Origin of the sequence: Vibrio nigripulchritudo (assembly GCF_027924785.1) — a bacterium.
In the GTDB taxonomy this organism is placed as follows: domain Bacteria; phylum Pseudomonadota; class Gammaproteobacteria; order Enterobacterales; family Vibrionaceae; genus Vibrio; species Vibrio nigripulchritudo.
The window spans coordinates 288,358-749,730 of record NZ_AP027049.1; the positions used below are offsets into that span (position 1 = coordinate 288,358).

Here is a 461,373-nt window from a genome sequence, read left to right on the forward strand (position 1 = left end):
CACCATGATAGGGGTAGTCGATGACAGCAGAGCCACCATACCGACGTTTCCATCTCTTAATGCGTAAAGGATCAAAGTCATCCCAACCGCCATGGCAAGGAAGCCGTTCACGGCACATATCCACAGAATGCGTAAGTTGATGGGCTTAATCGGGCGAGAAAGTTTCGCCCCAGTCATTCGGAACGCGCAATGAGCAAGAAAAGCAGCAATCATGCGAATAGCAGACGCGGCAACAGGGTCGATATCACCCTGCATCACGGGTTTGGCAATAATTCCACCCAGCGCCTGACAAAGTGCCGCGAGCAAACCCAATCCGATACCGATAGCAATGCTGCCCTGTATCGCTTCCCACTCGTGCTGACCTTGTTTTTTCTTGCCAAAGAAAATAGCGGTCATGACACCAGAAAAAACCAGTACCGAACCGAAGAGCTCAATACCAGATAAGGTTTCACTGAAGATCCAGTAACCCAGAATGGCAGAAAATACCGCGTGACATGAAAACAGCAATCCTGCCTGACGTGGACCCATGCGATTCATACAAGCGAACAGTGCGGTATCACCGATGAAGATACCAACCAATCCCGACAACGCCATAGGCAGAATATGGTCGCTGGTAATGGTGCTCCATCCACCAGTAAAAAGCGCCATTACAATCAGAATGGCGGAAGTGCAGCCCATACGCCAGCGGCTATAGGAGAATGACCCCAGGTGTCTTGCTGGGGTAACAGAGATAATGCTGGAAATTGCCCATAGAAATGCGGCAGCCAGTGCCAGCCATTCGTAAGTCATCGCGCTTAAAAAATCAGGTGGTTACAAGGTTTTCACTATGCCTGATTTCCTTAACAACAACTACACTTATTTCCAACGGAAATGAGAAGGTTGAGGGTAATATTCAATGGCTTCGGACGGGCAGTCGCAGAAGACGCCATCCACTCCAATTTCAGACAGCCATTGCCAGTCTTCGAGTTGGTTTACGGTGTACACATAAACCGCTAACCCGCGCAACTTGGCGTCCTGCACAAAATCCTGATCGATGACGTCGAGGTCAATATTGACGGAATCTGCTTTGAGCCGTTGGGCAAATTTTGCTTTGTCTGTGCCTTTAGACCCAGTCAGTGCGCCAATCAAGGTTTGGGGACGAGAGCGTTTGATCTGTGCTAGCCAGTCATGGTTGAAAGACGAAACGATCAGTTGCTCTTCCTGAAATCCGTAATCAGATAACGCTAAATCTAAGTGAGAATAAAGCTGCTCTAAATTATCGATGCCTTTTACTTCGATATTCAGTGCGCACTGACCCTGTATAAGATCCATGACTTGCTTGAGAGTCGGAATCACTTCTCCGTTACCAGCGTCCAGTTGTTGCAGGCTGCTTTTATCAAACCACTTCAGTAACCCAATGCCATTGGTGGTTCGATTCAACCATTTATCGTGGATCACCCAAAGTTCGCCGTCCTGTTCATGGATATCCAGTTCGATAGCGGGGGCACCGCTGTCTATTGCCGCCTGAAAAGCGGCTAAAGTGTTTTCCGGGTGTGTTGCGCGCGCACCGCGATGTGCAATGATGATCATTATTGAGCTCCGTGAAAAGATCAGTTCAATAGCCACATCGCAACGTACACGATGCCTAAGCCAATTATACCCATGATAAGACCTGTTTTCGCCATGTCCCGGCTCTCGACCAGCCCTGTGGAATAAGCGAGAGAATTCGGTGGTGTTGAAACGGGAAGAATCATGCCCAGAGAGGCAGAAAACGCGACCACCACAAGCAAAGCCTGCAAGCCCCCGATTTCAGCTAATGCTGGCATGGATACACCGATGGCGGCAGCGATTGGCATCAGCAAGTTAGCCGTGGCGGTATTCGACATGAAGTTCGCCATCAGCCAACAAACTATAGATAAAGTCAGTACTACCGCGGTTGGAGAAAGCGCATCGTAATCAATGGCGTGTGCTAAAGCACTGGCAAGCCCGGTTTTGTCCAGTGCGATACCAATCGCTATTCCCCCGGCAACCAGCCAGAGTACATCCCAATTGATCTGTTTCAGCTCTGCTTTTCCCATGATGCCCGTTAAGGTGAATACCGCGAGAGGAATCACTGAAACGACATAGGTGTTCATGCCGTGCAGCTTTGTCGTCATCCATAGGAGAATGGTGATGGCGAAAGTGATGTAAACCACGATAGCGCGCCAGCCACGTTTAAACGTGCCCCCCAGTTTCAATGTCATGCTTTCTTGGGAAGCGGGGAACAGTTTTTGTAGAAGAAACCATGCAATGGTGAGCTGGATGAGAACGAACGGGAGCCCCATCGTCATCCAGGATAGGAAATCGATGCTGTTGTCGCCTGTAAGATACTGCAAAGCAATGGCGTTAGGCGGCGTTCCAATCGGAGTTGCGATGCCTCCGGTATTAGCGGCGATAGGGATACAAAGTACAAGTGCCTTGACGCCGGTATCTCCCTTTGGAGCCGATGCCACAATAGGACCAAGCAATGCCAGCATCATTACTGTTGTCGCCGTATTGGACATAAACATAGAGAAAACAGCGGTTATCAGCATCAGCCCCAGCATGATAAATCTGGGTTGGTGTCCAAACGGTTTGAGCAGCACTCGAGCCAGATTGTTATCCAAATCGTACTTGGACGCTGCAATGGCTAAAGCGAATCCCCCCATAAATAGAATGATGATAGGGGAGGAAAAAGCGCCCAATATATCGGTGTAAGTCAGTAGCTCTCCCAACTCATGCCCAGATGGTGGATTTCGGAAAAGGTGCAGCCCTTTGTCTGACAACATCACCAGTTCGAGTGCGATGATCAGAATTGAAGTTGCGAATACAGGGACAGGTTCCAGTACCCATAAGAGTGCAGCGAGCAAAAAGATGGCGAGTAAACGATGCTGAATTAAAGTGAGATCTTCGATGGGGATGGCATCGGCGGGAATCAGTAATACAATAATAGGAAGAGCGAAGCTTATCGCCAGCTTTATAATCACCGAGGTGTTTTTAGGAACCATGCTTTTCTCGCCAACTTTCTCACTGGGAACTAGCATAAGACAAGACGAATTCGCGTACTAAGATCGTGTCGGTAGTTTGAGAAGCTGTGGGATATTATCGAATAGAAGTTTGTTTTTTATCAAAAAACAAAAAAGGCAGCTCATTGAGCTGCCTTTCAAATATTGGAGAAAGCGAGTTAAGCTTCTGCTTTGTGGGCGTAAGGCGTACCCATAACCGTTGGCGCGTTGAGCTGCATGCTCTCATCAAACTGGATGCTGTCTTTTGCAAACAGGTTGATTACGGTCGACCCAAGTTTAAATCGACCCATCTCTTCGCCTTTTTTCAGCACAACGGATTTATCACCTTCAGCAGGGTAATCCCATGTGTAAACGGTGTTCCCACGAGGAGGAGTGACGGTTCCTGCCCAAATGAGTTCAATGCTACCAACAATAGTGGCACCAACCAGAACCTGAGCCACAGGACCAAACTCGGTATCAAAAATACACACCACACGTTCGTTACGAGCGAACAGATTAGGCACATTCTCTGCGGTCAGTGGGTTTACGGAGAACAGGTCGCCCGGTACATAAATCATTTTACGTAGCGTGCCGTCACATGGCATATGAACACGGTGGTAGTCACGCGGCGACAAGTACAGTGTCGCAAACTCGCCATCTTTGAACTCTTCTGCCAGCGCTTCACTGCCGCCAAGCAGCTCTTGAGCCGAATAGTTGTGACCTTTTGCCTGAATCAGCTGACCGTCCGTGATAGGACCAAACTGACTAACACAAGCGTCGGCAGGGTGAGAGATAACATGCTTACCTTCTGCGATCGGGCGTGCGCCTTCTTTTAGCTCACGTACGAAAAATTCGTTAAATGTTTTGAAGTAAGCAGGGTCGGAGTGCAATGCTTCGTCCATGTTGACTTTGTACTGCTTGATAAACCAACCAATCACAGCCGTGGTCAAACTGCCTGCTTTTGCGCTTGCCAGTTTACCAACAAGACGCGTCAATCCATGTTGTGGAATCCAGTACTGGAGACTCACTTTAATTTTATCTAACACAATTGATTCCAAATTGTTCAACAAGTCGGCGCGAGATGTTACTGAATCTCACTACCGTTGTCAGCTTCTTTACAAGTCCCTCTAACGTTTTGCCACAATTTTGCGGCAATGGTCGTTGGGTTAAAGGTCCGCTTTCTTATTCCGAGAGTACTGACGGTTCGCTTTGTTTTCTTGCATACTTTCGATAATGCGATGGTAATTTTCAAAACGAACTTCGCTGATATCACCGCGTTCTACCGCTTCTCGGATGATGCACCCTGGGTCGTCAGTATGCTTGCAGTCACGGAACTTGCAGCCACCAAGGAAAGGTCGAAATTCCACAAACGCTTCAGTGACTTCATCCGGCTCCAGGTGCCACAAACCAAATTCACGTACTCCAGGAGAGTCGATTAAGTCGCCCCCTTTCGGGAAATGGTACAACCGGGCAGCCGTTGTTGTGTGTTGTCCAAGCCCTGAGTTTTCAGACACTGCACCTTCTTCGGCTTCGACTTCCGGCATCAGAGCATTGACTAAACTGGATTTGCCGACACCGGATTGTCCCACAAAGATATTAATCCGATCTTTAAGTAAGGCTTGCAGCTCTTCAACACCTTCGCCAGATTCCTTACTGACCAGCATCACCTGATAGCCTATTTTTTCATATTCAGTGAGCCAGGTACGATACGTTTCGCGTTGCTCGTTATCGAGAAGGTCGATTTTGTTTAGCACAATGAGTGGTGCAATGCTCAGGGTTTCAGAGGCAACCAAATAACGGTCTATGATATTAAGAGAGAGCTCAGGCAATACCGATGAAACGATGACCATTTGGTCGACGTTGGCAGCGACAGGTTTTAAGCCATCGTAATAATCCGGGCGGGTCAAAACAGATGTGCGTGGTTCCACAGCTTCAACAACGCCAGAGATACCCGCCATGGCTTCGTGACCAGAGCGCCAGATAACTTTGTCACCAGAGACTAAGCTTTCTATACCACGTCGTAAATTGCAGCGATGGATCTCGCCAGTTTCATTGTCTTCAATATCGGCGTGTTGACCGAACCGAGTGATGACTAGCCCTGCTTTGGTTGCACCAAGCATGGACTCTTCCCATTGAACAGTGTCTTCTTGGGTTAATCGCTTTTTTTGGTTGTGACGAACGCGTCGTACTTGACCTTTTGTGAGCTTTTTCTTTTTTGCCACGGATTATCAACTTCTTTGGTTGGAATTCCAAAATAGGTGGGTATGATACCTCTTTTATCAACAAAATAGGCAATTCATCTATGTCGTTCAGCGATCAGAACTTAATTTGGATCGATCTAGAGATGACAGGGTTAGACCCTGAAACCCATAAGATCATTGAAATCGCTACTATTGTTACCGATAGTGAGCTCAATATTCTCGCTGAAGGACCCGTTCTGGCCATTCACCAACCAGAAGAAGAGTTAGCCAAAATGGATGAGTGGTGCACCACAACTCATACAGGAAGTGGCTTAGTTGCTCGCGTAAAAGAGAGCACTGTGACAGAGCAACAGGCGATTGATCAAACCATCGAGTTCCTGAAACAGTGGGTGCCGGAAGGTAAATCTCCGATCTGCGGTAACAGTGTTGGGCAGGACAGACGCTTCTTATACGAGTTCATGCCTGAGCTGGAGGCATATTTCCACTACCGCTACATAGATGTCAGTACCATCAAAGAACTGACACGCCGCTGGCAGCCAGAAGTGCTTAAACAGTTCTCTAAAACAGGCAGCCACCTAGCACTTGATGACATTCGTGAGTCCATTGCTGAGCTGAAGTTTTATCGTCAGCACGTATTTAGTATTTAAGGTCCTTCCTCTTATTGTCCAATGGTAAGTCTTTGGGCAATACGCAGTTTTATCCGCATTTAAAATGCAGCCAAACAACCGATTCGCTTAAGGGCTGAGCGAATCTGATTGGTTTTGTTTCTTTTTTCGGCAAACTGACAAAAAATTTAATTTTTTTGAGGGAAGGACTTGCATCACAAAAAAATGCTCTTATAATTCGCAGCCCTAAACGACGGAAACGTTGTGAATGCGACACTAGCTCAGTTGGTAGAGCGCAACCTTGCCAAGGTTGAGGTCACGAGTTCGAACCTCGTGTGTCGCTCCAGTTGAATAAGCTCTCATCATGCTTTGAATGATGAATACGGACGCGGGGTGGAGCAGCTTGGTAGCTCGTCGGGCTCATAACCCGAAGGTCGTCGGTTCAAATCCGGCCCCCGCAACCAAATTAAGATTTATTGCGTCAGCGATAAGTCATGCGACACTAGCTCAGTTGGTAGAGCGCAACCTTGCCAAGGTTGAGGTCACGAGTTCGAACCTCGTGTGTCGCTCCAGTTGAATAAGCTCTCATCATGCTTTGAATGGTGAATACGGACGCGGGGTGGAGCAGCTTGGTAGCTCGTCGGGCTCATAACCCGAAGGTCGTCGGTTCAAATCCGGCCCCCGCAACCAAATTAAGATTTATTGCGACAGTGATAAGTCATGCGACACTAGCTCAGTTGGTAGAGCGCAACCTTGCCAAGGTTGAGGTCACGAGTTCGAACCTCGTGTGTCGCTCCAGTTGAATAAGCCATCATCATGCTTTGAATGATGAAATACGGACGCGGGGTGGAGCAGCTTGGTAGCTCGTCGGGCTCATAACCCGAAGGTCGTCGGTTCAAATCCGGCCCCCGCAACCAAATTAAGATTTATTGCGACAGTGATAAGTCATGCGACACTAGCTCAGTTGGTAGAGCGCAACCTTGCCAAGGTTGAGGTCACGAGTTCGAACCTCGTGTGTCGCTCCAGTCTCTTTACGAACAGAGAAAATAGCCTTCATCGTACTTTACGATGACAAGATGCGACACTAGCTCAGTTGGTAGAGCGCAACCTTGCCAAGGTTGAGGTCACGAGTTCGAACCTCGTGTGTCGCTCCAATCTCTATTCAAAGAAAGACAAAAGCTTTCATTGTGCTTAACAATGACACTTCTCCCGATAGGGAATGATGTGAAGATGCATCAACCGCTCTTTATTTAATGCTGAGAAGCATTACCCCAAAAAGAAATAAAAATAACCACCCAGTCGGGTGTTTTTTTTCGTTTTCATAATACATACAGATACCGCGTCTATTAACGCTCAGTTTTCCACTGCCATAGATAAGTGCAGAGCGGAATCTGGTGCGTGTTTACAATTTCGCTAACAGAGTTATCCACAAAGTGACATCTGTGGATAACTTGGTTGATAAATTGTTTTATTCGAAATGATCGGGGAAGGTGGCAAGGATCTTTCTTTTGTTCTGTTTGTCACGGATAAATATGAAAACAGTGTAAGTCTATGTATATCAAGGCTTGCGGGGTGATTTCTTAACTTTCGATATGTAAGCATTAAGATCATTAACTCGTGTTTTTTTGATCCTCGTCATTTATTGTATCTGTGTTTAACTTTTCTTTCTCCAGCTATCTGTGCTACCAAATTCGCTTTTTTCCACATAGAGCACTTTTTGAGAATTACATCAAATTATAGGTACAAAATTCGTCTCAGATTTTGAACTTTTAATTACAGAGGGTTGTGCACAGTGCACCACAAATGCTTGCCAAAGGTTAAGCGTCTCTTGGTAAACCTTTCTGGATGATTCGGATAAGTCTTTCCTTTTTCCGGTCTTTTACAGGGGTTTTGGAAATTTGTGTCTCAATTGCCCATTCAATGTGGTCATCCAGATTGTCGTCAATTCCTAAGCGACCCTCAAGAGCATAGACGATATCCTGAGAAAAGGGAGCATTTCCCATTGCAACAGCCACATTTCTCATCCATTGAATGTGCCCGATGCGTCGGATAGCTGAGCCTTCCATCTTTTTTAGAAATTCTTCTTCTGTCCAAGACATCAGAGTAAGCAAGTCTGCCGAGCCAAAAGCATCACGTCGGTGAAAATCTTTCTGATCGGTAATACCTGCTTCACGATTCCACGGGCAAACCAATTGGCAGTCATCACAGCCGTATATTCTGTTCCCCATCTTTGAACGAAGCTCTACAGGGATTTTTCCACTTAACTCTATGGTTAAGTAAGAAATGCAGAGCCTGGAATCAATGACACCTTCGCTGACAATAGCACCCGTGGGACAGGAGGTAATGCAAGCTTTACAGGTTCCGCACTGATCGGTTGAAGGTTCATCTACGGGTAGGGGGAGGTCGATCAGCAGTTCACCTAAGAAAAACCATGAGCCCGAACCTTCATCCAGTATCAAAGAGTGTTTTCCTGTCCAGCCCAGCCCGGCTTTTTGCGCGATGGGGCGTTCCAGAATCGGGGCAGAATCTACAAAGGGTCGGTAACCAAATTGACCCACTTCCGCTTCGATTCTCTGACCCAGCTTCTTTAACTGGTTGCGAACGAGCTTGTGATAGTCACGCCCTAAGGCGTACCGGCTAATATAGCCTTGAGTAGAGTCTTCTAAATTACTGGCAAACTGCGCATCCGGTGGAAGGTAGTTCATCCTAGCGCTGATGGCTCTGACTGTGCCAGGCAGCAGCTCAGCGGGACGAGCACGCATCATTCCGTGGCGTGCCATCCAGTCCATTTCTCCGTGGTAGCCAGCATCGAGCCAGTCTTGAAGTGGCTTTTCATGCTCAGACAAATCAACATCGCAGATGCCGACTTTCTGAAAACCAAGCTCGGTTGCCCACTGCTTAATTTTTATGGCAAGTTCGGAGTAATCCATAGCTTTGGAGTGATTCTTAGCGCCGACAGCGTGAAAAATGGGCGACGATTCTAACTGATTCAAATGACAAAAAGAACTCCTTTTCGCGTAACTAATGCTTATCTCGATTGTCTCAAATTAAGGAAATGATCTCTGTTGCAATGAGCATTAAAGCGAGCTTTTTATGAGATTCACCCTCAATGGTGAATTTTTATCTTTTCCTAACAGATAAGATCTTGTCTCTCAAAACCAACACGGTTTACTATTCGGTTTCTTTTGAATTTTATATAGTCGTTGATCGGCACTGGAACATGCAACAAATGAACATGAAACACTTCACTCTCATTGATGAAAACGCCACCGTTGAATTTGGACAACTTGTCGCGAAAGCATGTCACCAGCAAACCACCATTTACTTGCACGGCGATCTCGGTGCAGGAAAAACCACATTCAGTCGTGGTTTTATTCGCTCACTGGGACATACTGGCAATGTAAAAAGCCCTACTTACACTCTAGTAGAGCCGTATCAGTTGGACGAGTGGCAAGTTTATCATTTCGATTTGTATCGTCTGGCTGATCCTGAAGAGCTCGAATTCATGGGAATTCGTGACTATTTTACTCCTGATGCGATCTGTTTAGTTGAGTGGCCGGAAAAGGGAGAGGGGTTATTGCCTTCTCCAGATTTAGATATTGAGATCAAATATGACCAATCACAACGTATTGCTACGGTCACAGCCAATACGGACTATGGTCATGCCTTGCTTAAGAACCTGGAGTCGTGTTGATTTATAAGCAATTTCGAGCACTCATACTGCTTGCTTTCTTTTTTCTGTTTGGGGTTGCTGCCAAGGTTTCAGCCAATACGCTGGAAGGGGTGAGGGTTTGGCCTTCGCCCGAAGAAACCCGAATTGTCATTGATTTGAGCAGTGAAGCTAACTACACGTACTTCACTCTGAGTAGCCCAGAGCGTCTGGTGGTGGATCTGAAACAGACCGACATCGCTGCAAAGCTGCCGATCAATGTTAAAGACTCTCCTGTACTCAAGAAAATCCGAAAAAGCAGCCCCCCTTCAAAAGGGACGTATCGACTGGTTTTTGAATTAAAAAAGAAAACCAAGGCAAATCTGTTCAAGCTGAGTCCTACGCCTGGTGGTCAGTACGGGCACCGTTTGGTGATTGACTTGCCTCACGGCAAAGCGGCGACACCAGCGCCAGCCAAACCTGCTAATCCCCTTATCCCTAAGAAAACCACGCCAAGTAAAGATGCGTCGCAATTCTTGGGCAATGCGGATGTGATTGTGGCGATAGATCCCGGGCACGGAGGGGAAGATCCTGGTTCTATCGGACCGACGAAAAAGTACGAAAAACACGCCACGCTGATCATTTCAAAGAAATTAGCCAGCGAATTAAACCAGGTTCGCGGGGTACGCGCCGTTCTTACTCGAACAGGTGACTACTTTGTTAATCTGAATAAGCGGTCTTCGATCGCGCGCAAGAATAAAGCCCACCTTCTTGTATCAGTGCATGCCGACAGTTTCCGTTCACCTCAGCCTCGCGGTGGTTCTGTTTTTGTGCTTAATGTTCGTCGTGCCAACAGTGAAATTGCTCGTTGGGTCGAGAAGCACGAGGAGCAATCCGAACTTCTAGGTGGTGCGGGTGAAGTGCTATCTAAGGTCAATAATGACAGAAACGTCAGCCAGACCTTACTAGACCTAAAATTCAGCCATTCACAGAAAGAAGGGTATAAGGTTGCCACCAAGATTCTTAAGGAAATGGGAAAAGTAACCCGCCTTCATAAGAAAGAGCCTGTTCACGCAAGCCTGGCGGTTTTGAAGTCTCCAGATATTCCATCGGTACTGGTTGAAACGGGTTTTATGTCCAACCCGGTTGAAGAGAAACTGTTGTTCCAGCGTTCGCATCAAAACAAGTTGGCGAAAGCGCTGTCGAAAGCCATTGTCAGTTACTTTGAGGCAAACCCGCCGGAAGGAACCTGGCTCGCGAACAAAGGTGCAACCGTTAAACATAAAGTGGTTCGAGGCGAATCTCTGTCCCGAATTGCTCAGAAGTACGGCACGACGACCAAAGCCATTATGGCAACCAACAAACTAAAAAGTACCAATATTGCGGTTGGGCAAGTTTTGTTGATTTCTGGTGGCGCACCATCAGAGCCTAAGGTGAAGACGGAAATCATTACTCACGTGGTGAAATCGGGTGAGTATCTTGGCAAGATTGCCAACAAGTACAAAGTTTCTGTTGCGAGTATTAAACAGCGTAATAGTCTGAAATCGAATACTCTAAAGGTTGGTCAGAAGCTAAAAATTCAGGTGAAGCTCAAAGATAAGCCGATTGTGAAGCACAAAGTGAAACGCGGCGAGTATCTTGGAAAAATCGCCTCGAAATATGGGGTTTCGACTTCGGCAATCAAAAAAGTGAATAACCTAAAATCTGATACCTTGTCTGTTGGTCAGGTTTTGATAATCCCGAGTAAATAATGACGATTAAAATACTGCCAGCCAGATTAGCGAACCAAATAGCCGCAGGGGAAGTGGTAGAGCGCCCTGCGTCAGTCGTGAAAGAGTTGGTGGAAAACAGCTTAGATTCAGGAGCCACGCGCATCGATATCGATATCGAAAAGGGCGGTTCTAAGCTGATTCGTGTTCGGGATAACGGCAAAGGCATTGCCAAAGACGAGCTAGGTTTGGCGTTAAGCCGTCATGCTACGTCAAAGATCCACACCTTGGATGATCTTGAAGCCATCATGAGCCTGGGGTTTCGTGGTGAAGCACTGGCCAGTATCAGCTCTGTGTCTCGTCTTACCATGACTTCCCGACCTGCTACACAGGATGAGGCATGGTCTGCGTACAGTGAAGGTCGAGATATGGAAGTAAAACTCCAGCCAACCGCTCATCCAATCGGTACGTCAGTGGAAGTGCTTGATTTGTTCTTCAATACCCCTGCACGCCGAAAATTCTTAAGAACAGAAAAAACCGAATTTTCTCATATCGATGAATTGCTTAAGCGTATAGCTTTGAGCCGTTTTGATGTGACGATTAATTTGCGTCACAACGGAAAAATGGTGCGTCAGTACCGAGCCGCGAAAACCGAACGACAGACAGAAGCGCGTATTTCAGCGGTTTGTGGCAGTGCGTTTGTTCGACATATGTTGAACATAGAGCTTGAACATCAAGGCTTGAAACTTCACGGCTGGATCACCACCCCTGAAGGTGCTCGTCAGCAAAGCGATCTGCAATATTGTTACGTTAATGGTCGTATGATGAGGGACAAACTCATCAATCACGCAATTCGTCAGAGTTACGAGAACAGCCTGAGCCCGGACCAATTCGCTACGTATGTTTTATTTATTGAGCTGGACCCACATCAGGTGGATGTGAATGTTCATCCTGCCAAGCATGAGGTGCGATTCCACCAAGCCCGTCTGGTTCATGACTTTATCTATCAGGCGCTGAGTGATGCTTTGTCTCAAACCGAGTCGATTACTCCCGCTGAGACCCGTGCATCCGCTTATCATCAGCCCGCGCCCCAGCAGGATGATCAGCATCGAGTAATGGAAGCCATCGCCAGCACGCCTGCGTATCCGAGAAAAGCAGAGGCTTCTGCCTATGTGCCTCAGGCGTTCACAGACACTCACTCCGCGCCTTCACATCATTCCTACTCAGAACCGAAAACTCCGAGCTTGGGCACCCCCCCTTCTTCGCCAGAGCCGACGAATACTGCCCGAAACGAATGGCAACAGTCTAAGCCTGTTTCTGGCGGAGCGAAGCCCAGAAGCAAAGCAAAGGAAGATGCGCCAACCTGGCAAGAAGTGAGAGCCTATAAAGAGCTGCTAAAAACACCGGAAGATATTGAACTGGTAGAATCGGTTGGCTCCGATAAGTCTGAAACTCCTAAGAGTCATGTGGTGCTTGGAAAAGCATTTACGGTTGTGGATCAGCAGTATCTCCTGATGCAAGCCGAACCTTCCTGCGTTCTTGTGAATTTACCGCGAGCAGAGTGGTACAGAACACAATCTCAATTGTCGGTGGGACATGGTCCGCTCAAAGCTCAGCCATTATTAGTGCCATTATCCATTAAGTTGGATAAGAACCTGGTAGAACAAGTATCACAATTTGATACTTTGCTTCAGCAGCTAGGAATTCAGCTGCGGGAAAAAAATGCTCGCAGTATCATGGTCATGGCGGTTCCCCAACCTCTCAGACAGCAAAACTTACAAATCTTGATACCAGATCTGTTATCGTATCTGCAGAAACAAACCAATGAGGTTGAAGCAGAGCGGATATCTAAATGGCTTGCGACCGAAGTGACTCAGGTAAAAGATACCTATACCACATCGGAAGCCATTCAATTGATAGCAGATATTGAGAATTTGAGAGCAGGCAAAATGCCAGTTGAGGATCCAGTATTCTGTCAGCCCGTTAACTTCGCTTCAGCCATTGCAGCAATGAATTCGTGATGACAGATAAACTTCCTCTGGCGCTGTTTTTAATGGGGCCAACCGCATCGGGTAAAACCGAAATCGCCATACGTTTAAGACAAAAATATCCCGTTGAAATCATCAGTGTGGACTCCGCATTGATATACAAAGGGATGGACATTGGCACCGCCAAACCCGATGAGGAAGAGCAGTCGAAAGCGCCTCATCGCTTGATCGATATATTGGATCCGAGTGAATCGTACTCAGCCGCTGATTTTCGTCGTGATGCGCTTTCAGAAATGAATGAAATTGTCGCCGCCGGTAAAATTCCGCTCTTGGTTGGTGGAACTATGCTGTATTACAAAGCTCTATTAGAAGGGTTGTCACCTTTGCCTGCGGCAGATCCTGCAATTCGTCAACAAATAGAGCAAGATGCGTTGACTTTAGGTTGGTCTGCGTTGCACGATCAACTCAAGGATATTGATCCTGTATCAGCGAAGAGAATCCACCCGAATGATCCACAAAGATTGTCACGGGCATTGGAAGTTTACAAAATTTCAGGTAAAACTCTTACTGAGCTGACCAAAAAGCAAGGTGAACCCTTGCCATTTCGGGTTAAGCAATTTGCAATAGCCCCCAAGGAAAGGGCAGAGCTCCACCGCCGTATCGAGCTTCGTTTCGAAAAAATGATCGATGCAGGGTTTGAAGAAGAGGTTCAGGCGTTATACGCTAGAAAAGATCTTCACCCGGATCTTCCTTCGATTCGATGTGTTGGTTACAGGCAAATGTGGGACTATTTGGATGGGAACTGTACGTTAGATGAAGCGGTATTTCGCGGAGTCTGTGCAACCCGTCAATTGGCCAAGCGACAGATCACCTGGTTGCGCAGTTGGGATGATTTAACTTGGTTAGATAGCGAAAACATTGATGAAGCGCTCGAAAGTATGTCAAATGCCATAGCATCTGATTGACTTGACTGTGTATAATGTGATCGTTTTTGCGCATTTTTTTCATTTAGCTCGGATGCAAAAACAGCTCTCTGAATAGCTAAATAAAACTAAAACTACAATCAAATAAGGAAAAATAAAATGGCTAAGGGGCAGTCTTTACAAGACCCATTTCTAAATGCGCTACGTCGTGAGCGTGTACCTGTGTCTATTTATCTGGTGAACGGTATCAAACTTCAAGGACAAATCGAGTCTTTCGATCAGTTCGTGATCTTATTGAAAAACACTGTAAACCAAATGGTATATAAGCATGCTATTTCTACTGTGGTTCCTGCTCGCGCAGTGACTCACCACAGTAACAATGAACGTTCTCCTTCAGAGCGTCCACAAGAGAAATCTGAAGATTAATAGTACTTTAGTAAGGAGTTGAGTGCTTGTTTGACCGTTATGAAGCCGGTGAACAGGCTGTACTTGTTCATATCAACTTCACGCAAGAAGGTGAATGGGAAGATCTAGCTGAATGTGAGATGCTAGTGACGTCCGCAGGGGTTGAAGTTTTGCAGGTTGTTACCGGCAGTCGTCAATCCCCTCACCCTAAATACTATGTCGGGGAGGGTAAAGCTCAGGAAATCGCTCAGGCAGTGAAAAGCTCCGGAGCTGAGATCGTGATCTTTAACCACTCCCTTTCTCCTGCCCAAGAACGAAATCTTGAACATCTTTTCAAATGTCGGGTCTTAGATCGTACTGGTCTGATTCTGGATATTTTCGCCCAACGCGCTCGTACTCACGAAGGTAAACTGCAAGTTGAACTGGCACAGTTGCGCCACATTTCAACGCGCTTAATTCGTGGTTGGACGCACTTGGAGCGTCAGAAAGGGGGGATAGGTTTACGTGGACCAGGTGAAACTCAGTTAGAAACTGACCGACGATTGTTGCGTGATCGTATCAAAGCCATTCTCCGAAGGCTGGAGAAGGTTGCTAAACAGCGTGAACAAGGTCGCCGAGCTCGTAATCGCGCAGAAATCCCAACCATCTCGTTAGTGGGTTACACCAACGCAGGTAAATCAACCTTGTTTAACCGAATCACGGAAGCGGGTGTGTATGCAGCGGATCAGCTGTTTGCTACATTGGACCCTACGCTACGTAAGATAGAGTTAAGCGACGTTGGTACAGCGATTCTCGCGGATACTGTTGGATTTATCCGGCATTTACCCCACGATCTGGTTGCTGCATTTAAAGCCACACTTCAGGAAACGCAAGAAGCTGACATTTTGTTACATGTTGTCGATGCCAGTGATGAGCGTTTTCGTGAGAATATTCAAGCTGTTCATGACGTGCTAGAAGAGATTGACGCACACGAAGTGCCCACTCTTGTCGTGATGAACAAGATTGACAATATGGAAGGTCAACAACCCAGAATTGAATACGATGATGAGGGGATGCCTCAGCGCGTTTGGGTTTCAGCTATGGAAGGTGTAGGTATTGAACTGCTGTTTGAAGCGCTGACTCAGCGTTTAGCCAGCCAAATGGTTCAGTATCAGCTTCGGATTCCACCTCAATATCAGGGCAGATTCCGTAGTACTTTCTTCCAATTGAAAAGTATTCAACAAGAGGCGTATGATGAGCAAGGCAATTTGCTGATCGATGTCCGAATGCAACAAGTAGATTGGTCTAGACTAGAAAAAAGAGAAGGGGCAGTTTTAGGTGACTTTATAGTTACTTAAAGGACTGCTACAGTATAACGTCATATCAAATGATGGAGCTTTCTAATGGCGTGGAATGAGCCTGGAAATAACAACGGCGATAATGGCCGCGATAAAGACCCTTGGGGGAATAATAATCGTGGTCGTGATCAAGGTCCGCCAGATTTAGATGAAGTATTTAATAAGCTGAGTCAGAAGCTGGGTGGAAAGTTTGGTAAGCGCGGGGGCAACGGAGCCTCAATCGGTGGCGGTGGTGCTATCGGATTGGGTTTGATTGCAGTTGTTGCCATCGTGATTTGGGTAGTGTCAGGTTTCTACACCGTAGGTGAAGCAGAGCGTTCTGTTGTGCTGCGCTTGGGTAAAGAAGACCGAATCGAAGGTCCGGGTCTTAAATGGCACCCTAAGTTCATCGATACCTATGAGCTTGTTAACGTACAAGCGATTCGCTCACTACGCGCATCAGGCTTGATGCTGACTAAAGATGAGAACGTAGTAACGGTTGAAATGGGTGTTCAGTACCGAGTTTCTGACCCATACAAATACCTATACACAGTAACAAATGCAGACGACAGCTTACGCCAAGCAACAGACTCTGCACTTCGCGCTGTGATTGGTGATTCTTTGATGGATAGCATTCTGACGAGTGGTCGTCAGCAGATTCGTCAAAGCACGCAAGACACATTGAACCGCATCATTGATGGTTACGATATGGGTATCGTAGTCGTGGATGTGAACTTCCAGTCTGCACGTCCGCCAGAGCAAGTAAAAGATGCATTCGATGATGCTATCGCAGCTCGTGAGGATGAGGAGCGTTTTGTTCGTGAAGCAGAAGCTTACAAAAACGAAATTCTTCCTAAAGCGACAGGTCGTGCTGAGCGTTTGAAGAAAGAAGCATTGGGTTACTCTGAGCGTACAGTGAATGAAGCACTTGGTCAGGTGGCTCAGTTTGAGAAACTGCTTCCTGAATACCAGGCCGCTCCTGAAGTTACACGTAACCGTCTATACCTAGACACAATGGAAGAAGTGTACACCAGTACTTCAAAAGTGCTGATCGACTCTGAATCCAGCGGCAATCTGCTTTACCTGCCAATCGACAAGATTACTGGTCAGGCAGCGGACACCACTAATACGAAACGTAAAGCGAAATCAACATCAGCATATGATCAGATTGAATTGGAATCAGAGCGTACTGATACCTCATCATCTACGCAATCTCGCTCAACTGGCTCACGTCAAGGGAGATACTAATTATGCGTAAATTAATGATCCCAGTATTGGTTGTTGTTCTGGCGCTGTTTTTAATGTCCGTATTCGTTATACCTGAAGGCGAAAAAGGTATTGTTATCCGCTTCGGGGAAGTGCAAAAAGACGTTAAAACCGAAACCGTGGTTGAAGACGGCGTTGAAACAACGGTGGATGTTCTGGATGAGAACGGTCAGCCTATTATCATCTCTAAGATCTACGAACCTGGCTTGCACTTCAAACTGCCTTTGTTTGATCGTGTGAAGCGATTGGATGCTCGTATTCAAACGATGGATGGTCGTGCAGACCGTTTCGTAACATCTGAGAAAAAAGACGTTATCATCGATTCCTACGTGAAGTGGAAGATCCAAGACTTTGGACAATACTACCTGGCGACAGGCGGTGGCGATTCACTGACGGCACAAGCACTACTTGAGCGTAAAGTGACAGACGTACTTCGTGCAGAAATCGGCTCGCGTGAAATCAAGCAGATCGTATCTGGTCCACGAAATAACGACGTGCTACCTGAAGACGTAAACAGCGAAGAGCTCTCTACCGAAGCTGCGAAGCAAGCGCTAGAGATTGACGGTGAGCGTGACAAGATCATGGCTGACGTACTTAGCGAGACTCGCATCAGTGCTCTGAGTGACTTGGGTATTGAAGTAGTTGATTTCCGAATGAAGAAAATCAACCTGCCTGACGAAATCAGTGAGTCTATCTACCGTCGTATGCGTGCAGAGCGTGAATCTGTAGCGCGTAAGCACCGTTCGCAAGGTCGTGAGAAAGCGGAAGTTATTCGTGCTCAAGCTGAGCTAGAAGTAGCTACGCTACTGGCTGAAGCTGATAAGACGGCTCGTGTAACACGAGGTGAAGCTGACGCTCGTGCCGCGAAGATCTACTCGGATTCTTACGGTAAAGATCCTGAATTCTTTAGCTTCCTTCGTTCACTGAATGCTTACGAAAAATCATTCGGCAGCAAGAGCGACATCCTTGTACTTGACCCGAACAGTGAGTTCTTTAAGTACATGAACGACGCTAAAGGCGCAAACTAATCGAAAAGCCCCGAAAGGGGCTTTTTTACATCTACTCAATTTTACCTATACATCACATGTCTGATTCATTATGGCTAGCACTGGGATTGGTGCTGATTCTTGAAGGTCTGGGACCGCTCATTGCACCAAAAGGCTGGCGCAACATGATACAGGAGCTGAGCAGCCAGCCCGACAATCAACTCAGAAGAATCGGTGGGTGCCTTGTAGTCGCAGGTGCGGTGATTGCATATGTATTTAGTTAGGTATTGAATAAATAGAGCTAAATACACAACAGATATTTGCTCTAATCTGAGGTGTTTTACTACCTTCCCGCCCAATTATTCCACTATTATTCCTTGCGCTACATACCCTTACATAAGTGTTTCACTTTTATGCTTAAAAAATGACTGCATCTTTTATTCGTAGGTGCTAGAATCCATTTTTAATCAGCAATCAGACTTGGAAAGATGGGAAATAACGTAGTCGTTCTGGGCACCCAATGGGGTGACGAAGGTAAAGGTAAAATCGTAGACCTTTTAACTGAAGATGCAAAATACGTGGTTCGCTACCAAGGCGGTCACAACGCAGGTCACACTCTAGTCATCGACGGTGAAAAAACCGTTCTTCATTTGATTCCATCAGGTATTCTTCGCGATAACGTAAAATGTGTTATCGGTAATGGTGTTGTTCTATCACCAGAAGCACTTCTTAAAGAAATGAAGCCTCTTGAAGAGCGTGGCATCCCAGTGAGCGAGCGTCTTTTCATTTCTGAAGCATGTCCTCTAATTCTTCCTTACCACATTGCTCTGGACCAGGCGCGTGAAATCGCTCGTGGTAAAAAAGCGATTGGTACTACAGGTCGTGGTATCGGTCCTGCTTACGAAGATAAAGTTGCTCGTCGCGGTTTACGTGTAGGCGATTTGTTCGACAAAGAAGCTTTCGCAGAGAAGCTGAAAGAAGTGATGGAATACCACAACTTCCAGCTAGTGAACTTCTACAAAGCTGACGCAGTAAGCTACGAAGAAGTTCTTGAGCAGGCAATGGGCTATGCTGATCTACTGACTTCTATGGTTATCGATGTCACTGACGAGCTAGACGCGGCGCGTAAGCGTGGCGATAAGATCATGTTTGAAGGTGCTCAAGGCACACTTCTGGACATCGACCACGGTACTTACCCTTACGTAACGTCTTCTAACACGACTGCTGGTGGTGTTGCTGCTGGTTCAGGTTTTGGTCCTCGCCACATCGGCTACATCCTTGGTATCACTAAAGCTTACTGTACTCGTGTTGGTTCTGGTCCATTCCCGACTGAATTGTACGATGGTCAAGATAAGCAAGATCCTGTAGGTAAGCACCTGGGTGATGTAGGTCACGAGTTTGGCGCGACCACAGGTCGTCTGCGCCGTACTGGTTGGTTTGATGCTGTTGCGATGCGTCGCGCAATTCAAATCAACTCAATCACTGGCTTCTGTCTAACTAAGCTGGATGTATTGGATGGTCTGGAAGAGCTGAAAATATGTACGGGTTACAAGATGAAAGACGGCTCTATCCTAGAAGTGTCTCCAATGGCTGCAGAAGCATTCGAAGAAGCGACACCTATCTACGAAACAATGCCTGGCTGGTCTGAGAACACATTTGGTGCGACGTCTATCGATGCCCTACCTAAAGCGGCTTTAGACTACATTAAGCGTATTGAAGAGCTTACAGGTGTACCAGTAGACATTGTCTCTACAGGTCCTGACCGTAACGAAACTATCATCAAGGTTCACCCGTTTAACGCGTAATCTTTTGATTGATTTGAATTTTAGATGCCAGCTCTTCGGAGCTGGCATTTTTTGTTTGTACCTTTGCATTTCTCTTTAGAATTTTCTTTCTAGCAATATCGCACTGCTTAGATTACTTTTTATTCATTGTCTGGCAAAATATTGCCAAAGATCGGCAATACTTGGCTAAAGAGTTAGCAATCTTTGCCGATACAAAAGCACGGTATGAATAAAGAGTGCGATTATGAAACTACGAGCTGTCACAGCTTCGTTGATTCTCGCCCTGTGTACCCGAGTGGGGTTAGCCAACGCGGATAACCACATCGGTGGACCAGTGCCAGTCTACACGGAAGCTGAGCTGATCAATCTGATTGAAAAGAACAAACATCTCGAACGAGTTAAAGCAGATAGCTGCCAGCTTGTAGAAGATATCGTTGCTCGTGCGACACGGATCAGCCTGCCTGCTTACGAATTTTTGTACGGTGATATGTTAGCCTGGGGCGTGTGTGTCGACCAAGACGTGGAGCTTGGGCTCTACTACATGGAAAATGCAGCGCATCAAGGCTTACCTGCGGCACTTGAACAAATAGGTCGATACTATTCGCGTGGAACTCTGGTTCAGCAAGACAAAGAGCGTGCGATTCCCTATTTGCGGGAAGCTGCCTCCATGGGCAACATCAATGCTCGAATTCATTTAGCCGAATTATTGCTGCGTGATTATGGTAGCCCTCTGGATTATGAAGATGCCTATCGCTGGCTATACAACTCAGTGACACCGGATAAAAGGCAACATCGCCGAATCTCCATGCTAAGGCAGGGATTGGAACAGAGGATGCCAGAAAACATCATTGCCAGAGCCAAACGGCGTTCTACCTTCTGGTAAAAACACAAATGCCCCGACAAGTCGGGGCATTGTTATTTTTATTGTTTTACAGCACTTTATGAGGACCAAAGCATTCGTAATGAATACGGTCTTTGGATACACCTAATTCTAAAAGCTGGTTGGCGACAAACTGCATAAACCCAACGGGTCCGCAGAAGTAAAAGTCAGTTTCTTTCCAGTTGATTCGCTCTTTAATCTGCTCAAGTTGCATCAACCCTTCCTGTACGCCCGCTTCCCCTTTATGCTCTCTGTACCAGTTGAATTGGTTCACAAGGTCATATTGTTTCTCCAGTTCATCTATTCGATCAGAAAACGCATGATGTTCTTTGTTTTCCGCTGCATGTATCCAGTGGATAGGGGCTTCATGAATACCAGTAATGGACTCCATCATGGAAAGCAGTGGGGTGACACCGACACCCGCAGAGATCAGTGCTACTGGAGTAAATTTATCACTGGTGAAAAAGAAGTCACCACAAGGCGGAGCCAGTCGAACAGAGTCACCGACTGTAAGGTGATCATGTAAGTAGTTGGAGACAACACCCTCAGATTCACGTTTGACTGAAATACGATATTCTTTGCCATTTGGTGCATCAGACAGGCTGTATTGTCTGATTTCTTGATACTCAAATTGCTCAGGAGTTAGGTAGATACCGACGTATTGACCTGGAATGTAATCAACAACGGGTTGTTGGTCCTTTGGTTCGAATACGAAACTCGTGATGACTTCGCTCTCCTGGCGCTTCTCTTTGAGTACGAATTCTCTTGTTCCTCGCCATCCACCTGTTTGACTTTCTGTCTCTGAGTAAATGGCTTCCTCACGATCAATAAATACCTGAGCAAGCAACCCATAGGCCTCTCCCCACGCTTCCAGCACTTCTTGTCCCGGTGCGAACAACTCGTCAATGGTCGCTAGCAGGTGACCACCGACGATCTGATATTGATCTGCGGTGATGTTGAAACTGGTGTGCTTCTGCGCGATTTTTTCTACGACAGGGAGTAAAACTTCAATGTTATCGATATTGGCAGCGTAGCCATGAACAGCGTTGAAAAGCGCTTCTCTCTGAGCCCCGTTTTGCTGGTGAGTCAGGTTAAAAATGTCTTTCAATTCAGGGTTATGATTAAACATACGATCATAGAAGTGAGCGGTGAGTTTAGGACCTGTTTCGGCGAGAAGTGGTGCGGTGGATTTTACGATATCTATGGTTGATTGCTTGAGCATTTAGGCTTCCTATTTTAAACATGTATTTATAATGCATGTTTTAAGTTGTATCTAAAATATATCTTTTAGTCAATGGAAGTTTTACAATTCACGGAGGAGGAATTCGCATTGCAGTTAACAAACTTTACCGACTTCGGAATTCGCGCGTTGATCTATTTGGCGTCGCTTCCAAGTGGCGAACTCACCAGTATTCAGAAAGTTAGTGATACCTTTGATGTTTCTAAAAACCACATGGTTAAAATCATCAATAAACTTGGTCAGCTTGGCTATGTGAAAACGGTCAGGGGTAAGAACGGGGGAATATGCCTTGGTCGACCTGCTGAAACCATTTTAATTGGAAACGTGATTCGGGACATTGAGCCGCTGGATGTGGTGAACTGTGCGCCTGAGTTTTGTCATATCACGCCTGCTTGTAAGCTAAAGGCACACCTTGCCAGAGCGAAACTGGCTTTTTTGGCAGAGCTCGATCACTGCACAATTGCAGATATGCTGACAGACAACTCGGAATTGTTGATTTTGCTAAAAAGATAGGCGCACTGGAAAAGTGCGCCTAAAGAGAGTTACTTCGCGTAAGTAGACATTTGAACCAGCAGCTTGGTGAGCTCACTGTTGGGCATGGTGCGTTTTTCTTTCTTGTTGAGCGACAAGTCGGTGACTTCAGTGTATCCACCCGGTCGGTTCACAATAATCTCATTTCCACCCACAATACCGTAATCCATATAACTGCCTACAATGACCCAGTTCTCTTCCCGGTTGTTATTAAACAAATCCACTCCAACACTGTAATCAGAAATGTAATTGCTGACGCCTAGCGGTTCTTTCATTAGCGTTGGAGGAATATCCAGATGGCTGGTTCTCGCATAGATGATATCTGCCGCTTTACCTGGATGGTATAGATACAGTGGAACATGAACCTGTGCGGGTGCATAGTTGCTGCCATGTCCCCAGTAGTTCTTTTTGTAGTCGTTGAACTCTTCACCGTGATCAGATGTGATGACCACAATGGTGTTATCAAGCTCGCCAGCCTGTTCCAGTTTTCCTAACACCTCTCCGATCAGCTTATCGATGTAGAAAAGTGAATTTCGGTAGCGGTTTCGGTATTCCGTCGGATCAAAGTCGTTGTTCAGCTTCACGTGGTCGACGCGATCCCAATAAGGTTCGAACGGTGTCTTCATGTCATTGGGGAATGAAGTACCATGCGCAGCGTCATAGAACAGGAATCCGAAATAAGGTTTTGTATCGTCTTTGCTGTCCAGGAAGTCGAGAAAATCGTCAGTGATTTTACGATCCCGTTCAGCCGGTGTATCGCCAGGTGTCGTGACGGTCAGGTCCTGGATGCCAGCAAACACGGTGCGATCAAATGGTGGGCTATGCAAAGGCGCAGAACCATGAATCGACATTTGGTAATTCAGCGAGTGCAGTGTTTCCATCAGAACCGGTTGCTGCTGACTTGAGCGCACCGCATCCCAGTACGTAGAAGGAATGCCATAAAACAGGCTGAAGATACCCATTTGAGTGGAGTTACCCCCGCTCAGGTGCTCTTTAAATACCAGGCTTTGCTTACCAAACGTTTCGATATTCGGCGTGACTTGTTCGTTTGCATCATCAAAACGCCAGGCATCAAGCACAATCACAACCATGTTTGGTGTTTCTGAACCAGCCTCAACAGCAATTGGCTTTAGAGGGTAATTTAGGTTGGTGACCTTCTGATGCGAGATTTTAGTATGAGCATCACGACCTGCCTGTTGTTCTACCCAACCATTATCTTCCAACCAGTCATTGGCAGTAAGAGGAAGATAGAGTGGCCAGTGATGGCTGTAACTCGGGATAACCTGATCAAAGTTTGCGTACTTCCAAGCGTGAGTCAGCTGGCTAAACAGCAGACAACTGAACCATACGCTGATACCCAACAGGAAATAACGCTTTTTCGTTTTTACCCAGCGGTTAGCGAGCACAATGGTCATGATAATGGCGTTGATTAATCCAAACACCACCACACCACCGACCAACAAGGTAAACCACGAGACATCAATAATCTGGTCACCGCCCTCAATCAACAGCTCAAAAACGAATCCATTTAAATGGAAGCGATATTGGTTATATACCTGAGTGTCAATGGCAACCATTACGGCTGTCACGATAAATGGCAGGACAGCAATAAACCGGAAGAGGCGAGTGGGAAGCCACAGCAGCAAGAGAGATGGAATGGCACAGAGTACGGCCATTAGCCCAAACAGACCCACTTGCGTGGAAAAGATATAAGGGTATGACAACCAACTACCTTCAGGAATATCCATCCAACTGACATAGGGCAGCGCAATCAAACACAATAAAACGGTGTTCAATAGTAGTAAGCAGAAAATCCATCGCGAGTTAAAGCAAAGCTTCTCGCGAAGCGCAGAAAAAAACATAAAATCTAATGGGTATCCAGAAAGAGTCGGGCATTTTACAAAGGATCTGAAGTACATTTCAAGCATCCATTTACCAGACCTATATATTGCATAAAATTTGTTTAGCTGAATATTTATCACATCGATTTGTCACAAATTGTCCAGATAATCGATTAACTGGGCAATTTCGAATAAACACAATAATTGGCGCGATGACATCTCTTAAGCTGTAGGTAGTCGTAAGATTTAGATATACTTAAGATCTATCCAATCTTTAACAGGCCCTCCTATGTCTCAAAACACACCTAACGACCCATTTGCCGCGCGCGAATCCGACAAATACGACAATCCTATTCCCAGCCGTGAATTCATCATCGAGTTTTTGGAAAAGGCAAATGTGCCAATGAATCGCAATGATTTGTTTGACGCACTAAAGCTTTCTGGAGAAGAACAGTATGAAGGCTTGCGTCGTCGACTGCGTGCCATGGAGCGTGATGGTCAACTGGTGTTCACCCGACGCCAGTGTTATGCCCTGCCAGATAAACTGGAACTGGTGAAAGGGGTTGTACTGGGTCATAAGGATGGACATGGTTGGGTGAGACCAGATGGCAGTACAGGCAAAGACAACGATATTCTGCTGCCTTATCACCAAATGAAAACTCTGATTCACGGTGATTATGTATTGGTTCAGCCTGCCGGAACCGACAAACGTGGCCGCAAAGAGGGTCGGTTGGTACGTGTACTTGAAGAGCGTAAGACTCAGATTGTCGGGCGTTACTTTATGGAACAAGAATACTCCTACGTCGTTCCTGATGATTCACGCATTAGCCAGGATGTCTTGATTCCCAAAGAGCATCGCTGCGGCGCGCGAATGGGGAACGTAGTAGTGATTGAAATTACCGATCGTGCCACTCGTTCTCGTGGAATGATGGGGAAAATTGTTGAAGTACTGGGCGAAAATATGGCGCCGGGTATGGAAACACAGATTGCTATCCGCACACACCAAATCCCGGATGTGTGGCCAGAAGAGGTCGAAAAACAAATCGCTGGTTTAGGTGAACATGTCCCAGAGGATGCCAAGAAAGGGCGTGTTGATTTACGAGATCTCCCCTTAGTTACTATCGATGGTGAAGACGCGCGAGACTTTGATGACGCTGTATTTTGTGAAGCGAAGCGCGGCGGCGGATGGCGCTTATGGGTTGCCATTGCAGATGTTAGCTACTACGTCCGCCCTGATACTGCGTTGGATAAAGAAGCCATCAATCGTGGTAACTCCGTGTACTTCCCGTCTCAGGTTGTTCCTATGCTCCCTGAAGTCTTGTCTAACGGATTGTGCTCATTAAACCCACAAGTGGACCGCTTGTGCATGGTGTGTGAAATGACCATCTCGGCATCCGGTCGGTTATCCGGCTACAAGCACTACGAAGCCGTGATGAACTCACATGCTCGCCTGACCTACAACAAAGTCAGCGCCATCCTTGAAGGTGATGAAGAACTGCGTCAGCGATACGAACCTTTAGTGCCTCATCTTGAAGAACTTCACAAGATGTACGGTGTGCTAAAGCAGTCGCGTGATAACCGTGGTGCTATTGAGTTTGAAACCGTTGAAGCGAAATTTATTTTCAACTCCGACCGCAAGATTGACCGTATCGAACCAGTTGTTCGTAACGACGCACACAAGATCATCGAAGAGTGTATGATTTTAGCCAACATTGCGTCGGCATCTTTAGTTGAAAAGCTGAAAGAGCCTGCTTTGTTCCGTATACACGAAACGCCGGGTGAAGAGCGTTTACAAGGCTTCCGTGATTTCTTGGGAGAGCTTGGATTAAACCTGACTGGTGGGCTGGAACCTTCCCCAACTGATTATGCGAACTTAATGAAGCAGATTGGTGAACGTCAGGACAAAGAGCTGATTCAGACCATGTTACTGCGTTCAATGAAACAGGCGGTGTACAACGCTGACAATGTTGGGCACTTTGGTCTGGCGCTAAAACGCTACGCGCACTTTACTTCGCCGATTCGCCGTTATCCTGATTTGCTACTGCACCGTGCGATTAAATACCTGATCGCAAAAGAAGACGGTAGAAACACGGATCGCTGGACGCCAACGGGTGGCTTCCACTACTCCTTTGACGATATGGATGTCTATGGTGAGCAGTGCTCGATGACGGAACGCCGCGCAGACGATGCGACTCGTGAGGTTGCTGACTGGCTGAAATGTGAATACATGCAAGACCACGTTGGTGAAGAACTGGATGGTGTGATTGCTAACGTAACCGGTTTCGGCTTCTTTGTTCGCCTGACAGAGCTTCACATTGACGGTCTGGTTCATATTTCTTCACTAGCTAACGATTACTATCAATTTGATCCTATTGGTCAAAGGCTTATCGGTGAGAGCTTCGGAAACATCTATCGTCTGGGCGATGCGGTTAAAGTGAAGGTTCTGTCGGTCAATCTCGATGATCGTCAAATAGACTTTGAATTAGTGGAAACAAGTCGTAAGCTACGCGGCAAAGGTAAAACGGCGAAGAAGCGTGCTGCACAGGCAGATAAGAAAGCGGTGAGTAAAAAGAAAGCTGCAATCAAAGCGCGAAAGCCTGGTGGAAAGGCAAAAGCCCTTGTAGAACCCACTAAACGACCAGATGGCTCCAGTGAGCCAGCTAAAACACGTAAGAAGACCAAGGCTGAAAAGGCGCGTAAGAAAAAATCACGCACAAAGAACCGAAAGTCTCAAGGCAAGAAGAAGTAATCTGAATAGGTCAGACCATGAGTAACGAATTCCTTTATGGCATTCATGCCGTAAAAGCTGTGCTGGAAAAAGACCCGGTACGTTTTATTGAAGCATTTGTATTGAAAGGACGTCAGGATGACCGTTTATTGCCTTTGCTGAATGAACTTCAGAATGTTGGGATTTCCATTCAGCAAATGGGAAGAAAGGCGCTGGATGACAAAGCCAAAGGAGCAAATCACCAAGGGATCATCGCCCGCGTAAAACCGGCAAAAGCGCTCAATGAAAACGACTTGGACGATATTCTGGCTCAGCATGAGCAGCCTTTGCTGTTGGTGTTAGATGGAGTCACCGATCCTCATAACCTTGGCGCTTGTCTGCGAAATGCAGATGCCGCAGGCGTCGCCGCGGTGATCGTACCAAAAGACAAATCAGCGCCAATGACAGCAACTGTGAGTAAGGTCGCCTGTGGTGCCGCTGAAACAGTGCCATTAGTTCGTGTGACTAATCTTGCGCGTACTATGCGTGCATTACAGGAGAAAGGTGTGTGGTTTGTTGGTACCGCTGGTGAAGCGACTCACGACATCTACCAGGCTAAGCTTAGTGGTGCATTAGCCATTGTCATGGGGGCTGAAGGTGATGGCATGCGCCGTCTGACTCGTGAAACCTGCGATGATCTTATTAAGATTCCGATGGCGGGAAGCGTATCCAGCTTGAATGTGTCAGTCGCATCTGGGATATGTTTGTTCGAAGCGGTTCGTCAGCGCCAAAACGTCTAAAGGCTTGCATTAGATAATAAAAAACCACCAACTTGCGTTGGTGGTTTTTTTAAATCTGTATCGCTAAGAAAGTTAGCGAGTGCCGTAAACAACGATAGTCTTACCGTGTGCTGAGATGAGGTTTTGCTCTTCCAGCATTTTCAGGATACGACCTACTGTTTCACGAGAACAGCCAACGATTTGACCGATTTCCTGACGGGTAATCTTGATTTGCATACCGTCTGGGTGAGTCATTGCGTCTGGTTGCTTCGCAAGGTTCAGAAGCGTTTGAGCGATACGACCTGTTACGTCTAGGAATGCAAGGTCGCCCACTTTCTGGCTTGTTGTTTGAAGACGGTTCGCCATTTGCGCAGAAAGGCGCATTAGGATATCAGGGTTAACCTGAATCAGCTGACGGAACTTCTTAAATGAGATTTCTGCTACTTCACACGGGGTTTTCGCACGTACCCAAGCGGTACGTTCCTGGTCTTCTTCGAACAGACCAAGTTCGCCGATAAAATCACCTTGGTTGAGGTAAGACAAGATCATTTCTTTGCCTTCTTCATCCTTGATCAGTACGGCAACAGAACCTTTCACAATGTAGTACAGGGTCTCTGCCTTTTCACCAGCATGAATCAGAGTACTTTTTGATGGGTACTTATGAATATGACAGTGTGAAAGGAACCACTCTAATGTTGGATCGGTTTGAGGTTTACCTAGAACCATAATATCTTTCTTCCTCTGCAGGGCTTGCTCAGCAGCTTTCCATATCGACTGAGCCAGATTGAACTGGTCATTTAGAATAGGGTGTTATAGTTGATGCTGCAAGCTATCATATGTTTCGGTTAGAAATAGTATCCTTTTTCTGAAACGATTTCTTGACTTTGATCGTTACACACTGGCGTTTATCTAAGCAAAAATGTGCACATGATCACGCTATAGCAACTTGGTTTACTTTTCTTCTTATCACTAACCGATTTTGCCCGTTTCGATGAGCTGTTGAAGGATAGGTTGAACGATAAGCTCCATGGCAAAACTCATCTTGCCCCCCGGCACAACAAGGGTGTTGTGTCGCGACATAAATGACCCTTGAATCATAGACAACAGATATGGGAAATCGACGTTTTTAATACCACGAAGACGAATCACTACAAAACTTTCATCTAAGCTGGGGATGCCTTTTGCAGCTAAAGGATTAGAAGTATCTACTGTCGGTACTCGCTGAAAGTTGATGTGAGTACGTGAAAACTGCGGGGTAATGTAGTTCAGGTAATCGTCCATGGAGCGAACAATGGAGTCTGTTACTGCTTCCTTTGAATGCCCTCTGTCTCGAGTGTCACGAACGAACTTCTGAATCCACTCCAAGTTAACGATTGGCACCATGCCGATCAGTAAATCAACGTGCTGTGAGGCGTTTACGTCACCATCAACCACACCGCCATGCAACCCTTCATAAAAGAGCACGTCGGAATCTTCTGGCAACTCTTGCCATGGAGTAAAGGTTCCCGGCATTTGATTATAAGGGACAGCCTCGTCAAAGGTGTGCAGGTAACGGCGGACTTGTCCTTTTCCTTCGTCACCGTATTTGCGGAAAAACTGCTCTAGAGTGGGAAAGTCGTTGGCTTGAGGACCAAAGTAACTGATGTGCCTTCCTTGTTCTTTGGCCTTGCGAATTTCCACGTCCATTTCCGGACGAGTGAATCGGTGGAAACTGTCACCTTCAACCCATGCGGCTTTAACGTCCATCATGTTGAACATCTTACGGAACGCTTCAGATGTGGTGGTCGTTCCTGCTCCCGATGAACCTGTAACAGCGATGATTGGGTGTTTTGCTGACATGACTGTCCTTGTCTCTGTTTGTCGTTATAGAAATTCAGTGTAGGGGAAGTGCTTCGAATAATAAACACTGCTCCAGTCGCGTAATTATACCCAAGTTACCTCAAGATGCAGAATTCAGAGCTCTATCTTCTGTTTCAGTTCGAGGAAAAGAGCGCAGTGGAATGATGAATCCTTTCCAAGCTCTTTGACGAAAAAATGGGACAGAAGATAAGCTCCCATGAGCGAGTTTGCTTGGTCTTTATACTGCGTTATCGATTCTTGATTTAGAGCCACTATATCTTCAAATCGATTCCTTGTCTGAAAACCAAGCAATTCTCGCTGAAACTTGCATATTGAGGTAGCTTGGGTATAGATAAAATACCTTAACGGGCGGGATGAACCTGGATGTCCACCGTTTCGTGAAGTTCGGAAAAGACAACCACAGCCTGACCGCTTTGCAGCTGTGTCCGAACGTGCTCAACCTTTTCGTCTAAGCTGATTTCGCTTTCGCCGTAATCGGTTCCTTCCCTCAGTACAAACTCTTTTATCAGGTTTGTCAGAGTGTCTGCATCAATCTGTTCCCAAGGGACGATCATAAATACCTCTTTCTTTTATGTCGTGATGTCTCTAGCTTTCAGTGACCGCAATCTTATCATCAATTGCAGACCCTTGGTTATGTTCCGCAACTTTAAGGAAATGTGAATAGTATTCAGGGAGTGCTTCTTCCAACCAGAATTTCGGTCTAAACAAGCTTCCGGTTACAAAGCCAACGTGTCCGCCTTTGGGAAGCAAATGGTAATTAACGTGAGCAGGCAGTGGATAATCTGGAATAACCGCTTCGGTCATAAACGGATCATCGTGAGCATGAATGATGTCTGTCGGGATGCGTATCTGAGGCAACATAGGTAACCCAGAACAGGTCTGATAATAATGGTGCGCGCCATTAAATCCGTGTAACCGTGAGGTAATCACATCATCAAACTCAAACATGGTACTGATTTTATTGATCTCGGATTCTGTCAGAGGCATCACTTTTTGCACTAAAGGCAATTTGGCAATGGCATTGTCTTTCAGGGAGCCGAGTAAGTAATCCTGATAGACTTTCGAAAAGCCCTGATTGATGCGCCTTGAGCACGCCAGCAGATCCAGCGGAGCAGACACAATCGATGCCGCGTCCAATTTTGTGTCGTCACCGTATTTCGCTAAGTAGTTCACCAGCATATTTCCACCGAGTGACACGCCCACCGCCACTTTTGAATTAGAAGGAAAACGCTGGCTTAGCTCCGTCAGAAAATATCTCGCGTCTTCGGTTTCACCAGAGTGATAGGCACGAGGTAAGCGGTTTGGCTCTCCACTGCACCCACGAAAATGCATCATGACCGACAGCCACCCTTGTTCGGCAAACGCGTGGAGCAAGCCATTTGCGTAGGGGCTTTCAAAGCTTCCTTCTAAACCGTGAAAAAGCACGAAAATAGGCTTGTCAGAGTGATTGTTCGGATCTTCGCTCCAAGCCAGATCAACGAAATCCCCGTCGGGCAGTTCCAGCCTTTCTCTGATAGCTTGGAACAGAGGTTTGCGCCTGATAAAACGCGACAGAAGAGTTTGAATGTGTGCATTGCCCAGCCCAAATGCCGGGGAGAATGTCATCATAAAGCGAAATCCGAAATAGGGTTGCTGTTAAGCAGTTCTGCGAGAATTTTAAGACCTTTCTCAAGCTGCTGACGGGTGATTGGAGAACTTAACGACAAACGTATCGCTGGGGGTACAGCACCACCTGGCGGGACAAACAGCTCTCCCGACTTAACGACCACATTTTTTTCTGCGGCTTTCGCAATGAAATCACTTAAACGCCAGTGTTCAGGCAGGGTTAGCCACAGGTGAAAACAGTGAGGCTGAAAGCGGATATCAAAGTCGCCCAGATATTGCTTTGTCAGCTCAAGCCTGTCGTCCATTTCTTTACGAATGGCACCAATCACTTCTTCTACTTGGTTATTTTGTATCATCTGACAGGTAAGGGCTGTCAACAGTGGGCTAATCATCCAGCTGTGATTTTGCAACGTGATGCACAATGAGGGATAAAGTTCGTCTGGAATGAGTAAGTAGCCGACTCTTAACCCCGGCGCGAGGCATTTGGAAAACGCTCCGATATGGATGACTTGCTGAGGCATCAGATTCACCATTGGAGAAGGTGGACTATCGGGCAGCATTCCGTTTACATCGTCTTCAATAACGGTGATTTGATATTTCTTACACAGTTCCAGTATGGCTTTTCGCCTTTCAAGCCCCATTGTGGCAGTCGTTGGGTTTTGCAAAGTAGGGGTTAAATAAATAAAGCGTACAGACTGATTCTGTTTGTAAGCCGACTCCAGCCCGGCAGGTGTGATCCCCTCTTCATCCATCTCAACGCCCTTCAGAGTCAGCTGATTTTGTCTGGCCAAGCTGAGCAGTCCGGGATAAGTGAATTTCTCGCAGAGGATGGTATCCCCTGCACGTGTAAACGCACTGAGCACCATTTGAATGGCGTGCTGAGCACCGCTGCTGAAGAGAATGTTACTGGCGCTGGCATTGATCCCATGAGTATTTAGCCATCGGGAAATGATTTCGCGGTGAGAATCTAACCCTTTTGGTTTTTGATAGAGCATTAACGAATTTAATGCGGTATTTGACTGTGATAGGGCACTTAAAGCATCGGAAACGATCTTCGAACGATCCATTATTGGAGGGATGTTATAACCAAAATTGCATTCTTCCGTTTCTTCGACGCTTTCTTCGAATACCCATCCCACTTTTGAATGGTCTCGAATATAAGTGCCTGCACCAACTCTGGCTTCCACCAATCCTCGTCGCTCAGCTTCCGCGTACGCACGGGTAACCGTTCCTACGGTGACATCCAATTTGTCTGCCAATGCACGGTGAGTAGGCAGTTTGTCGTTGGCTACGAGGTTACCCAGTTCCACTTCTCTGCCAATCGCATCAGCAACTTGTTGATACAGAGGAGCAGAGAGCGATTTGTCTACTTCAATTGTCTCGATTGTCATGGTGACAATAAACCTTTTGCACAGATGTTATTCCATTGTTATGGTCAATATGTGCACATTAAACGAAATAATCAACCGGAAAATTAAAATTGTATCGATACAATGTGAAGGGGAACAATTAATGGATTGGCAATTTTTTACCTCAGTCGCATTGTTTGCTGTCGTAATGACGGGGACCCCGGGTCCTAACAATGTCATGTTGACGGCTTCAGGCGCAAACTTTGGGTATCGTCGGACAGTACCGCATTTTGTCGGGATTGGTGCGGGTCTGCTCAGTCAGATGATCTTGATTGCAGCTGGGCTAGGTGTGGTGTTTGAGCGTTACCCAGAAGTTCAGCAAGTACTGAGAATCGCGTCCAGTGCGTATTTACTGTACCTGGCTTGGCGAATTGGGACAGCAATGCCTCCAGAAAAGAGTAATGACAATGACTCCAAACCGATGACCCTGTTTGAAGCGGCTCTGTTTCAATATCTGAATCCGAAAGCTTGGATCATGTCGCTAACTGCAGTGGGGTCTTTTTCTTTCACGGGTGACCAGTTTTGGTGGTCGGTGATCGCCATGGGGATGATTTTCTGGCTGGTTCAGTTGCACACCTCTTCGGTATGGGTGGGCTTTGGTACTCTGATTCGCCGTTGGCTTTCCAGCGTGACTGCTTGGCGTCGTTTCAATGTGGTGATGGGCTTGCTAACAGCCAGTTGTGTCGTATTTATATGGTGATGCCTATGCAGTTTGATTTACAAGATATTGCCAGTAGTACGGTGCTTTGTTGGCTGGCAACAACCGATATTCATGGGCAGCCGAATGTCTCCCCGAAAGAAGTGTTCCACTTGGTCGATGCTAATACACTGTTGATTGCGGATATTGCCTCGCCCAACTCTGTCAGAAATATTGCTGAAAATCGTAAGGTGAGTGTATCTCTGCTGGATATTTTTCGTCAGCGAGGCGTAAAGCTGACAGGTGTTGCTAAGTACAAACTGTTCAATGAAGCAACAATATTGGAGAGTGAAAAAATGTTGGTAGAGAAAGCAGGAGACTTTCCAGTAAAAGGCATCATCACCGTAGAGATTGTGAGCACATCATCGCTTGTTGCACCTAGCTACTGGATTAAGCCTCAAGAGAGTGTTGAAGAGAAAGTGGCATTAGCGATGAAACGCTATGGCGTTCAGCCCGCTGAAGACGTTTCTTCAAAAAACTGAATCAGATGATCAGCCTGAAGATAGCTGCAGTAAGTAGCGACCATAGAGTCGCCCGTATTCTTAGACAGGGTGAGTCCATTGATGCAGTCAACCAGATCGGATTGCTGCTGTTTTTCCAGCAGCAATTCAAATTGAAGTGTTTCTCGGTATAAAGTGTCGGGAAGGTGAGATTTAGACTTTCTACGCAATTCGCGGTAATTCACCAGCAGGTTTTCAGAGCGAATCAAACAATCCTGGATTGGGTGCCAGTCATCCTGACCAAATGCGAGTTTCTGTTCGTCTAACCACTTTAAAAGCAGAAGCAGGTTAACGTTGCCCTGATATTGGTTTTGCAGAGAAAGACACGCCTCTTTTACCTGACGCACACTGTAGTACTGGAGGCTAAATTGCCACAAGCGTTCTAAAGTGAGCGACAATGATTGCGTGTCTTTGGGCATGCTACTTCATCTCCAGTTCCATCTGCTCAAGAGTTTCCTGCTCTGCCATCCATTCCATTTCAACTTCTTCAAGCTCAGATTTCGCGGTGGCTTGCTGCGACAGTACTTCGTTAAGCTTAGCCTTATTTTCTGCCTGATAAAGCTCGGTATTGCTTAACTGCGTTTCTGTATCTGACAAAATTTGACCGAGTTTATCCATTTTTTGTTCCAGTTTTGTCAGGTTTTTGCGAATTGGCGCGGTAAGTTTGCGAAATTCCGCTTCTTTCCGTTTTTGTTCTTTTCGTGCCGCAGCACTGTTATCCGTACTCTTTTCGGGAGCGGAAGCTTGCAATTCCTTTCGCTCGGCTTTTTGCTGTTCAGTCAGCCATTTGTAGTAATCGTTCAGGTCACCATCAAACGGAGCGACTTGACGGTCGTGGACCAGATATAGGTCATCGGTGGTGGCTCGCAGTAAGTATCTGTCGTGGCTGACTATGACCATCGCCCCTTCAAAGGTTTGCAGAGCAAGCGTGAGTGCCTGACGCATGTCCAGATCCAGGTGGTTGGTTGGCTCATCGAGTAAAAGCAGATTGGGCTTTTGCCAGACGATCAAAGCCAGAACCAGACGCGCTTTTTCACCGCCAGAAAATGGGGCGACCTTTTCCAGCGCTTTATCTCCCTGGAAGCCAAAGCTTCCTAAATAATCACGGAGTTGTTGCTCGGTTTTGTCAGGGGCAATTTGCATCATATGTTGAAGAGGAGTCTCTTCTGGATGCAGTGTTTCGAGTTGGTGCTGTGCGAAGTATCCAATCTTCACACCCTGAGAATAGGTGAACTCGCCTGATTGCGATTCCAATTCGCCAGAAAGCAGTTTAATAAGCGTAGATTTACCAGCACCGTTGCGACCTAAAAGGCCAATTCGACTACCCGGGACAAGGTTCAAGCGGATCTTTTCCAGAATCAGGTTCTCACCGTAACCCGCTGAAACTTCGTCCATCATTAGAATCGGGTTTGGCAGTGCCGCTGGCTCGCGAAACTCAAAGCTGAACGGGTTATCGAATTGGGCAGGTAGCACCTTCTCCATTTTCTCCAGCGCTTTGATTCGGCTTTGTGCTTGTCTTGCTTTCGAGGCTTTATAACGGAATCGGTCGATGTAGCTCTGCATGTGCGCCATCTGCTTTTGCTGCTTTTGATACATGGCTTGCTGCAAGATCAGCTTTTGAGCTCGTTGATTTTCAAACGATGAATAGTTACCCGTGTATTCATTCAGAAGCTGATTCTCGATATGGATTATTCTGCCGACAATCGGATCCAGAAAGTCCCTGTCGTGCGAGATCAGAATCAGTGTGCCCGGGTACGTTTGTAGCCAACGCTCAAGCCACATTACGGCATCCAGATCCAAGTGGTTGGTTGGCTCATCAAGCAATAACAGGTCTGAACGACAAAGCAGTGCTTGTGCCAGGTTCAGTCGCATTCGCCAACCACCTGAAAACTGAGTCAGGCTCCATTCCATTTGTTCTTGGCTAAAACCCAAGCCATCTAATAGCTCAGCGGCACGTGCTTTGATTGTATATCCGCCAATGACTTCAATCTTACCGTGCAGTTCAGCAACCAGTGTGCCGTTGTCCTGTTGTTCTGCTTTGGCAAGCTGGTCTTCCAAGTCTCTAAATTCTCTATCGCCATCAATCACATATTCGATGGCTTTTCTTTCAAGCGCTGGCGTTTCCTGAGCTACCCAAGCGAGCTCCCATTGACTAGGCTTATGAAAGGTACCTGCATCAATGGAAAGTTCATCTTTAAGGAGGGCAAACAGCGTCGACTTACCACAACCGTTTTTTCCGACCAGACCGACTTTGTCTCCGGGGTGAATGGTTGCGCTGGCTTGATCTAGCAGGGGCTTGCCGCCTCGAAGGAGTTGGATGTCAGAAAAGGTAATCATAGTGCTCGTGTCGAATAAGAGAATTTAACGGTTCGAATACTATGGGGAATCATGATAAATGTCGATCATTATACAAATTACGATATGATGGATTAACGGAAAAACAACAACATGCCGTGAAGGAAGACGTCAGAAAGCATGACTGTTATTCAAGAAAAAGCTCAAGCATTGCCGAAAATTCTGGTGATTTACGTTCACCCAGATCCGGACAACTCGGTCGCCAATCAAGTGATGATCAATCAGATCCGCGGGTTAGACCATGTGACGGTTCACGATCTGTATGCCCATTATCCCGATTTCTTTATTGATGTTGCTCACGAACATCAATTGCTTCTCGATCACGACATCATCGTCTTTCAACACCCTCTCTATATGTACTCCTGTCCAGCTTTGCTCAAGGAATGGATGGATCGCGTTCTCGGCAAAGGGTTTGCTTTTGGGGAAGGATGTGCCTTAGCCGACAAACACTGGCGAAGCGTAATTACCACAGGTGGTGCGCAAGACGCCTTTGCTGCCAGTGGTTACAACAAGTACCCGATGCAGGAAATCCTTCAGCCTTTTGAGCTGACCGCTTTGCTTTGCCGAATGAAATGGGTCGAACCACTTATTTTATATTGGGCCCGGAATACCTCCGATGTAGAGCGCTATCAACATGCCGAGCGTTACCGTCACTGGCTACTTAATCCACTGAATGAAGGAGATGCGTATGGCAGCGACGAGTGAGATTCTGACAAGCACCGCCATTTTCCTTTCAGCTGCGGTGGTCGCCGTACCTTTGGCACAGCGCATGGGTCTGGGGTCGGTACTGGGTTACCTGCTGGCAGGGATCGCAATCGGCCCCTGGGGTATGGGACTTATCAGTGACGTAGAAGCCATATTGCATTTCGCGGAATTTGGTGTGGTATTACTGCTGTTCCTGATTGGTCTTGAACTGAATCCGAGTAAGCTCTGGCAGATGCGACGCCCCATTCTGGGGTTAGGTGGCGCACAGGTGGTGATCACCACTGGAGTGATTTCTTCCATCGTCTACTACGGCGGTGTTTCTTGGCAAAGCAGTTTAGTCATCGGTATGGGGTTAGCCCTATCTTCCACGGCGATTGCACTTCGGGTAATCGAAGAGCAAGGGTGGACGGGAACGGAGACGGGACAGTCTGGGTTTGCGGTCCTGCTTTTTCAGGACATCGCAGTTATCCCTATGCTGGCGATGATCCCTATTCTGGCGGGGGGCAGCGGTGGTGACTGGTTGGATGCGATTAAAACCTTTGGCGGAATTGCAGGGTTGCTGGTCGTCGGGCATTACTTATTGCGGCCTGCTTTCCGATACATTGTATTAACCGGGGTTCGAGAACTTTTTACTGCGACTGCATTATTGCTGGTAGTGGGCATTGCTCTCATCATGCAGCAGCTTGGGCTCTCCATGGCATTGGGTACTTTCCTTGCTGGTGTGCTTCTGGCAGAGAGTGAATATCGCCATGAGTTGGAGATAGCGATTGAGCCCTTTAAAGGGTTATTGCTTGGTCTCTTCTTTATTGCAGTCGGTATGGCGGTCAATCTCGGTCTGTTGGTTATAGAGCCCGTCGAGGTGCTTGTGGCGGTAGTGCTGCTTATCTCGATTAAAGCCAGCGTGCTATACATGTTGGGGCGTTTCTTCGGAACCCGCGCGAAAGCGCGCAGCTCGATGGCCGTGATTTTGAGTCAGGGTGGGGAATTTGCGTTCGTTATCTTCACTGCGGCGCAGGCAGAAAACCTTCTTGACCCTGAATTGGGGGCATTTCTCCTTGTTGTGGTCAGTATCTCAATGGTGACCACACCGCTACTGCTTCTGATTCAAAAGCGTTGGTTTGCGCGTACAATCAATGATGGAGATGGCATCCCATCTGATGTTGTTGATCGTCATCCGAAAGTAATTATCGCTGGATTCGGTCGTTTTGGTCAGGTGGTAGGACGTTTGATGTATGCCAACAAGGTCCGCGTTACAGTATTGGAAAGTGATGCCAGCCAAATTCAATTGCTGCGCAAGTTCGGGTATAAAGTGTTTTATGGCGATGCTACTCAGCTTGATTTGCTTCGGGCAGCCGGAGCCGCTAAGGCTGAAGCGATTGTGGTGTGTACCGATTCTCCGGATGAAGTGATGAAAATTGTCGACTTGTGCCGACATCACTTTCCAAACTTAAAAGTATTGGCCAGAGCGCGAAGCCGTGTCGAGGCGTATCAGTTGCTTAATCACGGCGTCGATGCGTTTTCGAGGGAAACGTTTCTCGGTGCTCTGGATTTAGGAAGGCAGACTTTAGTTCAAATGGGGATGCATCCTTATCAGGCGAAACGAGCCACTTCGCATTTTAAAAAGCTTGATATGAAAATGTTGGAAGAGCTTTTACCAGAGCACAGCGAAGACAAAGAGCTTGCCATGCGAGCCAAAGAAGCACGTAAAGAACTGGAAGAAATTTTCGGGCGTGAGATGGAAAACGATTCCCGTCAGAACTGGGAATAGAGGTAAACGTGAAAATAAAGAAACGATTTATTGCAGGCGCAAGTTGCCCACAGTGTAAGGAAAAAGACACATTACGCTGGTGGGAAGAAAACAGCGTCGAAGTGGTGGAATGTGTTGACTGCGATTACGTAGAACAACGCACATCCCAAGCTGTAGAACAAAGTGAGCATGCCAGCCAGGATATGATTGGCATTTTTAAGCCAGATTAACGCTTTTGTTTTTTGAGTATTTGTTAGCCGTAAAGAAAACCACGCTTTCATTGTGTTTTGATATTTCATCCCCATAATAGCGTGGTCACTAAATATTTTTCCTGGGTATGAGCGTTCTCCCAGGATTTCAAACCTCCTTGGAGTCATCATGAAAATTGAAAAAAACGTGGTTGTAAGTCTGGCTTATCAGGTAAAAACCGAAGACGGTGTAGTTGTTGACCAGTCTACGGCTGAAGCACCTCTTGACTATCTTCACGGTCACAACAACCTGATCACAGGTCTTGAGAAAGAGTTGGACGGTAAAGCGGTAGGCGAGAAGTTCACAGCTACGGTTGCTCCTGAAGATGCTTACGGTGAGCACAACGACGCGCTGGTACAACGTGTACCTGCAAACGTATTCCAGGGAGTCGATGAAATTGAAGTAGGTATGCGCTTTATGGCGGATACAGACCAGGGACCAATCCCAGTAGAAGTGACAGAAGTTGATGGCGATGAAGTCGTTGTTGATGGAAACCACATGCTTGCAGGCCAGACACTGACGTTTGACGTAGAAGTGATTTCGACTCGTGAAGCAACGGCTGAAGAAATCGAGCACGGTCACATTCATCAAGAAGGTGGTTGCTGCGGTGATGACCATGATCACGACCACGATCATGGCGAAAAAGACGGCTGCTGCGGTGGTGGTAGCTGCGGTTCACACTAATTCGCTGGATTAGTGTCGCTTAAAGTGAACAAGTTTGAGAACGCCGACTGATGACTCAGTTGGCGTTTTTTTATGACCTGTGAGAAATTAGTCCGGCAGTTTTTAGAAATTAGGGATACGTTATGACCAAGCCTTTTTCCATTGCTATTCACGGTGGAGCTGGAACCATTCTGCGAGACAAAATGACCTCTGAAATGAGAGCGGAATACCAGCAAGTCCTGACCGAATCTGTAAAAGCAGGTCACAAGATCTTAGCTTCCGGTGGTGATGCACTAGACGCTGTAGTTGAAGCAGTGAAAGTGATGGAAGACAGCCCTTTGTTTAACGCTGGTAAAGGTTCGGTACTGACCAACAGCGAAATGGTCGAAATGGACGCATCAATAATGCATGGTGCTACGAGTGAAGCTGGTGCTATCGCTGCAGTCAGACATATTAAGAACCCCGTTGAGCTCGCTCGTGATGTAATGAAAAAGAGCAATCACGTATTTCTTATTGGTGAAGGAGCAGAAGCCTTCGCATTTGAACACGGCCACGAATTTACCGAGCAAGATTACTTTTTCACTGAACGTCGTTACGAGCAGCTTCAGTCAATGAAAGAAAAAGGGCTGTTCGCGCTTTCTGAATCCAAATACCCGGACGATAAAAAATACGGAACGGTGGGTGCAGTGGCACTCGACAGCAGTGGCAACTTAGCCGCCGCAACCAGCACGGGTGGAGTGACCAATAAAAAATACGGCCGGGTTGGGGATTCTGCTTTGATTGGCTGCGGTACCTTCGCTGAAAATGGCAACGTTGCTGTGTCAACAACTGGCATGGGTGAGTACTTTATTCGTAAAACGGTCGCTTCTGATGTGGCAGCGCGAATGAAGTATCTAAAAGAAGATGTGCATACTGCCAGCGAAACCGTCATTCAGGGCGAGCTAAAAGCCATGGGAGGGGAAGGTGGCTTAATTGCGCTGGATGCCAATGGCGATATTCACTTTGGGATGAACAGTTCGGGCATGTATCGAGCCAGCATTGATCCTTCGGGTAAGCTGGAAGTGAAAATTTTCTCTGACGAATAACAAAAATGCGGGCAATTGCCCGCATTCTCTATTTCATAATCCAAATTGAGGTGCCACAGAGCTTTAGTAGTGTGGAGGTGGCGTCTCTTCAGAAGCATCCGCCATATTGGACGCATCCATATTCTTAACCTTACCCACCACGTATTTCATCTGATCCTGCATTTTAGAAATCAGCAATTGTTGTTGGCTTAACGCATCGTTTAACTCTTCAATGGTTTGTTCTTGAAACGCCAACTGGCATTCCAAGTCTTCGATACGTTGTTGTAATTCCTTGTCGCTTTGCATTTGTATTACTCAGTTTCTATCCGCCACGCCTGTGCAATGCCTGCTGACGTGCCGGAAATGATTCTTTGCTGCTGGTCAAAGGTCGCATCATACACTACCGCACGCGGAGGACGAGCATCTTTTTGCGGCTCGACTTCCCAGTAATCCAGTCGTTTCCCAGTTTGTACATCCCACAGCATGACACGACTTCCCGGCGTTCCCGTCACCAGATGGCGACCATCGTCAGAGAATCGAGCCGATGTGAAAATTAACTGTCTGTCAAAGGCTTTTAGTTCAGAGATTTTTTCACCGTTGGATAAATCCCAAACATAAGCATCATTTGAACCATCGGAAGTAAACGCCAGTTTTCCATCTCGCTGGAGTGCTACTCTGTTAATTCTTGCACCATGTTCAAATTTATAAAGTGCCAGACCTGTCTGCGTATCCCACAAATAGGCGTTATAATCGTTGCCGCCGGACAGTGCGAAGCGACCATTGGGGGAAATAGCCACAGAATTCACTTTTTCTCTGTGAGCAAGGAACTCCAATCGGCGACCAGTGACTAAGTCCACATAAATCGCTTTGCCGTTTGATAAACCCAGTAGAACTTGTTCACCATTGCTCGAAATATCGATATCTCGGATGAGCCCGTCTGAAATGGACCAAAGCCCCTGAGCTTGAGTCCAGCCTAAATCCCACACAGCAAAATTCTGTTGGGTAGCGGTGATGGCGAAGCGCCCGTTATCGGCGATTCGAATATGGGAAACGGTGTTGGCTTCGGGATCTTGAGCGCCTAGTTGCGCGAGTTCTTCATTATTTTCAAGATCCCACAGCAGGAGCTGATGCTCTTTTGAATAAAGCAAAGCGAAGCGTCCATCCCGGCTTAAACCGAAGCTGGTGGTGCCTGTTGGCTCAATATCCCAACGTTGGTCATTTTTTTGGGTAAAAAAGCACCCATTTAACAAAAGGATGACAATGGTGAGAACAACAGAGTGAGAAACTGTTCGCATCGCTGTAGAAATCCGGTTTGTGTCAGTGGACATGAAACCAGTATATTGATACCACAACTTTTTTGCACGAAACTGTGCAAGATATTTAGGGGTCGTCGGAGAGACTCTCCGTCACGCAAATTATGAATTTGGAGAAATAAATGAAACCTTTGTTTAAGGCGTCACTGCTAGCTGCAACTGTAGCTCTAGCTGTAGGCTGTCAAGAAGAAGTAAAAGAAGAGCCGAAAGTAGAAGAAACAGCACAAACGGAACAAGCTGCTCCAGCTGTGACTTTCCAGAACGAAGATGAAAAAGCGGCGTACGCGATTGGTGTATCTTTTGCTAACTACCTAAACACCAGCATTGAGAAGCCTAAAGAAATCGGTATCGAGCTGAAAAAAGAATTGGTGCTCAAAGGTATCGAAGATGTATTTGGTGAGAGCGCTGCACTGAACGAAGATGAAATTCGTCTGGCGCTTGAGTCCCTAGACAAGCGTGTTGCAGAGAAGATGCAAGCACAGGCGGCTGAGAAAGCGGCAGCATCTAAGAAAGAAGGTGACGACTTCCGCGCTGAATTTGCTAAGCAAGAAGGCGTGAGCAAGACAGAATCTGGTCTTCTATATCAAGTGCTAAACTCTGCTGAAGGTAGCTCTCCAAAAGAGACAGATACCGTTGTTGTTCACTACTCAGGTACATTGATTGATGGTACTAAGTTCGACAGCTCTTACGATCGCGATCAGCCAGCAACGTTCCCTCTAAACCGAGTTATTCCTGGTTGGACTGAAGGTGTTCAGCTAATGCAGGTAGGTTCTAAGTACAAGTTCGTTATCCCGCCAGAGCTGGCATACGGCGAGCAAGACACACCAACGATTCCAGCAAACTCAACACTTGTGTTTGAAGTTGAGCTGCTTGAAATCGACGGTGGTGAAGAAGCAGAAACAGCGACTCAGTAAGCACTCGCTTTCATTTTAAAAAGAGCTCTTCGGGGCTCTTTTTTAGTTTGTGCAGAAGTAATTCAGTGCAATGTTTGCTCTAAGTCACTAGATAGTATGGTTATCCGTGCCCGTTTCAAATATTCTGATAAACTTCTACCAAATAGTTGAGATAAGAAAGCACTAGGTAAGGTGACCGTGAATACATCAGAAGCAATTTATGCAGACTCGCTGCTAGAGATGGAGTCGATAGATGTGAAGCCGTTTACAGAGCACGACAAAATCATCCTTCGATCTTATGAAGCGGTAGTCGACGGGCTGGCAAGCCTTATTGGCGCCCATTGTGAAATCGTCCTTCACTCTCTCGAAGACTTAAACACGTCTGCTATTAAAATTGCTAACGGTGAAAACACTGGTCGTCAGGTCGGCTCACCGATCACCGATATGGCACTCAAGATGTTAAAAGACATCGAAGGGTCTGAGCGTAATTTTTCACGATCTTACTTTACTCGCGCCAAAGGTGGCGTACTGATGAAGTCCATCACTATTGCGATTCGCAATGGTGAAAACCGCGTGATAGGGCTTCTTTGTATCAATATCAACCTGGATGTACCTTTCTCTCAGGTACTTCAGGCGTTCATGCCAAACGAGGAAGCTAAAGAAGCGGCATCATCGGTAAACTTTGCCAGTGACGTTGAAGAGCTGGTGGATCAGACGGTTGAACGAACCATCGAAGAAATCAATGCAGACAAGTCAGTCTCAAATAACACTAAGAATCGCCAAATCGTGATGGATCTTTATGACAAAGGCATCTTTGACATTAAAGATGCGATCAACCGAGTGGCGGATCGACTGAACATCTCCAAACACACGGTTTACCTGTATATCCGTCAGCGTAAAACAGAGGATGGCGAGAAGTGAGCCAATCACTCAGTTACACCCTGGTCGTAAATGGCGGAGTGTACGGAAGCCAGTCAGCAAGAAACGCCTACCAATTTGCACAAGCGCTGTTAGAAAAAGGGCACACTCTGGTGAGTGTGTTCTTTTATCAGGATGGTGTGTCTAACGGTACACAGCTTTCTGTGCCTGCTAACGATGAATTTGATTTAACCAAAGCGTGGCAATCTCTTGCGAAAGAGCATCAGGTTCGGCTAGAGACTTGTGTTGCAGCAGCGTTGCGCCGTGGCATTGTGAGTGAAGATGAAGCGAACAAGCATGAGCTAGGGCAGCATAATTTAGCCAGCGGGTTTGAACAGGCGGGATTGGGCAGCTTGGCAGAAGCCATGTTACAGCAAGACAGAGTGGTGCAGTTTTGAGTCAACTAACTTTTGTTTTTCGAAGCGCGCCCCATTCGACCAGCGCGGGTAGGGAAGGAGTCGATGCATTGCTCGCTGCTTCAGCATATTGTGAAGACATTACCGTTTTATTTATTGGGGATGGCGTGACTCAGTTGGTTTCAGCTCAGGACACGTCTTCTATTCAAAGTAAAAACTACCTGCCAATGTTTAAGCTGTTTGACCTTTACGACATTGAAAGCGTCTATGTGTGTGAGTCTTCTCTAAAGGAGCGAGGGTTGGCACAGGCTGAGTTGGTAATAGATGCTCAGCGTCAGTCGAAAGCAGATTTGGTCCAGCATCTTCAATCTTCCAATAAAGTGCTGACGTTTTAGGTAAACACATGCTTCATATCATCAAAACTCAATCCGCAATTGCTGGCGCAATGTCTTATGTATCCGATAACGATGCAATCCTGTTGGTGGAAGATGCTGTGTATGTAAGTAACACTGAGCACAGTGGTTTTACTCATCTTTCAACATCGATTTCTCAATGTTATGTACTTGAAGCGGATCTCAATGCGAGAGGCGTTGCTAGCTTCGTAAATAGCAACATTCAGGTAGTCGATTTTCTTGGTTGGGTGGCATTAACAGAGCAATATCACCAATCGATGACATGGGAGTAATGACGCTCCCATTTTTCATGTAATGCTTCTATCACGTCACAGCATTTTCTTCTTTTCTTCACGTGTATTTCATCAGACCAGCGAAGCTGGGAAAAAAGATCTGTATATTTCTTGACACTCACCCCCCTGCTGCATAGAATTTTGCGTCCCCAATTGTACTAGGTGCATTTTGGGGAATAGATTTTTCACAAAGCTTACTTTCAAGTAATTCAGGAGCTAGTTAATGGCAACTATTAACCAGTTGGTACGTAAGCCACGTGCAAAGCAAGTTGTTAAAAGCAACGTGCCAGCACTAGAAGCGTGCCCACAAAAACGTGGTGTATGTACTCGTGTTTACACTACTACACCTAAAAAACCTAACTCAGCACTTCGTAAAGTTTGTCGTGTACGTCTGACAAACGGCTTCGAAGTAACATCGTACATCGGCGGTGAAGGTCACAACCTTCAAGAGCACAGTGTTGTACTAATCCGTGGCGGTCGTGTAAAAGACCTTCCGGGTGTACGTTACCACACTGTTCGCGGTGCACTTGACTGTGCTGGCGTTAATGACCGTAAACAAGGTCGTTCTAAGTACGGTGTGAAGCGTCCTAAGTCTTAATGTCCCTTTTCTGTTTACAGAAAGGCGTTAAGTAAGGCCAAACACTAAATTTTCATTTTTATTTTTGAAGAAACTGAAAAGTTTTGGATAACCTGAAGAATAAGACAACGGAGAATTTCCATGCCACGTCGTCGCGTCATCGGTCAGCGTAAGATCCTTCCAGATCCTAAGTTCAAATCTGAATTGCTGGCAAAATTCGTTAACATCCTAATGGTTGACGGTAAGAAATCTACTGCAGAGAAAATTGTTTACACTGCACTAGACACAATGGCTGAAAAGTCTGGTAAAGACCACTTAGCTGTATTTGAAGAAGCTCTTGAAAATGTTCGCCCTGCGGTAGAAGTTAAGTCTCGCCGTGTGGGTGGTTCAACTTACCAAGTACCTGTAGAAGTACGTCCGGTTCGCCGTAACGCACTTGCTATGCGTTGGTTGGTTGAAGCTGCGCGTAAGCGTGGTGAAAAATCTATGGCTGCTCGCCTAGCTGCTGAAATGCTAGACGCTGCTGAAAACAAAGGTACTGCGGTTAAGAAACGTGAAGACGTTCACCGCATGGCTGACGCGAACAAAGCGTTTGCTCATTACCGCTGGTAATACCTTCTGTGCTGCGAGGTTCTCTCGCAGCACTTTTCTATTTCCTAAGGTGAACCTTAGTAAGAGGATACAATCGTGGCTCGTAAAACTCCTATTGAGCGCTACCGTAACATCGGTATCTGTGCTCACGTAGATGCAGGTAAGACAACCACAACTGAGCGTATTCTGTTCTACACTGGCCTTTCTCACAAAATCGGCGAAGTTCACGATGGTGCTGCAACCATGGACTGGATGGAGCAGGAGCAGGAGCGTGGTATCACAATCACCTCAGCTGCGACTACTACTTTCTGGCGTGGTATGGAAGCACAGTTCCAAGATCATCGCGTAAACATCATTGATACCCCTGGACACGTAGACTTTACTATCGAAGTAGAGCGTTCTCTTCGTGTACTTGACGGTGCAGTGGTCGTATTCTGTGGCTCATCTGGTGTTGAACCTCAGTCTGAAACTGTATGGCGTCAAGCTGACAAGTACCAAGTTCCAAGAATGGTATTTGTAAACAAGATGGACCGTGCGGGTGCAGACTTCCTACGCGTTGTGGACCAAATTAAAGATCGTCTTGGTGCGAACCCAGTTCCAATCCAATTAAACATTGGTGCGGAAGATGAGTTCAAAGGTGTCATCGACCTTATCAAGATGAAAGCTATCAACTGGAATGAAGCCGACCAAGGCATGACGTTTACATACGAAGACATTCCAGCTGACATGCAAGAACTTGCCGAAGAATGGCATTCTAACCTTGTTGAAGTTGCAGCTGAAGCAAGTGAAGAGCTGATGGAAAAATACCTTGAAGAAGGCGAACTAACAGAAGCTGAAATCAAGGAAGCACTTCGTACTCGTACACTAAACAACGAAATCGTACTGGCTACATGTGGCAGTGCGTTCAAAAACAAAGGTGTACAAGCGGTACTGGATGCTGTTATTGAATTCCTACCTTCACCTGTTGATGTACCTGCAATTAAAGGTATTGACGACAGAGACAACGAAGTTGAACGTCATGCAGACGACAACGAACCGTTCTCTGCTCTGGCATTTAAGATCGCAACAGACCCATTCGTAGGTACGCTGACATTCATGCGTGTCTATTCTGGCGTTGTGAACTCTGGCGACAGCGTCTATAACTCTGTTAAGCAAAAACGTGAGCGTTTTGGACGTATTGTTCAGATGCACTCGAACAAGCGTGAAGAAATCAAAGAGATTCGCGCGGGTGATATTGCTGCAGCAGTAGGTCTGAAAGACGTAACAACAGGTGACACTCTGTGTAACCAAGACCATAAAGTGGTTCTGGAGCGCATGGAATTCCCTGAGCCGGTAATCCAAATTGCGGTTGAGCCTCGTTCTAAGGCAGATCAGGAAAAAATGGGTATTGCGCTAGGTAAACTAGCTGCTGAAGACCCGTCTTTCCGTGTAGAAACCGACGACGAGACAGGTCAAACACTGATCTCAGGCATGGGTGAGCTTCACCTAGATATCATTGTTGATCGTATGAAACGTGAGTTCAGCGTTGACTGTAATGTCGGTAAACCTCAGGTTGCTTACCGTGAAACTATCCGTGGTGCCACGGAAGTGGAAGGCAAATTCGTTCGCCAGTCAGGTGGTCGCGGTCAATACGGTCACGTATGGCTGAAACTAGAACCTGCTGAAGTTGGCGACGGTTTTGTTTTTGTTGATGAGATCGTTGGTGGTGTGATTCCTAAGGAATACATCAGCTCAGTATCGAAAGGTATTGAAGAGCAAATGAACAACGGTGTGTTGGCTGGCTATCCTGTACTGGATGTGAAAGCAACACTATTCGACGGTTCATTCCACGATGTCGACTCAAGTGAGATGGCGTTTAAAATCGCTGGCTCCATGGCCTTTAAGAAAGGTGCGCTTGAAGCACAACCTGTTCTTTTAGAGCCAATGATGAAAGTTGAAGTAACGACTCCAGAAGACTGGATGGGTGATGTAGTAGGCGATCTTAACCGTCGTCGCGGCATCATCGAAGGCATGGACGAGGGGACAGCTGGCCTGAAGATAATTCGTGCACAAGTTCCGTTGTCAGCTATGTTCGGTTACGCAACTGACTTACGTTCTGCGACACAAGGTCGTGCTTCTTACTCTATGGAGTTTAGTGAGTACGCTGAAGTGCCGAAAAATGTTGCGGAAGCAATCATTGCAGAGCGTGGATAATCGTTATTTGATTAATAACGAATCTATTGCGCTGGCGAGAGTTGGCGCATAAAATAGCAAATTCTGGCGCACCTTGGAGCATAACTTCAGGGTGAATCATAACTAGGAAGGAACACGATCGTGTCTAAAGAAAAATTTGAACGTACGAAACCGCACGTAAACGTTGGTACTATCGGCCACGTTGACCACGGTAAAACAACTCTAACTGCTGCAATCTGTACTACTCTAGCTAAAGTGTACGGCGGTGAAGCGAAAGACTTCGCATCTATCGATAACGCTCCAGAAGAGCGTGAGCGTGGTATCACAATCGCAACGTCTCACGTTGAGTACGACACTCCATCACGTCACTACGCACACGTAGACTGCCCAGGACACGCTGACTATGTTAAAAACATGATCACAGGTGCTGCGCAAATGGACGGTGGTATCCTAGTTGTAGCTGCGACTGATGGCCCAATGCCTCAAACTCGTGAGCACATCCTACTAGGCCGTCAGGTTGGTATCCCATACATCATCGTATTCATGAACAAGTGTGACATGGTTGACGATGAAGAGCTTCTAGAGCTAGTAGAAATGGAAGTTCGTGAACTTCTTTCTGAGTACGAATTCCCAGGTGATGACCTACCAGTAATCCAAGGTTCAGCTCTTGGCGCTCTAAACGGCGAGAAGCAGTGGGAAGACAAGATTGTTGAGCTTGCAGAAGCACTAGATTCTTACATTCCAGAGCCAGAGCGTGCTGTAGATCAGCCGTTCCTACTACCAATTGAAGACGTATTCTCAATTCAAGGTCGTGGTACAGTAGTAACAGGTCGTATCGAGCGTGGTATCCTAACAGTAGGTGACGACGTAGAGATCGTAGGTATCAAAGATACAACAACGACCACATGTACTGGTGTAGAGATGTTCCGTAAGCTTCTAGACGAAGGTCGTGCGGGTGAAAACGTTGGTGCACTTCTACGTGGTACTAAGCGTGACGAAGTAGAGCGTGGTCAAGTACTGGCTGCACCTGGTTCAATCACTCCACACACTAAGTTTGAATCAGAAGTATACGTACTGTCTAAAGATGAAGGTGGTCGTCACACTCCATTCTTCAAAGGTTACCGTCCACAGTTCTACTTCCGTACAACTGACGTAACTGGTGACATCCAGCTTCCAGAAGGCGTTGAAATGGTAATGCCTGGCGACAACGTACAAATGACTGTTGAACTAATCGCTCCAATCGCGATGGACGAAGGTCTACGTTTCGCAATCCGTGAAGGTGGTCGTACAGTAGGTGCTGGTGTTGTTGCGAAAATCTTCGACTAATATCGAATGATTTTGCGATAACCGCATCTTGAAAAGAGGAGCTTAGGCTCCTCTTTTTGTTTATGTATCAATTCCTTTCTCATCCCCTCTCCTTTATATAACCAATCATTCTAATCAAAATGCCAATAGGATTGGCAATGCTAACCATTCTCGTTTATATTTCTAATTGAAGTAAATTGGATGTAAAAAATGTTTGTTTGTATTTGCCACGGTGTATCCGACAAAAAAATTCGACAGCTTGCTCTTGAAGAGGGCATCACAGATATCAAGGGAATTAGGCAGTGTACGCCACTCGGATCTCAATGTGGTAAATGCGTAAAAAGTGCGAAGGAAATTCTTAACGACACAGTAGCAACGTTATATAAGAAAGTCGGCTAACTCATTTTTGAGAATGCCCTAAAATGATTTTGACACCTTCTTAATTGGTTCTAAAGTTAAAAGAGCCGATCAAGGAGGGCTTTGTCATGAAAGGTGATCCAAAAATCATTCAACACCTTAACACCATTTTAGGAAACGAACTTGTTGCTATTAATCAGTACTTCTTACATGCACGCATGTACAAAGATTGGGGCTTAAAGCACCTTGCTGAGAAAGAGTACGAAGAATCTATTGACGAAATGAAACATGCCGATCATCTGATTGAGCGCATTTTGTTTCTTGAAGGTTTGCCAAATTTGCAAGATCTCGGCAAGTTGATGATAGGTGAAGACACCAAGGAAATGTTGGAGTGCGACCTTAAGCTTGAAATGGACGCAATCCCCGATCTGAAAGAAGCAATTGCCTATGCGGAAAATGTTCGCGATTTTGTTTCAAGAGACCTTTTTCAAGATATCTTAGAAGACGAAGAAGAACATGTTGATTGGCTTGAAACGCAGCTTGGCTTAATAGATAAGGTCGGGATCGAAAACTACCAACAAGCTCAGTTTGTCGACGAAGACTAGTTCAAATTAATACGATTACATAAAAAGCGAACCCCCAACAAGGGTTCGCTTTTTTACTATTTGTCTTCTTTTTAGACTAATTTTCCAACGACTCTTGCATACAACTTTGTGATCTGTATAATACCGCGCACTGGCTTAGCCAGTTGTGAACCAATGAGCAGCGAGGAGTAAGCGTTCCGCTTAGTAATGTAAACTCAGCTTATGTTCGCGGTTAATACAATTAGCTACCTTTCGAGGTAAAGTTAATCGAAAATTAACTGACAATGTATCCGATTTGGATACTACGGTTTCACATAAATCAATCGGCATTCTCTCGTCTATTCGAGTATGAGTGGCGATATTGTTTGTGTAATTTATTATTATTGGAGCTCTGTCTCATGCAGAACCAACGTATTCGTATCCGCCTTAAAGCTTTCGATTACAAACTGATCGACGCTTCTACAGCGGAAATCGTTGAAACAGCAAAGCGTACCGGCGCACAGGTTCGTGGTCCTATCCCACTTCCTACTCGTAAAGAGCGTTTCACTGTTCTTATCTCTCCACACGTCAACAAAGATGCACGTGACCAGTACGAAATTCGTACTCACAAGCGTCTAATCGACATCGTAGAGCCAACTGACAAAACTGTTGACGCTCTGATGCGCCTAGATCTAGCTGCTGGCGTTGACGTACAAATCAGCCTAGGTTAAGGGAGATTAGAAGAATGATTGGTCTAGTCGGACGTAAAGTGGGTATGACCCGCGTATTTACCGAAGAAGGCGTTTCTATCCCAGTAACTGTTGTTGAGGTTGAAGCGAACCGTATTTCTCAAGTGAAAACTCTTGAGACTGACGGCTATGCAGCAATCCAGGTAACTACTGGTGCTAAGAAAGCTAACCGTGTTGTTAAAGCCGAAGCTGGTCACTTTGCGAAAGCAGGTGTTGAAGCTGGTCGCGGTCTTTGGGAATTCCGTTTAGAAAACGGCGAAGAGTTTGAAGTTGGTGCTGAGCTAAACGTAGAACTTTTCAACGAAGTTAAAAAAGTAGACGTTACTGGCACATCTAAAGGTAAAGGTTTCCAAGGCGCTGTTAAGCGTTGGAATTTCCGTACTCAAGATATGTCTCACGGTAACTCATTGTCTCACCGTGCTCCTGGTTCTATCGGTCAATGTCAGACTCCAGGTCGCGTGTTTAAAGGCAAGAAAATGGCAGGTCACATGGGTGCTGAGCGTGTAACGACTCAAAACCTAGAGATCGTACGCGTAGACGCTGAGCGCAATCTGCTTCTTATTAAAGGTGCAGTACCAGGCGCAACTGGCGGCAACGTGATCGTAAAACCAGCTGTTAAAGCATAACGTCTAGGAGTAAGTAATGGAATTGATGGTTAAAGGTGCTGATGCACTAACTGTTTCCGAGACTACTTTCGGACGTGACTTCAACGAAGCTCTTGTACACCAAGTAGTTGTTGCGTACGCAGCAGGTGCTCGTCAAGGTACTCGTGCTCAAAAGACTCGTTCTGAAGTATCTGGCGGTGGCGCTAAGCCATGGCGTCAAAAAGGTACTGGCCGTGCACGTGCTGGTACAATCCGTAGCCCAATCTGGCGTACAGGTGGTGTTACTTTTGCTGCGAAACCACAAGATCACAGCCAAAAAGTAAACAAGAAAATGTACCGTGGTGCTATGAAGAGCATTCTTTCTGAGCTAGTTCGTCAAGAGCGTCTAATCGTTGTTGATAGCTTCTCAGTTGAAGCGCCAAAAACTAAAGAGCTTGTAGCTAAGCTTAAAGAGCTTGAGCTAACTGACGCGCTAATCGTGACTAGCGAAGTAGATGAGAATCTATTCCTAGCTGCTCGTAACCTATACAAAGTTGACGCACGTGACGTTGCTGGTATCGACCCAGTTTCACTAATCGCGTTCGACAAAGTTGTAATGACTGCTGAAGCAGTTAAGCAAGTTGAGGAGATGCTAGCATGATCACTGAAGAGCGTATCCTAAAAGTTCTACGTGCGCCGCACATCTCTGAAAAAGCAACTATGGCTGCTGAGAAAGCGAACACTATCGTTTTCAAAGTAGCAAAAGATGCAACTAAGAAAGAGATCAAAGCTGCTGTAGAAAAGCTTTTTGAAGTTGAAGTTAAGTCTGTAAATACTCTTATCACTAAGGGTAAGACCAAACGTCAAGGTCTACGCCAAGGTCGCCGCAGCGACGTTAAGAAAGCGTACGTTACTTTGAAAGAAGGTCAAGATCTTGACTTTGTTGGCGGCGCGGAATAACAGGAGTAGTTGAAAAATGGCTATTGTTAAATGTAAGCCGACTTCCCCTGGTCGTCGTCATGTTGTTAAAGTTGTTAACGCTGACCTACACAAGGGCAAGCCATACGCACCTCTTCTAGAGAAAAACTCTAAGAACGGTGGTCGTAACAACAACGGTCGTATCACAGTACGTCACATCGGCGGTGGTCACAAGCATCACTACCGTGTAATTGACTTCAAACGTACTAAAGATGGTATCCCAGCGAAAGTTGAGCGTCTTGAATACGATCCAAACCGTAGCGCTAACATCGCTCTAGTTCTGTACGCAGACGGTGAGCGCCGCTACATCATCGCACCAAAAGGCATCCAAGCTGGTGACCAGATTCAATCTGGTGTAGATGCGCCAATCAAAGCAGGTAACACTCTGCCGATGCGCAACATCCCAGTAGGTTCTACAGTTCACTGTGTTGAACTTAAGCCTGGTAAAGGTGCTCAGCTAGCTCGTTCGGCTGGTGCTTACGCTCAAATCGTTGCTCGTGACGGTGCGTACGTAACTATCCGTCTACGTTCTGGCGAAATGCGCAAAGTTCTTTCTGAAGGCCGTGCAACAATCGGTGAAGTTGGTAACTCTGAGCACATGCTACGTGAACTTGGTAAAGCTGGTGCTTCACGCTGGCGCGGCGTACGTCCAACCGTACGTGGTGTAGTAATGAACCCGGTTGATCACCCACACGGTGGTGGTGAAGGTCGTACATCTGGCGGTCGTCACCCAGTATCTCCTTGGGGTATGCCTACTAAGGGCTTCAAGACTCGTAAGAACAAACGCACTGACAAGTACATCGTACGTCGTCGTAACAAGTAATCTATATAAGAGGAATCGCCATGCCACGTTCTCTCAAGAAAGGTCCATTTATTGACCTACACTTGCTGAAGAAGGTAGAGAAAGCGGTGGAAAGCGGAGACAAGAAGCCTATTAAGACTTGGTCCCGTCGCTCAATGATCATTCCATCAATGATTGGTTTGACCATCGCTGTCCATAATGGTCGTCAACACGTTCCAGTATTTGTAACTGATGAAATGATCGGTCACAAACTGGGCGAATTCGCACCTACTCGTACTTACCGCGGTCACGCTGCGGATAAGAAAGCTAAGAAGAAATAAGGAGTAAATAATGGAAGCTATTGCTAAACATAACTTTGCTCGTATTTCTCCTCAGAAAGCTCGCTTAGTTGCAGATCAAATCCGCGGTAAATCTGTGGATCAGGCTCTAGAACTTCTAACTTTCAGCAACAAAAAAGCTGCTGAACTAATCAAGAAAGTTCTGGAATCAGCAATCGCGAATGCAGAGCATAACGAAGGTGCAGACATCGACGATCTGAATGTCGCTAAAATCTTCGTAGATGAAGGCCCAACCATGAAGCGTATTATGCCTCGTGCGAAAGGTCGTGCGGATCGTATCTTGAAGCGTTCAAGCCACATCACTGTTGTTGTAGCAGATCGCTAAGAGACTAGGAGAGTAAGCAATGGGTCAAAAAGTACATCCTAATGGTATTCGTCTTGGCATCGTTAAGCCTTGGAATGCTACTTGGTTTGCTAACACCAAAGATTTCGCTGACAACCTAGACGGCGACTTCAAGGTACGTCAGTTCCTAACGAAGGAACTTTCGAAAGCGTCTCTTTCACGTATCGTTATCGAGCGTCCTGCTAAGAGCATCCGTGTGACTATTCACACTGCTCGTCCAGGCGTTGTAATCGGTAAGAAAGGCGAAGACGTAGAGAAGCTACGCACAGCTGTAGCTAAAATCGCAGGTGTACCAGCGCAAATTAACATCGCTGAAGTACGCAAACCTGAGTTGGACGCACAACTTGTTGGTGACAGCATCGCGTCTCAGCTAGAGCGTCGTGTTATGTTCCGTCGTGCTATGAAGCGTGCGGTACAAAACGCAATGCGTCTAGGCGCTAAAGGTATCAAAGTGGAAGTAAGCGGTCGTCTAGGCGGCGCTGAAATCGCACGTACTGAGTGGTATCGTGAAGGTCGTGTACCTCTACATACTCTTCGTGCTGACATTGATTACGCAACTTCTTCGGCTCACACCCAATACGGTGTAATCGGCATTAAAGTTTGGATCTTCAAAGGTGAGATCCTAGGCGGCATGCCAGCAGCTAACGCTGTAGAGCCAAAAGGCGACAAGCCTAAGAAGCAGCGTAAAGGCCGTAAGTAAGGAGTCGACTGATGCTACAACCTAAACGTACTAAGTTCCGTAAGGTTCAGACTGGTCGCAACCGTGGTCTAGCTAAAGGTACTGAAGTAAGCTTCGGCGAATTCGGTCTTAAAGCTGTTGGCCGTGGTCGTATCACTGCTCGTCAGATTGAAGCGGCTCGTCGTGCTATGACACGTCACATTAAACGTCAAGGTCAAATCTGGATTCGTATTTTCCCAGACAAGCCTATCACTGAAAAACCGCTTGAAGTTCGTCAAGGTAAGGGTAAAGGTAACGTTGAGTACTGGGTAGCCCAAATCCAACCTGGTAAGGTTATGTACGAAATGAATGGCGTACCTGAAGAGTTGGCACGTGAAGCGTTCCGCCTTGCGGCACGTAAACTGCCTGTAAAAACTACCTTTGTAACTAAGCAGGTGATGTGATGAAAGCACTAGATCTACGCGAAAAAAGCGTTGAAGAGCTTAACGCTGAGCTATTGAATTTGCTGCGTGAGCAGTTCAACTTGCGCATGCAAGCTGCAACTGGTCAACTACAGCAGACTCATACTCTGAAAGCTGTGCGCCGTGATATCGCACGTGTGAAAACTGTTTTGACTGAGAAGGCAGGCGCATAATGAGCGACAAAATTCGTACTCAACAAGGTCGTGTAGTTAGCGACAAGATGGACAAGTCTATCGTTGTTGCAATCGAACGCATGGTGAAACACCCAATTTACGGCAAGTTCGTAAAGCGTACGACTAAACTGCACGCACACGACGAAAACAACGAGTGTGGCCTAGGCGATACCGTTGAGATTCAAGAGTGTCGTCCACTGTCTAAGAAGAAGTCTTGGACTTTGGTAAAAGTTGTAGAAAAAGCGAAGTACTAATTTCGTTTTGATACGATAGAAAAAGCGGCTCCAAATTATTTTTGGGGCCGCTTATTTTTTGGCTACCCAAGTACAAAAAAGGGTGGTACAATTCGCAGCCCTTATAAAGAGGCAGCCCGACCCGTGAAGGGTCTAGTTTTAATATTTAGCGGAGCACTAAAATGATCCAAATGCAAAGTACACTCGACGCTGCGGATAACTCCGGCGCTCGCAGAGTAATGTGTATTAAGGTTCTGGGTGGCTCTCACCGCCGTTATGCACATATCGGAGATATCATCAAAGTTACTGTTAAGGAAGCAATTCCACGCGGTAAAGTTAAGAAAGGTGATGTTCTGAAAGCGGTGGTAGTGCGCACTCGTAAAGGCGTTCGTCGTCCAGACGGTTCTGTCATTCGCTTCGACCGTAATGCTTGTGTATTGTTGAACGACACTACTGAGCAACCAGTCGGCACACGTATCTTTGGTCCAGTGACTCGTGAACTTCGTAACGCGAAATTCATGAAGATTGTTTCACTGGCTCCAGAAGTTCTGTAAGGAGCGGCACACAATGGCAGCTAAAATCCGTCGTAACGACGAAGTAATCGTTCTTGCCGGTAAAGATAAAGGCAAGCGCGGTAAAGTAACTAAGGTTCTAGCAACCGGTAAAGTTATCGTTGAAGGTATCAACCTTGTTAAGAAACACCAAAAGCCTCAACCGGCTCTAGGTCAACAAGGTGGCATCGTTGAACAAGAAGCAGCAATTGATGCTTCTAACGTTGCAATCTTTAACGCGGCTACTGGTAAAGCAGACCGCATCGGTTTCCGTTTTGAAGAAGGCAAAAAAGTGCGTTTCTTCAAATCAAACGGCGAAACTGTTTCTAACTAATAGAATGTAATTTGGAGTTCTACTATGGCGAAACTGCATGATTACTACAAGTCGTCTGTAGTCGCTGAGCTTACCAAAGAGTTCGGCTACTCAAGCGTCATGCAAGTCCCTAGGATTGAAAAAATCACCCTAAACATGGGCGTTGGTGAAGCAATCAACGACAAGAAACTGCTAGAAAACGCAGCAGCTGATATGGCAACGATCTCTGGTCAAAAGCCACTTATCACTAAAGCGCGTAAATCAGTAGCAGGCTTCAAGATTCGTGAAGGCTACCCAATTGGTTGTAAAGTAACCTTACGTGGCGAACGTATGTGGGATTTCTTCGAGCGTCTAATCTCGATTGCACTTCCACGTGTACGTGATTTCCGTGGTGTTAGCGCGAAGTCTTTTGACGGTCGTGGTAACTACAGCATGGGCGTTCGCGAGCAAATCATCTTCCCGGAAATCGACTACGATAAAGTCGATCGTGTACGCGGTCTTGATATCACTATCACGACGTCTGCGAGTTCCGATGAGGAAGGCCGTGCTCTGCTGGCTGCCTTTAACTTCCCATTCCGTAAGTAAGGTGAAGGGTTACTGTTATGGCTAAACAATCAATGAAAGCACGTGAAGCTAAGCGTGCAAAGCTAGTAGCTAAGTTCGCTGAGAAGCGTTCAGCGCTTAAAGCTATCATTAGCGATGTAAACGCATCTGAAGAAGATCGTTGGAATGCAGTTCTAAAATTGCAATCTCTTCCACGTGATTCAAGTGCATCACGTCAGCGCAACCGTTGCAACCAAACTGGTCGTCCACACGGTTACCTACGTAAGTTCGGTCTAAGCCGTATTAAGGTTCGTGAAGCTTGCATGAAAGGCGAGATTCCGGGTCTTCGTAAGGCTAGCTGGTAATTGCCACTTAATCATTTGGAGTAAAATCTATGAGCATGCAAGATCCGATTTCGGATATGCTGACCCGCGTTCGTAACGGTCAGGCAGCAAACAAAGTTGCTGTTAAAATGCCTTCTTCAAAGCTGAAAGTTGCAATTGCTGCACTACTAAAAGCTGAAGGTTACATCGCAGACTTCGCTGTAAGCGGCGAAGCGAAACCAGAGCTAGAAGTAACTCTTAAGTACTTCCAAGCTAAACCAGTAATCGAGCAAATCCAACGTGTTTCACGTCCAGGTCTGCGCGTCTACAAAAAGAAAGACGAGCTACCTTCTGTGATGGGCGGTTTGGGTGTTGCTGTAGTTTCCACTTCCAAGGGTCTAATGTCTGACCGTGCTGCTCGTAAAGCAGGTCTTGGTGGTGAAATCATCTGCTACGTAGCTTAATAATAGGAGTAGGATATGTCTCGTGTTGCTAAAGCACCTGTCGCTATTCCAGCTGGCGTAGAGGTGAAACTAAACGGCCAAGAACTTAGCGTTAAAGGTCCTAAAGGCGAACTGTCTCGTTCATTCAACGATGGCGTAGTAGTTGCGCAAGAAGAAGGTAAGCTTACTTTCGGTCCACGTGAAGGTGTTGCTAACGCATGGGCACAAGCTGGTACAGCTCGCGCACTTGCTAACAACATGGTTGTTGGTGTTACTGAAGGCTTTACTAAGAAGCTAACTCTTAAGGGTGTTGGTTACCGTGCTGCTATTAAAGGCAACGCAGTTAGCCTAACTCTAGGCTTCTCTCACCCAGTTGAGCACGCAGTGCCAGCGGGTATTAAAGCTGAATGTCCAAGCCAAACTGAAATCGTACTAACTGGTGCTGACAAGCAACTAGTTGGTCAGGTTGCGGCTGACATTCGTTCTTACCGTGAGCCTGAGCCTTACAAAGGTAAAGGTGTTCGTTACGCAGATGAAAATGTGCGTACCAAAGAAGCTAAGAAGAAGTAAGGTAACACTATGGATAAGAAAGCATCTCGCATCCGTCGTGCTACACGTGCACGTCGTAAGATTGCAGAACTTCGCGCGACTCGCCTAGTAGTACACCGTACTCCACGTCACGTGTACGCTCAGGTTATCGCTGCAAACGGCTCTGAGGTTATCGCTGCTGCTTCTACTGTAGAAAAAGCGATCCGTGAGCAAGTTAAGAATACTGGTAACGTAGACGCTGCTAAAGCTGTAGGTAAAGCTATTGCTGAGCGCGCTATCGAAAAAGGCATCTCTGATGTTGCTTTCGATCGTTCTGGTTTCCAATACCACGGTCGAGTAGCGGCGCTAGCAGATTCTGCTCGCGAAGCTGGTCTGAAATTCTAAGGTAGGGTTGGAAGATGGCTAAAGAACAACAACAAGCTACAGATTTGCACGAAAAGCTAATTGCTGTTAACCGTGTTTCTAAAACGGTTAAAGGTGGTCGAATCTTTAGTTTTACTGCACTAACAGTTGTTGGTGACGGTAACGGTCGTGTTGGTTTCGGTTACGGCAAAGCTCGTGAAGTACCAGCAGCGATCCAAAAAGCAATGGAAAAAGCGCGCCGTAACATGGTTACTGTAGCGCTTAACGACGGTACTCTTCACCACGCGGTGAAAGGTCGTCACACTGGCTCTAAAGTTTACATGCAGCCAGCTGCAGAAGGTACTGGTATCATCGCAGGTGGTGCGATGCGTGCAGTACTTGAAGTTGTAGGTGTTCACAACGTACTTGCAAAAGCATACGGTTCTACGAACCCTATCAACATCGTTCGCGCGACGATCGATGGTCTGAGTGGCATGAAGTCTCCTGAGATGGTTGCTGCTAAGCGTGGTCTAACTGTTGAAGCTATTTCGGAGTAAGAACACCATGGCAACTATTAAAGTAACTCAAACTAAAAGCTCAATTGGCCGCCTACCAAAGCACAAAGCGACTTTGCGTGGTCTAGGTCTTCGTCGTATCAACCACACTGTAGAACTTGAAGATACTCCGTGCGTACGCGGTATGATCAACAAAGTTTACTACATGGTTAAAGTTGAGGAGTAATCAGAATGCGTTTGAATACTCTATCACCGGCTGCTGGCTCTAAACCTTCTAAGAAGCGTCTAGGTCGCGGTATCGGTTCAGGCCTTGGTAAAACAGGTGGTCGCGGCCACAAAGGTCAAAAATCACGTTCTGGCGGCAGCGTTCGTCCAGGTTTCGAAGGCGGTCAGATGCCTCTGAAACAACGTCTACCAAAATTCGGTTTCACTTCTCGTAAGAGCCTAGTGACTTCTGAAGTTCGTCTAGGTGAACTAGCGAAGGTAGAAGGTGACGTGGTTGATCTAAACAGCTTGAAAGCTGCTAACGTAATCACTAAGAACATCGAATTTGTAAAAGTTGTTCTTTCTGGTGAAATCAGCAAAGCTGTGACTGTTAAAGGTCTACGCGTAACTAAAGGTGCTAAAGCTGCAATCGAAGCTGCAGGCGGTAAAATCGAGGAATAATTCTCGAGGGACGAGGTACAGATGGCTAAAAAACCAGGACAAGATTTTCGTAGTGCTCAAAGCGGCTTAGCTGAATTAAAGTCGCGCTTACTATTCGTATTAGGTGCACTTTTAGTATTCAGAGCGGGCTCTTTTGTGCCGATCCCTGGTATTGACGCAGCTGTACTTGCCGATTTGTTCGAACAGCAAAAGGGTACCATCGTTGAAATGTTCAACATGTTCTCCGGTGGTGCACTTGAGCGTGCTTCTATATTAGCGTTGGGCATCATGCCGTATATTTCGGCTTCGATTGTTGTCCAATTGCTAACTGTAGTTCATCCTGCGTTAGCTGAACTCAAGAAAGAGGGTGAAGCCGGCCGTCGTAAGATAAGCCAATATACGCGTTACGGCACGCTTGTACTTGCTACATTCCAAGCAATTGGTATTGCAACAGCTTTGCCAAGCATGGTCACAGGTCAATTGGTCGTTATCGATCAAACCATGTTTACTGTTATTGCAACCATCAGTCTAGTAACCGGTACCATGTTCCTAATGTGGTTAGGTGAACAGATTACTGAGCGAGGAATTGGTAACGGTATCTCATTGATTATCTTTGCAGGTATCGTTGCTGGATTGCCATCGGCAATCGGTCAAACAATTGAGCAAGCGCGTCAAGGTGAACTGAACGTACTTCTTCTGCTGCTTATTGCTGTACTGGCGTTTGCAGTTATCTACTTCGTTGTTTTCATGGAGCGTGGTCAGCGTCGAATCGTCGTTAACTATGCTAAGCGTCAACAAGGTCGTAAGGTATTTGCTGCGCAAAGTACTCACTTGCCACTTAAAATTAACATGGCAGGTGTGATCCCAGCGATATTTGCGTCTAGTATTATTTTGTTCCCAGGAACATTAGCACAGTGGTTTGGTAACACAGGTGGTGAGGACAGCGCATTCAGTTGGTTAACTGATGTGTCTTTGGCCCTTAGCCCTGGACAACCTCTGTATGTAATGCTTTATGCGGCAGCGATTATTTTCTTCTGTTTCTTCTACACGGCATTGGTTTTCAATCCGCGTGAAACAGCAGATAATCTGAAGAAGTCTGGAGCGTTCGTACCCGGTATCCGCCCAGGTGAGCAGACAGCTAAGTACATTGATAAAGTAATGACTCGTTTAACCCTAGCAGGTGCGTTGTACATTACCTTTATCTGTCTGATTCCCGAGTTCATGATGATCGCTTGGAACGTACGTTTCTACTTTGGCGGTACATCACTACTTATCGTAGTGGTAGTTATCATGGACTTTATGGCACAGGTACAGACTCATCTGATGTCACAACAGTATGATTCTGTGTTGAAAAAAGCGAATCTGAAAGGCTACGGTCGTTAATTCGACGGTAGGCTCAGATTTCATTACGGAGTTTAGCAATGAAAGTTCGTGCTTCCGTTAAAAAAATCTGCCGTAACTGTAAAGTAATCAAGCGCAACGGTGTTGTTCGCGTGATTTGCAACAGTGAGCCAAAGCACAAGCAGCGCCAAGGCTAATCTAAGCAGAAATTTTTACTTGAAAAGTAAGGTAGTGTCGAGTATATTCCTCGGCCTACCTTTTGCGTGCAAAAGAAGTAGTATGCCGCAGCGTATCCATAACGGGCTTTGCTGCGGATAATTCTTTTATGAAACACTAGGAGTGAATAATGGCCCGTATAGCAGGCATTAACATTCCTGATCAGAAACATGCTGTAATCGCTCTAACGGCGATCTACGGCATCGGTAAAACTCGCTCTCAAGCTATCCTAGCTGAAGTGGGTATTGCTGAACATGTTAAGATCAGTGAACTATCTGAAGAGCAGATCGATCAACTGCGTGATGGTGTAGCTAAGTACACTGTAGAAGGTGATCTACGTCGTGAAGTATCCATGAACATCAAGCGTCTTATGGACCTTGGTTGTTACCGTGGTCTTCGTCATCGTCGCAGTCTACCACTACGTGGACAGCGTACTAAAACCAATGCTCGCACCCGTAAGGGTCCGCGTAAGCCGATCAAGAAATAATCGGGAAGGTAGAGTACAATGGCAAAACAACCAACTCGCGCTCGTAAGCGCGTACGCAAGCAAGTAGCTGATGGCGTAGCGCACATCCATGCTTCTTTTAATAACACAATCGTGACCATCACTGACCGTCAAGGTAACGCACTAGCTTGGGCTACTGCAGGCGGTTCTGGTTTCCGTGGTTCTCGTAAGTCAACTCCGTTCGCAGCTCAGGTTGCAGCAGAGCGCGCTGGCGAAATGGCTAAAGAATATGGCCTAAAGAACTTGGAAGTTATGGTTAAGGGCCCAGGTCCAGGTCGTGAGTCAACTATCCGTGCACTAAACGCAGCAGGATACCGCATCACTAACATCGTTGATGCAACTCCGATCCCTCATAACGGTTGTCGTCCACCTAAGAAACGTCGCGTATAACGTTTCTAGGAAAGTTGGAGAAGAATCATGGCAAGATATTTGGGTCCTAAGCTGAAGCTTAGCCGTCGCGAAGGCACTGACTTATTCCTTAAGTCTGGTGTTCGTGCGATTGATACCAAGTGTAAAATCGATAACGCACCAGGTGTACACGGCGCTCGTCGCGGTCGTCTATCTGAGTATGGCGTTCAGCTTCGTGAGAAGCAAAAAGTTCGTCGTATGTACGGCGTTCTAGAAAAACAATTCCGTAACTACTACAAAGAAGCTGCTCGTCTTAAGGGCAACACAGGTGAAAACCTACTTCAGCTTCTTGAAGGTCGTCTTGATAACGTAGTTTACCGCATGGGCTTTGGCGCAACTCGCGCAGAAGCACGTCAGCTAGTTAGCCACAAAGCTATCCTAGTAAACGGTAAAGTTGTAAACGTTCCTTCATTCAAAGTTGCGGCAAACGACGTTGTATCTATCCGTGAGAAAGCTAAACAGCAATCTCGCATCAAAGCAGCTCTAGAAGTTGCTGAACAACGCGAAAAACCAACTTGGATTGAAGTAGATGGCGGTAAGATGGAAGGTACGTTCAAGCGTTTGCCTGAGCGTTCAGATCTATCAGCTGACATCAACGAACACCTGATCGTCGAGCTTTACTCTAAGTAAGGTTTAAATTAAAGAGAGGACACAATGCAGGGTTCTGTAACAGAATTTCTTAAGCCACGTCTTGTTGACATCGAACAAATCAGCACGACACACGCAAAAGTAACTCTTGAGCCATTAGAGCGTGGCTTTGGTCATACTCTAGGTAATGCGCTTCGTCGCATTCTTCTATCTTCAATGCCTGGTTGTGCAGTAACTGAGGTTGAGATTGAAGGCGTTCTTCACGAGTACAGCACCAAAGAAGGTGTACAAGAAGATATCTTAGAGATCCTTCTTAACCTGAAAGGTCTTGCTGTTAAAGTGGCAGAAGGCAAAGATGAAGTGTTTATTACACTGAACAAATCAGGCTCAGGCCCTGTTGTTGCAGGTGACATCACCCATGATGGTGATGTAGAGATCGCTAACCCAGAGCACGTTATTTGTCATCTAACTGATGACAATGCTGAAATCGCTATGCGTATTAAAGTAGAACGTGGTCGTGGTTATGTTCCAGCATCGTCTCGTATCCATACTGAAGAAGATGAGCGTCCTATCGGTCGTTTGCTTGTTGACGCGACTTACAGCCCAGTAGACAAAATTGCCTACACTGTAGAAGCGGCACGTGTTGAGCAGCGTACTGACCTTGACAAACTCGTTATCGATATGGAAACGAACGGTACTCTTGACCCTGAAGAAGCAATCCGTCGTTCAGCTACTATCCTTGCTGAGCAATTGGATGCCTTCGTTGATCTTCGTGACATCCGTGTTCCTGAAGAGAAAGAAGAGAAGCCGGAATTCGATCCGATCCTATTGCGTCCTGTAGACGATCTTGAACTAACAGTTCGCTCTGCTAACTGTTTGAAAGCAGAAGCGATTCACTACATCGGTGATCTTGTACAGCGTACTGAGGTTGAGCTACTTAAAACGCCTAACCTTGGTAAAAAGTCTCTTACAGAGATCAAAGACGTACTTGCGTCACGCGGTCTGTCTCTAGGTATGCGCCTAGAAAACTGGCCACCAGCGTCAATCGCTGAAGATTAATCGATACTAGTTAGAAGGATTAGGTCATGCGCCATCGTAAGAGTGGTCGTCAACTCAACCGCAACAGCAGTCATCGCAAAGCGATGTTCAGCAACATGGCTAGCTCTCTAGTACGTCATGAAGTTATCAAGACTACTTTGCCAAAAGCAAAAGAGCTGCGTCGCGTCGTTGAGCCTTTGATTACACTAGCTAAGACTGACAGCGTTGCTAACCGTCGTCTTGCATTTGCTCGCACTCGTGACAACGAAGTTGTGGCAAAACTATTTAACGAACTAGGTCCACGTTTTGCTGCTCGTCAGGGCGGTTACACTCGTATCCTAAAAGCTGGCTTCCGTGCTGGCGACAAAGCTCCAATGGCTTACATTGAGCTTGTTGATCGCCCAGAAGTTGCTGAAGAAGCAGCTGCTGAGTAATCAGTTCGTAAAGAACTTAAAAGCCGAGCATTAGCTCGGCTTTTTTGTGTCTGCCGATCAGGCTTTCAGTGCTTGTTCCAAATCCGCAATGATGTCATCTATGTGTTCAATACCGACAGACAGACGGATCATTTCAGGTACCACACCTGCAGCTGCTTGTTCTTCTACACTCATTTGTCTGTGCGTAGTAGAAGCCGGGTGACAGGCTAATGACTTGGCATCACCAATGTTAACCAGTCTTTTGAACAGCTCCAAAGCATCATAGAAACGCACGCCAGCCTCATACCCGTCTTTCAAGCCAAAAGACAAAATCGCCGAAGGTTTACCATTCATATATTTTTGCGCGAGATCGTAGTGTTCCGAATTAGGTAGTCCGGCGTAGCTGACCCAACCGACTTTGTTATGACCTTCCAAATATTCGGCGACTTTTTTAGCATTGTCACAATGGCGTTCCATACGAAGGGAAAGTGTTTCTAGACCCTGCATCAGCATAAACGCGTTCATTGGTGAAAGTGCTGAACCAGTGTTGCGAAGAGGCACAGTACGAGCTCGACCGATGAATGCAGCTTCGCCAAACGCTTCGGTGTACACCACTCCATGGTAAGAAGGCTCAGGTTGATTAAACACTGGGAATCGATCTTTGTGCTGTGCCCAGGGGAATTTTCCTGAGTCGACAATTACTCCTCCAAGGGTTGTACCGTGCCCACCAACATATTTAGTCAGAGAGTGAACGACGATGTCTGCACCATATTGAATGGGCTTACACAGAATAGGAGTGGCGACGGTATTGTCCACAATTACCGGTACGCCTTTCTGATGTGCGAGAGTAGCAATCCCTTCAATGTCGACGATATTGCCTGCGGGGTTACCAATGGATTCGCAATATACAGCTTTGGTATTCTCATCGATAAGCTCAGCCAAACTCTCAGGTTTGTCATCTTTGGCAAATCGAACATCAATTCCTTGCTGGGGAAGCATGTGTGCAAACAGGGTGTACGTACCTCCATACAACTGAGGAGTTGAAACAATGTTGTCGCCGCTTTGTGCCAGCGTCAGAATGGCGTAATTGATGGCTGCACTACCTGCGCTCACCACCAGACCAGCAATTCCGCCTTCTAAGGCTGCCATTCTTTGTTCCAACACGTCATTTGTTGGATTCATAATGCGTGTGTAGATATTGCCCGGCACTTCGAGGTTGAAAAGATCGGCGCCGTGTTGAGCGTTATCGAATTCGTACGCAACAGTTTGATAAACGGGAGTTGCTACGGCTTTTGTGGTTGGGTCTGTTTGATAGCCGTGGTGGATGGAAAGGGTTTCGTCTTTCATAGTACCTACTCGTCCTTGATAAAAAGGTTAGAGTGGCACAAATTTTCTGTGTTGAAAGAGAGGGTGGTCAAAAACCACCCATTTTCAGATTACTTCCAGATTTGACCTAGAGAGTCCAACAGCCCGGTTGAGGCGTTTTGCGAACCTAGGTATTTCAGGATCAAAGGAGCAAACTGCCCCACCATAGACGGGTCCAGCCCAAGCTTAGTGAATATATCGGTCACCGCACCAAAATTGCTGGCAAGCCCTGTAAGACCAGGAATTGAACCAGTAAGTGAACTTAATCCGGGGATGGAAGAAGCAAGCTCGCTGTTTTGAGAAGAACTAAGCGAGTTAGATGCCAATGCGAGAAGGGCTCCTGCACCACCAGTTGCCTGAGTAGGAGACACATCAAGCTGAGAGCTGAGCATCTTCACTAAGTCGGAATCAGCTTGGGTATCTACCTGACTTGAGAAAGCATCATTTGCCAATGAACCAAGATCGAGAGCAGGTTTTTCTTCGGACTTACCAAAACCAAAAAAGGCATGGCTTGGAGAGGCTAACAGCAGCGCAGAAAGCGCTAAAATCGTTGTTTTAATTTTCATAACTCATTCCTTTTGAAAGGCACTTATTAATCCTAGATGGATTTTCCGTTTCGAGCAGATAATCGTGCCGAGAATACAAAACGGGAATGAGCAGTGTACGTGAAGAGATAAAAAAAGCGGTGCCTGGCACCGCTTCATTTTTGAGACGAATAGAAATTACAGGATAGCCAGTAGTTCTACTTCGAATACTAGAGCAGCGTATGGAGGAATTGATGCACCAGCACCACGTTCGCCGTACGCTAGGTCTTGAGGAATGTATAGTTTCCACTTAGAACCTACAGGCATTAGTTGAAGTGCTTCAACCCAGCCTTTGATTACGCCTGTTACAGGGAATTCTGCAGGTTGACCGCGAGAAACAGAGCTGTCGAATACAGTACCGTCAGTTAGTTCACCGTGGTAATGAACGCGAACTGTTTTGTCAGAAGATGGGATTTCGCCAGTGCCTTCAGTGATAACTTCGTACTGAAGACCAGACTCAAGTACTGTTACTTCTGGGCGTAGAGCGTTGTCTTTCAAGAAAGCTTCGCCGTCTGCTGCTGCCGCTTTAGCCGCTTCTGCACGTGCTGCTTCTGCACGAGTGTGAAGCTCTTGAAGTGCGTTGTTAATTTCGTCAACTTCGATTTCTGGCATGTCGCCAGTTAGTGCTGTCGCGATACCTTTTGCGATAGCGTCAACGTTCAGACCTTCAAGACCACTGCCCGCAAGTTGCTGACCCATTTGCAGACCAATTCCGTAGCTCGCTTTCTGCTCTACGGTTTCTAATTTGATTTCAGACATCTTGTCTCTCTATTGTGTGAGTTTGTGCAGCAAAAGGATAGCAGTTCTACTAGCGCGAAGAAACGTCAAATGCCAATATAAGTCAAGATACTGTTAACTTGTGTTGCACTGAGTTTTTTTCGCTGCACAGGTTCATGGATAATAGGAAGACAGTTCGTTAGGGTGTAAGTATTATGAATCGGAGAGTGGCACGTTCGCGCCAGCCGGGAATATTCGAACAATTCAAAAGCAAAATAGAAAAGGTTGATTGGCGAGAGAAAGCGAAATCGGTCAAAACGTATTGGTTAGATTTACCTAAATTGCATCGCCGTGCTATTCCCTCTTTGGCGGCGGTGGTGATTGTGTTGCTTCTTATTCCTGTGTCTGATGAAGAAAGCGCACCTGATGCAACAGAACAACAAGCGGAAAACACACGTAAGCCTTTGGAAATCAACACTACGGGGTTAAGTGAACAAACTTCCAATAACTCGTCTTCTTCCCGAGAGGACACTTGGGAGCAATACACAGTCAAAGGTGGCGATACACTGGCTCAGGTATTTCGAGCGAACTCTTTACCCATGGCGGATTTGAATGCCTTGGTCAAAATTGAAGGTTTAGACAAGCCATTGAGTAAAATTCGGGAAGGGCAACTGATTCGTTTCAAGTTAGACGATGCTGGGAAGCTCGACATCTTACAGTTGGAAAGTCGAACCGGCTCAGTCATGTTCTTCCGGTTGTCTGATGGTAGTTTTGGACGAAGTAAATAATCGAGCATGAAAAAGGGCTTCACAATGAAGCCCTTGAGTTTATTCATGGTGTGCCAGATAAGCGACCGATTCTTCCTTACCCATATATTTTCCGAGCGTCTTTTGCGGAACATTCAGCAAATCGACAACAATCAGACCATCCAGTGCATCATTGAATTCTGGGTCGACATTAAAGCAAACCAACTGACCATTCAGCCCTAGGTACTGCCTTAGCAAAACAGGAAGACCTTTTCCTTTTTCCATCCTTGACAGTACCTTAGAAAGCAACTGAACACTCCCCAAAGCACTTAACATGTCGTTGCGCCAGAACACATTGCGATCTTCTTTCAGTGGCACAGATGGTGAAACCAGATTTGCTTTGTGCTGATCGTAATGGTGGATCGACAGACAGCTTGCCATCAGTTGTCTGGCTACCTGACTGTAATCATTACTGATGCTGACAGGACCAAACAGATGTGTGTATTCAGGGTTCTTGTAGACGTAACTGGCGATCCCTTTCCAAAGCATAAGCAGAGACTGGATGTTTCTCTGATAGGGTTTGTTGACCACAGAACGCCCTAGTTCTATGGATTGATCTAAGCTTTCGATAAATTTCTGACTGTATTTAAACAGGCTGCGGGAATAGAGCCCTTCCAGACCTTGCTTCTCTAAGATCTTATCGACTTTTCCCAAGCGATAACTGCCAACCAGTTGTTGATCTTTTTCATGCCAGATGAACAGGTGATCGTAGTACTCGTCGTAATGATCGAGATCGAGCGCTTTTCCGGTGCCTTCACCGACATCTCGAAAGTTGGCTTCACGAACCCTTCCTATCTCCTGAATGATATTCGGGATCTGCGCTTTCCGAGCGCAGAAAACATGAAAATCACCTTGAGAGATCAAACGCGTGTCGCCTGGAAGTGACTCGATCTCACCTTTTAGTACCAAGGGATCAACAGCATCTCTGACCGGAACCGAGAATTGAGCGGCTAACTCATGTTCTGATTCCGTTTGTTGCTTTCGCAGCAAGTAAGTGTTCAACCTCAAGTAATGCACCAGATCTTGCTCGGTTTCCAGGGATTTAAGCTCCGAGTAAAGGATTGGTTCACCGATCGATAACTGGATCTGAGAAGAGCTTTTGCCGATCATTTCTCTGCCTAACATTGCAGTACGCAATAGCGGATGAATTTTACCTGCAAAGTAGAACAGTGAGCTGTTTCTGCCTTCAATATAGATAGGCACACAGGTGGCTTCACTTTTTTTGACCAGTTTGGCTACCGAGCGGCTCCACGCTTTATCCTGCAATTGGGCATCCTGGAACGTAGACACTTCTCCGGCAGGGAAAATGATCAACGCATTGCCATCTGCAAGGTGCTGATGAGCGTGGCGCATAGCCGTTAAATTGGTTTTCATTGCCTTTTTCGATTCGAAAACGTCTACCCCGATAAACAGATCAGACAGTTCTGGCAATTGCTTTAGCATCTCGTTCGCCATGACTTTAACGTCGGGGCGACGGTGCCTCACCAGTGCTGCCAGTATGACCCCTTCGATTGCCCCCAAAGGGTGATTTGCGACAATTACAACGGGTCCAGCTTCTGGAATGCTGTCCAACGAACCTTGTTGTACCCTGTAATCAATATTGAGTGCTGAGAGGGTGTAATCCATAAACTCAAAGCAATCGAGATCCATTGGTCGCTTTTGGTAGAGCGAGTCTAAATAGCTCAGCCCGGTTAATCGTTCTGCCACTCTCTCTACAATGCGAAATGGTGTTTTTGCCGGAAGCTGAAAAGGAGAAGTCTGCATAGGGTTCTCCTAGTTGCTCACCAAAGATGGCCAGTTTTGGTCACCTTTTTCAATGAAGCCTGGAATGTCTTTTTCCCAGCGAGATTTGATATCAGCGTCGTAGTTGAGGTAAAGCTTGCCATCCACAATGTTCCACTGAAGTGGGTCACCGGGGGCAGTGTCGTTTTTCGCTCCGACTGCCCATGCACAATAGCCACCATATTGCGGCGCGTATTTCTCGGGGTTTTTAACGAACTTATCGAGGTTTTCTTTGGACGTGAAATACCAGTTGGCTCCCTGATATTCAATCTTGTAATCGCTGTTCCCTTTTTGTGGCTCGCTAGCTTCAAAGTAACTTACGGCGTCATAGCCTGATATGGCTTTATTGCTGAAGAAGCCAGTATAGATAGGGTCTGCCGCATAGCTTAATGAAGAAAACAGCCCGAGTAATGCAGTACATAAAATAACGATAATGCGTTTCATAGTTAGATCCTCGCTATGCAATTTTTACATTTGATGTAGGAAGTAATGAAATTCGGTTTTGGGTCAGATAGGATTCACTGACACCAGTACAGGGTGAACCTGGGTAGTAACTCATGCCTTTTTCGGACTCATTGACCAAGATGTGCGTAAAGCTGACGGTGTGCGCGTCTTTGCGGTGCATACAGGTCGAAAGATGCCCCTTGCTTGGAATATGAGATGAGTGAAAGGCCAGCAGTTGATCCACATTAGCTTCGATAGCCGTAAACGACTGATAGCATTCGCTGCGCAGTTCAAACGCCATTTGGTAATCGACCGACGATGAAATCAAAGGTGGATTCGGGCGGATGTAGACCAGAGATTGCCCTGTCCAGCACACTCCTTTTACCGTGGAGTTATGTTTGGTCAGATCCGGCTCAAATATCAGCATTGAAAACGGCGCGAATTGAGAGAGTTCAATGGATTGCAAGTACTCGTCTACCTGAGCGTAGTTGGTGAATGATGCGAGAGATTTCACCAATTGCCCGCGGCTGGTGAGTTCTCCTTTTGGCATCACCCCCTGATAGTAATTGAGCAGGCAAATGGACTGACCATGCTCATTGGTGGCTATCCAACTGCCGCCGCCATCCGGGTCGACAGGCATCAGATACTCAACACCTTGCTGGCAAAATGGCGTTGGTGGCACCGCTTGTGCCCGGCTTTTCTGTTCATCCCGGTTGAAAAATACCTGATAGCCGTTGTCGGTCAGAAGCCAAGATACGGTACACATCAACTCTTCTCCCTTAGGTAAGAAGATGTTGCCGGAGCAAACCCCAATTCTTTGTCGGTTTGATACCCAAGCTGAATAGCCAGCACCTTCATCAGAGCATAATGGTGAGTGGCATGGGCGGCAGCAAAGGCGATCTCTCTCTCCAGTTGTGCAGACACTTCAGCACTCAGAGTTTCAGATAACGCAACTTCTGTTTTTACCGTGACTGTCTGCTTGATTTCATCGGGAGTTAGCTGACTTAACCATTGTTTAATTGACTGAAACTCTACAATGGCAAGCTCTCGCGTTTTCTCCACTTCGTGACCCCGCCTGCGCTGGTTATAGTCAACGCCATTTTCAAAATCAGATAGCGCATGAAAGATATCCAGAACGTGGCGACAATGCTCTCCCATAGAGCTCGTTACCAGAGGAGGTGCCGCTTTTTGATAGTCTTCATTGCCGATTTGCATCAACAGAGCAATACCTTGCTCGATAGTTTCAATGGTGCCAGTAATGGTGGCTGAAAAACCCTGAACGGGGGCAGTAAGCGAAATAGGCGCAATTTGCATAAGTTATCCTTATTCTAGTCGGTTTGCGGATACACACTGACAAGCTGTTTTTCTTCCCGCCACGCAGCCAGAAGCTGACTGATAGACGGTGGTTTGTGTCCGGCTTTCTTTTGCAGTGCGCCGATCGCAAACAGCGTTCGATATTGAAAAAGCAAAGTAGAAAAAATCTCTTTGAGAGGTGTTTTTCTGTCCCAAATGTGTGCAGCCTCTGAACTGGCACCATTGATTTCCAATATGGTGAAGTTCTTTCCATCCATGAGCTGGTGAATATCCTGAAACTTGATGTCGAGGCGGCCATAACAAAAACCGTCCACATCATCAAAAATACGGTCGAGCTGACGAGCCAGAGCATCCGAAATAAATTCGTTGCCATTGCGGAATATGCTGCCCCGGCTATGGCTTCCCGCAAATGCCAACTGAAAAGATTCCCCTTTTTCCAGTACGAGATTGAGTTTGTCCTGATGGCGAGGGAAATACAGATGTGTTAACTGACCTGCGCGGGAATCGGATTCAATAAGTTGCTCGAGTGTGGAGACTCCATCTCCGGTCACAAAGGGCGCGTACTTGAGAGTCAGAGAAATGACCTTACCGCGTTTTTCCCCCGGGTAGCGTATGTAGAACACACCGGCTTCGGCAGGGTACGGGGCTTTTTCCTGCAGTAGAAAGCGTGAGTGCAATGGAAAACTCGCAAAGTACGCTTCCAGTTGTTCCAGATTCTGCAGTAATTTTACGCCTGCGCCACGACAGCCAAGGTCTGGCTTGGCGACAATTGGAAAGTCCAACTGGTTTTGTTGCATTAACTCATGGGCATGAGCCGCCTGAAATGCGTTACTTTCCCCGCTTTGTGTCACGGTGATAAACGGGGAAATCCACTGTTTGGCATAGTCACCTGCCAAAGAAAGAATGTCGTGCTTTGACTCACCCACCATGCCACTCAGTTTGATAGAAGGGTTTGCCACCAGTGGTAAACGAACGTCTCCGTAACGAAGCGCCAGTGCAAGGCTCTGCAGGACGACAGGTGTGTAGAAAACCCAGGCAGGCAAAAATTCATAAGGTGAAATACTGCCTTGTTGATCCTGTATAAACTTCGGCATACCTTTGTTAATGCCCGTATCTACTTCGATCGCTTCAATCTGGCTATTCAGCGCCATCGGCGAACTTGTCATTGTATTCTCCCCGAAAAACGAGATTTCATGAGTCGGTTACCTGTGATTAAGGTGATGAAGAGCACCGGAACCAATAACCATTGATGAGAGCTGGCTTGAATCCAGGCTTGTTGACCAAGCCAGAAAGTGCAGCCAAAGATAAGCGCTGTCCATAACGCTGTAGCAAACAAAACGGCAGCCATAAAAGATGCCAGTGGAAGCTGAAAGAAGCCGCTAAGGGAATAACCCAGCGTTCTCAGTCCCGGAATAAATCGGATAATGAATAAATTAAAGATGGGGCGTGTGTGTAGTCTGTTCCGCACCCAGCGCATAGACTTGTGAGAAAGCAGTCGGTAGCGCAACCAACGAGAACGTTGCGCCCACTTGCCTAGGTAATATAACCCCAGGTCGCCTGTTGCAATGCCGATAAATATAGCCAGCAATGCCATGGAAGTTGGCATGGCATCTTGAGTTGCGAGTCCGGCTGCGCCCAATATGGCAAGGTCTTCAAGCAAATACGAAATCAGAACAATCCCAAGCATCAAGCTCAGGAGTGTCTGTTGCGACGCCCAAAGATTAAACTGTTGCGCATATTCAGCCACGGTTATCTGCACCTTTGTATGAATTCAGTGATGCCATTCTGAAATGTCTGCGATGAGCAGAGAACATTCAGGAATAGCGTATTAACTTCAACAAAGACCGGATAAAAGTGCTGAAGTATTCACCATGTCATAAAAAGTTTAGACGTTATTGCGGAGAATGAGGCTTCTTAACGTTTTTTATTGGCATCATTGGTAAGACAATCAGCAAGATACCTATGGCAGTCAGCCAGTCGGGTATTTCAGCAAACCACCAGATGCCAAATAAGGTGACAAATAACAGACCAGAATACTCTGCTAGCGCAATTTGAGACGTTTCCGCTTTCTTATAAGCCGCCACAGCAAAACCATTGTAGGAAAGAATGCAGGCAGCGCTCAGAACAATCCAGACCAGAGAAGTCATGGAAAGAGGTTGCCAGTGGAACCAAGCCAATATCCCGGAAACGGGGAGGGAGAACAAAGAAGTCCAGAAGAGCGTGGCAGATACAGGCTGATTGCCCGGTAGTTTACGCACCAGAACGTTGAACAGCGCCAGTGTTATGGCGGTGCCTAAAGCAAAAATCGCAGCCCAATGGAATTGGGAAGGTCGCAGCACCAACAACACGCCAATAAAACCGACAAGAGTACCAATGACTTTTCCTGTGGCGGGTTTTTCGTTCAATACCCACAAAGACAGAGGAAGCATCAATAGTGGCGCGGCATAAAAGACGGCATTAGCGGTAGCGAGCGGTAAGTGAGTAATTGCTACCATCATACATCCGCTGCCAACTAAGATAAGGTGGGCGCGAAGTAAATTGATACTGGCACCTTTCAACCTTCTTTCCGTCGGTTGCAAACGCAGAAAAAGTGGCAATATCACCAGAACCGAAATGAGTTGGCGTATGAACATGTACTGAAACACGCTGGCACCATCATCAAGCATCTTAACTGCGACATCCGAAATGGCGGCCAGCAGGTTACCGATGATTAAGAACAAAAGCGCTAAGTTAGTCGGAGCGAGCGGCACGTTACTTAGGCTCTCTTATCATGCCAATATGTGGAATACCGTCTTCAAGGTACATCTCAGTGCACTGAACAAAACCGTGTCGATTGTAATAATCGCTCAAATGCTGTTGTGCACTGATTTTGATTGCTACTTTCCCCCATTGCATCTCCAGGTGAGTGACCGCTTGCTCCATGAGTTCATGCCCCAAGCCATGACCTCGAGCACTTTCTTTGGTCACCACTCTGCCAATGCTGGTGGTTTCTGGGTAGCTGATCCCTCTGGCAAGCAACCTGGCACAAGCAATCAGTTCTTCTCCTTCGTAACCCAGCAGGTGATAAACCCCATCTAAATGGTCTTTGTCATCCAATTCGGAATAAGAGCAGTCTTGCTCTACCACGAATACATCCACGCGTAGTTTGAGCATTTGGTAGAGCTGGATATTAGAGAGTTGATCAAAAGAAAGGAGTTGCCAGTTTGCCATAGTGAACCTCGTATTACGTAAGAGACCAACTTAAGACAACCAAAGTAAGTACTCGTTAACTTTTGTTAATTTTATCCTTTATTCGCTTTTTGATCCGGCTGAGGCTGATGTGTGTGATCCCCAGATAGGCTGCAATCTGGTAGTCGGTCACACGTGATAGCAACTCTGGATAGGTTTCACAAAACAGGCTGTATTTTTCTTCAGGCGAGTGAAGCAGCATAAAGCGCTCTTTACCTTCTTTATACATCAACTGGGTTTCCAGCAGGCGAATATATAGAGGGTGAGATTCTGCTCGCCAACGCTCGATCAATTCGACCGGAAACGACAACAGTTTGATTGGTGTCAGCGATTCCAGAAGATAAGGAGACGGCTCGCTCTTCACCAGGCTTTCGAAGCTGATCAGCCAATCCACCTCCCAGTAGAACTCTTTACTGTACTGTTTGCCATCACTGGTGAGGTAACAAGCATGGCAAAGCCCTTCCAGCAGGAAGTAAACGTGCGAAGGAAACTCCCCCTGATGCGTCAGAATATGCCGAGTAGGGAGTTCGAGTAGGGTAGCGCAAGAAAAAATGGACTCAATTTCATCATTCGAAAGATTGAATTGTTCGAGATTCTGTTTGAATAATTCTTCCATGTCAGTTTTGAGTATCTATCTTTGCTTGTACTTACATTGCGAGAAGTGTAACTGATATTTGTACTGGTTACATTAATCAGATGTGCGTGTCGATAAGTATAGTTTATAGTGTTGATTTTATGGGAAATACAGGTGATATCTATCCCTATTTTTATTGCATAGATATTGGGTGTTAGGATGTTAAATATATCTGCTTCTGTAGGTTTGAAAGGAATCAACAAAAAAGACGATGTAAAACTTGTTCAGGTGCTTTTAAATAGTTATTTAGGAAAGAAAAAGTTAGATGATGATGGGATTGCTGGGAAAAATACCATCAGAGAGATAATTTCATTTCAACGCAAGATTATGCCGGGTTGGAAACCTGATGGAAGAGTAGACCCTAAAGGGCGAACATTTTCATCGCTATTAGCTTTCTTTAACAAGAAGGAGCAAGCAAAACTATCAAACTCCATTAAGACGAGACAAAAGTATTGCATGCTTAAGGCTGAACCAGAACTTTCGCTAAATGAATATAAAGTTACATATAAGCACAATATTCCTAATTCAAAGAGAATTGTTAGTGTGAACTCAATGTCCGTCATTAAACTAGCATTGGCACGTTCTGGCATGAAGCACGCTGTAATTACAAGTACATTAAGAACACCTCAGGAGCAAGCCTCGATTATGTACCGTGAGGCGTCCAAGAATTTAAAAAAGCAGTACAAGTTATATAGCTGGAAAGGTGACAAAGTCTTAAGAGTTTATGAAGAGAACAAAGATAAAAGTCGAACGGATGCCATAAAATTAATGGTTGATGAAATAGATAGATTGAAAGATGCGGGGCAAGGAATATCTAGACATGTTGTTAGTGTTGAAGAATATAAGAAACTAAATGTCATTGATATTGGTGTCGGCTCTACAAGAGCTATGAATGATAATTTTAATAAAAATGAATTTAGTAAAAGGCTGAAAGAACTGGCTGAAGAAGGGTACATTGAAAAGTATATCGATGAGACCAATATTTCAAATCAGTGCTGGCATATTGAGGTTCGAACCGATAAAAAGATGAAAGTTAAGGTTATCTAATATGAAAAAATTCCTATGGTTATTGATTCTCCTCCCCATGTTTGCTTATGCCGATGATTGCAATTTGTCAGTCCTCAAAGTGGACTATGATGAAAAAGTCTTAAAGACATTCAAGCAAGAAGACAGGGAAAGGTATGTGCAATATTTTTTCTTTGATGATGGTGATTTGTTGATTTATGAACATCAATTCTGTTTTATGGATGACTACCAGATAGATTATTTCTCGAAAAAACTGGACGAAGAAAAGGTGCAAGCTCGCTTAGCAGAATTTATTTCCTCGATCAGCGCAAAACATCACTTAAAAATTAAGACAGATTTCTTCTCTCCGATACTGGCGACTGGTGGAGCTGATCATCATTTCTACTCTGCAAATAGCGAAAATGTTGAAGTTTCTCGAGCTTTGGAAAAAGCGGATTTTCGAGTTTTGCCTGAAAACTTCAGTTTATATATTGGTATAGGTGGGATGCATTAAAAAACCGCAGCCTTGGCTGCGGTTTATCTTAATCAGAGTTGGCTCTGTTGGGTAGAGATTACTTCTGAAGTTCCAGGCGGTAGACACCGAAACCTACGTCGTCTGTTGCTACACGCTTCATTGGATACTGACCTTTATCTTTAATAAAGGAAGCTGCCTTATCGCTAGGTGATGTTTCAAAGCGAATGTCCAGCTTGGTCTTGTTGTTGATCGGCGCAAATGTCCAGTTGTTGTCTGCACTTGGTGCAAACTGACCTTTTTCCTGACTGACGCGAGAAATGTAATTCGCCAAAACCGTGCGGTTTTCATCTGGGGCATCGAACGCCACAAATTCTGAACCCGTACCTGGGAACTTGTTGCTGTAGGCGCGGTAATTGTTGGAAGCGATGATGAAGTCTTGCTTCATATCGATAGGCTTACCCTGATAAGTCAGACCAATAATACGCTCCGAGTCCGGGTTAATGACTTTACAGTCGCCATCGTATTTCGCTGGTTGAGTGATATCGATCTGGTAGTTCACACCGTCAATTACATCGAAGTTGTAGGTACGGAAACCGTCCCAGTCAATCAGACCTTGCGGGGCAGTGGAATTCACATCGATTTGCTTGAATTGCCCGGCAGAGCACTCCAGCCATTCTTTCACTTCATTACCTGTGACTTTCAAGGCAACCAAAGTGTTCGGATATAGATAAAGATCCGCAGCGTTACGGAAGGTCAGCTCGCCAGACTCAACTTCTGTGAAGTTAGCCGGGTCATTTTTACGACCGCCAGCTTTAAACGGTGCAGCCGCAGACAGAACAGGAATGCCATCAAGATCAGGGTCGCCCTGAATAAAGCGTTCTACGTAGTCTTTTTGCGCTAAGTTGACGATTTGAATCGTTGGATCATCCTGAACCAGCGCAAGGAAGCTGTACATCACATCATTCGCTTTACCAATTGGCTGGTTAACAAAGTCACGCGTGCCTTTGTGATCGGATTCCAGCGCTTTTACGATCGCTTGATCCGGCTCAGCCAGCGCACTTTTGGTTTTCTTATCAAAGATTGGGCGTGCTTCTGCTTGCCCGCCTGAGACTTTCCAGCCCTCACCGTCTTTTTCAAGTACCAAGTCCATTACACCGACATGGCTACCCCAGCGACCAGGCATGACAGAAACTACACCATTGATGGTGCCTTTCTTGTTATCGATACCTTGGATATTGTCGAACCCTTTACCCGGGAAAACGGCGTGCGCATGACCAAAAGCAATGGCGTCAATGCCCTCTACTTCAGACAAGTACAAGGTTGAGTTTTCAGCACCCGCTTTGAATGGGTCGGTTGATACACCGGAGTGAGGAATCGCGACAATCACGTCAGCGCCTTCTGCTTTCATCTTTGGTACCAGTTCTTCGGCGGTCTCTTTGATGTCTTTTGCGAAAACTTTTCCTTCAAGGTTTTTCTTATCCCAAACCATGATTTGTGGCGGTACAAAGCCAATGTAACCCACTTTGACTTCCTGCATGTCGCCATCGGTGTCTTTAAACTGGTGGGTTTTGATGATGTACGGGGTGAAATAGTGCTCGCCGGTTTTCTTATCGAAAACGTTGGCGCTGATGTAAGGGAAGTTGGCGTCGTCCAGCGTTTCCATTAAGAAGTCCAACCCATAGTTGAACTCATGGTTACCAATGTTACCAACATCGTAGTTAAGCTGGTTCATCGCCTTATAAACAGGGTGAACTTCGCCTTTTTCGATGCCTTTGGCAGCCATGTAGTCACCCATTGGGCTACCTTGAATCAGATCCCCATTGTCGACCAGCACACTGTTAGTCACTTCTTTCTGGGCTTCTTTCACCAGAGTTGCTGCACGCGTCAGACCAATTTTCTGAGATGGCTTGTCTTTGTAATAGTCATAATCCATCACATTGGTGTGAATATCTGTCGTTTCGATGATTCTTAATTTAATGGTGTCTGCCATTGCCGGACCCGCAATGGTTAACATGCCGCCAAGTACTGCAACGGAAAGAGGTTTCACAGCCAGCTTCATGATTTGCTCCAGAGTAATAAGATGAAAATGGACGTGTCGAAATGTAACAAAAATTCATGAAACAGATTTGTCTTGCTTATCAATTGTGTGATCTAGGGTAAAGGTGGAAATGTCAGAGTGTTAGCCAAAGACCAAATTTTCTGTTGGGTTTGTAATTGACTGCTTCATTAAACTGCATCTTATAAATAGAAATTCAGGACGATGTAGGGAAAGTTTGCCACGAAATGAATAATTGGCTCATTGCTGATTTCTCATGCCTTTTTGTTCTTATCAACTTTTCGAATAAAAAATGAAATTTTAGAATTTCAGGTAATAACGGTAGCTGGTCATAATGCCAGCATCACAGGAAAAATGATGATGAGCACCATGGCCGGTAAAGACACACTGACATTCCCTAATAAAAAGCCTCGTTTAGTGGCAGACCATTCGAAATCGCTTCGAAAAAGCAAACTGCGTCCGGGCGAAGTGGCATTAGTAGGGGCTGGTCCTGGTGATGCTGAATTGCTGACACTGAAGGCGCTGAGTTACCTTCAACAAGCCGATGTCGTGTTATACGACTATCTGGTATCTGATGAAATTATGGCATTGGTCCCAGATGACACCATTCTGGTGTGTGTCGGAAAACGCGCAGGGCACCACAGTGTGCCTCAGGAGAAGACCAATCAATTGCTGGTGGATTTTGCTCGCCAGGGTCATCGGGTTGTGCGTATTAAAGGTGGCGATCCGTTTGTGTTTGGTCGTGGCGGTGAAGAGCTGGAAGTACTCTTTGATGCGGGTGTCCCGTTTCAGGTTATTCCAGGCATTACGGCAGCAGCAGGGGCAACGGCTTATGCGGGGATCCCTCTTACGCATCGTGATTATGCTCAGTCTGCCATGTTCATTACTGGTCACCTCAAAGCAGAAAGCGATCAGATGGACTGGTCAACATTGGCCCGTGGTAATCAGACCCTGGTTATCTACATGGGGCTGATGAAATCAAGCTATATTCAGGACCAGTTGATCGAGCATGGTCGGGACAGCTCAACCCCGATCGCCATCATCGAACGTGGTACTCAATCCTGTCAGAAAGTATTCAAAGGCCAGCTAAGTGAGTTGGCAGATTTAGCCGCGCATGCGGAGTCGCCTTCCCTCATTGTGGTAGGGGAAGTGGTTAGTCTGTCTAGCAAGCTGAGCTGGTTTGGTGAAAACCAACAAGATTTAGAGCCTGCAATGAGTTTTGCGTAACTCTTGTTCGACTCTGAGCAATTTGAAAGCTCGTCGACGAGCCTTAAAGGAAGCGATAGAAAATGGATCAACAACGATTAACTCACTTAAAGCAGTTGGAAGCGGAGAGCATTCATATCATCCGTGAAGTAGCTGCTGAGTTCGACAACCCTGTCATGATGTACTCCATCGGTAAAGACTCATCGGTAATGTTGCACTTAGCACGTAAAGCATTCTACCCGGGGAAAATTCCTTTCCCACTACTGCACGTGGATACCGACTGGAAATTCCGAGAAATGATCGAATTTCGCGATCGCACTGCAGAGAAATACGGTTTTGACCTTTTGGTCCACAAGAACCCAGAAGGTTTAGCCATGGGTGTTGGTCCGTTTACTCACGGTTCTTCCAAGCACACCGACATCATGAAAACTCAGGGTCTGAAACAAGCTTTGAACAAATACGGCTTTGATGCTGCGTTTGGTGGTGCCCGTCGTGACGAAGAGAAGTCTCGCGCTAAAGAGCGTGTGTACTCTTTCCGCGACAAGAACCACACATGGGACCCGAAAAACCAGCGTCCTGAGCTTTGGAAAACATACAACGGTCAGGTAAACAAAGGGGAGAGCATTCGTGTATTCCCACTTTCAAACTGGACCGAGCTAGACATCTGGCAATACATCCTTCTGGAGAACATTGAAATCGTGCCTCTGTACCTGGCAGAAAAACGCCCAGTGGTAGAGCGCGATGGCATGCTGATCATGGTTGATGATGATCGCATGGAAATTCGTCCAGATGAGAAAGTAGAAGAGCTAAGCGTTCGTTTCCGTACTCTTGGTTGTTATCCACTAACGGGTGCGATTGAATCTGAAGCAACCACACTACCAGAAATCATCGAAGAGATGCTGGTGGCGACATCCAGTGAACGTCAGGGACGTGCTATCGACCACGACCAATCAGGGTCGATGGAACTTAAGAAACGTCAAGGCTACTTCTAAATCTAAGGAAAGAAATCATGAACAGTGCTGTTGAAGCTCAATTAGCCGAATTGGGGATCGAAGGTTACCTCAATCAACACCAACACAAATCTCTACTTAGATTCCTGACTTGTGGTTCAGTAGATGATGGTAAAAGTACATTAATCGGTCGCTTGCTGCATGACTCCAAGCAGATTTATGAAGATCAGCTAGCGGCAGTTCACTCTGACAGTCAACGTGTGGGAACCACAGGTGAGAAGCCTGACCTGGCACTTCTGGTTGACGGCTTACAAGCCGAGCGTGAACAAGGGATCACTATCGACGTAGCGTACCGTTACTTCTCGACGCAGAAGCGTAAGTTCATCATCGCCGATACCCCGGGACATGAGCAGTACACGCGTAACATGGCGACAGGTGCGTCGACGTGTGACGTAGCAGTCATCCTTGTGGATGCGCGTAAAGGCGTTTTGGATCAAACACGTCGTCACTCATTTATCTCAAGCCTGTTGGGGATTCGTCACTTTATTGTGGCAGTCAACAAAATGGATTTGGTGGAGTTTTCTCAAGAGCGTTACGAGCAAATCAAGCAAGAGTACCTGGAGTTCTCTAAGAAGCTTGAAAGCAACATCGACATCCAGCTGATCCCAATTTCAGCTCTGGAAGGTGACAACGTGGTGGATAAGAGCGAGCCAATGAGCTGGTACGAAGGTCCATCACTGCTTGAGCTACTGGAAGATGTAGATGTAGATCAGGAGAAAGGCGACGGTGAGTTCCGTTTCCCAGTTCAGTACGTTAACCGTCCAAACCTCGACTTCCGTGGTTTCGCGGGCACTGTGTCTTCTGGTTCTATTTCAGTGGGTGATGCGATTCGCGCTCTGCCATCGGGTAAAACATCGAAAGTAGAAAGCATTGTGACTTTCGACGGAAATCTAGAATCTGCATTTGCAGGTCAGGCAGTAACGCTAACACTTGAAGATGAAATCGACATCAGCCGTGGTGACTTGATTGTTCTGGAAAATGCGGACATCGACTCAACCAACCGCGTGCTGGCAGACGTAGTCTGGATGACGGAAGACGCACTTAAGCCAGGTAAAGAGTACGACATCAAGATCGCGGGTAAGAAAACCGTTGGTCAGGTTGAAGCGATTCAATACCAGTACGACATTAACAACCTTTCTCAGCATGATGCGCAAGAAGTGCCATTGAACGGTATCGCTGCTTGTGAGTGGTCTCTGAATGAAACGGTAGCGTTGGATGCGTATCAAGACTGTGCAGATACTGGTGGTTTCATCATCATCGACCGCCTGACCAATGTCACGGTAGGTGCGGGTCTGATTCGCGAGCGTCTGAGCGAAGCTGAAGTTCAAGTTGGAGATTTCTCTGCCTTTGAACTGGAACTGAATGCTCTGATTCGCAAGCACTTCCCACATTGGGATGCAAAAGACTTAAGTAAATTACTTAAATAAGCTCAAGGGTGAGAGCCCTTAGATAAGGGAGCGAAAACGCTCCCTTACTTTTCTCAGAGAGTAGGGTATGTGGGAACAAGGATTTGTATTAGCAGTGCTACTTGGCATCGTGACCTGTTTACTGGTCACGCGCATTAAGCCGAGTATTGTTTTTGCTGGTGCGGCGTTTCTTGCTTATATGGCCGGACTGAGTGACATCACCGATATCGCTGCAAACTTTACTAACTCTTCTTTGCTGACATTGGTGTTGTTGATTCTGGTGTCGTGTGCGTTAGAAAAATCTCGCTTAATCAGTTGGGTAAGCCGACATATCTCAGAAGGACGTTTAGGAACTGTTGTCGCTAAGCTTGGGGTTTCAACGGCTTTATTGTCGTCTTTTACCAACAATACTGCCGTAGTTGTTTCACTCATTGGCGCGATAAAACGCAATCAGCAACATTCACCATCACGTTTGCTGATTCCGCTCAGCTACGCGGCGATTCTTGGCGGTACATTGACGCTTATCGGTACTTCCACCAACCTGATCATCAACAGCTTTGTAGAAGATGCCGGGTTACCAAGCCTGAACTTTTTTACGCCAACCATGATTGGGTTATCCGTATTGGTGGGTGGGATGCTGATTTTGATTCCACTGAGCTACCTTCTGCCTAATCATGATGATCAATCTCAGGATGATCTTCCTTACTTCTTAGAAGCCATTGTTGAACCAGGGTCGCCTCTGGTTGGAAGAACCATTGCTGAAAACAATCTGCGAGCACTGAGAAAACTTTTCCTTGCAGAAGTGATCCGCAATGGCGAAACCATGGCATCGGTGGATCCGGACTTTGTATTACAGGCGAAAGATCGTTTGTTGTTTTGTGGTGACGTAGAAAGTGTTGCGACGCTACAAGAGATCCAAGGGCTAACGCTTTTTGGTCAGCATCATCTTAACGGTCAGAGCTTTGTTGAAGTGGTGGTGAGCTCATCGGCATCGATTTGCAACAAAACGCTGAAATCTTCCCAGTTTCGTGAACGCTTTGACGCCGTTGTGGTGGCGATTCGCCGCGGCCACGAGCGCTTAGAGGGTGGTTTGGGGAACGTACGTTTGACCGCTGGAGATACTCTGGTTCTTGTTCCCGGTAAACGATTTGAAGCAGAGCGCCAGTCACATTCACGTGAATTTGTACTGGTTAACGATCTGGATTCCACAGCACGCTTGGATGCCAATAAGTCCGCCATGGTATTGGCAGGGTTTGCCACAGTGATTGGTTTGGCTTTGCTTGATGTGTTGCCTTTGCTAAAAGGTCTGGCGGGCTATCTGTTGATCCTTTTAGCGGCAGGAACCGTTACGTTCAACGAACTGAGACGACGATTCCCAACCGATATTGTCGTGATTGTGGGCAGTGCGCTGACGATAGCGCAACTGATGATGTCCTCCGGGCTGTCTGTAAAGATCGGCGACATGTTTATCGAAGCCTTCAATGGCTGGGGGGTGTTAGGAGGGTTAATTGCGACCTATCTTCTAACGCTTGTCTTGACGGAACTCATCACCAATAACGCTGCGGCTGCTTTGGCATTTCCTCTTGGCTACAGTATGGCCATCGGCTATGGCGTAGACCCAATGCCATTCATCATGGCAGTGCTGTTTGGAGCCAGCGCGAGCTTTATCTCGCCTTACGGTTACCAGACGAATTTGCTGGTTTACAGTGTGGGCAATTACCACATAACGGATTACATCAGAGTCGGGTTACCCATTTCTTTGGTTTACTCAGTATTGGTGCTGACACTGATCCCATATTTTTTCCCATTTTAAGTCCACCGCCGATAGGGTGAGGTGGCAGTAAATAAAGGACTAGAAAATGACAACAGTAACTGTAGAGCGCGATGAAAACGTCGTATGGCATCAGCATTCTGTCGATAAAACGTCTCGTGCTAAGCAGAAAAACCAACAACCTGCTGTGCTGTGGTTAACTGGCTTGTCTGGTGCTGGTAAGTCTACGGTTGCTGGCGCATTAGAAGTGAAGTTAGCCGAGATGGGTTACCACACTTATCTGCTTGATGGCGACAATGTACGCCACGGCTTGTGCTCTGACTTAGGTTTCTCGGCGCAAGATCGCCGCGAGAACATTCGCCGAATTGGTGAACTGGCTAAGCTGATGGCAGATGCCGGCTTGATTGTGCTTTCTGCGTTTATTTCTCCACATCGTGCAGAACGCCAGATGGTTCGCAATATGCTGGACGAAGGCGAGTTCATCGAAGTTTTCGTCAATACGTCTCTGGACGTGTGTGAAGAGCGTGACCCGAAAGGTCTATACAAGAAAGCACGTGCAGGGGAAATCAAAAACTTCACAGGTATCGATTCTGAATACGAAACGCCTGAAAATCCGGAAATCGATCTACCAGCCGGTGAGAAGACGATCGATGAGTTGGTTGAGCTTTGCTTAGCTGATTTACGCCAACGCGGAATCATCAAATAACGCCTAGAAAAAGACGGGTTTGAAATCAAAAAGGGAATCACTTAGTGATTCCCTTTTTGATTTTGAGCGGGTTGTTAATCTGGCTTAAACGCTCTGATTGACGTTGCTTCCTGCTTCCGTCTGAACCGTGAATTTTTGTGCCAGAAGAGCGAGCAACTGATCGTAATAGTTGGTGTTGGGTTTGTTCCCCAGCAGGCGACAAAGCTCGTCTCCTGTGGGGGTGAAACGATAGTACAGCAGACGAATGCCTTTGCTCATTGGCTGAAGCGCAATGTTCTTTCCCTGATAACTCACCATTAAGGCAGGGTCGAATTCCACCTCGCCGGATTCCAGCTCTGTACCCAGTACCAATCCCAACTCAATAAGGTGCAATAAACTTGAGTAGGGAAGCTGGTATGTGCCCATGTTTACAACACTGGTGTTCTCTTTCTTGTAGAAACCGAAAAAGCCTTCTTTCGATTTAAAGCCCAGCAGTAACTTCTTACTGTTATCGCTACCAAAGCTGCATGCCAGAGATGCCGCGCGCTGAAGGTTCTGCGCTTCCCTTGGAGACATGTCTTTCAGCACCTGTAAGGCTTTCATTGATGTTGAACCTGGGTTGGTGATTTCGCGCTTTAGCACCTGACTCCAGAGCTTTTGCATCGAGGAATTATGGATATCCTGTGCCATATCGAAGAAACGATGTAGCCAGTCGGCATCAGGTTCACCAGCGGTTTCGTTATTACAACTGGCATGGGCAAATTTCAGGATCTGTTCCAGATTCTTCTGGCGCTGCTCTTGTCTCTTTTTCTGGCGGCTGATGGCTCGTTCTAACGCAGACTTCTGTGGTTTTTCATCCTGTAACAGAGCATCCAGCTCATGAACCTGAGCGATTTGGATAACGCGGCTGGCACTGTCACGTATGTAACTGCTCTTTTTGTTGGAAGTGCTTTTGGTGCTGGTTTGCTCTATGACTACAGGCTTTTTGTCGTCTGCCATTGATTCGATTCCAAATAAAGTTTAAGTGCTGCATTAATATACTAAATTCACTCTCTGGGGCGAGTCCAGCATTGTTATTGGAACTTTATCAAGATTTTGACTATTCGGCTTGCTAACGATTTGTTAAAATTGTTGCGAGTATATTGGAGGTGATATGCGGTTTATCAAAGGAGATAAGCTCAAGAAGCACGTGTCCGTTGCGCTCTTGCTTTTGATTTACATCGCAGTGTTAGCCTACCTCTCAAATTTCATTGTGTAATGAAGGATTCAATAAGGTAGACCAAACACTCATATTTTATGCGGCTTAAGCGTCGTCGTACTCTTCTATTTTAATTCCTTCGATCAGATAACCTGTCTCAGCCAAATCGGAATTAATGGTCTCAGTTTTCAACGTTCCCACAACATAAATTACGTCCCAAAGCTGGTGGATAGGTGCACCTTCTTTGAATTTCACGTAAATGATTTGATTTGGTGGTGGAGGCGGAACGTGGATACAAGCACCGAAGTAGGGCACCAGTAAAAACTCGGTGACCTTCTTGTCGTCGCCTTCTAAAGGAATAACAAATCCAGGGATTTTTACCTGACTGCCATGCAATTCCTGACGCACGCTGCCAACTTTTGATTGTTGGACGTTTGCATTGGTGTGATCCGTGACTGGCATACCACCAGCGGTAAACTGCTGGCGTTCACTTTCTGGAATCAGATCTATCCAGTCCAGAGTGAGCGTTTCTGCAGAGACTTTTTCGACTACGACTTTTTCTGCTTGTACTGGTGACAAAAAGCCTAACCAGCAACAAAGAAGGAGCAGAATCTTTTTCATGAGGTTTCCTTTAAATCCTTATTGTCATGCCGTCTGCCAAAGACTGACGGTACGCCCTGAACGCGGGGATAAACCCAATCAGTATACCTGCGCCCTGCACTAATCCAAGTAACATCCACTCGTGGGCGCTTAATGCAATGAGCTCTATATTTATGCCATACAATTGCGCGATGATGGGGCTGATTATTGCGATTAAAATGTAAAGAAGTGCGACGCCAAACATAATCCCTGCCAGTGTTAATGCACTGGCTTCACTGATGAGCAAAAAGAAAATATGTTTTGGTCTGGCTCCCATGGCTCGCAAAATCGCCATCTCACGCCGACGCTCCTGCAGGCTGGTCAGAAGGCTGCTGAGCATTCCAAGTAAGCCTGCGACAACCACAAACCCTGATACCGCAAGCAGTGCCTGTTCGGCAACCGACATCATGCCCCAGAGCTCATGCAGGGCGATGCCCGGTAAAATAGCGCTCAAAGGTTCTTTGGTGTAGGTGTTGATTTGTCGTTGCAGGGCGAAGGTATGAATCTTCGATTTCAGCCCAAGCATAAAGGAAGTGATTTGTTTTGGCTGAAAATTTTGCTGTTCTAGCAGTTCTGCACTTGGCGTATTGCCAATTTTTGCACCAGACTCCCAACCAACATGAATGGCTTCGATGGCTTGCAGCGATACGTGAACCGTTTTATCAACCGGGGTGCCCGTTGGTGCAAAGATGCCGACAATCTTAAATGGCAGGTTATCGTGGCGGTTAAAGGCTTTGTCTGCGATTCCGTGGGCGATGATGATCTCGTCGCCAATCTTGTAGTTCAGTGTCTTTGCGACATCTGCGCCGATAACGGTTTCAAACAGACCGTCAAATGGTCTTCCTTCCATGAGTGAGAGAGGCTGCTTCTTACCATATCGGAAATGTTCAAAGTAACTTTGATTGGTCCCCAGTACCCGAAAACCCTGATGTGAGTCCCCAAGCGACATCGGGATTGCCCATTTTACTGAGCGATGCTGGCTGAATTCTTCAAAGCTTTTCCAATCAATGTTGTTGGTGGCATTGCCGATTCGAAAAACCGAATACAGCAACAGGTTCACTTGCCCTGAACGCGAACCCACGATCAGATCGGTGCCGGATACGGTATTCGCAAAGCTGCTTTTTGCCTGTGTTCGGATGCGTTCTACGCCGAGTAACAGAACCACGGAAATCGCGACCGTCAAAATGGTCAGCAGCGCAGTGGCTTTGCGGTTCCCTAAACTTTTTCGGGCTAAATGAAAAATAGCCATTATCCTCGCCCTCCTGCTGCTTGGTTGATGGTAGGGAGATCGATGGTGCGATCAAAGAAAGGTTCGAGTGTCGGGTCATGACTGACAAAAACCAGTGTGGTATTCGCTTGTGAAGCTTCTTCCATCAGAAGTTCAATAAAGGCTTCTCGGTTGTCATGGTCGAGTGCTGAAGTGGGTTCATCTGCAATCAGCAGTTCCGGGTGTCCAATCAGAGCTCGGGCAGCCGCGACACGTTGTTGTTGACCAATACTCAAGTCTATGACTGGTGTATGAATCTTTTCTTTTGGCAGATGAAGTCGTTCAAGCAGATGTTTGGCTTCTTGCTCCAGCGATTGTTTTACTTTGTTCTTTCTTGTGCTGGAAAACTGACAGGGAAGCAGAACATTATCGATGACCGACAGGTACGGAAGCAGGTTAAATTGCTGGAAGATATAGCCAATGTGATCGGCTCTGAAACGGTCTCTTTTGCCCTGTGAAAGCTCAGATACCGCTTCGTTTAATAGGTTAACGCTGCCTTTCTGAGGTGTCAGAATACCAGTAAGTAATCCGAGCAGAGTGGATTTACCACACCCACTGGGACCTTTAATAAACACACGCTCTTTTGCCTGGATGGAAAATTCATCGATGATCAGTGTATCCGGAGCATCCGGTGCCCAGGCATAACGGATGTCTTGCAAAGTAATGATCTGCGAAGACGTTGGAGAGTCTGGCATGGTGTAATCCGTCTATTGTTATTTGTTATCTTTTAGATCAAATACCCAGCCTGACGGCTGGGTATCAATGTCGCTATGTTGCTTTATATCTCAAGATTCGCTGGTTTAGAACGAAACTTTGTGATTATTGGGAGTAAGCTCAGTGGCAACCTGCGCTTTATCCGTAATCATGTTAACCGACATCTTTTCCGTTGATGGGAATTGCTTAAACCACTGTGTATCGATTTGGCTCAGCTTTTCGATGTGTTCACAGTCGAAGTGGTATTCAACAATGAACTCGCCGTGACCGCCATGTTCCTCATGATCATGTCCTTCATGGTCATGGTGCTCATGTTTATCATGATCGTGCTTGTCGTGGTCATGGTGTTCATGCTTGTCATGATCGTGCTTGTCGTGGTCATGATGTTCATGCTTGTCATGATCGTGCTTATCGTGGTCATGATGTTCGTGTTTGTCATGATCGTGCTTATCATGGTCATGATGTTCATGTTTGTCATGATCGTGCTTATCGTGGTCATGATGTTCATGTTTGTCATGATCGTGTTTGTCGTGGTCATGATGTTCATGCTTGTCATGATCGTGTTTATCATGATCATCATGAGATTCATCTTCGCCAAGAGTATGACGAACTTCTGTGAACGTTGCTTTACAGTGCGCAGCAGAAGAAAGCGTCATGACGTTATTAGCCTGATTCAGCGTCGCTAGCGCTTCTTTTAACTGCTTGGTTTGCTCTGCATTTTTAGGCGCACTTTCAAAACCAACCACATCTGCACCTGGTGCGTGAATTTCCATCAGTAGCTCGTTGCCATCCTGAGCAATATTCAGCTCAACCACACCGTGTACGTGTGCGTCGTGCTGACGAAATTCTTCTGCCTGTGCTGATGTTGTAACGATTGCGGCTGCCAATAGTGAAAGTTTGAATACGTGGTTCATGTTTACCTCTGATTTATAAGTGAAAATATTACGAATTGTGAGCAATAGACTCAGACAGAGGAGGTGAGCGCGCGTAATAGGATGGCAGCGGTGCGCGATCAGGTTTCAGGACATCATAGGCCTTGGTCCAGAAAACGTGTGGCACATAAGGAACAGTGATGATTGATCCAGAAATGGCGTGCTTACTGACGGAAAACAGCTCACAGATATGATCCTCATGATGAGCGGGTTCCCAGTCCTGACTGTGTAAAACGTACGCAGTACTCATCCACATCACCGCAGCGATGGCGAGCATTGAACAGGTTTTGTTGTACGTCCGTGTCAGCATTGAATTCTGGCGTTATCGATAAAGGGCTAAATGTAATAATATAACAGGGCACCTGCAAGCGAATTTTCAGACGTTTCTAACCAGTATCATTGTTCTGTACGCAATCTGCACAGGATGAGCTGGAAAAGCGTCATTTTGGTTAAATTCAGGGCAGTTAACACAAAAAAGCGACCTGATGGTCGCTTTCTGTTTTCTCTACTTTAAACCGCCGCTATTACAGCTCGGTGACGATCTCGCGTGAGAAGGATTTCTCGCAGTATTTACACTTAAGTCTCACGTCACCATTACGCTCTAACAAAGAAAATACCGTGTCTACAGGTTCGAAGTTAGAGATACAGTTTGAATTCGGACAGGCAAAAACGCCTTGAATACGTTCCGGTAACGAAAGCGCCAGCTTTTTCACGACCTTGTATTCTTCAATCTGATTTACTGTCGCGTGTGGTGCGTACAGCGCGAGTTTTTGCGCCTGGTCTTCGTTGATGAACACGTTCTCAATCTTCAGCAGGTCTTTGGCTCCGAGTGCTGAAGAAGGCAGGTTCAGACCAATGGTGACACGCTGCTCAGAATTGTGCATGTCGAACAATCTAAGCACTTTAATACCTATGTGCGCAGGGATATGGTCGATCACTGTGCCGTTACGAATTGCTTCAACTTGTAATTGAGTTTCTTTAGCCATGATGATTCTCCCTGTTACAGAGTTTCGTTAAGAACAAGTGCCAGAAGCGCTTCACGGGCATATACGCCGTTTTCTGCTTGCTGGAAGAAGTATGCGTACGGCGTCTTATCAACATCGACAGTGATTTCATCCACGCGCGGCAATGGGTGAAGTACTTTCAGGTTGTCTTTCGCTTCAGTCAGGGTCGCGGCAGTTAAAACGTAAGCGGACTTGATGTGAGCATATTCAGACTCATCAAAGCGCTCTTTCTGCACGCGCGTCATATACAGGATGTCCAGCTCCGGAACCACACTTTCCATTTCGGTATGCAGGCTGTATTGAATGTTTGCGTCGTCCAGTTCTTCGCAGATGTAATCTGGCATCGCCAGTGCTTCAGGGGCAATGAAGAAGAAACGGTTGTTATCGAATTTTGCCAGAGCCTGAGTCAGCGAGTGAACCGTGCGTCCGTATTTCAGGTCGCCTACAAATGCAACATTCAGGTTGTCTAAACGACCCTGAGTTTCATAAATGCTGAACAGATCCAGCAAAGTCTGCGTTGGATGCTGGTTTGCACCGTCGCCAGCGTTAATCACAGGCACGTTGTTAGAAAACTCAGATGCCAGACGCGCGGCACCTTCTTGTGGATGACGCATAACAAAAGCGTCCACGTAAGAAGAAATAACCTGAACTGAATCGGCCAGCGTTTCGCCTTTTTTAGCCAGCGAAGTATTGCCGTCGTTGTCGAAACCAATCACATCTCCACCAATGCGCTGTACTGCTGTTTCGAATGACAGACGCGTACGAGTGGAAGGTTCAAAGAAACAGCTTGCGATGACTTTGTTTTTGATGAGCTCTGGTTGTGGCTCTTTCTTTAACTGAACCGCGGTTTTCACGATCAGTTCCAGTTCATCGCGCGACAGCTCTGAAATAGAGATGATGTGCTTTTGATAGAGTGAGTTCGCCATGATCTTCTTCCCTATGGTGATGCCATAAAAAAGCCCCCCTAAATAGGGAGGCTTTAAAAATTACTACGGGAACAATAAAACAAAACAGGGAAGCCTTGGTGCTTCTTAATCATCGCTAGAGCAGAGATGAGTGTTGGTTTCATTAATCGTTCCTCAGACAAATTGCGGAGAATTATACGCCTAAGGAACGTGATCGCAAGCGATTACATCAGGTTTTTATCCGAGAGTCGCTACCATTACCGCTTTGATGGTGTGCATTCGGTTTTCTGCCTGATCAAAGACAATCGACTGCTCAGATTCAAACACCTCTTCCGTTACCTCTAAGCCTTGTAATCCGTACTTCTCCGCGATCTCTTTACCAATCACAGTTTCATCGTTATGGAAGGCTGGTAAACAGTGCATGAACTTGGCGTTGGGGTTACCTGTGGCCTGCATTACTTCGGTATTTACCTGGTATGGGGTCATCTGAGCGACACGCTCGTCCCAGGCTTCTGGTGCTTCACCCATCGATACCCAAACGTCTGTGTAGAGGAAATCGGCACCTTTTACGCCTTCTGTTACGCTTTCTGTAAAGTGAAGTTGAGCACCCGTGGACTGAGCGATGGTCTGGCATTCGTCAATCAATTCCGCATTTGGCCAGTAAGCTTTGGGTGCTACTACCGTAAAGTGCATCCCCATTTTAGCGGCACCAACCAGCAGTGAATTACCCATGTTGTAACGGGCATCACCTAGGTAGGCAAATTGGATTTCATGAAGCTGCTTACCTTTGCTGTGTTCCAGCATGGTCAGGAAATCTGCCAGAATCTGAGTAGGGTGGAACTCATCGGTTAACCCATTCCAGACAGGCACGCCTGCGTGCGCTCCCAATTCTTCAGCAATGTCCTGACCAAAGCCCCGGTACTGAATGCCATCGTACATTCTGCCAAGGACACGAGCGGTATCTTTCATCGATTCTTTGTGCCCAATCTGAGAGCCAGATGGACCAATGTAAGAAACCTGAGCTCCCTGATCGAACGCCGCGACTTCAAATGCGCATCGGGTACGGGTAGACGCTTTTTCGAATATTAATGCGATATTCTTGCCGACCAGTTTCTTCTGCTCTGTGCCTGAGTATTTGGCAGCTTTAAGTTGCTGCGACAGCTGAATCAGAAACTCAATTTCTTTAGGCGTATAGTCAAGAAGCTTAAGGAAATTGCGATTACGTAAATTGAAAGCCATAAATCTTCCCTGGGTATTGCCGATGCGTTAAAATCTACTTATACATATAAATTCATTTTTTGTGAATGATTATTTTCATGTAATCAAAAAAAGGTTGATGCACATAGCATCAACCTTTTCAGTTTAGCAGCCTAATTATTAGGTCAACAAACCCTAGTCAGGCTAAGGAGAGCGGGACTATCAGATTCCATCTCTTTCGATTGGGCAACTCATGCAACGAGCGCCACCACGACCACGACCCAGTTCATTGCCAGGTATGGTTAAAACTTCAATGCCAGCTTTATCGTATTTTTCGTTGGTGTAAACATTACGTTCATACGCCACAACCACACCCGGTTTCACAGTCAGAACGTTATTGGCATCATTCCACTGTTCACGTTCCGCTTCGTAGTTGTCACCACCTGTAGTGATGATTTTTAACTGATCCAGACCAAGCGCCTGCTCTACGGCATGGATATAGTTAGGAACTTGCTCAACGTTCATGGCTTTGCCGCCATTAGGGGTAAGACGCCAGGTTTCCAGATCGTTTCGCATGATTTCCGGGTAAACGGAGAACGTGTCGACATCCATATGCGTCATCACCGTATCTAAGTGCATACAGGAGCGATGTTTCGGCAGATTAATAGCGATCACTTCCGTTGCCTGACCCGTTTCAAACAAGCCAGCCGCCAGATTTTCTACCCCTTGAGGAGTGGTACGTTCAGACATACCAATCAGAACCGCGCCTTTACCAATGACCAGTACGTCGCCGCCTTCAATGTTTGCGTTGTCGTAGTGCAGATCTTCGTTACCGAAGTACTTAATAAAGTCCTGCCCGGCAAATACTGGGTGCCAGCGATAGATTGCGCGAAGATGGTTGGTTTCACGTTGACGCGCAGGCATCATCATAGGGTTCAGTGACACACCGCCGTATACCCAGCAAGAGGTATCACGGGTAAACAGATGGTTAGGCAAAGGCTCAATCACAAAATCCAGTGGCTGATGCATTTTAGGCAGCATGGAAGAAGAAGCGATTGGCAACTCTGAATAGGCTAAACCACCCAGCAATACGGTTGCGAGATGTTCGTCGTCCATTTCACTCAGGTAGCTACGCAGCTCACGAGCAAAAGTAGGACCGTATCTAAAGTCAGAAATCTGAGTATTCAGCAGCCATGTTCTCGCTTCAGGTACGGCAAGTGTCTCGACCAGAAGATCGTGCAGCAACAGAACTTCTACACCTTGATCTCGCAGAGTCTGGGCGAACGTGTCGTGTTCTTCCCCTGCGGCTTCTACAGCCAGAACGTCATCAAACAACAGTTCCTGGCAATTAGAAGGGGTAAGGTGGGTGAGTGCGCGCTCGGGACGATTTAACAACACTCTGCGCAATTGACCGACTTCAGAGCCGACATACAGCTTACTCATTGGGTGTCCTTTCTTATATATCCATAACTGATCCTCAGGCTTAATTTGGCTTCCAGTACAGGAAGGTAGCCAGAGGATGACCTGCATTAAAATGAGGTCGGACTCACATTTATGGCAAGGATGAGAGCAAGATGCAAGTCGGTAATATAGTGATAATATCGAAGATAACCGCGTTTTTTCGGAATATATACCTTTAAAACTTTAATTTGATAAATTTTACTTTCGTTTAACGGTGTGTTGTTACATTCGAACAGATGCCTGAATATTCATCGTGCTCTCACTCAGGCGAATGAGAATGTATGAGCTGGTGTGAATGAAGATGCATGATTCGAGCAATATGTCATAAAAAGCGTTTGTTTTATTCATTTTGACGCCATTCTGCTCTATGCACATTTGCATCATAATTTGGCGGAATAACCAGAAATTGACGTTTTAACCTTCACCTGACTTTGTTCTGTTTCAAAATTTCATTACCCAATTGTTAATATTTTGTTTATGTGACTTAGGGTCAATTTTGAAGTGCAGAAAAAATGCACGGGAATTGGGTTTGTCGGTGGTAATTTTTTACGATCCATGCCATATTTCACGCGTTTTATAACTTTGAGAGCGGAGCAAGCGAATGTCTCAACAAGATGAATACCTATCGGTAGAAGAGTTACTTGAGATTCAGAAAGAAGAAACTCGTGAAATCATCAATGCGTTACTTGAAGACGGCAGTGAGCCCGATGCTCTTTATGACATTGAACATCACCTGTTTGCGGAAGATTTCGACAAGCTGGAAAAAGCCGTTGTTGAAGCCTTTAAAATGGGCTTTGAAGTGCTTGAAGCTGAAGAAACGGAAGACGAAGACGGCAACAAGCTGCTTTGTTGTGACGCCACTATGGAGTCAGCGCTAAACGCAGAAGCCATTGATGAGCAGGTAGAAAAGCTAGTAAACCTTGCTGAGAAATACGACATCATCTACGACGGATGGGGCACGTATTACGAAGGTGAAGATGCTGCCTACGACATTGAAGACTACGAAGAATAACGTCGAATTCACCCAATTTTAAACGCTGGCTTATTGCCGGCGTTTTTTATGAATTGTGGTCGGGGACTTTTCATGTACAAAAATCGCGTGCTGGTCAGACTATTGAAATTTCATTAGAAATTATGTGTCTTCTTTCATTATAATGCCCCCAAACTTGATCTGGCTCAATTTATCCATGCAACTTTCACTCGCAGGTCTTTGGCAGGTTTCTCCACTGACCGACCTTTCCATCCCACAGGATGACATTACGTTCCCCGCGCCGCTTAGTCAGGTGTTGCCAGAATCATTGTCTGAAGAATCTATTCGCCAGCAAGAATGGCATTTAATGCACGACATCGACGTTGACGATGCAATGCTGGCTTTTCCTGCGGTAGATTTAGTGATGGCAGGGGTGGATTACTACGCAGAGGTGAGAGTAAATGGCGTTGCAGTATTTGATTGTGATGGTTCACAAAACCGATACAAGAAAGACATTCGACCTTATTTGCAGCCAGGCAGAAACCGATTTGAGATCCTGTTTCTAGAGAAAGACGACGACTGGCTGTTGGAAGAAGAACCGGAAGTGTGTGCGTTGAATCAGGAACCGGTAGTAGAAACCGATTCACGAATTGGTGTCTGGGAGATTCCCTATCTTCAGTTTATTCGCCACCTGAGACTCGATCACATTACAACAGAGCAGATCTGGCACCACGGCGGCGGCTGTGAATTCAAAGTTGACCTTTATTATCAAACCTTTGCAGCGGGACTGATTTCTGCCTCGGTGAAGTTTGACGGCATGACTTACCACATTCCAATTGATGTAAGAGCGGATCACGCCACAGCGCTGTTTCAGGTTGAAGCACCACGCTATGCCAACCCGATTTTCCCAAGTGACAAGGATTTGTATCAGTTGGATGTGGCTTTAGACGGTCAAAGCCAACAGATGCGAATTGGTCTGAGCAAAGACTTATGTGTTACCCACTTTCCGGTTTAGCACCTAAGTATCCTCTTGAGGATACTTGGGCATATTTGAAGTGTTAGATCGCCTTTGCCATAGCCACTTCGCAGGCATCATGCCCTGTGTTACCCCACGGAGCATCCAGATGTTCAAATCCGAGTTTTTCATACAAAGCGATAGCAGCTTTTAAGCAAGCCGTGGTTTCCAGATAGCACTGTGAGAAGCCGTTCTGGCTGGCGTGTTCCATTGCCATTTTAGCGATGGTCTTGGATAAACCTTTCCCCCTTGCTTCTGGCAAAAAGTACATTTTCTGCAACTCACACACTTCTTCTTTGCCTTGCAGTGGCGCGTATCCTCCGCCACCAATCACTCTGCCATTACTCTCAATCACCCAGTATTGAGAGCGAGGCTGAGAGTAGGTGTCGTAAAGAAACTCAAGCGTTGGGTCGGCAACACTGAAACCCTCGTTGGAAGACAGCCCATGTTCTTCCGATACCTGACGAATAATGGTTGCCAGCGCCGCATTGTCGCTTTTTCGTATAGGGCGAAGTGTCAGTTCAGAGCTTGCTTCGGCTGTTTCTAAAGCGCGAGTGTAGCTTTCCAGAGCCTTATGTAATACCGATTTCTCTTCTGCCGATAGCTGATTCAGTGCAGCCTGATAACGTGCGTTTTGCTGGTGGTTCAACTGAGCAAGTTGCTTTTCCCCTTTGGGAGTCAGTGCATAAAGGATGCTGCGCTTGTCTTCTTTATTGGTCGACACTTCGACACACTCTTTATTCGCGAGACTTTTCAGAGTACGGCTGGCATTGGATTTGTCGACATGAAGCTTTTGTGCAACCTGATTAACCGTGAGAGGACATTGCTCCAGTTCAATCAGGCAGTGTGCCTGCACTGGGGAAAGTTCAACATCACCGCACTGTTTGTCTAACATGCCGAGCTGACGGACAAGATCGCGTGAGAGGGTTCGTAGAGTAGAGACATTCATAAGGCTGATTAAATTTAGTTGCGAATAGCAACTAAATTTAATGGTCAATGATTACTAGATCAAGTGGTGCATGATTACGTTAGTTAAAAGCTGTGATCCGACTCTTCTTTAGTCCGCGTTCTAATGCTCCGTTTCTGATAGAACAAGTTGCTTGAGCGTTACGGCATGTCTTTTCTTGTTTAAAGAATTCTATCTAGTTCGCAAACATGAAATTAACTCGCATTTAGTGATCAAGTAAGTGGCTGAAAAAGCGTCATATTGGTATTTTAGTCACGCACTTATGTAAGTGTTTGTATATCAATTTAAGGAAACGTGAAGTTTCTTCACTTAGCTACAAAACAAATCGCTGACTTTTCGCCCCACATTTCACAATCGAAAAGCAGCTACGTCAGAATGGATAATTATGGAAGATAAAAACAAAAAGAACCCTTTCAAATTTGAAGGGGAAGGCTCTGAATTTTTTGGAATTTGGATTGTAAATATACTTTTGTCGGTTATTACGCTCGGAATCTATTCCGCTTGGGCAAAAGTGCGCACTAATCAGTATTTTTATGGCAACACTAAGTTAGATAATGATGGCTTTGAATATCACGCCAAACCCATGCAGATCTTAAAAGGACGCATTGTTGCGGCGGTGTGTCTTGTAGCCTGGAGTATCTCAAACCAATTTTTCCCAATCGTTTCATCGGTGCTCATACTTGCATTTCTGGTCATATTGCCTTGGCTAGCGTGGAGCAATGCTCGTTTTGATGCTGCCATGACCAGTTACCGCAACGTACATTTCTCGTTTGCGGGCACATTAAAAGAGGCTTATATCGCGCTGTTTGGCAGAGGTTTGGTCGTGTTTGCACTCTTCATGGTGGGCACTATGTCGATACACTTTGGCATTGTTCCTCTTGCGGCTGTTCTTCTGCTGAGTGTCCCTTTTGCTTTTGTTTGGGTAACTGTCGGTATATCGAACTATTTTGCTAACGGTTATCGCTATGGCAAACGCCAGTTTTCAGCGGAATACACCTTGGGTGACTACATGAAGATCTACCTTAAAGCCATGTTGTTTGGGGCGGTAGTAATGATTGCTATTGGTGCCGTGGTGGCGATTGTTGCGGGTTCTACCATCTTTACCTCAGGCTTTGATTTTGGCAATGCAAATATCTTCGGTTCAATCATTGTTATCTACATCGGTCTCTTCTTTGGTGGTGTGGTAGTGAATGCCTATAAAGCGGCACAAATTCGCAATTACACCTTTGCTGAACTCACCGTAAAAGATGCGGATAACCAAAACGATGAGTTTAAATTCGAATCTACTCTGGATACCTGGAGTTACGTCGGTTTGATCGTGACCAACTTCCTGCTTCAACTGGTGACTCTGGGCATCGCAAGACCATGGGTGATGGTTCGAACCAGCCGATACCTTGCAGACAACACGTATGTAATCGGTGACCTGTCTAACCTTGTGGTTGAAGGTGAAGAGCAAGACATGAAGTCAGCGATTTCTGATGAAATCTCGGAAGCATTTGACGTCAATATCGGGATTGGCTAATGCGCATTAAGGGGATGGCTCATCCACCTCTCAGCTCCGCGAAATCAGACGCGGAGCTGGATTTATCGCAGCGAGACTTTATGTACCTTCATGTGGATGGACAGATCGTGAGTGCGTCTATCCACGACATAGAGGTCACTCCCTCTCCGGGTAAACTTCCCCCTAAGATTCGCTTTCCATCTGGCTGGCTTTTTGTGCCAGAGCGGGCGGATGAGGTGAATGCGTATCTCAAGAAACACGGAAAGAAAGGGCTACTTGGCAAGCTAGAGACCAATCTCACCGCGATTCTGGTGAGTGCTTTACTGATCATCGGGCTCACAATTGGCACCTTTACCCACGGTATTCCCTGGTTTAGCCAGCAAATGGTGGATTGGGTGCCCGACGAAGCACATGAAACACTGGCAGACTATGTGCTTGAGTCGATTGACGAGGAGTGGCTGCTGCCTTCGGAATTACCAGAGGATGAACAAGCGCGAATCCGAGAACGTTTTTACACTCAGGTTCAAAGCTTGCCGCCGACAAAATTTCAGCCGCAGTTAGAGTTTCGAAAGTCAGGTGACTTTCCGAATGCGTTTGCTCTGAGCGGTGGCGTGATCATCATGCTGGATGAGATGGTAGAACTGGCCGAATCGGATGAAGAGGTCGACGCCATATTGTTTCACGAACTTGGGCATATCCATCATCAGCATGTGATGAAAAGGCTGATTTCTTCCAGCTTGGTATCAGCCACGGTCGCACTCCTGACCGGAGAAAGTTCCGGCATGATAGACACCATGGTCGGTGCTGGTGTGTTTTTAATGCAGAGCGGTCATTCCAGAGAAGCCGAGCGCGAAGCAGATGAATATGCCAAAGCTTCGTTAATCACTTTGCATGGCAGCAGTGAGCCGCTGGCGAAGATTTTTGAGCGTCTGCACGAGTCTGCAATGGACATACCCGAATGGTTAAGCACCCATCCAGATATGGAAGAGCGGATAGAAGAGGCGAGAGAGCCATAGCTGGCGCTTATCTCCAGCTCAGGCTAAATAAAAAACGAGTGCAATCGCACTCGTTTTTTAATGGAACTAAAGCGAATCGTTACTTACGAACGGCAATCGCTTCAATTTCAATTTTTACGTCTTTTGGCAGACGAGCCACTTCTACACAAGAACGTGCTGGGTAGTTTGCTACGTCGTGTTCGTCGAAGAATTTGCCGTACACTTCGTTTACCGTACCGAAGTCGTTCAGGTCTTTAACAAATACAGTCAGTTTTACGATGTCAGCTACAGTCAAACCTGAAGATTCAACCACTGCTTTTACGTTTTCAAGAGACTGACGCGCCTGAGATTCGATGTCTTCTGGCACTTCACCCGTTGCCGGAATTACAGGGATCTGACCAGAAGTCAGTACCATGTTGCCTAAATCAACACCTTGTACGTAAGGACCAATTGCAGCAGGGGCAGAATCTGTATGTAGAACTTTCGTCATTGTTTTCGTTTCCACGTTGTTCAAAAGGTGTTTCAGTTTGCCTTGTCGTTCTCATGACGTAAAGATATTCATTGTGATACAGGCGTATGTTTTAGAACTGAGTTTCCACCAGATGCGTTACTTGATAGTCATCGTCACACACACATACATAGCGCCACTTATCAAACGTTAAGCAAGGGTGAGAAGTAGAAAACACCACAATATCGCCCACTTTCAGGTTACTGTCTTCTGGAGTCGATACATAAGTATGTTGATCCATGATATCTGTTGCTTTTAGCCCCGTGATATCCAGCAACTCGCCGTTGCGATAACGTCTCACTGGGGTTGGCAGACCGGCATCAAATGCCACGTCCCGTTTGCCTAACCCTACAATGGCTTTTCCCGGTTCAGGAGTAGAAATCACATACGCCCACATTTCCAGTGAAGAAGTTAAGTCGCTTCCCATGTGGCACGCTACGCTGTTGTCCCGTGCACTGCGGTCGATCACTTTTTGCTGTGCATCCTGATAGATGCCTGTGTCGTGGATAAGGTAGCACCCAGGGCGGATAACCGTGGTGAGGTAGGACTGATGCATAAAGCACTCGGAAACCACGTCATACCAGGCAGACCCAGCACCTGTAAGAATCGGGCACTGACGTTTAATTAACCCTTGCTGCTTGAAAGACAAAGCCAGTTCCACAGCACTGCCAATAAAGTAGCGAATGCGGCGTTCAGAATCTTCACAATGATGAATTGCACCTTCATAGAATTCGACACCATGAAGTTCAACGCCCGGTAACTCGTGGATCAATCCAGCCAGTTGCTGCATAGTTTCTGGGTGGCGAACGCCACAACGTCCTCCTGCCATGCCATATTCGATCAGCAAATTGATCTCTTGCTGGCGACCGTTGAAATACTGGCTCAACTGCTCAATGTTGTCTTGTGAATCGACGCAGCAATACAATTCAATGTCTGGGTTCTCTAGAAGCTGAGAAGCACGCGCCATGTTTGCTTTTCCCACTAACTGATTTGCAAGCAGGATGCGTTTCGCTCCGGCTTCAAATGCGACCCATGCCTGCTGAATGTTTGCGACAGTAATTCCCCATGCGCCTGCTTCCAATTGTTGTTTGAACAGTGCAGGGCTCATCGTCGTTTTTCCGTGAGGTGCCAGTTTCACCAAATGCTGATCAGCGAAGGACTGCATCCATTGAAGATTGTTACGAACGGCAGAATGCTTGATAACGGCAGCGGGCAACATGATCTCTTCGTCGATCAGGCTGTATTTTCCAGATTCATTGGATTGAACCCAAACCCCTTTAGTACCGACGTTATCCAGTATGTCTTGGTAATTTGTAACACTCTTCATGATTTCTCTTTCCGCATCCTATTTTTTCTAACAAGGTCAAAACACCTGTGAGAACTTTACGTTATCGCGATCTTTGCATTTTGTTGTGATAGAAAGTATCACACAAGCTTTAATAAACTGTGCGTATTCTCACTGTTTGGTAAATTCATTACTCCTAATATCGGATTCATGCTGAGGCGAGTTCATTGATATTCACGTATTAACCTGAATGTTGGTGTTGATTTAACTTGCTGTTTTAACTTTCTATTTTTTGTGTGCAGAGCGTAAGTGCCAGAAGACGTAGCAAATCGATATGGTCTCTTCGTTTCACTGTATTCGGAATGTTAGAAATAAACACGGAGCCTACAGGGGAACCTAAATGCACTACGATGTGGTGTTCAGAAATGTCCATCTGATCGACGGGACAGGAGTGGATGGATACAGCGCTGATGTCGCCATACATAACGAGAAGATCGCAGCGATAGGAGATCTTGCCAACGCACAGGCGATCACTCTGATCGACGGACAGAATCTGGTGTTGTCACCCGGATTTGTGGATGTTCATACCCATGATGATACCAACGTGATCCGCTATCCGGACTGCCTGCCAAAGATCAGTCAGGGTGTCACAACGGTGATTGTGGGCAACTGCGGTATCAGCGCATCACCAGCTGTATTAAGTGGCGAGCCGCCCGATCCAATGAATCTTCTGGGTAAGCAGTCAGACTTTGTCTATCCCACATTTAAATCCTACGCCGAAGCCGTAGAGGCTGCGATTCCTGCGGTTAACGTGGCTGCACTGGTTGGTCATACAACGCTTCGTAATAATGTGATGGATGAACTTCATCGCCCGGCGTCTGGTGATGAAGTTGCCGCGATGAAAAATACGCTTCATCAAGCCATGGCAGAAGGGGCTATAGGGCTCAGTTCCGGTTTAGCTTACGCCAGTGCGAAGCAGGCGCCCACGGAAGAAGTGATGGCATTGGCTGAAGAGCTGGCGGAATTTGGCGGCATTTATACGACGCACATGAGAACCGAGTTTGAGCAGATTCTGGAGGCGATGGACGAAGCTTTTCGAACCGGGAAGCATGCCAAAGTGCCGGTGGTGATTTCTCACCTGAAATGCGCTGGGGCAGGCAACTGGGGTCGCACAGTTGAGGTGCTAGAGCTGATGGATCATACCGCTAAGCATCAGGATGTGTGTTGCGACTGCTATCCGTATTCTGCCAGTTCTTCCACTCTTGATCTCAAACAGGTGACTAGTGACTTTGATATCTTTATTACCTGGTCGGATCCACGTCCGGATTTAGCAGGGCGAATGCTGAAAGACATCGCTAGTGAGTTGGATCTGTCTCTGATGGATGCGGCTAAAGCCCTTCAGCCAGCGGGTGCAGTTTACCACTGCATGGATGAAGATGACGTTGAGCGTGTGCTGAAATATCGGTTATCTATGGTGGGGTCTGACGGTTTACCTAACGATCCTCACCCGCACCCAAGGCTTTGGGGGACGTTCCCTAAAGTGTTGGGCCATTATTCTCGAGAGAGACAGCTGTTCTCGCTGCCTACCGCTGTTCATAAAATGACGGGCATGTCAGCGAAGCGGTTTGGGCTATCTCAGCGTGGGGAAATCAAAGAAGGTAACTTTGCCGATCTGGTGTTGTTTGACCCAAGCCAGATTAAAGACGAAGCGACGTTTGAAAACCCAGTCGCAGCAGCAAGAGGCATTCACCTTGTGATGGTGAATGGCAAGATTTCATACCAAAACGGACAGGTCGCGACAACGCGGCATGGTCGAATGTTATATCGAAATAAATAATGATGAGGGATTTGCCCTCGAAGTATCAAAACTGGAGAGTATTATGACAATTAAACGTTATGGCGTTGAAGGCGGCACAGGCACAGGTGGTCAGCACCTTCCGTTTGCAAGAGCAACAGAGGCGGGTGGTTTCTTGTATGTGTCTGGTCAAACGCCGATGACGGATGGCGAGGTGGTTGAAGGCGGCATTGTGGATCAGTCTCGTCTGGCGATTCAAAACTGCGTCGATATCATGACAGAAGCCGGTTACGGGCTTGAAGATGTGGTTCACGTGAAAGTCGTGCTAACGGATTCACGTTACTTCCAGTCGTTCAACAAAGTATTTAAAGAGTTCTTTGGCGAACATCCTCCGGCGCGCATTTGCATGGTGTGTGATTTGGTGGTGGATGTGAAAGTGGAAGTGGATGTCACCTGTTACCGAGAAGACCGCCGCTGATCGAGTCAATACAATAAAAGAGCGCCTTTTGTGAGTATAAGGCGCTCTTTTCTATTAGGGGATTAAAGGCTGGCTTTAACCAGTTCAATCACCTTGGCGATTTCATCCTGACTGAGCGATCCTTCTTTCACAAACAGCACTTGTCCTGCTTTGTCGATCACTGCAATGGCAGAGCTTTCTTCCTGAAGTTCCCAGGTACTGGCAACCGCCCCTTTCTTGTCCAGAATAATGGACGACCAGGAAAACTCTTTCTTACTGTCTTCAGCGGAAGATTTCACAAAAGATCCTGTTCCCCACATAGCATCATCCTGATTGATGATGGTCGTGGTCTGGTATGAATCTCGTGGAAACTTCGCTTCGGTAATGGCTGCCATTAAAGGCGCATTCATCTTTTTCGAACTGGAGCGACCTGCAATCGCCTGAATGACTCGCACTTTGCCATTCAGATTGCCAGTCGACCATTCTGAGTATTCAATTTTGTCACCATTCAGCATCAGTTCTCCGTGGCTGGAAACGGTGGCAGAAGGCAAATTCTTGCCCACTTCAATGGTGTGCGCCATGCCCATTATCGGGGCAGCAGCAAGCACTAGGGTGGAGAGCAGTTTTATTTTCATCATGTTATCCGGCTGATTTCATTAATGAGTATTTAGTTATGGTTGTTGCGGGTGCTAAAGTAAGTCGCTGATTTAAAAGCAGGGTACTCAAGTTAACGTGTCCGCATTCACAGGTTAGCCCAAATTCGTTCTATTAAGCGAATACTTGGCTCCAATTTTGCAAATTTGAACACACAAACTCATCACAGATGGTAAAAGCGTCAAAAAAGGGATGGAGGGAATCATGGAACGGGTATTTAAGCACTATCATCCAAGACAGATAGCTAAGTTCGTCAAAATTCTGTTCAAGGGATCGTTCAGCATCGCGGGAATAGGGATGTTCTATTTCGAACAGGGCAAGGTGTTACTACCTGACATCAAAAACAAAGAAATGCTTGAAGTGATGAAGGAAGTCAATGCGATCATCGACTCCCTTTCTGGATTTGCCGCTTAAGCTACCTTTTAGCTTTCTGGCGGGAAGCACACACCTGTACCACCCAAGCCACAGTAGCCCTGTGGGTTCTTCGCTAAATATTGCTGGTGGTAGGTTTCGGCATAAAAGTATGTCGGTGCTGGCAATACTTCTGTAGTAATGTCATCACGCTGCTCGGCTGATAAGGCTTTTTGATATTCCAGCTTTGAATCCACCGCTAACATCATTTGCTCTTCACTGGTCACGTAAATTGCGCTGCGATACTGAGTACCGAGGTCATTGCCCTGACGCATCCCCTGAGTTGGATCGTGATTTTCCCAGAATGCCTGTAGCAAAGCTTTAAACGAGATAACCTGCGGGTCGAATACCACGCGCACCACTTCTGTATGACCAGTTTGTCCGGTACAGACTTCTTCATAGGTTGGGTTTTGAGTAAAGCCCCCCGCATAACCTACCGATGTTGAGACAACACCTTCAAGTTTCCAGAAAAGACGCTCTGCTCCCCAAAAACAGCCTAAGCCAAATATTACTTCTTGCTGGCTTTCAGTCGGCTTGTCGAAAATGTTGGTTTGGTTAACAAAGTGCGTCGCTTCAACGCTCAACGGTGCATCGCGACCTGGCAGTGCGTCGTTAGCTGAAACCAAGGTTTGTTTATCTGCCATGTGGATTCCTTTCTGATGATGGTGAAGAGGTATTAAATAGCAGTGTGGCTAATGAATCAATAGAACGGTGAGTAAAGTTATCGAGCTTAAATACGTAAGGAGTACGGTTTAATTGATAAAACTATTATATTTATCTGTTCTGTTAATATTTAAAAATATTAACAGAGTAAGTTTCTATTACTTATGTAATAAATTCTAACGGACCTTAAATACTTCATGCTTAATGAATATATGACTGATTTTATTTAAGTAAGTGTTTTATATATTAAACCTTATTACAGTTTTTGATTAATTTGTCGTCTCAGTTTTTTGTTTGATCGAGATTATATACATATTCTCGGCATAGAATGGCTCGTAAAGATCGTAATATACACCAATATTTTAATAAGTTACCCAACTAGGATGTGTGTTCAACGTAATTGGCTAAATAAAAAGGAATTAATTTTGAACACGACATCGAGAGTAATAAAAACGTCATCTTGTATTTCAGAAGAACATGATTTGGTGAAACACCAACAAGAACAATTCCCCATAATTGGAACATCGGCATCGGCTCTGAGAACCAAGCAGCAAATACAGTTTGCCAAAGAAATGAACGTGTCTGTGTTTATTACGGGGGAAAAGGGCACAGAGAAAACGGAAGTAGCTCAGTATATTCATGATAATAGGCTGAATATTAATGGAAAACTGATTCGGCTTTCTCCTAATTTTAGTAGCCCAGATGTATACAAACTCTATCTGAAGAAAGCGATAACAGATGCTCAGTCAGGTACGTTATTACTCGAAGATATTGATGAACTCTCCCGAGAAATTCAGGATTTTCTAATTTATGCTTTTACCATTGATGGCTACCAAGAAAAATTAAATAAACAGAATGTTTCATTAATGGTTTCATGTAACACGTCAATATATTCATTAAAAGAAAGCAATGCTTTTCTCAGTGTTCTTTTAGAATGCAATATACCGTATATGGAGATTAATATTTCACCTCTTAGTGAGAGAAAGGGGGATATTCCAGAACTCATTACCCATGTCATGAAAAAATTTGATCTGCAAGAAGGTATTTCCATTACGGAGGGTGCTCAATACCTTCTCAATCAATATCATTGGCCAGGAAATCTCACCCAGCTTCGAAGCCTTTTGGTGTTGCTTGCCTCCTGCAGTTATGGGGAAATTACCGAACAGGATGTGTTGTCCGTCGGTGTAATTAAAAAGACCGACTGTTCATACGATATATTTGAAACCATCTTAGAAAAAAGGTTTGAGAGGTTGGAAAACCTTCACCCAGCATTGAAGAAAGCACTGATTTACCTCGGGGAAAACTACACAGAATCGATCAAACTGACGGACATGGCTTCTGCCTCTTACACCAGCCCTTCACACCTGTCTTTCCTGTTTCGGGAGCACCTGAATTTGTCTTTTAAAGGCATTTTGGTTCGGGTACGCATTCAACGTGCCAAACAGCTCTTTGATGCGTCACCCATGCTTAAAGTCACCGATGTCTGCCTGCAATCTGGCTTTGGCGATCTCAGTCATTTTGAAAAAATGTTTAAACGGTATGCCGGATGCACGCCTCGCCAGTATCGGGCTCAAAACAGACAACGTCCTCAATTCTCTTTAGCCGTCTAGAAAGGATTGATTCAAACCCCTCGATAGTCCGTCGGTTTCGCCAAGTTGAAACCCAGCTGAGTGCTTAATATGAGAAGCAAGAACGGACACAAAGATTCATTGAATGGAAATCGATATAGAAAAAATGCTGCGTGAGTTTTCGCCGGTGACCTCAAGAAATATGCATCTCAACATGGTTGCAGACTCTCTGGGGAAAGCGTCAGAAAACGCCACTCACGCGCAGCAACAGATCCAAACCATATTGATCACCAATACGGCACTGGGGTCTGGATTGATTTATTCGATTGCCGCCAAAGGATCTTAGCCGGTTCTGAGGCGCACTTTGGTGTGTCTCTTCATCAAAAGGAGCACTAACTATGTCAGTGAACGGAGCCGTTACAGATTCTGTAACGCAAGTAAATACCTCTGTGGTCGGTGAAACGCCTGCTATGGCAGAAGGAAACCTGTTGCTTGCTACCAGCCATGCAATGGGCATTTCTGCACACAATAGCACGGGGGCAAACCAGCAGGCCCAATTGGTACATCAGACTTCAACCATTCAAGGCGTGAACTCGCTGTTTGCCACTGGCACAGCAGTGGTCGGACGCAGTGTTGAACTGATTTTAGAACCTCAACCAGCAGCTTAATCAATAGAAAACTAGGAGATTATTATGGCTGATACTGTAAACGCACAAGTGACTGATTCGGTCACTCAAGTTAATACAAAAGTCGTGGGTGAAACACCAGCAATGGCAATGGGCAACCTGCTTATGTCTACCAGCCACGCGTTGAGCAACGCCGCCCACAACGCAACGGCAGCGCAGCAGCAAGCGCAAATCACCATGCAGGCAGCAACGGTGCAGGGTGTGAACTCACTGATGGCGATCGGTTCATCTGTGATTGGTCGTGGTGCAGAAGGCATCATTGAGAAAGGTTAATCCTTAGCTCGATTCGCAATTTCTTCAATTAACGTATTAAAAGGATGAACGTATGTCAGACGCAGCAACAGCACCGACAACAGTCAACGGTCAAGTGACCGATTCGGTTACTCAGGTAAACACTAAAGTTGTGGGTGAAACACCAGCCATGGCAATGGGTAACTTGCTTATGTCTACCAGCCAGGCGCTGGGCACAGCCGCTCACAATGCCACAGCAGGTCAGCAGCAAGCGCAAATTACCATGCAAGCAGCAACGGTGCAGGGCGTTAACTCTCTTATGTCTATCGGTAGCTCGGTCATTGGTCGAAGCGCTGAAGGCATTATCGAGAAAGACGCGTAATGCAGAAAGCACCTTTGCCTGAAAACGATGGCAAAGGTGCATTCTAAGGAGACTTGAATATGAAAGACATCAATTCCCCACCGGATCAAGATAACTCGGCGTTTAATGCCGCCAACCAGTCGGTGGCACAGTCTTCGGCAATCGCACTGGCTGATGCCACAGACAACTTAAGAAACCTAAACACCCTGAGCACGACAGCAATTGGCACCGCACTAAGTCAGATGTTGGAAACCGGTGACACCAAATACTTTGAGATCATCGATCAAGCTCAGCGAGTCGTCACCAACGGTGCCGAAAACTTTGGTGTGGTCGGGGAGAAGGTTGCTACCGTTCTACAGGATCAGGCTCAGTAAATGTGATTGCTGAGTGTTGCCTTGTAATCACAAAACCGTCTTATGACATGCATAACTTAAGCGTAAACAGGAGTGAACATGGAAGAGCAGGATACGCGATTTGAAAATGAGTTTGAGCATGAAGTCTCAAGCCAGACAATAGACGAATTTAACACGCTTCAGGCTTTTTCCGTTCAGCCTACCAGCCTGCTGGAAACCACTCTGGCAGATACGCTGGGTTTGTCTATGCATAACGCGGTCACCAGCCAGCAGCAATCTCAAATGACGACGGCGGCGTCAGTCACCAATGCCTGCGCCAGGCTTTTACAAACTCAGGTAAGACCCGCTCCGGTAGTTCAGGATTCAGCGCCCAATCCAGCTCCTCAACCAGCGGCTAACCCCCAGCCAATGCCTGGTTCACGGGCATTGAAAATGGGGCACGATGAAGAGCCAGAAATCGCAGCAGAGCCCGTAGAACCCGCCGAGGAAAAGAAAGGCAAGTTTAGTCTTCTGGGATTTCTGAAGAAAGACAAAGGAGACAGCGGTGAGTAATGAAAAAATGGGCAGTGAAAATGCTCTGAACTTTGACGTAAACAAGCAGTTGGAGCAGATAGAAGCGTTTACTCGTGAGCAACAGCAGGAAGTTCAGGCGATGATCGCTAAATCGCAAGCGCAGTTCAAAGTGTCTGATCCGGAAGAGTCGGTCGAGAAGATCGAAACGGAAGTCAACAGCATGCTCAGCAACGTTGAAGGTTTGCTAGAGCAAGAAATGGGAAAAATTAACCAACAACTGCAGCAGTTGTTACCAAGTGAATAATGGAGTCTAGAAATGCCAAAATCTAAAGACGAAGTAAAAGTAAACGAGCAGATCACCGATTCTGTCACCCAGACTAATACTCAGGTGCTGGCAAGTTCGCCTTCAAACGCCATGGGTAACTTGTATACCTCCATGGGATTGGCAATGTCGAACCTGAATAATAACGCCACCAATGCTCAGCAGCAGGCGAATATTGGAATGCAGGCAGCAACCGTGCAAGGGGTGAATGCACTCACCGCCATCGGCACAGCTGCTCTTAGCCGGGCAACGGAAGAAATCGTCGAGAAAGATAGCGAATAAAGCTTATCCCTATGGTCAACAGACCCTAATACCCCATTTAGGCCATCCCTCTTTGATTGGCCTTTTCTTTTTTGGAGAGCATCAATGAGCGACGATGGTAAGAAAGAGCTGGAACAAGTGTCGGACATGATAGTACAGCTTGCCGACTCCGCCATGTCAGACACCATGGGGTTACACATGCAAAATGCGGTAACCACTCAACAGGGAATGCAAACCGTTGCCAACGCCTCAACCTCAACCGCCTGTGCCTTAATCCTCAAGAAAGGTGGCTAGTCAGTATAAGGGCAGGGTATGGCGAGTGAAAGTACAACAGATAAAGCAAAGCAGTCGGTGGCACAGTCGACCGCAATCGCGGTTCAGGACGCGGCTGATAACCTGCGTAACCTGAATACCATGAGTACAACAGCCATTGGTGTTGCGCTCTCAGAGCTTTTGGCTACCGGTGATCCTAAATACGTTCAGGTGATCGAACAGGCTCAGAAGATAATGGAAAAAGGGACCGCCAATTTTGCAGAACTCGGTAGTAAAGCTGCGGAAGTTGCCAAGAAGTTTGATTGATTCATTTGTCGATGAAATAAGCAAATTCACCATAAATCTCGTTGCATTAGCAAAGATTACCACTCAGAGTCTCTTTTAAAATTTCCTCCTTGAGAATAAAAACTTAACCCTAAGTTATCCCGAGTTCAGGTTACTTAGGCACAAGGAGAACCAATGCGAATACTTGAACTGATGATGTTAGCCTGGCTGACCTTTCTGACTCTTTATCAATTCAACCAAGCCTTTAAAGGCGTCGTCGATGTCTGGTTGCTGACACTGTAAAACTAAGTCAGCAAACCCTAAGAACAACAGACTCTAAATTTTGAAGAAAATCCAGGTGCACAAAGGGTGCAGCCTGGATTTGTATATATGATGTGATTTTGAAGTGCTATTCAGGTTTGAAGAACGTTAAACCATCACGTCACAGCAGCTATCGGTAAGAATGGTGTAAGTGTCACTTCCATCAAAAACAGTCAGCGCTGAATATTCGTCATCGTCGTAACCCAGCCAGTTGAGATAGGCTTCCTGAGTCTCGCTCAATTCGGAATGTGAAACCGAATCGACCCCTTCTAACGCAAAGTTTGAACCTGTCACAACAAGCCCATACTGATCAAAGCCATTGTTTTTTAAATGTTCAGACGTAAGATTAAAATTCGAGGTTTGCGCAGTGCCGACAATCACTTCGAAGTTTTTGAAATCGACGGAATCATCCGTACCAAATACAAACTTGTCGAAGCCTGAACCCCCGTCGACGTCGCGCACAATGCCGTCTTCCGCGTTCTTCAGTTTTGAAATATCAACGAAATCATGCCCAGAGCCGGCATTGATGGTGACATCAGTCAGATGAGAATTGTTGCTGTCCACCATTTTGATAACGTCATTTCCCGCTCCGGTTGAAATATCAAAATCGTTTTCCCAAAGACTGTTGTTGGATTGAACGGAAATATAGATTTTATCGTGACCACAACCCGTCTCGATATCGCCGCGTTTAGAGTTATTGATAAAAACTTTAGAGCCACAGTAGTTATTCAGAGAGACATTCACATCCACAAAGTTTTCAAGGTAAACGCAGCTCGAATCCCCTTCGATTTTCGCCTCTTTGTAATTACCTTTGTCCCATTCCTCTGTTCTGGCGTAGATTTTACCGCCGTGTCCCCAATCGTAATTGGCTAGATCAACACCTTCATCTAACCCGAACGACCAACCTGTACCTATGATCGCCTGTGTCGCATTTTCAACTGTTAAATTTCCGGCTGTTCCTGTGCTATCTAAATTTGTAGTGCCGACCAACAGTACATCTTTCATAACAATAACCTCCATTTAAGTGAAACGACATGTTTCGAAGTGGAGTCTATTTGTTAATTTTGCGTTAGGAAATGTGTGAAAGAGACATTCATCTCAATATAGGGCGAGGGTATGACAAATTGGTTACCGTACGTTTTTCTACTTCATTTGATGGAATTAGTTGCAGTGAAATTAATATAATAAAACTCATACTATAAAATTAGATATATTTAATAAAAGTAGTTTAACTGGCTGAGTTTTCAACTCTTCACCATTCATACGTTGATTACCATTTGCCTAATCCTTTGTTTGTTGGGTTTTGAAGTGCTTCGACGTCTCGAAATGCCTTAAGCAGTAGAGCAGTCAAAGAAAAGCGTGGGACAGGCAAAAGAAGCGGGATCCAATCTCCGGTTTTTTCAGATACATTATTGATAATGGTTCTTATTCGTATAAAGTTAGTAACAAACATCACCAACGCGTAATAATAGCGGAGACCGAAATGGACCAATCTGACATCACCAAGCTACTTATTCCTCAGAGTGACTGGGCATCCCCAGATCTTTATCTGTATGAGAATGAAGATCGACTGCGCCTGAGCTTAGCTGGTGCGATTCAATTCAGTGGGATCAACAGCATCGGAGGGTTGGTTCTCGGATTTAGGCTGGTGCAATACGCGGTTGAACTGAGTGCAGGGTCGGGAGCATTACAGCGCGACGGCATCAGTATTTATACTTCTTTCCCTGGGCGCGGTACGCAAGACGCATTCGAATACACCTGTCGTGCACTGCGCGATAAGCGCTACTGTTGTGATACCACGCTTCACCATCCTGGCGCGCAATCGGGTCAACGAGGTCAATTCCTCTTTACTATGCGAGTGAATGAGCAGTCTATGGTTATGACGCCAGCCGACGGTTTGCCACAACACAGTTACTTTGAAGCAGACAGAAGATCAAAAGACAGTCATGAAGCGGCGATGAAGTGGCGTGACGAGAAAATCAACTTCGCCAACACGTTGCTGAGCCTGCCACCAGAGAAGTGTCTGCGAGTGTTGTAACTGACCAATTGAACGTAAAAACGTCAGCGATGCTAAAGCGTAAATGCTTTTCGCATCACTGGCGTTTTGTTTTTTACCCCTGAGATCCTAAGCAAGGATATCGTCATAGACGAAGATGGTGTAGTGCGAATCAGGTATTGAAAAATCGTCAAAAACATCGACTTTGACAAAAGCCTCGCCGGAATATCCATGATCGTGCAGGTAAAGTTTATCCGAGTCGGTAAGGGCACTTTTTTCCATGCGGTCAGCATCTTCAATATTAAAGGTGACCGCATCAATGATCAGTCCATGCTCGCCCTGCCCATTCTTACTCAAATCTTCTAACGTAAGTTCGACGTGAAAATCGTCGGCATAATTGACCTCAATAACTTCAAAGTTTTTGAAATCAACAGAAGTATGAGAGCCACCTTTTACATACACATCGAAGCCTTCTCCACCATCCACAATCCTTGTAACGCCTGGGTCGGCATCTCGTAACCTGCTGATATCAACAATGTCATGCCCGCTTCCAGCATCAATATTCAGGCTTGTATACTGTGAACCCCCGGCATCCCACATGGATATACGGTCATTACCTTCGCCCGTTTTTACGTCAAAGTGGTTGCTCCAAAGGTTATTGTTCGATCGTACCGTAATAAAGACATCATCATCCCCTGAAGATGTTTCTACATATCCGCGTTTGGCATTTTCAATGCTCACATAGGAACCTGATTCATTGTCCAGTGACACATGAACATCAACGAAATTAGCGAGGAAGACACCGTCGACATCACCTTCTACTTTTGCCTCTTTGTAGCCCTTTTTACCCCAACTGACCACCGATGCTTGGACAGTATTGAATTCTTCATGAGAGGAATTTCCCTCATGACCCATGAAGTTTACAAGATCAACTCCCCATACATCGTGTGAGCTCCCTGCACCTTCAATGGCTTGAGTAGCATTCTCCGCCGTTAAATCTGCCGCAGATCCCGTTCCATCTATATTTGTTGTACCAACTAACAGTGAAATCGTCATAACCAGTCTCTCCATGTTCTTGGATGCGATCTATCCCTAAAGTAGTTTAATGGCTAACCATAAATACACGCATTGAAATAATGGATATTCATATCAATTTAAGGAACAGGTATGACTAAAAGGTTATAGATACATCAAGCATACGCTTTGTGTATTGATTCGCTGTAAGCCCGACTTAGAGAAAAAACTCATACTGATAAAAAACATACTATTGACTGGTGCCGAGTGTTTTGAATCTATTTGCAGGGCTAAATGCTGGTCACTTCTAAGCTGGTAAGCTTTTTCTTTAAGTATTAGAGATTTTATGAAATCTAGATAATTTCGCAGACTATTGCATTTCTCAAGCCGAGTAAGCGCTCCAGAGTTGAATTAGATTCAAGGTAGAAAGTTGTTGAAGGCGCTTTAAGCCCCTTCAAATAGAAGCTTTCTACCCATAGCTATCAACAAAGGAGTGGTTTATGCGTTTAATTTATGCCTTGTTCTTATCGATTTTTGCAGTGACATCTTATGCCGAAGATTCCAACTTAGTCTTAGGAAGCTCTGTCTCAAAAATCTCATTTGATGAGACCAAACTCGATACTTTGGTCATATCTATCGGATATGAAAATAAACTCAAGAACAACTTTTCAATCACGCCAGAAATTAAGCTGGGCACTGGTTTGGGAGATGATAATAGTAATGATGAAACCACGAAACTTGAACGTTTTGCATCTTCAGGTATTCGTCTACAGCATGATGTGACAGAGCAGTTTTTTGTCTATCTATCCCCCACATTTGCAAATTTTAAGATCAGTTCATCCTCTACTGAACGTTTACTCAAAAGAAGTACATCGCATTTAGGAGTTGGTTTTGGATTGGGCTACCAAGTTGATGACAGTATTCTAATTGATGGTTCAATTGAAGAGTTTGGTGAGTTTGACCTTTTTCAAGTGGGCTTAAAAGTCTCGTTCTAGGAACGGCAGTGCCCATACACGGGCACATTACAAGTTAAACGTATGCAGAATAAGTGAGGAGCATTATGGCTTGGAGCGTATACAAAGTTTGCAAAGCAACGTTGCTTGAACGGTTGGTCAGTCACAAAAAAATCCAGCGTGCTCGGGCAGAAGCAAAAATTCGGCTAATCGACCAGACGAGCGTAGGTTTCGGCTGGCAAAGCGAATGGTTGACGATGATTTTCTGCCTGCCTTTTATCTTAAGTTTTATACCTGTAGTCCGGGACTACATTCTTCCCGGGTTCACCCTTATCTCTGAGTTTCCAGAGTGGTATCGGTGGCTTTTAGGATTAGTCGTTGTTTCAAATTATGCAATACGTGTCGCCGATCGGTGCAATTTATAGCGTCGCAAATAATAACAGTGGCTAGTTAAATCAGTCCTTTCAATTGTAGGGGGATGCATGTCAGACAAAGATCTTGATGATTTAGAGCGTATAGAGCAAGAACTTAAAGACTTAGAAGAGGAGGAGCACACCAAAGCAAAAGACCGATCAAAGCCTCAGGAAGTGGTTATGGTGCTTGTTGGAAGGTGGGCAATGCCTACAACAGTGGTGTTAGTACTTATTACCTGTATGTCTGGCTATTTCCTTGAAGTGGAAGCGTTTACGCCAGTGGTGGGTATGATTGCCCCGGTTGTAATGGCGCTTATTATGGTTATTCGTGAGGCTTCTGTGGGTAAAGAAGAAGATGAAACCTACAAAGACAGAGAGCGTGAACGGGAAGAGCGAATTAAACAGTATCAGATGGAGAAAGAAGTCAAACTGGCTCAAATGGAGTTCGAAGAGAAAAGGCACCAGCAAGAAATGGCAGAAAAAGCCAGACAGTTTGATGTTAATTCTGCGTCGACTAGTGAGTTTGTCGGGTTAGCGAGAGAGATGAACAGCCAGTTGGCAGAGATCATGAAAAAAGAAACCGAACTGGTCGTTGGAGACACAAGAATCAAGGTAGCCGATGGCAGTACGAAAGTAGCGCAAGACGAAAAAGATAAGAAAATTAGCAACTCATCCTAAATAGTATGCAGCGGAATAGCCCGCGGGTTTAGTGCTTACGGTTATCCGCTAAATTTCCTTACCAAAGTCTGGGTTTAACTCGTTCAAAACTTCCCTATAATTCAATTACCTAATATCCACTAACACGAGTAGGCGGACCCGATGCCAATCCCTGCGCCGCAATGGCCAAAACGAATCATATGCCTGACAGAGGAAACCACCGAAGCGCTTTACCTGATGGGAGAAGAAGACAGAATTGTCGGTGTTTCTGCCTACACAGTGCGCCCCGAGAGAGCCAAACGTGAAAAGCCCAAAGTTTCAGCTTTTGTGAATGCACGTATCGAGAAAATCATGGATCTCAAACCGGATTTGGTTCTCGCATTTTCGGACATGCAGGCAGACATTGTTCGCGACCTGGTCAAGCAGGGCGTCGATGTGCACTGCTTTAATCACCGAACTTTAAGTGACACGCTGCAAATGATACGAACGCTTAGCGCGCTTATCGGTGAACCTCAAAAAGGCGAAAAGTTAGTACAGGAACTTACCCAAGGGCTGGCTGAAATTAAGGCAAGCGCTGATTCGCTCACTCACAAACCGAGAGTGTATTTTGAAGAGTGGTTCGATCCATTAATTACTGGCATCACCTGGGTGAGTGAGCTGGTGGAACTCGCTGGTGGCATCGACTGTTATCAGGAGTTTGCCAAAGAATCGTTAGCCAAAAACAGAATCATCGAAAACCCTGAACAGGTGATAGAAAAACAGCCCGACATTATCATCGCCTCCTGGTGTGGTCGCCGTTTCCAAAAAGACAAACTGACTCAGCGAGAGGGCTGGCAGAACATTCCCGCCATTCAAAATGATGAAGTGTATGAAATCAATTCAAGTGACATTCTGCAACCCGGACCAGCTGCGCTGACAGACGGGGTAAAACAACTTCACCAGATTATTAAAGGCTGGAGTGAACGGCAGGATCGATAATATCGAGTAGCCAATATCATGGAGACTGTCCCTTCAACACCGCCATCTATTTGGTTAAGTGCTCCACGATTTATCTGTATTTGGTGGTTGTCATAGTGGTCGGTTCTGAAAAGCGACAGATGACAACCAAGTTGTTCTATTTAGGTATTGATTCGGCATCAGTCCACTTTTTTGTAAGCCACTAAATCGTTGAGTAATAGGCACCAAATGGGTACTTATTTACAACCACTTCATTCTCTAACAATAACTGATTTTATCCTAAACATTACTTCCCCCAGATTTCTCACAAAACAACCCAATTAATCATGCGGACAGGTCACTAAGGTAACCCTATAGATAACGCAGTTAGGGGTTGCCTGCTTTTGTAAAAAATACGTGGTTTAAAAGTTTTGCTTTGTCGATGGCTGGTTAATTTTATGCCGTACCCGCTACCAACTAAAAAAGCGGATGTATCGCTGTTTAGACGAGGTAAAGCAAACCATTCACCCTTGTAAAACCTACCAAGGCAAAGTGCCAGATAACGGGATTGATTTTCTCGGCTATTGCATCGGTGGCAAAGCAGAAGATAAACCCAAAAACACATTAAACCTAGCGTGGAAAACCATTGCTAACCACCTTACAAAAATCCAGCGGCTTTACGAGCAAGGTGCCTCACCTGAGTGCATTGCGGGTTATGTAACACGGTGGCTTAGGTGGGTAAAAAGCGGCGTCACCATCGCATTAGAGCAAGTGGTCACGCAGGTGTTTAACAGCACGATAGGAAAAGGATTAGACACCCAATTTGACCTTCAGGGGTTTTATAGGGGCTGAGTGGTTGGGGGAGATGCCTGTGGGTTTGAGTGGGTGTCTAACTATTTTGAGGGACACTCCTCAGGATCTGAAACGTTAGGGGGAAGTGCAGGCTGTGAGGAAGACTGGTAATTGGGAATGGGTCATCCGGGAGGCCCCCTCAGGGAGAGACGAAACAGCAATCGAAACTCCGAAGGGGGGAAACCTAACTACCTGATACAGAAGAATAAATGCTGACTTGATGTGGGGCGCAAGGGAGAACCTCCTTGTTTAGACAACGCGATAACCCTGTCGGACTGGGAACCATGATTGAATAGGATCCTGTGGCTGGGTGGCATACGTGAAGCAGATAGTGTACATCAATAGTGATTGGAGGAATACGTGGATTATATAGAGCAGGGGGAAAGAACGATGGAGCAACGTGCGGCGGGAAAACTGTGCGTCGATCGCAGAATAGAGAGAGAACTCGAAATCGCTATACAATGGGTGATCAAAGAATGCGGTGACGGTGAAAATTGTCTGGCAAGGCAAGCGGAAAGCCTAGGGATACTAGACCTTGGGCATAAGAAAAACGCGCCGATCGGCTGGAACACCGGTGCCGGAACCAAAAAACTGTATAACCCTCTATTAATGCGGGATCTAACGCCCCGGCTAAGGGACGATAAGACACCCACCGCCGGGGAGAAAACACCTATGAAGGGTACAGTTTACTCTGGATACAGCAGGTTTCCGGGAGAAAATGAGCACGGGTCGCGCGCCCTTTTATTGAAAGACGTGGAGAAGGATTTAAAAGACACATTACCGAGTATAGAACGTGCGAACATCGTCATAACAGACAAAAGCAGCTGTGACTGGGGGGTATCCGTATGGAAGTTGGAAGGTGAAGAAGAGCCCCTCAGCGATGTGGCTGCTGTGAATAGCATAAGCAAAACCGAACCAGGTAAAGTGCGGAGCGGTTTGGTACTAGAAAACAGGGGTGTGGGGATCTTGGTCCTTAGGGAGAAAGAAGTTGAAGACTATGTGGGGACCCAAAGCGGGGGGGTTAAGCCGAATTTGGTGCAGTTAGCAACCGTGCGGCGACTACTCCGGACCGAACGTGCACCCATGCCATCGATCATAGACGAGTCTGTGAGCGCCGAGGGGAGACCGCACAAAAAAGAGAGCGTCTCCGTGGACCTGGAGGGAACTATAGCTGAGGGGTTAGACCTCCTTGTAGAAGTAACAGGTGAGTACAAGGTGGAAATGCTCAATATGACGCGTAAGACCGTGAAAACATGTATGCTGCACTTGGGGGATGACGAAAGAGAGGTGAGATCAAAATTTGAGGTGGTTCAGACACCTGAGGGCTTTGAGACATACCCCTGCCTAGTGTTAGAGCCACGCAAATGGAAAGGGAAACTTAAAGCCCTAAATCTCAGCGTGAGTGACCTGACGGACTTATTGAGAAGTGACTACCATGGGCGACATGGTGCGTCAAAGTCACTGGCCAATAGAGCGAGCTTTGGGTTTGTTAATCCTACTATCGGGGATGTGGGTAGCGCAGTGCGGATCTGGCCAGGCCTTCTCCCTCAGGATTATACCATAGGTTTGTTTAACGAAAGCTGGACACCAAAGGGCAATGAGGGGGAGCGTCTCACATATGATGACTACGCTAACAGTAATATACGTGCCGCGCTAGTAAGGGTGGCTGCCTACGGATCCACACTCCTAGCTGCTTGCGCAGCGGTCAACCCTCCAGAGCAATGGCGTCCGTTCATGCGACGAGTTGGGAAGGGGATAAACAAATTAGGTCAACTCGAGAAACTGATTCTGAAAATGGGAGAGATTAATGAGAAAAGCCCAGTCCCGACCAGTGAATTCATACGGCAACTGGTGCGGCAACTGGATAACCTGACTGAAAGCAACCTGATAATACTTGCACTTCTAAATGTGAAAGAACCAAGTCTGATGGCTAAGATAGACAAAGTATACGAAGAAGCCTGGACTAGTAAGATGAACAGTATATCCGAAAAATACAAGTGCGACCTTGTGCATTCTGCGACGTGTAACTCTGGGATGGATGCCCTACGAAAATGCTTGCGTGCCACAGGCGGTGTTGACACACTGTGCAATGCCGAAGAAGCCGTTCCCATCTACTATGAAGGAAAAAGCGTGATAGCCATGTTAAGCGAAGAAAACCGGAAGCGAGATCGTACCGGCATACCATTAGTGAAGATTCTCCTAGATCTATCGCACAACCTAACCTGCAAGGGCGACGGGCCGTCAGTGACGCACAGGAAAGCGGCCATGGAGAGAACCGTGATGCAGAGTACTGACGACGAATTTGGTATCTATGACGGGACAAACACGTGCCGTGAAGAGATCCTCGAACACTATAAAAGTCTTCTGGAAGAGAAAGAAAAAGGGGGGTATTTGCTGATCTTTGAGAGCCTCTCTAAACACTTCCAGTTCGGTATGGATAAAACCACCTTAGGACGCGTCGAAGCGTATTATTTCAAAGGTACGGCACAGAGAAGTAACCATGAGAAAATAATACAGGAAATAAAGGGGATAAAGGACTCACACCTGGGTGGCGTATTCTCCCACTATGTCCACGCGCAGAGCAATTTATATGAGCAGGATGCAAAAACCCTACAGGACATAAACGAAAACGTTATGAAGGCAATCAGAGATTGGTGGGAAGGAGAAAAAAGAGCGTGCATGAAAAGCGGCGTAGGCGAAGAGTAGAGTTAGACAACCAATAGCCGGTGTCGAACGACCCCCTGTGAAGAGAGCGCGATTTGTAGTGGTCAAGTGAAATTGGCCACAGTTTAAAGTTCTGCCATTATCTGCGTTCTGACTGGTTAAAATAGGGACAGTCAGTCTAAAAAGGCAACCAAGACAATCTTTAACAATGCATCTTTCTGTCGACATCTGTATCAAATCCAGTGAGTTATTAGGTAAATTCCCAGTGTTTAGGCGTGATTTTAAGCTGTTTTACGCTTTTTAAGGCGAGCGACATTAGCAAAGCAAGCTTTGAGAGAGATTGCGAGGGAAGTGGGGACGGAGGTCGCGGTTAGCTGTCAGGAAGCCGAAGTCCGGAGACTCGCTTTCTTTTGAGGATCGGTAGAGCACGCTTTACCGACTCTTCTTTACCAATTACATTTCCTATTTCCAATCAACTTTTGTTAGCTTCAAATTCTCCTCTCAAACCGAAAAATTATTCTAGGTTCAAGACGAACCGGCTTTTCTTGCCGCTTAAAACCAAAGCTTTGCAGTAAGTTTTGAGAAGCATAATTGTTGTCGAACACATCGGCATACAGCTGGGTTATGCCTTGCTGCTTGAGTTGGTGGATAAGCTGTTCGATGGCTAATGAAGCAAAGCCTTTACGTTGGTAGGGAGCGGATATCCAGTAATAGATAAAGGCATGAGGTTGTCGCTGGTCAGTGTGTAGGTAGTAGCCCGCGCAGCCGATGAGGCCAAACTCGCTATGAAATACCCCTTGCCGAGTATGTGGCTTGCCACTGTTTTCTAAGATGTAATTCTGAGCACTTTCAATGGAGTTTATCGGAGAGCAGTTCAACGCTTGGCAAATGTCTTTGCTCATGCGCTTTAGTATGATCGGTGCATGCTTAAGTTCAATGGGTGCCAGCTGAATCGTATTTGGTTGTGGAATCACATCTGTTTTGGCGGTTCGCTTTTTAACGGTGTGATTGTTGAATTGTTTTAAAGGGCTAACCTGCATAAATAAGAGTTTGATAGTGCCGCAAAGCGCCTAGCTACTTATGACGTTATAGTTGAAAATTAATGTAGTACTAGTGAGTAACTTTCTCTCTGTAGATCCAATCAATAACCTAGTCTAAGTAACTAAATTACTGGGAAATGGGTGACTTGCATTACGTTGCTAATATAAAGAAAAACACAAAATGGGCGACGAAATAGGTTTCCACCCCTTCGTCGCCCGTTTTGTGTAGGTGGGATTCATTTCGGACCATCTACCCCCAACTACGCCGCACTCTCCCTTATCGTCACTGGGGTTTTGATATTCATGGTGAATGTGGTGCCTACGCCGACTTCACTGCTGCACGTTATATCACCGCCAATCTGGCTTAATGCATTGAACACAATGGCTAATCCGAGACCTGTTCCGCCCTTGTTGCGATTGGTGGTGTAGAAGGGATCAAAGATGTTTTTGATCTTGTCTTCAGAAATGCCGCTGCCGTTGTCTGAATACACTATGGTGACCAGCTCAGTTTCAGGGGATTCAACCCGTATGTTGATTTGATGCTCTCCCTCTTCCTGAAAAGCGTGATTGAGCGAGTTCATTACTAAGTTGGAAATACTGTGGTAAATGGCTGAAGGGTCCGATTCGATCTCGATGGACTGGTCGTATTCCACGTTAACTGCCACATCTTTCAGGCTGGGGCTCATGGTTCTGATCGTTTCAGAAACTTTAGTTCCTACATCAAAGCGGGCGGTTTCACTGCGAATGTTTTCTGCAGACAAATTCTTAAACCGTTGAACCAGCTCTGCGGCTTTTTTCAGGTTAGACAGAAGCACTTCATTGCTGTCTTTGCCGGAATCGAGGAAGGCTTTCAGTTCATCTGGGCGAAGGGTTTTGTCTTGTAGGGACTGGTCAATTTTCTCGATTTGCTCGTTGAAGTAAGAAGATGCGGTAATGCCGATGCCAATCGGTGTGTTAATTTCGTGGGCAACGCCAGTCACAAGCTGGTTAAGTGACGCCATTTTTTCCGATTCGATAAGCTGTTTCTGAACTCGCTTGAGATCGTCAATGGAGGTTTCCAGCGCTTCGTTCTTTTCCTGCAGCTCTTCGGCGTGCTGCTTTTTGTTGTCTACGTAACGTTTCACCAGGCTTAACACATAGGCAAGGATGACCTTGAGGATAATGGTTTCCACGATGGTCGTAAGCAGCACCGACCAGAATGCGATGGAAGAAGTGTTCTGCGCTTCGGTGTAAATCGCTTCGGTGATGCCTAACTGGTAGTCGTTGAAGTTCTGGATGGATTCCGTCAGTTGGTCGTAAGACGCTTTTTCATTGGTGGTGACATGAAGAAACTCGGCAATCCGGACGCCCTGATTGGAATACTCAATGGTTTTATCGACTTCTTTCTCGTAGTTTTTCCATTTCTTCGAAATATCGTCCAGCAAGCCTGTCGAACCTTCGTCAGAAAACTGAGTAAACGTATCGCCGTTTAACGCTTTGTTGATCTTGTCTCGGGTCTCGCTGATTTGCGATTTGATTTCTTCTTTCACCTGCTCATTGGGTGCCATTACCAGCCCCATCGTCATCTGGCGCAGTTCCGAGGCGGGCTGGGCAATGTCGGTGCCTGTCAAACTGATCTGGAAGGCAGAATCGTGCACTTGTGTGATGGAGGTTTTCACGCCTTCCAAACTGTAGATGTTGTAGATACCCTGAAAAATAAGCACCGTGGTAGTGGCGATGAAGAGTATCAAAATGCGGTTGGACAGCGATTTATCTGCCTCATCAACCTTTTCAACTTTATCGGACATGGGGCATTCCTACTGATGGTATGTGGTAATTTCAACGGGAACTTTGAGGTGTTCGGGGTATTCCCCCTCTCTCAACGACCAGTGCATGTCGGTCACTTCAATATCCCAGAGTGGGTAAATAGCCGTCGGGCTGGGAACAAAAAATACCTCTTTGTTCACCGCCATAACGTGGTTCGGGCTGGGCAAGAATAGCGTGTAACCCTGGTAATACACGTACTCGATCAACTCCGTCATCACAGGGATATAGCTGGCATCTTCCGATGGAGTGGCGAGAAACTCGTCGAGCAGGCTTTCCATTTTCGGGTCGTCGGTGAACGATGTCCAAATGTTGCCCGGACGCATCACAAAGAACAAATCCCAGGGGTTCATGATCCAGTCAAAATTTGCCCAGGCGATGATGTCGTAATAGATATCGTTTTTTCGAGCGTTGGTCGTAACCACGTTGGCAAACACGTCTGCCTCTTTCTCAACGATATGCAAATTCACGTCAATGTGGATCTGATCGAGCAGGTACTTCACGTCTCGGAACATAAACTGCGTGCTTTTGGGAGCCAGTATGGTGATAGGCAGCTTTTCGTTTGGATCGTAACCCAGACGTTTCTGATGTTTTTTGATGATTTGAATCAGTTCCTGCCGTATATCTTCATCCAGAGGGCTGTTGAGTTCAGAAAAGGTGGCGATGTTTCTGGATGCCTCTTTTACTCCGTAGAAACGTTCTCCCAGTGATATCGGGGTGAGTACACCCTCGCCATTCATTGAAAGGTTAATCAGCGCCTGCTGATCAATCGCGCGGTTTAACGCTTCTCGCACTTCCCGAACCTGAAGCAGAGGGTGCCCGCTAATGAGGTTGAATTTGGCGACGTAGTTGTTGTTAGAAGGAGAGCGAACCAGCTTCGCGTGCTGCGACAAAATGGTGGGCAGCTCGTCAGAGAACGGAATCGGCATTAAGTCGAGCTTGCCTTCGGAGTTCTGAATCAAATCCAGCGCTTCTTGAGATTCTATGTCTATGATGACGGTGATTTTCTCTACTTTGGGCGCGTCTTCTCCCCAGTAGTACGGGTTCGCAATCAGTTCAGCGGTTGGGGTGTGGCGGTCGGCTTCAATGTAGCCCTTGTTGAGAATATAAGGTCCTAATCCATACGGACCGGCTTCCGCCAGATTCGGGCAAAAAGGTTTGCCGTTCCACCCGTGCTTTTTCAAGTATTTTTCTGAATAAAAAAGCAGCCAGATGGTGTCGTGCATAAAGAAGCCGTAATCTTCTTTTAAATGGAATCGAACCCGATGCGACGACAGTTTTTCCACCCGATCAAAAATGGTGTCCATTTTGGAGAAGGTGTAAGGCTCCTTCTTAAAATACTCCATGTTCATGACGACCGAATCGGCGTCGAAAGGCGTACCGTCCTGAAAGCGAACCCCTTTTCTCAACTCAAACTCGTAGGTTTTTCTGTCGATGATTTTATGAGAAACCGCCAGATCGTATTCCCAGCCCTTTCCGTCGTAAGAAGGCTTGGTTAAACCAGCATTGATTGAGTGCGAAGTCGAGATATACGGAAGGTTCGGCAGGTAAGCAATCACATGCGAACCCCGCTTGAACTTACCCGTAACCTGCTCCTGAGAGACATCCTTTCTAAGCGTGAGTGATTCGGAATGAGCCACATCCGCAGGAATCATCAAAGCCATTAAAAGGGCGCACTGGAGGCTTAAAATGGCATTCTTACAACGTTTGATGGAGCACTTCATCTCAGGGCTAACCAATGTTTCGAATCATATTAGAAAATTAGTTGAGCTTTTTAAGATGTACAACGTGAAGAGAAGAAATGCTTATATGCAACTATTCTGTATATAAGCAGACGCTGAAGCAAAAAACAGGCGAAATCAAACGCCTGTAATGCTCACTATCCGGGAAAAAAATTAAGACCTTTATGAAGGAAATACCGTTGTGCTACTCAAACGTCTGCCTTGGGGCTAAAAGCTCGTAAACGAAGAACACCAACAGCGCACAACCAAAGGTGATCAGCACGGTGGTCATTCCTTCCGATCCCATCCAGTCGAGCATAAAGCCGATCACCAGTAAGCCTGTCATGCCGCCTAACGAATCCATAATGGTATAGCTCATATTGGCGCTCATCTGATCCTGCTGACAGAAACGCTCGCCCACCGCGGTTAAACCAATGGCGTAGATGCCTCCCATCGAGCCTCCCCAGAAAAACAGCAGAGTAAGTGCCAGCCAGTACTCGGTGTATACCGCCAGAGAAAGATACACCGCGCACACCACCGAGGTAAAAATGCAGCCCAGCACCACAATGCTGCGGTTAAGGAACGAGGCTCCGGTACTCACAAAGATGCCAAGTGTTACGCTACCAAACATGAACATGGTCAACAGAAGCTGCGACTGCGATTCGGTGAGCGCGTTTTCCATTCCATACAGAGTGAGGAAAGAGGGCAAGCCAAAGAAGCTGATGCCGCCAACAAACGCGGAAATCAGAATGACCTTAGCGTGGCGAAGAGCAAACCGAACCCGAACCGTCCCTGAACTTTCGGAAGATTGGGTGTTTTGCCCGGCAAGCAACAGGAGCACAAAAGGCAGACTGGTAATGAGTGCGCTGGTTTCCAGTTGCCATTCCGGGTCGATGTAGGGCAACTGAAGCAGCAAAGGTCCAAGCGCCAACCCGCCAGATAATGCCGCTGAAAACAGCCCCATTACCAATCCTTTCAGTTTTCCCTGAATACAAGTGTTTAAAGAGGTCTGGATGATCACCAGCATCATGCCTGTAGACGCGCCGTAGCAAAAAATGCCCAGCAGCCATAACGGGTAGTTCTGACTGTGCGAGAGCAAAACAAGGCTGGAAGCCCGAAGTGCCGACATCAGCAGAACTGAAGGCACCAGTCCCCATTTTTCTACGCAGCTTGAAAGTGGGCGATAAAGCAGAAGGATACCGATGATCTCAAAAGACATGGCAAACCCGATTAAGGTATTCCCATAGCCTTGCTCGCTCATGGTTAAAGGAATGGTAACGTAGTTAATGCCAGAGGAAAGCTGAACAAACAAAGTCGCGACAATGAGTAAAAAAGGGGCGAGGGTCGTCATGCTGAATTCTCCTTATACACTTTCCAAATCAGTTCGATTCGGTTTTCTTCTCCTGAAACCAGGTCAAAGCCCATTTGTCTCAATCGGTTGATGGTGCTCATGATGCCCAGCGCATTTGGGGTCTGCTGAGTCATGTAGGCACTGCCCGTAATGTGCTCGAACTCGTTATTAATTAAGGTATGCAGCTCGCTCAGCTCGGAGGACTCTTCCAGATAGAAGTGAGTAGAAAACGCCCAGCAGTCGAGGTGCTCTTTGAGCAAGCGGGTTTCTGCTCTGAGTGGCTCTGACTGCGCTCTTGCCAGCTGAGCGTGCAGATGAGTCAGCTCTTCTGTGATTTTATTGCTGGTAAACACTGCCTCTGACTGCCAGGGAATGTGCCATTCGTGGAAGCCTTTACAGCGTTGATAGGTGTTTTTATCCAGAGTGTGAAACCAGTCCTGAACCGGTTGCGTATCTGGCTGAAAGGCAAGTGGTCTCAGGCTTTGTGAATAATGGTACAGCGCCCGTATTCTCGGCGTATGCTTGATGATTTCTCTGGGAATCCGTCTGTAAAAGTAAGTGGTTAACCCCGAGAGCAGCACATTCAGATGATGAGCGCGAGAGAGCTTTTCTTTGGCATCGGCTTCCCGATGACGAATGGTGTTGAGGTGGTTAACCTGAGAGCGGCGGATCCACCAGATAATCAGCCCGACAATCAAACCAAGGAACAATATGATGATCTTGGCTTTATCAAAAACGCGTTCAATGTTCTCTAACCGATCCTGAAAACGGCTGACTTCCAGATCCATCGCCAGAATGCCGGCAAAATCCCCTTCAACGCTGTAAAACGGCGCATAGGCACTGATGAAACTGCCCCATTGATCGCGATAGGTGCTGATTTCAATGCTCTGGTTTTCTAAAGATTTTTTCAGCTCTGTCGGCGCATCATCATATAAGGTCATCAGGGCTGGGGGCGGATCGGGTAACCCGTCTCCGTCGGCATCGTTCTGCGGGCTTGGGTTCACCATAAAGTACACCTCACCATCTTCAAGAATGCTGGTGTATATATAGCGAACGTCGGTTGCTGAACGGCGGATCATTTCCATCTGCTTTGCCATTAATGCGTAGCTTTCGTCCGACGCCATGGTCTCTTCATCAAAAGTCAGGTGCGCAGCGCCATCCAATGTCGAAGCAGAAGCTTTAACGGTCGATACCAGCCCAATTTTGATCTGCTCTTCCAGTGCGTTGAGAGATTTGGAGTAGAGCAGATAGGTTGTGACACCGAGCAGCAGAATAAAAATCGATGAGCAGATAACGGCTTCAATGATGGTCTGCAAAGATTTAGAAGGTTTCATAGTTGGCTATTAACTCCGATCAGGATGGCAATTGCGGCCAGAAAAAACGTAGGGAAAATGCTTCGGCAATAAGGGATCAGCCCTTGAGTTGGCTTGCCTCTCTCTTCCCGAATTTTCACAAATACAATGATCAGAATGGCGGCAAAAATACTGACGTAACCCATGATGATCATGCGCTCGATAAAGGTGGTATAAGGCAATCTTGGCAGCAGGCTACTGGTGTAAAAGGTGTACGCCACCACCGTCAGCATCATGGTGAAAGATGTCATCAATCGTTCGGAAAACCCCTCAATCCAAAACACTGCCCAACTGGCGATCAGAATCAGCGACAGCGGAAGAATAAACTGCCAAAGGTAATAGTTCGGCTTTCGGGTGGCATCGATAGTGACCGTCAGGCGTGAATAGTCGGTGCTCTCTGCACTATCAAGATGGTGATAGCTGTGCCGGCTGACCTTCGCCGTCGAGCTAGTGTCCATTTCCCATTCGCTGATGGTTTTATTGGTCATCTCTTCTACAAATACACTTGCGTCACCAAACTTGAGGCTTTGTTGGTCGAAAGAAAAGGGCTCCATGATGATTTCGAACGACTGGTTGTCGAAAGGAAAACGCCGAAAATCCATCTCGGTGGTAAAGGTGCCCTGAAAACGTTCGTTGTAAGTGATGCCGCCTTCATCAGTGATCACCAGCCTTTTATTTGGGGTAAGGCGCTGTCCGATAATGTTGATGAACTCAAAAGCAGGCATCCAGGAGCCGTCTTCTAACATCCTGTCGAGGTGCCGATTTTCGATTCGTCGAATACCCGATTTGGGTTTGAGCGGATGATTCGGATCTTGCCAGGTCGCCACTAAGTAACCGTCGATCTTGTAGGTTTGATCAATGGTGTTAACGCCATAGATCTTATTGATTGAAAACGACGTGTGGATCACTTGCTGAGCAAGCGACGAGAAAGGCAAAAAGCTCAGCATAAAAAGCAGAGTCAAAACGGCTTTCATTGATTCTCCTTGGAAAGTAAATGAGTGACAAAATCTGGGTGACTCAGTGGGTTGCGCGGCAAAAGTGCCCGACCCGAAAAGGCATAAGGGTCAGACAGCTCCGCTAAAAACTGATCCAGCAAAGGGCGCTGTATATGGCTGAGCAAAACCACATGGCAGAAGCGCTGGAGCTTGCCATCCACCGGAATGTTTTCTTCCGCCAGCGAATATTTGGCGGTGATGTGGCTTCGGGGGGAAGAGAAGCGCACCATGTTGGCTCCGGGCATTCGTGGCATCACGATGAGTGACTGCCGATGAGTGTTTCTCTTCGACTTCGACAAATCCAGTAGTGCCTGCTGCAAAAATGCGGTGTTGCTTTCGTTCTGCTCGGCCAACTGTTTCAGCCCGACAGTGCCGAGCGAAGACAGCCTTTCCCACAAGTAAAGGGAGTACAGCCCCTGCCGGGAGCCCGCAATGGTGGAATCGCGTCCGGCGATGTAAGTCGGGCGGCTAGAAGAACCCACCTTGTACCTTTTCTGCATCAGGTAAACGCCGCAGCTCCAAGGTGCGCCCAGCCATTTGTAAGGGCTGGCACAAACCGACATCACCTCTGGGTGGCGAAATTCGTAAGGGTGGTCAGAAACGGTAAAAGGGTCCGGTTGCAGAAAGGGAGAAAAGTTTGCTGAAAGTGCGCCATCCACATGAACCCAGTACCGCCGATTGTTCTCGGTGTTCTTGCCGAGCAGCGGTTTCAGTTTGGTGAGAATCCGAAAGATGGCGTCACTGCCACCGCTGAACGTGGTGCCATGATTTAAAAACAGAATCACCGGATGCTGGTGTTGCAGAAAAAACTCGGTGAGCCGAAACAAATCCTCTTCAATCACCGAGCCGTATTCATCAACTGCGAGCTCCTTTTTCCAGTCGCCTTCATTAATGGGGCAATACCCTAGCTTTTCTCCCGCCTGATTGAACGTAGGAATACCCAGCATCTGGCAGGCTTTGTACACCGAATAATGCGTGCTTTCTGATGAAATCAGAACAGGCGGGTTCGGCACTTCGACCGCTTTTTCATAGCCTTCTACTTCGCTGCCACTCAGGTAATCACGTGCGTTCCATAGGGCGTAGAGGTTGCCTTCCGTCGACCCCATAGAGGTGACGTATCCCCAGTAATTCCGTTTGGAGTTTGGCGCGGTCATCCCCCAGAGTCTGGCGTAATAATTCAGGACTGCTCGCTCAAATTGCTTGGCATTGATCTGATAGGAACCATCTTCATAGCCGTCCCCTAAATTCAGAAGATTAAGAGACAGAAATGGCGACAGCTCGGGTGAAAACACCACATTTTGATTGGTTTGGTAGCCCAGAAAGTGCTGTTTTCTGAGCTGCATCTCTTCAAGATACTCTCTCAAAACAGTATCTTTATCCGCCTGAGGCAGCCCCAGTTCTGTAATGGATAAACAATCTGAAATACTCATAACCCACCAAGATATTGAACGAATGTCTCAATAATCTAGCGGGCAAGGTCGAATTTAACGTGGGGGATAAAGGGGAGTTATCGGTGAAATAAATGACGTTTCTAACAATGTGGCAGAAACCGGTACTTTCGGTACCGGTAGAGGGTTAGGATGTCATAGCCCACAAGGCGGCGTCCTGCATACCATCCAGATTCAGGGGCTGCTGGTGGTGTACGTTGGCAAGTTCCAGATCAGAAATCACTTCTGCCCGATAAGCCAGACCAAGTTCGATGCACTGGATCTGCTGGTTGCACGGGTAGTAGCTCATCTGTTCAGAAAGGGCATGCAATAAGTGCGATTCTTCTCGGTTGAAATTTAGGTGTTCAATCAGTTCTTTAACGGTTGGGTACATGGGCTTTTTCTGCTGACGTTCGTCGGTGCTGTTAATGAAGCTTTCATCCCACTGAAAGGTGGTGCCAAACAGGTAACAACGAATGGCGTGCATCAGCAGCCAGTAGCTCGCTTTGGTGCTTTTACAGATGTGTGTTTTGCTCGCTCTCCAGTAGAAATAAAGCGCAGCAACAAACTTGTTTTGGGCGTTGCTGTCCGAATCCATCAGAGCCAGCATAATGGCTTGATTGATTTTGTGCTGATGCTTCTCGGTTTGCTGATCTGCGGCTGGCTGCTTTACGCCACCAAGCGTTTTTTGCGGCTGCCGAACCGTCTGAACTGGCGATGGAGCACATAGCCTGCCAAGTTGCATTCCACGTTCGTTCAGCGTTCCTCCTTTAAGCCAGTCCACATGATTCAGCGGGTTGATAGGGCGAATGCGAACTGCCTGTTTCTGAATGGATTCCGGCTGGTGGGAAGGCTCGGATTTATCTTTAAAGGCTTTATCCGCTGGTGACGTTAAGTGGGTATAAGCCAGTTGATAGGCAAGCTGCTGAGCAATTCCGGGCTCTGTCCCTGCCATTAATGCGGCGCTGAACGCCGCATAGTACATTTCGTCTGAACGCATCGCATTACTCCTCGTTGGAGTGAGATTCCGGCGCACTTAACGCTTTAATGCTGCTGTTGTATTGCGGCAGCGATTCCACAAATCGGTTGATGACCTGCTCTGCCGTTGGCGCTTCAATGGAAGGTTCGCTGATGTAAGTGTCGACTTCTGTGCGGATGTGCCCACCGGTCAGCGAGTCTTTTTCACGTTGAATCACAATCGCGTGTACCGCCTGGCAAAATGCAAAAGCATCGGTTTTACAGTAGATGCGGTGCTGGCTTCCGGTGTTGCCACTGCCCGGATAACGCGGTGAGGCGTAAGACACCATATACGGCTGGGTTGACGGATCGTTGCCGATCAGCTCTTCACAGGAAAACAGCACAAAGTCGGTAGAACGATAACGATCCATCACGTTGTTGCAGATAGGCAGATCAGCCTCGATCGCCAGATTGTAATCGCAGAAGAACACATCCACGCTTGGGATCAGGCTGGAGATCATGGTATCGAACGCCTGCTGAACGCCTTCAGGCAGCTCGTCATCATCCGGCAGTTGTTCAAATTCACGCGAGGTGACGGAATAAGCCGAACGCCAGCGCGCCAGCAGTTCCTGCCCGTTGCCCGCATCTCGGAATTTGTAGGCGACTTTGTATCCGCCATCAAACATGTCTTCTACATCAGGCTGGTCGGTCAAAAAAGCGAATTTGCGTCCGTCTGAGGCTTCGCACAGACGAAAAAGTAGTTGTCTCATCTCGGTCTCCTATTGAGTTATGACCTCCACAGGATACGCATGAGCGGTGAGTGATTCTTGGGGAAACGAACGAAAGATACGGAGTGAGCTCTACAGCTGAAAACCGCTATTTTCCTGAAATCTTCACTTACCTGAAAGCAGGCAAGCCGCAATGCCAGGTAAACGCCGGAGGTGAGGTCCCGAGCTTTTGGGCTTGGGAATATACTTAGGATTAGTCTCGGCTTTTTTGACGTCGTTACTATTAGATTCAACCTGATGATCGCTTGCGTCAGGATCGGTGTTTTCAACGGTCATTGACGGCTTATGATCCGAATAAACACATTCGTTCTGATCACAAGCGATATAAGAATCGGGTGAATCCGATTCAGAAGAAGATAAGGGATCGCCTTGGATATTTTCTGTATCAGAATGATCAAAAAGATCATGATGACCTTTTTGATCATCATAGGCCAAAAAGGTTTCTTTCGGCATCCCCGTTAAACACAGCGACAAATCCTGAACGTAGCTTTTGTAAGGGTTGAGGGCATCATCAAACTGGGCGACAGAGGAAGTGTCTTCAAACCTTGCTTGTGCTTGTGCTTGTGCTTGTGCTTGTGCTTGAGCGGTGCAGGGTGTCAGTTCTTCTTCTTTAGGAATAACATGCTCTTCCCGATTCTCACTGTGTTGGACTGAGGGGTCATTGAGAGGGGACTGAGTTTCTGCCACAAGTTCTGAAGGTTCATGTTCATGCGAAGTTGGCTTGATGTTCTGGCGCTCCCGCAGCTTCAAATTGGATTTGAGCCGATAGCCATAAGGTATCCAGATTGTACGCCTTCTTCTTCGCATGATGTGTCCTTCAGAGGCTAAGACAATACAGCCTGAGTGAGCGCATGAAAGGCTTTGTTCACCACCTTTTGAACTTCCGCTTTTGCGGTGATCTGCCAGGTCAGCATTTCCGCTTCAACGATTTGTTTTTCCCTTTCCAGTTCAATAGCAAATTCTTCTTCTGAAATATCCCCGGCTTGTCTGGCAAGCAGCAAAGTTTCAATGTCATTCTGCTGTTTTTCAATGCACGACTTCAGTGCACTGCCTAGCAGGTTTTTATAAGGGGAGCTCTCTAGCTGAGAGGTTATGGTGTCAATCACTGAGTGTAGGGTGTTGTTCATGTTCGCCTCCATCTTATTGTTTCGCCAGTTCGCCATCTATCAAGGCATCGAACAGCCGGCGGTACTGACTGGTTCGTCTGTTAATAATGAAGTTAGAAATGGTGTCGTTCTTTCTGTGGGTGGCTTCATCCTGCACCCATAGGGAAAGCAGAATTCGCGTTTGTTCTAGCGATTCGGTGTTTTTCTCTCGGCGCTTTTGCCTTCTCTCTAAGCTTCGGATCTGCAAAGTGATCGCCTGATACTGCTTGGCAAAGCGATCAAATTTGCGATCTTCAATCGGCGTAAAAGTCAGATCCAGATAGAGCCTTTCCACTTCCTGATCGATGTGTTCGATCTGCTGAAGAGTTTGCTGATCGTAGCTGGCGATAAACTGCAAGGCACAGCCGGATAGGGCAATAACCAAGGTCATCCAACTGACAATAAGGGCTTTGTTTTTCATGGCGCTTCCAGAGTAATGATTTCTTTTCATCTTGGTGGAAGCGGGCGAAAAGTTCTCAGGTGAACCGAGGAATTAGTTCGTGGTTTTTACCAAGTTTTCACCCAGAAGATGTCATAGCATTTTGGGCAGGAGGTATCGATATGGAAGAGTTACTCAAAGGGCTGGAGATAGCCAAAAAAGCCCTGAAAAACCGACCACAAAAGCCCAAACTCACCCCCGAACAGTTCCTGCAGCTCGCCAAAGTAAAGAAAGAGATGGAAAAGATCTTAATGGGCAAACAGACCGTGAACGATCTGTCAGACAAAAACAAAGAAATGCTGATAAAGCTGGCAAAGACATTTATTGAAGAAGCAGCAGAGAAGGCAAAGGTGGGGGAGGTTGGTGGCGAGGTGTAAGTTTACTGAGAAGCGACGTTGAAACGAATACCAGTTTCATCAGAAATCAATATGCTCCCTAGCTAGTTGATAGATTTTCGATATTGTACCGGAGTCATCCCCGTTTTAGCTTTAAACAGCTTCGAGAGGTGCTGCGGGTATTCGAATCCTAACCCGTAAGCAATCTGACTTACTTGTTCGTTAGTGCTGAGTAATGCATTTTTGATTCGCTCTATCAGATGGTCTTGGATGTATTGCTGAGCATTACGACCTGTTGCATTTTTGACCATATCACTGAGGTAGTTATTTGACATGTACATGGCTTCGCTTAGGTATTTCACCGTTGGCAAGCCATTTTCGACCGCAGCATCTGATTCAAAATACTCACGTAAGATGCCATCTACTTTTTCCATCAAATCAAGGTTGTGGTTCTGGCGAATGATAAACTGACGCTCGTAGTAGCGAGTACAGTAATTGAGGATTAACTCGATATTCGAAACGATCAGTTTCTGAGTGTGCTTATCTATATTCTGGCTGTACTCTTCCACAATTTGATTGACTAACTCATTAAGGATTTGCATTTCCCGTTCAGAAATATGAAGTGCTTCGTTAGTGTCATAAGAAAAGAAAGAATAGCTGTCCATTTGACTTGCAAGCCCAGAGCGGCGAATGAGATCTGGGTGAAATAACAGTGTCCATCCACATTCATCTTCGGCACTTTCAGTATTTCTATATTGTTGTGCCTGACCGGGTTTGGTGAAGATCATGCTGCCCTGATCGTAATCATAGTGATTGCGACCATAAACAATGTTCCCCTTAATACCTGACTTTAATGCTATCTGATAGAAGTCATACACATATGTAAAATCGCCGTAGTCGTAGCCCGTTACTTTTTCATCAATCGGTATTAAGGAGATCAATGGATGCATAGGAGGTGGCAACCCTAGCGCCTTGTGGATTTGATCGATAGTTTTGATGTGAATGATCCGTGACATAACTCACCTAGTGCATTACTCGTCTGGATACAAATTTAACACGCGTTGTTTTAGCGCATCTGCCATTTTTTGATACTGTGTTTGAGTATGTGAATGATCCCAGAAATTCACGTAAAACCCAGTGTAGTCTTCATGAATGGTGAATTTGGTTCCCAAGCCATGAGGCTCAAGATAGTAGTGTTGATCAAAGGTAATGACTCCCCAGATACCGCCTTTATGGTTGAGATGGGTGTTTGGCTCAATCGCAATGACTTTAGAGGTGATATTTGCTGCCTTAGTCTCTGTTTCCTGAAATCGATAGGTCACCGAATTTCCCTCGGCAAGCGAACCTTCCACTAATATGATTGCAGGGTTCCATTCATGGTAGCGTTCTATATCAACCAAAACATGCCAAACATTTTCGGGTGCACTTGGAATGATGATTTCAGTGTGCACTGAGTTAGAGCCGAGCATAGCACTTACTGACATGCTTGCAGCTAGCAAAGCTTGAGAACTTAAAATAGGCATAAATGACCTCCTGATTTTCGGGATATATGAGCATGACTTTGTTTATCGCACCATAAAGCGGATTATCCTGTCGAAGGCTCTGTCACTAAGAAAACGTCTCATTAATAGCGTAGTGGTCGAAAATTTTCCGACAGCATATCGTGTCTTGGGCTTAGGGTTATTTATGATCTCCTGAACTACTTTTGAAATGACTGAGGTTGGTGAACCTGCTCCTTCTTTTCCTGATTCTTTAAGACTTAGAGCCGCGATTTGATTCGCCAGTTCTTTGTATGGACCATTGCCTGAGTTATCCAGTACCTGCTTCGACATTACGTCTGGAAACTCTGTTTTAATCGCACCTGGCTCTAAAACCACGACATTGATGCCTTTCGGTTCTAATTCTAATCTCAAGCAATCACTGAATCCTTCAATCGCATGTTTACTCGCGTGATACCAAGCTCCCATAGGGGCATATATTTTTCCGCCAATCGAGGAAGTATTAATGATGGTTCCTGATTTTGCTTCACGCATATATGGCGCAATAAGCTGAGTTAAGCGCGCAAGACCGAACACATTAACCTCGAACTGATACTTGGCATCTTCTAGGTGGGTTTCTTCTACTGAACCATATAGACCAAAGCCTGCGTTGTTCCAGAGAACATCGATATGACCCTGCTCTTCGATGATTTTTTCAACACATTGAATGATGTCTTCCTCTTTGGAAATATCAAGCTTAAAGGCATGACCACCAGCAAGTTTAAGGTCTTCCATTTCTTCAATACGGCGAGCAGCACAGTAGACAACGTGACCTTGCTGGATCAGATCCTTTGCAGTGTCTTTTCCCATCCCAGAAGAAGCACCTGTAATTAAAATGACTTTCGATGAATTCATAGATTTGTTTCCCCTTTTGTTATTTGGCTGCGATGTGTATTGGGTGTTGTTAAACATGTTTGTTGAAAAACTCACTCACAGGTTCCGGAGATTTACCAAGCCAGTCATAGGCTGCAGCACGGTTTTTTTCTAGGTCGAGCATCAACATCTCTTTTTCTCCACCCAATAGCTGAAAGTACTCATTGACTTTTTCGAGCTTGCTCCAGGGGTCATTCTTATTTTGGATAACCAATGTCGGGACTTTGATATTTGAAACAAAGTCGAAGAAAGATCCCGATAGGTCGGCACCACCACGTTTGATGTTGTATTGGTTGACTCGTTTGGTGAGAAAGTTTGGGATACCCATTGCGCTCATATAGTCGAGATAACGCAGTGGCTGAACAGATATCAGAGCTTTAATATTCGAGTAATTTTGTAAACCATTTTCTAAGCCGTAAGCAAATGCCGTTGAGCTGGTTCCCATACAGATGCTAAGTAACCCGATATGACTGTTCTTATAGTTCGGGTGGGTTGAGATAAACTCAACAGCAGCGACAACATCTCGTGCTTCTTCGCAACCCCAAGCGATGTATGGGTTGGTTCCCTGACCGCTGTTACCGTGATTTCGGAGATCGTACATCAATACGCTGTAGCCTTGCTCCACTAGGTGTTTAGCTTGTCGGAGAAAAGCAATGTTCTTTTTGTACAACTTGATCATTCCTTTACCCTCTGGCGTGAAGCCTGCACGACTGCATTGCACGCCAAAGTGTGACTGGATAATGACTTTGTCTGTAGAACCTTCAATTAACCACCCCGACAGTGTAACACCATCCTGGGTTTGAAAAGTGACGTCTTGGTATGCCAATCCATACTGCTCTGGTGTCTCAAATACTGGCGATTGACCACTCTTTGTCATCATGTCTGCTAGGTATTTAGTAATCATGACCATCTCCTGATATCTAAGTGCTTTAGAACAAGGAGAAGTATATCGAGTGGTGTTTTTTTAGGCGTATACATATCCCCGAAGTACGTATACAAATTTTTTTTAAGCAGAGTCACCTGATTATTTTGTCTGATTCCAGTTCATCGAAAAATGGAGAGAAGACCTAAGGAATCAATAGGGAGTAACCAACCTAAGACTTCCGTCCACCACTTGAAGGGGTCACTACTTCGGTATTCTTTCTTATGCCATCAATCAGGCGATCCAGCAGGGTAAACATCACTTCAATGCTGTAGCCAGCCAAAAATGCTAATGCCATAGGGGAAAGGGTCATATCCCCCATTTCTGGTTTTAATAGCCAACCTGTAATCATCCCGGCAAGGCAGCCTAGCGTTAGTCTGAGTCGGTAGCCCACTTCGCGGCTGGCGGTGTAGGTGAGGTTTCTGACTTGCTGAAGCAAACTTCTGAGTACAAAAATAAATGCTCCCAGTAAGCCGTAGAGCAACGGCAATACGTAGTTTTGTAGCATTTGCAGAACAGACTGCGCCGCAATCAGGTTGGCTTGGTATTCCAGTTCTAACTGGTTGGTTGCTTCATTGGGTATTGGCAGATCGAACTGAAATTCTTGCCCCAACATCCATACCCAGTTCCATTTCTTTAAAAGCTGATGATTGGCTTCAAGATCCTGATTTAAGGGAAACGTGGCTTGGGGAAGAGAGTCTGCCAGAGTCTGGGTTAGCGAATGTCCGAACAGGTAGAACATCTGAATCGCCAGCAAGCAGATTAAGGTCATTACCGTGTAGCGCCGATACCAGGTGATGACTCTCGTCGCGCCAGTAAAGGTGACTTTGCCATCGCTGGCACTGGGGACGACGGCTTTGATGCTTTCTACCGTAACGGGATACACCTGTTTTGCCAGCCGATCAAAGCTGTGCAGTAACTGGATTTCATCTTCGGTGTTCCAGTATTTGGTGCCAAGTTTGGCGTTGGCTTGAGCGATGCCCTGCGCGATATTGGCGTCGATAGAAAGGTCCCCGTGCCGGGCAACGTAGTGCAGTAAAAGACATCCATCGCTGACAAGGAGCTGTAAGTCGCTGTCAGGTTGGAGGCTGGAGTCATTCGTTTTTGTCTTTACTTGTCTGCTCTGCACGAGGAAAACCTAATTTGATGCGTTGTTATTGAGCTTGAGGTGAGGGTATCTAGTACTGATAAGATCCCACTTCGTGGTCGAGGTAATCGAACAGCTTGCAGTGACCTTGCTCGTTATTCCAAATCGCTCTTGGGCTGCAAAAACTGAATTCGCCTTCGTTTAAGTGTTCTTTGTTTGTGAACACCTTGACGGAGGATTGCGCCTGCAATCGGATACCTTCTGGAAAGGTGAAAGTCGTCTGGTTGCGCACAGATTCCACTCGCCAAGCTCCGATGTCTACTATGCTGTCTGAAACGTTGGAAATTTCGACATACTCGTCGCCCTCGGTGTGCTTTTCTTCCCCGTCAAAGTAAATGTTGGTGATAAGCACGTCTGGGTAGGCGTCGCCACCATACGCTAAGGTCGAAACGCTTTGACCATGCGGGTTGAGCAGGGTTGCGGTATCGCCATGGTTGTTCCAGATGGGTTTGTCGGACTGAAAACTGAATTCAGAATCGCCAGACGTCGCCACACGGATTTTACCGTAAGGTGCCAGTACTGAACCTTCTGGGAATTCAAATTCCTGATCCGGTGAACCCGCCAGAATTTTCCAACTGGTGAGGTCAATTGCCAGCCCACCGCGGTTAACAATGTCGATGTATTCGTCCAGATGATCGGTCTGCCCTTTGAAGTCGAGCTCCCCAATTTCTACCTGACTGGTTTCCTGAATTCTGTTTAAGTCTTCCCATAGCTCGTCGAGTTGTGGTTTGGTCAGAGCGGTTGTCAGCCTGCTTTCAAGAAGGGTTTTCAATTGTTCCTGAATGTATTGAATCGTCAGTGCCACGTTATTTTCCTTTTGCGTTTGTGTTCTGATTATTTTGAGGGATCTCTGCTGTGGCATCCCTGCCAGAGCGAGGAAGAATTCAGGGAAATAAACGATGTGGCTTATAGGAAAGGGGGAAAGAAAAAAGGCAGAGGGTGACTCTGCCAAGGGGTTCTCATGATTTTATCAGCTTGCGTGTTTGTCGTATGCGGCAAGCAGTTTTTCGTCGTAGTGGTTCTCGGCGTACGCCGGGCCGTTGTAGTAGCGGGCAAAGGTCGCCCAGTCCAGTTTCTGAATGGCGGTGTGTAAGCGCGAATCTGCCTTAATGAAATTCACAAAGGCAAACAGGTGGAAGCGCTCGGCAAGAAACATCTCGCGCACAAAGGTTTCGACATCGTCATACCCTGCTGCCTGATGGTTGAAACCCATGATCTGGTAGCGTCCGTAAGATGCGGACATCAGTGCCGCTTTGCGGTTGAGTGCCATCGCGTTTTGCAAGCGCTCGTATTCCTTTTCTCCGCCGACATAAAGTGAACGATCCCACTTGCGAGAAGAAATCTCGGGGTGAGATTCATCAAATTGGCGGTCGCTGTATTTAGAGAAAATGTGCGCTTCGAACAAGATGCACGGAGGACCACTGGCAAAGAAACCACTGCCTGCGGATTCCACTTCAGATACGGCTTTCACTGCCGCAACATCACAGTCCAGTGATTCTGCCGCTTTTTCAAAGTCTTCTTCAGACAAGCCCACTTCAGGCTCTATCCGAGGTAAAAACAGGCTTGGCGCAAAGCCCAGTTGATCGGAAGCAGCTTCTGCCAAGGCTCTGTGGCTTTTGCCGTTGCAGTCGATACGACCGTCGGGGTTTTTAAAACCCAAGATACTGGCTTGCATCTTCTTGATGGCTTGGCAGGTTTTGGAGGTGTCGAAGTCGTCACCAATGATGCCATCTTCGACCAGAGCTTCATCCAGCCCAATTTTGTCGCTGGCTTCGTTCAGTGCTTTCTGAATCGCAAGCACATCTTCCGCTAAGTTTTCACCAAGTGTACCCACCGAAGACGTTAAAGGAAGGTCTTTCATTGTTTGCTCCTGAATGCGTAATGTCGTCTTCATTACGGTATCTGAGAGCTGGTAGAGAAAACTTGGTGGAATAGAGGGGGAATAACGGGGGAATAACGCTTTATCTTAATTAGAACTGCTGATAACTGAGACCAAACTGAGACTAACTGGGCATTAACTTGGGCGATATTTCAACATTCATAAGGTAAACCTGATGGATAGGGTGTTCATATGGCAGGAAATGATACTGACCTGATACCAAAAGGAAATTTGAATTCGGCGATACTTTTTTGCTGCGGAATATGGGTGGGGTTAAGTGTCGTCTTTTGGTTATTCAGAGTTGTTAAGAGATACCTGGCAATTCGGGAAATCATTTCTCAATCAATCGAATCTGGTTGATATGAATTGACCCAAGTTAGCCCCTTTCATATTTCGCTTTGTGCAATATATCTAATCAAATATGGGAATAGATAAGATGAAAAGTAATATGGAAGTCACCAAACGTAAACTGCAAGTGGTTATCGCCACCGCACTGGGAGTGTGTTGCAGTGGCTTAGCCAACGCAGAGACAGTTTATGTTGCAGCAAATGGAGATTTGTTTCTTAAGGGGCAAAACGTTGAAGTTGGCATGCATAAAAACGGCTATTTTGGTTCTGCAGGTAATGCCCCTGAAGGGTGGCACGCTAGACCTAACTCAGGTAGCTCGACAGGCGGAATATTGGGGTTTGTCGCCAACCCACAACTGAACGACTGGGCAACCTGGAACGGAGACTTTTTCACGCCAGGTTCAATGTATCAGGGATTTGCCCTGCAAATTGGTGATAAGAACTTTGTTAATGACCGTCAGTCTTCTAAGCCAGCTATAGCTGGCGAAGTTATCGAGTACAAAGACATTGAAGCTTGTGGTGGTTCAGCCGCAATGGGGTTGTGGCAGGGTCAGGTCGAGGGGTTAGACGTTCAGCGAAAGGTGCTTGTGCCAAACATTGGTACGTATTTCATTCTTGATGTTTTGATCAGCAATCATTCGGCTCATGAAGTTACAAATGTGTACTACTCAGATTTCTTCGACCCCGACAACAATACTTCGTTGAGTGGTAGCCACTCAACTGATAACACCATTGTTAGTCAACCTGACACGAGCACGCAATTAGCTCATGTATCTGCAACTCAGCCAGCAGGTTCAAAGTGGGATGAATCTTACGTCGCTTATATGTCTCTGGATAAACGAGCGAAAGTGTCTTTCGGAACCTGGCGCGTTAAACCTAACGTCCGCTGGTCGGGTGAAGGTTCAGATGTGAACAACACCGTGGGTAACAGCAATTCTGGTGACAGTGAGATTGCCATTACATATAAGATCAGCAGCATTAAAGCAGGAGAGTCCACCTCTTTCAGATATGCCTACAACCTGTCTGACAATGCGGATGTATTAAATTGCCTGACACGTCTGGTGGCGGATAAAAGTGTAACGCTTAACGAATCAGTTCCTGCCGATACTCAAGTTTATGACCTCAATTATATTGATAGTGCTAAAGATGTTGATCCGGATGGCAATGCGCTGACGTACAACATTGTTGGTGGCAATGAAGACGGAGTGTTTGCAATTAATCCAACGACGGGTCTGATATCTGTCGTGGATAACTCTCTGCTCGACTTCTACATCACACCGCAATATCGACTACAGGTTTCTGCCAGCAATGGCAGTCAGTCTGACTCAGCAATAGTGACAGTCAATATTCAGGAAACTAACCAGGACCCGTTCAAGAATGTGTCTGTTGAATTGGGTGATAATGTCAAAAATGGTTACCCCGTTCATGATTTTAACCATGACTTAACGGGTACAGATGCTGATCCTAAAGGTAATACTTATTTCTACGAAATCGTATCTGGTAACGAGTCTGGTATTTTTGAAATTAACTCGGTAACTGGTGAGGTATCAGTTAGGGATAATTCTGGTCTGGATTACACGTTGATTTCGAAAGTTGACTTGGTTGTTCGAGGAACTCTGAGTTCTGGTCGTGCAGATGATGCCATCTTGACGATTAACGTTGTTCAAGGTGCAGAATACAAAGCCTGCTTACATGCTGAATCTCAATTCTTAGTGTTGGATCGTGCAAGAATCTATTCAGATATCACCGCAGGAAACAGGATTGAAATTCAGGACGATGCAAAAGTATCAGGTAACGCACTGGTAAACGGTGAGCTGTTTATGGATTACCGATCCTTAATCACGGGTAATGTTGTTTACAATGGTGAGTTGTATCAGTCACAAGGTGCTCAAATCTCAGGAACAACGCAGTTCAATAACGATATGTTGTTTGATGAGGCTGCCGCGATTGCAGTGAATGTCGGCACGGATGATCTGGACGTGTTTTACGATAGAGTTGATGCCTGGGCTCCGACAAGTTACGGAAACGCAACGATCCGTGATAGAGCAACAGTCACCTTTACTGCAGGCGAGTATCATTTTGCCAGCTTAACTACTGGTCGTGATTCGCTGTTGGTTTTTGATGTCAGCAAGGGAGCAATTACGATCAATGTTGCGGATAGCCTTTATTTCCATGACGGTGCTGACTTTGCTTATGTAGGTCGAACTGAACAGGAAAAAGCGATCTTCAACACCAATGCCACAGCCGTTTATGTAGGTTCTGATCTGGTACTGGATCTTAACCTCAACGCACCTAAGGCGGATCTGAATATTTTTCACCATACAGAAGTCAAAGGGTGCATTTCAGCAAACAACTTGTCTATCGGGTACGATGCAGTAGTGAACAAGTAATCTGAACATTCCTTAGTACAATCAAAACCATTATTACCCCAGCGCGTTATCGCACGTGCTGGGGTAAAACTTTCCGCTAAGTTTCTATCACACTTACTTTCTTATGAAGTTAAAGGAAAGTCTTGTTAGCTTCTGAATTTATTATCAAGAATATTATTTAAGTTTAATTATTAGCTCATTTTGTTTTCTGTTTTTCATTTACTGAGACCAAACTGATACTAATTATGGTTTCAATTACTCTGTATTTTACTATTGATAAAGTAGATGTGATGAATGTTCAATTTATATAACAAAAAACTGAGACTAACGTGATACCAAATCTGAATATAAATTTAGCGATACTTTGTTGTGAAAGCTGGGCGAGGTTAAGACTTAGATTTTATTAAGACTGATATAAAGAAAAGTCTGACCTCTCTTAATATTATGAAAATTATCCCTATATGGGAATAAACCGTATAACTTAACGTGAGGAGAAAAATATGGGACAGGGAGCCTATGTTAAAGTTACTGACAATACATCAAACAAGATTAGAGTGTATGTAGAGAACCAGCAATGCATGTATTCTAATGGTGAGGAAGGCAGTCATCTTGAGCAATTAGATAATCTTACAGTCTTACCTGATCATACATTCCCGTCAAACGGAAAAGGAATATATGTTGAAGATAAAGGAAGTGGTGGCTGCTTTTTCTCTGATTCATACTACACGCTAAAATTTGTTGATGTCGAAACCCAACGAGATATTGGAAGTTTCAGAATTGTAAACAACAGTCATATAAAAAACAACACCAATGAGCATCGACTGCATGTAAATATCAATACTCACTCAAAGCAAAGCCATATCGCAATTACAGTTAGACCTGAATAATTTTGGCTTTTTTATTTGTCAGGATCTTAATGTTTAGGATCCTGACTTTATTCTAATTAAAAAATTAAAATTATTTATAATTTTAATTTTCCTCTAGTATCGACATGGAAATATCCCATTATATCGTGAATCAGAAACATGTGATGCTTAATATATTTCAGGATAAGGTATGTGCACAAACTTTAAAATCAAAACCAAACATAACGATATGATTGTTGGGCGAAGCCAAGAATTTTCTCAATTGCTTGGTCGTTCCTTAATGTTCCGAAAAGCTGGTCATCTATATCAGCAGAACTTATTTGATCCCACTGGTGAAAATTGCAAACCAAGTCAGTGGGCTTTGGCAAATTGTCAATTCAGTTGGAAGGGGAGGTATGGTTTTGTCGCAATGCAAGCGTTAGATCCTGACAAGATAGAGGACAAGTACAGCATTAAAGTAGACAAGTCTGTTAGATCACCAGTTGCGACAGATGGGATCAATACAGAAGGGCTTTATGTAGGATCATTGCTTCAAAATGCAGCCAAATATCCAGAGGTTACTGACCCGTCGAAAGGGCTGGCAGTAACGAATTTAGTCGACTACATACTGAGCGCTTGTAAAGACTGTGCCGATGTAAAGGCAAAGCTGAAAGGCAACGGCAAAGAAAGTCCGGCAGAGGTTCAGGTTACTGGTGCGACGAGAAATAATGAATTTAAGCAGCATTTCCCTGTACACGACAGGTTTGGCAAGAGCATTGTGATTGAATTTATTAAAGGCAAGGTACGAATTCATGATAATAATCAATATGGCGTGCTGACTAATGACCCCGATTTTGAGTGGCATCTAACTAATCTAGGTAATTATGCCAATGTTACACCAGTATCGAAACACAACTCGCGTCCCGGAAATTTAGCTGATATCGCAGTAAAAAATCAGGGAAATGGCTTCTCGCTTATTCCTGGAGGGCAACTTCCCGCGCATCGTTTCGTAAGAACGGTGATGATGGTTAACTATGCAAAAGAAGCAACCAATGTTGGTTCAAGTCTGACTCCCATTGAGCATGGTGTGAGCCTAGCATCACACATCCTTAATACTGTTGATATTCCATTTGGTGTCATTCAGGAAGTTCCAGAGAGTAAAGATCTCAAACCGGAAATCGACTTTACTCAGTACATTACAATTTCTGATCTGAGTAATCGCAAATACTTCGTCAGGCTTTACGATACACCGCAGCTCTATTCTGTTGATCTAACTAAATTGAATTTAAATGAACTCAATGGAAAAACACAGGAAGTGCCGAATAATCCAGTTTCAATAGATCTTACAGATACAATTTAGAAGTACTGATTTTAACTGCTCTGAACAGGTTTTGACTTGGCAAAATTGCGGTTATCAATTTGATTCAAACGGTACTCCGCAGCCCATCCCATTAGTTTTTTTAGCTGAGTTGATACGGGAATAAGAGGTGATGACCTAGTCACCTCTTACAGGCGCAGCAATCAGAAGGAAAATCGTTATTTCAGAGTGCCGAATTAAACGGCGGGATAGAGTTCAGTTTTAGCTTTGTATGAGAGCGAGAATTTCAAGCTCCATACTTTTCTCTGTAATTAGAGCCAATATCAGTTTCCACTGTTTAAGACTAGGTAGGGGACGCAATTTCTGATAGCTTTGAGCGGTCTTGAGAAAAAGGTTGTACATTGCGCTGTCAGATATGAAGAAGATACAAGTTTCGCACCTCATTGGGTGTGGTTTGCTTACCATTGGAATGCCCGCTCTTGCTTTCGATTTAGAAATAGAGGGCTTAAAAGGAGAACTGGACACCAATGTGTCTGCTTATCTGTCGGCGATTGACCCAAGTGAATATTCCACGTCGCTGCGCTTTCAGTCGCGCCTGGAAGACAACATTATCAAAGCGTTAAAGGCGCTTGGACACTATCAGCCCGAGATCAGTTTTGTGGCGGCGGAAGACGGTCAGTCACTCACTGTGAACGTCGATCCCGGTCCTCTTGTCACCATTCGAATCAGTGATCTTGTTATCTCAGGAGAAGCCGCGACTGACCCGGATTTCATCAAATTACGAGAAGGTTCTAAGCTTGGTGTTGGAGATCCACTGAACCACGCAAATTACGAAGCCTATAAATCCAGCTTAAGAAATCTGGCATTAAGAAAGGGCTATTTTGATGGTGAATTTGGGCAAACCAAACTTGAAGTTGCGCCAGAGCATAAACAAGCATTCGTCACGATAGAATTTGATAGCGGTCAGCGGTACTACTTTGGCGATGTGCAAATCTTTGGTAGTCAGATCCGTGAAAGCCGCGTGAAATCACTTGTGCCATTTGAAGCAGGCGAACCCTATCTGGCGTCTAAAATCGGCGAGCTTAACCAGAGTCTTTCTAATACCGAATGGTTCTCTTCGGTGCATGTCGAACCCGAATTAAGTTACATCGGTAAGCAGCGCGAGCTGCCGATGAACATTAACCTTGCTCCACAGTCTGAAAATCAGATCGAAACTGGTTTGGGCTACTCCACCGACATCGGCTTTCGTGGCAAGTTGAGTTGGAAAAAGCCATGGCTGAACGATCGTGGTCATAGCCTGCACAGCAGCTTGTCTTTGTCTTTGCCTGAGCAGGCGATCACTGCCAGCTATAAAATCCCGTTGGAAGATGTACTGCGCGAGTACTATGAAATCCAGTACGGGATGAAACGTACCGATAAGGATGAAACCAAAAGTTTAGAGCACAACTTAGCGGTGAAGCGTCACTGGAAGTTGGATTCCGGCTGGCAGAGAACCGCGTCGATACGCTTTTTGTACGATGATTCGGAAGAGCGTGGTGAATCGAGAATTTCCAAGTTTGTGTTACCGGGCTTTACCTTTAGTAGAGCACGAGTGCGCGGTGGCGCTATGCCTATGTGGGGAGACAAGCATCTCCTGACGGTGGAAGCAGGTAATGAAAGCTTACTCTCGGACACAGGTATTTTGAGGCTACAAGGCAGAACCGCCATTGTACGAAGCATTGGAGAAAATCACCGCGGCTTAGCACGCTTTGATGCTGGTGGCGTATTTGCCGGCGATTTTGACAAAGTACCGCGTTCATTAAGGTTCTTCGCGGGGGGTGACAACAGCATTCGTGGTTATGGCTACGAAGATATTCCCGCCACTCAACCAGAAGACAAATTCAGTGGTGGTAAGTACTTAGCAGTCAGCAGTCTGGAATACCAGTATCGGGTATACGGCAACTGGTGGTTAGCAACCTTCGTTGACTACGGTGATGCATGGACGGATAAACCCGACTGGAAAACCGGTGTCGGTCTGGGTGTTCGGTGGGCATCACCAGTCGGTCCCATTCGTTTAGATTTCGCTAAGGGGTTAAACCAAGAGTCTGGCGACCAATTTAAGATTCACTTTACGTTGGGACCTGAACTATGACCCGTACCGTTGCTAAATGGCTGGTGCGTCTGGCCTTGTTCATCCCTTGTCTGATCTTAGTGATTTTACTTTTGCTGGGCGCGTTGTTGTTCACTCAGCCCGGTCTCAGTCTGGCTATGTGGGGAGCGCAAAAAGCACTGCCACAACTGAGTGTCGGTGAATCCGAAGGAGCCATTCTTACAGACATTGTGTTGAAAGATGTGTCCTTCACTGATCCAGATTTATTCATTGATTTAAAAGCCAAGCGTGTTCAGCTTGATTTAGATGCCGAGTGTCTGTTTGAACCGCGTGTCTGTATCGAAAACCTGATTCTGGAATCTCTTACCTTTGCATTGACGGATACCGCGCCGTCGGAAGAAGAGCCTGCACCGTCAGAGCCTTTAACTGAAATCAAACTGCCGGTTCCTGTCTCTGTCAGCAATATTCAGCTTAATAACATTGCTCTGGATGTACTTGGAAATCAGGTGCAATGGGATACTTTTTCGACCGCTATTACGATGGAAGGGCGAGAGCTGACCCTGCACCCCACTCAATGGAATAACATTGATATTACGCTGGCAGAATCTGAAGAGCCTTCAGCCCAAAAAGAGTCTTCAGCGAAAGACTCACCTAAGCCAGCACAGGATATTGAACTGCCAGAAGTGCTTATCCCTCTGGATGTAATTATTGAAGGCTTTGATGTTCGTAACTTTACGTTGAATGGTGACTCTCCAGTTAAAGTTCATCATTTAGGGCTGCAAGCCAAAGCAGGCGACCATAATGTTGAGATCGAAAAACTGGAACTCGATATGCCAGAAGTCACCGCCAAAGCCAGCACACAAGTTGAGCTTAAAGGGGATTACCTTCTGCCAAGCTTAGCACTGGATGCCACGCTCAATCAGACGGATTTAAAAGGTCAGACGCTTAAGTTAAGCGCAAATGGCAGTGTCGCAAACCTCAACCTAAATGCGGATCTCGGTGGCGTCGTAAAAGCGCATTTGGAAGGCAAACTGGAGCCGCTGAAAACAATTCTTCCGTTCGATGTGTCTTTGACAGATGGCGAAGTACAATGGCCACTCACTGGTGAAGCGGACTATCAGTCTGATATCACCAGTATCGATTTGAAAGGTGACTTAGACGGTTTCGATCTAGCCGTAGCCCTGAAAACAAAAGGCAAAGAGATCCCTGATGTAGCGCTCGATACCGCAGCAAAAGGCACGCTTCAAAACATCAAGGTTCATTCTCTGGTGTTGAACACTTTAGGCGGTCGGGTGTCCGGTCAGGTAGAAGCAGATTGGTCTGACTTAGTGAAATGGAATACTACGCTGGGTTTAGACAGTATTCAGCCGGGTCTGCAATGGCCAGAAGCCGAAGGCAATATCAGCGGAACCATTACGACCAACGGTCAGCTTACAAAGGCAGGCGGCTGGCAAGTCAGCGTGCCATTGTTGGCTATTCAGGGGCTGATTCGTGAATATCCACTGTACATCAACGGTCAGTTGGACGCCGCTGACGTCAACATGAGTGGTGAGCCCAGCATTAAGACAGAAGGGCTTGAGCTATCGCATGGTCCTAACAACCTGTTTGTATCGGGTTCTCTCGACAAACAGTGGGGGCTGGATGTCGAGCTGAACTTCCCAGAATTTGTTAAATCTATTCCTGACTTACGTGGTCATATGCATGGCGACGTGAAGCTTAGAGGTGAGTTCAAAGAGCCGCAGGTCAAAGTCGATTTAAGTGTGAATGACGTGGAATGGAAAGATGAAGCGTCAGTGAAGTCGGTCGCCCTGTCGGGTGACATTTCACCTCTGCCTGCACCAAAAGGTGATTTGTCACTGGTGGTAAAAAATGTACAGGCACAAGACCAGTTCATCGACAGTGTCGATTTGCAATTCTCGGGGACTCAGGAAGACCATCAGTTAACGCTGGATGTGCTGGCTGATCTGGTGTCCACCAGTTTGAAGATTGTCGGAGGGTTAACCGAAAAACCAGAAATGGTCTGGAATGGTGAACTTCAACGTGCAGACATCTCTTCTGAGCAAGGCACATGGACGCTGGAAAACACCGCTAAGCTCGGGTTCAACATGGCGAAAAACATGGCCACTGTACAAGCGCATTGCTGGCGACAACAAGATGCGCAGCTTTGTGTTACCCAAGACATAGAGGCGGGTGAAAGTGGCGAAGCCAACATCGCGATTAAGAAATTTAACTTCGACCAAATCAAACGCTTTATTCCAGAAGAAACCGACCTGAAAGGCGAAGTTAACGCCACAGTCTGGGCTCGCTGGGCACCTGATGCAAAACCAGAAGTGAAGCTGTCGGTAAAACTGCCGGAAGGTAAAGTCACACAGACTCTGGAAGCGCCAATCACGGTGGGGTGGAATGGTATCACTCTGGATGCAGAACTGAAAAACGACCAGCTGACCAGCCAGTGGAATTTAGATCTTACCGACAACGGGCAGCTTACCGGGCAGGCTGACATCAGCAATGTTCAGTCAGAAAAGCAAACCATTGATGGCAAACTGGCAATATCCGACATTCATCTGGACATGTTAAAGCCTCTGTTGGGTGAATTCAGTAAAGTGAATGCCAATATTCATTCCGATTTGGCGTTTAAAGGTCCTTTGTTGCATCCCAAGCTTTACGGCGATTTCTCTATCGATAAGTTGCTTGCTAAAGGGGAAATCACTCCAGTAGACGTAAATGATGGTCAGATAGTTGCTACGTTTGATGGTTATGGTGCGGTGCTTAAATCTCAGATTCATACCCCAGATGGCACATTGAATCTGGAAGGTGACGGTAACTGGGCAGATCTGAAGAAATGGCGAGCAAACCTGGCTGTATTTGCAGATGAATTAAATGTGAAACTGCCACCGATGGTCCACATTAAAGCGAAACCGGACCTGAAGATCTCCGCCACGCCAGAGTTGGCAAAAATAGAAGGGGATATCTACCTTCCATGGGGTCGGATTGAGGTTGAAGAGTTACCACCGAGTGCGATTGGGGTTTCAAGCGATGAAGTACTGCTGGATCAGGACTTCAAACCTGTCGAAGACAAAAAGCCATTGCCGATGAATATTCAGACCAACGTAAACATCAAAATTGGTGACGATTTTGGTCTGACGGCATTTGGTCTGGTTGGCAAACTAAAAGGCGATCTGAAAGTATCGCAGCGCGACAAAGGACCGTTTGTTGTTGGCGAAGTCAACATTCTGGATGGTTCTTTCCGCTCGTTTGGGCAGGATCTGGTTATCCAGACGGGTAAGATCCTGATGAACGGACCGGTCGACCAGCCGTATGTGGTGATTACCGCGATCCGAAATCCAGACAATATTCAGGACGACGTGACGGCGGGTATTCGTGTAGATGGTCCGGCTGACGATCCCAATGTCACCATATTTTCAGAGCCGGCAATGCCACAGGCGAATGCACTTTCTTACCTGATGCGTGGTCGGGATATTGATGCCGAAGCCGGTGGAAACCTGATGACCACAACACTGATTGGACTAAGTCTAGCGAAGAGCGGAAAAGTGGTCGGGGAGATCGGTCAGGCGTTTGGGGTTCAGGATTTACAACTGGATACAGCAGGTTCTGGTGATGATTCTCAGGTAACTGTGAGTGGTTACATATTACCCGGCTTGAAAGTCACCTACGGAGTGGGTATTTTTAACTCACTTGGTGAGTTCACGGTGCGGTATCGTTTGATGCAAGACTTGTATGTCGAAGCCGTGTCAGGCTTGAACAGCGCGGTGGACTTGATTTACCAGTTTGAATTTAATTAGATTCAGGTTGCTGAATCGATGGAGAGCGCAATGGAACAGCTTGTGTTTGTATATGGGACGTTACGACAGGGCGAAGAAAACCACCACTTTCTGGAAGGCTGTGAGCTGGTAGCTCAGTACCGTACCGGTCCGGATTTCGCGCTTTTCGACTTAGGTCATTACCCGGGAATGGTGCAGGGGCAGCAGGAAATCTGCGGCGAGATTTATCGCATTAACGCGGATACGCTCGCAAAACTGGATCATCTTGAAGATGTGCCCTACGAATACCGCCGTGAAAAAATCTCCACGCCATTTGGTGAAGCTTGGGTTTATCTGTATCAGGATGGCAGCAAGCTGTCAGAGCCGATTGATTCAGGCGACTGGTGTCAAAGGTTTTAGGGTCTGTTGACCTTTCGAGCTGATTTTTGCAGCAATTTGTGGGTTCTTTATACAAGGCAGCGCTTATTCGGTGTAGTCGCCCTATATCAATAAGCGGTAACACAGTAGAAAGGAGCCACAAATGCTGCCCAAAGGGTTCAACTAGGCGTCCCCGTTCTATGTGCTTTACTCTTTGTTGCAAGGTATTTGCTTAGAATGACTAAGCTAAAGACCTTGCGCCGCGATTAAAACACATAGAACTCGAACAAAATTTAACCGCGAAAGGTCAACAGACCCTAGTAAAGATAAAAATGAAGATTGAAAGCCCGTCTCAAAGTGAGACGGGCTTTTGCTATTTGGAGAGTTATTTCTGTGCGCGCTCGTAAGATGTCAGGATTTCCTCTCGTGCCGCAGCGGCATCTGCCCAGCCATCTACTTTTACCCACTTTCCAGCTTCAAGCTCTTTGTAGCGCTCAAAGAAGTGCGTAATTTGTGCCTTTAAGAGTTCAGGAATGTCATTAACGTCCTGAATGTGGTCGTACTCTTTGGAAAGTTTGCTGTGAGGAACGGCAACTACTTTTGCATCTTCACCGGACTCGTCCGTCATTTTCAATACACCGACCGGACGGCAGCGAATAACAGAACCCGGCATAAGCGGATGCGGAGTCGGAACCAGTACATCGACCGGATCGCCGTCTAACGAAAGTGTGTGGTTTACGTAGCCGTAATTACATGGGTAAAACATGGGAGCAGACATAAAGCGGTCAACAAACACCGCGCCAGAATCCTTGTCTACTTCATATTTAATCGGGTCTGCATTTGCTGGGATTTCAATCACAACATAGATGTCATCAGGCAGAGACTTACCTGCAGGTACATTATTTAAACTCATTACTGATTTCCTTTACGAATGAATTCTACTCAATTTAGCTTAAGCGAATTTTTACCGTCCGGCTATTCAACTTTAGGCGATCTGGGTGGAGATGATATCGATGAGAAAGCAGTGAAAGAGAAAACAACAGAAGAGAAAATAGCAAAGGTCAATCAGATACCCCTGCTCAGGTTTGAGCAGGGGAAGAGGGATCAGTCTTGATTCAGTTCGAGGAATTCTTCCACTTTGCGAACCATGTTCTTAGAACCAACAAAAAACGGCACACGCTGGTGAAGTTCGGTCGGTTTTAAATCCATAATGCGATTCACACCGTCGGATGCCAGACCACCAGCCTGTTCAATCAAGAATGCCATAGGGTTGCACTCGTAAAGCAAACGAAGCTTACCATTCGGATGGCTCTGAGTACTTGGGTAGAGGTAGATACCCCCTTTAAGCAGGTTGCGGTGAAAATCTGCAACCAGAGAACCAATGTAGCGGGAGGTGTATGGGCGACCTTCCGAAGGTTCATTTTCCTGACAGTACTTGATGTATTTCTTCACTCCGGTTGGGAAGCGAATGTAGTTCCCTTCGTTGATGGAGTAAATCAGACCGTCTTCCGGGATCATCATATTTTCGTGTGAGAGACAGAATACCCCCAAAGATGGATCGTAGGTGAAGCCATGCACTCCTTTACCTGTGGTATACACCAGCATGGTCGAGGAACCATATATGATGTAACCAGCCGCGACTTGTTTGTCGCCAGGCTGCAGGAAGTCTTCTTCGGTTGGCGGTGTACCTATTGGAGACACACGCTGGTAAATAGAGAAGATGGTGCCGACGGAAACGTTTACGTCGATGTTCGAAGAACCATCCAGTGGATCCATCAAAACGACATACTTCGCGTTTTTGTTGAGTTCTTTGTTGAACGCGACGGCTTCGTCTTCTTCTTCACTGGCAACACCACAAACCTGATCGCGGGCTTCCAGTGCGGCTTTGAACTTCTCGTTGGCGTATACGTCCAGTTTCTGCTGAGCTTCACCCTGAACGTTTTCTGTGCCAACTGCTCCGGTAATATCGACCAGACCAGCTTTATTGATTTCACGGTTTACGATTTTGGCAGCAAGTTTAATTGAACCGAGAAGAGAGGAAAGATCGCCACTGGCATGAGGGAAGTCATGTTGTTTTTCAACAATGAACTCGCCTAGGGTGCGTATCTCAGACATGTTTATTCCTTAGTTTGTTTCTTGAGCAGAGTTCTGAGCTACCGACGAATCTGACTGGGGAAGGTCAGCGTTTCTTTAGGGTTCACAGTCAAGAAACAGGGTCGCGCAAGTGAGCTCAGATACAATAACATCCCAATCTAAGTTGGGTTTCCTACCCGAATTAGTAGGGGTTCGGGGATACATTTAGTATTGTATAAGTGGAATCTTTTTAATGGTAATGAAGTAACTTGCTGATACCTGACTCATTTTAGTTGGACATCACATTTTTTGTTCACATATCACTGACACAAATCAGGCACGCTAAGAAGCAAATTCACTTACTCTAACGACGTCAAAAAAGACTAGGAATCGTAATTTATGCATATTCATATTCTGGGAATCTGCGGGACTTTTATGGGTGGCGCAGCAGTTTTAGCGCGTCAGCTAGGGCATAAAGTCACGGGGTGTGACGCCAACGTTTACCCTCCGATGAGCACTTTACTAGAGTCGCAGGGCATTGAAATTATCGAAGGGTTCGACCCTTCTCAATTGGAGCCGAAGCCTGATCTGGTGGTGGTTGGCAATGCAATGAGCCGTGGGAACCCCTGCGTAGAATATGTGCTGAACAATAATCTGAGATACACATCTGGTCCTCAATGGCTGCAGGAGTTTTTACTGCACGATCGCTGGGTGCTCGCAGTATCCGGTACTCATGGCAAAACCACCACTTCCAGCATGCTGACGTGGATTTTGGAACACTGCGGCTATCAGCCCGGTTTTCTGGTGGGCGGCGTATTGGGCAATTTTGGTGTCTCTGCCCGTTTGGGTGACAGTATGTTTTTTGTCGTCGAAGCCGATGAATATGACAGCGCTTTTTTCGATAAACGTTCGAAGTTTGTCCACTATCACCCACGTACACTGGTGATGAACAATCTTGAATTCGATCATGCAGATATCTTCGATGACCTTGAAGCGATCAAGAAGCAATTCCACCATTTGGTTCGTACCGTACCGGGTAATGGACGCATTTTCTCACCCATTAACGATGACGCATTACAGGATGTGCTGGAACGTGGCTGCTGGAGTGAAAAAGAAACCAGCGGAGAAGGTGGTGACTGGAAAGCCGAGAAGGTTAAAATCGATGGTAGTGTGTTTGATGTCTACTTCCAGGGGGCACTGGTCGGCAGAGTCAGCTGGGATTTGATAGGCGATCACAATGTGGATAACGCACTGATGGCGATAGCGGCCGCAAGGCACGTGGGTGTGACACCAGATTTAGCCTGTGAAGCACTGGGGCTGTTCGTTAATACCAAGCGCCGCTTAGAGCGAAAGGGGGAAGAAAATGGCGTCACAGTTTATGATGACTTTGCTCACCACCCAACAGCCATTGAACTAACCTTAGAAGGTTTACGTAACAAAGTCGGTCAGCAGAAGATCATCGCTGTGCTCGAACCCCGTTCAAGCACCATGAAAATGGGCGTTCATAAAGAAACATTGGCAAATTCGCTTAAAAAAGCCGATTCCGTGTATCTTTTCCAGCCAGAAACCATTGAATGGTCGGTAGATGATGTTGCCAAGCAATGCTCACAGTCTGCTTATACGTCCGACAGCATTGATGATCTGGTATCCAGTGTTGTCGAAAAAGCCGAACTCGGTGATCAGATATTGGTCATGAGTAATGGGGGCTTTGGTGGGATCCATGATAAATTACTCAACGCTCTGAAATACAAGAGCGAGAAGTAATCAGAAATTCTCTAAGAAGTAAGAATGAATCAAGAAAAGAAAACCATCACTTTGGCATTTACCGGAGCATCGGGGGCACCTTATGGTCTCCGTTTGCTGGAGTGCCTGTTAGCCGCAGATTACACCGTTTATCTGCTTATCTCTTCCGCCGCGCGGGTTGTCATGGCGACAGAGCATGGTTTGAAGTTACCAGCATCGCCAGACGGTGCTAAAGAAAAGCTGGTGGAACATCTGGGTTGCGACGCGGATAAACTGGTGGTTTGTGGCAAAGAAGACTGGTTTTCTCCTGTGGCGTCAGGTTCTGCTGCGCCTAAACAGATGGTGGTGTGCCCATGCAGTGCAGGCAGTGTGGCGGCCATCGCCCACGGTATGTCTGATAACCTGATTGAGCGCGCCGCTGATGTTGTGATGAAAGAACGAGGTCAGCTGTTGTTGGTGGTACGTGAAACGCCTTTCTCTACACTCCACCTAGAAAACATGCACAAGCTTTCTCAAATGGGCGTGACCATCATGCCAGCCGCACCGGGTTTTTATCACCAGCCAAACAGCATAGAGGATCTGGTTGATTTTATGGTTGCCCGCATTCTGGATCATCTAGGTGTAGAACAAGGCTTGGTTCCTCGCTGGGGTTATGATCAACGCGGCTAGTATCCCCAAGCATCATTAGCGAATTGGATATTTAAGCCATTTGCATATGGCTAAGTGGAAATAACGCGATACAATAAACCAACTCTCATCGGGGTGCTGAATGTTTGGGCGCATAAAATGTTGTCCATCTTATGGCTGAGATAAACCTTTGGTTTGAACCCGTACACCTGAACCAGATAATACTGGCGTAGGAATTGAGCGTGGAATTTTCCTCATCTCAACCCTGTGCCGCTCAACAACGGATAGGAGCGACCAGTGAAATACGCACTGACTACCGTAGCGCTCGCTACACTTGCTGCCACGCCGGCATTCGCCGATCAAAACACACTTACAGTTTACACGTATGACTCTTTCGCGGCGGACTGGGGACCGGGCCCAACAGTAGAAAAAGCATTTGAAGCGAAATGTGGCTGTAACTTGGAATTTGTGGCACTTGACGATGGCGTGACCATTCTTAATCGTCTGCGTCTTGAAGGTAAGAACAGCAAAGCGGATATCGTTCTTGGGTTGGACAACAACCTGATGGCAGAAGCGAAACAGAGTGACTTGCTGGCAGAACATTCTGTAGATACCAGCACCGTTACCATCCCAGGTGGTTGGGATGACAGTACTTTTGTCCCTTACGATTACGGTTACTTTGCCTTTGTGTACAACAAAGAGAAGCTGGCTAACCCACCGAAAAGCCTGAAAGAGCTGGTAGAAAAGCGTGATGACCTGAAGGTTATTTATCAGGATCCGCGTACGTCAACGCCGGGTCAGGGTCTGATGCTTTGGATGAAGTCTGTATACGGTGACAAAGTAAGTGATGCGTGGAAGCAACTGGCGAAGAAAACCGTCACTGTAACCAAAGGCTGGTCAGAAGCTTACTCAATGTTCCTTGAAGGTGAATCGGACATGGTTCTGTCTTACACCACTTCACCGGCTTACCACTTGATCGCCGAGAACGATGCAAACTTCGCAGCAGCTAACTTTGCTGAAGGTCACTATGCGCAGGTTGAAGTAGCGGCAAAAGTGAAGAACAGCGCCAATCAAAAACTGGCGGATGAGTTTATGGCATTTATCCTGAGTGATGAATTCCAGTCTGCGATGCCAACAGGTAACTGGATGTACCCAGTGACGGATGTGGAACTGCCAAAAGGCTTCGAAACATTATCCCTGCCAGGCAAAGCATTGTTGTTCGAATCAGAAGAGGTGGCGCAAAACCGCAAAGCCTGGATTCGTGAATGGCAAAATGCCTTAACTTTCTAAGTTTTCAACAGACATCAAGCTAGGCAAATACCCAAGCAACCGCAAGATATTAGTTTCAGCGAGAATTGCTTGGTTTTCAGACAAGACAGCGATTTGAAGAGCTAGTGGTCCTAAATCAAAAATCGATAACGCCGTATGAGAGCCAAGCAAACTCGCCCTTGGGAGCTTATCTTCTGTTCCATTTCATCGTCAAAGAACTTGGAAAGGACTGGTCATTACGCTGCGTTCTTTTCCTTGAACTAAAACAGAAGATAGAGCTCTGAATCACACATCTTGCGGTAGCTTGGGTATAATGCATGGCTTGCTTCTATATGCTTAGGCTTTCTGCGTCGTGAACCAAAACGTACCCAAAGTAGGGATAGTTGTTGCCACCTTTATCCTGATATTTGTCATGTCAGCTTTGTGGGCGTTGCTTTCTCATTCTCCCTCACTCAATCTTTTGCAAATCTGGACCGACCCCTACTATCGTCACGTTACGGAATTCAGCTTCTATCAGGCGTTGTTGTCTACCTTACTTAGTGTTGGTCTGGCGATTCCCGTCGCACATTCTCTGTCTTACCGGCAGTTCCCGGGACGTAGTTTATTGCTGAAGCTATTTGCCAGCACACTGGTGTTGCCTGTACTGGTGGGGGTGTTTGGTCTTTTAGCTATTTATGGAAACAGCGGTTTACTGGCGGATGGGTTAAAAGCGTTAGGTGCAGAGCTGCCGTTCTCTATCTACGGCCTTAACGGCATTCTACTGGCGCATGTATTCTTTAACCTTCCCTATGCCGCAAGACTATTGCTTCAGTCTCTGGAAAGCATTCCACCTGAACAACACAAGTTGTGTGCGCATTTGGGAATGTCGCGATGGAACAAATTTCTCTGGGTAGAATGGCCTCGTCTTAAAGCCCAGCTTCCTCAAGTGAGCGGGCTGGTCTTCATGCTGTGTTTCACCAGTTTTGCCACGGTAATGGCACTGGGAGGTGGTCCTAAATCGACGACCATAGAGCTGGCGATCTATCAGGCAATAAAGTTTGATTTTGATTTACAAACGGGCGCCTTGCTTGCCATGTGGCAAATGCTACTGTGTGGTGTGCTAGCCATCAGTATTCAGAAGCTCTCTAAACCTGTGTCTGTCTCGGCTGGCAGCATGAAACCCATCTCCAAGTACACCGATTCAGTATCGGCAAAGATATGGGACGGGCTATGGATAGGCGGAGTTTTACTTTTGGTTCTACCGCCACTGGGTATGGTGGTACTCAGCGGTTTAAACAACAAGATTCTGACTACGCTGAGTGATGAACGATTCTGGAATGCGTTGTCTGCGTCTTTACAAGTGGCGGGGATCTCAAGCCTGCTCGCATTGCTTCTGGGGACAGCCATTCTTTCAACCAGCCGAATCTGGCGTTTAAAGCGGCAAGCTTTTAAGGCGGATAAAATCGAGCTGGCAGGCACCATTATTTTGGTGACCCCCGGATTGGTGATCAGTACCGGGTTATTTTTACTACTTAGGGATATCGCCGACGTATTCGCGATGGCATTCTGGATTGTGGTGGCAGTCAACTGTTTGATGGCTCTGCCATATGTCATCAAGACGCTTTCCCTGCCCATGTTTCAACTGGTTCAGCAATATCAATACCTGTCGGCATCCCTAGGGATAAAAGGCTGGAATCATCTCAGGTTAATGGAATGGCGAGCACTTCGAAAATCATTCGCATACGCCTTTTCTATTAGCTTTATGATGTCGATGGGCGATCTCAGTGCCATTGCGCTGTTTGGCAGTCAGGAATTCCGGACGCTGCCTTTGTATCTCTTCCAACTGCTAGGCAGCTATCAGATGGAGTCGGCGGCTGTGGTGTCACTTTGCCTGCTTCTGCTCAGTGTGTTGAGTTTTACCCTGATCGAACTTCTATTCAAACCGAGAAAGACCCATGACCATTCTTAAACTTCATGACGTGCGATACCGTTACAACAACGAGTCTTTTCAATTCAATTTGGAAGTGGAAGAAGGGGATATCCTTGCTTTGATGGGACCGAGTGGTGCAGGGAAATCGACACTGCTGGCGCTTGTGGCAGGCTTTATTCAGCCTCAGGGTGGAGAGATCTTAGTCTCGGGTCAGTCGGTGGTTGGGCGTGCACCTCACCAAATTCCACTTTCCATGCTGTTTCAGGAAAACAACTTATTCGCCCACCTATCTGTGCGGGAAAATATTGGTCTCGGTGTAGAGCCTGGCTTAAAACTCAGCTCCGCTGAAAAGCAAAGAGTCGAAGATGCCGCGCGTATGGTTGGGATTCATGATTATCTGGATCGATTGCCGGAGCAACTCTCTGGCGGGCAAAAGCAGCGGGTGGCTCTGGCGCGATGTTTTGTCCAGCCTCACGGTATCTGGCTGCTTGATGAGCCTTTTTCTGCTCTTGACCCTGTTATTCGAGAAGAGATGCTGGCATTGGTGCAGAGCTTGGCAAAAGAGCGGGGCATCGCCATTGTGATGGTGACACACCACATCAGCGACGCCAAAGCGATAGCCACAAAGTTTGCGTTTATGTCTCGAGGACAAGTTCAGGAAACACTGCCAGTGTCGGAGCTGGTATCGACTGGTTCAAATCAGGAATTGGCAGCGTTTGTTCGGGCAGGTGAATAACTTAGTACGCCAGATGATGGTTATACATGTCGATAAAGGTTTCGGCATTTCGGAACAGAGTGGCAATCTCAATGATTATGCTCTTGTCTTTTGCCTGAGATGAGAGTGCGCCGTAAGCCACATAGTAATTCACTTCATCAACTCGATTGACGCCAATATTAGTTAGTGGGATCAGCTTGTGAGTCTGTAAGATCTCTCGGTTTAAGGCATCCACATCGTGGACGTTTTGTTCGGGGAATAAAATACTTTCTACTACGATTTGTTGCTCTGATACTGTTAAATATGCAATCAGGCTATCTTCACTATTGTTGATGATGAGTGTGCCTGAATCTACCGAATCGACTTCCCAACCTCGTCGTGAGTCGATTAATACCTGTAGATCCTTTAACGTCCATGACACAATTTAATTCCTTTTAAATCAGTAAGTAAGGGCAGTGAGTATAGTGATTAAAATCGATTGGGCAACACGTTGTTTCTTCGCTTTTTAATCGTTGGAAGGCGTTATTGTGGTAAATGTATCAATATATCTTGTTGTAATTTAATCACTATATTTGCATAAACGTTAGAAATTGTGATTTTAGCCTAAGCGCACTTTTTTATGACAAGAGAAATATTTGGGATAAACATCACCTTTGATGTGATTTTAGATTGATCTTGTGAAGGGAATATAAACTTTTCTATTATTTATCTAATCAATAATTCCTTATTTTAAATTAAAAAAACCTCAAAACTACCTTCATAGATACCATCATTATTTCTGATTACGAATGTTTAAAATTAATTTATTTTGAATAACAAAATAAATTAATAAGGAAATTCTATCGCTTTTATTTATTAAACTGAGAGTACCGTTCACGCAAAATGCAACCGGTTGCGCTTTTTTGTTTAAGCTCTATTTGATAGAGTTTTTGTAGTTCATTATTTGATCAACTGGAGTGGGTTATGAAAAGGATATTGCTTTGCTGCAGCGCAGGTATGTCAACCAGTATGCTGGTGAAAAAAATGCAAGAAGCAGCGGATAAACAAGGGCTTGAGTGCAAAATAGATGCGCTGTCTGTGAGCGCGTTTGAAGACGCAGTTTCTAACTATGATGTCTGTTTACTCGGACCACAGGTTCGCTTTCAACTAGAAGAAATGAAGAAAGTGACCGATCGCATTGGAATCAATATTGCGGCGATACCTCCGCAAACATATGGAATGATGAAAGGCGATGCCGTGCTAAAACAAGCGCTGGAATTAATTAAGTAAATAAAATAGTTAAATATTAATAAAGAACTCCTGATTAATTTTAATTAATTGGGCAGGGGTTCTTATACCTAAAATAAAGGTCTAATCATGAAAATATATGATGCGATGATGCGAGTCGTAGAGCAACATATTGCTCCTTTAGCGGCGAAAGTCGGGGCTCAGAGACATGTTCGGGCAATGCGTGACGGCTTTATCGTGGCGATGCCATTTATTATTGTCGGCAGTTTTGTTTTGATATTTGCGTTTCCACCTTTCGATCAGGATACCACTAATGCGTTTGGTCGAGCGTGGATAGATTTCGCCACAACCCATTTCGATACCATTATGATGCCGCACTTTATGTCGATGGCATTAATGGGGCTTTTTGTCTCTATGGGCGTAGCCTATAGCCTAGCGAAATCGTACGGCATGGATGGTATTACCAGTGCAGCACTGGCACTCATGTCATTTCTGCTCGTTGCGTCTCCCGCCAGCGAAGGGGCTCTGTCGATGCAGTTCTTAGGGGGAACAGGGGTCTTTACTGCGGTGCTCTCTGGTTTCTTTGCGGTTGAGCTCTACCGAGTCATGAAGAAATACAACATCACAATCCGAATGCCTGAACAGGTTCCTCCTGCAATCCAGCGTTCTTTTGAAGTGCTTTTGCCTGTGGTTGCAGTTTTCATCACCTTGTATCCACTGAGTATCTGGCTTCAGACCCAACATGACATGCTGATACCACAAGCCATCATGGAGGCATTCAAACCTCTGGTCAGTGCATCTAATACTCTGCCCGCCATCATTGGTGCCTTGCTTCTTTGTCAGTTGCTCTGGTTTGCCGGAATTCACGGTGCAGCCATTGTGGTTGGCTTGTTAGGTCCTATTTTCTTAACCAACCTTACCGTCAATATTGAAGCGTTTGTTGCGGGTGAAGAAGTACCAAATATCTTTACGCAGCCGTTCTGGGATTTCTACATCTTCATTGGCGGGTCCGGAGCCACTCTTGCTCTGGTGGCGTTAATGTCTTTCAGCCGCTCGGCACACCTGAAAAGTTTAGGGCGCATGAGTGCGGTCCCTGGTTTCTTCCAAATCAATGAGCCAGTGATTTTCGGAAGCCCGATCGTCATGAACCCAACTCTGTTTTTGCCGTTCGTCTTCGTTCCTATCATCAATGCAACAGTGGCGTACTTTGCCGTTCACACCGGATTCGTGGGAATGGGGATCGCGACCATGCCGTGGACGACGCCTGCCATCATCGGGGCATCGTGGGGGGCAGGCTGGACACTGTCGCCAGTGCTGTTGGTTGTCTTGCTGTTTGTGATGGATCTATTCCTTTATTACCCATTCTTCAAAATCTTTGAGCGCGAGCTGCTCGCCGAAGAAAAACAATCGGAAGAAAGTGAACAGCAAACGTCACCTGCCACTGGTGAAGGCGTGACGGCATAAAACTCAATATTTTATCGCCCAGCTGCGTTGGCTGGGCTTGCTCAAGAATTGGAGAGAACCATGGAACAAGAAACGGTAGTGATGGACATCATCTGCAATGCCGGTGAAGCCAGAAGTTTGTGTTTTGAAGCGTTAGCGCTAGCCAGAAAGAGTGAGTTTGATAACGCTCAGGCATCTCTTAAACAAGCCAAAGAATGTTTGAATCGAGCACACCTGACTCAGACTCAGTTAATCGAAGCTGATCAAGGAGAAGGAAAGGTCCCGATGACCTTAGTCATGGTTCACGCACAGGACCATTTGATGACGACCATTCTTGCTCACGAGTTAGCAACTGAAATGGTGGAACTGCACCAGAAACTGGCAGAGAAGTAGGAGAAAAACGATGCAAAAGAAATCACTTAAACTCGCCATCATTGGTGGAGGAAGCAGTTACACCCCCGAGCTGGTTGAAGGCGTGTTGAAAAGGCTCGACAAACTGCCCGTTCGAGAAATGCATTTTGTGGATGTAGCGGAAGGGGAAGAAAAACTGGAAATCATCGCGGCACTTGCGAAGCGGATGGTGGAAAAAGTGGGAGCGGATATCGAAATCAAAGCCTCTCTTGATCGCCGAAGCGCCATTAAGGATGCCGACTTCATCATGACTCAGTTTCGGGTGGGAGGATTAAAAGCACGTGCAAACGATGAGCGTATCCCAATTAAATACAACGTTATTGGTCAGGAAACCACTGGACCAGGCGGGTTTGCCAAAGCGCTGCGCACCATCCCCGTCATATTAGACATTTGTAAAGACATTGAAGAGCTTGCCCCTAACGCATGGATGCTGAATTTCACCAACCCGGCTGGGCTTGTGACTGAGGCTGTTCATCGCCACACCAAAGTAAAAAGTATGGGGCTGTGTAATGTACCGGTTTCCATGACCATGATGGTGGCGGAAATGATGGATTGCGAACCTCATGAACTGCAACTGGATTTTGCTGGACTGAATCATCTGGTGTGGGTGCATCAGGTATGGCTGCATGGTGAAGACATCACGGAGACGGTTCTCGAAAAAGTAGGTGATGGTGCGAATTTCAGCATGAAGAATATATTCGAAGAACCCTGGGACCCTGATTTCCTCCATGCACTTGGAGTCATTCCGTGCCCGTATCACCGTTACTTTTACCAAACAGAAGCCATGCTGGCAGAAGAAAAGCAATCTGCAGAAGAAGTGGGGACTCGTGCAGAGCAGGTGATGCAGACCGAAAAAGAACTGTTTGAGTTGTACCGGGATGTCAATCTTGATCATAAGCCAGAGCAGCTTGAGCAACGTGGTGGCGCATACTATTCCGATGCTTCACTCAACCTGGTTGATGCGATTCACAACAACTTGAACGCTGTCCATGTGGTGAACGTCCGTAACAACGGCGCGATTCATACTTTACCTGATGACGCTGTTATTGAATGCAGCTCAGTTGTCGGAAGCTTTGGTGCAAAACCTCTTGCTGTCGGGGCATTCCCAGCGGAAATACGAGGCTTAATTCATCAGGTTAAAGCCTATGAAGAACTGGCGGTTGAAGCTGCGGTAACAGGCAGCTATGAGAAAAGCCTGATGGCGCTGGCCAACAACCCGCTCGTACCCGATATCGCTGTCGCAAAAGCAATCTTGGATGAGATTTTAGAATCCAATAAACCTTACCTGCCTCAATTTGGCTAACAGACATTGGCGGTATGATGGCAAAAAAGGAGGTCCTATGAAGGTGATTTTTAATGCAGACGATTTTGGTCTGACGCACGGTGTAAACCAAGGTATCAAAGAAGCTCATACCCAAGGTGTGGTGAATTCCACCACGCTCATGGTTGGGATGGACGCAGACAAAGAAGCCGTCGAGATGGCAAAGCAATTGCCAGATCTTAAAGTTGGCATTCATCTGCGCTTCACGGCAGGTAAACCGCTGACTGGCTCCCCAAATCTTCAGGGCGATGATGGTTTGTTTCCTAAACAACCTGACTTTTGGCCGCGCCGAGACTTTGATGCCGAAGCGATTGAAAAAGAGGTCAGAGCGCAACTTGAGTATTTTGACCAATTGGGTCTCGATCTGAGCCATATTGATAGCCACCATCACGCTCATGGGCACCCGCAAATTTTGCCGATTGTTGAAAACATTGCGAAGGAAAGAGGCGTACCATTGCGAGCGCAAACTGTTGAAAGCTGCCGTTATCAATTTACCGAAAAGTTCTTTGATAAAACGGTTGAGTTAGATGCGTTACTGACTTTGGTGAGCTCTTACCAAGACCGTTGTGATGTGCTTGAGGTGATGTGTCATCCGGCTCATGTCGACGAACACCTGAAACAAATATCGAGCTACGCTCTTCAACGAGAGAAAGAGCTGAGTGTTCTTACGGACTCTCGTTTGAAGGCGTCACTCAAAGATATGGGCATTCAGGTTTCGGATTACTCAGCGGTACTCTGATCGCATAAACAGAAAGCAGCTGCCTCGCTGGAACCCCCTAAACCTTAATTCCAGCGGTGAAATCTGGCAGCTCGCTTTTTTCTCGGTTACATTGAGCCCAGACAGACAATAAGGAACACTGGCAGCATGGCAAGAATTAAAGACGTCGCAGAACTGGCTGGCGTCAACCGTTCGACCGTTTCTCGTATCATCAATGGAGAAGGGAAGTTTCGGGAAGAAACCAAAAGAAAAGTAGAACAAGCCATGGCAGAGCTAAACTATCGCCCGAGTGCGATTGCGCGCTCTTTAGCAACCGCCTCATCGAATATGACGGGGTTGCTCGTGACCTTCTATACTGGTGGTTTCTTCGGTGAAATGATGAATCAGGTTCAAAATGAGCTGGATAAACACAAGAAGTTCCTGATCACTGCGCAGGGTCATCATAGTGCTGAAGGTGAACGTGAAGCGATCCAGCGATTTCATGATCTTCGCTGCGAAGGGTACGTGCTCCACTGCCGCTATATGAGTGATGAAGAACTACGCACGTTAGCAGAACAACCGACGCCATTTGTGTTGTTAGACCGTTTTGTAGAAGGTTTAGAAGATCGCTGCATTACGTTTGATCACACTGAAGCTGCGCGTGTTGCTACGTCATATTTAATCCAGCAGGGTCATCAACACCTCGGTTGCATCTCGGGCCCTAGCAGCCGATTCAGTGGTCAGCGACGTCTGGCTGGTTTTGTTGCCGCTGTTGAGGAACATAATCTGGAGCTAAATTCTGAACAGATTATTGAAGGGGATTACGGACGGCAAAGTGGTTACTTTGCAGCAAAATCCTTAATGGAAAACAACCCTCAGATTACCGCTATCTTTTCTGCCAGTGAAGAAATGACCAGTGGTGCCATGCAGTACTTTTACGAGAAGAATATCAGGGTGCCTGAAGATGTTTCTGTTGTCAGCTTTGATAGTGTAGAAGTGTGTGAAAGCTTTTATCCTGCCGTTTCTTCTGTCCAGTTTCCTATCAGCAAAATGGCGAGAGCCGCTGTAGAAGTGTTAACGGCTAAAATCGAGAATAAAGAAAGTGATGTGTCCCACGAGTTTGCACCTGAAGTTAAAATCAGAAAAAGCGTGCGAGCCCTTTGTTAATGAGGGAATACGTTACCTAGCAAAGGTTTAGTCACACCATGGAAGGCAGAGCTCGCCTGTAACTTTGAATTCTTGGCCTATAGTTAAAACTGCACGTTCATTAATTTGGGGAGAATTCAATGGATCAGGCAAGTTTACTATCAAGAATAAATGAATTACCTAAAATTCGAAAAGTCTTGCAGGAGCTCGTTGAAATGGTCAACCGGGATGAGGTTGATCTTATGCAGCTTTCGCAAAAAATCGCTATGGAGCAAGTGGTATCCGCCCGTATTCTCCGACTCGCTAACTCCGCTCACTTTGGGCGCAGCCGAACAGTAGCTTCTATTGATGAAGCCGTTATCCGCTTAGGTACCGAACCCATCAGAACCTTAGTGGTGGTATCAGTATTGACCAGTGCCTTCCCTAAATTTGAAACCATGGATGTGACTGAATACTGGAACGACACTTTTGAAGTGGCCACTATTGCCAGCAACATTGCGAAAGAAGTGGGGCTGGAACCAAACCAAGTGTTTACCGCTGGTATTCTTCATAACATCGGTGAATTGATGATTCATGCGTTGGCTCCAGAAGAAGCTAAGTCTATTCAAGAAAGAATCGATGCTGGCGAAGCCGCAGAAGATGTTCAGCGCGAAGTGCTAGGCACAACAGCCTCTGAGCTTGGAGCGAAACTCGCAACAGCCTGGAAATTTGCGCCTCAGCTCGTCGATTCAATCGCTCATTGTCTAGACCCTAACAACGCCGAAGAAGAGCCAAAAATTGCCTGGTCTTTACACTTGGCAAGGCAGATCAATATCGATTGGGATGATATTGAAGAGGAAGATCAAAGGCTCGAATATATTGAGTCAAACCATGACGCGAAAGTACTTGGTCTGTCGACGGCATTTTTACCGACATTGGAAAATGTCAGAGGACAAGGTCGAGACCTCGCAGCTCAAATGGTGTAACGAAATGTATTAAAGGGGTTTGGCTACTCCTTTTTTTCTTTATAATGTCAGTGCTCAATAAATCACAATTTATACATTTTCAGGTGGTTTATTGAGCACTGAGTGGTTGTTAACATACTGAAAATCAATCGTATTGTTACCTAAGTCAAACTTTGCATATTCGCTTTGTAATCCATTTTGTGATTGCAGGTGAATCGCGGTTAGATTGACACTCCCGCTCAAAGTTAAGCGTTAAAAACGTAACTTAGGACAATATTCGATTCAGTGTGACCAGTATTAAAATAACGGTCGATCGCATTCAACCGGGGTTGCATATCCGGTTACCAGTCAGCTGGAAAGATCACCCGTTTCTTCTCAATAGCTTTAAGATCAAATCCCAGGACCAAGTTGATATCATTCGTCACTTGGGGATTAAACACGTCTATATAAATCCACTTCAAAGTGATGCCCAGCCACTTCCAGCTAACGAAGCAATGGAAAATGTGGAGCAAGAGACAGCGCTTGAGCTTGCCAAGAAAAAAATGTGGCAGGAAAAGCAAACCCGCATAGAAAAACTCAACGCATATCGCCGACGTGTGAATAAATGCGAAAAAGAGTTTGAGCGTTCTTTGTCTCAATTGCGTTCAGTCATGAGCAAGATCCGCAGCCGACCGCTTGATGCGGTAAAAGAGGCAACGGTCATGGTGGATGAAGTTGTCGATAAGCTTTTAGCAGACAACAATGTGACACTTCATCTAATGAATGGAAAAAGTAAATTCCAGGACATTTACTTCCATTCGCTGAATGTAGCGGTGATCGCTATGATGATCGCCAAAAGCAAAGGGATGAAGGCGGAAGCGATTAAAGAGATCGCTTTCGGTGCACTTTTTCACGATATGGGGAAAGTTCGTGTACCAGCAGCCATCGTCAATAAGAAGTCACCGCTGACGGCACCGGAAGAGAATTACCTCAAGTTACACACCAAATATGGCTTGGAGCTGACAGAGAAAATTGAAGATTTCCCTTCCAGTGCCAAGCGCATTATTTGTCAGCATCACGAATACCTTGATGGCAGTGGTTACCCAGACGGTCTGAAAGGGGAACAGATAGACCCTTACGCTCAAATCGTTGCGTTAGCCAATGCCTATGATAACTTGTGCCACCCAAGGATAGAGTCAGAGCAAAAGATCCCATTCAGCGCGCTCTCTCATCTATATAAGAAGTGCAAGCATCTATATAACAATGAAAACCTGAACATTCTCATCAAATTTATGGGAGTGTACCCACCAGGTACCGTCGTCCAGTTGTCTAATGAAATGGTCGGGATGGTCATTTCTGTCAATGCGCAGAATATCCTTTACCCGAACGTATTACTTTACGATTCAAATGTGCCACGTAACCAGGCACCCATTCTTGATCTTGCGGATAGTGAACTCAAAATCGTGTCGGCCATTTTGCCGAACAAGCTACCGGAAAAAGTGAGGGAATACTTAAATCCAAGGACTCGGATATCTTACTACTTTGAGAACGACGCCTAACGCATTCTCAAAAGTGACGATTTATGGAGAGAATTTCGTCGCTGTTTTGCCATGTGTTTGATTTGACGCTTAGGTTTCATCTCAAGCACTTGGCAAACCCTAGATGCTCTGATTTTATATCTTTCTTAGATAGATGCTTGGATTCATAGCAACGAGTCGTTGTGGGATTCTATGTACATTGGAGTGTTACTATGCAGTCAACTACACAAACAGCAAAGCCGGAATACCTGCTGATGGCATTACGGCAAACAATAAAAGACGAAGGCATTACCTATAATACTCTGGCGCAGCAATTAGGTGTGCCGTTATCATCATTAAAAAGACACCTTCACAACACCTCTATTCCATTGGAAAAGCTTCTTACCTATTGTGTAGGGGCTGGTATCAATTTGTCAGAGTTACATCAGGTTGCTCTGAAGCTACAGTTCAAAAACGAAAACTTCTTTAATGAAATTCAAGACGACGTGTTCTTCGAGTTTCCTCAGCTCTACGATTTCTATCGCGAATTGCGTCATCGTGAAAACGACCTTCATTTAATGCAGGAGGAATACGGGCTCGACGATGCGGCTACTTATCTCTATTTACGTGCGCTGGAAATCTTAGGGCTTATTCAGTTGGGTGAAAGCAACCGCTTCTCTTTTATTGGTCCTTATCACTACCAAATGTCGAGCTCATCCAAACTCGGACAGCAGTATTTAAAAAGCTTAACCGAACAGCTATTGAAAGCGAAAGACTCAGCCAAAGTCATCTGTGGGCGAATGTATCTTTCCGAAGAGCAATTGGAAGCCATCGAAACCAAGCTCAACGAAGAGATACTAAGAACGCATAATGAGAATATGGAACAGGGTCGAACCGAACCTGATCATCTACGCAATTTGATGTTCTTCGAAACCAAGTATAAGAAGGTACTGTTCTCTGCTGGTATAAGCCCACTACCTAATGATGTCCTTAATAGAGTGAAGAACATGATAAGCGAAGACGGAAATGTCTAACTTATCCACAGTAAAATGTGAATAATATGTGTGATTTAAGGGGGTAAATTTTATTTAGAATAAAATTTGCTCGCTTAGCCTTTCTTTTTAATAAAAATGCCATTTCGGTGTTGCCAACTCTGAATTACTCCCTATAATGCCGCCTCACTGACACGGCAGACGCCACAAGGCTTCAGCGAATATGTCAGTCAGGCTTCTGGCTCAAAAATAGATAATTTGTTTCTTCTTTGAAAAAAGAAAAATAAAAAACGAAAAAGTGTTTGACACTAATAATTATCTCGCTAGAATGACCGCCTCTTCACAAGGAAGCTTAAATCCTTAAGAAGAAAGCTCTTTAACAATATAGACCTATCAATCTGTGTGGGCACTCGTTGATGATAATCCAAATAGATACTTCGGTATCAATTTAGGTTTCAATGAACTGAGTGACCAATCGGTAGCAATACCGGCACAGTCAATTCAACATTACTATGTAATGTAATCAGTATTCATTGAGCCGACCAAAATCTTAAATTGAAGAGTTTGATCATGGCTCAGATTGAACGCTGGCGGCAGGCCTAACACATGCAAGTCGAGCGGAAACGAGTTGTCTGACCCTTCGGGGAACGACAACGGCGTCGAGCGGCGGACGGGTGAGTAATGCCTGGGAAATTGCCCTGATGTGGGGGATAACCATTGGAAACGATGGCTAATACCGCATAATAGCTTCGGCTCAAAGAGGGGGACCTTCGGCCTCTCGCGTCAGGATATGCCCAGGTGGGATTAGCTAGTTGGTGAGGTAAAGGCTCACCAAGGCGACGATCCCTAGCTGGTCTGAGAGGATGATCAGCCACACTGGAACTGAGACACGGTCCAGACTCCTACGGGAGGCAGCAGTGGGGAATATTGCACAATGGGCGCAAGCCTGATGCAGCCATGCCGCGTGTGTGAAGAAGGCCTTCGGGTTGTAAAGCACTTTCAGCAGTGAGGAAGGGTGTGCATTTAATAGATGCGCATTTTGACGTTAGCTGCAGAAGAAGCACCGGCTAACTCCGTGCCAGCAGCCGCGGTAATACGGAGGGTGCGAGCGTTAATCGGAATTACTGGGCGTAAAGCGCATGCAGGTGGTTTGTTAAGTCAGATGTGAAAGCCCGGGGCTCAACCTCGGAACTGCATTTGAAACTGGCAGGCTAGAGTACTGTAGAGGGGTAGAATTTCAGGTGTAGCGGTGAAATGCGTAGAGATCTGAAGGAATACCGGTGGCGAAGGCGGTACCCCTGGACAGATACTGACACTCAGATGCGAAAGCGTGGGGAGCAAACAGGATTAGATACCCTGGTAGTCCACGCCGTAAACGATGTCTACTTGGAGGTTGTGTACTTGAGCCGTGGCTTTCGGAGCTAACGCGTTAAGTAGACCGCCTGGGGAGTACGGTCGCAAGATTAAAACTCAAATGAATTGACGGGCCGCACAAGCGGTGGAGCATGTGGTTTAATTCGATGCAACGCGAAGAACCTTACCTACTCTTGACATCCATAGAACTTAGCAGAGATGCTTTGGTGCCTTCGGGAACTATGAGACAGGTGCTGCATGGCTGTCGTCAGCTCGTGTTGTGAAATGTTGGGTTAAGTCCCGCAACGAGCGCAACCCTTATCCTTGTTTGCCAGCACTTCGGGTGGGAACTCCAGGGAGACTGCCGGTGATAAACCGGAGGAAGGTGGGGACGACGTCAAGTCATCATATACTTACGAGTAGGGCTACACACGTGCTACAATGGCGCATACAGAGGGGCCAACTTGCGAGAGTGAGCGAATCCCAAAAAGTGCGTCGTAGTCCGGATTGGAGTCTGCAACTCGACTCCATGAAGTCGGAATCGCTAGTAATCGTGGATCAGAATGCCACGGTGAATACGTTCCCGGCCTTGTACACACCGCCCGTCACACCATGGGAGTGGGCTGCAAAAGAAGCAGGTAGTTTAACCTTCGGGAGGACGCTTGCCACTTTGTGGTTCATGACTGGGGTGAAGTCGTAACAAGGTAGCCCTAGGGGAACCTGGGGCTGGATCACCTCCTTATACGATGATTATTGCGATGAGTGTTCACACAGATTGATACGGTTTATAACGTTAAGAGCAATGTTGGGTCTGTAGCTCAGCTGGTTAGAGCGCTCGCCTGATAAGCGGGAGGTCGGTGGTTCAAGTCCACTCAGACCCACCACTATCTTCCCAAAGATAGCGGGTCAGACATTGAATCTTTATGGGGCTATAGCTCAGCTGGGAGAGCGCCTGCCTTGCACGCAGGAGGTCAGCAGTTCGATCCTGCTTAGCTCCACCATCTTTAAGCGTTTTCGCTGAGAATGTTTAAAAATGGTTCTTAACGAATCATGCTCTTTAACAATTTGGAAAGCTGACGAATAACAACAATCCCCTTATCTACGGATAAGCGTTGTTATTCAATTAAAAGTTCTCAAATCCTAAAACTGTGTTTTAGGTACCAACACACATTCAAGTGTTCTTGGAAACATCCTTGCGATGTTTATATTTGAGTCCGGCAAAATCGAATGTCTCTCGCTCATTCAATAATGAGAGACACAAACCTTGGTTGTTTGAACATACAAGACCTCTTGGGGTTGTATGGTTAAGTGACTAAGCGTACACGGTGGATGCCTTGGCAGTCAGAGGCGATGAAGGACGTACTAACTTGCGATAAGCCCAGATAAGACAGTAAGAGTCATTTGAGTCTGGGATTTCCGAATGGGGAAACCCACTTACATAAGTAAGTATTGCTGAGTGAATACATAGCTCAGTGAAGCGAACTCGGGGAACTGAAACATCTAAGTACCCGAAGGAAGAGAAATCAACCGAGATTCCGAAAGTAGCGGCGAGCGAAATTGGATTAGCCCTTAAGCTTTTTATGCGTCAGGTGAAGCTTCTGGAAAGGAGCGCGATACAGGGTGATAGCCCCGTAACCGACAGCGGATTTAAAGTGAAATCGAGTAAGGCGGGACACGTGATATCCTGTCTGAATATGGGGGGACCATCCTCCAAGGCTAAATACTACTGACTGACCGATAGTGAACCAGTACCGTGAGGGAAAGGCGAAAAGAACCCCTGTGAGGGGAGTGAAATAGAACCTGAAACCGTGTACGTACAAGCAGTAGGAGCCCTTCGGGGTGACTGCGTACCTTTTGTATAATGGGTCAGCGACTTATATTCAGTGGCAAGGTTAACCATCTAGGGGAGCCGTAGGGAAACCGAGTCTTAACTGGGCGTTCAGTCTCTGGATATAGACCCGAAACCAGGTGATCTAGCCATGGGCAGGTTGAAGGTTGAGTAACATCAACTGGAGGACCGAACCGACTAATGTTGAAAAATTAGCGGATGACTTGTGGCTAGGGGTGAAAGTACCAATCAAACCTGGAGATAGCTGGTTCTCCCCGAAAGCTATTTAGGTAGCGCCTCGGACGAATACTACTGGGGGTAGAGCACTGTTAAGGCTAGGGGGTCATCCCGACTTACCAACCCTTTGCAAACTCCGAATACCAGTAAGTACTATCCGGGAGACACACGGCGGGTGCTAACGTCCGTCGTGGAGAGGGAAACAACCCAGACCGCCAGCTAAGGTCCCAAAGTATTGCTAAGTGGGAAACGATGTGGGAAGGCTCAGACAGCCAGGATGTTGGCTTAGAAGCAGCCATCATTTAAAGAAAGCGTAATAGCTCACTGGTCGAGTCGGCCTGCGCGGAAGATGTAACGGGGCTAAGCAATACACCGAAGCTGCGGCTGCATACTTTGTATGCGGGGTAGGGGAGCGTTCTGTAAGCCGTTGAAGGTGGTTCGTAAGGGCTGCTGGAGGTATCAGAAGTGCGAATGCTGACATGAGTAACGATAAAGGGAGTGAAAAACTCCCTCGCCGGAAGACCAAGGGTTCCTGTCCAACGTTAATCGGGGCAGGGTAAGTCGACCCCTAAGGCGAGGCTGAAAAGCGTAGTCGATGGGAAACGGGTTAATATTCCCGTACTTCTTACAATTGCGATGGGGGGACGGAGAAGGCTAGGTGGTACTGGCGACGGTTGTCCAGGTTCAAGTGCGTAGGCTTGAGAGTTAGGTAAATCCGGCTCTCTTTAAGGCTGAGACACGATGTCGAGCTACTACGGTAGTGAAGTCATTGATGCCATGCTTCCAGGAAAAGCCTCTAAGCTTCAGATTGTAAGGAATCGTACCCCAAACCGACACAGGTGGTCGGGTAGAGAATACCAAGGCGCTTGAGAGAACTCGGGTGAAGGAACTAGGCAAAATGGTACCGTAACTTCGGGAGAAGGTACGCTCTTATCGGTGAAGTCCCTCGCGGATGGAGCTGACGAGAGTCGCAGATACCAGGTGGCTGCAACTGTTTATTAAAAACACAGCACTGTGCAAAATCGTAAGATGACGTATACGGTGTGACGCCTGCCCGGTGCCGGAAGGTTAATTGATGGGGTTAGTCCTCGGACGAAGCTCTTGATCGAAGCCCCGGTAAACGGCGGCCGTAACTATAACGGTCCTAAGGTAGCGAAATTCCTTGTCGGGTAAGTTCCGACCTGCACGAATGGCGTAATGATGTACCACGCTGTCTCCACCCGAGACTCAGTGAAATTGAAATCGCTGTGAAGATGCAGTGTACCCGCGGCTAGACGGAAAGACCCCGTGAACCTTTACTACAGCTTGGCACTGAACATTGAACCTACATGTGTAGGATAGGTGGGAGGCTTTGAAACGCAGTCGCCAGATTGCGTGGAGCCGTCCTTGAAATACCACCCTTGTAGCTTTGATGTTCTAACTTGGCTCCCTTATCGGGAGTGAGGACAGTGCCTGGTGGGTAGTTTGACTGGGGCGGTCTCCTCCCAAAGCGTAACGGAGGAGCACGAAGGTGGGCTAAACACGGTTGGACATCGTGTGGTTAGTGCAATGGCATAAGCCCGCTTGACTGCGAGAATGACAATTCGAGCAGGTGCGAAAGCAGGTCATAGTGATCCGGTGGTTCTGAATGGAAGGTACCATCGCTCAACGGATAAAAGGTACTCCGGGGATAACAGGCTGATACCGCCCAAGAGTTCATATCGACGGCGGTGTTTGGCACCTCGATGTCGGCTCATCACATCCTGGGGCTGAAGTCGGTCCCAAGGGTATGGCTGTTCGCCATTTAAAGTGGTACGCGAGCTGGGTTTAGAACGTCGTGAGACAGTTCGGTCCCTATCTGCCGTGGGCGTTGGAAGATTGAAGGGGGCTGCTCCTAGTACGAGAGGACCGGAGTGGACGAACCTCTGGTGTTCGGGTTGTCATGCCAATGGCATTGCCCGGAGCTAAGTTCGGAATCGATAACCGCTGAAAGCATCTAAGCGGGAAGCGAGCCCTGAGATGAGTCTTCCCTGATACTTTAAGTATCCTAAAGGGTTGTTCGAGACCAGAACGTTGATAGGCAGGGTGTGTAAGCGTTGTGAGGCGTTGAGCTAACCTGTACTAATTGCCCGTGAGGCTTAACCATACAACACCCAAGGGGTTTTGAGTGGACTCAGATAAGAACATTGAATGTGTAGAACCAGAACTTGCTCTTTATTTAAGAGATAGCAGCTTTCCGAATTAAAGAATTTGCTTGGCGACCATAGCGTTGTGGACCCACCTGATTCCATGCCGAACTCAGAAGTGAAACGCAATAGCGCCGATGGTAGTGTGGGGTTTCCCCATGTGAGAGTAGGACATCGCCAGGCTTTACATTTGAACATCTGCTTCTGATAAGCAGGTATTCCACTGCGGAGTGGTAGTTCAGTTGGTTAGAATACCGGCCTGTCACGCCGGGGGTCGCGGGTTCGAGTCCCGTCCACTCCGCCATTTATTCAGATGAAGCCCTAGCAGTAATGCTAGGGCTTTTTCGTATTTGCCATTTAATTCCCTCAATAGACGAATGAATCCCACTTGAACCCTCATCAAGCCATACGTCCTTAGATTCCCTGTCCCTTATTTTACAAAGCCTCGGTAGAAATTAGTGTTTATCAGCTAATGGATGTACGAATAGAGGTTGGCATCTTTTTCCTAAGACGTACTTTTCGCTTTCTAAGCCAGTCTTACCGTAGGTTTGTGCTAGGTATTCGGCTTGATAAAGAGAGTCATCTTACCTTTTATTTCAGCGATGAGTTTCTGCTCGACATGCGGTATCGTCTGTTATAGTCTGGACATATAGACGTCTAGCCGCTTTAGGGAGAAAGTAAGATGCCCATTAAGATTCCTGATCAATTGCCCGCATTGGATACATTAAGGGAAGAGAATATTTTCGTGATGCCAGAATCACGAGCAACGACTCAGGAAATCCGTCCTCTTAAGGTACTGATCCTTAACTTAATGCCAAAAAAGATTGAGACGGAGACTCAGTTTCTTCGTTTACTTTCAAACAGTCCGCTTCAGATTGATGTTGAGCTACTTCGTATCGATAACCGTCCAAGTAAAAATACGCCGACTGAACATCTGGATACCTTTTACCGTCAGTTTGAAATGGTGAAGAAAAGAAACTTTGATGGCTTGATTATTACGGGAGCACCGCTTGGCTTAGTGCAGTTTGAAGATGTAATTTACTGGGAGCACCTACAAGCCATTATGAATTGGGCAAAGGAGCATGTGACTTCGACGCTTTATGTATGCTGGGCTGCTCAGGCAGGACTGAAGTTACTTTATAATCTTCCTAAACGCACCAGAAAAGAGAAGTTATCGGGGGTTTATAACCACCACATTCTTCAGCCTTATCATCCAGTGCTTCGAGGCTTTGATGATACTTTTCTTGCGCCTCATTCTCGTTATGCAGACTTTTCACCTGAGTACCTCTCTGAGCACACGGATTTGGATATTCTTGCTACGTCGGATGTAGCAGGTGTGTATCTGGCTTCTACAAAAGACAAACGAAACGTGTTTGTTACGGGTCATCCAGAATATGACTCGCACACACTTCACAATGAATACGTTCGAGATCTTGGTGAGGGAATGGAGCCCGCTATACCAGTGAACTATTACCCAAATAACAACCCAGATAATAAGCCAAACGCTAGCTGGCGTAGCCATGGTCATTTGTTGTTTTCAAACTGGCTAAACTACTGTGTTTACCAGCAGACGCCATACGACCTTTCTCATTTCTCCGAAGCGAACTTTACCAAAGACGAGGATTGAGAAATTTGAATATTTACAAGGGCAGCATAAGCTGCCCTTGTTCATTCTAAGTCTCTTCTTTTTTGGCTTTCTCAATCATCGGGGTAATCGTCGAGCCTTGTACCAAAATAGAAAACACCACAACAGAATAGGTCATTACCAGGATAATCTCTTTCACATCAATGAGCTTATCTGGGATAACAAGTATTCCCGGAGGGATAGACAGCGCCATTGCCAAAGCTAAGCCTCCACGTAATCCTCCCCATGTGAGAATCTTCACTGACCACGAGTTATAGCTCCGATAGCGTCTGAATCCCAGATAAGACAACCAAACACTCAGGTATCGGCTAGTCAGGACAAGTGGAACCGCAAATGCCATCAAGATCCAGTCCTCGTGGTGGAATTCAAACAGTAGCATCGACATACCGATTAACAGGAAAAGTACGCCATTTAAGAATTCATCGACGAGTTCCCAAAAATGATCGAGGTGTTCTTCGCTTTCTTTTGAAAAACCAATAAAGCGGGTCCAGTTACCAATCATGATCCCAGATACCACCATTGCCAAAGGTCCGGAAACATGAATGACGTCAGCGAAAGCATATCCAGCAGTAGGGATGCCAATCGTCAGAAGCAGTTCCATGGAGTGGTCGTTGGTCGAGCTAATCAAGTAATGAAAGAGCAGACCCAGAGCAAACCCATAAACAATGCCGCCAATTGCTTCTTGAATAAACAGAAGCGACACACTGGTAAAGGTTGGTGTTTCTGTGCCAAATGCCATGGTATATAGAGTGACAAAGATGACCAAACCAAAGCCGTCATTAAACAGAGATTCTCCCTCAATTTGAGTGGATATACGTTTCGGAGCGTCTAGTTTTTTTACAATGGCAAGCACGGCTATGGGGTCAGTCGGCGAGATGAGGGCACCGAATAACAGGCAGTAAACAAGCTCAAACTGAATCCCGATAATTTGACAAAAACCGTAAAGCACACCACCAATGAAAAACGTTGAGAACAAGGTCGCACCAAGCGCTAAAACGGTGATTTCCCATTTCTGATCTTTCATATTTGGGAGTTTGATACCCAAGCCACCGGCAAAGAGCAGAAAACCTAAAACGCCTTTGAGCAGGAAAGCTTCAAAGTTAATGGTTGTCATGGTGACTGCGGCAACTTTGGTCAAATGAAACCAATCATTTTGACCTGCTATGATGATAAAGAGAGAAAGAATCAAGGCGCCAGCAGTAATGGCGATGGTGGTTTGCATTTTTCCTATCTTGCTGTTTACAAAGGCGATTAGCATCGCCGCTGCAGAAAGAAAACACAGGGTGTAATAGACGGACATGAGCTTGCTTGTTCCAAATGTAACAAAGTGTGTAGTTGGCGAATTTTCCTCCGACTTGTTCCTAATATCAAATACTTTTTTAACCTAATTAATCGGTCTAAAAATACAAATGACATAAGGCTAATTAAGCAGTTTGGACGTCTAGAATTCTATTGGATGTATGGTAGGATGAGAGCAAAGATAAGGAATGAGGCTGTAGTGTGGCTGGAAGCAATATAAGACAACAAATAGAACAACAATTATCCGAGAGAATCCTGTTTATTGATGGTGGTATGGGTACCATGATTCAGGATCTCAAATTGGAAGAAGAGGACTACCGTGGTAAACGTTTCTCTGATTGGCATTGTGACCTAAAAGGAAACAACGACCTGTTGGTCTTAACGCAACCTGAGCTTATCAAGAACATTCACAGCCAGTACCTTGAAGCCGGTGCGGACATTCTTGAAACCAACACCTTTAACGCTACGACCATTGCAATGGCTGACTATGATATGGAAAGCCTTAGCGAAGAGATCAATTTTGAAGCGGCTCGCTTAGCCAAAGCAGCGGCAGATGAGTGGACGGCAAAAACACCGGACCAGCCTCGATATGTTGCAGGTGTACTGGGACCAACAAACCGTACTTGTTCTATTTCCCCAGATGTGAACGACCCGGGTTATCGAAACGTGAGTTTCGATGAATTGGTGGTTGCTTATTCCGAGTCCACACGTGCCCTTATCAGAGGCGGCTCTGATCTTATCCTTATCGAAACCATATTCGATACATTGAACGCAAAAGCGTGTGCCTTCGCGGTTGAATCTGTATTTGAGGAGCTAGGCTTTGAGCTACCGGTAATGATTTCAGGTACCATCACCGATGCTTCCGGGCGTACGCTCTCCGGTCAAACTACCGAAGCTTTTTATAATGCTTTAAGACACGTAAAACCGATTTCTTTCGGTCTGAACTGTGCACTGGGTCCTGATGAGCTTCGTCAATACGTGGAAGAGCTGTCCCGTATTTCTGAATGCAGTGTGTCTGCGCACCCGAATGCCGGGCTTCCCAATGCTTTTGGTGAATACGATCTTTCACCAGAAGATATGGCGGAGCACATTGGCGAATGGGCACGTTCTGGTTTTCTAAACCTGGTTGGTGGTTGTTGTGGTACCACTCCCGAACACATTCGTCAGATGACGTTAGTCTGTAAAGGTGTAAAACCCCGTACATTGCCTGACATTCCAGTGGCATGTCGCCTTTCAGGTCTTGAACCTTTAACCATCGAAAAAGAGACATTGTTCGTTAACGTTGGTGAGCGTACTAACGTTACGGGTTCGGCTCGCTTTAAGCGTCTGATTAAAGAAGAGTTGTACGACGAAGCTCTCGACGTTGCACGCCAACAGGTAGAAAACGGCGCGCAGATCATCGACATCAATATGGATGAAGGGATGCTGGATGCGGAAGCCTGTATGATCCGTTTCCTTAATTTGTGTGCGTCTGAACCTGAGATTTCCAAAGTACCAATCATGGTTGATTCCTCTAAGTGGGAGGTCATCGAAGCCGGTCTTAAATGCATTCAGGGTAAAGGCATTGTTAACTCTATCTCTTTGAAAGAAGGGAAAGAAAAGTTTGTTGAGCAAGCAAAGTTGATCCGTCGATACGGCGCTGCCGTTGTTGTGATGGCGTTTGACGAAGTCGGACAGGCTGAGACTCGCGAACGTAAACTCGAGATTTGTACCAATGCTTATAAGATTCTGGTCGATGAAGTTGGCTTCCCGCCAGAAGACATCATTTTTGACCCGAATATCTTCGCTGTAGCTACGGGTATTGAAGAGCACAACAACTACGCCGTCGACTTTATCGAAGCGGTTGGCGACATCAAACGAGACCTGCCACACGCCATGATTTCTGGTGGTGTATCTAACGTTTCTTTCTCCTTCCGAGGTAATAACTACGTACGTGAGGCGATTCACGCGGTATTCCTGTACCACTGCTTCAAGAACGGCATGGACATGGGGATCGTAAATGCTGGTCAGCTAGAAATTTACGACAACGTACCTGACAAACTTCGTGAGGCAGTGGAAGATGTTGTACTAAACCGCCGTGATGATGGCACAGAACGTTTACTGGATATTGCCGCGGAATACGCAGGAAAAGGCGTCGGAAAAGAAGACGATGCTTCTGCGTTGGAATGGCGCACTTACCCAGTAGAAAAACGCCTTGAGCATGCACTGGTTAAAGGCATCACTGAGTTTATTGTTGATGATACGGAAGAAGCGCGTCAGAAAGCCTCCAAACCACTGGAAGTGATTGAAGGTCCTTTGATGGATGGTATGAACGTGGTTGGCGACCTGTTTGGTGAGGGCAAGATGTTCCTTCCTCAGGTAGTTAAATCAGCTCGTGTAATGAAACAGGCAGTTGCCCATTTAGAACCGTACATCAACGCAGAAAAGCAAGCGGGTTCGTCCAACGGCAAGATCCTGCTGGCAACCGTAAAAGGAGATGTTCACGATATCGGTAAAAACATCGTGGGCGTAGTTTTGCAGTGTAACAACTATGAAATTGTCGACCTAGGCGTGATGGTTCCTTGTGAGCAGATCCTGAAAGTCGCTAAAGAAGAGAATGTCGACATCATTGGTCTTTCTGGCCTCATCACCCCTTCTTTGGATGAAATGGTTCATGTAGCGAAAGAGATGGAGCGCCAAGGGTTTGATCTTCCACTCCTTATTGGCGGTGCTACAACCTCAAAAGCTCATACTGCGGTGAAGATAGAGCAGAACTACCACCAACCAGTGGTCTATGTGAACAATGCTTCACGAGCGGTAGGTGTGTGTACATCTTTGCTGTCCGATGAGTTGAGACCAGCCTTTGTTGAAAAGGTGGATGCCGACTACGTTCGTGTTCGTGACCAGCATAACCGTAAAAAACCTCGCACTAAGCCAGTGAATCTTGAAAAGGCACGTTCTAACTGTGTTGATATTGACTGGGAAAACTATACGCCTCCCGTCCCCGTCAAACCTGGTGTGCATGTGTACGACGATTTCGATGTGGCAACACTGCGCAAATACATCGACTGGACTCCATTCTTTATGACTTGGTCACTTGTGGGTAAATACCCAAAAATCCTCGAACATGAAGAAGTCGGTGAAGAAGCAAAACGCCTGTTCAAAGACGCGAACGATTTGCTTGATCGTGTGGAAAAAGAAGGCTTACTGAAAGCACGTGGTATGTGTGCGCTATTCCCGGCAGCGAGTGTCGGCGACGACATCGAAGTGTACAGTGATGAGAGCCGTACTGAAGTAGCACATGTTTTACATAACTTGCGCCAGCAAACTGAAAAGCCTAAAGGTTTTAACTACTGCCTTTCAGACTATATTGCGCCGAAATCGTCAGGCAAAAAAGACTGGATTGGTGCCTTTGCAGTTACTGGTGGTATTGGTGAGCGTGAACTTGCTGATGCCTATAAAGCGCAGGGTGATGACTACAATGCCATCATGATTCAAGCGGTGGCAGACCGTTTAGCGGAAGCTTTTGCAGAATACTTGCACGAGCAGGTTCGTAAAGACATTTGGGGCTATGCGACAGACGAAAATCTGGATAACGAAGATCTGATTCGCGAAAAATATCAGGGTATTCGACCAGCGCCGGGCTACCCTGCCTGCCCGGAACACACTGAGAAAGGCACTTTGTGGGAGATGCTCAAAGTCGAAGAAACCATTGATATGTCGCTGACAACCAGCTACGCCATGTGGCCGGGTGCTTCTGTGTCTGGCTGGTACTTCTCTCACCCTGATTCACGTTACTTTGCTATTGCACAGATTCAAGAAGATCAGGCGAAAGACTACGCCGAGAGAAAAGGCTGGGAGTGGGAAGAAGCTGAGAAATGGTTGGGTCCAAATCTTAATTGATTTTATTCGGGGGAAATAAAAAGGGTTGGCATCTGCCAACCCTTTTTGGTGTTTGATCGCTATTTTTTGAAGAGTTATCTTTCGAAAAGTTCTTCGTGAAGCGCCTGGACCGCTTTTTTCGATACAGATTCGTGTAATAAGAAGCAGAGGTTATGGGCACTGGCTCCGTAACAAATCATGCGAAGGTTAAAGTCTTCAAGCGTACTGAATACTTGTTTCGCGTAGCCTTTGCTCTCTTTCATGTTATTACCAATCAGGGCGACCAGGCAGAGGTTGTGTTCTACTTCTACCGTACACAGCTCTTCCAGTTCTTTCTTTGCTTCTGGTGGCAGTTCAGGAGCGCCGCCTCCCGTATTGGTTTGATCCAGTGTCAGAGACACACTGACTTCTGACGTTGTGATCAAATCGACGGAGATTTTGTGCTTCGCCAAGATTTGGAATACTTCGGCTAAGAAGCCATAGGCCTGGAACATGTTCGGGCTGCGCAGTGTTACCATCGTCTGATTACAGCGAAGTGCCAGAGCACGGAATAAAGGTGCGCTTTCTACCTGTTGACGAATCCATGTGCCACCTTTTTCGGGCGCTTTCGATGAACCGACAAACACTGGAATTTGATGACGAAGTGCAGGAAGTAGTGTTGATGGATGAAGGATCTTTGCACCAAAATTGGCCATCTCAGATGCTTCGCTAAAGCTAATTTCCGGAATCGGGCTGGCTTTAGGTGCAATGCGAGGATCGGTAGTGTATATACCGGGAACGTCAGTCCAGATTTCTAACCCTGCTGCTTCAACCGCTTCAGCAATCAGTGCGGCACTGTAGTCACTGCCACCACGACCAAGTGTAGTGGTGTTGCCTTCTTCGTCAGAACCAATAAAGCCCTGAGTGACAACAACTTGTTGCTGGCAAAGAGGTACTAGTTTTTCTTTTGCCAGTCTAGATATTTCTTCCAGCTCTGGCTGCGCCTTACCATGCACGGAATCGGTACGCATGACATCGCGAATATCAAATCGAACCGCATTAACACCACGCTCGCGCATCAGCTGCGTCAAAATGTGAGTCGACATCAGCTCGCCACAAGAAACAAGGTGATCGGTCAGCTTGTCGCTAGATTGAAATGATGCGGCTTCTGCGGCACTGGCAACGGTTTCTAAAATGGCGTGTACTTGTTTCTCAGCTCCCGCCGGGTCGGCTAGCTGATCTAAAATCTGATGATGAATATCAGCGAGCTGCTTAACTAAGGTTTGACGATGCTCAGCATCTGCCACACCATTCGCCAGTTCGACAAGCAGATTGGTAACACCTGAACAGGCACTACTCACCACCAAACGGGTATCAGGGTTATTTTCAATAATGGCACTGCAGCGGCTCATGGCTTCAAAATTCGCCACACTGGTTCCACCAAATTTCGCTACATTAAATGCGCTCGCGGCTTTGTTCTCGTTCAAAGCACTGTCTCCCAAAAAACGTCCAAAGATAACGACATGGCAATCAAAACGACTGCCTAACATCCGATGTTGAAGAGAGATTTCGTAGAGCAGAGGGAAAGCATAAAGAAAGGAATGCGTACCTCAGAAGCTCTTCACCTAGGGTGACAGTCGGCAGGATTCAACCTGCTCGCCCGATGCTCAATTCACCCGCAATGAATTGTCATCTCGGCATTGCTCCCCCTGAGTTAGGTGTCTTGGAATTGGGGTTCCACACCAAACCTGCCTGGGCAATGCTCCTCTTCTGCTAGAAAGCCCGTTTATTGAACGGTTTTATGGTGAAAATGTCAATGTTTAACCGAGAATTTGTTATTTTGTGATATCAGCATTGTAAAAAGCGTCTTTTTGGCGCTCGACCTTAACAAAGTGAATGCATTAGAGTAAAAATTAAACAGTAGAAAATCCAATAACGATAAAATGAGAGCACTATGACAATAACAAGCTTTAATCCTCCACGGCGTATCTTAATGGGTCCCGGTCCTTCGGATGTTTACCCTGAAGTCTTGCAAGCCATCAGCCGACCTACTGTTGGGCATTTGGACCCTTTATTCATCAAGATGATGGATGAGCTTAAACAATTGCTCAAATACGCCTTCCAGACAGAGAATGAATTTACCATTGCGATTTCTGCTCCGGGGAGTGCCGGAATGGAAGCCTGCTTTGTTAATTTGGTTGAGCCAGGTGATAAAGTGATCGTATGCCGCAATGGCGTGTTCGGAGAACGTATGAGAGAAAACGTTATCCGATGTGGTGGTGATGCGGTTGTCGTGGATGATGAATGGGGGGCACCAGTCAGCGTTCAGAAAGTACAGGCAGCGTTCGACCAACACCCCGATGCCAAGATTCTTGCCTTTGTACACGCTGAAACGTCGACCGGGGCTTGCTCCGATGCGGAAGCTTTGGCAAAAATTGCTAAACAACATGGTGCGCTTACTATTGTAGATACGGTCACTTCTTTAGGTGGCGTTCCCCTTTATGTCGATAAATGGGGGCTGGATGCCGTTTATTCAGGGAGCCAGAAGTGTCTGTCCTGTATTCCCGGTTTGTCACCTTTGACCCTTTCCGCAGCGGCAATCAGTAAAATTACAGAGCGCAGTGCTCCGGTTCAAAGCTGGTTCTTAGATCAAAGCCTGGTACTAGGGTACTGGAGTGGAGAAGGTAAGCGAAGTTATCATCACACCGCGCCTGTAAACAGCTTGTATGCGCTTCATGAATCCCTGTTGAAGCTGAAGAATGAAGGGCTCGAGAATACTTGGAAGCGACATAAAGACATGCACGATAAGCTGAAGAAAGGTCTGGAAAAACTGGGAATTCAGTTTGTGGTGGACGAACCTTATCGTCTACCTCAATTGAATGCTGTGTACGTTCCTGATGGAATTGATGAAGTTAAGGTCAGAGCTGAACTTTTGGAAAACTACAATCTCGAGATTGGGGCTGGGCTCGGAGCTCTTGCTGGAAAAGCCTGGCGAATAGGTCTGATGGGTTACGGCGCGAGAGAAGAAAACGTCGCTCTGTGCTTAAAAGCCCTTGAAGAGTCCCTTTGATTAGATAGAAAGCCGCTTATTCAGCGGCTTTCTTTTCATTGGTTATAATTGCTTGGGATTCTTTGGAATACCTGACGTTTGAGAAGTCGTGCTTAGGGAACAGGTATTGCGCTTCTTGTTGAATCTGCGTTGCTTTACTTTCATTACCCATTCCACGATAGGCAACAATAAGGTTGTTGTAAAAAGCAGGTCTTGGTTTACGTTTAATGATGTCCTGCGACCATTCAATGTAAGGCTCTATCAGAGACTTATCTCCAGTGTATAACCCTATGGTTAAATAAGTGCTGTATATGTCCCAATCGTATCTGTCTTTCCAGGCAACAGGATTAGTTACTCTGTCTAATATCTCAGGATTTCTTGGCTGAGATTTTTCAAATTCTGTTAGCACATAGTTGGTATGCAAAGTGCTCCCCATGTAAAAAAGCGTGAGGAGCGGCAGGACTAAACTTGCCACCCTCAACGTAACTTTGCTGATTACGCTGAATTTTACGGTTTTATAACGTGCAGTGCGTTGGTCTAACCAAAAGAGCAATATGACAAATGTGACCCAGTGAATTGCAGAATGGTAAAACGGGTATTCAAGCTGGGTATGCACTGCAATCGGAACAAACAAAGCCAACATTGCCAATTTCGTCCCTTTTCGAGCTGATGAGGCTTTGTAAATGACGTAAAACCCCGCCAATAAGATAGCGATGATCGCGACTATGCCACCTTCTACTCCCCAAAGCATAAGCTCGTTATGTGGATGGTCTAATGCTGGAACTGCTGGGGGGTATTGTGAATTCAGTTGATGTTGTCTTGCAGTGTATAGGAGATAAGACGACTCAAATTGACCATATCCATAACCAGTAAATGGCTTTTCAATAATCATATCAATGGCCTGTGGGAAGTGGGTGTCTCTTAAACTTTGGAGATCTTTCTTATCTTGCAACAGGCTATCGAAATTGGAGCTGGCAAATTTAGGTACCGTTAGCCCTAACGTAATGCCTACTGCAATAGACGCAACCCAAGCGATAACGCGCTTTGGTGTAGAAAATCGAATCAGGTAGGGCAAAACCATCAGGACAGCCAGTGACGCGCCAAGCCATGCAGTACGGGAGGCAACAATAACCAGCATAGAGACACACAACATAGGTACTGTTGCCAGAAAGATAAGTTGCCAGAATTTTCTACGATATTTCTGAGGCTGTCTGGCGAGAAGATACCCCGACAATACTAGCCCGGTTGCGATGAAGCTCGCGAATACATTGGGCTGCTGAAATATGCCATAGGGGCGGTTGGCTTCAGTAGGATAACCAAACATGTTACCCGGCTCTAATACCAGAAACTGTATGTACCCAATGGCTACCTGCAAAACGGCGGCAAAGAGCACAAACCAGAGCAACCGCTGTTTTTGTTTGTTACTGAACTGAAATTGCTGAAGGCTGAAGAAAAGGATAATCCCGGCCCATAGACCTAAAATTCGCCCCGTTGATTCTTCCAATACGGCGTTTGGGAAAAAGAGCGGTACCGACAAAACAAGACTGCACAGCAGCAGTACTACCCCCATTTTTGAGTATCGGATTTGAAATCGGTTTGACGTTTGATAAAGCCCCATTGCCAAAGCGATAGAGAGGGTAATCCAGGTTGCAGGATTGTATGATAGCGCTAAACCAGAGCCGCCAGGGTTAGGCATAAAAAAGTTCATTGCGATGATGAAGGTGACTGCGAGGGCAAGAAGGAATTTTCGATTTAATGGGGTACGAATTTTGTCGGCTTCGAGCTGAGTACCTTTAACAAGCAAAGTTGCCATATCTGAATGCTTCCTCTATAAAATTCAACGGTCTGCCCCCAGACCGCTGAACGATACTATCACTTTTTACTTTAAAGCATAGGTTTTAAGAAGCGCGCGGTATGAGAGCCTTTAACTTTTGCGACCTCCTCTGGAGTTCCTTGCGCAATGATTTCACCACCGCCTTGTCCACCTTCCGGACCTAAATCGACAATCCAGTCTGCGGTTTTTACCACGTCCAGGTTGTGTTCGATAACCACCACCGTATTACCGTGGTCTCTTAGGCGATGCAAAACAGTCAGCAGTTGCTGAATATCATGGAAGTGCAGACCAGTGGTCGGCTCATCAAGAATGTACAGCGTTTTCCCCGTATCGCGTTTGGAAAGCTCACGTGCGAGTTTCACACGTTGGGCTTCACCACCTGAAAGGGTAGTGGCGGCCTGACCTAATCGAATGTAAGACAAGCCAACATCCATCAGAGTCTGGAGTTTTCTGGCGATGACGGGGACAGGGTCAAAGAATTCTCGCGCATCTTCTACCGTCATCTCCAGTACTTCATCGATCGTTTTGCCTTTGTAGCGTACTTCCAGAGTTTCACGGTTGTAACGCTTACCCGAGCAGACATCACAGGGTACATACACGTCTGGAAGGAAGTGCATTTCCACTTTTATCACCCCATCACCCTGACAAGCTTCACAGCGTCCGCCACGAACATTAAAGCTAAATCGTCCTGGTTTATAACCGCGAGAGCGCGATTCCTGAGTACCTGCAAACAATTCGCGAATCGGGGTGAAAATACCAGTATAGGTCGCTGGGTTAGAGCGAGGTGTTCTTCCAATCGGGCTCTGATCGATATCGATCACTTTATCGAAATGCTCAAGACCAACGATCTTTTTATAGGGTGAAGGAGTCGCAATGCTGGCACCGTTCAGTTGAGTTTGTGCAATCTTGTAGAAAGTGTCGTTGATCAGAGTGGATTTACCTGAACCTGAGACGCCAGTAATACAACTGAACAGACCAACAGGAATAGTAAGGTCGACATTTTTCAGGTTGTTTCCAGTAGCTCCAATGAGTTCGACTACCTTCTTTGGATCCATCGGCGTACGCTCTTTGGGTACTTCAATGGCTTTTACACCACTCAAATACTGACCCGTTAACGAGTCTGGGTTATCCAAAATGGCTTGCATGTCGCCTTCTGCGACCACTTCACCACCATGAACACCCGCTCCCGGACCAATGTCGATAATATAGTCTGCGCATCGAATCGCATCTTCGTCATGTTCTACCACCAAAACCGTGTTGCCCAGATCGCGCAGATGCGTCAGAGTTTTCAGCAACCTCTCATTGTCGCGCTGGTGGAGACCGATAGACGGTTCATCCAACACATACATCACCCCAACAAGACCTGCACCAATCTGGCTAGCGAGTCGAATACGCTGCGCTTCACCACCAGAAAGCGTTTCTGCACTGCGAGACAAATTCAGGTAATTGAGCCCGACGTTAACCAGGAAATGAAGGCGATCATTGATTTCCTTCATGACCTTTTCTGCAATTTTGGCTTTCTGACCAGTCAGTTTCAGGCTGTTGAAAAAGCCCATTGCATCGCTGATGCTCATATCCGCAATGGCGGGTAAGGGGGTATCTTCAATGAAGACGTTACGCGCTTCAGTTCGAAGTCGGGTTCCACCACAGGTTCCACACGACTTGGTTGAAATGTACTTCGATAGTTCTTCTCGTACTGAGTTAGATTCTGTGTCTCTGTAGCGTCTTTCTAGTGTATTGAGTATCCCCTCAAACGGATGCTTTTTGGTGCGACTATCACCGCGATCATTAATGTAGGTAAATTCGATCTGAGTTCGACCTGAGCCTCTTAGCACCACATCCTGGTGTTTTTTCGATAGCTTATTGAAAGGCGTTTCCAGACTGAAATCGTAGTGCGATGCCACAGAACCAAGCATCTGATAGTAGTAGTAATTCTTTCTGTCCCAGCCGCGAATCGCGCCATCAGCCAGACTTAAAGATTCATCCACAATGATTCTGTCTGGGTCGAAGAATTGCTGCACACCTAAACCATCACAGGTCGGGCAGGCACCAGCAGGGTTGTTAAATGAAAACAGCCTTGGTTCAAGCTCCTGCATGCTGTAACCACATTTAGGGCAAGCAAAGTTAGCTGAGAAGATGATGTCTTCTTTGCTCGGATCATCCATATCGCAGACTGCGGCAATACCACCTGAAAGTTCCAACGCGGTTTCAAATGACTCTGCCAGACGTTGCTGCAAGTCACCGCGCACTTTAAATCGGTCTACGACCACTTCGATGGTGTGTTTTTTGTGGAGCTCTAATGTCGGTGGATCAGACAGGTCACAGGTTTCACCATCAATGCGGGCGCGAATAAAACCTTGTGCAGCGAGGTTTTCAAGCGTTTTTACGTGCTCTCCTTTACGCTCTTTCACTATGGGAGCCAGAAGCATCATCTTGCTGCCTTCTGGTAACTCCAATACTTTGTCTACCATCTGGCTGATGGTTTGTGCTGTTAGTGGAATTTTGTGCTCTGGGCAACGTGGTTCCCCCACTCTGGCATAAAGCAGACGAAGATAATCGTAGACTTCGGTTATAGTGCCCACTGTCGAACGTGGGTTATGGGACGTGGACTTTTGTTCGATGGAGATCGCCGGAGACAACCCTTCAATGTGGTCGACATCAGGTTTTTCCATCAGTGACAGGAATTGTCTGGCATAAGCAGATAGAGATTCAACGTATCTTCTCTGGCCCTCAGCGTATAACGTATCAAAGGCTAATGAGGATTTTCCGGAACCGGATAAGCCTGTAATGACGATCAATTTGTCGCGAGGAATGGTGAGGTTTATGTCTTTGAGGTTGTGGGTTCTGGCGCCACGTACGTCAATGGTGTCCATCTGCTATGCTCTTGTGTAATTGATAGCCACAAGTATTACATAGACTTATTTTTGTGCAAAGAGAAAATACTGGATAAAATAACAGTATTTGGTTTTGCTGCGTTATTTTATCCAGTAGAAAGTATGAAGATTAGGCTTTGTGAGTGGAGTGCTTATCTAACTCCGTTTTTTTCTTGTCTTTCTGGTACAGGTTTTCATAGCAGTAGTTTGTTGCTTCGATGTAACCTTCAACGCTGCCGCAGTCAAAACGCTGACCTTTAAATTTGTATGCCAGGACACAACCCGCTTTGGCTTGTTTTAATAGCGCGTCAGTGATTTGGATCTCGCCACCTTTGCCTGGTTCGGTCTGCTCGATTAGATCGAAAATGTCTGGTGTCAGGATGTAGCGACCAATGATTGCCAGATTGCTTGGCGCAGTGCCTTGTTCCGGCTTTTCGACCATGTCATCGACACGGAAAAGGTCGTCTTTGATCATTTCGCCTGAAATCACACCGTACTTGTGCGTCTCATCTTCAGGAACTTCCTGAACCGCAACGATGGAACAACGGAATTGCTTGTAAAGTGCCACCATTTGCGCCAAAACGCCTTGGTCTTCATTAACACACAAGTCATCGGCCAAAACAACAGCGAATGGGTTGTCACCGACCAACTCTTTACCCGTCAGAATGGCGTGACCCAGTCCTTTCATTTCACGTTGACGAATGTAAGTGAAGTGAGCTGACTCAATCACATTACGAATGTCTACCAGCAGCTCTTCTTTGTTGGTGCCACTGATCTGATGCTCTAACTCGTAGTTCTTATCGAAATGATCCATGATGGAGTGCTTACCACGACCAGTAACGATACACATGCCATCCATACCTGCTTCAATAGCTTCTTCAACGCCATACTCGATAAGGGGTTTATTCACCACTGGCATCATTTCTTTTGGCATAGATTTGGTTGCCGGTAAAAATCGTGTACCGTAGCCAGCGGCTGGGAACAAGCACTTTTTAATCATAATCTTTCCTGTTCGATTTGTTCAGTTCCTAATTTTGGGCGTAACTTTACCATGCTTATTGTGACAATCGAAACGCAAAAGCTGAACATTGTTAAGAAGGAAGGTGCTGCTTTGCCCATGCCATAGCCTGGATGCGGTTTTTTACGTCCAGTTTTTTAAAGATATTATAGAGGTGAGATTTTATGGTGTGTTCGCTAATGAAAAGCTCATCGGCGATTTCAAGGTTGGATGCCCCGCTTTTTAAGCTCTGTAAGACATCCAGTTCTCGCCGGGTTAACTCTATTTCAAATGTGGGCTTTGACGCTTCTATAGATTGATAATACTCCACAACCTGAGTCATGGTTTCTCTCGGAAGCCAGCTTTGCCCGCGTAGTATGCACCGAATTCCCATCATTATCTTTTCGACATCTTCGTTGACGAGAAAGTATCCTGAAAGCCCTTGCCACTTCAATACATCAGACAGAGTCAGATGCTTTTGAGCATTCAGCAAAACGAGAAAACGCTTAGTTACCGTGCTATTCAGTGTCTGCTGAAGAAAGCCAATATCTTCAATAGCAGTTAAATCAACAATGATGAAATGTTCGCTTTCATTTGAATTGAGTCTTATAAGTTCTCTGGTGGTAATGCGCTGAAATTGACGGCTTAAGTGATGTTGAATGTCTTTTTCAAGATGATGGGGTAATGATTGATCTGAAACCAAATAAAAGTGCGGTAATAGATTGGTTTCTTTCATATTCCAGCCCAATAATCGATGGTTTAGCGAAACTTATAAATATCTTTTATTTATATGCCTGATAAATAACCTAGCAAAATTGGGCAATTAATAGAATTGAATATCCATTCATTGCTTATAGGCGTTTGGAATAACTACGGATGATATTTCTTTAAAAAGTAATTGATAAACCTCGTTGTCCAGATTTTTTCGAGTCAGACTACACTATGCGCAGGTTTATTCGTCCCAATCATGTTTTCAACCGATAGTTAGCAATTAGCTGTCTATGATTAATAAATGAGCGCTTAGCGACACTTTGCTAGCAATTCTTACCCTGGATTTGAGCATTGGTGATATCGTGGTATCCTTGAGCGTTAAAAATTTAGTCGAATTGAGTTTAGACGGAGCAAAACATGGCCAGCCGTGGAATTAATAAAGTTATTTTGGTGGGGAATTTAGGAAATGACCCTGAAATTCGTTATATGCCGAGTGGCGGCGCGGTGGCGAATATTACAATTGCGACCTCTGAATCGTGGCGCGACAAAGCGACTGGCGAACAGCGCGAAAAGACAGAATGGCACCGTGTGGCACTGTTTGGAAAGCTAGCAGAAGTAGCGGGTGAGTACCTTCGTAAAGGTTCTCAGGTTTACATTGAAGGTCAGCTTCAGACTCGTAAATGGCAGGATCAGAATGGTCAGGATCGCTACACAACCGAAGTGGTTGTACAAGGCTTCAATGGTGTGATGCAGATGCTGGGTGGTCGCCAACAAGGTCAGGGTGCACCGGGTCAAGGAATGGGAGGTCAGCAGCAACAAGGTGGTTGGGGACAGCCTCAACAGCCTGCACAGCAGCAATCTTACCAGCAGCCAGCTGCGCCTCAGCAACAAGCACCGCAACAGGCTCAACCACAATATAATGAGCCACCAATGGATTTTGATGACGACATTCCGTTCTAAACCGTCGAGCAATCGACTTAGAAATGAATGTCAATGAGATGAAGCCGCGATTTTCGCGGCTTTTGTTTAGGTTTTTTATCGATTTACTTGTGAACTTAAGGTTCCCTATTCACAATAAGATTAATTAAAGCAGTTCGTTACTCGCTTTGCTCTTCCCCAAAAATTGGATTGAAAAGGATTTCGCCTGACAATGCGATATACCCCCACGCTCAAACTCAGCACCAGACTGGTTTCGTTTGTCACCATGATTGTCGTCTGTGCCATGTTTATTCTTTTTATTGGCGGCACTCTCTCTTTCAAGCGTATTGGTCAGGAATATGTCCATCATTACATTTCTGGTATTGCAGACGTTGTTGATTCAGAGCTGGACAACCCTCAGGCAGCAGAGTCTATGGCAAAGTGGCTGCCAAAGCTGCTTCAGGCAAGTAACGTACTGGAGATGGAAGTAACGTCTTCATCTGGATCGCTTTATCACTTCAAAGATACCCGTTCGGTTTTGCAGTCTGAAAGAGCGCAACAGCTTAGTTTTCAACTTGAACACCACTCAGATTACTGGATTCATTTTACTGTTTTACCTCCTTATGTGGGCTTGGAATACTCCGTCGGAGCGATGTCGTCCATCAGTTTGGCGGTTTTGCTGATCGTTGTTTGCCTGATTCGAGGAATTAAGTGGCTAAGAGAGCAACTCTACGGCTCGGAGCTGCTGGAAGAGCGAGGCAGAATGATCCTAGCAGGGAAAACTCAGGATTTTGAAAAAGGGGATCTGAGAGAATGGCCTTATACCGCCAGTGAGGCTCTGGATAAACTGATCGGAGAGCTTAAGGACTCAAGGCAAGAGCGAAGCCGCTTTGATACCTTCATTCGCACTCACACTTTCCTTGACCAGCTTACAGGTGCGGCGAATCGGGTGCTTTTTGATTCCAAGTTAGAAGCCAGTCTTCAGGAAGCAGGATCGTTTGGTGGGATCATCCTTTTCCGCGTTAAGTCATGGGAAGAAGTCTCTGCCTACAATGATAAAGAAGCAGTAGATGAGTTTGTTGTCGAGGTGGGTCAAAGTCTCTCTAATATCGTACAGCGCTTTCCAGATGTTATTTTCTCGCGCTATTACGATTCCGATTTTGCCATATTAGTGCCTCATCAGGGCAGCAAGGAAATTGACACACTTTGTGGTCAGCTTATTAAACAAATATCGAAAATCGACCCAATCTCGCCTTTGTCTCCTGATGACTGGTGTCATATCGGATGCACAATATATTCGGAAGGTGAGCGGCGCGGCTATATATTAGACGAAGCTGAAACAGCATTAAGAACTGCTCAAATTGAGTCTGTGAATAATTGGTCGCGCTTTGATAAGAAGCAGAAAAAAGATATTGCCCGGGGAAATGTAAGATGGCGGACACTTTTCGATAAAACACTTCGTGCTTCTAATATTCAAGTATTTTCTCAACCTTGTTTTATTATCGAGAATCAACAGGACGAATTATTACACCATGAATTGTTTCTACGCTTAAAAGACGAAAGTGGCGCGGTAATAAAAGCGTCACGTTTTATGGCAGCCATTGAACAAGTTGGTTATGAAACAGCCATGGATCGTGTTGTTATTCAAGAAATTCTGTCCTGGATAAAGACGCAAAATGAAAGGATATGTTATTCTTTAAATATAAATGTGCTTCCATTCAAAGAAAAAGCATACACGCGTTGGTTGAGAGATGAGCTACTCCAACTGCCCGGTGAATTAAGAAAAAGCATCAGCTTTGAGTTTTCCGAAAGGAGCTTAGTAAAAAATCTCGATTTCATTCGTCCGGTTATTCGAATGATATCAGGACTGGGCTGCAAAATAATCGTTCACCAAGCTGGCAGGACAATTGCAAGTACTCATTACATAAAAGACTTAGATGTCGATTATCTGAAATTGCATCGCAGTCTGATAAAAAAAATAGATCAACGACAGGAAAACCAGTTGTTCATTCGAAGTTTGATTGGCGCTTGTATGGATAGTAAAACTAAAGTTATTGCTGTTGGCGTCGAAAATAGTTCTGAATGGATGGCTTTAAAGAGTTTGGGCATTGACGGGGGACAAGGCAGAATGTTCGCAAAAGAAGAACTGCTATTTCCTAAACGTCTTGCATCAAAAGTGACAATTGGTCGCAGAAATCGATGGCGGCAGAAAACATGAGCAGTAACTGATGAATAAAATGGTTTCTTTGCTAGAACGACTGAAAGGAAAAAGTTCAAGTGCTAAAAAGGTGAGCGTGTCTCTCCTTGAAGATGCCGTTTATTGCTCAGTTGACAGCCAGACCGAATTGTTCCCAATCAAAGACAGAAGTTGGGAACAGACACTTGCTAAAGTACTATCGGATGAAAAGTATACGCATTCAGAAGTTGTCATCACACTTGGCGCGCACCACTACCAAACCTACCAAATTGAACGCCCTGAAATCCCAGAAGAAGAATGGTCTGTTGCTTTACCTTTCCTTCTGAAAGACCTTATTGCAGAGCGTGTAACAGACATCGTTGCCGATGGCATTCCACTACCAAACAGCAGCAAAATTCAAACTTACGTTCTAAGCAAACGCGTGTTGACGCCGTTACTGGCGATACTAGAGAAAAGTCAGATCACTCTTGACCGTATTTTGCCGGAAGACGAAGTGTGGGGGCAGGCGAACGAGCATGCAGAAGACTTTTTGCTCTTGCACCAAAGTGCACACAGCAGCTTCAAAATCAATGCATACGTGACCAGAGACATCTGCTTTCACAGAACCATTCGTGGCGTGTCCGCTCCGTTAACAGGGGCTCAGGCAAGCAGCCTGCAAATCGACGGGCTTGCTCTCGAAATGCAGCGCTCGATCGATTATCTCAGTTCACAAATCAAGCAAGCTCAATTCCATAAGCTGTTTATCTGTTGTGATGACGAAATTGACGAGGAACTGACTACCGCTCTGGAAGAACGCCTAAGCGTGAAAGTCGGAACTTTGATGGATGGCGATGTACGTTGTGGAGAAGTACTGACCAAGTACGCTCTACGCAGTGACTATCAGATCAATCTGTATCCTGAGCATCTGAAACCTAAAGTTGAGTTGTTCACATTACCTGTCGTTGCGGCTAGCTGGTTAATTGTTGCGCTTGTCATGTTTGGATACTACGGTTTCATTGAATATCAAATTCAGCAGGAGAAAGCTCAAATCGCTCAGCTTTCCTCCCAATCAACAACGCTGAAAGCGCAGTTAACAGAACTTCAGACCATGCTGGGTGAACACAAGCCCTCTCCTAACAAACTGGCTGCCGTCCAGAGAATAGAAGCTGAAATACGGGCAAAAGAAGCGTCGCTAAATGCAGTTGGTCAGTTTGATAATCAAAAACAGGTGGGGTACTCGGGGATCATGAGCGCACTTTCTCGGCTGGGTCGAAATGACATTTCCCTGAGCCAGATATCCATCAATAAAAACACATTGAACGTGTCGGGTTTAGCCCGCACACCAAGCGCAGTTCCAGGCTGGATAAAACAGTTCCGCAATGAACTGGATTTGGTTGGTCGTAGCTTTGAACAGCTTAATATCGGGCGTAACGAAGACGATATTGTGACCTTTGAACTGCAGGCAAAACGAGGAGGTGAATAACAATGGCACTTCTTCAGGATATGAGTGAAAAATTTTCAGCGTTATCCGGTCGGGAAAAATGGCTGATTACGGCAGGTGGATGGGTAGCGATCTTCTTCATCATACTGACGGTTTTTTTAGAGCCTGCTTTCAAAACACAAGCTTCTCAAACCAGTCAGTATCAATCCCTTAATCAGGGGATCAGCAACACCAGTAACCAGATTGCCAAAGTAAGCGGTCAGTTAAAGTCTGACCCAAATAGAGAGGTTGACGCCAAACTTCAGCAGCTACAACGCCGAAGTGATGAGTTGTCCTCTCAGCTAGACGCGGTGGTGGAATCCCTAGTAACTCCTAGCCAAATGGCAGAGTTGCTGGAAAGGGTTCTGTTAAGCAGTAAAGGGTTGAAGCTGGAGAACCTTCAGTCTCTGCCAGCAGAACCCATCATGGCAGGCAGTGATTCGCAAGCCGTGGGTTACTACATACACCCTGTGAAAATTGAGATAACAGGGAAGTACTTTGACATAAAGAATTATCTGGTCGAGCTAGAAAGCATGCCAACTACGTATTTCTGGCGCAGCTATCAATACGAAGTAGAAGAATACCCTACGGCACGATTAGTGCTTGTTGTCTATACATTAGGAACAGGGCAGGAGTTTATCGGTGGTTAGATTCTGTGTTATCGCAATGTTGTTGGTCTCTGGTAGTGCATACGCCAGCCAAGACCCAACTGCCCCTCTCGGGTGGCAGGCACCGAAAACCGTAGAGAAAGCCAAGGCGAAAAAGAAAGCAGTGGCACCTGTTCCGACATTACAGTCCATAGTCTGTATAGAGGGAAAACCTTGCTATGCCATTCTTAACGATGTGGTAGTAGAAAAAGGAAAAACCGTACAAGGGTATCTGGCGAAAAGGATTCAGCCGGAATTTGTCGATCTGATTCGGGGTGGGAAGCAATGGCGACTAGAGCTGTTTCCTTCTGACGTTAAACACTAAGGTTTCATGGTAATTATGCGTAAAATTGTAGTAGCAGTCATCATCGCGTCACTCACGGCATGCTCCATGGGGCACCGGGAACCTGTTGAGGTCAAAGAAGCGCTCAATGAGGCTATCAACGAAGCTGGCAGTCGGAGCCTGGATGAATTACCGGCTTCTGTGCAGGCGGATCTGATGCCAGAGCTCGGAAATGAAGAGTTCACTGTGTCTCCAACGTTAAAACGCTTTCGTGTCCAGGCAAATGGCGTTCAGGCGAAAACGTTTTTTGCTAGCCTAGTCAAAGGAACCGATTACAGTGTGGCCATCCACCCTAATGTCGAAGGGCGAATTACCGTCAACCTAACGGATGTCACATTGGATGAAGTACTGAAAGTCGTTCGTGATTTGTACGGTTTTGAAGTCGTACAAAGCGGGAAAGTTATTCAGGTTTACCCGGCGGGCTTGCGTACGGAGACCATTCCAATTGATTATTTACAATTCAAACGATTAGGACGTTCTCTAACGTCTATTACCACTGGGTCGATCACCAGTAAAGACAGCGGTAGCTCTTCATCTTCGAGTTCCAGCTCTTCAAGTTCGTCTAATAACTCAAGCTCCTCTTCCAGTTCGAGCACTTCACCAACGGGTGGAACAGAAATTGAAACCATCAGTGAAAGTGATTTCTGGGTACAGTTAGAACAAGCGGCACAGGCGCTAATTGGAGAAGGTGATGGACGAAGCGTGGTGGTTTCACCTCAGGCAAGTGTACTGACAATTCGTGCTTACCCTGATGAAATTCGAGAAATTCGCCAGTTCCTTGGTATATCCCAGCAACGCATGCAGCGTCAGGTGGTTTTAGAAGCCAAAATCCTCGAAGTGACTCTGTCAGATGGGTACCAACAAGGCATTAACTGGAGTGGATTAACCTCAACCTTTGGTAACAGCTCGGTTTCTATTGGTCGAGGGACTTTGCCGTCAGATGGGAGCATTCCAACCCTACCTGGATTAGATGCAATCGGCAGCCTATTAAATGGGCAGACGAACGTCACTATCAGCAATGGTAGCTTTAATGGCGTATTAAGCTTTATGGGGACTCAAGGTGACCTGAACGTGCTATCAAGTCCACGTGTGACTGCTGCCAATAACCAGAAAGCGGTCATTAAAGTAGGGTCTGATGAGTACTTTGTGACCGACATTTCAAGTGTGGTAGGTAGTGGTGACAATGCCAACGTCGCACCCGACGTAGAACTGACGCCTTTCTTTTCGGGTATATCACTGGATGTGACCCCACAGATCGATGACGACGGATATGTACTATTGCATGTTCATCCTGCGGTAATAGACGTACAGACCCAGAACAAAAAAATTAACCTCGGTAGTGCGACTTACGAAGTGCCTTTGGCTAAAAGCTCGATTCGCGAATCGGATTCGGTGATTCGTGCTCGTGATGGTGACGTCGTAGTTATTGGTGGGCTTATGAAGTCCAATACCATTGATCAAGTGTCCAAAGTACCTTTTCTTGGTGATGTGCCAGGGCTGGGACACCTATTCCGAAATGTTTCCAAACTGACTCAGAAAACTGAGTTGGTTATTTTGCTTAAACCGACAGTAGTCGGAGTTAACACCTGGTCGCAGGAACTGGAACGCTCGCGCGATTTGCTGCAAGAATGGTTCCCTGAAGAGTAATTATGTATCAGACCTATTTTGGATTTAACCAAGCGCCTTTTTCGCTAACCCCTAATACTGAACTGTTTCAGGGGTTAGTGCCGCATTACGAGGCGATCCAAACCGTTTTGTCTGCGATTGAAATGGGCGAGGGGGTAATTAAGGTTTCTGGCGAGGTCGGTACGGGTAAGACAATGGTCTGTCGGATGCTCATTAACCAACTGGTTGATGAGGTCTCGCTGGTTTATCTACCCAACCCTCAGTTGACAGGGGAAGAGTTGAAAATCGCCATTGCCAAAGAATTGGAAGTTGAAGTCAGAGACAGCGAAAGTTTGGTGGATGATATTCAGGCTCAGTTGCTGAAACTGCACCTTAAAGGCAAGCGAGTTGTGGCTTTGATAGACGAAGCACAAGGGTTGTCCGACGAAGCTCTCGAAACCATTCGCTTGTTCGGAAATCTTGAAACCGAGCATGCCAAGCTGATGCAAATCGTGTTGTTAGGGCAGCCCGAGTTGGACGCGAGATTGGAACATCATCATCTGCGCCAGTTAAAACAGCGTATATCTTTCAGTGCGACTTTACGTCCACTTTCAATGGAAGAAGCATTTGCCTATATCGACCATCGGGTACAGGTGAGTGGCGGCAACGTAAATTTGTTTGAAGCCAAAGTTAAAAAAGCAATCTGGAAGGCGTCGAAAGGTGTGCCTCGTTTGATCAATCAGGTGTGCCACAAATCCTTGTTGCTTGCCTGTAATTCGAACGCAACGCACATTCATATGGAACATGCGTACAATGCTATTAATGATACTCTCGATACGGTAAAACCAAGATTTAAAACCCCATTTATGTGGGGATGGGGCTTGCTATGAGTGTCATTAACAAAGCTCTTTCAGATATGACGGACAAAAAGCCGTCCACAAGTCGAATTGAAAAGGTCGATGTCGCGCCTATTCGTTCAGGCAAGAAAAAGTGGTGGCTGACCGGAGGAGTTTTGTTAGCGCTCATTGCCTACGGAGTGTGGGCTTTACTACCAGTCAAACAGCAGCCTGAACCTGAATCTATCCCTGAGATTGCCGAGCAAAGTGCGAAAAAAAATGTAACCACCGTAGTTACTCTCGAATCTACATCTCCAACTAAGCAGTCGGTGGAAGAATCGGTGAGCAGCATTTACGAAGAAAGTGAAAAGCTTGAGCAGCTTAGCGGCGACTTCGTCGATCCTGAATCTGATTTAGATGACATCGTTTCGGAAAGTGTTGAAGAAACAAAAGTAACCCCAGAGGCTGTGGCAGCTGAACGTAACCAGCCAACGAAAACTAATCCACCTGCGAATACAGAAAAAAGCAAAACGGTAGCGGCGAAACCTAGACCTGTTGAAGTTAAAGCTGAGCGCCCGAAAACTGAAGAGCCAAAAGTAGCGAAGAAGGCAGAACCATCTCAAGCCAATGAACGTAAATCAACGGCTATTGCAAGTGCCAATCCAACTCCAAAAGTGGTGGAAGATGGTGCAATGGCTATTCAGCAAGTCGAGCTGACGCCACAACAGTTGGCTGAAAAAGCGCTATCAAGAGCGAAAAAAGCATTGGATTCCAATGATTTTGACGGTGCCATTAAAGGCTATCGCACGGCGCTTCGCTATGTTCCTAAAGATGATGTTGTGCGGAAAAAGCTCGCTGCACTTTACTACGGTCGGGGTGACGTAAGGCAATCTCTCGAAATCCTGCAGCAGGGTATTGTGTTAAACAAAGACAGTCAGACTCTGAGGCTTGCCGCTATGAATATTTTGGTCAAGGAAGGGATTACTGAGGCAGCTCTGGGCGTGTTGGAATATTTGCCACCAAGCCCAAGCATGGATTATCTGTCTGCAAGAGCGGGTCTGGCTCAGCAACTTAAAAAACACGAGCTGGCTCTTGAAAGCTATCAAATGCTGGTAGGTAAAGATTCGGACAATGGTAAATGGTGGCTTGGCCTAGCGATTCAGCAAGAACGTAACGAAGAGTTCAGCAAAGCAAAAACCTCTTATGAAAAAGCTTTGAATCGCGTCGGATTATCCGCCCGAACCAATCAGTTTATCCGAGAAAGAATCAGCTATCTCAGCAGTAAAGAGGCGACATCGAATGCAAATTAAATTACGTAAACGCCTTGGTGACTTGCTGGTTGAAGAAGGCATTATCTCAGAACATCAGGTAGAAGAAGCTCTGAGTCATCAGAAGAATACTGGTCGCAAGCTGGGTGACACATTAATCCAACTGGGCTTCCTGACGGAAACTCAGATGCTTACCTTCCTATCTCAGCAGCTAAACGTACCTTTGATCGACTTAAGCCGGGCCAATGTGGACGTGGATGCCGTTCAAATTCTGCCGGAAGTGCATGCTCGTCGATTACGCGCTTTGGTAGTTGGACGTCAGGGTGACACATTGCGGGTCGCTATGAGTGATCCTGCGGATCTCTTCGCTCAAGAATCTTTGCTAAGCCAACTGCAGCAATATGCCCTTGATTTTGTTATCGCCCCTGAAAAGCAGTTAGTAGAAGGGTTTGACCGCTATTACCGAAGAACCAAAGAAATTGCCTCATTTGCAGAGCAGCTTGGCGCAGAGCACCAAGTCAGCGATAGCTTTGATTTTTCCTTTGGTGAAGACGAAGACAGCGAAGAAGTTACTGTCGTAAAGCTGATCAACTCACTGTTCGAAGATGCGATACAAGTGGGGGCTTCAGATATTCATATTGAGCCAGACGCCAATGTACTTCGATTACGCCAGCGTGTTGATGGTGTTTTACACGAGACTCTGTTGAACGAGGTGAACATTGCCTCTGCACTGGTACTCAGACTTAAACTGATGGCGAACCTCGACATATCTGAGAAGCGTTTGCCTCAGGATGGGCGATTCAATATCCGCGTTAAAGGTCAATCCGTCGATATCCGTATGTCTACCATGCCTGTGCAGCATGGTGAGTCGGTGGTGATGCGTTTGCTCAATCAGTCAGCCGGTGTTCGTAAACTGGATGAATCTGGGCTTCCAGAAGATTTACTGCTCAGACTCAGGCAGCAGCTACGCCGACCACATGGCATGATTTTGGTTACAGGACCAACGGGGTCGGGTAAAACCACCACACTTTATGGCGCGTTGAGTGAACTCAACGAACCTGGGAAGAAAATCATTACCGCAGAAGATCCAGTGGAATACCGATTGGATCGTGTTAATCAGGTACAGGTTAATACAAAGATTGATTTGGATTTCTCTACTATCCTCAGAACCTTCTTACGTCAGGATCCGGATATTATTTTAGTGGGTGAGATGCGAGATCAGGAAACCGTTGAAATCGGTCTTCGTGCCGCTCTGACGGGGCACTTAGTGCTGAGTACTCTGCATACCAACGATGCGGTTGACAGTGCGCTTCGCATGATGGACATGGGCGCACCAGGCTATCTGGTTGCCAGTGCTGTTCGAGCGGTGTTAGCACAGCGATTGGTTCGGAAAATCTGTCCGGACTGTCGAACAGAAGATCATATTGATGATGCTCGCAGGCAATGGCTTGAGAGCCGTTTCCCGAATCAGGTCAATGCGACATTCTATAAAGGGGTTGGCTGTCAGAACTGTAATCTAACGGGGTACAGAGGGCGAGTGGGTGTCTTCGAATTACTGGAGCTAGAACAGGGGATGATGGACACCCTTCGAGCGGGAGATGCGGTAGGTTTCGCTCAGCAAGCTCGAAAAGCACCGGGTTATAAGCCGTTACTGGCGTCTGCGATGGAGCTGGCACTGCAAGGTGTGGTGAGTCTGGATGAAGTCATGAATCTGGGTGAAGGGGATTCCTCGGGTTCGAATGAGCCGATTTTCCTCTAAGGTGACGACATGGCGACTTACCAGTATCAGGGCAGAGATTTACAAGGAAGCAAAGTTGCGGGGCAGGTAGAGGCTCCGACAGAAGAACTCGCCGCCGAAGCTCTGATCAGTAAAGGTGTGATACCGACATCGATCAGTGCTGGTAGAAGTGCTGCTGGTGGGGCTGGTTTTGATGTGTCAGCGTTATTTACACCTTCGATCCCTTTAGAAGTGTTAGTGATTTTCTGTCGTCAGCTGTACAGCCTGACGAAAGCGGGGGTTCCAATCCTTCGTGCTATCAAAGGGTTGGTACAGAATTGCGCCAATAAGCAGTTAAAACAAGCGTTGGAGGATGTAGGTAATGAGCTGACAAATGGTCGGAACTTGTCTTCGTCTATGCAGCAATACCCAAAAGTATTCAGCCCGCTTTTTGTTTCGATGATCAATGTGGGTGAAAACACTGGTCGGTTGGATCAAGCATTACTGCAATTGTCTCAATACTATGAACAAGAATTAGAAACACGAAAAAGAATTAAAACCGCAATGCGTTATCCGATATTTGTTTTAAGTTTCATATCAATAGCGATGATAGTGCTTAACGTAAAAGTGATTCCGCAATTTGCCACGATGTTCGCAAGGTTTGGTGTTGATTTGCCTCTGCCAACTCGAATTTTGATCACCACATCCAATTTCTTTGTGAATTATTGGGTATGGCTGGTTGGGGCATTTATCGCGTTTCTGTTTGGTATGAAAGCCTGGATAGGAACGGCAGACGGACGTGAAAAGTGGGATAAGTTTCGCCTTCGTATTCCTATTGTTGGTGATATTGTCAACCGGGCTCAGTTATCTCGATTTTCTCGTACCTTTGCGTTGATGTTGAAGTCGGGCGTACCGCTGAATCAGTCGCTAGCACTTTCGGGTGAGGCGTTAGGGAATCGATTTTTGGAACTTCGGATTCTGGAAATGAAATCAGCCATTGAAGCGGGTAGTACGGTGTCTTCAACAGCAATCCAAAGCCAGATTTTTACACCCTTGGTTATCCAGATGATTTCCGTTGGTGAAGAAACTGGTCGAATCGATGAATTGTTGTTGGAAGTGTCTGATTTTTATGATCGGGAAGTGGACTACGATCTCAAGACACTAACGGCTCGAATCGAACCTATATTGCTGACGATTGTCGCTGGCATGGTTTTGATTCTTGCTCTCGGTATTTTCTTACCGATGTGGGGCATGCTCGATGCGATTCAGAAATAAGGCGGCAATTTAGTGGCGGCAAAAACGGTTTCTGCGTTTTCGGTATGGGCAGCTTTGGTGTTCATTTTGCTAGGCATTATGGTTGTCAATTGGCAAAAAATTGACGATGAGGCAGCAAGTACTACGTTTTTAATGGTTGAAGATAATATTACTGAACGAGCAAATGCCTATAGACAACAATGGGTTATTAAGAAACAGCCCAAAGTGATTGAGTACCAAGAGCAACAGATCCAGTTGGATCATAACGGGTGGGTATTACCTTTGCATGGTAATACAGTGGATTGTGAGTGGTGGCTGGAGACACTGTATCCAAGCGTAGACAGTACTTACTTAGGGAGACCCACGGCGACGATGGTATCAGGAGCTCCCAGTTACCACTGTCGTTACGAATTTTCGAGCGATTTGGTACTGGACTTAGTTTTGAATGAGAAGAAGCTCTCAATAAGTGCTATAAAATAAGCAAACAAATTACTTAAATCATAGGCTTACTGTTAAGCATACGATATAATGAATTCGCTCAGATTGAGCAAAAATGCATAGGTGATGAAATGAGAAAGCAGTTCGGTTTTTCATTAGTAGAACTGGTTGTCGTGATTGTTATTTTAGGGTTGCTTGCCGCTGCTGCATTGCCCAAGTTTTTGGATGTCACCGATGAAGCCAAGAAAGCCAGTATAGAGGCTGTAGCAGGTGGGTATGCCACTGGAGTGCTTTCTGCAAGAGCTCAGTGGGAGGCGAAAGGTCGACCTGGCATTGGTACTGGCAACAACAAACAACATTTCATTGAATACGATGGTATTGAATTTTGGCTAACGCGTTCATTCGATAACGATGGTAATGACAGTGGATTCCGTGATGGCTATCCGATTGCGTTAAAAACCACCGGACAGACTACGGCACCGTCAACTATTTCGTCGTCCGACTGCGTCAACCTGATGGAAAACCTGTTGCAAAACTCTCCTAAGGTCGGAGATGCAGCGAGCAGCAATTTGACAGATGTAAAATACACTGCTGAAGCCGACAGTGGCGAGAGTACTTGCACGTATGTGCAGCAAGAAGGCAGTGATCACAAGTTTGTGTATGAAATAAAAACTGGTCGTGTGACCGTAGAATTGCAGTAACTGATTTGGTTACAGCGCATTAATATCTAAACATAGAGAGAAGTGACTATGAAAAGACAAGGCGGTTTCACCCTAATTGAATTAGTGGTTGTAATTGTTATTTTGGGTATTCTGGCGGTAACCGCCGCACCTAAGTTTTTAAACCTGCAAGGCGATGCGCGTAATGCTTCCCTTGAAGGTCTTAAAGGTGCGATGCAAGGTGCATCTGGAATCATTTACGGTAAAGCTGCAATTGACGGAAAAGAAACTAACTCTTCTGGGACCGCGACTATTTCTCAAGGTTCTACCACCATTACAATTATGAATGGTTATCCAGCGGCTACTTCTGCTGGTATTGGTAACTCAGTTGCTGGTTTAAGTTCAGACTGGTCTCAAATTTCTGGAAGTGGTGGCTCGACAGGAACTATTGCGTACTCGTTCAAAAACTTTGATTCTGCGTCTACGTCGAGCTGTTCAGTTACATACAAAATGGAAAATACAGATTCAGAACCAACCATTACGGTGAATGACTGTAATTAATGTGAGTTAGTAGTAGCTCCATGAATTGGAGCTACTACTTCAATCATTTTTGTACAGATAAGTCATCGAAATGCTGATGAAAAAAAACTGCAACTCCCAGAAAGGTTTCACTCTTACTGAGTTAATAGTGGTCATCTTACTGTTAGGTATTGTTGCAACATATGCAGCATCCAAATACTCCAGTCCTTCTGACTTTTCAGCATACGCTGCCCAAGAACAAGCCATTTCAGTTATTCGGCAAATTCAATTGGGTCGAATGCAATCCAACCTTAGCTCCGCTACTCCAGCTCGATACAAGCTCAAAATTTCAGATAACTGCTTAGGATCTAGTGAAGCGGTTGATGAATATAAATGTGAATCTGGGATTCGAAGTAATTATGTTTTAGTTGAAGATCAAACATTTTTATTCACCCCTGCTACCCTAGAAATGGAGTTTGACCTTTTGGGGCTTCCTACATGCATATCTGGTTGTACAACTCCAACGGCGGGTGGGAATATCACTATTGGTATATCCAACGGTGTTGAGTCGACTCAGGTATGCATTAACAGTGAGGGTTTCGTCTATGGCTGCTAAGGCTAAAGGCTTTACCCTTATTGAAAGCATCATTGCGATTCTTGTTCTGGGGATCTCGATGTCTGTATTGCTGACTATCCTGTTCCCTCGGGTAGAAAACTCCGCAAGTTCCCAATATCAGGTCCGTGCTTCTATTCTGGCGCAGAGTATGATGACCGAAATACTTGCGCGAGGTTTTGATGACAATAGTGACCCCAATGGTGGAATTGTCCGGTGTGATGAAACCGGAGCCACATCCTGCACCACAACCTTGGACGCAGAAACGGGGGAAACGCCAGCGACCTACAACGATGTGGACGATTACGTGGGCTGCTGGCATACCAATAATTCGTCAGAATGCAGCACTGGTGTCGCGGTAAAAGGCAACTTAAATGACATCTTTGGCTCAGATATCAGCAGTGATTATCGCAACTTCAGGGTAGAAGTCAGTGTCGTTTATGACCCTGACTCACGCTTTGGATTTACCGATTCACTCAATCGATACAAAAAGATCACCCTAACCGTGTTTGCTGGAAAGTATGGCGAATACAATTTCCGTGCATATCGAGGTAACTACTGATGGAAAAATCTGGTTTTACCTTGATGGAAATGGTTGTCACGATACTGATTGTGTCGATCATGTTTTTAGGCATTGCAGGGTTTGTTCAGATTGGTGCTCAGGGTTATGCTGACACCACCAAACGACAGGCTCTTCATAATCAGGCGCGATTTGTTATCGAAAAGATGTCTCGGGAGATCCGCCACGCCGTTCCAAATAGCCTAGATACGAATGTGGCTAATACCTGTCTGTCTTTTTTCCCGATTCGTTACTCTGGTTTTTACCAGCTTGATGAAGCACTTAGTGGTGCGGATACACTACGCTTCATTGTCGGAAACGAAGGATTTGATACCGACGATTTGAATGCTGCTATTAGCGCAGGGGCACGGCTGATCATTAATCCCGGTCAGGTACAGGACTTGGAAAGTTCCTCTTCTGCTTCTCTTGCTTTGACCAATGTCAGCATCAGTGGGGCGGTTTACAGTATCTCGGCTTCGCTAGCCAGTAACTCCATTGCAAAAAGACATTATATTTATATTCCCTCTGAAAAGGTTCAATACTGCGTTGATACCAACTCCGGGCAAGTTACCCGAGATGCAGGAACCGTTGTTCAGGTTGGGGAAAATGCGACCAGTGCTTCGTTTCGAGTCGATGGTATGTCTCTGCAGCGCGGCGGCTTAGTTCACATGGATATCCTCTTCACAAACGGTGACGAAGAAAGTCACTACAAACATGATGTGCAGGTGTTAAATGTCCCGTAACAATCAGAAAGGCAGCGTTCTTATTATTGCCATATTTGTGATTGTGGTAATGGGAATGCTCGGTTTGACCTTAATGCGTCTAGAAGCATCTAATCAGGACACACTTACCCGTGAAATTTTAGGGACTCAAGCGTGGTTTTTAGCACACTCTGGCAATGAATGGGGGTTGACGTACATGTACCCTTTGAACGAGAGTGCTGCCGTATCCAACTTACAAAACCGATGTACCACATTAACAGCATCTGCGGCAGCGAATGCTGCTACGGCGATCATTGAAAACTCGCAAGCACCTTGCTCGTCACTTACAATACAGTGTGATGAAGTTGGATCTGGCGATCTGACTTTCTTTAGAATCAGTTCCGTTGCCGTATGTGGCAGCACCACCTTTGAAGTTAGCCGTGAACAGGAAGTTTGGGCTAAAAGCATGGAATAAAATCAATGATGTTGAGAATGATACGCTTGGTGCATGCCAAGTGGACTTTGCTTTTGGTTTTTTTACTGTTTTCAGTTCACTCATTAGCTGCGGTTGAAATCCCGAATGGCAGTTCAGTCAATGCAAACAACGGTTTTTGTTTTGTCTTCAATATGGACTCTGATGGCAGTAACCGCATCCGGTTAGAAAACAACAATTTCTATCCGCTCTGGACTGATGATCATATTTACACTCAGTATTCCCCTTTTGTATATGAATCACGCCACCTGAGCGATAACCTGATTCGCCAGTACAAAGTTCATTTCGTCCCAAACCGGAATAATCAAAGCAGCATAAAAGGAACGTTGAAATACTACGTCAATGGTGCTTTGCAGAAGAAACAGAAAAATTTCAATTTAACCAGTGTGACAGGCGCAACGATATTCTCGCCAGTACTGAACCTGCGAGTATTGGGGAATCAGTTTACTGCTGGGCGTTTTCGTATTACCACAGGTCGAGATTGTCCATCATATCCGCGAGTTACTATGGGGTATGATGATGCTCAATACGAATTTGGTCGTCTGGAAAATGCGAACTGTAAGAATGGTTGCACCATTCGGTTTACCAAAAACTACCGAACTGAACCCCTCGTTTTTCTTATGCCTACGTTGTCTTCGACCAATCCAGAGGACGACAAACCCGCAACTGTTACGGTTACATCTGTCACCAGGCAATCCGCCAGTTTTATACAGGATACGGCGCCATTCTCTTGGGAATACGCTCATTTGAATGAAGAAATGATGGGTTCCATTAGCTATTTGGTGATGGAACCAGGTACCGCCATGTTTTATTCCCAGGATGACGATGATGATGACGGCGACAACCAGCACAAGGTCGTTGCCGGCTACGTTCACACCAACGCTTACCGAGGGGATCAAACCAGCAGTAATCCAGCGAATGTCAGTGTTGATTACTCACTTTTTTCAAATGTGACTCTTGATGATCCTATTGCTCTGGCACAGATAAATTCACCAACAAATCGATGGATGACCGCTGGGATCAAAGCCGTAAAAGACCAATCCATCGATTTGTTTCTAGAACTGACACGTGTTCATAGAACCGTGCCTGTCTCTGATTATGAAAAGATCGCTTTCCTTGTTAGTGAGGAGGGTAAGGGTATCTCCGATGGTGTTCGATTTGAATTCGGTCGAATGGAGATTGATGAGCACAACAGCAGTACGCCAATGCTCGAAGGGTGTAATGATCTTCATGATTTAGACAATGACTACCCCTCAGAGCCTGGAATTATCGCTAACAAACAAAAGCGCAGCGGTAGTCATGGCGGGTGGTTAAGGCGATGTAAACTGGTCAATGACGGCGATAGCAGTACTCAAGACGATGACGACAACGAGTTCGAAGTCAGTTTCGTTGTTGATGAAGATATGTCCGAACCAGGCTCGCGAACTAAGCGTGGGCACACTAAAGAGGAAGTAGGGTATTTCGCATTTGGTCAGAAACGATTACCAAAACCTAAGTTTGACGTTTGTAATTTGTTCCCTTCTGCGGCGCAAGGTTGGAAAGAAGGCGGAAATAGCCGTATCACTATGTCCAACTACGCCAGCATTCTAAATGCCAGGTTGGTCGGTGGTCAGCCTACGGTAGGATTTGAAACCTCCCGTTTTGACAATCAATCCAACTGTGACGGAGGAGCATGTAATAACGATCCTCAGTATCAGGTTTCCATGCCTAAATTACCTGATTTTAAACTCACGGACTCTATTCCCAATATATGGAATGAAACCGTCACACTGTCTCCATTGAGCTCCAAAACTCTGACTATTGGTCAATCTAACGTTACGCTTCAGCCTGGGCATTATTACTTTGAAAGTTTGGACATCAACAACCGTTCGGTTATCAATATTCAGGGGAAAGTGGTACTCCATGTACAACGTTTGACGCTATCCAATGATTCGAAATTCAATAATCTGGGCAATCCTGATCACTTGTTCATCGTGGGGTACAACCCTGAGAAATCAAATCGAGCTTGCCCGTCTGGCGGTTGTGTTATTAGCCTGACTAAGAACGATAAACTCAAAGGATTGATTTACAGCGAAGCCACCGTAAACCTTTCTAACAGTGTGCATATTTATGGTGCGGTCACGGCGCTAAATCTGAATATGTCCAACTACTCTAAAATCACAGGAGAAAGCCAGTGTTTTTCTGAGCCAGAATTGGTGATCACTCCCGTGCAATCATCTGGTCTCGCCTGTGATGGTATCCCTGTGACGTTTAAACTGGTGGATAAAGCGACCAAGCAATTAATAAATAACTATTCGGGTACCCTGGAAGTCGACATACCCAATAACAGTAATCGAGAGTCATGCTGGCTTTCTGACACAAACCCGGCAACCTGTGACGCGCCATTTCGTCATGAATTCATTGCTGGTCAGGATGCCATTGTGACCAAAAAACTCTCCAGCACCTCGCTGTCTCCCGTTTATATTCGTGGAAAGATGCTACAAAACACCAATGTAACGGCTAACGGTGGTCCTTATCAGTTTGTCCCCTATGGTTTCAAGGTGGTGGATGAAGATCGAGTAGACAGCGGAAAAGGACAAGTTGCGAGCCGACCGTTTAATGTGAAAGTTTCAGCGGTCGCATCCAGCGCAGCAAATCCAAGACAGTGTCAGACAATTGAAGATTACTCAGGGCATCAGTCCTTGAAGATGTCTTACGAGTTAATCTCTCCATCAGTGATAGAAAAAAACAACTCATTGATTGTTCACAGAACAGCCATTCCAAAAGGGAACAACCCATTAGCAGGCGTCACAGTTTCAAATGTGATGTTTACAAACGGCGTTGCCAGTCTGGAAAGTCTCTATTCTTCGGCTGGTCAGTTTAAACTGCATGTTGCTGATGCCAACTGGCAACCCGTGAACAATAATATTCCAAACTGGAGCGGGTTGAATGGTTCTGCCACCATAAACAACCGACCTTTTGCTCTTTCAGCCTGTTACAAACCGCCGGGCAGTTATTACCAACTCTTCCCTTCTGGTGATTCGAATGGTGGAGAAAGATTTATTGCTGCCGGAGCTAATGCTGATACTCAATTTAGAGCATTACAATGGATGCAAACTGCTGATACCGACAATAACGGAATTCCTGATGATGGTTACATGAACGTCATGGTTTGTCTGGAACACACCGTGACGGGGTTCGAAGTCGCGGGTGAAGTGAAGTTTGATCTTCATAGCCCGCTGGGTGGTCAGAAAGGTGCTCTAGAGCTGGGAAGCCAAGTTAGCAGTTCGGTTAATAACTACGCTCCTATTTCGGTTAACTTTAATGAGTGGGGTATCTCGGATCAGCGTTTTCGTTGGTCGGAGGTGGGCAGTATTTTCATGTGGGTAGAAAAAAATAACTATCTGAATGGGATGTCGGTACCGTATTTTAAGAATCCAATTGGAAGATTTTACCCATCACATTTCTCACTGGATAAGGCTGAGTTTACTTATCCCGATAGCCAGAATGGCTTCGTCTACATGAATCAACCTTTTAAAGAGTTTGAGGCTGAAGTCAGTGCCTGGTCTGCAATGCTCGATAAAGACGGGCGCTATTTACCCACCTTAAATTACGGGCACGCTAACTACAAAAAAGAACTCCGAGCCACGTTTGCGTTAACGGGAGAGCATCGAGATCGCCTATCACTTAAAGACGCAGAACTAAGTAACGATTTATGGCAAAGCGATGCGAAGTGGAAGCTTAGCCAGTCAGATGTGTTCTGGTCTCGGCTTCCAATCAACAGCAAGCAAACGTACCCAGATAAGCTCTTTAACTACACAGGTAGCGAAACGGGTGTGCAGTCTACAGCGACAGAGGTTGACCTGGAGATCAAGGGTACGGATCCAGTGAGCTTTTCCGTGCTAAAGGATGAAGATTCGGTTCGACTCCCACAACAGCCTGACGTTCGCTACGGGAGAATGATTTTGGAAGATTTGGGTACACAATCCAATGGCGAAGTCATGATCCCGCTACGAACAGAGTTTTGGTCTGGTGAAGAGTTTATTGCAAATAAAGACGATAACCTGAGCAGTTTTACTGACAATCAGTTCTGTCGCCAGTCGATTTGGACGAGTACAGGAGACACCGATTCGAAAGCCAGCTTGAATGAGTCGGGACGAGTCACTTCAGGTTTTTCTGATGAGCTCATGGCTAAACAAAATGCGCTGATAAGAGAGCAAGTTAGATTGTGGTTAAGAATGGGCAGCGGCACACCAGAAAAGGTGAATACTTCTGACAAAAATATTCAGTGTTTCGGCAGTCATGGCAATCAGGATTGGCTCAAATACAACTGGCGTGGCAAAGGGGATGAAATACCTTCGGCAGTTATCACTTTTGGAACTTACCGCGGAAACGACAGGATCATTTACCGTGGAGAGCCGAGATTGACTGGCAGATAAAACTGAGGATTTCACGCCTTAACATTAAAAATGAGGGCTTAAGTAAAGAATCTGCAAGAAAAAGCGAGATTCAGCCCATGTTTACATGCCAATGCCTTGCTGATAACGCAAGGCATTGGTACATTTAGTGCAATTTTATGTCTTCTTAATGCTTGCAGGATGAACGAAGAATATGTTTAAAAAACTTCGTGGCATGTTTTCAAACGATCTCTCTATCGATTTAGGTACAGCCAACACTCTTATCTACGTAAAAGGTCAAGGCATTGTTCTTGATGAACCCTCAGTAGTTGCTATTCGACAAGACCGCGCGGGAAGTGCAAAAAGTGTCGCCGCTGTAGGGCACGAAGCCAAACAAATGTTAGGTCGTACTCCTGGTAACATTTCTGCCATTCGCCCAATGAAAGACGGCGTTATCGCAGACTTCTATGTAACAGAAAAAATGCTTCAGCACTTCATCAAACAAGTGCATGACAACAGCGTTTTAAAACCAAGCCCACGTGTGCTTGTTTGTGTTCCATGCGGTTCGACTCAGGTAGAGCGCCGAGCAATTCGTGAATCGGCTTTGGGTGCAGGCGCACGTGAAGTGTATCTGATTGATGAGCCAATGGCGGCAGCAATCGGTGCTGGTCTTCGCGTCTCTGAGCCAACCGGTTCTATGGTGGTTGATATCGGCGGCGGTACGACAGAAGTTGCCGTTATCTCACTGAATGGTGTGGTTTACTCTTCATCCGTTCGTATCGGTGGTGACCGCTTCGATGAAGCCGTGATCAACTATGTGCGCCGAAACTACGGTAGCTTGATTGGTGAAGCAACCGCCGAGAAAATCAAACACGAAATCGGTTCTGCTTACCCAGGTGATGAGGTTGAGGAAATCGAAGTTCGTGGTCGCAACCTTGCAGAAGGGGTGCCTCGTAGCTTCACACTAAACTCGAATGAGATTCTGGAAGCCTTACAAGAACCTTTAACAGGTATTGTGTCAGCTGTGATGGTTGCTCTGGAACAGTGCCCACCAGAATTGGCTTCTGACATTTCAGAAAACGGAATGGTTTTGACCGGTGGTGGTGCTCTCCTTAAAGACCTAGATCGACTACTGACAGAAGAAACGGGTATCCCAGTCGTTGTAGCAGAAGAGCCATTAACGTGTGTAGCACGCGGCGGTGGTAAGGCGCTGGAAATGATCGACATGCACGGTGGCGATCTGTTTAGCGAAGAGTAAGCTTTGCAGCTTTTAACTTCTGGTAAACAGCGATGAAACCGATATTCGGCAGGGGACCATCCCTGCAACTGCGTCTGTTTTTTGCTGTCATTCTATCAGCCAGCCTTATGCTGGCTGATAGTCGTTTAGACACATTCTCAAGCGTACGCTATTTATTAAACAGCTCGGTCGCCCCTATTCAGTACTTAGCAAACCTACCTCGAACCATGTTCGACGGTATGTATGAGCGCGTGAACACCCGTGAAACTCTGCTAACGTCAAATCAGGCTTTGAAGCTCGAAGTGTTGCGCCTGAAAAGTAATCTCACACTGCTCGATCAATACCGGGAAGAAAACCAGCGCCTGAGAAAATTGCTTGGGTCACCGTTTGTCCGTGATGAGAAAAAGGTGGTCACCGAGGTGATGGCCGTGGACTCGTCTCCATACCGACATCAGGTGGTTATCGACAAAGGTCAGATAGACGGTGTTTACGTTGGGCAGCCAGTCATCAACGAAAAAGGCATTGTAGGTCAGGTGACTTTTGTTGCCGCGCACAATGCTCGTGTGCTGTTGGTCACGGATACAAACAGCTCCATCCCGGTTCAAGTGGTGCGAAACGACATTCGAGTGATTGCATCAGGTAATGGCAGTATCAATTCCATTCAGATTGAACACATCCCTAGTAGCACAGAGATTGAAGAGGGCGACTTGCTTGTGACCTCTGGTCTGGGCAGGCGTTATCCGGAAGGCTACCCAGTGGGTTACGTAACTTCAGTGGAGAAAGACAACCGCAGACCTTTCGCTACCATCACAGCTGAACCTGTAGTGGCATTCGACAGGCTGCGCTACTTACTGCTCGTATGGCCAAGCGAAGAAAGGCAAAAAGAACAATCTTTAGACACTGAAAACGAAGAAGCAAAAGACGAGGTGAACAACAATGGCGAATAGTGTTCTTCAAGGGCGCATGGTCATTTGGGCAACCTTTCTGATTGCTCTTGTGTTTCAGGCTATTCCATGGCCGGGAATGTTCGAAATATTCAGACCTGCCTGGCTGTTGCTGATCGTTTTCTACTGGGTTCTTGCCCTGCCACACAGAGTGAATGTGGGTACAGCGCTAGTTCTTGGTCTCATTTGGGATCTGCTATTGGGTTCCACTTTGGGCATTCGCGGTATGATGATGTCCATCACCGTGTACCTCGTGGCGCTTAACTTCCTCGTATTGCGGAATATGGCGTTATGGCAACAGGCCATCATCATTGGATTGTTGACTATTCTGGCCGATCTACTGGAGTTTTTCGGTGAATACTTAATTCAGGATGTCACCTTTAACCCACTTTCCCTTTGGGCGGCACTGGTGAACTGTATCTTGTGGCCTTGGATATTCTTATTGTTGCGTCGAGTGAGACGCCATTGGCATATTCGATAATTGATAAGGAAAAAGATATGTCTCAGCAATCGCGCAGGTTAACCTTAGCTTCAAGCTCACCAAGAAGAAAAGAACTGCTTGGTCTGCTGGGGTATACGTTTGATACCGTTTCTCCAGACATTGTTGAAGAAAAACAGAGTAACGAGACGGCGGAGCAGTACGTTCAACGTCTTGCAAAAGAAAAAGCGCAGGCAGGGTTCGAGCTAACGGATAACTCGGGTGTGGTGCTGGGTTCCGATACCATCGTTGTCATTGATGGTGACGTGTTGGAAAAACCCGATGACTTAGAACATTCAGTCGCAATGTTAAGCAGAATGTCAGACAGACGCCACCAGGTACTTACGGCAGTGACCGTAATGGACAAAACTCGAAACGAGTCAAAACTAATTGAAACAAGCGTGTGGTTTAAACCCCTATCAGAACAAGAAATAAAAAGTTACTGGGAAACAGGTGAACCATGCGGTAAAGCTGGCAGTTATGGAATTCAGGGGATTGGAGGGAAGTTCGTCTCTCGCATCGAAGGCAGTTACCACGCAGTGATGGGGTTGCCTTTAATGGAAACTGACCAGCTCTTGCACAAATTTTTCTAATTTAATTTGAGGCACACGAATGAGTGCAGAGTTGTTAATAAACGTTACTCCGAGCGAAACTCGGGTAGCGATGATTGTAGGTGGCATCTTACAAGAAGTTCATATTGAACGAGAATCGAAACGAGGCATTGTTGGCAACATATACAAAGGGCGAGTGAGCCGGGTATTACCAGGGATGCAGGCAGCATTTGTGGACATTGGTCTTGATAAAGCCGCGTTTCTTCATGCCTCAGACATTGTTCCTCATACGGAATGTGTTGCCGAAAACGAAAAGCAGCAATTTCAGGTCAGAGACATCTCAGAGCTTGTCCGTCAGGGGCAGGACATTGTCGTCCAGGTGGTGAAAGACCCTTTGGGCACCAAAGGCGCACGTCTTACTACCGACATCACTTTACCTTCCCGCTATCTTGTGTTCATGCCCGGAGCAAGTCACGTCGGTGTTTCTCAGCGCATTGAAAGTGAAACAGAGCGCGACCGACTGAAAAAAACGGTTGCTGATTATTGCGATGAGCATGGCGGATTTATTATCCGAACGGCTGCGGAAGGAGCAGACGAGCAGGAGCTTTCACAAGATGCAGCCTTTCTAAAGCGCCTGTGGAGCAAAGTAATAGAGCGCCGTAAGAAATACAAAACTCGCTCTATGCTTTACGGAGAGTTGGGGCTGGCGCACCGTATTCTTCGTGACTTTGTCGGTACAGAGCTGGACAGTATTCAGATTGATTCCCGCTTAGTGTACGAGAACCTCAGAGAGTTCGTGTCTGAATTCGTACCAGAGCTGCACGAAAAGCTGAAGTTGTACGAAGGCGATAAGCCGATTTTCGACATGTACGATACCGAGAATGAGATCCAGCGTTCATTAGATCGAAAAGTCGAGCTTAAGTCTGGTGGCTACCTTATTATCGATCAGACAGAAGCAATGACGACGATTGATATCAATACAGGGGCATTCGTAGGCCGTAGAAATCTCGAAGAGACCATATTCAACACCAACATTGAAGCCACTCAGGCCATAGCCAGACAGCTTCGCTTGCGTAATCTTGGCGGAATCATCATTATCGACTTTATCGATATGTTGTCAGATGAACATCGCAAGCGAGTGCTTGCTTCGCTGGAAATGGCGTTGTCGCTTGACCGTGTGAAAACCAACATCAACGGGTTTACGCATTTAGGTCTGGTTGAAATGACGCGCAAACGCACACGAGAAAGTATTGAACATGTTCTCTGTTCTGAGTGTCCAACCTGCAAAGGACGAGGTTCAGTGAAGACCGTTGAGTCGGTGTGCTACGAAATATTGCGCGAAGTTACTCGAGTCAACCGAGCTTACGATGCCGACAAATTTGTGGTGTATGCTTCTCCGGCAGTGTCAGATACCCTAATGGGTGAAGAGTCTCACGCGCTGGCTGAGCTCGAAGTCTTTATCGGTAAGGAAGTGAAGATTCAACCTGAGCCACTGTATGTCCAAGAACAGTTTGATGTCGTGATGATGTAAATGGAGCAGCAGTGAAGTTTAAGCCATCTTTACTTTGGCGCACACTCATTTGGAGTTTAGTTAGTGTAATGGTGATCCTTGCGATCACCGTTACTGTTTTGCGTGTGTCACTTCCTCGGTTAGATAAATACCAAAACGATATTGAATCCTGGGTTTCGCAAACCACGGGGATTGAGTTCCAGAGCGATACCGTCAGCGGTTACTGGAAAAACACTCATCCATTCATTGCGCTCGAAAACCTCAAAGCCATTCTTCCTGATGAAGAAAAAACTCAGATCACCATTCAGCACGCAGAAGTTGAACTGGATCTGTTTGCTTCTCTTCGCTACCTGACGCCCGTTGTTTCGACATTGCGTATCGATGGATTGAGCCTCGATATCAGTCATATCAAATGGCTGAAAGAGTCCGGTCAGGCGGTAGGAACACCTGCAACAGAGAACTCCTCATCCGAGCAAGTTCTGAAAGATATAGAGCACCTGCTGCTCAGACAGCTTAATGACTTCTCTATCGCCAATTCCAATATCGCTTACCAGACCTTTACTGGGGAATTTCGAACGCTGGAAATCGAGCACCTGAAATGGCAAAACCGTAACCAACGCCATCGGGCTGACGGCGTGATTGGTATTGCAGATGAAAACATCAACAGTTTGACGGTAAAAGCCAACTTTGAGGAAACCGCGGATTTAACTCGCATCAATGGTGATTTTTTTGTTGGCGCGGAAAACCTACAGGTGACGCCGTGGCTGACTCAGTACCTGAAAGATAAAGTAGGGATCCTTGAAGGTCATGCCAGTTTTAATTCCTGGCTGTCATTGAAAGACGGTCGCCCAAGCAATGCCTATGTTGAATTACTGCCCAGTGAAGTGAGCTGGAATAAAGAGTCTGAGCACAGCCTGCTGATTGAGCACGGCATCATTAACATGATACCGGCTGAAAACGGGTGGCAAGTGAATGCTCACTCACTCAAATTAAGAACCGATGATACGCCATGGCCAGAGCTGGATGCTGTCTTCAAATTTGATACAAACGTCTGGCAACTGAATGTGTCAGAAGTGGATATTGTCACTTTAACTCCTTTCACTCACCTAATGCCTGAGTCTGAAAAACTCAATGACTGGCTGGAAACCGTTGAGCTGGGTGGAAGAATAGAAGACATTCGCGTTTCTATGGGGGAGTCGTTATCCAGCCTGAAATTTTCAGGGAAGTTACAAGACGGTGCCATGAAGCAGTGGGAACTTCTTCCCGAGGTTCATCATTTGGCAGCAGATATCTCAGGCTCACTAGAGCAGATAAACGCTCGTGTTTCACTGATTGATGATGAACTGCCGTATGGTGATGTATTTCAGGCTCCTCTTCGAATTCGTCAGGCACAGGTCGATATAGCCTGGAAAAATGGCGAAAATGGCTGGAGCCTCTGGGCAGATAAAGTCACCGCCGCCACACCAGACATGCAGGTGCTAGGTGCGTTTAAACTCGATGTACCGGATGAAGGCAGTTCGTTCCTTTCAATTTACGCCGAAACCGACGTGTTCAACGCGGGCGAGACATGGCGCTATTTGCCTACACTGGCGTTAGGTACGGAGCTGACCGATTATCTATCGACGGCGATTCAGGGGGGTAAGGCTTCGACCTCCAAATTACTGTGGTACGGAAGCTTGGGGCAATTCCCATATCAAAATAACGACGGCATGTTTCAGGCACTGGTGAATCTTAAAGAATCACAATTCAGCTTCGACACTGCCTGGCCGCCTCTAAAAAACCTTCAACTGGATCTACTTTTCCAAAACGATGCCATGTATCTGGACTCGCGCAGTGCCACGTTGATGGACGTAAAAGCGACTCGCATTACAGGGCGGATTCCAGAACTTGCCGAAGATGGTCACATTGAAATTGAAGCTATCGCCAACGGTGAAGGTGACGCTGTTCGCGATTACATGATGGCGACACCACTTGTCGATTCGGTGGGGGCTGCGTTAACCGCCGTTCAGGTTAAAGGTGAGGTCAACGCAGATTTCAGACTCAAGATACCTTTTGATGGCAGCGACACAAGAGCTTGGGGCTGGGCAAGGTTGCCGGATAATCAGGTCGAAATTGAAACACCATCAATGACATTGAGCAACGCGTCGGGTCGCATTGAATTTGATAATGATGTGGTTCGCTCGTCCGGACTCTCTGCCGATTTGCTTGGGCAACCTGTCTCGCTTGACTTTAATGGTCAGACGCAGGGGAAAAACTACGCAGTAGGCATAGATGTTGTCGGTGACTGGGATGTTCAGCCATTAAAAACTTATGTGGGTGAAACCTGGCTGAAACGTGTACAAGGGCATGCGCCATGGACGATGGATGTCGATCTACAAATCAATGATGTTGGTTTTACCTATCAGGTTGATGTTAATGCGGACGCGCAGTTTATTACCAGCCAGTATCCGGAGCCTCTGGGGAAAGCATTGGGAGAAAAAGCATCCGCTCGCTTGCAGGCTTCTGGAAATCAGGAAACCATTTCAGCACGTCTTCAGTTGCCAGAGTTTAAGTATCAGGCTGAAATTGATATCACTGAGGACATGCCAAAGTTTGACGCGTCTCGATTGGTGGTCGGGCGTGGTGCGTTTCGGGTTAGCCCGATCTCCGGTCATAGTGCGGTCATTCGACGCGATGAGTTCGATTTAGATCAGTGGCTGGAACTGTTCCTGGGGCCAGTAACAGGACCTCAGCCCTTAGTGAGTGAACTGGACGTACCTGAAATTCCGGTTCCAGACGTTGTAAAAGTAGAAAGTAAGTCCCTGACTCTTGCTACGGTTGAGTGGAACGATTTCAACTTTGAAGCGCGCAGGAAGAGGCTTGGCTGGAAAATGGAGGTCGAAAGCGCAGAGATCTCCGGGCAGGCCAGCTATCTAGAACCTTATGATTTAACGGTTTCACTAGACAGGCTTCAGCTTTATATCCCTGGGCTGGAAGAGACCGATGAGCCAAAACCCCTTGCACTGGATGATGAGAAACCTCAGCCATTGATCACGCCTTTTGACCGTGCTTTTCATGATGCTGTACCTAACCTGACTCTGGCTATCAATGATTTTTGGTTGCAAGGCTATAAGATCGGTAAAGTAAACGTGGATTTCCTGCGTCAGGGTGACAGACTGGAGTGGAAAAACATCTCTTTCTCCAGTGGTGATAACAAGTTCAAAGCATCGGGCTGGTGGAGGCTGAACGAATCCGACAGCCGCTCTAAATTCACTATGTCGATGTCTGGCAAGAATAATACTGAAGTGATGGAGCGATTCGGTATCACATCAGGGATCCAGAAAGCGCCATTTGATATGGAATCGGATCTTGAATGGAGTGGAGCGCCTTGGTCTCCGCAAATGAGCACCGTAAATGGGCGCATATCTTCTAAGCTTGGGAAAGGGATCATTTCAGACGTGAGTGGTGCCGCCCGATTACTTGGCTTGTTCAGTCTGGACTCCATCATCCGTAAAATGCAGCTCGACTTCAGCGACGTGTTTGATAAAGGGATGGCGTTCAATAGCATTACCGGTTCGGGCGAAGTGAAGAACGGTATTTTTGTGACTAATGATATCGAAATGGATGCCGTTGCGGGTCGCATGAGCATAAAAGGCTTAGCCAATTTAGAGACACAAATCGTGGATGCTGAAGTGGAGTTTGTGCCTGATCTTACGTCTGGTATTCCAGTACTCACCGCCTTTGCGGTTGCACCGCAGACAGCGATTTACGTATTTGCCATTACCACTGCGTTGTCACCAGTGGTTGATGTTTTCACAAAAGTGAATTACGCGGTCAAAGGTCCGTTAGATAACCCGAATGTTACGGAGATTTCCAGAAGCAAAGGGCAGTATCAAGTACCTGAAAAGGCGGAATAACCTCAATTGTGCAAAGAAGGAGTGACGATGCGTATTGGTATGATTCAAATGACCTCCAGTGCGAAACCGAAGGAGAACCTCCAATACATTCGTGAAGGTGTCGAAACCCTTGCAGTACAGGGGGCTGAGCTTATCTCTACACCAGAAAATGCACTGGTATTTGGTCGGCGTACAGATTATCACTCCGTCGCAGAGGAGCTGGGTGAAGGCGAGCTTCAATCCGAGTTCCAGGCGTTGGCAAAATTGCACCGGATATGGTTACACCTTGGGAGCTTTCCTGTTCGGCAGGAAAATGGTGTGTCGACCACTACGCTTATTTACTCACCCGAGGGAGAGCTTGCTGCTCATTACGACAAACTGCATCTATTTGACGTGGATGTAGAGGACAAGCAAGGCAGTTACCGTGAGTCGGATACCTTTACTTACGGTAACAAGATTTCGCTACTTAAGTTGCCCTCTGCTACACTTGGTCTAACAATTTGTTATGACTTAAGATTTCCTGCACTGTTTAATGAACTGCGTCTTGGTGGGGCTGATGTCATATTGGTTCCCGCTGCATTTACTGCGGTCACGGGGAAAGCCCACTGGGAAACGCTATTGCGCGCCCGAGCCATTGAGAATCAGTGCTTCATCATAGCGGTGAATCAGGGCGGGACACACAATTGTGGTCGTGAAACCTGGGGACATTCCATGGTAATTGACCCATGGGGTGAAGTCATCGCATCACTTGAACAGGACGCCAAAACCTTATTGGTTGATCTGGATTTAGAACAGGTCGCCACAATCAGAAAGAACATGCCGCTAACTGAACACAATCGGTTCAGGAGCGAACTAAAGAAAGAGCCAATCAAATGACAATCAACCAAATCGAACAAGAGCTTCTGGCACCAACCGGGCTGACAGAACAAGACCTGACAGAAACCTTGGGCATCATTGCCAGCCGAGACATTGATTATGCTGACCTGTATTTTCAGTCGAGCTGGCACGAGTCGCTGGTTTTGGAAGACAGTATCATCAAAGATGGTTCTTTCAACATTGACCGCGGCGTTGGTGTTAGGGCGATAACCGGAGAAAAAACGGGTTTCGCATATTCAGATCAGATTGACCTTACCGGGCTTAAGCAGAGTGCGATTGCGGCAAGAGGCATTGCTGGGCAGGGACAAAATGGTCAGGTTAAAGCTTTTTCACGTAACCAAGCTCCAGAAATTTATCAGTCAACTAACCCTCTGGAAAGCTTGGAAAAGCAGCAAAAAATAGAATTGTTAAAGCAATTAGACGCTTACATCCGAACTAAAGAGCCTTTGGTGCAAGAAGTGTCGGTGAGTCTGAGTGGCGTTTATGAGCAAATGCTGGTTGCGGCGACCGATGGTACTTACGCGGGGGATATTCGTCCTCTTGTTCGCTTGTCCATCAGTGTGCTGGCGAAAAAAGGCGACAGACGTGAGCGCGGTAGCTCGGGCGGCGGTGGTCGCTATGGCTACGAGTTTTTCCTACAGGAAGAAAACGGACGTAAAAAAGCGTTTGAATTTGCTGATGAAGCCATTCGTCAGGCAATAGTCAACCTAGAAGCTGATGCTGCTCCTGCCGGCACTATGCCAGTGGTACTTGGTGCAGGTTGGCCGGGTGTGCTTCTGCACGAAGCGGTTGGTCATGGTCTGGAAGGTGATTTTAACCGTAAAGGCTCTTCTGTCTTCTCCGGTAAAGTAGGTGAGCAAGTCACATCTAAACACTGCACCATAGTGGACGATGGTACTTTGCCTGATCTTCGCGGCTCTCTGAATATTGACGATGAAGGCGTAACGGGTAAGTACAACACACTCATCGAAAATGGTGTGCTGAAAGGCTACATGCAGGACAAGCACAACGCACATTTGATGGGCGTTGCACCGACAGGTAATGGTCGTCGTGAGTCCTATGCACATCTACCAATGCCACGCATGACCAACACTTATATGCTGGCTGGCGAACACTCACCGGAAGAAATCATTTCAACAGTTAAAAACGGTCTTTATGCACCTAACTTTGGTGGTGGTCAGGTCGATATTACCTCAGGTAAGTTTGTATTCTCGACATCAGAAGCATACTTAATTGAAGATGGTAAGATTACTCGCCCTGTGAAAGGTGCTACCTTAATTGGCTCAGGCATTGAAGCCATGCAGCAGGTGTCTATGGTTGGTAATGATCTAGCGCTGGATCGCGGTGTTGGCGTATGTGGCAAAGCGGGTCAGAGTGTACCAGTAGGCGTTGGTCAGCCAACGCTTAAGCTGGATTCCATCACTGTAGGTGGAACGGAATAAACCTTAAATCAGATATTAAAAAAGCTGCCACTGGCAGCTTTTTTTGAGCATGAGAGCTATGGTTTATAGCTCATCATCATGAAGTGCTTTCAGAGTTTGAAAAATCTCTCTGAATGCCTTGGGTGGTTTATTACCCTGTTTTTCTTTCTTCGCCTGTCGCGCTAACTGGCGCAATCTTTGACGATCAGCTGCTGGGTATAGCTCAATCACATCGGCAATAGCGCTGTCTCCCTCTTCGATAACACGATCACGCAGCTGTTCTAGTTTATGCAGTTCAGCCGTAGCCTGAGAGTGTTTATTGCGCACCTTATCGAGTGCCGCCTGAATTGGCTCAGGATCTTCAGTTCTCATCAGTTTGCCAATGTACTGAAGCTGACGGCGCCTCGCTTCGTTTTTGAAGCGCTGTGCATCGGCGATTGCATCACGCAAATCTTCATTCAATGGAAACTTGTCTAAGACAGCGGGTTTCAACTCAACCAGCTCTTCCCCCAGCTTTTGCAGAGCTTCCATATCCTGTTTCATCTCGGTCTTACTCACCCAGATGATTTCTTCTTCCTTTTCCCACGGCGCTTTTTGGTTTTTACGTGCCATTTCTGCTTGCCTATTTCAATATCGATGTTCAATTGTCGCTTATTTTAACAAGAATTATGGGGCGAAAGCGAAAACCTTGTTATCCTTAATTAATAATCCCTTAAAACACAGTTATTTCGGTATGGACGTAAAACAGCAAATCGCCCAACAGACGTTGGAATTGGAAAAAGCGGTCAGCAAAGCGTTAGACATCGCAACAGGTACTGCGGATGCGGCTGAAGTCGCCATTAGCAAAAGCACAGGTATCAGCGTTTCCACACGTATGTGTGAAGTTGAAAACGTCGAGTTCAATAGTGACGGTGCATTAGGTATAACGGTTTATCGTGGGCAACGTAAAGGCAGTGCTTCTACATCAGATTTGAGCGAAAAAGCCATCCACCAAACAGTGATGGCGGCGTTAGACATTGCGAACTACACCTCTGAAGATCCTTGCGCAGGTCCTGCTCCGAAAGAACTGATGGTTAAGGACATTCCCGATCTCGATCTTTTCCACCCAGATGAACCTGAACCCGATCAGGCTGCGGAGCTCGCTATTGCGGCAGAAAAAGCAGCGCTGGCGTTCAGTGACAAAATTAAGCAAAGCGATGGTGCAAGCTACGACAGCCACTATGGTTTGAAGGTTTACGGTAATAGCCACGGTTTGTTAGCGAGTTATCCTTCGAGCCGACACAGTATCAGCTGTTGCGTGATTGGTGCTGGTGAAAACGGCGATATGGAACGAGATTACAGCTACACCGTATCTCGCCGTAAACAGGATTTGTGGTCACCTGAAACTGTGGGGCTAAAAGCCGCAGAAAAGACCATCAGTCGTTTAGATGCACAAAGATTGCCTACCGGGAAAATGCCTGTGATGTTTGCTGCAGATGTAGCGACAGGGCTTATCGGTCATCTCGTGATGGCGATTAGCGGCGGCAACCTATATCGCAAATCTTCTTTCTTGTTAGACAAGCTGGGCGACCAAATCCTGCCTTCATGGTTCAATATTCAGGAGAAACCTCACGTACTACGTGGTCTGGCGTCTAGCCCGTTTGATAACGAGGGCGTGTTTACGCAAGATAAGCAAATCATTACTGATGGTGTACTTTCTACTTATCTATTGACGAGTTATGCCGCTCGTAAAATGGATATGACACCAACCGGTCACGCGGGTGGTATTCATAACTGGTTTGTTCAGTCTACAGGTCAAAGCTTCGAAGCCATGTTGAAAGAGCTAGGGACAGGCTTCTTAGTTACTGAGTTGATGGGGCAGGGGGTTAACACAGTTACGGGTGATTATTCTCGTGGTGCAGCCGGTTTCTACGTTGAAAATGGTGAAATCAAATACCCTGTTTCAGAAGTAACGATCGCCGGTAACTTAACGGATATGTTCCAGCAGATAGTGGCTGTGGGAGACGACGTTGAAACGCGTTCACAAATTCAGACCGGCTCAATTCTGATCGAGTCTATGAAAGTCGCGGGTGAGTAAGAGTAACCGTTTATCGTTGTAACAAAGCGCCGCACTGTACGGCGCTTTGTTGTTTATGTAGCACACTTTTTGGACCAGTCAGTAAGGCAGCGAGAGCATAAACCCATCTCACAAAAATCAATGTATGTGATATAATCCCCAGCCTTTTTACTGACTCTATATACAGTAAAGTGCTTTAATCTTTTCATGACGTAAACCAAACGAGAGCATCAATGAAATTAACAGTCGCTTCTTTTTTTAGCGGAGCTGGTGGGTTAGATCTAGGCTTTGAAAAAGCGGGATTCAGCATTCCATTTGCCAATGAGTTCGACAAGCAGATCTGGGCAACTTATGAACATAACCATCCTGATACTCAGTTAGACCGCCGAAGCATTGTTAATATCGAGAGTGAAGATGTGCCGGATTGTGATGGCATAATTGGTGGACCGCCGTGTCAGAGCTGGAGTGAAGCTGGCAGTAAGCGTGGAATTGATGATCATCGTGGTCAGCTTTTCTATGAATTTATTCGTATTCTGACAGACAAGAAACCCAAGTTCTTTTTAGCGGAGAACGTCAGTGGCATGCTGGCACCAAGGCACAAGCAGGCATTAGAAAACATCAAAGAGACGTTTCGTGAAGCTGGCTATGATTTGCACTTTAAGTTACTGAACGCCGCCGATTACGATGTTCCTCAAGACAGAAAGCGCGTTATTTTTATTGGTTTTCGCTCAGATTTGAATGTGGAATATCACTTTCCACAGCCTCAAGAATACAAGCCCGCATTGAAAGACTGTCTGAAAGACTTGGATGGTCTGGAAGTGCCCGCTATTTCGAAATCCAAACCCAACCCTGACGCTTCCATTCCTAATCATGAATACATGACTGGCGGGTTTTCTAGTATGTACATGAGTCGAAACCGGGTACGCTCCTGGGACGAACCTTCTTTTACGATTCAGGCAGGCGGTCGTCATGCTCCTTTGCATCCAGGTGCGCCAAAAATGCATAAGCTGGAGACCGATAAGTTTGTGTTTGTCGAAGGTCACGACTATCGAAGATTAAGTGTGCGAGAGTGTGCTCGTATCCAAGGTTTCCCTGATTCATTTGAGTTTATCTACAGCGATCTTGGGGCAGGATACAAGATGATAGGTAATGCGGTTGCGGTGAACTTTGCAGCAGCATTGGCTGAAAGCATAAAAGAAGCGCTTGCCGAAGCAGGCGCTATTGAATCGTTTAAAGCAGCTTAGCGTTTTTTTGGAATATTAATGTTAAACGCTTTCAAGTTCTCGATCAGGCGGTTGTGATTGAGTCCGTTAGGCTGGATGACCTCAAATCTACCAAGCTTAACGAGCTCATCAAGAGTGTCGACCTGTGTCATCTTATTCAGACGTTTTTTAGGGCGAAACTGGGTGTAAGTACATTTACTGCGATTACTGCCTTCGGTTTTCGGGTTGATTGGTCGGTAAACGACTTTAAAGTTTCGGCTCAGCGTCTGTATCACTTCATTATTGATGGGTTTAAGCTTTGTAATCAGATCAATAAGATTGTTTGGAACCTTGTTACTAACCAGCAGACAATTGGCGACAGAGTTGCCTTCCCCTGTGCCAGCAACAATCTTGACGATGTCTTTGTAGTCAAATACTTCAGTAAACTCTCGCGCCGTTTTACCAGATCGTTTACCAAAACAAATGCTCACACCTACAAAAAAAGAAGCTGTTGGGCTTTTTACCCATTCATTCGCCCATTTAGTACAGTCTTTGGTGAGGTTTTCAAACGCTCTGACACCAAAGTCTCTTAAAATCCGGCTGTGCGAATACCAGTTACCAAAGTAATCTGCACTGCTCATTTTGGCTGAGATTTTAATTGGGCTACCTTCGCTTAATTTAATGAGAATGTCGGTCTTTCCGCCTTGTGCTCCTTGAGCATCAACTGAGGTGACTTTTGCTCCGGGTTTTATGCCAATGTCCAGCATCCACTTCGGAATCTCATTAGGCAGTGATTCCCCAACAGTGACACTACTTGCGACATCTCTTTCAAACTTATCGGTTTTCTTAGACATATTTTCCCTGAACAACTCAGCGTGATTTGGTGAGGGTATTATGCATATGAGTGATTATTTTGTAGGCAAAACTATCAATGGATTCAAAAAATTGCGAGTTGCCAGATCTAATTCGGTAATTGATAGGGTACGGTTTTTCTTTGCAGTAAGTAGGTAAGGGGAAACTTTTTGAATGTGGTTTACGTCACTTTGGAGTTTTAGGAATTCTAAAACGACGAAAGGTCGCTATAAAAGCGACCTTTCTAAATATGGTACCGGTGGGCGGACTTGAACCGCCACGCCCGAAGGCAACGGATTTTGAACTCAAAGCGTTAGACAAAACCACTCTTATAGTCATATACTTAGAGTCAATACGATAATGCTATATACAACTATTTATACAACTTTGAACAAAAGAGAGCTGTTTATGTATCAAAAATTATGCAAAGGAATGGCTATTTATAGACAAAATCACACTAATTCATACTACGTGCGTTTACGTGTTCAAAGCAAAGAAATTCGTAGAACATTATCAACTTCTGATCTCGACGAAGCGACAACAAAAGCCTGGGCGTTGAAGTTTGAGCTTGAAGGTATGGCGAAAGCTGGCATTGAGATTTTAAAAACCAAAGAACTAACGGTTGAACAAGCGTGTAAGTCAATCATTGAAGAACTAGATCAGAAAAAGCCCCAAAAAGACATTTATCACGATTACAAACTAGTTTACAGAAACTTTATAATTCCATTTTTTAAACGTAAATCTATAAGTGAACTGACTACTAAAAACATACGTTTATACTTTGAAAGTCGTGAGTTTTCAAAAACGAGAAAAACGATTAATCGATCTTGTTTTACTCGCTTGTTCAACTACTTAGAAGAAGAAGGAAAGCTTAAAAAGCAAGATTATCCGACTTTGCCGAAAGAAATTAAAACAGCACAAATGCAGATAGGCGTTGACTTTGCAGAAGCTGATTTAAAGAAAATTAAAGACTTTATGCAAAACGAAATCTGGTTAGAGCAAAGCGGATTAAAACCAATTTCACACGAATACAGAAGCATTCTTCCCCACGTCTTCGAATTTCTACTAGAAACAGGTATACGCACAGGTGAAGAAATGAACAGTATAACGTTTAAGGATATTAAAGAAGAGACAGCAGACAAGAAAAAACGAGTGTTTGTAAAGATTACAGGCGGTAAAACAAGCTATAAAAATCGTGATGCATTCGTAAACAAAAAAGCGGTTAAAGCATTGGTTGAACTGCTTAAAATCACAAAGTCAAACAATGACATTACAAAAGATTATCTAGTCAAAAATCGTAGTGAAGAAGCAGTTTTTTCAAGTTCACACGGCAAGATTTGCGATTTTTGTAAACTGTTCGATCAGTTAATCAAGAAAATGATTAAGTTAAAGATTATAGACACTAAATACACGCTTTACAGTTGTAGACATACATACATTACTAAACAACTGACGAATGGATCAGGCCGTGATTTTATGCACTTAATCGCTCTACAAGTCGGTAACAGTTTAGAAATGATACAAAATCATTACAATCATTCGAGATTGAAAGACTCTAAGAATATTAATCAACTTGACAGTTCAAATAAAAATCCAATTTTTACTTTTTAGTTAAGAGTTGTTTAAGTCGAAAACAAGTTTTCTCCTGTTCTGAAAAACCTCCTGATTAAAAGAAAAAGGGGCTATCATAACCCCCTTTCTTCTTCTTCAATGTCTCTTTCCATAGATAATATTCTACTTTCGTCTTGGTCATTCCAATAATCCAATAAGTTAATAAGACTTTCACACTCTTTGATTAAATGTTCTTCAGATTTAATCTCTTTCATATATTTAAGATTTTCCTTTTGTTTCTCCAGTCGATCTCTATCGGTTTTTAATTTTTGTTCTAACTCTTCTTTTTTCTCTTTAAGTTTTTTTAAATATCTACTCATTTTTTCTCCTTTATATTCCATATAGTAAGTTGTATTCGTCTTTGTATTCTTTAAGTTGTTCTCTTAATTCCGCTAATGTTTCGAAAGATAGTTGTTTCTCCATAGCGTCCCATTGTTCAAAGTTTTCTTCTTTTTTCTTCAATTCTTCTATTTGCTCTTCTTTGTATTCTATGTAGCTTTCAAGGAATTCTTTATATTCTTCAAAAGTTAGTCCTTCTTTAAAAACTTTTTTGTTTTTTATTTCTTCAATTTCTTTTTCATAATCTTCGATTTTACCTTGATAAAAGTTTATATCATCTTGTACATAATTTACATCTCCAATCAGCAACTCTATATCTTCGAGATTAAAATCTAATATATCATTCACATCGATTTTATTATTTTCGTCAATATTTTTAATCAGTTCTTTGTATTCGTCAAAAACTTCTTTTGAGAGTTCAAAGCCTTTTTTGTAAAGATTTGAAATTTTATCTTCATAATATTCTATATGCCCTTTGATACGGTCAACTTCTTCTTGTCTATATTTGTCAAGTTTTTGATCTTTCATTTTTACTCCTCCAATTCTTCTAAAGAATCTTCATTAAAAAATATTCTTATATAACCATTCTCTTTTATTACTTCTATTATTGAAGAATCTTCTAACCTTGTTAAGCTTCTATAAAAGTTTGGTTTTGTTGTGAAGTTATAGAAGTAATCTATTGATATTTCTTCTATCTCTTTAATGTCAAAAGTAATTATTGCGCTCTTATTATCAAGGGCTAATTGATATAAAAAATATAAGGTTTCGAGATCTCTTTTTGATGCCCTTGAGTTAAAAAACATTATTACTAATTTTTGTAATCTTGGTGCTAAATAAGTTATTTTTTCATTCATTTTCCTCTCCTTTATTAAAGCATTAATACACATATAACACGCCTAAAATAAGTGTCAAGTTTGGAACAATAAATAAGTTCCAATATTGGAACAATATTTGACAACATTAAAATAGATGGTGTAATTAAGTATAAAAACATTGTTTTAAAAGAGGTTTTAAAAATGAAAATTAAAATAATATGTCTTGTTCTGTGTTGTTTTACTGCGTTTTTTACAACTGCGAAGACACATACACAGATTAAGAAAATTAAAGGAAACAAGTATAGTAATATTTATTATTTTTCAACAACTTATAATGAAGGAAAAATTTTCACGAGTTGTTTTTATGGTTATCCAAACAACCCTTTCACGAATAAATCAAGCAGTTGGTTATCCTTTAATAAGCGTAATTATTATGGGTTGAGAAGCGGTGATATAAGACGTTGTGAAGAAATGCTTGACGCTACGCATAGATATAGATAAAAATAAGTTTGAAAAATTAAATTATATATTGAATTATTAAAACAAACAATATATAAATAATATCAGATTACTTAACAATAAAATCTTTAAGGAATGAAGTTTTAGAAATAAAATGATTTTGTAACAAGTAAACATAAACTAAGTAATCAAAAAAACACAACTTTTTTAAGTTGTGTTTTTTGGTTTAGGTTCTTCATTTTTTTGTTTTGATTGATTACTTTCTATTTCCTTTTTAAGTTCTTCAATTACTCGTTGTTCTTCGCCTTTCCAATCAAAAAATTTTGTTTCTACCATAGTTTTAAATTCCTTTTCTTACGTGGCTTTTTGTTTGTTGGTTCTGGCTCGTTCGGATTTAAAACTGGATCGTTTGAAGCTTCGAAGCTACAAGACTTTTCTAACGACATACCAAAATTTTCTTTGAGTTCTTGAGCTGAAACTTGATCAGAAAGAAAATAGTTTTTAACGTGTTGAATTTCAAAATCGTTAAGCTTGCGATCTCCAAGAGCTTCTTTAAGCTCGTTAAGCGTTAAACCTTCAAAACTACTGTTTTCAGAAAGTGAAATGTCAGTGATTGAAGCTGTTTTTTTATGCTTATACCAGTATTTAATTTTATTCTTAATATACTCTTTATTATTTGAACTTACTTGAACTGATTGCCAGCCGTTTTTAACTTGCTCTTTTGTCATTAAATCAAGACTTTTACTATCTGACTTACAGACCATTTGACCATTCACAAATTGTTTAAAAACAAAGTTATTTTTGTCATTATCAAGATAAAAATATGTGTTTCCGTGTTCGTCTTTCCATTTTAAAAGTTTTGAGCTTCTGATTTTTGCCTGTTTTGGGTTTCGCTCGCTGTCTGCGTGTAGTAGTTCTAGACTTTCGAAAAAGTCTCTAAATCGCTCTATAAAGCTCTTTTTTGTAATGTCTGGACTGTTGAAGTCGTCGAGACTGAAAGACTTAATAAACTTGTCCTTGTCGTTTTTGACGTTAAACACTAGATTTTTATTCTTGTCTAGGATTGGTTGAATGTTTGATTTTTTAAGAGTCTTGAAAAACTCAGTTGAGTTTTTTGATTTGTTTAAATTGTAGATTATGAATTGAGTTAGTAATTTCAGTAATTCTAATTCATTCATATTTGAATTGTATATAAATGATTTCATTTGTTCACCTCTCTTTTGTTGTTGAAGTAAAAAGACTTAACTTATAACTACATAGAAGCACGAATATAAAAACATCAAAGTTTTTAGATCTAGAATGTTTATTTTTGTCAATAGATAAAAGGTTTAAAAATTGCAATTTCAGAATATGAGCTTGCGATTTAATACAAGCGTCAAAAACTCCATAGAGTTTTTTCTACGCACAAACATTTTCGACGAAGGAGAATAGACACATCTCAAAGTGAACGAGTTTCACTATCTATATATAAAGTCTCTTATTATAAAGTCTCTTATTATAGGGGGAGTAAGTCGGTATTATAGGGGGAGTAAGTCGGCATTCAAGGGGGAGTAAGTCGGAGGTGCGACGATATTGAATACAATTATTTTTATAATTAGACTTGAATTAATTTATTTTAATGATATTCGTATAGTTAGAAAAGAAAAAAGAGCACTTAACAAGCACTCTATTTTTTGAAAGCAAAGGAGACAGACCTTTTTATTAGTAGTTAAATATTCGACCAGATAACTATAAATAAAATAACTTGAGTATTAATTTTTGTCAATACCATTTAGTGAGTCTCTATTAATTTTTTTAAGGAGACTTTTTTAATGTCTAAAATATATAAAGTAAGAACACCAAGATCTACAACCATTCAGAGCACAGAAGATAACACTTATAACGAATATTACAGTGATATTTCACTAACCGCCAAAAAGCTTTTCTTTATATTGATCGGAAATGCTCAGTATTCATACTTAGACACTATAAAATCAAGGTTAGTAAAATAAAAAGACTCTTTAACAACTCAAAAAAAGGTTTTGACTTTTTCTTGAATACTTAAACGAATTAAAAACTTCAAACAAAATTTTGATCAATTCTATCAGCAAAAAAGAAATTACATATTCAATCGTTGAACATAATGATCTAATAAAACCAAATCAAGATAAATCAGAAATTGACACTTATTTTAACATTTACGACATTATAAAGTGTAGAAGTGAATTAAGTCTTTTTTTAACGATCACAGGTTCGAGACTAAGAACGAGTAAACATAATTACAAAATTAATATAAGAACAATTTTTAACATAATGAACTTAAAACAATCTAATAAAAGCGAAAGAAAAGAGTCAAAAAAATTAATAATGAACATTTTGAGAAATGAAAAAAATGGATTTAATTTTGAATATAAGGATTATTGTTTTAGTTATTCATTGAAGGCAGTAGAACAACACGAAAAATCAGAAGTTACAGCGAAAGCAGAAGCGCAGCCAGCAGCAGAGGAAGCAACAGAAAACGCACCAGAAAGCACAGAGAGCGAAGAAACGGGTTTCAATCGTCTAGACGCTTGGCAAGAGGCTTTAAAACGTCCAGAAATTGATTTTATGAAAGAGTCTGAAACGATTTTTGAAAATGAAAAATCAGAAGAAGAATTATTAAATGAATTAGAATTCTAGAAAATAAAATAATTTGTATTATTCAATTTTTGATGAGAAAATAATTATGGTTATATAAATAAAGGAGAAATAATGAAAAAATCAATATTAGCTTTAACATTATCAGTAATTTCAATTTCTACAAATGCAAGTCAATTTGTTAGTCTTGTAAAAATTGAGAAATCACAAGCAATAAAAACAGTAGTTGAAAAAAAGTTGGTGTGATTGAAAAGAGTTTAACAGCCTGGAAAAACACAGGAAATGAATATGATTGTATTGTCTTAAACTCAAATGTTGTTCAAATTCCAATCGACTGCAAGCAAGATCAAGAAAGAACGAAAGATATATATTCACTTTACTCTGATAATTCAGAAAGTTTTGACGAAACTGTAGTTGAAAAACAGACTATTACAACCAGAAAGTTTATATACTATTGTGATTTTCACAACATACCAGAAGACGAATGTTAAAAAAGAACTCAGAACGAGTTCTTTTTATGCCGTATTTTCAAGTTTATTTCTTTTGTTCTTCTTGTCTTTCTTCTTCTTCAAAATAGACGTTGAAACTTGTTTGTTTTTATCGTGAAGCGGTCTTTTATTTGCAGATTTAAATTGACTAGCTAAGTCATTACTTTGATTTTTAAACTTGTTGAGCAACCTATCACGCTCTTTTTTCTGTGCTTCGTCAGTCGGTTCAAACTCTTTATAAGCTCTTGAAAGGATCTCTTCAGAAGCTTGATTTTGCTTTAAGTTATTGAATAAATGTTCTTTTTCTTTTTGACCTAACAAGTCTTTATTGTCACTTAAAAAGTTAGTGATTTTATAAGCGTTTTCCTTACTGCTCCAAGACTTTGGAAGCTTGGAGGTGGTCAAATCAAAACCCTTTTCAAGCATTTCTTGATACTTTTCTTCTGTCGGTTTTGTGAGATTTGAAAACCAACCGACCGATTTTTTATTGTCTAAATCAATCGCTTTTTTCATTGATTTTATTGGTTTTTTTGGTTCTTCACTAATAAAACTAGACTCTTCAATTAGTGCTTTTTCAAGCTCTTGTTAGCTCGTGCTTGTTTTAAATTTTCTTTCTCCTTTAGCTCTCGGTAGTCGTCAACGAAAAGCTTGAAAATCCCGTCTTTATTCTCATTCTGTTCAGCTCGTTTTTTCGCTTCAACCTCGTCATAGTAATCCATCATTTGTTTCTGATATTGTTGAATTTTTTTGGTTTCAGCGTCTACAAACTTATCAACCTCATTTGATTTTTTTGGTAGATTTGAAACGTGAGAGCTTGACGGCTTTTTGACTGACTTGTTAGACGTTGAAGCCGCTTGTTTTACTGTCTGAGCGTTGTTTTTAACTGTTTTAGACGTTGTTTGCTTTTGCTCTTGTCTCTGTATGATTTGGCTAGTTATGCCCTTAAAACGGCTTTCCAGTGCGCTTTTAGTCAATAGCTTTCTATTTAGCTTTGAACCGCTTGACGCTGCGATTACTTCACCTTGTTTATTGCGCATTTCAAAAGAAAATCCACGGATTTCTTTTTGTTCGTCTGAGCCTTGTTTGAAGCTCGGTTTTACTTGAATGTTGTGCTTGTCTAGCAACTTGAAAAAGTGTGTTTTGTTCTTTGCGTTTTTTGCTGCGTAAACGATTTGTTTGCGCATAAACTCAAACGGATTCTTTTCAAGTTCTTTTGCTCTTTGCGCTGCCAGTTCTTCTAGCTTTGCCGATGCTTCTAAATCGTTAGCGTTAAAGGCTTTTTTAGATATGGCTTGTAGCTTGTTCGCTGGATCTTGTGGTGAAGAATCTTGGCGGTTTGTTTTAACTAGGTTGTGTTTATCTTCTAGTTGTTCAGCTATTTTTCTAGACCTGTTTTTTGACTGCCAAGCGTGATCATAACTCAGAGAATTTGATACTCTTGGGACAATAAAATGAAAGTGTTTATTTTCTGTATCACTATGTAAAGTATACAAAAAATCTTTATCTTCAAAATCTTTTATAAATCCGCTTAAACCTTCTTTTGCAATGTCCAACATTTCTTGATTTGTGCGGTTTTTCCAGTCGTCAGCGTGAAACGAAATTTCGATATGGTCATACAAAAACTTGTTTTGAGATTTTTTCTTTTCTTGGTTCAAGTGCATTGAATGATTAGTTTCAAGGTCTAACATAAAGCTTTGAAGAGCTTCATTTTTAAAGCTCTTGTTTATATCATTTCTTGACGTTGCAAGCATTTCACAGCGATCAGAATCGTGCTCGTTTTTCGGGTTTGAAATGTAGTTACAAACCGCTTTTAAATCGTTGGTATTGCTGCCGTTGTGCTGAATTTTTATAATCATAAATCACCCTTCGCTTACTCAATTTCGACTTGTTGAATTGAGAGATCAGAAGTTTGGTTTTTATGACTTAAAAGAGTTTTACAGTAAGTAATAAAATCAGCTTTGAACTCTTCAAAATCGAATGAGTTAAAGTATGAATTTAGTTTTGAACTTGATTTAATCGCTTTTACTAATTCGTGATCAAAATTCGTTTTGTTTTGTGAAACTTTGATCACTATTTTTGATCTGTTCTTGTCAGCTATACGACTATAACGATCTGAAAGTTGTTCAGCTTTTTTAAATGAATCTGATTTTTTAAAGTTTACTGTCGTTGTATTTTTTGTAATAAATAAATGAAGAAAATCAAGGTTAGACAAACGACCTTTAAAGTTTTCTAGTTCTTTTTTCTCAAAGTCGTAAACTCTTTTTTCAAGAACTGAAAACTCAATAAATTTTTTGTTATTCGATTTTGAAAAATCAGATAATGAACTGTCTTGATATTCTGACAAATCGCAATAGTGAAGAACGACTTTATTAAATATTGATTTTAGATCGTTGACGTTGTGATTGTAATAAGTGTTTATAAAATTCAAAGTTTTTTGAACTTGTCTAATTGTGTCGAACGTCATATTGATAAATAGACGTTTTTCAGTGTTCAAAACACATTCAGCAAGTTTTAAATTTCGTTCAACGTGAAACTTCGTAATTTCTTCAAGCTTTTGATTGTTTGCTTTTCTCGTAATGTTATTTGCTTCTTTTTCCTCATTTTTAATCTTTCCAAAAAAATACAACTATCAAGTTGTGTTTTAATTTAAAAAATATAATCGTCAGATTGTATTTTTAAATCTAGCTTCGCAGAACAAGTGTATGGACCGAAGGGCGATACTCCAACTTGTTTCTATTCAGTTTTCACAACTATATTTATTACTATATCTTAATTTTTGAGAACTCAAAATTATGAAATCAGATTTTTTAATTGATTTGATTTATTTAAAGGATATTTAATATTTAACACGGTATAAAATTCGTATGCATCAATGAGGCCATACAATTTTAAAATGACGATGGTATAATGCAAACCTACTTGGAGGCTCTAGTACCATATGATTTTTACAACTGACGACAAAAGACACACCATTTATCAAGGTGACGTCCTAGAAAACTTGAAACAACTACCTGATAACTCAGTAGATCTTATCTTTGCCGATCCACCTTACAACATTGGTAAGGACTTTGACGGTTTGAAAGAAGATTGGAGCGAGCAAGATTTTCTTGACTGGGCTTACCAATGGATCGACGAATGCCACCGTGTGCTCGCTAAAAACGGCACTTTCTATCTAATGAATAGCACTGAAAATATGCCATTCTTGGATATCTACTGCCGAACTAAATTCAATGTTACAAGCCGTATAGTGTGGTCATACGATAGCTCAGGCGTTCAAGCAAAACGCTACTATGGCTCTCTCTATGAACCAATTCTTATGTTAACGAAAGGTAAGTCTTACACGTTTAACTATGAAGATATTATGGTTGAAGCTAAAACAGGCGCAAAACGTCAGTTAATGGACTACCGCAAGAACCCGCCTCAACCTTACAACACCAAAAAAGTGCCTGGTAACGTCTGGGAGTTCCCTCGTGTTCGCTTCAAAATGGAAGAATACGAAAACCACCCAACTCAAAAGCCAGAAATTCTTTTAGAGCGTGTAATCAAAGCTTCTTCAAATGAAGATGATATTGTGTTAGATCCGTTCTCTGGTAGTTTCTCTACGTGTGCAGTAGCCAAACGCTTAAATCGTAGAAGTATCGGTATTGAAATCAATCCAGAATACGTAAAAATGGGGTTGAGACGTGTAGACGTTCCGTCACACTACACACAAGAAGAACTTGAAAAAGTAAAGAAAAGAAAAACAACTAACACTTCAAAAAAAGTTCGGACTAAAACAAAGCCCGAACAAGATTCAGCAGAAGCTGTTCAACCAGACTTAATCTAGCATTCCATATTCTAGCTTATAGTTATCAATTACAGTCTGTTTCAGCTCTGATTGTTGGCCAGACTGTAATACTTCATTTAATGCTCCGTTAAGTTCATTAAGCGTGATAACTTCTTCAAATAGCCCCATATAATGCTCTACTAGGCTTGTATCCATTGCCTTATTCGCATCTTGGCGAATCTTATCTAATACTTCGCTTACGGTCTTATCCGTCTTAATGACAAAAGTGATAGCAAATCTATTCATTTTGTCTAAGTCTAAGAAGTATTTCTTAAAGTCTAACGTCTCTGTTACTTGATAGAAGCGACCATAAGGTTTGAGGACAAAGTCGATACCACCGTCATTAGCGTTTGTTCGACCTGTTTTGTATAGAGTTAAAGGCTGTGCAGTGATCGTTTGTGGGCTATCGCCTACGTATGCAACTTTTGACTTGTAGTATACGTAAAGTATAGCGTGAGACACGATTTCAAAGAGTCTTGCATCTGACTCATAAGCAAACGCTTTTACAATTGTATTGTAAATTTCTTGATCAGTTTCAGATTCTTCAATCTCTTCAAGGTATTCATTTTGCTGTGTATTGATAATTTCTATGTATTCATTAACAACATCTAGAATGAAATTTGCTGCGTTCTCAGGGTTGTTTCCTCCCTGAGAAAGAAACTCCTCAGAAATTTTTCTGGCTTTCATTCCACCAGCAACACCTTCTTGGACGGGTAGAAACTTGTCAGCAACTTTGCATTTTCGTTCTACCTCATTATTTAGCCTGTTGTCGAGTGGGTGATTTTGCAGCTTTGAGCCAAATGGTAAAGATTTCATTCTAGCCAACAAGTCAGTAAACCTTGAACCGTCTTTATAACCGTTTACGTATGCCTCACAAAGCACATACAGGGCATACAAATTGCCCAATGAACGCCTTGCTTTACTACCTCGGTCATGAGCCTTAGTTTTATGGACTATGTATTCATAGACTAAACTGTCTTTGTCTATGTTGTATTGTTCCGCAATCTCGTCAATGAAAAGTGCCATTTCATTAAACCTCTAATTTTAAAAGGTTTAATATGCCATAGTCGAGTACGAAGGACCAACTAGTAATTGCGAGTGTGATTAAAGGTTTTTAAGTATCTGATAACTGTCAAAGGCTTCTTGCTCAAAATCTTCAATACCTCTGTTTCGCAGAGTCATTTTTAAAGCTGTTATGTAACGTTTCATATTTTTTCGGTCTTCGAACAAGATTTCTAGCTTCTCGTCTTCACTCAAATTTTCAAAGAAACCTTGCTGTCTATCAAAGTCTAGTTTCATTAGTAAATCCTTATACTGTGGCACTGAGAACTTCAAAACGTGTTTTGAATGTTTGAAGGGTCTAACAAATCTTCGGATTTGTATGCTTAAAACGCAAAAAAGCCGCTACAAGAGCGACTTCTTATAATGTGGTAGCTGCGGGCGGACTCGAACCGCCACGCCTTTCGGCGGGGGATTTTGAATCCCCTTTGTCTACCAATTCCAACACGCAGCCAATTTATACAACTCTATACAACTTTTTGAATAGAGTTAAAATCAACATATATTATTGATTTATAACCAGTTTATAGTAATTTTCAGTCATACGCAACGCATTTTGAATCCGTCGTGTATACCAATTTCACCACACCGGCATCTTTGGGCTGTTGCCCTTTGATGATTGGCATTATACGTATGACTTAGAGTGGCGCAAGTGTTAAATCTTTAAAAACCATTCGTTTGGCGATTATTTCAGCATAAGTCCCTGAGCTGTGCGCTCTGTCACTTACATATTGGTAAACAAGTTTATATTCTGTCGCTTTCCAATCCATTACCCATGTGAGAAATATGTCTATTCAAACAAAACCCGCAGGTTTGTTCCGAAGATTAGGTGCACTAATGTATGACGCGTTGATTATTCTGGCCATAGAAATGATGGCGGGCGGTCTCGTGATTGCAGTTATTTTTGCATTGAACGCGGCTGGAATGATGAGTTATGGGAGTTACGTTGATGCTAGTGATTTACTGACGAATCATCCGGTTTGGAGTGCGTTTTACACAGGCTATTTAGCGCTCGTATGGATTGGGTTTATTGTGTTTTTCTGGACAAGGGCTGGGCAAACATTAGGAATGCGAGCGTGGAAACTGCGAGTTCAAAATGAAGATGGTTCAACCATTTCCTTTACGCAAGCTTTGATTCGAGTTGCCACCTCGGGATTTGGGTTAGCGAACTTAACCGTGCCATTTGACCCCAAGAAACGTGGATTTCATGATATATGGGCAAAAACCCAAGTGGTAGTGTTACCTAAAGCGAATTAAAAAAGGAGGCTCTGCCTCCTTAAATTAGACTTTCCGCCTCATCAGCAATACGGCGATGGTCATAAACACCACACTAGGTACCAAAGCTCCAACTGGGGCAGGGAGCTTATAGAGTAGGCTTACGTTGCTGAAGGTTTCTGCAAATATATAGAAACCGAACCCTGCGATAACACCTGAAAGTATCCTTGCGCCCATGGTTACGCTACGAAGTGGACCAAATACGAATGACATAGCCACAAACATCATGACACCTACAGAAATAGGCTGTGTCGCTTTGCGCCAGAAAGCGAGATCGTACCGACTGGCATCCTGTTCAGAATCTTTTAGGTAAGTTACGTAGCTCCAAAGCTCTGTAAGTGGCAGCTCTTCGGGTTGAACGGTAACTACGGCGAGCTTGTCTGGAGTGAGTGTGGTCGTCCAGCTCAGAACACCAATGTTCTCTTTAGAAACTTCAACGTTGTTATTGAAATTGGTTTTGACCACATCTCTGGCTTCCCAGGTGCGATCGGAAAGATAGTTCGCTTGCTCTGCAAACATGGTATACGAAAGATTTTTGTTTTCATCGAAAAACCAAACGTTAACACCCTGAAGCTGTTCACCGTTGACGCGACCTACATAGATGAAGTTACCGCCATCTTTTGCCCAGACTCCACTTCGAACAGATACAATGTTGCCGCCTGAAACCGCAAAGGTGCGAAGTTCCCGAGCCATTTTCTGAGTGGTCGGCGCGCCCCATTCCCCAAGCATCATGACGATTACCATGATCGGAATGGCTGTTTTTAATACGGAAAATCCGATATCCAGCTTGGAGTAGCCTGCGGCTTGCATTACCACAAGTTCAGAGCTGGCAGCCAGCATGCCCAAACCAATCAGTGCACCAAGCAACACCGCCATAGGAAAAAAGAGTTCAACATCACGTGGAAGTGCCAGCATAACGTAATAAAAAGCAAGCAAAGCGTCATAAGATCCTTCACCAACCGCTCTTAGCTGCTCGACGTACTTAATAATGGCGGAGAGCCCGACCAAGGTTGTGAGCGTTAAAGCAGTCGTAGAAATGATGGTGCGACCAATGTATAAATCTAAAATCTTAAACACGTGTTACGCCACCTTTTCTTCTGAAGTTTTCTTTGATTTGTCGAACGAAAACGCTGTCCATGCTGTTGAGCAAGATACCGATTAATAATGTCACGCCATTGATAGACCACAATCCAATGTGTGCAGGCAAACTTCCTTCTTCGATGGCAGATTTTCCAGAGCTCAACAATAGGAAGTAGGTCAGGTAAATAAGTACGGCAGGTGCCATCTTGGCAAAGCGGCCCTGACGAGGATTGACCGCTGAGAGTGGAATAACAATCATGGTCAGTAATGGAATACAGACAATCAAAGAGATACGCCACTGCAATTCAGCCTGTTCACGTTTGTCATCAGAACGAAGAAGATCGAGAGTTGATGTCGCCATCAGACTGAGAGATTTTTGCTGAACTTCCCGCTGCCCGATGAGCGCTTCATATTCTTTGTAATCGGTGACCATGTAGTCAAGACGAGTAGGGATGCCTTCATAGCGTTTACCGTCGTATAAAGTCAGAACTTGCCGACCATCAGACAATTCCTGCATTTTACCCGTGTTGGCGAACATCACGCTCGGGCGGATGGAATCTCTTGGAAGAAGCTGGGCAATAAAAACATTTTTAAGTTCTTTGTTCTCAATATCGTCAACAAAAACGACGGCAGAACCATCAGGAGACGCCTGAAATTGTCCTTTTTGAAGCAAATCAATACTGTTATCTGACTCAACTTCAGAGCGGATTTGTATGATTTGCTGCTGGCTCCAGGAGGACAGCCACAGAGAGTTAACCGCTGCCAGACCACTGGTGATCACCGCCAGACTTAATGCAGCCTGAATCAAGAATTTATTGCCAATTCCGGTCGCGTTCATCACGGTAATTTCACTTTCAGCGTATAAGCGTCCAAAAGTCAGCAATATCCCCAGATAAAGGCTTAAAGGCAGCATAAGCATGCCCATCGTCGGCATATTTAAACCGACCAGCGTTAAAATTAGCCGAGCAGGAATATCGCCGTCAGACGCGTGGGAAAGGATGCGAATGAACTCCTGACTGAGGAAGATCAGAAACAGGACTAAAAATACAGCAAATTGCGTCTTGATTGTCTCGCGGATCAAATATCTAACAATAATCACGCTGAAATCACCTATAGAAAACTTGTTTTTTTAATTGAATCACTATAATTTCTCGTTGAATCTTTTATTTTTAAATCTTTGGCTAATTGTTAGTCAATATAATGGGCTTAGCGTTCCAACGTGAGTATTTTAAGCTAAGTGAGCATTATCTAACATTTAGTTCAGTTTGTCTTCAGGATGTAGGAGTACGCATGGAGTTCAGTGTAAAAAGTGGCAGCCCTGAGAAACAGCGCAGCGCGTGTATCGTTGTCGGTGTTTTTGAGCCTCGCCGTCTTTCTCCAGTAGCCGAGCAGCTCGATAAAATTAGTGATGGCTACATCAGTTCACTATTACGACGCGGTGACTTGGAAGGAAAACCAGGGCAGATGCTACTTCTGCACCAAGTTCCTGGTGTTCTCTCTGAGCGTGTGTTGCTGGTAGGTTGTGGTAAAGAGCGTGAGCTAGGCGAACGCCAATACAAAGAAATCATCCAAAAAACCATCAGCACTCTGAATGAAACAGGCTCAATGGAAGCGGTTTGCTTCCTGACAGAATTACACGTTAAAGGCCGTGATACCTACTGGAAAGTACGCCAGGCGGTAGAATCTACTAAAGACGGTCTTTACACTTTTGATCAGTTCAAGAGCACTAAGCCAGAAACTCGCCGTCCACTTCGTAAGCTGGTCTTCAATGTACCAACTCGCCGCGAGTTGAATCTTGGTGAGAAAGCCATCAGCCATGGTTTAGCTGTTGCTTCTGGTGTGAAAGCATCGAAAGATCTAGGCAACATGCCACCAAACGTTGCGAATCCGGCTTACCTGGCTTCTCAAGCACGTCGTCTTGCTGACGAGTATGAAACGGTAACCACCAAAATCATTGGTGAGCAGGAGATGGAAAAGCTAGGCATGACTTCATACCTAGCAGTCGGTCGTGGTTCACACAATGAATCTTTGATGTCCATCATGGAGTACAAAGGCGCGCCGGACCCTGATGCAAAACCTATTGTACTTGTTGGTAAAGGTCTGACATTTGATTCAGGCGGTATCTCTCTAAAACCTGGTGCAGGTATGGATGAGATGAAGTACGACATGTGTGGTGCTGCATCTGTCTTCGGTACCATGAAGGCACTGGCGAAGCTGAACCTGCCAATCAACGTAGTCGGTATTCTGGCTGGCTGTGAAAATATGCCGGGCAGCAACGCTTACCGACCTGGTGACATCCTGACTACCATGTCTGGTCAGACAGTTGAAGTATTGAATACCGATGCCGAAGGTCGCTTGGTGCTTTGTGATGCACTGACTTACGTTGAGCGTTTCGAACCAGAATGTGTTGTTGATGTTGCCACGTTAACAGGGGCTTGTGTGGTTGCACTAGGTCACCACATCAGTGCTGTGATTTCGAATCACAATCCGCTATCACATGAATTGATTAATGCCTCTGAACAAGCGGGTGACCGTGCTTGGCGTCTGCCAATGGCAGAAGAGTACCAAGAGCAAATCGCCAGCCCGTTTGCCGATATGGCAAACATTGGAGGTAAATCAGCAGGTACTATTACCGCAGGTTGCTTCTTGTCTCGCTTTACTAAGAAATACAACTGGGCGCACCTTGATATCGCAGGTACAGCTTGGAAATCGGGTGGCAAAGACAAAGGCTCAACAGGGCGTCCTGTCTCAATGCTGGTCCAATTCCTTCTGAACCGCAGCGGCCAGGACACAGAAGAGTAAATCTTCAGAATTCAGAAAGGGCCGAAAGGCCCTTTCTTTTTTTAGGTGAACGGAAAAAATGGCAACAGCGACGTTTTATCTGGTTAAAGAAGGCAGTTCACAATCACAAGAGCAGGGGTTCTTCGAGTATGTGGTGTTTCTCGCTCACCATTTTGCTAAGCAAGGAGCAAAGGTGTTTGTGAATGCCGACGATAAGCCTTCCGCTGAAGCCATTGCAGAACTGTTGTGGCAGGCAAAACCTGAAGACTTTATTGCTCATAACCTGGTTGGTGAAGGACCTAAGTCGGGGACGGCAATTGAGGTAGGACACTCCTCCGTTAAGCCATCTTGGAACCGTCAATTAGTTATAAATGTGGCGAATGATAATACAATTTTTGCCCCAACCTTTGGTCAGGTGGTAGACTTCGTTCCCTGCGAAGAAAAAGCAAAGCAACAAGCTCGAGAAAGGTATAAAATTTACCGTCAGGCTGGTTATCAGCTTCAAACAATCGAGATTCAATATCCTTAGTCCAACCCTATAGTTAAGGCGTCTCTCCAGAGAGCCCTCAATTATAGAGTTTGACCAAGATTAACCCGTAAACGTATCCATTAAAGAGCACTATGGAAAAGACATATAACCCAACATCTATTGAACAAGCGCTTTATCAAGCTTGGGAAGAGAAAGGCTACTTTAAGCCGCACGGTGACACGACAAAAGAATCATACAGCATCATGATCCCGCCACCGAACGTCACTGGTAGCCTGCATATGGGCCACGCGTTCCAGGATACCATCATGGATACACTGATCCGTGCTGAGCGTATGAAAGGTAAAAATACGCTTTGGCAGGTGGGTACAGACCACGCGGGCATCGCAACTCAAATGGTGGTTGAGCGTAAGATTGCCGCTGAAGAAGGCAAAACTAAGAACGATTACGGTCGTGACGCATTCATCGACAAAATTTGGGAATGGAAAGGCGAGTCGGGCGGTACTATCACAAAACAGCTTCGTCGCCTTGGTGCTTCTGTGGATTGGGAACGCGAGCGTTTCACCATGGACGATGGCCTTTCTAATGCCGTTCAGGAAGTCTTTGTTCGTCTGTACGAAGAAGATTTGATTTATCGTGGCAAGCGCCTGGTTAACTGGGATCCTAAACTGCACACCGCGATTTCTGATCTAGAAGTTGAAAACAAAGACAAAAAAGGCCACATGTGGCACTTCCGTTACCCTCTAGCGGATGGTGTTAAGACTGCAGAAGGCAAAGACTACATCGTTGTAGCAACGACACGTCCAGAAACTATGCTGGGTGATACAGGTGTCGCAGTAAACCCAGAAGATCCACGTTACAAAGATCTGATTGGTAAAGAAATCCTGCTTCCAATCGTTGATCGTCGTATCCCTATCGTAGGTGACGAGCACGCCGATATGGAAAAAGGCACAGGTTGTGTGAAGATCACACCTGCTCACGACTTCAATGACTACGAAGTGGGTAAGCGCCACCAGCTACCAATGATCAACATTCTAACCTTCAACGCGGATATTCGTGATGCGGCGGAAGTCTTCACCACTAACGGTGAAGCGAGCGATGCCTACCCAACGGACCTTCCTGCCAAATACCAAGGTATGGAACGTTTTGCGGCGCGTAAGGCTATCGTAGCGGACTTTGACGAGTTGGGTCTTTTGGATGAAGTGAAAGATCACGATCTAACTGTTCCTTACGGTGACCGCGGTGGTGTGGTTATTGAGCCAATGCTGACCGACCAATGGTACGTTCGCACAGCGCCTCTTGCAGAAACGGCAACCAAAGCAGTGGAAGACGGTGAAATCCAATTCGTTCCTAAGCAATACGAGAACATGTACTTCTCCTGGATGCGTGACATTCAAGACTGGTGTATCTCTCGTCAGCTTTGGTGGGGACACCGTATCCCAGCTTGGTACGACAATGATGGCAACGTATATGTAGGTCGTACTGAAGAAGAAGTTCGCACCAATAACAACCTAGCGCCTGTCGTCGTTCTGCGTCAGGATGATGATGTACTGGACACCTGGTTCTCTTCTGCGCTGTGGACGTTTGGAACGCAAGGCTGGCCAGAAAACACAGATGACCTGAAGACATTCCACCCTTCAGACGTACTGGTCACTGGTTTTGACATCATCTTCTTCTGGGTTGCTCGTATGATCATGATGACGATGCACTTCTGTAAAGATGAGAGCGGCAAACCACAAGTTCCATTCAAGACAGTTTACGTGACGGGTCTGATCCGTGATGAAAACGGCGATAAGATGTCTAAATCGAAGGGTAACGTTCTTGACCCAATCGATATGATTGATGGTATTGATCTTGAGTCTCTTGTTGAGAAGCGTACAGGCAACATGATGCAGCCTAAGCTTGCGGCGAAGATCGAGAAAAACACGCGTAAGACGTTTGAAGACGGTATTGAACCTTACGGTACAGATGCATTGCGTTTCACTCTTGCAGCGATGGCGTCTACGGGTCGTGATATCAACTGGGATATGAAGCGTCTTGAAGGTTACCGTAACTTCTGTAACAAGCTATGGAACGCAAGCCGCTACGTATTGATGAATACCGAAGATCAAGATTGTGGCTTTGGTAGCAATGATATTGAATACTCACTAGCCGACAAATGGATCGAATCTCAGTTCGAACTGGCAGCGAAAGAATTCAATGGTCACATTGATAACTTCCGCCTGGATATGGCAGCGAACACGATTTACGAGTTTATCTGGAACCAATTCTGTGACTGGTATCTAGAGCTAACGAAACCGGTTCTTTGGAAAGGCAATGAAGCTCAGCAACGCGGTACGCGTCGCACGCTAATCACCGTGCTTGAGAAGACTCTTCGTCTGGCGCATCCAGTAATTCCATACATCACAGAAACTATCTGGCAGAGTGTTAAGCCATTGGTTGAAGGTGTTGAAGGTGACACAATCATGCTTCAATCACTTCCTCAGTACGACGAAGCAAACTTCAACCAAGCAGCGCTTGATGATATTGAGTGGGTTAAATCATTCATTACCAGCATTCGTAACCTACGTGCAGAATACGACATCAACCCAGGTAAGCCGCTTGAAGTAATGCTTAAAGCGGCAAGCGAAGAAGATGCCGCTCGTCTTGAAACGAACAAGCAAGTTCTTGTTTCTCTGGCGAAGCTTGAATCTGTGCGCGTTCTTGAATCTGGTGAAGAGACCCCTGCTTGTGCGACAGCGCTCGTTGCTAAGTCTGAGCTTATGATCCCAATGGCGGGTCTGATTGACAAAGACGCAGAGCTTGCTCGTCTGGACGGCGAAATCAAGAAAACTCACGGTGAGATCAAACGCATTGAAGGTAAGCTAAGTAACGAAGGTTTCGTTGCGAAAGCGCCTGAAGCGGTTGTGGCAAAAGAGCGTGAGAAGCTTGAAGGTTACAAAGAAACGCTAACGAAACTTGAAGAGCAAAAAGCAACGATTGCTGCTCTGTAAGCGATTTTCCTGCTAGTTAACCACTAGCAGGAATGCTGTTATTTGCTTTGTAGTAGATACAAAAAAACAGTCATCAGTTGATGACCGTTTTTTATGTTTTGAAATTAACCTACTTTTGGTTGTTCAGTTTTTCCACTTCAGCATCCAACTCTTCAAGCTTGGCTTTCATTTGGGCACGGCACAAGTTAGCTAGCTTACGAACATTTTCTTTGCTGTAACCTTCGATACTGACTGGTGGTAACATCTCAACAATCACATGCCCATTATCCCAGCGATTCAGCTTGAATTTACCCTCAGTGGTGCTGCAGACAATCGGAATGATTGGCACATTTGCACCAACTGCAGCATGGAAGGCCCCTGTTTTAAATGGCAGCAGACCGCGTCCACGTGAACGAGTACCTTCTGGAAACATCCATACTGACACGCCACGCTCTTTCACTTTCTCAACCACTTGCTCAATAGTGCCCATCGCTTTGCTTCGGTTAGCACGATCAATCAGTATGTTACCAGTAATCCAATAAAGCTGACCAAACAGTGGTAGCCAGGCCAGGCTTTTCTTACCTACGGTGACGACATTGGGGGTTACCGCAGAAGAAACGGTGAACATATCCCAGTTGTTTTGATGGTTAGCAATGTAGATGTGCTGACCACGTTGATACGCATCTTCAGGAATACGTAAATCCAGTTTGATACCGAATACTTTAGACATGCGACCAAAGTAACGACCAAAGGTGAATACGTGTTTTGGGTTTCTCGGACTAAGCAGGCAATAACCGCAGCCAAATACAAACATCAGGACAGCAAATATTGCTACAGCAATGATACGCAATAACGCAATCATAGAATTCTCTTTGTGATTCAAGGACTACCGAGGCAATCTGGGTTGCCTGCGTAGTGAATATAAACGCAACAAAAAAGCCGAAACCTGAGAAATACAGTTTCCGGCTTTCGGGTTCAGGGGTAGAGTTTAACCAGACTCTCTGAAACGCTCAATGTTTGCTCCGAGCGCGGAGAGTTTATTTTCGATTTTTTCATACCCTCGATCAATGTGGTAAATACGATCGACGATGGTTTCACCTTCTGCGATACAGCCAGCGATCACCAGGCTGGCAGAAGCACGCAAGTCCGTTGCCATTACCTGTGCACCACTTAAACCTTCGGTATCACCGCAAATAACTGTGTTTCCTTCGATTTCTGCTTTTGCGCCCATACGCATCAGTTCTGGGACATGCATGAAACGATTTTCAAAAATGGTTTCGGTAATGACGCCACCACCTTTTGCCATCATATTCAGAAGTGTGAACTGTGCTTGCATGTCGGTTGGGAAACCAGGGTGAGGTGCTGTGCGAATCGATACGGCTTTCAGATCTCTGCCTGTCATGTCTAGGCTGATCCAGTCTTCACCTGTTTCGATAAGCGCGCCTGCTTCTTCAAGCTTTGCGAGTGCAGCTTCAAGCAGTGAAGCGTTGGTGTTTTTACAAAGGATCTTACCACCAGAAACTGCGGCAGCAACGAGGAAAGTCCCCGTTTCAATGCGATCCGCAACAACAGAGTGTTTGCCTCCACCTAAACGCTCAACACCTTCGATGGTGATGGTATCAGTGCCCGCGCCAGTAATTTTCGCGCCTAATGTATTTAGGAAAGCCGCAGTGTCGACGATTTCAGGTTCACGCGCTGCGTTATCCAGAACCGTTTTACCTTCAGCCAGGGTTGCAGCACACATTACTGTAATGGTTGCGCCAACACTGACTTTGTCCATAACGATGTGTGCACCTTGGAGGCGACCATCAACTTCGGCTTTTACATAACCTTCTTCTAGAGTGATAGTCGCACCAAGTTGTTCAAGACCGTATATGTGAAGGTCGACCGGGCGTGCACCAATCGCACAGCCACCAGGCAGGGAAACTTGCCCCTGACCAAAACGAGCAACAAGAGGACCTAACGCCCAGATAGAGGCGCGCATGGTTTTAACTAAGTCGTAGGGTGCACAGTACTGGTCGATAGAGCGTCCATCCACATGCACAGAACCGTTACGCTCTACTTTTGCACCTAAACGCTTGAGCAGCTCCATGGTTGTGTCGATGTCGCGCAGTTTAGGAACATTGGCAACTTCCACGGGCTCTTCTGCAAGGATAGAGGCAAATAAAATTGGGAGGGCGGCATTTTTAGCGCCAGAGATAGAGACCTCGCCACTGAGAGGGCCCGAACGTTTAACTCGAAACTTTTCCATCAATAAACCTTAAAGAGACATGAGTTTCTTATCGCGTTCCCACTCTTCAGGCGTATAAGCCTTAATTGAAACCGCATGGATATCGTTTCTTTGGATGTATTCCATCAGCGGAGCGTAAATGAGCTGCTGTTTCTTTACACGGTTCATTCCTTCAAAACTGGCATCAATCGCAATCACTTCATAGTGGCTGCCTTCGCCTTTAACGTGCAACTCTTCTAGATTAAGAGCTTGATCTAAAATGTTTTTTACTTCAACGCTGTCCACGGTAGATCCTATTTAAACTTCAATGTGTTTGCGTTCACCCAGAGCTTCATTGTGAGGCTTATTTGCAGCCTCGCTCTCGGGAAATAGCAGTGATTCGACGTTACTCAGTTGACACAAAGTGCGTAGCTGGTCGGGCACGAAACTGAGCATTATATGACAGTTTTGTTTTTTTGCATGCTCAATTAAATGAATCAGCATCACCATACCAGCGGAATCAACTCGATTCACTCCGCTCATGTCAATATTTAACTGGGTTGTGTCAGTTTTTCGTTGCTTTAAAAAATGCCATAAACCTGGAACACATTCGCGATCCAGGTTTCCAGATAAATAAGATTGAGTAGGGGCAGCTTGCTGCCATTGAGGATGCGCCATCAATTCACATCCTTAAACTGAATTGGTCGAGCTGCCAGCTCTTGCAAGTCTTTGCTTACGGCTACAAGCCCGTCTTTACGGATTTTTCCATTCCACTCAGATTGTTTACTGGAAAGTAAGCTAACACCTTCGGCAACCATATCAAATGCGGCCCATTCACCACTTTTCTTGTTCTTTCTTAACTTAAAGTCCAGTTTGATGTTTGGGTTAGGTGCATCGATGATTTCCACGCGAATTGAAATGATGCGACTCTTGGGGTCAAGAGGTCTTGCAGGCGCGAATTCTATTAATTGATCGGTGTATTGGGTTAAAACCTGAGCGTAAGAGGTAACCAGATATGCTCTAAATGCTTCGACGAAGACTTTAACGTCTTCTTTTTTGGCTTTTTTAAGGTTTGGACCGAGTAGTTTGAGAGCTGCGTAACGATCGTTGACGTAGGGCATCAGCTCTTCTTCAACCACCACTTTGAGTGTTTCTGGGTTTTCTCGAATCTGGCTTTGTTCGTTTTTTAAGCGGCTAAATGTTTTGTCTGCCACTTGCTTCATCATGTCGTAGGGTTTGGTTGCATCTATGGTTTGTGCCATGCCAGCGAAAGACATTAAGCTCATCAAACCAATCACTAACCATTGCTTCAACCGATTCATTATTGTTCCTCCGAACCTTGAGAATCCCCACCGACGCGGTAAAGCACCTGACCAATCAAGTCTTCAAGCACCAATGCGGATTTCGTATCCTCTATATAGTCGCCATCCTGCAGCATGTCGATGTCTTCGTCGACAAAACCGGGGACAAGTCCAATATATTGCTCACCAATAAGACCAGACGTCAGAATCTGAGCGCTCGATGTTTCTGGAAAGTCGCCGTATTTCTTATCAATGGTCAACGTGATAACGGGCAGGTAGCTTTCTGTATCTAACGTAATGTCAGACACTCGTCCAACGACTACACCACCGATTTTGACTGGTGAGCGAAGCTTTAAGCTGCCGATATTGTCGAATTGCGCTCTTAACGTGTATGTCTCACCGGAACCCAGACTTTTGACATCGGCGACTTTCAATATCATCACCAAAATCGCAACCACACTCGCGATGACAAAGCTTCCTACTAATAATTCTAACTTACGAGTTTGTTGCATCTTTAGTTCCCAAACATAAGTGCTGTTAATACGAAATCTAACCCAAGCACAGCCAATGACGAGTGTACAACGGTTTTAGTGGTAGCACGGCTTATCCCTTCAGAAGTCGGAATGGCGTCATAGCCGTTAAACAGTGCTATCCAGGTAACGGTCAGAGCAAATACTATGCTCTTAATCATGCTGTTTCCAATATCTTGCCCAAGCTCGACAGATGATTGCATGGATGCCCAGAAGCTGCCGTGGTCAATGCCTTTCCAGTCTACGCCAACCAGTTGACCGCCCCAAATACCGACAGCCATAAAGATCATCGCCAGTAACGGCATAGAGATGACTCCTGCCCAGAAACGTGGTGCAATCACTCGACGGAGCGGATCAACAGCCATCATTTCCATGCTCGACAACTGTTCAGTCGCTTTCATCAGACCGATTTCTGCCGTTAAGGCTGAGCCCGCCCGACCTGCAAAGAGTAGAGCGGTCACTACAGGGCCTAGTTCCCGGAGCAGGGACAGTGCAACCATCTGACCCAGAGCGCCTTCAGCGCCAAAATCCACCAGTACAACATAGCCTTGCAGGCTGATGACCATGCCGATAAACAGACCTGACAAAACAATGATGACCATGGACTGGACACCAACGCTGTACAGCTGTTTAACGAGCAACGGAAAGTGTTTTACAGGTTGCGGTTTAGCGAACAAGGCACCAAACAACATGAGGGTTGCTCGCCCCCATGCTCTACAGATAGACAGCGCACTGTGACCAGTGTTCGCGATAAAAGTGAGAAAACTACTCATTAAACAGTTCCTCACTCAGTGACGAAGCAGGGTATTGGAATGGAACAGGACCATCTGCCTGCCCGGTTAAAAATTGTTGTACGTTTTCATCGGGGTTTGACATCAGTTCTTCTGGTGAACCGCTAGCAATGACCTTGCCATTCGCCAATATGTAGGCGTGATCTGCAATGCTCATGACTTCAGGAACATCATGGGAAACAACAACGGATGTCAGGTTGAGTGCTTGATTGAGGTTTCGAATCAGCTTGACCAGAACTCCCATGGTTATCGGGTCCTGCCCGACAAAAGGTTCATCGTACATGATGAGCTCTGGATCCAGAGCAATGGCACGGGCAAGGGCTGCTCGTCGTGCCATGCCTCCTGACAATTCACTTGGCATTAACTGAGAAGCTCCCCGTAGCCCAACAGCTTCAAGCTTCAGCAATACGATACTGCGGATAAGTTCTTCGGTAAGTTCAGTATGTTCGCGTAATGGGAATGCGACATTATCGAAAACATTGATATCAGTGAACAAAGCGCCGGATTGAAACAGCATGCTCATCTTCTTGCGTGCGTCGTACAATGCACTTCGCGATAAAGTGGGAATATTCTGCCCATCAAAAGTCACCTCGCCAGAATCCGGGGCTATCTGCCCGCCAATCAAACGCAGTAACGTGGTTTTCCCTATCCCAGAAGGTCCCATAATGGCGGTGATTTTTCCTTTTGGAACTGACAGGCTGACATCGTCAAAAATTTTCCGTGTTCCACGATAAAATGTCAGGTTTTGGATAGTGACTAAATCCGGTGTCGACATAAAGTTCTTCTAACATGCTGCTGGTTGAGCGGAAGTGAATTAGCAATCATAAGCACTAAGCGCCTTGAATTCAAAGCAAAGCTATCGAATTTGACCTTAATTTAGCCCAAAGTTCAAACCTATTGAGATTTCTTAATACGAATTGTTTATCTCATTCAGTCCTTTCTTTTTTCCTTAATGACTTCCATTTTTACTCATGAACCGTCAAAATTGGCGGTCACTTGTCTTTCTACTCAGTAAATTAAAGGGAACATCATGCTAGAAGCCGTTGCGTTGCTTGTCGTAGGCTTAATTTTGCTCGTCTGGAGTGCAGATAAATTGGTCTTAGGTGCCGCCGCTCTTGCCCGAAATTTTGGTATTTCACCGCTGGTCATTGGTATGACGATTCTGGCAATGGGTTCTTCAGCTCCCGAAATGATGGTTTCAGCCACCGCGGCACTGGATGGAAAGACAGACACTGCAGTGGGTAACGTTATCGGTTCTAACATTGCCAATATCGCCCTTATTCTGGGTATTACTGCACTGATTAAACCTCTTTCAATCAGCTCAGTCGTTGTGCGTCGTGAGCTGCCTCTAATGATCGTTGTTACCCTGGTTGCGGGTGCGTTGATGTACGACAACTTCCTTGGCTTCTACGAAGGCATTCTACTTTTTGTTCTGTTTGCGGCATTCATCATAGCGATGCTAAGAATCAGTCAGAAAGAGAAACAAAATGGCGATGCGTTTGTCGAAGAGCAGGAATCTGAAATTCCAGAAGGCATGGCAAACTGGAAAGCTGGCATGTGGGTAGTTGTTGGTTTGGCGCTTCTGCCATTATCGGCGGACCTGTTGGTAGACAATGCGGTAGTGATTGCTAAATTCTTTGGTATGAGCGATCTGGTGATTGGATTAACTATTATCGCGATTGGAACAAGTCTTCCTGAGTTGGCGGCGTCTCTTGCCGGTGTCATGAAAGGCGAAGACGACATGGCAGTAGGTAATATCATCGGTTCGAATGTGTTTAATATCCTGGCCGTTATGGGGATTCCTGGCATTCTGAACCCTAGTATCCTGAATGAAAATGCCATGGGACGCGACTTCTGGGTCATGCTGGCTGTATCACTGCTGTTGGTGGTTATGGCTCTCGGGAAGTCCCGCAGCGTTAATCGCGTCGAAGGTGGTGCCTTGTTCACCATTTTTGCCGTTTACCAAGGTTATCTGTTCTACCACCTGGCTGCTTAATCTAAATTATCGGGGGCTCATTCATGTCGAAATCATTTGATTTCTGTGCTGCTGCACGAGAAGTGTTGAACATTGAAATTCAGGGATTGTCTCAGCTAGAGCAATATTTTGATTCGTCATTTGAAAGAGCCTGCCAAAAAATCCTGTCTGCTAAAGGCAAGGTTGCAGTGATGGGAATGGGAAAGTCCGGTCATATCGGTAAGAAAATAGCCGCGACGCTGGCGAGCACAGGTACTTCGTCTTTTTTTGTACATCCCGGTGAAGCGAGCCATGGCGATTTAGGCATGGTCGGTGCTGGCGATATTGTTCTCGCCATTTCAAATTCGGGTGAGTCCTCAGAAATTCTGGCTCTCTACCCCGTGCTTAAACGCCGTGGCATCGATATCATCAGCATGACAGGCAAGTCTTCGTCCAACATGGCGAAGCAAGCCGACATCAACCTCTGTATTCATGTCCCTAAAGAGGCGTGCAGTTTAGGGTTAGCGCCTACCACCAGTACCACGGCGACTCTGGTCATGGGGGATGCATTAGCAGTATCACTTCTACAGGCCAGAGGGTTTACCGCCGACGACTTTGCCTTATCGCACCCTGGTGGCGCGCTGGGTCGTAAACTTTTACTCAAACTACGAGATGTCATGCAAACAGGTGATGCATTGCCAAAGGTTTCTCCTGAGGCAACAGTTAAAGATGCACTGCTTGAGATTTCTCAAAAAGGCTTGGGTATGACTGCAATCGTGGATGAGCAAGATCAGGTACTGGGCATTTTTACGGATGGTGACTTGCGTCGTCTTCTTGATAAAAAAATCGATATTCATTCGGCTTCAATAGGTTCTGTTATGACCAAAAGCCCTATGATGGCGTCACCCGACATGCTGGCGGTGGAAGCTGTCAACATGATGCAGGCAAAAAGCATCACCAGTTTGCTGCTTAGTGAAAATAAGACATTGGTTGGCGCATTGAATATTCATCACTTATTAAAAGCTGGAGTAATGTAGTGGGGCAAATGATCTCAACTTTGTATGGTGAAGTAGAAAGCGGCATTGTGGACATTGCCAAAAATATTAAGCTGTTGATTTGTGATGTAGATGGCGTGTTTTCTGATGGTCTTATTTACATGGGCAATCAGGGAGAAGAGCTAAAAACCTTCCATACTCGCGATGGTTATGGTGTGAAATCTCTGATGAATGCCGGGATCGAAATTGCCATTATTACAGGTCGACAGTCTAAGATTGTTGAAAATCGTATGAATGCGCTTGGTATCTCCCTTATCTATCAGGGACAAGATGACAAGCTCAAAGCCTATGAAGACATTTGCAATAAGCTCTCTGTTTCCCCTGAAGAGACAGGCTACATAGGAGATGATTTGATCGACTGGCCTGTTATGGAAAAAGTCAGTCTTAAAGTGTGTGTCGCAGATGGTCATCCGCTATTGGCAAAGCGCGCGAACTATGTCACCCAAATTAAAGGCGGCCATGGCGCAGTGCGAGAAGTCTGTGACTTGATTTTGGAAGCGCGTGGCGAGCTGGATGTGCACAAAGGTTTGAGTATATGACCTTACCGCGCCCAATTTATTTGGTTCTGATTTTTATCTCGTGCTGGTGTGTGTATTATCTATACGGTAAAAGCGACCCTGAGATCCTACAGGTAAAACCAAATGTTGAGCTGCCTGCGTTTTCTGGTAAAGACCTTCTTAACACCAGTTATGCTGAAAATGGCGTGCGAAATTTTGATATACGGTCTAACTTTTTGGACCACTTTGCGAAAAGTGGTGATACCGTTTTCGAAACTTTGGAGCTGAGTGTATACCGAGAAGGTGACGTTCGCGAATGGGCTATCACGGCGAATAAAGGCGTTCTCAATGAAGACAACGTGCTGACTTTGACTGGTAATGTGTTAGCCAAAAATTTAAACCCAGAAGCTGGATTTGATTCGATGACCACGGAAAAGTTGATCATTGAATTAGTAAGTAAAGATTTTAATACCGATGAGCCTGTAAAGCTTGTTGGTCCGACGTTTATTTCAAACGGAAATGCCATGGTGGGTAACTTCGGTGACAACACGGCGACTCTGTTTAACCAAGTGCAAAGTATCTATGAGACAAAGACTCCTTAGCCTTATTTCTTGCCTAATATTGTCTGCTCCGGTTTATGCCTTAAGTACGGACTCTGAGCAACCAATCTACATTGATTCTGATAGCCAGGCGCTGGATATGATCAGCAATACGGTCACATTCATTGGCGATGTGGTGTTGAAGCAAGGCAGCATCAATATCACAGCAGACAAAGTTGTTGTTGTACGAAATTCTGAAGATGAGAGCATCGAGCAAATTGAAGCATTCGGAAAGCCGTCCGTGTTTACTCAGTTGACGGATGACGGTAAAACTCTCCATGGTGAAGCAAACACGCTGCATTATCATGTTCGTGATGACTTGCTCACCATGACCAAAAACGCAGTACTTTCCCAAGACGACAGCGTAATCAAAGGTCCGTTAATCAAATACTTGATAACGCCTCAAAAACTGATCGCAGATGGTAAGAAAGGCGAACGTGTTTCCACCGTACTGCAACCGACTCAACCTAAGAAGCAATAAATTTTCATGGCGACTTTAAAAGCAGAAAACTTAGCAAAAAGTTATAAAAAACGAAAAGTAGTCACGGACGTAAGCTTAGAGGTAAAATCAGGTCAAATAGTAGGGTTACTCGGTCCTAATGGTGCGGGTAAAACCACCTCTTTTTACATGATTGTTGGGCTGGTCGGGCGTGATGAAGGGCGAATTTCGATTGATGAAGAAGACATCAGTATTTTGCCAATGCATGCCCGTTCGCGTTTAGGGATCGGTTATTTACCACAAGAAGCGTCTATTTTCAGAAAGCTATCGGTGGAAGACAACATCATGGCGGTTCTGGAAACGCGAAAAGAGCTGACCCGAGAACAGCGTCAGGACCGATTGGAAGATCTGTTGGATGAGTTCCATATTCAGCACATTCGCAAGAGTAATGGTATGGCGTTGTCCGGTGGTGAGCGTCGCCGGGTGGAAATTGCCCGAGCATTAGCGGCTAACCCTAAATTTATATTGCTGGATGAACCGTTTGCTGGGGTCGACCCAATTTCGGTTATCGATATTAAAAAGATCATTGAGCACCTGCGAGACAGAGGGCTGGGTGTACTGATTACCGATCACAATGTGCGTGAAACGCTGGATGTGTGTGAGCGTGCATACATAGTGAGTCAGGGACATTTGATTGCGGAAGGTACACCGGAACAGGTTCTCAATAATGAACAGGTAAAACGGGTTTATCTGGGTGAGCAATTCCGTCTATGATTAAATAGTGGATAGAAGATGGCGCATCCTCTCCCAAATTAGAAAGATAAGAAAAGGACTACATGAAACCCTCATTACAATTAAAGCTAGGTCAACAGCTGGCAATGACGCCTCAGCTTCAACAAGCGATACGCTTGCTGCAGTTGTCGACGTTAGACTTGCAACAGGAGATTCAAGAAGCGCTGGAATCCAATCCTCTTCTGGATGTGGATGAAGGGCAAGATGAAGCTGCGGCAAGTGACGAGTCAGCCAAAGAGACCAGCGCTAATGAGAAAGAGTCCAACGACGAAATAACCGCAGAACCTGAGCTTAGTGACAGCTCAGATCTGATTGAGAAATCTGAGATCAGCAACGATCTGGAAATCGACACCACCTGGGAAGATGTTTACAGCGCCAATACGGGTAACACAGGTATTGCACTTGACGATGACATGCCCGTTTACCAAGGTGAAACCACCCAAAGCTTACAAGACTACCTAACCTGGCAACTTGATCTCACTCCTTTCACAGAAACTGACCGTACCATTGCCATGGCTATCATCGATGCTGTAGACAATTACGGTTACCTCACGTTGGAAGCAGAAGAGATTCTGGACAGCTTAGGCAATGAAGAAGTTGAATTGGATGAGGTAGAAGCGGTACTTAAGCGCATTCAGCAGTTTGACCCTCTTGGGGTTGCATCACGCAACTTGCAAGAATGTTTGTTGCTTCAACTGGCTACCTTCCCAGAAGACACACCGTGGCTTTCGCAAGCCAAATCGCTGTTAGAAAATCACATCGATCAGCTAGGCAATCGCGATTACAAGCTGATCATCAAAGAAACCAAGCTCAAAGAAGCCGAGCTGCGCGACGTATTGTCGTTGATTCAGCAGCTTGACCCTCGCCCCGGCAGTAGCGTCACTCCTGACGAGACAGAATATGTCATTCCCGATGTGTCCGTGTTCAAAGAACACGGTCAGTGGCGTGTGTCGATTAACCCAGACAGTGTGCCGAAGCTGAAAGTGAACCAGCAGTATGCTGCTCTTGGTAAGGGGAACAGCTCTGACAGCCAGTTTATCAAAACCAATTTGCAAGAAGCCAAATGGCTGATTAAGAGCTTGGAAAGTCGAAACGAGACGCTGCTCAAAGTTGCACGTTGCATTGTTGAACATCAACATGATTTCTTTGAGTATGGTGAAGAAGCCATGAAGCCAATGGTGCTGAACGATATTGCACTGGCGGTCGACATGCATGAATCGACCATATCAAGGGTCACCACTCAAAAGTATATGCACACTCCGCGTGGTATTTTTGAACTGAAATATTTCTTTTCCAGTCACGTCAGTACCGATAATGGTGGAGAGTGTTCATCAACGGCAATTCGCGCCTTAATTAAAAAGCTGGTGGCTGCGGAAAACACCGCTAAGCCTCTCAGTGACAGCAAAATTGCCGCTTTGTTAGCTGACCAGGGGATACAAGTCGCACGACGAACGATCGCGAAATACAGAGAGTCCCTCGGCATCGCGCCATCGAGTCAGCGTAAACGCCTACTCTAGGCCAACAACAAGAAGGAAAGTCTATGCAAATCAATATCCAAGGGCACCACGTTGATCTTACCGATTCAATGCAAGACTACGTTCAATCCAAGTTCCAAAAACTAGAGCGATTCTTCGATCACATCAATAATGTTCATGTGGTTCTGCGAGTTGAAAAATTGAATCAAATCGCAGAAGCTACACTCCACGTCAATCAAGGCGACATTCACGCTACTTCAACGGATGAAAGCATGTATGCTGCCATTGACTCTTTAGTCGACAAACTTGTTCGACAACTCAATAAGCACAAAGAAAAGCTAAGTAGCCATTAACCATGCAATTAAGCGAAGTACTTTCATTGGACTGCACAAAAAGTGCAGTCCAATGCACAAGCAAGAAAAGAGCACTGGAAATCATCAGTGAAGTTGCCGCCAGTCACACGGGGCAAAACTCAACGACCCTGTTCGAGTGTATGCTCAACAGAGAAAAAATGGGCAGTACAGGAATTGGCAATGGCATCGCCATTCCGCACGGTCGCATGATGGACAGCGACCAGGCTGTCGCCGTATTGCTTCAATGCCAGGAACCTATTGAATTTGATGCCATCGATAATCGTCCAGTGGATCTGTTGTTTGCGTTGCTCGTACCGGATGCACAATGCAAAACACACCTTAAGACTTTATCTGCTATGGCAGAGCGCCTGAACGATAAGTCTACTCTCAAATCTCTGCGTAACGCTCAGAGCGATCAAGAGCTTTACGACATCATCACTCAGTAGCCATGACAAACTCATCTCAGCCATCTTCCCAAAAACGCCTGATTGTCATCAGTGGGCAGTCGGGGGCAGGCAAAAGTGTCGCCCTGCGAGTTTTGGAAGACTTAGGCTATTACTGCGTTGATAACTTACCTGTATCACTGCTGGAAAGCTTTGTTCAGTCCATTCAGGGCGGGCAACAAAATGTGGCAGTGAGTATTGATATTCGCAACCTTCCGCAAGACCCAGCTCTGGTAACGACAACGCTAACCAAGCTGAAATCAGAGCTGGATGTCAATGTCCTGTTTTTGGATGCAGATGAGACCACTCTGCTGAAAAGATACAGCGAGACACGTCGGATTCACCCGCTTTCCATGCGCCCTAAAGAGAAACTTTCTCTGGAGCAGGCGATTCGTCTAGAGAAGGGGTTGCTCCTCAATTTGAAAGAGTATGCGGATCTAGTGTTGGACAGCAGTAATCAGTCTTTGCATGATTTGAGCGAGACAGTTCGCCAGCGAGTTGAAGGGCGGGAAAGCAAAGAACTGGTGATGGTATTTGAATCGTTCGGTTTCAAATATGGGCTACCTAACGACGCTGACTACGTTTTCGATGTTCGCTTCCTGCCCAATCCACATTGGGAACCAGCTTTGCGACCTCAGACGGGGTTGGATGCGCCAATAAAAGCTTTTCTGGAAAAGCATGACGAAGTAACGGAACTGAAAAATCAGATTCAGTGCTTTATCGAGCACTGGTTGCCGCTGCTTCAGAAAAACAATCGCAGTTACCTCACCGTAGCCATTGGCTGTACTGGCGGTAAGCACCGTTCGGTGTACATCACTCAGCAGTTGGGTGAGTATTTCACCAAGCAGGGGCAACAGGTTCAGATTCGCCACACCAGCTTGGAAAAGCACCACAAATAACAATTGAATTGAGGATAATGAATGGCAAAGGAATGCTGTAGAACGGTATTTATCCAAAATCGTTTAGGTTTGCACGCTCGTGCAGCCGTCAAACTTGTCGAACTGGCTCAAAGCTTTGATGCGGATATTAGCGTTAGCAATGGTGAGAAAACCGTTGTCGCAGATAGCGTGATGGGGCTTCTGATGCTGGAATCATCCCAAGGACAAAGTGTTACCATCTCTGCCAACGGTCAGGATGCAGAAGCCGCATTAAGCGCTGTTTGCGACCTGATTGAGCATCGTTTCGACGAAGAAGAGTAATTCTTCTCCTCTTTCACAATAAGTTAATAAAGTCGTTCTCCCTGAACCTAGCATCTTGAGGCAGTTTGGGTATACTCAACATATTGTAAACGAATGTAAAAATAGGGGACGAGAATGGCAGAGCAGTTAGAAATTGACCAAACTCATCAAACCCTACAAGAAGTCAGCGATGCGCTAGATAGCGGTCGATTTGTCCATGTCCGTAGAATGTTACAGGACATGGAACCGGAAGATATTGCCCACCTTTTACAAGCTTCTCCTCGAAAAAGCCGTGACGTACTTTGGCAGCTCACCGATCCTGAAGATTACGGTGAAATTCTTGATGAGCTATCGGAAGATGTCAAAGACAGTCTGGTGTCGAAAATGGCACCAGAACGACTGGCTGAAGCGACAGAAGGTCTGGAAACCGATGATGTTGCTTACGTTTTACGTAGTCTGCCAGACGACGTATCCCGGGAAGTGTTGTCGCAGATGGATGCGGCAGACAGGCATCGAATTGAAACCGCACTTTCTTACGATGAGGATACCGCTGGTAGCTTGATGAGCACCGACGTTATCACCATCCGTAGTGATGTGGATGTCGATGTGGTTCTTCGTTATTTGAGGATGAAAGGCGAACTTCCAGAAGCGACCGATGCATTGTATGTGATTGATGATGACAACAAGCTGGCTGGGTATTTACACCTCACCACGCTCCTGACGTCTCAACCGGATGTGCAAATCAGCGAAATCATGGAAGACGCCGATGAAGCGATTTCCGTGAATGCCAGCGACAGTGACGTAGCAAGCCTGTTTGAACGTCGTAACTGGGTTTCTGCACCGGTTGTGGATGAAGATAATCAGTTGGTGGGTCGTATCACCATTGATGACGTGGTTGACGTTATCCGTGAAGACGCTGAACACTCAATGATGAGTATGGCGGGTCTGGATGATGAAGAAGACACCTTCGCCCCCGTCGTAAAATCGGCACGAAAGCGCAGTATCTGGCTGGGTGCGAATGTACTGGCGGCACTGACCGCAGCCTCTGTTTCCAATCTTTTTGAAGCTACTTTACAACAGATGGCGGCGATTGCTGTTTTGATGACCATTGTTCCTTCCATGGGAGGCGTAGCGGGTAACCAGACGGTTGCGCTTGTGATTCGAGGTCTGGCGCTTGGTCACATTGGTGATACCAACAAACGTGAATTGCTGTTAAAAGAAGCGGCCATCGGCTTTCTGAATGGGTTGCTATGGGCACTCATCATTGGCGGTATAGTGGTTGTCTGGAAAGACGACTGGTTGCTAGGTGGCGTCATTTCTGCGGCTATGATGACCAACCTGCTTGTTGCAGGGGTCGCTGGGGTGAGCATTCCTATCTTCCTGAAAAAAATGAATATCGACCCGGCTCTGGCTGGCGGAATGGCCTTAACCACGGTGACAGACGTGGTGGGGTTAATGGTCTTTCTTGGTCTCGCCACACTCTTTATTGTATAAGCAATATCAAAGAATTACATCAATGCCTCTTTCAGTTGAAAGGGGCATTTTTTATTCTACCTAGCCATTTCAATGTCCGGTTTTCATCAGAGTTTCTTCACAAAGACTGGCGAGAAACTTGTGACAAACTCAGTACCTGGTTGTGAGAATTTTGTGAACTTCTCTTGTTAGCTTTTTAGCAAATCAATAACAAGGAGAAAGTTAATGAAACTCCCAAAGTTACAGTCAGAACACAACCCCCACCCTGAGCTTGAGCAATCTTTTCATCAGGCTACGCGTCGTTTTCATTTTCACAGAGATGCGTTGTCTGAATTGCCTATGAGCGATCAGATCTTATTCGAGCAGTTTGGTCAGGGTCCTTACGCTACCCCAGAATTCTCATGTCTTCATACGGCAATTGAAGCGCAGGCACTGCAGCACCCTGAAGCCATTGCCGCAATTCATGAAGGTCGGGAAATTACCTACCAAGCTTTAAACGAGAAAGCCAACCAGCTCGCCCAATTTCTGAGTCAGCGTGGTGTCGGGCAGGGTGATGCGGTCGGGATCTTTCTAACCCGTTCAATTCCAATGCTCATCGGGATACTGGCTACCTTAAAACTGGGTGCTTGTTACGTTCCACAACACGCCGGAGTCGCGCCTGAGAAAGTGCTTAAACACGTGTGTGATACCGCCAATATCGACGTGGTACTTAGCCTGTCTCATCTCTCAGAGCACCTGCCAGAATTCGAGCATCAAAAGCTATTCTTTCTCGACGAGCTGCTTGATGAACTCTCCCCAGCCAATCAATACAGTTTTCCACTAGTCGACCCCACGTCCCGTTGCTTTATTTTGTTCACATCAGGAACCACAGGGACACCTAACGGAGTACAGGTAACACATCAGAATGTGGCAAATATTGTAATGACGTCGCCAGGCAACCTGGGAATAGAACCGGGTATGAAAGTAGGACAGATTCTGAGCATTGCCTTTGATATGTGTGCCTGGGAAATCTTTGTCACGCTCTGCCACGGGGCTACCTTGCTGATTCGCAGCCGAAACATAGAAGAAACCGTCAGTCGCGCGGACGCCGTCATCGCTACCCCTTCCATTCTGGCAAGCTTAAACGCTGAACGTTGTCAGTCTGTTCAGGTGGCAGCCGTTGCTGGAGAGCCATGCCCACAGCCTCTGGCGGATAGCTGGTCATCGTTCTGCCGTTTCTACAACTCTTGTGGTCCAACGGAAACAACCATCATCAATACTGCGCAACATTATTCTGAGTCTTGTGATGAACTCACCATAGGTAAACCGACACCTAACAACACCGTTTACGTTCTGGATGAAGATCTGAAGCCTTGTGCCATTGGTGAAGTCGGTGAAATGTGGGCTGGTGGATTGTGTGTCACCTCGGGCTACATTGGCAATGAAGTGCTCAACGCCGATCGCTACCGCCCGGATCCTTTTCTTGGTGGCAAATACAAAATGTTCCGCACCCGAGACTTGGGCAAATGGAATAAAAATGGCGAGCTCATTCATCTGGGGCGAACGGATGATCAGGTCAAGATCCTCGGGTTCCGAGTTGAGCTGGATTCGGTGTCACGCGTGCTCGAAAAAACCGATCACTGCCACCAGGCCGTCACTATGAAGGTCGACTGCAAAACACTCATCGCATTCGTCACTCCTAGTCATGTTAACCCTGAGCTGGCGCAAGAAAGCGTGAGAGCCCACTTGCCTTATTACTGTGTACCCAAGGTGGTTTTTGCATTGGACAGCCTGCCCAAAACATCAAGAGGAAAAATCGATAAGCGCGCGTTGATGGCGCATTTCCAAGAATCGCAAACAGAAGTTACGGAGGAAACCCAATGAGTTCGATAGATCAAAGTGCCATTGTTCTGCCCGAGCAAAAATCGTTACTTCGTCGTATCTGGTCTTATCCGGCGATGGAACACTATTATCGCTTAGTGATTGTAGTGCTCACTGCGAATTTGATGACACTGGCTTATGGCGTTGTTGCAGGAGGCTGGTTTCAATCTGACTCCATTGCACTGCAAACACTCTCTAACATGGTGGTTCTGAACCTGACTGTCGCGGTGCTGGTGCGTCAGCAATACGTAATCAACCTGCTGTTTTGGCTGGCAACGCGAGCGCCTACCTCGTGGCCGTTAGCAATTCGCTGGCACCTTGGGAAAATTTACCACCACGGTGGGTTACACAGTGGAAGCGCGATGGCAGCAACTACATGGTTCGCCATCTTTACGGGTGCTTTGGCATACAGCTACCAGCATCAACTGGCAAAAATATCGCCAAGTACACTGGGAATTACGTACGCCATTCTTGCTCTGCTGATGCTGATCATCTTTATGGCGCTGCCAAACATTCGTAAGAAATATCACAACGCGTTTGAGAAAACGCATCGCTTCGGTGGCTGGAGTGTTCTGGCACTGTTTTGGACGCAAACTTTTGCTCTGGCGGCAGATTTACACCCAGAGCAGAGCTTTGGACAAGTTTTGTTGGAGTCCGCATCGTTTTGGGCTCTGGTGATCGTTACCTTCAGTATTCTTCTTCCATGGCTGCGCCTGCGTCGCGTTCCAGTGGAAATAGTGACGCCATCAAACCACGTAGCGCTGCTTAAGTTTGATTATGGCGTGACACCATTTGCCGGGTCTTCTACGGCTATCAGCACCAATCCTTTAATGGAGTGGCACCACTTTGCAAACGTGCCTAGCCCAGGTGAACCAGGCTTTCGATTGACGGTATCACGAGCGGGTGACTGGACGGGCAAGCTGATTGAAAACAAACCAAGCCACCTTTGGGTTAAAGGGATCCCGACCGCAGGAGTGGCGAACATAGAAGTGCTATTTAAGCGAGTGGTGTATATCGCAACAGGAAGCGGAATCGGGCCTTGCCTGCCACACCTGTTGGCAAAAGAAGTGCCGATGCATCTGGTCTGGTCAACCCGAACACCACGCGAAACTTACGGTGATGACTTGGTTGATGAAATCTTATCAGTTCAGCCGGATGCGGACATTTGGGATACCACGGAAAAAGGCAAACCAGACATGGTGAAGCTGGCGTACGCGGCTTACAAAAAATTTGATGCAGAAGCGGTGATATGTATCGCCAATCAGAAACTGACCCAGGAAGTGGTGTTTGGCTTAGAGAGTCGGGGAATTCCAGCCTACGGCGCCATTTGGGATTCCTAAAACCATTCTAGCAAGGAGAAAGGTCATGATTATCCAAACTGAACTAATCGGTCGCGTTGTTCTTATTCGACTCAACCGACCTGACAAACTCAATGCCCTCAACAGTGAAGTCATGTCTGCGATTACGCAGACATTGACCGAGTACGATCAAAACCCTGATATCGGCTGTTTTGTAATAACGGGGTCAGAGCGTGCATTCGCTGCTGGTGCTGACATCGCAGAAATGTCAGACAAAAGCTACAGTGAAATGCTTAGCACGGATTACTTTTCAGGCTGGGATGCGTTTTGCTCCCTCCGAACGCCCAAGATTGCTGCGGTGTCTGGTTACGCATTGGGGGGAGGGTGTGAGCTGGCTATGATGTGCGATCTGATATACGCAGCCGAATCGGCACTGTTTGGGCAGCCGGAGATTAAACTGGGTGTTATTCCAGGCATTGGAGGGACTCAGCGCCTGACTCGTTTGGTCGGCAGAGCCAAGGCGATGGATCTGATTCTCACAGGTCGAATGATGGATGCGTTGGAAGCCGAAAGGGCAGGTTTGGTCGCAAGAGTAATGCCGGATGAAACTTTACTGGAAGAAACATTAGCGATCGCCAAAGTCATTGCCAGCTACAGCAAACCATCGGTATTAGTCGCCAAAGAAGCGATTGATCGGGCTGAACAAGTGCCACTTAAGGAAGGGTTGTTGTTTGAAAGAAGAGTATTCCACTCTTTGTTTGCAACCAGTGATCAGAAAGAAGGGATGCACGCTTTTTTAGAAAAACGTGCTCCTAACTTTCAGGGACATTGATTAGGGCTAACCAATGTGATTGATGGCGCTGTTAACTGCTAGACCATCTGAAATCGGTTCGGCTTGAAGTCTGAATTTGGTGATAAACAAGCCCGGTTGTTCCGAGATTTCAAGTTTGGACTGATGCAGCGCCAGTATCGCATTGACGGTTTTCAGCCCCATACCTAACTCGCCACCGCTGTTAGCTGGGGCAACCGTATTGATGATCACAATGCTGATGTCCCGAACGTGCAATTGCGAAGACAATCCAGAATGCGGTTTGACAAACAGCTGAATGGTGGCGTGTTCTGGGCTGTGTCGGATGGCATTTTCCATCAGGTTATCCATCAGACGATTAAGCAGCTTTTTATCGGCATGCACTAACGCGTTAACTGAAATGGTGGTAAAAATATCCAACGACTTTTTCTCCAGCCCCATTTCAAAACGATCTTTCAGCTCTTTGATAAACTCGCTCACATCAATGGCTTCGGGTGCAACTTCTGGCTCTACCAGCTCTTTTTTGGCAGCCTCAAATTGCTCTTTAAGTTGTTCGTGAAGCTTTAACGCATTGCTGTGGGCAGTAGAGACCAGTTCTGGATTTTGTTTGCCATCGATTAACCAAGTCTCCAGATAACCTTGTATATTGGCTAACGGAGTTTTCAGGTCATGACTTAAGCGCATCAGATATTCACGCCTTGAATGCTCTTGCTGTCGAAGCCTCAGAAACTGCCATTGTATGTGCTCAAGCAGGTAACCAAACTGTCTGGAAAGCGGCATCAATTCAGAAACAGGCACTTTAAGGTTGGGTTCAACGCGAAAATTCTCCTTAGCGGAGTGTTCAATCTGGCGAATCAGATGCTGGCTCGGATTAAGAAGATCTTTTTTGATTAAGCGATAAATCAGGAAGGTGAACAATAAAATCAGAGCGATACCGCCAACCAAGATAGGTGAGTATTGAATCATATAACGATTCACACGCGCGATGGCGGAAGACTGTCGACCAATTAACACGTAAAGGTAGCCTTCAACCCCTTCTGCCCCCTGAATTTCAGAAACTGAAAACACTTTCTGGCGAGACATGTCACGAGGATCATCTCCTAAAATGGGTAAGTTGCCGCCTTTAAGGAACTGCTTTATCGGAGCGATGTCAACGCGGGGCGCAAACTCAACCCCTTCTTTTAGCCCAGTCGTGGTGATCTTCCCTGTTTTATCCAGAAAGTAGATTTCAAAATCGGGACCTAGCATCATCAATGTATGGAAGATGCTTTTCAACGCTTTAGGGGAGTAATCATTCCCCTCCATCAGCGGGTTTTCGTCTCGCATGTGGCGAGCCAGATCTTTATGAAGAAACTGACGGGCACTTTGTTCGCTGTTTTGCCAGGTCATATGGAAGTGGTAGGTAAGAAGAGGAATGCTCACCAAAGCCCAGACAAGAGAAAGCAGAAAGAGACGTTTTTGAAACGAACGGGTCATGGTCTCGCCTCATGCTGAAATTTGTACCCGACGCCCCACACGGTTCGAATATAGCGGATTTTGTTTTGAGGCTTTTCTATTTTGTTTCTCAGTCGGTTGATGGTGCTGCACACCGTGTGATGGTAGCCGTCATAGTCGGTATCCCATACCCTCATGAGCAGTTCATCTTTGGTGAATACTCTTCCCGGTTTGCTGGCAAGGCAGTAAAGCAGGGAGAATTCTGTTGGCGTAAGATTGACGTTTGTTCCGGCAAGGCGCACTTCATGCTGCTTTTTGGAAATGACCAGCTCGTCGAAGATCAAAGCGGCAGGCGTATCCCGTTCAACCTGCTCGGGAGCAAGCTGGTGGGTTGAATGGTTCGCAACCTGCCAGTCTGGGTTGGCTTGTGGTGGCGTTACATCTGATGCATTGTCGCTGGCATCTTGCCAGTGGGAGTGCTGAGCCCTTCGTAGCAAAGCCCGGACTCTGGCTTGAAGTTCGATCACACTGAACGGTTTGGTCAGGTAATCGTCCGCTCCGGCTTCCAGTCCATCTACCATATCATGCTCGCTGGTTAAGGCTGTCAGCATAAGAACGGGGATCCCGATATGTTGTTGCCGCAATAGTTTGCACATTTCAGTGCCGTCACCATCACACAGCTTTCTGTCCAGAATAACCGCGTCTGCCAACCCCTGACAGGCGATCTGATACCCTTCGCTTATGTGAGATGTAAGAATGGTTTTGTAACCCTGAACCTTCAAATTAAGGCTGATCAGGTTCGCCATATCCTGGTCGTCTTCGACCACTAGAATCGTATATGACATCGTGACTTCCCTCTCTAGTCGATTCAAGAAGTAGACCAATTCTGGTGTGCTTCTCTTTCAGACCAACGTCAGGAAATTCGCTTTTAGGACAGAAAAGTGGAACTGGTCTCAAAAATGATTGAAGAGTGAAACACAGGGAAAATTAGCGTGTCACGAAATGAGCTTTTCAGGAAGATAAGAGCGTAGGTGAGTAGTCAAAACGCCAGGTCCATCGCTCAAAGGCGTTCGTCTTATTCACATTTTGAAGATGACGAATAATATCAACCGCTTTGATTGAACCCATGTAAGTATCATCGGGCTCGAACTCGTCAATCAGGACTGATTGGTCGAGGGTACTTTCCAGTTGTAAATAGATTCTCGCCATCGTTCACCTCACTATTGATAGAATTCTTGGTCTCTGAACCTAATTATTACCAGCAAAAGCGATAAGTTGAACGTTGGGTATGTAAGCGTATGTCAGGAAGTGCCTCTCACATGGTGTGAGAGGCATTTAGGGTTACAGGTTTTCTTCAGCAAACTCTGCCAGGCGGCTACGTACAACACCATTTAGGTGCACGTTGGCACTGCCTTCAAAGTTTTTGAAGCGTTCAACCATATAGGTCAAACCCGAGGTGACCGGGGTCAGATAAGGGGAATCGATCTGTGCCAGGTTACCGGAGCACACGATCTTAGTCCCTTCACCACAACGGGTGATGATGGTTTTGATTTGAGAAGCCGTCAGGTTCTGACACTCATCCAGCAACACAAAGGCATTCTGAATAGAACGGCCGCGCATAAAGTTGATCGACTTAAATTGAATGTTGGCCTTATCACAAATGTACTTGAGCGAACCTTCAGTGCAGTGGTCGTTTTTATGCAATGCTTCTAACGTATCGGTGACGGCAGCCAGCCAGGGCATCATCTTCTCTTCTTCCGTACCCGGTAAGAAGCCAATGGATTCACCAATGTCTGGTGTATTTCGGGTGACGATGATCTTATCGAACTGATTGCGTTCAATCGACATGTCCAGCGCGGCAGCCATGGCTAACATGGTTTTACCGCTGCCCGCCGCTCCAGTTAGGATGACCAAATCAATATCCGGGTCGAGCAGAGCATCAAGCGCCATACCTTGATAGATATTTTTTGGTCTCACATCCCATGCCTGGCGGTTCATCAGGCGCTCTCGGCTAAGATGTTTGAGGGTGACTGTCTGGTTGTCCATTGAATCGACACGAGCAGCAAAGTCGGTATCTTTATCTACGATGTATTGGTTAATGAAAGTCGGTTCTAGCGACTCTTTGTTGATGTCGTGGTAGGTTCGACCAGCTTCGCTGCGGCTTTCAACCTTTTCTATGTTTGTCCAGAAATCCCCTTCGTAGGTATGGAAGCCCTTGGTCAGGAACTGTACATCGTCAATCAACTGATCGGTGCGGTAATCCTCTACGAATCGCACGCCAGCACCTTTGGCGCGTAATCGCATATTAATGTCTTTGGTTACAAGAACTACTTCACGGGGTGATCGTTTGTTCTGGAGGTAAATCACCCCGTTTAAAATTCGGTTATCGCCTTCTTTGTCGGCAAACGCGCGAACGGTTTCCTGCAATTCAAAATCGGCAAGAATAGCAAGCGTGCCGCTGGCGTTGTCTTTGGAGAGAGGAATGCCTTCAGAGATTTGGTCTGGCGTGGCATCGTGAAACAGGTTTTCCATTGCTCGAATCGCTACGCGTGCGTCCCTTGCTACATCGCGTTTACTGTCTTTGATTCGGTCGAGTTCTTCGAGGACGGTCATTGGAATGACCACATCATGTTCTTGAAAGGAATAAATTGCGAAAGGTTCGTGCAGAAGGATATTCGTATCCAGTACAAAGATTTTCCGGTCGGTATCGCCCATAAGCGTCTCCTTTTCTGCCGCAGCAGAGTGCTTAGCCAAGCATTTGTCTGAGGCATAGGTCACTGCAGAAGGCGAGGGGTACCAAAACCCCAAAAAGGTACCGCTAGGAGAGTGACATACTTCAGACCCGTTAAGATACCAAACTCAACACCTTTCCTGTTTCGGTGCGAGCTCACTAGTAAGTATAAGCAACAGTTCATGGGTTTGTAATTTAGATTTGTCACAACTCTTTTACACTTTGATTGCAATTGCGAAATGGGTAAAAAAAAGCGTCAAATTACTCGCGATGAACGTGACGCGAATCACGTGTTCAAGTAAGATGAGCGCCCTTTTGAACAGGGTGAAGAAAAAACACAGGACTCTGTCCTTCACGTATAATTGCCCTGTAGAAACAGAACATATCAATTGAGGTAGTCAATCACATGACATTTGCTTTAGGTCAACGCTGGATCAGTGACACAGAAAGTGACTTGGGTTTGGGTACGGTAGTGGCGCTGGACGCCAGAACCGTGACTTTGCTATTTGCGGCGTCGGAAGAAAACCGAGTGTATGCCCGCTCAGATGCCCCGGTAACTCGCGTGACGTTCAATGTTGGCGATGTGATTGATTCCCACGAGGGCTGGAGCCTGAAAGTCGACCAGGTCGTAGATGACAACGGCGTCTTATCTTACCTAGGAACACGTACTGACACCGAAGAAACCGGTGTGTTACTGCGCGAAATCATGCTCAGCCATCAAATTCGCTTCAATAAGCCTCAGGACAAACTGTACGCCGGTCAAATTGATCGCATGGACAACTTTGTTTTGCGTTACCGCGCTCTGAATAACCAGTATCAGCAGCATAAAAGCCCAATGCGCGGCTTGTGTGGTATGCGTGCAGGTCTAATTCCTCATCAGCTTTACATCGCTCACGAAGTGGGTCGCCGACATGCACCGCGTGTTCTCCTTGCTGATGAAGTAGGTTTGGGTAAAACCATCGAAGCTGGCATGATTATCCACCAGCAGGTGTTATCTGGTCGCGCTGAGCGCATCCTGATTGTGGTGCCAGAAACCCTTCAGCATCAGTGGCTGGTGGAAATGATGCGCCGCTTCAACCTGCACTTCTCAGTGTTTGACGAAGAGCGTTGTATTGAAGCATACGCCGAAGCGGATAACCCGTTTGACACTCAGCAATACGTGCTGTGTTCTCTGGATTTTCTACGCAAGAGCAAAAAGCGTTTTGAACAGGCTCTGGATGCAGACTGGGATCTTCTGGTTGTCGACGAAGCGCATCACCTTGAGTGGAGTCAGGACAACCCAAGCCGCGAATATCAGGTGGTAGAAGGTCTGGCGCAGCGCACTGCAGGGGTGTTATTGCTTACGGCAACACCAGAGCAGTTAGGTCATGAAAGCCACTTTGCCCGTCTTCGTCTTCTCGACCCTGATCGTTTTTACGATTACGAGGCTTTCGTAAAAGAAGAGCAGCAATACGCGCCGGTTGCCGATGCCGTCGCAACGTTGTTTTCTGGTGAGAAACTGGAAAATGAAGCGAAAAACCAAATTACTGAATTGCTTTCCGAGCAGGATGTCGAGCCATTGTTCCGCATCATAGAAGGCAATTGCGAAGAAGAAGAAAAAGCCAAAGCGCGCCAAGAGTTAATCGATAACCTGATGGACCGTCATGGCACGGGTCGCGTACTTTTCCGTAACACTCGTGCGGCAATTAAAGGCTTCCCAGAGCGCAACGTACACCTTCTGCCAATGGATATTCCGAGCCAGTACACCACGGCTATGAGAGTGGCAGGCATGTTAGGCGGGCAGATGAGCGCAGAAGCCCGCGCTATGAAGATGCTTTATCCAGAAGAAATCTATCAGGAATTTGAAGGCGATAGCGCAACCTGGTGGCAGTTTGATTCTCGAGTGAACTGGCTAATCGAAAAAGTGAAAACTAAGCGCAGCGAGAAGGTTCTGGTGATTGCTTCTCGTGCCAATACTGCACTTCAACTTGAACAGGCTCTTCGTGAACGTGAGGGCATACGTGCCACGGTTTTCCATGAAGGGATGTCGATTCTGGAACGTGATAAAGCAGCCGCTTACTTTGCGCAGGACGAAGGTGGCGCGCAGGTGCTGATTTGTTCTGAGATTGGTTCGGAAGGTCGCAACTTCCAGTTTGCTAACCAATTAGTGATGTTCGATTTGCCATTTAACCCTGACTTGTTGGAGCAACGAATCGGTCGTCTGGATCGTATCGGGCAGCAACGCGACATCGATATCTACGTGCCTTACCTGAAAGGGACTTCTCAAGCGATTCTTGCACGCTGGTTTGATGAAGGTCTGAGTGCCTTTGGAGAAACATGCCCTACAGGGCGTGCAGTTTACGATCAGTATTCCGAGCAGTTAATCGAGATGTTGGCTTCAGGCAAAACTGAAACGCTGGACGAAGTGATTGAACACTCACGTCATATGAATCAGGAGCTAAAATCCAAGCTCGAGCAAGGTCGTGACCGTTTGCTTGAGATCCACTCTAATGGTGGCGAAAAAGCGCAAGGGATTGTTGAGCAAATTGAATCGACCGACGGCGATACGAATCTGGTTACGTTCGCTCTTAGCCTTTTCGATACCATTGGTCTGAATCAGGACGACAAAGGCGAAAATGCGCTGGTGGTGACGCCGTCTGAGCACATGATGGTGCCAAGCTACCCAGGTCTTCCTTATGAAGGCGCGACCATCACCTTTGATCGTGACACCGCGCTTTCACGTGAAGACATGCACTTCATGAGTTGGGAGCATCCAATGATTCAGGGTGGTATTGATTTGCTGCTAAGCGAAGGGGTAGGCACCTCGGCGGTATCGCTTCTGAAAAACAAAGCGCTGCCAGTCGGTACGATTCTTCTGGAGCTGGTTTATCTGGTGGATGCGCAAGCGCCTAAACGCAGTGGCTTGTCTCGCTTCTTACCGCAAACCCCAATTCGCATGATGCTCGATGGCAAAGGCAACGACTTGTCTGAACAGGTTGAGTTTGAAGGCTTCAACCGTCAGTTAAGCCCGGTGAATCGTCACCTTGCAAGCAAGTTAGTGAATTCGGTTCAGAATGACGTTCACAAGCTGATAGAAGCCGGTGAAGGACACATTCAGGGGCACCTAGAGAAGGTACGTGAAAGTGCATTGAAAGACATGCAATCCAGCCTGAATGGTGAGCTAGAAAGGCTGCAGGCATTAAAAGCCGTCAACCCGAACATTCGTGACGAAGAGCTAGAATCGATTGAATCCCAAATCAAAGAGCTGACTGGCTACATCCAAAGTGCCCAGATTCAGTTGGACTCACTCCGCCTGATTGTGGTGAGCCACAACTAGAAAAGGGAATAGAAGCAAAGGAGAAGTGGTCAGCCACTTCTCCTTGCTCTTTCCACTAATCAAAGTGTTAAACCAACCGAATGTGTCTTAATTATGGCAATGCTTGAATACACTCCACCCACAGAACCCTGGACAGACATCAGTTATCAGGATGAAGATATTCTGATAGCCAATAAGCCGTCTGGTTTACTGTCTGTTCCCGGTAAAGCGCCAGAGCACGCAGACTGTATGTGGAGCCGTTTGCGTGAAATGTATTCTGAGATAGAAGTGGTGCATCGGCTTGATATGTCGACTTCTGGCTTGATGCTGTTTGCCAAACATAAGGAAGCAGAGCGAGCGCTGAAAAAGCAGTTTCAGTATCGCTTAACCCATAAGATCTATTACGCTCGAGTTTGGGGGCATCCCGAAAACGATCAGGGTGAAGTCGATCTGCCGCTGATTTGCGACTGGCCAAATCGCCCTCGTCAGAAAGTTTGTTTTGAATACGGAAAACCTTCATTGACTCGCTATCAAGTCGTTAAGCGTGAAGAGAAAACGTCCGTTGTCAGGTTATTACCCATCACTGGACGCTCTCACCAATTAAGAGTTCACATGCAAGCTTTGGGGCACGCGATTATTGGGGATGAGTTTTATGCGTCTCCAGAAGCCATGGCGTTCTCTGATAGGCTGGAGTTGCACGCGACAGAACTGACCTTTTATCACCCGGCAACGCAAGAATTGCAGGCGATGTTTGTACCTTGTGATTTTTATCCCGAAGCGAAACCCGAAATTCTGCAACAATTTCAGCTCGATAACACATTACCGGATTATAAAACCCTGCCTACACCCTAATTGAAGGCAGGAAAGGAGCCTTCAATGAAAATCGTCTTTCTAGACAGAGACACCATTCCTGCCCAGATTCCCGTTCCAAAACCTGCTTTTGACCATGAGTGGATAGAGTATCCACTGACGACAGTCGAAGAAACGGCAAGCCGTATTCAAGACGCTGACATCATTATTACCAATAAAGTGGTTCTGAATTCCGACAACCTTCAAGCTGCGGCGTCGGTCAAGCTAATTGCCGTTGCGGCGACTGGCACCAACAACATCGATCTTGAGTATTGTAGAAGCCGTGGTATCGCTGTTTGTAATATCCAAGGGTATGCGACTCAATCAGTTCCTGAGCACGTTATTGCGTCGGTGTTTGCGCTAAGACGCAACCTTATGGCGTATCACCAAGACATCGCCAATGGTGAATGGCAAAAGAAGAAGCAGTTCTGCTTTTTCACTCATCCTATCGGTGATATTGCCGGTTCTACAATGGGCATCATCGGCTCGGGCGCACTGGGAAGAGCGACAGGTGAACTTGCAAAATCGGTGGGTATGAATGTCACTTATGCAGAACGCAAAGGTGAATCGGAATGTCGTCAGGGTTATTCACCCTTTGAACAGGTGTTGACCGAGTCGGATGTTATCAGTTTGCACTGCCCACTTACCGAAAATACTCAAAACCTGATTGGTTCATCTGAGCTGGAGCAAATGAAGAGCAATGCGATTCTCGTCAATGCAGGGCGAGGTGGTTTAGTTGACGAAGAGGCGCTAGTGGAAGCACTTCAATCCAATACCATTGCAGGTGCAGGCATGGATGTATTTACCCAAGAGCCCGCCGACGAGTCTAACCCTCTGATAGCGAATATGGATTTACCCAATCTATTGCTCACCCCCCACGTAGCCTGGGGAAGCGACAGCGCGATCACTCGTCTTTGTGAAATTCTGGTCGAGAATATTGAGTCTTATGTCGATGGGGAATTACGCAACCGAGTGGTTTAGAACATACAAAAAGCACGCTGAATAGCGTGCTTTTCACTTCTGTAAGGTATTGAACTTTAACCTTGTGGTTTCACCACCAATACACTGACTTTGGCGCTTTGTACTACTTTGGATGCGACGGAACCCAATACTGCTTTGTTTAGCTTTGAACGCTTGTGACTAGGCATGATGATAAGGTCGACATTGAGTTTGTCTGCATGCTTAAGAATAGCGGCGTAGGGCTTGCCTTCGGCGACATGTGCTTCGTTTGTGATTTTTGCTTTGGTTAGGCTTTCGTCAGCTACTTTCTGCAACTGTGCTTTTACGTCTTTCTTCATCTGGCTGGCCGCGTCTTTTGGAAAGTACGTAGCGACCATGGAGTTATGAATACCCGGAAGAACAGTTAGTAGGTGGACTTTTGCATCTGAGTTTTTAGCGTGCCAAACAGCCAGCTCAATGGCTTTATCAGCAAAGCCTTCGTCATTAAGGTCGACGGGAACCAATATATTTTTATACATAGCTTATCTCTTGTAAGGCAGCACGGGATTGGGTGCTGCCGATTTTAGAATGAATTAAGCTGGAATGGCGTCTTTCATCGCGCGACGTCGTTGGTTCCAGGCCATGGCAAACAAAATCAGAAGGGCAGGAACAAACACCCACTCTTTCATTGGGCGATCCGCGTCCAGAACGACTGATTTGATTTCCCAGTCAAAATCGATACCAGATGTTTCAGCAGGGCTGCCAAACTCGACCATATCAACAATCATACGACCATCGACTTCATTCAGCATCAGACCCATGGAGCTTACTCGCTCTTCACCCGTTGCGGCTGATTCTTCGAATGGCAGACGCACTGTCTTTTCACTGTAATCGCCATCTAGGTTTTCACCGCCCACTCGAAGTTCCAGAGTCTGACCGATGTTCAGACCTTCTGCAATTTCAACAATCTGATTACCTTCATAGTAATCTTTTGCCGGGTAAAGCATGTCCCACCAGAAACCCGGACGGAAGAAGGAGAACGTCAGCACCAACAATAGTACTGTTTCCCACCATTTGTTTCTCGTAAACCACCAGCCTTGTGTTGCTGCTGAGAAAATCAGCATTGCGATAATGGAAGAAATCACCGTCAGAAGCAGATGCCACCACGAGTCAATGCCCATCATCAGTAGCTGGGTATTGAAAATGAACATGAATGGCAAGATTGCAGTTCGGATGTCGTAGGTAAAGCCCTGAATACCAGTTTTGATTGGGTCAGACTTTGCAATCGCTGCGGCAGCAAAAGCAGCCAGACCAACTGGTGGCGTATCATCGGCTAAGATACCGAAGTAGAACACAAACAGGTGAACGGCAATCAGAGGAATGATCAATCCATGAGCTGCACCCAGTGTCACGATGACTGGAGCCATCAGAGTCGATACTACGATGTAGTTTGCGGTGGTAGGAAGACCCATACCCAGAATCAGTGAGATAACCGCAGTGAACAGAAGCATCAGGATAACGCTGCCGCCTGAGATAAACTCAACGAAGTCTGTCATTACCAAGCCGATACCTGTCAGAGTAACTACGCCTACAACCGTACCAGCGGCTGCTGTCGCAACACCGATACCAATCATATTACGAGCACCAGAGACCAGTGCTTCTGCCAGGTCAACAAAACCTTCTTTTACTTGAGTGGCAACGCTGTCGCCAGATTTAGACATAATGGCAAGCAGAGGACGCTGAGTGATCAGAATGAAGATCATGAACACTGTTGCCCAGAAAGCAGACAGACCAGGTGAGAATCGCTCTACGGTTAAACACCAAACCAACACAACGATAGGTAGCAGGTAATGCAGGCCAGACTTAATAGTTGGACCCGGTTCAGGGACTTCGGTTAACTCGGAATCAATCGAAATGTTGCCTTCCTTCATGTGCTTAGAAGATACGCGAATCAGTGCTACATATGCCACAAGTAAAGCAACAGTCACGATAGGTGTTGCCGCTTCGCCAAACACATCCTTCGTCCAGCCTACACCGTAGTACACCAATGCACTGATGATACACAGACCTAAAATTGTTCCTGTAAAGGAAAGAAGGCTTTGTACCAGTGTTGGGTTATGGCGACGAGGCAGACCAGTCATGCCTGCTTTACAGGCTTCAAGGTGAACGATGTAAATCAAAGCGATGTAAGAAATCAAAGCGGGCAGAAGTGCTGCTTTAATCACTTCAACATAAGAAATGCCCACGTATTCCACCATCAGGAATGCGGCAGCACCCATGATTGGCGGTGTTAGCTGACCGTTTGTGGATGCTGCAACTTCAACTGCACCAGCTTTAGTGCCCGGGAATCCGACTCGCTTCATCAGTGGAATAGTAAATGTACCTGTGGTCACAACATTGGCAATGGAGGAACCCGAAACCAGACCTGATAAACCAGAAGCCACTACTGCTGCTTTTGCAGGACCACCACGCATATGACCGAGTAGTGAGAATGCGACTTTGATGAAGTATGCCCCTGCACCCGCTCGCTCTAACATTGCACCAAACAATACGAACAGGAATACGAAGGAAGTCGATACACCCAATGCAACGCCAAATACCCCTTCAGTTGTTAACCAAAGATGTGACATGGCCTTATTCAGACTTGCGCCTTTGTGGGCAATTACGTCTGGCATGTATGGACCTGCGAAGGTGTAGGTTAAGAAGACCGCTGCAACCACCATGAGTGGAGGACCAAGCGCGCGACGAGTCGCTTCTAGCAATAGCACCATGCCTGTAACGGCTGCTACGATATCAAACGTAGTGGGTGCGCCAGAACGCCCTGCGAGCTCGGTATAAAATAGATAAATGTATGCCGCTGAAAAGCTACCTGCCAGTGCCAAAACCCAGTCGATAAGGGGAATATGATCCCTTGGGGAGTTTTTCATCGCCGGGTAAGCAGTAAATGCCAGGAAGATTGCAAATGTCAGGTGGATTGCTCGGGCTTCAGTGTCGTTCAGAACGAAAATATTGAAAATAAATGGCAGAGGTGATGCGTACCACAGTTGGAAAAGGGACCAACAAAGAGGGACAAACCATAAGATCCGACCTGGAATACCTGAAGGGTTTCGTGCTCCGGTGTCGGCCTGTGCCACCATATCTTGCACATCTTGAGACGGTGTTGTTGTCTGCGTCATGTACGTTATCCTTATTATTTTTGGTGTTTTGTGCTGCGTATCCTGCAGCCGATCGTTCATTTAATGTAACGAAAAAATCTTAACAAAATATTAACAAGTGTATTCAGTCTAGCTATTGAGACTACTCAAGACAATAATCGGTGTTTTGAAACAGTGCATCAGTCAGAATTATCGTAGGTACTGTCTGGAGAGCGACTGTTTGTATGCGCTGTCAAAAGGCAATAAAAAGGAGGCAATCGCGCCTCCTTTTTTGTCGTTTAAAGAGCAGGCGCCTTATTTAAGCAGACCAATTTCTCTGTAGTATTTCTCAGCACCTGGGTGTAGAGGAATGGAAAGACCCGCTTTCACCATGTCTTCTTTCTTCAGGTTTGCAAAAGCTGGGTGCAAACGCTTAAACGTACTGAAGTTTTCGAATACCGCTTTTGCTACGTTGTAAGCAACATCGTCAGATACGTCTGAAGTAGTTACCATAGTCGCAGCAACACCAAAGCTCTTAACGTCGCCATCAGTACCGCGGTACATGCCTGCTGGTACGTTGCTGTATGCGTAGTAAGGGTTATCCGCTACGATCTTGTCGATCTCTTTACCTGTTGCAGACACCAGTTTCGCGTCACAAGATGTTGTCGCTTCTTTAATAGAGCCGTTCGGGTGACCGACCATGTAAATGAATGCGTCAATCTTGTTATCACAAAGTGCTTGTGAACGCTCAGAACCTTTTAGCTCAGACGCCAGCTTAAAGCTGTCGTTTGTCCAGCCAAATGACTCCATCACTACGCCCATTGTTGCGCGATCACCAGAACCAGGGTTACCGATGTTCACACGTTTGCCTTTAAGATCAGCAACGTTTTCAATGTTTGCGTCTGCACGTGCAATGATGTTGAACGGTTCAGTGTGAAGAGAGAACATAGCACGCAGTTTTTTGTACGGACCCTGTTCAGAGAATTTACTTGTACCGTTATAACCGTGGAACTGCCAGTCTGACTGAACAACGCCAAAGTCCAGTTCACCAGCTCGAATGGTATTTACGTTGTAGATAGAACCGCCAGTGGATTCTACTGAACAACGAATATTGTGTTCTTTACGACCTTTGTTCACTAGCTTACAGATCGCACCACCTGTTGGGTAGTAAACGCCAGTAACGGAGCCTGTACCAATGGTAATGAATTCTTGAGCGTGAACAGAACCAGCACCGGCTACGGCTGCAGCAATCGCACTGATTTTTACAAGGTGTTTAAATGCCATGAATTTCCCTTCCTTATTTTCATTATTCGCCACATGATGTGGAATAGCTTCCTATTGGAAACGGCATCTTTTTCAGTCCATTAGATGAAAAAGTGGCTGAATAATAGCAAAAATCAGGTTGGAAATTACAAGAATGTTAATTTCTATAGACGATAAGTCTGGAAGCGAAATGGAATAAAGGAAATAAATAACCCCATAAAATCTTTGTTTTTCATGGGGTTAGAGTTTGGGGCTTAGTTAAGTAGCAGATTGTATTTTTTGTGATCTGCTTCACTTATTTAATGTAATCATCAAAAATAACATTTCAGCGTGTGAATATTAACCAGCGTATTCAAACAATTCGCAAACCGAACGGAATAACTCTTCGGTTGTCACAGGCAATGTAGGGGTGATGAAAATGGTGTCGTCACCAGCAACCACACCCAGAATGCCTTCGGATTTTCCAAGGGAGTCAAGTAGTCGGGCAATCAGTTGAGCTGCTCCCGGTCCTGTGTGGATGACAACAAGAGCATTGTTGTGGTCAATATCCAAAACCAACTCTCTTAAAGAGCTGGAAACCGTTGGAACCCCAAGCTCTGCTGGAAGGCAATATACCATTTCCATTTTGGCATTGCGGGTACGCACTGCACCAAATTTAGTCAACATACGTGAAACTTTGGATTGATTGATGTTTTCAAAACCTTCCAGCTTCAACGCGTCGACAATTTCACCTTGTGAACCAAAACGCTCTTCTTTTAGTAGCGCTTTAAACGCGCGCACAAGGGTGTCTTGCTTTTCTGTATTTCGCATGATTCTCAGTTTCATATAATTAAAACTATTTTTGTTATTTTTGCATAGATAATGTGCCTTAACCAACTTCTGCCCCATTTCTGCTACTAAAGTCACTTGTAGTTGTGCCAAAGTCACGAGAATATATGAGATTAATGCCACAAATTTTTGAATCCAACTTGTTGTAGCTTCAATGTTTTAAGAGCATGCTCTCGCTTCATTTTGTGGCACGTCAGAGGTGAGTTGCGCGAAGTCGCAAAGCTGGGGTTAATTAATTGTAATAAGATCGTAGTTACTATAATTTCTTATTTACATATGAGGTTAAAAAACCCAACTCCCAAACGTTTCATACCTTAACGTGAAGTATTGCTAAATTACCCAAGGAGAATAACCATGAAAGTAGCCGTCATTGGTGCCGCAGGAGGCATTGGCCAAGCACTTGCACTTCTACTCAAGAACCGTTTACCAGCAGGTTCTGATCTTGCACTTTACGATATCGCTCCAGTCACCCCAGGTGTTGCAGCGGACTTGAGCCACATCCCAACGCCGGTTTCAATTAAAGGTTATGCAGGTGAAGATCCTACACCAGCACTGGAAGGTGCAGACGTTGTACTGATTTCCGCTGGTGTTGCACGTAAGCCAGGTATGGATCGTGCGGATCTGTTTAATGTGAATGCGGGCATCGTTAAGTCGCTTGCTGAGAAGATTGCTGTTGTTTGCCCTTCGGCATGTGTTGGTATCATTACAAACCCAGTAAACACGACCGTTCCAATCGCTGCAGAAGTACTGAAGAAAGCAGGTGTTTACGACAAGCGTAAGCTATTTGGTGTAACTACTCTGGACGTTATCCGTTCTGAAACTTTTGTTGCTGAGCTAAAAGACAAAGATCCAGGCGACATTCGCGTTCCTGTTATCGGCGGTCACTCTGGTGTGACTATTCTTCCTCTGCTTTCTCAAGTTGAAGGTGTAGAGTTCACTGACGAAGAAGTTGAAGCTCTGACTAAGCGTATCCAAAATGCAGGTACTGAAGTCGTAGAAGCAAAAGCGGGTGGCGGTAGTGCAACACTTTCGATGGGGCAGGCGGCATGTCGCTTCGGTCTGGCACTTGTTAAAGCGCTTCAGGGTGAAGAAGGTGTTATTGAGTGCGCTTACGTTGACGGTGGTAGCGAGCACGCAGAGTACTTCGCTCAGCCAGTTAAACTTGGTAAGAACGGTGTAGAAGAAGTACTGAGCTACGGTGAGATCAGTGCTTACGAGCAGGCTGCACTGGATGGCATGTTAGATACACTGAAAGGTGATATCGCTATTGGTGTTGACTTCGCGAAGTAATCACCAGGGGTCATTGGCCCGAAGCCATTAAATGTAAAAGTCGGCCTTTTAGGTCGGCTTTTTTGATCGCTCTTCCTATGTTCTACGTAGTTCAGTTTGTGCTAGGTAAGTAGGAGAGTGAAAGTGGATATTTCCAGACTGACAAAAGGAATGTGGGTAGAAAAAGAAGACTGCGTGGCAGAGGTCTTAATCGTAGATACGGCAACCAACATGGTATTGATGGAAAACACAAAATCAAATCAGCAGATAATGCAATCCATCAGTGAGCTAGAACAGAGCTGGCATATTTACAATGGCTGTTTAGGGTAAACGAATAAGCGCTCCTAGTGGAGCGCTGATTCGTAGTGCTCAGTGTTAACAGATTTTAACTGTTACTTACTTCGTTTCACCGCCATATGGGCAAGCGTCACCAATGCTTCTTTGTATTCTGACTCCGGCAGTACATCAAGTTCGGCGATGGCTTTATCAGCTTCTTTGTTTGCTAGATTTGTAGTGTATTCAAGAGAGCCTGTCTCTTTCATTGCCTGAAGAATGTCATCCAGACGCTCCATGCCATTCGCTTTTTCAATTGCCTCGTGGATCATCTCACGTTGCGCTTCAGTACCATTTCTCATTGCGTAAAGAAGAGGAAGGGTAGGTTTGCCTTCTGCGAGGTCATCACCCACATTTTTGCCCATCTCTTTACCGTCTGCCGTGTAATCCAAAACATCATCAATTAACTGGAAGGCTGTACCTAGGTACTTGCCGTAGTTTTGCAAGGCTGTCTCTATTTCTGGTGATGAGTCCGTCAGGATTGCGCCAATTTGAGTAGCCGCCTCAAACAGTCGTGCTGTTTTTGAGTAGATGACCTGCATGTAGCTTTCTTCAGTGGTGCTTGGGTCATTACAGTTCATTAACTGCTGCACTTCACCTTCAGCAATGATGTTTACCGCATCGCTCATCAATTTAAGGATCTTCATAGATCCTAGCTCAGTCATCATCTGGAAAGAGCGAGTATAGATAAAGTCACCCACCAATACACTTGCCGCATTACCAAACGCTGCGTTGGCTGTTGCTTTGCCTCGACGCATGTCTGATTCATCGACAACGTCATCATGCAGCAATGTAGCAGTGTGAATAAACTCAATAAATGCAGCTGCAGTGGTGTGACTGCTTCCTTGGTATCCCAATGCACGTGCAGAAAGCACAGCAAGAAGTGGACGCAGGCGTTTGCCGCCTCCACTCACAATATAAAATCCAAGTTGATTAATTAAACTTACATCCGAGTTGAGTTGAGCAAGGATGGTTTCGTTCACTTTTGCCATATCATCGGCTGTGAGCGCTTGGATAGCTTTAAAATCCATTGTACTTCCGGCTGAGGTTAGACCCTGTAAGGCTTAATGATTTTGATTAATTGCTGAATATTACACTAAAAATCGTTGCGAAATGCATTATCTAACGGCATGATTGGCTCACTTTTCTTTGGCGATTAGCTTTTCGCCAATTTTTTCAAAATATGGCTTGTCATAGGGTTGTCCTTTCTGTAGAATCTGCGCCCTATTGATGATTAGTTTAGCGCACACCCAAAATGCCCAACAAAGCATAGGCTGTGCGGAAAAAGCGGAGTAAAATATGTACGCTGTTTTCCAATCTGGTGGTAAACAACACCGTGTAAGCGAAGGTCAAACTCTTCGTTTAGAGAAATTAGACGTTGAAACAGGCGCAACTGTTGAGTTCGATAAAGTTCTTCTTGTAGCTAACGGTGAAGAAATCACTGTTGGTGCTCCTCTAGTAGAGGGTGGCAAGGTTACTGCTGAAGTGGTTCAGCACGGTCGTGGCGACAAAGTTAAAGTCGTTAAGTTCCGTCGTCGTAAGCACTCTCGTAAGCAACAAGGTCACCGTCAGTGGTTCACAGAAGTGAAAATCACTGGCATCAACGCTTAATCGAAATTAGGAGAGTTTAACAATGGCACACAAAAAAGCTGGCGGTTCTACTCGTAACGGTCGTGATTCAGAAAGTAAACGTCTTGGTGTTAAGCGTTTCGGTGGCGAATCTGTACTAGCGGGTAACATCATCGTTCGTCAACGTGGTACTAAGTTCCACGCTGGTAACAACGTAGGTTTGGGTAAAGACCACACTCTATTCGCTCTAACTGACGGTAAAGTTAAGTTCGAAGTGAAAGGTCCTAAAAACCGTAAATTCGTTAGCATCGAAGCTGAATAATTTTAGTTTCTAGCTGAATTCAAAAGCCCTGCCGATTCGGCGGGGTTTTTTATTTATGACAGAGCACAAAGCACAATTTTCTGGCGATAGAAACCTTTAGTCTTATTGGCACAAATAAGACGTGCTAGAAACTTTTTCTTTTTGTTCTTGAATGCAGACCGATCCTGGATCTCAGGTGATCGATCTTACATCTGGATCTGCTAGAATTTATATCACTTTACTCGAGTGGTATTGAAACGCAAAAAATGCGGAGTAAGAGATGAAATTCGTTGATGAAGCGGTAATTAAAGTAGAGGCTGGCGACGGTGGTAACGGCGTTGTTAGCTTTTGGCGTGAGAAGTTTGTCGCCAAAGGTGGTCCTGATGGTGGTGACGGTGGTGATGGTGGTGATGTTTACGTCCAGGCGGATGAAAACTTAAATACGCTTATCGACTATCGTTTCCAGCGCTTCTATAACGCTGATCGTGGTGAAAATGGTCGTGGTGGTAACTGTACGGGTAAGCGCGGCAAAGACATTACGTTGAAAGTACCGGTGGGTACGCGTGCGGTTGATATCCATACTAACGAAATCGTAGGTGAAGTTGCCGAACACGGTAAAAAAATCATGGTTGCCAAAGGTGGCTGGCATGGTTTAGGCAACACGCGTTTCAAATCGTCCGTTAACCGTGCTCCTCGTCAAAAGACAATGGGTACCAAAGGCGAAGTTCGCGAATTGCGCCTTGAGCTTCTTCTGCTTGCCGATGTTGGTATGCTTGGCCTGCCTAATGCAGGTAAGTCTACGTTTATTCGAGCGGTATCTGCAGCGAAGCCGAAAGTGGCGGATTATCCGTTTACCACTCTCATTCCAAGCTTAGGCGTAGTTAGTGTCGTACCTGAGAAGAGCTTTGTTGTTGCGGATATTCCTGGTCTTATTGAAGGGGCTGCGGATGGCGCTGGATTGGGTATTCGTTTCTTGAAACACCTTGAGCGCTGCCGAGTCTTACTGCACATGATCGACATTATGCCGATCGATCAGTCGGATCCTATCCAGAATGCTCTGACCATTATTGATGAGCTTGAGCAATACAGTGAAAAAGTCGCTCAAAAGCCTCGCTGGTTGGTATTCAACAAGACTGATTTGATGCCAGAAGAAGAAGCCAATGAGAAGATCCAAGAGATTTTGGATGCTCTGGGTTGGGAAGACGAGTACTTTAAAGTTTCTGCTGTTAACAAGCAGGGCACGAAAGAGCTTTGTTACAAACTGGCTGACTTTATGGAAAATCTACCACGTGAAGTAGAAGAAGAGACCGAGGAAGACAAGGTTGACTTTATGTGGGACGACTACCATAAAGATGCGATGAGTGGAAAAAATGTCATTACCGAAGACGACTGGGATGACTGGGACGATGAAGAAGATGACGGTCACGTTATCTACGTCCGCGATTAAGCTCACTGTTAACAGAAATGCCGCAATCTTTGGTTGCGGCATTTTTTATGTGTAGAAGCTCAGTATACTTTCTGAGCATGAATTGAATGTTTAGGTTGTTATGGAAAACAGTCAGCGAAAAGTGACACGCCTTATTGCTCAGGCAGCGCAAATGCTGCTCGCTCATGGTGCGGAAAGTACGTTGGTGAGTGATATTGCTCGCCGAATAGGTATTGCCAGTAAAATGGATGAAGTGGAAGTATCACTCTCAGCCAGTTCACTTGTTGTGACTACGCTTAAGCACGGCAATTGTATTACCACCGCCAGACGAAGCCCAGACAGAGGCATCAACATGCGCGCAGTCACTCAGATACAGCGCATTTGCATTTTGATGGAGAAAGGGCTTTTAGATAGTGCTTTGGCTCAGGAAAAACTAGACGCAATCACGCCTGAGCGTTACAACCGCTGGCTGGTCGTGGTTATGATTGGACTCTCTTGTGCATCATTCAGCCGCTTAGCTGGCGGAGACTGGGCAATTTTTGCGATGACGTTCTTGGCGTCTGCACTTGGCATGATCGTTCGTCAGGAAATTGGTCATCGTCATTTCAATCCGTTCTTAAATTTCTCCGTGACCGCTTTTGTCACTACCTTAGTATCTGCTCAGGCGATGCTTTTTCAAATTGGAAACGAACCATTTATCGCAATGGCTTCCTCAGTCCTGATGTTGGTTCCCGGCTTTCCTTTGATTAATGCGGTTGCGGATATGTTGAAAGGTTACGTTGATATGGGCATCGCTCGCTTTGTTATGGCGAGTCTTCTCACTCTGGCAACCGCAATGGGGATCATAGGTGCCATGAATATCGTTGGTGTATGGGGGTGGATAGGATGAATCTATTTTTAGCGCTCATCAACGACATGTTTTTCGCAGCGATACCCGCCGTAGGGTTTGCTCTGGTTTTCAATGTGCCCGTTAATGCTCTAAAGTTTTGTGCCATTGGTGGAGCAATCGGTCACGGTAGCCGTTTCTTACTAATGGAGTACGGTGTGCCTATTGAGTGGGCGACCTTTTTGGCTGCTACCATCGTTGGTTTTATCGGAGTGAAATGGTCACATCGATTTCTGGCTCATCCTAAGGTATTTACTGTTGCCGCATTAATTCCTATGGTGCCGGGGGTATACGCCTTTAAAGCGATGATTGCCTTGGTAGAATTGAATAGTCTTGGTTACAGCGATGCGCTTTTTGGTGCATTGGTTGAAAACTTCCTTAAAGCCATGTTTATCATCGCTGGGCTGGCCATTGGCTTAGCCATGCCCGGTTTGCTATTCTACCGCCGCAAACCCATTGTTTAGATTAATAAAGCGTTAGCCGTTTAAAAGGACCCGAATGAAAATCAGCATGATCGCCGCAATGGCACACAACCGCATTATTGGTAAAGATAACGACATGCCTTGGCACCTTCCTGCCGACTTTGCGTGGTTTAAGCGTTGTACTATGGGTAAACCTGTTGTTATGGGGCGTAAGACCTATGAGTCGATCGGGCACCCACTACCCGGGCGACGCAACATTGTCGTCAGCCGTGACCCTAATTTGAAAATTGAAGGGGTAGAGACCACTACCAGCATCGATCAAGCAAAACAACTTGTTGAAGGTATTGAAGAGCTAATGATCATTGGTGGCGGTTCAATTTACGCAGAGTGTTTACCAATTGCCGATACCTTGTATATCACTCACATCGATGCGGAAATAGAAGGCGATACGCAGTTCCCTGACTGGGGAGAAGGTTGGAAACAGACTCATAAAGAGCATTTTTCAAAAGATGAAAAGAATGCCTATAACCTGGAGTTTGTGGTCTTGGAACGGGAACGATAAGGCAATGATAAATGGGAGAAATTCTGCTTTCTCCCATTGAATGCTCTAATTTGCTGAATGCTTTAATCTACAGAAAGGTTTAATCCGCTGAAAGGGCGTTTTGGGTAAAGATCTGCTTATCTTCCCAGCGAATCATTGTGAGTTCGCCTCCCCAGACACACCCAGTATCCAGACCAATAAGATCTTCTCTTTGAACTCCCTCAAGTGCTGCCCAGTGACCAAATAAAACAGCTTTGCCTAGTGGCTTTCTATCTGGAAGATCAAACCAAGGCATTAACGACCCATCTTCTACTTCTGATGGCGGAAGCTTGCACGCCATGTCTAAACGACCATCGGGAAAAACGAAACGCATTCGAGTGAAAGCGTTAATGGTATAACGATAACGCTCGATACCTTGTAAATTTTCGTCCCAGGCATCGGGCTGATTGTCATACATATTTTCAAGTAACCATTCCCATCGATCGCTTTGCAGAACATTTTCCACAATTTTGGCTTCCCGACGCGCAGTTTCTAGGTCCCATTCAGGAGAAATACCAGCATGGCACATCACAAAATCATCGTGTTCAATCATTAGTGGGTGTTCACGTAACCAAGCCATCAATTCATCACAATCTTTAGCATTGATGATTGGCGCAGTTTTGTCTTTCTTCTTTAGAGGGCTAATACCATGATAAACGGCGAGTAAGTGCAGATCGTGATTTCCCAGAATGACTTTTGCCGCTGAACCAAGCTTTTTGACGTACCTGAGTGTTTTTAAAGAGTCTGGTCCTCTGGCAACCAGGTCACCAGCAAACCAGATCGTATCGGAATTCTTGTTGAAGTCTGCTTGTTTGAGCAGAAGTTTCAGTTCTTCGTAACAACCCTGAATATCACCAACAATGTAGTTAGCCAAGAAATGAACTCCTTAATTTAAGATATTGGGAATAGCCAGACGGAAAGGGTCGATGTCTGCTTTGAATTCTGCGCCAGCTTCATCGTGCATGATGTAGTGACCCTGCATAACACCAATGGGGGTTTCGATGGCGGTACCGCTGGTGTAGGTATATTCATCACCTGCCTCGATAACAGGTTGTTCACCCACGACACCATCACCTTCTACAACTAACTGTTTGCTGTTTCCATCGGTAATCAGCCACTTTCGGCTCATTAGCTGCACGGTTTGCTGGCTGAGGTTTTTAATCGTGATGATATAAGCGAAGACGTAGCGGTTTTGATCCGGTTGGGATTGCTCGGGTACATACTTGGTATGCACCTGACATTTAACACAAGGATGGGATACTTCCATATAGGCTCTCCTTGAAGGCGTAAAAAAGCCTTAAGTCCGGTATTTTTCTTAACTATAACAGACTTAAGGCATTTATCAGCTTTATGAGGATAGATTCTAGCTGGAGTGGTTAGAATCTAGCCAGTTTGCCATGTCGACAAATTGTTCGAGTGTCAGGTTTTCAGGGCGCATACTTGGATTTACTCCAAGCTCTTCCAACACCTCTTGGCTCAGCAGACCTTTGTAACAGTTGCGAACGGTTTTACGGCGTTGGTTAAACCCTTCACGACATACACGATCTAGCCATTTCAGGCTTTTTGCTGGATAAGGCAATTCTTCGTAAGGCATTAATCTTACAACCGCTGAATCGACTTTTGGTGGTGGAACAAATGCCGTTGGTGGCACTTCCAGTACAGGGACAACTTTACAGAAGTATTGCGCCATTACCGTTAATCGACCATATGCCTTGCTGCCAGGTGCCGCTGCTAGGCGGTTTACGACCTCTTTTTGAAGCATAAAGTGCATATCTTGAATGTCTTTATGGAATTCAAAAAGATGGAACATCAATGGGGTCGAGATGTTATATGGAAGGTTGCCGAAAATGCGCAATTTGTTATTTGGCTTCACTAATTGAGTGAAGTCAAAACGCATAGCATCGCCTTCGTGAATGGTCAGTTTTTCTGCTAAGTCTGGATGAGTGCGCAGACGCTCTGCCAGATCTCGGTCGAGTTCAATTACCGTAAACTTATCGACTTCTTTGCCTACTGGCTCTGTAATTGCCCCCAGACCAGGACCGATTTCAACCAGATTCTGTCCAGGTTTAGGGTTAATCGCAGACACGATGCCATCAATAATGTATGGATCGTTCAAAAAGTTCTGACCAAAACGTTTACGCGCTTTGTGTCCTAAGTGGACATCGTTTCTCATTGTTTCTTCTCTACTAATTCGATAGCGTGCGTGAGCGCTGTTTGGAAACTTCCTGTATCCGCCTGACCTGTCCCTGCCAAATCAAGTGCTGTACCATGGTCTACTGATGTACGAATGAACGGTAAACCGAGCGTTATATTAACAGAACGACCAAAACCTTTGTATTTTAATACAGGAAGAACTTGGTCGTGATACATGCCCAAAACGGCGTCCGCTTCTTGCAAATATTTTTGGTTGAAGATGGTATCGGCAGGTAAAGGACCGATTAAGTCGACACCTTTTTCCTTGCGGATTTTTTCTAATGTAGGAGTGATGGTTTCAATTTCTTCCATCCCCAGACATCCATCTTCACCTGCATGGGGGTTTAATCCGCATACATAAATTTTAGGCTGCTTAATGGCAAATTTTTCCACTAAGTCTTTGTGTAAGATCTCAATGATTTTTTCAAGGCGATCCTTGGTTACAGCTTGAGAGACATAAGCCAGAGGAATATGCGTCGTGACAAGCGCGACACGCAAACCTTCAGTTGCCAGCATCATTACTACGAGAGGAGTATCCGATTTGTCCGCGAAAAACTCTGTATGCCCGCTAAACGCGACTCCTGCTCTGTTAATGATCCCCTTGTGCACAGGGCCGGTGACAATAGCATCAAATTCGTCTTTCATACAGCCTTCGGCGGCTCTTTCTAGCGTATTCAGAACATAGTGACCATTGGATTCGTTGAGCTCGCCCGCAACAACTGGAGTGGCAACAGACATATGGTCTACAATGAGTGTGCCGCTTTTCTGTGGTAACGCTGGATTTTCCGAATCGTAACTGATCAATTCAACGTCAATATTGAGTTGTTCAGCACGTTCAGCCAGAACCGTTTTATCAGCGATAACAATGATCTGGTGCGCCCAGTCATGTTTGGACAGTGCTAAAACCAGATCAGGACCTATGCCAGCAGGCTCACCAGCGGTGACGGCAATTCGTCTAACTGTCATTCTCTTCTCCCAACACTTCTACGTAAGCACCTGCACGAATTTCCTGCATCCAGGCTCCCACTTCTTCATTGAATTTGCGGTTAAAGAGAATTCGATAGGCTTTGTTGGTGAGAGCAGAGTCGGTTCTGTCCACTTTTCTTCTGTCTAACACTTCAACTATGTGCCAGCCATGAACGGTTTCGAAAGGTTTACTGATTTGCCCTACAGGCAGAGTTTCAATTTGATGTTTGAACTCAGGAACATAGAGATCTGGAGTTTGGAATCCAAGTTCACCATTATTTGCTGCCGATCCTGGATCCGCGCTGTATTGCTGTGCCAAATCACCAAATGAGCGCTCGCCAGCATTGATTTGGCGAATGTATTCATTGAGCTCACGCTTTGCACCTTCATCGCTTAAGATAACCGATGTTTTGATCAAAATATGACGCGCGTTCACTTCGGTGACCGCAACGGTTTCAAGACCTTTGACGTCTTCAAGCTTTATAATATGGAAACCCACGCCACTGCGAAATGGACCAATTACCGCACCTTTACCTTGTGTGGTAATCTGATCTGCAAAGATGGTTGGCATCTCTTCTTTTCTTAGCCAGCCCCAATCACCACCCTGCAGGGCTTTTGGTCCCTTGGAGTAGGTGTACGCCATGGTTTTAAAATCTTTACCAGCGTTGATCTGAGAAACGAGTTGTTTCGCTTGTTCTTCCACTTCTTGTTTTGTCTGGTCGTCATTGAAGCGAAGCTGAATGTGATTCACTTTGTACTGAACAGTGGCGTTGCTCTCTTTCGCCAGAATTTCCGCCAAGCTTTCTACTTCGGCAGGAAGGATGTTGATTCGGCGACGGACTTGTGCGTTTCTAGCTTCAGATGCGGCAATTTCGTTACGAACCTGTTCGCGAAATTCGGCGTAACTTAAGCCTTCTTTTGACAATGACTGACGAAGCTGTGTGATGGATTTTTTCTGGTTAGTTGCGATCTCTTTGATTGCAAGCTCAAGCCGGTTGTCGTCTATACGTACGCCTAGTTTCTCTGCTTGCTGGGTTTGAATGGTGTCTAAGATGAGTTTTTCCAGCACCTGATCTTTGAGAATATCTGCACTTGGTAGTGCCTGATTGGCTGCTCGCGCATTTGCTCGAATGGTTTTGAGCGCGGAGTCTATGTCGCTTTGCAGGATAACGCCTTCGTTAACAATAACAACGACTTTATCTAACTCAACGGGTTGAGCAAATGCACCAAACGAACTGAATGCGATAGTGAGGCTTAAGAGTGTTTTTTTCCACATTTTCATGTTGTTTCCATTACTTTCAGAGGAGTTCTCTGAAAAAGATAAATTAGTTGTTTAGATAAAATGGGCGACCGTAGCCCAGAGCGTTATCACCACTAGATGCAGTTGGTGCACCAAGCGACGTACCAAAACCAAAGATGCCAAAGTTTAGGGCAAAGTTGTCATCATAAACAGGGATAGCGTTAGGGTCTGTCACAAAATTACCATTCCAACTTCTTAACTGGTTGCTATAGGTAAAACTGATGTACCAACAATCAGAGCGGTAACCAAGATGCGCCAAATATTCGATATTTTGTTTGACTGTTGTGTCATAGAAATATTGGGCACTGGCATACCAGCGGGGGGTAATTTGGTAAGATGCCAACAATCCTGCCTGAGAGATACCTGACTTAGTGATATTGGATACGTCTAAGCCATCTACCGAACTTTCAATGTATTCTTTTGTAACGTAGCGATAGTTGGATTGAATATAACCACCATTGAACCTGTATTCCAATGCACTGTTCGCCAATTGTATTGCGCTGGACTCAATGTCGTATTGGACGCCACCATGATAGAAGAGATAGTCATTGAAGTTGAAATCAGCCTCTACAGCCCAAGCAGAATAATTTGAGGTATTTTCATTTGATGAAACAGGCTCAAGGTAATAAATCTGACCAAATGAAACATTAAGTCTTTCTTTATAGTTGTTGTCGTAAAAGCGAGTTGTCGCACCATAACTGAACTGGTTCGCTTTTTGGATGCGATCGACACCACTGTGTTTGCGGCTTCGAAACAATCCATAGTAGTCGGTTTGCAACAAAGTGGTGTCGTACAAACCTATCCCTTTTTGATCCGTTTCAGGAATGTAAAGGTATTGAACCTGGGGCTCCAGGGTTTGAATATAGCTGCCAGCATCCCTTTCAAGGTTTAGAATGCCGTGTACACGGACTTCAGGGATCGCTCGTGTAGCGCTTTCCTGCAGATCAGAGTCGCTCGTACCGGTAAGTTCTTGTTGATAGTGTGTGGCTAGCATTCTTGCTTCACCAGTAAGTGAACCCCATGGACGTGAAAACGGAACAACAACGCCGGGTTCAATATGAACTCTTGTGGCTGATGGTTTATCTACATCATCGGTGATAAAGCGCGTAATATGGCTGGTCATGTCGAAGTTGATGCCCGTATAAAAATCGGGGGCGTAGTAGTTGAATTTCAGTTGCGGAAGCATTTGATAAGGTTGGTTACCTTTCTCATCCAAAATCTGAAAATCCTTCAGAGTCAGAGTTAAATCCCAGTCCTGAGTTCGATAAGATGCGCTTCCAGTCTGGAGTAATTGACCATCTTCACGGTTACCTATGTCGGATTTAAAGTCTCGGAAATAATCAATATCACTGGCTAGAGAATAGTCGACATTTAGTTTCCAGGAATTGGCAATAATGCCATCGTGAGTGTAGTTAAAGCCCCATCGTGGGCCAAACTCAGTGTTTCGCTCATCTTTCCCGATATATTCACCATGCAATGCACCTCCGCCATAGGGGGTCAGATAACGAAACTTGCTATCAAGCTGAAGACCACGTCGCTCCATGTAGTTGAACTTGGTCAGCAGGTCGTAGTTAGGAGCAATATTCCAGTAAAAAGGCACATTGATACTTAAGCCATCATTGGTATCTAGAGAAACTCTTGGGAACAATAAGCCAGATTTTCTCTTATCTCCTACAGGCATACTCATATAAGGCATGTAGAAGATTGGGACATCTAATACTTCAAAGCGAGTATTGTAAAAGTATGCTTGTTCTTCATCCTGATCCAGCTCGATAGAAGATGCTTTTACTCGCCATGAGCTATCTCCCTCTGGGCAGGCAGTCAAAGTGCCGTCTTCCATTTCGTAGATAGCTTGACCAGTTTTTAACACTCTTGTCGCTTCACCTCTCCCTGCTTCACAGAGAAAACGATATTGTGTGTTTTCCATCGTGACTAATTCATCGTCAACATTGGAAGTAACAACGGTTGAATGGGACTTTATTTGCCCATCACTAAACTGAACATTACCTTCGGCGCGCAATGTATTTTCAACTGGGTTGTGGGTGACAGAGTCGGCTTTCATCTTACGGTGTCCTTGAGTGATGACTACATCACCTTGGTATACCGCCTGTTTTTCAGCTATTGCCGTAATACTGTCTGCTTCGACAAAAACCGGCTGTTCGTCTGCATCTGGTGCTCCAACTTCCGGTACATAACATTGATCTATAGCGGGCATTTCCTGCACACTATCATCATTATGGGTATCGGCTTGTGTCGAAGGCACGGTGAGTGCAGCGCCAATTGAAGCTGCCAGAAATGTGCGGGAAGAAAAAGACATCGAGTTGAGCTATCCTGTGAAACCTAATCCATTCGGTAAAGTAGTCGGACACCGAATTAAAACATCGCCCTTTATCATAAAGGAATTTGTATTAACCGACACTATAAGACCGCGGTAGTTCGCAAAAATTCATAGATTGAGAGCACAATAATGCAGATTTTTGGCAAAATTCTTGGCCTTTTTTTCGGTTTCCTTTTTGGCAACATCCCTGGGGCGATTCTTGGGCTTTTTTTAGGGCATCAATTTGATAAGGCGAGAAACCGTCAAACAGGTGGATTTTCCTCCTCAAAAGGTTTTGGTGGTCCATCTCAAGCTGAAAAACAAGCAGAGTTCTTTAAAAGTGCTTTTGCCGTTATGGGGCATGTCGCTAAAGCGAAAGGGCAGGTGACTAAAGAAGAAATTCAGCTTGCAACGACCATGATGGAGCGAATGAACCTTCATGGGGAACAAAGACGCGCGGCGCAGGATGCATTTCGTTCCGGTAAGTCATCGGATTTTCCTCTGGAAGAAACATTAGCGAGTGTTCGTTCTGCAACAGGTGGTCGGTTTGACCTGCTACAGTTCTTTTTGGAACTGCAAATTTCGGCTGCGTTTGCAGATGGCGACCTGCACCCAAGTGAACGCAATGTACTCCATGTTATCGCACAAGGTCTTGGTTTTTCCTCTCAGCAGCTTGAACAACGTTTACAGATGCAAGAAGCAGCTTTTCGTTTTCAGCGTGGGGGAGGCGGCTTTGGTGGGAGCCAGTCGGGCAGCCATCAACAGCGATCTTCTGGACAGTGGCAGCCATCGTCCGCAAGTCAGCTTTCCGATGCCTTTAAAGTGCTGGGTATTTCCGATTCTTCTGACTCGAAAGCCGTCAAGCGTGCATATCGCAAACTGATGAATGAGCACCATCCAGATAAACTCGTCGCCAAAGGTTTGCCTCCAGAAATGATGCAAGTGGCGAAAGAAAAGGCGCAGGAGATCCAATCTGCGTATGACTTAATCAAAAAGGAAAAAGGGTTTAAGTAACCCCAAGGAGAATCTATGTACAAGGAAGTGATTGATTTTTGGTTCAGTGAACTTACCCCAAAAGATTGGTTTGCGGGTGGCGAAGAGCTAGATAAGCTTATTAAGTCTCGCTTTGGTGACCTGCAAGCTCAAGCTGCTCAATGTGAATTAAGCGATTGGCGTGAATCTGCTCAGGGTCGATTAGCGGAAGTTATCGTACTGGATCAGTTTTCAAGGAACATTCATCGTGGAACACCAGCCGCCTTTGCCTCCGATCCTCTGGCTCTTGCATTGGCTCAAGAGACGATTCGATTAGGGCTGGACAAAGAGTTAACTCAAACAGAACGAACGTTTTTGTACATGCCATTTATGCACAGTGAATCTCTTAAGATTCATGAGCATGCGGTTGAGCTGTTTAAAGAAAACGGCGTGGAAAACAATCTGGACTATGAATATAAACACAAAGTCATTATTGAACGATTTAGTCGATACCCGCACCGTAACGAAATTTTAGGACGAGTATCGACAGAAGAAGAAATTGAATTTCTCAAACAGCCGGGTTCAAGTTTCTAAACCTATCTTCATCAGAAGATAAAGCTATTGTTTATTTAAATCCCAATCGTAGTCGTATTTGATTTTGCTGCTGCTATTCAGTGGCAAATCAGAACGGTACTGCTTTAGGTGTGCGATAACGCCTTCTTCGTTTCCACCGAAATCGGCAACAAACCATTCGTAGATTGAAGACAATTGAGCACCATCTGAATTCAAAGATACCCCTTTATCGCTATTCACAAATGATTGGGCGGCTTGTTCTAGAAGCGCTTCCGTGTTGTCTGCGGTAAATGCTGTCGTTTGTAAATTAGGGCAGCCCAGGCTTGCGCAGTTGACCGCGTAATGTGTACGAGGATCATTCCAGATAGGGCGAAGAATACGATGTTCAATATCGTTGAGCGTCAAGTCTTTACCGGCTACTTTCACCACCTTCTCACCCCAAGGTCCAAAGCTAAACAACCCGCCTAATTTGGTGATAGATTTCACAGGGTAGTCATCTAAAATCAAATCCACGGTGATGGCGTTATACATATTTACCCAATAAGCGTATTGCTCTTTAAGTGGGTAACTTCTTGGGTCTTGTGATGCCAGATTTTGAATATAACCCTTGAGAGCAGCTTTATCCGATGTAGTTACACCTGCGTAATCAAAAAGATTATGCTGACCTGATTCGGCTAAATACTTTTTCAGAAGCTCATCCCAAGCTTGATGCGGTATGGTGGCAGTATTGCTTTCGTTGTTTTTCTGCCAAAACTCCCAAAGGTCGGACTTTGGTGCAGCAAAAGACAGGCTTGAAAAAAGAAAAATAAAAACAGTCAGTAAGATTCTCATAGTCAAAAATTCTTTGGTCGTCATTGTGATTAGTATAGGAGACCCACGCCGATTGAGAATTCTTTCGTTGGATAGAAAAAAAGCCCCAATTCGGGGCTTAGATTTGAAAGCGTTTACGCCAAGAAGCTAGGAATTTTCGACTCGTATTCAGCGATTTTATCTTCATGTTGAAGCGTTAAACCAATATTATCCAAACCGTTTAAAAGACAGTGGCGACGGAATTCGTCGATTTCGAAACCGTACTCTTTGCCATTGGCTCGAACTTTCATCGCTTCAAGATCCACTTCTACTTGTGCGCCTTCATTGGCATGCACAAACTCGAAAATCTCATCGACTTCTTGTTCTGTTAAGCGAACAGGAACCATCTGGTTGTTGATGGAATTCCCATAGAAAATATCAGCGAAACTTGGAGCAATCATGACTTTAATGCCGTAGTCAGCCAGTGCCCACGGTGCGTGTTCACGAGAGGAGCCACACCCAAAGTTCTCTCGAGCTAGCAGGATAGATGCCCCTTGGTATCGAGGTGCATTCATTACGAATTCTGGGTTTGGCTCATTTCCCGCATCGTCTAAATAACGCCAGTCATGGAACAAGTGAATTCCAAATCCAATGCGATTTACTTTCTGAAGAAACTGCTTTGGAATGATGGCATCGGTATCGACATTGGCTGCATCTAAAGGAACAACCAAGCCTGTATGTTGTTTAAAACCTGACATGATAAGTTCCTTATTGATCTAGTTCACGAATATCGACAAAGTGACCAGCAATGGCTGCGGCAGCTGCCATGGCAGGGCTCACTAAGTGTGTACGTCCATCACGACCCTGACGCCCTTCAAAGTTACGGTTACTGGTCGATGCGCAGCGCTCATGAGGACCCAGACGGTCATTGTTCATTGCCAGACACATGGAGCAGCCAGGTAACCGCCATTCGAACCCAGCGTCAATGAAGATTTTATCCAGTCCTTCCAGTTCAGCCTGAGAACGAACTTGCTCGGACCCCGGAACGATCAGAGCCTGAACATGACCTGCTACTTTCTTACCTTTAGCAATAGCGGCGGCAGCGCGCATGTCTTCGATTCGGGAGTTAGTACAGGAGCCTACGAATACTTTATCTACCTTGTAATCAGATAGCTTCTTACCTGCCTCCAAACCCATGTAAGCCAGTGCTTTCTCGGCTGAGGCTTTTTCCACTGGATCTGCGAAACTGTCAGGTGCTGGGATGCTGGCATCTACCGCGATAACTTGACCAGGGTTCGTTCCCCAAGTGACTTGTGGTTTGATTTGAGTTGCATCCAATGTCACAACTGCATCAAACTCAGCGTCACCATCGGTTTTCAGTGATGACCAGTATTCAACTGCATCTTCCCAATCTTGACCTTGAGGTGCGAATTTACGCCCTTTGATGTAGTCAAAAGTGGTTTCGTCCGGAGCAATCAGACCTGCTTTTGCACCCAATTCGATAGCCATATTACAGACCGTCATACGACCTTCCATCGTCAGGTCAGTAATGGCTTCGCCACAGAACTCGACTACGTAACCAGTACCGCCTGCTGCGGTGGTTTTACCGATGATGGCAAGTACGATGTCTTTTGCGGTAATGCCTTCTGCCACTTTCCCTTTAACTTCAATCTTCATGGTTTTAGCACGAGCTTGTTTTAGGGTTTGAGTCGCCAGAACGTGCTCAACTTCAGAAGTCCCGATACCAAAAGCCAGTGAACCAAAAGCACCGTGAGTCGCGGTATGAGAGTCACCACAAACGATGGTCATACCCGGCAAGGTAATACCTAGCTCAGGACCCATAACATGCACAATACCCTGGTATTTGTGGTTAATGTCATAAAGGGTGACACCAAACTCTTCACAATTCTTAGACAGTGTTTCCATCTGAATACGTGCCATCTCACCAGAGGCATTGATGTCCTTAGTCTGAGTCGACACATTGTGATCCATTGTGGCAAACGTTTTGCCGATTTGACGAACCGGACGTCCCTTTTCACGCAGACCATCAAAAGCTTGCGGAGAGGTCACTTCATGAACCAAATGGCGGTCAATGTATAAGATAGGGTTTTCGCCCTCTGCCGCAACTGCGACGTGGGCGTCATAAATTTTTTCGTATAATGTTTTCGACATTGCTTCTTCCTTGAGCGAAGCGCTCAGTATTTCAATTTGTACGTGAGCTTGATTCAGCGATGAACGGCTCATCGCTGTATTTTAAATTCAATCTGTGCTCACGCTTTACCTGTCTGTTATGAGTTGATGATGTACTCGGCGATTTTGTCGCCCATTTCTGACGTCGAAAGCGCTGGCTTATCTCCTGCCAAATCGCCTGTCAGTTCACCCGCTGCGAGCGCTTTTGAAACTGCAGCTTCGATATCTTGCGCGGCTGCTTCTTCATTCAGGCTGTAACGTAGCATCAGTGCAGCAGAAAGGATCTGAGCCACTGGGTTCGCAATGTTCTTACCTGCGATATCCGGTGCACTGCCGCCAGCGGGCTCGTACAAACCAAACTTGCTTTCATTAAGGCTAGCAGATGGCAGCATACCCATGGAGCCAGTGATCATGGCACATTCATCAGAAATGATGTCGCCAAAGATGTTTGAACAAAGCATCACATCGAATTGAGAAGGATCTTTGATGAGCTGCATAGTGGCGTTGTCGATGTACATGTGTGAAAGTTCGACATCTGGGTAGTCTTTCGCAATTTCTTCAACCACTTCACGCCATAAAATAGAGCTTTGAAGTACGTTAGCTTTGTCGATAGAGCAGACTTTTTTGTCTCTAAGGCGAGCAGATTCAAAAGCAATCTTAGCGATTCTTTCTATCTCGTAACGATGATAGATCTCTGTATCGAACGCTTTTTCGTTTGGACCTTCACCTTCGCGACCTTTTGGCTGACCGAAGTAGATTCCACCAGTTAGTTCGCGAACCACAACAATGTCGAAACCACGTTCAGAAATATCCGCACGAAGAGGAGAGAAGGCTTCTAGCCCTTGGTGAATTTGCGCTGGGCGTAAATTACAAAACAGTTGGAAGTGTTTACGCAGTGGAAGCAGTGCACCACGCTCAGGTTGATCATTTGGTGGAAGATGTTCCCACTTTGGACCACCTACCGAGCCAAACAAAACAGCATCCGCATCTTCACAGCCTTTTACCGTACTCTCTGGTAGCGGGCAACCATGGTTATCAATCGCAATACCACCGACGTCATGCTCTTCACGTTGAAAGGTAATACCGTGTTTCTTTTCAATCGCATCCAGTACCTTGTGAGCCTGTTGCATGACTTCCGGACCAATTCCGTCGCCCGGTAATACGGCAATGTTGTAGCTTGAGCCTGCCATGGTTAAATATTCCTTGTTGGTTAAGTTGTGTTTGAATTTAAAATCGAGAGCGAACAGTCTTTTGTTTTGTGCTAAAAGCACTGTGCTTATTTATGTCGCTCTCGTTGTATTTTTATACTGTCTCTATCTTATCTTTTTTCTGCTTAATGTCAGCAATTTGGTCTGCACGATGAATGCTATTAATTACGTGCAGTAGAGCCTGACCGGATGCTTCGATAATATCGGTAGATACTCCGGTTCCGTGGTATTTTCTGCCTTTATAGTTAGCGATGATGTCTGCTTGACCCAAGCCATCTTCTCCTTCACCTTTGGCAGTGAGATCGAATTTATCCAGAACGATGTCGTAACCCGTTACTCGGTAAATGCATTGGTACAACGCATCGACAGGGCCATTACCAACCGCAGCTTCGCTCTTTTCTTCATCGCCACATTGCAGCTTGATGCTGGTGGTCGCCATGACACTGCCAGATTGCACGCTTAGGTAATTCAACTTGAAGTAGTCGTCTTCTTCGCGCAAGTTCGCAAAGTGCATCAATGCTTCCAGGTCGTAATCGAAAACCTGACCTTTGCGATCAGCAAGTTTCAGGAAATCAGCATAAAGCGTGTCTAGGTTATATTCGTCTTCTTTGTACCCCATGGTATCCATGTGGTTCTTAACCGCGGCACGTCCGCTTCGGCTGGTTAGATTAAGCGCCTGATTCTTTAGACCGACTGATTCTGGAGTCATGATCTCGTAAGTGTTTTTACTTTTGATCATGCCGTCCTGGTGGATACCTGAGGAGTGGCTGAATGCGTTCGCTCCTACCACCGCTTTGTTACTCTGGATCGGCATATTACAAAGCTGGCTCACCAACTTACTGGTACGGTAAATTTCTTCGCTCTTAATATTGGTTGTGACATTCAGCAAATCGGCGCGTGTTTTAAGGATCATCGCCACTTCTTCTAGCGCACAGTTACCCGCACGTTCACCAATACCGTTAATGGTACCTTCAATCTGGCGTGCGCCAGCCTGAACGGCCGCAATTGAGTTGGCGACTGACATACCTAAGTCGTCGTGACAATGCACTGAAATCACCGCTTTATCGATATTCGGAACTCGATTAAACAGAGTTTCAAAGATTGCACCAAACTCACCTGGAACCGTGTAGCCCACAGTGTCTGGGATATTGATGGTGCTTGCACCTGCATCAATGGCAGCTTCCACCATACGGCACAAGTTGTCGATTGGCGTGCGTCCTGCATCTTCACAAGAAAACTCTACATCGTCGGTGTACTTACGAGCTCGCTTAACTGCTTGAACGCCCATTTCTATGACGTCTTCATAGTCACGACGTAATTTGTTCTGAACGTGAACGGTAGAAGTTGAAATAAAGGTGTGAATACGGAACGCTTCGGCAACTTTCAAAGCTTCGGCAGCCACATCAATGTCTTTCGCAACGGCACGCGAAAGACCACAGATACGGCTGTTTTTAACATTTTTAGCAATGGTCTGTACGGATTCAAAATCGCCAGGAGAAGATACTGGGAAGCCCGCTTCAATCACGTCGACACCCAATCTTTCGAGTGCGTAAGCGATCTGCAGTTTTTCTTTCACAGTTAAACTTGCTGATAGTGCCTGCTCGCCATCACGCAAAGTTGTATCGAAAATAATGACCTGATCGCTCATGTTTGCTGTCCTTTTCCTGTTGGTTAATCGTTTTCTGTCCGCAGATGCCGATTTTTTATTTTCTTAAGTTATAAAAAAACCCGCATTTGAATGCGGGTTTTAAGAATCTGTGTGGTTATTTTTCTTCCACTGCCTACCCGCGCGATCGAATCACGATAAGGAGGAGGCTAAGCAGGATAGAAAAACGAGATGTCATGTAAAAACATTTCCACAAAATTAAGTTAACAAATTAGTACCGTACTCCTGATGGTGCGTCAACCCTTTCGTTGATTTTTTCTTCATATCGGATCAGTTAATAAGAGAAATCCTCAAAAAGAAGCATGTTGTATAAGTGAATCGCTCAAGGAAGAAATTAATCAAATGATTAAATACTGATTAATTATTCTACTGTTTTGTTTAAATTTTGGCTCCTATAATTATTCGGATGATTAATTCTGGAGATAGAAATGAGCCGTAAAGTCGGGCGTCCTGCAGAAAAAACCAATGCAAGAGAAAAGCTTATTCTCAAAGCGCGTGAACTCTTTACTCAGCATCCTTATGAGAAAGTGTCCACTCGCCTGCTGGCAGAAAAAGCAGGCGTGAACATGGCGATGATTCGCTACTACTTTGGTAGCAAGGATGGATTGTTTGAAACCATGTTGCGAGAAACCTTAGCGCCAATGAAGGAACACATTGGACAAACCATCAAGGAAACAAGCAGCGACGAAGATTTCCTCGGCATCATGAAAACCTACTACGGCATGATGTCAAAAATCCCTGATTTTCCGAGGCTGGTCTGCAGAATCATGATGATGGAAGAAAGTGCAGTACAGCGAAAACTGATGGAAAAAGTATTTATGGAAATCGCTATGCCGGCGCAGCAATTGATATTCCATAAATTTCAAAGTAATGGTGTATTAAAACCGGACCTTGATCCTTTGCTTTGCAAAGTCAGTTACATCAGCTTAATGGTGTTTCCGTTTATTGCCCCTCCCCAATTGTTAAAAATTCACGAAGTGTCGTTGGACGAAGACTTTCTAGCGCGGCTGCTAGAGCACAACCTGCAACTATTGTCCCGAGGCTTTTTAATTTCACCTTCTGAAAAACAAGATCAAAATTACGAGGAGTAACTTATGGCTTTAAAACGCAAGTTGCTGTTTTTCCCAGTACTGGCTGTTGGCATTGTCATCCTTATTCTGGCGATTAACTTACGCCCAACACCTTCAACCAAGCCAGCAGGTGATCGCTCCCGTCTGGTTGAAACGATGCCACTGGAACTCAAATCAATGGCGCCTGCTGTTATCGGTTTCGGAACTGTCACACCGAAACTGGAGTGGAAAGCCATTGCAGAGGTGTCTGGAAAAGTGGTGTACCGTCATCCGCAGCTTGAAAACGGCAGAATGCTAAAAGCAGGAACCGAAATTTTGCGAATCGACCCTCTCGACTACGAGCTGAAACTTGCTCAGGCTGAAGCGGATCTCAGTTCCAGCCAGACAAAGTTAGCAAAACTCGATCTTGAACAGACCAATTTGACCAGCACTTTAAAGATCGAAGAAAACAGACTGGCGATCAGTAAGACTGAACTTGAACGTAAGAAAAATCTAAGAAAGAAAGGGCTGACTTCGCAATCTGATGTGGACCAGCAAAACCAATCTTATTTGTCTCAGCAGAAACTGGTTCAGGATATTCAAAACCAACTGGCTTTGTTTCCTGATGAAAGAAAAGTCTCTCATGCACTGGTAAAAGTGAATCAATCCAAACTGAAGGAAGCGCAACGCTCACTGGAAAAAACCTCGGTAATTCTGCCTCAGGATATGAGAATTTCTAAAGTCGATATTGAAGTGAACCAAGTGGTTAACATGCAGCAGACAATGGTTGTTGCTCATGGTGTGAAAACCATGGAAGTGGAAGCCCAGCTCGCAATTCACGACATGCGAACTTTGATTTACAGCTTGGGTGAATTTGAAAGGGATGAAAATGGTGTTCCAAACCCGGATACGGATGCGATCTCAGCCAGTATCGAGCTGACGAGCGGGAGCTTAGCCGCGAAATGGGACGCGAGACTAACGCGAGTCAGCGAAACCGTTGACCCAAATCAGGCTACCGTAGGCGTCATTCTAGAAATCGAGCAAGACTATCGAGATCTCAAACCCCAAAATTCGCCCCCTCTGGTGAATGGTATGTTCGTCAAAGCAGAGATTATCGGGCAGGAAAACCCAAGCTGGGTGATCCCTGAACGCGCGCTTCATGGCTCTCGAATCTACCTCAAAGATCAAAACAGTACTCTCAGGATTCAACCTGTCACTGTATTGTACCGTCGTGATAATAAGGTGGTGATCGAAGGGGACATAGAACAGGGAGAGTTACTCATTTTGAACGATTTGCTTCCCGCTATTGAAGGCATGCAACTGAAATCCAACAGTAATTTGGAGGCAAGAGAATGATTCGATTTTTTGCCAGACACCCGACTGCCGCTAACCTGCTGATGCTCGCATTGTTGATCATCGGGTTAACGTCACTGCCTAAACTAAAGCGAGAAACGTTTCCGGAATTCTCTCCTCCTTACATTATGGCGGGGGTTGTTTATCCCGGGGCTTCCCCTCAGGAAGTGGAAGAAAGTCTCTGTGTTCGTATGGAAGATGCCGTTGATGGGCTTGCCAATATTGAAGAAACCCGGTGTGAAGCGATTGAGGGTTCTGCTCGCTTAATTCTAAAACTTGATGAGCGGGCAGACATTGGACGCATGCTGGTGGATGTGCAGACTCAGATCAATTCCATTAACGATTTTCCAGACGAAATTGAATCGCCTGTCGTGCGTGAAATGGACTGGAATGAGCCAGTGGTTGATGTGGCGATCACTGCAGATACGACCTGGCCAGAGTTGAAAGCTTATGCGGAGCAGCTCAAACGCACTCTCAAACTGGATTACGGTGTGTCCTTGGTGGATGTCAGCGGTTTTTCAGACCACCAGTATCGAGTTGAACTCGATACGATTGCCATCAGGCAACTGGGGTTGAGTGTTGGGGAGATTGCCGATCAGATTGGCCGACAAAACGTCAAGTTACCCAGCGGCAACATTGAAACACCAGATAAAAACTTTCTGATTCGCTTTGATGAGCGTCGAGTCACCCCAGAGGAACTCAGCCAGATTGTGGTTGGTTCAGCTTCAAACGGCAGTGTGATTCGCTTGGCGGATATCGCCACTATTACAGATAGGTTTGAACTGGATGAGCAGAAGATCCTGTTTGATGGAAAGCCGTCTGCAGTGTTGAAAATCAGTAAAAACAAAGCCGATGATGCGTTAAGAATCAAAGATCAGGTGGTGAAGTTTGTTGAAGATCAGCGATTGATTGCACCAGATGGCGTGACACTGGAACTGACAAATGACATGTCTTCCGTACTTTGGGATCGTCTTAGCATGATGCTGAATAATGGTTGGCAGGGGATCATTCTGGTGTTCGCGACCATGTGGTTGTTTTTCAGCTTTCGGTATTCTTTCTGGGTGGCAGCCGGTCTTCCGGTAGCATTCCTCGGCGGAATGTTCTTAATGGCAAACCTTGGTCTTTCCATCAATATTATGTCTTTGGTCGGGCTACTCATGGCAATCGGGATCATGATGGATGATGCCATTGTGATCGCAGAGTCGATAGCATCTCACCTCGATCGCGGTCAGAGTGTCGATGAAGCCGTCTATAACGGTGTGCGCAAAGTTTTCCCAGGTGTATTGTCTTCCTTCCTGACCACGGTGTGCATCTTTGGTAGCCTCCTCTTTTTGGAAGGTGAGATGGGAGCTGTACTACGAGCGGTTCCACAAGTATTGATTCTGGTTCTTTGCTTAAGCTTAGTGGAAGCTTTCCTGATACTTCCTAATCACCTCTCTCACTCATTGCACAAACAGAAAAACGATCGCCCGCCACTCAAGTTCAAACGCGTTTTGCTGGAGCGATTTGAACATTTTCGCAATACCAAATTGGTGACCGCAGTTTCGAAAGTGGTGGAATGGCGATACGCTTTTCTTGGGGGAGTGTTGGCAACTTTACTTGCCTCCATCGCTCTGATAACCGGTGGGGTAGTGAAATTTGTCCCGTTCCCGGATCTGGACGGAGACATCGCGGAAGCCCGAATTATTCTTCCTCCGGGTGCTTCACTGGGCCAGACAGAAGCAGTGGTCGATAAAATCGTACTTGCTGCTGAAAAGCTGAATGAAGACTGGAGCGAACGGGTGGAAGGCGGACGCACATTAGTTCAGCACATTACCAGCAGTTACAACATGAACGCCGATGCGGATGAATCCGGACCGCATTTAGCAACCGTTCGTCTTGATCTTTTGGGAGCAGAGACCCGAAACGCGCTGATTGATGATTTTGTTGACGCCTGGCGTAACGAAGTTGGAGAACTGGCGCAGCCTGTTTCGCTTGTCTTTAAACAGCCAACAGTGGGACCGGGTGGTCGCGCCATCGAAATTCGCGCTAAGCATGACGATCTGGAAGCACTAAAAGCCGCGTCTGTCGAAATCCAGAATTACCTGAACGAATTTGATGGCGTTCACGGCGTGCTCGATGATATGAGGCTTGGCAAAGAAGAAGTGCTGGTGAAACTTCGCCCCGGCGCTGAAACCTTTGGAATAAACGGGCAGATGATTGCGGGTCAGCTTCGCGCTGCATTTTTCGGGCAGACTGCCGATGAAATCCAGATTGGTGTAGAAAACATCAAAATAGAAGTTCAGCTTGATAAGAAACAGGCTGGGGATTTGCAGCAGCTCGCGAATTTTCCGATCATAAAGTCGGATGGCTCCCAAATTCCGCTGGGTGCTATCGCAACGTTAAGTTTTCAGCGTAATTATGTTCGAATCCAGCGCATAGATGGGTTGAGAACCATCAGTGTGTATGGCGATGTCGATAACGCGAAAGCCAGCTCATCTGAAATTATTAATCAGTTCCGAGCGGATGAGGCTCCTTTGTTGATGAGTAAGTACCCAGGGTTGAGATTCGACTTTGAAGGGGAAGCAAAAGACGCAGCCAAAACCGGAAGCTCTATTGCAAGCGGCTTCTTGCTGGGGCTTTTCGGTGTATTCGTGATTCTGAGTTATCAGTTCCGCAGTTATCTCGAACCGTTTGTGGTGATGATCGCGATCCCATTAGCTCTCATTGGTGTGATTTGGGGTCACTTCCTGCTGGGTCACTCATTGAGCATGCCAAGCATTATGGGATTTGTCTCTTTAGCGGGCATTGTGGTGAACGACTCAATCCTTCTGGTTCAATACATACGGCATCATGTCGATGAAGGAGACAGTGTTCATGAGTCTGTGGTGAAAGCCAGCCGGGAAAGATTTCGAGCTGTATTCTTAACTTCGATGACAACGGCAGCAGGCTTACTTCCTTTGCTCACAGAAACCAGTTTACAGGCACAGGTAATCCAGCCACTGGTGATATCAATCGTGTTTGGTATATTTGCCTCTACCTTATTGGTTTTATTTATGATTCCAGCTGCGTATGCCGTTTTAGCAGACTTCGGTCTTGTGCATAAACATGATGAGATACATTCGTCATAATATTGCCAAATGTAAATGAGAAAGTAATAAGGGGGACATCGTCCCCCTTCCTCGTGATTTGACTCTAAAAAAAAATATTTTGATGTTTGTTGCACTTGAATATCAATAGTATGTAAATACACCATATGCATATGTTACGATGGCTGATTTAATGCATATCAAACCTGTTGCTCACTGGCTTTGCGGTATTTCTTTGCTGGGCTGGCGAAGAAAATCGCATAGAGCATGGATCGGATGAAATGCGTATTGACGCAAGTAACACACCGCTTGCCGAACAGAAAATATAAGGACCCCATATCAATGTCATGGCAGAACCGAAAATTTCAATTACGCCCACTTTCAATTAAAAGTCTTATCGGGTGCGCAGGGTTGATCCTGCTGACAGGATGTCAGAGCACTGGTAAAGGCTCAGAAGCATCACAGACAAGTAATGTTTCAGGTAGCTCCAGTTCTGGTCTTATTAGCACTCAGCTTGATGAATTCTTCAGCCAGCAAGCGCGTGACCAGTTCCTTAAGCAATCTATCGAAGCTTTAGAATCTCAGGGAACAAGCGAGTGGCAAGGCATCGACTCTGCGACTGCTGCGAAATGGCTTATTAAAGTTGCATCGCCGGAAGTTCAATCTGTTCAGGTGGAATACCCTGTAGAAAATTCTGTTGATACCACCCAAAGTTTGGTGTTTGTCGGCGTCTCATACGAAACCACCACTGCGCTAAACCTGCGTTCTGGTCCTCGCCAATCCAGCCAGAAGATTGGTCAGCTTATCAAAGGTGAGGAATTTAATGTTTTAGCTCAGGCGAGCGGTAAACCATGGGTGTTGGTAGAGCAGGAAGGTAACGTACGTGGTTACGTTCATCATGATTACATTCAGCCAGCGGGTCCGCAGCAAGATTTAATTGTGTCTAAGGTTGGTATAACAACGTTTGAAAGCTCTGATGTCGAGACAACAACGCTGGAAGGTACGTTTGTTTGCCGTGATTTGCAGTACTCATTTTCTCGTGAAGAGAAAGCGCAGCAAGGCGAGTTTACGGCATGTCAGAAGCAACAAGGTACATGGTACATCGAAGAGGGCAGTGCCCGAATTGTTAAAGTATCTGAATAACTTCGACCGAATTTTAAAAGGGAAGCCAATGGCTTCCCTTTTTTATGTATCGGAAACAGAATGTGTAATAAACAATGTGAACGTTTCCTGATTAGCGAAACTCGATAAGGTGTCAATCAGAGGTCTGTTCTGGCATATCGATAACCGGTCTATGATGAGTAATCTTGGCTCTAACAAAAGCGCTCTCGCGACCAATATCTTATCTTTCATTTCAGGCTCCAGACCTAAGCCGAACTCCCGTACTGGCTGGCTGAGCTTCTCTGTATCAATATCGACCAAGTGACATACTCGGCGAATTTCTTTATCTGTGGCTTTTCGTCTGCCGTATCGGACATTAGTTAAAATCGTTCCGCGAAACAGCTGACTTCTTTCTTGGATATGAATGATGCTCTTAGATAGGCTTTCTGGGCTTAACCAGTCCAGTCTTCGACCTGATATCACTATATTTCCGTCAAATGGCAAACTGTGTCGGGTTATCACTTCACTTAACTGAGATCGTTTGTTTTGCTTCCAGTCTGTTAGGTGAATGACTTCCCCTTGAGAAAAGTCCACATTAACAGCTTCATCATGTTCACATAATCTGAGATTCTTCAGTTTAATGCTGTGGGCTTCTCTGTGACTCAATCGATTGTTTCGATGAGGTGAAATTTTTACGGCTTCTGACATGGCGGCTTCAAGCCGACGTTTCGCAACGATATAGGTAATCGCATACCCCCAACTGAGCAGAACTTCCCGCAATGAGTGGAACAGCAATCCGATGATCAGAAGTAGTGTAGCCAGGTCTTCTGCCTGAATCTTGTCTTGCCACACAGAGGTAAGTAGCAGACACGCCAAAGTGACAGGCAGCCAGACAGAAGTTTGTTGGGTTAGGGCGGTTTGAACAACGGTTTCGTGAATAGAGGTCAGAGCTAACTTGTCGCTGGCTCGATTCAGCCGACTGCCTTCCCGTTTGATCTGACGGAATTGATTGACGCACCGATAAGAGACAATGCGCTCACACAGATGACCGCTTAGCCGACCACGATCCCGCCGAAGCTCACGAGCCAGCTCAAAAAGACTAGGGCTTAACATTAGCGCTACTAGCAGGGCGCAGAGAGTAATCCCAGCAATCAATATGCCCGAATTCCCCCACAATGTGGCGAGCAGACCTAAATACCCGATGATAGAACAGCCATGCGTAACCAGCTTCGCTGCTCCCTGACTGGCCCAGTCTTTAATATTACTGCTGTCTGTGATGAGTCGGGTCATCATCACCCCGAGCCTTTTAGGAGCTCGGTATTCAGGGGCGGACATCAACACGGTGTAAAGTTGATGTCGTACCTCTTTCACATAGTGCTGACCTAGTTTCTCTGCCCAAAAAGCTTCCACAAGGCTAAATGCCAATATGCCTAAGGCGATGCCAAGGAACATGAGCAACAGCGTGATGTCCCAGTTGCTTTGCCACAATTGCTTGAGCATCAACATGCTAGACACATTCAGTGAGGCGATGATGATCCCGATAAATATCAAAGAAAAAAGCCAGCGAACACGAATTCCCTGGCTTAGTGGCACTAATTTCATGCCGTCAGTTTCTCTTCAGATTGAGCGGGCATGTTGAGTAATGACTGTGCGATTTGAGGTTCGACAAGTTGCTCAAGGTTATACACAGGGACGTCGATTTGCTTAGCGGCTTCTCGGTGTGCAAGCGGAGACGCGCAAATCATGCCGCTTATTGCTGGAACATAATAACCCTGGTCTGTTAGCCATTGCGCGCCGGATGTTGCTCCTAAAGATTCGCGAGCGGTGAATACTATGTTTCTGTAGTTCGCTTTAAAATCAGGGTTTTGCAATAAGGCGCGAGTTTCTCGCTGATACACGCCATCCGCTATTTCTACTACGATGGCATTGCAACCGCGCTCGATAAGCTCAGCAGATAATGTATCGACGATCTGATTGAGTTCATTCAATTCCACTTTAAAGGAAGTTGGGTAGCCTGCATCAGTGAAGTCGATAGCGGAATGTGCACCTGCATCTTGCATAAGCCATAAATCGCCACCTGCTCCGGTGCCAGTAACTTTCATCGCGCCAACCTGATAGCCTGCTTTGCTCAAACCGTGAATGATGTGTGCTGCTGAGGTGGTTTTTCCGGCATTCATAGACGTGCCGACGACAACCACATTTGGCACTTTATGGTTAGTTATCTGAGGCTCAACTTTGAAATCAGCTAGGTTGATGACTTTGCCTTCCGCAGTGCCAACCAAGCCAATAGGGCGAATCTCGGTCGGGAAGTCAATTTTGTCGTGCCAGCTAAGTGCAGTGCCTGCGATACCACCTGCCGCGACCATGTGGCAGGCTTGCAATGAATCAGGTACTACTGCTTCAAACTGGTCAGGTGCGTAGCGGTTACCATAAGCCAGAATAACCTCGTCGCCTTCAAATAATGAAGCTCGACGTCCATCTACACGTTCACTGCGTTTGTGATGCCCAAGTAATGTGACTTTAGCTAATACCAAGTCGCCTGCTTTTGGCGTTTGAATGCCCGTGACCAAAGTCTGCATGAGTTCTTCAGGAACACGACGAGTAACAAAAGAACGCTTAGCAGCAAGGATACGTTGAGATTGGTTTAGTGAAATCATGGTTCTCTCCAGAAATAAAATCGATGTGTTGCTTCAACGGGGAGCCATTCTAGAAGGGGCTAACTGACGATTAGCTGATAAGTGATGTAAGGTTTTGGTAAGCTTTGAGAGTCAAGCTTTAACTTTATGATTTTATGAGTTAATTTTTTCTTACTCTTTCTTTTTTCTGCTATAACAGAAGCATGATTTAATGGTCGCTGTAAGCTCTTCGTAAGGTTACAGTGGGTAAGTTGAACGCTGAAAAATCTCACCATACAGGTAAATGAATTGAAAAAACGCTCTGCCACGCTCTGCATTCTTCTTTTGCTTTCTACTGGGTTTCAAAACTCAGTAGCGGCGAATTGTAATGCAAAGCCTTCTGCAAGCTCGTTTTTCAAATTCATGAAGAGTAAGAAAGCAGAAGCGAAAGAAGCAGGGGAAACCCTGTTAAAAGCTTCTGCAAGCACTAACGAATGCCAGCCATCATTTGAATTAAAAGTATTGGATTCACGAGGGCGTGTGGTCACTCGTATATACGATGCCGATACGTTTGAACTGATCGCCGAGGATAAACCTTCTTTCGCCAGTGGAGGTAGTTCAGACAGAAGCCACTCCGGCAGCAGCGGTGGCTCTGGTAATGGTGGGAATGGCAGTGGTGGATCATCAGGCGGAAGCAGTGATCGTGATGACGACGATGATGATGACAACGATGACGACAATGACAGCGACGACGATTAAATGAGAGCACTAGTAGTAGAAGACAACATCCAGGCGGCAGAGCAGATTTCAGAAGCTTTGACGGGGCATGGTTTTATTGTTGACGTGACTCATGACGGTAACGATGCATGGTTTCAGGGCGATACTGAAGAGTATGACATTGCGATTCTTGATTTGGGGTTGCCTGGTAAAGATGGATTAAGTGTGTTGACGGAATGGCGCAGGGCGGGAAACAAAATGCCGGTCATCATTCTGACGGCACGTGATACCTGGCGCGAAAAGGTCACAGGTCTTAGAGCGGGTGCAGACGATTACCTGGTTAAGCCATTTGAAATGGAAGAGCTGCTTGCCCGAATAGAGGCATTGGTTCGTCGTTCAAATGGGCATGCCAGTTCTGTACTGAAATGTGGAAACATTGAGGTCGATACTGCTACTCAACGTGCCACTCTTAAAGGTGCTCATCTGGACCTAAGCTCATTAGAGTATCGATTGCTGGCTTACCTGATTAATCATCAGGGAGAAGTGGTCTCTAAAGCAACACTCACAGAGCACCTGTACCAGATGGATTTTGAGCATAACTCTAACGTAATTGAAGTACTGGTGAATCGAGTCCGTAAAAAAATGGGCACGCAACACATTCAGACACGTCGTGGACTGGGATACCAACTGAATGAGCAAGGCTAACGTCTCATTAACCCGCACAGTATTAAAAACGGCGCTGAGCTGGTATCTGGTTGCGTTAGCGCTAGTAGGTGCGCTTCTGTTAGTGGTCTTTGAGTACTACATTCAAAAGCGCTTTGATGACGCAGTTCAGTCTCAGCTGCATGATTTGGTTGCCGCGGCGGAGGTTTTACCTTCTGGTAAACTTGAGCTGTTGTGGCAACCTAACAGCCCGAGGTTTAATCAGCCTTTGTCCGGGTGGTACTGGCAAATTTTAGGCTCGGACAATCAGGTACTTCATCAGTCTTTGTCATTGTATAGCGACCTTCCCACTCCGCTCACAACGTTTGACGGAGAGCAGAAATACCACTGGAGCGAGTTTGAAGGACCACTGCAGGATCTTCGGGCGGGCATTCAGACAATTCAGTTCTCTCATGCTAATCAGAGGCTACAGTTTATTGTGGCGGGGCCAGTATCTAACATAAATGAGGATGTACTTGCATTTGCCAAGCCTCTGGTCGGGATATTGCTATTGCTCGCTGCTGTGATGGGGTATTCCGTCTTTCGGCAGGTACGGATCATTCTGAGCCCGGTCAGAGAGCTCAGTGAAGAAATCGCTCAAATTCGTCAGGGCAAACAAAGCGAAATCGACCGCGAACTGCCAACAGAATTGCAAGATGTGGTGAACGAACTGAATAGCCTGCTCAAGCACAACAGTTCCATTTTGGAACGCTCACGTCTGCAGGCTTCAAACCTCGCCCACGCGCTTAAAAACCCGCTATCTGTATTGCGAAACGAACTTCAGCGACTGGATGCGAATTCCGCTGAAGTCATGGCGGAGCAGTTAGATAAACTCTCTCAGAATGCTCAGACGCACCTTTCACGCGCGCGTCTAGCTGGCTCGATGAATCACCTTGCCTCTCAGACAAATATTGCGGAAAGCCTGAGTGACATTTTGTTCTCGATGGAGCTTCTCTATAAGACCAAACAGTTGGATTTGAGCTTCCGCTGCCATTCTGATTTGTACTTCAAAGGCGATCAACACGATCTGGAGGAAGTGCTGGGCAATATCATTGATAACGCGTGCAAATGGTCGTCAAACAAGGTGTTTGTTGATGTCAGCGCCTTTGAGTATGAAGTGACGATTCAAGTTGATGATGACGGTCCTGGTATTTCCGATGAGAATAAAAACTCCGTGTTCAAACCGGGTCAGCGTTTGGATGAAACGACAGAAGGAACAGGGCTTGGTCTTCATATTGTTCAAGATGTTGTGATGTTATATGGCGGATCCGTGTCTTTGCATGATTCGCATCTGGGAGGTGCGCGTTTCCAGATCAAACTTCCAGGAGGGTATCCTGATGAAAAGGAATAGAATGAAGTTAACAGTATTTAAAGCCGTTTCCTTATTTGCGGTGGGCACCCTAATGTCTGGGTGCCAGTTATTGTCTTCTCAATCCAAAATCGAAAAAGTGGCGAGTAACGTAAAGCAATCTCATGCCAAAAGCGTTACGGAGATAAGCGATCACCTCGATCTGTATTTAAGCCAGTCCAGCCGTGATCAGTTTCTCAGTCAGGTCACTCAAGCTCTTGAGTCCGATTCAAGTCAGCCATTAACTGGGCGTGACCGGAACACTTACGCCCGATGGAGTATTCAGGCTGAAGTACAGGACTGGCAGGCCATCGAAGTAAAACGACCAACCGAAGAAGGTGTAGAAACCGAATCGGATTTGGTGTTTATGGATATCCCTTACCGCTCCAAAACCAAATTAAACCTCAGAGCGCAGCCGGGGACTCACGGTGAGAAACTGGGGCTGTTAAGCAAGGGAGAAGTGTTTAATGCGATGGCTCAGGTGCTTGATGAGCCTTGGTATCTGGTTGAGCAAAAAGGTATTATTCGGGGCTATGTTCATAAAGATTACGTTAAAAGTAACGTTTCTAAGCGCAGTATTCTCGCTACTCAGCCGAATCCACTTTTGTACCCTTATCACGAGAAAGAATCGGAAGCCGTTGCTAACGTACCCGTTGAAGGCGTTTTAGGTATCTACATTTGCCGAAACCTTGTATACGAACTCGCAAAGAACGAGGACGTGACAGAGGGGGGCTTTAAAGCCTGCCGTAAGCAGCGTAATGTCTGGTACATAGAAACGCCTGAAGTGAGAGGAGGTGCTATTTAGCTCCGAACACACCCTAGCTGACAGAAAGCTTACAGCGCCAATCAGCTTTCTGTCAGGCATGCTTGATTAGGATGTCGTCAGGTTAAGTTATCTGACAAGGCAATATCTTCATGAAAGCACTTTCTCTTTTCTCAAATCGCATTCTTCTCAGTTCTGTACTATTTGGTTTCAGTTTCTCTGCAACGGCTGATATTTCATTAGTTGATGAAAAAGACTACCAAGCCGATTTTTACGGTAAGGCAAAAGTCATTGGGCGTTACCAGAGTCATACCTCTGAATTCAAAGTGGCTGATGACAGCTCCAGGTTTGGAGTCAAAGGGCATTGGGATACTGAACTTGCCCGCGTTTATTCCAAAATAGAAATTGGTACGCATTTAAACACGGGTGCAGATGACTTGTTGTCCGTTCGGCTTTTGTATGCGGGTTTGAAAAATGAAGCTGGTCAAGTGGATTTCGGCAAGCAAGAGGCGCTGGTTCACGATCTCGATAACTATGACTTTTCAAACAAGTTAGGCGGGGCGGCACACATCACCAGGGAATCATTAGGAAATCAACGTAACCCTAGCACGCTGTCGGTGCGTACAGACTCTGGGGACTGGCGATTGATGGCTCAGTACAACTTTTCTCGGAGTATCGACAAATCTATTCGTTTACGAGTTGGCAGCCAGTCCGTAGGGGCGAAACATCAGGCAATTGATAATGGTTGGTCAGTGGGAGCGCGTTATCGTGACAAAGAGGCAGGTATTACTCTCCGTGGCGCGGTACAGATGACGTCTTTTAAAGAAAACGCCAATGCGACCAGCATGGGTTTGACGGCAGTCAAAAAAGCCGAGTTAGGAGGAAATCCTGTTCGATTTTCAGGGATGATCAGCCATTACGAGCTAAAAGACCACTCTGAAACCGGGCAGGCTGTAGGCATCGGAGGCGGCATAAAATGGGAAGCGGTAGAGCACTTCCATGCGTATTCCGTCATAGAGAATCTTCAAGGGTCAAAAGACTTGTCTGAAGGAAAGGAAACATCGGCGACCTTAGGGGTGGAATACAAAGGCTTTGAAAACATTAAGTTGTATACCGAATCTCAACGTTCCTGGTTTGATGCTGCTAAGCCTGACCAATGGCAGTTCGCACTAGGTGCCCATTACGAGTTTTAAAATAATGCCCGAGTTCTGAATTCTGGATCAGGAATTCACTCGGGCGTTTTGTCATTGAACTTCAAACATCCCGTCACCTTGTTGTCACCTTACTCGCCTAATTTTTGTGCATGAAACGGTAAAACAGGGGGCGGGCTATGAGACCTATTCAACCCATTGCCAGATTCGATCTGGCGTTTTCAAACTTTTGTCTACAACACCGCTTTAATCTTCAAGTCGCGAAAATCAGCAAAGCGGTATCGAAAAGTGGCGATGGCCATCTTTACGCCATTCTAGGGCTGGCTCTCTGGCTTCTTGAGCCAAACTTCGGTGCTCTTTTTCTCGCAGTTGGGCTTATAGCATTCGCGATTGAGCTTCCCATCTACTGGATATTGAAAAACAGCTTTAAGCGCCGCCGACCCGAAGAATTAAGCGATCTACTGACCGCATTTATTACACCTTCTGATCGCTACAGTTTGCCCTCTGGGCATACAACCGCGGCGTTCCTTATGGCGACACTGGTTGGGCAGTTTTATCCAGAATTCTATTTGTTTGCCGTGTGCTGGGCTACGCTGATTGGTCTTTCTCGAATTTTGTTAGGTGTGCATTTTATTACAGATGTCGTTATAGGCGCAGGCTTAGGTATCGCCTGTGCAAAAGCTGCAATTGTGGCTTACATCTGATTTACCAGACGCCTTGATTTGGAGAGAAACGGAAATGAAAATATTGTATGGCGTGCAGGGCACTGGAAATGGTCATATCGCGCGTGCCAGAGCTATGGCTCACGCTTTTAAAGATCGCGGTGTGGAAGTGGATTTTCTTTTTTCAGGCAGGGACAAAGACAAATACTTTTCCATGGATGCATTCGGTGATTACCAAACTCGCAAGGGGATGAGCTTTGTCACTCAAAATGGAAAAGTAAACCTCACTCAGACGATTGTACGAAACAGCCTGCTGAATCTGAAAAAAGAGATCGAAGAATTAGATCTAAGCCACTACGATCTGGTGATCAATGATTTTGAACCTGTATCGGCGTGGGCGGCGAAACAGCAGAAGGTTCCTTGCATTGGTCTGAGCCATCAAAATGCCTTCCGTTATCAGGTGCCGATAAAAGACACTCGCTGGTTTGATCACTGGATCATTCGTTACTTTGCCCCGACCAATATTCCAATCGGGCTTCATTGGTATCATTTTGATCAGCAGATCCTGCCTCCCATTGTGCACACCACATCTGGGTTGTCTGAGGAGAGCGGAATGTCGATTCTGGTTTATCTGCCATTTGAATCTCTGGTTGATATTCGGGAGCTCCTTGATCGTTTCAGCCACCATCATTTTGAGTGCTATCACCCAGAAATCAAGCACACTCATATGATTGAAAACATCACCTTTCACCCGTTATCTCATGACAATTTTCAACAGAGCCTGAAGTCTTGTGTTGGTGTAATTGCCAATGGAGGATTTGAACTGCCGTCAGAGGCGTTAACGCTAGGGAAGAAGTTGTTACTTAAACCGCTTAAAGGACAATTTGAACAACAGAGCAATGTTGCAACATTAGAGTATCTTGGGCTGGCTTCGGCAATGGATTACCTCGATCCAACAGCGGTGAGAAACTGGCTTGATGAACAAAGCGCAGAAAAAGTCACTTACCCCGATGTAGCGACCTCTATCGTGAACTGGATTATTCAGGGGCGTTGGGACAATGTTCAGGAATTGTGGTCTTCACTTTGGGACCAAGTCGACTATCCAAGCTACGCCACCATTCAAGGGTAACGCCCTTTCATTTTGTGACCTTTCAATAAAACGCAAACGTTTTCCTTTTTCAGGTTATCTCTTTGTTAAAGGAGAGCGTTTTGTCTCATTTTTGCAATTTCTTTTGTCAAAATAAGTGAAGTTCTTAGTTTTAGCTTTTTTTAGATATCTTCTATCTATTTGATTATTTTTGAAAATTATTTAGTCAGGCTAAAAAATGATAATTTAATATTAAACCACTTGTCGTGTGCATGGTATTTCGAGATATTCTCAAACAAAGCGCAAGCATTAGTGCAGTAAATGCTTTCGATTAACCGAGGCTGATGCCTATTTTTAATCATTATTGAGAAGTAAGAGGCGACCCAATGTCGAATAGGAATGAAGCGATTCAAGCTGTTGCAGGTTATCGAATGGAATCGACATTACGCGGTGTGGATCTGAATTTATTAACCGTTTTTGATGCAGTCATGCAGGAACAAAATATTACACGAGCAGCACACAACTTAGGTATGTCGCAGCCAGCAGTAAGTAATGCGGTGGCACGTTTAAAAAACATGTTCGATGATGAGCTGTTCATGCGACATGGGCGTGGTATTCAGCCAACTCAGCGCGCTCGTCAATTGTTTGGTCCTGTCCGACAGGCTCTTCAACTGATTCGCAATGAATTACCGGGCTCGGTATTCAACCCTTCTACTTCTTCACGCTTGTTCCGTTTGGCAATAAGTAGCCCTTGCGATGTGCGTTTTGCTCCGGCAATCATGAGCAGCATTGCCCAACAGGCACCAGGCATCCAACTGCAAATGGAGTCAGATGTCGATGCGGGACTGGCAGAAAAAATGCGCTTCCAGGAAGTCGACTTTGTGATTAACTATGAGAAATTTGAAGAGACGGGTTACGCCAGCACAGAAATCTTTAGCGATGAGCTGGTGGTTGTTGCATCTTCTTCTCACCCTCGCATTGGAGAGAGTATAACGATTGAAGAGCTACAGGCAGAAATGCATGCCACGCTATCAAAAGTGAATGGTGTCCGCTGTTTTTCAGAACAGGCATATAAAGACTTAGACTGTCGCTCTGCCTATCAGGGCACCAGTCTCAGCAATATTCTGTATGTAGTCAGCCAGTCTGAATTGATTTCGATTGCACCAAGGTGGTTGGTTGAGAACGGGGTTAACCTGTCGAACGTTAAAATCCTGGATCTGCCCGTTGCGAACAAGCACATTTCTGGCTACCTAAGCTGGCATGAATCCAGTGAGAAAGATAAAGCACACATCTGGATGCGTGACCAACTCATGATGATTTGTGGTGAAGCGGTTGCCGCGAACTAACTTACTTTATAGCGTCGGCTCAGCCCGGCGCTTTTTCTTTCAGCTCAACTCTTTTCACTCCTCTTATCTTTATTAATAGTTTTTACAATTAAATGTAGTAAAGCTTGCGCCGCATCAGTTGCCTTTTCCTGTCGTGCTTGTACACTTGTGCGGCTTATTCAGCTTACATGTGTATCCCCAAATGAAGTTCTGTAAACCAAGGGAAACATGCACCGTCGAACTGAGTTCAGTACAGTCGACAAGATGGCAAATGGACATGCCATTCATCCGAGCCTGATATGGAAGCAGAGGCGCTGTCAGAGGTAAAAGACATGTTCAATAAAGACTTACACATTGTTAAGTGTATTCGTGAGCGCATAGCTCAAGGCGGAGCCAAAACCGCTCTCAAACACAAAGTCTCGGATGTCTGGGAAAGCATCAGTTGGAAATCGTTTGGTGAACAGGTTGATGCAGTATCACTTGCGTTACTCTCACGTGGGATCGATGTTCAGGACAAAGTAGGCATCTATTCCAATAACATGCCTGAATGGACTATTGCAGACATCGCGACCCTTCAGTTACGCGGTGTAACTGTGCCCATTTACCCAACCAATACAGCAGCTCAGGCAGCTTACATCATCGATAATGCAGACATAAAAGTTCTGTTTGTAGGTGAGCAGGAGCAGTACGACGCTGCGATGTCTGTGTTCCATGAATGTCCGAAACTGGAGCTGGTGGTCGCGATGACCGACGATATCGTTCTGGAAGAAGGCGAGCGAAGCTTGAGCTGGGCATCTTTTACTGAATTGGCTGCTACATCTCCAACCGACGAATTAGGTAAACGCCTCGAAGAAGTGGAACTGGATGATCTTCTCACCCTGATTTATACCTCTGGAACCACAGGTCAACCCAAAGGAGTCATGCTGACTTACGCCAATATTGCTTCTCAGCTAGAAGGGCACGATCGCCGTTTGGGGCTGACCAACCAAGATGTTTCACTGTGTTTTCTTCCCCTCTCACATGTTTTCGAGCGTGCATGGACTTTCTACGTACTCTACAAGGGTGCAACCAACTGCTACCTGAAAGACACAATGCAGGTGCGCGAAGCTCTGGGAGACATTCGCCCGACAGTCATGTGTGCGGTTCCTAGGTTCTACGAAAAGATTTTCTCTGCCATTCACGAAAAAGTCTCGAAAGCGCCATTTGTTCGCAAGATTCTATTCACTTGGGCGGTGAATATGGGGGCGAAGATGGCAGAGTGTAAGCGCACGAATTCCAAGCCTTCATTCATGCTTCAGCGTAGCCATAAGCTGGCAGACAAGCTGGTATTGAGCAAGCTACGCGCATTGCTTGGTGGTCGAATAAACTTCATGCCATGTGGCGGAGCAAAGCTGGACGAAACCATTGGTCGCTTTTTCCACGCTATCGGCATCAATGTAAAGCTGGGTTACGGTATGACAGAAACTACAGCGACCATTTCATGCTGGGATGACGGAACGTTCAATCCGGATTCTATCGGCACATCAATGCCTGGGGCACAGGTAAAAATAGGTGAGAATAACGAAATTCTGGTTCGTGGTCCTATGGTGATGAAGGGGTACTACAAGCTACCGGAAGAGACGGCGAAAACGTTCGATGAGCACGGTTTTCTGAAAACAGGAGACGCCGGCAAGTTTGATGACCAAGGTAACCTGTTTATTACCGATAGAATCAAAGAGTTGATGAAAACCTCGGGTGGTAAATACATTGCCCCTCAAATGATTGAAGGCGCCATTGGCAAAGATCATTTCATCGAACAAATTGCGGTCATTGCAGATACGCGTAAGTTTGTATCTGCATTGATTGTCCCATGCTTCGATGCTCTTGAAGAGCACGCTAAAGAGCTGAATATTAAGTATCACGATCGAATGGACCTCATCAAACATTCACAAGTGGTCGAAATGTTTGAGAGCCGACTTGAAGGATTGCAAAAAGAGCTAGCTAAATTTGAACAGGTGAAAAAATTTACTCTGCTTCCACAGGCTTTTTCTATGGACTCTGGGGAATTGACCCCAACACAGAAACTTCGTCGAAAGGTCATTAACGACCGATATCAGGACGAAATCGAAGAAATGTACACTGAAATATCCAATAAAAAGTAATACTACCTACCTTTTCTATCAAAAATAGCCTGCAAAATTGCAGGCTTTTTTGATTTTCCCGTTTACACATCTCAGTCACGAGAAACATAAAATGTTACATCTGTAAAAAATTTTCGTTCGAATTTGGTTTTTAGGCTAGATAAACCTGCTGTTCTATGTGGGTCTTGCCGTTCGGTAAACTGATAAATGGGGTCGATATAACATATTGGCAAAAATGGGGTGTATGCCTCATTAGACAGCCCGCTTCAATCAGTTGTAAAGTTCGAATGTAACCTTTTTGTTAGTTATGACTGGCAAAGAGTACATAGATGAAGAATTGGAAGTATTTCGAATAGGCTAAAAATAAGCCCTAGACTATGTGACACCAGAGCAGAGAATTGACCTTATTCTACTGATACTGGTAAGGAGAAAATATGGCAATGTTGTCCGGCGCAGAGATGGTTGTGCAATCTCTGATTGAAGAGCAGGTAGAACAAATTTTCGGTTATCCAGGCGGTTCCGTTTTGGATATCTACGATGCACTCCACGCAAAAACCGACCAAATCAAACACGTATTAGTACGCCACGAGCAAGCGGCCACCCATATGGCAGACGGTTATGCCCGCGCCACAGGTAAGCCCGGTGTAGTACTGGTATGTTCAGGTCCAGGTGCCACCAATACAGTGACTGGTATTGCAACGGCATACATGGACTCAATTCCAATGATTGTTATTTCTGGAAACGTACCCAATAACCTGATTGGTAATGATGCGTTCCAGGAGTGTGACATTGTTGGGGTATCTCGTCCGATCGTTAAGCACAGCTTTCTGGTAAAAAAAGCGGAAGACATACCCGAAACCATCAAAAAAGCTTTCTATATCGCGACCACAGGTCGACCCGGTCCCGTAGTGATTGATTTGCCTAAAGATGTGATGAATCCGCAGATCAAGCTTCCTTACAGCTACCCTGAAACGATTGGCATGCGCTCATACAAGCCAACGACCTCCGGTCACAAGGGACAAATCAAGAAAGCGCTGAAATCCTTGTTAGAAGCGAAAAAGCCTGTGTTGTACATTGGCGGTGGCGCTGTGATTTCTGAAGCGCATGAGCATATCTTTAAACTGACCGAAGCATTAAACCTTCCTGTGGTCAGTACTCTTATGGGGCTTGGTGCGTTTCCGGGAACCCATAAAAATGCCCTAGGAATGCTTGGCATGCATGGTCAGTATGAAGCCAACATGGCAATGCACAATGCGGATCTTATTTTTGGTGTGGGGGTACGATTTGATGATCGTACAACCAACAACCTGGAAAAGTACTGCCCAAATGCCAAAGTAATGCACATTGATATCGATCCTTCTTCGATCTCTAAAAACGTTAAAGTAGATCTTCCCATCGTTGGCTCGGCAGAAAAGGTGCTGGCAACCATGGTGAAACTACTGGATGAGCATGGTGGCAGCAACGATGAAGCGGCGCTTAATGAATGGTGGGAAGAAATCAAAGTCTGGCAGGACAGAAAGTGTCTGGCGTATGAAACGTCACCAGAATGCATTAAGCCGCAGCAAGTGATTGAAACGCTTCACAAGCTAACGAATGGTGATGCTTACGTGGCTTCGGATGTCGGTCAGCACCAGATGTTTGCCGCGCTTTACTACCCGTTCAACAAGCCTCGCCGTTGGATCAACTCTGGTGGGTTGGGGACGATGGGCTTTGGTTTGCCTGCTGGAATGGGCGTGAAGTTTGCGATGCCAGATGAAGAAGTTGTCGTTGTTACTGGTGATGGCAGTATCCAGATGAATATTCAGGAACTGTCCACGGCGTTGCAATACGATATTCCGGTTAAAATCATCAACCTGAACAACCGATTCCTAGGCATGGTAAAACAATGGCAAGACATTATTTACCAAGGTCGTCATTCTAACTCATACATGAGCTCTGTCCCTGATTTTGCAGCAATTGCGGAAGCTTATGGTCACGTCGGTATTCGTATCTCCACTCCTGATGAACTAGAGTCGGGCTTACAAAAAGCATTGGATATGAAAGATCGCTTGGTATTCGTTGACATCAATGTCGATGAAACCGAACACGTTTACCCTATGCAAATCAAAGGCGAGGGTATGGACAAGATGTGGCTAAGCAAAACGGAGAGAACTTAATATGAGACACATTATTTCATTGCTGCTGGAAAACCAGCCGGGTGCATTGTCACGTGTTGTTGGTCTGTTCTCTCAACGCGGATACAACATCGAGTCTTTGACCGTATCTCCAACCGATGATGAAACGCTTTCACGTTTAAACATCACCACGACATCCAGTGAAATGCAGTTGGAGCAAATTCAAAAACAACTGCACAAGCTGATTGATGTTCTGAAAGTGCAAGAAGTGACAGAGTTAGAGCACGTTGAACGCGAGCTGATGCTGATTAAAGTGAAAGCGGATGGATTTGCTCGTGCAGAAGTGAAGCGCACAGCTGACATCTTCCGTGGTCAAATAGTCGATGTGACCGCTTCTCAATACACAGTGCAGATGGCGGGAACCAGTGAAAAACTCGACGCGTTCATTAGCGCACTTGAAGAGGTGACAGAAGTCATCGAGGTTGCGAGAAGTGGAGTGGTGGGCATTGCCCGAGGAAAACACGCCCTAAAAGCGTAACCAATTGTATCTTTGAGATTAAGCCACTTCTATTGAGAAGTGGCTTTTTTGATATATTAGTAATTGTTAACAGGATTCTCATTAACCTTATGATATTTGGGTATATGCTGCCTTATAATTATACTTAAGTTTGCGAATGTAATTGATATTTAAGGTCATCAGACCCCATACACAGAGGCCATCAGTGAAAGTAAAAAACCTGATCTTTTATATTGCTCTCACCTGCCTCGTGCTTTCTACTGGTGCCGCGCTGATGTACCACAAGCGCCACAGCCAACTCGTCGACCGACACATTGAACAAATCATCGCTCAGTCACAGCACCAAATGGCGTTTTCAGAGCGTGAGTTAAGTGAAATCGAAATTCAACTGAGAGCCACAATGGAGCTGCTCCGTGGAAATCGATTTTTGTATGATTACGTCGACAAGCCCATACAGTCCAACCGTGTACTGGTGGAAGAGTTGTGGATGTCGATAGCGTCCAGTCAACAATGGTTCAAAACCATCTATTTCATGGATTTGAAGGGCAAAGAATCGGTTGCCGTAGATTATTCCTTCCAAGCAGGAACCGCTTTGGCTCGCCATCATTTACTGAGCCATCAAGACAGCCAACTGTTTGAATTCGCAAACAACTTAATCGCCAATGAAATCGCTTCTTATGGATTAACCATCAAACCCAATGATGTGGCAGGTGAAACACACTTTAGCCCGGTACTGGAAATCGTCACGCCGATTTATTCGGGCGGCGAGCGTCAGGGGTATCTGGTTTTTGTTCTGGATGTCTGGTTTTTGATGTCGGTGATTGAGTATTCACCCAATTCACAACTGATGCCTGAAGTAGTCACCAAAGAAGGGGATTACCTAGTCAGCAAAGACAGAGAAAAATTATTTGGCTTCCTTTTGCCCGAGAGGCAGAAATTTAACCTGTCCAACACACATCCAGAAGCCTGGCAGCAAATTAAAGAGCAACAGCGTGGTTATGTTCTGGATGACGGAAATCTGTTGGTGTTCTATCAGGTAGAGTTTTTCAAAGACGGAAACGTAAAGCTGCTGATAGAGATCAGTGAAGCGGAGTTGAATGAAGGCATTGCCATTCAGGCTTCAAGCTTACTTCGTCAGTTTACGTACGTCTTGGTCTGGATATTTTTATTTGCCATTCCAACTGCTTATTTCATTTACCTGTACAAAAAACGAAACTTGGAAAGCAAGCTTGCTATTGCGGCGCTACACGGTATGTCTGCCGTGATCATCGCAGACAAACGTCATCGGATCATTCAGGTGAACCGCGAGTTTGAAAGTTTATCCGGGTTTGATAATGACGAAGTTGTTGGTCGAAATGCGTTGAAGCTTTTGTGCGGTAAACACAGTAACGACAAGGTACTTGAGATTGCAGAAGGGCTTAAAGACGATGGTGTCTGGGAGGGAGAGCTGATCAATGCGAAATCCAGTGGCGATCAGTTTGTCAGCCTGACAAGGATTCAGTCCATTGACTCCGAAACAGCCCGCTCCAAGTACTTCATTCTTTCCCTGTTTGATATTACGGAAAGAAAGCGTCTGGAGCAGCAGTTAAGGCAACTGAGTGAACGAGATGCTTTAACTGGTTGCTGGAACCGCCGTAAGTTCGATCAGGAGCTATTCATGCAGACTCGACTGGTGGATCGTTATTCTTCTAATGCCTGCCTGGCGCTACTCGATATAGACCACTTTAAGCGAATCAATGATGAGTTTGGTCATGATGAAGGCGATAGAGTCATTTGCGCGGTGGCGACAACGTTGGAAGGGCAATTGCGAGAGACGGATTTTCTGGCGCGAATTGGTGGTGAAGAATTTGCGATAATCCTACCGAATACGCAGGTTGAGCAAGCTGAGATTCTATTGAATCGCCTGAGAATTGCCATCGAGCTAGAAGCATCAAATCGGGTCACTGTCAGTGCGGGAATTACAGATATCTGCAATGACACAAAACGCTCGTATAAATGTGCAGACATTGCTTTGTATGAGTCGAAAACTCAGGGGCGAAATCAGGTATCGGTGTGCATGAGTGATGATGACGTTGCTTAACCAATAAAAAAACGCTGAGCCAAGCTCAGCGTTTTTGTTTATACAGCTCGCTAAATATTACTCTTCTTCTGGCAAAATAGATTCTATCTTGCGCTGAGTATTATCCAAGTGTTTCTCAAGCACTTGAAGTGCCTGATCTTCGTTTTTCGCTAACACCAGTTTCATTAGACTTTCGTGCTCATCCACATTGATGAATGTCTTTGTATCGAATGAATCTGAGTTCAATGCGAGGTAACGGTAACGTTTAACTTGGTTATCCAGCTCAAGGAAAAAACCATACATAGTATGAGCGTCAGATCCTTCTAAAAGCGCAGTATGGAAGCGTTGGTGGCGCTCTTCCCATTCTGAATTATCGAATGCGTCTTCAGTATGTTGAATGCGAGATAATTTATGGAAAGCAGAAAGCACTTCCAGTTCCCAATTTTCGTCACCTTGCTGAATGGCTTTCTTCAATAGATGTGATGCGGCGATTTTCAAACTCTCGAATAAGTCAGACAGCTCGCTGTGTGTCACTGAAGAAACCCAACAACCTTTCTGAGGTTCAAGTCGAACATACTTTTTCCAAGAAAGCTGAACCAATGCCTCACGAATTGGAGACGCCCCCACTGCATATTTTTCTTTGAGTTCTGCTACGACCAATTTCTGGCCAGGCTTCAGATCGCCATTCAAGATATCTTGGCGAATCATTTTTGACACTTTGTCAGTAAGAGTAGGACTAGACACGATATCCCCATTAGTACTTCAATTGCATAATTATTGTAGTCGGCTTTTCCCTTTGAGCTCACATTTATTTGTGTCTCACTTTTAACCACATACAGTTCAGTATGCTGAATAATACGCCATGCGGATTAATGGAGCAAGCTAGTTTCATAAAAAAAGAGGGCTGACGCCCTCTTTTTATTATATGTTAACTAATTGATCTTACAGAACGTGTACAGATGCCGTGTTGGTTGTACCAGATGCAACCAGTGCACCAGAAACCATAACCACGATGTCACCTTTCTTACCAAGGCCAGACTCAAGTGCCAGTTCTTTACCGTTCACATAGAAGTCATCAGTGCTGTTGATCGAGTCAACCACAACTGGCGTTACACCTTTAGTAAGAACAAGCTGTGCTGCTGTCTTAGTGTTAGTAGTAAGAGCAAGAATGTTTGCTGTTGGGAAGTACTTACGTACTGAACGAGCAGATTTACCGCCTTCAGTTGCAACAACGATAAGTGGTGCAGCCAGTTTTTCAGCTGTGTCTACCGCACCTTTACATACTGCTTCAGTGATACGTAGGCGAGGGCTGTCCAGACGAGAACCTAGCTCTGCTTCTAGTGCAGCATCAGTGCGGTTCGCGATTTGAGCCATGATAGTTACCGCTTCAACAGGGTACTTACCTTTCGCTGTTTCACCAGAAAGCATTACTGCATCGGTGCCGTCCATGATTGCGTTTGCAACATCACCCGCTTCTGCGCGAGTTGGACGTGGGTTCTTGATCATAGAATCAAGCATCTGAGTTGCTGTGATAACCATCTTACGAGCACGGTTACACTTCTCGATCATCATTTTCTGAGCGAAGATAACTTCTTCTGCTGGGATTTCTACACCAAGGTCACCACGAGCAACCATGATGCCGTCAGAAAGCTCTAGGATCTCGTCGAAGTTATCTACACCTTCTTGGTTTTCGATCTTAGAGATGATGTGGATGTGTTCGCCGCCGTTTGCGTTTAGAAGTTCACGGATTTCACGAACGTCTTCTGCTTTACGGATGAAAGAAGCTGCAACAAAGTCTACGCCTTGCTCACAACCAAACTTAAGGTCAGCTTTATCTTTTTCTGAAAGCGCAGGAAGCTTCACAGATACGCCAGGAAGGTTAACACCTTTGTTTTCGCCAAGTGCGCCATTGTTTAGCACTTTACACTTAACTTCAGTTTCAGTAGTTGCTACTACTTCCATCTCGATCAGACCGTCGTCAACCAGAATTGTGTTGCCAGCGGTTAGGTCGTTTGCGAAACCTAGGTACGTTACTGCTACTTTGTCTTTATTACCAACAACAGTTGCGTCTGTTGTGAAAGTGAATTCTTGACCAGCTACTAGATCAACGTCATCGCCGTTCTCTAGTTTGATAGTACGAATTTCAGGACCTTTGGTGTCAAGAAGAATAGCAAGCTGCTTACCAGTGTCTTTCATTACCTGGCGGAAGTTAGCAATACGGTTGCCGTGTTCTTCGAAGTCACCGTGAGAGAAGTTCAGACGCATTACATTCATGCCTGCATCTACTAGTTCGCGTAGCTTCTCTACTGGTTCAGTTTTAGGGCCAATCGTACAAACGATTTTGGTCTTTTTCATGGAAAATACTCTCCGGTACGTATAGTTGCAATTTTAATTCGGGTGAACCACAGGAAACGCTCATAAGAAAGAAAATGACAACATTTTTGAAAGTTGTGATTTTCACTGACTTTAGACGTCAACGTCCTCTGGTATCGCAAAATCTTTCAACTAGTTTAGTGTGTAGCTACCTAAACGATATTGATGTAAGTAAATTTTTGCTTATTTAAATCAGCCTAACTGAAATCGGTTGCAAAAAAATAACGTGAATTTCTGTAATTTTTTTTCTTTTAGGGTGCGGATTCTACCACCGAATTTCATCAATATCACGACTCTGGATTGTCTTAGAACAAGGTTTTGATGCAAATTAATTTATTTTTTGCTGTGAAAAAAATAGACAGATATGTTTCGAATCGATTATATTTCTTTCAAACCGAAATTTAAAATGTCGATTCGAAATGTCAAAGCGAAACACGCAACTGAGAAGACACGCAATTTCTAAACTCGTAGAAGAGTGTGGCGAAGTCAGTGTTGAAGAACTCTCCCATCAGTTTGAAACCTCCGAAGTAACGATTAGAAAAGATCTTGCCACTCTAGAACAAGGCGGACTGTTATTGCGCCGATATGGTGGAGCTGTCGCCTTGCCAAAGGAAACACTTCATGACGACTTTCATACTAAAGTTTCAGTTCGAAAGGTTAAGTTAGCGCAAGCTGCAGCGAAATTGATACGCGATCACAACCGTATCGTCGTTGATAGTGGAAGTACCACTGGAGCATTAATTCAGCAGCTAAATGAGAAAAAAGGTCTGGTGGTCATGACCAACTCTTTGAATGTGGCGAATGCATTAAATGAGCTGGAAAACGAACCCACTTTATTGATGACTGGTGGCACCTGGGATACACATTCAGAGTCGTTTCAGGGACAGGTTGCTGAGTCTGTATTGAGAGCGTACGACTTTGATCAGCTATTTATTGGTGCTGATGGTATCGATCTTGAGCGAGGTACTACAAGTTTCAATGAATTACTTGGTTTAAGCAAAGTGATGGCAGACGTCTCTCGTGAAGTCATAGTGATGGTCGAATCTGACAAAATTGGACGAAAAATACCGAATCTTGAGCTACCTTGGAAAGAGGTGGATGTGTTAGTAACAGACAGTCAGGTTGATCCTGAATCTGTTGCTGTCATTGAATCTCACGGCGTCAAAGTCATTCAGGTTAGCTAAACCGCTTGCTAGGTCGATAGACCCCAAAATATTACTAATAAAATTGGAGTTTTTATGTGTGGAATCGTAGGCGCAGTTGCGCAGCGTGACGTTGCTGAAATTTTGTTACAGGGATTACAAAGGCTGGAGTATCGGGGCTACGATTCCGCAGGGATTGCTGTTATCGATGGTCAGTCTAATATTCAACGGGTGCGTAAAGTCGGTAAGGTTCAAAACCTAACAGACAGCATCGATTTACCTACTTTTTCCGGTGGAACAGGGCTTGCACATACTCGATGGGCAACTCATGGCGAACCATCAGAAGCAAATGCACACCCGCATATGTCAGAGGATCGCATCGCTGTTGTTCACAATGGCATCATCGAAAACCATCAGGTATTACGTGAAAGACTTCAGAATGAAGGTTATCAGTTCTGTTCACAAACAGACACAGAAGTGATCGCGCATCTGGTGGATCTTGAACTGAAAAATTCTGATTCTCTGCTCAAAGCTGTTCAGTCTGTGGTAAGTCAGCTAGAAGGGGCTTACGGTATGGTGGTTGCTGATCGAGAGCAGCCAGAGAAACTTATCGTGGCACGCTCTGGTAGCCCGTTGGTGATTGGGCTCGGGGTTGGCGAGAACTTTCTGGCATCGGATCAGTTGGCGCTTCTCAATGTTACGCGTCGCTTTATCTTTTTAGAAGAAGGTGATGTGGCGGAAATCACTCGTCGCGAAGTGAATATCTTTGATGTAGACGGTGAACCTGTTGAAAGAGAAGCAAAAGAGTCGACGGTTGAGCAAGACGCCGCAGACAAAGGTCAGTATCGACACTACATGCAAAAGGAAGTGTACGAGCAGCCAGTTGTGCTGAAAGACACACTGGAAGGTCGAGTAACCAGTAATTCCATTTTGCTTGAGTCTTTTGGCGCGAACAGTGCGGAAATGTTTGGGCAGGTCGAGCACGTTCAAATTGTGGCTTGTGGTACTTCTTTCAATGCGGGTATGGTCGCGAAATACTGGTGTGAGTCTCTGGCGAAAGTCAGTTGTGACGTAGAAATCGCCTCAGAATTCCGCTATCGCCCGTTTGTGACCCGACCAAACAGCCTGCTGATTACGATTTCCCAGTCAGGTGAAACGGCAGATACTCTTGCAGCGCTGCGCCTCGCAAAAGAAAAAGGTTACATGGCGGCAATGACGATCTGTAACGTACCAGGGTCGTCTCTGGTTCGTGAATCAGATTTCGCCTTTATGACCCGTGCAGGGGCAGAAGTTGGGGTTGCATCTACCAAAGCCTTTACCACTCAGTTAGCGTCGTTACTGATGTTTGTGACGGCATTGGGTAAGCAAAAAGGCACCATTGATGTGGCGAAAGAAAACAGCATTGTGAAATCGTTGAATGAGCTGCCAGTTCAGCTAGAAAACGCGCTCACCAGTAATGCTGTGATTGAGTCGCTGGCGGAAGACTTTGCTGACAAACATCATTCTCTGTTCTTAGGTCGAGGTGAATTCTTCCCGATTGCGGTTGAAGCAGCACTGAAGCTAAAAGAGATCTCATACATCCATGCAGAAGCATACGCTGCGGGTGAATTGAAGCATGGTCCATTGGCGTTAATCGATGCTGAAATGCCGGTTATCGTTGTGGCACCAAGTAATGACTTGCTTGAAAAAGTAAAATCCAACATTGAAGAAGTGCGCGCGCGTGGAGGTCAATTGTATGTCTTTGCAGATGCAGAAGCAGGCTTTGAAGAGAGTGACGGGCTGAAAATTGTCACCATGCCACATGTCGATGAAGTCATTGCCCCGATTTTCTACACAGTGCCAATGCAATTATTGTCTTACCACGTTGCATTGATCAAAGGTACCGACGTCGATCAGCCACGTAATCTGGCGAAATCTGTAACGGTTGAATGACCTGGCGTTCTGAACTTCAGAGCCATCTTATTTAAGATGGCTCTTTTTTTGTCTGAGTTCAGGTCAGTTAGCTGCTGGTCAATTTTTTGTAGAGCGCGTCTTTGAGAAAAGCGCGTTCGCTTTTCATGCGATGCATTTCGTCGTCATCGATCGGGGCGTTACGCAGTTCAAGGCTCCGTATTTCTTTATCCAGCTGTGTGTATTTTTTGTTTTCTTGCGCAAACTCTGTATCAGACTGCATGAGTTTCTGAATCTCGGTTTCCAGTTCAGGAAAATCGACGATCAAACTGTGATCTTCACCTAGCATATTTATCACCTCTCGGTTCGTGGTAACGCGTAAAGCGGGGTAGCGACAAGCTGCTCAAATAATCCCTGGTCATTTATGCCTGAAATTCGGGCAGTAATTCCGCTGAAATGCGCTCTAAAGTCTCTGGAATACTGGCTTGATTGAAGCGTAAGTTTAACGCCACATGATTTATTCCGATTTCTTCCAGAGATCTCAGGTAAGAACGTAAGTAATGAATCCCAGAGCGGAAACCTAAATGGATCGGTTCTGGCTCCTTATCTGGATCATCAACCAGGTCGATATATAACGACTGCATGGCTGGCTTATTACTTCCTCCAAGAGCGAAAATGCGTTCCCGCCATTCCTTCACTATCTTAGCCTGAACAGAAATATTTCTGGGGTAAGTCATCCATCCGTCTCCATTTTGAGCCAGCCAGTCTGGATCTTGCTGGCTCGCTCCGGTAACCAGCATAGGTAAATGGTGCCCCGCAGGTTTTGGAAGCATATCGATGGCACCAGTCAATTCTCCGTGCTGATTGGAGAACCGAGGGTTTGTTGTTGCCATTTCACGGATGTATTCAAAGCTTTCTCGAAAACGTGCGCCTCTGCCTGGGTAGCTCATATTGAGAGCAGGGTACTCTTCTGGACGGTCACCAGAGGCTATACCAAGAAGAAGTCGGCCTTCAGACAGCGAATCAATGCTGGCTGCCGCTTTGGCGACATGCGCTGGGTGGCGAAGCGGAAGAATAATGCTGGCTACCCCAAGTGCGATGCTGCTTGTTTTCCCTGCCAGCATCCCCAGATACACAAACGGATCGTGTATTTGCCCCGCATCGCCAAACGCTGGCACATTGAAAGGCACATCCCGTAGCCAGATAGCAGAAAACCCCAGTTGTTCAGCGAGTTGAATTCGGGAGATATGATCAGTCAAAGAAGGTTCATTTCCTACTGGGTAGGATTCTAACGGTGCAACCAGACCGATGCTGAGCTTTCCTGCTTTAAAAACAGAGTTGTATGCCTGGTTGATGGGAGGAAATTCGTGCTTTGTTTTTGCTTCGTTCATCTTGATACTCACCCGTTTAGCTTCCGATAGGTGAAATAGTAGCAATCAATGAAAATCAAGATAATCTAGATGAAATGATAATCAGTTTATAGTTTTTGTTGATAATAGAAATTAGAAAAGGAGCAACGGGTGTTGCTCCTTAATGCGTAAGCATCTTTAGGCTGCTTGAGTATGTAGTGTTATTCGTAATTTAAGTAAGCTTTGAGAGAAATGTCTGTCCAGCCTCGGATCTTCTTAAGATAGTTTGCCTGAGACTGAATGATCTCTTTGGCTAACGCATCGTTGCTGGCTTGCTCCTGTAATAGCTCATCAGTGGCTTGGCGCATGGCTGCTAGAACAGAAGGTGGGAAATCCCGAACTTTGATGTCTGGAAATTCGCTTTTCATGGTTGCCCAGCTATTGGCGTTCGCATCCAGTGCTTGGTTATACATATCAAACGCCGTTACTCGAAATGCGGTTTCCAAGATCACTTGTAAGTCTTTAGGTAACTTCTCCCAAACTCTTTTGTTCACCAAGAACTGAGTTTCACTGCCCGGTTCATGCCACGCAGAGTAGTAATAGGGGGCAATTTTTTGGAATCCCATTCGTAAGTCAAAAGCAGGTCCGACCCATTCAAGTGCATCGATAGTGCCTCGCTCAAGAGAAGTATAAAGCTCGCCTGGTGCGATGTTGGTTGGCTTGGCTCCGATTTTTGCCATCACTTCTCCGGCAAATCCTGGAATACGAATTTTTAAACCTTTTAAATCTTCAACAGAGCTAATTTCTTTTTTGAACCATCCGCCCATCTGAATATCGGAATTACCGCCGGGGAAGGAGAGCATGTTATGAGGAGCATATACCCGCTGCATCAATTCCATACCACCACCACGATAAAACCACGCGTATTGTTCTGTCGACATCATGCCAAATGGCATTGAGGAGAAGTACAGCGTGTTGGGGACTTTTCCTTTCCAGTAATAGGAGCTGGAATGCCCCAGATCGTACTGACCCGATTTGACCATATCAAATATGCCCAGCGGCGCTTTGTGCTTATTGGCGGAATCAATTCGGATCTCCAGTCGCCCGTTCGACATTTCTTTGGCAAGCTTTGCCATGTTTTTTGTCGCGTCGCCAAGAATAGGGGTGTTCGGTCCCCAGGTTTCTGCGAGTTTCAGTCGGTAAACTTTCTCTGATGCACTCACACCTGGCGATACCGCTATGGCTGTCAGCGCTAACATAGCTATAGAAAAGCAACGTTTTATTGTCATTGTTATTCATCCTGTTCCATGGTTTTTGAACAGCTTAAAGGCAAACGTGGAAGACCAGAAATCAGTATCGAATGCCTCTTGTGACCGATTCTTACAGTCAGTGGTATGCCAAAAGGAGATAAATGGAAAGCGCACTAAAGAATTGGAATAACTCTCTAAAAATAGTAATAACAGCAAGATGTTATACGGAATGTAAAAGTGATACGAGTGTCACTTTTCTTTGGGTAAAGTATTCCCAGCGTTTAGGTGCTTGATAGATTTATAGGTTAGCACTCTTGTTCGTGTTGAAGATAAAACTCAGCCAATGTAGAAACCTTACGTAAGGAGAACTCTTTTGGGGTTAGATACAGCGTATATACCAGTGACAAAGCAGGATATCGATTTCTATGTCGGTGAGATTGCACAAGATCCAGATCTTCTGGATCACAGGATTCAGTTACTCACTCAATCGAGAGAAGATAGAAATTTTCTTCGCGAGAACATATACATAAACCTGTTTTCTCAGGATGAAGAGCAACCTTTTGACAATCACTTTGGTTTTGCTGCTTGCTGTATTCTGGCTTACCTACGCCCTTATTATTATGAGAGGGGGCAGTCTCTGATGAATATTGTGATCAATAATCGTCGTTTTTCCAGAGAACTGCTAGCCTTGTTTGATCGCTTCTCATTGTGCTTTCCGAATGCCAGGCATTGTGGGGATTCTGACGATCTCAACTATCGCTCTGGTGTTTATATCCGCAAAGAAAACGTCGAGCCTTTACTGAAACTACTGACGGAAGGTGAATTGCAAGATAGCTTGGCACTGGAAGAAGCCAGTGGGTTGCTAGCTGGATTGAAATACGCAGATAAACACGGCACTGGACTTCTTGAAGCCTTTGATATTCAAGTTCCAATTTCTTGGGATTTTTACACCAGTGCGTTTAACTTGCGGGCAGATTATCTTGGCAACCTAGAGGACGAAACTGTAGAAGGCGATTGCGACTATACCGGGTTCACTATTGGTATTCCGGTGCCTTCTTCCACCAGGATTAGTTTTGATGATTTTGGTGCAGTGGTCTATGAATGGATGGACAAAGAAAATACATTGCCAATGCACGAGAACCATCCTAATTCAGAGCGAACGACTCCAGGTGAGATAAAAATGTCGATGATTTGCCAGGAGCTCACCCCGCTTGTCATGATCCAAACTAAGCAAAACGTTTTTCTGCGTGACTCGAAAAGCTATTTTGAGTACCTGAGAGTATCGCTTGCCGAGCACCTTACGCAAGAAGGGTTGGATGCCAATTTCTTCATTTCCGTTCATGACGAGAAAGAAGTACCGGAAGATATACGTTCAATAAAAAACGCCGAAATCTTTTACAAGATGAAACCTAAATTTATGTTGGGTAACCATAAATGGAGCTTTCAATTTGATGAGCAGAATGTGGAAATGCGTCTTAGCTTGAAAGGAAAAATGGAGGTATTACTCAATGATGAGAAGATCGATGAGTATAAAGTGAGCTTCTCTGAGATCCATCGGACGGTCTATTTTATTGATGGAAACTGGTACACCATACGAGTCAGAAATACCAACCCTACTGCCGGTGAATTGGATATCCAACTTCACAAAGGAATATTTCTTCAAGCTAAATTTAAATTTTTGCAAGGTTCTGAGGTCTGCTCTAAGCCAGTAAATAGAGTACTTGTCGTCGGAGAGACCCTGACAATTTTCTTTGGGGTTCTGATTTTTATATTTCCGCGAGTGTTCGTGATGCTGCCATTCATGTTTCTATTGAGTCTTATGATCAAATATAACAAAAGGCACCATTTTTTCATTCGACCAGTAGATCTTCCCGATGAAGAACCCACTGAAGAACCGTGAATTGCTGAGCAACAATATTGATTGATTCTTCATTAGGCTCAGCTAACCAGCTAGCTGAGCTATTTCTTCCGATAAAACTCAGTATTCCACTTTGTTGATTTGAAAAACGAAGTCTTGATTTTGTGCTCTCGTTACACTGCCTGAGATGTAGGCAGGAAAGTAATTCCCTTTATTATCTGGCACACCCACTTTTGCATTAGTAAATGTGCAGTTAACCGGGGATTTCTCTGAGGTTGGAGCGGCTGATAAACATTGTCTTGCGACATCAGGTCCATTAATTGTCGTGATGTTATATGGATCGCTACAGAATTGGGTATCAATATTTGCGGCAAGAATATCGTTTACTGGTTTTTCAGTTGTTGTAATAGATAGTGTGTTTGGCAAAGGCGTGGAACATGTCAAAGGCAATTCTACCAAATGCATTGCAGAGTTACTGTTTGGCTTAAATTCCTGATAGCTAACGCCATAACCTACGGCAGCCACCGAATAAAGCTCTACTTTCTTTATACTTGCCGTGGATTGAGTTGGCGAAGCGTCGTCGAACCATTTTTGATAGGACCCTATATTAGGGTGGTCATATTGAACACGCAGGTAAGGTCTGAAGTAAAACTGCCCGCCAGTGGCTAAGTCGCCCTGAGTAGTGCCTTCCCATGTGTGAACAGTAAATCCAGTATAAGCATCCAGCGTTTGCTTACATTTTGAGTCAGTAGAGGTCAATGTGGTATCCACAGAACCAAGGGTTACTTCTGGGTAGATTTCGGTATAAATGCCGGATCTAAGTGCCGTTGTACTCCAAAATGAGCTGGAAGAGACGGTTTCGCTGTAACCTCTCTTTAGGTGAATTTCTCCACAGCTGCTTCGTGCAGTAGGCTGGTGAGAGGAATCGCTACCACCCCCACAGCCGAGTAACACTATACTTGAGAAAGATACCGTCAAGATTCCTTTATTCACTCTAATCCCTTAACTACTTGAATATAATAAGTTTTAGGATGATATCATTTGTATGCTCATGGTTTTATATAAAAGAGAAGCCTAATGCTTCCCTTTTTCTAAATATCAAACCAGTTTCAAATCTCGTTGTAATTAACAACCATCTCATTTCTGTCTTCGGCAACGTCATCAATCAGTTGGTCTAGTAGAGCCGTATTCTCGATCATATGACCTGTGATAATAAGGTGGGCATGTTTGGCAGAATTCGCCAGACCGTACTTTCTCCACACCGCTTCTGTCGGGGTAGGAAAAACCACAATAACGGAATTTGGGTTGAGCCAGGCGGGTACACCTTTCGATTTGAGCTTTTCGACTGCGTACTCTGCCAGACGCAGACAGCGTTTTACTCGGAGTTCTTTTTCTTGCTCGGTACTGCTCTTAATAGCGTGCCACATCATTAGAGGAGTAAGACCATTGCGAGAGCCCGTTATGGTTTTGTCGATGGCTGCAATGTAGTCCACGGCTACACTGATGTTGTCTACGTAAGTCTTTTTCGTTAACACGATGCCACACGGAATCGGTGCCCCAATCATTTTGTGCCCGGAGACCGAGATAGAGTCGATGTCGTCAGAAAATGAAAACTGCTGAGGGGCATCAACAAAGGGAAGGATCATTCCGTGGAAAGCCGCATCGGCGTGCAGGTAATATTCCTCACGCCTGAAACCGGCATTACCTAGCACTTCTTTGATCTTTCCAAGGTCATCTATTGCGCCGTAAAGCGTGGTTCCGATATTGGCAAAAACAATGGGGTTGGCTCGTCCATTCGACTCAATGTGTTGTTGTAAGTCGTCATAATCCATTTCACCATTTGGCAGGCTTTTGACCACGCGGTGCTCAATTCTCAGTAAGCGTACAATTTTGGCGACCGAGTAATGAGTGTCTTCTGAGAAATATAGGATTCCGTTTGGAAAAAGTTCACGGGCCAGATAGCAACTGTACATGTTGCCTTCTGTTCCACCATTGGTTACGTATCCCCAAGATTCTGAAAAAGGAATGTTGAACTTATCAGCAAAATACGCCATGACTTCTTTTTCAAACTGAAAGGTATTGAGCCGGTAGTTTGATGTTTCTGCCCAGTCACCGCAGTTATTGAAAGAAAATTGCCAGAATTTTTCTAATTCCTGGTAATTGAAATCGGCGGCTGTTGGGTAACCGATATTGTCGTACTGATGAGTTTTGCAGAATTCAAAGAAGGCTTGAAGTGTCTGTTGATCTTGAGGTGATAATGCCATTTATATACATCCATATTCATATTTGTGGCAGAAACTATTTGGATGCTATCAACTCAAAATCCGTCGAACAATAAATGTAACTCAAATGACATACTTGGTTTTTTATAAGGTTTGTAAAGAATTTTTTACGAGGCTCACAGGAGAGCCTCATAAGATATGAGGTGTTATTAAAACTCACATTGGTGCAGTTTCAGGTATTGTTCTGCGTTATCTACACTCATGTACCTTGCCAGTGTTTTCACGGGTACATCACGTAGATCAACGACAATTAAGCCATCCAAAGCATTGTTGAAGGCGGGGTCGACGTTAAAGCTCACCAGTTTGCCGTTAAGACCAAGGTATTGTCTCAGCAAAACGGGAACGGTTTTACCATCGTCAATCCGTGCAATAACGCGAGACAAGAGTTGAAGATCTCCAAGCGATGCCAGCAGGGTTGGATTCCATGGTTTAGCGTCGTTGCGAAGTGGGTTAGTGGCTTTTACATAGTGTGAGCGTTCACCATCGTAGTGATGAAGAGTCATAGTATCTGCGAGTAATTGCCTCGCCTGCTCACTGTAATCGTTGCTAATGCTGACCGGACCAAACAAGTGGGTGTATTCTGGGTTGCGGTGAATGTATTCAGCAATCCCTTTCCAAAGTAACAAGAGCGCGCTCATACTGCGTTGGTAGTCCTTGGCAATAACTGAGCGTCCCATTTCAATGCACTTGCTCTCTTGGCTCATTTTCTGGATAAAGTTGCGCTTATACTTAAACAGCGTCCGGGAATACAAAGCGTTGAGACCTTTTTTCTCCAGTAGCTTATCGACCACACCTAGTCGGTATGCGCCGACCAAACACTGATTATCGTTATCCCAAATAAAAAGATGCAGGTATTCCTGATCGAATTTATCGAGATCCAATGCCTGACCTGTCCCTTCCCCTACATCACGGAAATTCTCTTCTCGAACTCGCCCAATTTCATGAAGAAAGGTAGGAATTGCCTCTGCTTTACAGCAGTACACCGAGAATTGGTTACTTTCCAGCATAAGCGCTTCTGGAGGAAGACCATTCAGATCTTCCATCAACTCTTCCAGAGGGAGGCGTTTCGCTACGGGAATAAAATGCTCACCAGAAATGGGAGAGTGGGAAGACTTTTTCTCGGAGGGTTTAAGTAAATAGGTATTGAGGCGTAAATAATTAATCAATTGCGAATCACACAGCGAATGTACTTCTTTGTATTTGATTGGCTCGCCGATTCGAATGCCAATTTTGCTGGCTCGCTTGTTGAGAAGTTCTCGCCCAAGCATCAGTGTTCGCAGTAGTGGATGGATTTTTCCCGCCATATAGAAACGACGAGAGTTCTGACCGTCAATAAAACATGGAACCGCTGTGGCTTTGTTTTTCTTAATAAGTGAGCTGACGGAGCGACTCCATTCTTTGTCCTGAAGCTGCGCCTTTGCGCGTTTTCCTTCAATTCGAGAGACTTCTCCTGCTGGGAATACCAATAATAGCCCACCTTCTGCAAGGTGCCGGTGCGCCTGTCGAAGAGCTTTGAGATTGGCTTTGTGCGCCTGGCTGGTTTCAAAAACATCGACACCGATAAAGAGCTTATCGAGTTCTGGTACGGTTTTGAGGTACTGATTGGCAAGAATCTGAACATCTGGTCGAATCATCAGAAGCAGTTCAGCGAGGATCACACCCTCCACACATCCTAAGGGGTGATTGGCAACCACTACTGTCGGCCCTGCTTTGGGCACACTTTCAAGCTTTCCATGCGCCAGATGGTAATCGATACCCAATGTTTCCAACGTAAAGCGTAAAAAGTTTGCTGTATCGCTACCAACTGGTCTCTGCGCGTAAAACTTGTCCAGTTGGGACAATCCTGTTGCCCATTCCGCAACAGTTTCACCAATTCCGAATGGTGTTTTTCTTGGGATCTTGAAAGGGCTACCCATTGTCATACGAACCTCGAATCCAATTTTCGTTCGTGATTATCCTATGACCGATAAGTGACAGTTTCGCTTCGATTCAGAGTCGGATGTATGACAATTAACCACAACCTATCGAAGTTCAAATAAAAATCTCGAACAAGGATCTAACCCTTTATATTTATAAAAATGTAATCCTGATAAATTTTGAAACACTAAAAAATATGTGAGTCGCAAAAAAATGAATAATTGATACTGATTATATTTGCATATGCTAATTTATTCATGTGGCTCAGAGATAAGCCCATTTCCACTAATACAACATAATGATATCTCGCTTACTGCTGACTGGATGGCGAGCATGTTTCGGTTTCTTGCTCGCCTAATCTCGGTTTTTACGTATGATTTTTAACCACTTCTTTCTTTGTCTATTTACCCCTTGATACTCCCACATGATTACTTTAATTCTCAGGTTTTGATTTAAAGCTCATTCCTGTAAACATTAATTCAACTTCATTTAGGATGATAAAGTGTTTCAACATATGTCTAGTTGTTGAAAGTTAAGTGATATTTGGGTCTTATGCTACTGATATTATTATTTTTTACCGCACGGTAGTACTTTGGCTTTACCTTCGGAAAGTGCTGCCGCCATTCCAAAAATAACACCTGTAAAGGTGAATATAGCGGGGTCAGCATGGGACGATTTATTAACCAATTTAAGTTATCACAGGTCATTATTGGCGCACTTTTGTTTATGGGGCTCATTCCAGCCCTTATTCTCGGGCTATGGTCTTCTTCGCTAGCGGAGAAGGCTCTTAGAGAGCGCTCTTACAATCAGCTCGATACCGTTCGTAGTATTAAGCAGTCACAAATCGAAGCGTTTTTTCAGGAACGTGAAGGTGATATGGATGTGCTTACTGAAGTTGCCAATACATTGCAACTCGAAGCATTTCGTAAATTGAGCGCAGTAAACCAATCACAAAAGCAGCAGATAGAAGATTATCTGGCTCAGCTTAAAGCGGGCCTTTCACTACTGGCTGAATCTAAGATGGCTGAAGAGGCATTGCAGATGTTTTCCCATGCCAACTTTGGTGACGGGATGTGGGAATACAACGCCATTATGTTCCAGGAAGAGTTAGATGCGTACGTGAAACACTTCGGTTGGTACGATGCATTTCTGATTACTCCTGAAGGTCAGGTTATGTATACCACGGCACGTGAGTCTGATCTTGGACAAAATCTGGATTCAGACATGCTTGAACAATCGGGTCTTGCCCGAGCCTATCGTCAAGCCGTTAGCTCAGATATTGCAGAGGGAGAGATTGTTGTTGGAGATTTTACTCTCTATCAGCCTTCTAACAATGAACCAGCAGGTTTCTTTCTGTCTGTAGTGAGAGATGTTTCCGGAAAGATAGCGGGTTATGTGGCACTGCAATTTCCTATCGACAAAATCAATCATATTGTGTCCCAGTCACAAGGCATGGGGGAAACAGGAGAAACTTACTTAATTGGTCCGGACAAGCGAATGCGCTCCGACTCAAAGTTGGATCCAGTAGGGCATTCAGTCATCGCTTCATTCAAAAACGATACCTTGGTTGAGACTAAACCTGTGAGTTATGCATTAGACGGAAATTCAGGACAGGGGATTTACCAAGACTATAACGGCAACTTAGTGCTTTCAGTTTGGGATACTGTAGAAATTTCTCCAGGTCTTGAGTGGGCGATTATTACAGAGAAGGATGTCGCTGAATCGTTCGTTCCCAAAAATGAAAGCGGTGTCGAATTCTATAGCCAGTACATAGAAAAGTACGGCTACCACGACCTGTTTCTCATTGAGCCAAACGGCGAGGTTTTCTACACGGTCGCCAAGGAATCGGACTATCAAACCAATATGTTGAATGGTGAGTTTTCTAGCTCAAATTTAGGTGAACTTACCCGTCAGGTATTGGCGAAAAAAAGCTATCAGATGGTGGACTTTGCTCCTTATGCACCATCGAATAATGATCCTGCCGCATTCATCGGGCAACCGATTCTGGATGCTAAAGGCAATGCCATTATGGTTGTGGCGCTGCAGCTGTCGCTAGAAGCGATTAATGAGGTGATGCAACTTCGAACTGGAATGGGCGAAAGCGGTGAATCATATTTGGTGGGTGAAGATTTTCGAATGCGATCAGATTCTTATCTGGACCAGGTAGGTCGCACAGTCAGCGCATCATTTTCAGGCAGCGTTGAAAATAACGGTGTCAAAACTGAAGCTTCAATTCAGGCTTTAAGTGGTGTTACTGATGACAAGCTTATTGAAGACTATAACGGCAATCGCGTTCTCTCTTCCTTTTCGCCTGTCGATATCGGGGAGCTTCGCTGGGCACTCATCGCAGAGATCGATGAATCTGAAGCTTTCGCCGTGGTTACCGCCATTCGCCAAAGTATATGGACTCTGTTAGCCATCACCCTGATTGTTACTGTAGGCTTTGCTGTTTACTTAGCCCGAACCATTAAGCGACCCCTTGGTGGTGAACCGAAAGAAATGATTCAATTGGCTCGGCAGATTGCAAGTGGTGACCTTACCTATCAATTCGACGATAAAGCGCACTCAGAAACCTTATATGGCGCATTACGAGACATGTCAGAAAAGCTGACGGCTCTGATTGCGCATATTCAGCAGGCATCTAATACGTTAGCGTCGACCGCAGAGGAAACCTCTGTTGCCTCTGAGCAAACAACCACGGCGGTTACTCACCAGCATCAGGACACAGAAATGGTTGCAACAGCCATTAATCAGATGTCGAGTACCATCGCGGATGTTTCGAGAAGTACAACAGGTGCGGCAAGCGCGGCGCAAGAGGCTCACGCCAAGAGTAATTCAGGTCAGCAGGTTCTTCGAGACAGTGAAAGTGCACTTTGTCAGCTAGTGAAAGATGTGAAATCAACCAATGAAAACATGCTGACCCTGAAAAGTAAGAGTGGCGAAATTGGTCATGTGCTCACTGTTATTCAGGAAATTGCGGAGCAAACTAATCTGCTAGCTTTGAACGCAGCCATAGAGGCCGCCAGGGCAGGGGAGGCAGGAAGAGGCTTTGCCGTTGTTGCGGATGAAGTCAGAACACTTGCCCAGCGAACTCAAACCTCAGCGTCGGATATTCAGACCATGATCACTGCTGTTCAAAGTGCTGCGGAATCTGCCACAGCAAACATGGCAAAGAGCGAGGAACAGGCAACGTTAACGGCTGAGCTATCCGAGCGAACTCGCCAAGCTTTTATCGAGATAACAGATTCGATAGAGCAAATAGACGATATGATGACGCATGTTTCCGCTGCCTCTGAACAACAGTCCCAAGTTACGGAAGAAGTGAATCAAAGCGTGCTTCGAATCAACGAGGCATCCATGCAAACTGCCGCCAGCGCAGAACAGCTTTCAGGCGCAAGCCAGGAAGTTGCTCAATCAGCAGAAAGTCTAAGTGAGTATACCAGGCAGTTTAAGGTCTGAAGTGATAAATCAGCTGTTTTTTATAAATGTGTTGTGATAGTTATATGCCTCTAAAATATAAAGGTTTCTAAGTGTCAGTTGAGTGAATACTATGAAACAACAAGTAAGACAGGAATGAATAGTTTGAAAGTTAAAAACGCAGTTTTAGCGCTAGGAATAATCAGTGCATGTAGTGCAGCTTCTGCATCTGAACAGCCAGTAAGAACTTCCTCTCAATCAGAGAGAATTATTGGAGGAAATAAATCAGCCAATGGTGACTGGCCATTTATGACTGCTTTGGTAGCCAAAGGAAAAGATGCATTTGCTACACAATCTTGTGGTGGTAGCTTTCTTGGGGATCGCTATGTATTGACGGCTGCGCATTGTGTCAATGGCGTAAACCCTGAGGAGCTGGATGCCATAGTTGGGGTTTATGATTTAAAGAAAGCAAGCACAGAAGGTGTACGTCTTGGTGTGCAAAGTATTTACACACATGAGCTTTTTGACACCCAAAACCTCAATTACGATATCGCCGTATTAGAGTTAGAAAGAGCAATCAATTCAGATAAAGTAGCGTTGGCTACGACAAGTCAAGAGCCTACTGGTGGAGACTCTGTAACGGTTATCGGTTGGGGAAATCAGCAGCCAAATTCAAACTTAAGAGGCATTTATCCATCAGAGTTGTTTGAAGTGGATTTGCCTATTGTTACCCGCTCAATTTGCCAAACTTCTGGGGGGCGATATCAAAATATCAATGATGCAGCTATTTGTGCTGGTTTTTCGAGTGGCGGAAAAGATTCATGTCAGGGCGACAGTGGTGGTCCATTAATTCAGGACCTTAATGGTATTCCTACCCAAGTTGGGGTTGTCAGTTGGGGCGAGGGGTGTGCAAAACCAGGGAAATATGGTGTGTATGCCAATGTTGCTCACCTAAATAGCTGGATTAACGATCAAATGACTGGCGTGAGTTACCGTCAGAATGTTTATTTCGGGTTTAACCAAGCAGGTACTAAGCTTTCAAAGACTGTCACAGTAAAGAACCATGAGCTGACGCCTTTTAATGTTTCAAGCGTTGTTTCATCAGACTCAAACAAACTGAAGATCACCAATAACCAATGCGCTACTGCGGGCGATTTACAGCAAGGCGAGAGTTGTGATGTGACCGTTGAATTGACGGTTCCTCTTGGTAGAGGTGAAGCTGAGATCGTTGTAAACACCAATCATGCAACTAAAAGCCAGCTAAAAACCAAATTGCATTCATATGGTCTAATCGCCGTCAACAATGATGTGAAAAGCGCAGTAGGGTTGGGAGACGCCGTATACTCAAATGCTACGCCATGGGAAGTTTATTTAACTGATACTTTAAAAGCGGGCGATACTCCTCGAGGACAAAGTTCACTCCTTCGAATCGAAAACCTTAAGCAGGGCGAACTTACTTTTGATGCCAGAGTGAATACACAATCCAAATCAGGATATTTTAAAGTGCTAGTCAATGGTCGTTTAGTATTTGAATACACGGGGTATGAGACGAACTACTTTTCTTATCGCGCAAAGCTGAGTGGAGCCAGCAATGACGTTATGTTTATATATGAACGAGGCGTGACCAGCTATTCTGATAACGATACTGTTTACCTCAAAAACATTAAGGTAAAACAAACGGAGTCCGGTTCATCTGGCGGAAGTTTATCGCTGGGATGGTTAATGCTTCTATTGCCTCTAGCACTACTCAGAAAAAGGAGGAGTAAACAATGAAGCTGATAAAAACACTTCTTGGAGTATTGGCTCTTTCGGGCATTGTTGGATGCGCTAATGAGCGCGTGCCACAAATATCTGAGAATACAATTGAAGGTACAGTAGAGCCTTTGGTGTCTTCAAAACGCTGGGAGCACTTAGTGATTTTTGTGGCTCAATCCACTGGATGTACTGATGACAAAAGCTTCGAGCTACAAATTGATAAGGTAGAAGCAAATAGAGTGAGTGTCAGTATTATTCGTACCAGACCGGATTATTGCCGACGCTCACCAATGTTTGAAGAGTTTCAGTTAACTTTACCTCAAGAGCTTAATGAAGTGGAGCTGGTGGTAAATAACCCGTTAGCTAAACCTCTTAATTGATAACGCTGCATTAAAGCTGTCATACTTAAAGTCATGCTTTTGCATGGCTTTTTTTTATTTATAAAATCTAAAATCATTTTGGAACAATGTATTACGTTGGTTAACAATTGAACTGATGATTTAATTATCAGCTCATATACGCTTTCTCTTTTACAACAGAGAGGTGAATATATGAAAGCTGGAAATGTTTTATTCAGTCTGATGCTACTAGTGCCGACGTACGCTTATTCCTATCAGTGCGCCATTGAAATCCCTCCCATTTCTTGTGATGGGCGAAGTGGGATTTTCATGAAAAATCCTGGAAGTACACTGGTTAAGTGGGATGAAAAATCACCCTATACGGTTAAGGGCGGTGAGCAACTCTCTGTTGCGGTGTGTAACTACAAAAATTCAAAAGTCGCTAATCAGGTCATTTCCGATTACTCCTTGATTCCGACTATTATCGGCAGCGTTGGCAAGAATGCTTCTTTGCGAATTGATATTACAAACAGTGCCAATATCGAAGTCAGTCATAAACTCGTCATGGGAGAAGAACTACCTGAAGGTTTACCTAACAACAACCCTCCTGCGGTTCTTCCTGTTCCAGAGCCAGACATCGCTACTCCCGCACTTATTTCAGACATTATCCATGGTGATGTAAAAGAAGGAGCACAAATCCAAGTTAATGTTGAATCTTCAGCAAATGTTCGCTTAACAGGAGCCAATTCAGAGCTTCACATAGGTAAAGCCAGTTTGTTTGAAGAAGTCATTAACAAGCCTAGAGATGGTCAGCATTCTCACATTCACTTTGGGTGTCTACAGCTAGATTTGGAAGACACAGCCAACGTTTATGGCACTAAAACCAGTTACGTTTACATTCGGGATGGGCAGCTTGAAGATGAGAACATTGATTATACTCTCGGTATCTCAAGCATCTTGATTGAGAAAGAAAACGTCGCCAATGTTCGAGCGAAAGAACTCCACATTTTTGATGGCGAACTGTCTGACGAGAGCGTAGATACGCAAAATTTTTCCAGTTCTAATATTAACTTGATTTTCGATAACGTCGGCAATGCTCGTGTGGATAGCTTACGCATTGTGGATGGAGAGCTGGTGGATGAGGTTCTGGATACATCAGATGTCCGCCACAGCTTAGTGTCTATATCACTTGATGATGTGGCGAACGCCACAGGCTCAAAACTTCATATCCATGAAGGGGAGTTGTTGGACGAGGTCTTGGATGCTCAAAACATAGCACACTCTAATATTGCTATTTCCCTAGAAGAGGCTGGAAACAGCGCAACAGTGAACAGTGTTTACATTCTGGAAGGAGAACTGATTGATGAAGTAATGGATATTGGAAAACTGGATCACTCACTGGTGTCTATCGATATAGAAGAAAGTGCCAATTCCAGCGGGTTCAATACCACTGTTCATCACGGAGAGCTTCTTGATGAAACCCTTGATGCTATAGAAGTGAACCATTCGGGAATTTCGATTGAACTTGAGGAAACAGGTAATGTTTTTGGCGGTGGGAAAACCTACATCGAATGGGGAGAATTAGTTGACGAAGTCCTTGATGTTGAGAGCAGTTTTAAGTTTTCCAGAGCCAACATCGAGATTTCAGATACGGCTAACAGCAACGCAAAAAACGTGGAAATCAAACGCGGGGAACTGCTCGATGAAACATTTGATGTGCAAGACGTAACGAATGCTAATATTGCTATTGATGTCCGCCATACTGGCAACGTTAGAGCCGTTAACCAACTGAAAATTACCCATGGTGAGCTGGTTGATGAGGTATTTGATCATCGTTCGATCGCAGGCTCAACCGTGCATGTAGATCTAAACTCTGTGGCAATTGTTGGTTCATCAAAAAACAAAGCTCAAAGTGTAACCCTAAAACACGCCGAACTGCTGGATGAAGTGGTGGATACTGAACTAACAATGACCAGCACGTCTGGAACCGTCAAAGTGAAAAAGTCCGCGAATGCATTCTCAAACACGCTAAATCTCGAAATGGGTTCACTTGCTGACCGATTTGTTGATGTACCAGTAGAAGCGCCCATCAGCTTGCAGAAAGTAAATTCTGGTGAGTGGAAGTAGACAGCGCTAGTACTCAAATACAGCTCAAGTTTGGAGTTTGGCGCTCCATGCTTGAACTGTATCTAGAGGAAATTCATCTAAATAAGCTTTACCCCCAGCCTGATCTTTTTACTCTCAATTTATCGCGTACAGTGATAATTATTCCAAACAGAATTACCAATGCAATCCATATGGCGAACATTATTAACGGTAGAATTAATTGATCCCAAGAACTGATTCCGATAACTGAATACCAGAACATACCAACAGATAAGACCGGGGTGAGTAGTATGCAAATGAATACAACTATTGAAAAGTTATGCAAAACATCAAACAAGACTCGATATTTTGGCTTACAGGGGTCATAACCGATAAAGCCCATCACACCAGTAAGTGACAATGAGAGAACCCCTACCTGAAAAGCAGTCCATAAAATCGCTAGTAAAATTGCAATCAATTGCATTTTAATCTCCTGAGTTACACATAAAATGCAATGTAAAGTAGTAGGTTACAAGTATATGAATGCTGTTTGCGATGGAGATAGCAGTAGGGGCTCTGGGATATTTATTTTTCAAAAAGACTTGTTTCAAAAGAGAAGTGATTTGTGAAGGTTTCATCTAGATAGAAACAAAAAAGCCTGATGAGTTTCCTCATCAGGCTTTCTTAAATATGGTGGCCCCTCGCAGACTTGAACTGCGGACCAATCGATTATGAGTCGACTGCTCTAACCACTGAGCTAAGGGGCCAGTAGGTGGATGATTATAGGGGAAGCCTTGGGGTGTGTCTAGATAGGTGGGGGGCAATTTATGTCTAGTTTTTGCGCACTTAGAACGCAGAAAACAAAAAAGGTGAGCGAGTGCTCACCTTTTGTACATCTTAGGTATCGTAATTACTCGTCTAAGAAGCTGCGCAGTGTTTCTGAGCGGCTTGGGTGACGAAGTTTACGAAGTGCTTTTGCTTCGATCTGACGAATACGTTCACGAGTAACGTCGAACTGCTTACCTACTTCTTCAAGCGTGTGGTCTGTGTTCATATCAATACCAAAACGCATGCGCAGTACTTTCGCTTCACGAGGTGTCAGACCGGCAAGCACGTCTTTGGTTGCAACACGCAAGCTAGTTGAGGTTGCAGAATCCAGAGGCAGTTCCAGCGTGGTATCCTCGATAAAGTCACCTAGATGCGAATCTTCATCATCACCGATAGGGGTTTCCATCGAGATAGGCTCTTTCGCAATCTTAAGGACTTTACGAATCTTGTCTTCAGGCATCTGCATACGCTCTGCCAATTCTTCTGGAAGCGGTTCACGACCCATTTCCTGAAGCATTTGACGAGAGATACGGTTTAGCTTGTTGATCGTTTCAATCATGTGAACAGGGATACGAATAGTACGTGCCTGGTCTGCAATTGAACGAGTGATCGCCTGACGGATCCACCATGTTGCGTAAGTCGAGAACTTGTAACCACGACGGTATTCAAACTTGTCTACCGCTTTCATCAGACCGATGTTACCTTCCTGAATCAGGTCCAAGAATTGTAGACCACGGTTGGTGTATTTCTTCGCGATAGAAATAACAAGACGCAAGTTTGCTTCAACCATCTCTTTCTTAGCACGGCGAGCTTTCGCTTCGCCAATGGACATGCGACGGCTGATGTCTTTGATGCTTTGAACTGGAAGAGAAGTCTCTTCTTCAATAGTCTTCAGCTTAAGAATACTACGACGAATTTCTTCTTCGTTACGCTTGATCTTATCAGCGTATGGTTTGCCTGAAGCAAGTACTTCATCCAACCACGCTTCAGAAGACTCATTACCTGTGAACAGTGCAACGAATGACTTCTTAGGCATGTCACCGTATTCAACACATGAACGCATAATGAGACGTTCTTGCGTACGAACACGATCCATTGAAGTACGAAGCTCGTTTACCAGGTAATCAAACTGTTTTGGAATCAGGCGGAACTGACGGAAAACATCAAGCAATTCAGTTGCAGATTCGCTTGCCAGAGCTGTCTCGCGACCTTTCTCATTAATGGCTAGCTGCAGATTTTGATACGCTGTGCGTAGCTCGTTGAATTTCTCAGCGGCTAGCTCAGGGTCAATACCTGTATCTTCTTCTTCATCATCGTCATCGTCTGAATCCGAGTCATCGTCGTCTTCATCGTCAAGATCTTGTTCTGCTAGCTCGGAACCGATGTGTGTTGCAGTCGGTGCTGCGGTCTCTTCATCGTTCGGATCAACAAAACCAGAAATGATGTCTGTTAAGCGAAGTTCTTCAGCCTGAACTTTATCAAACTGCTCAAGAATGTAAGAAATGGTGCCAGGGTATTCGGCAACAGAACACTGAACTTGGTTAATACCATCTTCAATGCGTTTTGCGATATCGATCTCGCCTTCACGAGTCAACAGTTCAACAGTACCCATTTCACGCATATACATACGTACAGGGTCTGTGGTGCGGCCAATTTCACTTTCTACTGTAGAAAGTGCAGCTGCGGCTGCTTCAGCAGCATCTTCGTCGGCTACTGCCTCATTCATCATGAGGTCATCGGCGTCAGGAGCCGTTTCAACAACTTGGATACCCATGTCGTTGATCATCTGAATGATGTCTTCTACCTGTTCAGAATCGACGATTTCTTGTGGTAGGTGGTCGTTTACTTCGGCATAGGTCAGATAGCCTTGTTCCTTACCTTTTGCGACAAGTAACTTTAGCTGTGACTGCGGATTTTGATCCATAGACGATATCCAACTTCAGGTCTGGTGATGAGTTTAGTTTTGCGAAATGCAAACCGCCAATTTTATCAAAAAAAATTGCTGATGACTATGACAACTTAGCACATAATTTCACCGCTACTTGGTGGGTATTTATGCCTTTAAGTCCAGCATTAGAGCGACGAGCTCTCTCTTTTCGTCGGGTGTTAGGCCGACACTTCTGTCTTTCGCTTGTAGCGATTCAATTTGTTTTTCAACGCACTGGGCAAGAATGTTGTCCAGTGAATCGAGGAAAATGTCTTCCTGATTATCTTCTTCGAGAGGTACTTCCCAACCTGCGAGGCGTGATAATAGTGTTCCGTTTTTCTCGTTGCGCCAATGCTCTAGTAGCTGGCCAGTGTTTATATTGGGATGGGCTCGGCATTTATCAAGTACTTCCCCAAATAAACTTAACCCGGGAAGATTAATATGGCGGATACTGGATAAATCCGGCACCATTTCCACGTAATGCGGGTTTTGCAGCAGTAAAGCGATCACTTCGCGCATCGGGGTGCGTTTAATGTCACTGTGTGGTTTTGGTATTGATTCTGACTGTCGCTTTTTCGGTTTTCTCAGCTGATTGTCAAACCCTGTCTTTTCATCCAACAGCTTTTCGAGCAGCTCCTGAAAATAGGGATCTGGAATCTTATTGATAAGCTCTGAAGCGTACGCTCTAAGTGCAGATTTCCCCTCATTGGTGCCCAGGTTGAGCTGATGCAACTCAATCAGGTTTTCAAACAGGTAAGACGATAATGGAGTGGCGTTTTTTACCTGTTCTTCAAATGCTTCTTTACCGTGTTGACGAATGTAGCTGTCTGGGTCTTCGCCATCGGGTAAGAATAGGAACTTCAATGTATTGCCCGTCTTTAGGTAAGACAGGGAGTTTTCCAAAGCTCGCCATGCGGCTTCTTTACCTGCACGGTCACCGTCGTAACAGCAAACTACGGTATTGGTTTGTCTGAACAAAACTTGTAGGTGATCGCCAGTGGTAGAGGTGCCCAGTGATGCAACGGAATAATCCACTCCGTATTGCGCCAAAGCTACCACATCCATATAGCCTTCAACCACGAGAACCTGTGGCGGTTCGCGATAGGCTTGAAGTACTTCGTAAAGACCGTAAAGTTCTTTACCTTTATGGAAAATAGGGGTTTCTGGGGAGTTTAGATACTTAGGAGTCCCATCTCCAATAACTCGACCACCAAAGCCGATAACCCGACCACGACGGTCGCGAATTGGAAACATGACCCGACCACGGAAGCGGTCGTAACGGTTGCCCTTGTCGTTTTCAATCAGCATACCGCCAGAGACTAGCATCTCCTGAGCATTGGGAGACTGACCAAAGTTCTTACGAACTAAATCCCATTCATCAGCAACAAAACCGATACCGAATTTTTGAACCACTTCTTTCGATAGTCCACGATCTTTTAAATAGTCGATGGCATGTTTGCTGCTCGAAAGTTTCAGTTGAGAACGGTAGAACTGGGCGATGCTGCCCATCATGTCATATAGGTTACGTTTTTGTTCAGTATTGGCTTTTGGTGCTGTGCTGAAGCCACCTCCGCTTCGTTGTTCTCTTGGCACTTCTAAGCCAAGATAGGAAGCGAGTTCTTCAATAGTTTCAACAAACTCTAAGCGTTCGTATTCCATAAGGAAGTCGATGGCATTGCCGTGTGCACCACAACCAAAACAGTGATAGAACTGCTTTTCCTGGCTGACACTGAACGAAGGGGTTTTTTCATTATGGAAAGGGCAGCAAGCACTGTAGTTCTTGCCTTTCTTTTTGAGCTTCACTCGAGCATCAATGATATCGACGATATCAAGGCGTGCTAAGAGGTCATCAATAAAGGAACGAGGGATCTGTCCTGCCATAAAAACCAGAATGTTGAATTAGAAGAAATATAGAGGCTTGCAGATACAAACAAGCCGCGCATTCCAGAGGATAGCACGGCTTGTTGCAATTTGATTTAGGTTTAAGCCAATTTAGCGCGAACGAGTCCGCTGACTTTACCCATATCTGCGCGCCCTTGAATTTGCGGTTTAAGTACGCCCATCACTTTGCCCATGTCTTGCATGCCCGCTGGGTTAGCTTCAGAGATTGCGGCATCAATTAATGCAGCAACTTCATCATCAGTAAGCGGTTGAGGCATAAAGTCCTCTAGCACAGTGATTTCAGCTTTTTCCGCATCTGCTAAGTCCTGACGACTTGCAGCTTCGTATTGAGCGACTGAATCGCGACGTTGTTTAACCATTTTAGTCAGCACGCCTAAGATGTCTTCATCGGTCAGAGTGATCCGCTCATCGACTTCTCTTTGCTTAATGGCTGACAGGGCTAAACGAATAGTGCCAAGGCGCGCTTTGTCCTTGGCTTTCATCGCTAATTTTTGCTCATCTTTGAGTTTATCAATGAGAGCCATAACTTAGTCCTTTTGGATAAGTTATTAGTACAGACGAACGCGACGTGCGTTTTCGCGAGCTAGCTTCTTAGCGTGACGCTTTTGAGCAGCTGCTTTAGCGCGTTTGCGAACTGTAGTTGGTTTCTCGTAGTGCTCGCGACGACGCACTTCAGAAAGAATACCTGCTTTTTCGCAAGAGCGCTTGAAACGACGTAGAGCAACGTCGAACGGTTCGTTTTCACGTACTTTAACTACTGGCATATGCCTTTCACCTCAGGGGTTATTCGTTAATGCTGGTACCTTACCAACCAATCAGGGCTCCTGAATGGTCTTTAACCAGCTTGATCAAAAATGGTGCGGAATTTTAATCTGAACAGTCACCCTTTGTAAAGTATTATCGCAGTCAGAACTGGTTAATTTTTTTCCGTAGCGGTAAACTTGCGCCAATTCTAGCTACAACTGAGAACGTAATGCGCATTTTAGGTATAGAGACGTCCTGTGACGAAACAGGCATCGCCATCTACGACGACCAAGAAGGGCTACTGAGCCATAAGCTTTATAGCCAGGTTAAGCTTCACGCAGATTACGGTGGCGTCGTGCCAGAACTGGCTTCTCGCGACCACGTGAAGAAGACCATCCCCCTCATTAAAGAAGCATTAAAAGACGCAGGTCTGACTTCCAAAGATATTGACGGTGTGGCTTATACTGCCGGTCCTGGTTTGGTTGGTGCTTTGCTTGTGGGAGCGACGATAGGTCGAAGTGTCGCCTACGCCTGGAATGTGCCAGCAGTACCGGTTCACCACATGGAAGGGCATTTACTTGCTCCAATGTTGGAAGATAACCCGCCTCCTTTTCCATTTGTCGCGCTTTTAGTGTCTGGTGGTCACACCATGATGGTGGAAGTAAAAGGAATTGGTGAATACCGAATTCTTGGTGAGTCTATTGATGACGCAGCGGGCGAAGCGTTTGATAAAACGGCCAAACTGATGGGGTTGGATTACCCGGGGGGGCCTCTGCTTTCTCGCTTAGCGGAGAAAGGCACGCCTGGTCGTTTTAAGTTTCCTCGCCCAATGACGGATCGTCCAGGGCTGGACATGAGTTTCTCGGGTTTAAAAACCTTTGCAGCCAATACCATTGCCGCCAATGGCGATGATGAACAAACGCGAGCCGATATTGCGTATGCTTTTCAGGAAGCGGTTTGTGCAACTTTGACGATTAAGTGTAAGCGAGCCTTAGACCAGACTGGGATGAAACGCATTGTTATTGCTGGTGGTGTAGGTGCAAACAAACAGTTGCGTGCCGATTTAGAAGCATTAGCGAAAAAGATTGGCGGAGAAGTGTATTATCCACGAATCGAATTCTGTACTGATAACGGTGCAATGATTGCGTACGCAGGAATGCAGCGTCTGAAAAATAATGAAGTTGCAGACCTATCAGTGTCGGCAAAACCTCGCTGGCCTATCGATCAGCTAGAACCTATCAAATAAACATGAAAAGCCACCTTATAAGGTGGCTTTTAACTCTCAATTGAATTTTCCTCGAAAGGAATTATATGGCTACTTTTACACGTCATGGTCAAACCATGCATTATCAAGATGTCGGTCAGGGTCCTGTGCTTTTATTGGGTCACAGCTATTTGTGGAGTAGCGAAATGTGGCAACCACAGATAGAGGTATTGAGTCAGCATTACCGTTGTATCGTCCCGGATTTATGGGCTCATGGGCAATCAGAAGCTTTGCCACAAGAAACGTCTACTCTACAAGATTACGCAGGCGACCTACTGGCATTAATGGATCATCTTGAAATTCAGGAGTTCAGCATTATTGGGCTATCCGTTGGTGGTATGTGGGGAACTGAAGTCGTGACCCTTGCTCCATCGCGAGTGAAATCCATAGTAATAATGGATTCTTTTGTTGGATTAGAACCTGAAATCACTCATGCGAAATACTTCGGTATGTTGGATGCGATTTCACAAGCCCAGTCCGTACCAGCTCCTATCCTTGATGCAGTCGTACCACTATTTTTTGCCGATAATGCGGAAACCAGCAGCCCTGAGTTAGTCGCCAATTTCCGTGAATCTCTTGGTCAGTTGCAAGGCGATGCGGCAGTCAATATCGCTCAGGTTGGGCGCGTGGTTTTTGGTCGTCGAGACCAGTTTGAAGATATCGAGAAGTTTGCTCTGCCTGTGCTGATTATGGTTGGCGACCAAGACAAACCAAGACCTGTATTTGAATCTCATTTAATGCAAGATGCGATTACAGGGAGTGAGTTAGTGGTTATCCCTAATGCGGGTCATATCAGTAACCTGGAGCAACCAAAATTTGTAAATGAAAAGCTGACTGGTTTTCTGGAGAAGGTTTACGCCTAAGCTTTTGAAGAGGAGGTGCGGTCGCCTACTTTGGGCTCCGTGCCTTCAAATAAGCGCTTAATGTTTTGGTGGTGGCGCAGAATAATCAGGCAGCACAACATGGAAACAGGAAGTGTGTACTCTGGGCGGAACCACCAAGTATAAAGAGGCGCAACCAGTGTTGTTAATATAGAAGCAACCGAAGAATAGCGGGTGATAAAGACAATCGTCACCCAGGTTGCCATCATCATTCCTACTAGGCTCAGTCCCATTGGAGCCATAGAACCCAACGCTGTCGCGACACCTTTTCCACCTCTGAAATGAAAAAACAACGGGTACATATGACCCAAACATGCTGCTATGGCGACCACTCCCAAAATCACGTCTTCCACACCTAAGTACCAACTCAGCCATACCGGAATAGTGCCTTTGAGCATGTCGAATAGCAGCACGGAAACTGCAGCAATTTTAGATCCACTACGCAACACATTGGTTGCACCAGGGTTATGAGAGCCAGTTGTACGAGGATCAGGGATGCGGAACAGTCGGCAAATCAGAACTGCACTCGAGACCGAACCTAGCAGGTAGGCTGAGATGATCATGATCAGTGCAGTAGGCGTCATATTAGTCCTTAATTCACCAAAAGTTATGCTGATTAGGTGGTTAAAATCGAGTATATTCTACGGGTTTTTGCCTCAAATGGGTATCCGACCTGTAAACGATAAAGGAAGAATAATGGCTTTAGATAAAGTATTCATCGAACAATTGGAAGTGATTACCACGATTGGGGTTTACGACTGGGAACAAGAAATAAAGCAAAAGCTGGTTCTGGATATCGAAATGGCTCATGACAATCAACTTGCTGGTAAAAGTGATGATGTTGCTGATGCTCTGGATTATGCGCAGGTCAGCGAAGCCGTATTATCCCATATCGAAAATGGTCGTTTTCTACTGGTAGAACGAGTTGCCGAAGAAGTCGCAGAACTCATCATGTCACGTTTTTCTGTGCCATGGGTTAAGATTCGGCTGGCTAAGCCGGGTGCTGTTCCTCAAGCCAGAAGCGTAGGCGTGATCATCGAGCGAGGTCAGGCATGATCACCACCTACATTGGTGTAGGGTCAAATATTGAACGCAAAAAGCACGTTCGAGCTGCGTTGTCAGAGTTACGTAAACTGGGTGAACAAATTCGGATCTCGACTGTCTACGAATGTGCTTCGGTTGGGTTTGAGAGTCGTCCTTTTTATAATCTGGTAGTAGAGATGAAAACCTCACTGAGCTTATCCAGTTTATCGAGTACTTTAAGAGAGATCGAAATTAGATGGGGGCGCGACCCGGACGCACAGAAGATGCAGGATCGGACTTTAGACCTCGATATTGTGCTTTATGGCGATGTTGTTTCCAGTAAGCCTTCTCTCCCACGCGAAGACATCTATAAATACGCGTTTGTCATTCAGCCTATGTACGAGCTTTGTCCAGAATTGGTCATTCCCAATGATGGCAGAACCGTCACGCAGATACGGCAAACTATGAATAATTTTGATTCGCTGATTGCGGTGAATCCTTTTGATAGTGACGTAAGTAAATGAGTTATTTTGAAGCCTTTATGCTTGCTCTGATTCAGGGGCTGACAGAGTTTCTTCCTATTTCCAGTTCCGCTCACCTAATTCTGCCTTCAGCCATTCTTGGCTGGGAAGATCAAGGCTTGGCGTTTGATGTCGCTGTACATGTTGGTACATTGCTCGCCGTCGTGATTTACTTCCGAAAAGAAGTGATCACCTTATTTGCTGCCCTGTTTGGTTCCATCTTCAAAGGTGATCGCAGTAAAGAAGCCAAGCTAGCGTGGATGATTGTGATTGCGACTATTCCTGCCTGTCTGTTTGGCTTGTTCATGAAAGACATCATTGAACTTTATCTGCGCAGTGCCTGGGTGATAGCGACCACAACAATCGTGTTTGCACTGCTGCTCTGGTGGGTAGACAAGAACTCTCCATTAAAAGACGACGAATATCAGGCAGACTGGAAAAAAGCGGTATTTATCGGCATTTCTCAAGCATTAGCCATGATTCCGGGTACTTCACGTTCAGGCGCAACCATTACAGCGGCGCTCTACCTAGGCTTTACTCGCGAAGCAGCAGCGCGATTCTCTTTCCTGATGTCCATCCCAATCATTACTCTGGCTGGTAGCTACTTAGGTTTAAAACTGGTGACAAGTGGCGAACCAGTGCACGTTGGCTTCTTATTGACGGGCATTGTCACGTCATTCATCAGTGCTTATCTGTGTATCCACTTCTTCCTGAAGCTAATTTCTAAGATGGGAATGACGCCATTCGTCATCTATCGATTGGTGTTAGGTTTCGGCTTGATAGCATTTTTGATGATGAATTAAGTCGAATTATGAACCACAGAAGAAAGCGGTCGACAATGTCGACCGCTTTTGTTTTGTATTGTGATTACTCTGATTCAAGTCAGCTACCCACATTCATGATCTTAGCCATTGAAGCTTGATAGGAAACCTCCAGAGATTCTCGGCTGTGGCAGCGAACACCAAGATCATTGAGCACACCATCTCCAATACCGTAGATCCAGCCGTGGATCTGTACCTGCTGACCTCGCTCCCATGCGGATTGCATGATGGTGGAGTTACCTAAGTTGTAGACCTGTTCTGCAACGTTGATTTCGCAGAGTTTGTTTGACCACTCTTCACGGGGCAGGCTACCAAGCCAGTTTCTGTGTTTGAGATAAAGATCTCGGATATGCAAAAGCCAGTTGTTGATCAGCCCGAGTTGGGGGTTTTCAATCGCCGCGTTAACACCGCCACAACCATAATGCCCACAGACAATGATGTGTTTTACTTCAAGGACGTCGACGGCGTACTGAACGACGGAAAGACAGTTGAGATCGGTATGAATGACCTGGTTGGCGACATTCCGGTGTACAAACAGTTCACCCGATGCAAGCCCAGTCAGTTGCTCAGCAGGGACACGGCTATCTGAACAGCCAATCCATAGGTATTCTGGGTGCTGGGCTTCGGCGAGCTGAGCAAAAAACTCAGGCTTTTCAGACTTAATGGTCTGCGCCCAGGTCGAGTTATTATTAAATAACTGTTTGATATCCGGCATGCTTACATTTCCTTTTTATTTCCGGACACTATACACAAGCTTGACTTGCTGTACCGCTTTCAAATCAATGTTCTTGACGAATTTATGACTGGTCAGAGTAGCATTTTGTTAAATTTAGAAACGTTTTATTACTCTTTTTTCATATCTCGCAAGTATTGCTGTTAAACGTTTGCATTTGCTTTATAAATTATTCACGACCTCTTTCGTAACAATCGTGTGAATTGATAGTGTGATTCCAATCACTCAATGGTAAAATTCGCCCGCATTTCTATTCATGCAGGAGCAATATTTTGACTGGAAATCGATTCTCGGACTGGAATCTGAAGGGTGATCTATTTGGTGGTGTAACAACTGCGATCATCTCATTGCCTTTGGCACTGGCATTTGGTGTGGCATCCGGAGCGGGTGCGGAAGCGGGCTTATGGGGCGCCATCATGGTTGGCTTATTTGCCGCTTTGTTTGGTGGTTCGTCGACATTGATCTCGGAACCAACCGGACCGATGACGGTGATCATGACGGCGGTACTGACCACCATGACCGCTAAATATCCCGAAGGCGGTATGGCAATGACCTTTACCGTTGTGATGATGGCGGGGGCATTCCAGATCATACTAGGGACGCTCAAGCTTGGTAAGTACGTGACCCTGATGCCCTACAGTGTGATTTCAGGCTTTATGTCGGGTATTGGTGTGATTCTTATTATATTGCAGCTCTCGCCTTTACTCGGGCATCCAGCTCCTGCGGGGGGCGTGACCGGAACACTCAGTGCCTTGCCTGATTTGATTTCGGAGATGAAGTTCAGCGAGCTGTTTCTAGGGTTACTCACGTTAGGTATTTTGTTCTTCTTCCCTAAAAAATATCGTCGTTACGTTCCTGCCCAATTAGTCGCACTGGTTGCTGTGACTCTTCTCTCTCTTGTTATTTTTGATTTCGATAGCATTCGCCGTATTGGTGAAATACCAGCGGGTCTTCCTTCTCTTGTCATTCCAACCATAAACTCTGAAGTCTTCACGACCATGATCATTGATGCTTTGGTGTTAGGTACGCTGGGATGTATCGATACCCTGCTAACCGCCGTTATCGGTGACTCACTGACACGTAAAGAGCACGACTCAGACAAAGAGCTGCGTGGTCAGGGTCTGGCGAACATGATTTCCGGTTTGTTTGGTGCACTGCCTGGTGCGGGTGCAACCATGGGGACGGTTACCAATATTCAGGTAGGGGCTCGCTCCCCACTGTCTGGCGTAATTCGTGCGCTAGTATTGGCGCTGGTTGTTCTGGTAGCCAGTGGGCTGACAGAGCCTATTCCAATGGCAGTGCTGGCTGGCATTGCGGTATACGTTGGTATCAACATTCTTGACTGGAGCTTTATTCAGCGCGCTCACAAGGTTAGCGTGCAGGGTATGGCGATCATGTACGGTGTTATGCTCCTCACCGTATTTGTTGACCTGATTATGGCGGTAGGTCTTGGGGTGTTCATCTCCAACATTATTATTATCGAAAGATTGAGTCGTGAGCAGGCGCGTCAGGTCAAAGCCATCAGTGATGCCGATGAAGATGATGTGCCTCTGACCGACAGCGAAAGAAAACTCTTGGACAGCGCCAATAGTAAAGTTCTGTTCTTTTACCTTTCCGGTCCGATGATTTTCAGTGTATCGAAAGCAATTTCTCGTCAGCACAGCAGTATTTCAGATTATGAAGTGATGATTCTGGATTTGACGGACGTACCAATGATTGATGTTACGGTTGGTCTGGCTTTAGAAAATGCGATTAAAGATGCCAAAGACGCGAACTGTGAAGTCTACTTATTGTGCCCTAATGAGCGCACTCGTCAGCAACTGGAGAAATTCCACGTACTTGAACTGGTGGACGATCAGAACACCTTCTCGTTCCGCTATGAAGCGCTGAAATCGGCCGTTAAATACGTTCGAAAAGACGAGTTTGAAGCGTAAAACACGCTCCATACAAGGAATAGAGTTCAAGCGCAGCCACTAGGCTGCGCTTTTTATTTGTGCAGTGGGCTTGAAAAGTTGACACTTCGTCAGCATTTCCATGAAGTTAACTTCGAAAAGAGCGCTGAAGCATGTACGCATTAGAAATAGAGCAACTTCGAAAGACCTACACGGGTGGGTTTGAAGCATTGAAGGGCATCACCGTAAATGTAGAAAAAGGTGACTTTTATGCTTTGCTGGGACCTAACGGTGCAGGTAAATCCACCACCATTGGTGTTATTTCGTCTCTGGTCAATAAAAGCTCAGGCAAAGTGAAAGTGTTCGGGCATGACATTGATTCAGAGCTTGAGCTGGCAAAACAACATCTGGGTCTAGTGCCACAAGAATTCAACTTCAATCAGTTTGAAAATGTCGAACAGATCGTGATGCAGCAAGCGGGTTACTACGGTGTGCCTCGCTCACTTGCCAAAGAGAGAGCCAAAAAATATTTATCAAAACTGGATCTTTGGGACAAACGAGAAGAGCGTGCAATGAACTTGTCTGGCGGTATGAAGCGCCGCCTGATGATTGCCCGAGCATTAATGCATGAACCTCAGCTATTGATTCTTGATGAGCCGACGGCTGGTGTTGATATAGAGCTTCGTCGCTCTATGTGGGATTTCCTGAAAGAAATCAACCAACAAGGAATCACCATCATTCTGACGACGCATTATCTGGAAGAAGCAGAAATGCTGTGTCGAAATATCGGCATCATCAATCGGGGTGAGCTGATTGAAAACACCAGTATGAAAGATTTGCTGAACAAGCTCCATGTTGAGACCTTTATTCTCGATCTGGACAGTAGCGATAATGTGCCCACACTGGATGGCGTCAATTCTCAGCATATCGTTAACGGTTCACTGGAAGTGGAGCTGGAAAAGTCACAAGGGCTCAACCACATTTTCACTCAGTTAACGGAAAGCGGAGTCAAAGTGATGTCGATGCGCAACAAAGCCAATCGTTTAGAAGAGTTGTTTGTCACAATCGTAAGAGAGCAGGGGTAAGAGATGTATCAGTTGTACTGGACGGCATTCAAGAGTCTTCTGGCAAAAGAAATAAACCGCTTTATGCGAATTTGGGTACAAACACTTGTTCCCCCCGCGATCACCATGACGCTGTATTTCATTATATTTGGTAGCCTGATCGGTTCAAGAATCGGGGAAATGGGGGGCTTCACCTACATGGAATACATTGTGCCCGGCTTGATCATGATGTCGGTGATCACCAACTCTTATTCCAATGTCGCGTCTTCATTTTTCAGTTCTAAATTTCAGAAGAACATAGAAGAGCTGCTGGTGGCACCGGTACCCAATTACATCATCATTGCCGGATTTGTGATGGGTGGTGTGGTTCGTGGTTTATTGGTTGGAGCTATTGTCACACTGGTGTCTCTGTTCTTTGTTGATCTGCAGGTTGAGCACTGGGGCATTATCATCGCTACGGTATTCCTCACATCGGTCGTTTTCTCTTTGGGAGGGCTGATTAACGCTGTATTTGCGGGAACATTCGATGACATCTCTATCATTCCTACGTTTGTGCTTACCCCGTTAACTTATCTGGGCGGTGTATTCTACTCGATCAGTTTGTTGCCAGAATTCTGGCAATGGGTTTCTAAGATCAATCCGATTGTCTACATGGTGAACGCGTTTCGCTATGGATTCCTGGGGGTATCGGATGTCGGTATCGCTACATCCTTTGGTGTGCTAGGTGTGTTTATTGTTGGTTTGTATGCCGTTGCTCACTATTTAGTCGCGAAAGGCATTGGTCTTCGAAGCTAGATGAGAAAATAAAAATGGGTCGCTGAGCGACCCATTTTTTGTATCTGAAAAACAGTACTTACGACGTTTTTTCTTCCGGTTCTTCTTTCGATTCAGTCGTCAGTTCCAGTACCTGATTGTCTATCAGGCGAGCTTTTCCTAAGAAAGCCGCAATCAGAATCACCGCTTGCGTCGATTCAGAAGAGATTGGCTGAAGTGTATTGGCATCGCGAATGAAAATTTCGTCTGGCTGTAAATCGGCTGCGCGAAGTTGATCATTGGCATCTTCAATAATGGAAGAGTAATCATCACGTCCGCCGCGGATTTGGCTGCTGATCCAGCGCATGGTACGCGCGACAACAGGTGCGCGCTGGCGCTCATCAATCGTAAGCAATGTATTGCGAGAGCTCATTGCTAAGCCATCCATTTCCCGTACCGTTGGTACACCAATAATTTCGATGTCCATAGCGAGATCAACCACCATCTGGCGGATAATGGCGAGCTGCTGAAAATCTTTCTCACCAAAACAGGCGACATCAGGTTGCACGATATTGAACAACTTGGTCACTATGGTGGATACGCCCTTGAAATGACCTGGTCGGGAAGCGCCTTCAAGCATCAGGGACAGACCAGGGACCTCCACATAGGTCTGCTTGTCTAAACCTTCTGGATACATCATCTCTGGTGTTGGAGTGAATACAAACTCAACCGCTTCACCATTCAATTTAGCGAGATCGTCTTCCAGCGTGCGAGGGTAGTTGTTGAGATCGTCTGTACGCTCAAACTGCATCGGATTAACAAAGATGCTGACGACCACTACATCGGCGTGTTCACGAGCTTTTCTCGCCAGTGTTAAATGACCTTCATGCAGATTGCCCATAGTAGGGACAAAAGCAATACGGCGACCTTCTCGCTTACACTGTTTGATCTGATCTCTAAGGGAGGCAATATCAGTGAACGTTTGCATTATATTTCCTTACTCAAAGCTGTGCTCTGCACCTGGGAAAACCTGATTTTGTACGTCTTCCTTGTACTTGGCAATCGCTTTGCGGATATCCCCAGTCTCTGCCAGAAAGTCTTTAGAGAATCTTGGCATGTAGTTCGCAGAAATACCGAACATGTCATGCATGACCAGAATCTGGCCGTCAGTATCGGGACCTGCGCCAATACCAATCACAGGAATGCTCAGACGCTCGGTGATGCGTTTAGCCAGAGAAGCAGGAACACATTCCAATACCAGCAACTGAGCACCTGCGTTTTGCAGTGCGATGGCGTCTTGCACCATTTGCTCGGCGCGTTCAGCGTCACGCCCCTGAACTTTGAAGCCACCAAAAATATTCACTGATTGTGGTGTCAGACCCAGATGCGCACAAACAGGCACAGAACGCTCAGTCAGTACACGAATGGTTTCAGAGAGCCACTGCCCACCTTCAACTTTGACCATATTCGCCCCGGCTTTCATTAGCGTGGCAGCGTTTTCACAAGCCTGTTCAGGCGTTGCGTAAGTCATGAAAGGCATATCTGCCAGAAGAAGGCAATTTGGGCTGCCCGCACGAACACTGCGCGTGTGGTAGGCAATGTCATCGATAGAAACCGGCAGAGTTGATGTTTCGCCCTGAAGCACCATTCCCAGTGAATCACCCACAAGAAGCAAAGGCATTTCCTGCTCCTGGAACAGTTGTGCAAAGCTCGCATCGTAAGCCGTTGAAGTTGCGAACTTACGACCTTCCTGCTTCCAGGTCATGAGTGTATTGATAGTGACGTTTTTCATAATATTTCCTTATTAGGGGCAACTTACGACGACCAGACGTTTAAACCATTTCGGTCTACTTGTTTGAGTAACGTCTGCAGTTGCGTCCCGTCAGGGAGAGTTAAACTTGGTGCGATTTCAGCAAGAGGGTAGAGAACGAACTCCCTGATCTTCATTCCATAATGTGGAACAGTTAAACGTTCTGAATCGATCACCTCATTGCCGTATAAAACGATATCCAAATCGAGGGTTCTTGGTCCCCATCGTTCGTCTTTACGGACACGCCCTTGCTCTAGCTCGATTTTTTGAGTGCTGTCGAGCAGTTCAAGAGGCGTCAAACTGGTTTGTACCTCAACTACGGCGTTGATGTAGTCGGGTTGGTTCTGTGGTCCCATTGGCGTACTGCTGTACAGGGAAGAAGCGCGAACCAACTCAGTGTTCGGAATGCTTTTTAGCGCTTCAATGCCTTGTAGTGCCTGAGTGACGGGATCAGACAAGTTGCTGCCAACAGCAATGTAAACGGTAATCATGCTTTTGGCTTTCTTTTCTTGTTTCGGTAGCTGCGACGGCGGCGCTGACCTGAAGCCGTACCGCCTAATTCTGTCACCATTGCCTGGCGCATATTTCGCCCTGCATTCTGGTATGTCTGCCACCATTTGGCTAATTCCTGGGTGTCACCTTGCTCTATTTCCCCGCGCATTTCAAGGAAATCGAAGCCAGCACGGAATTTGTTCAGTTCCAGAAGCCTTGTGGCACGCTTACCGCTTCGGCGAGGCAGTCTGAGCTGGAGTTGCCAAATCTCTCGAATGGTCGCAGTGTGGCGACGTGGAATGGCAATAGAGCGAACCTGCTCATCCAGAATCATATTGCTGGCTTCCATGATGGCGTCGTAATAAGCAAAATTACGTTTCTCCATCAGGCGTTCTGCCATGTGATTCAACGGGTACCAGAGTAGAGCCGCAAACATAAACGCAGGGTTTATGCGTTTGCCTTCCTGAATGCGCTTGTCGGTCGATTCCAGAACCAGCTCGATCATTTTCTCTGTCTGGCTGCTCTGCTCTTCAGTAAATTCCTGAGCAATATCCGGGAATAACTGTTGGAAAAGATCGTACTCACGAAGCAGGTGATAGGTTTCCAGACCATTACCTGACTGAAGCAGTTTAAGGGATTCTTCAAACAGTCGGGCTGCTGGAATGTCTCGCAACAAATGTGCAAGTTCTTTGATTGGCGCTGCAGTGTCTTCATCGATATCCATGTTGAGTTTTGCTGCAAAACGAATTGCTCGCAACATTCGAACAGGATCTTCGCGGTAACGTGTTTCTGGATCGCCAATTAAACGAATAAGGTTATCGTCTAAATCGTCAATGCCGCCAGCGTAATCGTGAATACTGTAATCTGCGATGCTGTAGTACATGGCATTGATGGTGAAATCACGGCGCTCAGCGTCTTCGTCTACGGTGCCATAGACATTATCACGCAGAAGCATGCCTTCTTTCGATTGAGCAGCAACATTCTTGGTCGGTTCCTGATGATGACCACGGAATGTCGCCACTTCAATGATATCGCGCCCGAACATAATGTGAGCCAGTCGGAATCGTCTGCCGATCAAGCGGCAGTTTCTGAAGAGCTGCTTGATTTGTTCCGGAGTGGCGTTGGTAGCAATATCGAAATCTTTAGGTTGTTCGCCGAGCAGGAGATCGCGCACTCCACCGCCTACCAGAAATGCATCGAATCCGGCATTGTGCAGGCGGTACAGCACTTTCAGTGCGTTGTCGCTAATCTGTTTGCGAGAAATGTTGTGCTCTTCTCTTGTAATAATATTCAGAGTCAGTTCTCCGTTTGAGCGACTATTTTGTTGGCCTTTGCTGGTTAGAATCTTACGGCAAAAGCGAGTAACTTGACTAAAAATAGCCCACCTCTATTACGTTTGTGCTCAAAAATTGCGGCTAATAATAGCTTAGCTGTCCTTGTTTGAGAATGGGGACGTGATTTTGATCTCGTCTGGTAGTTGGTTTAGGTGCCAGTTTTCGACACCCCACCTCAGTATTTCCTGTTGGCTAGCTTGCTCTAATTCTTTATCTAAATCAAAGCCTAAGAAGCGCATTGCAAGCAATGTTTCAGGCTTGGGATTGTCCAGGCTGATGCCTTCTGCGCGGTTCTGCTTCGACAGTTTGTTGCCGCGTTCATCGATGGCTAACGGCAGGTGCAAGTACTCAATTGGCGTTTTTTTAAGCATTTGATATAAGCTGATTTGTCGACCTGTCGGCTCGATCAAGTCTGCGCCGCGAACCACTTCAGAGACTCCCTGATGAATATCATCCAGCACAACGGCGAGATTGTAGGCAAACAATTCATCCCGACGCTTAATGATGAAATCTTCCCGTGCCAGAGCAGGTGGAATGTCGATGCTGCCATGTCGTAAGTCGGTAAATTCAGTCACCGGATGAGTCATAGTCAGCCGGACGGCGCAGGGGTCAGAAGTCATCAGTGATTTATGACGGCATGTTCCCGGATAAAACCCGCCCGCTTCTTTAATCTGCTTACGGCTGCAGTTACAGTTGTATGCCAACCCTTCTTTCAGCCATTGATCAATTTGTTGCTGATAGGCTCCGTGACGTTGGCTCTGAAACAGCACTTCACCATCCCAGTGAAGCTGGTAAAAGTCCAATGTCTTTAAAATGAGGTCGGCTGCCCCTGCCATTTCTCTCGGCGGGTCCAGGTCTTCCATTCTCACTAACCACTTTCCAGATTTTGAGCGAGCCTGAAAGTAGCTGCCCAAAGCAGCGATCAAGGAACCAAAGTGAAGCGGACCAGAAGGCGAGGGGGCAAAACGCCCGATGTAGTTAGAATTGCTCATGGTAATCATCAAAAAAGGGAGCTGACAGGCTCCCTTTTATCACTGCTCTTGCTTAGCTTGTGTTAGCCTTGCATTTGTTTTTCTTTCATTTCAGCAAGTGTCTTACAGTCGATACACAAATCGGCTGTTGGACGAGCTTCTAATCGGCGAATACCGATTTCAACGCCACAAGATTCGCAGTAACCGAAATCGCCATCTTCGATCTTGTCGAGAGTTTTCTCAATTTTCTTGATCAAGCGACGCTCACGGTCACGGTTTCGTAGCTCTAGGCTGAACTCTTCTTCCTGAGAAGCACGGTCAACAGGATCCGGAAAGTTTGCTGCTTCGTCTTGCATGTGATGCACAGTACGATCGACTTCTTCCCTGAGCTGATTACGCCAAGCTTCTAAAATCTTAGTGAAGTGAGCCAGTTGCCTTGGTGACATATACTCTTCACCCGGCTCTTCCTGGTAAGGCTCAACACCTGCAATTGCTAGGATGCCTAGCGTTTTTCTTTTGGTAGTTTCTGGCATACAGCATCTCCTACTTACACCTTTTGACTGCCCAGCAGTCAATCAAGGCGGGTATCTATAGCAGAAAGAATAGCAGTAGGCAATGACTCGCAAGCGTGGGTCTCTGCCATTGTGAAGGTTGCATCATTTTTCATAGATTGTTGATAAAATCAACACTTTGAACCAATTGCATTTCACGTTCGGAGATTTCTGCCTTATAGCAGAGTATCTCAACACCGCTTTCTTTTGCTTGATTTAACAGTTGTGAATATTTCGCATCTATATGGTGGGCTGCCGACACTTTTTCAATACCAGTATGTAAAACAGTAAAAAAAAGTATGGCTCTGCTTCCACTTTTTGCGACTTCTATCAACTCACGAAGGTGCTTTTGCCCCCGCGTTGTGACCGCATCAGGAAAATAGCCGTGTCCATTCTCTTGCAATAACGTCACACTTTTTACTTCAATATAGCACTTCGGGCGATCTTCGCTTTCGAGTAGCACGTCAATACGACTGTTTTCATTGCCATATTTGACTTCCGTCCGTAAAGATTCGTACTCAGTTAATTCCGGAATTCGCCCAGCCTCAATGGCTTCAATGACAAGCGCATTGGGTCTTGCTGTGTTGATACATATTAGGTCACCCTGAGCGTTTTGCGAAAGTTCCCAACTGCAAGGGTATTTTCTTTTCGGATTATCCGAGGTGGAATACCAAATGGTGTTACCTGCATCAGCACATCCGGTCATCGCTCCGGTGTTCGCGCAGTGAATGGTCGTTGTGGAACCGTCATCAAACTCGATATCAGCCAAAAAGCGTTTGTATCTTTTGATGAGTGTCGCACGTTGTAGAGGTGGGTTAAATTCCATGGGCGTGTTTGGGATTCAATACTGTTTTTATGTACAATGCTTGCCTATGTTTTGCAACCAGGCAAATCATCAAGAACTGTTCATTACATCACAAGGATCATTCATTGTCACAGCTCCCGATAGAATCTGTGTTGCCAGAACTACTCAGCGCGGTTCGTTCAAAACAGCAGGTTGTTTTGAAAGCCGAGCCAGGCGCAGGTAAGTCCACTCATTTGCCTTTACAACTGGTAAAACAGAATGTGGTGAGTGGAAAAATCATCATGCTTGAACCCAGAAGGCTTGCAGCGCGAAATATCGCTCACTATCTTGCGTCTCAGCTCGGTGAAAAAGTCGGAGAAACCGTCGGGTATCGCGTGCGAGGCGAAACCAAAGCGAGTAAACACACTCGACTGGAAGTGGTAACGGAAGGGATTTTGACCCGAATGATCCAGTCTGACCCAGAGTTGGATGGGGTCTCTCTGGTGATATTTGATGAGTTTCATGAACGCAGCATTCACGCCGATACCAGCCTTTCGTTTTGTCTGGAGATTCAGGAAGCTCTGCGTGAAGACCTAACTTTGCTGGTGATGTCAGCCACTCTTGATGAGTCTGCACTGACCAAATTGCTTCCGGAAGCTGCATATATTGAATCAGAAGGGCGCGGTTATCCCATTGAGTATCGTTATGCCCCCATGTCGGTGAATGACCGACTAGCAACTTCTGTAACCAAGCAAATCCAATCCTTACTGGCTAATGAATCTGGCTCGATACTGGTTTTTTTACCGGGTGCAGGGGCGATTAATCAGGTGAAAGAGAATCTTGGCGAACTGGATAGCAAGACCGATGTTTACCCATTGTACGGGCAACTGAATTTTTCCGATCAGCAAAAAGCCATCTCTCCACCTGAACAGGGCAAGCGAAAGGTCGTACTGGCGACCAATATTGCCGAAACCAGTCTGACTATCGAAGGCATCCGAATTGTGGTCGACAGTGGGCTAGAGCGATTTGCTTCTTTCCAGCTCAAAACGGGTATTACCAAGCTGGAGCAACAGCGTATTGCGCAGTCTTCAGCTCATCAAAGGGCGGGGCGTGCGGGTCGATTGGAAGCCGGAATCTGCGTGCGCCTGTACAGCGAGCAGCAATTGCTTCAACAACCAAAAATTCCTACACCAGAAATTCTCCGAACGGATTTGTCTTCTGTGATGCTGGAAATGCTTCAGTGGGGGAACAGTGAATTTTCACCGCAGCACTGGCTTGACGTACCAACTCAGTCTTCGATTTCTGCCGCAACGGATCTTCTCAATCAACTGGGTCTTACGGATGCGCAAGGCAAGTTGACGGAGCTGGGTATTCAGGCGCAGTCACTCGGAACCGATCCTAGAATGGCGGCTATGTTACTCAAAGCACGTCAAGAAAGCGGTGAACATTTGAGTACCGCTATGGCGATGGTGGCGTTGATAGAAGAGCCTGAAAGAAACAGCGACAGTTTGATTCACTCAGCTCAGCGCTTTAAAGACGGACGTCACCAACATCAACACAAAGTTAAAACGAGAATCTCAGCTCTGAACACCAGACTAGGTGTGCAATCTACCTCTTTCAGGTTTGATGAACTTTTATCGGGCGTATGCCTTTGTTGGGCGTTTCCTGACCGAATCGCGAAACAAAGATCGGCAGGAGGGGAAAATTACCTTCTGGCAAATGGGCATGGCGCGGAGGTGGATTCGCTTTCCTCGTTGAGTCAAAACGAATTTTTAGTGGTTGTCGACCTGATGAAAGGGCGAAACAGCGACAGTAAAATCCACTTGGCTTGCCCCCTAGATTCAATTCCAGATGAATTGATAAAACAAGGTGTGTTTGTTTATTGGGACGACCAAAAAGGGGAACTTATAGCGGAAGCACGCACATCTATCGATGCGATTGTTCTGGAAGCGAAACCAACAAAAGAGATAACAGAAGAGCAGAAATCACAGGCTCTGCTGAATCATATCAAGCAAAATGGATTGGATGTGTTGTTCTGGTCAGACAAAGCCTCGGGGTTATTGAACCGAATTCGCTGTGCTCGCGAATGGCTTTCAGAAGAATCTTGGCCAGATGTCTCAGATTCCGGCTTAGTTGAAAATCTCGATAAGTGGTTGTTGCCATTTATGAATGGGGTTTCTAACATGAAGGCGTTAAAAAAAGTGGATATGTATCAGGCACTCAATGCGTATTTGGGTTGGCCTTTGAATCAGAGTATTGATGAATGGCTCCCTGAGCGTTACCCACTTCCGACTGGGCAGACACGTGAGATTTGCTACCAGGAAGGAAAGCCTCCGCACCTTTCTGCCAGAGTTCAGGAAGTGTTTGGGGAACAGGCATCTCCCAGAATAGCCAAAGGAAAAATTGCCGTAACGTTAGAATTGTTGTCTCCCGCAAGGCGACCTATTCAAATAACCCAAGACTTAGCGGCGTTTTGGCAAGGGTCTTACCATGAAGTCAAAAAAGAAATGAAAGGGCGATACCCTAAGCACCCGTGGCCAGATGATCCGGCTAATCACGAAGCCACCACAAAAACCAAGCGACAACTGAATTCATGACAGAGAAAAAGAAAACGTCAGGGCGAACCACAAAAAAGGCGACGACTAAGAAGCGAAGCCCCAGAAAACCGGCGACTAAACGAAGAACAAAGAAGAAAGTACAGAGAGGTTGGTTGCGAACTCTGTGGAGCCTGACATGGAAAAGCGCCGTGACAGTATTCGCGGTTCTGATTTTCGTTGGGATCTATCTGGATAGCGTCGTCAGGCAGAAATTTGATGGACAGCTATTTGATTTACCAACGGTGGTTTATGGCCGCGTTCTAACATTGAGCCCGGGAAGCCCTGTTACCTTACCCCAGCTTCGAAAAGAGCTGGACGTACTCAACTACCGTAAAGTGCGTTCACCCAGACACCCAGGTGAGTATTCCTCCTCTTCCACCAAGATAGAGCTCATTCGCCGTGAATTCGAATTTGAAGATGGTCCCGAAGCGTCACGACACGTCATGCTCTACTTTAATGAGCAGGGGCTAGAACGAATTAAGTCGCTGGAATCAGAACGAGACATGGGGTATTTACGCATCGATCCCAAAATGCTTGGAATGCTGGAAAAAAACACCGAAGAAAATCGACTGTTTTTGAAGCGTGAGCAGTTCCCAGAAGTGCTGGTGGATGCTCTTCTGGTGACCGAAGACCGGGATTTCTATCAGCATGAAGGGGTGTCTCCTTTTGCCATACTGCGAGCACTGGTTGCGAATGTAAAAGCAGGTCGAACGGTGCAAGGTGGCAGTACGCTGACCCAGCAGTTGGCTAAGAACTTATTCTTATCGCGTGAACGAACGTTGTGGCGAAAAGTGCGTGAAGCGTATATCGCGCTGATTTTAGATTATCGTTACAGCAAAGATCGCATACTCGAAGCCTATTTAAATGAAGTGTATTTGGGTCAGAGCCGTGGAGAAGCCATTCATGGGTTTGGCTTGGCTTCAAGGTTGTATTTTGGTCAGCCTTTACAAGAGTTGCGTATTGACCAGATTGCCTTGCTGGTTGGTATGGTTAAGGGACCATCCTATTACAACCCGGTTCGCAAACCAGAAAGGGCGAAAGAGCGTCGTGATTTAGTGCTTCGTCTGATGATGCAGCACGACATTCTAACCGCTGCTCAGTTTGAGATGGCGGCAAGCCGAGATTTGGATACACAGGAAAAACCGCAGATTGCCAGCAGACAGCCTGCATATTTTCAGCAAGTTAGCCGCGAGTTGAAACAAAAAGTCGGCGACGCGTTTCAGCGTCAGGCTGGGTTAAAAGTGTTTACGTCTCTGGATCCGGTATCTCAGTTTGAATTGGAGAAAGCCATCAAATCGAAAATTCCGCAACTTGAGCTTCGAGCTGGAAAAGGGCTGGAAGCCGCAGGCATTGCGGTTGACCGCCGGAGCGGAGAAATTCGAGCCATGGTAGGAGGCAAACGAACCGGTTACGACGGATTTAATCGAGCACTGAACGCATCCAGACCGATTGGTTCTCTGGCTAAACCCGCGGTTTATCTGACTGCATTGCAAAGCCCAGCAGAATTTACATTGGCGACGACCCTTAAAGATACGCCGTTCTCGCTTAAAGGAAGCCAGGGCAGTGTGTGGTCGCCAAAAAACTACGACAGAAAGTATCGTGGTGATGTGTCGCTTTACCAGTCCTTTGCTAAGTCACTCAATGTGCCTACGGTCAGGTTAGGGCTGAAGCTGGGTATTCCCGCGGTGATGGATACGTTTGAGAAGCTCGGTGTCGACAGGCAGGAAATTCGTCCGGTGCCGTCTATGTTTCTCGGATCATTTTCTCTGACGCCATATCAGGTGTCTCAGATGTATCAGACACTCACCAATTCTGGAAAAAAAGCGCCATTGAGCGCGTTACGTAGCGTCAAAGATCTGGAAGGGAATGTGCTTTATCGTTCAATTCCTAAAGTGTCCCAGCGCGTACCTCAACAGGCTGCCTGGCTAACGACCTATGCAATGAAAAAAGCGGTATCTGAGGGAACTGGCCGTTATTTGCAAGGTCAATTTAGTCGCATGACACTGGCGGGCAAAACGGGAACCAGTAATGATACCCGAGACAGCTGGTTTGTTGGTGTCGATGGGCGAGAAGTGGTGACCTTGTGGCTTGGAAGGGATGACAACAAACCCACCAAGCTGACAGGGTCAAGTGGTGCACTTCGGGTTTATCACCAGTACCTGCAGAACCGGATACCGGAACAACTGATTCTTCCATGGCCAGCACAAATTACGACCATGGGGTTTGCTCTTAAACCGGATGGTGGTTTAAAAATAGATTGCAAAAAAGCATTTACGTTGCCCGTATGGGATAAATCGGGTGACGTAAAGGAAGCGTGTAAAAGCGGACCCGCCAATTGGCTGAGCCGCTTATTCGAATAGCTGGGCTAATGTTCTCAGAGTCATTGACCCATAAATAGGAGGTCTCTTGTTTCATTTTTGGTGTAAAGGAATCGCCGCCATTATTTTGAGTGCGGTACTACTGACTAGCCAGATGGCATTGGCAAATTCTGAAAATGAAACAGAGAAAGAGCGTCCTGTTATTGCGGTTGTATTGGCTGGGGGCGGTGCCAAAGGTGCTGCCCACATTGGTGTCCTAAAAGCGCTGGAAGAAATGCATATTCCGGTTGATATCATTACAGGTACCAGCATGGGCGCATTTGTTGGTGGCATGTACGCCACGGGGATGTCTGCCGATGAAATTGAGTCCTTCATCCACACCATAGACTGGAGTTCTGGTTACAGAGACAGGGTCAATCGCGACCAGCTTCCCGTTCGTGAAAAACAATATTACGACCGCTATCAAATTCAAACTGACCTTGGCTTACGTTTTGGTGATGTAACCGCACCAAAAGGTGTGGTTCAGGGGCAGAACATGCATCGAATTCTGCGCGAAGCCGCAGGAAACATACCCCCAATGTACTCTTTCGATGAACTCGCCGTACGCTATCGAGCTGTCGCGACTGATATTGTGAAGCTTGAGCCCGTCGTTCTGGATAGCGGTTATCTGACCGATGCCATGATGGCAAGCATGTCTGTTCCCGGTGCCTTACCTCCATTTCCCATGGGAGAAAAGCTGCTTGTTGACGGTGGTGTGACTAACAATATGCCTGTTGAGCTGGCGCGGGAAATGGGGGCTGATCTGATTATCGCTGTTGATATCAGTACCGACTATCAATCCCGTCACGAATTAAAAACGTTTATCAATGTAGGCGACCAGCTATCGAACTACATGGTTCAGCGAAGTACCCATCGCCAGTCGAAGAAACTCACAGATAAAGATGTTCTGTTAAGTCCAAAAGTGGGCGATATGTCGACAACCGACTTCTCTCGAATGCCTGATGCTTACGAGCTTGGTTATATTGCTGCCATCGAATCAAAAGAGGCGCTTCAGCGCTTCGCGACCAGCCCGATACAGTATCAGGCATACATCAACCGTAAGCAGGATGCGAGACGTTCTATTGTTTACGGTGATCAGCTGGTTGTGGATGAAATCGAAATCATCAACAACAGTCACTACAACGATAACGTCCTCAAACAGTTTTTGTCGCTTGAGCCCGGTAAACGATACACCTTGGATGAATTGGAAACTCGGGTTCACAGCCTCTACTCCTTAAACCGATTCGAACAGGTTTTGTACCGCTACGATCAGGACGACAAGGGAAAAACTACGCTTTATGTCGAGGTGAATGAAAAGGAGTGGGGACCAAACTATGTCGATTTCCGCTTCTATCTGGAAGACGATTTTCAGAACACAAGCCAGTACTCGATCGGGCTAAGTGTTAACTTCACCGACTTAAACGACAAAGGTGCTGAAATTCGCACTAATTTAGAAATGGGGTCTGATAAGCTTATTGAAGCTGAATGGTATAGCCCTATATTCAATGAGCAGAAGCTGTTTACCAGTGCTTCGATGACTTATGTGAATGAAAATCGGCAGTTGCCTTTTGATGAAGATTTTCTGAAAGAAGTAACGTTAGCGGGGAGCAAAGATTTCTTGCCGATCAACTATGTTCAGTTTACGGCAGAAGCAGCACTGGGGATCGCACCTTCTTTTAATCATGAGTTTAAATTTGGTGCTCGGTATACGGTCGGCGATTTCTCTCTTTCTTCATTGCCCAAATTTGGCACGCAGAATTTCAACCGAAAAGGACTTTTTGCGCGTTATCGATACGATACGTTTGATGATATGAGTTTTCCTGCGGAGGGGAACTTAGCTCACTTTGAGCTATTGGCGTCAGAAGACAACATACAAGAGGATCAAAAAGAAACTTATACCGAAGACCGGGTCAATGAAGTGACCATTCAATTGGGCACCGCACACAGCTATCAACGTCATACTTTGGTCGGAATGGCAGAATATGAAGTGACCCGCAGCCGGAATGCCACCATCCCGATTATGCCTAAGTCTCTGGGAGGGTTTCTGAATCTGTCTGGTTTATCAGGAAATAGTTTGATCGGACAGAACAAAATTTTCGGCAGTTTGGTGTACCGTTACCGTTGGTTTGACAACGACTTCGGCTTGTTCCGCTCTCCGGTTTACCTCGGAGCTTCAGCGGAATATGGCGGAGTGTGGTCTGATCCCAATTTGAAAATCAGTGAAGCGCCAATGTACGTGGCAGGGTCGGTTTTTGCAGGTGTGAAATCTCCGATTGGGCCTATAATTTTAGCGTACGGGCAAACAGAAGAACGTTTCAGTTCGGTATACCTAATCGTGGGAACGGCTTTTTAACGCGAATAAAAATGCTTAAATTCATAGAACTTTAGTCTCAAGTTGCTATGTTGGTCAAAATGATAAGATTTTAATTTTAAGTTAAATTTGCTATTCTCCACCCCACAGTTTGGCCCTATGCCGCTGTTGATTATTAAGAATCAGAATAAGACTATTCATAATAAAAGCGGCAAGGCAGCCAAGTTTTTCCAAGGATGTTTGCACCTCTTGATCACAAGGGAGGTCAAACCGCAATGAGAGGAATGAGTCGTGCTTGAAGCCTACCGTAAACACGTCGAAGAGCGTGCCGCAGAAGGAGTCGTTCCAAGACCCCTTGATGCTGAACAAGTCGCAGGACTTGTAGAATTATTAAAAAATCCGCCCGCAGGCGAAGAAGCTTTCCTAATTGATCTTCTAGAAAATCGTATCCCACCTGGCGTAGATGAAGCCGCTTACGTTAAAGCTGGATTCCTTACTGCTATTACCAAAAATGAAGTTACATCCCCATTGGTTAGCCGCGAGAAAGCCGCGGAACTATTGGGTACGATGCAAGGTGGTTACAATATCGAATCGCTGGTTTCTCTTCTTGATGATGCAGATCTGGCGCCAATTGCTGTTAAAGCACTTTCTCATACACTTCTTATGTTCGACGCGTTTTATGACGTTGAAGAGAAAGCCAAATCTGGCAATGCTTCCGCTCAGCAAGTACTTCAGTCATGGGCTGATGCTGAATGGTTCCTAAGCAAGCCAGAGCTAAAAGAAAAAATCACACTTACTGTATTTAAAGTAACGGGTGAAACCAATACTGATGACCTGTCTCCGGCGCCGGATGCATGGTCTCGTCCAGATATCCCTGTTCACGCTTTGGCTATGCTGAAAAACGAACGTGAAGGTATCAAACCAGATTCTCCGGGAACTATTGGTCCAATTAAGCAGATTGAAGCACTGCAAGAGAAAGGTCACCAGCTTGTTTACGTCGGTGATGTTGTAGGTACTGGTTCTTCTCGTAAATCCGCAACTAACTCCGTACTTTGGTTTATGGGTGACGACATCCCTAATGTGCCAAATAAGAAAGCGGGTGGTTACGTACTTGGCGGTAAAATTGCCCCTATCTTCTTCAACACAATGGAAGATGCAGGTGCACTGCCAATCGAAGTGGATGTAACTAAGCTGAATATGGGCGACGTTATCGACGTGTACCCATTTGAAGGTAAAGTTTGTAACCACGAGTCTGGCGAAACACTGGCTGAATTCAGCCTGAAAACAGACGTATTGATTGATGAAGTACGTGCTGGTGGTCGTATCCCTCTTATCATTGGTCGTGGTTTGACAGACCGCGCTCGTGAGTCTCTGGGTCTTGAGTCTTCAGACGTATTCCGTCGCCCGGTTTCAGCCGCCGATACGGGTAAGGGCTACACCCTTGCTCAGAAGATGGTGGGTAAAGCGTGTGGCGTAGAGGGCATTCGCCCAGGTACTTACTGTGAGCCGAAGATGACAACAGTAGGTTCTCAGGATACAACCGGTCCTATGACTCGAGATGAGTTGAAAGACTTGGCGTGTCTAGGCTTCTCTGCAGACCTGGTCATGCAGTCATTCTGTCACACATCGGCGTACCCGAAACCTGTTGATGTGAACACTCACCACACACTGCCTGATTTCATCATGAACCGTGCGGGTGTTTCTCTTCGCCCTGGTGATGGTGTAATCCACTCATGGCTAAACCGTATGCTACTTCCTGACACTGTTGGTACGGGTGGTGACTCGCATACTCGTTTCCCTCTGGGTATTTCTTTCCCAGCTGGTTCTGGTCTGGTTGCTTTTGCTGCTGCAACAGGCGTTATGCCTCTTGATATGCCGGAATCGATTCTGGTTCGCTTTAAAGGCGATATGCAGCCAGGTATCACACTGCGTGACTTGGTACATGCCATCCCTTACTACGCGATTCAGCAAGGTCTTCTGACTGTTGAGAAAGCAGGTAAGATCAATGAGTTCTCTGGTCGTGTTCTTGAGATCGAAGGTGTAGAGCACCTGACGGTTGAACAGGCATTTGAACTGTCAGATGCGTCTGCAGAACGTTCAGCGGCGGGTTGTACTGTTAAGCTATCTCAATCGTCGATTGAGGAGTACCTGAACTCGAACATCATCATGCTTAAGTGGATGATCTCTGAAGGCTACGGCGATGTGCGTACCATCGAACGTCGTATCACAGCTATGGAAGAGTGGCTGGCTAATCCAGAGTTGATGGAAGCTGATTCTGACGCAGAATACGCTCACGTGATTGAAATTGATCTTGCAGAGATTAATGAACCTATCCTGTGTGCGCCAAATGATCCGGATGATGCTCGTCTACTGTCTTCTGTACAAGGCACGAAAATCGATGAAGTATTCATTGGTTCTTGTATGACCAACATTGGTCACTTCCGTGCAGCCGGTAAGCTTCTTGATAAGCACAACGGTCAGCTGGATACGCGTTTATGGATTGCACCACCAACGAAAATGGACCGTGACCAGCTTACAGAAGAAGGTTACTACGGTATCTACGGTCGTGCGGGCGTTCGTATCGAAACTCCGGGCTGCTCCCTGTGTATGGGTAACCAGGCGCGAGTTGCAGACAAAGCGACTGTAATGTCCACATCAACGCGTAACTTCCCTAACCGTTTGGGTACAGGTGCAGACGTGTTCCTAGCCTCTGCTGAGCTAGCCGCAGTTGGTGCGATTCTTGGCCATATCCCTTCTAATGAAGAGTACCTGGAATACGCGAAGCAGATTGATGCGACAGCAGCGGATACGTATCGCTACCTGAACTTCCATAAAATGGATCAGTACACCAAGAAAGCAGATACGGTGATTTTCCAAGAGCCAGCATAAGCTTAAGGAAATTCTGATATCCAAAGCGCCCCAATCGGGGCGCTTTTTACTTTCCAATCTCACTATCGCATCACTCACTTCCTCTTTATTTTCTAAAATTAGAATTAGGTGAGCTTCGCCTCTCCTTCTACTAAGTGATACACTCCGCTTCCTCTGAAATTTGCGGGTAACAGACAATGGAATACCAATTCACTAAAAACAGCTTAACGGGTGACTACATGGTCAAGTGCAGCATGGGGCATGAGATTGTGGGACGCTGGTTGCAGGAAGAAGTGAACGCTCAGCTTAGTGTTATTGACGGTATTCTGCAGCGACTCGAATGGATGATGGAAGGTCAGCATCATGAAGATAAGATCGAAGGTCGTGAAATCAGCGTGTTAATCAATCGCGATGAAGTGGTGATTCAAGAAAACGGCATTGAGTTCGAACAGGAATGCGCTGAGCCCGATATGTATCTTTATGAAAGTGAAAGCAGCGCAGCTTGTGGATTTGAAGATTTTGTCGAATTAGTAAAAGCCTGGAAGGCGTTTGTAACGTCATACTAAATAAAGCGTTTAGGTCTTCATTCTCAAAATACTCACCATTTTGGGGAAAGATATGAGCTCTGCTTCAAATTTGGGAAGAGGATGCACAATTTTTGTGCATCCTCTTTTTTCATTTTACGACCGCTACTTCTTAAATCTATTGAAATCATTAAGTTAGGTTTTTGGCACGCTCCTTGATTGTTGCTTGTGTGTTAACGGATTACACCATTTTTAGAGAGGACGTGATGAAACTTATAAATGCCATTGTTAAGCCATTCAAACTCGACGATGTAAGGGAAGCATTATCCGATGTAGGTATTGAAGGTATGACGGTTAGCGAAGTGAAAGGCTTCGGTCGTCAGAAAGGTCATACCGAGCTATACCGCGGAGCCGAGTACCAAGTCGATTTTCTACCAAAAGTAAAATTAGAAATTGCCACACAGGCAGAAAACGTAGACCGAGTAGTAGAAGCCATCACCAAAGCCGCCCACACCGGCAAGATTGGCGACGGAAAGATTTTTGTTTATGACCTTCACCAAGCGATTCGTATTCGTACTGGTGAAATGGATTCTGAAGCACTTTAAGGGATTGGGGATATTATTATGGAACTATCAGTAACAGTAGCTGAACTCAGATATGCACTAGACACCTTTTTCTTCCTCATTTCAGGTGCATTGGTTATGTGGATGGCAGCGGGCTTTGCCATGCTAGAGGCGGGGCTTGTACGCTCTAAAAACACCACAGAAATCTTAACGAAGAACGTGTGCTTGTACGCGATTGCCTGTACCACTTTCTTACTTGTGGGCTACAACATTATGTACGTCGATAATGCAGAAGGGGGCTGGTTACCATCCTTTGGTGCCTTGATTGGTTCTCAGGGTGAAGGTGCCGATCACTCACTTGAGTCCGACTTCTTCTTCCAGGTCGTGTTTGTTGCAACTGCGATGTCCGTTGTATCCGGTGCAGTCGCTGAGCGAATGAAGCTTTGGTCTTTCCTGATCTTTTCAGCCGTCCTGACTGCTTTTATTTATCCAATGGAAGGTTACTGGACATGGGGCGGTGGTTTCCTTGCAGAAGCAGGTTTCAGTGATTTCGCTGGCTCCGGTATTGTTCACATGGCTGGTGCCGCAGCAGCGTTAGCAGGTGTGGTGCTTCTGGGGGCTCGTAAAGGTAAGTACGGAAAAAATGGTGAGATTTATCCAATTCCGGGCTCAAACATGCCTTTGGCAACGCTTGGTACATTCATCCTATGGTTTGGCTGGTTCGGCTTTAACGGTGGCTCGCAGTTAATGGTTTCAGACTTTGAAAACGCAACAGCGGTAGGTCAAATCTTCCTGAACACCAACGCAGCAGCGGCGGCAGGTGCAATTGCAGCACTGCTAGTGTGTAAAACAACGTGGGGCAAAGCTGACCTAACTATGGTGCTTAATGGTGCATTGGCTGGTCTGGTTGCCATCACTGCTGACCCGTTGTCTCCTTCTCCGTTAGTGGCTGTTGGTATCGGTGTAGCGGCAGGTGCGCTGGTAGTATTCAGCATCGTTGCGATGGACAAAGTGAAAATCGATGACCCAGTTGGTGCGATATCAGTTCACGGTGTATGTGGCTTGTTTGGTTTGATGATGGTGCCTGTCAGCAATGCAGATGCGGCTTTCTCAACTCAGCTATTGGGCGCAGCGGTTATCTTTGGCTGGGTCTTCGGAGCAAGCCTGGTCGTGTGGTATGTACTGAAAGTAACTATGGGTATTCGAGTTTCTGAAGAGGAAGAACTGGAAGGTATGGACATGCACGATTGTGGTGTAGGTGCGTACCCTGAGTTTGTCTCAGTGAAGTAATATAAGATCTGAGACGAAACAAATCGTTACTAAATTTAATGATAGACCTGTCAGAAATGGCAGGTTTTTTTGATCTTGATACAGAATGGATGATTGTCAACCGAAGGAGTTTGAATATAATAAGGCGACTGATAAACATTATCATTATTGCTTTCACAAAGGACTAAAACGATGAAAAAACTGCTGACTCTTTCAGCCATCGCGTGTGGTGTTATTGCTCCTTCTGCTATGGCCGCTGAAGAAGTGAACGTATACTCTTACCGTCAGCCTTTCTTGGTTGAACCAATGTTTAAAGAGTTCACTAAAGAAACGGGTATCAAAGTAAACGTTAAATTCGCTAAAAAAGGTCTGGCTGAAAAGCTGGCTCAGGAAGGTGAATACAGCCCAGCAGACGTTATCCTAACTGTAGACATCAGCCGTCTTGCAGAACTGTCTAAAAAAGGTCTAGTTCAGCCAGTAAACAGCGATGTAATCGAAGCAAACATTCCTGCTCAATACCAAGACGACAACAACGAGTGGTTCGGTATCACAACTCGTGCTCGTAACGTTTACTCTTCTCGTGACCGTGTTGGTAAGCTAGGCGAAGACTTCACTTACGAAGATCTAGCTAAGCCTGAATTCAAAGGCAAAATCTGTACTCGTAGCGGTAAGCACCCTTACAACGTATCTCTAATTTCTTCTATGATTGCTCACAAAGGTGAAGCGGCAACGAAAACTTGGCTAGAAGGCGTGAAGGCAAACCTTGCACGTACTCCACAAGGTAACGACCGTGCACAGGTTAAAGCGATCAAAGAAGGTCTATGTGACGTTTCTCTGGGTAACAGCTACTACCTAGGCAAGATGGTAAACAACGAAGAGCAAAAAGCTTGGGCTGAAGCGGTTTACATCAACTTCCCTAACCAAAAAGCAGCGGGTACTCACGTAAACATCAGTGGTATGGCTATGGCGAAACACTCGCCAAACAAAGCAAACGCTAAGAAACTGATGGAATTCCTAACGAAAGACAAAGCTCAGTCTATGTACGCTGAAGTTAACTTCGAATACCCAGTTAAAGCGGGTGTTAAGCGTTCTGAGCTAGTTGCTTCTTGGGGTGACTTCAAAGCGGACACTATCTCGCTTGAAGAAATCGCAGCTAACCACTCTAAAGCGATCAAACTTCTAGACGAAGTTAAATTCGATCTGTAATGCGAAACATTTGCTCAACCTATTAGGTTGAGCATATGGTTCTAAAGCCATCATAAGCAGTGTAGATAGTAGTAACTATAAGATGTTACTTACTTCTTTCATTGTTAATGATGGCTTTGTTAGTTTTTAGGGATTGAAAAGCAAAATGAGAGTCGTTTTGATATACTTTCCTAAATACCATGTTTTCTATTAGGGATATAAAGTGTCTTGGCGACAGAAGCCTCGCATTTTGTATTGCTGTAAAGTCGCTGGGCAATGAAAGAAAATCATACCACTTGGAAAGTCGGCAGCTGGAGTGTGGCTGGGCTGTTGGCGCTACCGATAATCGCCATTTTTTATATGTCCATAGGTGAATCGGAAATCTTTCCACATCTGATGAGCACAGTACTGCCAATTTATATTGCCAACACCATTAAACTGGTCACCGGAGTCATGCTGTTGTCACTGTTACTGGGGGTTCCCAGTGCCTGGCTAATGGCCATGTGTAAGCTTCCGACCGAGAGAATTTTGCAGTGGGCACTGGTGCTTCCATTGGCAATGCCCAGCTATATCGTGGCATACGTTTACACCGACTGGTTTGACTTTCCCGGACCTATTCAAATGCTCCTCCGTGATCTTACGGGGTGGGGACCAGGCGAATACTGGTTTCCAGATATTCGAACACTCACTGGTGCGGTCATAGTTCTGGCACTGGTGCTTTATCCTTATGTTTACCTGCTCGGGCGAGCTGCTTTTATGGAGCAGAACGTATCTCTGCTTCAGTCTGCAAGATTGCTTAAGTGTTCACCTCTGACGAGTTTTTTCAGAATCTCTCTACCGTTAGCCAGACCTTCTATTGCCGTTGGGCTTTCTCTGGTGGCGATGGAAACCATTGGCGATTTCGGAACCGTGAATTACTTTGCTGTTCATACATTAACGACCGCCGTTTACGATACGTGGCTTGACCATTCTGAGCTTTCAGCCGCAGCAAAAATCTCATCCATCATGCTGGTGGTAGTGGTGCTACTGATCAGTGCCGAGCGATACAGCCGTCGCCGTCAGAAACTTTTTCAGTCCCAGTTTAATAGCCATGAAGACGTACGTTACGAGCTGCAAGGCTGGAAAAAGTGGGCGGCGCTCGCTTGGTGTTGGGGGCTGGTTGCCGTTGCGTTTGCACTTCCTCTGCTTCAACTCGGTTCTTACGCCTATACTTATTTTGCTCAAAGCTGGACGGAAGAATTTCGCCAGTACTCCATTAATAGCTTGCAGGTTTCTTTGTCTGCCGCGGTGATAGGTGTGGCTGTCGCTTTGGTAGTGAATTTCTGCCAACGCGTTAATCCCGGTCGCAACAGCGTCATGTCGATGCGATTTTCCTCCATGGGATACGCCGTTCCTGGGACGGTTCTCGCCATAGGTGTGATGACGTTTGTGACCCGAGTGGAGCATGGCATCAATGATTTTGCTAAATGGATGGAGTGGGCACCTCCGGGGCTGTTCTTTTCCGGCTCAATGCTTGCACTGATTTTTGCCATGGTTGTGCGTTTTTCCGCTGTGGCGATTGGCAGCATCGAAAGCAGCATGAATAAGATATCGCCTTCTCTCGACATGGCGACTCGGACCATGGGGTGCAATGCCAACGAGATGCTGAGAAGAATACATTTACCGCTGGTACGTCGTGGTGCGTTGATCGCCGGTCTGCTCGTGTTTATCGAATGCATGAAAGAGCTTAATGCCTCTTTACTGCTTCGCCCATTTAACTTCGAGACGCTGGCGACATACGTGTATAACTACGCGTCAGACGAGCAGCTAGAGCTGGCGGCAATGCCAGCCGTTTTATTGGTACTTGTGGGACTTATCCCCTTGATTATGGTTAACCGTTCACTGGAGCAAAATCACTGATGAGTTGCGCATTAACTATTGAAAACCTGACGTGTAAGTACCAAACGCAGACGGTGCTGGAATCATTATCCCTCACCGTTCAGCATGGCGAGATCGTCTGCTTACTTGGAGCCAGTGGTTGTGGAAAGACCACCTTATTGAAAGCCATTGCCGGATTACTTCCTCTCGCCAGCGGAACCATGACACTCAATTGCCAGACCATAGATAACGGTAAAGACTGGATCCCACCAGAGAAGCGAAATATTGGCATGATCTTTCAGGATTATGCGTTGTTCCCTCATCTAACCGTTGAGCAGAACGTTGGGTTTGGTTTACGTACTGCGAGCGAGAGTGAAAAGCACGCAAAAGTGCAGGAGATGCTGAAGTTAGTCAAACTGGATGAATTTGGTGATCGGTTCCCGCATCAGTTATCAGGTGGTCAGCAACAACGTGTGGCGATAGCCCGTTCACTGGCGTACAAGCCGGACCTTCTGCTTTTGGATGAACCATTTTCTAATATCGATACGCAAGTTCGCCATGAATTGATCCGCGAAATTCGTAAGATTTTTAAGGCGCAGGGAGTGACCGCGATCTTTGTGACCCATAGTCGTGAAGAAGCATTCGCGTTTTCCGACAAAATGGCGGTGATGAACAACGGTGTTATCGAGCAGTTTGGCAGTGCCTCAGAACTGTATTACCAGCCATCCAGTAAGTTTGTGGCAGACTTCCTTGGAGGCGGCAGTTACCTCCCAGCCAAACGAGTGTCTACCGATAAATTTGATACCGCGTTCGGAGTGTTAGGTGCGCTAGCGCAAGCAGAGATTCATGTTGATCAAGAATGTGAGCTGTTATTAAGACCTCAGCACATTAAGGTCAGCGCGGCAGATGAAAGCAGCATACAGATCCTGGAACAGCAGTTTATGGGTGATCACTGTCGATATGTGATTGAGGCTAATGGAACTCGCCTGATTGCCAGTTCTTCTGAGGCTCTGGACATCAACCAGAAGGTCAATGTGCAGATTGAATCCGATGGCGTGTTAGCGTTTTAATACCAGCTACTTACTGCGATTGGTAAGAAGATCAATCTGAGAAGAAAAGAGAAAGCCCAGCAAACGCTGGGCTTTGATTTTGGACCTATAGGGGTATATCACCAGTCTAACGGCGAACACTGAATAGTGACTAGCTATTCAGTGCGTCCAAAACACTTTATACAACAATTGTGACAATTGTTTTGTATGATTAAAGAGAAAGGAATGCTTTTACTTGTGCCACAGCGGCTTCAGCGCTTTCCTTGTCTTCCATTTCAGAGAAGATTCTCAGCAGAGGTTCTGTCCCAGAGAATCGGGCAATGACCCATCCGCCATTTTTGAAGTAGACCTTAGCGCCATCTTCATAACTGACTTTCTCAATTTCAAAATCGAAATCGGGCAGTTGCTTCTCTACATAAATCTTGTTGTACAACGCTTCTTTTTGCGCAGGCTTAAATGTGCAATCGCCCTCTGCTGTATAAGCGTAGCCATACTTACCGTAAATTTCATCCAAAAGCTCAGAAAGTTTCTTTCCTGTGACGCTTACCATCTCAACCAGTAAACTTGATGCAAACACACCGTCTTTACCTTTGATGTGACCACGAATGGTCAAGCCACCTGAACTTTCACCACCGATAAGTGAGTCGTCGGCTTCCATTTGAGAACTGATGTGCTTAAAGCCTACAGGAACCTCAAAGCTCTTTTCACCGTGATCGGCTGCGATTTTGTCTAGGATATGCGTGGTCGCGATGTTACGAACCACAGAACCCGACCAGCCTTTGTATTTCAATAGGTAGTAATACAGTAGCATCAGTACTTCGTTCGGATGAATGAAGTTACCTTTTTCATCAATGATGCCTAAGCGGTCCGCATCTCCATCGGTACCAATGCCGATGTCATAGCCTTCTGCTGCCACCAAGTGTTTCAGGCGATACAGGGTTGCCGCACTAGGTGATGGCATTAAACCGCCAAAATCGGGGTTTTTACCATCATTGATTACGTCTACATCACAACGACCGTTGATCAACACCGTCTGAAGTGCGTTTTTGGCTACGCCGAACATTGGGTCAATCAATACGCGCAGATTGGCTTTTTTGATTGCTTCGATGTCGATGAAGTTAATGATGGAATCGACAAACTCATTCATTGGGTTAATTTCAAGAATGGTCTTGTCTTCTACCGCTTGTTCAAAGTCGACGCTCTTAACATTTTCTAGAGTCAGATTCGCAATCTGTTCTTCGATCTTCTGCGTGATGATTTCATCCGCATCGCGACCGCCTTCAATGAATACCTTGATGCCGTTGTAATCTGCCGGGTTGTGAGATGCTGTAATACACGCTGAGTAAGCACATCCCATTTCTTTGGCTTTGAACATCACAATTGGGGTAGGGACAAACTTGTTGATAAAGCTAACCGTAATACCATTTGCTGCCAACACTTCGGCAAACCAATGACCGGCTTTATCGGAAAGGAAACGACGGTCGTAACCGACGACAAACCCTTTGTCTTCCACCTTCTCGTTTAACATGATATTGGCAACGGCCTGAGCCACTAAACGAACATTGTCTTTAGTGAACTCTTCACCGATAAAGGCGCGCCAGCCACCTGTACCGAACTTAATCATATTAAAATCCTATTTCTCTCCGTGGCTCACAATGAACCAAAATCAAAAGGGTGGGAGAAAACTTCCCACCAAAAAAGTTAACCAAGGACAACAACAACGTCGTTTACGCTGCCTTCAGCCAGAACAGGGATAACGCCGTCAACCGCTTCGCCATTCACAGTAATAGATTTCACGCCTTTGCTGACGGAATCTGGGTTTTGTACCGAGATGTTGTACGTAGCACCACGCCATTGACGAGTCACTTCAAAGCCCGGCCAGTCTGTTGGGATACAAGGATCGACAGTCAGACCTTCAAAACCAGTTCGAACACCCAGAATGAAGTTGGTTACGGCAAAGTAAGCCCAGCCAGATGTACCTGTTAACCATGGGTGGTTTGCACGTCCGTGATCCTGATGGTCACGTCCCATAATGAACTGTACGTATGAGTATGGTTCTGCGATTCGTTTCTCGATGATGTCGTTCTGGTTGTACGGGTTCAGTGCGTCGTAGAACTTCATCGCACGGTCACCACGACCCAGTTTCGCTTCCGCTACCCATGCCCATGGGTTCGGGTGAGAGAAGATAGCACCGTTCTCTTTTACACCTTGGTAAACACGGGTCACGAAGCCAATATCATCATTCGGTGTTGCGAATGATGGTGCGTTTAGATGTAAGCCGTACTCAGAGAACAGGTTCTCATCAACCGCGTCCATTGCTTTCTCGCCACGTTCCTGAGAAACCGCACCAGAAAGCACTGCTAGCGTGTTTGACTCTAAGTGGATACGACCTTCAGTTTGCTGTGCCGTACCAATCTTGTCGCCATTCTTCGTCAGACCACGGATGTACCAACCGCCCTCGTCGTCCCAAAGGTGCGTTTCACACGCTTCACGAACGTTGGCTGCCATTTCAGTGTACTTAGCTACGTCTTCATCTGCACCACGGTATTTCGCTAGGTCAATGAACTCTTGTAGAGCCCAGAAGTGTAGGAACGACACCATTGAAGACTCACCGCCGCCAAGGTTCAGACAGTCATTCCAGTCTGCGCGCAGACCTTTACAGATGCCTGTCTGACCCACGTATTCCGCAGAGAAATCCAACGCCGCTTTCATGTGCTCGTAAACTGTGGCTTCACCGCCGTCTGCGTATGGGATGACTTCGTCAAAGAAGTTCTCTTCACCAGTTTCCATCACGTACTTACAGATGGTTGGAACCAACCATAGGTGGTCGTCAGAACAGGTGTCTTCGATTCCGTGAATCTTGTCTTCGTCAGATGGAGTCGGAACGACTGTTGGTGACTTAGAAGGTTCAACGTCAGCTTTTTCAGGATCGAACCAGTCAGGATCGAACAGGTGCAGACCGTAGCCAGCTTTTACCTGACCGCGCAGAAGATCAACAAGACGTTTGCGAGTCATGCCTGCATTTGAGTGAGGAACCGAAATCGCGTCCTGCGCGGTATCGCGGTAACCCAGACCAGTACGACCACCCACTTCGATGAAAGAAGCAAAGCGAGACCAGACTACACAGGTTTCTGCTTGGTATAGGGTCCAAGCGTTGATCATGGTATCCAGACCTTCGTTTGGCGACTTCACCTGGAACTTCGCACAGCGCTCATCCCAGTGAGCTTTGATGCCCGCAAATGCTGCGTCCACTTCGTTAAGATCCTGGTACTTAGTACGCAGGCGCTCACCGTTGCCCTTGCCAATACCCAGAATGTACGCAAAACGCACTTCTTCACCTGGCTGGATGGTGAACTGTTTATGCAGAGAGCCACAGTGGTTGTAACAGGTTTGAGCCGTGTTAGAACATTTGCCATTTTCTACAGCGATCGGGTTAGCTTCGTCGCGGTAAAGACCTAAGAAGCTATCGCGCTGACCGTCGTAAGAATCCGGAGAGAAAGTAGATGCCAGGTAGTAGAAACCTTCAAAATCGTTGGTGTTGTAGTACAGGTCGTACTCAATCACGCCATCTTTGTATTCAGTGCCTGCTGAGTACAGAGACATTTGGTGGTTCTGGTTATCAGACTGGATATGGCTGAAAGAAAACTCAACAAATGAGAACGCACTGATCGTACGAGGCTTGTCTGAGGTGTTCTTGATAACCACATCCCAGATCTCGGCGTCTTCGCCTTTTGGCACGAATAGCGTTTTGGTTGCCGTAATGCCTGCATACTCACATTTGAATTTAGAGTAAGAAAGACCATGACGAACTTCGTAAGTCGCTTCATCAAGGCTTTTTGCTACTGGCTGCCATGAAATTGACCAGTAGTCACCCGTTTCGTCGTCACGCAGGTAAACGTAATGTCCTGGGCGATCGAACGTTGCGTTCGGGCGGAATTTTGTCACTCGGTTGTATTCCGGCGAATTGTAGAAAGAGTAGCCGCCTGCATTGTGAGAAATAACAGTACAGAACTTTTCCGTTCCTAGGTAGTTTGTCCATGGCGCTGGTACGTCTGGACGCGTAATGACATATTCACGATTATCGTTATCGAAATAGCCGTATTTCATGGTTCTTTCCTTTTAAACAAACTGCGAAGGAGTGCAGTAAAAACTAGTAATTCCGTGACCTGAGCAGGCTCGGGTCTTGTTATTCTTGCCAGGGCGAACGGTAGTTCACTCCCAGGCGTTGCCAATGTGGCAAATGTCCTTTAAGTCTGGATAGGTAATCCAGCCAGTTACGATCTTTAGCCTGGCTCCAGCACACTTCTGCCAGTGCAGTAAGTCGCGGGAATACCATGTATTCGAGTCGGGATTGGTTAGTGACCTTTTCACACCAAAGCGCACACTGCACTCCCCAGATCCTTTGGCGAACAGGATCGTTTTCTGAGGCGGAGCTCAGAGGTTCATACTGGTAAGCCATCTCAAGAGGTACTGGATTTGCCCAGTCCACTCCCGGTTCTTCTGGGGCATAGTCTTGGGTCATATCAAGGTAAGTGGTTTGCGCTGGTTGCAGCACAACGTCAAAGCCTTGTTGCGTGCATTGCAGCGCAGCTTCTTCGTTCATCCAGGCAAAGATAACAGTGTCTTTAGACACTTTGTTTCCGTGCTTGGCTTCTTCCCAACCGAGCATGCGCTTGCCCAACGATTTCAGTTTGCGTTCGGCATGGCGAAGTAAATGCCCCTGAAGCTCAGAAGCTTCCGTGTAGCCGTGCTCTTTCATCATCGCCTGACATTTAGGGCTCTCCGTCCAGACGTTTTTAGGAACTTCATCAGCACCTATATGAACGTATTGTGATGGGAACAACCCCGCGACTTCCGTCAGAACGGTATCTAAAAATTGGTAAGTACCGTCTAAAGCGGGAGACAGTACGTTGTCGTTGTAGTTCTGAATACTCAGATATTCAGAAGAGTCTTGTGGATCAACAAGCAATTCAGGCAAGGCTTTGATTGCCGCCCGGCAGTGACCCGGAATATCAATTTCTGGAATAACGGTGATCGATCTTGTCGCCGCGTATTCGATCACTTCTTGCACTTCTTCCTGTGTGTAGTAGCCACCATAAGTTTCAGACAGATGGCTGTACTGAGCATCGTTCTGCGTTTCTGGACCACGTTTGGAACCAGTTTGAGTCAGTTCAGGGAAGGCTTTAATCTCTAGTCGCCAGCCTTCATCATCGGTTAAGTGCCAGTGAAAGTAGTTAAACTTGTAGTACGCCAGATGGTTGATCAGCTGTTTGACCTGAGCCACACTGTGAAAGTGTCTGGCGCAATCCAGCATCATTCCACGATAGCCATAGCGAGGGCTGTCTTTAATGGTAATGCTGGGCAGTATGCTGCGGACTTTTTGTCCCGATATTAGCTGAAGCAAAGAGGCGCAGGCATGAACGAAACCCGAGCGCGAACCGGACTCCAGCGTAATAGATTTCTCGCGAATTTTAAGGCAGTAGTGCCCTTTATCCAGAGTCGGATTACTGCGAAATACGATGTCACCCTGCGCATTGTTCTTTAACGAGATCCCAGTCAGCGACTGTACTTCGTGCTTTAGCCATTCAACAGCATTGCTTGCCAGAGTGCTGGTGACGTTAAGACCGGATGCATCACTCAGGGAGAAGTAACCATCTTGCGCCGTAAAGCTTGCAGGCTTTGGAATAATGGCGAAATCAGCTGCTTCAACCTGAGGGATGGATTCACGTTTTTTGTATGGCGACATCAGCGCGATTGGCGTGATATCGACCGTTAGGTTCTGAACGCTATCACCATCACGAATTTCTAAATACGCATCATCGATACCGTCCGCCAAGTAGCGAAACGGTGAAGTATTCACGGAGAATTCAATGTAGTAATGATGATTGGCCGACAGGCTTTGTTCGTCGTTTGGAGAGAGCACACAATGGCTACCCACTTGATTGATGACACCTTGACTCAAGGTGTCCGCAAGGATGTATCGATCCAATGAGAAGTGCAACGCCCAGCCAGACAAATCCTGATCACTGAGGTTATGCAAAGTCAGCCCGAATCGGGACACTCCATTTTGCTCTGATAGCACAGCAAGATCGACACGATAATTCATAGTCTCTACCCTTGATTGAATAGGTTATGCTCAGGTTTGTTTGCCATCATGATGCCACCTTCAATCGCATCATGCTTAGGAGCTACGATCCATTCTTGGACCGGAGGGGAAAGCCATTTCACGATGCGTTCAGCAATGCTGCCCATCAGCGAAATTTGTGTCGCCCCCTTCTTATTCAGAGCAATCAAAAACATTTCGATGTCGGCTGCAGTTTGCTTGAGCATCTTGATGCCTAAAGCATCGCCTTGTTTCGCGTGTTCGAAAATGGCAGGCGAGAACTGACCATAGTCACGAGGCTTCGCCGTTTTCGACCAGGCCACAATATTGTCGACATTGTTGTCAAAATGGGTCATGACATGTTCTGCCAGAGCGGTCTTAGGAACAATACCATCCTCTGCTAGCAGTACTTGCTGAATCAGGTTCAGACCCATTACTGCGCCGCCACCTTGATCCGATATCGGAAATTCACGACCTCCAACCACATGCTGTTGACCGTCTTTGAGCAAAATGCCGCAAGAACCCGTACCAGCGATCATGATGGCTCCATTTTCACCGTTATGCGCACCAAGACATGCACCATAGGCATCTGTGTTTAACACCACACTGGCGAACGGGTGGGGCAGTGCCATAAAGTCGTACCAGAAAGATTCCTGTTCAGCTCCTGCTAACGCCATTCCAAGGTGCATGCTGGCGAAGTCTGATTCACTCAATCCACCTTGTCTGGCGGCTTCAGATACCGCAGTCACAATGGAGTCCATAGCTAGTTCTACGCCTAACATGATGTTGGCGCTGCCGCTTTTGGCTTCTCCAATCAAGTTGCCTTGCTCGTCTCTGATTCGCGCTCGGCAAGAGGTGCCGCCGCCGTCAATCCCGACCAAATATCGCGTCATTGATTTGTGTCCTGTGTTTGAATTTTGTCCTGCGTTTGAGTAGTGAACTGCGACATGGTTGCGAGTAGGAACCACGCACCATGAGGGATCCACTGTTCACCCCATCGCCAGTTCTGCATCATGTCGTCTTTTTGCCCCGGAGGGTTAAAAGCAATGTCTTCTTCGTCTTCAAAGCCACCAGTAATGCCATTACAGACGCCACCTTTGGCATTAAAGAAGCCGTATTGTGGAAGGTAGTCAGGGTTGTTTTTGCCATGACCGTCTAGCATGCACATGTCATAAGGGTTCAGACCGACAATCCAGTCTAAACAGCGTTGTGCATATTGCTCGGCTTTAGGCAGTAAAGATTCATCCAAATATGGCTTCGCCAGATAGATCATGCTTGCCAGTGATCCCAAGCGAGCGTTTTCGCCCTGCCACCAGTAGCCCGTTTCGTTGTCATGCGCGACAAAGAAGGCATCGCGCTTTTCTCCGTTTACGGATTTTACATACTGACGAGGGTAACCAAACGGGTTGGCTGTATCGTGAGTGATAGTCAGTTCAAATGACACGGCTTTATTGACCACCGCACGAATTTTGGATTTCTGAGATTCTCGTCTTTCGACGGCAAGATATTCACAAAGAGCAATCACAGGTAAACCTGCTTCTGCTGCGTGATAGTAAGGTCGGCTGCCATCGTCGGTAGCAGCCCAAAAATGTTCAAAGCGTGCATCGGAAAGCTGGCGAAGTGACAGGCGGTTTGCCCACATTTGCCCTTCCGGTAAGTAACACTGCTCGCCGGTTGAGCGGTAAAGCTCAACACAGGCTAGCAATGCACAATACTCATCAATGATGTTCTCTTCACCATCATTGAGATACTGAGTATTGTACTCCTTTAAGTGCCAGTAACCTTTTTCCGCTGCCTGCAAGTATTGCTCTTGTGAAAATTCTCCACAAACATCGAGCCTTGAAGCCGCGGCTAAAGCTGCAATTGCGATTCCGCCACCCTGACGAAAACCAGCTTGGTAGTCGTCAGATTTGTGACCGTCCTGCGTTGCGTAGGCACAGATCTCCCGTTGTTTGACGTCCTTGCTCCATTTGTCAAAGACAGTCATATAAAAGAAACCCTCCGGGTGTTGCATACGGGCTAAGAAGTCAGCACCGAACAGTGCTTCTTCGGTTAGCCTCACCCGAGAATATGCTGCAAAGTCAGAGCGCTCCTCCACTAACTCTAGGCCTTTCAACATATTCCATACGACCATTGGAGTTTGTTGAGGGTTTAAAAAATTGGCATAAGACAGGTGACTCAGATATTTACTTACATCACCTGACGCGTCGTACCATCCACCGCGAACATCGACAGTTTTGTCAGAGTTGAGGAGGGGAATGGTGCGATCCTGTTTCTCATAAATCCCGCCACAACGTTGGGATTTAAAGTAGTGCAAAACATCCGAGAAAGTGGTGTTCATCAACACCCCTTCACGAACGTCAAAAGGAGAAGATTGCAGCTCGTTGACTCTTAATACATAGCGTCCTTCGACTGCGAATTCCGAAAAGTCGATTTCGCAGAACAGCCCCTGGTGCCAGCGGGCGACTTGTGTTGGCTGGCCAACATCAAAAGAAGCCACGACTTCATCAGAATCTACCCTGACCAGTTCAGCTTTACTGCTTTCAGCCAATGCTTCGCTGATACATAGCACCGCGTGCTTTGTACCTGACGTTTCGTAGCCTATCTGGTTAGTTAAGAGTTGCATGGGGTTCTCCCGTAAAAGTACATCTGGGAGGCACAAACCTGTGCCTCAATTTTAGCTTGGGTATAACTTGTTTATTCGTACAAATAACAACGCACAAAGTGGTTGTCAGACAGTTGAGTTACCGCTGGCAGCTTTTCACGACATTTGTCTGAAGCGTGAGTACAGCGACCAGAGAACGGGCAACCGACAGATTCAGGTGTCCACAATGGGATCTCACCTTTATTGCCTTTCAATTTTTCGTGTATCGATTTCTTAGGATCCGGCACTGCGGATACCAATAGCTGGGTATATGGGTGCTGAGGATCGTGAATGATTTCTTCCGTATCTCCCCATTCCACCATGTGACCCACGTACATCACGGCAAGATCTTCGGCGATGTAACGCGCCGTAGCGATATCGTGCGTGATGTAAAGCAGAGACATCTGCTTTTCAAACTTCATTTCTTCCATCAGGTTTAAAACACCTGCACGGATAGATACGTCCAACATGGACGTTGGTTCATCTGCGAGAACCACTTCCGCACCTACAGCAATATTTCTTGCCAGATTAACGCGCTGACGCTGACCGCCAGACAACTGATGCGGGAATTTTTGTGCGGTTTCCTTTGGTGGAATTAACCCCACTTGCTCCAAAAGATCGTACACACGCTCTTCGAGCTCTTTTTTATTGCCGGACGTGACTTTTTTGTGAATCAGCAACGGGCGAGCAATATGGTGGAAGATGTTATGCGTTGGGTTCAATGAACCAAACGGGTCTTGCCATACCATCTGGACGCCTTCGCGGTAGTGCATCAGGTCTTTTCTGTCGTTGATGGACTGAATGTCACGACCTTTGTATTCGATAACGCCTTCAGTTGGGGCGTACATTTTCGCAATCATTTTTGCCGTTGTGGATTTGCCTGAACCAGACTCTCCAACAACCGACAGACCGCGGCTTTTATACATTTTGAATGACACGTCATTAATGGCACGCATCATAGGTTGGTTTAGGGCGTTACTGTTGATAGGGAAGTCTTTTACGACGTTCTTTCCTTCAACTAGCAGTTCGCCAAAATCTTTGCTCATAATTGTCTCCAGTTTCTCTTTTTCGCTTTTTTATTTTTTATTGGCTCTATGCTTTGGCCGTAGCGATTGGTTGACCATATAAATGGCAGTTAGAGAAGCGGTTTGGTTCTATTTGACGCAGTGATGTTGCTTGGGTAGTACATGCTTCGTGTACTCGTTCGCAACGCGCCTGAAAACGACATCCAGTTGGAACTTCCAGTAGGTTCAACGGGTTGCCAGGAATACCAGTTAACTTGGTTTTTGGACCAGTTAATGGAGGGAACGAACTTCCCAGCCCTTTTGTATAAGGATGATATGGGCTTTCCAGAATTTCTTTCGAAGGCGCTACTTCAATCAGTTCACCGGAATACATGATGCCAATGCGGTCAGAGAACTCGACCATCAGTGACAAATCATGAGTAATGAACAGAATTGAGAAGCCGAACTCTTCTTTTAGCGCGTAAATCTTTTGAAGGATCTCGCGTTGTACAACAACATCAAGCGCGGTGGTTGGCTCATCCATAATGATCATTTTTGGATTGAGTGCCAACGCGATAGCGATAACCAGACGCTGACGCATACCACCAGAGAACTGGTGTGGGTAGTCGCTTAGACGGCTAGGGTGAATATCTACGATTTCCAGTAATCCTTCGGCACGGCGTTTTGCCTGCTCTCGGGTCATGTTCGTGTGACGCATAATTACGTCACAGAACTGATCTTCCATTGTAAGGACTGGGTTGAGCGCGTTCATCGCGCTCTGGAACACCATAGACATCTCACTCCAGCGGAACGCTTGCATGCGTTCGTCGCTATATTGAAGGATATCTTCGCCATTGAAGATAACCTCTCCGCCAGTGATAAACGCTGGCGGCTTATGAAGCCGCATCAGCGAAAAGGCAACGGTGGACTTACCACAGCCTGACTCTCCAGCCAGACCGAAGACTTCACCTTTACCAATATCAAAGCTTACGTTGTTACAGGCGCGGACATCGCCCGCGTCTGTAATGTAGTCAACGCATAAGTTGCGGATGGAAATGAGTGACTCAGTCATAATTATTTATCTCCGCTCCATAGTGCATTTTGTGGTGGCAATTCTGGCTCGCGTTCTTTCTGGTCTTGAGCGTTCAGTTTCTTCCAACGCTTCATACCTTTGTGTGAACGTAGCTGTGGGTTAGCAATTTCGTCGACAGCGAAGTTAAGCAGGGCAAGACCTGTAACCAGCAATGTCAGAGCCATACACGGTGCGACTAGTTCCCACCATGCGCCAATCAGCATGGATGATGAGGTCTGTACGTTGTACAGCATGATGCCCCAACTGATGGTGCTCGGGTCACCAAGACCTAAGAACGAGATAGTGGCTTCCATCATGATGGCGTACATAACCGAACCGATGAAACTTGCCCCTACGATAGGGATTAGGTTTGGCAGAATTTCTACGAAGATGATTCTCCAGGAAGACTCGCCAAGTACCTCTGCGGCTTTAACAAACTCTTTTTCACGCAGTGCCAGGGTTTGGGAGCGTATTACCCTCGCACCCCATGCCCAGGAGGTACATCCCACAATAATGGCAATGGTCAGCGGACCGGCCTCTCCAATAAAGGCAGCAAGCACAAACAGGAGTGGATATTGTGGAATAACGAGCATGATGTTCATGGCAGCCGTCAGGATGTCGTCGACCCGACCACCGAAGTAACCTGCCGAGATACCAATGATGGTAGCCAGGAAGCACACTGTGATACCTGCACCAAAGCCAACAGCCAGTGATACACGTGCACCGTGAGCAAGCTGAGACCAAACGTCACGACCCATACGGGTTGTGCCCAGTACGTGATCGGCTTTCTTGGAAAGCAGAAGAGTACGGCGGTCAGTTGCCAGGTTTTCAGCGATCCAGCCATCAGGGTTGTTCTGAGCAGCTTTTACAACGAAACCTGGGTATTCATGTGGCTTACCAGTACGTTTGTCTGGTACGTGCTTAGTGATAAGTGGTGCTGCAACCGCAATAAAGATAAACAGGCTTAGGATAATTACACCGATTAACGCAACCGGGTTACCTGCAACTAATTTAGCGAAACCTTTCATGATTATTTGCCTCCCTTACGTAGGCGAGGGTCTAGAACTACGTACAACATGTCTGCAACTAGGTTAAAGAACAGCATGAATAGCGTCATAATAAGTAGTTGCCCCTGAAGAACTTGGTAATCACGTGCGTGAATCGCGTTGAATAGAACCGAACCAAGACCCGGGTAGTTAAAGATGATTTCGATGATAAGCTGACCACCGATCGCCATACCAAGTGACATAGACAAAGCCGTCACACTTGGAAGCAAGGCGTTACGTGCTGCGTAGTTGAATACCACGCGGTTTTCACTCAGACCTTTACCCTTCGCCATCGTGATGTAATCTTCGGCAAGCAGGTTAATCATGTTGTTACGCATGTTGACCAGGAAGCCACCGATTTGGACGACAGAAGCACAGAATAGGGGTAGAACAGCGTGATAAGCAGCGTCTTTATAAAACGCCCAGCTTGTCCAGTCCGGTGTAGTACCTGCGGTGTAAGCGTAACCTGTTGGGAACCATTTCAGACCGATTGCGAAAGTAAACAGTGCCAGCATCGCGATAACCACCTGAGGTACTGCCTGAATAATAAGCATACCTGGAGTGATGAAAGTATCGTAACGGCTACCGCGTTTCCAAGCCGCGAAAATACCTAAAATTGAACCGATAGAGAATGAAAGAACTACCGCTGTACCCGCTAGGAATAGAGACCAGCCAAACGCACTGCCAAGCAGCTCGTTTACGCTAAGAGGATAAAACTGAATAGAAGTGCCCAGTTCCCAGCTTAGAATGTTCTTCATGTAAGCTACGTACTGAACGAACAAGCCGCCATCTACGAAGCCCAGAAGTTGTTTCATTGCTTCAATACGTTCAGGTGTTACCTGAACTGAAGCGTTAGCGAACATCATGGTAACAGGGTCACCTGGCATTGCTCGCGGAATGATGAAGTTCAAAGTGGCTGCAACTAACAGCGCAATAAAGTAAAACGACAAACGTCTTAAAAAATATCCCATAACTTATACCTTACTCACCCAGATTTTTTACCTGATCCTGGTTTCAGGACGCCCTTTTTGGAACGAGAAACCCCCTGACGACGAGCGCCATATCTTAAACTAAGAGAGGAGGGTTTAATGAGCGGTGCACGGAAGTACACCGCTAAGGTTAGTACTTACTTAACTGGTTTTAGGTCCAGTACGTGAAGTAGACGCTCAGGGATGCCAGACCAGATGTTTGGACGACCCTTAGGATTCTTCTCGCTCCACCAGCCAGCGAAACGAGTTGTGTTGTATTGGTACATGTAAGCACCAGACATCACAGGAACCGTAACTTGGTTAGATGCGATAATTTGCTGAATACCGTGAGCAATTTCTAGCTGCTCGTTCTTGTCTGCAGTCTTGTAGAAGCTGTCTAGAAGTGAATCTAGCTTGCTGTCTTTGAAGAAGTGCATCGCGAAACGAGGCATACCAGCACCGTCTTGAAGGTTTGAGTTGTACGCACTGTTCCAGTAAGTGTATGGATCTGCACCGTGGAAGTAGTTGGTGTATGCAACGTCGTAAGTACCTTCGAGCATAGCTTGGTTGTACACAGAGAAGTCAGGAGTACGAGCACGTGCTTTGATGCCTACTTCTTCTAGTTGCTCAACTGCTAGCTGTACAGTGTTGTTGAAGTCAGTCCAACCGTTAGGAGATTGAATCAATAGCTCGAAAGATTTACCTGATGGCGTGTCAACAAAGCCGTCTTTGTTTACGTCTTTGAAGCCCGCTTTTTTCAGAAGTTCTTTAGCGCCTTCAACATTGTACGTGTTGTAACCTTTGTACTTGTTGTGAGTCTTTTCATCAGACCAAGCTTCAAACGCGTAGCCAAGGCCAGATGCGAAGTCATTCACTGTACCGCCACCGTAGAATGCGATGTCGATAATAGTTTGACGGTCAAGAGCCATTGAGAACGCACGACGGAAGTCAACGTTGTTTAGCGCTTCGTTTTTCGCTGCGTCTGGGTGCTTGAAGTTAACAACAAACGCCTGAGTACCTGCTGGTGGGTACCAGTAGTGGTGTTTAGGGCTTGCTGCTGCGTAAGTACGGTCGATGTCAGGAATGAACGATGATGTCCAGTCCATTTCGCTGTTTACAACTTTACCCAAGAACTGGTCGTTGTTTGCGATTTGAGGAACACGTAGACAGTCTACATCTAGGTTATCGTTGTCCCAGTAGTTAGGGTTACGACACTGAACGTAAAGTTGAGGTGTGAACGTAGCGATTTCAGTGAACGGACCAGAACCAACAGGGTTTTCGTTCATGAACGTTGTTGGATCTTCAACTTTAGACCAAACGTGCTCAGGTACGATAGAAACTTTTGCAATTTCGTAAGGTACGTTGGAGTTAGCTTCAGTCAAACGGAAACGAACTTTGTATTCGTCGATTTTCTCAACGTTCGCTACCCAGTTGTTTGTGCCGTGCTGGTCAAGTGCTGGTGTGTTCTTCACTAAGTCAAAAGAGAAGACTACGTCGTCAGCAGTGAATTTTTCGCCGTCAGACCATTTCACACCCTTACGGATGTCAAACGTAACGCTCATTAGGTCATCAGACATTTTGTAATCTGATGCAAGACGCATTACTGGCGTGTTGCCGTGCATTTCATTAAATACAACTAGTGGCTCGTATAGGAAGTCCCAAGTTGTATGTAGATGAGTTGCGCCCAAGAAAGGGTTGAAGTTACGAACGAATGTTGTGAACTCTTTAGGGTGGATAGTCAGTTCACTACGTTCTGCAGCTGAAACTACTGGAGCTACAGAAGTTGCTGCAGCAACTACTGCAACTGCTAGCGCTGTCTTCTTAATATTGGCAAGCATAGCTGTTCCTTACTCATTGCTTTTATTTCACTAAATGGATGTGAATGTCATCAATTGATAAACACTCGCCGTGGCTATCCCAACATCCCTCCAACTTCAAGAAATTGAGAGAAGTTGGGTGGCCTATAGCCGTCGGTCAAGGCTAAGAAAACACCCGTACGTGTAAATGGTCAAACGGGTAGTCCGTTAAAAACGTTAAAACGCCTTTTAACTACGTCATAAACGTCAAAATGACGATTTTGACTTAAGAATAGGTCTCATTTTGTCTTGTGAGCACGGTCAAAAAAAATCGAACTGTCTTTAAGTGAAGTTAGTGTTTACTTACCTTTTTAGCTTTTATATTTAATGTTATTTCTTTATTTCAATATTATAGAGATCTTACTCACTATCCACTTTTATCGTTAATTTACGTCGATAAAATTATTCTGACAATTTGTTGTGACTAACTTCTCAAACAGATAACAAAACTGGAGTTGTAGCAGCAATATTCGATATTTTTCGCCAAAAATGACACTGTTTTTATGCGTTTGAACGGGGTTATTTTAACGGGTGAAATAACATGGATTGACGCAAGAACAGAAACAAAATGGAATCTCTTACTAGTGCGATTTGAAGGTTTCCAGAGTACTTTAATTTATGAGGGGTAGGTCAGATAAGAAGAGAATTGCCACTAGCAACATGGTAATAAAAAGCCAGTCAAACAAAAGTGCTCGACTGGCTTATAAGGTGATTCAGAATGCAGATTTATGAGGTAAGGAGTTTTTGCAACTTATCCCTCAGGCTAACCAGTTTGTCACGCTGTGCGCCAGGCGTATGGCAGTTATCCAGAATAAACTCGATAGAGTTCAATACCGTCCGCCAGCGTGGAGTTTTTGGCAGAGTTTCAACACGAAGGTATTTGTCCAGTGTTCTAGTTTGCAGCGTGCTGCGATCAAGGTAAACGCGCCATAAGCCACTCTGCTCTGCGAAAGAGAATTTGGTTTGTCCCGTTTCCGATTCCCAGTAGTCAATCGCAGTTGTCATTGAATCAACCAGAATCTCTCTCATGAGCTCTGTCTTGTCTCCACCACGACCAGACACTTTATCTGCGATTCGCGTAAACTCACCACCCAGTTCTTTAAGCTGTTGCAGTTTGCCTTTGTCTCCTTCAAACGCATAGCTGGACAGGGCTTCAACTGCGGTTTCCAGATTATTAATGCGGGTTGCGTTAATGCCTCCGCCTACATTGAATATATACATATACTGGATGTCAGAGCCTTCTGGCAGCTTCAATACATCCGCTGAAAGGTGTTCACGCCTGTCGTCAATGTAGACGTCAATTCCGCCGCAGAAGTGTTCCTGAGATAGGTTGAGGTATTTCGGTGCGATGACTTCGTCACCGTTTGAACGTTTGAGCTGCTCCTGAGTTCGTTTAAATAGCTTAGATGCCGCCTCGTTTGCAAACCGTATTCTGCCATCGTCCCTAAGGCACAGAATGGCTTCAGGTGCCGATTCAAGCTGTTCTAGCAATCTGCCTTGTGTTTCCAGCAGGTTTGCTTCTACTAGTGCTCTTTGCTTAAGCTCTGCCTGAAGCTTGTCGTTTTCAATTCGACGAAGTTCCGCCTTACTTGCTGAGAGATGAGCTTTGATTCGAGAAGCCAGCTCAAGTTTGTTGAATGGCTTCGTTAAATAGTCATTTGCCCCGCTGTCGAACCCTTTGATTCGGTCGTTGGTCTGGCTTAGCGCGGTAAGCATAATGACCGGAAGCTCAGATAAGTCATAACTCAGACGAACCTGCTCACAAACCTGATAGCCACTTAATCCTGGCATCATCACGTCTAATAGCAGCAGTTCTGGCTTTTCCTGTTGAACCAGTTCCAGGGTCTCGGTGCCATCTTTTGCCGTTTTCACCCTGTATCCTTCCATTCGCAGGAAGCTGTCCAGAATTTGCAGGTTCACCGGTTCATCATCCGCGACCACAATGAGTGGACCTTCTGGGTTTTCTGGCAATGAATTGTCTTCTGGTGACGAGTTTTCATTTGCTTCTGGCAACTGGAAATGATTCTGTTCGCCAAGCTGCTTCGACGTTGATATCTCTGTATCTGACGCCAACGGTAAAGAGAAACTAAAGGTAGTGCCAACAAGAGGTTGACTGCTGACATAGAGTGTTCCTCCCATCAGTTCGATCAACTGTCGGCTGATAGATAAGCCTAATCCCGCCCCCTGACGGTAACGGCTAGAGTCCTGACCCGCCTGAATGAGGGGCTCAAAAATGTGCTCCAGCTGCTCAGCCGGAATCCCCTGACCTGTATCAACCACCTGAACCCGGAGTTTATCGTCCAGCACTGTAGCGGAAATGACGATTTTACCTTCAGAGGTGTACTTAATAGCATTACCTATCAGGTTGTAGAGAACCTGTTCTAAACGCTGCGGATCAGCGGATACTAAAGGCAAATCCATCGGAACCTGATTAATGATGCGAATCGATTTGTTGCCCAGCAAATGCTGTGAAAGTTCCAGTACCAAGCGTGTAGAGGACGAGAGGTTAACGGCGGCAGCCTGAATATCGAGGCTGCCGTAGCGCATTTTGTGATAGTCCAGAAGATCATCAACCAGAGTTGCAAGACGTTGACCGCTATTAATGATGATATCGAGCTGATGTTTCTGATTTGCAGGTATTGGTCCGTTCGCTCCGCTGATCAACGCCTCTGCAATACCCACCATCCCATGCAGTGGTGTACGGAGCTCGTGCGAGGTAGTCGCCAGGAATTCATCTTTCAGTTTGTTGGCCAGTTGAAGCTCGTCATTCTGGCTTTGAATCACTTTCAGGTGAGCTTCTAGCTCTTCATTTTGTGATTTGATGGTGAGGATCTTCTCACGGATAGAGCGCTGCATTCGCTGGAAGCTGACCGCCAGACGACCAATTTCATCTTTGCGGCGTGTTTCAAACATCACTTCGTCGAGATCACCCGCCGAAACCCTTTCAGCTGACCACGTCAGTTTTAAAAGCGGAGAAGTAATGAAGTTGGAAAGGTAATGCGAACAGATCACCACGAGGATAATGGCAATCAACATGGCCACCACGAATACTTTTTCTAGCTGCTGAATCCGAGCAAACGCTTCAGCTTCGGTTCGTTCCGCAATTAACGCCCATTCAATATTTTGGATCTTAATACTGGTGTAAGCCGCAATAATGCTCTCGCCTGCGGTATTAATAAAGGTTCTGACTGAGGTTTGCCCGTTAAGGGCGCGGTCGATGATCTCGCTACTTTTGTCAATTTCTTCTTGAGTGACGTTAAAAACACGAGCCTGTTTGTCACTACCAACCAAAAATGCCTTGATGGCTTTACGCGCGGCTGTATCTTCAAACAGAGAAATCAGCTTGGTGCTAGGCAAACGGAATAGAGCATAACTGTGCAGGTATTCTTGCTGGATGATGGGCGCGGCAAACCACGCGATGTGCTCACTGCCCTCTAGTGCAAAATCCGACATCACAATTGGCGTAATATCTGGTGTGTCTTTTTGCTTTTTCACCAGAGATTTTATTGCCTGAAAAGTTTCACCGAGGTTGCTGTCCCGATACTTTCCAGAACCCAGATTCGTACCATAATTGTCGTGCTTGTTGAGTGAGTAAACGACGTTTCCATCCAGATCGACCAACAAGATGTCGTCAAAATCACTGCGTTTTAAAAGATCAACGTAACGTCGATGGTAACGCTTGTGCATTAAGCGATAACGTTCGCTGCCCTGGTAATCATCAGACTCAGGCAAAATTGACGTTTTTATCTGATCCCCAGATCCTTCAATATAACGCTGCTGCGCATACTCTCGCGATTGTTCAATCGTTTCACCTAAGTTGCTGAAAGCATTGATAAGGCCGTAAAAACGACCACCACTGTTATAAGCCAGTTCGGAACGGACAAAACCCATTACTTCGGATTCTTTTGCATCGAAATAATCGACAAGTTGTTGTTTTTTCGTATCTCGAACTGAAAGAAGGTGAGAAGTACTCTGCTCCTGCAAATCTTTACTATGAGACTGCAAAAAGAAGAGAGCAATTAAAGTCAGCGGCGTAATACTGAGGACAAGAAATGCCACCATCAAAGTATGCTGAAGACGTTTAAATTTTTGTTTTTTATTAGATTTAAACATAGGAGTCGTTTAAATAAGCCTAGTGCAACGTCCGTTTTGCCGGGGCGGGCTCGGCAAATGCGACAAAACAGAAAATGACGATTTTAACGTTTATACGAGGTTTTTTTTCTTAATCAAGTAAGTGCAATACAAAGCGTGGGCAATAACGCAAAAATTAAATGAGATAGATTGAAAGTGTTAGTACATATGAAGCAAAGGACGCCAGCGGTTTCAGCCACTGGCGAAAGCTTATGGAGGAATTTAGTTTGTCTTGTTTGCCTGATAGATCGCGAATTTATTGGTTTTTTCTACCAAAACACACTCACCAAATGCTTCTTCAATGATTGGTGGGTATTTGAGAAAGCTATTGGCAACAATATGCAATTTACCATTCTGGCTGAGGTAGTCAGGCGCATCGGCAAGCAGTGTTTCCGTCGCGCTGTAGCTGGTATCCAGCCCTGAATGGAAAGGGGGGTTGGAGATCAGAAAGTCGAATCCGGCGTCAATGTCTGAATATACATCGGTTGGGATAACATTCCCTTTCAAACCGTTTGCTTCGAGTGTTGCTTTTGATGAAGCAACAGCCAATGCGCTGACATCACACATGGTGAGGGCAATTTCTGGGTATTGCATTGCCATAGTCGCGCCAATCACACCAGCACCGCAACCAAAGTCCAACACTTTTCCTTTTAGTTCAGGAAGGGTCTTGAGTAAAAGCTGCGTACCCACATCAAACTCGCCATGACTGAATACTCCGGGCAAGCTCTTGATCACGACATCTTGCCCATCGATAGGCAAGGTATAGGATTTAAACCAGTCGGCTAACTCAAATGGTGCAGGTTCGCTAGTACACTGTCCCCAGTAAAAAGAGCACCTTCTGGCTGAATCGTATTTTTTGATTACGCCATATGGTTTGAAGAATTTTTCAATACTCTTAATGCCAGAGCGATTTTCACCGACGACGACAATTTCAGTCCCCTGACCCAAGTGGTTCATCAACATTGCAAGCAGGTATTCCGCCTCTGCTTTGGCTTTTGGCCAGTAAAGCAGCACTAAGTCTGCATTGGTCTGCTCCGTAAATGCTTCAGAAAAAACACGCGTTACATTTGGGTGTTTTTCATACTGACGAAAGTAGCCATAGTGCGTCGTAAAAACGGTGACGCTTTCGCAATGTTTGGCGAGATCGAGTGGGAATAGGTCTTCTGCTTCGCCAGCAACCAGCACGTGTTTTCCTTCAAAGTATTCAAGGTTGCGCTCTGCAATCTGGCTTGGGGCGGTGTATGCCGACATGGATGGAATCTCGATAAAAAAAGATGGTCGGATTCTCGCATAATCCGACCATCGCTTGAAGCCTAATAAAATGAAAAACTAGCTATTGTCTTGCTCGTTAAGGAAAGTCTGGAACTCTTCTTCGTAAATCTTAAACAGCACCATGGTAATAGCGAAGATCAATGGACCATAAATCAACCCGATCAGCCCGAACAAATGGATTCCCCCCAGTAGTGAGAAGAAGATCATCAGGGTATTCATGCCCGCGCTGCCTTGCATCAACAAGGGTCTGAGAACGTTATCAATGGAACCTACAATTACCACACTCCAAATGGTGAGGAATATTGCCCAACCGGTATCACCAGTAAAGAAGAGATAAATCACAGCAGGGATCCAGATTAACGCAGTACCCACAATAGGGATAAATGAAGCAAATCCCATCATCGTACCCCAGAATAGTCCGGGGAACCCTGCCAGCCACATGCCAATACCGCCAGCCAAACCTTGTGCTATTGCGGTAAGAAAAGAACCCAACACTGCGGATTTCGAGACTTTCTCGATCTCTTCCAGTAATCGATCTTCCTGGCTGCGAGAAAGAGGAAGGATATGACGCACTGCCGTGATGATTTTGTCGTGATCTCTCAACAAGAAGAACAGCACAAACAGCATCAACAGGAAGTCCATCAGAAAGTTAGTGGCATCTCCCAGCACTTTGGCACTGAAGGTGACCAATTGAGAACCAAACTGAGAGACAAACTCTGCGACTTTTTGGGCAATGTGCTGAGGGTCGATGTTATCAAACGGCAGGTATTCATTGACGAAGCTCAGCCCTTTTACGACGAGCGGGTGAGATGTCGCTTCCTGTATCCCGCCCTGAGTGATCCACTTGTAGGCATTTTGAGAAAAGCCTGAACCTTGCTGAACAATTGCAGCGAATACAGCAAGCAGTGGCAGAACAATGATCACTGTAAGCAAAATACACGACAGCACCGAAGCCGTGTTCTTGTAATTCGGCATCTTGTTTTCTAACCACTCATGGACCGGAAACATCAGCAGAGAAATAATGAATGCCAAGATGATGGAATTGATGTAGGGCTGAACGAGTAAGTAACAGGCATAGCCAGCTACCAGCAAAGCCATGATCAGCACCCAGTGACTGGAAGACAGTTTCAGTTTGTCTGGCACAGTATTGACCTTATATCGGTTGGTATGTGCCATATAATGGCTACAATACAGTCGGTTATCAACTGATTATAAGGCCATCTGGGATATGGGGTGTTGTAAGCAAGAGCAGGAATGTTCTAAATCTAGAAAGCCAATTCCTTGGTTTGCTATTTGTGTCGTTGTACTTTTGATCTTAGTGATTGTTAACTGGCAATAAAAAGGGCAGCGAATGCTGCCCCAATAAATTCAGTGTTTTCGGTTATTCTGCTGCCAGAATAGCGAAACAGCGATCTGCCGCTTCCAGAGTCGCTTCGATTTCTTTCTGACCGTGTGCCAGAGAAGTGAAGCTTGCTTCAAACGCTGAAGGAGCCAGGTACACACCGTGCTCAAGCATTAAGTGGAAGAATCGTTTAAAGCGCTCAATATCGCATTTAGTGACATCTTCATAGCTGGTGATTTCAGCTTGTTCGGTAAAGAAGAAACCAAACATCGCACCAACCTGGTTAACCGCAAGAGGAATATCGTGTTTGTCCGCCAGCGATTTGAAGCCGTCAGCCAGTTGCTTAGTGACATCAGCCAATCGTTTTTCATTGCCTTCAAGGGTCAGCTCAGTCAAGCATGCGTAACCTGCCGCCATTGCTACGGGGTTACCAGAAAGCGTTCCCGCCTGATAAACCGGACCTGTTGGCGCAATGTGTTGCATGATTTCTTTCTTGCCGCCGAATGCTCCAACTGGCATACCACCACCAATGACTTTACCTAACGTAGTCAGATCTGGCTGAATATTGTAGTACGCCTGCGCACCGCCTTGAGATACTCGGAAGCCTGTCATAACTTCATCGAAAATCAGTACCGCGCCTTCCTGATCACAGATTTCTCTTAACCCTTCATGGAAACCAGCGATAGGTGGGATACAGTTCATGTTGCCTGCCACAGGTTCAACGATAATACAGGCGATCTCATCTTTATTGGCTTCAAACAGCGCTTTAACAGACTCTAAGTCATTAAATGTTGCTGTCAGTGTGTATTTCGCAAAATCTGCCGGAACACCAGGAGAGCTTGGCTGACCAAGAGTCAGAGCACCGGAGCCTGCTTTAACCAGCAAGCTGTCAGCGTGACCATGGTAGCAACCCTCGAATTTCAGGATTTTGTCACGACCCGTGTAACCACGAGCCAGGCGGATGGCACTCATGGTCGCTTCAGTACCTGAACTCACCATGCGCAGTTGCTCCATTGAAGGAACCAGTTCGGAAACCAGCTCAGCCATTTTTATTTCCATTTCGGTTGGCGCACCAAAACTTAAACCGCGATGAGCAGCTTCAATAACGGCATCTCGAATGGCAACATGGTTATGACCAAGAATCATAGGTCCCCATGACCCAACGTAGTCAATGTAAGCTTTTCCATCAGCATCAAAAATGAAAGCACCGTCAGCGCGCTCAATAAACAGTGGAGAGCCACCGACACCATTAAAAGCACGAACAGGTGAGTTAACCCCTCCCGGAATTACATCTTGCGCTTTCTGATACAGCTCGGCTGATTTGGTCATGGAGAAATCCTCATAAAAGTTGAACGCAGGCATTGTAACGATAAAGGTAGGATTTGCATTACTCATTTTAAAGTTTTGTGCGGGCTGGTTGGAATTAGGCAATACTTGAACGAAGCAGTCAGGTATTAGATAATCAGCCAATAATGTAAATTTAGATAAGTCGGCGTATTGACAAATTAGCCGAGTGAGAGAGGTCGTTGTGAGCGAAGTAAATGTACCCTTGTCCTTTTCAGATACAGCGGCAGCGCGCGTAAAAATTCTGATTTCTGAAGAGGAAAATCCTGAGCTGAAATTGCGAGTTTATATCACTGGTGGTGGTTGTAGTGGTTTTCAGTATGGCTTTACATTTGATGAATCAGTCAACGAAGGTGACACTATTATTGAAAACGATGGCGTTGTTTTGGTTGTAGACCCTATGAGCCTGCAATACCTGATTGGCGGTGTGGTGGATTACACTGAGGGTCTGGAGGGTAGCCGATTCTTTGTAAGTAACCCGAACGCAACGACAACCTGTGGATGTGGCGCATCATTTAGCGTTTGATCCCACCTTTGATACAAAGCTTAATCATTTGAAAACCCAGCAATAAGCTGGGTTTTTTCATTTCTATGTGATTTGAGTGGCATTTTCTTTCTCGGTACGCTGTACTGGTTTTCTATACTTTATTAGCATTGTTCCACCTGCTCTTAATCTTGGTTTAAGGTATCTCCGATATAATTCAACTAAGATTGAGCCTTTTGCGTTAGGATGTCGTAAAAGGCAAAAAAATAACAAGGAATTAGTATGCCAATTGCAAGAATTAATGGCTTTTTTTCTCAACGCCCCTGGCTGGTTTCCCTCATACTCGTTACAGTTCTCACCGTTTGGCTTGGTTTAGGAATGCTTCGAGCAGAAGAGAATCCAACTGCTGAAAAAAAAGAAGAGCCAGTGCCACTCGCTAAAGTTGTCGTCAGCAGTTTTAGCGCAGAACCTACCGCAAAAAGCGTCAACCTTTATGGTCGAACCGCTCCCAATCGAGAAGCCACTCTTGGTGCTGAAATCGCAGGTAAAATCATTGCTTTGAAAGTCAGTAAAGGTGATGCCGTTAAAAAAGGGCAGGCTATTGCTCAAATTGATAAGGGTGATCTGGACATCCGGCTTGAGAAAGCCAGAGCCATTCTCTCGGTAAAAGAAAAAGAATTCAAAGCTGCCAACTCATTGAAAAAGCGTGGTCTTCAAGGTGAAGTTGCCTACAGCACTGCTCAGGCTGCTCTAACGGAAGCTCGTGCTGGTGTGAGAAATGCGCAACTGGCACTAAGCAACACTGAAGTCAAAGCCCCTTTCACTGGCGTGATTGAAGACATGATGATTGAAGTGGGTGATTTTGTAGGCATCGGCGACCCTGTTGCGAAGGTGCTCGATTTATCTACTTTGGTGATTGAAGCTGATGTCAGTGAACGTCACGTAGACCAGCTCAAGCTTAATAAAAAAGCCCATGTTCGTCTGGTAACTGGTCAGGAAGTTGAAGGACATCTGCGATACATTTCCAGAGTCTCCTCACCTGCAACCAATACATTTGCTATCGAAGTCGAGATTCCTAATCAAGGGCAGAGAACGTCTGCTGGTGTCAGCGCTGAAGTGGATTTGCAACTCGCTACTCAGCTGGCAATAAAAGTCACTCCAGCCATGCTGGCTTTGGATGAGGCTGGAAATCTGGGTGTTAAGACCGTTCAGGCAGAAGACAAAGTGAAATTTGTTCCTATCCAACTGGTTAAAGCAGAACAGGATGGGGTTTGGTTGACAGGGCTTGGAAAGCAGGTCGAAATCATCACTGTTGGACAAGGATTCGTTCGCGATGGCGACTCCGTAGTCGCCATTCGTCAGTAGGAGACTGAATTATGTACTCCGTGATAGATGCAGCGTTATCTCGCAGCAGGACCATGATCACCTTCCTGATCCTGATTCTTGTTGCTGGCGCTTTGACGTATCAGGCGATTCCAAAAGAATCCAGCCCTGATATTACCATTCCTATTATTTACGTGTCTGTTGGTCACCAAGGTATCTCTCCTGGTGACTCAGAGCGATTGCTTGTTCGCCCGATTGAGCAGGAACTGCGTTCGATTGAAGGCGTGAAGGAGATGAACTCGACGGCGTCTGAAGGGCACGCTTCAGTCATGCTAGAGTTCAATGTTGGTGTGGACTTAAATAAAGCCATGGCTGACGTACGTGAAGCGGTAGATTTGGCAAAACCTAAGCTTCCAGCCGACAGTGACGAACCGACAGTCAACGAAGTGACATTGGCATCTGAGCAGCCAGTTCTATCTGTGGTGCTTTATGGCACAGTGCCAGAGCGAACTATCGTTCAGATTGGTCGCCAGATCCGTGACAAACTTGAAAGCTTCCGACAAGTTCTGGAAGTCGATATTGCTGGTGACCGCGATGATGTCGTGGAAATTATTGTCGACCCACTTCTTATGGAAAGTTACGGTCTGGATCAGGGAGACATTTATAACCTGATTGCTCAGAACAACAAGGTGGTTGCCGCGGGTTTTGTCGATACAGGTTATGGTCGATTCTCGGTTAAAGTCCCTTCAGTTTTTGATTCCTTGAAAGATGTTCTGGAATTACCTGTTAAAGTTGATGGGAAGCAGGTGATTACCTTTGGAGACATTGCTACAGTCAGACGCGCGTTCCGTGATCCGGAAAGTTATGCTCGTTTAGATGGTGAGTCCGCCGTCGTTTTGGATGTGAAAAAACGTGCCGGTGAAAACATCATTGATACCGTTGAACTGGTGAAAACCGTTCTTAGTGAAGCGCAAAAACGCGAGGACTGGCCGTCGAACCTGTTGGTTAAGTACACGTGGGATGAATCCAAAGATGTGAAGATCATGCTTAATGATCTTCAAAATAACATCTTGTCTGCCATTATTTTGGTGGTCATTGTGATCATCGCTATTCTAGGTACCCGTACCGCATTTTTGGTTGGGGTCTCGATTCCTGGTTCTTTCCTAACCGGTCTTTTGGTGTTGGCGATCTTTGGTCTTACCGTCAATATCGTCGTTCTGTTCTCGTTGATCATGGCCGTCGGTATGTTGGTAGATGGGGCAATCGTGGTCACCGAGTTTGCGGATCGCCGGATGCAGGAAGGCGTCCATAAGCGAGAAGCTTACCGAGATGCTGCAAAACGAATGGCGTGGCCCATCACCGCATCTACCGCAACCACATTGGCTGCATTTGCTCCGCTTCTATTCTGGCCAGATGTAACAGGCGAGTTTATGAAGTATCTGCCGCTGACCCTGATCGCAACGCTGTCTGCATCACTTGTTATGGCACTGCTGTTTGTTCCGGTATTAGGTGGGCTGCTTGGTAAGCCACAATTCGTGTCGCCTGCTAAACAAGCTGAGATGGTGGCATTACATGATGGCGACTTTGAAAAAGCGACAGGTTTAACCAAGGCTTACTACAAGACCTTGTCGGTTGCGATAAAGCATCCACTCAAGATACTGTTGTCCGCAATTCTACTGGCGATTGCCGTTGGTTTTGCCTATGGAAAAGCTGGGTTAGGTGCAGAGTTTTTCCCAGAAGTGGATCCTCCTTTCTTTACCGTAAAAGTGCGTTCTCATGGTGATTTGTCTCTTCGTGAGAAAGATACCATCATGCGCGAGGTTGAAGCCGTTGTACTTGGGCACGATGAGTTTAAAAGTGTTTACACCAAAACTGGCGGAAAAGAAGAGATCGGGCAAATTCAAATCACACCAGTTGATTGGCAGTATCGCCGCAAGGTGAAGGTGATTATTGACGAACTGCGCGAAGCGACAGATAAATTTGCTGGCGTGGAGATCGAGTATAAGTTCCCTGACGCAGGTCCCCCTGTTGAAAATGATCTTGTGATTGAAATGTCCTCCCGTATTCCAAGTGGCTTGGATGATGCGGCTAAGATAGTTCGTCACTGGGCAGATTCCTACCCTGCATTTACTAACTTGAACGATACTTCAAGCAAAGAAGGGATCGACTGGCAAATAGACATTCGCCGTGATGATGCCTCACGCTTTGCTGCGGACGCCACCTTGGTGGGTAACACGGTTCAGTTTGTCACTAACGGTCTGAAGATTGGTGATTACTTACCAGATGATGCCAATGAAGAAGTCGACATCTTGGTACGTTTCCCTGAAGACAAGCGTGATATCGGGCGTTTCGATCAACTGAGGGTGAAAACTCAGGCGGGTCTGGTTCCAATTACCAACTTTGCTGAGATCACTCCGAGTCAAAAGCAGGATACGATCAGTCGAATCGACGGTCACCGTATCATCAATATCATGGCAGACATGAAGGAAGGGTATAACCTGACCAACGAATTGCCAGGTATTGAGCAGGCACTGTCTGAGTTGGAACTGCCGGCTGGAGTGGAATACAAAATCCGAGGTCAGAATGAAGAGCAGCAAAACTCTTCTGCTTTCTTACAAAAAGCTTTCCTGATTGCTTTGGCAGTCATGGCTCTGATATTGATCACTCAGTTCAACAGCTTCTATCAGGCGCTACTGATATTGAGTGCGGTTCTGTTCTCAACGGTAGGCGTCTTTGTCGGCTTACTGATATTCCAACGACCTTTCGGTGTCATCATGTCTGGTATCGGTGTGATTGCTCTGGCAGGTATTGTGGTGAACAACAATATCGTATTGATTGATACCTACAATCAATTGAGAAAGCGTGGTCTAGATAAGACAACCGCCATTCTGAGAACCGGTGTTCAGCGTTTGAGACCTGTTATGTTAACAACCGTGACAACCATACTGGGGCTATTACCTATGGTACTGGAGATGAACATCGACCTAATCAATCAGAAGATTGAATTTGGTGCGCCTAGTACTCAATGGTGGTCTCAACTTGCAACGGCAGTTGCGGGTGGACTGGCGTTTGCCACGGTTCTTACATTGGTGCTCACTCCTTGTCTATTGATGCTAGGGCGTGAACCTAAAGAAGTAAGCAGACCTGAGTCTGAACCAGAGTTAGAACTGGTGGACAAAGCTTCTTGATAGCGTTAGTCAGAAACGCAAACGCCAGCCCTTGGGCTGGCGTTTTTTATTGATGTCAGAAAACTAGCTTTCTATTGGCTGCAACAACACTTTGTATTTTTCTAGCTGCTCTAATCTGAGTTTCGAGTTAGCAACAAAGGTTTGCTTGGCTTTTCCTTTTAACGATTTTGCTTCCGGTAGTTTCACTGTTCTTGGGTTTTTATGAACACCGTTAACCAAAAACTCGTAATGCAGGTGAGGACCAGTTACACGACCAGTTCCGCCTAATGTTCCCACTGTTTGCCCCTGTTTTACCCGCTGACCAGTTTTAACAGAGCGCTTTTTCAGGTGAAGGTATTTTGTAATGTAAGTGCTGCTGTGTCTGATGAAAACATAGTTACCGTTGAATTTGTTGTAACCAGCCTTTTCAACAATGCCGTCACCCGCCGCCCAAATTGGTGTCCCAACAGGGGCCACATAGTCGGTGCCTCGGTGCGGTCTGACGCGCCCCGTTACAGGGTGAAGTCGTCTTGGGTTAAAGTTGGAACTCACGTATCGGAAGTTAACAGGGGAGCGCAAGAATGCTTTTTTCATGGCTCGACCATCTTGGTCATAGTAATTACCGGTTTTCTTGTCGCGAATGGCTTTAAAGGTGTCCCCCTGGTTAGTAAAGATAGCGGCTATGATATTGCCACGACCAACCTTTTCACCTTCTACAACCTTTTCTTCGTAAAGAACCTGGAAGTTGTCGCCTTTGCGAATATCCAGAGCGAAGTCGATATCCCAACCAAAGATCCCAGCCAGTTCCATTATCTGATTGGCATTTAATCCTGCTGTGACACCAGCATTCCAAAAGTTAGAGGTAATTTCGGCTTCGGCATAGTTGTATTGAACATTTACCTCTTTCTTTTTCAGTTGAGAGGTATAGCGATCATCTGCACGGGTAATACTGAAGGTTTCGAAGGCATTTAGCTGCCGATTCAAATGAATCAGCTCATTATTTTCGTCAAAGCCGAATTTTAGCGTATCACCGGGTCTTAACCGGGAGAGCTGCTGATTTATTTCTTTGTTGCTACTGATGAGGTTATGCAGCAAACGTGGAGACAATCCGATGCGGTTAAACAGAATTGCAGCACTTTCTCCGGAGCCTACTTTATGTGTTTCCCAGCGAATAAGAGAAAGGGTTTTAGGTTCGTAGCTCGGGCTTAGATTTGTACCATCTATATCAATGGAATAAACCTTTCCAACTTCTAGGGTTTGATCATTGGGTCTGAGCTCTTTGGCGTCTGGAAGAAGAAACACTGCGCCAAACACTATCGCAGAAAAGAAGGCAATCCATACTCGATGCAGCAGAGAAAGACGTGCGAATTTAGACATCGGAATCCATTTATTGGGTTAATGATATAAAAAAGACAATTACTGAGTCTAACTGGTTTCAAAACTGAGCGCTATTCAAGTAAGATGGCGGAATATCAAATTTTTGCCAAATCTGTGGGAGTGAACAAGAATGGCGAGTATTGAAGCAGCACTGGCTGAAATAAAGCGTGGTGTAGAAGAGCTGATTCCTGAAGAAGAATTGATTGAAAAGCTAAAAGAAAGGCGTCCTTTACGCATCAAGCTAGGGGCAGATCCAACTGCGCCGGATATCCACCTTGGTCACACCGTTATTTTTAATAAGCTTCGTACATTCCAGGATCTTGGCCATGAAGTGACTTTCCTTATCGGTGATTTCACTGCGATGGTGGGTGACCCAACGGGCAAAAACAACACGCGTCCTCCATTGAGCCGTGAAGATGTTCTGCGTAACGCAGAAACCTACAAAGAGCAGGTTTTCAAAATTCTTGACCCAGCAAAAACAAAGATCCAGTTTAACTCTGAGTGGTTATCTGAGTTGGGTGCTGAAGGGATGATCCGCTTGGCTTCGAACCAGACGGTTGCACGTATGTTAGAGCGTGACGATTTTAAAAAGCGTTATGCTGGTGGTCAGCCAATTGCGATTCATGAATTTATGTACCCACTTCTTCAAGGTTGGGATTCCGTAGCAATGGAAACTGATGTTGAGCTAGGTGGTACAGATCAGAAATTTAACCTTTTGATGGGGCGTGAACTTCAGAAATCGAGTGGTCAGAAGCCACAGGCTGTGCTGATGATGCCATTGCTTGTTGGTTTAGACGGTGAGAAGAAGATGTCTAAATCCGCCAACAACTACATTGGTATTAGTGAGTCACCAAGTGAAATGTTTGGCAAGATCATGTCCATCTCTGATGATCTGATGTGGAACTACTATGAGCTATTGTCATTCCGTCCACTGGGTGAAATTGAGCAATTTAAGACTGACATTGCTAATGGCAAAAACCCACGTGATGTGAAGATCTTGCTTGCGAAAGAGATCATCGCACGCTTCCATACTGAAGCTGATGCTGATGCAGCCGAGCAAGAGTTCATTAATCGTTTCCAAAAAGGAGCGATGCCTGACGAAATGCCTGAGTTCGAATTCGATGCAGGTCTGCCAATTGCGAACCTCTTAAAAGAAGCAGGTTTGGTAAATTCGACTTCTGATGCCATGCGAATGATTAAGCAGGGCGCAGCGAAAATTGACGGTGAAAAAGTTGCGGGTAACAAGCTGGTACCAGAAGCAGGTACAGCGATTTATCAAGTCGGTAAGCGTAAGTTCGCTCGCGTAACATTAAAATAAGAACAAAAAACCTGGCAAATGCCAGGTTTTTTTATGCCGCTGTTCAGGAGTTCGTGCGTCACTCCGGCACGTAACTCTTGAACCTCAATATAAACCAAGTCTCGAATATCAGCAGGGATATGATCCCGTACTGCCAATGCGTTCCCCACGCTAGAAAATAGAGCACGGCACCCATCGAAAGCCATATCAAAATTAAGGACTGAATTTTCTCAGCTTTGGTCAGCCCCTGCTTATTCTTCAGTCTGTTGGCGATAGGACCTAAGTATTTGTTGTTGAGTAACCAGGTCTGGAATTTTTCCGATGTTGCACCAAAACAGTATAGAGTGACCAGCAAAAACGGAACGGTTGGAAGTAAAGGCACGAATACCCCAACAAAGGCAAGAGCAACAGTTAGCCAGCCTAGTGTGATAAGGAAAATGCGCTTTCCATTTGAAATTGATGTATTGCTTTGCACTTTTTCCATTGGGTTAAGATCAGCCTGAGGTCAGTTAAAGTTACAATCCCTATTATAGGACATTCGCAATAGGGACAGCCATTCTAGATTTGCACTTAATGAGAATCAATATCAATACGGAGTACTATTGATCAATCAGTTATAACAGTCTCATTGAAGTAGATTATATCCTTGATATTGTTTGATTATTTTACTGATAAATTTACTTTTTATTGAGTTTGATACGCAAAACATTGTGCTAGAATTTTTCGGCTACATAAAGCAGCTTTCAGGAGTTTATTTATGAACAATGCCGACCATCCTCCAAGTAGCCAAAGAGAAAAATAACCTTCCGGCATTGAAACATCTAATGTCTTGTCGGAGTGGCAGGGTATTAGCTTCTATATTTTCCTTCTAAATACTCATGAGAACCAGACATCTGAGCTGGCATGGTCGATCACATTTTGCGTTTGGGAAACACAAACGTAAAGCTAATCGGGAGATTCGCTATGACCTTTATTCAAGCCCCACACTTTTCAAATGTAGAAATCAGTACTGCATACGGCGCCTTTCTTCAATACGAACAAGCGCAACAAGTTCATCTGCTTACGGTAATGCCGATAGAGGAGGCTGTTTGCGTGCTGGCAATGTGCCCAATTAGACACGTTCATATCTTATTGCAAAAGTTGGAAGAAAAAGGACACGACTTACGGGCGAGGCACTATGCGGTGCAACTTGGGTTAATCCGCTCGGAAGCAGAGACGACCAAAGGGTATTTAAGCACAGGTGTTTTTGAGCATTTCAGGCAGAGAGTTGGGTGGATATTGGCGTTATCACTGCTTGGCATCGTTTCTGGGCTAATCATTGCGCAGTATGAGGATACATTGAGCCAGCTGGTATTGCTTGCAGTGTACATGCCAGTGATTGCCGCGGCTGGCGGAAACACGGGCTCTCAGGCGGCGACATTAGTGATTCGTGCTTTAGCGACTAATGAACTCAAGAAAAGGCAGTGGCTTAGTGTGATGTGGAAGGAGAGCCGAATTGCTGTAATGTTGGCTGTGGTTGTTGTCGTGGTTATTGCTATGAGAATACTTCTTTTCAACGGTACAGGAAGTGATTCTGATTATGACCTCCATTTGATGGCGATGGCTATTGCCACTGCGCTCTTTATACAAATCACCCTATCGACAACGTTAGGTGGCGTGCTACCGATACTCGCGCGAGTATGCAAATTAGACCCCGCAGTATTAGTCAGCCCAGTGCTCGCCTCAATTGTCGATATTTCTGGTATCTGGATCTATTTTACTGTCGTTAATCACTTTTTAGGGTTGAGTTAACCAAGTCCTTATAGAATTGTTTTTCAAAGTGAAAAATAGGAGCGATGACTTTTGGAGCATCGTCTTTCTTAACAGGGTGATAGTCGGTAATAAATTGAACAAACAGCGATTGAGGTTTGTTGTTTTCATCTAATACAAACCCTGCCATATTATAGCTTCCGTACAGGGAACCGCTTTTCGCTGCAAGTCTGCCTGCAATAGGGGGCTTTCTCATGCTTTGGCGGTATTTCAACGTCCCAGACTGACCGGATATAGGAAGCAACTCGATCAGCCCTAATTTCACATCATACTTCCAGATGTACCTTAAAATCTGTTCCATATCTGAGCTGGTCAGTCGGTTGTTGCGCGACAGCCCAGAACCGTCTTCAAGCTTCGCATGCTCAAGATCGATACCTGCTCGGGTAAATAAGATCTGCTTTATCGCTTCAGTGCCATTAGAAAAGCTACCAGGTTGGTGATAAAAACGTGCGCCAAGCGTTTTAGTGAGGTTGTCAGCGATTAAGTTATCAGACTTTCTCAGCATTATGGTCAGCAGTTCAGGTAAAGGAGCAGACTGGTGAGTCGCAACGATAATGCCTTTTGGTGCAACATTATCTGCGTAAATCTTCCCACTAACCTGAATGTCATTCTCCGCAAGAATACGCTTAATAATTGCCGAAACGTAAAGAGTAGTGTCCTGAACGGCAAATTTTAGGGGTAGTGGCTTGCTTCGCTCTTGCATGCAGCCCGACAGGTGATACTGGTTTCCTTCTGATGTCAGAAGTTCTAAATCACAGCGTTTGGATTTCTGCGCCATTTTACTGAGGCTCAAAGCATCGGTGGTCACTTTAATTGGCTGGTGCGCTGGAACAAATACAGATGTAGCCTGATTTGGCTTGGATGAAACAGAGGCCTGTACACAGTTGTTGTCTAAAGTAATTGCGCTTGCAGGGGCGCTGTAGCAAACCCCCAATATATCCCAAGGCCATCCCACCGCACGTTCATACCCTCTGAATGCACTGTTATCCAATATGACGTTTTCTAACCGATTAATGCCTTGTGCTTTTAGGTTAGTGGTAAGTGCAGTTAGATGGGCGGTTTTCAGCTCAGGATCACCACTAAAGCGAATAACCAGATTCTTTTCCTGTATTTCGAGATGTGTCTCGAAACGAAAATCATCTCCTAATTCCAGCTTGGCTGCCAATGCGGTCGCAATTTTTAATGTGCTGGCTGGCGGGAAAAATTGCTCACTGGCTAAATTGATGGAGTGATTTCCCATACTGTCAGACACTAGCAAAGTGTGTCTTGAACCATAAGGTAACGAGTCTAACGGTGCATAAGCAAAAGAGGGAAAAACCAGAAGAGAAAGCAGAGTGATCAAAGTTCGCATAATATGAGTTCAGAGGTGCATATCGATGTTCAGTGTAGCAAAGAATAGATGAAAAAAAACGCCCACCAGTGGTGAGCGCTTTTTCTATAAAACTTAGCGGAAAGCTAAATTAGAAGTCGTAACGTAGACCTAGAACAGCTTCGTTCTGTGCACCTAGCTTACCAACTTTGTCTGAATCAAGCAGATTGAAGTTGTAAGATACGTATGAACGGAAGTTATCGTTAAAGAAGTAAGTTGCATCAACAGCGATGTTGTCTTTTTCTACTTCTGAATCAGAGTTAGCAGCGTTTGATTTGTTGTTCAAACGGTTGTAAGTCGTAGTGAACTTAGCCTGACCCATAGTGTAAGCCGCTGCTAGTTCGTAACCGTCACCTTTAGAACCGTTGTTCGCACCGTCTTCTTGGTTGTCGATGTTGGTGTAAAGACCTGCTACGTAGAATGCGTCAAATTCGTAAGAAGCACCTAGCATGAACTCTTTAACAGACTTAGTTGCAGACTCGTCTTGAGCTGCGTAAGCCGCAGTTACACGAGCACCAGTTTCACCGATGTTGTAGATACCAGACAGAGCGTAACCGCCGTTGTTGTCTTTCTCCCACGAAGATTTATCTGAGTTTGGTTTTACAGAAGAACCAAATGTGTAGTTTGCACGCGCTTCGAAATCACCGAAAGTACCAGCGTATGCTACAGAGCGATCTGGACGGTCTGCCGCGTTTACTTTAGGTGCTGCAGTGTTACCGTGGTAAGCCATGATATCCGTGAAGTCAGTTACCGCTTGTAGAGAACCTTTAACAGTACCAAAAGTTACTTCACCAAAATTGCCACCGATACCTGCAAATGCGTAGCGATGCTCAATTGAATCATTGTTGGATGTGTGGATATCCTTGTCAAAGTCATTCTTTTCACTGTAAGCTTTGAACTCACCTTCGTAGAAGCCTAGACCGTATAGCTCGTCAGTGATCTCAGTTTTGCCTAGGAAGTTTAGACGTACACGAGATTTGTCTTCTACTTTGTTGTCTTTAAGAGATAGACGCGCTTCAACACGACCACCCATTTCAAGAGAAGCATTGTCGTTTTTCGCGATTTCAGCAGCAGTAGCGCTAGTAGTGCTAGCAGCCGCAGCCACAGCTAGAGCAATCAGTTTTTTGTTCATTGCTTTCTAAGTCCTAATTTTAGTCCGTAAATATAAGCAGATAGGTTATTCCCTGCCCACTTAGGGATGCGTTTGATATCAGCAGCTAACTGCGTGATCTCATTCGCATTTATAAGGTGAGGAAGTTGTACCCCTAAAGTTCAGCTAGCCGTTAGTAAAATGATATAAAATGAAATAGTGAACATTGTTTTTTTAGGTTTTTGATATTGACTCACCCATTAGAAACAATGAGTTAATGATTTTTTTGATTTTTTTCTCAATTATTTTTTTATATTTTTTTATATGAATTATGTTTGGGTGGCGTTTGATTTATAAGTTTGGTGATTGAATTCAATGGATTTAATCGGGCAATTCTAGGAATTGTGACTCCCAACTTTTGAAAGACGTGACCTCGTGAAAAAGTTTGATTACACTAAATTGAAATGTGAACCAATTTGCCCCGCCTCCAACTCACTTGATGAGCAGGAGTGGGGTTTTGTTGTCTGAGGATGCTGGTGAAATGAATCAGCCAGTTATCTGTAGAGGTATAAAATGGAAAAAGTTCCAATGACTGCTCAAGGTGAGCAGAAGTTACGTGAAGAATTGGAAACGTTGATGAAGCGTCGTCCATTGATTTCTGAAGCGATTGCAGAAGCTCGTGAGCTTGGTGATTTAAAAGAAAACGCAGAATACCATGCCGCTCGTGAAGAGCAGGGGATTTGCGAAGCGCAGATTCGTGATATTGAATACAAGCTTTCTGTTGCTCAGGTTATCGATGTAACCAAAATGGAAAATACGGGCAAAGTAATTTTTGGTACTACAGTCACCTTGATTGATGTGGATACTGACCAAGAGAGCACGTACCAAATTGTAGGTGATGACGAGGCCGACATTAAAGCGGGTAAAATTTCAGTAAGCTCGCCTATTGCTCGTGGTCTAATTGGCAAGATGGAAGGCGATGAAGTTACTATTACCACACCTGGTGGCATCAAAGATTACGACATCGAAAAAGTTGAGTATATTTAAGACTTACTCACCTTGAGATCAAAAAAGGTCGCTCCAGCGACCTTTTTTGATGGAAGTAAACGAGTACTTCAAATGAGTAAGAGAGAGTTCTTACTTACGAGGAATCTCAATCTTACGCTCCTCAGACTGGCGATAAAGAACCAACATCTTACCGATAGTTTGTACTTTTTCTGCCTTCGTTTCACGTACGATAGCGTCAATAATCAGGTTCTTTGTTTCTCTGTCTTCTGAAGCTACTTTCACTTTGATCAGCTCGTGGTGATCCAGTGCCAGTTCAATTTCAGCCAGTACTGCTTCGGTCAATCCATTGGCGCCCATAAGTACCACAGGTTTCAATCTGTGAGCCAGGCCTTTCAAATACTGCTTTTGTTTGGTGCTTAGGTTCATTGTGCGCCCAATTTTGTTTACTATAAGGGTTGAAAACCGCCATTTTAACGCCATCTATCCCAGAAGACTATAATTTCTACCATACTTCACTTGGTAGAAGGTCATTCAAGCAATTAGGAATCGAATGAGTAAACAGAAACACTCAGCCAGCTCTGGTCGCTGGTTGAAAGAGCACTTCGATGATAAATATGTCAATGAAGCAAAGAAGAAAGGCTACCGTTCACGTGCTATCTTCAAAATTGAAGAGATTCAAGAAAAAGATAAGTTACTGAAACCTGGAATGACCGTAGTAGACCTTGGCGCTGCACCTGGTGGTTGGTCTCAATACGCTGCGAAATTCGTAAGAGAAGAAGGGCAAGTCATCGCTTGTGACATTTTACCTATGGATTCGATCGCGGGAGTGGCGTTTCTGCAAGGTGATTTTCGAGAAGATGCGGTACTTGAAGCACTTCTAGAACGAATTCAGCCAGATATGGTTGATGTAGTGATGTCAGATATGGCACCAAACATGGCCGGCAACCAGTCCGTTGACCAGCCAAGAGCGATGTATCTGGTTGAACTGGCATTGGATATGTGTCGACAAGTTCTAGCTCCTAATGGTAGTTTCGTGGTTAAGGTATTCCAGGGCGAAGGCTTTGATCAATACGTTAAAGATGTACGAGACATGTTTAAGACCGTAAAAATAAGAAAGCCAGACTCTTCCAGAGCACGTTCTCGGGAAGTCTATATTGTAGCGACTGGTTACAAAGGCTAGCTTACGTTTACAAAGAGCAATTTAACACTATAGCTACAGCGTATAAACTGTAGTACCCTACCTTTAATTACAATTAGTTATCGAGAGGCTGACACCTTGAGTGACATGGCAAAAAATTTAATTTTGTGGCTAGTAATCGCCGTAGTCTTGATGTCGGTATTCCAGAGTTTTGGACCGGGAGAAAACAGCGGCAGAACAGTGGATTACACCACATTTGTACAGGAAGTTGGCCAAGGCCAGATTCGAGAAGCTCAATTTAAAGACAGAGAAATCACGTATTACCGTCGTGACAACACTCGTTATGTAACATACATGCCTGTGTATGACAGCAAGCTACTTGATGATCTGATCAACAAGAACGTTAAAGTCGTTGGTACACCACCTGAAGAGCAAAGCCTGCTTGGCACTATCTTCATTTCCTGGTTCCCAATGATCTTACTGATTGGTGTATGGATTTTCTTCATGCGTCAAATGCAAGGCGGTGGCGGTAAAGGCGCCATGTCTTTCGGTAAGAGTAAAGCTCGTATGATGAGCGAAGAGCAAATCAAAACGACGTTTGCTGACGTTGCAGGTTGTGACGAAGCAAAAGAAGACGTTAAAGAGCTGGTGGATTACCTTCGCGATCCAAGTCGATTCCAAAAGCTGGGTGGTAAAATTCCAACCGGTGTATTGATGGTGGGTCCACCTGGTACTGGTAAAACGTTACTTGCTAAAGCGATTGCTGGTGAAGCAAAAGTACCTTTCTTTACTATTTCAGGTTCTGATTTCGTAGAAATGTTCGTGGGTGTTGGTGCATCTCGTGTACGTGACATGTTCGAACAAGCGAAAAAAGCCGCACCTTGTATCATCTTCATTGATGAAATTGATGCAGTAGGTCGTCAGCGTGGTGCTGGTGTAGGTGGTGGTCACGATGAGCGTGAGCAGACTCTTAACCAAATGCTGGTTGAAATGGATGGCTTCGAAGGTAACGAAGGTATCATCGTTATCGCTGCGACTAACCGCCCAGACGTACTAGACCCAGCGCTTCTTCGTCCTGGTCGTTTTGACCGTCAGGTTGTTGTTGGTCTTCCAGATGTTCGTGGTCGTGAGCAAATTCTTAAAGTTCACATGCGTAAAGTTCCGCTTGCTGGTGACGTAGAGCCATCTTTGATTGCTCGTGGTACACCTGGTTTCTCTGGTGCTGATCTGGCAAACCTTGTTAACGAAGCGGCTCTGTTTGCTGCTCGTGGTAACAAGCGCAACGTTTCCATGGTTGAGTTTGAACTGGCGAAAGACAAAATCATGATGGGTGCAGAGCGCCGCTCAATGGTGATGTCGGAAGATATCAAAGAATCAACGGCATACCACGAAGCGGGTCACGCTATTGTTGGTCGCTTGGTTCCAGAGCATGATCCTGTTTACAAGGTATCTATCATTCCACGTGGTCGTGCGCTGGGTGTGACGATGTACTTGCCTGAAAACGATCGTGTGAGTATGTCTCGTCAGCATCTTGAGTCAATGATCTCCAGTCTCTACGGTGGTCGTCTGGCTGAAGAACTTATCTACGGTTCAGAACATGTATCTACGGGGGCATCAAATGATATCGAACGTGCAACCGATATTGCTCGTAAGATGGTGACCCAATGGGGCTTCTCTGAAAAACTTGGTCCTCTTCTGTATGCAGAAGACGAAGGTGAAGTGTTCCTTGGTCGTAGCGTAACGCAAACCAAGCACGTTTCTGATGACACCGCTAAGTTAATTGATGACGAAGTTCGTAGCATCATTGACCGCAACTACGATCGTGCAAGAGAAATCCTAGAAGCAAACATGGATATCATGCACACGATGAAAGATGCGTTGATGAAATATGAGACCATCGATGCGGGTCAAATTGATGACCTGATGGAGCGTAAAGAAGACGTTCGTGAGCCAGCTGGCTGGGGCGATCAGACTCGTGCTCAAGAAGAGTCAAACAACGCAAAAAATGCACAACCAAAAACAGAAGAGAAAGATTCAGACGATAAGCCGTCAGTATCTTCTGATGATGGCGCAGACAAAAACGTTGAATAAAATCAGTTAAATTCAAACCCCGAGGAAACTCGGGGTTTTTCTATTTCTAGCAGCATCATGTTTTTACATTCAAATAAAAAAACACTCAGCCTATCTACTCCTCAGGTCATGGGGATCCTCAATGTCACGCCTGATTCATTCTCTGATGGTGGAAAGTTCAATCGTATTGACCATGCTTTAGAGCAAGCGCACTCAATGATTCAGGCTGGTGCCCGCATCATTGATATCGGCGGTGAATCAACACGACCGGGGGCTCCAGAAGTATCTCTTCAAGAAGAGCTCAACCGAGTCATCCCTGTCATAACCGCATTACGCGCCAAATCAGACGTATGGATTTCAATTGATACCAGTAAAGCTGAAGTGATGAAACAGGCCGTCGAGGCAGGGGCAGATATCATTAATGATGTTCGAGCTCTACAAGAGCCGGGTGCCATTGAAGTTGCCGCAGGTGCGGGTGTTCCTGTATGTCTGATGCATATGCAAGGTCAGCCAAGAACAATGCAAAGCAACCCTAAGTATCAGGATGTTTTACTTGAGGTTGGCGAATTTTTGAATGAGCGTGTTACCGCTTGTGAAAAAGCCGGAATTAAAAAAGAACAACTGATTCTCGATCCTGGCTTTGGTTTTGGCAAAACCTTAGCGCACAATTATCATTTGCTGGCGAACTTGGAAAAATTCCACCAGTTTGGCATGCCACTACTTGCTGGAATGTCCCGTAAATCGATGATTTTTAAACTGCTGGAGAAGCAACCCGCTGAATGTGTTGTCGGCAGCGTTACCTGCGCCAGTATTGCGGCTTTAAAAGGAGCACAGATCATACGTGTACATGATGTGCCTGAAACCGTTGAAGCCATGAAAATTATTAATAAAATTTGCGAAAATCAATAACAATTACTAGGAAACATTATGTCTAAGAGACGTTATTTTGGTACCGATGGTGTACGTGGAAAAGTTGGACAGTACCCTATCACTCCCGATTTTGTGTTAAAGCTTGGCTGGGCTGCTGGACGTGTACTTGCTAAACAAGGTACAAAGAAAGTCATTATTGGTAAAGACACCCGTATCTCTGGGTACATGCTGGAATCAGCTCTTGAGGCAGGCTTGGCTGCTGCTGGCTTGAAAGCTACCTTTACTGGACCAATGCCTACACCTGCCGTCGCATACCTTACGCAAACTTTTCGTGCGGAAGCGGGAATTGTGATTTCAGCATCGCATAACCCTTACTATGACAACGGCATTAAGTTCTTCTCTTCAGAGGGCACAAAACTTCCTGACGATATTGAACTTGCTATCGAAGCCGAACTTGATAAGGACATCGAGTGCGTAGAGTCTGCGCAGCTTGGTAAAGCATCTCGACTTAACGATGCAGCTGGTCGATATATTGAGTTCTGTAAGAGCACTTTTCCTAACGAGCTAAGCCTTGCTGGAATGAAGATCGTTGTCGATTGTGCGCACGGCGCAACATACCACATTGCTCCTAGCGTATTTAAAGAGTTGGGTGCTGACGTTATCGCTATGGGTGTGGAACCAAATGGCACGAACATCAACGATGAAGTCGGTGCGACTGATGTTCGAGCGCTGCAAAAGCGCGTTGTAGAAGAGCAAGCAAACCTAGGCTTGGCCTTTGATGGCGACGGCGATCGCATCATCATGGTTGACGAGCTTGGCAACAAAGTAGATGGCGACCAAATTGCCTACATCATTGCTCGAGATGCGCTGCGTCGCGGTGAACTGAAAGGTGGTGTAGTCGGCACTCTGATGACCAACCTAGGTATGGAGAATGGGCTAAAGCAATTAGGTATCCCATTTGTACGTGCAGCAGTTGGTGATCGTTATGTTATGGAACAACTGCTTGAAAAAGGCTGGAAGATCGGTGCTGAAAACTCCGGTCATGTCATCCTATTGGATAAAGTTACAACCGGTGATGCTATTGTTGCAGCTCTTCAGGTTCTGGCTTCTGTTGTTGGCAGCGAGATGTCATTGAACGAACTGTCGCAAGGAATGACACTCTATCCACAGGTGCTTGAAAATGTTCGATTTAGCGGTGATTCGAACCCGCTCGACGCTCAGGCTGTAAAGGATGCAGTGGCAATTGTTGAAAGCAAACTTGGCGAAAAAGGTCGAGTACTCTTAAGAAAATCAGGTACCGAACCTCTGCTACGTGTAATGGTTGAAGGTGAAGATGCTGAGTTGGTTCAGCAATCTGCGCTTGATATAGCTGAAGCAGTAAAAGCAAACTGCTGAGTATAATAACGGGGAGCAAAGCGTGTTGCTTTGCTCTTTATATAGTGGGTTATTTGTCTAAATGTATTGAAAGGTGCTTTTTTTAGCGCTTTGCTAATATTTTGACCACTTAACCCCTAAGCTTTACAATTTAGTGAATTTTTACTTGTCAGCGTTATAGGCATTCGATAGTATTGCTCCGCCTTCGAAAGGGAGGTGCGCTAGCCTTGTCTCTGTAACCCGGTTCAGTACGACGGCGCTGGCTCAACAATTTGGAACATAGGTGGAAGAATGTTTACAGTTCTACTTGTGATTTACCTGTTGGCAGCGATTGGTGTTATTGGCCTAGTGTTGATTCAACAAGGTAAAGGCGCAGATATGGGAGCTTCGTTCGGAGCTGGTGCTTCAAACACAGTGTTTGGCGCGAGTGGCTCAGGAAATTTCCTAACCCGAACAACTGCAATTTTTGCAATCGTATTTTTTATCGTTAGCTTGGTTCTTGGTCGTATGTCTACAAACAGCGGCGAAACAGAAAGCATTCTAGCGAACCCAAGTCAGGCTGCATCAACTATTGAGCAACCGGCTGATGTAACGAGTGAAATTCCTGCCGGAAACGGCGACGAAATTCCTCAATAAAGAATTTATGCCGAGATGGTGAAATTGGTAGACACGCTAGCATGAGGTGCTAGTGCCTTAGGTGTGAGGGTTCGAGTCCCTCTCTCGGCACCATGATTCTACAAACTTGTAAAATACTGCCTTGGGCGTATAATGCTCAGCAGTCGGACGCGGGGTGGAGCAGCTTGGTAGCTCGTCGGGCTCATAACCCGAAGGTCGTCGGTTCAAATCCGGCCCCCGCAACCAAATTTCACATGAATAGGTAGTGAATTTAGGTTGCAAGTTTGTGCGGTATAACCTAACCGCAAGCTGAACAAAATAATGTTCAGTTATATCAGGGTCCAGCAACAAAAACCCCGACTAATCGGGGTTTTTTGTTATTTGTATTTTGTGTTGTGCAAAATATGAGTAATGTTCGGGCTATTTGATAGGGCTATTAGCCCTTTTTTTGTTTCTAGAGTGGTTATCTAAAGGTGAGATCATGACGGGTTTAGAAAGACAACTGACTGAAATGCTAGATGCGCCAGTGGCTGCTTCTGGTTATGAGTTAGTTGGATTGGAGTTCATCCGTGCAGGTGAGCATTCAACATTGCGTATTTACATCGATCACGAGAATGGCATCAATGTCGATGACTGTGCAGAAGTAAGTCATCAGGTAAGTGCGGTATTGGATGTTGAAGATCCAATCTCTGTTGCCTACAACCTAGAAGTATCTTCGCCTGGATTAGAGCGACCACTGTTTAAAGCAGAACACTATCAACAGTTTATTGGTCACGAGGTCAGCCTTGTCTTGAAAATGGCTATGGGCAACCGTCGTAAATGGAAGGGTGTGATTGAGGGCGTAGAAGGCGAAACGATCACAATCACAGTGGATGGTGCGAAAGAAGAGTTTGCTCTAAGCAACATTTCCAAAGCTAACCTGATCCCTAAGTTTTAAGTCTTAAGAGGCTAGAGAATGAACAGAGAAATTTTAGCGGTAGTAGAAGCTGTTTCTAACGAAAAGGCGGTTCCTCGTGAGCGTATTTTTGAAGCGCTGGAAATCGCGTTAGCCACAGCTACTAAAAAGAAATACGAAATCGAAATCGATGTTCGTGTTGCGATCGATCGCAAAACAGGTGATTTCGACACTTACCGCCGCTGGTTGGTTGTAGAAGAAGTAGAAAGCCCAACAAAAGAAATTTCACTAGAAGCTGCACAATACGATGATGAAGAAATCGAATTAGGTGGCTTTATCGAAGACGATATCGAATCCGTCACTTTTGACCGAATCACTACACAAACCGCTAAGCAAGTTATCGTACAGAAAGTACGTGAAGCTGAGCGTGCGCAAATCGTTGAGCAATTCATTGACAACGAAGGTGATCTAATCACTGGTGCAGTTAAAAAAGTAAACCGCGACACCGTCGTATTGGATCTTGGTAATAACGCTGAAGCTGTGATTCTACGTGACGACCAACTTCCTCGTGAAAACTTCCGCCCAGGTGACCGTGTACGTGGTCTTCTTTACAAAGTGGCGCCGGAAGCACGTGGTTTCCAATTGTTTGTCACTCGTTCTAAGCCAGAAATGTTGTCTGAGCTATTCCGAGTGGAAGTGCCAGAAATTGCAGAAGAGTTAATTGAGCTAAAAGGCGCAGCGCGCGATCCTGGCTCACGTGCAAAAATCGCAGTGAAAACTAACGACAAACGTATCGACCCTGTTGGTGCTTGTGTTGGTATGCGTGGTGCACGTGTTCAGGCTGTATCTGGCGAATTAGGTGGTGAGCGAATCGATATCGTACTGTGGGACGACAACCCTGCTCAATTCGTTATCAACGCAATGGCTCCTGCTGATGTGGCTTCCATCATTGTTGATGAAGATGCACATGCAATGGACATTGCGGTTGAAGCCGATAACCTTGCACAAGCTATCGGTCGTAACGGTCAGAACGTACGTCTGGCTTCTCAACTAACAGGTTGGGAACTGAACGTAATGACAGTTGCAGATCTAGAGAAGAAGCATCAGGAAGAATCTGGTGTGGCTATCGAAAACTTCATGAAGTACCTGGACATCGAGCAGGACTTTGCAGAACTTCTGGTTGAAGAAGGTTTCTCAACGCTTGAAGAAGTGGCGTATGTTCCAGTTAACGAACTGCTTGAAGTTGACGGTCTGAACGAAGAAATCGTAGAAGAGCTTCGTCAGCGTGCGAAAGATGCATTGACGACCATTGCATTGGCACAAGAAGAATCATTTGACGGTCTGGAGCCAGCAGAAGACCTGCTAGCACTTGAAGGTCTGGAACGCGAAATGGCGTTCAAACTCGCAGCTAAAGGTGTAGTTACACTCGAAGACCTCGCTGACCAAGGCACTGATGAAATAGAAGGCATTGAAGGTTTAACAGAAGAGCGTGCTGGTGAGCTAATCATGGCTGCACGTAACATCTGTTGGTTTGGCGACGAAGAATAATTTCAGCAAGGAGGAAGTGGCATGACAGAATTAACGGTTAAAGCACTGAGTGATGAGATTGGTACGCCAGTTGACCGCTTGATTGAGCAACTTGCTGATGCTGGGATGAAAAAAGCGGGCACAGATACCGTATCTGACGATGAGAAGCAAAAGCTTCTCACTCATTTGAAAAAAGAGCATGGTGATACCTCAGGGGAATCCGAGCCTACGCGCTTGACTCTCCAGCGTAAGACTCGCAGCACTTTAAGTGTGAATGCGGGCGGCGGTAAGAGTAAAAATGTTCAAGTAGAGGTGCGTAAGAAGCGCACGTACGTAAAACGCAGTGCAATCGACGAAGAAGCTAAGCGAGAAGCTGAGGAAGCAGCAAAACGTGAAGCTGAAGAGCTAGCGAAGCGTGAAGCGGAAGAGCTAGCTAAACGTGAAGCTGCAGAGAAAGCACAACGCGAAGCTGAAGAGAAAGCCAAACGAGAAGCTGAGGAAGCAGCTAAACGTGAAGCGGAAGAAAAAGCCAAGCGCGTACAAGCTGATAAGGCTAAGAAAGAAATGAACACAAAGAGCGCGGAATTAAGTTCGCAGGCAAAACAAGAAGCTGATGAGCTAAAACGCCGTCAGGAACAAGAAGCACAGCGTAAAGCAGAAGCTGAAGCGGCTAAACTGGTTGAAGAAGCCCGTAAGCTAGCTGAAGAGAATGCAGCTCGTTGGTCAGAAGCTGAGAAGAAAGAGAAATCAATGGAAGAGGGTGACTACCACGTTACTACTTCTACATTTGCTCGTGAAGCTGAAGATGCAGCTGACCAAAGCGAAGAGAAAGCTCCTCGTCGTCGTAAGAAGAAAGCTTCTACTAACAACGATGATCGTGGCAATAACCGCAATGGTGGCAATCGCAACCAACGTGGTGGTCGCGGCGGTAAGAAAGGTAAGCTGGCTAAGCCAACTTCCATGCAGCATGGCTTCGATAAGAGTGCTTCTGTTGCTAAATCTGACGTTGTCATCGGTGAGACAATTGTTGTTTCTGAACTGGCGAGCAAGATGTCGGTGAAAGCAACTGAAGTTATCAAAGTGATGATGAAGATGGGTGCAATGGCAACCATCAACCAGGTAATCGACCAAGAAACTGCACAGCTAGTTGCAGAAGAAATGGGTCACAAAGTTATCCTGCGTAAAGAAAACGAATTGGAAGAAGCAGTACTGTCTGATCGTGACAATAACGCTGAAGCGGTTCCTCGTGCTCCAGTTGTTACTATCATGGGTCACGTTGACCACGGTAAAACTTCGACACTTGACTACATCCGTAAAGCACACGTTGCTTCAGGTGAAGCGGGCGGTATTACCCAGCACATCGGTGCATACCACGTTGAAACTGAAAACGGCATGATCACTTTCCTTGATACTCCTGGACACGCCGCGTTTACCGCAATGCGTGCTCGTGGTGCTCAAGCGACAGATATTGTTGTTCTTGTTGTAGCGGCAGACGATGGCGTAATGCCACAGACTATCGAAGCGATTCAGCACGCGAAAGCGGCGGAAGTACCTCTGATTGTTGCTGTGAACAAGATCGATAAAGAAGACGCAAACCCAGACAACGTGAAAAACGAGCTGGCACAGTACGACGTTATCCCAGAAGAGTGGGGCGGTGAGAACATGTTCGTTCACATCTCTGCGAAACAGGGTACTAACATCGAAGGTCTTCTAGAAACCATTCTTCTGCAATCTGAAGTTCTTGAACTGACAGCGGTTGAAGAAGGCATGGCGTCTGGCGTAGTCGTAGAATCTCGTCTGGATAAAGGTCGTGGTCCTGTTGCGACTGTACTGGTTCAGTCTGGTACGCTAAACAAAGGCGATATCGTACTTTGTGGTCAGGAATACGGTCGTGTTCGTGCAATGCGCGATGAAAACGGTCAAGAGATCTCAACGGCTGGTCCTTCTATCCCAGTAGAAATCTTGGGTCTGTCTGGTGTTCCTGCATCAGGTGACGAAGCAACAGTGGTACGTGATGAGCGTAAAGCACGTGAAGTAGCGAACTACCGTCAAGGTAAATTCCGTGAAGTTAAGCTGGCTCGTCAACAGAAAGCGAAGCTGGAGAACATGTTTGCGAACATGTCTGCAGGTGAAGTGGCCGAGCTTAACGTTGTTCTTAAAGCTGACGTACAGGGTTCTGTAGAAGCTATCGCAGATTCTCTACGTAAACTTTCTACTGACGAAGTGAAAGTGAACATCGTAGGTTCTGGTGTTGGTGGTATTACAGAAACTGACGCAGTACTTGCAGCGGCTTCTAACGCTATCATCCTAGGCTTTAACGTACGTGCTGATGCTTCTGCTCGTCGTACAGTTGAAACTGAAAACCTAGACCTTCGTTACTACTCAATCATTTACCAATTGATTGACGAAGTGAAACAAGCAATGGGCGGTATGCTTGCTCCAGAATTCAAGCAAGAGATCATTGGTCTTGCTGAAGTACGTGACGTGTTTAAGTCGCCGAAACTGGGTGCAATCGCTGGTTGTATGGTTACTGAAGGTCTTATCAAGCGTAACAATCCAATCCGCGTACTACGCGACAACGTAGTAATCTACGAAGGTGAGCTAGAATCTCTACGCCGCTTCAAAGATGACGTTCAAGAAGTTAAGAATGGCTACGAGTGTGGTATCGGCGTTAAGAACTACAACGACGTTCGCGTAGGCGACCAAATCGAAGTATTCGAAATCGTTGAAGTTAAACGTACTCTAGACTAATTGACAAAGTTGCAATGATATCAATCTGATAGATTGCAAAGGTTGTTGAATACACCATGGGGGGCCTTTGCCCCCCATTCTTTCTATAGTGAGAAAAGAAATGTCAAAAGAATTTAGCCGCACGCAGCGCGTGTCGCAGCAACTACAAAAAGAACTGGCGCTCATTCTGCAACGTGAAGTTCGTGATTCACGCATTGGTATGGTAACCATCTCCGACGTTGAAGTGTCTCGTGATCTGGCTTACGCAAAAGTATTTGTGACTTTCCTATGTGTGGGTGAGCAAACCCCAGAAAGCAGCCTTGCAGCGTTGAAAGAACACGAAGTTCAAGTTCGTATGATGCTAGGTAAGCGTATTCGTCTTCGCCTGACTCCAGAAGTTCGTTTTACTTACGACAACACACTGGTTGAAGGTATGCGCATGTCTAACCTTGTGAGTGAAGTGGTTAGCAAAGACAAGCGGAAGAAAGAAGATGCAGGTCGTGGAGACGAAGAATAATGGGACGTCGTCGTAAAGGACGTCCGGTTAACGGCGTCGTTCTTCTCGATAAGCCGACGGGCATTTCATCGAATGATGCGCTGCAAAAAGTAAAGCGTATCTATTTCGCTGAAAAGGCTGGGCACACAGGGGCTTTAGATCCGCTAGCAACAGGCATGTTGCCGATTTGTCTGGGCGAAGCGACCAAGTTTTCGCAATTCCTTTTGGATTCAGATAAACGATATGTGGTGATCGCCAAACTGGGTGAGCGTACCAATACTTCGGATTCAGATGGCGAAGTTGTTGAAACTCGTGATGTGAATGTCACCGAAGAACAGCTTCTTGAATGCATTGAGAAATTCAAAGGCACGACGAACCAAATTCCTTCGATGTTCTCGGCGTTGAAATACCAAGGTCGCCCGCTATACGAGTACGCTCGTGAAGGTATTGAAGTACCTCGTGAGTCTCGGAAAATCACAGTCTACTCCATTGAGCTGCTTCGATTTGAAGGCGATGAAGTCGAAATGGAAATCCACTGTTCTAAAGGGACGTACATTCGAACAATTACCGATGACCTGGGTGAGATGCTAGGTTGCGGAGCACACGTAACGTATCTGCGTCGAACTGGTGTGGCCAATTACCCTTACGAGCGCATGGTAACGCTGGAGCAACTGAACGAGCTTCTTGAGCATGCCAACGATCAAGGTTTGCCACCAAAAGAGTTACTTGATGTGTTGCTGTTGCCAATGGATACCGCTGTTGAAAGCTTACCAGAGGTTAACCTCAACGCAGAACTGACGCACATGGTTCAGCATGGTCAGCCTGTTCAGGTGTTTGGTGCACCGATCGAAGGTACGGTTCGCATGACAAGTGGTGACGAAAAATTGTTTATTGGCGTTGGTGAAATCGACGATGATGGCAAAGTGGCACCCAAGCGCTTAGTGGTCTTTAGAGACGAAGAGTAACGTCAAAACCCTGCTAAATTGAAACCGAAGCCTTACGCTTCGGTTTTGTTTTTAGAGTTTTAATTCTGTTCGCTTGTGTTTACAAAATACACCCCGTATAATGCGCGCTTCGCGTGTCGGCTGAATCAGAGATTGGCTGGCACAGTTTTAACTTTAACTCTTATTAGGAGAGAATTATGTCTCTGAATGCAGAAACTAAAGCAGCAATCGTTGCTGAATACGCACAATCTGAAGGCGACACTGGTTCACCAGAAGTACAAGTAGCTCTACTGACTGCTTCTATCAACCACCTACAAGGTCACTTCAAAGCGCACAAGCAAGACCACCACAGCCGTCGCGGTCTTCTACGTATGGTTTCTCGTCGTCGTAAGCTTCTAGACTACCTTAAAGGTAAAAACCTAGAGCGTTACCAAGACCTAATCAAACGTCTAGGCCTACGTCGCTAAGATCAGTTTGTTTGAAAGAAGGAGCTTCGGCTCCTTTTTTTGTGCCTACCGAATGGTGTTTAAGACATTTTCCAATAAGTAGTTTATACTACTGCGGATTTGGCTTCTGCCAGTCACACAAAGCAGCTTTACAGTCACCGATGTCGACCATAAAGGTCGCGGCTAATGAAAACAATTCGGGCGAATTCTTTTCATTAGTCGCGATTGGTAAAGCGCTGTTGTGTTTAATTCAAAACAACAACTTTGAAAAACTCAAAGCTAAGGAATTTACGTGAATCCAATCGTAAAAACGTTTCAATACGGTAACCACACCGTAACTATTGAAACTGGTGCTATCGCACGTCAAGCGACAGCAGCAGTTATGGTCAACATGGACGATACAGCGGTATTCGTTTCTGTTGTAGGTAAAAAAGAAGCGGTTGAAGGTCAGGACTTCTTCCCTCTTACAGTAAACTACCAAGAGCGTACCTACGCCGCTGGTAAAATCCCAGGTGGTTTCTTCAAGCGTGAAGGTCGTCCGTCTGAAGGCGAAACACTGACAGCTCGTCTTATCGACCGTCCTATCCGTCCTCTATTCCCAGATGCATTCAAAAACGAAGTTCAGGTTATCGCGACAGTAATGTCTGTAAACCCTGATGTTCAGCCAGACATCCCAACTATGATTGGTACTTCTGCTGCACTTGCTATCTCTGGTATCCCGTTCAACGGTCCAATCGGTGCGGCTCGTGTTGGTCATATTGATGGTCAACTTGTGCTAAACCCAAGCAACACAGAACTGGAAAGCTCTAAGCTTGACCTAGTTGTAGCAGGTACTGACAATGCAGTACTAATGGTTGAGTCTGAAGCAGACAACCTGACAGAAGAAGAAATGCTATCTGCGGTTGTTTACGGTCACGATCAACAGCAAGCTGTGATCACAGCAATTAAAGAGTTTGCTGCTGAAGTGGCAACTCCAGCTTGGGAGTGGGAAGCGCCTGCAGAAAACACTGAGCTTAAAGCTCGCGTTGCTGAACTGGCTGTTTCTCGTTTCGAAGAAGCGTACCAAATCACTGAAAAAATGGCGCGCTACGAGCAAGTAGGCACTATCAAGAACGAAGTGGTAGAAGCTCTTCTTGCACAAGACGAAGAACTGGATGAGCGCGAAATCCGCGGCATGCTAGGTTCTCTTGAGAAGAACGTTGTACGTAGCCGCATCATTGCGGGTAACCCACGTATCGACGGTCGTGAGAAAGACATGGTTCGTGCACTAGACGTACAAACTGGTGTACTTCCACGTACTCACGGTTCTTCACTATTTACCCGTGGTGAAACTCAGGCGCTGGTAACGGCGACTCTTGGTACACAGCGTGATGCTCAAATCATCGATGAACTGACTGGTGAGAAGAAAGATCACTTCCTTCTACACTACAACTTCCCTCCATACTGTGTAGGTGAAACAGGTTTCGTTGGCTCTCCTAAGCGTCGTGAAATTGGTCACGGTAAGCTGGCTAAGCGCGGTATCGCTGCGGTAATGCCTTCTGTTGATGAGTTCCCATACACAGTACGTGTTGTATCGGAAATCACGGAATCTAACGGTTCATCTTCAATGGCTTCTGTATGTGGTACGTCTCTGGCACTTATGGATGCTGGTGTACCAATTAAGTCTTCTGTTGCAGGTATTGCAATGGGTCTTGTGAAAGAAGGCGACGACTTCGTGGTTCTTTCCGACATCTTGGGTGACGAAGACCACCTAGGTGACATGGACTTTAAAGTAGCAGGTACTAACGAAGGTATCACTGCGCTACAAATGGATATCAAGATCGAAGGTATCACTAAAGAAATCATGCAAATCGCGCTTAACCAAGCACAAGGTGCGCGTAAGCACATCCTATCTGTGATGGATCAGGCGATTTCAGGTGCTCGCGAAGATATCTCTGAGTTTGCTCCTCGTATCCACACCATGAAGATCAACGCAGACAAGATCAAAGACGTTATCGGTAAAGGTGGTGCAGTTATCCGTGCTCTGACTGAAGAAACTGGCACAACCATCGAAATCGAAGACGACGGTACAATCAAGATTGCTGCAACTGAAGGCACAGCTGCTAAAGAAGCGATTCGTCGTATCGAAGAGATCACAGCAGAAGTTGAAGTAGGCACTATCTACACAGGTAAAGTGACTCGTATCGTAGACTTCGGTGCATTCGTTGCTGTTCTTGGTGGTAAAGAAGGTCTGGTACACATTTCTCAAATCGCTGACAAGCGTATCGAGAAAGTGGCAGATCACCTTTCTGAAGGTCAGGAAGTGAAGGTTAAGGTACTTGAAATCGATCGCCAAAACCGTATCCGCCTAAGTATGAAAGAAGCAGTTGAAAAAACTGAAGAAGCACCATCAAGTGAGGAGCCAAGCGCGGAATAACGCGTCAGGCATACGCATTTGAATTAAAGCGTGTTATAAAGGGGAGCTAAGGCTCCCCTTTTTGCTATAGGGAACAGGTACAAAGCGTCAAATTTTTCAGTATTGGTTACTATATAACGAGCACTTTTATAACGGCTCAGTATTGACGCGAATTAAGGAGAATCAGTTTGGCAAAATGGTTAAAAATGGTCGGGATTGTATCGGCTCTGGTACTGACAGGGTGTGCATCCAACCAAAACCAGTGGCTATACCCACCCATGGCGGTGCCGCTCCAACCAAGTATTCAGCAGGAAGTGCAGATTGCGCGATTAACTCAGCTTCTGCAAAGACAGGATCTTAAGGAAGAAGTCCGCGCTAAGATGTTTTATGAGCGAGGTAACTACTACGATAGCGTAGGGTTACGCGATTTAGCACGCCTTGATTTTGAACGTTCCTTAAACATCAATCCACGTCAGCCAGATGTGTACAACCTTCTTGGTGTTTACTTCACTGAAAAACGTGAATTTGATGCTGCTTACGATGCTTTTGATTCCACACTTGAGCTTGACCCAAGCAACCAATATGCAGAAAGAAATCGTGCTATTGCCTTGTACTATGGCTCAAGGTTCGAGTTAGCGTTGGAAGAAATGTCAACGCACTATGACGATGACCCAGAAGATCCGTTTCGAGCACTGTGGCTGTATTTGATAGAGCGTGAAGTTGACGCCGAAACAGCGAAAGAAAAACTGATGACTCGCTACGAGCAGAGAAGTGAGCGTTGGGGGTGGTTGATGGTTGCTTTGATGCTAGAGCAAATCTCAGAAGAACGTGCTCTTAAGGCTATTGTCAGTGCAACTAACGATAACGAGCTGTTATCGCAGCGTTTAACGGAAACCTATTTCTACCTGGCTAAGCGCTACCAGCTTCAGGGAGACTACGGTAACGCTATCTCACTTTACAAACTGGCACTTTCTTTTAACGTGTATGAGTATGTAGAACACAGATATTCCTATATGGAACTCGGCAATATCTACAGTGAACTGAAAGCAGAACAAGCCAAGGATTCAACTCAACCCACAAGTATTTAGATACAGGCTTCGTAATTCGCCATTTAGGTTGTTCCCAAATAAAAAACGCCCGGTCACTTCATAGTAACCGGGCGTTTTATTCAGCGTGTGACAGTAAAAAATTACTTCAGGATAGCTTCATTACCGTTTTCGCGGATGTGTTTTAGAATTGATTTAACACCGCGTGGGCTAGAGCCAACAATATTGCCTGATTGCATGTAGTTAGTGCCACCAGAGAAGTCCGTAAGAATTGCGCCAGCTTCACGAGCAATCAGCTCACCCGCCGCCATATCCCATGGTTTCAAACCTAACTCAAAGAAGCCGTCTACACGACCTGCAGCTAAGTAACATAGGTCAAGTGCTGCACTACCAGTGCGGCGGAAGTCTGCACATTCAACAAACAATGCGGACACAATCTTCATGTAAGATTCAGAGTGCTGCTTTTGCTTGAATGGGAAGCCTGTTGCCAGAACTGCACCTTGAAGATCTTTCAATTGAGGAACACGGATACGTGCGTTATTGAGTTGTGCGCCTGCGCCGCGTTGAGCAGTGAACAGTTCGTTAAGCATTGGGTCGTATACACACGCCACTTCTGTTTTGCCTTTCATACGAACGGCGATGGAAACAGAGAAGTGTGGTAGACCTTTAACGAAGTTAGTGGTGCCATCCAGTGGGTCGATGATCCATTGTACGTCTTTATCTTTACCTTCGATAAGACCATTTTCTTCAGCAACGATACAGTGCTCAGGGTAAGAGCTTTTGATGGTATCGATGATTAGAGCTTCTGCTTCTTTGTCTACGTTAGTAACAAAGTCATTGCTGCCTTTCTGAGTTGACTCAATTTTGTCAGCGTTTTCTAGTGATTTAGCAATGTGATTGCCTGCTTTTCGCGCAGCGCGAATAGCAATGTTAAGCATTGGATGCATACAAATTTCCCAACGGATGTTAAAGAACGATAAAGCGGCGGGGAGTATATCAGAGTTCCTACAAAAAGGAAGTGGTTATTTTTTGCCCTTTTTGAGGTGAGTGGAAACCTACGTTGACACTGGATTCTGGCAGTGTGATTGAAAGCAAGCCCCTCCATTGGATTGAGATAACCTTTTTATTGGTGTTGTGATACTATTTCGCGGTTTTTCAATAGCGGGTATCTAAACACCATGTTAGACCAAGTAAAAGTCGTATTAGTTGGCACATCTCATTCAGGAAACATAGGCAGCGCAGCACGCGCAATGAAAGTGATGGGGTTGTCCAATATGGTGTTGGTGGATCCACAATGTGAGGTTGATTCTCAGGCTATCGCATTGGCGGCCGGAGCAAGTGAAATAGCGTTAAATGCCCAAATCGTAAGTACCCTTGAAGAAGCCGTAGAAGATTGTGGTTTGGTCGTCGGGTCTAGTGCTCGATCGCGCACACTGGAATGGCCAATGCTTGAGCCGCGAGAGTGTGGAGAACTGTTTGCCAAAGAAGGAAAAAGCCATCCAGTGGCGTTGGTATTCGGACGCGAAAGAACCGGGCTGACAAATGAAGAACTCCAGCGCTGTCATTATCATGTCTGTATTCCAGCAAACCCAGAATACAGTTCATTGAATTTGGCTATGGCAGTTCAAACTCTCGCTTACGAAGTGAGAGTCGCGCATTTAAACGAGCAGGCAAGTATCCATCCTAAAGCCGAGCAGGAAGAATATCCAAGGCATAAAGAGTTGGAAATGTTCTATGAGCATCTTGAAAAAGTCATCACTCAAACCCAGTTTATTGATAGTGATAACCCTGGTCAGGTGATGAATAAACTTCGACGTTTATTCTCCAGAGCTCGACCTGAAGCACAGGAAATCAATATCTTGAGAGGGATTCTGACCTCCGTACAAAAAGAAAATATCAAAGTAAAATAACCATATTAATTTAATGGTTAAATACCTGACTATTTTAGTCAAATAAATACTTGACCAATTTAGTCAGGTATGGAAAACTTCTATCCACAAACTTACTGTGGATACGATGCGATATGAGACTTACATCAAAAGGAAGATATGCAGTAACAGCAATGTTAGATGTTGCTCTGCATTCGCAAGAGAGCCCAGTCCCGCTGGCGGATATTTCAGAGCGCCAGGGAATTTCTCTTTCTTACTTAGAACAACTGTTTTCAAAACTGCGTAAAGCAGGTCTGGTTGCGAGCGTTCGTGGTCCTGGTGGTGGTTACCGCCTAGGTGCAGATGCGAATGAAATTGCAATCGGAATGGTTATTTCAGCCGTTGACGAATCTGTCGATGCAACCAAATGCAGCGGTAAAGCCGACTGCCAGGGTGGCTCTCGCTGCCTAACTCACACACTTTGGCGCGACTTAAGTGCTAGAATTAGTGAGTTTCTTAACAACATCACGCTTGGCGAGCTGATGCTTGATAATGAAGTGTTAGAAATTTCTGACCGTCAGGACATTGACTTGGCGCTCAACCATGGGTTTGGACAAAAAAATACAAACACCGCTCCCATCGGTGTAAACGCACGCTCTTAATCGATAATAAAATGATCGCTTATTAAAAGCGGCACTATCTTACATTGGAGTAAAGAATGAAACTGCCTATTTATTTTGATTATTCAGCAACATGCCCAGTTGATTCTCGCGTTGCTGAGAAAATGGTTCAGTACATGACGATGGACGGGACGTTCGGTAACCCGGCATCTCGTTCGCATCGTTATGGCTGGCAGGCAGAAGAGGCAGTAGATACTGCTCGTGAGCAAATCGCTGAACTACTTAATGCTGACCCGAGAGAAATTGTCTTTACCTCAGGTGCAACCGAATCAGACAACCTAGCGATAAAAGGTGCAGCGCACTTTTACGGTAAAAAAGGCAAACACGTTATCACTTGTAAGACCGAGCACAAAGCGGTTTTAGACCCTTGTCGCCAACTTGAGCGCGAAGGTTATGAAGTGACATACCTTGAGCCAGAATCCAACGGCATCATCGACTTAAATAAGCTTCAAGAAGCCATGCGCGAAGACACAGTTTTAGTGTCAATCATGCACGTTAACAACGAAATTGGCGTTATTCAGGACATTTCTGCGATCGGCGAGCTTTGCCGCGAGCGCAAAATCATCTTCCACGTTGATGCAGCTCAGTCTGCAGGCAAAGTGCCTCTAGATGTAAAAGAAATGAAAGTAGACCTGATTTCGATGTCGGCTCACAAAGCTTATGGACCAAAAGGTATTGGTGCACTTTACGTTCGCCGTAAACCACGCATTCGTTTAGAAGCACAAATGCACGGTGGCGGTCACGAGCGTGGATTCCGTTCAGGTACACTGCCAACACACCAAATCGTTGGTATGGGCGAAGCGTTCCGCATCGCTAAAGAAGATATGCAGAAAGACTTTGAACATGCTAAAGCCCTGCGCGATCGCATGTTAAAAGGTTTGGAAGGTATGGAAGCGTTAACCGTTAATGGTGACCTTGACCAACGCGTTCCTCACAACCTAAACATCAGTTTTGCCTTTGTAGAAGGTGAATCACTGCTGATGGCATTAAAAGATCTGGCTGTATCTTCTGGCTCTGCGTGTACGTCTGCAAGCCTAGAGCCTTCATACGTTTTACGTGCGTTAGGTCTGGATGATGAACTGGCTCATAGTTCTATCCGTTTCTCATTTGGTCGTTTTACGACAGAAGAAGAAGTGGATTACGCCGTCGAAAAAATTCGCGTAGCAGTAGATAAACTGCGCGACATGTCTCCTCTATGGGATATGTACAAAGAAGGTGTTGATTTGAGTACGGTTGAGTGGGCTCACCACTAATCTAAGGAATATAGAGGATTCGAGGTAAAAGATTATGGCATACAGCGAAAAAGTTATTGATCACTACGAAAACCCACGCAACGTTGGTTCATTTGACAAAGAAGATCCATCTGTCGGAAGTGGTATGGTTGGCGCGCCAGCATGTGGCGACGTAATGAAACTGCAAATCAAAGTGTCCCCTGAAGGCATTATTGAAGACGCGAAATTTAAGACTTATGGATGCGGCAGTGCGATTGCTTCCAGCTCTCTTGTTACAGAGTGGGTAAAAGGCAAAAGCATTGATGAAGCGGCAGCAATTAAAAATGCAGAAATTGCAGAAGAGCTTGAATTACCACCGGTAAAAGTTCACTGCTCAATTCTGGCAGAAGATGCAATCAAAGCCGCTGTTTCTGATTACAAAAAGAAACACGACTCCTAAAGTTAAAGCAGGAGAGAAAAACGCTCTCCTGTCTTAAATTCACTAATGTAAGCAGGGTGCAGTATGGCCATTACCATGACAGAAGCGGCAACAAGCCGGGTCAGAGCATTTCTTGATAACCGAGGTAAAGGTATCGGTTTGAGACTTGGGGTAAAAACCACAGGTTGTTCAGGAATGGCATATGTTCTCGAATTTGTTGATGTATTGAATGACGAAGATGAAATCTTCGAACAAGACAATGTGAAAATCATCATTGACCCGAAAAGCTTGGTTTATCTTGATGGAACTGAGTTGGATTTTGTCAAAGAAGGTTTGAACGAAGGCTTCCAGTTTAACAACCCTAACGTGAAGAGCGAATGTGGTTGTGGTGAAAGCTTTAATGTTTAATCGCAAACATCAATAAATAAAATGAACAAAAACGCAGTGAAGGCTGCGTTTTGTACTTTCCACCCGTCTTGAATTTTGCCCAATATTATTGAGAGACAGATAATGGATCATTTTGAATTGTTTGGCATTTCTCGCCAATTTGATCTCGATGTCACCGCGTTGTCCACCCAATTTAGAGAACTTCAGCGTCAATTTCATCCTGATAAATTTGCGACCTCGTCTGAGCGCGATCGCCTTATGGCGGTTCAGAAAGCCGCTCAAATAAACGATGCATTTCAAGTTTTGAAGCAACCTATCTCTCGCGCAGAGTATCTTTTGTCCCTTAAAGGGGTAGATATTCGCAACGAGCAAAACACCATGCAAGACCCGATGTTCCTAATGGAGCAAATGGAACTGAGGGAAGCATTGGAAGAGATCGAGTCTTCATCTGATCCAGAGTCTGAGCTGTTCGATTTTGAAAAAAAGGTCAGTAAACTGTATCAATCTCACTTAGATGAGATGGTTCAGTCATTGACTGAAGAATCACTGGAAAATGCTGCGAATGGTATTCGCAAGCTAAAATTTATTGCCAAATTACAAAATGAGATAGAGCAACTCGAAGAAAAGTTGTTCGCATAATAAAGGAATTTCAATGGCATTACTTCAAATTGCAGAGCCAGGTCAAAGCTCCGCGCCTCACGAGCATAAGCTCGCGGCGGGCATTGATCTCGGTACAACCAATTCACTGGTGGCATCGGTTCGAAGTGGAACCGCCAAGCCGCTAGTGGATGCACGGGGTGAAAGCATTCTGCCTTCGGTTGTGTATTATGGCTCTGAGGATCCTGTCGTCGGAACTGCTGCACGTGAGCATGCACAGTCTGACCCAAAACAAACCATCATATCCGCCAAACGCCTAATTGGTCGTTCTCTGGAAGATATTCAAAACCGTTATCCGTCTTTACCTTATCAATTCACAGCCAGCGAAAATGGTTTGCCAGTAATTGAAACCGATCAAGGTAACGTTAACCCGATTCAAGTGTCATCTGAGATCTTGAAATCTCTCGGTCAGCGTGCTGAAGAAACCTTGGGTGGCGAGCTAACTGGGGTTGTGATTACGGTACCTGCGTACTTTGATGATGCACAGCGTGCTGGCACTAAAGACGCAGCTAAGTTAGCTGGATTGAACGTACTGCGCCTTCTTAATGAACCTACCGCAGCAGCCATTGCTTACGGATTGGATTCAGGTCAAGAGGGGGTTATTGCCGTCTATGACTTGGGAGGAGGTACGTTTGATATCTCTATCCTACGTTTATCCAAAGGGGTATTTGAAGTCTTGGCCACTGGCGGAGACTCTGCTCTGGGTGGTGATGATTTCGATCATATCATCGCTGACTACATCAAAGAGCAATCGGGCTACCAAGGCGATCTATCGATCCAGGAAAACCGTGCTTTGTTGGATGTGGCAACTCAGGCGAAGATTGCTTTGTCTGATTCCACCGTTACTGAGATTAAATTTGGTTCTTGGACAGGTTCGCTATCTCGTGACACCTTCAATGAGTTGATTCATCCTCTAGTGAAAAAGACTTTGCTTTCATGTCGCCGCGCTCTTAAAGATGCAGGTGTAAGTACAGAAGAAGTTCAGGAAGTCGTGATGGTAGGTGGCTCAACCCGAACTTTATACGTTCGTGAAATGGTCGGTGAGTTTTTTCATCGTGAGCCACTAACAAGCATCAATCCCGATGAGGTGGTTGCCATTGGGGCTGCGATTCAGGCAGATATTTTAGCGGGTAACAAACCGGATTCTGAAATGCTGTTGTTGGATGTCATTCCGCTGTCATTGGGCATAGAAACCATGGGTGGCCTGGTCGAGAAGATCATTCCAAGAAATACCACGATCCCTGTCGCTCGCGCTCAAGAGTTTACTACTTTCAAAGATGGTCAGACGGGCATGCTGGTTCATGTCGCGCAGGGCGAACGTGAACTGATTGACGACTGTCGTTCTCTGGCGAAATTCTCGCTAAAAGGTATCCCACCTATGACTGCAGGTGCGGCGCATATTCGCGTCACCTATCAAGTGGATGCGGATGGCTTGCTCTCTGTTACTGCAATGGAAAAGAGCACGGGTGTTCAGGCAGAAATCCAAGTGAAACCTTCTTATGGTCTGAGTGATGATGAAGTCGCTGGCATGCTCAAAGATTCCATGACCTATGCTAGAGAAGACATGCAAGCTCGTGCCCTGGCAGAGCAACGTGTAGAAGCAGACAGAGTAATTGAAGGTTTGGTCGCTGCTATACAGGCAGATGGTGATGAGCTGTTATCTGAAGAAGAACAGCAAGTGTTGCTAAAATCCATCGAGGCATTGATTGCGCTTCGAAACGGTGATAATGCCGACGCGATTGAGCGAGGCATCAAGGATACTGATAAAGCCAGCCAGGAATTTGCGTCACGACGCATGGACAAATCCATCCGTACTGCCTTATCTGGTCAGTCGGTTGATGACATTTAACAGAAGAAGTTTGAGAATTTAAAATGCCTAAGATTATTGTTTTACCTCATGAAGATCTTTGCCCAGAAGGTGCGGTATTAGAAGGACAAACTGGTCAGTCTGTATTAGATGTTGCACTTAAAAACGGAATTGGAATTGAGCACGCGTGTGAAAAATCCTGTGCATGTACAACATGTCATGTTGTGATTCGCGAAGGTTTTGATTCACTGGATGAGAGTGATGAACTGGAAGACGACATGCTAGACAAAGCGTGGGGGCTAGAGCCTGAATCTCGCCTTGGCTGTCAGGCTGTTATTGCAGATGAAGACTTGGTTGTTGAGATTCCGAAATACACTTTAAACCACGCGGCTGAAGATCATTAATAGGGAAGAGATATGAGCTTGAAATGGACTGACTCGCGAGATATCGCGATTGAGCTTTGTGATTTGTATCCGGATACAGACCCAAAAACAGTGCGTTTTACCGACCTGCACCGTTGGATTTGCGAGCTAGAGGATTTTGACGACGATCCAAACCGATCAAACGAAAAAATCCTTGAAGCAATTATTCTGTGTTGGATGGATGAAGCAGATTAAAAGATAAGCAACATAATGTGACCTAACATTATTTACTGAAAAAAGCGGGCTTAATTGCCCGTTTTTTTTATGCAAATGACATTTAACTCGAACATAATGCTAACATTCTGAAACTAGTGAAAAGAAACACAGTCGTAATAAAGAATTGCAAGGATTACGACACCAAGACAAGGAGAAATCATGTCTACTCAAATGCCGGTATTCATTTCCTCACAAGCGGCACAACCTCATTGGGGTGAGAAAGCAATCCTATCTTTTACCGAGCAAGGTGCAACCATTCACCATACAGACAACGAACTGACAGATGTCGCTCAACGTGCGGGTCGCAAGCTGGATGGTCAAGGAATCAAAGCGGTATCTCTGGAAGGAGAAGGCTGGAACGTTGAAACTATCTGGGCGTTTTATCAAGGTTTCCGTAGTCCAAAGAATACAAATTCAGTGGTATGGACTGAGCTTGAAGAAAATTCAGAAAAAGAACTGAAAGCGCGCATCAAAGCGGGCGATTGGGTTCGTGACATCATCAATAAAAGCGCTGAAGAAGTTGCGCCTCGCCAATTGGCAACCATGGCGGGTGAATTCATCAAGTCTCTAGCTCCTGAGCACGTAACTTACCGTATTGTAAAAGACAAAGATCTTCTGACTGAAGGGTGGGAAGGCATTTACGCGGTTGGTCGTGGTTCAGAGCGAACTTCTGCAATGCTACAACTAGACTACAACCCAACAGGTGACGAAAACGCGCCAGTATTTGCGTGTCTGGTTGGTAAAGGCATCACCTTTGATTCTGGCGGTTACAGCATTAAACCTTCTGGTTTTATGGACGCGATGAAAGCGGACATGGGTGGTTCCGGTACGATCACTGGCGGTCTAGCACTTGCGATCCTACGTGGTCTCAATAAGCGAGTTAAGTTGATCCTTTGCTGTGCTGAGAACATGATTTCTGGTCGAGCATTCAAGTTGGGCGACATCATTACCTATAAGAATGGTAAAACGGTTGAGATCATGAACACCGATGCGGAAGGTCGTTTGGTACTGGCTGATGGTCTGCTGTATGCGAGTGAGCACAGCCCTGAGCTAATCATTGATTGTGCAACTCTGACTGGTGCGGCGAAGAACGCATTGGGTAACGACTACCACGCACTGCTGACGTTCGATAATGCTCTTTCTGCAAAAGCGATTTCATACGCCAATGAAGAAAAAGAAGGGCTGTGGCCTCTTCCGCTGGCTGATTTCCACCGTTCAATGCTTCCGTCGAACTTTGCTGACATGTCAAACATCAGTAGCGGTCAGTATTCGCCTGGCGCAAGCACAGCAGCAGCATTTTTGTCTTATTTTGTGAATGACTACAAGAAAGGCTGGTTGCATTTTGACTGCGCAGGCACGTATCGTAAGAGTGCAAGTGATAAGTGGTCTGCAGGTGCAACGGGCATGGGTGTTCGCACTCTGGCTCGTATTCTCACTGAACAGGCGAAATAATCAGAATTCGGCATGCAGGCGGAAACCTGCCTGCAAAAATATTATAACGATAGTACGAAGGACATCTTATGGCTCTAGAAAGAACATTTTCCATCATCAAGCCCGATGCAGTTAAGCGAAACCTTGTGGGTGAAATCTATAACCGTATTGAAAAAGCCGGTCTTCGAATCATTGCGGCAAAAATGGTCCACCTTTCTGAAGAACAGGCAAGTGGCTTCTACGCTGAGCACGAAGGTAAACCTTTCTTTGAAGGACTGAAAGAATTCATGACATCAGGACCTATTATGGTTCAGGTGCTTGAAGGTGAAGATGCGATTGCACGTTACCGCGAACTCATGGGTAAAACAAATCCAGAGGAAGCTGCATGCGGTACCATCCGTGCAGATTACGCAGAAAGCATGCGTTTTAACTCTGTGCACGGCAGTGACAGCCCAGAATCTGCTGCACGTGAAATCGAGTACTTCTTCCCGACTTCTGAGATTTGCCCTCGTAACGACTAACGTTTCTCAAAGAAACGCTCTGAAATATCAGAGCGTTTCTTTTTCATAATCTCTTCTCTTTTCTCTCATATTTACTCTGCTATTCTTGAGAATATTATTTTGATTAATTTTTAATCGATTTAAAATTAATCTCTTATCAATAACCTTACTCCCGACCCCTTGTTGTCATTGGGTAAAGGCTGTACAATTCGCGCCCTTAAATAAAGTTCCACCGCGAGAGGCAACATGAGCACTGAAAAAGTAAATCTGCTGGATTTTGACCGAAAAGGGCTACGGAAATATTTCGCCGATGAATTAGGCGAAAAGGCATTTCGTGCCGATCAGGTCATGAAGTGGATCTACCATTTTGGTGTCGACGACTTCGAGAAAATGACCAACATCAACAAGAAACTGCGTGAGAAACTTCAGCGATTAACTGAAATTCGTGCACCGTATGTTTCAGAAGCTCAGCACTCGACGGACGGTACTATTAAGTGGGCGATGCGTGTGGGCGATCAGGATGTTGAAACGGTTTACATTCCGGAAGACGATCGCGCCACCTTATGTGTCTCTTCTCAGGTTGGTTGTGCACTTGAGTGTAAGTTCTGCTCGACCGCTCAGCAGGGCTTTAACCGCAACTTGAAAGTATCTGAAATCATTGGTCAGGTATGGCGTGCCGCTCGTGAAATTGGTTTAGAAAAAGAAACAGGTCGTCGTCCGATCACCAACGTCGTTATGATGGGTATGGGCGAGCCGCTTCTCAACATGAAAAACCTGATTCCTGCCCTGGAGCTTATGCTTGATGATCTCGGTTTTGGGTTGTCTAAGCGTCGTGTGACGGTTTCCACATCAGGTGTGGTTTCTGGTCTTGACCAAATGACAGGTAACATTGACGTTGCGCTCGCGATCTCTTTGCATGCTCCGAACGATAAGCTTCGTAGTGAAATCATGCCAATCAATGATCGTTGGGACATTGAAGACTTTTTAACGTCCGTAAGACGATACATTGCCTCCTCTAATGCTAACCGTGGCAAGGTAACCATTGAGTATGTTCTGTTAGATCATGTGAATGACGATATGGAACATGCAAGACAACTCGCAGAATTGTTAAAAGATACGCCTGCTAAGATAAATTTGATTCCTTTTAACCCTTATCCTGGTTCACCATATCGCAAGCCAAGTAACTCGCGCATTGACCGTTTTATGAAAACGTTGATGAAGCACGATTACACGGTGACTGTTCGTAAAACACGTGGTGATGACATCGATGCAGCCTGTGGTCAGCTGGTTGGTGATGTGATCGATCGTACAAAACGAACAAAACTTAAACAGCATGGGGAACCAATCGCGGTGAAGTCAATCTGACTTGATAATTGACCCGGAAGGCTCCCCGCACAGTAAGGGAGTGTGATGTTGGTGAGAATTGCGGGCATATTTCTGGTTAGTTTGTTAGTAGGTTGTGTTACAGTTACTGAACAACCCGCTAATAATCAGTTCGATAAAATTAAAGCGGCGGAAGCGCGTATAAGTTTGGGGCTAAACTACCTGGAGTCGAGAGACATGATCCGGGCAAGGGAAAACCTTGAAAAAGCCGTGAGCTATGCGCCAAAATATTATCGCTCGTTGATCGCAATGGCTCACTTTTATCAGGAAGTCGGTGAAAACGGTCAAGCAGAGCAAGCCTATAAGAAGGCACTAAGGGAGTCGCCAAAGAACGGTGATGTTCTCAATAACTACGGTACATTTCTTTGTAAGATCGGACGCTATGACGAAGCCGATGCATTCTTTAACCGTGCTATTGAGCAGCCATATTATTACTTGATTTCAGCCAGCTATCAAAATGCGGCAATGTGTGCGCTTAAGCACGGTGATCAGGATAAGGCTGAATATTATTTCTCTCGTTCGTTGGATCATGACCCAAACCGAGTGGTTTCTATACTTCAGTTGACACAAATAGAAATACAAAAAAAGAAGTATCGTGAAGCAAGGGTCAGACTTTTAAAATTTCATAATAGATATGGGTATCGTGCATCGAGTTTAGGTCTGCTCATTCAACTAGAAAAACAAGCAGGCAATGAATCTCTGGCAAATAAATACGCAAGCGTATTAAAAGATAAATACCCAGACTCGATTCAATATCAGAAGTACGTAGCGAATGAGTATTGAACAAACTGCAGAAAATATGACTATTTCTACATTACCTCTGCCGGGTGATGTACTGCGCCAACAGCGCGAGAAGCTTGGGTTATCGCAAAAAGACATTGCTGACCGACTGCGACTCCGCTTAGCAGTGATTCAAAACATTGAAGAAAATAACTTCAAATCTGACCAAGTAGCCACTTTTACCCGTGGCTATTTGCGATCTTATGCAAAGGCGGTAGGGCTTTCTGATGATGAAGTCCTTCCTCTTCTAGAAGGCGCGCTTGAAGACGAGCACAAAGAGCACGCCATGCAAAGCTTTTCCCGAAAAACTAACCGCGAAAAACACGACAGCCGCATCATGCTAATCACTTGGGGTGTATTGGTCGTTTTAGTTGGAATTTCATCTGTTTGGTGGTGGCAAAATCAAAGCCAGGACACCTTATCCGTCTCTGAGCTTGTCTCATCTCAGGGTTCTTTATCTCAGGAATCCGAAGCGGATTTAGCGGTGCTTGAAGCACAGCGTGAACTTAACGTTGTCTCTACGCAACCTTTGCAGCGAGAAGCATCTTCTCAAACAGAGCCCGATTCGCAAATACAACCTGATGCTTCGAGTATCGAAGCAACGACAGAAAACACATCAACAGAAGCTACGCCCGTTGATAACTCATCTACTGTTTCCGACCCAGAACCCGAGGTCGCAGTAGTTGAAAATGAACCCACACAGCAGCCAGAAGCACCGTCGCAATCTGAAACTCCAGTAACATCAAATCAAGTATCTATGTCGTTTTCGGCAGATTGCTGGATTCAGGTTAAAGACGCAGATGGAAAAGTCCTTGCAACTGGTGTTAAAAAAGCGGGACATCAGCTTACTCTGAGCGGTCAAGCCCCTTACAGCGTCATATTAGGTGCGCCTGAGGGTGTTACAATGACATTTGCTGGTGAAGCGGTAGACCTTTCTGGGTATACTGCGGGCAAAGTAGCAAGATTCAAATTACCCTAGCAAGCTGAGTTAGTCTAAAAGCAATTATGCAACACGAATCCCCTATTAAACGTCGTGCATCGACCCGCATCAATGTGGGTGATGTGCCGATCGGTGACGGTGCCCCAATTGCGGTACAGTCCATGACCAACACCAGAACGACCGATGTTGACGCCACTGTGGAACAAATCCGGTCGTTGGAAAACGTTGGTGCAGATATTGTTCGTGTGTCGGTTCCTACTATGGAAGCGGCAGAAGCGTTCAAGCTTATTAAGCAGCAGGTGAAGGTACCATTGGTTGCCGATATTCACTTTGATTACCGTATCGCATTGAAAGTTGCGGAGTACGGTGTTGACTGCCTTCGAATCAACCCAGGTAACATTGGTAATGAAGCACGCGTTCGTTCGGTTGTCGATTGTGCGCGTGATAAAAACATTCCAATTCGCATTGGCGTAAATGGCGGTTCTTTGGAAAAAGATCTGCAGGTGAAGTACGGCGAGCCAACACCAGAAGCTTTGGTGGAATCGGCAATGCGCCACGTGGATTACCTTGACCGTCTTAACTTCGACCAGTTTAAGGTCAGTGTTAAAGCTTCCGATGTTTTCCTAGCCGTCGATTCTTATCGTTTGCTGGCAAAAGAGATCGACCAACCCCTCCACCTCGGCATTACTGAGGCTGGTGGTGCGCGTGCTGGATCTGTGAAATCAGCGGTTGGCTTAGGCATGTTGCTCGCAGAAGGAATCGGTGACACGTTACGTATTTCTCTGGCGGCGAATCCGGTAGAAGAAATCAAAGTGGGCTTCGACATTCTGAAGTCACTTCGAATCCGCTCGCGTGGCATTAATTTTATTGCCTGTCCAAGCTGTTCACGACAAGAGTTTGATGTGATCAACACAGTAAACGCGTTGGAAGAACGTCTCGAAGACATAATCACACCAATGGATGTATCCATCATCGGTTGTGTGGTGAATGGACCAGGTGAAGCAGAAGTTTCCCACCTAGGTCTTGCAGGCAGTAACAAGAAAAGTGCCTTTTACGAAGATGGTAAACGTCAAAAAGAGCGTTTCGACAATGATGATCTCGTTAACAAGCTAGAAGCGAAGATTCGCGCGAAAGCGTCGATGCTAGACGAGAATAACCGCATCGACATCAATTTAATCGATAAACAATAATCTCAACGGTATAAAACTGTGGCAAAAACGATACAAGCAATCCGAGGTATGAACGACTGCCTCCCAACACAATCTCCTCTTTGGCAAAAAGTGGAGAATGCGGTGAAACATGTGATCAGTGCGTACGGATACAGTGAAGTGCGCATGCCTATCGTTGAGATGACGCATCTATTCAGCCGTGCCATTGGTGAAGTCACCGATGTGGTTGAAAAAGAAATGTACACCTTTGAAGACCGCAACGGCGACAGCCTGACCCTTCGCCCTGAAGGCACTGCAGGTTGTGTACGTGCAGGCATTGAAAATGGTCTGCTTTACAACCAGGAACAGCGTTTGTGGTACATGGGACCTATGTTCCGTCATGAGCGCCCACAAAAAGGTCGTTACCGTCAGTTCCACCAGTGTGGTGTTGAAGTCTTTGGTTTGAATGGACCAGATGTTGATGCTGAACTGATCATGCTAACGGCGCGTTTGTGGCGTGAGCTTGGCATCGACAAACACGTTCGCTTGGAACTGAACTCCATTGGTTCTTTAGAAGCTCGTGCAAATTACCGTACTGCTCTGATTGCATTTTTGGAGCAACACATTGATATCCTGGACGAAGACTGTAAACGTCGTATGCACACCAATCCACTTCGTGTGCTGGATACCAAAAACAAAGATATCCAGGCGATTCTTGTTGATGCGCCACAGTTGTCCGATTACCTTGACGAAGATTCTAAAGCACATTTTGCTGGTTTGTGTGAACTTCTTGACGCTGCTGGTATCGAATACCAAGTTAATCAGCGCTTAGTTCGTGGTCTGGACTACTACAACCGTACCGTATTTGAGTGGATCACTGAAAGCTTAGGCGCTCAGGGTACTGTATGTGGCGGTGGTCGTTACGATGGTCTGGTTGAGCAACTTGGTGGCAAAGCAACACCAGCCGTTGGCTTCGCGATGGGGCTTGAGCGTCTGGTATTGATGCTGGAAGAGTTAGAGCTGGCTGAAACTCGCCGAGCGGTTGATGTGTATATGGTGAGTGCTGGCGAAGGTACGCTGATGGCGAGCATGAAACTGGCAGAACAACTGCGTGAAGCACTACCAGGTTTGCGTGTTATGACGCACTTTGGCGGTGGAAACTTTAAGAAACAATTTAAGCGTGCTGACAAAGTTGGCGCTGCAGTCGCACTTGTGCTGGGTGAAAACGAAGTAGCTGAAAGCACGGTAGTTCTGAAAGATCTACTTGGTGGCGAACAAACAACAGTGGCTCAGGCAGAGGTTGCCGAGCAACTTAAGCATTTGATCTAAAGAGGACAGGACGTGGAACTCTACGATACTGAAGAACAACAGGTAGAAGCCATTAAAGAATGGTGGAAAGAGAATGGTAAAGCGGTCATCGTAGGTGCGGTGGTTGGCTTAGGTGGTATTTTTGGCTGGCGTTTCTATCAAGACTCACAAGCTGATGCTCAGAATGCTGCCTCTTTGGCGTACGATGGTGTGCTAAAGCAAATTCAGACATCTGGTGCCGAGTCTTCTTCTGATGCATTGGCATTTATTGAAGCAAACAAAGATTCTCAATACTCCGTATTGGCTGCACTTCAACTGGCGAAAACGTTTGTTGAAGCGGGTGAGCTAGACAAAGCACTTGAGCAACTAAGCTGGGCGAAAACGAACACCAAAGATGAGTCAATCGTTTCTCTTCTTACAGTGCGTGAAGCGCGAGTATTGGCAGAGCAGGAAAAATTTGATGATGCGCTGACTAAGCTAGATTCAGTGAAAGAAGCTGGTTGGGCAGGTCGAATTGCGGAGCTTCGTGGTGACATTCTGCTTCGTCAGGGCAACACCGAAGGCGCTTATGCTGCTTACTCTGAAGCGCAGCAGCAGTCTGACACAAGCCAAGCGTTACAAATGAAGCTGGACGATCTGGCGAAGTAAGGGTTACATCGAATGAAGAAAGTGCTCAACCGAGCTTTGATGTGCGCGCTGGCTGTTGCAGGTTTAGCAGGCTGTGCCGGTGAAGAAGACACCATCGTCATGGCACCATTGCCCGTTGTGGAAAGTCAGTTCACTCCAGAGAGAGAATGGTCTGCTTCTATTGGTGATGGAGTAGGGCACTACTTTTCGAAGTTAAAGCCTGTTTATGCATACGACAATGTTTTTGTCGCGAGTCGTGACGGTCAGGTCAAAGCGCTTGACCCAAACACTGGCAAGTCTAACTGGTCAGTGACTATTGAGTCTGAAACTACGGCACGTTTGTCCGGTGGTATTGCAGCAGCTTATGGCAAGCTGTTCATCGGCAGTGAAAACGGTGAGCTGATTGCACTATCGGCTGAGAACGGTGAGCTGCTTTGGCGTTCGAAAGTGGAAGGTGAAGTCCTCGCTTCTCCAGCAACTGACGCAAACCTGGTTATGGTTCATACCTCTCGCGGTGTCTTGGTTGCTCTAAACCAGGAAGATGGTTCTGAAGAGTGGACAGTGAGCTCAGAAGTACCCGCGCTGACATTGCGTGGTGATAGCACACCAGTGACAATTTCTGGTGGCGTGTTCTGGGGAACCGCTAATGGTCGAATTGCAGCAGCGATTGTGGCCCGTGGTCAGCTTATCTGGCAGCAACCTGTAGGCACACCAAAAGGTTCTACAGAAATTGATCGCCTGGTTGATGCAGATGCCTCTCCGGTTATCATCGGCAGCACCTTGTACATCGTAGGTGTCAATGGTCAGTTAGTTGCCATAGATTTAAGATCGGGTGCGCCTACTTGGAAACGTACCTATTCATCAGCGACGGATATGGTTACGGATGGTACAAATCTGTATCTGGTTACCGATAAAGATCATTTGATTGCCGTTGATGCACGAAGTGGCACCGAGATCTGGAGTAACAATCAGTTAGAGCATCGCCTGCTCACCGCACCAAGCATTGTTAACGGACGTCTGGTTGTTGGCGATACAGAAGGTTACTTGCACTGGCTTGATATGGACTCTGGCGAGTTTGTCGCTCAGCAACTTGTGGATGACAGCGGTTTTGCTGTAGGTCCTGTGGTTGTTGATCAAAGCTACGTAGTGGTGACACGCTCTGGCTCTGTAAAGAAAATGCAGATTCAGTAGATAACGTGATATAATTCACAAACGGCTCTTGGCTGCTCTCAGTCAAGAGCCGTTTTATTGATAATTAACCCATGTGGTTATAGGTAAACTCAGGAAAGATCATCCACAGTTTACCTATAGCTACATTAAGAATAGAGATTGTAGAGGTACGTATGATTCCTGTAGTTGCTCTGGTTGGGCGTCCTAATGTGGGGAAATCGACGCTGTTTAACCGTCTGACTCGCACACGAGATGCGTTGGTCGCTGACTTTCCTGGTTTGACCCGGGATCGTAAATACGGTCAGGCTCAACTGGGTGAACACGAATTCATCGTTATTGATACTGGTGGTATCGACGGTACAGAAGAAGGTGTAGAAACCAAAATGGCGGAGCAGTCTCTGGCTGCGATTGATGAAGCCGATGTGGTTCTGTTTATGGTGGATGGTCGCGCGGGGCTAACACCAGCGGATGAAGCTATTGCTCAGCACCTTCGAAAAATTGAAAAGCCAGCCATGCTGGTGGTGAACAAAGTAGACGGTATTGATGCCGATTCAGCCTGTGCCGATTTCTGGAAGCTGGGTGTTGATGACATGTACCAAATTGCTGCGGCTCATGGTCGTGGTGTAGCGGCTCTGATTGATCGCGCGCTCAACCCATTTGCTGAAGAGTTTGCCGCAAAGGTCGAAGGCGAATTAGAAGACCTGACAGAATTTGAAGATCCAGAAGAAGAAAAACTGGATTACACCGAAGAAGAAGCGGAAGCGGAATTTAAGCGTCTTCAAGACCAGCCTATTAAGTTGGCAATCATTGGTCGTCCAAATGTTGGTAAGTCTACGTTAACCAACCGAATTCTTGGTGAAGAGCGAGTGGTTGTTTACGACATGCCTGGCACAACACGTGACTCTATCTACATCCCAATGGAACGTGACGAGCGCGAATACGTGCTTATCGACACTGCTGGCGTACGTCGTCGTACTCGTATCAATGAAACCGTTGAGAAGTTCTCAGTGGTTAAGACGCTTAAAGCGGTTGAAGATGCGAACGTTGTCCTTTTAGTTATTGATGCACGTGAAAATATCTCTGATCAGGACCTAAGTCTACTCGGCTTTGCGTTGAACGCTGGTCGCTCGATCGTTATCGCTGTGAATAAGTGGGATGGTCTGGATACCGATGTAAAAGAGCAGGTTAAGAAAGAGCTCGATCGCCGTCTGGGTTTTGTTGACTTTGCTCGTATTCATTTTATTTCTGCGCTGCACGGTACTGGCGTTGGTCATTTGTTTGAGTCGGTTCAAGAAGCTTACAAATCTGCCACAACTCGCGTAGGTACTTCGGTACTGACCCGTATCATGAAGATGGCACAAGACGATCACCAGCCACCAATGGTACGTGGGCGTCGTGTGAAGTTAAAATACGCGCACGCTGGTGGTTATAACCCACCAATCGTTGTCGTACACGGTAACCTGGTTCATGAATTACCGGACTCATACAAGCGCTACCTGATGAATTACTATCGTCGTTCGTTGGAAATCATGGGGACGCCGATTCGAATTCGTTTCCAGAGCAGCGACAACCCATTTGAGGGCAAGTCCAACAAGCTGACTCTTTCACAGGAGCGTAAACGCAAGCGTTTAATGACCATGATGAAGAACCGAGACAGGTAGAAAGCAAAACTGTGATAGAAGAAAGCGCTGAAAGGCGCTTTTTTTGTGTCTGTCGAAAATGAATGAGATATTTGGAGTAAGATCAGGCATTTTTTTCAACAAAGTTTGGTTGAATTATTTAAAATCAGATAGTTATGTTGAAAAACACATGTTGTAATTTCCATTTACATTCTATCGCCATCTGTTTTTTGATCGAATACAAAATATGGATAAATCTGCTTATTTATGTTTCTGGTGGATTTTTATTTCAATTAAAATCCAAAAACAGCACATGTAACTTATGCTTTCGGGGTGTGGTTATATAAATGTTCTTTTTGAGGCTGATCGCTGATCATATGTCATCTAGCAAAAGATCGGGAAAGATCTGCATGTGAGGTGTAACTAGTGCTGTCACATCCATATTACAGAAAAAATAGAGAGTTAGAAGCACGAAAATTTCTTTGCAACAAGACGTGATTCAGATCAAAGCGACTCAGCGTAGATAATCGCATTATCAATTTATCCCAGCAGGAAAGGTCGCTGGGGATCAATTGTTTTGAGGTATTAGTATGACCGAGAATAGCTGCAAAAAATGCGACAGTGAACTAAGGTGGAATGGCGGCTTATACCATTGTGATTTTTGCGAAGAAGACTACCAGAAGCTGGCGAACTGCCCAGATTGTAATATGCCTTTAGAAAAGCTTCAGGCATGTGGTTCCGCAAGCTATTTTTGTCATAGCTGCAATGAGCTTAAGTCTAAATCTCGAGTAAAATTCGTTTACAAGCTAGAGAGTGAGTCAGCTTTATAGAAGCACTTTCTAACAGATATTATTCCGATACGATCGAACGAATTTCACCTTCAGCCAGTCGGGTGACCAATACATCACCCGCTTCAACACTCTTATCTGTTGTTACAACTTTCCCATTCTCAAGCTGTGTAATACTGTATCCACGTTTTAACGTTGCCAGCGGGCTGACCGTATCCAGTTTCTCGGCTGCCAGAGACAACTGATGCCGTGATAAAAGCAGTTGTCTGTCCATCGCATCAAACAGCTTGGTTTTGCTATTGGATAAACGGTTACTGAGATGATTGAGCTTTTGTTCCGGGCTATTTAGTGCAAGTCTGTGCTCTAGCGAGGTTATCTTAAGCTGATGCGAAGACAGCTTTTTCATCACAGCAGAATGCAGACGTTGTTCTAATTCATCCAACCTTTGGCTCTGTTGTTGCAACTGAAAGCTAGGGTGTTGACGCTCTAGCTTTCTCTCTAGCTGAGACAGAGCCATTTTATGCTCTGATAAGAATCGCTGGAAACTTTGATGCAGGCTTTGCTGCTTTTGGCGTAGTGAAAGTACTTTGTGATTGTTATCCCGACTCACCAATTCTGCCGCGGCTGAAGGGGTAGGGGCCCGAACATCAGCAACAAAATCGGCAATGGTCACATCCACTTCATGACCCACTGCGGAAACAATCGGAATCTGACTGGCAGCAATCGTACGCGCTAAGATTTCATTGTTAAAACACCACAGATCTTCCAAAGAGCCACCGCCTCGTCCGACAATCAGTACATCGCACTCGTTGCGTTCATTGGCTCTGCCAATCGCCTGAGCAATTGATATAGCAGCTTGCTCTCCCTGAACTATGGTTGGGTAAACCACAATCGGCAGGCTAGGATCGCGGCGCTTTAACACGTCCAGAATATCGTGTAATGCCGCACCAGTTTTGGAGGTAATAACACCGACCTGCTTTGGGTTCTCTGGCAAAGGTTGCTTGGAGCTTTGAGCGAATAACCCTTCTGCCGCGAGTTTCATTTTCAGCTCTTCAAACTCTTGCTGAAGTCGACCATCGCCTTCGGGCTGCATGCTTTCGATGATTAATTGGTAGTCGCCACGAGGCTCGTATAGAGAAAGGCGTGCTTTCACTAAAACCTGATTTCCGTTTTGTGGCTTAAACGTTACCCGACGATTATTGCCGCGAAACATGGCGCATTTCACCTGTGCACGAGCATCTTTTAACGTGAAATACCAATGCCCGGAGACGGGAGCAGAAAAATTAGAAATTTCGCCAACCAGCCAGACGATGCCCATTTCATTTTCGAGTAATAAACGAACTTCGGAATTCAGACGGGATACAGTGAAAATATTATTATTGGTCAGAGAAGACACAACTAATCTCGAAGGCGTGAATATGGAAATTAGCGGCAATATAATACATATCAAGGGGGTGAATGCAAATAAAAAATAAAAAAATGTGTGGTAAAGCGATTGCCCTGTGCGTATAATCCGGCTGCAATATCAAATCCAAATCACTTTATTATGCGAAACGATAAAGCTTGGATTTATTCCTATTAACACCCTGTTGTGAGATATTGCAAATGCTACGAATCGCAAAAGAAGCTTTAACTTTTGACGACGTTCTACTCGTCCCGGCACATTCTACTGTTCTTCCGAATACAGCTGATCTTCGCACTCAGCTAACAAAAAACATCACTCTTAACATTCCTATGATCTCCGCATCTATGGATACGGTAACGGAAGCTCGCCTGGCAATCGCGCTAGCGCAAGAAGGTGGTATCGGCTTTATCCACAAAAACATGTCTATTGAGCAACAAGCTCATCAGGTGCACCTAGTAAAGATTTTTGAAGCAGGTGTCGTTACTGCTCCTGTTACTGTTAAACCAACAGCAACTATTGAAGATGTTAAGGCTCTGACTGAAGAAAACGGCTTTGCTGGTTACCCGGTTGTTGCTGATAACAACGAGCTTGTAGGCATCATCACAGGTCGTGATGTTCGTTTTGTTACCGATCTAACTAAGAAAGTAGAAGACGTAATGACGCCAAAAGCGCGTCTGGCAACGGTGAAAGAAGGTGCTTCTCGTGAAGAAGTGCAACAACTGATGCAAGAGCACCGCGTTGAAAAAGTACTGGTTGTGAATGATGAGTTCCAACTAAAAGGTATGATCACTGCAAAAGACTTCCACAAAGCAGAGCGTAAACCTAACGCATGTAAAGACGATCAAGGTCGTCTTCGTGTAGGTGCGGCAGTAGGCGCAGGCGCTGGTAACGAAGAGCGTGTTAAAGCTCTGGTTGAAGCTGGTGTCGACATTCTGCTTATTGATTCTTCTCACGGTCACTCTGAAGGTGTGCTTAACCGTATTCGCGAAACGCGCGCGGCTTACCCTGATCTAGATATCATTGGTGGTAACGTTGCAACGGCTACAGGTGCAAAAGCCCTGATTGAAGCTGGTGTTAGCGCAGTGAAAGTGGGTATTGGTCCTGGTTCTATCTGTACGACTCGTATCGTAACAGGTGTTGGCGTTCCTCAAATCACGGCTATTTCTGATGCTGCAGATGCTGCTGCTGAATACGGCATTCCTGTCATCGCGGATGGTGGTATCCGTTACTCTGGTGACATCTGTAAAGCGATTGCTGCTGGTGCATCTTGCGTGATGGTTGGTTCTATGTTTGCAGGTACTGAAGAAGCACCAGGTGAAGTTGAGCTTTACCAAGGTCGTGCTTACAAATCTTACCGTGGCATGGGCTCTCTGGGTGCAATGTCTAAAGGTTCTTCTGATCGCTACTTCCAGTCTGATAACGCAGCAGACAAGTTGGTACCTGAAGGTATCGAAGGTCGTATCGCGTACAAAGGCCGCCTGAAAGAGATCGTTCACCAGCAAATGGGCGGCTTGCGTTCAAGCATGGGTCTGACTGGCAGTGCAACGATCAACGACATGCGCACGAAAGCAGAATTTGTACGTATTTCAGGTGCAGGCATGAAAGAGTCGCACGTGCATGATGTACAAATGACCAAAGAAGCGCCGAACTACCGTACTGGTCAGTAAGCCAAATAAATTCTGAGGCAGCGACAAACTGGCTGCCTTCTCCCCGTATTTTGACAATGCTCAACTGTCTATCTTGAGAAAAGAAAATGACTAAAAACATTCATGACCAACGTATTCTGATCTTGGATTTCGGCTCACAGTACACGCAGCTCGTTGCTCGTCGTGTTCGTGAAATCGGTGTTTACTGTGAACTTTGGAGCTGGGACGTAGAAGAAGCGGACATCCGCGAATTCAACCCAGACGGCATCATCCTTTCAGGTGGTCCTGAGAGTGTAACGGAAGCAAACTCTCCGCGTGCTCCTCAATACGTATTCGATTCAGGTGTTCCTCTGCTTGGTGTGTGCTACGGCATGCAGACCATGGCAGAACAGCTTGGTGGTAAAGTATCGACTTCTGACGAGCGTGAGTTTGGTTACGCTGCGGTTGAAGTTTCTGGCGAATCTTCACTCTTCAAAGATCTTGAAGCAACTCAGGACGTTTGGATGAGCCACGGCGATAAAGTGGTAGAAATCCCACAAGGTTTCGTGAAAGTCGGTGAGACAGATACTTGTCCGTACGCTGCAATGGCGAACGAAGAGAAGAAATACTTCGGTGTTCAGTTCCACCCAGAAGTAACGCACACGAAAAACGGCCTGCAGATGCTAGAGAACTTTGTTCTTGGCGTATGTGGATGTGAGCGTTTGTGGACCTCTGAATCCATCATCGAAGACGCTGTTGCTCGTATCAAAGAGCAAGTGGGCGACGATGAAGTGATTCTTGGTTTGTCTGGCGGTGTTGACTCATCTGTAGTAGCCATGCTGGTTCACCGTGCTATCGGCGACAAGCTGACTTGTGTATTCGTAGATAACGGCTTGCTTCGCCTAAACGAAGCAGAGCAAGTTATGGACATGTTCGGCGACAAGTTTGGTCTGAATATCGTCCACGTGGACGCAGAAGAGCGCTTCCTTAAAGCACTGGAAGGTCAGTCTGACCCAGAAGTGAAGCGTAAAACTATCGGTCACGTATTCGTTGAAGTATTCGATGAAGAGTCGAAGAAACTTGAAAACGCGAAATGGTTGGCTCAAGGCACAATCTACCCAGATGTTATCGAATCAGCGGCGTCTAAGACTGGTAAAGCACACGTTATCAAGTCTCACCACAATGTTGGTGGCTTGCCTGATGATATGGAAATGGGCTTGGTTGAACCGCTTCGCGAGCTGTTCAAAGATGAAGTTCGTAAGATTGGTCTGGAGCTAGGTCTTCCTTACAACATGCTTTACCGCCACCCGTTCCCGGGTCCTGGCCTGGGTGTTCGTGTTCTTGGTGAAATCAAGAAAGAGTACTGTGATCTACTGCGTCGTGCTGATGCGATCTTTATTGAAGAACTGCATAACGCCGACCTGTACAACAAGGTTTCTCAGGCATTCACTGTATTCTTGCCAGTTCGCTCTGTTGGCGTAATGGGCGACGGTCGTAAATACGATTGGGTAGTATCGCTACGCGCCGTTGAAACCATCGACTTTATGACAGCACACTGGGCACACCTTCCATACGACTTCCTGGGTAAGGTTTCTAACCGAATCATCAACGAAGTGGATGGTATTTCCCGCGTGGTTTACGATATTTCTGGTAAGCCACCAGCAACGATTGAGTGGGAATAATCCTCTTTTACTCATTCGTGAAATAAAGAATTGAAAATGCCCTCACAGCGATGTGAGGGCATTTTTTATATTGATTACCCATACTTACACGGACTTACTGATTTGTTGGAAGTGTCGAAGGTACATTGATTATCTTGCTCTCTCAATGGTAATGAAATGAAAGTAACAAAATATTTAATGTTCACTAGTGCGTTGATTTTTAGCTCTAATAGTTTTGCAGAAGACGGCTTAACACTCGGTGACTTACTGAGTAATACAAAAAGCCTAACGGAAGAAAATGAGGTTCTGAAATCTTGGGGGGCGTTCACCAAGCTCAATTTTTCAGTCGATTCAGAAGGGCAACCTCAAAGTAAAGTTACCTATCTCAACAGTCTCGATCAGTCAGTCGCCATTATTTCTACCCCTGAAGGCAGCATTGAAATGCTGGAAACGCCAAACGTCACGCTCTTCAAAGGTGCCGGGCAAACCGGGGTTTATGGATATGGGCAGTGTGGTGAGATGGATGCACCAACTCCAGTTCAGATGCGATTCTATTCAAGCTTGTTGCAGTTTTTGCTGAGTGAAGCAAGCGCTGTAAAACCAGGGTCAATCAACCAAACGTTGAAGGTCTCTCGTGAAGAAAAACAGGAAAATGCTCAGGTTTGGATTGGCGAACCGATTGTTCTCGATGTTGGCGAAGACATGCCGATAGGCGACTACATTGAAGTTCAGGCTCCTTGGGGAGTGTCTGGCGATATTCGTCGTAACACCGCTGATTTGGGCTTTAATTTCAGTTACTTCTATTCGTATGAAGGCGGTAAAGATGAAATTAAACTCAAAGGGACATGGGAAAACACGCCTCAGCGCACAGACGGTTATGATCATGAATCTTTGGATAACTGGTTAGTATGTGTTGATGAAGCCTATCTGGAATCCGTTAACAAAGTAGGTCCCAAAAATGTGGGTAAACTCGTGAAGCTGGTTAACCCATAAAGAATAAAAAAGGGATGGCACTAGCCATCCCTTTTGCTATTGAGTTTTCGTTACGTAGACGGTTGCTCTACACCGTCTGCTGCTTCATCAGCTTTCGGGGATTGACCCGTTTTACGCTTGTATTTCTCTTCCCAGTAGTCGGCACCTTTAATGCCAAGTTTTACTGGGTTGAATGTGTACTCAGATACGCCAGCCTTCTGCTGTTCTTCGTAATCTTTCAGAGCTTTTAAGGCAGGTTTTGCCATAAAGAAGATGATGAGAATACCCACGATGTTCAGCCAGGCCATCAAGCCAACACCCACGTCACCCATTGCCCATGCAAGGTTCGCTGTTTTGACTGTTCCATAGAAGACCGCAGCCAGAAGAATCACTTTAAGCACAAACATCATGCCACTGACCTTAAATGAGCGGCGGATGTAAGCGATATTGGTTTCCGCTATGTAGTAGTAAGCCAGAATCGTAGTGAAAGAGAAGAAGAACAAAGCAAATGCAATGAACAGTTTACCTACACCCGGTAGGGTGCTCTCGATTGCCATCTGGGTGAATACCGGTCCATTTGCGCCAATGGTCGCTGGCAGGTTCTGAATCAGGAACTGACCTTCTGCGCCACCGTGAACGTTGTATGCACCTGTGATCAGAATCATGAATGCTGTTGCCGAACATACTAAGAGCGTATCAATGTAGATTGAGAAAGACTGAACCAACCCTTGCTGCGCTGGGTGATCGACACTTGCTGCTGCCGCTGCATGTGGGCCTGTTCCCTGACCTGCTTCATTCGAGTACACACCACGTTTTACACCCCAACCGATAGCGGCACCAAAGCCAGCCATAGGAGTAAATGCGTCACCTACGATCATTGCGAAGATACGAGGTACCTCGCCAATGTTCAGAAGGATGATGACAAACGCAATGATGATGTATGCCAAGGCCATGAAAGGCACGACAACCTGCGTGAAGTTGGCGATACGCTTTACACCACCGAAGATGATGAAAGCCAGAATGATAGAAATGAAGGTACCGGTAAAGATTTTAGCAAAACTGTAAGTGCCCAGACCTGTATCAATCATCATTCCACTGC

Annotated in this window: 429 protein-coding genes, 15 tRNA genes, 3 rRNA genes and 2 riboswitches (2 of these 449 cut by a window edge); of the genes, 281 read left to right on the forward strand and 166 right to left on the reverse strand. The window is 45.7% G+C overall.

Translation table 11 applies throughout. The features are described 5' to 3' along the window. The 5 genes from QMG91_RS01380 to rsgA all read right to left on the reverse strand — a co-directional run. On the reverse strand, window positions 1-789 hold the 5' portion of the coding sequence (locus QMG91_RS01380; protein ID WP_045963911.1) for a DMT family transporter. Its footprint begins 99 nt before the window's first position; the window shows 789 of its 888 coding nt (coding positions 1-789); it begins with the start codon at window positions 787-789; its stop codon lies off the left edge, out of view. A 66-nt stretch (window positions 790-855) separates the two neighbouring features. Then, window positions 856-1,569, reverse strand: coding sequence for a glycerophosphodiester phosphodiesterase (locus QMG91_RS01385; RefSeq protein ID WP_281828399.1), 714 nt, complete (start codon window positions 1,567-1,569; stop codon window positions 856-858). Between the two features lie 20 nt (window positions 1,570-1,589). Next, complete coding sequence (locus QMG91_RS01390; protein ID WP_281828401.1) at window positions 1,590-3,005, reverse strand: SLC13 family permease; 1,416 nt, start codon at window positions 3,003-3,005, stop codon at window positions 1,590-1,592. A 176-nt stretch (window positions 3,006-3,181) separates the two neighbouring features. Next, complete coding sequence (gene asd / locus QMG91_RS01395; protein WP_281828403.1) at window positions 3,182-4,048, reverse strand: archaetidylserine decarboxylase; 867 nt, start codon at window positions 4,046-4,048, stop codon at window positions 3,182-3,184. A gap of 120 nt (window positions 4,049-4,168) precedes the next feature. Then, window positions 4,169-5,224 carry a small ribosomal subunit biogenesis GTPase RsgA gene (rsgA, locus tag QMG91_RS01400; protein WP_022594180.1) on the reverse strand — a complete coding sequence of 352 codons (1,056 nt, stop codon included), beginning with the start codon at window positions 5,222-5,224 and terminating at the stop codon, window positions 4,169-4,171. Window positions 5,225-5,304: 80 nt separating this feature from the next. On the opposite strand from rsgA, the gene orn reads away from it, so the two are divergent. The 9 genes from orn (at window position 5,305) to QMG91_RS01445 (ending at window position 6,962) form a co-directional block, all read left to right on the forward strand. Further along, window positions 5,305-5,850: an oligoribonuclease gene (gene orn / locus QMG91_RS01405; protein ID WP_022551738.1), complete on the forward strand. Its 546-nt coding sequence runs from the start codon at window positions 5,305-5,307 to the stop codon at window positions 5,848-5,850. A 228-nt stretch (window positions 5,851-6,078) separates the two neighbouring features. Then, window positions 6,079-6,154 (forward strand) — tRNA-Gly (locus tag QMG91_RS01410). Between the two features lie 41 nt (window positions 6,155-6,195). Continuing rightward, a tRNA-Met gene (locus tag QMG91_RS01415) sits at window positions 6,196-6,272 on the forward strand. A gap of 32 nt (window positions 6,273-6,304) precedes the next feature. Next, a tRNA-Gly gene (locus tag QMG91_RS01420) sits at window positions 6,305-6,380 on the forward strand. Between the two features lie 41 nt (window positions 6,381-6,421). Further along, window positions 6,422-6,498, forward strand: a tRNA-Met gene (locus QMG91_RS01425). A 32-nt stretch (window positions 6,499-6,530) separates the two neighbouring features. Continuing rightward, window positions 6,531-6,606 (forward strand) — tRNA-Gly (locus QMG91_RS01430). 42 nt (window positions 6,607-6,648) lie between these two features. Continuing rightward, a tRNA-Met gene (locus QMG91_RS01435) sits at window positions 6,649-6,725 on the forward strand. A gap of 32 nt (window positions 6,726-6,757) precedes the next feature. Further along, a tRNA-Gly gene (locus tag QMG91_RS01440) sits at window positions 6,758-6,833 on the forward strand. A gap of 53 nt (window positions 6,834-6,886) precedes the next feature. Continuing rightward, window positions 6,887-6,962, forward strand: a tRNA-Gly gene (locus QMG91_RS01445). Between the two features lie 663 nt (window positions 6,963-7,625). On the opposite strand, the gene queG is transcribed toward QMG91_RS01445, so the two are convergent. Continuing rightward, window positions 7,626-8,738 carry a tRNA epoxyqueuosine(34) reductase QueG gene (gene queG / locus QMG91_RS01450; RefSeq protein ID WP_281830423.1) on the reverse strand — a complete coding sequence of 371 codons (1,113 nt, stop codon included), beginning with the start codon at window positions 8,736-8,738 and terminating at the stop codon, window positions 7,626-7,628. Window positions 8,739-9,037: 299 nt separating this feature from the next. Here queG and tsaE point away from each other — a divergent pair, with 299 nt between their 5' ends. The 11 genes from tsaE (at window position 9,038) to motX (ending at window position 20,717) form a co-directional block, all read left to right on the forward strand. Further along, window positions 9,038-9,502 (forward strand): tRNA (adenosine(37)-N6)-threonylcarbamoyltransferase complex ATPase subunit type 1 TsaE, encoded by a 465-nt coding sequence (gene tsaE, locus QMG91_RS01455; protein WP_004399855.1) that lies wholly within the window; start codon window positions 9,038-9,040, stop codon window positions 9,500-9,502. Continuing rightward, a complete protein-coding gene (locus QMG91_RS01460; RefSeq protein WP_409351247.1) occupies window positions 9,496-11,208 on the forward strand; it encodes an N-acetylmuramoyl-L-alanine amidase in 1,713 nt (570 codons plus the stop codon). The genes tsaE and QMG91_RS01460 overlap by 7 nt, the downstream gene beginning before the upstream one ends. Further along, window positions 11,208-13,187 (forward strand): DNA mismatch repair endonuclease MutL, encoded by a 1,980-nt coding sequence (gene mutL, locus QMG91_RS01465; protein WP_281828407.1) that lies wholly within the window; start codon window positions 11,208-11,210, stop codon window positions 13,185-13,187. Before QMG91_RS01460 ends, mutL begins: the two co-directional genes overlap by 1 nt. Next, window positions 13,187-14,119, forward strand: a complete 933-nt coding sequence (gene miaA, locus QMG91_RS01470) for a tRNA (adenosine(37)-N6)-dimethylallyltransferase MiaA (RefSeq protein ID WP_281828408.1) — start codon at window positions 13,187-13,189, stop codon at window positions 14,117-14,119. The genes mutL and miaA overlap by 1 nt, the downstream gene beginning before the upstream one ends. Window positions 14,120-14,236: 117 nt before the next feature. Next, on the forward strand, window positions 14,237-14,503 hold the full coding sequence (gene hfq, locus QMG91_RS01475; RefSeq protein WP_004399859.1) for an RNA chaperone Hfq: 267 nt from the start codon (window positions 14,237-14,239) through the stop codon (window positions 14,501-14,503). 26 nt (window positions 14,504-14,529) lie between these two features. Next, complete coding sequence (gene hflX, locus QMG91_RS01480) at window positions 14,530-15,819, forward strand: ribosome rescue GTPase HflX (RefSeq protein WP_004399860.1); 1,290 nt, start codon at window positions 14,530-14,532, stop codon at window positions 15,817-15,819. Between the two features lie 45 nt (window positions 15,820-15,864). Further along, window positions 15,865-17,046, forward strand: a complete 1,182-nt coding sequence (gene hflK, locus QMG91_RS01485; protein ID WP_004399861.1) for an FtsH protease activity modulator HflK — start codon at window positions 15,865-15,867, stop codon at window positions 17,044-17,046. Window positions 17,047-17,048: 2 nt separating this feature from the next. Beyond that, complete coding sequence (gene hflC / locus QMG91_RS01490; RefSeq protein WP_004399862.1) at window positions 17,049-18,092, forward strand: protease modulator HflC; 1,044 nt, start codon at window positions 17,049-17,051, stop codon at window positions 18,090-18,092. Between the two features lie 56 nt (window positions 18,093-18,148). Further along, window positions 18,149-18,334: a DUF2065 domain-containing protein gene (locus QMG91_RS01495; protein ID WP_004399863.1), complete on the forward strand. Its 186-nt coding sequence runs from the start codon at window positions 18,149-18,151 to the stop codon at window positions 18,332-18,334. A 204-nt stretch (window positions 18,335-18,538) separates the two neighbouring features. Beyond that, window positions 18,539-19,855 (forward strand): adenylosuccinate synthase, encoded by a 1,317-nt coding sequence (locus QMG91_RS01500; protein ID WP_004399864.1) that lies wholly within the window; start codon window positions 18,539-18,541, stop codon window positions 19,853-19,855. Window positions 19,856-20,078: 223 nt separating this feature from the next. Then, window positions 20,079-20,717 carry a flagellar protein MotX gene (gene motX / locus QMG91_RS01505; RefSeq protein ID WP_022551732.1) on the forward strand — a complete coding sequence of 213 codons (639 nt, stop codon included), beginning with the start codon at window positions 20,079-20,081 and terminating at the stop codon, window positions 20,715-20,717. A 46-nt stretch (window positions 20,718-20,763) separates the two neighbouring features. On the opposite strand, the gene hmpA is transcribed toward motX, so the two are convergent. Next, window positions 20,764-21,936, reverse strand: a complete 1,173-nt coding sequence (gene hmpA, locus QMG91_RS01510; RefSeq protein ID WP_281828415.1) for an NO-inducible flavohemoprotein — start codon at window positions 21,934-21,936, stop codon at window positions 20,764-20,766. Window positions 21,937-22,044: 108 nt separating this feature from the next. Here hmpA and nsrR point away from each other — a divergent pair, with 108 nt between their 5' ends. After that, window positions 22,045-22,467: a nitric oxide-sensing transcriptional repressor NsrR gene (nsrR, locus tag QMG91_RS01515; protein ID WP_004399867.1), complete on the forward strand. Its 423-nt coding sequence runs from the start codon at window positions 22,045-22,047 to the stop codon at window positions 22,465-22,467. A 29-nt stretch (window positions 22,468-22,496) separates the two neighbouring features. Here nsrR and QMG91_RS01520 read toward each other — a convergent pair whose 3' ends face one another. Continuing rightward, on the reverse strand, window positions 22,497-24,404 hold the full coding sequence (locus tag QMG91_RS01520) for a DUF3413 domain-containing protein (RefSeq protein WP_281828418.1): 1,908 nt from the start codon (window positions 24,402-24,404) through the stop codon (window positions 22,497-22,499). A gap of 211 nt (window positions 24,405-24,615) precedes the next feature. Between QMG91_RS01520 and rnr the strand changes: the two genes are divergently transcribed. Together rnr and rlmB are read left to right on the forward strand one after the other, a co-directional pair. Further along, complete coding sequence (rnr, locus tag QMG91_RS01525) at window positions 24,616-27,075, forward strand: ribonuclease R (RefSeq protein ID WP_281828420.1); 2,460 nt, start codon at window positions 24,616-24,618, stop codon at window positions 27,073-27,075. Window positions 27,076-27,092: 17 nt separating this feature from the next. Further along, window positions 27,093-27,833, forward strand: coding sequence for a 23S rRNA (guanosine(2251)-2'-O)-methyltransferase RlmB (gene rlmB, locus QMG91_RS01530; protein WP_200766555.1), 741 nt, complete (start codon window positions 27,093-27,095; stop codon window positions 27,831-27,833). A 72-nt stretch (window positions 27,834-27,905) separates the two neighbouring features. Here the strand turns inward: rlmB and crp are convergent, their stop codons facing one another. The 5 genes from crp to QMG91_RS01555 all read right to left on the reverse strand — a co-directional run bounded on the left by crp (window position 27,906) and on the right by QMG91_RS01555 (window position 32,668). Beyond that, window positions 27,906-28,538, reverse strand: a complete 633-nt coding sequence (crp, locus tag QMG91_RS01535; RefSeq protein WP_004399871.1) for a cAMP-activated global transcriptional regulator CRP — start codon at window positions 28,536-28,538, stop codon at window positions 27,906-27,908. A gap of 243 nt (window positions 28,539-28,781) precedes the next feature. After that, entirely contained in the window at window positions 28,782-29,651 is an 870-nt protein-coding gene (locus QMG91_RS01540; protein ID WP_022551727.1) for a phosphoribulokinase, read from the reverse strand. A gap of 362 nt (window positions 29,652-30,013) precedes the next feature. Then, on the reverse strand, window positions 30,014-30,226 hold the full coding sequence (locus tag QMG91_RS01545) for a YheU family protein (protein WP_004399873.1): 213 nt from the start codon (window positions 30,224-30,226) through the stop codon (window positions 30,014-30,016). 31 nt (window positions 30,227-30,257) lie between these two features. Next, on the reverse strand, window positions 30,258-31,280 hold the full coding sequence (locus QMG91_RS01550) for a hydrolase (protein ID WP_281828421.1): 1,023 nt from the start codon (window positions 31,278-31,280) through the stop codon (window positions 30,258-30,260). Further along, window positions 31,277-32,668, reverse strand: a complete 1,392-nt coding sequence (locus QMG91_RS01555; protein WP_281828423.1) for an aminotransferase-like domain-containing protein — start codon at window positions 32,666-32,668, stop codon at window positions 31,277-31,279. Before QMG91_RS01555 ends, QMG91_RS01550 begins: the two co-directional genes overlap by 4 nt. Before the next feature lie 121 nt (window positions 32,669-32,789). On the opposite strand from QMG91_RS01555, the gene QMG91_RS01560 reads away from it, so the two are divergent. Together QMG91_RS01560 and QMG91_RS01565 are read left to right on the forward strand one after the other, a co-directional pair. Further along, window positions 32,790-33,386: a LysE family translocator gene (locus QMG91_RS01560; protein ID WP_022599734.1), complete on the forward strand. Its 597-nt coding sequence runs from the start codon at window positions 32,790-32,792 to the stop codon at window positions 33,384-33,386. A gap of 5 nt (window positions 33,387-33,391) precedes the next feature. Continuing rightward, a complete protein-coding gene (locus tag QMG91_RS01565) occupies window positions 33,392-33,865 on the forward strand; it encodes a pyridoxamine 5'-phosphate oxidase family protein (protein WP_281828426.1) in 474 nt (157 codons plus the stop codon). Here QMG91_RS01565 and QMG91_RS01570 read toward each other — a convergent pair. Further along, the gene (locus tag QMG91_RS01570) at window positions 33,832-34,302 is read right to left on the reverse strand and encodes a TIGR02444 family protein (RefSeq protein ID WP_281828428.1); all 471 of its coding nucleotides are present in this window, start codon (window positions 34,300-34,302) and stop codon (window positions 33,832-33,834) included. The genes QMG91_RS01565 and QMG91_RS01570 overlap by 34 nt on opposite strands. A gap of 1 nt (window position 34,303) precedes the next feature. Then, complete coding sequence (locus tag QMG91_RS01575; RefSeq protein WP_281828431.1) at window positions 34,304-36,220, reverse strand: ABC transporter ATP-binding protein; 1,917 nt, start codon at window positions 36,218-36,220, stop codon at window positions 34,304-34,306. A 138-nt stretch (window positions 36,221-36,358) separates the two neighbouring features. On the opposite strand from QMG91_RS01575, the gene kefG reads away from it, so the two are divergent. The 5 genes from kefG (at window position 36,359) to QMG91_RS01600 (ending at window position 40,687) form a co-directional block, all read left to right on the forward strand. Further along, window positions 36,359-36,943: a glutathione-regulated potassium-efflux system ancillary protein KefG gene (kefG, locus tag QMG91_RS01580; RefSeq protein WP_004399880.1), complete on the forward strand. Its 585-nt coding sequence runs from the start codon at window positions 36,359-36,361 to the stop codon at window positions 36,941-36,943. Next, window positions 36,927-38,711, forward strand: a complete 1,785-nt coding sequence (kefB, locus tag QMG91_RS01585) for a glutathione-regulated potassium-efflux system protein KefB (protein WP_281828433.1) — start codon at window positions 36,927-36,929, stop codon at window positions 38,709-38,711. The genes kefG and kefB overlap by 17 nt, the downstream gene beginning before the upstream one ends. A gap of 8 nt (window positions 38,712-38,719) precedes the next feature. Next, entirely contained in the window at window positions 38,720-38,920 is a 201-nt protein-coding gene (locus tag QMG91_RS01590) for a YheV family putative zinc ribbon protein (RefSeq protein ID WP_004399882.1), read from the forward strand. A 148-nt stretch (window positions 38,921-39,068) separates the two neighbouring features. Continuing rightward, window positions 39,069-39,623, forward strand: coding sequence for a peptidylprolyl isomerase (gene slyD / locus QMG91_RS01595; protein ID WP_022592283.1), 555 nt, complete (start codon window positions 39,069-39,071; stop codon window positions 39,621-39,623). A gap of 122 nt (window positions 39,624-39,745) precedes the next feature. Continuing rightward, window positions 39,746-40,687 carry an isoaspartyl peptidase/L-asparaginase family protein gene (locus QMG91_RS01600; RefSeq protein ID WP_281828436.1) on the forward strand — a complete coding sequence of 314 codons (942 nt, stop codon included), beginning with the start codon at window positions 39,746-39,748 and terminating at the stop codon, window positions 40,685-40,687. A gap of 63 nt (window positions 40,688-40,750) precedes the next feature. Here the strand turns inward: QMG91_RS01600 and QMG91_RS01605 are convergent, their stop codons facing one another. Beyond that, window positions 40,751-40,972 carry a SlyX family protein gene (locus QMG91_RS01605; RefSeq protein ID WP_004399885.1) on the reverse strand — a complete coding sequence of 74 codons (222 nt, stop codon included), beginning with the start codon at window positions 40,970-40,972 and terminating at the stop codon, window positions 40,751-40,753. 5 nt (window positions 40,973-40,977) lie between these two features. Then, window positions 40,978-41,961 (reverse strand): WD40 repeat domain-containing protein, encoded by a 984-nt coding sequence (locus QMG91_RS01610; protein ID WP_004399886.1) that lies wholly within the window; start codon window positions 41,959-41,961, stop codon window positions 40,978-40,980. A gap of 140 nt (window positions 41,962-42,101) precedes the next feature. Here QMG91_RS01610 and fkpA point away from each other — a divergent pair, with 140 nt between their 5' ends. The 39 genes from fkpA (at window position 42,102) to rplQ (ending at window position 64,490) form a co-directional block, all read left to right on the forward strand. Beyond that, window positions 42,102-42,893 (forward strand): FKBP-type peptidyl-prolyl cis-trans isomerase, encoded by a 792-nt coding sequence (gene fkpA / locus QMG91_RS01615; RefSeq protein WP_022551715.1) that lies wholly within the window; start codon window positions 42,102-42,104, stop codon window positions 42,891-42,893. A 177-nt stretch (window positions 42,894-43,070) separates the two neighbouring features. Further along, window positions 43,071-43,793: a helix-turn-helix transcriptional regulator gene (locus QMG91_RS01620; protein ID WP_004399888.1), complete on the forward strand. Its 723-nt coding sequence runs from the start codon at window positions 43,071-43,073 to the stop codon at window positions 43,791-43,793. Next, a complete protein-coding gene (gene tusD, locus QMG91_RS01625; RefSeq protein WP_281828439.1) occupies window positions 43,790-44,188 on the forward strand; it encodes a sulfurtransferase complex subunit TusD in 399 nt (132 codons plus the stop codon). The genes QMG91_RS01620 and tusD overlap by 4 nt, the downstream gene beginning before the upstream one ends. After that, window positions 44,185-44,541: a sulfurtransferase complex subunit TusC gene (tusC, locus tag QMG91_RS01630; protein ID WP_022612614.1), complete on the forward strand. Its 357-nt coding sequence runs from the start codon at window positions 44,185-44,187 to the stop codon at window positions 44,539-44,541. Before tusD ends, tusC begins: the two co-directional genes overlap by 4 nt. A gap of 8 nt (window positions 44,542-44,549) precedes the next feature. Further along, window positions 44,550-44,831 carry a sulfurtransferase complex subunit TusB gene (gene tusB, locus QMG91_RS01635; protein WP_022612613.1) on the forward strand — a complete coding sequence of 94 codons (282 nt, stop codon included), beginning with the start codon at window positions 44,550-44,552 and terminating at the stop codon, window positions 44,829-44,831. 223 nt (window positions 44,832-45,054) lie between these two features. Continuing rightward, entirely contained in the window at window positions 45,055-45,429 is a 375-nt protein-coding gene (gene rpsL / locus QMG91_RS01640) for a 30S ribosomal protein S12 (RefSeq protein WP_004399892.1), read from the forward strand. 120 nt (window positions 45,430-45,549) lie between these two features. Then, window positions 45,550-46,020, forward strand: coding sequence for a 30S ribosomal protein S7 (gene rpsG / locus QMG91_RS01645; RefSeq protein ID WP_004399893.1), 471 nt, complete (start codon window positions 45,550-45,552; stop codon window positions 46,018-46,020). A 75-nt stretch (window positions 46,021-46,095) separates the two neighbouring features. Further along, window positions 46,096-48,192: an elongation factor G gene (gene fusA / locus QMG91_RS01650; RefSeq protein ID WP_004399894.1), complete on the forward strand. Its 2,097-nt coding sequence runs from the start codon at window positions 46,096-46,098 to the stop codon at window positions 48,190-48,192. A gap of 120 nt (window positions 48,193-48,312) precedes the next feature. Continuing rightward, window positions 48,313-49,497: an elongation factor Tu gene (gene tuf / locus QMG91_RS01655; protein WP_281870126.1), complete on the forward strand. Its 1,185-nt coding sequence runs from the start codon at window positions 48,313-48,315 to the stop codon at window positions 49,495-49,497. Window positions 49,498-49,686: 189 nt separating this feature from the next. Further along, complete coding sequence (locus tag QMG91_RS01660) at window positions 49,687-49,875, forward strand: (2Fe-2S)-binding protein (RefSeq protein ID WP_004398475.1); 189 nt, start codon at window positions 49,687-49,689, stop codon at window positions 49,873-49,875. Window positions 49,876-49,961: 86 nt separating this feature from the next. Beyond that, complete coding sequence (gene bfr, locus QMG91_RS01665; protein WP_004398474.1) at window positions 49,962-50,438, forward strand: bacterioferritin; 477 nt, start codon at window positions 49,962-49,964, stop codon at window positions 50,436-50,438. A gap of 377 nt (window positions 50,439-50,815) precedes the next feature. Next, window positions 50,816-51,127, forward strand: coding sequence for a 30S ribosomal protein S10 (rpsJ, locus tag QMG91_RS01670; RefSeq protein ID WP_001181007.1), 312 nt, complete (start codon window positions 50,816-50,818; stop codon window positions 51,125-51,127). Between the two features lie 14 nt (window positions 51,128-51,141). Then, a complete protein-coding gene (rplC, locus tag QMG91_RS01675) occupies window positions 51,142-51,771 on the forward strand; it encodes a 50S ribosomal protein L3 (RefSeq protein WP_004398473.1) in 630 nt (209 codons plus the stop codon). Window positions 51,772-51,787: 16 nt separating this feature from the next. Then, window positions 51,788-52,390, forward strand: coding sequence for a 50S ribosomal protein L4 (rplD, locus tag QMG91_RS01680; protein WP_004398472.1), 603 nt, complete (start codon window positions 51,788-51,790; stop codon window positions 52,388-52,390). Next, complete coding sequence (gene rplW, locus QMG91_RS01685) at window positions 52,387-52,689, forward strand: 50S ribosomal protein L23 (protein WP_004398471.1); 303 nt, start codon at window positions 52,387-52,389, stop codon at window positions 52,687-52,689. Before rplD ends, rplW begins: the two co-directional genes overlap by 4 nt. 16 nt (window positions 52,690-52,705) lie before the next feature. Beyond that, window positions 52,706-53,530 (forward strand): 50S ribosomal protein L2, encoded by an 825-nt coding sequence (gene rplB / locus QMG91_RS01690; protein ID WP_004398470.1) that lies wholly within the window; start codon window positions 52,706-52,708, stop codon window positions 53,528-53,530. 20 nt (window positions 53,531-53,550) lie between these two features. Further along, on the forward strand, window positions 53,551-53,829 hold the full coding sequence (rpsS, locus tag QMG91_RS01695; RefSeq protein WP_004398469.1) for a 30S ribosomal protein S19: 279 nt from the start codon (window positions 53,551-53,553) through the stop codon (window positions 53,827-53,829). A 10-nt stretch (window positions 53,830-53,839) separates the two neighbouring features. Then, a complete protein-coding gene (gene rplV, locus QMG91_RS01700) occupies window positions 53,840-54,172 on the forward strand; it encodes a 50S ribosomal protein L22 (protein ID WP_004398468.1) in 333 nt (110 codons plus the stop codon). A gap of 19 nt (window positions 54,173-54,191) precedes the next feature. Beyond that, window positions 54,192-54,890, forward strand: a complete 699-nt coding sequence (gene rpsC / locus QMG91_RS01705) for a 30S ribosomal protein S3 (protein WP_004398467.1) — start codon at window positions 54,192-54,194, stop codon at window positions 54,888-54,890. Between the two features lie 11 nt (window positions 54,891-54,901). Then, on the forward strand, window positions 54,902-55,312 hold the full coding sequence (gene rplP, locus QMG91_RS01710; protein WP_004398466.1) for a 50S ribosomal protein L16: 411 nt from the start codon (window positions 54,902-54,904) through the stop codon (window positions 55,310-55,312). After that, window positions 55,312-55,503: a 50S ribosomal protein L29 gene (gene rpmC / locus QMG91_RS01715; protein ID WP_004398465.1), complete on the forward strand. Its 192-nt coding sequence runs from the start codon at window positions 55,312-55,314 to the stop codon at window positions 55,501-55,503. Before rplP ends, rpmC begins: the two co-directional genes overlap by 1 nt. Next, entirely contained in the window at window positions 55,503-55,757 is a 255-nt protein-coding gene (gene rpsQ / locus QMG91_RS01720) for a 30S ribosomal protein S17 (protein WP_004398464.1), read from the forward strand. Before rpmC ends, rpsQ begins: the two co-directional genes overlap by 1 nt. Before the next feature lie 161 nt (window positions 55,758-55,918). Continuing rightward, window positions 55,919-56,290: a 50S ribosomal protein L14 gene (gene rplN / locus QMG91_RS01725; RefSeq protein WP_004398463.1), complete on the forward strand. Its 372-nt coding sequence runs from the start codon at window positions 55,919-55,921 to the stop codon at window positions 56,288-56,290. 13 nt (window positions 56,291-56,303) lie between these two features. Beyond that, a complete protein-coding gene (rplX, locus tag QMG91_RS01730; RefSeq protein WP_004398462.1) occupies window positions 56,304-56,621 on the forward strand; it encodes a 50S ribosomal protein L24 in 318 nt (105 codons plus the stop codon). 24 nt (window positions 56,622-56,645) lie between these two features. Continuing rightward, entirely contained in the window at window positions 56,646-57,185 is a 540-nt protein-coding gene (gene rplE, locus QMG91_RS01735; RefSeq protein WP_004398461.1) for a 50S ribosomal protein L5, read from the forward strand. A gap of 17 nt (window positions 57,186-57,202) precedes the next feature. After that, window positions 57,203-57,508: a 30S ribosomal protein S14 gene (gene rpsN, locus QMG91_RS01740; RefSeq protein ID WP_004398460.1), complete on the forward strand. Its 306-nt coding sequence runs from the start codon at window positions 57,203-57,205 to the stop codon at window positions 57,506-57,508. A gap of 29 nt (window positions 57,509-57,537) precedes the next feature. Then, the gene (gene rpsH / locus QMG91_RS01745) at window positions 57,538-57,930 is read left to right on the forward strand and encodes a 30S ribosomal protein S8 (RefSeq protein ID WP_004398459.1); all 393 of its coding nucleotides are present in this window, start codon (window positions 57,538-57,540) and stop codon (window positions 57,928-57,930) included. Between the two features lie 15 nt (window positions 57,931-57,945). Next, window positions 57,946-58,479, forward strand: a complete 534-nt coding sequence (gene rplF, locus QMG91_RS01750) for a 50S ribosomal protein L6 (RefSeq protein ID WP_004398458.1) — start codon at window positions 57,946-57,948, stop codon at window positions 58,477-58,479. 9 nt (window positions 58,480-58,488) lie between these two features. Beyond that, a complete protein-coding gene (gene rplR, locus QMG91_RS01755; protein WP_004398457.1) occupies window positions 58,489-58,842 on the forward strand; it encodes a 50S ribosomal protein L18 in 354 nt (117 codons plus the stop codon). A gap of 14 nt (window positions 58,843-58,856) precedes the next feature. Then, entirely contained in the window at window positions 58,857-59,357 is a 501-nt protein-coding gene (gene rpsE, locus QMG91_RS01760; protein ID WP_004398456.1) for a 30S ribosomal protein S5, read from the forward strand. A gap of 7 nt (window positions 59,358-59,364) precedes the next feature. Next, window positions 59,365-59,541 carry a 50S ribosomal protein L30 gene (gene rpmD / locus QMG91_RS01765; protein WP_004398455.1) on the forward strand — a complete coding sequence of 59 codons (177 nt, stop codon included), beginning with the start codon at window positions 59,365-59,367 and terminating at the stop codon, window positions 59,539-59,541. 5 nt (window positions 59,542-59,546) lie between these two features. Continuing rightward, complete coding sequence (gene rplO, locus QMG91_RS01770) at window positions 59,547-59,981, forward strand: 50S ribosomal protein L15 (RefSeq protein WP_004398454.1); 435 nt, start codon at window positions 59,547-59,549, stop codon at window positions 59,979-59,981. A gap of 21 nt (window positions 59,982-60,002) precedes the next feature. Further along, the gene (gene secY, locus QMG91_RS01775; protein WP_004398453.1) at window positions 60,003-61,343 is read left to right on the forward strand and encodes a preprotein translocase subunit SecY; all 1,341 of its coding nucleotides are present in this window, start codon (window positions 60,003-60,005) and stop codon (window positions 61,341-61,343) included. A gap of 38 nt (window positions 61,344-61,381) precedes the next feature. Then, window positions 61,382-61,498 (forward strand): 50S ribosomal protein L36, encoded by a 117-nt coding sequence (gene rpmJ / locus QMG91_RS01780; RefSeq protein ID WP_004398452.1) that lies wholly within the window; start codon window positions 61,382-61,384, stop codon window positions 61,496-61,498. Window positions 61,499-61,647: 149 nt separating this feature from the next. After that, window positions 61,648-62,004 carry a 30S ribosomal protein S13 gene (gene rpsM, locus QMG91_RS01785; RefSeq protein WP_004398451.1) on the forward strand — a complete coding sequence of 119 codons (357 nt, stop codon included), beginning with the start codon at window positions 61,648-61,650 and terminating at the stop codon, window positions 62,002-62,004. An 18-nt stretch (window positions 62,005-62,022) separates the two neighbouring features. Further along, a complete protein-coding gene (gene rpsK, locus QMG91_RS01790; protein WP_004398450.1) occupies window positions 62,023-62,412 on the forward strand; it encodes a 30S ribosomal protein S11 in 390 nt (129 codons plus the stop codon). 27 nt (window positions 62,413-62,439) lie between these two features. After that, on the forward strand, window positions 62,440-63,060 hold the full coding sequence (gene rpsD, locus QMG91_RS01795; RefSeq protein WP_004398449.1) for a 30S ribosomal protein S4: 621 nt from the start codon (window positions 62,440-62,442) through the stop codon (window positions 63,058-63,060). 24 nt (window positions 63,061-63,084) lie between these two features. Next, entirely contained in the window at window positions 63,085-64,077 is a 993-nt protein-coding gene (locus QMG91_RS01800) for a DNA-directed RNA polymerase subunit alpha (protein ID WP_004398448.1), read from the forward strand. 26 nt (window positions 64,078-64,103) lie between these two features. After that, window positions 64,104-64,490 (forward strand): 50S ribosomal protein L17, encoded by a 387-nt coding sequence (rplQ, locus tag QMG91_RS01805; RefSeq protein ID WP_004398447.1) that lies wholly within the window; start codon window positions 64,104-64,106, stop codon window positions 64,488-64,490. 57 nt (window positions 64,491-64,547) lie between these two features. On the opposite strand, the gene QMG91_RS01810 is transcribed toward rplQ, so the two are convergent. The 3 genes from QMG91_RS01810 to QMG91_RS01820 all read right to left on the reverse strand — a co-directional run bounded on the left by QMG91_RS01810 (window position 64,548) and on the right by QMG91_RS01820 (window position 67,177). Further along, on the reverse strand, window positions 64,548-65,816 hold the full coding sequence (locus QMG91_RS01810; RefSeq protein ID WP_281828527.1) for an O-acetylhomoserine aminocarboxypropyltransferase/cysteine synthase family protein: 1,269 nt from the start codon (window positions 65,814-65,816) through the stop codon (window positions 64,548-64,550). A gap of 89 nt (window positions 65,817-65,905) precedes the next feature. Then, window positions 65,906-66,400 carry a DUF2780 domain-containing protein gene (locus tag QMG91_RS01815; protein ID WP_004398445.1) on the reverse strand — a complete coding sequence of 165 codons (495 nt, stop codon included), beginning with the start codon at window positions 66,398-66,400 and terminating at the stop codon, window positions 65,906-65,908. A gap of 156 nt (window positions 66,401-66,556) precedes the next feature. Beyond that, window positions 66,557-67,177, reverse strand: a complete 621-nt coding sequence (locus QMG91_RS01820; protein ID WP_004398444.1) for an FKBP-type peptidyl-prolyl cis-trans isomerase — start codon at window positions 67,175-67,177, stop codon at window positions 66,557-66,559. A 173-nt stretch (window positions 67,178-67,350) separates the two neighbouring features. On the opposite strand from QMG91_RS01820, the gene QMG91_RS01825 reads away from it, so the two are divergent. Continuing rightward, window positions 67,351-67,923, forward strand: a complete 573-nt coding sequence (locus QMG91_RS01825) for a LysM-like peptidoglycan-binding domain-containing protein (RefSeq protein WP_281828531.1) — start codon at window positions 67,351-67,353, stop codon at window positions 67,921-67,923. 39 nt (window positions 67,924-67,962) lie between these two features. Here the strand turns inward: QMG91_RS01825 and QMG91_RS01830 are convergent, their stop codons facing one another. The 9 genes from QMG91_RS01830 to QMG91_RS01870 form a co-directional block, all read right to left on the reverse strand. Then, a complete protein-coding gene (locus QMG91_RS01830) occupies window positions 67,963-69,705 on the reverse strand; it encodes a lysophospholipid acyltransferase family protein (RefSeq protein ID WP_281828532.1) in 1,743 nt (580 codons plus the stop codon). A gap of 9 nt (window positions 69,706-69,714) precedes the next feature. Continuing rightward, window positions 69,715-70,167, reverse strand: coding sequence for a YHS domain-containing (seleno)protein (locus tag QMG91_RS01835; protein WP_281828534.1), 453 nt, complete (start codon window positions 70,165-70,167; stop codon window positions 69,715-69,717). A gap of 13 nt (window positions 70,168-70,180) precedes the next feature. After that, the gene (locus tag QMG91_RS01840; RefSeq protein ID WP_004398440.1) at window positions 70,181-70,933 is read right to left on the reverse strand and encodes an NRDE family protein; all 753 of its coding nucleotides are present in this window, start codon (window positions 70,931-70,933) and stop codon (window positions 70,181-70,183) included. Continuing rightward, on the reverse strand, window positions 70,933-71,481 hold the full coding sequence (locus QMG91_RS01845; protein ID WP_281828537.1) for a DinB family protein: 549 nt from the start codon (window positions 71,479-71,481) through the stop codon (window positions 70,933-70,935). The genes QMG91_RS01840 and QMG91_RS01845 overlap by 1 nt, the downstream gene beginning before the upstream one ends. Window positions 71,482-71,495: 14 nt before the next feature. After that, on the reverse strand, window positions 71,496-72,632 hold the full coding sequence (locus tag QMG91_RS01850) for a D-alanine--D-alanine ligase (RefSeq protein ID WP_281830425.1): 1,137 nt from the start codon (window positions 72,630-72,632) through the stop codon (window positions 71,496-71,498). An 11-nt stretch (window positions 72,633-72,643) separates the two neighbouring features. Further along, complete coding sequence (locus QMG91_RS01855; RefSeq protein WP_409351258.1) at window positions 72,644-73,168, reverse strand: DedA family protein; 525 nt, start codon at window positions 73,166-73,168, stop codon at window positions 72,644-72,646. Window positions 73,169-73,373: 205 nt separating this feature from the next. Then, window positions 73,374-74,231, reverse strand: a complete 858-nt coding sequence (locus tag QMG91_RS01860) for a DMT family transporter (protein WP_022592107.1) — start codon at window positions 74,229-74,231, stop codon at window positions 73,374-73,376. A 1-nt stretch (window position 74,232) separates the two neighbouring features. Further along, window positions 74,233-74,691, reverse strand: coding sequence for a GNAT family N-acetyltransferase (locus QMG91_RS01865; RefSeq protein WP_281828542.1), 459 nt, complete (start codon window positions 74,689-74,691; stop codon window positions 74,233-74,235). Window positions 74,692-74,746: 55 nt separating this feature from the next. Then, entirely contained in the window at window positions 74,747-75,325 is a 579-nt protein-coding gene (locus QMG91_RS01870) for a Crp/Fnr family transcriptional regulator (RefSeq protein WP_281828544.1), read from the reverse strand. Between the two features lie 177 nt (window positions 75,326-75,502). Between QMG91_RS01870 and QMG91_RS01875 the strand changes: the two genes are divergently transcribed. Continuing rightward, complete coding sequence (locus QMG91_RS01875; RefSeq protein ID WP_223095103.1) at window positions 75,503-76,390, forward strand: peptidoglycan-binding domain-containing protein; 888 nt, start codon at window positions 75,503-75,505, stop codon at window positions 76,388-76,390. Window position 76,391: 1 nt separating this feature from the next. Further along, a complete protein-coding gene (locus QMG91_RS01880; RefSeq protein WP_223095101.1) occupies window positions 76,392-76,862 on the forward strand; it encodes a hypothetical protein in 471 nt (156 codons plus the stop codon). Between the two features lie 58 nt (window positions 76,863-76,920). Here QMG91_RS01880 and cpdB read toward each other — a convergent pair whose 3' ends face one another. Then, window positions 76,921-78,882, reverse strand: coding sequence for a 2',3'-cyclic-nucleotide 2'-phosphodiesterase (gene cpdB / locus QMG91_RS01885; RefSeq protein ID WP_281828548.1), 1,962 nt, complete (start codon window positions 78,880-78,882; stop codon window positions 76,921-76,923). 366 nt (window positions 78,883-79,248) lie between these two features. Between cpdB and cobA the strand changes: the two genes are divergently transcribed. The 5 genes from cobA to cysC all read left to right on the forward strand — a co-directional run bounded on the left by cobA (window position 79,249) and on the right by cysC (window position 84,978). Then, complete coding sequence (cobA, locus tag QMG91_RS01890; RefSeq protein ID WP_038125075.1) at window positions 79,249-80,106, forward strand: uroporphyrinogen-III C-methyltransferase; 858 nt, start codon at window positions 79,249-79,251, stop codon at window positions 80,104-80,106. Between the two features lie 62 nt (window positions 80,107-80,168). Beyond that, entirely contained in the window at window positions 80,169-81,077 is a 909-nt protein-coding gene (gene cysD, locus QMG91_RS01895; RefSeq protein WP_004398431.1) for a sulfate adenylyltransferase subunit CysD, read from the forward strand. Window positions 81,078-81,094: 17 nt separating this feature from the next. After that, window positions 81,095-82,522 carry a sulfate adenylyltransferase subunit CysN gene (gene cysN / locus QMG91_RS01900; RefSeq protein WP_004398430.1) on the forward strand — a complete coding sequence of 476 codons (1,428 nt, stop codon included), beginning with the start codon at window positions 81,095-81,097 and terminating at the stop codon, window positions 82,520-82,522. Between the two features lie 67 nt (window positions 82,523-82,589). Continuing rightward, a complete protein-coding gene (locus QMG91_RS01905) occupies window positions 82,590-84,314 on the forward strand; it encodes an SLC13 family permease (RefSeq protein WP_022592111.1) in 1,725 nt (574 codons plus the stop codon). Window positions 84,315-84,360: 46 nt separating this feature from the next. Next, window positions 84,361-84,978, forward strand: a complete 618-nt coding sequence (gene cysC / locus QMG91_RS01910; protein ID WP_281828552.1) for an adenylyl-sulfate kinase — start codon at window positions 84,361-84,363, stop codon at window positions 84,976-84,978. 84 nt (window positions 84,979-85,062) lie between these two features. Here the strand turns inward: cysC and QMG91_RS01915 are convergent, their stop codons facing one another. The 10 genes from QMG91_RS01915 to arcA form a co-directional block, all read right to left on the reverse strand. Then, on the reverse strand, window positions 85,063-85,956 hold the full coding sequence (locus QMG91_RS01915; RefSeq protein WP_022551694.1) for a TIGR03899 family protein: 894 nt from the start codon (window positions 85,954-85,956) through the stop codon (window positions 85,063-85,065). Window positions 85,957-86,260: 304 nt separating this feature from the next. Further along, window positions 86,261-86,776 carry a DUF3299 domain-containing protein gene (locus QMG91_RS01920; RefSeq protein ID WP_004398426.1) on the reverse strand — a complete coding sequence of 172 codons (516 nt, stop codon included), beginning with the start codon at window positions 86,774-86,776 and terminating at the stop codon, window positions 86,261-86,263. A gap of 10 nt (window positions 86,777-86,786) precedes the next feature. After that, entirely contained in the window at window positions 86,787-88,043 is a 1,257-nt protein-coding gene (locus QMG91_RS01925; protein ID WP_409351248.1) for an ABC transporter permease, read from the reverse strand. Beyond that, complete coding sequence (locus QMG91_RS01930; protein ID WP_004398424.1) at window positions 88,043-88,756, reverse strand: ABC transporter ATP-binding protein; 714 nt, start codon at window positions 88,754-88,756, stop codon at window positions 88,043-88,045. The genes QMG91_RS01925 and QMG91_RS01930 overlap by 1 nt, the downstream gene beginning before the upstream one ends. 105 nt (window positions 88,757-88,861) lie before the next feature. Further along, window positions 88,862-89,689, reverse strand: a complete 828-nt coding sequence (gene zrgA / locus QMG91_RS01935) for a zinc uptake protein ZrgA (RefSeq protein ID WP_281828555.1) — start codon at window positions 89,687-89,689, stop codon at window positions 88,862-88,864. A 28-nt stretch (window positions 89,690-89,717) separates the two neighbouring features. Continuing rightward, the gene (locus QMG91_RS01940) at window positions 89,718-90,017 is read right to left on the reverse strand and encodes a DUF2607 family protein (RefSeq protein ID WP_022551691.1); all 300 of its coding nucleotides are present in this window, start codon (window positions 90,015-90,017) and stop codon (window positions 89,718-89,720) included. Between the two features lie 214 nt (window positions 90,018-90,231). Further along, window positions 90,232-90,693: an aspartate carbamoyltransferase regulatory subunit gene (pyrI, locus tag QMG91_RS01945; RefSeq protein WP_022551690.1), complete on the reverse strand. Its 462-nt coding sequence runs from the start codon at window positions 90,691-90,693 to the stop codon at window positions 90,232-90,234. A gap of 14 nt (window positions 90,694-90,707) precedes the next feature. Then, on the reverse strand, window positions 90,708-91,637 hold the full coding sequence (gene pyrB / locus QMG91_RS01950) for an aspartate carbamoyltransferase (protein ID WP_004398420.1): 930 nt from the start codon (window positions 91,635-91,637) through the stop codon (window positions 90,708-90,710). A gap of 216 nt (window positions 91,638-91,853) precedes the next feature. Then, complete coding sequence (gene argF / locus QMG91_RS01955) at window positions 91,854-92,855, reverse strand: ornithine carbamoyltransferase (protein WP_281828558.1); 1,002 nt, start codon at window positions 92,853-92,855, stop codon at window positions 91,854-91,856. Between the two features lie 180 nt (window positions 92,856-93,035). Beyond that, window positions 93,036-94,256, reverse strand: a complete 1,221-nt coding sequence (gene arcA, locus QMG91_RS01960; RefSeq protein WP_004398418.1) for an arginine deiminase — start codon at window positions 94,254-94,256, stop codon at window positions 93,036-93,038. A gap of 619 nt (window positions 94,257-94,875) precedes the next feature. Here arcA and rraB point away from each other — a divergent pair. After that, the gene (rraB, locus tag QMG91_RS01965) at window positions 94,876-95,286 is read left to right on the forward strand and encodes a ribonuclease E inhibitor RraB (RefSeq protein ID WP_281828560.1); all 411 of its coding nucleotides are present in this window, start codon (window positions 94,876-94,878) and stop codon (window positions 95,284-95,286) included. A 175-nt stretch (window positions 95,287-95,461) separates the two neighbouring features. Next, complete coding sequence (locus tag QMG91_RS01970; protein WP_004398416.1) at window positions 95,462-96,259, forward strand: glycosyl hydrolase 2 galactose-binding domain-containing protein; 798 nt, start codon at window positions 95,462-95,464, stop codon at window positions 96,257-96,259. A 43-nt stretch (window positions 96,260-96,302) separates the two neighbouring features. Here QMG91_RS01970 and QMG91_RS01975 read toward each other — a convergent pair whose 3' ends face one another. Continuing rightward, a complete protein-coding gene (locus tag QMG91_RS01975; RefSeq protein WP_281828563.1) occupies window positions 96,303-97,208 on the reverse strand; it encodes a bifunctional helix-turn-helix transcriptional regulator/GNAT family N-acetyltransferase in 906 nt (301 codons plus the stop codon). Between the two features lie 403 nt (window positions 97,209-97,611). On the opposite strand from QMG91_RS01975, the gene QMG91_RS01980 reads away from it, so the two are divergent. Together QMG91_RS01980 and QMG91_RS01985 are read left to right on the forward strand one after the other, a co-directional pair. Then, a complete protein-coding gene (locus QMG91_RS01980) occupies window positions 97,612-98,748 on the forward strand; it encodes a YjgN family protein (protein WP_281828565.1) in 1,137 nt (378 codons plus the stop codon). Next, window positions 98,748-99,743: a M48 family metallopeptidase gene (locus QMG91_RS01985; protein ID WP_281828568.1), complete on the forward strand. Its 996-nt coding sequence runs from the start codon at window positions 98,748-98,750 to the stop codon at window positions 99,741-99,743. The genes QMG91_RS01980 and QMG91_RS01985 overlap by 1 nt, the downstream gene beginning before the upstream one ends. Before the next feature lie 79 nt (window positions 99,744-99,822). Here QMG91_RS01985 and QMG91_RS01990 read toward each other — a convergent pair whose 3' ends face one another. Beyond that, window positions 99,823-100,212: a RidA family protein gene (locus QMG91_RS01990; RefSeq protein WP_004398412.1), complete on the reverse strand. Its 390-nt coding sequence runs from the start codon at window positions 100,210-100,212 to the stop codon at window positions 99,823-99,825. 91 nt (window positions 100,213-100,303) lie between these two features. Beyond that, window positions 100,304-101,557 (reverse strand): amino acid deaminase, encoded by a 1,254-nt coding sequence (locus QMG91_RS01995; protein ID WP_281828571.1) that lies wholly within the window; start codon window positions 101,555-101,557, stop codon window positions 100,304-100,306. A gap of 358 nt (window positions 101,558-101,915) precedes the next feature. Here QMG91_RS01995 and QMG91_RS02000 point away from each other — a divergent pair, with 358 nt between their 5' ends. Together QMG91_RS02000 and QMG91_RS02005 are read left to right on the forward strand one after the other, a co-directional pair. Further along, window positions 101,916-103,352, forward strand: coding sequence for an N-acyl-D-amino-acid deacylase family protein (locus tag QMG91_RS02000; RefSeq protein WP_281828573.1), 1,437 nt, complete (start codon window positions 101,916-101,918; stop codon window positions 103,350-103,352). 43 nt (window positions 103,353-103,395) lie between these two features. After that, window positions 103,396-103,788 (forward strand): RidA family protein, encoded by a 393-nt coding sequence (locus QMG91_RS02005; protein WP_004398409.1) that lies wholly within the window; start codon window positions 103,396-103,398, stop codon window positions 103,786-103,788. Window positions 103,789-103,850: 62 nt separating this feature from the next. Here the strand turns inward: QMG91_RS02005 and QMG91_RS02010 are convergent, their stop codons facing one another. Next, window positions 103,851-104,402: a YtfJ family protein gene (locus QMG91_RS02010; protein WP_281830427.1), complete on the reverse strand. Its 552-nt coding sequence runs from the start codon at window positions 104,400-104,402 to the stop codon at window positions 103,851-103,853. A 223-nt stretch (window positions 104,403-104,625) separates the two neighbouring features. Here QMG91_RS02010 and QMG91_RS02015 point away from each other — a divergent pair, with 223 nt between their 5' ends. Next, window positions 104,626-104,835, forward strand: coding sequence for a DUF1107 domain-containing protein (locus QMG91_RS02015; protein WP_281828575.1), 210 nt, complete (start codon window positions 104,626-104,628; stop codon window positions 104,833-104,835). A gap of 8 nt (window positions 104,836-104,843) precedes the next feature. On the opposite strand, the gene msrA is transcribed toward QMG91_RS02015, so the two are convergent. After that, window positions 104,844-105,476 (reverse strand): peptide-methionine (S)-S-oxide reductase MsrA, encoded by a 633-nt coding sequence (gene msrA / locus QMG91_RS02020; RefSeq protein WP_004398406.1) that lies wholly within the window; start codon window positions 105,474-105,476, stop codon window positions 104,844-104,846. 402 nt (window positions 105,477-105,878) lie between these two features. On the opposite strand from msrA, the gene QMG91_RS02025 reads away from it, so the two are divergent. The 11 genes from QMG91_RS02025 to QMG91_RS02075 all read left to right on the forward strand — a co-directional run bounded on the left by QMG91_RS02025 (window position 105,879) and on the right by QMG91_RS02075 (window position 110,369). Continuing rightward, window positions 105,879-107,105, forward strand: a complete 1,227-nt coding sequence (locus QMG91_RS02025) for an AraC family transcriptional regulator (RefSeq protein ID WP_281828577.1) — start codon at window positions 105,879-105,881, stop codon at window positions 107,103-107,105. 103 nt (window positions 107,106-107,208) lie between these two features. After that, window positions 107,209-107,409, forward strand: coding sequence for a RebB family R body protein (locus QMG91_RS02030; RefSeq protein ID WP_004398404.1), 201 nt, complete (start codon window positions 107,209-107,211; stop codon window positions 107,407-107,409). Between the two features lie 52 nt (window positions 107,410-107,461). Continuing rightward, window positions 107,462-107,731 (forward strand): RebB family R body protein, encoded by a 270-nt coding sequence (locus QMG91_RS02035; RefSeq protein ID WP_004398403.1) that lies wholly within the window; start codon window positions 107,462-107,464, stop codon window positions 107,729-107,731. A 24-nt stretch (window positions 107,732-107,755) separates the two neighbouring features. Continuing rightward, window positions 107,756-108,022: a RebB family R body protein gene (locus QMG91_RS02040; protein ID WP_004398402.1), complete on the forward strand. Its 267-nt coding sequence runs from the start codon at window positions 107,756-107,758 to the stop codon at window positions 108,020-108,022. Window positions 108,023-108,074: 52 nt separating this feature from the next. After that, window positions 108,075-108,362, forward strand: a complete 288-nt coding sequence (locus QMG91_RS02045; protein ID WP_022590738.1) for a RebB family R body protein — start codon at window positions 108,075-108,077, stop codon at window positions 108,360-108,362. A gap of 59 nt (window positions 108,363-108,421) precedes the next feature. Then, window positions 108,422-108,715: a hypothetical protein gene (locus tag QMG91_RS02050; protein ID WP_004398400.1), complete on the forward strand. Its 294-nt coding sequence runs from the start codon at window positions 108,422-108,424 to the stop codon at window positions 108,713-108,715. A 78-nt stretch (window positions 108,716-108,793) separates the two neighbouring features. Continuing rightward, window positions 108,794-109,246 carry a RebB family R body protein gene (locus tag QMG91_RS02055; RefSeq protein WP_281828582.1) on the forward strand — a complete coding sequence of 151 codons (453 nt, stop codon included), beginning with the start codon at window positions 108,794-108,796 and terminating at the stop codon, window positions 109,244-109,246. After that, window positions 109,239-109,511, forward strand: coding sequence for a hypothetical protein (locus QMG91_RS02060; protein WP_022611523.1), 273 nt, complete (start codon window positions 109,239-109,241; stop codon window positions 109,509-109,511). The genes QMG91_RS02055 and QMG91_RS02060 overlap by 8 nt, the downstream gene beginning before the upstream one ends. A 12-nt stretch (window positions 109,512-109,523) precedes the next feature. After that, a complete protein-coding gene (locus tag QMG91_RS02065) occupies window positions 109,524-109,811 on the forward strand; it encodes a RebB family R body protein (protein ID WP_004398397.1) in 288 nt (95 codons plus the stop codon). Window positions 109,812-109,895: 84 nt separating this feature from the next. Further along, on the forward strand, window positions 109,896-110,084 hold the full coding sequence (locus QMG91_RS02070; protein WP_004398396.1) for a RebB family R body protein: 189 nt from the start codon (window positions 109,896-109,898) through the stop codon (window positions 110,082-110,084). 18 nt (window positions 110,085-110,102) lie between these two features. After that, window positions 110,103-110,369 carry a hypothetical protein gene (locus QMG91_RS02075; RefSeq protein WP_004398395.1) on the forward strand — a complete coding sequence of 89 codons (267 nt, stop codon included), beginning with the start codon at window positions 110,103-110,105 and terminating at the stop codon, window positions 110,367-110,369. 387 nt (window positions 110,370-110,756) lie between these two features. On the opposite strand, the gene QMG91_RS02080 is transcribed toward QMG91_RS02075, so the two are convergent. Continuing rightward, on the reverse strand, window positions 110,757-111,653 hold the full coding sequence (locus QMG91_RS02080) for a hypothetical protein (protein ID WP_281828587.1): 897 nt from the start codon (window positions 111,651-111,653) through the stop codon (window positions 110,757-110,759). Window positions 111,654-112,131: 478 nt separating this feature from the next. On the opposite strand from QMG91_RS02080, the gene QMG91_RS02085 reads away from it, so the two are divergent. Continuing rightward, on the forward strand, window positions 112,132-112,686 hold the full coding sequence (locus QMG91_RS02085) for a hypothetical protein (protein WP_004398391.1): 555 nt from the start codon (window positions 112,132-112,134) through the stop codon (window positions 112,684-112,686). An 87-nt stretch (window positions 112,687-112,773) separates the two neighbouring features. Here QMG91_RS02085 and QMG91_RS02090 read toward each other — a convergent pair whose 3' ends face one another. Further along, window positions 112,774-113,700, reverse strand: a complete 927-nt coding sequence (locus QMG91_RS02090; RefSeq protein WP_004398390.1) for a hypothetical protein — start codon at window positions 113,698-113,700, stop codon at window positions 112,774-112,776. Between the two features lie 458 nt (window positions 113,701-114,158). Between QMG91_RS02090 and QMG91_RS02095 the strand changes: the two genes are divergently transcribed. From QMG91_RS02095 to QMG91_RS02120, 6 genes are all read left to right on the forward strand, one after another. Beyond that, window positions 114,159-114,653, forward strand: coding sequence for an outer membrane beta-barrel protein (locus tag QMG91_RS02095; RefSeq protein WP_281828590.1), 495 nt, complete (start codon window positions 114,159-114,161; stop codon window positions 114,651-114,653). Between the two features lie 65 nt (window positions 114,654-114,718). Further along, a complete protein-coding gene (locus QMG91_RS02100; protein ID WP_051841906.1) occupies window positions 114,719-115,036 on the forward strand; it encodes a hypothetical protein in 318 nt (105 codons plus the stop codon). A gap of 57 nt (window positions 115,037-115,093) precedes the next feature. Beyond that, complete coding sequence (locus tag QMG91_RS02105) at window positions 115,094-115,702, forward strand: hypothetical protein (RefSeq protein ID WP_281828593.1); 609 nt, start codon at window positions 115,094-115,096, stop codon at window positions 115,700-115,702. Window positions 115,703-115,843: 141 nt separating this feature from the next. Then, on the forward strand, window positions 115,844-116,659 hold the full coding sequence (locus tag QMG91_RS02110; RefSeq protein ID WP_281828596.1) for a cobalamin-binding protein: 816 nt from the start codon (window positions 115,844-115,846) through the stop codon (window positions 116,657-116,659). Between the two features lie 447 nt (window positions 116,660-117,106). Further along, window positions 117,107-117,469 carry a hypothetical protein gene (locus QMG91_RS02115; RefSeq protein ID WP_281828598.1) on the forward strand — a complete coding sequence of 121 codons (363 nt, stop codon included), beginning with the start codon at window positions 117,107-117,109 and terminating at the stop codon, window positions 117,467-117,469. A 360-nt stretch (window positions 117,470-117,829) separates the two neighbouring features. Continuing rightward, window positions 117,830-120,175 (forward strand): hypothetical protein, encoded by a 2,346-nt coding sequence (locus tag QMG91_RS02120; RefSeq protein WP_281828600.1) that lies wholly within the window; start codon window positions 117,830-117,832, stop codon window positions 120,173-120,175. A gap of 446 nt (window positions 120,176-120,621) precedes the next feature. On the opposite strand, the gene QMG91_RS02125 is transcribed toward QMG91_RS02120, so the two are convergent. The 12 genes from QMG91_RS02125 to QMG91_RS02180 all read right to left on the reverse strand — a co-directional run bounded on the left by QMG91_RS02125 (window position 120,622) and on the right by QMG91_RS02180 (window position 133,133). Then, window positions 120,622-121,173 (reverse strand): GNAT family N-acetyltransferase, encoded by a 552-nt coding sequence (locus QMG91_RS02125; RefSeq protein WP_281828602.1) that lies wholly within the window; start codon window positions 121,171-121,173, stop codon window positions 120,622-120,624. A gap of 260 nt (window positions 121,174-121,433) precedes the next feature. Continuing rightward, window positions 121,434-122,960: a sensor histidine kinase gene (locus tag QMG91_RS02130; RefSeq protein WP_004398379.1), complete on the reverse strand. Its 1,527-nt coding sequence runs from the start codon at window positions 122,958-122,960 to the stop codon at window positions 121,434-121,436. 9 nt (window positions 122,961-122,969) lie between these two features. Beyond that, window positions 122,970-124,640 (reverse strand): ABC transporter substrate-binding protein, encoded by a 1,671-nt coding sequence (locus tag QMG91_RS02135; protein WP_281828605.1) that lies wholly within the window; start codon window positions 124,638-124,640, stop codon window positions 122,970-122,972. A gap of 262 nt (window positions 124,641-124,902) precedes the next feature. Then, window positions 124,903-126,048 carry an MFS transporter gene (locus QMG91_RS02140; RefSeq protein ID WP_281828607.1) on the reverse strand — a complete coding sequence of 382 codons (1,146 nt, stop codon included), beginning with the start codon at window positions 126,046-126,048 and terminating at the stop codon, window positions 124,903-124,905. After that, on the reverse strand, window positions 126,045-127,382 hold the full coding sequence (locus QMG91_RS02145; protein WP_281828608.1) for a hypothetical protein: 1,338 nt from the start codon (window positions 127,380-127,382) through the stop codon (window positions 126,045-126,047). The genes QMG91_RS02140 and QMG91_RS02145 overlap by 4 nt, the downstream gene beginning before the upstream one ends. Then, window positions 127,379-128,374, reverse strand: a complete 996-nt coding sequence (locus QMG91_RS02150) for a ligand-gated ion channel (protein ID WP_281828610.1) — start codon at window positions 128,372-128,374, stop codon at window positions 127,379-127,381. The genes QMG91_RS02145 and QMG91_RS02150 overlap by 4 nt, the downstream gene beginning before the upstream one ends. Next, window positions 128,371-129,825 carry a pyridoxal-dependent decarboxylase gene (locus tag QMG91_RS02155; protein WP_281828611.1) on the reverse strand — a complete coding sequence of 485 codons (1,455 nt, stop codon included), beginning with the start codon at window positions 129,823-129,825 and terminating at the stop codon, window positions 128,371-128,373. The genes QMG91_RS02150 and QMG91_RS02155 overlap by 4 nt, the downstream gene beginning before the upstream one ends. A 145-nt stretch (window positions 129,826-129,970) precedes the next feature. Beyond that, complete coding sequence (locus QMG91_RS02160; protein ID WP_281828612.1) at window positions 129,971-130,822, reverse strand: hypothetical protein; 852 nt, start codon at window positions 130,820-130,822, stop codon at window positions 129,971-129,973. 4 nt (window positions 130,823-130,826) lie between these two features. Next, window positions 130,827-131,549, reverse strand: coding sequence for a hypothetical protein (locus tag QMG91_RS02165; protein ID WP_004398372.1), 723 nt, complete (start codon window positions 131,547-131,549; stop codon window positions 130,827-130,829). A 123-nt stretch (window positions 131,550-131,672) separates the two neighbouring features. Continuing rightward, the gene (locus tag QMG91_RS02170; protein ID WP_281828614.1) at window positions 131,673-132,374 is read right to left on the reverse strand and encodes a hypothetical protein; all 702 of its coding nucleotides are present in this window, start codon (window positions 132,372-132,374) and stop codon (window positions 131,673-131,675) included. Window positions 132,375-132,391: 17 nt separating this feature from the next. Next, window positions 132,392-132,694, reverse strand: a complete 303-nt coding sequence (locus QMG91_RS02175; RefSeq protein WP_281828616.1) for a hypothetical protein — start codon at window positions 132,692-132,694, stop codon at window positions 132,392-132,394. 13 nt (window positions 132,695-132,707) lie between these two features. Further along, window positions 132,708-133,133 carry a hypothetical protein gene (locus QMG91_RS02180; RefSeq protein ID WP_022551659.1) on the reverse strand — a complete coding sequence of 142 codons (426 nt, stop codon included), beginning with the start codon at window positions 133,131-133,133 and terminating at the stop codon, window positions 132,708-132,710. Window positions 133,134-133,273: 140 nt separating this feature from the next. On the opposite strand from QMG91_RS02180, the gene QMG91_RS02185 reads away from it, so the two are divergent. Beyond that, entirely contained in the window at window positions 133,274-133,528 is a 255-nt protein-coding gene (locus tag QMG91_RS02185) for a hypothetical protein (protein ID WP_281828618.1), read from the forward strand. Between the two features lie 62 nt (window positions 133,529-133,590). Here the strand turns inward: QMG91_RS02185 and QMG91_RS02190 are convergent, their stop codons facing one another. From QMG91_RS02190 to QMG91_RS02220, 7 genes are all read right to left on the reverse strand, one after another. Further along, window positions 133,591-134,502 carry a helix-turn-helix domain-containing protein gene (locus tag QMG91_RS02190; RefSeq protein WP_281828620.1) on the reverse strand — a complete coding sequence of 304 codons (912 nt, stop codon included), beginning with the start codon at window positions 134,500-134,502 and terminating at the stop codon, window positions 133,591-133,593. Window positions 134,503-134,517: 15 nt separating this feature from the next. Next, on the reverse strand, window positions 134,518-135,009 hold the full coding sequence (locus QMG91_RS02195) for an SRPBCC family protein (protein WP_022591041.1): 492 nt from the start codon (window positions 135,007-135,009) through the stop codon (window positions 134,518-134,520). Between the two features lie 42 nt (window positions 135,010-135,051). Next, a complete protein-coding gene (locus QMG91_RS02200; RefSeq protein ID WP_281828623.1) occupies window positions 135,052-135,879 on the reverse strand; it encodes an oxidoreductase in 828 nt (275 codons plus the stop codon). A 49-nt stretch (window positions 135,880-135,928) separates the two neighbouring features. Continuing rightward, entirely contained in the window at window positions 135,929-136,801 is an 873-nt protein-coding gene (locus tag QMG91_RS02205) for an alpha/beta hydrolase (protein WP_281828625.1), read from the reverse strand. A gap of 190 nt (window positions 136,802-136,991) precedes the next feature. Beyond that, entirely contained in the window at window positions 136,992-137,948 is a 957-nt protein-coding gene (locus QMG91_RS02210) for a hypothetical protein (protein WP_281828626.1), read from the reverse strand. Between the two features lie 49 nt (window positions 137,949-137,997). Continuing rightward, window positions 137,998-138,771, reverse strand: coding sequence for a lamin tail domain-containing protein (locus tag QMG91_RS02215; protein ID WP_281828628.1), 774 nt, complete (start codon window positions 138,769-138,771; stop codon window positions 137,998-138,000). Between the two features lie 165 nt (window positions 138,772-138,936). Continuing rightward, on the reverse strand, window positions 138,937-139,827 hold the full coding sequence (locus tag QMG91_RS02220; RefSeq protein ID WP_281828629.1) for an N-acetylmuramidase family protein: 891 nt from the start codon (window positions 139,825-139,827) through the stop codon (window positions 138,937-138,939). 454 nt (window positions 139,828-140,281) lie between these two features. Between QMG91_RS02220 and QMG91_RS02225 the strand changes: the two genes are divergently transcribed. From QMG91_RS02225 to QMG91_RS02250, 6 genes are all read left to right on the forward strand, one after another. Then, window positions 140,282-142,582: a cadherin domain-containing protein gene (locus QMG91_RS02225; protein WP_281828630.1), complete on the forward strand. Its 2,301-nt coding sequence runs from the start codon at window positions 140,282-140,284 to the stop codon at window positions 142,580-142,582. A gap of 479 nt (window positions 142,583-143,061) precedes the next feature. Beyond that, entirely contained in the window at window positions 143,062-143,448 is a 387-nt protein-coding gene (locus tag QMG91_RS02230) for a hypothetical protein (protein ID WP_281828631.1), read from the forward strand. Between the two features lie 169 nt (window positions 143,449-143,617). Next, window positions 143,618-144,766, forward strand: a complete 1,149-nt coding sequence (locus tag QMG91_RS02235) for a linear amide C-N hydrolase (RefSeq protein WP_281828632.1) — start codon at window positions 143,618-143,620, stop codon at window positions 144,764-144,766. Between the two features lie 373 nt (window positions 144,767-145,139). Further along, window positions 145,140-146,855 (forward strand): autotransporter assembly complex protein TamA, encoded by a 1,716-nt coding sequence (gene tamA / locus QMG91_RS02240; protein WP_281828634.1) that lies wholly within the window; start codon window positions 145,140-145,142, stop codon window positions 146,853-146,855. Further along, entirely contained in the window at window positions 146,852-150,616 is a 3,765-nt protein-coding gene (gene tamB / locus QMG91_RS02245) for an autotransporter assembly complex protein TamB (protein ID WP_281828636.1), read from the forward strand. The genes tamA and tamB overlap by 4 nt, the downstream gene beginning before the upstream one ends. A 30-nt stretch (window positions 150,617-150,646) precedes the next feature. After that, the gene (locus QMG91_RS02250) at window positions 150,647-150,994 is read left to right on the forward strand and encodes a gamma-glutamylcyclotransferase family protein (RefSeq protein WP_022551650.1); all 348 of its coding nucleotides are present in this window, start codon (window positions 150,647-150,649) and stop codon (window positions 150,992-150,994) included. A gap of 343 nt (window positions 150,995-151,337) precedes the next feature. Here the strand turns inward: QMG91_RS02250 and ppa are convergent, their stop codons facing one another. Both ppa and fbp read right to left on the reverse strand, forming a co-directional pair. Then, complete coding sequence (gene ppa / locus QMG91_RS02255; protein ID WP_004405515.1) at window positions 151,338-151,865, reverse strand: inorganic diphosphatase; 528 nt, start codon at window positions 151,863-151,865, stop codon at window positions 151,338-151,340. A gap of 191 nt (window positions 151,866-152,056) precedes the next feature. After that, a complete protein-coding gene (gene fbp / locus QMG91_RS02260; protein ID WP_004405516.1) occupies window positions 152,057-153,067 on the reverse strand; it encodes a class 1 fructose-bisphosphatase in 1,011 nt (336 codons plus the stop codon). A gap of 357 nt (window positions 153,068-153,424) precedes the next feature. On the opposite strand from fbp, the gene mpl reads away from it, so the two are divergent. The 5 genes from mpl to thiQ all read left to right on the forward strand — a co-directional run bounded on the left by mpl (window position 153,425) and on the right by thiQ (window position 159,309). Continuing rightward, window positions 153,425-154,789: a UDP-N-acetylmuramate:L-alanyl-gamma-D-glutamyl-meso-diaminopimelate ligase gene (gene mpl, locus QMG91_RS02265; protein ID WP_281828640.1), complete on the forward strand. Its 1,365-nt coding sequence runs from the start codon at window positions 153,425-153,427 to the stop codon at window positions 154,787-154,789. 24 nt (window positions 154,790-154,813) lie between these two features. Continuing rightward, a complete protein-coding gene (locus QMG91_RS02270) occupies window positions 154,814-155,437 on the forward strand; it encodes a flavin prenyltransferase UbiX (RefSeq protein ID WP_022591491.1) in 624 nt (207 codons plus the stop codon). Between the two features lie 79 nt (window positions 155,438-155,516). Beyond that, window positions 155,517-155,648, forward strand: a riboswitch (TPP riboswitch). A gap of 44 nt (window positions 155,649-155,692) precedes the next feature. Next, window positions 155,693-156,685: a thiamine ABC transporter substrate binding subunit gene (gene thiB / locus QMG91_RS02275; protein WP_004405521.1), complete on the forward strand. Its 993-nt coding sequence runs from the start codon at window positions 155,693-155,695 to the stop codon at window positions 156,683-156,685. Between the two features lie 331 nt (window positions 156,686-157,016). Continuing rightward, window positions 157,017-158,612 carry a thiamine/thiamine pyrophosphate ABC transporter permease ThiP gene (gene thiP, locus QMG91_RS02280; protein WP_281828641.1) on the forward strand — a complete coding sequence of 532 codons (1,596 nt, stop codon included), beginning with the start codon at window positions 157,017-157,019 and terminating at the stop codon, window positions 158,610-158,612. Next, complete coding sequence (thiQ, locus tag QMG91_RS02285) at window positions 158,605-159,309, forward strand: thiamine ABC transporter ATP-binding protein (protein ID WP_281830428.1); 705 nt, start codon at window positions 158,605-158,607, stop codon at window positions 159,307-159,309. The genes thiP and thiQ overlap by 8 nt, the downstream gene beginning before the upstream one ends. Before the next feature lies 1 nt (window position 159,310). Here thiQ and QMG91_RS02290 read toward each other — a convergent pair whose 3' ends face one another. Next, on the reverse strand, window positions 159,311-159,709 hold the full coding sequence (locus QMG91_RS02290; RefSeq protein WP_281828642.1) for a DUF2170 family protein: 399 nt from the start codon (window positions 159,707-159,709) through the stop codon (window positions 159,311-159,313). Between the two features lie 542 nt (window positions 159,710-160,251). On the opposite strand from QMG91_RS02290, the gene QMG91_RS02295 reads away from it, so the two are divergent. From QMG91_RS02295 to metA, 16 genes are all read left to right on the forward strand, one after another. Beyond that, complete coding sequence (locus QMG91_RS02295) at window positions 160,252-160,557, forward strand: PTS sugar transporter subunit IIB (RefSeq protein ID WP_004405541.1); 306 nt, start codon at window positions 160,252-160,254, stop codon at window positions 160,555-160,557. A gap of 87 nt (window positions 160,558-160,644) precedes the next feature. After that, window positions 160,645-161,979 (forward strand): PTS sugar transporter subunit IIC, encoded by a 1,335-nt coding sequence (locus QMG91_RS02300; protein WP_022551643.1) that lies wholly within the window; start codon window positions 160,645-160,647, stop codon window positions 161,977-161,979. A 60-nt stretch (window positions 161,980-162,039) separates the two neighbouring features. Further along, entirely contained in the window at window positions 162,040-162,351 is a 312-nt protein-coding gene (locus tag QMG91_RS02305) for a PTS lactose/cellobiose transporter subunit IIA (RefSeq protein ID WP_022602771.1), read from the forward strand. Window positions 162,352-162,361: 10 nt separating this feature from the next. Further along, window positions 162,362-163,672: a 6-phospho-beta-glucosidase gene (locus QMG91_RS02310; RefSeq protein WP_281828643.1), complete on the forward strand. Its 1,311-nt coding sequence runs from the start codon at window positions 162,362-162,364 to the stop codon at window positions 163,670-163,672. Between the two features lie 37 nt (window positions 163,673-163,709). Further along, complete coding sequence (gene chbG / locus QMG91_RS02315; protein WP_281828644.1) at window positions 163,710-164,429, forward strand: chitin disaccharide deacetylase; 720 nt, start codon at window positions 163,710-163,712, stop codon at window positions 164,427-164,429. A 126-nt stretch (window positions 164,430-164,555) separates the two neighbouring features. Next, window positions 164,556-165,554 carry a LacI family DNA-binding transcriptional regulator gene (locus tag QMG91_RS02320; protein WP_022610312.1) on the forward strand — a complete coding sequence of 333 codons (999 nt, stop codon included), beginning with the start codon at window positions 164,556-164,558 and terminating at the stop codon, window positions 165,552-165,554. A gap of 119 nt (window positions 165,555-165,673) precedes the next feature. Next, window positions 165,674-166,498 (forward strand): HDOD domain-containing protein, encoded by an 825-nt coding sequence (locus QMG91_RS02325; protein WP_281828645.1) that lies wholly within the window; start codon window positions 165,674-165,676, stop codon window positions 166,496-166,498. A gap of 266 nt (window positions 166,499-166,764) precedes the next feature. Then, a complete protein-coding gene (locus QMG91_RS02330; RefSeq protein ID WP_022596906.1) occupies window positions 166,765-168,015 on the forward strand; it encodes an HD-GYP domain-containing protein in 1,251 nt (416 codons plus the stop codon). A gap of 191 nt (window positions 168,016-168,206) precedes the next feature. Beyond that, window positions 168,207-169,007: a helix-turn-helix domain-containing protein gene (locus QMG91_RS02335; protein WP_200766613.1), complete on the forward strand. Its 801-nt coding sequence runs from the start codon at window positions 168,207-168,209 to the stop codon at window positions 169,005-169,007. Window positions 169,008-169,517: 510 nt separating this feature from the next. Next, window positions 169,518-171,060 (forward strand): 16S ribosomal RNA (locus QMG91_RS02340). Between the two features lie 65 nt (window positions 171,061-171,125). After that, window positions 171,126-171,202 (forward strand) — tRNA-Ile (locus QMG91_RS02345). A gap of 41 nt (window positions 171,203-171,243) precedes the next feature. Continuing rightward, window positions 171,244-171,319, forward strand: a tRNA-Ala gene (locus QMG91_RS02350). 301 nt (window positions 171,320-171,620) lie between these two features. After that, a 23S ribosomal RNA gene (locus tag QMG91_RS02355) occupies window positions 171,621-174,508 on the forward strand. A gap of 107 nt (window positions 174,509-174,615) precedes the next feature. Beyond that, window positions 174,616-174,731: ribosomal RNA gene (rrf, locus tag QMG91_RS02360) — 5S ribosomal RNA — on the forward strand. The 16S, 23S and 5S rRNA genes sit together here with 3 tRNA genes alongside, the layout of an rRNA operon. Window positions 174,732-174,775: 44 nt before the next feature. Then, window positions 174,776-174,852: transfer RNA gene (locus QMG91_RS02365), tRNA-Asp, on the forward strand. Between the two features lie 378 nt (window positions 174,853-175,230). Further along, entirely contained in the window at window positions 175,231-176,175 is a 945-nt protein-coding gene (metA, locus tag QMG91_RS02370; protein ID WP_004399902.1) for a homoserine O-acetyltransferase MetA, read from the forward strand. 46 nt (window positions 176,176-176,221) lie between these two features. Here metA and QMG91_RS02375 read toward each other — a convergent pair whose 3' ends face one another. Next, window positions 176,222-177,493, reverse strand: a complete 1,272-nt coding sequence (locus tag QMG91_RS02375) for a cation:proton antiporter (RefSeq protein WP_281828646.1) — start codon at window positions 177,491-177,493, stop codon at window positions 176,222-176,224. A gap of 200 nt (window positions 177,494-177,693) precedes the next feature. On the opposite strand from QMG91_RS02375, the gene metH reads away from it, so the two are divergent. After that, the gene (metH, locus tag QMG91_RS02380; protein ID WP_281828647.1) at window positions 177,694-181,374 is read left to right on the forward strand and encodes a methionine synthase; all 3,681 of its coding nucleotides are present in this window, start codon (window positions 177,694-177,696) and stop codon (window positions 181,372-181,374) included. A 74-nt stretch (window positions 181,375-181,448) separates the two neighbouring features. Here the strand turns inward: metH and lysC are convergent, their stop codons facing one another. Continuing rightward, complete coding sequence (gene lysC / locus QMG91_RS02385; RefSeq protein ID WP_409351249.1) at window positions 181,449-182,882, reverse strand: lysine-sensitive aspartokinase 3; 1,434 nt, start codon at window positions 182,880-182,882, stop codon at window positions 181,449-181,451. Between the two features lie 56 nt (window positions 182,883-182,938). Then, window positions 182,939-183,110: riboswitch (Lysine riboswitch) on the reverse strand. Window positions 183,111-183,286: 176 nt separating this feature from the next. Between lysC and QMG91_RS02390 the strand changes: the two genes are divergently transcribed. Then, window positions 183,287-184,402, forward strand: a complete 1,116-nt coding sequence (locus tag QMG91_RS02390; protein WP_281828648.1) for a pyridoxal-phosphate-dependent aminotransferase family protein — start codon at window positions 183,287-183,289, stop codon at window positions 184,400-184,402. A gap of 16 nt (window positions 184,403-184,418) precedes the next feature. On the opposite strand, the gene QMG91_RS02395 is transcribed toward QMG91_RS02390, so the two are convergent. The 4 genes from QMG91_RS02395 to QMG91_RS02410 all read right to left on the reverse strand — a co-directional run bounded on the left by QMG91_RS02395 (window position 184,419) and on the right by QMG91_RS02410 (window position 190,821). Further along, entirely contained in the window at window positions 184,419-186,194 is a 1,776-nt protein-coding gene (locus QMG91_RS02395) for a PglL family O-oligosaccharyltransferase (RefSeq protein ID WP_281828649.1), read from the reverse strand. Window positions 186,195-186,265: 71 nt separating this feature from the next. Next, complete coding sequence (uvrA, locus tag QMG91_RS02400; protein ID WP_022551630.1) at window positions 186,266-189,088, reverse strand: excinuclease ABC subunit UvrA; 2,823 nt, start codon at window positions 189,086-189,088, stop codon at window positions 186,266-186,268. A gap of 130 nt (window positions 189,089-189,218) precedes the next feature. Further along, window positions 189,219-190,088 (reverse strand): UTP--glucose-1-phosphate uridylyltransferase GalU, encoded by an 870-nt coding sequence (gene galU, locus QMG91_RS02405; RefSeq protein ID WP_281828650.1) that lies wholly within the window; start codon window positions 190,086-190,088, stop codon window positions 189,219-189,221. Between the two features lie 91 nt (window positions 190,089-190,179). Next, window positions 190,180-190,821 carry a LuxR C-terminal-related transcriptional regulator gene (locus QMG91_RS02410; RefSeq protein WP_004405143.1) on the reverse strand — a complete coding sequence of 214 codons (642 nt, stop codon included), beginning with the start codon at window positions 190,819-190,821 and terminating at the stop codon, window positions 190,180-190,182. Window positions 190,822-191,213: 392 nt separating this feature from the next. Between QMG91_RS02410 and QMG91_RS02415 the strand changes: the two genes are divergently transcribed. After that, window positions 191,214-191,756 (forward strand): single-stranded DNA-binding protein, encoded by a 543-nt coding sequence (locus tag QMG91_RS02415; RefSeq protein ID WP_022551628.1) that lies wholly within the window; start codon window positions 191,214-191,216, stop codon window positions 191,754-191,756. Window positions 191,757-191,880: 124 nt separating this feature from the next. Here the strand turns inward: QMG91_RS02415 and QMG91_RS02420 are convergent, their stop codons facing one another. After that, the gene (locus QMG91_RS02420; RefSeq protein WP_281830481.1) at window positions 191,881-192,084 is read right to left on the reverse strand and encodes a hypothetical protein; all 204 of its coding nucleotides are present in this window, start codon (window positions 192,082-192,084) and stop codon (window positions 191,881-191,883) included. Here QMG91_RS02420 and csrD point away from each other — a divergent pair. The 25 genes from csrD to tldD all read left to right on the forward strand — a co-directional run bounded on the left by csrD (window position 192,001) and on the right by tldD (window position 222,311). Then, window positions 192,001-193,932: an RNase E specificity factor CsrD gene (gene csrD, locus QMG91_RS02425; RefSeq protein WP_239445585.1), complete on the forward strand. Its 1,932-nt coding sequence runs from the start codon at window positions 192,001-192,003 to the stop codon at window positions 193,930-193,932. The two genes, QMG91_RS02420 and csrD, sit on opposite strands and share 84 nt — an antisense overlap. 10 nt (window positions 193,933-193,942) lie before the next feature. Beyond that, on the forward strand, window positions 193,943-195,373 hold the full coding sequence (locus QMG91_RS02430; protein ID WP_281828651.1) for an MSHA biogenesis protein MshI: 1,431 nt from the start codon (window positions 193,943-193,945) through the stop codon (window positions 195,371-195,373). 2 nt (window positions 195,374-195,375) lie between these two features. Continuing rightward, window positions 195,376-196,020, forward strand: coding sequence for a type 4a pilus biogenesis protein PilO (gene pilO / locus QMG91_RS02435; RefSeq protein WP_022613261.1), 645 nt, complete (start codon window positions 195,376-195,378; stop codon window positions 196,018-196,020). Further along, the gene (locus QMG91_RS02440; RefSeq protein ID WP_004405138.1) at window positions 196,013-196,342 is read left to right on the forward strand and encodes a hypothetical protein; all 330 of its coding nucleotides are present in this window, start codon (window positions 196,013-196,015) and stop codon (window positions 196,340-196,342) included. Before pilO ends, QMG91_RS02440 begins: the two co-directional genes overlap by 8 nt. Window positions 196,343-196,357: 15 nt before the next feature. Beyond that, window positions 196,358-198,007: a pilus (MSHA type) biogenesis protein MshL gene (mshL, locus tag QMG91_RS02445; protein WP_038141985.1), complete on the forward strand. Its 1,650-nt coding sequence runs from the start codon at window positions 196,358-196,360 to the stop codon at window positions 198,005-198,007. 2 nt (window positions 198,008-198,009) lie between these two features. Beyond that, window positions 198,010-198,855, forward strand: coding sequence for an ExeA family protein (locus tag QMG91_RS02450; RefSeq protein ID WP_281828653.1), 846 nt, complete (start codon window positions 198,010-198,012; stop codon window positions 198,853-198,855). Further along, entirely contained in the window at window positions 198,852-200,111 is a 1,260-nt protein-coding gene (locus QMG91_RS02455; protein WP_281828655.1) for a tetratricopeptide repeat protein, read from the forward strand. Before QMG91_RS02450 ends, QMG91_RS02455 begins: the two co-directional genes overlap by 4 nt. Then, entirely contained in the window at window positions 200,101-201,828 is a 1,728-nt protein-coding gene (locus QMG91_RS02460) for a GspE/PulE family protein (RefSeq protein ID WP_022551602.1), read from the forward strand. The genes QMG91_RS02455 and QMG91_RS02460 overlap by 11 nt, the downstream gene beginning before the upstream one ends. Window positions 201,829-201,837: 9 nt before the next feature. Next, window positions 201,838-203,061: a type II secretion system F family protein gene (locus QMG91_RS02465; protein WP_281828657.1), complete on the forward strand. Its 1,224-nt coding sequence runs from the start codon at window positions 201,838-201,840 to the stop codon at window positions 203,059-203,061. A 12-nt stretch (window positions 203,062-203,073) separates the two neighbouring features. Continuing rightward, complete coding sequence (locus QMG91_RS02470) at window positions 203,074-203,520, forward strand: hypothetical protein (protein WP_281828659.1); 447 nt, start codon at window positions 203,074-203,076, stop codon at window positions 203,518-203,520. Window positions 203,521-203,609: 89 nt separating this feature from the next. Then, on the forward strand, window positions 203,610-204,179 hold the full coding sequence (locus tag QMG91_RS02475; protein WP_004405125.1) for a prepilin-type N-terminal cleavage/methylation domain-containing protein: 570 nt from the start codon (window positions 203,610-203,612) through the stop codon (window positions 204,177-204,179). Between the two features lie 48 nt (window positions 204,180-204,227). Then, the gene (locus QMG91_RS02480) at window positions 204,228-204,698 is read left to right on the forward strand and encodes a type II secretion system protein (protein WP_281828660.1); all 471 of its coding nucleotides are present in this window, start codon (window positions 204,228-204,230) and stop codon (window positions 204,696-204,698) included. A 76-nt stretch (window positions 204,699-204,774) separates the two neighbouring features. Continuing rightward, window positions 204,775-205,272, forward strand: a complete 498-nt coding sequence (locus QMG91_RS02485) for a type II secretion system protein (protein WP_281828662.1) — start codon at window positions 204,775-204,777, stop codon at window positions 205,270-205,272. Continuing rightward, complete coding sequence (locus QMG91_RS02490; RefSeq protein ID WP_281828664.1) at window positions 205,262-205,831, forward strand: type IV pilus modification PilV family protein; 570 nt, start codon at window positions 205,262-205,264, stop codon at window positions 205,829-205,831. Before QMG91_RS02485 ends, QMG91_RS02490 begins: the two co-directional genes overlap by 11 nt. Beyond that, window positions 205,831-206,571 (forward strand): PulJ/GspJ family protein, encoded by a 741-nt coding sequence (locus QMG91_RS02495; protein ID WP_281828665.1) that lies wholly within the window; start codon window positions 205,831-205,833, stop codon window positions 206,569-206,571. Before QMG91_RS02490 ends, QMG91_RS02495 begins: the two co-directional genes overlap by 1 nt. Then, entirely contained in the window at window positions 206,561-207,004 is a 444-nt protein-coding gene (locus tag QMG91_RS02500) for a hypothetical protein (protein ID WP_004405119.1), read from the forward strand. Before QMG91_RS02495 ends, QMG91_RS02500 begins: the two co-directional genes overlap by 11 nt. Before the next feature lie 5 nt (window positions 207,005-207,009). Then, window positions 207,010-211,440, forward strand: coding sequence for a DUF6701 domain-containing protein (locus QMG91_RS02505; RefSeq protein ID WP_281828668.1), 4,431 nt, complete (start codon window positions 207,010-207,012; stop codon window positions 211,438-211,440). 172 nt (window positions 211,441-211,612) lie between these two features. After that, a complete protein-coding gene (locus QMG91_RS02510) occupies window positions 211,613-212,656 on the forward strand; it encodes a rod shape-determining protein (protein ID WP_004405117.1) in 1,044 nt (347 codons plus the stop codon). Window positions 212,657-212,688: 32 nt separating this feature from the next. Then, window positions 212,689-213,582 (forward strand): rod shape-determining protein MreC, encoded by an 894-nt coding sequence (mreC, locus tag QMG91_RS02515; protein ID WP_281828670.1) that lies wholly within the window; start codon window positions 212,689-212,691, stop codon window positions 213,580-213,582. Further along, window positions 213,572-214,060, forward strand: a complete 489-nt coding sequence (gene mreD / locus QMG91_RS02520) for a rod shape-determining protein MreD (protein ID WP_004405115.1) — start codon at window positions 213,572-213,574, stop codon at window positions 214,058-214,060. Before mreC ends, mreD begins: the two co-directional genes overlap by 11 nt. A gap of 17 nt (window positions 214,061-214,077) precedes the next feature. Beyond that, window positions 214,078-214,650, forward strand: coding sequence for a Maf family protein (locus tag QMG91_RS02525; protein ID WP_281828672.1), 573 nt, complete (start codon window positions 214,078-214,080; stop codon window positions 214,648-214,650). Between the two features lie 19 nt (window positions 214,651-214,669). Then, window positions 214,670-216,139, forward strand: coding sequence for a ribonuclease G (gene rng / locus QMG91_RS02530; RefSeq protein ID WP_004405113.1), 1,470 nt, complete (start codon window positions 214,670-214,672; stop codon window positions 216,137-216,139). Window positions 216,140-216,150: 11 nt separating this feature from the next. After that, window positions 216,151-220,014 (forward strand): YhdP family protein, encoded by a 3,864-nt coding sequence (locus QMG91_RS02535; protein ID WP_281828676.1) that lies wholly within the window; start codon window positions 216,151-216,153, stop codon window positions 220,012-220,014. 27 nt (window positions 220,015-220,041) lie between these two features. Further along, window positions 220,042-220,869 carry a carbon-nitrogen hydrolase family protein gene (locus tag QMG91_RS02540; protein WP_281828678.1) on the forward strand — a complete coding sequence of 276 codons (828 nt, stop codon included), beginning with the start codon at window positions 220,042-220,044 and terminating at the stop codon, window positions 220,867-220,869. Then, a complete protein-coding gene (tldD, locus tag QMG91_RS02545; RefSeq protein ID WP_022613270.1) occupies window positions 220,866-222,311 on the forward strand; it encodes a metalloprotease TldD in 1,446 nt (481 codons plus the stop codon). The genes QMG91_RS02540 and tldD overlap by 4 nt, the downstream gene beginning before the upstream one ends. 63 nt (window positions 222,312-222,374) lie before the next feature. On the opposite strand, the gene yjgA is transcribed toward tldD, so the two are convergent. Continuing rightward, window positions 222,375-222,902, reverse strand: coding sequence for a ribosome biogenesis factor YjgA (yjgA, locus tag QMG91_RS02550; RefSeq protein WP_281828680.1), 528 nt, complete (start codon window positions 222,900-222,902; stop codon window positions 222,375-222,377). A 121-nt stretch (window positions 222,903-223,023) separates the two neighbouring features. Here yjgA and pmbA point away from each other — a divergent pair, with 121 nt between their 5' ends. Continuing rightward, a complete protein-coding gene (pmbA, locus tag QMG91_RS02555) occupies window positions 223,024-224,367 on the forward strand; it encodes a metalloprotease PmbA (protein WP_281828682.1) in 1,344 nt (447 codons plus the stop codon). A gap of 212 nt (window positions 224,368-224,579) precedes the next feature. Next, window positions 224,580-225,590 carry a DNA cytosine methyltransferase gene (locus tag QMG91_RS02560; protein ID WP_281828684.1) on the forward strand — a complete coding sequence of 337 codons (1,011 nt, stop codon included), beginning with the start codon at window positions 224,580-224,582 and terminating at the stop codon, window positions 225,588-225,590. Here the strand turns inward: QMG91_RS02560 and QMG91_RS02565 are convergent. After that, window positions 225,587-226,402, reverse strand: coding sequence for a hypothetical protein (locus QMG91_RS02565; RefSeq protein WP_281828687.1), 816 nt, complete (start codon window positions 226,400-226,402; stop codon window positions 225,587-225,589). The two genes, QMG91_RS02560 and QMG91_RS02565, sit on opposite strands and share 4 nt — an antisense overlap. A gap of 406 nt (window positions 226,403-226,808) precedes the next feature. Between QMG91_RS02565 and QMG91_RS02570 the strand changes: the two genes are divergently transcribed. Next, window positions 226,809-228,011: a site-specific integrase gene (locus QMG91_RS02570; RefSeq protein ID WP_281870146.1), complete on the forward strand. Its 1,203-nt coding sequence runs from the start codon at window positions 226,809-226,811 to the stop codon at window positions 228,009-228,011. Window positions 228,012-228,085: 74 nt separating this feature from the next. Here QMG91_RS02570 and QMG91_RS02575 read toward each other — a convergent pair whose 3' ends face one another. The 5 genes from QMG91_RS02575 to QMG91_RS02595 form a co-directional block, all read right to left on the reverse strand. Next, window positions 228,086-228,331, reverse strand: coding sequence for a hypothetical protein (locus tag QMG91_RS02575; RefSeq protein WP_225488519.1), 246 nt, complete (start codon window positions 228,329-228,331; stop codon window positions 228,086-228,088). A gap of 10 nt (window positions 228,332-228,341) precedes the next feature. Further along, complete coding sequence (locus QMG91_RS02580; protein WP_281870148.1) at window positions 228,342-228,878, reverse strand: hypothetical protein; 537 nt, start codon at window positions 228,876-228,878, stop codon at window positions 228,342-228,344. A 2-nt stretch (window positions 228,879-228,880) separates the two neighbouring features. Then, the gene (locus QMG91_RS02585; protein WP_281870149.1) at window positions 228,881-229,204 is read right to left on the reverse strand and encodes a hypothetical protein; all 324 of its coding nucleotides are present in this window, start codon (window positions 229,202-229,204) and stop codon (window positions 228,881-228,883) included. Window positions 229,205-229,831: 627 nt separating this feature from the next. Next, the gene (locus tag QMG91_RS02590; protein WP_281870150.1) at window positions 229,832-229,960 is read right to left on the reverse strand and encodes a hypothetical protein; all 129 of its coding nucleotides are present in this window, start codon (window positions 229,958-229,960) and stop codon (window positions 229,832-229,834) included. Beyond that, the gene (locus QMG91_RS02595; RefSeq protein WP_281870152.1) at window positions 229,954-230,829 is read right to left on the reverse strand and encodes a hypothetical protein; all 876 of its coding nucleotides are present in this window, start codon (window positions 230,827-230,829) and stop codon (window positions 229,954-229,956) included. The genes QMG91_RS02590 and QMG91_RS02595 overlap by 7 nt, the downstream gene beginning before the upstream one ends. A 1,087-nt stretch (window positions 230,830-231,916) precedes the next feature. Here QMG91_RS02595 and QMG91_RS02600 point away from each other — a divergent pair. Beyond that, on the forward strand, window positions 231,917-232,282 hold the full coding sequence (locus QMG91_RS02600) for a hypothetical protein (protein WP_281870153.1): 366 nt from the start codon (window positions 231,917-231,919) through the stop codon (window positions 232,280-232,282). Window positions 232,283-232,354: 72 nt separating this feature from the next. Continuing rightward, window positions 232,355-232,486 (forward strand): hypothetical protein, encoded by a 132-nt coding sequence (locus QMG91_RS02605; protein ID WP_281870154.1) that lies wholly within the window; start codon window positions 232,355-232,357, stop codon window positions 232,484-232,486. A gap of 269 nt (window positions 232,487-232,755) precedes the next feature. Here the strand turns inward: QMG91_RS02605 and QMG91_RS02610 are convergent, their stop codons facing one another. The 3 genes from QMG91_RS02610 to QMG91_RS02620 are packed head-to-tail and all read right to left on the reverse strand — an operon-like array spanning window position 232,756 to window position 235,354. Beyond that, window positions 232,756-233,241: a hypothetical protein gene (locus tag QMG91_RS02610; RefSeq protein WP_281870155.1), complete on the reverse strand. Its 486-nt coding sequence runs from the start codon at window positions 233,239-233,241 to the stop codon at window positions 232,756-232,758. Between the two features lie 50 nt (window positions 233,242-233,291). Beyond that, window positions 233,292-234,584: a relaxase/mobilization nuclease domain-containing protein gene (locus QMG91_RS02615; RefSeq protein WP_281870156.1), complete on the reverse strand. Its 1,293-nt coding sequence runs from the start codon at window positions 234,582-234,584 to the stop codon at window positions 233,292-233,294. Window positions 234,585-234,598: 14 nt separating this feature from the next. Next, a complete protein-coding gene (locus tag QMG91_RS02620) occupies window positions 234,599-235,354 on the reverse strand; it encodes a hypothetical protein (RefSeq protein ID WP_281870157.1) in 756 nt (251 codons plus the stop codon). A gap of 312 nt (window positions 235,355-235,666) precedes the next feature. On the opposite strand from QMG91_RS02620, the gene yhdJ reads away from it, so the two are divergent. Continuing rightward, window positions 235,667-236,554: an adenine-specific DNA-methyltransferase gene (yhdJ, locus tag QMG91_RS02625; RefSeq protein ID WP_281870158.1), complete on the forward strand. Its 888-nt coding sequence runs from the start codon at window positions 235,667-235,669 to the stop codon at window positions 236,552-236,554. Here the strand turns inward: yhdJ and QMG91_RS02630 are convergent. From QMG91_RS02630 to QMG91_RS02640, 3 genes are all read right to left on the reverse strand, one after another. Continuing rightward, entirely contained in the window at window positions 236,546-237,580 is a 1,035-nt protein-coding gene (locus QMG91_RS02630; protein ID WP_281870160.1) for a hypothetical protein, read from the reverse strand. The two genes, yhdJ and QMG91_RS02630, sit on opposite strands and share 9 nt — an antisense overlap. Before the next feature lie 78 nt (window positions 237,581-237,658). Continuing rightward, entirely contained in the window at window positions 237,659-237,853 is a 195-nt protein-coding gene (locus tag QMG91_RS02635; RefSeq protein WP_281870161.1) for a hypothetical protein, read from the reverse strand. Window positions 237,854-237,982: 129 nt separating this feature from the next. Next, window positions 237,983-238,067 (reverse strand) — tRNA-Leu (locus QMG91_RS02640). Window positions 238,068-238,399: 332 nt separating this feature from the next. Here QMG91_RS02640 and QMG91_RS02645 point away from each other — a divergent pair. Continuing rightward, window positions 238,400-238,870: an RDD family protein gene (locus tag QMG91_RS02645; protein ID WP_004401265.1), complete on the forward strand. Its 471-nt coding sequence runs from the start codon at window positions 238,400-238,402 to the stop codon at window positions 238,868-238,870. Between the two features lie 24 nt (window positions 238,871-238,894). On the opposite strand, the gene lptG is transcribed toward QMG91_RS02645, so the two are convergent. Both lptG and lptF read right to left on the reverse strand, forming a co-directional pair. After that, window positions 238,895-239,965 (reverse strand): LPS export ABC transporter permease LptG, encoded by a 1,071-nt coding sequence (lptG, locus tag QMG91_RS02650; protein WP_004401264.1) that lies wholly within the window; start codon window positions 239,963-239,965, stop codon window positions 238,895-238,897. Then, window positions 239,958-241,067: an LPS export ABC transporter permease LptF gene (lptF, locus tag QMG91_RS02655; protein WP_281828691.1), complete on the reverse strand. Its 1,110-nt coding sequence runs from the start codon at window positions 241,065-241,067 to the stop codon at window positions 239,958-239,960. Before lptF ends, lptG begins: the two co-directional genes overlap by 8 nt. 191 nt (window positions 241,068-241,258) lie before the next feature. Between lptF and pepA the strand changes: the two genes are divergently transcribed. From pepA to QMG91_RS02670, 3 genes are all read left to right on the forward strand, one after another. After that, the gene (pepA, locus tag QMG91_RS02660; protein ID WP_004401731.1) at window positions 241,259-242,770 is read left to right on the forward strand and encodes a leucyl aminopeptidase; all 1,512 of its coding nucleotides are present in this window, start codon (window positions 241,259-241,261) and stop codon (window positions 242,768-242,770) included. Window positions 242,771-242,828: 58 nt separating this feature from the next. After that, window positions 242,829-243,278, forward strand: coding sequence for a DNA polymerase III subunit chi (locus QMG91_RS02665; protein ID WP_281828693.1), 450 nt, complete (start codon window positions 242,829-242,831; stop codon window positions 243,276-243,278). Window positions 243,279-243,370: 92 nt separating this feature from the next. After that, window positions 243,371-246,229, forward strand: a complete 2,859-nt coding sequence (locus QMG91_RS02670) for a valine--tRNA ligase (RefSeq protein WP_281828695.1) — start codon at window positions 243,371-243,373, stop codon at window positions 246,227-246,229. 109 nt (window positions 246,230-246,338) lie between these two features. On the opposite strand, the gene QMG91_RS02675 is transcribed toward QMG91_RS02670, so the two are convergent. The 8 genes from QMG91_RS02675 to mlaF all read right to left on the reverse strand — a co-directional run bounded on the left by QMG91_RS02675 (window position 246,339) and on the right by mlaF (window position 251,814). Further along, entirely contained in the window at window positions 246,339-247,070 is a 732-nt protein-coding gene (locus QMG91_RS02675; RefSeq protein WP_281828697.1) for a 1-acylglycerol-3-phosphate O-acyltransferase, read from the reverse strand. A 126-nt stretch (window positions 247,071-247,196) separates the two neighbouring features. Then, window positions 247,197-248,459 carry a UDP-N-acetylglucosamine 1-carboxyvinyltransferase gene (gene murA / locus QMG91_RS02680; RefSeq protein WP_022595456.1) on the reverse strand — a complete coding sequence of 421 codons (1,263 nt, stop codon included), beginning with the start codon at window positions 248,457-248,459 and terminating at the stop codon, window positions 247,197-247,199. Window positions 248,460-248,468: 9 nt separating this feature from the next. Further along, window positions 248,469-248,723, reverse strand: a complete 255-nt coding sequence (gene ibaG, locus QMG91_RS02685; RefSeq protein ID WP_022589561.1) for a BolA family iron metabolism protein IbaG — start codon at window positions 248,721-248,723, stop codon at window positions 248,469-248,471. Between the two features lie 12 nt (window positions 248,724-248,735). After that, complete coding sequence (locus QMG91_RS02690) at window positions 248,736-249,095, reverse strand: STAS domain-containing protein (RefSeq protein ID WP_281828701.1); 360 nt, start codon at window positions 249,093-249,095, stop codon at window positions 248,736-248,738. Next, complete coding sequence (mlaC, locus tag QMG91_RS02695) at window positions 249,095-249,739, reverse strand: phospholipid-binding protein MlaC (protein WP_281828703.1); 645 nt, start codon at window positions 249,737-249,739, stop codon at window positions 249,095-249,097. The genes QMG91_RS02690 and mlaC overlap by 1 nt, the downstream gene beginning before the upstream one ends. Beyond that, window positions 249,739-250,230: an outer membrane lipid asymmetry maintenance protein MlaD gene (mlaD, locus tag QMG91_RS02700; RefSeq protein ID WP_004401739.1), complete on the reverse strand. Its 492-nt coding sequence runs from the start codon at window positions 250,228-250,230 to the stop codon at window positions 249,739-249,741. The genes mlaC and mlaD overlap by 1 nt, the downstream gene beginning before the upstream one ends. A gap of 2 nt (window positions 250,231-250,232) precedes the next feature. Beyond that, window positions 250,233-251,021, reverse strand: coding sequence for a lipid asymmetry maintenance ABC transporter permease subunit MlaE (mlaE, locus tag QMG91_RS02705; RefSeq protein ID WP_004401740.1), 789 nt, complete (start codon window positions 251,019-251,021; stop codon window positions 250,233-250,235). Then, complete coding sequence (gene mlaF, locus QMG91_RS02710) at window positions 251,014-251,814, reverse strand: phospholipid ABC transporter ATP-binding protein MlaF (protein WP_022589565.1); 801 nt, start codon at window positions 251,812-251,814, stop codon at window positions 251,014-251,016. The genes mlaE and mlaF overlap by 8 nt, the downstream gene beginning before the upstream one ends. A gap of 255 nt (window positions 251,815-252,069) precedes the next feature. Between mlaF and QMG91_RS02715 the strand changes: the two genes are divergently transcribed. From QMG91_RS02715 to QMG91_RS02785, 15 genes are all read left to right on the forward strand, one after another. After that, complete coding sequence (locus tag QMG91_RS02715; protein ID WP_004401742.1) at window positions 252,070-253,035, forward strand: calcium/sodium antiporter; 966 nt, start codon at window positions 252,070-252,072, stop codon at window positions 253,033-253,035. Window positions 253,036-253,058: 23 nt separating this feature from the next. Beyond that, a complete protein-coding gene (gene kdsD, locus QMG91_RS02720; protein ID WP_004401743.1) occupies window positions 253,059-254,030 on the forward strand; it encodes an arabinose-5-phosphate isomerase KdsD in 972 nt (323 codons plus the stop codon). Continuing rightward, on the forward strand, window positions 254,030-254,587 hold the full coding sequence (kdsC, locus tag QMG91_RS02725) for a 3-deoxy-manno-octulosonate-8-phosphatase KdsC (protein WP_281828708.1): 558 nt from the start codon (window positions 254,030-254,032) through the stop codon (window positions 254,585-254,587). The genes kdsD and kdsC overlap by 1 nt, the downstream gene beginning before the upstream one ends. Next, complete coding sequence (lptC, locus tag QMG91_RS02730; protein ID WP_022551568.1) at window positions 254,584-255,147, forward strand: LPS export ABC transporter periplasmic protein LptC; 564 nt, start codon at window positions 254,584-254,586, stop codon at window positions 255,145-255,147. The genes kdsC and lptC overlap by 4 nt, the downstream gene beginning before the upstream one ends. Then, entirely contained in the window at window positions 255,128-255,625 is a 498-nt protein-coding gene (lptA, locus tag QMG91_RS02735) for a lipopolysaccharide transport periplasmic protein LptA (protein ID WP_022551567.1), read from the forward strand. The genes lptC and lptA overlap by 20 nt, the downstream gene beginning before the upstream one ends. A 6-nt stretch (window positions 255,626-255,631) precedes the next feature. Next, window positions 255,632-256,357 (forward strand): LPS export ABC transporter ATP-binding protein, encoded by a 726-nt coding sequence (lptB, locus tag QMG91_RS02740; RefSeq protein ID WP_004401747.1) that lies wholly within the window; start codon window positions 255,632-255,634, stop codon window positions 256,355-256,357. A gap of 62 nt (window positions 256,358-256,419) precedes the next feature. Further along, window positions 256,420-257,892, forward strand: coding sequence for an RNA polymerase factor sigma-54 (locus QMG91_RS02745; RefSeq protein WP_004401748.1), 1,473 nt, complete (start codon window positions 256,420-256,422; stop codon window positions 257,890-257,892). 23 nt (window positions 257,893-257,915) lie between these two features. Next, a complete protein-coding gene (gene hpf / locus QMG91_RS02750; protein ID WP_004401749.1) occupies window positions 257,916-258,203 on the forward strand; it encodes a ribosome hibernation promoting factor in 288 nt (95 codons plus the stop codon). 2 nt (window positions 258,204-258,205) lie between these two features. Then, window positions 258,206-258,649: a PTS IIA-like nitrogen regulatory protein PtsN gene (gene ptsN / locus QMG91_RS02755; RefSeq protein WP_004401750.1), complete on the forward strand. Its 444-nt coding sequence runs from the start codon at window positions 258,206-258,208 to the stop codon at window positions 258,647-258,649. Window positions 258,650-258,651: 2 nt separating this feature from the next. Further along, window positions 258,652-259,545 (forward strand): RNase adapter RapZ, encoded by an 894-nt coding sequence (rapZ, locus tag QMG91_RS02760; RefSeq protein WP_004401751.1) that lies wholly within the window; start codon window positions 258,652-258,654, stop codon window positions 259,543-259,545. 21 nt (window positions 259,546-259,566) lie between these two features. Further along, window positions 259,567-259,845, forward strand: coding sequence for an HPr family phosphocarrier protein (locus QMG91_RS02765; protein ID WP_022605526.1), 279 nt, complete (start codon window positions 259,567-259,569; stop codon window positions 259,843-259,845). A gap of 114 nt (window positions 259,846-259,959) precedes the next feature. Beyond that, window positions 259,960-261,318, forward strand: coding sequence for a magnesium transporter (gene mgtE / locus QMG91_RS02770; RefSeq protein WP_004401753.1), 1,359 nt, complete (start codon window positions 259,960-259,962; stop codon window positions 261,316-261,318). Between the two features lie 204 nt (window positions 261,319-261,522). Next, window positions 261,523-263,160, forward strand: coding sequence for an AMP-binding protein (locus QMG91_RS02775; protein WP_281828715.1), 1,638 nt, complete (start codon window positions 261,523-261,525; stop codon window positions 263,158-263,160). Next, complete coding sequence (locus QMG91_RS02780; protein ID WP_281828717.1) at window positions 263,157-264,497, forward strand: ferredoxin reductase domain-containing protein; 1,341 nt, start codon at window positions 263,157-263,159, stop codon at window positions 264,495-264,497. Before QMG91_RS02775 ends, QMG91_RS02780 begins: the two co-directional genes overlap by 4 nt. A gap of 25 nt (window positions 264,498-264,522) precedes the next feature. After that, the gene (locus QMG91_RS02785) at window positions 264,523-265,287 is read left to right on the forward strand and encodes an enoyl-CoA hydratase-related protein (RefSeq protein ID WP_004401756.1); all 765 of its coding nucleotides are present in this window, start codon (window positions 264,523-264,525) and stop codon (window positions 265,285-265,287) included. Window positions 265,288-265,293: 6 nt separating this feature from the next. Here the strand turns inward: QMG91_RS02785 and QMG91_RS02790 are convergent, their stop codons facing one another. The 4 genes from QMG91_RS02790 to QMG91_RS02805 all read right to left on the reverse strand — a co-directional run bounded on the left by QMG91_RS02790 (window position 265,294) and on the right by QMG91_RS02805 (window position 269,412). Further along, the gene (locus QMG91_RS02790; protein ID WP_281828720.1) at window positions 265,294-266,739 is read right to left on the reverse strand and encodes a sensor histidine kinase; all 1,446 of its coding nucleotides are present in this window, start codon (window positions 266,737-266,739) and stop codon (window positions 265,294-265,296) included. Beyond that, window positions 266,736-267,542 carry a response regulator transcription factor gene (locus QMG91_RS02795; RefSeq protein ID WP_022551562.1) on the reverse strand — a complete coding sequence of 269 codons (807 nt, stop codon included), beginning with the start codon at window positions 267,540-267,542 and terminating at the stop codon, window positions 266,736-266,738. The genes QMG91_RS02790 and QMG91_RS02795 overlap by 4 nt, the downstream gene beginning before the upstream one ends. 166 nt (window positions 267,543-267,708) lie before the next feature. Next, window positions 267,709-267,906 carry a hypothetical protein gene (locus QMG91_RS02800; RefSeq protein ID WP_022605534.1) on the reverse strand — a complete coding sequence of 66 codons (198 nt, stop codon included), beginning with the start codon at window positions 267,904-267,906 and terminating at the stop codon, window positions 267,709-267,711. 132 nt (window positions 267,907-268,038) lie between these two features. After that, on the reverse strand, window positions 268,039-269,412 hold the full coding sequence (locus QMG91_RS02805; protein WP_281828721.1) for a PhoH family protein: 1,374 nt from the start codon (window positions 269,410-269,412) through the stop codon (window positions 268,039-268,041). A 422-nt stretch (window positions 269,413-269,834) separates the two neighbouring features. On the opposite strand from QMG91_RS02805, the gene rapA reads away from it, so the two are divergent. The 3 genes from rapA to QMG91_RS02820 all read left to right on the forward strand — a co-directional run bounded on the left by rapA (window position 269,835) and on the right by QMG91_RS02820 (window position 274,553). Further along, on the forward strand, window positions 269,835-272,744 hold the full coding sequence (gene rapA / locus QMG91_RS02810) for an RNA polymerase-associated protein RapA (protein ID WP_281828723.1): 2,910 nt from the start codon (window positions 269,835-269,837) through the stop codon (window positions 272,742-272,744). A 93-nt stretch (window positions 272,745-272,837) separates the two neighbouring features. Continuing rightward, window positions 272,838-273,575 (forward strand): bifunctional tRNA pseudouridine(32) synthase/23S rRNA pseudouridine(746) synthase RluA, encoded by a 738-nt coding sequence (gene rluA / locus QMG91_RS02815; RefSeq protein WP_281828725.1) that lies wholly within the window; start codon window positions 272,838-272,840, stop codon window positions 273,573-273,575. Window positions 273,576-273,599: 24 nt separating this feature from the next. Further along, window positions 273,600-274,553 (forward strand): D-2-hydroxyacid dehydrogenase, encoded by a 954-nt coding sequence (locus QMG91_RS02820; RefSeq protein WP_281828727.1) that lies wholly within the window; start codon window positions 273,600-273,602, stop codon window positions 274,551-274,553. Window positions 274,554-274,609: 56 nt separating this feature from the next. Here the strand turns inward: QMG91_RS02820 and QMG91_RS02825 are convergent, their stop codons facing one another. The 4 genes from QMG91_RS02825 to argR all read right to left on the reverse strand — a co-directional run bounded on the left by QMG91_RS02825 (window position 274,610) and on the right by argR (window position 279,718). Beyond that, window positions 274,610-275,050, reverse strand: a complete 441-nt coding sequence (locus QMG91_RS02825) for a universal stress protein (RefSeq protein WP_004401764.1) — start codon at window positions 275,048-275,050, stop codon at window positions 274,610-274,612. Window positions 275,051-275,104: 54 nt separating this feature from the next. After that, window positions 275,105-277,687 carry a TRAP transporter permease gene (locus QMG91_RS02830; RefSeq protein WP_281828729.1) on the reverse strand — a complete coding sequence of 861 codons (2,583 nt, stop codon included), beginning with the start codon at window positions 277,685-277,687 and terminating at the stop codon, window positions 275,105-275,107. Between the two features lie 273 nt (window positions 277,688-277,960). Continuing rightward, a complete protein-coding gene (locus QMG91_RS02835; RefSeq protein WP_022551554.1) occupies window positions 277,961-278,929 on the reverse strand; it encodes a TAXI family TRAP transporter solute-binding subunit in 969 nt (322 codons plus the stop codon). Window positions 278,930-279,247: 318 nt separating this feature from the next. Further along, complete coding sequence (gene argR, locus QMG91_RS02840; RefSeq protein ID WP_004401767.1) at window positions 279,248-279,718, reverse strand: transcriptional regulator ArgR; 471 nt, start codon at window positions 279,716-279,718, stop codon at window positions 279,248-279,250. A gap of 372 nt (window positions 279,719-280,090) precedes the next feature. Between argR and mdh the strand changes: the two genes are divergently transcribed. Together mdh and QMG91_RS02850 are read left to right on the forward strand one after the other, a co-directional pair. Next, window positions 280,091-281,026 (forward strand): malate dehydrogenase, encoded by a 936-nt coding sequence (gene mdh / locus QMG91_RS02845; protein ID WP_022551553.1) that lies wholly within the window; start codon window positions 280,091-280,093, stop codon window positions 281,024-281,026. Window positions 281,027-281,149: 123 nt separating this feature from the next. Continuing rightward, a complete protein-coding gene (locus tag QMG91_RS02850; protein ID WP_281828731.1) occupies window positions 281,150-281,335 on the forward strand; it encodes a hypothetical protein in 186 nt (61 codons plus the stop codon). A gap of 62 nt (window positions 281,336-281,397) precedes the next feature. On the opposite strand, the gene ispB is transcribed toward QMG91_RS02850, so the two are convergent. Further along, window positions 281,398-282,369 carry an octaprenyl diphosphate synthase gene (gene ispB, locus QMG91_RS02855; protein WP_281828732.1) on the reverse strand — a complete coding sequence of 324 codons (972 nt, stop codon included), beginning with the start codon at window positions 282,367-282,369 and terminating at the stop codon, window positions 281,398-281,400. A gap of 268 nt (window positions 282,370-282,637) precedes the next feature. On the opposite strand from ispB, the gene rplU reads away from it, so the two are divergent. The 6 genes from rplU (at window position 282,638) to folA (ending at window position 286,504) form a co-directional block, all read left to right on the forward strand. Beyond that, entirely contained in the window at window positions 282,638-282,949 is a 312-nt protein-coding gene (gene rplU / locus QMG91_RS02860; protein ID WP_004401771.1) for a 50S ribosomal protein L21, read from the forward strand. A gap of 22 nt (window positions 282,950-282,971) precedes the next feature. Next, a complete protein-coding gene (gene rpmA, locus QMG91_RS02865; protein ID WP_004401772.1) occupies window positions 282,972-283,229 on the forward strand; it encodes a 50S ribosomal protein L27 in 258 nt (85 codons plus the stop codon). Between the two features lie 259 nt (window positions 283,230-283,488). After that, window positions 283,489-284,655 carry an Obg family GTPase CgtA gene (cgtA, locus tag QMG91_RS02870; protein WP_004401774.1) on the forward strand — a complete coding sequence of 389 codons (1,167 nt, stop codon included), beginning with the start codon at window positions 283,489-283,491 and terminating at the stop codon, window positions 284,653-284,655. Between the two features lie 100 nt (window positions 284,656-284,755). Further along, on the forward strand, window positions 284,756-285,523 hold the full coding sequence (locus tag QMG91_RS02875; protein ID WP_022551549.1) for a threonine/serine exporter family protein: 768 nt from the start codon (window positions 284,756-284,758) through the stop codon (window positions 285,521-285,523). Continuing rightward, complete coding sequence (locus QMG91_RS02880; protein WP_409351250.1) at window positions 285,520-285,984, forward strand: threonine/serine exporter family protein; 465 nt, start codon at window positions 285,520-285,522, stop codon at window positions 285,982-285,984. The genes QMG91_RS02875 and QMG91_RS02880 overlap by 4 nt, the downstream gene beginning before the upstream one ends. A 34-nt stretch (window positions 285,985-286,018) precedes the next feature. Further along, window positions 286,019-286,504: a type 3 dihydrofolate reductase gene (gene folA, locus QMG91_RS02885; RefSeq protein WP_281828737.1), complete on the forward strand. Its 486-nt coding sequence runs from the start codon at window positions 286,019-286,021 to the stop codon at window positions 286,502-286,504. Between the two features lie 79 nt (window positions 286,505-286,583). Here the strand turns inward: folA and QMG91_RS02890 are convergent, their stop codons facing one another. The 6 genes from QMG91_RS02890 to lptD form a co-directional block, all read right to left on the reverse strand. Further along, the gene (locus QMG91_RS02890) at window positions 286,584-287,396 is read right to left on the reverse strand and encodes a symmetrical bis(5'-nucleosyl)-tetraphosphatase (RefSeq protein ID WP_281828739.1); all 813 of its coding nucleotides are present in this window, start codon (window positions 287,394-287,396) and stop codon (window positions 286,584-286,586) included. Between the two features lie 12 nt (window positions 287,397-287,408). Continuing rightward, a complete protein-coding gene (apaG, locus tag QMG91_RS02895) occupies window positions 287,409-287,789 on the reverse strand; it encodes a Co2+/Mg2+ efflux protein ApaG (protein WP_004401779.1) in 381 nt (126 codons plus the stop codon). 96 nt (window positions 287,790-287,885) lie between these two features. Continuing rightward, complete coding sequence (gene rsmA / locus QMG91_RS02900; protein WP_022551545.1) at window positions 287,886-288,695, reverse strand: 16S rRNA (adenine(1518)-N(6)/adenine(1519)-N(6))-dimethyltransferase RsmA; 810 nt, start codon at window positions 288,693-288,695, stop codon at window positions 287,886-287,888. Continuing rightward, a complete protein-coding gene (pdxA, locus tag QMG91_RS02905) occupies window positions 288,692-289,681 on the reverse strand; it encodes a 4-hydroxythreonine-4-phosphate dehydrogenase PdxA (RefSeq protein WP_281828741.1) in 990 nt (329 codons plus the stop codon). Before pdxA ends, rsmA begins: the two co-directional genes overlap by 4 nt. Continuing rightward, window positions 289,671-290,963, reverse strand: coding sequence for a peptidylprolyl isomerase SurA (gene surA, locus QMG91_RS02910; RefSeq protein ID WP_281828743.1), 1,293 nt, complete (start codon window positions 290,961-290,963; stop codon window positions 289,671-289,673). The genes pdxA and surA overlap by 11 nt, the downstream gene beginning before the upstream one ends. A gap of 43 nt (window positions 290,964-291,006) precedes the next feature. Then, window positions 291,007-293,298: an LPS assembly protein LptD gene (lptD, locus tag QMG91_RS02915; protein WP_281828745.1), complete on the reverse strand. Its 2,292-nt coding sequence runs from the start codon at window positions 293,296-293,298 to the stop codon at window positions 291,007-291,009. Between the two features lie 150 nt (window positions 293,299-293,448). Between lptD and djlA the strand changes: the two genes are divergently transcribed. Together djlA and QMG91_RS02925 are read left to right on the forward strand one after the other, a co-directional pair. Next, window positions 293,449-294,312 carry a co-chaperone DjlA gene (gene djlA, locus QMG91_RS02920; RefSeq protein ID WP_022551541.1) on the forward strand — a complete coding sequence of 288 codons (864 nt, stop codon included), beginning with the start codon at window positions 293,449-293,451 and terminating at the stop codon, window positions 294,310-294,312. 15 nt (window positions 294,313-294,327) lie between these two features. Next, window positions 294,328-294,864, forward strand: coding sequence for a DUF924 family protein (locus QMG91_RS02925; RefSeq protein ID WP_200766655.1), 537 nt, complete (start codon window positions 294,328-294,330; stop codon window positions 294,862-294,864). A gap of 24 nt (window positions 294,865-294,888) precedes the next feature. Here QMG91_RS02925 and QMG91_RS02930 read toward each other — a convergent pair whose 3' ends face one another. The 5 genes from QMG91_RS02930 to leuA form a co-directional block, all read right to left on the reverse strand. Further along, complete coding sequence (locus QMG91_RS02930) at window positions 294,889-295,674, reverse strand: DUF547 domain-containing protein (RefSeq protein ID WP_281828748.1); 786 nt, start codon at window positions 295,672-295,674, stop codon at window positions 294,889-294,891. A 113-nt stretch (window positions 295,675-295,787) separates the two neighbouring features. Continuing rightward, window positions 295,788-296,390: a 3-isopropylmalate dehydratase small subunit gene (leuD, locus tag QMG91_RS02935; protein ID WP_022589592.1), complete on the reverse strand. Its 603-nt coding sequence runs from the start codon at window positions 296,388-296,390 to the stop codon at window positions 295,788-295,790. Between the two features lie 10 nt (window positions 296,391-296,400). Next, window positions 296,401-297,804, reverse strand: a complete 1,404-nt coding sequence (leuC, locus tag QMG91_RS02940; protein ID WP_281828750.1) for a 3-isopropylmalate dehydratase large subunit — start codon at window positions 297,802-297,804, stop codon at window positions 296,401-296,403. Window positions 297,805-297,920: 116 nt separating this feature from the next. After that, window positions 297,921-299,012: a 3-isopropylmalate dehydrogenase gene (leuB, locus tag QMG91_RS02945; protein ID WP_004401790.1), complete on the reverse strand. Its 1,092-nt coding sequence runs from the start codon at window positions 299,010-299,012 to the stop codon at window positions 297,921-297,923. Window positions 299,013-299,124: 112 nt separating this feature from the next. Continuing rightward, on the reverse strand, window positions 299,125-300,678 hold the full coding sequence (leuA, locus tag QMG91_RS02950; protein ID WP_004401791.1) for a 2-isopropylmalate synthase: 1,554 nt from the start codon (window positions 300,676-300,678) through the stop codon (window positions 299,125-299,127). 446 nt (window positions 300,679-301,124) lie between these two features. Here leuA and QMG91_RS02955 point away from each other — a divergent pair, with 446 nt between their 5' ends. The 4 genes from QMG91_RS02955 (at window position 301,125) to QMG91_RS02970 (ending at window position 307,309) form a co-directional block, all read left to right on the forward strand. Further along, window positions 301,125-301,787, forward strand: coding sequence for a TetR/AcrR family transcriptional regulator (locus QMG91_RS02955; RefSeq protein WP_022589595.1), 663 nt, complete (start codon window positions 301,125-301,127; stop codon window positions 301,785-301,787). Between the two features lie 3 nt (window positions 301,788-301,790). Then, on the forward strand, window positions 301,791-303,101 hold the full coding sequence (locus tag QMG91_RS02960) for an efflux RND transporter periplasmic adaptor subunit (RefSeq protein ID WP_281828753.1): 1,311 nt from the start codon (window positions 301,791-301,793) through the stop codon (window positions 303,099-303,101). After that, a complete protein-coding gene (locus QMG91_RS02965; protein ID WP_281870163.1) occupies window positions 303,098-306,208 on the forward strand; it encodes an efflux RND transporter permease subunit in 3,111 nt (1,036 codons plus the stop codon). Before QMG91_RS02960 ends, QMG91_RS02965 begins: the two co-directional genes overlap by 4 nt. A gap of 300 nt (window positions 306,209-306,508) precedes the next feature. After that, the gene (locus QMG91_RS02970) at window positions 306,509-307,309 is read left to right on the forward strand and encodes an SH3 domain-containing protein (protein WP_022551531.1); all 801 of its coding nucleotides are present in this window, start codon (window positions 306,509-306,511) and stop codon (window positions 307,307-307,309) included. 42 nt (window positions 307,310-307,351) lie between these two features. Here QMG91_RS02970 and QMG91_RS02975 read toward each other — a convergent pair whose 3' ends face one another. Together QMG91_RS02975 and QMG91_RS02980 are read right to left on the reverse strand one after the other, a co-directional pair. Next, the gene (locus tag QMG91_RS02975) at window positions 307,352-308,869 is read right to left on the reverse strand and encodes an ABC transporter transmembrane domain-containing protein (protein ID WP_281828758.1); all 1,518 of its coding nucleotides are present in this window, start codon (window positions 308,867-308,869) and stop codon (window positions 307,352-307,354) included. Further along, window positions 308,866-309,924, reverse strand: coding sequence for a P-loop NTPase family protein (locus tag QMG91_RS02980; RefSeq protein WP_281828760.1), 1,059 nt, complete (start codon window positions 309,922-309,924; stop codon window positions 308,866-308,868). The genes QMG91_RS02975 and QMG91_RS02980 overlap by 4 nt, the downstream gene beginning before the upstream one ends. Before the next feature lie 267 nt (window positions 309,925-310,191). Between QMG91_RS02980 and QMG91_RS02985 the strand changes: the two genes are divergently transcribed. From QMG91_RS02985 to QMG91_RS03040, 12 genes are all read left to right on the forward strand, one after another. Then, window positions 310,192-310,641, forward strand: coding sequence for a hypothetical protein (locus tag QMG91_RS02985; protein ID WP_281828762.1), 450 nt, complete (start codon window positions 310,192-310,194; stop codon window positions 310,639-310,641). Then, window positions 310,642-311,304 carry a response regulator transcription factor gene (locus QMG91_RS02990; RefSeq protein WP_281828764.1) on the forward strand — a complete coding sequence of 221 codons (663 nt, stop codon included), beginning with the start codon at window positions 310,642-310,644 and terminating at the stop codon, window positions 311,302-311,304. Further along, entirely contained in the window at window positions 311,291-312,652 is a 1,362-nt protein-coding gene (locus tag QMG91_RS02995) for an ATP-binding protein (protein ID WP_281828766.1), read from the forward strand. Before QMG91_RS02990 ends, QMG91_RS02995 begins: the two co-directional genes overlap by 14 nt. 1 nt (window position 312,653) lies before the next feature. Further along, a complete protein-coding gene (locus QMG91_RS03000; RefSeq protein ID WP_038195316.1) occupies window positions 312,654-313,454 on the forward strand; it encodes an SH3 domain-containing protein in 801 nt (266 codons plus the stop codon). 110 nt (window positions 313,455-313,564) lie between these two features. Beyond that, entirely contained in the window at window positions 313,565-314,605 is a 1,041-nt protein-coding gene (locus QMG91_RS03005) for a porin (RefSeq protein ID WP_281828770.1), read from the forward strand. A 137-nt stretch (window positions 314,606-314,742) separates the two neighbouring features. After that, entirely contained in the window at window positions 314,743-315,267 is a 525-nt protein-coding gene (locus QMG91_RS03010) for a phosphatase PAP2 family protein (RefSeq protein ID WP_281828772.1), read from the forward strand. Between the two features lie 34 nt (window positions 315,268-315,301). Beyond that, window positions 315,302-316,354 carry an MJ1255/VC2487 family glycosyltransferase gene (locus QMG91_RS03015; RefSeq protein ID WP_004401805.1) on the forward strand — a complete coding sequence of 351 codons (1,053 nt, stop codon included), beginning with the start codon at window positions 315,302-315,304 and terminating at the stop codon, window positions 316,352-316,354. A 344-nt stretch (window positions 316,355-316,698) separates the two neighbouring features. Further along, window positions 316,699-317,658 (forward strand): transcriptional regulator LeuO, encoded by a 960-nt coding sequence (leuO, locus tag QMG91_RS03020; RefSeq protein ID WP_281828774.1) that lies wholly within the window; start codon window positions 316,699-316,701, stop codon window positions 317,656-317,658. A 311-nt stretch (window positions 317,659-317,969) separates the two neighbouring features. Next, window positions 317,970-319,778, forward strand: a complete 1,809-nt coding sequence (locus tag QMG91_RS03025; protein WP_281830429.1) for an AMP-dependent synthetase/ligase — start codon at window positions 317,970-317,972, stop codon at window positions 319,776-319,778. Between the two features lie 413 nt (window positions 319,779-320,191). After that, on the forward strand, window positions 320,192-321,913 hold the full coding sequence (locus QMG91_RS03030; protein WP_022589608.1) for an acetolactate synthase 3 large subunit: 1,722 nt from the start codon (window positions 320,192-320,194) through the stop codon (window positions 321,911-321,913). 1 nt (window position 321,914) lies between these two features. After that, window positions 321,915-322,409: an acetolactate synthase small subunit gene (gene ilvN / locus QMG91_RS03035; RefSeq protein WP_004401813.1), complete on the forward strand. Its 495-nt coding sequence runs from the start codon at window positions 321,915-321,917 to the stop codon at window positions 322,407-322,409. A gap of 184 nt (window positions 322,410-322,593) precedes the next feature. Beyond that, entirely contained in the window at window positions 322,594-324,468 is a 1,875-nt protein-coding gene (locus QMG91_RS03040; RefSeq protein ID WP_281828776.1) for a sensor domain-containing diguanylate cyclase, read from the forward strand. Window positions 324,469-324,525: 57 nt separating this feature from the next. Here the strand turns inward: QMG91_RS03040 and QMG91_RS03045 are convergent, their stop codons facing one another. Beyond that, window positions 324,526-325,191: a GntR family transcriptional regulator gene (locus tag QMG91_RS03045; protein ID WP_080563996.1), complete on the reverse strand. Its 666-nt coding sequence runs from the start codon at window positions 325,189-325,191 to the stop codon at window positions 324,526-324,528. Between the two features lie 198 nt (window positions 325,192-325,389). Then, window positions 325,390-326,802: a pyruvate kinase PykF gene (gene pykF, locus QMG91_RS03050; RefSeq protein ID WP_004401817.1), complete on the reverse strand. Its 1,413-nt coding sequence runs from the start codon at window positions 326,800-326,802 to the stop codon at window positions 325,390-325,392. Between the two features lie 437 nt (window positions 326,803-327,239). On the opposite strand from pykF, the gene QMG91_RS03055 reads away from it, so the two are divergent. Together QMG91_RS03055 and glmS are read left to right on the forward strand one after the other, a co-directional pair. Beyond that, window positions 327,240-328,004: a DeoR/GlpR family DNA-binding transcription regulator gene (locus QMG91_RS03055; protein ID WP_022551517.1), complete on the forward strand. Its 765-nt coding sequence runs from the start codon at window positions 327,240-327,242 to the stop codon at window positions 328,002-328,004. Window positions 328,005-328,058: 54 nt separating this feature from the next. Continuing rightward, window positions 328,059-329,894, forward strand: coding sequence for a glutamine--fructose-6-phosphate transaminase (isomerizing) (glmS, locus tag QMG91_RS03060; protein ID WP_281870164.1), 1,836 nt, complete (start codon window positions 328,059-328,061; stop codon window positions 329,892-329,894). Window positions 329,895-329,961: 67 nt separating this feature from the next. Here glmS and QMG91_RS03065 read toward each other — a convergent pair whose 3' ends face one another. The 3 genes from QMG91_RS03065 to QMG91_RS03075 form a co-directional block, all read right to left on the reverse strand. Then, window positions 329,962-330,201 (reverse strand): YdcH family protein, encoded by a 240-nt coding sequence (locus QMG91_RS03065; protein WP_004401820.1) that lies wholly within the window; start codon window positions 330,199-330,201, stop codon window positions 329,962-329,964. 73 nt (window positions 330,202-330,274) lie between these two features. Next, a complete protein-coding gene (locus QMG91_RS03070; protein ID WP_281828782.1) occupies window positions 330,275-331,243 on the reverse strand; it encodes an LLM class oxidoreductase in 969 nt (322 codons plus the stop codon). A 179-nt stretch (window positions 331,244-331,422) separates the two neighbouring features. Beyond that, entirely contained in the window at window positions 331,423-332,460 is a 1,038-nt protein-coding gene (locus tag QMG91_RS03075; RefSeq protein WP_281830430.1) for a TRAP transporter substrate-binding protein, read from the reverse strand. A gap of 631 nt (window positions 332,461-333,091) precedes the next feature. On the opposite strand from QMG91_RS03075, the gene QMG91_RS03080 reads away from it, so the two are divergent. Continuing rightward, window positions 333,092-334,351: a hypothetical protein gene (locus QMG91_RS03080; protein WP_281828784.1), complete on the forward strand. Its 1,260-nt coding sequence runs from the start codon at window positions 333,092-333,094 to the stop codon at window positions 334,349-334,351. A gap of 78 nt (window positions 334,352-334,429) precedes the next feature. On the opposite strand, the gene QMG91_RS03085 is transcribed toward QMG91_RS03080, so the two are convergent. The 3 genes from QMG91_RS03085 to QMG91_RS03095 all read right to left on the reverse strand — a co-directional run bounded on the left by QMG91_RS03085 (window position 334,430) and on the right by QMG91_RS03095 (window position 338,513). After that, the gene (locus tag QMG91_RS03085) at window positions 334,430-335,302 is read right to left on the reverse strand and encodes a hypothetical protein (protein WP_281828786.1); all 873 of its coding nucleotides are present in this window, start codon (window positions 335,300-335,302) and stop codon (window positions 334,430-334,432) included. Window positions 335,303-335,418: 116 nt separating this feature from the next. After that, window positions 335,419-336,573, reverse strand: coding sequence for a histidine decarboxylase (locus QMG91_RS03090; RefSeq protein ID WP_200766677.1), 1,155 nt, complete (start codon window positions 336,571-336,573; stop codon window positions 335,419-335,421). Between the two features lie 167 nt (window positions 336,574-336,740). Then, window positions 336,741-338,513 (reverse strand): lysophospholipid acyltransferase family protein, encoded by a 1,773-nt coding sequence (locus tag QMG91_RS03095; protein ID WP_281828788.1) that lies wholly within the window; start codon window positions 338,511-338,513, stop codon window positions 336,741-336,743. 661 nt (window positions 338,514-339,174) lie between these two features. On the opposite strand from QMG91_RS03095, the gene QMG91_RS03100 reads away from it, so the two are divergent. The 4 genes from QMG91_RS03100 to QMG91_RS03115 all read left to right on the forward strand — a co-directional run bounded on the left by QMG91_RS03100 (window position 339,175) and on the right by QMG91_RS03115 (window position 346,145). Next, window positions 339,175-341,967 (forward strand): methyl-accepting chemotaxis protein, encoded by a 2,793-nt coding sequence (locus QMG91_RS03100; RefSeq protein WP_281828791.1) that lies wholly within the window; start codon window positions 339,175-339,177, stop codon window positions 341,965-341,967. Between the two features lie 114 nt (window positions 341,968-342,081). After that, window positions 342,082-343,698, forward strand: coding sequence for a S1 family peptidase (locus QMG91_RS03105; protein ID WP_281828792.1), 1,617 nt, complete (start codon window positions 342,082-342,084; stop codon window positions 343,696-343,698). Continuing rightward, window positions 343,695-344,060 (forward strand): hypothetical protein, encoded by a 366-nt coding sequence (locus QMG91_RS03110; RefSeq protein ID WP_022595405.1) that lies wholly within the window; start codon window positions 343,695-343,697, stop codon window positions 344,058-344,060. Before QMG91_RS03105 ends, QMG91_RS03110 begins: the two co-directional genes overlap by 4 nt. A gap of 171 nt (window positions 344,061-344,231) precedes the next feature. After that, window positions 344,232-346,145, forward strand: coding sequence for a hypothetical protein (locus QMG91_RS03115; RefSeq protein ID WP_281828794.1), 1,914 nt, complete (start codon window positions 344,232-344,234; stop codon window positions 346,143-346,145). A gap of 88 nt (window positions 346,146-346,233) precedes the next feature. On the opposite strand, the gene QMG91_RS03120 is transcribed toward QMG91_RS03115, so the two are convergent. The 6 genes from QMG91_RS03120 to rpsU form a co-directional block, all read right to left on the reverse strand. Next, window positions 346,234-346,587, reverse strand: coding sequence for a hypothetical protein (locus tag QMG91_RS03120; protein ID WP_281828796.1), 354 nt, complete (start codon window positions 346,585-346,587; stop codon window positions 346,234-346,236). 207 nt (window positions 346,588-346,794) lie between these two features. Continuing rightward, window positions 346,795-346,870 (reverse strand) — tRNA-Ile (locus QMG91_RS03125). A gap of 143 nt (window positions 346,871-347,013) precedes the next feature. Further along, window positions 347,014-348,855: an RNA polymerase sigma factor RpoD gene (gene rpoD / locus QMG91_RS03130; protein ID WP_004401840.1), complete on the reverse strand. Its 1,842-nt coding sequence runs from the start codon at window positions 348,853-348,855 to the stop codon at window positions 347,014-347,016. Window positions 348,856-348,984: 129 nt separating this feature from the next. Next, a complete protein-coding gene (gene dnaG, locus QMG91_RS03135; RefSeq protein WP_004401842.1) occupies window positions 348,985-350,739 on the reverse strand; it encodes a DNA primase in 1,755 nt (584 codons plus the stop codon). Between the two features lie 101 nt (window positions 350,740-350,840). Then, window positions 350,841-351,284, reverse strand: coding sequence for a GatB/YqeY domain-containing protein (locus QMG91_RS03140; protein ID WP_004401843.1), 444 nt, complete (start codon window positions 351,282-351,284; stop codon window positions 350,841-350,843). A 24-nt stretch (window positions 351,285-351,308) separates the two neighbouring features. Beyond that, entirely contained in the window at window positions 351,309-351,524 is a 216-nt protein-coding gene (rpsU, locus tag QMG91_RS03145; protein ID WP_001145625.1) for a 30S ribosomal protein S21, read from the reverse strand. Window positions 351,525-351,733: 209 nt separating this feature from the next. Here rpsU and tsaD point away from each other — a divergent pair, with 209 nt between their 5' ends. Together tsaD and QMG91_RS03155 are read left to right on the forward strand one after the other, a co-directional pair. Further along, window positions 351,734-352,750 (forward strand): tRNA (adenosine(37)-N6)-threonylcarbamoyltransferase complex transferase subunit TsaD, encoded by a 1,017-nt coding sequence (gene tsaD / locus QMG91_RS03150; protein WP_004401865.1) that lies wholly within the window; start codon window positions 351,734-351,736, stop codon window positions 352,748-352,750. Window positions 352,751-352,815: 65 nt separating this feature from the next. Next, window positions 352,816-353,631, forward strand: coding sequence for an alpha/beta fold hydrolase (locus tag QMG91_RS03155; protein WP_281828856.1), 816 nt, complete (start codon window positions 352,816-352,818; stop codon window positions 353,629-353,631). Here the strand turns inward: QMG91_RS03155 and plsY are convergent. Continuing rightward, on the reverse strand, window positions 353,628-354,233 hold the full coding sequence (plsY, locus tag QMG91_RS03160; RefSeq protein ID WP_281828858.1) for a glycerol-3-phosphate 1-O-acyltransferase PlsY: 606 nt from the start codon (window positions 354,231-354,233) through the stop codon (window positions 353,628-353,630). The two genes, QMG91_RS03155 and plsY, sit on opposite strands and share 4 nt — an antisense overlap. Window positions 354,234-354,345: 112 nt before the next feature. Between plsY and folB the strand changes: the two genes are divergently transcribed. Genes folB through QMG91_RS03175 form a run of 3 tightly spaced genes read left to right on the forward strand, consistent with a single transcriptional unit; the run spans window position 354,346 to window position 355,996 of the window. Continuing rightward, window positions 354,346-354,705 (forward strand): bifunctional dihydroneopterin aldolase/7,8-dihydroneopterin epimerase, encoded by a 360-nt coding sequence (gene folB / locus QMG91_RS03165; protein WP_281828860.1) that lies wholly within the window; start codon window positions 354,346-354,348, stop codon window positions 354,703-354,705. Beyond that, on the forward strand, window positions 354,702-355,196 hold the full coding sequence (gene folK, locus QMG91_RS03170; protein ID WP_022610859.1) for a 2-amino-4-hydroxy-6-hydroxymethyldihydropteridine diphosphokinase: 495 nt from the start codon (window positions 354,702-354,704) through the stop codon (window positions 355,194-355,196). Before folB ends, folK (QMG91_RS03170) begins: the two co-directional genes overlap by 4 nt. Beyond that, on the forward strand, window positions 355,193-355,996 hold the full coding sequence (locus tag QMG91_RS03175) for an undecaprenyl-diphosphate phosphatase (RefSeq protein ID WP_022551500.1): 804 nt from the start codon (window positions 355,193-355,195) through the stop codon (window positions 355,994-355,996). The genes folK (QMG91_RS03170) and QMG91_RS03175 overlap by 4 nt, the downstream gene beginning before the upstream one ends. A 79-nt stretch (window positions 355,997-356,075) precedes the next feature. Here the strand turns inward: QMG91_RS03175 and can are convergent, their stop codons facing one another. Next, window positions 356,076-356,729, reverse strand: a complete 654-nt coding sequence (gene can, locus QMG91_RS03180; RefSeq protein ID WP_004401877.1) for a carbonate dehydratase — start codon at window positions 356,727-356,729, stop codon at window positions 356,076-356,078. A 290-nt stretch (window positions 356,730-357,019) separates the two neighbouring features. Between can and QMG91_RS03185 the strand changes: the two genes are divergently transcribed. The 3 genes from QMG91_RS03185 (at window position 357,020) to QMG91_RS03195 (ending at window position 360,498) form a co-directional block, all read left to right on the forward strand. Further along, window positions 357,020-358,681, forward strand: a complete 1,662-nt coding sequence (locus tag QMG91_RS03185) for a SulP family inorganic anion transporter (RefSeq protein WP_022589628.1) — start codon at window positions 357,020-357,022, stop codon at window positions 358,679-358,681. 131 nt (window positions 358,682-358,812) lie between these two features. Beyond that, entirely contained in the window at window positions 358,813-359,724 is a 912-nt protein-coding gene (locus QMG91_RS03190; RefSeq protein ID WP_022595391.1) for an ABC transporter ATP-binding protein, read from the forward strand. A 3-nt stretch (window positions 359,725-359,727) separates the two neighbouring features. Next, complete coding sequence (locus tag QMG91_RS03195; protein ID WP_022589629.1) at window positions 359,728-360,498, forward strand: ABC transporter permease; 771 nt, start codon at window positions 359,728-359,730, stop codon at window positions 360,496-360,498. A 58-nt stretch (window positions 360,499-360,556) separates the two neighbouring features. On the opposite strand, the gene panC is transcribed toward QMG91_RS03195, so the two are convergent. From panC to sfsA, 7 genes are all read right to left on the reverse strand, one after another. Beyond that, a complete protein-coding gene (gene panC / locus QMG91_RS03200) occupies window positions 360,557-361,444 on the reverse strand; it encodes a pantoate--beta-alanine ligase (protein ID WP_223094869.1) in 888 nt (295 codons plus the stop codon). 9 nt (window positions 361,445-361,453) lie between these two features. After that, window positions 361,454-362,248: a 3-methyl-2-oxobutanoate hydroxymethyltransferase gene (gene panB, locus QMG91_RS03205; RefSeq protein WP_004401893.1), complete on the reverse strand. Its 795-nt coding sequence runs from the start codon at window positions 362,246-362,248 to the stop codon at window positions 361,454-361,456. 23 nt (window positions 362,249-362,271) lie between these two features. Continuing rightward, on the reverse strand, window positions 362,272-362,757 hold the full coding sequence (folK, locus tag QMG91_RS03210; protein WP_281828869.1) for a 2-amino-4-hydroxy-6-hydroxymethyldihydropteridine diphosphokinase: 486 nt from the start codon (window positions 362,755-362,757) through the stop codon (window positions 362,272-362,274). Further along, complete coding sequence (gene pcnB / locus QMG91_RS03215) at window positions 362,754-364,103, reverse strand: polynucleotide adenylyltransferase PcnB (RefSeq protein ID WP_281830431.1); 1,350 nt, start codon at window positions 364,101-364,103, stop codon at window positions 362,754-362,756. Before pcnB ends, folK (QMG91_RS03210) begins: the two co-directional genes overlap by 4 nt. Window positions 364,104-364,184: 81 nt before the next feature. Further along, window positions 364,185-365,093: a tRNA glutamyl-Q(34) synthetase GluQRS gene (gluQRS, locus tag QMG91_RS03220; RefSeq protein ID WP_281828871.1), complete on the reverse strand. Its 909-nt coding sequence runs from the start codon at window positions 365,091-365,093 to the stop codon at window positions 364,185-364,187. Window positions 365,094-365,146: 53 nt separating this feature from the next. Beyond that, window positions 365,147-365,596, reverse strand: coding sequence for an RNA polymerase-binding protein DksA (gene dksA / locus QMG91_RS03225; RefSeq protein ID WP_004401898.1), 450 nt, complete (start codon window positions 365,594-365,596; stop codon window positions 365,147-365,149). A 130-nt stretch (window positions 365,597-365,726) separates the two neighbouring features. Beyond that, window positions 365,727-366,440: a DNA/RNA nuclease SfsA gene (sfsA, locus tag QMG91_RS03230; RefSeq protein ID WP_281828873.1), complete on the reverse strand. Its 714-nt coding sequence runs from the start codon at window positions 366,438-366,440 to the stop codon at window positions 365,727-365,729. A gap of 104 nt (window positions 366,441-366,544) precedes the next feature. On the opposite strand from sfsA, the gene hrpB reads away from it, so the two are divergent. The 10 genes from hrpB (at window position 366,545) to QMG91_RS03280 (ending at window position 382,999) form a co-directional block, all read left to right on the forward strand. After that, window positions 366,545-368,995, forward strand: coding sequence for an ATP-dependent helicase HrpB (hrpB, locus tag QMG91_RS03235; RefSeq protein WP_281828875.1), 2,451 nt, complete (start codon window positions 366,545-366,547; stop codon window positions 368,993-368,995). Continuing rightward, entirely contained in the window at window positions 368,992-371,355 is a 2,364-nt protein-coding gene (gene mrcB, locus QMG91_RS03240) for a penicillin-binding protein 1B (protein ID WP_281828877.1), read from the forward strand. Before hrpB ends, mrcB begins: the two co-directional genes overlap by 4 nt. 112 nt (window positions 371,356-371,467) lie before the next feature. After that, window positions 371,468-373,705, forward strand: coding sequence for a patatin-like phospholipase family protein (locus tag QMG91_RS03245; protein WP_281830432.1), 2,238 nt, complete (start codon window positions 371,468-371,470; stop codon window positions 373,703-373,705). Window positions 373,706-373,954: 249 nt separating this feature from the next. Continuing rightward, complete coding sequence (gene acnB, locus QMG91_RS03250; protein ID WP_281828879.1) at window positions 373,955-376,552, forward strand: bifunctional aconitate hydratase 2/2-methylisocitrate dehydratase; 2,598 nt, start codon at window positions 373,955-373,957, stop codon at window positions 376,550-376,552. Window positions 376,553-376,728: 176 nt separating this feature from the next. Beyond that, window positions 376,729-377,097 carry a YacL family protein gene (locus QMG91_RS03255; protein WP_281828881.1) on the forward strand — a complete coding sequence of 123 codons (369 nt, stop codon included), beginning with the start codon at window positions 376,729-376,731 and terminating at the stop codon, window positions 377,095-377,097. Between the two features lie 224 nt (window positions 377,098-377,321). After that, a complete protein-coding gene (gene glnK, locus QMG91_RS03260) occupies window positions 377,322-377,660 on the forward strand; it encodes a P-II family nitrogen regulator (protein WP_004401910.1) in 339 nt (112 codons plus the stop codon). A gap of 18 nt (window positions 377,661-377,678) precedes the next feature. Then, window positions 377,679-378,908, forward strand: coding sequence for an ammonium transporter (locus QMG91_RS03265; RefSeq protein ID WP_281828884.1), 1,230 nt, complete (start codon window positions 377,679-377,681; stop codon window positions 378,906-378,908). A 171-nt stretch (window positions 378,909-379,079) separates the two neighbouring features. Further along, entirely contained in the window at window positions 379,080-380,093 is a 1,014-nt protein-coding gene (locus QMG91_RS03270; protein ID WP_004401912.1) for a Fe(3+) ABC transporter substrate-binding protein, read from the forward strand. A 255-nt stretch (window positions 380,094-380,348) separates the two neighbouring features. Then, window positions 380,349-381,971 carry an ABC transporter permease gene (locus QMG91_RS03275; protein ID WP_022551483.1) on the forward strand — a complete coding sequence of 541 codons (1,623 nt, stop codon included), beginning with the start codon at window positions 380,349-380,351 and terminating at the stop codon, window positions 381,969-381,971. After that, a complete protein-coding gene (locus tag QMG91_RS03280) occupies window positions 381,971-382,999 on the forward strand; it encodes an ABC transporter ATP-binding protein (RefSeq protein ID WP_004401914.1) in 1,029 nt (342 codons plus the stop codon). The genes QMG91_RS03275 and QMG91_RS03280 overlap by 1 nt, the downstream gene beginning before the upstream one ends. Window positions 383,000-383,189: 190 nt before the next feature. Here QMG91_RS03280 and QMG91_RS03285 read toward each other — a convergent pair whose 3' ends face one another. The 14 genes from QMG91_RS03285 to hemL form a co-directional block, all read right to left on the reverse strand. Further along, window positions 383,190-384,602: a phosphoglucomutase/phosphomannomutase family protein gene (locus QMG91_RS03285; RefSeq protein ID WP_022551482.1), complete on the reverse strand. Its 1,413-nt coding sequence runs from the start codon at window positions 384,600-384,602 to the stop codon at window positions 383,190-383,192. A 77-nt stretch (window positions 384,603-384,679) separates the two neighbouring features. Next, on the reverse strand, window positions 384,680-387,085 hold the full coding sequence (locus QMG91_RS03290) for a GH36-type glycosyl hydrolase domain-containing protein (RefSeq protein ID WP_281828887.1): 2,406 nt from the start codon (window positions 387,083-387,085) through the stop codon (window positions 384,680-384,682). Between the two features lie 79 nt (window positions 387,086-387,164). Continuing rightward, complete coding sequence (locus tag QMG91_RS03295) at window positions 387,165-389,084, reverse strand: beta-N-acetylhexosaminidase (protein ID WP_281828888.1); 1,920 nt, start codon at window positions 389,082-389,084, stop codon at window positions 387,165-387,167. A gap of 5 nt (window positions 389,085-389,089) precedes the next feature. Next, the gene (locus QMG91_RS03300; RefSeq protein WP_281828889.1) at window positions 389,090-389,974 is read right to left on the reverse strand and encodes a glucosamine kinase nucleotide-binding domain-containing protein; all 885 of its coding nucleotides are present in this window, start codon (window positions 389,972-389,974) and stop codon (window positions 389,090-389,092) included. After that, complete coding sequence (locus tag QMG91_RS03305; RefSeq protein ID WP_281828890.1) at window positions 389,971-391,707, reverse strand: glycoside hydrolase family 9 protein; 1,737 nt, start codon at window positions 391,705-391,707, stop codon at window positions 389,971-389,973. Before QMG91_RS03305 ends, QMG91_RS03300 begins: the two co-directional genes overlap by 4 nt. Window positions 391,708-391,778: 71 nt before the next feature. Further along, window positions 391,779-392,771: an ABC transporter ATP-binding protein gene (locus tag QMG91_RS03310; RefSeq protein ID WP_004401922.1), complete on the reverse strand. Its 993-nt coding sequence runs from the start codon at window positions 392,769-392,771 to the stop codon at window positions 391,779-391,781. 46 nt (window positions 392,772-392,817) lie between these two features. Continuing rightward, window positions 392,818-393,801 (reverse strand): ABC transporter ATP-binding protein, encoded by a 984-nt coding sequence (locus tag QMG91_RS03315; protein WP_004401924.1) that lies wholly within the window; start codon window positions 393,799-393,801, stop codon window positions 392,818-392,820. 2 nt (window positions 393,802-393,803) lie between these two features. Beyond that, window positions 393,804-394,829 (reverse strand): ABC transporter permease, encoded by a 1,026-nt coding sequence (locus tag QMG91_RS03320; protein WP_004401926.1) that lies wholly within the window; start codon window positions 394,827-394,829, stop codon window positions 393,804-393,806. A gap of 2 nt (window positions 394,830-394,831) precedes the next feature. Next, window positions 394,832-395,818: an ABC transporter permease gene (locus QMG91_RS03325; RefSeq protein WP_004401928.1), complete on the reverse strand. Its 987-nt coding sequence runs from the start codon at window positions 395,816-395,818 to the stop codon at window positions 394,832-394,834. Between the two features lie 155 nt (window positions 395,819-395,973). Continuing rightward, window positions 395,974-397,653, reverse strand: coding sequence for an ABC transporter substrate-binding protein (locus tag QMG91_RS03330; RefSeq protein ID WP_004401929.1), 1,680 nt, complete (start codon window positions 397,651-397,653; stop codon window positions 395,974-395,976). Between the two features lie 744 nt (window positions 397,654-398,397). Further along, on the reverse strand, window positions 398,398-401,784 hold the full coding sequence (locus QMG91_RS03335; protein ID WP_281828894.1) for an ATP-binding protein: 3,387 nt from the start codon (window positions 401,782-401,784) through the stop codon (window positions 398,398-398,400). Window positions 401,785-402,024: 240 nt separating this feature from the next. Beyond that, complete coding sequence (gene rsmC / locus QMG91_RS03340) at window positions 402,025-403,053, reverse strand: 16S rRNA (guanine(1207)-N(2))-methyltransferase RsmC (RefSeq protein ID WP_281828896.1); 1,029 nt, start codon at window positions 403,051-403,053, stop codon at window positions 402,025-402,027. 78 nt (window positions 403,054-403,131) lie between these two features. Next, the gene (locus QMG91_RS03345) at window positions 403,132-404,250 is read right to left on the reverse strand and encodes an AI-2E family transporter (protein ID WP_409351251.1); all 1,119 of its coding nucleotides are present in this window, start codon (window positions 404,248-404,250) and stop codon (window positions 403,132-403,134) included. Window positions 404,251-404,455: 205 nt separating this feature from the next. Beyond that, window positions 404,456-405,745, reverse strand: coding sequence for a glutamate-1-semialdehyde 2,1-aminomutase (gene hemL, locus QMG91_RS03350; RefSeq protein WP_281828898.1), 1,290 nt, complete (start codon window positions 405,743-405,745; stop codon window positions 404,456-404,458). 199 nt (window positions 405,746-405,944) lie between these two features. On the opposite strand from hemL, the gene erpA reads away from it, so the two are divergent. From erpA to QMG91_RS03365, 3 genes are all read left to right on the forward strand, one after another. Beyond that, the gene (erpA, locus tag QMG91_RS03355; protein WP_004401935.1) at window positions 405,945-406,286 is read left to right on the forward strand and encodes an iron-sulfur cluster insertion protein ErpA; all 342 of its coding nucleotides are present in this window, start codon (window positions 405,945-405,947) and stop codon (window positions 406,284-406,286) included. A 240-nt stretch (window positions 406,287-406,526) separates the two neighbouring features. After that, window positions 406,527-407,609, forward strand: coding sequence for an efflux RND transporter periplasmic adaptor subunit (locus tag QMG91_RS03360; protein ID WP_022602203.1), 1,083 nt, complete (start codon window positions 406,527-406,529; stop codon window positions 407,607-407,609). Between the two features lie 11 nt (window positions 407,610-407,620). Continuing rightward, on the forward strand, window positions 407,621-410,755 hold the full coding sequence (locus QMG91_RS03365) for an efflux RND transporter permease subunit (RefSeq protein ID WP_004401937.1): 3,135 nt from the start codon (window positions 407,621-407,623) through the stop codon (window positions 410,753-410,755). Window positions 410,756-410,818: 63 nt separating this feature from the next. On the opposite strand, the gene QMG91_RS03370 is transcribed toward QMG91_RS03365, so the two are convergent. Beyond that, complete coding sequence (locus QMG91_RS03370; RefSeq protein WP_281828902.1) at window positions 410,819-412,111, reverse strand: peptidoglycan DD-metalloendopeptidase family protein; 1,293 nt, start codon at window positions 412,109-412,111, stop codon at window positions 410,819-410,821. Window positions 412,112-412,241: 130 nt separating this feature from the next. Here QMG91_RS03370 and tyrS point away from each other — a divergent pair, with 130 nt between their 5' ends. Then, window positions 412,242-413,429 carry a tyrosine--tRNA ligase gene (gene tyrS, locus QMG91_RS03375; RefSeq protein WP_281828904.1) on the forward strand — a complete coding sequence of 396 codons (1,188 nt, stop codon included), beginning with the start codon at window positions 412,242-412,244 and terminating at the stop codon, window positions 413,427-413,429. A gap of 58 nt (window positions 413,430-413,487) precedes the next feature. On the opposite strand, the gene QMG91_RS03380 is transcribed toward tyrS, so the two are convergent. After that, entirely contained in the window at window positions 413,488-413,892 is a 405-nt protein-coding gene (locus tag QMG91_RS03380) for a YbaN family protein (protein ID WP_022589651.1), read from the reverse strand. Between the two features lie 479 nt (window positions 413,893-414,371). Between QMG91_RS03380 and QMG91_RS03385 the strand changes: the two genes are divergently transcribed. After that, entirely contained in the window at window positions 414,372-415,199 is an 828-nt protein-coding gene (locus tag QMG91_RS03385; RefSeq protein ID WP_281828906.1) for a magnesium transporter, read from the forward strand. Here QMG91_RS03385 and dacB read toward each other — a convergent pair. Continuing rightward, a complete protein-coding gene (gene dacB, locus QMG91_RS03390; protein ID WP_281828908.1) occupies window positions 415,174-416,568 on the reverse strand; it encodes a serine-type D-Ala-D-Ala carboxypeptidase in 1,395 nt (464 codons plus the stop codon). The genes QMG91_RS03385 and dacB overlap by 26 nt on opposite strands. A gap of 109 nt (window positions 416,569-416,677) precedes the next feature. Beyond that, window positions 416,678-417,718, reverse strand: coding sequence for a porin (locus QMG91_RS03395; protein WP_281828910.1), 1,041 nt, complete (start codon window positions 417,716-417,718; stop codon window positions 416,678-416,680). Window positions 417,719-418,249: 531 nt separating this feature from the next. On the opposite strand from QMG91_RS03395, the gene greA reads away from it, so the two are divergent. Beyond that, window positions 418,250-418,723 (forward strand): transcription elongation factor GreA, encoded by a 474-nt coding sequence (gene greA / locus QMG91_RS03400; RefSeq protein ID WP_004401946.1) that lies wholly within the window; start codon window positions 418,250-418,252, stop codon window positions 418,721-418,723. Between the two features lie 90 nt (window positions 418,724-418,813). On the opposite strand, the gene yhbY is transcribed toward greA, so the two are convergent. Further along, window positions 418,814-419,110, reverse strand: coding sequence for a ribosome assembly RNA-binding protein YhbY (gene yhbY / locus QMG91_RS03405; RefSeq protein WP_004401947.1), 297 nt, complete (start codon window positions 419,108-419,110; stop codon window positions 418,814-418,816). 124 nt (window positions 419,111-419,234) lie between these two features. Here yhbY and rlmE point away from each other — a divergent pair, with 124 nt between their 5' ends. From rlmE to nlpI, 15 genes are all read left to right on the forward strand, one after another. Next, window positions 419,235-419,864, forward strand: coding sequence for a 23S rRNA (uridine(2552)-2'-O)-methyltransferase RlmE (rlmE, locus tag QMG91_RS03410; RefSeq protein ID WP_281828914.1), 630 nt, complete (start codon window positions 419,235-419,237; stop codon window positions 419,862-419,864). Window positions 419,865-419,969: 105 nt separating this feature from the next. Next, window positions 419,970-421,913, forward strand: coding sequence for an ATP-dependent zinc metalloprotease FtsH (ftsH, locus tag QMG91_RS03415; RefSeq protein WP_004401949.1), 1,944 nt, complete (start codon window positions 419,970-419,972; stop codon window positions 421,911-421,913). A 57-nt stretch (window positions 421,914-421,970) separates the two neighbouring features. Next, window positions 421,971-422,801, forward strand: coding sequence for a dihydropteroate synthase (gene folP, locus QMG91_RS03420; protein ID WP_281828916.1), 831 nt, complete (start codon window positions 421,971-421,973; stop codon window positions 422,799-422,801). Between the two features lie 15 nt (window positions 422,802-422,816). Then, entirely contained in the window at window positions 422,817-424,157 is a 1,341-nt protein-coding gene (gene glmM / locus QMG91_RS03425; protein ID WP_145975640.1) for a phosphoglucosamine mutase, read from the forward strand. A gap of 270 nt (window positions 424,158-424,427) precedes the next feature. Next, complete coding sequence (gene secG, locus QMG91_RS03430) at window positions 424,428-424,772, forward strand: preprotein translocase subunit SecG (protein WP_004401952.1); 345 nt, start codon at window positions 424,428-424,430, stop codon at window positions 424,770-424,772. A 9-nt stretch (window positions 424,773-424,781) separates the two neighbouring features. After that, window positions 424,782-424,865, forward strand: a tRNA-Leu gene (locus QMG91_RS03435). A gap of 55 nt (window positions 424,866-424,920) precedes the next feature. Continuing rightward, a tRNA-Met gene (locus tag QMG91_RS03440) sits at window positions 424,921-424,997 on the forward strand. A 235-nt stretch (window positions 424,998-425,232) separates the two neighbouring features. After that, complete coding sequence (gene rimP / locus QMG91_RS03445; RefSeq protein ID WP_004401953.1) at window positions 425,233-425,688, forward strand: ribosome maturation factor RimP; 456 nt, start codon at window positions 425,233-425,235, stop codon at window positions 425,686-425,688. 18 nt (window positions 425,689-425,706) lie between these two features. Further along, window positions 425,707-427,194: a transcription termination factor NusA gene (nusA, locus tag QMG91_RS03450; RefSeq protein WP_281828920.1), complete on the forward strand. Its 1,488-nt coding sequence runs from the start codon at window positions 425,707-425,709 to the stop codon at window positions 427,192-427,194. Window positions 427,195-427,215: 21 nt separating this feature from the next. After that, window positions 427,216-429,924 (forward strand): translation initiation factor IF-2, encoded by a 2,709-nt coding sequence (gene infB / locus QMG91_RS03455; RefSeq protein ID WP_004401955.1) that lies wholly within the window; start codon window positions 427,216-427,218, stop codon window positions 429,922-429,924. 100 nt (window positions 429,925-430,024) lie between these two features. Beyond that, complete coding sequence (gene rbfA, locus QMG91_RS03460) at window positions 430,025-430,420, forward strand: 30S ribosome-binding factor RbfA (protein WP_281828922.1); 396 nt, start codon at window positions 430,025-430,027, stop codon at window positions 430,418-430,420. Then, complete coding sequence (gene truB, locus QMG91_RS03465; RefSeq protein WP_045962240.1) at window positions 430,420-431,364, forward strand: tRNA pseudouridine(55) synthase TruB; 945 nt, start codon at window positions 430,420-430,422, stop codon at window positions 431,362-431,364. Before rbfA ends, truB begins: the two co-directional genes overlap by 1 nt. 176 nt (window positions 431,365-431,540) lie before the next feature. Further along, window positions 431,541-431,810: a 30S ribosomal protein S15 gene (gene rpsO, locus QMG91_RS03470; protein ID WP_004401958.1), complete on the forward strand. Its 270-nt coding sequence runs from the start codon at window positions 431,541-431,543 to the stop codon at window positions 431,808-431,810. A gap of 271 nt (window positions 431,811-432,081) precedes the next feature. Continuing rightward, window positions 432,082-434,205, forward strand: a complete 2,124-nt coding sequence (pnp, locus tag QMG91_RS03475; RefSeq protein ID WP_004401960.1) for a polyribonucleotide nucleotidyltransferase — start codon at window positions 432,082-432,084, stop codon at window positions 434,203-434,205. A gap of 185 nt (window positions 434,206-434,390) precedes the next feature. Then, window positions 434,391-435,272 (forward strand): lipoprotein NlpI, encoded by an 882-nt coding sequence (gene nlpI, locus QMG91_RS03480; protein ID WP_281830434.1) that lies wholly within the window; start codon window positions 434,391-434,393, stop codon window positions 435,270-435,272. 101 nt (window positions 435,273-435,373) lie between these two features. Here nlpI and suhB read toward each other — a convergent pair whose 3' ends face one another. Beyond that, entirely contained in the window at window positions 435,374-436,177 is an 804-nt protein-coding gene (gene suhB / locus QMG91_RS03485; protein WP_004401962.1) for an inositol-1-monophosphatase, read from the reverse strand. Between the two features lie 231 nt (window positions 436,178-436,408). Here suhB and trmJ point away from each other — a divergent pair, with 231 nt between their 5' ends. The 20 genes from trmJ to QMG91_RS03585 all read left to right on the forward strand — a co-directional run bounded on the left by trmJ (window position 436,409) and on the right by QMG91_RS03585 (window position 454,653). Beyond that, on the forward strand, window positions 436,409-437,140 hold the full coding sequence (trmJ, locus tag QMG91_RS03490) for a tRNA (cytosine(32)/uridine(32)-2'-O)-methyltransferase TrmJ (RefSeq protein WP_281870166.1): 732 nt from the start codon (window positions 436,409-436,411) through the stop codon (window positions 437,138-437,140). 113 nt (window positions 437,141-437,253) lie between these two features. Next, window positions 437,254-437,760, forward strand: coding sequence for a Fe-S cluster assembly transcriptional regulator IscR (gene iscR / locus QMG91_RS03495; protein ID WP_004401964.1), 507 nt, complete (start codon window positions 437,254-437,256; stop codon window positions 437,758-437,760). A gap of 56 nt (window positions 437,761-437,816) precedes the next feature. After that, entirely contained in the window at window positions 437,817-439,031 is a 1,215-nt protein-coding gene (locus QMG91_RS03500) for an IscS subfamily cysteine desulfurase (RefSeq protein ID WP_022551463.1), read from the forward strand. 34 nt (window positions 439,032-439,065) lie between these two features. Continuing rightward, on the forward strand, window positions 439,066-439,449 hold the full coding sequence (iscU, locus tag QMG91_RS03505; RefSeq protein WP_004401966.1) for a Fe-S cluster assembly scaffold IscU: 384 nt from the start codon (window positions 439,066-439,068) through the stop codon (window positions 439,447-439,449). A gap of 63 nt (window positions 439,450-439,512) precedes the next feature. Next, on the forward strand, window positions 439,513-439,836 hold the full coding sequence (iscA, locus tag QMG91_RS03510) for an iron-sulfur cluster assembly protein IscA (RefSeq protein WP_004401967.1): 324 nt from the start codon (window positions 439,513-439,515) through the stop codon (window positions 439,834-439,836). A gap of 102 nt (window positions 439,837-439,938) precedes the next feature. Further along, entirely contained in the window at window positions 439,939-440,454 is a 516-nt protein-coding gene (hscB, locus tag QMG91_RS03515; protein ID WP_281870168.1) for a co-chaperone HscB, read from the forward strand. A gap of 13 nt (window positions 440,455-440,467) precedes the next feature. Further along, window positions 440,468-442,321 carry a Fe-S protein assembly chaperone HscA gene (hscA, locus tag QMG91_RS03520; RefSeq protein WP_281828930.1) on the forward strand — a complete coding sequence of 618 codons (1,854 nt, stop codon included), beginning with the start codon at window positions 440,468-440,470 and terminating at the stop codon, window positions 442,319-442,321. Between the two features lie 23 nt (window positions 442,322-442,344). Continuing rightward, a complete protein-coding gene (fdx, locus tag QMG91_RS03525) occupies window positions 442,345-442,683 on the forward strand; it encodes an ISC system 2Fe-2S type ferredoxin (protein WP_004401970.1) in 339 nt (112 codons plus the stop codon). 12 nt (window positions 442,684-442,695) lie between these two features. Then, window positions 442,696-442,896 carry a Fe-S cluster assembly protein IscX gene (iscX, locus tag QMG91_RS03530; protein ID WP_004401971.1) on the forward strand — a complete coding sequence of 67 codons (201 nt, stop codon included), beginning with the start codon at window positions 442,696-442,698 and terminating at the stop codon, window positions 442,894-442,896. Between the two features lie 180 nt (window positions 442,897-443,076). Continuing rightward, window positions 443,077-444,369, forward strand: coding sequence for an aminopeptidase PepB (pepB, locus tag QMG91_RS03535; protein ID WP_022596653.1), 1,293 nt, complete (start codon window positions 443,077-443,079; stop codon window positions 444,367-444,369). Window positions 444,370-444,437: 68 nt separating this feature from the next. After that, on the forward strand, window positions 444,438-444,869 hold the full coding sequence (ndk, locus tag QMG91_RS03540; RefSeq protein ID WP_004401973.1) for a nucleoside-diphosphate kinase: 432 nt from the start codon (window positions 444,438-444,440) through the stop codon (window positions 444,867-444,869). A 225-nt stretch (window positions 444,870-445,094) separates the two neighbouring features. Next, window positions 445,095-446,213, forward strand: coding sequence for a bifunctional tRNA (adenosine(37)-C2)-methyltransferase TrmG/ribosomal RNA large subunit methyltransferase RlmN (locus QMG91_RS03545; protein ID WP_004401974.1), 1,119 nt, complete (start codon window positions 445,095-445,097; stop codon window positions 446,211-446,213). A gap of 45 nt (window positions 446,214-446,258) precedes the next feature. Next, window positions 446,259-447,014 carry a type IV pilus biogenesis/stability protein PilW gene (gene pilW / locus QMG91_RS03550; RefSeq protein WP_004401975.1) on the forward strand — a complete coding sequence of 252 codons (756 nt, stop codon included), beginning with the start codon at window positions 446,259-446,261 and terminating at the stop codon, window positions 447,012-447,014. Continuing rightward, window positions 447,004-447,990: a cytoskeleton protein RodZ gene (gene rodZ / locus QMG91_RS03555; RefSeq protein WP_281828935.1), complete on the forward strand. Its 987-nt coding sequence runs from the start codon at window positions 447,004-447,006 to the stop codon at window positions 447,988-447,990. The genes pilW and rodZ overlap by 11 nt, the downstream gene beginning before the upstream one ends. Window positions 447,991-448,016: 26 nt before the next feature. Further along, entirely contained in the window at window positions 448,017-449,141 is a 1,125-nt protein-coding gene (gene ispG, locus QMG91_RS03560; RefSeq protein WP_004401977.1) for a flavodoxin-dependent (E)-4-hydroxy-3-methylbut-2-enyl-diphosphate synthase, read from the forward strand. A gap of 18 nt (window positions 449,142-449,159) precedes the next feature. Next, complete coding sequence (gene hisS / locus QMG91_RS03565; protein WP_022596647.1) at window positions 449,160-450,428, forward strand: histidine--tRNA ligase; 1,269 nt, start codon at window positions 449,160-449,162, stop codon at window positions 450,426-450,428. A 12-nt stretch (window positions 450,429-450,440) separates the two neighbouring features. Further along, window positions 450,441-451,055: a YfgM family protein gene (locus QMG91_RS03570; protein ID WP_281828938.1), complete on the forward strand. Its 615-nt coding sequence runs from the start codon at window positions 450,441-450,443 to the stop codon at window positions 451,053-451,055. Window positions 451,056-451,067: 12 nt separating this feature from the next. Further along, window positions 451,068-452,225, forward strand: coding sequence for an outer membrane protein assembly factor BamB (gene bamB, locus QMG91_RS03575; protein ID WP_281828940.1), 1,158 nt, complete (start codon window positions 451,068-451,070; stop codon window positions 452,223-452,225). 152 nt (window positions 452,226-452,377) lie between these two features. After that, window positions 452,378-453,865: a ribosome biogenesis GTPase Der gene (gene der, locus QMG91_RS03580; RefSeq protein WP_281828942.1), complete on the forward strand. Its 1,488-nt coding sequence runs from the start codon at window positions 452,378-452,380 to the stop codon at window positions 453,863-453,865. A 548-nt stretch (window positions 453,866-454,413) separates the two neighbouring features. Further along, complete coding sequence (locus tag QMG91_RS03585) at window positions 454,414-454,653, forward strand: zinc ribbon domain-containing protein (RefSeq protein ID WP_004401982.1); 240 nt, start codon at window positions 454,414-454,416, stop codon at window positions 454,651-454,653. Window positions 454,654-454,672: 19 nt separating this feature from the next. Here QMG91_RS03585 and xseA read toward each other — a convergent pair whose 3' ends face one another. Next, entirely contained in the window at window positions 454,673-455,929 is a 1,257-nt protein-coding gene (gene xseA / locus QMG91_RS03590) for an exodeoxyribonuclease VII large subunit (RefSeq protein WP_409351259.1), read from the reverse strand. Between the two features lie 287 nt (window positions 455,930-456,216). Here xseA and guaB point away from each other — a divergent pair, with 287 nt between their 5' ends. The 3 genes from guaB (at window position 456,217) to QMG91_RS03605 (ending at window position 460,295) form a co-directional block, all read left to right on the forward strand. Further along, window positions 456,217-457,683, forward strand: coding sequence for an IMP dehydrogenase (gene guaB / locus QMG91_RS03595; protein ID WP_004401984.1), 1,467 nt, complete (start codon window positions 456,217-456,219; stop codon window positions 457,681-457,683). 86 nt (window positions 457,684-457,769) lie between these two features. After that, a complete protein-coding gene (guaA, locus tag QMG91_RS03600; protein WP_004401985.1) occupies window positions 457,770-459,323 on the forward strand; it encodes a glutamine-hydrolyzing GMP synthase in 1,554 nt (517 codons plus the stop codon). A gap of 156 nt (window positions 459,324-459,479) precedes the next feature. Then, window positions 459,480-460,295, forward strand: a complete 816-nt coding sequence (locus QMG91_RS03605; RefSeq protein WP_281828947.1) for a hypothetical protein — start codon at window positions 459,480-459,482, stop codon at window positions 460,293-460,295. 50 nt (window positions 460,296-460,345) lie between these two features. Here QMG91_RS03605 and QMG91_RS03610 read toward each other — a convergent pair whose 3' ends face one another. After that, window positions 460,346-461,373 carry the 3' portion of an alanine/glycine:cation symporter family protein gene (locus QMG91_RS03610; RefSeq protein ID WP_022590164.1) on the reverse strand. 517 nt of this gene lie beyond the right edge of the window, so only the last 1,028 of its 1,545 coding nucleotides appear in the window; its start codon lies off the right edge, out of view; its stop codon occupies window positions 460,346-460,348.

Bases quoted from the DNA above. Each gene is read 5' to 3' on its own strand.
- QMG91_RS01385 (WP_281828399.1), bottom strand. From the start codon at position 1,569: ATGATCATCATTGCACATCGCGGTGCGCGCGCAACACACCCGGAAAAC.
- QMG91_RS01390 (WP_281828401.1), bottom strand. From the start codon at position 3,005: ATGGTTCCTAAAAACACCTCGGTGATTATAAAGCTGGCGATAAGCTTC.
- orn (WP_022551738.1), top strand. From the start codon at position 5,305: ATGTCGTTCAGCGATCAGAACTTAATTTGGATCGATCTAGAGATGACA.
- queG (WP_281830423.1), bottom strand. From the start codon at position 8,738: ATGGATTACTCCGAACTTGCCATAAAAATTAAGCAGTGGGCAACCGAG.
- tsaE (WP_004399855.1), top strand. From the start codon at position 9,038: ATGAACATGAAACACTTCACTCTCATTGATGAAAACGCCACCGTTGAA.
- mutL (WP_281828407.1), top strand. From the start codon at position 11,208: ATGACGATTAAAATACTGCCAGCCAGATTAGCGAACCAAATAGCCGCA.
- miaA (WP_281828408.1), top strand. From the start codon at position 13,187: ATGACAGATAAACTTCCTCTGGCGCTGTTTTTAATGGGGCCAACCGCA.
- hfq (WP_004399859.1), top strand. From the start codon at position 14,237: ATGGCTAAGGGGCAGTCTTTACAAGACCCATTTCTAAATGCGCTACGT.
- hflK (WP_004399861.1), top strand. From the start codon at position 15,865: ATGGCGTGGAATGAGCCTGGAAATAACAACGGCGATAATGGCCGCGAT.
- hflC (WP_004399862.1), top strand. From the start codon at position 17,049: ATGCGTAAATTAATGATCCCAGTATTGGTTGTTGTTCTGGCGCTGTTT.
- QMG91_RS01495 (WP_004399863.1), top strand. From the start codon at position 18,149: ATGTCTGATTCATTATGGCTAGCACTGGGATTGGTGCTGATTCTTGAA.
- QMG91_RS01500 (WP_004399864.1), top strand. From the start codon at position 18,539: ATGGGAAATAACGTAGTCGTTCTGGGCACCCAATGGGGTGACGAAGGT.
- motX (WP_022551732.1), top strand. From the start codon at position 20,079: ATGAAACTACGAGCTGTCACAGCTTCGTTGATTCTCGCCCTGTGTACC.
- hmpA (WP_281828415.1), bottom strand. From the start codon at position 21,936: ATGCTCAAGCAATCAACCATAGATATCGTAAAATCCACCGCACCACTT.
- QMG91_RS01520 (WP_281828418.1), bottom strand. From the start codon at position 24,404: ATGTACTTCAGATCCTTTGTAAAATGCCCGACTCTTTCTGGATACCCA.
- rnr (WP_281828420.1), top strand. From the start codon at position 24,616: ATGTCTCAAAACACACCTAACGACCCATTTGCCGCGCGCGAATCCGAC.
- rlmB (WP_200766555.1), top strand. From the start codon at position 27,093: ATGAGTAACGAATTCCTTTATGGCATTCATGCCGTAAAAGCTGTGCTG.
- crp (WP_004399871.1), bottom strand. From the start codon at position 28,538: ATGGTTCTAGGTAAACCTCAAACCGATCCAACATTAGAGTGGTTCCTT.
- QMG91_RS01540 (WP_022551727.1), bottom strand. From the start codon at position 29,651: ATGTCAGCAAAACACCCAATCATCGCTGTTACAGGTTCATCGGGAGCA.
- QMG91_RS01545 (WP_004399873.1), bottom strand. From the start codon at position 30,226: ATGATCGTCCCTTGGGAACAGATTGATGCAGACACTCTGACAAACCTG.
- QMG91_RS01550 (WP_281828421.1), bottom strand. From the start codon at position 31,280: ATGATGACATTCTCCCCGGCATTTGGGCTGGGCAATGCACACATTCAA.
- QMG91_RS01555 (WP_281828423.1), bottom strand. From the start codon at position 32,668: ATGACAATCGAGACAATTGAAGTAGACAAATCGCTCTCTGCTCCTCTG.
- QMG91_RS01560 (WP_022599734.1), top strand. From the start codon at position 32,790: ATGGATTGGCAATTTTTTACCTCAGTCGCATTGTTTGCTGTCGTAATG.
- QMG91_RS01565 (WP_281828426.1), top strand. From the start codon at position 33,392: ATGCAGTTTGATTTACAAGATATTGCCAGTAGTACGGTGCTTTGTTGG.
- QMG91_RS01570 (WP_281828428.1), bottom strand. From the start codon at position 34,302: ATGCCCAAAGACACGCAATCATTGTCGCTCACTTTAGAACGCTTGTGG.
- QMG91_RS01575 (WP_281828431.1), bottom strand. From the start codon at position 36,220: ATGATTACCTTTTCTGACATCCAACTCCTTCGAGGCGGCAAGCCCCTG.
- kefG (WP_004399880.1), top strand. From the start codon at position 36,359: ATGACTGTTATTCAAGAAAAAGCTCAAGCATTGCCGAAAATTCTGGTG.
- kefB (WP_281828433.1), top strand. From the start codon at position 36,927: ATGGCAGCGACGAGTGAGATTCTGACAAGCACCGCCATTTTCCTTTCA.
- slyD (WP_022592283.1), top strand. From the start codon at position 39,069: ATGAAAATTGAAAAAAACGTGGTTGTAAGTCTGGCTTATCAGGTAAAA.
- QMG91_RS01600 (WP_281828436.1), top strand. From the start codon at position 39,746: ATGACCAAGCCTTTTTCCATTGCTATTCACGGTGGAGCTGGAACCATT.
- QMG91_RS01605 (WP_004399885.1), bottom strand. From the start codon at position 40,972: ATGCAAAGCGACAAGGAATTACAACAACGTATCGAAGACTTGGAATGC.
- QMG91_RS01610 (WP_004399886.1), bottom strand. From the start codon at position 41,961: ATGCGAACAGTTTCTCACTCTGTTGTTCTCACCATTGTCATCCTTTTG.
- fkpA (WP_022551715.1), top strand. From the start codon at position 42,102: ATGAAACCTTTGTTTAAGGCGTCACTGCTAGCTGCAACTGTAGCTCTA.
- tusB (WP_022612613.1), top strand. From the start codon at position 44,550: ATGCTTCATATCATCAAAACTCAATCCGCAATTGCTGGCGCAATGTCT.
- rpsL (WP_004399892.1), top strand. From the start codon at position 45,055: ATGGCAACTATTAACCAGTTGGTACGTAAGCCACGTGCAAAGCAAGTT.
- rpsG (WP_004399893.1), top strand. From the start codon at position 45,550: ATGCCACGTCGTCGCGTCATCGGTCAGCGTAAGATCCTTCCAGATCCT.
- QMG91_RS01660 (WP_004398475.1), top strand. From the start codon at position 49,687: ATGTTTGTTTGTATTTGCCACGGTGTATCCGACAAAAAAATTCGACAG.
- bfr (WP_004398474.1), top strand. From the start codon at position 49,962: ATGAAAGGTGATCCAAAAATCATTCAACACCTTAACACCATTTTAGGA.
- rpsJ (WP_001181007.1), top strand. From the start codon at position 50,816: ATGCAGAACCAACGTATTCGTATCCGCCTTAAAGCTTTCGATTACAAA.
- rplC (WP_004398473.1), top strand. From the start codon at position 51,142: ATGATTGGTCTAGTCGGACGTAAAGTGGGTATGACCCGCGTATTTACC.
- rplD (WP_004398472.1), top strand. From the start codon at position 51,788: ATGGAATTGATGGTTAAAGGTGCTGATGCACTAACTGTTTCCGAGACT.
- rplW (WP_004398471.1), top strand. From the start codon at position 52,387: ATGATCACTGAAGAGCGTATCCTAAAAGTTCTACGTGCGCCGCACATC.
- rplB (WP_004398470.1), top strand. From the start codon at position 52,706: ATGGCTATTGTTAAATGTAAGCCGACTTCCCCTGGTCGTCGTCATGTT.
- rpsS (WP_004398469.1), top strand. From the start codon at position 53,551: ATGCCACGTTCTCTCAAGAAAGGTCCATTTATTGACCTACACTTGCTG.
- rplV (WP_004398468.1), top strand. From the start codon at position 53,840: ATGGAAGCTATTGCTAAACATAACTTTGCTCGTATTTCTCCTCAGAAA.
- rpsC (WP_004398467.1), top strand. From the start codon at position 54,192: ATGGGTCAAAAAGTACATCCTAATGGTATTCGTCTTGGCATCGTTAAG.
- rplP (WP_004398466.1), top strand. From the start codon at position 54,902: ATGCTACAACCTAAACGTACTAAGTTCCGTAAGGTTCAGACTGGTCGC.
- rpmC (WP_004398465.1), top strand. From the start codon at position 55,312: ATGAAAGCACTAGATCTACGCGAAAAAAGCGTTGAAGAGCTTAACGCT.
- rpsQ (WP_004398464.1), top strand. From the start codon at position 55,503: ATGAGCGACAAAATTCGTACTCAACAAGGTCGTGTAGTTAGCGACAAG.
- rplN (WP_004398463.1), top strand. From the start codon at position 55,919: ATGATCCAAATGCAAAGTACACTCGACGCTGCGGATAACTCCGGCGCT.
- rplX (WP_004398462.1), top strand. From the start codon at position 56,304: ATGGCAGCTAAAATCCGTCGTAACGACGAAGTAATCGTTCTTGCCGGT.
- rplE (WP_004398461.1), top strand. From the start codon at position 56,646: ATGGCGAAACTGCATGATTACTACAAGTCGTCTGTAGTCGCTGAGCTT.
- rpsN (WP_004398460.1), top strand. From the start codon at position 57,203: ATGGCTAAACAATCAATGAAAGCACGTGAAGCTAAGCGTGCAAAGCTA.
- rpsH (WP_004398459.1), top strand. From the start codon at position 57,538: ATGAGCATGCAAGATCCGATTTCGGATATGCTGACCCGCGTTCGTAAC.
- rplF (WP_004398458.1), top strand. From the start codon at position 57,946: ATGTCTCGTGTTGCTAAAGCACCTGTCGCTATTCCAGCTGGCGTAGAG.
- rplR (WP_004398457.1), top strand. From the start codon at position 58,489: ATGGATAAGAAAGCATCTCGCATCCGTCGTGCTACACGTGCACGTCGT.
- rpsE (WP_004398456.1), top strand. From the start codon at position 58,857: ATGGCTAAAGAACAACAACAAGCTACAGATTTGCACGAAAAGCTAATT.
- rpmD (WP_004398455.1), top strand. From the start codon at position 59,365: ATGGCAACTATTAAAGTAACTCAAACTAAAAGCTCAATTGGCCGCCTA.
- rplO (WP_004398454.1), top strand. From the start codon at position 59,547: ATGCGTTTGAATACTCTATCACCGGCTGCTGGCTCTAAACCTTCTAAG.
- secY (WP_004398453.1), top strand. From the start codon at position 60,003: ATGGCTAAAAAACCAGGACAAGATTTTCGTAGTGCTCAAAGCGGCTTA.
- rpmJ (WP_004398452.1), top strand. From the start codon at position 61,382: ATGAAAGTTCGTGCTTCCGTTAAAAAAATCTGCCGTAACTGTAAAGTA.
- rpsM (WP_004398451.1), top strand. From the start codon at position 61,648: ATGGCCCGTATAGCAGGCATTAACATTCCTGATCAGAAACATGCTGTA.
- rpsK (WP_004398450.1), top strand. From the start codon at position 62,023: ATGGCAAAACAACCAACTCGCGCTCGTAAGCGCGTACGCAAGCAAGTA.
- rpsD (WP_004398449.1), top strand. From the start codon at position 62,440: ATGGCAAGATATTTGGGTCCTAAGCTGAAGCTTAGCCGTCGCGAAGGC.
- QMG91_RS01800 (WP_004398448.1), top strand. From the start codon at position 63,085: ATGCAGGGTTCTGTAACAGAATTTCTTAAGCCACGTCTTGTTGACATC.
- rplQ (WP_004398447.1), top strand. From the start codon at position 64,104: ATGCGCCATCGTAAGAGTGGTCGTCAACTCAACCGCAACAGCAGTCAT.
- QMG91_RS01810 (WP_281828527.1), bottom strand. From the start codon at position 65,816: ATGAAAGACGAAACCCTTTCCATCCACCACGGCTATCAAACAGACCCA.
- QMG91_RS01815 (WP_004398445.1), bottom strand. From the start codon at position 66,400: ATGAAAATTAAAACAACGATTTTAGCGCTTTCTGCGCTGCTGTTAGCC.
- QMG91_RS01820 (WP_004398444.1), bottom strand. From the start codon at position 67,177: ATGTCTGAAATCAAATTAGAAACCGTAGAGCAGAAAGCGAGCTACGGA.
- QMG91_RS01825 (WP_281828531.1), top strand. From the start codon at position 67,351: ATGAATCGGAGAGTGGCACGTTCGCGCCAGCCGGGAATATTCGAACAA.
- QMG91_RS01830 (WP_281828532.1), bottom strand. From the start codon at position 69,705: ATGCAGACTTCTCCTTTTCAGCTTCCGGCAAAAACACCATTTCGCATT.
- QMG91_RS01835 (WP_281828534.1), bottom strand. From the start codon at position 70,167: ATGAAACGCATTATCGTTATTTTATGTACTGCATTACTCGGGCTGTTT.
- QMG91_RS01840 (WP_004398440.1), bottom strand. From the start codon at position 70,933: ATGTGTACCGTATCTTGGCTTCTGACCGACAACGGCTATCAGGTATTT.
- QMG91_RS01845 (WP_281828537.1), bottom strand. From the start codon at position 71,481: ATGCAAATTGCGCCTATTTCGCTTACTGCCCCCGTTCAGGGTTTTTCA.
- QMG91_RS01850 (WP_281830425.1), bottom strand. From the start codon at position 72,632: ATGGCGCTGAATAGCCAGATTGAAGCGATCGAAGTAGATACGGGCATT.
- QMG91_RS01855 (WP_409351258.1), bottom strand. From the start codon at position 73,168: ATGCTTGGGATTGTTCTGATTTCGTATTTGCTTGAAGACCTTGCCATA.
- QMG91_RS01865 (WP_281828542.1), bottom strand. From the start codon at position 74,691: ATGGCAAACTGGCAACTCCTTTCTTTTGATCAACTCTCTAATATCCAG.
- QMG91_RS01870 (WP_281828544.1), bottom strand. From the start codon at position 75,325: ATGGAAGAATTATTCAAACAGAATCTCGAACAATTCAATCTTTCGAAT.
- QMG91_RS01875 (WP_223095103.1), top strand. From the start codon at position 75,503: ATGTTAAATATATCTGCTTCTGTAGGTTTGAAAGGAATCAACAAAAAA.
- QMG91_RS01880 (WP_223095101.1), top strand. From the start codon at position 76,392: ATGAAAAAATTCCTATGGTTATTGATTCTCCTCCCCATGTTTGCTTAT.
- cpdB (WP_281828548.1), bottom strand. From the start codon at position 78,882: ATGAAGCTGGCTGTGAAACCTCTTTCCGTTGCAGTACTTGGCGGCATG.
- cobA (WP_038125075.1), top strand. From the start codon at position 79,249: ATGGCCGGTAAAGACACACTGACATTCCCTAATAAAAAGCCTCGTTTA.
- cysD (WP_004398431.1), top strand. From the start codon at position 80,169: ATGGATCAACAACGATTAACTCACTTAAAGCAGTTGGAAGCGGAGAGC.
- cysN (WP_004398430.1), top strand. From the start codon at position 81,095: ATGAACAGTGCTGTTGAAGCTCAATTAGCCGAATTGGGGATCGAAGGT.
- QMG91_RS01905 (WP_022592111.1), top strand. From the start codon at position 82,590: ATGTGGGAACAAGGATTTGTATTAGCAGTGCTACTTGGCATCGTGACC.
- cysC (WP_281828552.1), top strand. From the start codon at position 84,361: ATGACAACAGTAACTGTAGAGCGCGATGAAAACGTCGTATGGCATCAG.
- QMG91_RS01915 (WP_022551694.1), bottom strand. From the start codon at position 85,956: ATGGCAGACGACAAAAAGCCTGTAGTCATAGAGCAAACCAGCACCAAA.
- QMG91_RS01920 (WP_004398426.1), bottom strand. From the start codon at position 86,776: ATGAAAAAGATTCTGCTCCTTCTTTGTTGCTGGTTAGGCTTTTTGTCA.
- QMG91_RS01925 (WP_409351248.1), bottom strand. From the start codon at position 88,043: ATGGCTATTTTTCATTTAGCCCGAAAAAGTTTAGGGAACCGCAAAGCC.
- QMG91_RS01930 (WP_004398424.1), bottom strand. From the start codon at position 88,756: ATGCCAGACTCTCCAACGTCTTCGCAGATCATTACTTTGCAAGACATC.
- zrgA (WP_281828555.1), bottom strand. From the start codon at position 89,689: ATGAACCACGTATTCAAACTTTCACTATTGGCAGCCGCAATCGTTACA.
- QMG91_RS01940 (WP_022551691.1), bottom strand. From the start codon at position 90,017: ATGCTGACACGGACGTACAACAAAACCTGTTCAATGCTCGCCATCGCT.
- pyrI (WP_022551690.1), bottom strand. From the start codon at position 90,693: ATGGCTAAAGAAACTCAATTACAAGTTGAAGCAATTCGTAACGGCACA.
- pyrB (WP_004398420.1), bottom strand. From the start codon at position 91,637: ATGGCGAACTCACTCTATCAAAAGCACATCATCTCTATTTCAGAGCTG.
- argF (WP_281828558.1), bottom strand. From the start codon at position 92,855: ATGGCTTTCAATTTACGTAATCGCAATTTCCTTAAGCTTCTTGACTAT.
- arcA (WP_004398418.1), bottom strand. From the start codon at position 94,256: ATGAGTAAGCTGTATGTCGGCTCTGAAGTCGGTCAATTGCGCAGAGTG.
- rraB (WP_281828560.1), top strand. From the start codon at position 94,876: ATGTCTCAACAAGATGAATACCTATCGGTAGAAGAGTTACTTGAGATT.
- QMG91_RS01970 (WP_004398416.1), top strand. From the start codon at position 95,462: ATGCAACTTTCACTCGCAGGTCTTTGGCAGGTTTCTCCACTGACCGAC.
- QMG91_RS01975 (WP_281828563.1), bottom strand. From the start codon at position 97,208: ATGAATGTCTCTACTCTACGAACCCTCTCACGCGATCTTGTCCGTCAG.
- QMG91_RS01980 (WP_281828565.1), top strand. From the start codon at position 97,612: ATGGAAGATAAAAACAAAAAGAACCCTTTCAAATTTGAAGGGGAAGGC.
- QMG91_RS01985 (WP_281828568.1), top strand. From the start codon at position 98,748: ATGCGCATTAAGGGGATGGCTCATCCACCTCTCAGCTCCGCGAAATCA.
- QMG91_RS01990 (WP_004398412.1), bottom strand. From the start codon at position 100,212: ATGACGAAAGTTCTACATACAGATTCTGCCCCTGCTGCAATTGGTCCT.
- QMG91_RS01995 (WP_281828571.1), bottom strand. From the start codon at position 101,557: ATGAAGAGTGTTACAAATTACCAAGACATACTGGATAACGTCGGTACT.
- QMG91_RS02000 (WP_281828573.1), top strand. From the start codon at position 101,916: ATGCACTACGATGTGGTGTTCAGAAATGTCCATCTGATCGACGGGACA.
- QMG91_RS02005 (WP_004398409.1), top strand. From the start codon at position 103,396: ATGACAATTAAACGTTATGGCGTTGAAGGCGGCACAGGCACAGGTGGT.
- QMG91_RS02010 (WP_281830427.1), bottom strand. From the start codon at position 104,402: ATGAAAATAAAACTGCTCTCCACCCTAGTGCTTGCTGCTGCCCCGATA.
- QMG91_RS02015 (WP_281828575.1), top strand. From the start codon at position 104,626: ATGGAACGGGTATTTAAGCACTATCATCCAAGACAGATAGCTAAGTTC.
- msrA (WP_004398406.1), bottom strand. From the start codon at position 105,476: ATGGCAGATAAACAAACCTTGGTTTCAGCTAACGACGCACTGCCAGGT.
- QMG91_RS02025 (WP_281828577.1), top strand. From the start codon at position 105,879: ATGTGTGTTCAACGTAATTGGCTAAATAAAAAGGAATTAATTTTGAAC.
- QMG91_RS02030 (WP_004398404.1), top strand. From the start codon at position 107,209: ATGGAAATCGATATAGAAAAAATGCTGCGTGAGTTTTCGCCGGTGACC.
- QMG91_RS02035 (WP_004398403.1), top strand. From the start codon at position 107,462: ATGTCAGTGAACGGAGCCGTTACAGATTCTGTAACGCAAGTAAATACC.
- QMG91_RS02040 (WP_004398402.1), top strand. From the start codon at position 107,756: ATGGCTGATACTGTAAACGCACAAGTGACTGATTCGGTCACTCAAGTT.
- QMG91_RS02045 (WP_022590738.1), top strand. From the start codon at position 108,075: ATGTCAGACGCAGCAACAGCACCGACAACAGTCAACGGTCAAGTGACC.
- QMG91_RS02050 (WP_004398400.1), top strand. From the start codon at position 108,422: ATGAAAGACATCAATTCCCCACCGGATCAAGATAACTCGGCGTTTAAT.
- QMG91_RS02055 (WP_281828582.1), top strand. From the start codon at position 108,794: ATGGAAGAGCAGGATACGCGATTTGAAAATGAGTTTGAGCATGAAGTC.
- QMG91_RS02065 (WP_004398397.1), top strand. From the start codon at position 109,524: ATGCCAAAATCTAAAGACGAAGTAAAAGTAAACGAGCAGATCACCGAT.
- QMG91_RS02070 (WP_004398396.1), top strand. From the start codon at position 109,896: ATGAGCGACGATGGTAAGAAAGAGCTGGAACAAGTGTCGGACATGATA.
- QMG91_RS02075 (WP_004398395.1), top strand. From the start codon at position 110,103: ATGGCGAGTGAAAGTACAACAGATAAAGCAAAGCAGTCGGTGGCACAG.
- QMG91_RS02080 (WP_281828587.1), bottom strand. From the start codon at position 111,653: ATGAAAGATGTACTGTTGGTCGGCACTACAAATTTAGATAGCACAGGA.
- QMG91_RS02085 (WP_004398391.1), top strand. From the start codon at position 112,132: ATGGACCAATCTGACATCACCAAGCTACTTATTCCTCAGAGTGACTGG.
- QMG91_RS02090 (WP_004398390.1), bottom strand. From the start codon at position 113,700: ATGACGATTTCACTGTTAGTTGGTACAACAAATATAGATGGAACGGGA.
- QMG91_RS02095 (WP_281828590.1), top strand. From the start codon at position 114,159: ATGCGTTTAATTTATGCCTTGTTCTTATCGATTTTTGCAGTGACATCT.
- QMG91_RS02100 (WP_051841906.1), top strand. From the start codon at position 114,719: ATGGCTTGGAGCGTATACAAAGTTTGCAAAGCAACGTTGCTTGAACGG.
- QMG91_RS02105 (WP_281828593.1), top strand. From the start codon at position 115,094: ATGTCAGACAAAGATCTTGATGATTTAGAGCGTATAGAGCAAGAACTT.
- QMG91_RS02110 (WP_281828596.1), top strand. From the start codon at position 115,844: ATGCCAATCCCTGCGCCGCAATGGCCAAAACGAATCATATGCCTGACA.
- QMG91_RS02115 (WP_281828598.1), top strand. From the start codon at position 117,107: ATGTATCGCTGTTTAGACGAGGTAAAGCAAACCATTCACCCTTGTAAA.
- QMG91_RS02125 (WP_281828602.1), bottom strand. From the start codon at position 121,173: ATGCAGGTTAGCCCTTTAAAACAATTCAACAATCACACCGTTAAAAAG.
- QMG91_RS02130 (WP_004398379.1), bottom strand. From the start codon at position 122,960: ATGTCCGATAAAGTTGAAAAGGTTGATGAGGCAGATAAATCGCTGTCC.
- QMG91_RS02135 (WP_281828605.1), bottom strand. From the start codon at position 124,640: ATGGCTTTGATGATTCCTGCGGATGTGGCTCATTCCGAATCACTCACG.
- QMG91_RS02140 (WP_281828607.1), bottom strand. From the start codon at position 126,048: ATGACGACCCTCGCCCCTTTTTTACTCATTGTCGCGACTTTGTTTGTT.
- QMG91_RS02145 (WP_281828608.1), bottom strand. From the start codon at position 127,382: ATGAAACCTTCTAAATCTTTGCAGACCATCATTGAAGCCGTTATCTGC.
- QMG91_RS02150 (WP_281828610.1), bottom strand. From the start codon at position 128,374: ATGAAAGCCGTTTTGACTCTGCTTTTTATGCTGAGCTTTTTGCCTTTC.
- QMG91_RS02155 (WP_281828611.1), bottom strand. From the start codon at position 129,825: ATGAGTATTTCAGATTGTTTATCCATTACAGAACTGGGGCTGCCTCAG.
- QMG91_RS02160 (WP_281828612.1), bottom strand. From the start codon at position 130,822: ATGCGTTCAGACGAAATGTACTATGCGGCGTTCAGCGCCGCATTAATG.
- QMG91_RS02165 (WP_004398372.1), bottom strand. From the start codon at position 131,549: ATGAGACAACTACTTTTTCGTCTGTGCGAAGCCTCAGACGGACGCAAA.
- QMG91_RS02170 (WP_281828614.1), bottom strand. From the start codon at position 132,374: ATGCGAAGAAGAAGGCGTACAATCTGGATACCTTATGGCTATCGGCTC.
- QMG91_RS02175 (WP_281828616.1), bottom strand. From the start codon at position 132,694: ATGAACAACACCCTACACTCAGTGATTGACACCATAACCTCTCAGCTA.
- QMG91_RS02180 (WP_022551659.1), bottom strand. From the start codon at position 133,133: ATGAAAAACAAAGCCCTTATTGTCAGTTGGATGACCTTGGTTATTGCC.
- QMG91_RS02185 (WP_281828618.1), top strand. From the start codon at position 133,274: ATGGAAGAGTTACTCAAAGGGCTGGAGATAGCCAAAAAAGCCCTGAAA.
- QMG91_RS02190 (WP_281828620.1), bottom strand. From the start codon at position 134,502: ATGTCACGGATCATTCACATCAAAACTATCGATCAAATCCACAAGGCG.
- QMG91_RS02195 (WP_022591041.1), bottom strand. From the start codon at position 135,009: ATGCCTATTTTAAGTTCTCAAGCTTTGCTAGCTGCAAGCATGTCAGTA.
- QMG91_RS02200 (WP_281828623.1), bottom strand. From the start codon at position 135,879: ATGAATTCATCGAAAGTCATTTTAATTACAGGTGCTTCTTCTGGGATG.
- QMG91_RS02205 (WP_281828625.1), bottom strand. From the start codon at position 136,801: ATGATTACTAAATACCTAGCAGACATGATGACAAAGAGTGGTCAATCG.
- QMG91_RS02220 (WP_281828629.1), bottom strand. From the start codon at position 139,827: ATGAAAGACCTTCCTTTAACGTCTTCGGTGGGTACACTTGGTGAAAAC.
- QMG91_RS02225 (WP_281828630.1), top strand. From the start codon at position 140,282: ATGAAAAGTAATATGGAAGTCACCAAACGTAAACTGCAAGTGGTTATC.
- QMG91_RS02230 (WP_281828631.1), top strand. From the start codon at position 143,062: ATGGGACAGGGAGCCTATGTTAAAGTTACTGACAATACATCAAACAAG.
- QMG91_RS02235 (WP_281828632.1), top strand. From the start codon at position 143,618: ATGTGCACAAACTTTAAAATCAAAACCAAACATAACGATATGATTGTT.
- tamA (WP_281828634.1), top strand. From the start codon at position 145,140: ATGAAGAAGATACAAGTTTCGCACCTCATTGGGTGTGGTTTGCTTACC.
- tamB (WP_281828636.1), top strand. From the start codon at position 146,852: ATGACCCGTACCGTTGCTAAATGGCTGGTGCGTCTGGCCTTGTTCATC.
- QMG91_RS02250 (WP_022551650.1), top strand. From the start codon at position 150,647: ATGGAACAGCTTGTGTTTGTATATGGGACGTTACGACAGGGCGAAGAA.
- ppa (WP_004405515.1), bottom strand. From the start codon at position 151,865: ATGAGTTTAAATAATGTACCTGCAGGTAAGTCTCTGCCTGATGACATC.
- fbp (WP_004405516.1), bottom strand. From the start codon at position 153,067: ATGTCTGAGATACGCACCCTAGGCGAGTTCATTGTTGAAAAACAACAT.
- mpl (WP_281828640.1), top strand. From the start codon at position 153,425: ATGCATATTCATATTCTGGGAATCTGCGGGACTTTTATGGGTGGCGCA.
- QMG91_RS02270 (WP_022591491.1), top strand. From the start codon at position 154,814: ATGAATCAAGAAAAGAAAACCATCACTTTGGCATTTACCGGAGCATCG.
- QMG91_RS02295 (WP_004405541.1), top strand. From the start codon at position 160,252: ATGAAAAGGATATTGCTTTGCTGCAGCGCAGGTATGTCAACCAGTATG.
- QMG91_RS02300 (WP_022551643.1), top strand. From the start codon at position 160,645: ATGAAAATATATGATGCGATGATGCGAGTCGTAGAGCAACATATTGCT.
- QMG91_RS02305 (WP_022602771.1), top strand. From the start codon at position 162,040: ATGGAACAAGAAACGGTAGTGATGGACATCATCTGCAATGCCGGTGAA.
- QMG91_RS02310 (WP_281828643.1), top strand. From the start codon at position 162,362: ATGCAAAAGAAATCACTTAAACTCGCCATCATTGGTGGAGGAAGCAGT.
- chbG (WP_281828644.1), top strand. From the start codon at position 163,710: ATGAAGGTGATTTTTAATGCAGACGATTTTGGTCTGACGCACGGTGTA.
- QMG91_RS02320 (WP_022610312.1), top strand. From the start codon at position 164,556: ATGGCAAGAATTAAAGACGTCGCAGAACTGGCTGGCGTCAACCGTTCG.
- QMG91_RS02325 (WP_281828645.1), top strand. From the start codon at position 165,674: ATGGATCAGGCAAGTTTACTATCAAGAATAAATGAATTACCTAAAATT.
- QMG91_RS02335 (WP_200766613.1), top strand. From the start codon at position 168,207: ATGCAGTCAACTACACAAACAGCAAAGCCGGAATACCTGCTGATGGCA.
- metA (WP_004399902.1), top strand. From the start codon at position 175,231: ATGCCCATTAAGATTCCTGATCAATTGCCCGCATTGGATACATTAAGG.
- QMG91_RS02375 (WP_281828646.1), bottom strand. From the start codon at position 177,493: ATGTCCGTCTATTACACCCTGTGTTTTCTTTCTGCAGCGGCGATGCTA.
- lysC (WP_409351249.1), bottom strand. From the start codon at position 182,882: ATGTTAGGCAGTCGTTTTGATTGCCATGTCGTTATCTTTGGACGTTTT.
- QMG91_RS02390 (WP_281828648.1), top strand. From the start codon at position 183,287: ATGACAATAACAAGCTTTAATCCTCCACGGCGTATCTTAATGGGTCCC.
- QMG91_RS02395 (WP_281828649.1), bottom strand. From the start codon at position 186,194: ATGGCAACTTTGCTTGTTAAAGGTACTCAGCTCGAAGCCGACAAAATT.
- uvrA (WP_022551630.1), bottom strand. From the start codon at position 189,088: ATGGACACCATTGACGTACGTGGCGCCAGAACCCACAACCTCAAAGAC.
- galU (WP_281828650.1), bottom strand. From the start codon at position 190,088: ATGATTAAAAAGTGCTTGTTCCCAGCCGCTGGCTACGGTACACGATTT.
- QMG91_RS02410 (WP_004405143.1), bottom strand. From the start codon at position 190,821: ATGAAAGAAACCAATCTATTACCGCACTTTTATTTGGTTTCAGATCAA.
- QMG91_RS02415 (WP_022551628.1), top strand. From the start codon at position 191,214: ATGGCCAGCCGTGGAATTAATAAAGTTATTTTGGTGGGGAATTTAGGA.
- csrD (WP_239445585.1), top strand. From the start codon at position 192,001: ATGATTGTCGTCTGTGCCATGTTTATTCTTTTTATTGGCGGCACTCTC.
- QMG91_RS02420 (WP_281830481.1), bottom strand. From the start codon at position 192,084: ATGATGGACATATTCCTGACCAATACGCTTGAAAGAGAGAGTGCCGCC.
- QMG91_RS02430 (WP_281828651.1), top strand. From the start codon at position 193,943: ATGAATAAAATGGTTTCTTTGCTAGAACGACTGAAAGGAAAAAGTTCA.
- pilO (WP_022613261.1), top strand. From the start codon at position 195,376: ATGGCACTTCTTCAGGATATGAGTGAAAAATTTTCAGCGTTATCCGGT.
- mshL (WP_038141985.1), top strand. From the start codon at position 196,358: ATGCGTAAAATTGTAGTAGCAGTCATCATCGCGTCACTCACGGCATGC.
- QMG91_RS02450 (WP_281828653.1), top strand. From the start codon at position 198,010: ATGTATCAGACCTATTTTGGATTTAACCAAGCGCCTTTTTCGCTAACC.
- QMG91_RS02455 (WP_281828655.1), top strand. From the start codon at position 198,852: ATGAGTGTCATTAACAAAGCTCTTTCAGATATGACGGACAAAAAGCCG.
- QMG91_RS02460 (WP_022551602.1), top strand. From the start codon at position 200,101: ATGCAAATTAAATTACGTAAACGCCTTGGTGACTTGCTGGTTGAAGAA.
- QMG91_RS02465 (WP_281828657.1), top strand. From the start codon at position 201,838: ATGGCGACTTACCAGTATCAGGGCAGAGATTTACAAGGAAGCAAAGTT.
- QMG91_RS02475 (WP_004405125.1), top strand. From the start codon at position 203,610: ATGAGAAAGCAGTTCGGTTTTTCATTAGTAGAACTGGTTGTCGTGATT.
- QMG91_RS02480 (WP_281828660.1), top strand. From the start codon at position 204,228: ATGAAAAGACAAGGCGGTTTCACCCTAATTGAATTAGTGGTTGTAATT.
- QMG91_RS02485 (WP_281828662.1), top strand. From the start codon at position 204,775: ATGAAAAAAAACTGCAACTCCCAGAAAGGTTTCACTCTTACTGAGTTA.
- QMG91_RS02490 (WP_281828664.1), top strand. From the start codon at position 205,262: ATGGCTGCTAAGGCTAAAGGCTTTACCCTTATTGAAAGCATCATTGCG.
- QMG91_RS02495 (WP_281828665.1), top strand. From the start codon at position 205,831: ATGGAAAAATCTGGTTTTACCTTGATGGAAATGGTTGTCACGATACTG.
- QMG91_RS02500 (WP_004405119.1), top strand. From the start codon at position 206,561: ATGTCCCGTAACAATCAGAAAGGCAGCGTTCTTATTATTGCCATATTT.
- QMG91_RS02505 (WP_281828668.1), top strand. From the start codon at position 207,010: ATGATGTTGAGAATGATACGCTTGGTGCATGCCAAGTGGACTTTGCTT.
- QMG91_RS02510 (WP_004405117.1), top strand. From the start codon at position 211,613: ATGTTTAAAAAACTTCGTGGCATGTTTTCAAACGATCTCTCTATCGAT.
- mreC (WP_281828670.1), top strand. From the start codon at position 212,689: ATGAAACCGATATTCGGCAGGGGACCATCCCTGCAACTGCGTCTGTTT.
- mreD (WP_004405115.1), top strand. From the start codon at position 213,572: ATGGCGAATAGTGTTCTTCAAGGGCGCATGGTCATTTGGGCAACCTTT.
- QMG91_RS02525 (WP_281828672.1), top strand. From the start codon at position 214,078: ATGTCTCAGCAATCGCGCAGGTTAACCTTAGCTTCAAGCTCACCAAGA.
- rng (WP_004405113.1), top strand. From the start codon at position 214,670: ATGAGTGCAGAGTTGTTAATAAACGTTACTCCGAGCGAAACTCGGGTA.
- QMG91_RS02540 (WP_281828678.1), top strand. From the start codon at position 220,042: ATGCGTATTGGTATGATTCAAATGACCTCCAGTGCGAAACCGAAGGAG.
- tldD (WP_022613270.1), top strand. From the start codon at position 220,866: ATGACAATCAACCAAATCGAACAAGAGCTTCTGGCACCAACCGGGCTG.
- yjgA (WP_281828680.1), bottom strand. From the start codon at position 222,902: ATGGCACGTAAAAACCAAAAAGCGCCGTGGGAAAAGGAAGAAGAAATC.
- pmbA (WP_281828682.1), top strand. From the start codon at position 223,024: ATGGACGTAAAACAGCAAATCGCCCAACAGACGTTGGAATTGGAAAAA.
- QMG91_RS02560 (WP_281828684.1), top strand. From the start codon at position 224,580: ATGAAATTAACAGTCGCTTCTTTTTTTAGCGGAGCTGGTGGGTTAGAT.
- QMG91_RS02565 (WP_281828687.1), bottom strand. From the start codon at position 226,402: ATGTCTAAGAAAACCGATAAGTTTGAAAGAGATGTCGCAAGTAGTGTC.
- QMG91_RS02570 (WP_281870146.1), top strand. From the start codon at position 226,809: ATGTATCAAAAATTATGCAAAGGAATGGCTATTTATAGACAAAATCAC.
- QMG91_RS02575 (WP_225488519.1), bottom strand. From the start codon at position 228,331: ATGAGTAGATATTTAAAAAAACTTAAAGAGAAAAAAGAAGAGTTAGAA.
- QMG91_RS02580 (WP_281870148.1), bottom strand. From the start codon at position 228,878: ATGAAAGATCAAAAACTTGACAAATATAGACAAGAAGAAGTTGACCGT.
- QMG91_RS02585 (WP_281870149.1), bottom strand. From the start codon at position 229,204: ATGAATGAAAAAATAACTTATTTAGCACCAAGATTACAAAAATTAGTA.
- QMG91_RS02590 (WP_281870150.1), bottom strand. From the start codon at position 229,960: ATGGTAGAAACAAAATTTTTTGATTGGAAAGGCGAAGAACAACGAGTA.
- QMG91_RS02595 (WP_281870152.1), bottom strand. From the start codon at position 230,829: ATGAAATCATTTATATACAATTCAAATATGAATGAATTAGAATTACTG.
- QMG91_RS02600 (WP_281870153.1), top strand. From the start codon at position 231,917: ATGAACTTAAAACAATCTAATAAAAGCGAAAGAAAAGAGTCAAAAAAA.
- QMG91_RS02605 (WP_281870154.1), top strand. From the start codon at position 232,355: ATGAAAAAATCAATATTAGCTTTAACATTATCAGTAATTTCAATTTCT.
- QMG91_RS02610 (WP_281870155.1), bottom strand. From the start codon at position 233,241: ATGAAAAAAGCGATTGATTTAGACAATAAAAAATCGGTCGGTTGGTTT.
- QMG91_RS02615 (WP_281870156.1), bottom strand. From the start codon at position 234,584: ATGATTATAAAAATTCAGCACAACGGCAGCAATACCAACGATTTAAAA.
- yhdJ (WP_281870158.1), top strand. From the start codon at position 235,667: ATGATTTTTACAACTGACGACAAAAGACACACCATTTATCAAGGTGAC.
- QMG91_RS02630 (WP_281870160.1), bottom strand. From the start codon at position 237,580: ATGGCACTTTTCATTGACGAGATTGCGGAACAATACAACATAGACAAA.
- QMG91_RS02635 (WP_281870161.1), bottom strand. From the start codon at position 237,853: ATGAAACTAGACTTTGATAGACAGCAAGGTTTCTTTGAAAATTTGAGT.
- QMG91_RS02645 (WP_004401265.1), top strand. From the start codon at position 238,400: ATGTCTATTCAAACAAAACCCGCAGGTTTGTTCCGAAGATTAGGTGCA.
- pepA (WP_004401731.1), top strand. From the start codon at position 241,259: ATGGAGTTCAGTGTAAAAAGTGGCAGCCCTGAGAAACAGCGCAGCGCG.
- QMG91_RS02665 (WP_281828693.1), top strand. From the start codon at position 242,829: ATGGCAACAGCGACGTTTTATCTGGTTAAAGAAGGCAGTTCACAATCA.
- QMG91_RS02670 (WP_281828695.1), top strand. From the start codon at position 243,371: ATGGAAAAGACATATAACCCAACATCTATTGAACAAGCGCTTTATCAA.
- QMG91_RS02675 (WP_281828697.1), bottom strand. From the start codon at position 247,070: ATGATTGCGTTATTGCGTATCATTGCTGTAGCAATATTTGCTGTCCTG.
- murA (WP_022595456.1), bottom strand. From the start codon at position 248,459: ATGGAAAAGTTTCGAGTTAAACGTTCGGGCCCTCTCAGTGGCGAGGTC.
- QMG91_RS02690 (WP_281828701.1), bottom strand. From the start codon at position 249,095: ATGGCGCATCCTCAATGGCAGCAAGCTGCCCCTACTCAATCTTATTTA.
- mlaC (WP_281828703.1), bottom strand. From the start codon at position 249,739: ATGAATCGGTTGAAGCAATGGTTAGTGATTGGTTTGATGAGCTTAATG.
- mlaD (WP_004401739.1), bottom strand. From the start codon at position 250,230: ATGCAACAAACTCGTAAGTTAGAATTATTAGTAGGAAGCTTTGTCATC.
- mlaE (WP_004401740.1), bottom strand. From the start codon at position 251,021: ATGAGTAGTTTTCTCACTTTTATCGCGAACACTGGTCACAGTGCGCTG.
- mlaF (WP_022589565.1), bottom strand. From the start codon at position 251,814: ATGTCGACACCGGATTTAGTCACTATCCAAAACCTGACATTTTATCGT.
- QMG91_RS02715 (WP_004401742.1), top strand. From the start codon at position 252,070: ATGCTAGAAGCCGTTGCGTTGCTTGTCGTAGGCTTAATTTTGCTCGTC.
- kdsD (WP_004401743.1), top strand. From the start codon at position 253,059: ATGTCGAAATCATTTGATTTCTGTGCTGCTGCACGAGAAGTGTTGAAC.
- lptC (WP_022551568.1), top strand. From the start codon at position 254,584: ATGACCTTACCGCGCCCAATTTATTTGGTTCTGATTTTTATCTCGTGC.
- lptA (WP_022551567.1), top strand. From the start codon at position 255,128: ATGAGACAAAGACTCCTTAGCCTTATTTCTTGCCTAATATTGTCTGCT.
- lptB (WP_004401747.1), top strand. From the start codon at position 255,632: ATGGCGACTTTAAAAGCAGAAAACTTAGCAAAAAGTTATAAAAAACGA.
- QMG91_RS02745 (WP_004401748.1), top strand. From the start codon at position 256,420: ATGAAACCCTCATTACAATTAAAGCTAGGTCAACAGCTGGCAATGACG.
- hpf (WP_004401749.1), top strand. From the start codon at position 257,916: ATGCAAATCAATATCCAAGGGCACCACGTTGATCTTACCGATTCAATG.
- ptsN (WP_004401750.1), top strand. From the start codon at position 258,206: ATGCAATTAAGCGAAGTACTTTCATTGGACTGCACAAAAAGTGCAGTC.
- rapZ (WP_004401751.1), top strand. From the start codon at position 258,652: ATGACAAACTCATCTCAGCCATCTTCCCAAAAACGCCTGATTGTCATC.
- QMG91_RS02765 (WP_022605526.1), top strand. From the start codon at position 259,567: ATGGCAAAGGAATGCTGTAGAACGGTATTTATCCAAAATCGTTTAGGT.
- mgtE (WP_004401753.1), top strand. From the start codon at position 259,960: ATGGCAGAGCAGTTAGAAATTGACCAAACTCATCAAACCCTACAAGAA.
- QMG91_RS02775 (WP_281828715.1), top strand. From the start codon at position 261,523: ATGAAACTCCCAAAGTTACAGTCAGAACACAACCCCCACCCTGAGCTT.
- QMG91_RS02780 (WP_281828717.1), top strand. From the start codon at position 263,157: ATGAGTTCGATAGATCAAAGTGCCATTGTTCTGCCCGAGCAAAAATCG.
- QMG91_RS02785 (WP_004401756.1), top strand. From the start codon at position 264,523: ATGATTATCCAAACTGAACTAATCGGTCGCGTTGTTCTTATTCGACTC.
- QMG91_RS02790 (WP_281828720.1), bottom strand. From the start codon at position 266,739: ATGACCCGTTCGTTTCAAAAACGTCTCTTTCTGCTTTCTCTTGTCTGG.
- QMG91_RS02795 (WP_022551562.1), bottom strand. From the start codon at position 267,542: ATGTCATATACGATTCTAGTGGTCGAAGACGACCAGGATATGGCGAAC.
- QMG91_RS02800 (WP_022605534.1), bottom strand. From the start codon at position 267,906: ATGGCGAGAATCTATTTACAACTGGAAAGTACCCTCGACCAATCAGTC.
- QMG91_RS02805 (WP_281828721.1), bottom strand. From the start codon at position 269,412: ATGGGCGATACCGACCGGAAAATCTTTGTACTGGATACGAATATCCTT.
- rapA (WP_281828723.1), top strand. From the start codon at position 269,835: ATGACATTTGCTTTAGGTCAACGCTGGATCAGTGACACAGAAAGTGAC.
- rluA (WP_281828725.1), top strand. From the start codon at position 272,838: ATGGCAATGCTTGAATACACTCCACCCACAGAACCCTGGACAGACATC.
- QMG91_RS02820 (WP_281828727.1), top strand. From the start codon at position 273,600: ATGAAAATCGTCTTTCTAGACAGAGACACCATTCCTGCCCAGATTCCC.
- QMG91_RS02825 (WP_004401764.1), bottom strand. From the start codon at position 275,050: ATGTATAAAAATATATTGGTTCCCGTCGACCTTAATGACGAAGGCTTT.
- QMG91_RS02830 (WP_281828729.1), bottom strand. From the start codon at position 277,687: ATGACGCAGACAACAACACCGTCTCAAGATGTGCAAGATATGGTGGCA.
- QMG91_RS02835 (WP_022551554.1), bottom strand. From the start codon at position 278,929: ATGGCATTTAAACACCTTGTAAAAATCAGTGCGATTGCTGCAGCCGTA.
- argR (WP_004401767.1), bottom strand. From the start codon at position 279,718: ATGCGAAATACAGAAAAGCAAGACACCCTTGTGCGCGCGTTTAAAGCG.
- mdh (WP_022551553.1), top strand. From the start codon at position 280,091: ATGAAAGTAGCCGTCATTGGTGCCGCAGGAGGCATTGGCCAAGCACTT.
- ispB (WP_281828732.1), bottom strand. From the start codon at position 282,369: ATGGATTTTAAAGCTATCCAAGCGCTCACAGCCGATGATATGGCAAAA.
- rplU (WP_004401771.1), top strand. From the start codon at position 282,638: ATGTACGCTGTTTTCCAATCTGGTGGTAAACAACACCGTGTAAGCGAA.
- rpmA (WP_004401772.1), top strand. From the start codon at position 282,972: ATGGCACACAAAAAAGCTGGCGGTTCTACTCGTAACGGTCGTGATTCA.
- cgtA (WP_004401774.1), top strand. From the start codon at position 283,489: ATGAAATTCGTTGATGAAGCGGTAATTAAAGTAGAGGCTGGCGACGGT.
- QMG91_RS02875 (WP_022551549.1), top strand. From the start codon at position 284,756: ATGGAAAACAGTCAGCGAAAAGTGACACGCCTTATTGCTCAGGCAGCG.
- QMG91_RS02880 (WP_409351250.1), top strand. From the start codon at position 285,520: ATGAATCTATTTTTAGCGCTCATCAACGACATGTTTTTCGCAGCGATA.
- folA (WP_281828737.1), top strand. From the start codon at position 286,019: ATGAAAATCAGCATGATCGCCGCAATGGCACACAACCGCATTATTGGT.
- apaG (WP_004401779.1), bottom strand. From the start codon at position 287,789: ATGGAAGTATCCCATCCTTGTGTTAAATGTCAGGTGCATACCAAGTAT.
- rsmA (WP_022551545.1), bottom strand. From the start codon at position 288,695: ATGAGAAACGATGTCCACTTAGGACACAAAGCGCGTAAACGTTTTGGT.
- pdxA (WP_281828741.1), bottom strand. From the start codon at position 289,681: ATGACAGTTAGACGAATTGCCGTCACCGCTGGTGAGCCTGCTGGCATA.
- surA (WP_281828743.1), bottom strand. From the start codon at position 290,963: ATGAAAATGTGGAAAAAAACACTCTTAAGCCTCACTATCGCATTCAGT.
- lptD (WP_281828745.1), bottom strand. From the start codon at position 293,298: ATGTCTTTTTCTTCCCGCACATTTCTGGCAGCTTCAATTGGCGCTGCA.
- djlA (WP_022551541.1), top strand. From the start codon at position 293,449: ATGCAGATTTTTGGCAAAATTCTTGGCCTTTTTTTCGGTTTCCTTTTT.
- QMG91_RS02925 (WP_200766655.1), top strand. From the start codon at position 294,328: ATGTACAAGGAAGTGATTGATTTTTGGTTCAGTGAACTTACCCCAAAA.
- QMG91_RS02930 (WP_281828748.1), bottom strand. From the start codon at position 295,674: ATGAGAATCTTACTGACTGTTTTTATTTTTCTTTTTTCAAGCCTGTCT.
- leuD (WP_022589592.1), bottom strand. From the start codon at position 296,390: ATGTCAGGTTTTAAACAACATACAGGCTTGGTTGTTCCTTTAGATGCA.
- leuC (WP_281828750.1), bottom strand. From the start codon at position 297,804: ATGTCGAAAACATTATACGAAAAAATTTATGACGCCCACGTCGCAGTT.
- leuB (WP_004401790.1), bottom strand. From the start codon at position 299,012: ATGGCAGGCTCAAGCTACAACATTGCCGTATTACCGGGCGACGGAATT.
- leuA (WP_004401791.1), bottom strand. From the start codon at position 300,678: ATGAGCGATCAGGTCATTATTTTCGATACAACTTTGCGTGATGGCGAG.
- QMG91_RS02955 (WP_022589595.1), top strand. From the start codon at position 301,125: ATGAGCCGTAAAGTCGGGCGTCCTGCAGAAAAAACCAATGCAAGAGAA.
- QMG91_RS02960 (WP_281828753.1), top strand. From the start codon at position 301,791: ATGGCTTTAAAACGCAAGTTGCTGTTTTTCCCAGTACTGGCTGTTGGC.
- QMG91_RS02965 (WP_281870163.1), top strand. From the start codon at position 303,098: ATGATTCGATTTTTTGCCAGACACCCGACTGCCGCTAACCTGCTGATG.
- QMG91_RS02970 (WP_022551531.1), top strand. From the start codon at position 306,509: ATGTCATGGCAGAACCGAAAATTTCAATTACGCCCACTTTCAATTAAA.
- QMG91_RS02975 (WP_281828758.1), bottom strand. From the start codon at position 308,869: ATGAAATTAGTGCCACTAAGCCAGGGAATTCGTGTTCGCTGGCTTTTT.
- QMG91_RS02980 (WP_281828760.1), bottom strand. From the start codon at position 309,924: ATGATTTCACTAAACCAATCTCAACGTATCCTTGCTGCTAAGCGTTCT.
- QMG91_RS02990 (WP_281828764.1), top strand. From the start codon at position 310,642: ATGAGAGCACTAGTAGTAGAAGACAACATCCAGGCGGCAGAGCAGATT.
- QMG91_RS02995 (WP_281828766.1), top strand. From the start codon at position 311,291: ATGAGCAAGGCTAACGTCTCATTAACCCGCACAGTATTAAAAACGGCG.
- QMG91_RS03000 (WP_038195316.1), top strand. From the start codon at position 312,654: ATGAAGTTAACAGTATTTAAAGCCGTTTCCTTATTTGCGGTGGGCACC.
- QMG91_RS03005 (WP_281828770.1), top strand. From the start codon at position 313,565: ATGAAAGCACTTTCTCTTTTCTCAAATCGCATTCTTCTCAGTTCTGTA.
- QMG91_RS03010 (WP_281828772.1), top strand. From the start codon at position 314,743: ATGAGACCTATTCAACCCATTGCCAGATTCGATCTGGCGTTTTCAAAC.
- QMG91_RS03015 (WP_004401805.1), top strand. From the start codon at position 315,302: ATGAAAATATTGTATGGCGTGCAGGGCACTGGAAATGGTCATATCGCG.
- leuO (WP_281828774.1), top strand. From the start codon at position 316,699: ATGTCGAATAGGAATGAAGCGATTCAAGCTGTTGCAGGTTATCGAATG.
- QMG91_RS03025 (WP_281830429.1), top strand. From the start codon at position 317,970: ATGTTCAATAAAGACTTACACATTGTTAAGTGTATTCGTGAGCGCATA.
- QMG91_RS03030 (WP_022589608.1), top strand. From the start codon at position 320,192: ATGGCAATGTTGTCCGGCGCAGAGATGGTTGTGCAATCTCTGATTGAA.
- ilvN (WP_004401813.1), top strand. From the start codon at position 321,915: ATGAGACACATTATTTCATTGCTGCTGGAAAACCAGCCGGGTGCATTG.
- pykF (WP_004401817.1), bottom strand. From the start codon at position 326,802: ATGAAAAAGACCAAAATCGTTTGTACGATTGGCCCTAAAACTGAACCA.
- QMG91_RS03055 (WP_022551517.1), top strand. From the start codon at position 327,240: ATGTCAAAGCGAAACACGCAACTGAGAAGACACGCAATTTCTAAACTC.
- glmS (WP_281870164.1), top strand. From the start codon at position 328,059: ATGTGTGGAATCGTAGGCGCAGTTGCGCAGCGTGACGTTGCTGAAATT.
- QMG91_RS03065 (WP_004401820.1), bottom strand. From the start codon at position 330,201: ATGCTAGGTGAAGATCACAGTTTGATCGTCGATTTTCCTGAACTGGAA.
- QMG91_RS03070 (WP_281828782.1), bottom strand. From the start codon at position 331,243: ATGAACGAAGCAAAAACAAAGCACGAATTTCCTCCCATCAACCAGGCA.
- QMG91_RS03075 (WP_281830430.1), bottom strand. From the start codon at position 332,460: ATGTTAGCGCTGACAGCCATAGCGGTATCGCCAGGTGTGAGTGCATCA.
- QMG91_RS03080 (WP_281828784.1), top strand. From the start codon at position 333,092: ATGAATATTGTGATCAATAATCGTCGTTTTTCCAGAGAACTGCTAGCC.
- QMG91_RS03090 (WP_200766677.1), bottom strand. From the start codon at position 336,573: ATGGCATTATCACCTCAAGATCAACAGACACTTCAAGCCTTCTTTGAA.
- QMG91_RS03095 (WP_281828788.1), bottom strand. From the start codon at position 338,513: ATGACAATGGGTAGCCCTTTCAAGATCCCAAGAAAAACACCATTCGGA.
- QMG91_RS03100 (WP_281828791.1), top strand. From the start codon at position 339,175: ATGGGACGATTTATTAACCAATTTAAGTTATCACAGGTCATTATTGGC.
- QMG91_RS03105 (WP_281828792.1), top strand. From the start codon at position 342,082: ATGAATAGTTTGAAAGTTAAAAACGCAGTTTTAGCGCTAGGAATAATC.
- QMG91_RS03110 (WP_022595405.1), top strand. From the start codon at position 343,695: ATGAAGCTGATAAAAACACTTCTTGGAGTATTGGCTCTTTCGGGCATT.
- QMG91_RS03115 (WP_281828794.1), top strand. From the start codon at position 344,232: ATGAAAGCTGGAAATGTTTTATTCAGTCTGATGCTACTAGTGCCGACG.
- QMG91_RS03120 (WP_281828796.1), bottom strand. From the start codon at position 346,587: ATGCAATTGATTGCAATTTTACTAGCGATTTTATGGACTGCTTTTCAG.
- rpoD (WP_004401840.1), bottom strand. From the start codon at position 348,855: ATGGATCAAAATCCGCAGTCACAGCTAAAGTTACTTGTCGCAAAAGGT.
- dnaG (WP_004401842.1), bottom strand. From the start codon at position 350,739: ATGGCAGGACAGATCCCTCGTTCCTTTATTGATGACCTCTTAGCACGC.
- QMG91_RS03140 (WP_004401843.1), bottom strand. From the start codon at position 351,284: ATGGCTCTCATTGATAAACTCAAAGATGAGCAAAAATTAGCGATGAAA.
- rpsU (WP_001145625.1), bottom strand. From the start codon at position 351,524: ATGCCAGTAGTTAAAGTACGTGAAAACGAACCGTTCGACGTTGCTCTA.
- tsaD (WP_004401865.1), top strand. From the start codon at position 351,734: ATGCGCATTTTAGGTATAGAGACGTCCTGTGACGAAACAGGCATCGCC.
- QMG91_RS03155 (WP_281828856.1), top strand. From the start codon at position 352,816: ATGGCTACTTTTACACGTCATGGTCAAACCATGCATTATCAAGATGTC.
- plsY (WP_281828858.1), bottom strand. From the start codon at position 354,233: ATGACGCCTACTGCACTGATCATGATCATCTCAGCCTACCTGCTAGGT.
- folB (WP_281828860.1), top strand. From the start codon at position 354,346: ATGGCTTTAGATAAAGTATTCATCGAACAATTGGAAGTGATTACCACG.
- folK (WP_022610859.1), top strand. From the start codon at position 354,702: ATGATCACCACCTACATTGGTGTAGGGTCAAATATTGAACGCAAAAAG.
- QMG91_RS03175 (WP_022551500.1), top strand. From the start codon at position 355,193: ATGAGTTATTTTGAAGCCTTTATGCTTGCTCTGATTCAGGGGCTGACA.
- can (WP_004401877.1), bottom strand. From the start codon at position 356,729: ATGCCGGATATCAAACAGTTATTTAATAATAACTCGACCTGGGCGCAG.
- QMG91_RS03190 (WP_022595391.1), top strand. From the start codon at position 358,813: ATGTACGCATTAGAAATAGAGCAACTTCGAAAGACCTACACGGGTGGG.
- QMG91_RS03195 (WP_022589629.1), top strand. From the start codon at position 359,728: ATGTATCAGTTGTACTGGACGGCATTCAAGAGTCTTCTGGCAAAAGAA.
- panC (WP_223094869.1), bottom strand. From the start codon at position 361,444: ATGCAAACGTTCACTGATATTGCCTCCCTTAGAGATCAGATCAAACAG.
- panB (WP_004401893.1), bottom strand. From the start codon at position 362,248: ATGAAAAACGTCACTATCAATACACTCATGACCTGGAAGCAGGAAGGT.
- folK (WP_281828869.1), bottom strand. From the start codon at position 362,757: ATGATTACCGTTTACATTGCTGTTGGCAGCAACTTGTCTGATCCCGTC.
- gluQRS (WP_281828871.1), bottom strand. From the start codon at position 365,093: ATGATTACCATGAGCAATTCTAACTACATCGGGCGTTTTGCCCCCTCG.
- dksA (WP_004401898.1), bottom strand. From the start codon at position 365,596: ATGCCAGAAACTACCAAAAGAAAAACGCTAGGCATCCTAGCAATTGCA.
- sfsA (WP_281828873.1), bottom strand. From the start codon at position 366,440: ATGGAATTTAACCCACCTCTACAACGTGCGACACTCATCAAAAGATAC.
- mrcB (WP_281828877.1), top strand. From the start codon at position 368,992: ATGACAGAGAAAAAGAAAACGTCAGGGCGAACCACAAAAAAGGCGACG.
- QMG91_RS03245 (WP_281830432.1), top strand. From the start codon at position 371,468: ATGGCATTGGCAAATTCTGAAAATGAAACAGAGAAAGAGCGTCCTGTT.
- QMG91_RS03255 (WP_281828881.1), top strand. From the start codon at position 376,729: ATGGAATACCAATTCACTAAAAACAGCTTAACGGGTGACTACATGGTC.
- glnK (WP_004401910.1), top strand. From the start codon at position 377,322: ATGAAACTTATAAATGCCATTGTTAAGCCATTCAAACTCGACGATGTA.
- QMG91_RS03265 (WP_281828884.1), top strand. From the start codon at position 377,679: ATGGAACTATCAGTAACAGTAGCTGAACTCAGATATGCACTAGACACC.
- QMG91_RS03270 (WP_004401912.1), top strand. From the start codon at position 379,080: ATGAAAAAACTGCTGACTCTTTCAGCCATCGCGTGTGGTGTTATTGCT.
- QMG91_RS03275 (WP_022551483.1), top strand. From the start codon at position 380,349: ATGAAAGAAAATCATACCACTTGGAAAGTCGGCAGCTGGAGTGTGGCT.
- QMG91_RS03280 (WP_004401914.1), top strand. From the start codon at position 381,971: ATGAGTTGCGCATTAACTATTGAAAACCTGACGTGTAAGTACCAAACG.
- QMG91_RS03285 (WP_022551482.1), bottom strand. From the start codon at position 384,602: ATGATTAAGTTCGGTACAGGTGGCTGGCGCGCCTTTATCGGTGAAGAG.
- QMG91_RS03290 (WP_281828887.1), bottom strand. From the start codon at position 387,085: ATGAAATACGGCTATTTCGATAACGATAATCGTGAATATGTCATTACG.
- QMG91_RS03295 (WP_281828888.1), bottom strand. From the start codon at position 389,084: ATGAATTATCGTGTCGATCTTGCTGTGCTATCAGAGCAAAATGGAGTG.
- QMG91_RS03300 (WP_281828889.1), bottom strand. From the start codon at position 389,974: ATGACGCGATATTTGGTCGGGATTGACGGCGGCGGCACCTCTTGCCGA.
- QMG91_RS03305 (WP_281828890.1), bottom strand. From the start codon at position 391,707: ATGCAACTCTTAACTAACCAGATAGGCTACGAAACGTCAGGTACAAAG.
- QMG91_RS03310 (WP_004401922.1), bottom strand. From the start codon at position 392,771: ATGAGCAAAGATTTTGGCGAACTGCTAGTTGAAGGAAAGAACGTCGTA.
- QMG91_RS03315 (WP_004401924.1), bottom strand. From the start codon at position 393,801: ATGACTGAGTCACTCATTTCCATCCGCAACTTATGCGTTGACTACATT.
- QMG91_RS03320 (WP_004401926.1), bottom strand. From the start codon at position 394,829: ATGAAAGGTTTCGCTAAATTAGTTGCAGGTAACCCGGTTGCGTTAATC.
- QMG91_RS03325 (WP_004401928.1), bottom strand. From the start codon at position 395,818: ATGGGATATTTTTTAAGACGTTTGTCGTTTTACTTTATTGCGCTGTTA.
- QMG91_RS03330 (WP_004401929.1), bottom strand. From the start codon at position 397,653: ATGCTTGCCAATATTAAGAAGACAGCGCTAGCAGTTGCAGTAGTTGCT.
- QMG91_RS03335 (WP_281828894.1), bottom strand. From the start codon at position 401,784: ATGTTTAAATCTAATAAAAAACAAAAATTTAAACGTCTTCAGCATACT.
- rsmC (WP_281828896.1), bottom strand. From the start codon at position 403,053: ATGTCGGCATACACCGCCCCAAGCCAGATTGCAGAGCGCAACCTTGAA.
- QMG91_RS03345 (WP_409351251.1), bottom strand. From the start codon at position 404,250: ATGGCACATACCAACCGATATAAGGTCAATACTGTGCCAGACAAACTG.
- hemL (WP_281828898.1), bottom strand. From the start codon at position 405,745: ATGACCAAATCAGCCGAGCTGTATCAGAAAGCGCAAGATGTAATTCCG.
- QMG91_RS03360 (WP_022602203.1), top strand. From the start codon at position 406,527: ATGCCAATTGCAAGAATTAATGGCTTTTTTTCTCAACGCCCCTGGCTG.
- QMG91_RS03365 (WP_004401937.1), top strand. From the start codon at position 407,621: ATGTACTCCGTGATAGATGCAGCGTTATCTCGCAGCAGGACCATGATC.
- QMG91_RS03370 (WP_281828902.1), bottom strand. From the start codon at position 412,111: ATGTCTAAATTCGCACGTCTTTCTCTGCTGCATCGAGTATGGATTGCC.
- tyrS (WP_281828904.1), top strand. From the start codon at position 412,242: ATGGCGAGTATTGAAGCAGCACTGGCTGAAATAAAGCGTGGTGTAGAA.
- QMG91_RS03380 (WP_022589651.1), bottom strand. From the start codon at position 413,892: ATGGAAAAAGTGCAAAGCAATACATCAATTTCAAATGGAAAGCGCATT.
- QMG91_RS03385 (WP_281828906.1), top strand. From the start codon at position 414,372: ATGACCTTTATTCAAGCCCCACACTTTTCAAATGTAGAAATCAGTACT.
- dacB (WP_281828908.1), bottom strand. From the start codon at position 416,568: ATGCGAACTTTGATCACTCTGCTTTCTCTTCTGGTTTTTCCCTCTTTT.
- QMG91_RS03395 (WP_281828910.1), bottom strand. From the start codon at position 417,718: ATGAACAAAAAACTGATTGCTCTAGCTGTGGCTGCGGCTGCTAGCACT.
- greA (WP_004401946.1), top strand. From the start codon at position 418,250: ATGGAAAAAGTTCCAATGACTGCTCAAGGTGAGCAGAAGTTACGTGAA.
- yhbY (WP_004401947.1), bottom strand. From the start codon at position 419,110: ATGAACCTAAGCACCAAACAAAAGCAGTATTTGAAAGGCCTGGCTCAC.
- rlmE (WP_281828914.1), top strand. From the start codon at position 419,235: ATGAGTAAACAGAAACACTCAGCCAGCTCTGGTCGCTGGTTGAAAGAG.
- ftsH (WP_004401949.1), top strand. From the start codon at position 419,970: ATGGCAAAAAATTTAATTTTGTGGCTAGTAATCGCCGTAGTCTTGATG.
- folP (WP_281828916.1), top strand. From the start codon at position 421,971: ATGTTTTTACATTCAAATAAAAAAACACTCAGCCTATCTACTCCTCAG.
- secG (WP_004401952.1), top strand. From the start codon at position 424,428: ATGTTTACAGTTCTACTTGTGATTTACCTGTTGGCAGCGATTGGTGTT.
- rimP (WP_004401953.1), top strand. From the start codon at position 425,233: ATGACGGGTTTAGAAAGACAACTGACTGAAATGCTAGATGCGCCAGTG.
- nusA (WP_281828920.1), top strand. From the start codon at position 425,707: ATGAACAGAGAAATTTTAGCGGTAGTAGAAGCTGTTTCTAACGAAAAG.
- infB (WP_004401955.1), top strand. From the start codon at position 427,216: ATGACAGAATTAACGGTTAAAGCACTGAGTGATGAGATTGGTACGCCA.
- rbfA (WP_281828922.1), top strand. From the start codon at position 430,025: ATGTCAAAAGAATTTAGCCGCACGCAGCGCGTGTCGCAGCAACTACAA.
- truB (WP_045962240.1), top strand. From the start codon at position 430,420: ATGGGACGTCGTCGTAAAGGACGTCCGGTTAACGGCGTCGTTCTTCTC.
- rpsO (WP_004401958.1), top strand. From the start codon at position 431,541: ATGTCTCTGAATGCAGAAACTAAAGCAGCAATCGTTGCTGAATACGCA.
- nlpI (WP_281830434.1), top strand. From the start codon at position 434,391: ATGGTCGGGATTGTATCGGCTCTGGTACTGACAGGGTGTGCATCCAAC.
- suhB (WP_004401962.1), bottom strand. From the start codon at position 436,177: ATGCATCCAATGCTTAACATTGCTATTCGCGCTGCGCGAAAAGCAGGC.
- trmJ (WP_281870166.1), top strand. From the start codon at position 436,409: ATGTTAGACCAAGTAAAAGTCGTATTAGTTGGCACATCTCATTCAGGA.
- iscR (WP_004401964.1), top strand. From the start codon at position 437,254: ATGAGACTTACATCAAAAGGAAGATATGCAGTAACAGCAATGTTAGAT.
- QMG91_RS03500 (WP_022551463.1), top strand. From the start codon at position 437,817: ATGAAACTGCCTATTTATTTTGATTATTCAGCAACATGCCCAGTTGAT.
- iscU (WP_004401966.1), top strand. From the start codon at position 439,066: ATGGCATACAGCGAAAAAGTTATTGATCACTACGAAAACCCACGCAAC.
- iscA (WP_004401967.1), top strand. From the start codon at position 439,513: ATGGCCATTACCATGACAGAAGCGGCAACAAGCCGGGTCAGAGCATTT.
- hscB (WP_281870168.1), top strand. From the start codon at position 439,939: ATGGATCATTTTGAATTGTTTGGCATTTCTCGCCAATTTGATCTCGAT.
- hscA (WP_281828930.1), top strand. From the start codon at position 440,468: ATGGCATTACTTCAAATTGCAGAGCCAGGTCAAAGCTCCGCGCCTCAC.
- fdx (WP_004401970.1), top strand. From the start codon at position 442,345: ATGCCTAAGATTATTGTTTTACCTCATGAAGATCTTTGCCCAGAAGGT.
- iscX (WP_004401971.1), top strand. From the start codon at position 442,696: ATGAGCTTGAAATGGACTGACTCGCGAGATATCGCGATTGAGCTTTGT.
- pepB (WP_022596653.1), top strand. From the start codon at position 443,077: ATGTCTACTCAAATGCCGGTATTCATTTCCTCACAAGCGGCACAACCT.
- ndk (WP_004401973.1), top strand. From the start codon at position 444,438: ATGGCTCTAGAAAGAACATTTTCCATCATCAAGCCCGATGCAGTTAAG.
- QMG91_RS03545 (WP_004401974.1), top strand. From the start codon at position 445,095: ATGAGCACTGAAAAAGTAAATCTGCTGGATTTTGACCGAAAAGGGCTA.
- pilW (WP_004401975.1), top strand. From the start codon at position 446,259: ATGTTGGTGAGAATTGCGGGCATATTTCTGGTTAGTTTGTTAGTAGGT.
- rodZ (WP_281828935.1), top strand. From the start codon at position 447,004: ATGAGTATTGAACAAACTGCAGAAAATATGACTATTTCTACATTACCT.
- ispG (WP_004401977.1), top strand. From the start codon at position 448,017: ATGCAACACGAATCCCCTATTAAACGTCGTGCATCGACCCGCATCAAT.
- bamB (WP_281828940.1), top strand. From the start codon at position 451,068: ATGAAGAAAGTGCTCAACCGAGCTTTGATGTGCGCGCTGGCTGTTGCA.
- der (WP_281828942.1), top strand. From the start codon at position 452,378: ATGATTCCTGTAGTTGCTCTGGTTGGGCGTCCTAATGTGGGGAAATCG.
- QMG91_RS03585 (WP_004401982.1), top strand. From the start codon at position 454,414: ATGACCGAGAATAGCTGCAAAAAATGCGACAGTGAACTAAGGTGGAAT.
- xseA (WP_409351259.1), bottom strand. From the start codon at position 455,929: ATGGGCATCGTCTGGCTGGTTGGCGAAATTTCTAATTTTTCTGCTCCC.
- guaB (WP_004401984.1), top strand. From the start codon at position 456,217: ATGCTACGAATCGCAAAAGAAGCTTTAACTTTTGACGACGTTCTACTC.
- guaA (WP_004401985.1), top strand. From the start codon at position 457,770: ATGACTAAAAACATTCATGACCAACGTATTCTGATCTTGGATTTCGGC.
- QMG91_RS03605 (WP_281828947.1), top strand. From the start codon at position 459,480: ATGAAAGTAACAAAATATTTAATGTTCACTAGTGCGTTGATTTTTAGC.